Source organism: Escherichia sp. SCLE84, from assembly GCF_012584495.1.
Classification (GTDB): domain Bacteria; phylum Pseudomonadota; class Gammaproteobacteria; order Enterobacterales; family Enterobacteriaceae; genus ECMA0423.
This window is the reverse complement of sequence record NZ_CP051430.1, coordinates 4316995-4778367: the sequence shown is the minus strand read 5'-3', so window position 1 is coordinate 4778367 and position 461373 is coordinate 4316995. Positions and strand designations below refer to the sequence as shown.

Here is a 461373-nt window from a genome sequence, read left to right as displayed (position 1 = left end):
AACGCAGCATCCAGACGTCCTGCAGCCAGATCGGAATAGACCAAATCCTGGTTGGCATAGGCCACCACATCCACGCCTTTGCTACGCCAGGTCTCGTTAGCGTAAGCTTCCTGGGTTGATCCCTGCAGCACACCAACATGTTTACCTTTCAGTGAATCCAGCGTTGGCTGAATCGGTGAACCTTTGGCAGCAATCAAACGAGAATCTGCGGCGTACAGCTTGTCGGAGAAGGCAATCTCCTGCTGACGTTTATCGGTAATGGAAAGCGACGAAATAATGGCGTCGATTTTTTTCGCTTTCAGTGAGGGGATCAGCGCGTCAAAGTCACTGGCAACCCAGGTACATTTCACCTGCATCCGTTTGCACATCTCGTTACCGAGATCGATATCAAAGCCAACAAAATCACCTTTAGCATCTTTCGACGAGAACGGCGCATAGGTGGTATCGGTTCCGATACGTACCGTCTCCGGTAGCGCCGCATAGCTGGAAGCCGCTGCGGAGAGACCGACTAACAAAGACAGAGCGAGAATCGACTTCTTCATACATAACCCTCAAGTGAAAATGGCTTTTTTATGTTGTGTATTGTGTTGTGTGTTTGCAGGCTCTTTCATGCAGGTCTTATGCCATCTTGACGACAACAGTAACATTCAACGTTAAATATGTTAATAAGACGTTGCATTATTGTCCTGAAGTTGAAGATAGCAGGTATAGCGGTTGAATCGCAGCGTTTCGATTGAATGGCAGAAACAAAATGTCGAGGATTTGATCGCGGTTGCAAAATTGCCCTGAAACAGGGCAACAGCGGAGTTATGCGCCCTGCCAGCGGGCAAAGAGATCTTCAGGAAGGGTTATCGCAAACTGGTCAAGAACACGATTAACCGTCTGATTTATCACATCATCAAGGGATTGCGGGCGATGATAAAACGCCGGAACGGGAGGCATAATCACCGCACCGATTTCTGCCGCCTGAGTCATTAAACGCAGATGGCCTAAGTGCAATGGTGTTTCACGCACGCAGAGCACCAACGGGCGACGCTCTTTCAGCACCACATCTGCCGCACGGGTCAGTAAGCCATCAGTATAGCTATGGACAATGCCGGAAAGGGTTTTGATTGAACAGGGTAAAATAACCATCCCCAGCGTCTGGAAAGAACCGGAAGAGATGCTGGCGGCAATATCGCGCGCATCGTGCGTGACATCAGCTAATGCCTGCACTTCGCGCAGGGAAAAACCCGTTTCGAGGGATAAGGTCTGGCGCGCCGCCTGGCTCATCACCAGATGCGTTTCGATATCTGTGACATCGCGCAGAACCTGTAATAAGCGCACGCCATAAATCGCGCCGCTGGCACCGCTGATGCCTACAATGAGTCGTTTCATAAATAGTTGCCCTGTCAGACTTGCAGGCAGACTTTGCAGGATTTCGGCGGGAGTTGCAAGTCAGGGTGCCAGACCGGCACCCTCAGCGAAGGCATCATCCTTCGTTATGCATTTCGAGATTTTCCACTTCGTTCTGACGTTGCACTGCTTTGGCGTCATCATTACGTAACGTATCGAGGAAATCGAGGTAGCCCTGATCAACATCTTTGGTGACGTAGACGCCGTTGAACACCGAGCATTCAAACTGCTGGATATCCGGATTTTCAGCGCGAACGGCGTCGATCAGATCGTTCAGATCCTGGAAAATCAACCCGTCAGCACCGATGATCTGGCGAATTTCATCAACTTCGCGACCGTGAGCGATCAGTTCCGTGGCGCTCGGCATATCAATACCATAAACGTTCGGGAAGCGAATTTCCGGTGCCGCAGAAGCGAGGTACACTTTCTTCGCTCCGGCTTCGCGTGCCATCTCGATAATCTGCTCAGAAGTGGTGCCACGGACGATGGAGTCGTCGACCAGCAGGACGTTTTTATCGCGGAACTCGGCGCGGTTGGCATTCAGTTTACGGCGCACGGACTTACGACGCAGCTGCTGGCCCGGCATGATAAAGGTGCGGCCAACATAGCGGTTTTTAACGAAGCCCTGGCGGTACGGTTTGCCCAGAATACGAGCAATTTCCAGCGCGATATCACACGAGGTTTCTGGGATCGGGATCACCACGTCGATATCCAGATCTTCCCATTCGCGGGCAATTTTCTCGCCCAGTTTCGTGCCCATATTCACACGCGCGCTGTAAACGGAAATTTTGTCGATGAACGAGTCCGGGCGAGCAAAGTATACATACTCAAACAGGCACGGATTGCTGACCGGATTGTCAGCACATTGACGGGTAAACAACTGCCCTTCTTCAGTGATGTAAATCGCTTCGCCCGGCGCGACGTCACGCAGGAAATCAAAGCCCAGCGTATCGAGCGCTACGCTTTCGGAAGCGACCATATATTCTGTACGGTTCTCGTCAATATCACGTTTTCCCAGTACCAGCGGACGAATCCCGTTTGGATCGCGGAAAGCAACCATACCGTGGCCGATAATCATCGCCACACAGGCATATGCGCCGCGGATTAAGCGGTTTGTGGCAGCAATGGCAGCGAAAATATTGTCGGCTTCCAGCGGGTAGTGGCGGAAGTTGTCCAGCTCGCTGGCGAAGATATTAAGCAGAATTTCCGAGTCGGAAGTGGTGTTGATGTGGCGGCGTTTTTCTTCAAACAGTTTTTTACGCAACTCGTGAGCGTTGGTCAGATTGCCGTTGTGGGCAAGCGTAATGCCATACGGGGAGTTAACGTAAAACGGCTGCGCTTCAGAGGCGCTGGAGCTGCCAGCCGTAGGGTAACGCACATGACCAATGCCCATATTGCCCTGCAAACGCTGCATATGGCGAGCTTCAAATACATCGCTCACCAGCCCGTTCGCTTTACGCAAACGGAAGCAGTTATTGGCATCTATGGTGATGATGCCGGCGGCATCCTGACCGCGATGCTGAAGCACCGTTAAGGCATCATAAATCGACTGGTTAACCGGCATAACACCGGCGATACCGACAATACCGCACATACGTCTTTTTCCTCGTTAAGCCACATCTCAGAGCACTTACGCTCTGGGCAAGAAACTTGACGAGCTTTGCAGATAATCAAAAAACCATCTGATGATAAAACTGAACTGCGGGATCAGCTGTGATTTGCTCCAGTCTTCGCTTTTCGACACCCCGGTAAAGGAGTCGAGAAAGAATAGAATGGCGGCAACAATCAACACACCGCGCAACGCACCGAAACAGACGCCCAGCACCCGATCGGTGCCTGACAACCCCGTTTTCTCCACCAGCTGGCCTATCACGAAGTTCACGATAGCACCAACGATCAGGGTAGCGATAAATAGTACCGCGATGGCAATCCCATTTCGAACCAGTTCGTCTTCAAAGCCCGTAAACCAGACTGACAGGTAAGTGTAGTAATGACTGGCAACAAAGAAAGCACAACCCCATGTCACCAGCGATAACGCTTCACGAACAAAGCCGCGGATCAGGCTAACCAGAGAGGAAAAAGCAATCACCGCGATTATGGCGTAATCAATCCAGACCATATGTGTCCCACGATTTTACGCCCTGTCATCCTGTTCGGGGCGCATTCTAACAGAAAAAGAAAACGTTTGCGTAGGGATTTCCTTCCCGCGCATCAATAAAAATGGCGCTGAAAAAATATTCAACGCCATCGACTTCTTATGCCTTTGCGGCATCGTGCAATGCGTGTCGGATGCGGCGTAAACGCCTTATCCGACCTACGGTTCTAACACTGCCCAGGCCTGATAAGACGCGCCAGCGTCGCATCAGGCAAGACTGTATTAATTCGGCGTATAGCCCATTACCACGCCACTTAAGCCAGAAAGTTGCTTCAACTCACCCAGCGAACCTTTCAGCTTATCTTTCGAGGCATCCGGCCCAACCAGAATACGGGTAATTTTACCCTGCACTGGCGTGGATGGCGACGTATAAACCCGATAACCGGCACCGCGCAGCTTACCGACAATCTCATTCACTTTATCGGCATTTTTCAGCGCACCCAGTTGCACAACATAGGCTTTACCCGTTGGCGCTGCTTTTTCTTCCACGACCGGCTTCGGTTCTGGCTTCGGCGCAGGTGGTGCTTCAACCTTCGGTTTAGGCGGCTCCACCGGTTTCGGCTTCGGTGGGGCGACCGGTGCAGGTTCCGGTTCAAACTCGGTGTTATTGGCTGCAATAGTGGCCGGATCGAGCGACGGTGCTGCGGCATCACCTGCCCGCACCTCTTCCGCTGCGCCTTCCGGCGGCTGCGTCGGCAACGCCTGGGTGGCGGCTGGCATCATATCAGGCTCATCACGATCGCCCGCTTTCGGCACCAGCGGGATAGCCGCGAACTCATCCTGATAATGTTTTTTCTGCCCGTCCAGCAGCCCTGGAAGTACAATCACCCCCAGCGCCACCAGCACGATCGTGCCCACTAACCGATTCTGAAACTTACTTGCCACCGCTTCTCCTCGCGTCAATCACTTCCATGACATGTGCGACCGTGTGGAAAGAACCACACACCAGCACGGTGTCTTCCGCTTTAGCGTCCGCCATTGCGGCATCCCATGCCTGCGCAACGCTATCAAATGATTTGCCGTTACCCAAATGCTCAAGCAGTTGTTCTGCCGTGGCACCGCGCGGCCCTTCCAGTGGCGCACAATACCAGTCATCAACCACGCTTTTCAACCAGGCCAGAGTTCCGGCAATATCTTTATCATGTAGCATACCGATAACCGCCAGCACGCGCCCGTTTTTCGGTAGCGCTTTCATACGCCCGGTGAGATATTCCGCCGCATGTGGATTATGCGCGACATCAAAAATAACGCGTGGCGACTCGCTCACAATCTGGAAACGTCCCGGCAAAATTGCGCTGGCAATCCCGTCGCGAATGGCATTTTCACTGACTTCCAGCCCGCTGGCACGCAGTGCCGCCAGCGCTGTTGCGGCATTCGGTTGCGGGACAAGCGGCAACGGCAGATTTTCCAGCGTGCCGTGAGCATCGCTAAACGCCCAGTCATGATCGGTGACGGAATAGTTCCACTCAACGCCCCGACGTTGTAACAGTGCACCTTTTTCCTGCGCCACATCAGCAATGGTAGAAGGCATTTCCGGCTCACCGACAATTGCCGGTTTTGCGCTGCGAAAGATGCCTGCTTTCTCGCGACCAATACTTTCGCGATCTGGTCCCAGCCAGTCGGTATGATCCAGCGCAATGCTGGTTACTACAGCCACATCGGCATCGACAATATTGGTTGCGTCCAGACGACCGCCCAGCCCTACTTCCAGAATCACTACGTCAAGTTGTGCCTGCTTGAACAGCCACAACGCCGACAGCGTACCGTACTCGAAATAGGTCAGGGAAATATCACCGCGTGCCGATTCAATCTCCGCAAAAGAGGTGGTGTGGGCCGATTCCGGCAATTCCTGACCCTGCACACGTACGCGCTCGGTATAACGCACCAGATGAGGCGAACTGTAGACGCCCACTTTGTACCCTGCCGCCATCAGAATCGACTCCAGCGTACGGCAGGTGGTGCCTTTGCCATTCGTACCCGCAACGGTAAACACAAATGGCGCTGGTTTCAGGACGCCAAGACGCGCCGCGACCTGGCTCACGCGCTCAAGGCCGAGATCGATAGTTTTACTGTGCAGGTTTTCCAGATAAGAAAGCCACGAAGCCAGAGGCGACGCGGCTTGAGGAGTGCGTTTGATAATCATGGTATCCGCTGATTCGTTACGGTGAGAATAGCAAAAGGGCAGAGCCAGTGGCCCTGCCCTTATCAGTTATCAGGCCTCAGGTTCCTGATCCGGTACCGGGGGTACCACTACGCCTTCACGCGGCGCTTCAGGATTCGGCGCTGGCAGATTCATCAACTTCGCCAGAATGCTCGCCAGTTTCAGGCGCATTTCCGGACGACGGACGATCATGTCGATGGCGCCTTTCTCGATCAGGAATTCACTGCGCTGGAATCCTGGCGGCAGTTTTTCGCGAACGGTCTGTTCGATAACACGCGGACCGGCAAAGCCAATTAACGCTTTCGGTTCAGCGATGTTGAGATCGCCCAGCATGGCGAAACTTGCAGAAACACCGCCCATCGTCGGGTCGGTCAGCACGGAGATGTACGGCAAGCCGCGCTCCTGCATTTTTGCCAGTGCCGCAGAGGTTTTCGCCATCTGCATCAGCGACATCAGTGCTTCCTGCATACGTGCGCCACCAGAGGCGGAGAAGCAGATCAGTGGGCAGTTATCTTCCAGCGCCTGCTCAACGGCACGCACGAAACGTGCACCCACAACAGACCCCATTGAACCGCCCATAAAGGCGAACTCGAATGCCGCAGCGACAACCGACATTCCATACAGAGTGCCTTTCATCACCACCAGCGCATCTTTTTCGCCGGTTTCTTTCTGCGCAGATGCCAGACGGTCTTTATACTTCTTGGAGTCACGAAACTTCAGCACATCTTTCGGCTCAAGCTCGCTACCCAGCTCCACAAGGCTTCCTTCATCTAACAGGCTATGCAGGCGATTACGCGCTGTCATACGCATGTGATGGTCACACTTCGGACAGACCTCAAGATTACGTTCCAGCTCAGCGCGGTATAAAACCTGACCACAGCTATCACACTTAGTCCACACCCCTTCAGGAATGCTCGCCTTGCGGGTGGGAGTAATGTTGCTTTTAATTCGTTCAATCCAGCTCATTAGGGACCTTTCTGTCTGAACCTGGTTCGATGCCAGTTTTATCTTTGGGGACGCATAATGCCATTTTTGCCCCCAACAGACCATGAATGTTGCACATTAAAACATAACAGCCCGAGACTTTGGATAAAAAAGTGGTCGAACCGCAGAGTTACTTTTTATTTTGCGGCGCGTGCCGCAGCGCGTTTGTGACGAATAAATTCGAAAACCCCAGGCAATATTGAAACAAAAATAATGCCAACAATCATCAGCTTAAGGTTGCTCTGAATGAAGGGGAGCGTGCCGAAGAAATAACCCGCGTAGGTAAAAATCAGTACCCACAACAGTGCGCCGATCACGTTATAAGCGGCGAAATGACGGTACGACATGTGGCCCATGCCCGCAACGAACGGCGCGAACGTTCTGACGATCGGTACAAAACGGGCGAGAATAATCGTTTTGCCGCCATGTCTCTCGTAAAACTGATGAGTCTTATCAAGATAACTGCGACGAAAGATTTTCGAATCTGGATTACTGAACAGTTTGTCACCAAATAACCGTCCAATGGTGTAGTTCACTGCGTCACCGACAATAGCGGCAATCAACATCAGCACGACCATCATATGGACATTGAGATCGTTAGTTTCCAGTGACGCCAATGCACCTGCAACAAACAGCAACGAATCACCAGGCAGGAATGGCGTTACCACCAGCCCCGTTTCGCAGAACAGAATCAAAAACAGAATGGCATAAACCCAGACGCCGTACTCCGCGACCAGCTCTGCCAGATGCACGTCAATGTGCAGGATAAAATCGATGAGGAAATAAATCAGGTCCATATTTGCCTATGCCTTGTACTCGTCATCTTTCAGGCTGTAACTACGTTGGCTACAGCCTGAAATGTTCCGAGCGTTATTCTCGTTAGTCCGCCAGAAATAGCGGGCCCATTGGCGGTTTTGGAAGATCATACCGGTCAGGGTAATCCACCGCGACCAGATACAGCCCTTCCGCTTTTGCCGTTGCTGCCGCCAGCGTTCTGTCCTTTGCCGCCAGCAACTCTGCTATCCAGCTCTCCGGCTGGTTGTGGGCACCGACTTCCATCAGGCTGCCGACAATATTCCTGACCATATGATGTACAAAGGCATTCGCTTTGATATCTACCACCACATAAGGACCGTGACGCGTGACATTAATATGCATAACGTTACGCCACGGGGTTCGGGACTGGCACTGCACCGCACGGAACGAGGTGAAATCATTCTCGCCCAGCAAGCATTGCGCAGCCCGATGCATCCGTTCAGCGTCCAGCGGTTCGTAAAAATGGGTTACCCCTTTACTCAGTACCGCCGGGCGCAGCCGATGATTGTAGATGATGTAGCGATAACGGCGAGCCGTGGCGCTAAATCGGGCATGAAAATCATCAGGTACAGCTTTAACCCAACGCACGGCGATGTCACCAGGTAAATTCGCATTTACGCCCAAGGTCCACGCCGCGTCTTTGCGCTGCGCGGTTGTTTCGAAATGCACCACTTGCCCGGTACCGTGTACCCCTGCGTCAGTACGCCCGGCGCAGAAGACGGTGATGGGTTCGTTCGCCACCTGGGAGAGCGCCTTTTCCAGCTTCTCCTGCACACTGCGGACTTCATTCTGCCGTTGCCAGCCGTAATACTTACTGCCGTCGTACTCAATGCCCAGCGCAATTTTATAAACTGGCAGTTGTTGCTGGTCGGACATTAGTACAGATACTCCTGCACCAGTTTCTCGGCGATTTTTACTGCCATCAGCGCGCCGCCAAAGCGAACGTTATCGGCCACCGACCAGAACTGGACTTGCTCCGGCATACCGTAGTCATTACGCACGCAGCCAACAGAAAGATGCGGCGTACCCGAAGCATCCCCTACCTGAGTCGGGAATTCGTTCTCTTCAGAGAGCACAATATCTTCGCCCTGAGCAAACGCATCACGCGCTTCTTCTGCCGCCAGCGGACGCAGTGCTTCAAAGTTGACCATCTGGGCATGACCGTAGAATACCGGTGCCTGGACGACGCTTGCCGAAATCATCAGCCCTTCGTCCTGCAGGATTTTGCGTACTTCGTCAACGATACGACGTTCTTCACGCACGCTACCTTCGCTATCCGGCAACAACGGCAGCATATTGAACGCCAGTTGACGACCGAAGAAATCTTCTTCGTCAATCGGAATGCCGTTGAGCAATTTCGCACTCTGCCCCGCTAACGCATCGACCGCTTTTTTGCCCTGGGCGGAGGCTGAAATCAGGCTGGTAACACTGATACGCGACAAACCGCCCTGATCGATTAACGGTTTCAGTGCCGCCAGCAGCTGGCTGGTCAGACTGTCTGGTACGGCGATGACATTCCGGTTGCGGTAATCGGTCAGTACAAACGGGTTTACTTCCGGCACCACCAGCGGTACGTCGGGTTCGAGAGCAAACAGTCCGCTGCTGTCGATCACCAGGCAACCTGAGTTGGTCGCTTCTTCAACCCAGGCAGCGGTAGCTTCTTTGCCTGCGACAAAAAATGCCAGCTGCGCCTGCGTCCAGTCGAATTCAGCGGCATCCTGCACGGTGATTGTTTTACCACCAAAGCGCAGTTGTTCGCCTGCGCTTTCGTTACGTGCCAGTGCATAAATTTCCCCAACCGGGAACTGACGTTCAGCCAGCGTTTCAAGCAGGGCTTCGCCCACAGCGCCAGTTGCGCCCAGGACGGCAATGTTCCAGCCTTCAGACATGGTGGTTTACTCCAGAAATAGCAAAGCTCCCTGCCAATGTTACAGCAGAGAGCATGAAGAAGAGATTAACGTGCCGGATGATGAACGGCGTTAAAACCCAGTTTACACAGCAATGATGCCGCACTGGCGTCATCACAAATTACATACAGAGATGACCATTCACGGCGCTCAAGATAGTTTTTGCGCAGTTTATCGAACTCACCCGGTATCCCGGCGACTTTACGCAGCGGTGCGTCATCGCGGCGCACATCATACACCAAATGCACCAGCCTTTTCAGCGTCGGTTGATCGAGCGGGCCATGCAGCGTAATGCGACCAAACTCTGGCGCGGGCAGTAATGTATCCAGCGCAACGTGCTGTTCATGCCCAATAAACTTGCTATAGGCTTCAAACACTTGCGTAGTACCGCGTGCTTTACCTTCCAGGGTATAACCTGCGATATGCGGCGTGCCGATATCCACTTTTGTCAGCAACTCCACGTTAAGTTCCGGTTCGCCTTCCCAGACATCCAGCACTACGCTTAACTTCTGGCCTTCATTCAGGCAGGTCAGCAACGCAGTATTATCGACGACTGCGCCACGGCAGGCGTTAATCAGAATCGCTCCCGGCTTCAGGCTACGGATCAGTTTTTCATCCGCCAGATGCAGCGTTTTGTACGGCCCATCTTTGAAGAGTGGCGTATGGAAAGTCAGAATATCCGCATGCTGAACTAATTCATCCAGCGAGCGGAAATCACCCTCATCCCCACGGTCAGCGCGAGGCGGATCGCAAAGCAATGTTTTAATCCCTAACGCTTCCAGTCGCGCCTGCAATCGACGTCCAACGTTACCAACGCCCACGATCCCCACCGTACGGTCGTGCAGTGAAAATCCATCGCGTTCGGCAAGCATCAGTAGTGAGGAGAAAACATATTCCACCACCGCAATCGCATTACAGCCAGGTGCAGCGGAAAAACCAATTCCCGCCTGCTTCAACCATGCTTCATCGACATGGTCGGTCCCCGCAGTGGCAGTGCCAACAAATTTAATGGGTTTTCCTGCCAGCAAAGATTCATTCACTTTCGTGACCGAACGCACCATCAGCGCATCCGCGTCTGCCAGTTGAGCAACGGGGATTGGACGCCCGGGAACCGCGGTCACCTCACCCAAACGGCTAAATAAGTCGCGGGCATAAGGCATATTTTCATCAACAAGGATTTTCACGTTTGTGTTACCTGTATGAGACGAGAGTTAACCGGACAAGTGTGCCATAATCTCGCGGCCAGGCATACTTGCGAAGATTTCAGGTATAAGGATACGTAATGATACAACCTATTTCCGGCCCTCCTCCTGGGCAACCACCAGGTCAGGGAGATAACCTGCCGTCTGGCGCGGGCAATCAGCCTTTATCCAGTCAGCAACGTACTTCGCTGGAAAGCTTAATGACGAAAGTGACCTCACTGACGCAACAACAAAGAGCAGAACTGTGGGCGGGTATCAGGCACGATATTGGTCTGTCGGGAGATTCACCGCTGCTTTCGCGTCACTTCCCTGCCGCTGAGCATAATCTGGCGCAACGTCTGCTGGCCGCGCAAAAAAGCCATTCTGCCCGCCAGCTTTTAGCGCAATTAGGGGAGTATTTACGTCTGGGGAATAATCGTCAGGCGGTCACGGATTATATCCGTCATAACTTTGGTCAGACGCCGCTGAATCAGCTCTCACCGGAGCAATTAAAAACCATTCTCACCCTGTTGCAGGAAGGGAAGATGGTTATTCCGCAACCACAGCAGCGCGAGGCGACCGACCGTCCTTTATTACCGGCGGAGCACAATGCGCTAAAACAGCTGGTGACCAAACTTGCGGCGGCAACGGGGGAACCCAGCAAACAGATCTGGCAATCGATGCTGGAACTTTCCGGGGTGAAAGATGGCGAGTTAATTCCAGCGAAACTGTTTAACCATCTGGTGACCTGGTTGCAGGCGCGCCAGACGTTAAGCCAGCAAAATACGCCGACGCTGGAATCACTACAGATGGCGCTAAAACAACCTTTAGATGCCAGTGAACTGGCGGCGTTATCGGCATATATCCAGCAAAAATATGGCCTTTCTGCGCAATCATCGCTTTCTTCTGCCCAGGCCGAGGATATTCTTAATCAGCTTTATCAACGGCGGGTTAAAGGGATTGATCCGCGTGATATGCAACCGCTGCTTAATCCTTTTCCACCGATGATGGACACGTTGCAAAATATGGCAACGCGTCCCGCGCTGTGGATACTGTTAGTCGCGATTATCCTGATGCTGGTCTGGCTGGTTCGTTAGCCCCGACGAAATGACAGTATCGTGACAATAATTCCCAGCACCGCAGAGATCGCCCCGGCAAGAAATACCGAAGAGTAACCAAACGTGGTCGCCAGCATTCCCGCCAGCGGCCCGGAGACGCCGAGGGCGATATCCTGAAACGCGGCGTAACCGCCCAGTGCGGTGCCGCGAACTTGTGAGGGGACGCGTTTAACCACCTCCACGCCCAGCGCAGGAAAGATAAGCGAACATCCGGCTCCGGTTAACGCCGCGCCCGCTAATGCGACCCACGCACCTGGGGCTTGCCAGAGCAGCAACAAGCCCACCGTTTCTACAAGCAGAGAGACAATCGCCACTTTCACGCCGCCAAAACGGTCCGGCATCCAGCCAAACATGACGCGCATCACGACAAATGCGCCGCCAAACGCGGTAAGAGTAAAGCCCGCCATCGCCCATCCTTTGCTGGCAAAGTAGAGCGAAACGAAAGTCCCGATAACCGCAAAACCAACGCCTTGTAGTGCCAGCCCTAACCCTGGTTTCCAGATAAACCCGACAACGCTCCACAGCGATGGACGTTCTCCCGCCAGGGCCGGTACTTTGCGCACTGTGCCGTTACAGGCCCACGCCAGTAAGGGTAATACCATTGTGGTGATCGCCAGTGCGGCAAAACCGTAATGGCTATGAATCAACAGGCCAAGCGGAGCACCAACAGCGAGGGCACCGTAAATCGCCATTCCATTCCATGACATCACTTTGCCAGAGTGTTTTGGCCCTACGATGCCTAACCCCCAGGTCAGAGCGCCTGTCAGTAACTGGCTTTCACCAAACCCAAGAATCAAACGCCCGATGACCAACAGGGCAAATTTGAACGGTGCGGAGACAGGCAAAATCGCCGCCAGCAGCAACGCGCCGCCAGCCAGACCACAAGCTAACATCCCCTGAAGCGCCGAACGTTTTGCACCATATTGATCGGCCAGTCGCCCGGCATAGCCACGCGTCAGCACCGTAGCCAGAAACTGAATCCCGACGGCAATCCCGACCATGGTATTGCCATAGCCCAGATCATGATGAACAAACAGCGGGATAACCGGCAACGGCAGCCCTACGGTCATGTAGGTGAGAAAAACCGCAAAAGCGATGCGGAAGAGCGAAAAATTGGCAGAAGATCGTGTTTCGGTTTGGCTTACAGCAGTCATGCATTACTCCAGAATGCAGCGCAAGGCGAGGAGTATCCCCGTCTCATCTCTCTGGTTTCAGGGTTACGGTGCGTTGGCAGGATTTAACGCGTACGTCTTTTCAGAAGGAAATCGACAAAGCGGGAAGTTTGCCTGGAACAGGCGGCGATTGTCAATGATGTGAAAAAGGGAACCATCAGGTTCCCTTTTGCGTTAGTGCCGGAGGCCGCATTAGCGCGTAACGTCGGATGCGACGCTGGCGCGTCTTATCCGACCTACTCCGACTACTCCGACTACTCCGGCCTACTGCGAATTAATCTTTCAGCTTGCGCATTACCAGCGTGGCGTTGGTGCCGCCGAAGCCGAAGCTGTTAGACATAACGGTGGTCAGTTCGCGATCGGTCGTTTCGGTCACGATGTTCAGACCTGCAGCCTGCTCGTCCAGCTCTTCAATGTTGATGCTCGGGGCGATAAAGCCGTGTTCCAGCATCAGCAGAGAGTAGATAGCTTCCTGTACGCCAGCAGCGCCCAGAGAGTGACCGGTCATGGCTTTGGTTGCAGAAATCGCCGGGCTCTTATCGCCGAACACTTCACGGATAGCTGCCAGTTCTTTCACGTCGCCAACCGGAGTCGAAGTACCATGAGAGTTCAGGTAATCGATTGGGGTATCAACGCCGTGCATCGCCATCTTCATGCAGCGTACTGCGCCTTCGCCAGACGGAGCAACCATGTCTGCACCATCAGAGGTTGCGCCGTAGCCAACGATTTCAGCATAGATGTGAGCACCACGCGCCAGCGCGTGTTCCAGCTCTTCAACCACTACCATACCGCCGCCGCCAGCGATAACGAAACCGTCACGGTGAGCGTCGTAAGTACGGGAGGCTTTTTCCGGGGTGTCGTTGTATTTAGTAGACAGCGCACCCATCGCGTCGAATTCGCAGGCCATTTCCCAGCACAGCTCTTCGCCGCCGCCAGCAAACACGATGTCCTGTTTGCCCAGTTGGATCTGCTCTACTGCGTTACCGATACAGTGTGCGGAAGTCGCACACGCGGAGCTGATGGAGTAGTTAACGCCATGAATTTTAAACGGCGTGGCGAGGCAGGCAGAAACGCCGGATGCCATCGCTTTGGTGACCACATACGGGCCAACCGCTTTCAGGCCGCGCGGGCCGCGCATTGCGTCAGCGCCGAACACCTGGAAACGCGGGGAACCGCCGCCAGAACCTGCAATCAGGCCAACGCGCGGGTTATTCTGGTAAGCTTCCGGAGAAAGGCCCGCATCTGCGATTGCCTGCTCCATAGAAAGGAATGCATAAATGGATGCGTCGCTCATAAAGCGCACAACTTTGCGGTCAATGAGGCCAGTGGTATCCAGTTTTACGTTGCCCCAGACGTGGCTACGCATGCCGGAATCCTTCAGCTCCTGAGAGAAAGTGATCCCTGAACGTCCTTCACGCAGAGATGCCAGGACTTCCTGCTGGTTATTACCGATGCTGGAAACAATGCCCAGGCCAGTAATCACTGCACGTTTCATTCAATACCTCTGTAAGTCGCACATAGAGTAAGTTTCGAATGCACAATAGCGTACACTTGTACGCCGAACAAGTCCGATCAGCCATTTAATAGAGAAATTTGCGCAGCCTTACACACATCGCTAAGATCGAGCCACCGCCTGTAAGACGAGTAACTTACGTGAAACACTACTCCATACAACCTGCCAACCTCGAATTTAATGCTGAGGGTACACCTGTTTCCCGAGATTTTGACGATGTCTATTTTTCCAACGATAACGGGCTGGAAGAGACGCGTTATGTTTTTCTGGGAGGCAACCAATTAGAGGTACGCTTTCCTGAGCATCCACATCCTCTGTTTGTGGTAGCAGAGAGCGGCTTCGGCACCGGATTAAACTTCCTGACGCTATGGCAGGCATTTGATCAGTTTCGCGAAGCGCATCCGCAAGCGCAATTACAACGCTTACATTTCATTAGTTTTGAGAAATTTCCCCTCACCCGTGCGGATTTAGCCTTAGCGCATCAACACTGGCCGGAACTGGCTCCGTGGGCAGAACAACTTCAGGCGCAGTGGCCAATGCCCTTGCCCGGTTGCCATCGTTTATTGCTCGATGAAGGCCGCGTGACGCTGGATTTATGGTTTGGCGATATTAACGAACTGACCAGCCAACTGGACGATTCGCTAAATCAAAAAGTAGATGCCTGGTTTCTGGACGGCTTTGCGCCAGCGAAAAACCCGGATATGTGGACGCAAAATCTGTTTAACGCCATGGCAAGGTTGGCGCGTCCGGGCGGCACGCTGGCGACATTTACGTCTGCCGGTTTTGTCCGCCGCGGTTTGCAGGACGCCGGATTCACGATGCAAAAACGTAAGGGCTTTGGGCGCAAACGGGAAATGCTTTGCGGGGTGATGGAACAGACATTACCGCTCCCCTGCTCCGCGCCGTGGTTTAACCGCACGGGCAGCAGCAAACGGGAAGCGGCGATTATCGGCGGTGGTATTGCCAGCGCGTTGTTGTCGCTGGCGCTATTACGGCGCGGCTGGCAGGTAACGCTTTATTGCGCGGATGAGGCCCCCGCACTGGGTGCTTCCGGCAATCGCCAGGGGGCGCTGTATCCGTTATTAAGCAAACACGATGAGGCGCTAAACCGCTTTTTCTCTAATGCGTTTACTTTTGCTCGTCGGTTTTACGACCAATTACCCGTTAAATTTGATCATGACTGGTGCGGCGTCACGCAGTTAGGCTGGGATGAGAAAAGCCAGCATAAAATCGCACAGATGTTGTCAATGGATTTACCCGCAGAACTGGCTGTAGCCGTTGAGGCAAATGCGGTTGAACAAATTACGGGCGTTGCGACAAATTGCAGCGGCATTACTTATCCGCAAGGTGGTTGGCTGTGCCCAGCAGAACTGACCCGTAATGTGCTGGAACTGGCGCAACAGCAGGGTTTGCAGATTTATTATCAATATCAGTTACAGAATTTATCCCGTAAGGATGACTGTTGGTTGTTGAATTTTGCAGGAGATCAGCAAGCAACACACAGCGTAGTGGTACTGGCGAACGGGCATCAAATCAGCCGATTCAGCCAAACGTCGACTCTCCCGGTGTATTCGGTTGCCGGGCAGGTCAGCCATATTCCGACAACGCCGGAACTGGCAGAGCTGAAGCAGGTGCTGTGCTATGACGGTTATCTCACGCCACAAAATCCGGCGAATCAACATCATTGTATTGGTGCCAGTTATCATCGCGGCAGCGAAGATACGGCGTACAGTGAGGACGATCAGCAGCAGAATCGCCAGCGGTTGATTGATTGTTTCCCGCAGGCACAGTGGGCAAAAGAGGTTGATGTCAGTGATAAAGAGGCGCGCTGCGGTGTGCGTTGTGCCACCCGCGATCATCTGCCAATGGTAGGCAATGTTCCCGATTATGAGGCAACACTCGTGGAATATGCGTCGTTGGCGGAGCAGAAAGATGAGGCGGTAAGCGCGCCGGTTTTTGACGATCTCTTTATGTTTGCGGCTTTAGGTTCTCGCGGTTTGTGTTCTGCCCCGCTGTGTGCCGAGATTCTGGCGGCGCAGATGAGCGACGAACCGATTCCGATGGATGCCAGTACGCTGGCGGCGTTAAACCCGAATCGGTTATGGGTGCGGAAATTGTTGAAGGGTAAAGCGGTTAAGGCGGGGTAATCTGCTCTCGCAGTGTTTGCCGGATGCGGCGTGAACGCCTTATCCGACCTACGTGTGACGTGTAGGCCTGATAAGACGCGATAAGCGTCGCATCAGGCATGGTGCTCCAGACGCCGCAACTTACTGCTGTGACGCCTGCTGAAACAGGTTTTCCCACATATCGGTCACCAGCGCCTGGTCACGCGGCGACAATTCACCGGCACCAATGGCTTTTTCCAGACTCTGGCTAACGGTCGTATGCACCGCCTGAGCGGAGTGGTCATCACCACTTTCCAGTTCTGCGATGGCTAATGTCAGGTGGCCACGCAAATACCCACTGGCAAACAACTCATCATCACTGGCATGGTCAACCATACCGTCGATTAATGCCAGAATGCGTGATTCAAACTCCGCGATCATCTTCTTTCCTCATTGTAAAACGTGGCACCGGCTTCAGTTGAGCGCTTCCGGCCACGGGAACTGTTCCGCCGTAAGTTCCGGCGTGTGATAATAATTTTGTAGTGCTTTAATGAAGCGTGCCGGGCGTTCAGGAATGCCGTTTGCTAGGTAATCCATCACCTGCGCATGTACCCGCCGTTGAAACACCACACGATCCGGTTCGAAGTCGCCTTCCAGATTGTCGCAACTGACGTTAAACGGATATCCCGCCGCCACACAGAACAACCAGTCGAACGCCTGCGGCTTCACTTCAACATCTTCAAACTGGCTTTGCGTTTGGGCATCGCGTCCGTCCGGGCAATACCAGTAGCCGAAATCAACCAGCTCACGGCGCGCTTTCCCGGCAATACACCAGTGCGAAATCTCATGAATTGCGCTGGCATAAAAGCCATGAGCAAAGACGATTCGGTTATACGGTACTTCCGCATCAGCAGGAAGATAGATCGGTTCGTCGTCGCCTTTAATCAGACGGGTATTAAATTCATCGGCAAAGCAGCTATTAAAAATTTCAATCAACTGCTCATAGTGGTGTGTACTGTTCATTAGTTCATCCCCAACCAGTGGAGGATCTCCTGTCCGTGGCTATCAAAAAGTAATTTGGCACTCATCACCGCTGAGACAATAACAATCATCGGGCGGATCAGCTTTTGTCCTTTGCTCAACACCAGTCGTGAACCCATGCGCGCGCCGAGGAACTGCCCCACCAGCATGACAAAGCCCGTCGCCCAAATCACTTTGCCACCGAGAATAAACAGCAGTAAACCGCCGATGTTTGACGTTGCGTTGAGTAATTTGGCGTGCGCCGTGGCTTTGGCGAGGTTGAATCCGCACAGCGTAACAAAGGCCAGTGCGTAAAACGATCCGGCTGCCGGACCAAAGAATCCGTCATAAAAACCGACGCAGCCACCGGCAATTAACGCGAAGGGCAAACCGTACATCCGGCGCTGGCGATCTTCTTCACCCAGCTTTGGCATCAGCAAGAAATAGAGGCCGATACAAATCACCAGAATGGGCAAAATCTGCCGTAAGACATCAGCCTGAACGTATTGCACCAGCAGTGCGCCGCTCATTGAGCCGATAAAGGTCATGGCGATATTGAGTTTCTGATCGCTTAAACTAACCACTTTGCGGCGAATAAAGTAGATAGTGGCGGAAATAGAGCCGCCGCAGGCTTGCAGTTTATTGGTTGCCAGCGCATTAGCGGGAGACATCCCTGCCGCCATCAATGCCGGAATGGTGAGTAACCCACCGCCACCGGCAATCGAGTCGATAAATCCCGCCAGCATGGCGACAAAAAAGAGAACACCCAGCAACAGCGGGGAAACCATAAACAGGCTATTAAACGTTTCCATTAGATCACGTGCTCATCCAGTAGCGCCTGGCAGGAAGGCGGCAACGGAGGCGGTGTCTTCTTCTCAGGCTTTGTTGTTCCCGGTTTTGGAGGTTCAAACCAGCTTTGCAGTTCTGCCCCGCAACCATCGCCTGGTGGCGGTAAAGGTTGATCTTCACACTCCAGACTATCGGCAGGACAACGTAATCGTACATGCATATGCGCACGATGCTGGAACCAGGGTCGCACTTTGCGCAACCAGTCGCGATCGGTGCCCGCATCAAGGCAAAGTTGTTGTTTAATCGCCGGATTAACAAAAATGCGCGTGACGTCTTTGTCCTGGGCGGCGAGTTTGATCAAGCTGAAAATTTCTGGCTTCCACAGCGTGGAGACAACGTGTTTACCGTCGCGGGAAACTAAGTCCAGTGCTTGCGGGCGCAAGAGCTGCGCGGAGGTCCAGCGAGTTTTCGGCAGTTGCAGAAAGATATCGACATCCAGTCCGGTCTGGTGGCTGGCATGACCGCCGTTGAAACGCCCACCAGCGGGCATCCCCATATCGCCAATCAGCACCGTACCCATGCCCAGATTGCTCACCTGGCTACTCAGACGCTGGATAAACATCACCAGATCCGGGTGACCGAAATAGCGACGCTGATCGGTACGCATGACCTGATAATGTTCGGACTGTATCGGCAACGTGTCAGCGCCGACAATACAGCCATTAGAAAAACTGCCTATCGATTGTGCGCTACCCGGCACAGGTTGGGTTATTTTTTGCCACGGCGTCGCTGCCAGGCTAGCGCTACTGGCAAGCAGAGCCAGCAGCGCAATCGCGGTTTTGTTCATTTTTTACCAGCGTGGAATATCAGTCTTCACATCGGCATTTTGCGCCCGCTGCCGTAACAGGTGATCCATTAAAACGATCGCCAGCATCGCTTCAGCGATCGGCACTGCACGGATCCCGACACAGGGATCGTGACGGCCTTTGGTGATCATCTCAACTTCTTCGCCAAAGCGGTTAATAGTGCGCCCCGGCACGGTAATGCTGGAGGTCGGTTTCAGCGCCATATGAGCAATGATTTGCTGCCCGCTGCTGATACCGCCGAGAATGCCGCCCGCATGGTTGCTCTGGAAACCGTCTTTGGTGATTTCGTCGCGGTTCTGGCTGCCGCGCAGCGCCACTACGTCAAAGCCGTCGCCAATTTCCACGCCTTTCACCGCGTTGATGCTCATCAGCGCATGGGCGATGTCGGCATCCAGGCGGTCAAATACCGGCTCGCCAAGTCCGGCGGGGACGCCACTGGCAACAACGGTGACTTTCGCGCCGATGGAGTCGCCCTCTTTTTTCAGCGCGCGCATCAGTTCATCTAACGCGTCGATTTTATCCGGGTCCGGGCAGAAGAACGGATTTTGTTCAACCTGCGACCAGTCTTTGATTTCCAGCGGAATGTCGCCCATCTGGGTCAGGCAGCCGCGGATTTCAATACCAAATTTCTCAGCGAGATATTTTTTGGCAATCGCCCCTGCCGCTACGCGCATGGCGGTTTCGCGGGCGGAAGAACGTCCACCGCCGCGATAATCGCGCAGTCCGTATTTTTGTTCGTAGGTGTAATCGGCATGGCCTGGACGGAAAACGTCCTTAATCGCACTATAATCCTGAGAACGCTGGTCGGTATTTTCGATCAACAAGCCAATGCTGGTGCCAGTAGTAACGCCTTCAAAAACACCGGAGAGAATTTTGACCTGATCCGGCTCGCGGCGCTGGGTGGTATAGCGCGATGTCCCAGGGCGACGACGGTCGAGGTCATGTTGCAGGTCCGCTTCCGTCAGCGGAATGCCTGGCGGAACACCATCGACGATGCAGCCGAGCGCCAGCCCGTGCGATTCGCCGAAGGTGGTTACGCGAAAGAGTTGTCCAATTGTGTTTCCAGCCATCACGGCTCCGTTATTGTTGTGTTTGCGTGTTTACTTAATCTTTATAAATCGCGAAATGTTCACGGGCCGCCAGCAGCTGCTCTTTGGTGAGCATAAACACACCATCGCCGCCGTTATCAAACTCCAGCCAGGTGAACGGAACATCCGGATATTGTTCCATAAGATGTACCATGCTGTTGCCGACTTCACAAATCAACACGCCATCATCCGCAAGGTAATCTGCCGCGTTTCCGAGAATGCGACGCGTCAGTTTCAGGCCGTCGGTGCCAGATGCCAGGCCTAGTTCCGGCTCGTGACGGTATTCGTTTGGCAGGTCGGACATATCTTCCGCATCGACATACGGCGGGTTAGTGACAATCAGGTCGTACTGCACTTTCGGCAAGTCGCGGAACAGATCGGAACGAATCGGAATGACGTTGTGGATCAGACCGTGTTCTTCGATGTTCTGTTCAGCAACCGCCAGCGCGTCGGGAGAGATATCCACCGCGTCGACTTCCGCATCCGGGAAGGCATAAGCACAGGCAATGGCGATGCAGCCGCTACCGGTACACATATCTAAAATGTGCTGCGGTTGCTTGCTGATGAGTCCGGCAAATTTATTGTTGATCAGTTCACCAATCGGCGAGCGCGGCACCAGCACGCGTTCATCGACGTAAAATTCATGACCGCAGAACCAGGCTTTGTTGGTCAGGTAAGCCACCGGAATGCGCTCGTTGACGCGGCGGATCACGCGTTCAACAATACGGTGTTTTTCGCTGGAGGTCAGACGCGCGGTGCGCATATCTTCCGGGATATCCAGCGGCAGGTAGAGCGATGGTAACACCAGCTGTACGGCTTCATCCCACGGGTTATCGGTGCCGTGACCGTACCAGATATTTGCCGCGCTGAAGCGGCTCACCGACCAGCGCAACATGTCCTGAATGGTTTGCAGCTCATTTACTGCTTCATCAACGAAAATTTTATCCACGTATTCCTCCAGGGCATGATCGCAATAATTTCGGCGGCTAGTTTGCCATGAAGATGACGATAAATCAGCATTCACGCGCGGTGAGTGAGGAAAAATACGTTTAAAACGATCGATTGCGCTACGAGTCGGGTAAACTGTAGGAAAATTAGAAATTGAGACAGATAAATGAAAAAGAAAACAACACTTAGCGAGGAGGACCAGGCTCTGTTTCGCCAGTTGATGGCGGGGACTCGCAAGATTAAGCAGGACACGATTGTCCACCGACCGCAGCGTAAGAAAATTAGCGAAGTGCCGGTGAAACGGTTGATTCAGGAGCAGGCCGATGCCAGCCATTATTTTTCCGATGAGTTTCAGCCGTTATTGAATACCGAAGGTCCGGTGAAATATGTTCGCCCGGATGTCAGCCATTTTGAGGCGAAGAAACTGCGCCGCGGCGATTATTCACCGGAGTTGTTTTTGGATTTGCACGGTCTGACGCAGCTACAAGCCAAGCAGGAATTAGGCGCATTGATTGCTGCCTGCCGCCGCGAACATGTGTTTTGTGCCTGCGTGATGCATGGTCACGGGAAGCACATATTGAAGCAGCAAACACCGCTGTGGCTGGCACAACATCCGCATGTGATGGCATTTCACCAGGCACCGAAAGAGTACGGCGGTGATGCGGCTTTGTTGGTGTTGATTGAAGTGGAAGAGTGGTTGCCGCCGGAGTTGCCCTGAATGCTGGCAGCAAATGCCGGAGCAGCGTAAACGCCTTATCCGGCCTACAAATATGTGATAATTCAATAAATTGCAATTCACTTCGTAGGCCTGATAAGACGCATCAGAGCAATACTACGAACTACAGTTCATTCAATACATACTGAAAACGACACGTCGAATCAATCGGTTGCCCACTACTGGTATTCACATTCACCACAATATCGTGAAGTACTTTATCCGTTACCGGATGACGAGTTGGCGTAACCGTTACCGTTGATTTATCACAACCGTAAGAGGTAAAGGTTAACAATTCTGATACCGCGCGGCAGTATGCTCCTCTGCCATCATTATCAGAAAAATTACTGCCATCACAGAGTCTGCCGCCTTCCATCAGGTAGGTCGAAAGCGTGGTGGTCACTGTTGACCCCGTGGACTGAATTCGTAACGCCTTATTATGGCTGACATAATTTTCACTCCAGGAGATATCGTATGAAGCGACCGGTATCGTTGGGCATATTGTGTTATGCACTGTAGGGGCCGTATAGCTTCCAAATCCGGGTAAATCTGTATAGGAATAAAAGGATGCGATCCAAGGGCAACCATAATCATCAGATGCAACGGTAATTTTAAACGTCATATATGCACAACGAAAAATTTTCGTATCTATGCCAGGGCAATTTGAGTTATTAATTGTATCAAAGTCAGTCAGTACCAAAGTTGGAGCTGAACCCGACCCAGACCAGGAAATAACCCGCAACGTATCGCCTTTATACGCAAAAGAATCATATTTCCCATATGCAACCTCCTTTGGCGTTATCACCGTAACATTGAAAACACTGCTCGCTACAGCACCGGTTACCTTGTCCATGGCATAATAAACTCTCACACTGTCAAAACTCGCACTCATAAGTTTATCTCCAGCATAACTTTTAGATGCGCCGACAACACTCAGAACGAGCAGCATTAGGCTCGCGAAAATTATGGTCCATTTTTTCATTTCAGAAATACTCAAAGGTTGCCGTCACTATGGCACTAAAGTCTCCGGACGTTACATCTCGCCCGCTCTTTGCCTGTAACCAGGTATTAAAATTTAGGCTGTTATTTCCCTGATTCAGTGGGAGCGTGACGCCTGTTGTATTGTTGATTGGCACCGATGTGCCTGCCGCAGTTTCAATACCAATCCCAGCGCCGGATGCTGATGACGAGGAGTCAAAGGCCAGAAAGCCGGGTAAAGCACTATCTTCTGTTCCTGTCAACGTTACTTTGACATTAAACGATGTAGAACTATGACAATCTTTCAATTGAAACACCAATGGCACTCGCTCTGACTGCCCAAGGTTCATTAAATCGCTGGCGGCAATGGCAGGAAAATGTACTTCTGCCAACTGGCTACCATTAATCACTGGCGTACACGATTTACTGATTAAATTGCCGGTAAAGTGCAAATTATCTCCTGCTATTGTGGTTCCACTGCCCAGCAACATCAGGCTACTAATAAAAAACAACGTACGCTTTTTCTTCATTGGTAATCTACCTGTAACGTGGCCCAGGCCTCAAAGTCCGCCTCTGGCAAAACGACACCACTCTTTTTTACTGGCACAGCCGTTAACACCGGTAAATCGGTTTCATTCACCACAAGTGGCGTATTGATCGTAAAACTCTGCCCTGCCTGTTTGAGCTGAATGCCTAAACCAGTGATATTGCTGCTTACTGCAGCATTATCAAAATCGCTTGGTGTGCCACTCCAGCTCAAGGTCATTTCCATTAATGGGTCGCGAACCGCCGTATCGCAGGTAATGGAATACGGCACGGTTTGCTCATAATTGCTGCCATTAATGTCATCAATAAGCACATCCTGAAAAGTTATTTCAATGGTTTGAGCGTTGCTAATCGTGCAGTTAGGCGGCTGCACTAAATAACCGTGAAAAGAGACGTTTGAGAGTGCCATCGGGCAAAAGCCCCACAGCAAAATAAGCGAGATCCGTTTCATTGGTAATCCACCACAATTGTGGCACTGGCGTTAAATTCAGCTGCCGCTAACGTTGTACCACTCTGTTTCACCGGCACAGCTTCCAGAACGGGAACTCCCGAGGAAAAATTAAATGGCAACCATGAGCCAGAGTTTAAGTCGAGTATTGTGTGATCACTACTTTTCTGAACCCGAATACCAAACCCAGGAATACCCGTGCTGATAACTGTTTCACCGTTAATCACGACCGTTGTCGCCTGCATCTGTAGACGCAGGTCATCCATTGCCAGATTGTTACAAACAAGCGAGTAGTCAATGGGACGTTTATAATCAACCCCATTGATCTTATTAATGAATACATTACCAAACTCAACTGCCGCACCATTTACCGTACAAGGAGGAGGGGCATCGACAAGCACCCGTAAATTCATACTTACTGACTTACTCGCTGCAACTGCAAAGCCGCTACCAACACAACATATCAGTAACCCAGTTACCGCCCAGACAGAACAAGATCCTTTCATACTGGCTCTCCCGGCCTCAGCCTTTGCGGCTCTGCTCTTCATCGACCTGGCAACTGTTACCGTTGCAAGTGAAAAAGAGCGGCATCCGAGCGCCATAGTCGTTGACATAGGTCAGTACCGGCACGCTACCCATCTTCACATTCAGCGGTGCAGAGGTTTTCGGCGACATCACTATTGGCGAGAAACCGGCTGCCGGATTGCCATTTTTCTGTGTGCTGGCATTACTGAAAATGACGTAATACGGCGTCGGGTTATTGACGGTAAATTCCTGACCGTTGCGGGTTAAAGTAACCTTATATTGCCAGGGGTTTTTCATGCTGACGTTCTCCAGCGCCTTCGGTCGCCAGAACAACTTAATACGCGTTTGTAGTGCTATTTGCAGCGTGTTGGCTTTGTTTGATTTTGGCGGGATCTCACGCACGTTGAAGTAGAACAGGCTTTCACGATCGGCAGGCAATTTGTTGATATCCGGCATTCCCTGCACTTTTACCTGCCCGTTCATCATTGAATCGATGCGTTGCACCGGTGGCAGAACAGTTAACGGTGAACTGATCTTGTTACCCTTTTCATCTTCGATCCAACTTTGGGCCAGATAAGGCAGTTTCGGATCGTTATTGCGCAACGTCACGCTGATTGATTTGTCGCTTTCATTAAATATCAAACGGGTACGATCTGGCGTTACAGAAGCCTGGGCAGACAAACTGGCAGCGCTAAGCAGTAACGCTAGCGTCGTAGCACCCAATTTGGCAGAGCAAAGTAAATCAGACATGGATCATTCCTTAATCACGTTATTGGTTAGCTGAAACAGAAACAGGGGGATTGGTGGGTGTCACCTGTTGCGTCTGCTCCTGAATGACAGGCTTTATGTCATCAGGAACAACCGGCGCGACGTTGCCTTTATGCTGGCATGGCAGTAACAAGCCGTTAAACAGATCGGCAGGCAGCGGGTCCGGCAGGTTGATATCGCAATGCGCAACACCACTCCAGAACACACTCATGTGTTCGCCAGGTTTCACCCCAGCCAGATAAACATTGCCGTCATCATCGACAAGGCCCACTGTCTGCTCGTTATCATTTTTTACTTCTGCGCCAAACGGAGGATGGCTGCCGTCTTGTAAACGCAGCACCGCCATCGCTTTTTGACCACTGATGACGGCAAATTTGCGGTAGCCAATCGCCCCTTCAGTTAGCGTGGCTTGTACCACCGACTGGGTTGCTTCGGCGTTTTCCGGCAGTTTGTTGAGGTCGATATACGCCTGATTGCGGTAATAGTTATTGACGTCAGAAACGACGGCTTTACCAAACATATTGGTATAAACAGCAGCACCGTTACCTTCTACCGGAACATCGGCAACGCCATCGGCATCAATCAACAAGCGTGTCCCGCCCATATTCTGGGTACGGTGAAGTGCGCCACCGTGGGCAGTAAGCGTTGCGCCGCCCTGTAACGACAAGCCCGCAGAGGTGTATTGCCCTTCATGGTAGTTCGCACTGAGGTCAACCTGCGCCAGCGAACCATCATGGCTGTAATAGCCGTCAACGCTGGTGTGTTTGTCACTGGTGCCGACGTTCAACTGATAGTGAGTCGCGTCATCGACACGGCTGAAATAACCGACCTGACTGCTGTCCGTCCCACTGCCATAGTTACCGTTATAGCTAACGGTACTGTTATCGCCCCACGGCATACTGAGCGAAATGTACATGCCTTTGTCGGCCTGGTTGTCATACTCGTAACGGTAGCCAGTCATCGAGATGCTGACATTACGAATACTGCCCATATTGAAATAGTGCGAGAGCATGATGTTGTAGTTTGTCTGCTCCTCGCGATCCCAGTAGGTATGGCGGGTATAGTTGAGATAAACCGAAACACCCGCATCGCGGAAGTTCTGGTTATAAGTGGCGGTGTACATCTCTTTGTCGTTGCCCGTGCGTACCATTCCGCTGTCACTGGCATCCAGATACTCGCTCATGGTCATAAAGTTCTCTTCCGAGAAGCGATATCCAGCAAAAGTAACGCGGCTGTTGAGCTGGTCAAAGTCTTTGGAATAACTCACACGGAAGGAGTTACCGTCCAGCGAACCTTTGCCATAAGCGGTGTCTTTATCCAGTTTGGTGTGCGAGTGAGTAACATCAAACGCGACCGCGCCGAATGTAGACAAATCGCGACCGACGCCAAGCGCCGCAGACTGATAGTTTTCATCTCCCAGTGCGCCGCCATATAACGACCAGCCGTTAGCGATCCCCCAGGAAGCTTCAGCACCAGAAAAAAATTCACCCTCGACATGGTGTCCCCACTCTTGCGGACGGCCCATCATGATCTTATAGCGAACCTGACCTGGGCGAGTGAGGTATGGCATCGAGGCGGTGCTGATGTCATATTCCTGCACCTGGCCGTTCTGTTCTTCAATGCGAATATGCAACGTACCGGAGACAGAATCACCAAGATCCTGAATACGAAACGGTCCAGCCGGAACCTGCGTTTCGTAAATCACACGCCCCATCTGGCTGACGGTCACTTTTGCTGTGGTGTGTGCCACGCCGGAAATGTCTGGCGCGTAGCCGCGCAGATTGGGAGGCAACATTTGATCGTCAGTACTGACACTGCCACCAACATAGTTAAAACCATCAAAAATATCGGATCTGAGGTAATCCTCGCCCAGCGCCAGTTTGGCTTTTAATGATGGTAACGCCCGCCAGGCATAGTAGCGACTCCACTCCCATTTTTTTTGAGTTTCATCGCCGCTGAATTCATCGTCATCATTACTGCGAGTATGTTGATAGTTAGTCTGCCAGTCAGCACGCATACGCCACGGCCCCAGGTTAACCCCGACCGTCCCGTTGCCGCTGATCTCGTTACTATCATCACCGCCATTTTCTTCGTGCCGGGTTTGTGCGTTGATGCTGTAGTCCACGACGATCCCGGAGATGCCGTCATCCCAACGTGAAGGCGGATCCCAGTCGGGATAAGTATATTCGAGGTAAGCCTGTGGCAGTGAAATGACTAATGCGGACTGGCTTAAATCAGCCTTAATTTCCATGCCTTCCAGTTGACCGGATTTCAGGCATTTAGCATCGTGGCTCCATTGCAGATTGTTCGCCACGTCTTCTTTTAAACCAAACTGCGCTACCAGTTCCGGTGTCAGACAAGCATAGCTTTTGCTCGCGTCATCTTCACCAGCATACCAGTAAATATCGTACTCTTCCGCCAATGGCTGTTTATTTAGTTGAACCTGTAAATTGTATTTTCCGGGCTCAACATATCCCTGGCTGGAAAAACGCTTCAGATCAATATTTGTGTCGCCTTTTAATTCCAGAAAACGGGAATCAAACTGAATGTCGTCTTCAGCCCAGACACTGCTATAACTCCCTGACATTGCCAGCGCAATGCACCACGGAAGAATCCGTAATCGAAAAAGAGAATGGTCAGGCATACACGTTTCTATCCGTTTTTATTCTTGTTCGGTCAAAATCCATTTAAATCCCCCATAGCAGTGTCGCTATGGGGGTATGCCTTACAGGTAAGTAATCTGGAAGGTGGTATTTGCTTCGAAATTACCCAGATCTGGCGCATCAGCTGCGCCGACCAGCCAGGCTTTAAAGTTCAGTGTCTGCTTCGCTTTGCCTTTATTGGTAGAAGTGTCTTTCACTATTTTCTGGTCAATACCCATGCCGCTTTTGTAAGAGGTACCCAGAGAGTCACCGATCGCCAGGCTAACATTGTTAAATGCCGCACCGGTATCGGTATTGAAAATGGTGTAATAATTGCCGCTATTTGCAGAAGAAACGGTACCAGTAAAGGTAGTGGTCATTGTTTCCTGAGTATCAAATACGCAATCTTGCAGACGAATCTGGAAACTTTTCGGCGTGGTGGTGCCGTTATTTTTCAGTTTTTCGGCACCGATATCACCCATATCAACTTCCAGTTTGTGATCGTCCGGAACGATAGAACACACTGAGTCTTCAATGGTGCCGTAAAAACGTGCAGTACCGTTGTTACCCGCAGCGATTGTTGCCGTAGAGGTGAAAACGCCCATCACCATTGCCGCAGCAATAGCTGTTTTAACAAACTTACTCATTATTTGTCCTTAAACTATAAATAATTAAAAATATAAACATTACAATACATTGATTCAGTCAATACCCAATGTTTATACCCAGCCATTGAATACGGCATGCGATCCAAAAAGAACAGGTCGTAGAAAATTGTATTCTTTGGTGTGGGGCCGCATAGTGATGTTTTCACCCCCCTGATGCAATTTAATTTTACTAAAGAGTAAATGTAGATTTAATTAATATATTGACAGAAGAAAGGTTATCTTAAGGACATCCTTAAAAAATACGGAATAAGTATTTAGAAAAAATAGAAAGTATATCAATAATGAATATCAACAGCTTAAAAAACAAACAATGAACATATAATGCGATTGGCATTTATCCACTTTTGACAATATAATATATAAACACTATAGCCAGAATTTAATCAAGTTTCAATTACATCCTGCCTGATTATTCAACTCTATTTTCTCTATTATCTGTATTAATAAATGACAATGAGTGTCAAACAGACATTATTCATTTCAACATGTAACTTTGGGCAAAATCAAGATACGCGCAGAAGAATAATTTCCGAATGAATGTAGAAAGTGTTTTATTTATAGATAAGGAGAGTCTTCGATAGTAGTGAGGTTGACAGATATCCGCTGCCTGATGAGCAATTATGCCCAATGAATCTACCTCATTGGGCATAATTTGGAACACATCAGATAGCTTTTGCCATCTTCAGATTACACGGGCTCATCTGCCAGTTGAATGTACCGTTTCCGCTTTCATCAAGCGTTACGCTGGCAATGGCCGAGGTGGTAAACATAGGCGGCGTTTCGCCCGGACATAACTCGGCAACCAGATACCCGACTAACGGTAAGTGAGAGATCACCAGTACCGAAGCAACACCTTCATTGGTCAACGCCTGCAAATAGGCACTGACCAGACCAACATCGCCGCAGGGCGTTAACTCCGGCAGAACTTCTGCACTGGAAGGCAGGTTCAGACAATCCCCTACTTCTTCCAGTGTTTGCTCGGCTCGCAGGAACGGGCTCACCAGAACGCGTTCGATTTCCACTTTTTGACCTTTCAGCCAGTTCGCCATCAGGCGAGATTCGTCACAACCATTAGTGGTCAGAGGACGAACGGAATCACTGGCGGCATCGAGGGCTGCGTCGCCGTGACGCATGATAAAAACTTGCATATTGCACCGCTTTTGTTAACCAGATTCGCCCGTTTTCTTTCATCTGAAACCAGAGAAAGAAAACGGTGGCCGGCATTGTGCCTTATCCATTCACCGAATGAAACGCTGTTTTTTACCTCAATGGCGTAAGTATAGTCAATATGCGTTTACATTTTGACCAACACTCCGCCATTCAGCGCGGATTCATATAGCTTTGACCTTCTTATTGCAGGTCAGTTGCAGTTGTTTTCCAAAAACTTTCCCCACGCGCGCCCATCTCGACCAAACGCTCGCAAGGGGTAAAACGGGAACCATACTGCGTGGCAAGTCGTTGCATTATTGCAACCACTTCGCCCGCGCCGAGAGAATCGATATAGCGGAACGGTCCACCGAGAAATGGCGGAAAACCAATGCCAAATACCGCACCAATATCCCCGTCACGCACGCTACGGATAACCTGCTCATCAACACAACGTACTGCTTCATTCAGCATCAACATCACACACCGTTCAGCAACCTGCGGTGCGGAGAGTCGCCCCTGCCCTTGTGCGCCAATGAGCGGGTAAATGGCGGGATCGACCTGTTTTTTGCTTTTACGCCCTTTCTGACCATAAAGATAGAAACCCCGACCATTTTTTCTGCCTTTGCGATCGTCGTTCAAAATTGAAGAAACAACATTTGCAGGCGCGCTAAAACGTTCTCCATAAGCGGCTTCCAGTACAGGAATAATTTTAGTCCCGGTGTCGATTCCTACCTCATCCAAAAGTTGGATTGGACCTACCGGAAAACCAAATTTCACTAGCGCGGCATCAATGTGCTCTACCCGTTCACCTTCGGTCAGCATGCGGATAGCTTCATTAATGTAAGGCGCTAAGATGCGATTGACGTAAAACCCGGCTTTGTCACGCACGACAATGGGCGTTTTGCCCTGTTTTTTCGCCAGTTTTACCGTAGTGGCGATGGTTTGCGCTGATGTACCCGCATGAGGAATAATCTCCACCAGCGGCATTTTTTCCACCGGACTGAAGAAATGCAGGCCGATAACTTGCTCAGGTCGCGTGGCGTGAGCGGCGATATCACCAATCGGTAAAGATGACGTATTCGAAGCAAAGATGGTATGAGCGGCGCTATTTTGCTCAACTTCCGCCACCATCTGTTGTTTCAATTCGAGATTTTCAAACACCGCTTCAATAATCAGATCGCGATGGGCAAAGCCGCGATAGTCCGTCGTTCCGGAGATTAATGCCAGCTGTTTGTCACGTTCGCTGGCTTTGAGATGACGACGGCGAACTTTGCCCTCCAGCTGATCCCAACTGTACTTCAGCGCATGATTTATGCCCTGCGGGTTGATATCTTTAATTCTGACCGGAAGCCCCGCTTTACAAGCAGTGACATAAGCAATACCGCCGCCCATCAAGCCACCACCTAAAATTCCCACGCTGTTTAATGGCGCAGGCGGTGCATCACTACCGGGATCTTTCTTCACGTCCGTACTGGCAAAAAAGATACTACGCAGCGCCTGCGATTGTGGCGTCATCGCCAGTTCGCCAAACGCCCGAGCTTCGGCGTCATAACCGCTGCTGGTGCCCTGCGCTAATCCCGTTTCAACAACCTCCAGGATGCGTTCTGTCGCCGGATAATTGCCTTGAGTTTTGTGTTCTGTTTTCTTGCCGACCATTTTGAACAGCAGCGCACGACCTAACGGCCCCGCCAGAATACGCTCGCGTACAGGTAGAGGGCGGGAAGATGGGCGATCCTTCTTCGCCAGCTCAACAGCGACTTCCAGCAAAATGGAGTGCGGAACAACGTCATCCACCAGCCCCAGCTTTAATGCCTGTTTCGCCCGAAGTTGTTTTCCGGTGAGGATCATCTCTAATGCTGTGCTGACGCCTATCAGACGCGGTAAACGCTGGGTGCCGCCTGAACCGGGTAACAATCCAAGTTGTACTTCAGGCAAACCGAGCACCGTTTTAGGATCGTCAGTACAAACGCGACCGTGGCACGCCAGCGCCAACTCCAGCCCACCACCCAGGCAAGCGCCATGAATAGCCGCGATAACCGGAATGGGCAAAGCATGAATCTCCGCCATCAACTGTTGGCCCTGCCGCGCCAGTGCTTCCGCTTCTTGCGCCGTTTTGCAGTTGCCGATCATGTTGATGTCTGCGCCAGCAATGAAGTTGTCCGGTTTAGCGGAGACAAACACCACGCCTCGCAACTCTTTGTTTTCACGGAGTTGCTTAATAATGGCGCGCACCTGCGAGGCAAACTCCGCCTTCAGGGTATTCATTTTCTCACCCGGTACGTCGATGGTGATGATAGCAATGTTGTCCAGACGAACATTAAGAGTAAACACTGATGCCATTTCCATTATTCCGCCTCCAGAACCATTGCCGCGCCAATCCCACCGGCAGCACAGGCGGTAACTAAACCAAATCCACCGCCGCGACGGCGAAGTTCATGCAATGTCTGGGTAATCATCCGCGCGCCGGTCGCCGCGAAGGGATGCCCGTAAGCAATCGAACCGCCAAGCACGTTAAATTTGCTATCGTCCACTTCGCCAGTGGCATGTGCACGCCCCAGTACTTCACGAGCAAAACGTTCACTACCCAGCAACTGAATATTCGCCAGTGTCTGAGCTGCAAAGGCTTCGTGCATATCGATCAATGTCAGATCGCTCATTGTCAAACCGGCACGTTCCAGCGCCAGCGGTGTTGACCAGGCCGGACCGAGCAACATGTCCTGCCAGACATCAATCGCAGTAAATGCGTAGCTGCGCAGATACCCCAGCGGCACCAGCCCTAATTCTTTCGCCCGGGATTCAGTCATCAGGATCACCGCCGCTGCGCCATCGGTCAGCGGCGTACTGTTCGCCGCCGTTACCGTTCCGTGTTTGCGATCAAACGCCGGGCGCAGCTTTGCGTAATCGGCAAGCGAGGAATTACCGCGAATATTGTTGTCTTCGACAAGCGGTTGTTTATAAGGAGGGATAAAGGCAGTCATCACCTCTTCTTTGAGTTTACCGTCTGACCACGCCTGAGCGGCACGCTGATGCGAACGGTGCGCTAATGCATCTTGCTGTTCTCGGGTGATGCCGTAGGTTTTCGCCATTTGTTCGGCGGTGTCGCCCATCCGCAAGCCAGTAGAATATTCTGCTACCGCAGGCGGTACGGGCATTAAGTCGCGCAAACGCAGGCGAGAGAAGAGTTTCAGTCGCTGGCTCATGGTTCGAGCTTTGTTGACATCAACCAGCACGCGCGCCAGTTTTTTACTGACGCCAATTGGCAATACGGAAGAGGAATCTGCCCCACCGGCAATCCCCGCTCGGATAGTTCCCGCCATCAGGCTTTCTGCGACGTTTGCAACCGCCTGGAAACTGGTAGCGCAAGCGCGGCTGACGCTGTAAGCATCGGTATGCACATTCATTCCGGTACCGAGAACAATTTCACGCGCAATGTTGGGGGCTTCAGGCATTTGTACGACCTGACCAAAGACCAGCTGTTCAATCACTTCAGCGGGGATCTCGCTGCGTGCCAGCAGTTCGCCTACCACCATCTTCCCTAAATCAACCGCGGGAATGCCATGAAAAGCCGTCGCCTGGCGGGCAAAAGGCGTACGTAAACCGCTAACAATGGCGATACGATCGCCCTGGCGGGTAACCAGCGGTAAAACCTGACCCATAACACTCCCCTGTAAAAAAATAAATAAAGTGGTCTGACCTGATCATAGTCTTAACCATTTTTTTACATTTAGCCAAGCGGAGAAAAAAGAAAGTGGGAGCTATGACACAGTGAAGACAGGAGAAAGAAAAGAAAACGCCCCTGCCAGCAACTGACAGGGGCGAACGTACCCGAGAGGAATTAACGCAGACCCAGCTGGAAGATCAGCATTTCAGCTTCGCAGGCAAAAGTGAAATCGATATCCAGGCGCACACCGTCAGACTCTTCAGTGAAAGTCGGGGTGATTTTGCACGGTTCGGATTCCACGCTACGGGCTTTTTCAGTCAGCGCCGCCAGCGTTTGTTCTGCTTCTGCGCGGCTTGCAAACACGCGGCTGTAAGACGCGGTGCAGTCGGAGTTGTCCATAATGGTGCCAACATCCATACAGCAGCAAACCGGGGTTTCATCAGCACTACATTTACTCATCGTTGATTTCCTCTGTATGTGCACCCAAGGTGCCAGATAAACGTTGTGGATATTTTACGCTTCCGGAAAGTGCTGCTCCAGTTGTTAATTCTGCAAAATCGGATAAGTGACCGAAATCACACTTAAAAATGATCTAAAACAAAATTCACCCGAATCCGCGAGTGCGCAACCTCCAAATTTTGCCAGCTGGATCGCGTTTCTTAGATCATATTTGAAAAAAGATGGAAACATACTTGCAACATTCCAGCTGGTCCGACCTATACTCTCGCCACTGGTCTGATTTCTAAGATGTACCTCAGACCCTACACTTCGCGCTCCTGTTACAGCACGTAACATAGTTTGTATAAAAATAAATCATTGAGGTTATGGTCATGAGCCAGAAAACCCTGTTTACAAAGTCTGCTCTCGCAGTCGCAGTGGCACTTATCTCCACCCAGGCCTGGTCGGCAGGCTTTCAGTTAAACGAATTTTCTTCCTCTGGCCTGGGCCGGGCTTATTCAGGGGAAGGCGCAATTGCCGATGATGCAGGTAACGTTAGCCGTAACCCCGCATTGATTACCATGTTTGACCGCCCGACATTTTCTGCGGGTGCGGTTTATATTGACCCGGATGTGAATATCAGCGGAACGTCTCCGTCTGGTCGTAGCCTGAAAGCCGATAACATCGCGCCTACGGCATGGGTTCCGAACATGCACTTTGTTGCACCGATTAACGACCAATTTGGTTGGGGCGCTTCTATTACCTCTAACTATGGTCTGGCAACAGAGTTTAATGATACTTATGCAGGCGGCTCTGTCGGGGGTACAACTGACCTTGAAACCATGAACCTGAACTTAAGCGGTGCGTATCGCTTAAATAATGCATGGAGCTTTGGTCTTGGTTTCAACGCCGTCTACGCTCGCGCGAAAATTGAACGTTTCGCAGGCGATCTGGGGCAGTTGGTTGCTGGTCAGATTATGCAATCTCCTGCCGGGCAAACTCCTCAAGGGCAAGCATTGGCAGCTACCGCCAACGGTATCGACAGTAATACCAAAATCGCTCATCTGAACGGTAACCAGTGGGGCTTTGGCTGGAACGCCGGAATCCTGTATGAACTGGATAAAAATAACCGCTATGCACTGACCTACCGTTCTGAAGTGAAAATTGACTTCAAAGGTAACTACAGCAGCGATCTTAATCGTGCGTTTAATAACTACGGTTTGCCAATTCCTACCGCGACAGGTGGCGCAACGCAATCGGGTTATCTGACGCTGAACCTGCCTGAAATGTGGGAAGTGTCAGGTTATAACCGTGTTGATCCACAGTGGGCGATTCACTATAGCCTGGCTTACACCAGCTGGAGTCAGTTCCAGCAGCTGAAAGCGACCTCAACCAGTGGCGACACGCTGTTCCAGAAACATGAAGGCTTTAAAGATGCTTACCGCATCGCGTTGGGTACCACTTATTACTACGATGATAACTGGACCTTCCGTACCGGTATCGCCTTTGATGACAGCCCAGTTCCGGCTCAGAATCGTTCTATCTCCATTCCGGACCAGGACCGTTTCTGGCTGAGTGCAGGTACGACTTACGCATTTAATAAAGATGCTTCAGTCGACGTTGGTGTTTCTTATATGCACGGTCAGAGCGTGAAAATTAACGAAGGCCCATACCAGTTCGAGTCTGAAGGTAAAGCCTGGCTGTTCGGTACTAACTTTAACTACGCGTTCTGATAACGCGTTCGCCTGGATAAAGTCACCTGCATAGCAGGTGACTTTAACTCCCCCACTTCACCGAAAGTAGTGTCCTCATTGCTTACCTCCTGAGTTTTGCAAACAGCCTGTTGGCAGCTTGCCCTTTCAAATCAGTAAGTGGTATTCACAGACAAACCTGAAGGGAAATGCATATTTTCAAGCGTTCTGCTCGTCCTTCTCAAAGAGTTTACTTTTCTGAATTTCCAGGATACTCCCCCCCCCCTGGCTATTGTGCGCTCATACACTCAAATTAAAGATAGGTTCTAAATAAATGAGCGTTTTTTGATAGTCTATTTCATTAGGTAATATATATTTGTAACAAATCAATCAAAATGGAATAAAATCATGCTACCATCTATTTCAATCAACAATACCAGCGCAACTTACCCAGAATCCATTAATGAAAATAACAATGATGAAGTTAATGGATTAGTACAAGAGCTCAAAAACCTTTTTAATGGTAAGGAAGGAATAAGCACCTGTATTAAACATCTACTTGAGCTTATAAAAAACGCCATACGAGTAAACGACGATCCTTATAGATTTAATATTAATAATTCCTCAGTTACTTATATTGATATTGGCTCCAATGATACAGACCATATTACTATTGGTATCGACAACCAAGAACCAATAGAATTACCTGCGAACTATAAAGACAAAGAACTCGTCCGTACTATCATTAATGACAACATAGTTGAGAAGACTCATGATATCAATAACAAGGAAATGATCTTCAGCGCATTAAAAGAAATATATGATGGAGATCCTGGTTTTATCTTCGATAAGATATCACACAAACTCAGACATACGGTAACGGAATTTGATGAGAGCGGGAATAGCGAACCAACGGACTTATTTACCTGGTACGGTAAAGATAAAAAAGGCGACTCTCTCGCTATTGTAATTAAAAATAAAAACGGAAATGATTACTTATCTCTCGGTTACTACGATCAGGACGACTACCACACTCAAAGAGGAATTCGTATTAATGGTGATAGTCTCACCCAATATTGTAGTGAAAACGCCAGGAGTGCTTCAGCGTGGTTTGAAAGCAGCAAAGCTATCATGGCAGAATCATTTGCAACAGGTTCCGATCATCAGGTTGTAAACGAGCTCAACGGGGAAAGACTGAGAGAACCTAACGAAGTTTTTAAACGTTTAGGTCGAGCAATAAGATATAATTTTCAAGTGGACGATGCAAAATTTAGACGCGATAATGTAAAAGAAATAATTTCTACTTTATTCGCTAACAAAGTTGACGTTGACCATCCTGAAAATAAATACAAAGACTTTAAGGATCTCGAAGATAAAGTTGAAAAAAGGCTTCAAAATCGCCAGACGGAATATCAAAATGAAATTAATCAACTATCTGCGCCAGGTGTTAATTTTGATGATATTTAAAATTATTTTTCCAGTTTTTTGATTTTTCAACTCCTGAATATCGGAAATAGTCAGTGACGAACATCAGTATTTTTACATCATTACGTCCGGGTCATTGTCGGTTTATCTCCTTTTACTTGTGGTAATTGAGGGATAACAACAAAAAAGGTGAGTATTGCGACTCACCTTTTTTATTTGTTTCTTATTCAGAATCGATATCTTTTAAATCATCCTGAATCGCTTGCGCGTTCGGATTTTCCTGCGGTTTGAGTTCGCCGCCATTAGCGATGAAATCATGACGCTGGAAGTACGCTTCGCGCACCATAATATAAGGATCGGACGACTGACGCAGCAGACCATCGGAATCCAACAACTGCGCACGAGTTTCTATCCCTTCAAGCGTCCATTTACCCACAGACATCGGCCAGGTCAGCCAGGAAAGAACCGGGTAAAGACCATCCGCCATATCACCACCGTCATCACGCAGCGTGAAGCTACCGTAGAACGGTAACTGGACGTAAGGCCCATAACCCACGCCATAATGACCAAGCGTACTACCGAAGCGGTGAGGTTCAGTCCGTTGCAGTTTCGGGTTCGCCATCCCTGCAACATCAATAAAACCGCCCATCCCCAAAATGGTGTTCAGGAAAAAGCGGGTAAAGTGGACCATCCCCTGATAAGGGTCGCCCTGCAAGAAGTAGTTAACCATCACCGCAGGTTCTTCAAGGTTGCCAGTAAAGTTGCTCAAACCGTTACGCGCCGGTTGCGGAACATAATCACGCCAGGCGACAGCGACCGGTCGAACAATATACGGGTCTAATACATTGAAGTTGAAGTTGTACATGGTGCGGTTGAACCCTTCTAACGGGTCAGAACGCCCTTGCTGATCTGTACCGGAACTCGCACACCCCACCAGAAGCGTAGTTCCCAGAGCAAGCGCCGACAGGCGAAGCTTCATAAATGTCTCCCTGTTTTTTTATGGCTTATGCAGTTTGCCATCCATGACGGAACGATACCGTATCCGCCTGTTTAGGTGTGGGCGATTGTAACAGCACGTCAACTGATGTCCAGACGCCCTGATTTGCTGATTTGATCATAGCCTGGTAATCGCCGCCCTGTAGGCTACTTGATTCTATAGAAACAGAAAAAGGCAAACGCAGCCTTTTCTACATTTTCAGAGTAACTCCCGCCAGTTGCGAGCAAAAAAGCCGCTACGCTTTAGCTATACGTGCTAATTCAAGAGAAGAGACCATGGACAACGACAAAATTGATCAACACAGCGACGAAATTGAAGTTGAGAGCGAAGAAAAAGAGCGCGGCAAAAAAATAGAAATAGATGAAGACCGACTCCCCTCCCGGGCGATGGCAATTCATGAGCATATCCGCCAGGATGGTGAAAAAGAGCTGGAACGCGACGCAATGGCGCTACTGTGGTCAGCCATTGCGGCGGGTCTGTCGATGGGCGCTTCGCTACTGGCAAAAGGGATATTTCATGTCGAACTGGAAGGAGTGCCAGGCAGCTTCTTACTGGAGAATCTCGGTTATACCTTTGGTTTTATTATCGTCATTATGGCCCGCCAGCAATTATTTACCGAAAACACCGTGACTGCGGTACTACCCGTCATGCAAAAACCGACAATGAGCAACGTCGGCTTACTTATGCGATTATGGGGCGTCGTGCTGCTGGGTAATATTCTCGGGACAGGTATTGCTGCATGGGCATTTGAATATATGCCTATCTTCAATGAAGAAACTCGCGATGCATTTGTCAAAATCGGCATGGATGTGATGAAGAACACCCCCAGCGAGATGTTTGCCAACGCGATCATTTCCGGCTGGCTGATCGCCACTATGGTTTGGATGTTTCCTGCTGCGGGTGCGGCAAAGATTGTGGTGATTATATTGATGACCTGGCTTATTGCACTGGGTGACACCACCCACATCGTTGTCGGTTCTGTTGAAATCCTCTATCTGGTGTTTAACGGCACGCTGCACTGGAGCGATTTCATCTGGCCCTTCGCACTACCTACTTTAGCGGGGAACATCTGCGGCGGCACCTTTATCTTCGCGTTAATGAGTCATGCACAGATTCGTAACGACATGAGCAACAAGCGTAAAGCAGAAGCACGCCAAAAAGCAGAACGTGCGGAAAACATTAAGAAAAATGATAAAAACCCAGCATAAATGGCGAGGGTTTAAGCAATCGAGCGGCAGCGTACTTACCCCGCAGTCCATTAGCGGGTATACTCATGCCGCATTGTCCTCTTAGTTAAATGGATATAACGAGCCCCTCCTAAGGGCTAATTGCAGGTTCGATTCCTGCAGGGGACACCAGATACCCTTCAAACGAAATCTACCTTCACCCCGTAAAAGATAGGTTTGGCAGCACACTTGCCTTATATCTACTCATTTTTACTGCAACAGGTTGAAATCTCAGCACTGTCAGAAAGCGCTGATGACTAAACAGCCCTGGGCCGGGCGATGTAACCATCACACAGAATCCTGATAGCGAAATATGGCGTGACTCGATACTTCACTCCGCAATGCATTCCTTGATGAATTCGCAGGACCGTGATACACGGGACAGGTCGCTGAATGACGACAATGTCCTGGAAATCAGCGAACCGCGCATCTGAAGTACATTTGAGCGACTGTACCAGAACATGAATGAGGCGTTTGGATTAGGTGATTATTAGCAGGGCTAAGCACTTTAGTATTATTATTTTCCGGTTGAGGGATAGGGAGATATCGACAACAACCGGAAAAGTTTATGTCTATATTGCTGAAGGTACAGGCGTTTCCATAACTATTTGCTCGCGTTTTTTACTCAGGAAGAAAATGCCAAATAGCAACATCAGGCAGACAATACCCGAAATTGCGAAGAAAACTGTCTGGTAGCCTGCGTGGTCAAAGAGTATCCCAGTCGGCGTTGAAAGCAGCACAATCCCAAGCGAACTGGCAATTTGAAAACCAATCAGAAAGATCGTCGACGACAGGCGCTTATCAAAATTTGCCACGCTGTATTTGAAGACGGATATGACACAAAGTGGAACCTCAATAGCATGTAACAGCTTCACTAATGAAATAATCCAGGGGTTAACGAACAGCGCGCAGGAAAGGATACGCAACGCCATAATCACAACACCGATAAGTAATGCATTTTTTGGCCCTACCCGATTCACAAAGAAAGGAATAATCGCCATGCATAGCGCTTCGAGTACCACCTGGAATGAGTTGAGATAACCATACAGGCGCGTTCCTACATCGTGTGATTCGAATAAACCTGCATAAAAGACAGGAAAAAGTTGTTGATCAAAAATGTTATAGAAAGACCACGTCCCCACAATAAATATGACGAAAACCCAGAAGTTTCGATCCTTGAAAACTGCGATAAAATCCTCTTTTTTTACCCCTCCCGCATCCGCCGCTACGCACTGGTGATCCTTATCTTTAAAACACATGTTGATCATCATAAATACAGCGCCAAATAGCGAGACCAACCAGAAGTTGATATGGGGACTGATACTAAAAAATATGCCGGCAAAGAACGCGCCAATAGCATAGCCAAAAGATCCCCAGGCGCGCGCTGTTCCATATTCGAAATGAAAATTTCGCGCCATTTTTTCGGTGAAGCTGTCAAGCAAACCGCATCCCGCCAGATACCCCAGGCCAAAAAAGAGCGCCCCCAGAATTAGACCTACAGAAAAATTGCTTTGCAGTAACGGTTCATAAACGTAAATCATAAACGGTCCGGTCAAGACCAGGATGAAACTCATACACCAGATGAGCGGTTTCTTCAGACCGAGTTTATCCTGAACGATGCCGTAGAACATCATAAATAGAATGCTGGTAAACTGGTTGACCGAATAAAGTGTACCTAATTCCGTCCCTGTCAACCCTAGATGTCCTTTCAGCCAAATAGCGTATAACGACCACCACAGCGACCAGGAAATAAAAAAGAGAAATGAGTAACTGGATGCAAAACGATAGTACGCATTTCTGAATGGAATATTCAGTGCCATAATTACCTGCCTGTCGTTAAAAAATTCACGTCCTATTTAGAGATAAGAGCGACTTCGCCGTTTACTTCTCACTATTCCAGTTCTTGTCGACATGGCAGCGCTGTCATTGCCCCTTTCGCCGTTACTGCAAGCGCTCCGCAACGTTGAGCGAGATCGATAATTCGTCGCATTTCTCTCTCATCTGTAGATAATCCCGTAGAGGACAGACCTGTGAGTAACCCGGCAACGAACGCATCTCCCGCCCCCGTGCTATCGACACAATTAACAGACATTCCAGCAAAATGGTGAACTTGTCCTCGATAACAGACCACCACACCTTCTGCACCTTTAGTCACCAACAGCATGGCGATCTCATACTCTTTTGCCAGGGCGCATATATCCCGATCGTTCTGTGTTTTTCCACTGATAAGTCGCCATTCTTCTTCCGAGAGCTTGACGACATCCGCCAGTTGTAGCGCCTGCCGCAAACACAAGCGGAGCAAATGCTCGTCTTGCCATAGATCTTCACGAATATTAGGATCGAAGCTGACAAAACCTCCGGCATGCCGGATCGCCGTCATCGCAGTAAATGCGCTGGTACGCGAAGGCTCGGCAGACAACGCAATTGAACAGAGATGTAACCATTCGCCATGTCGCCAGCAGGGCAAGTCTGTCGTCTCTAAAAAAAGATCGGCACTGGGGCGGACCATAAACGTAAATGAACGTTCCCCTTGATCGTTCAGATCGACAAGCACCGTGGATGTCCGGTGCCATTCATCTTGCTTCAGATACGTGATATCGACTCCCTCAGTTAGCAGCGTTCTTTGCATTAACGCACCAAAAGGATCATCCCCCACCCGACCTATAAACCCACTTGTTCCGCCTAATCTGGCGATTCCCACCGCAACGTTAGCTGGCGCGCCGCCAGGACAAGGCAGTAGCCGCCCGTCTGATTCTGGCAAGAGATCTACGACCGCATCCCCTAAAACCCATACTTTGGCTGACATTTTTTTCCCTTAAATTCATCTGAGTTACGCATAGTGATAAACCTCTTTTTCGCAAAATCGTCATGGATTTACTAAAACATGCATATTCGATCACAAAACGTCATAGTTAACGTTAACATTTGTGATATTCATCGCATTTATGAAAGTAAGGGACTTTATTTTTATAAAAGTTAACGTTAACAATTCACCAAATTTGCTTAACCAGGATGATTAAAATGACGCAATCTCGATTGCATGCGGCGCAAAACGCCCTAGCAAAACTTCATGAGCACCGGGGTAACACTTTCTATCCCCATTTTCACCTCGCGCCTCCTGCCGGGTGGATGAACGATCCAAACGGCCTGATCTGGTTTAACGATCGTTATCACGCGTTTTATCAACATCATCCGATGAGCGAACACTGGGGGCCAATGCACTGGGGACATGCCACCAGCGACGATATGATCCACTGGCAGCATGAGCCTATTGCGCTAGCGCCAGGAGACGATAATGACAAAGACGGGTGTTTTTCAGGTAGTGCTGTCGATGACAATGGTGTCCTCTCACTTATCTACACCGGACACGTCTGGCTCGATGGTGCAGGTAATGACGATGCAATTCGCGAAGTACAATGTCTGGCTACCAGTCGGGATGGTATTCATTTCGAGAAACAGGGTGTGATCCTCACTCCACCAGAAGGAATCATGCACTTCCGCGATCCTAAAGTGTGGCGTGAAGCCGACACATGGTGGATGGTAGTCGGGGCGAAAGATCCAGGCAACACGGGGCAGATCCTGCTTTATCGCGGCAGTTCATTGCGTGAATGGACCTTCGATCGCGTACTGGCCCACGCTGATGCGGGTGAAAGCTATATGTGGGAATGTCCGGACTTTTTCAGCCTTGGCGATCAGCATTATCTGATGTTTTCCCCGCAGGGAATGAATGCCGAGGGATACAGTTACCGAAATCGCTTTCAAAGTGGCGTAATACCCGGAATGTGGTCGCCAGGACGACTTTTTGCACAATCCGGGCATTTTACTGAACTTGATAACGGGCATGACTTTTATGCACCACAAAGCTTTTTAGCGAAGGATGGTCGGCGTATTGTTATCGGCTGGATGGATATGTGGGAATCGCCAATGCCCTCAAAACGTGAAGGATGGGCAGGCTGCATGACGCTGGCGCGCGAGCTATCAGAGAGCAATGGCAAACTTCTACAACGCCCGGTTCACGAAGCTGAGTCGTTACGCCAGCAGCATCAATCTGTCTCTCCCCGCACAATCAGCAATAAATATGTTTTGCAGGAAAACGCGCAAGCAGTTGAGATTCAGTTGCAGTGGGCGCTGAAGAACAGTGATGCCGAACATTACGGATTACAGCTCGGCACTGGAATGCGGCTGTATATTGATAACCAATCTGAGCGACTTGTTTTGTGGCGGTATTACCCACACGAGAATTTAGACGGCTACCGTAGTATTCCCCTCCCGCAGCGTGACACGCTCGCCCTAAGGATATTTATCGATACATCATCCGTGGAAGTATTTATTAACGACGGGGAAGCGGTGATGAGTAGTCGAATCTATCCGCAGCCAGAAGAACGGGAACTGTCGCTTTATGCCTCCCACGGAGTGGCTGTGCTGCAACATGGAGCACTCTGGCTACTGGGTTAACATAATATCAGGTGGAACAACGGATCAACAGCGGGCAAGGGATCCGCGTCACTCTTCCCCCTTCACGACCTTCAATAATATGCAATGCAGCTTCCCGCCCGATAATGTCATGTGGAAGCTGAATTGTGGTCAGCGGCGGTAAAAACAGATGCCCGACGCCAACCAGATTATCAAAGCCCATTACGGCGACATCCTGCGGGATACGTACCCCCTTCGCCAGGAGAACCTGATAAGCGACAAAGGCTGCGCGATCGTTACCACATATCAGAACATCAAAATCTGGTTTGCCCGGTTTGAAGTGGGCATTGAGTAAACTTGCGAGATCGGTGTAGTGATCATCACCTGTTGCCATGTGAAATTGTTTCACCTCAGCCAGATCTCGTCCAGCATCACGCCAGGCCTGCTCAAATCCCTGCCGACGATACCCTGTTGCCAACGCACTTTCCGGTAGCCAGAAGCATAACGGTTGACGATAGCCCGCCGCGAGCAAATGCTGTGTTGATTCATATTGTGCAGTGTAATCATCAGGGATATAACTGGGTAACGCTGGGTCATCCGCCACACAGTTCGCCAATACAATATTTTCACCATACAGAGACTCAGGCAGCGTGATATGTCGCAGCCCCATTGTAGTATAGATAATGCCATCCGGACGGTGGGCAAGCAGCTGACGTGCCGCGCGGGCAGCGTCATCTTCAGAAAAAATATTGATTAAAAAACTATTCCAGCCGAACTCGCTGGCGGTTTGCTCAATGGCAAGCAGAATATCAACAGAGAAAGGAGTGGTAGCCGTGTCCTGCGCCAGCACGGCGAGAGTCGACGGCTTACGTCCTTGAGCGCGCATCTTACGGGCGGAAAGATCAGGAACATAATTCAGGGTCTGGATTGCCTGCAATACGCGGTCACGCGTTGCAGGACGCACAGATTCTGCATTATGCATCACCCGGGAGACTGTCATCATCGACACTCCCGCCAGGCGTGCGACATCCTTTAATGAAGCCATACCCAAGCCGTTTGCCGTAAAACGGGCACTGTAGCAGAAACAGACGTCACTGGCGAGATCCAACGATATTCTCAACGCCCTATCACCCAACACGGCAATACAATAAAAAATAACAATAATTGCCGGATAATTGTACTCAATTCCGCCTCTGTTCTCGCCAACGAGTAACCATATAGGCAAGTAAGTAAAACATGCCAACTGGCATCGCCAACCTGGAGAAGAAAATATAAATATGGATCATTGTGCTGCCGCTGTATCCCGACATCAGCCCGGAAATTATTGCGATTGCTATCGGTTCAGGTGCAATTGGCTGCACGATCGTTACGGACTCGCTTTTCTGGCTAGTGAAGCAATATTGCGGCGCTACGCTCAATGAAACATTTAAATACTATACGACAGCGACATTTATCGCTTCAGTCGTCGCTCTGGCGGGCACATTCCTGCTGTCATTTATCATCTAAGCGCAAAGAGACGTACTATGGAAAACGCTAAAATGAACTCGCTCATCGCCCAGTATCCGTTGGTAAAGGATCTGGTTGCTCTTAAAGAAACCACCTGGTTTAATCCTGGCACGACCTCATTGGCTGAAGGTTTACCTTATGTTGGCCTGACCGAACAGGATGTTCAGGACGCCCATGCGCGCTTATCCCGTTTTGCACCCTATCTGGCAAAAGCATTTCCTGAAACTGCTGCCACTGGGGGGATTATTGAATCAGAACTGGTTGCCATTCCAGCTATGCAAAAACGGCTGGAAAAAGAATATCAGCAACCGATCAGCGGGCAACTGTTACTGAAAAAAGATAGCCATTTGCCCATTTCCGGCTCCATAAAAGCACGCGGCGGGATTTATGAAGTCCTGGCACACGCAGAAAAACTGGCTCTGGAAGCGGGGTTGCTGACGCTTGATGATGACTACAGCAAACTGCTTTCTCCGGAGTTTAAACAGTTCTTTAGCCAATACAGCATTGCTGTGGGCTCAACCGGAAATCTGGGGTTATCAATCGGCATTATGAGCGCCCGCATTGGCTTTAAGGTGACAGTTCATATGTCTGCTGATGCCCGGGCATGGAAAAAAGCGAAACTGCGCAGCCATGGCGTTACGGTCGTGGAATATGAGCAAGATTATGGTGTTGCCGTCGAGGAAGGACGTAAAGCAGCGCAGTCTGACCCGAACTGTTTCTTTATTGATGACGAAAATTCCCGCACGTTGTTCCTTGGGTATTCCGTCGCTGGCCAGCGTCTTAAAGCGCAATTTGCCCAGCAAGGCCGTATCGTCGATGCTGATAACCCTCTGTTTGTCTATCTGCCGTGTGGTGTTGGCGGTGGTCCTGGTGGCGTCGCATTCGGGCTTAAACTGGCGTTTGGCGATCATGTTCACTGCTTTTTTGCCGAACCAACGCACTCCCCTTGTATGTTGTTAGGCGTCCATACAGGATTACACGATCAGATTTCTGTTCAGGATATTGGTATCGACAACCTTACCGCAGCGGATGGCCTTGCAGTTGGTCGCGCATCAGGCTTTGTCGGGCGGGCAATGGAGCGTCTGCTGGATGGCTTCTATACCCTTAGCGATCAAACCATGTATGACATGCTTGGCTGGCTGGCGCAGGAAGAAGGTATTCGTCTTGAACCTTCAGCACTGGCGGGTATGGCCGGACCTCAGCGCGTGTGTGCATCAGTAAGTTACCAACAGATGCACGGTTTCAGCGCAGAACAATTGCGTAATGCCACTCATCTGGTGTGGGCGACGGGAGGTGGAATGGTGCCGGAAGAAGAGATGAATCAATATCTGGCAAAAGGCCGTTAATAACGTTTCAACGCAGCATCGCAATCCTTTCCCTGGGTGAGCGATGCTGCCGATGGCGCAGACTTAAGATCCCCGGTCTTACCCGCTATAACCCCCTCCTTTTATCATCACCCAACGCCTTTCGCTGTAAACGGCGGTTTCGCAAACCAAACCAAAACCGTAAGTAAGATAAAAGCAATAGCCGCCATACGGAAAATCTCATTTGCAGAAATAGAAAGTGACTGCTGGGTTATTTCATTATTAATTTCATTAAGAACTCCTGAAAGCGAACCATAGTATTTATCCATAATTTGTGACGATGAATTAAACACGGGGTTAAATTGATCGATGGTTGCTGTCAACTGACTATGGTGTAACGATTCGCGTCGTCCCCACAGCGTCATTGTCAACGACGTACCAACTGATCCTGACAAGGTACGAAAAAAATTACTCATACTCGAGGCATTGGCAAATTTATTATCTGGCAAGCCTGAAAACGAAATCGTTGTTAAGGGTAAAAAGAAACAGGCAACGGCGAATCCCTGAAAAAACTGCGGCAAAATGATGCCTGTAAAATCAATCGTTGGCATAAATGTCACAGAACGCCAGTAATAGCAAACCGCATACATCAAAAAACTAAATGTCACTAACAACCGCATGTCTATTTTGTTGCCATAACGTCCTATCAAAGGTGAAATTAATAGTGGCATGATGCCGATGGGCGCATAAGCAAGTCCGGCCCATATCGCATTATACCCCATCGTTTCCTGGAGTAACTGCGGCATAAGGACGATCGCTCCAGAGTAAAATAAATACGCGCATGTGATACTCACAATACCAATGGTGAAGTTACGGGACTTAAACAAACTGAGATCAAGAATCGGGTTCTCTGAGGTCGACTCCCAAATGACTAGAGAGATCAGAGAAATAACTGATACTACTGTTAATATTATTATTGTACTCGAGTTGAACCAATCCAGATCGCGCCCTTTATCAAGCATAATTTGCAAGCCACCAACACCGAGCACTAACAGGGTCAGTCCTGGTAGATTCATTTTGACCGGTGAAGTTTCAGTTTCTCTTCCTTTAAGTAAGGTTAAGCATAATGTCAGGACGATAATCCCCATAGGGACATTGATTAAAAATATCCAACCCCAGCTAAAGTTATCGCAAATATAACCGCCCAATATCGGCCCACATATCGGAGCGATAATCACGGTCATTGACCATAATGCCAGAGCAAATGTTCTTTTTTCTGGTGGATAATTCCTTAATAATAAACTCTGTGACAGTGGAATTAACGGCCCCGCCATTAATCCCTGAACGACTCTAAAAAATATCAGCACATCAAGATTGGTCGATAAACTACACATTAAGGAAGACAGCGAAAAAAAAGTGACTGAAAGTAAAAATAACCTTAATTCGCCTATTCTTTGTGCCAGCCTGCCGGTAACAGGGATCGCAATGGCATTTGCTACGCCAAACGAGGTGATAACCCAGGTGCCTTCGTCTGTTGATGCTCCCAGAAAGCCAGATATTGTCGGTATTGCGACGTTAGAAATAGTGGAATCCAACATTTGCATAAACGTCGCTAATGACAATGCAATAGTAACGCACCATAACGTCCCACCGGTTAATGGTGCCGGAGTCGATTTAGTGATTGCCATTAAAGTTGTCCATTATGCGAAATAATGTTGCTAATTTCTTTTTCTATCGGACTGGTATCGATAACTAAAGCCTTACTGGTATAAGCCGGCATGGACGTCACGGTTGAAGCCAGATCAGGCATCTCAGCAATGTCTTCGTTCTTCGTATCAATAGTTGCAGTCATCGATAAACCAATGCGTAAGGGGTGTTCCATGAGTTCTTTTGGATCAAGAGAAACTTCAACCGGTACACGCTGAACGATTTTGATCCAGTTCCCTGTCGCATTTTGTGCAGGTAATAAGGAGAACGCATTGCCGGTTCCCATATTGATCCCTGTCACCCGACCATGAAACACAACATTTTCACCATAAAGATCGCTGATAATATTGACTGATTGACCAATCCGTACATCCGTGAGTTGTGTTTCTTTAAAGTTGGCATTAACCCACATTTGACGTGCCGGTACGACAGCCATTAACGATTGTCCGGGACTCACTGTTTCGCCGACCTGAACACTCCGCTGGGCAATATAGCCAGTAACCGGACTCCTTATATCCGTACGTTTAAGCGCCAACCAGGCTTCTTTAGTTGCATCCGCCGCTTCCACGACTTGTGGCTGACGGTTTAATGGTGTGTTCATTACTAAAGCTTTATTCGCTTTATAAGCCTGGATAGCGGCATTCAGTGCCGCTTTGCTACTTATTAACGTATCTTTGGTATGCTCCAGCGTTTCTTTTGAAATAACCCCCTGCTTCGCTAACGGTACTCGACGGTTATAATCTTCTAAAGATTGTTGATACTGAATACGTGCTGAAGCGACTTCGGCACTGTATTGTTTATCCTGTAAGTACAGTTTATTCGTTTGCCGAACAATATTTGCCAGATTATTTTTAGCTTTATTGAGTGCGATAGTGGCATCAGTTTTATCCAGTGAAACTAAAATGTCACCTTGTCGAACGTAGTTCGTATCTTTATGATTAACGACAGTGACACTACCTGAGACTTGTGCAGAAATTGGATCTGCATTCCCCGTGACATAGGCGTCATCTGTACTAATCATGTCTTCTAATTCCATTGACCAATAGGCATAGGCACCTGAAAACGCAATAAATAAAACTACCGCCAATAAAGAAAAGTATTTTCTTCTGTTAGAATGTTTTTTATTTGAATTAATCTGTTCCACTATTATCTCTCATTTCTCATAGATGAAATTTATGAATTGAATGAAAAGAGCATTCATTCTTCATATCAAACACAGTGCATGTGTTGCACATTATCCCAGGAACGTTGGAGGCCTAATTTAAATGAGGTGCAAAAAAAACAACAGAGGACTAAACCGTGGCTTTTGCAATACAATTCTTACGCCTGTAGGATTAGTGAGAAGACTTATAGTGCTAACTTGAAACTATAAATCATCGGTATAATCCCTGATTTTATTGTTGACATTTCATTTATGCCGACTATTTATATGGTATACTTGTCGAATTATCTTAAAGGAAGCTCAGATTTTCTTATTTTTATTGAGAAAATGAGATGACGCCTTATGTCTGTATTACTACAGGGAGAAGGGAGATGCTTCATTGCAAAGGGAATAATCTATGAACGCAATAATTATTGATGACCATCCTCTTGCTATCGCAGCAATTCGTAATTTATTGATCAAAAACGATATTGAAATCTTAGCGGAGTTGACTGAAGGGGGAAGCGCCGTTCAGCGGGTGGAAACACTTAAGCCTGATATCGTCATCATTGATGTCGATATCCCCGGAGTTAACGGTATCCAGGTGTTAGAAACGCTGAGGAAGCGCCAATATAGCGGAATTATTATTATTGTCTCCGCTAAAAATGACCATTTTTACGGGAAACATTGTGCTGATGCTGGCGCTAATGGATTCGTGAGTAAAAAAGAAGGCATGAACAATATCATTGCGGCTATTGAAGCTGCAAAAAATGGCTACTGCTATTTCCCCTTCTCTCTCAACCGGTTTGTTGGAAGTTTAACGTCCGACCAGCAAAAACTCGACTCCTTATCGAAACAAGAAATTAGTGTCATGCGGTATATTCTTGATGGCAAGGATAATAATGACATTGCTGAAAAAATGTTCATCAGCAACAAAACTGTCAGCACTTATAAAAGTCGCCTGATGGAAAAATTAGAATGTAAATCACTGATGGATCTTTACACATTCGCGCAACGTAACAAAATCGGCTAATCACATGAAGTTTTTACCCTATTTTTTTCTTCTCTGTTGTGGTCTTTGGTCGACCATAAGTTTCGCAGACGAAGATTACATCGAATATCGTGGCATCAGTAGTAACAACCGTGTCACACTTGATCCAGTACGTCTGAGCAACAAGGAATTACGTTGGTTAGCGAGCAAAAAAAATCTTGTGATTGCAGTACACAAGTCCCAAACGGCTACCTTGTTGCATACCGATTCGCAGCAACAGGTTCGTGGTATTAATGCTGATTATTTAAATCTTTTAAAAAGAGCGTTAAATATCAAATTAACACTCCGGGAATACGCCGATCATCAAAAAGCAATGGACGCGCTTGCAGAAGGTGAAGTCGATATAGTGTTATCACATTTAGTTACTTCGCCGCCTCTTAATAGTGACATTGCTGCAACCAAACCATTGATAATTACCTTTCCGGCGCTGGTAACCACCCTTCACGACTCAATGCGACCGCTTACCTCACCAAAACCAGTAAATATTGCTCGGGTAGCAAATTACCCCCCAGACGAGGTAATTCATCAATCGTTTCCAAAAGCAACAATTATCTCTTTTACAAATTTATATCAGGCATTAGCATCCGTATCAGCCGGACAGAATGATTACTTTATTGGTAGTAACATCATTACCAGCAGTATGATTTCCCGCTATTTCACTCACTCCTTAAATGTAGTGAAATATTATAACTCGCCGCGTCAATATAATTTTTTCTTGACCAGAAAAGAATCCGTCATTCTTAATGAAGTACTCAATAGATTTGTTGATGCTTTAACAAATGAAGTTCGCTATGAAGTTTCACAAAATTGGCTTGATACAGGAAACCTGGCCTTTCTGAACAAACCATTAGAACTCACTGAACATGAAAAACAGTGGATTAAGCAACATCCCGATTTAAAGGTGCTGGAAAATCCTTACTCTCCTCCCTATTCTATGACGGATGAAAATGGCTCGGTTCGGGGCGTTATGGGGGATATTCTTAATATTATTACCTTGCAAACAGGTTTAAATTTTTCTCCGATCACCGTTTCACACAATATCCATGCCGGAACACAGCTTAACCCCGGTGGATGGGATATAATACCTGGCGCTATTTATAGTGAAGATCGAGAAAATAATGTTTCATTTGCAGAAGCTTTCATAACAACGCCATACGTTTTTGTCATGCAAAAAGCACCTGACAGTGAACAAACATTAAAAAAAGGAATGAAAGTTGCCATTCCATATTATTATGAGCTGCATTCGCAATTAAAAGAGATGTATCCGGAGGTTGAATGGATACAGGTCGATAATGCCAGCGCTGCATTTCACAAGGTTAAGGAAGGTGAACTTGATGCTCTGGTCGCGACACAGTTAAATTCGCGTTACATGATCGATCATTACTATCCTAATGAACTTTATCATTTTCTTATTCCTGGCGTTCCGAATGCATCGCTTTCGTTCGCTTTTCCTCGCGGAGAACCGGAACTTAAGGATATTATTAATAAAGCACTGAATGCAATTCCCCCAAGCGAAGTTCTGCGCCTGACGGAAAAATGGATTAAAATGCCCAATGTGACCATTGACACATGGGACCTATATAGCGAGCAATTTTATATTGTTACGACATTATCCGTTTTATTAGTTGGCAGTAGCCTTTTATGGGGATTCTACCTGTTACGCTCAGTTCGTCGTCGTAAAGTCATTCAGGGTGATTTAGAAAACCAAATATCATTCCGAAAAGCACTCTCGGATTCCTTACCGAATCCAACTTATGTTGTAAACTGGCAAGGTAATGTCATTAGTCATAATAGTGCTTTTGAACATTATTTCACTGCGGATTACTACAAAAATGCAATGTTACCATTAGAAAACAGTGACTCACCCTTTAAAGATGTTTTTTCTAATGCGCATGAAGTCACAGCAGAGACGAAAGAAAATCGAACAATATACACACAGGTATTTGAAATTGATAATGGCATCGAGAAAAGATGCATTAATCACTGGCATACATTATGCAATCTTCCTGCAAGTGACAATGCAGTATATATTTGTGGTTGGCAAGATATTACTGAAACGCGTGATCTAATTAATGCACTCGAGGTAGAAAAAAATAAAGCGATAAAGGCTACCGTAGCAAAAAGTCAGTTTCTGGCAACGATGAGTCACGAAATAAGAACACCAATAAGCTCTATTATGGGCTTCCTGGAACTTCTGTCGGGTTCTGGTCTTAGCAAGGAGCAACGGGTGGAGGCGATTTCACTTGCCTACTCCACCGGACAATCACTCCTCGGCTTAATTGGTGAAATCCTTGATGTCGACAAAATTGAATCGGGTAACTATCAACTTCAACCACAATGGGTCGATATCCCTACTTTAGTCCAGAACACTTGTCACTCTTTCGGTGCGATTGCTGCAAGCAAATCGATCGCATTAAGTTGCAGCAGTACATTTCCTGATCATTACCTGGTTAAGATCGACCCTCAGGCGTTTAAGCAGGTCTTATCAAATTTACTGAGCAATGCTCTCAAATTTACCACCGAGGGGGCAGTAAAAATTACGACCTCCCTGGTTCACATTGATGACAACCACGCTGTTATCAAAATGACGATTATGGATTCTGGAAGTGGATTATCGCAGGAAGAACAACAACAACTCTTTAAACGCTACAGCCAAACAAGTGCAGGTCGCCAGCAAACAGGATCTGGCTTAGGCTTAATGATCTGCAAAGAATTAATTAAAAATATGCAGGGCGATTTGTCATTAGAAAGTCATCCAGGCATAGGAACAACATTTACGATCACAATCCCGGTAGAAATTAGCCAGCAAGTGGCGACTGTCGAGGCAAAAGCAGAACACCCCATCACACTACCTGAAAAGTTGAGCATATTAATCGCGGATGATCATCCGACCAACAGGCTATTACTCAAACGCCAGCTAAATCTATTAGGATATGATGTTGATGAAGCCACTGATGGTGTGCAAGCGCTACACAAAGTCAGTATGCAACATTATGATCTGCTTATTACTGACGTTAATATGCCGAATATGGATGGTTTTGAGTTGACTCGCAAACTCCGTGAGCAAAATTCTTCCTTACCCATCTGGGGGCTTACAGCCAACGCACAGGCTAACGAACGTGAAAAAGGGTTAAGTTGCGGCATGAACTTATGTTTGTTCAAACCGTTGACCCTGGATGTACTGAAAACACATTTAAGTCAGTTACACCAGGTTGCGCATATTGCACCTCAGTATCGCCACCTTGATATCGAAGCCCTGAAAAATAATACGGCGAACGATCTACAACTGATGCAGGAGATTCTCATGACTTTCCAGCATGAAACGCATAAAGATCTACCCGCTGCGTTTCAAGCACTAGAAGCTGGCGATAACAGAACTTTCCATCAGTGTATTCATCGCATCCACGGTGCGGCTAACATCCTGAATTTGCAAAAGTTGATTAATATTAGCCATCAGTTAGAAATAACACCTGTTTCAGATGACAGTAAGCCTGAAATTCTTCAGTTGCTGAACTCTGTAAAAGAACACATTGCAGAGCTGGACCAGGAGATTGCTGTTTTCTGTCAGAAAAATGACTAAATAGCGGCTCCCACAATGTTCAAATGTGGGAGCTATTTACCAGCACATCTTACATTTATGATGAGAACTCCTGGCGAATTTGTTCCCCATGCTGGTCGAGCGTTGCCGCTCCCGGCATAACATGCGGGTCCGCGCAGCCGCTGATTTTTATCGGATTACCCGGCATCATTATTCCCCCGGCTTCAATCAACATATTTCTCGCCTGAGTTTGTGGCAATTTAATGGCCTCAGCCACACTTAATAACGGCGCGACGGGTACACCAACTTCATGTATTCTGGCTAACCAAACTTCAGCTGCCTGCGTTTTTAACGTCCGCTCAATATATTGTTTAAGAATAGCCTGGTTTTGTACGCGTAAAATATTGCTGCTAAATCGGGGATCATTAACCAGTTCCGTAAGCTCCAGTGCCTGGCATAACGCAGAAAAAAGCTTGTCATTACCACAACAAATCGTAATCGGCTTATCCTGAGTATTGAAAACATCAAAAGGTGCCATGTAGGGATGGCGATTTCCCAGACGTTGTGGTGACTTCCCAGTTGCGATATATGCCATCAGACCATGCTCCAGAAAACTCAGCGTGGCATCAAACATCGCTATATCGACATGCGCCCCTCTCTGGCTCTTTTCGCGGCCATAAAGTGCACTCACTATTCCGCTGAATAAATAGACACCGCCGCATAGATCCGCAAGAGAGGTACCAACGCGCACTGGCGGAGCATCAGGATATCCTGTTTCCATCATTATCCCGCTCATTGCCTGAATGATGGTATCGTAGGCAGGAGCATCTTTTAGCGGACCGGTATGTCCGAAACCTGACGATGAAGCATATATGAGGCGCGGGTTGATTTCTTGAAGCGTTTCCCATGAAAACCCCAGTTTTTCCATTGTACCTGGGCGAAAATTCTCAGCTAATACATCAGCTTGTTTGAGCATATTTATAAATATACTTTTATCGTGATCATTCTTTAAATCAAGAACCACACTCTCTTTGCCATGATTAATAAAACTGTAATAGAGTGACTGTCCATCCACATAGGGACCAAATGTGCGGGTATCATCACCATGACCCGGCGGCTCAACTTTAATTACCCTTGCGCCCATATTACAAAGAAGTTGAGTTCCGAAAGGTCCATTAAGGACATGTGTCATATCGATAACTAATAAGCCTTCAAACGGCCCTTTGCTTTCATTATTTGTCATTTGCTTATGCCTTGAAAAAAGCCGAAGGTGAAAAGACACTTCGGCATTTATGTAAAATCAATAACATGATTAATTATGAAACCAGTCGACTGACATAAATCCACAAGGGAGCCGTGACGACAAAGCCCAGTACGCTCACAGCCAATGACGCTGTACCAGTACGGGTGTAGACATTAAACCGGCTGGCAATAATGATTCCGGAGAATGCCGGCGGTAATGCGCCTGCCAGTACCATCATCTGCAGATGTTCGCTGTTCAAATGACATGCCATACCAACGAGAAGCAGTGCCAGTGGCATCAGAATCAGCTTCAGGAAGGTGTTATAAGCAATTTCGGCACTGAACTCGAATTTATGTGCAGCCAGAGTCAACCCCGCAGCGAATACCGCTACCCCTGAGTTAGCCTTCGCAATCAGATTAAAGGTTGGGTCCCATGCTGCCGGAATTTTTACCCCAACCAACACCAGGATCGTTGCCAGAACAGGTGCCCATACTACTGGCTCCTTTGCCGCAGAAATTAATGCGCTCAGATTACTATTCTTCTTACCATCCGCTCCTGAGGAAGGATTCAGCAAATACAGACCAATAGGAATAGTAATTGCGTTAACAATAATAGAAATAATTGCTACCACTAAACCTGTTGATACGGAATCACCATAAATAGGATCGAGAACTGCAAACCCCAGGAATCCAATGGTAGGTGAACCCGCAATTAATGCACATACAGCTGCTTCTGCATGGGTACGTTTAAAAAATTTGTAGCAACCAAACCAGGAGAAAAAGAAACATCCGACAATAACCACAAGTGATACAAGGGTCAGACGAGTGTCCGCAAAAATCATTTCCCTGTTTGCCCGGGTAATAGAAACAAATAGAGCCGCAGGAAGAGCGTAGTTTAATACCAGTTTATTAAATGCGCGGGCTTGATCTTCTGAAAAAGTTTCTCGTCTGCCGCTAAAATAACCCAACAGCATGATTACGATAATAGGCAATAAATCGCCAATAAAAAATGTTAGCATAATAGTATTTCCGATAAGGGTCCCCTCACCATCGCATAATGAGTTGGCAAGAGGAGACGATGTCAGTATTTAATTACCAGCGACTTGTTTTGGGTTAAGTTTGGTAATATGGCCACTTTCAGTTCCTGCTGCAGGGTCGATGACCACATTAATAATGGTCGGTTTGCGCGACTGAATACCGGTGGTTAAAGCATGACGAAGTTCATCTGTCGTGGTGACGTTATAGCCAACGCCACGAAACGCATCCATTAATTTGTCATACCTTGCATGGTGCAACAGATCCGTTGGTGATGGTGCACCAGCGCCACTGAGATCAACACCGTCTCCTCTGTAGATGCCGCCATTATTAAAAATAACGATCGTCACCGGCAGGTTATATCGACAAATCGTTTCAATTTCCATCCCACTGAAACCAAAAGCACTATCACCTTCAATGGCGACAACCGGAGAACCAGAAGTCACGCTAGCACCGATGGCATAGCCCATACCGATGCCCATGACACCCCAGGTACCACAATCCAGACGACGACGTGGTTTATACATATCAATAATATTTCGTGCATTATCCAGGGTATTTGCACCTTCATTAACTAAATAAATATCCTGGTTCTCGCGCAATACGTCGCGCACAGCACTTAATGCATTAAAGTAATTTAATGGTTGAGTATCTGTACTTAATTTTTCATGCATTTTTTGTGCATTTTGCTGCTTGTGGATATTTAAAATATCGCGCCATACCAGTGGAGTCGTAAATGTGTTTTGTTTCAGTTCTGCCAGCATACCTTGCATACTGGATGCAATATCACCAACGACTGGCACAGCAATGGGGCGGTTGCTGTCAATTTCCTGCGGTTCAATATCCAGTTGAATAAACTGTGTATCTGCCGCCCATCCTTTTTTACCGTGTGCCAATAACCAATTCAGTCGTGCACCAACAAGCATGACAACGTCAGCATTTGCCAGGGCAAACGAACGCGCAGCTGCCGCAGAAAGTGGATGCGTATCTTCAAGGATCCCTTTCGCCATAGACATTGGCAGGAATGGAATCTGAGTACTTTCAATAAATTCACGAAGCTGTTCATCAGCTTGTGAATACGCCGCGCCTTTGCCAAGGATAATTAATGGCCGTTCAGCTTTTGCTAAAAGCGAAATTGCGCTAGTGACTGACTTCGGGCATGGCAATAATGCTGGCGACGGATTTTCAACTTTAACAATCGTGGTTAACGCTTCGTCTTTTTCCATCGTCGCGGCCAGGACATTTGCTGGCAAATCAAGATAAACTCCGCCAGGGCGACCCGATACAGAGAACCGGATAGCGCGTGCCAATGCAATGCCAAGATCCTGCGGCTGATTAACGCGAAATGCTGCTTTGGCATACGGTTTTGCCGCATTCATTTGGTCCAGCTCTTCATAATCACCTTGCTGTAGGTCGACGATCGCGCGGTCGCTGGAGCCGCTAATCATGATCATCGGAAAACCATTTACCGTTGCGTTGGCCAATGCGGTCAAACCATTGAGGAATCCTGGCGCAGAAACTGTCAGGCAGATCCCCGGTTTTTGGGTAAGAAAACCGCTTGCCGCAGCGGCATAGCCTGCCGACTGCTCATGACGAAAACCAATATAACGAATGCCTTCCGCCTGGGCATGGCGTGCCATATCCGTCACAGGAATACCTACAACACCATAAATAGTGTCAATATTATTCTGTTTTAATGCTTCAACGATGATATGCATACCATCTGTCATTTGAAGTTGATCTGACATGATTAATAACCTCGAAATTTTTATAAATTGGGAGCCAGAAGCCCCCGTTAATATCAGATGGCGTGGTTTTGCTTCATTGCAGCAATTTCATCGTCGCTATAACCCAGCTCCTGCAATACAGCAGCGGTATGTTCACCTAATAGCGGCGCAGCTTTAATATCCGGCGTAAAGGCAGAGAATTTCATTGGACAACCAACGGTCAGATATTTTCCACGCAACGGTTGTTCCACTTCAACAACACTGCCACTTTGGCGCAAAGAGGGATCAAGTGAAATTTCTTTCATACTTAAAACCGGTGCACAAGGAATATCAAACTGAGTCAAATAGGCCACCGCTTCATGTTTATCAATAGTGACAGTGTATTTTTCGATTTCAGCAAAAATATCGAAAATATGTGGCTGTCGTGCATGGGCTGTACTGTATGCCGGATCGGTAATCCATTCTGGTTTGCCGATGGCTTTACAGGTGTTTTCCCAGTTTTGCTCCTGAATAGTGAAATAAATATAGGCGTTAGGATCGGTTTCCCAGCCTTTACATTTCAGGATCCAGCCAGGCTGACCGCCACCACCTGCATTACCACCGCGGGGAACTGCATCACCAAATGTACCATTCGGATACTGCGGGTATTCTTCCAGATAACCCAATTTATCGAGACGCTGCTGGTCACGTAATTTCACGCGGCAAAGGTTCAATACGGCATCCTGCATTGACATGGTGACTCGTTGCCCACGCCCCGTTTTTTCGCGATGCAGCAAAGCAGCAAGTAAACCGATCAGCAAATGCATTCCGGTGTTGCTGTCACCCAACGCTGCAGCGCTTACCAGCGGCGGACCATCCCAAAAACCCGTAGTGGATGCCGCGCCACCCGCTGCCTGAGCAACGTTTTCATAGGCTTTTACATTCACATAAGGCGAACACTCATCAAACCCTTTGATCGAACCAAAAATCAGACGTGGATTGATTTCTTGAATATGCTCCCAGGTGAAGCCCATGTGATCAATGGCCCCTGGATGAAAGTTCTCGACTAAGATATCAGCTTCGCGGATCAGCTTTTCCATTACCTCTTTGCCTTCCGCTGTTTTGGTATTTAACTCAATAGAACGTTTGTTACTGTTAAGCATGGTGAAGTAAAGCGCATCGATATCAGGAATATCTCGCAGCTGGTGACGCGTTACGTCACCAACGCCGGGACGTTCAATTTTAATAACGTCAGCGCCAAACCAGGCCAGCATTTGAGTACAAGATGGGCCAGATTGCACACCGGTGAAATCGAGAACTTTAATTCCTTGAAGTGGAGTTGACATAGCAATACCTATTAGTTAATTAAATATGTGTTAATTTAGCGTTTATTTAAGGCGTAATATCTTCTATAAATAACCTGCAAAATATCGTCGTAGCTGCACTCGATATTTTTAAAATCCTGTATCAAGTGCTGAAAATCATTTCATCGCCACTTCCAATTCCTTTCTGCATGGTAAGTAGTGAGGACGAAAAGAAGAATATGATAAATATTGATTCGTGGTAATCAGAGAGAGTCGCGACATTTGTGATGTTATTCTTACAACTGTAAGAAGCGCCGGTGATTTACAAGTAAGGGTATGATTACGCTTTTTAAAGCGTACCATAAAACATAACATAATAAATGATTTGTGATGACACGGGATTATTGGGATTTACTTTGAGGAAGATAAAATGCGTGTTTATAGAACCGCGAGCGCCAAATAATTTTATGACCACAACCTGTCGTATTGTGGTCATAAAAAATTGTCGGCTGGAGGGAGTTAAATCCTTTACCTCAATATACTGCCTGTCAGCATTAGTTCACAAACAGTGCTTCGCTGTCGACGATGATTCCATCTTCCGCACCTTTAAGCGCCAGGTTTGCCTCGTAGTATTGCTTTTTATCAAGCAGTTTCTGCGCATCAGCAAGTGCATTACGAGTCTGTTTAAGCGGCATCAGATATTGGTTTTCCATTACGCCAACACCGGCCAGGCGAAGTTCTTCCATTGCGCCCTTTTTATCCCCTTTCGCCATTTTTTCATTGGCAATTTTTATCGCGGCTTCTTTTTCGGGAGTTGCTACATAACTCTCAGAAATTCCGACAGATGCATTAATGACAATATATTGGTCATCATTGAGATTGGTCTTTTTACCTGGCTTAGCGAACTTTGCCCATTCGGTACTGTCATCTGACAGCAAAGCGGAAGCTTCATTGGTCAGTTCTTTTGCCTTTTCTGGATCGCCATGAAACAGAGCCAGGCGCGCTACCTGCACGTCACGCATCGCATATAAACCTTGTTCAGAGATACGCTCTGCTGCTGCCGTTTTCTGGGTTTGCTGAACTTGCTGAGTTTGCTGTTGTGCCGCTACCGGTGCATTATCAGCAGCCCATACAGTTGAAGATGCCAGAATTGCTGTGACCATCGTAGCCATAATTAAACGTTTCATACTTACCTCATTCTTTAACAGTTTTAGAAAACGCCGCCATCATATTGGGTGAGCATGAAATGAGAAATCAGAGAGCAACGGTCATTTTGAAAGGGTTATCTTACAGTTGTAGTTATTATCGCAAGAAGTATTTTAGTCTTACAATTGTAGGAATCTGCTTCCTGTCGCAGAGAACTATTCTTATGTACCACAAAGAGATGTCATTTATTATATCGATGTAAATATTGATTAATTATATGTAAATACAGCCATAACATCGTAGGTTCTCAGTGAACCATTTTCAGGATAACTTTCTATGAAAGTAAACTTAATACTTTTCAGCTTATTTTTATTGGTCTCTATTATGGCATGCAATGTTTTTGCATTTTCCATTTCTGGTGGTGTAAGTGAGAGGAGCTATAAAGAGACTGAAAAAACATCAGCGATGACAACCACACACTCTACAAAACTTCAGCCATCACAGGCGATTTTGTTTAAGATGAGAGAAGATGCGCCACCATTAAACCTCACAGAAGAAATCACGCCTACTTATCCGACAAAGGCGAATTATCTTATTCATCCTGTGCGATAGCGTCTGTCACATGGCAGGTGAACAATCATGTCTGATGCTGATGTGAACACCTGCCCAAATGAGCCATCCTGACCCACTATCGCCTGCCATACCCCACCATAAAGCGAATCATCAAGCCACAAGCCGGGGCAAGAAACATAAATATCCCCGTCACTAGTTCATTACCGCCAGTTAACCACATGGTGAAGTAATAAATGAGTGCAGCGAGGATCACCATGCCGAAGAAAGAAGAGACCGCCGATACCACGTTCAGTACCTGACCGATGTAGCCGCTTACGCAGACAATACACAGGGCGAGAAACATCCATAAATAAATCATAGCTCAACCTCCTGCCGCGCTAAAAAACCTGTAACTTCAGTCACTTTAATAGTAAGACAATCCTTAACCTCTGGCAATTTTTGCTAAGCATCAATGAAAACAGCATGTTAAATGCAAGACTGTTGTGTACGGAAAAATATTTACTTTGCACGATTAATAATCAGTAGCTGAAAGCAGTCAGCGAGTGATAAAGTACAGATACCGCATTCATGCTCCTCGTGGTTATGTCCTGACTAGTCTTTACACTCTTTACAGGAACCATTGTCGTACATGATGGCCCAACCAATTGAGTGTACCGCTGTCGACATGGAATCTTCTGCGATACAACAATTCGTATCTACAGAAGGTAACTATGTTTCCACAATGCAAATTTTCCCGCGAGTTTCTACATCCTCGCTACTGGCTCACATGGTTTGGGCTTGGTGTACTCTGGCTTTGGGTACAGCTTCCTTATCCTGTTCTCTGCTTTCTCGGCACGCGTATTGGCGCAATGGCGCGACCATTCCTGAAACGTCGTGAATCTATCGCCCGTAAAAACCTGGAACTTTGTTTCCCGCAGCATTCTGCGGAAGAACGCGAGAAGATGATTGCCGAAAACTTTCGTTCACTCGGCATGGCGCTGGTAGAAACCGGCATGGCATGGTTCTGGCCCGACAGTCGCGTACGTAAATGGTTTGATGTTGAAGGGTTGGATAACCTTAAACGCGCACAAATGCAAAATCGCGGCGTAATGGTTGTCGGCGTCCATTTTATGTCGCTGGAACTGGGCGGCCGCGTGATGGGACTGTGCCAACCAATGATGGCTACCTATCGTCCACATAATAATCAGCTGATGGAATGGGTGCAGACCCGTGGGCGCATGCGCTCTAACAAAGCGATGATCGGCAGAAATAATCTGCGCGGCATTGTCGGTGCACTGAAGAAAGGTGAAGCGGTATGGTTTGCTCCCGATCAGGATTATGGTCGTAAAGGCAGCTCCTTCGCGCCGTTCTTTGCGGTGGAAAATGTCGCCACAACCAATGGCACCTATGTTCTCTCCCGTCTCTCTGGCGCAGCCATGTTGACCGTAACGATGGTAAGAAAAGCGGATTACAGCGGATATCGTTTGTTCATCACCCCAGAGATGGAAGGCTACCCGACAGATGAAAATCAAGCCGCTGCCTATATGAACAAGATTATCGAGAAAGAGATCATGCGCGCACCGGAGCAGTACCTCTGGATCCACCGTCGCTTTAAAACGCGCCCGGTGGGAGAATCGTCGTTGTACATTTAACAAACTGCTCTTACTCTTTCCCTCCTCAAATCGGCCATAATAACCTCATGGTTTTTATGGCTTTTTTCTTAAGGTTTTTTCCTTCGCTGAATATCTAATTATTACCGTCAGAAATTAAACTGTCGCCGATATGAGACACTTGTAAGTTACTAAAAGTAAATAAGAAAATGTCTCTTGTCTCGTTTCAGTTTTAGGCGTACATTAGCGCCGTCTCGAGCAGTTTAGCTCAGAATTCTGGGGTGATGCCCACGGTAAAATACAGGGCTTTTAAGGTCGCTTTGCCCGGTGTCAACTCACTGTATCAGGTGTAATGAAGTCATTCAGGCGTAACAGTAATTACGCGGAGAGATGTAAAGTGAAATATTTCTTTATGGGCATTTCTTTTATGGTCATCGTTTGGGCCGGTACTTTTGCCCTGATGATCTAAAAGCAAACTGTGCAATGAAAAACAGGAGCCATCAGGCTCCTGTTTGCATTTCTGACGACGGTGTTTATTCCGCGTTTTCGTGAATATGTTTGCTGCTGGCGGGTAGTAAACCGTCGGCACGGAACATCGCTTTAATCCCACGAATCGCCTGACGAATACGGTCGCGGTTTTCGATCAGTGCAAAGCGAACATGCGTATCACCATAGTCGCCAAAGCCAATCCCCGGCGAGACACAAACCTTCGCTTCGTTAAGGAGCCTCTTGGCAAATTCCAGCGATCCCATGGCCGCATATGGTTCCGGGATTTTCGCCCAGACATACATCGAAGCCTTCGGCATTTCAACCATCCAGCCCGCTTCATGCAGCCCTTTAACCAATACATCACGGCGGCGTTTGTACTGTTCGGCAATGTCGCGCACGCACTGTTGATCGCCCTCCAGCGCCGCAATCGCCGCCACCTGCAACGGCGTAAAGGTGCCGTAATCGTGATAGCTTTTAATACGAGCCAGGGCGCTGACCAGCGTTTTGTTGCCAACCATAAAGCCGATACGCCAGCCCGCCATGTTGTAGCTTTTCGACAGCGTAAAGAACTCGACTGCCACATCGCGTGCACCCGGTACCTGCATGATTGACGGCGCTTTCCAGCCATCGTAGACGATATCGGCATAGGCCAGGTCGTGGACCACCAGCACATCGTAGCGTTTCGCCAGCGCCACAACCTTTTCGAAGAACTCCAGCTCCACGCATTGCGCGGTTGGATTCGACGGGAAGCCGAGGATCATCATCTTCGGTTTCGGATAACTTTCACGAATGGCGCGCTCCAGTTCGTTGAAGAAATCGACACCTTCCACCAGCGGCACTGAGCGTACCTGCGCCCCGGCAATCACCGCGCCATAAATATGGATCGGGTAACTTGGATTCGGCACCAGCACCGTGTCACCATGATCCAGCGTCGCCAGCATCAGATGCGCCAGGCCCTCTTTCGAACCAATAGTGACGATGGCTTCTGATTCCGGGTCGATTTCAACGTCGTAGCGATCCTGATACCAGCGGGAAATGGCGCGACGTAACCGCGGAATGCCGCGTGAAGTGGAGTAACCATGCGTGTCCGGGCGCTGGGCCACAGTACATAATTTTTCGACGATATGCGGCGGAGTCGCACCGTCCGGGTTACCCATGCTGAAATCGATAATATCTTCGCCGCGCCGACGCGCAGCCATTTTCAGTTCAGCGGTGATGTTAAAAACGTAGGGCGGGAGACGATCAATGCGCGTAAAGCGACGTTCAGGGCGAGTGTCAGCCATAATTTCCTCAGATTAACGTTAGCGCCCGGACCGTCCGAGCGACGCTGCCACAATGGTGGCTGTTTTGAAAATAGCCTGATTAATTTCTGTCTGTCCAGCGTTTTAGAACATTTTTATCAATGGCTTTAAATGAGGAACTCCACTTCAAAAACAGGAAATTTTTCTACGCTAACAAGAAAATTACCACCAATTTTATTAACATTATAATTTCAATAAATTTACCAGCCAGAAGTGCATTATCAAGAGATACATTGCTAATACACCATTTATCTTTCAATCCCCTTTTAAATTTATGGTTTTTCCTCAAAAACGGCCTGCTGGTCATCAGCCTTCAGGTTACCTATCATAGAGGTTTAATCCTTATTCAGAGTCACCCGTGCACGAAATATTCAACATGCTGCTGGCGGTCTTCGATCGGGCAGCGTTAATGCTTATCTGCCTGTTCTTTCTCATCCGTATCCGCCTGTTTCGCGAACTGTTGCACAAGTCGGCGCACTCCCCAAAAGAATTGCTCGCCGTTACCGCCATTTTCTCGCTGTTCGCCCTGTTCAGCACCTGGTCCGGCGTTCCCGTAGAAGGCTCGCTGGTGAACGTACGTATTATCGCGGTGATGTCCGGCGGGATTCTGTTTGGCCCGTGGGTAGGCATCATTACCGGCGTGATTGCGGGTATTCACCGGTATTTAATTGATATCGGCGGCGTGACGGCGATCCCCTGCTTTATCACCAGCATTCTGGCGGGTTGTATATCAGGCTGGATAAACCTGAAAATCCCCAAAGCACAGCGCTGGCGCGTCGGTATTCTCGGCGGCATGTTGTGTGAGACGTTGACCATGATTCTGGTAATTGTCTGGGCACCAACTACCGCGTTGGGGATCGATATCGTCTCTAAAATCGGCATTCCAATGATCCTCGGTAGCGTCTGTATCGGCTTTATTGTGCTTCTGGTGCAAAGCGTTGAGGGCGAAAAAGAGGCCAGCGCCGCGCGGCAGGCCAAGCTGGCGCTGGATATCGCCAACAAAACGCTACCTCTGTTTCGCCATGTCAATAGCGAGTCATTACGCAAAGTTTGTGAAATTATTCGCGATGACATTCACGCCGATGCGGTGGCGATTACCAATACCGATCATGTGCTGGCCTATGTTGGCGTGGGTGAACATAACTATCAGAATGGCGATGACTTCATTAGCCCGACTACCCGTCAGGCGATGAATTACGGAAAAATCATCATTAAAAACAATGATGAAGCCCACCGCACACCAGAGATTCATTCCATGCTGGTGATCCCATTGTGGGAGAAAGGCGTTGTGACCGGAACGCTGAAAATTTACTACTGCCACGCGCATCAGATCACCTCGTCATTACAGGAAATGGCGGTCGGTCTGTCGCAAATCATCTCCACCCAACTGGAGGTTTCACGCGCCGAGCAGCTACGTGAAATGGCAAATAAGGCAGAGCTTCGCGCCCTGCAAAGCAAAATTAATCCCCATTTCCTGTTTAACGCTTTGAACGCTATTTCATCATCAATCCGTCTGAATCCGGATACTGCTCGCCAGCTGATCTTTAATCTGTCGCGTTATCTGCGCTATAACATTGAATTAAAAGACGATGAGCAAATCGATATCAAAAAAGAGCTGTATCAAATTAAAGACTATATTGCCATTGAGCAGGCCCGCTTTGGCGACAAGCTGACGGTTATCTATGATATTGATGAAGAGGTGAATTGCTGCATTCCCAGCCTGCTGATCCAGCCGTTGGTGGAGAATGCCATTGTCCACGGTATTCAGCCTTGCAAAGGTAAAGGCGTTGTCACCATCAGCGTTGCAGAGTGCGGCAATCGGGTACGCATTGCGGTGCGGGATACCGGGCACGGCATCGATCCAAAGGTGATTGAGCGGGTCGAAGCGAATGAAATGCCGGGCAATAAAATTGGCCTGCTGAATGTTCATCATCGCGTGAAGTTATTGTATGGCGAGGGGCTGCATATCCGCCGCCTGGAACCAGGAACGGAAATTGCGTTTTACATTCCTAACCAACGCACCCCAGTCGCCTCACAGGCTACGTTATTGCTTTGAGCCGGAGTGATATTGTGAAAGTCATCATTGTTGAAGACGAATTCCTGGCACAACAGGAACTGAGCTGGCTAATTAAAGAGCACAGCCAGATGGAGATTGTCGGCACCTTTGACGACGGTCTGGACGTGTTGAAGTTTTTGCAGCATAACCGCGTCGACGCCATTTTTCTGGATATCAATATTCCGTCGCTGGATGGCGTGTTGCTGGCGCAAAACATCAGCCAGTTCGCCCATAAACCGTTTATTGTGTTCATCACCGCGTGGAAAGAACATGCGGTAGAAGCGTTTGAACTGGAGGCGTTTGACTACATTCTCAAACCGTATCAGGAGTCACGTATTACCGGGATGCTGCAAAAACTGGAAGCGGCCTGGCAACAACAGCAGACCAGCAGTACGCCTGCCGCGACGGTAACGCGTGAGAATGACACCATTAATCTGGTGAAAGATGAGCGAATAATCGTCACGCCAATTAACGATATCTATTACGCCGAAGCGCACGAGAAAATGACCTTTGTCTATACGCGGCGTGAATCCTACGTAATGCCGATGAACATTACCGAATTTTGCAGCAAACTGCCGCCGTCGCATTTTTTCCGCTGCCATCGCTCATTTTGTGTCAATCTGAACAAAATACGCGAAATCGAACCGTGGTTTAATAACACCTACATTCTGCGACTGAAAGATCTGGATTTTGAAGTGCCGGTCAGCCGCAGCAAAGTGAAAGAATTTCGCCAGTTAATGCATCTTTAATCGGGAACTTTCATGAAAGCACCAGGCTTGCCCGCCGATCAACAATTTTTCGCCGATCTGTTCAGCGGCCTGGTGCTTAACCCGCAACTACTGGGGCGCGTCTGGTTTGCCAGCCAGCCTGCCTCGTTACCGGTGGGCAGTTTATGTATTGATTTTCCCCGTCTGGATATCGTGCTGCGCGGCGAATACGGCAACCTGCTGGAAGCAAAGCAGCAGCGAATGGTGGAAGGAGAAATGCTGTTTATTCCGGCACGCGCGGCTAATTTACCGATCAACAACAAACCGGTGATGCTGTTAAGCCTGGTGTTCGCACCGACCTGGCTTGGGTTATCGTTTTACGATAGCCGCACCACGTCGTTGTTGCATCCTGCTCGCCAGATCCAGCTTCCCAGCCTGCAACGCGGTGAAGGTGAAGCGATGCTTACCGCCCTCACCCATCTTAGCCGTTCGCCGCTGGAGCAGAATATCATTCAGCCACTGGTGTTAAGTTTGCTGCATCTTTGCCGTAACGTGGTGAATATGCCGCCGGGCAATTCGCAGCCGCGCGGCGATTTTCTCTATCACAGCATTTGTAACTGGGTTCAGGATAATTATGCCCAGCCGCTCACCCGCGAGAGCGTGGCGCAGTTTTTTAATATCACGCCCAATCATCTGTCAAAACTGTTTGCTCAGCATGGAACGATGCGTTTTATCGAGTATGTGCGTTGGGTGCGAATGGCGAAGGCGAGGATGATTTTGCAGAAATATCATCTGTCAATTCATGAAGTGGCACAGCGTTGCGGTTTTCCGGATAGCGACTATTTTTGTCGCGTTTTCCGGCGTCAGTTTGGTCTGACGCCGGGAGAGTACAGCGCCCGTTTTCAGGGCTAACGTCAGAAGGTTAATTCTGTTTCCAGCAGCGTCAGGATACTTTGTGCATCTTGCGCGGCAAACAACGACTGGCGGAAGTTTTTATTCACCAGTTTACGCGCCAGCTGCGAGAAGACTTTCACATGATTCATCCCTTCGTTAGCACCCAGCGTCAGCATGATCACCAGTTCGACTTCGCCCATTTCTGACTGCCAGTCAATCGGTTTCGCCAGCCGGGCAATGCTGATACTGGAATGACGGATCCACTAAGATTTGGTGTGCGGGATCGCTACGCCAAAACCAACGCCGGTGGTAACAATCTCTTCCCGCTGCCAGACGTCTTCTTCCAGCTCAAACGGATGTTCAGTGCGCCCGTTAACGCCGAGGTTGCCGCACAGGAACTGGATCGCCTGCTCTTTATTGCTAAAATCCTGATCAACAAAGATATTCTCCAGCGCCAGCAGTGGGCGAACGTCTTCTTCCGGCGTAAAGGCGGTGAGTAACGCTTCAATTTCCTGCGCACTGCGGCATTCACATGCCTGACGCGCCAGTTCCCGACACGCCTCGCTATCCAGTTGACGAAGCTGGCTTTTCACCGCCGGAATACGCGGGCTACTCATACTCAGCTCATCCAGGCCCAGCCCAAGCAGTAGCGGCAGATAACGGCTTTCACCGCCCAGTTCACCGCAAATGCCTACCCATTTGCCCCGCTGATGCGCAGTGGTAACAATCTGCTGCAACATGCGCAGGAACGATGGCGTAATCGGGTTATACAGCGGCGATACGCGCGGGTTATTACGATCGACCGCATACAGATACTGGGTCATATCGTTGGAGCCGATACTGAAGAAATCGACCTCATCGCAGAAGTGATCGATGATGTAGCACACCGACGGCACTTCCACCATGATCCCCAGCGTAATCGTCTCTGCATGACGCAGGCCATCGCGCTTAAGCTCAACGATCGCTTTTTGGATCTCGCCCTTTACCCATAAGATCTGATCGAGACTGTGGACCATCGGGATCATCAACTGGGCGTTGCCAAAACTGGCGGCGCGCAAAATCGACCGTAGTTGAGTGCGGAACAGGCCAGCAAATTCCGGGTAAATACGTACCGCGCGATAGCCGAGGAACGGGTTCTCTTCCTGGGGAATATTCAGATAAGGAATGCTTTTATCGCCACCGATGTCCATTGTGCGGAAGATAATCGGCTTGTCGCCCGCTGCCAGTAGCACCTGCTGGTAGGCTTCAAATTGCTCCTGCTCGTCCGGCGCGCTGTCGCGATCCATATAGAGCATTTCAGTACGGAACAGTCCAACGCCTTCCGCGCCGTTGGCAAACGCGCCTGGCGCTTCCAGAGCGGTGCCGATATTCGCCGCAATATCAATACGCTTGTTATCACGGGAATAGGCCAGCTGCGCGGCGGCCTGCGCCTGTTGTTTTTGGCGTTTATCCGCCAGCGTCTGTGCGACCTGATAATAACCGCTCACCGCGTCATTCGGGTTAATCGCCAGCACGCCGCACTGGGCGTCAAGCACCGCCGGTTGCCCGGCATAACGGGCAATCGCATCCAGCGGCAGGCCGCTCAGTACCGGGATCGCCGAGGCGCGGGCCAGAATCAGGGTATGCGAGGTGCGCCCAGTTTTCTCCAGAATCATGCCTGCAAGATTTTTTAAATCGAGGCTCAAAAACTGGCTTGGGGTTAAATCCTCGGCTACCAGAATAGTCGGTTTTTCCAGCACCAGATTGTTGCGCGGCTTCAGTTCCGGCCAGGTGATATGCAGCAACTGTTCGCTAATATCGCGAATGTCGCTAACACGTTCGCGCAGATAATCACTGGCAGAAGCAGAAAGTTTGGCGCAAACCTGCTCCATATTGCTGATGATCGCCGCCCCCAGCCCTTGATGCTGTTCTGTCATCAGACGACGGATATTGCCCGCGAATTCATCATCCTGAATCAGCGACAAATGGGCGCTGAGGATAGTTTTGCTTTCGCCGTCACGCTCACGCAATTGCTGGTTCAGTTGCTCGGCAAGCGTTGCCAGGCTGTGCTCCAGCCGGGTGGAATCTTGCGCACTGGCGGGGATTGCCCGATAACTGTCGAGGCTGTCGCTTTGTAACAGGGTCAGCGTACCCACGCCGACGCCGCTTGCCAGCACATTGCCGTACAGTAAATCCGGGTTAAGGCGGCTTAATGAACGCGGCAGCGGATGCGCCGTCAGTTCTGCCTGCGTCGGCTGAACGCTGTCGCTGTCGATAAAGCGCACCAGGATGTACTCTTCCAGCACGCGCCGCACCTGCTCTTCATCGCTGCCGCTAATGTTCAGGCTGCAACTGTCATTAAATAAGGTGCCAGTTCCAATCAACGCCAGCGAGCTTTTAGCATCGGCCTTTGCGTTCTGGCGATGGTTGAAAAAGGTGATTTCGCTTTGCCACTGGCTGCACTGTTCTTTAAGTTCCCACGCCGGACGAGCATGTAGACCGTTAGGCAAAGGACAGAGAAATTGAATCGTTAACATAACCGCTCCGGGTTAATCAGGAGATCATCTGAAATCCGTCAGTTGAACAACCGTCTCACGCGTAAGACGTTGAATAAGGGCAGATAAAAGTTGCTCCATCTGCAAAATGTCGCGGCAATCGGCAATCGATGCCGCGCAATGTCCGTGGCGGGTGGCAGGCCCCATTACCACTGTGGGTACGCCAGTACCGGTTAAGTGCACCGCTCCGCCGTCCGTGCCGCCGTTGCTGAACATATCTGCCTGCAACGGTACGCCAATTTCAGCCGCCACGGTTTCGATCCAGGCGGTAAGTTTTGGCGGCGCAATCAGTGACTTGTCGCTTAACACCAGCATCGGGCCGTTACCAATCTGGCGATGGTTAGCCGCGCCATAATCAAAGTTTTTCGCCCAGCAGGCGGTATCCAGCACAATGGCGACGTCCGGCGACACCGCGCGGGTAGCGGTTTGCCCACCGCGTAATCCCACCTCTTCGCTGGAACTTGCCACCAGCCACACCTCCGCAGGCAGTTCGGCATCGTGCAGCTCACGTAGTAACGTCACCAGCAGATAGCAACCGAGGCGATCATCAAAGGCTTTCCCCATCACCCGCTGGTGAGGGAGAACCTGAAAAGTTGTATCAAAGGTGACGCGATCGCCTGGACGAATTCCCGCCTGCATCACTTCGTCATACGAGCGCGCACCAATGTCCACGCGCATGGCGCTGACGTCATTCCCCTGCCGGTCGCCGTCAAGCAGGCCTGGAATTTTGCACTCTTCACGGGTGGTGATGCGCACCGGCTGCAGCTGGCGGGCAGCCATGCGCACGTTGCCAACCGGCAGCACATCAATTGCCCCTTCGCGGGAGATGCTACGCACCATAAATCCCACTTCGTCCATATGGGCGCAGATCATCACCTTCGGACCTGTCGATTCATTGAGGCGGATCAGCACCGATCCCAGACCATCAAATCGCACTTCTTTTTGCAGGCGATCCGCTTCTTCCAGCAGGATCTGCCGCACTTCCTGTTCCGAGGAGGCGATCGCATCTGCCTCGCTCAACGCTTTTAATAGCGATAAATCCATTATGCCTCTCCCGTGAGCAACACTGTTTTCGGCATGGCGTAGAGCACTTCTGCGCCTTGCGGGGTAACCAGCACAACATCTTCGATGCGCACGCCCCCTTGCCCTGGCAAATAAATCCCCGGCTCCACGGTCAGTAACATGCCTGGCTGTAGCGTCGTGGTGTCCCGCGGTGAAAAACGCGGATCTTCATGAACTTCAATGCCGATAGCATGACCGGTGTTATGACCGAAATAGTGGCTAAAACCTGCCTCGGTAATCACTTGGCGCGCGGCATCGTCAACCTGCTGGCAGCGCACGCCGGGGCGAATTGCAGAGATTGCCGCGAGCTGTGCCTGCAGGACAATCTGATAGACGTCAAACAGCGGGTGAGATTCGGCGCTCACCCCTTCGCCATTCACCAGCAAGGTGCGCGTCATATCAGAGCAGTAGCCCTGATACAGCGCACCAAAATCGAGAGTGACAAACTCGCCCGCTGCAACAATCTTGTCGCTGGCTTTGCCGTGCGGCAGCGCCCCGCGCCAGCCGCTGGCGACAATGGTGTCAAAAGAGGCTTTTTCTGCGCCCTGCTGGCGCATAAACCACTCCAGTTCAGCGGCTATCTCGCGCTCGCTCATCCCCGCCTGAATAAAGCGGCGAATATGCTCCGCTCCGCGATCGGCAATCCCACAGGCGAGGCGGATTATCTCCACCTCCTCTGGCGTTTTGATTTGCCGCAGCACATCCGGCGTGGCGCTAACCAGTTTCGCATTGAGTTCAGACTTCCAGCGGTGCGCGGTTTCCCAACTCACCTGCTGGCCTTCAAAACCGAGCGTTTGCAACTGCTCATCGGCAATGATTTGATTGACGATAGTGGTAAGCGTGTTCGTCGCGTCAAGCAAATGCAGCTGGTAGCCTTGCGCACGGGCTTCCACCTCAACGTAATAGCGCGAATCCACCAGAATGTGCGCACTTTCACGGCTAATAACCACATAGCCTGATCCGGTGGAGATCCCCAGATGCGGCTGTTTGTTCTGCCGTGAGGAGAGAAGCACTGCATCCAGTTGTTGCGCCTTAAGCCAGTCGCGCAGCGAAGCGAGTAATGTCATCTGGATTTTCCTTCTTACAGGCTATCGATTAACAATTTGCCTTTACGGAACATCATCAGACGCAGGAACACCACCATCAGCGCAGTTATGACTGCCCCCAGCGCGATCCCCGCCATATAGACGCCCAGGTTAGTGACCAGCGGCCATGCCCAGATAGCGGACTCCGGGAACCATTGCACTGCGCCCAGCCAGACAGCGGCGGTTGAGCCGACAATAGCGCCGACCATATACGACGGAATGGCGGTGATGGGGCTTTCCAGCGCAAACGGAATCGCACCCTCACTGATCCCCATAAACGCCAGGAACATGGCGGTCTTACCCTGCGGATAAAGTTGAGCGTTGAACAGGCGTTTGCCGGTTAAACGACGGTCGATAATGGTCGCCAGCCCCAGACCAATCGGCGGAATAACGATAGCGATAGAACGCGCGGTAACCGGTAATACGTGGTCGGTGGTAAAGCTGAAGGCAACGAAACCTGCCGCTTTGTTGATTGGGCCACCAAGGTCGATTGCGGTCGCCGCGGCAATCCCCATTGCATACATCAGCGCGCCCTTCTCACCTGCGGCAGTCAGCACGGTACGGATACCGCCGTTGATCCAGCCACCAAATGGGGTGATGACATAGTACATCGCCAGCATGACAAAAATGGCGGAAAGAATCGGTAGCAAAAATGTGGTTTTGAACGCTAACAGGAAATCTGGTAACTGGATTTTCTGGTTCATCCATTTCACAAGGTAACCAGCAACGATAGATATAATCAGCGCACCAATGAAGGTGGACGGCACCGGCGAAGAGGTCGCCCATTGCATAGTGCTGGGATCGAAGTTCAGCAGTTGCGTCGGCTGGGTAGACATCAAGCCGCCGATAAAACCAGCCGGGAACGCCAGTTTGCCGCCGATAGAGTTCGCCACAAAAGCGGCAAACATCGGAATAGCAAAGCCAAACAACACGCCGCCGAAGGACTGCGACAGCCAGGCAAATTTCAGTAAGGAGAGGTCGAAACCGGAGAATTTCCCGCTATTAAGAGCATCCATGATGCCGATCTCAGCAGGAATTTTAAGCCAGCTATAAGCAATCAGCTGGCTGAAAGCGAGGATCACACCGCCCATAATTAAGGTCGGCACCATGCGTGAAATCCCTGACATCACATGCTGCGGGAGTTCACCCCAGAAGCTGCTTTTAGAGGCCTGCGGATTCTTAACTGCCGCTGCCGCACCGGATGCGCCAGGCACAACGGTTGCACTGCGTTTTTTAATGGCCATAACAATTATCCCTGTCGAATATTACTGTTGTTCAGAGGCAATCATCTCTTCGATTTCTTTGATGATGCCTACAGCGTTTTTAATTGCGTCCTGCAAAGTGATTTCATAAACGTCGCGTGATTCGAAACGTTCGTTATCTTCCGGGGTAACTGCCACGGAATGGATGATGATGGTCGCTTCGGCGATATCCTGCGCCGTCAGGCGATTCTGGATGCCGTCCGCGCCCTGGGTTTCAATTTTCACTTCATAACCGGCTTCTACCGCCGCTTCTTCCAGCGCCTGAGCGGCCATAAAAGTGTGAGCCAGGCCCATCGGGCAGGCACATAAGGCAATCAGTTTCTTACTCATCGTTAATTCCTCGTTCAGTGATAGTTGACGAGTGAAATTATGAACGTGCAAAACAAATCGCCGTTACCAGACAAATAATGCATTTACTGGAGAATTAATCCCGCTGTATGGAAGTGTGACGCAGGTCGGCCTTGTGAGGGGACACAAAGAAAAATTGAATTAACTGTATGATTTAAAAGATTATCGGGAGAGTTACCTCCCGATATAACAGGAAGGATTTACAGAATGTGACCTAAGGTCTGGCGTAAATGTGCACCGGAACCGAGAAGACCCGGATTGTCATGGACGATGAGATACACCGGAATATCATGGACATATTCTTTAAAGCGCCCTTTATCTTCAAATGCGGCACGGAAACCAGAGGCTTTGAAGAACTCAAGGAAGCGCGGCACGATACCGCCCGCAATAAACACGCCGCCAAATGTCCCGAGATTGAGCGCCAGATTGCCGCCAAAACGGCCCATAATGACGCAAAACAGCGACAACGCGCGGCGGCAATCGGTGCAGCTATCAGCCAGCGCACGTTCGGTAATATCTTTTGGCTTGAGATTTTCTGGCAGGCGGTTGTCAGCTTTCACAATTGCGCGATACAAATTCACCAGCCCAGGGCCAGAAAGCACGCGTTCCGCCGAAACATGGCCAATTTCCGCACGCAGTATTTCGAGGATAATGGCCTCTTCTTCACTATTCGGCGCAAAATCAACGTGACCGCCTTCGCCCGGCAAGCTTACCCAACGCTTATCGACATGGACCAGATGCGCAACCCCAAGCCCCGTTCCGGCACCGTAAACCGCAATAGGCTTACCTTCTACCGGTTCTGCGCCACCAAACTGAATCAGATGCTCTTTTTTCAGCATCGGGATCGCCATCGATACAGCGGTAAAATCGTTAATAATTTCCAGATGGCTAAAACCGAGATTCTTTTTCATTTCGGCAATTGAGAACGCCCAGGTATGGTTGGTCATTGCCACCCAGTCACCGGTAATTGGGCAAGCGATGGCAATACAGCCGTCTTTCACCTCGACCTTATGTTCTTCAAGATAAACGCGAATGACCGCTTCGAGGCTGGGGTAATCAAGCCCTGAATAGGTCTTAGCCTGCGAGATTTCACCACTGGCAATATCACACAGAGCAAGACGTGCGTTGGTGCCGCCCACATCACCGACTAATGCATACTTTGTCATTCTTCAACTGCTCCGCTAAAGTCAAAATAATTCTTTCTCACACTGTAAATACCTGGGGGCATAACAACAACGCCGGAAAGGCAGGCTCCCTGTAAATATCGATCTGGGTCACACATTTACTTTATCGTTTCAGCACCAATTGCAGCGATGCCTTTTTGCAAGCTGGGCAAACTAAGTATCTGACCCCGCATAAGGAATAGAACATGCTCCATCCGCGAGCCAGAACCATGTTGTTATTATCGCTCCCCGCCGTGGCAATTGGGATTGCGTCCAGTCTTATTCTGATTGTGGTGATGAAAATCGCCTCGGCATTACAGAATTTGCTCTGGCAACGACTGCCGGGAACTCTGGGGATAGCCCAGGATTCACCTCTCTGGATCATCGGTGTATTAACGCTAACGGGTATTGCGGTGGGGTTGGTTATCCGTTTCAGCCAGGGTCATGCCGGACCAGACCCCGCCTGTGAACCGCTGATCGGCGCACCAGTTCCGCCCTCTGCGCTACCAGGACTTATCGTAGCATTAATTCTCGGTCTTGCTGGCGGCGTCAGCCTGGGGCCGGAACATCCGATCATGACCGTCAATATCGCCCTTGCGGTTGCCATTGGCGCTCGTCTGTTACCGCGCGTCAACCGAATGGAGTGGACTATTTTAGCCTCTGCCGGAACCATCGGCGCGCTGTTTGGTACACCTGTTGCGGCGGCGTTGATATTTTCGCAAACCTTAAATGGCAGTAGTGAAGTTCCGCTATGGGATCGTCTTTTTGCGCCATTAATGGCGGCAGCAGCTGGTGCACTTACTACCGGATTATTTTTCCATCCCCATTTTTCACTGCCCATTGCGCATTACGGACAGATGGAAATGACCGATATTCTCAGCGGTGCAATTGTCGCGGCGATTGCCATCGCAGCAGGGATGGTCGCCGTATGGTGCTTACCACGGTTGCACGCGATGATGAATCAAATGAAAAATCCGGTGCTCGTGCTGGGTATTGGCGGATTTATTCTCGGTATTCTGGGGGTTATTGGTGGACCAGTTTCGCTGTTTAAAGGGCTGGATGAGATGCAGCAGATGGTGGCAAATCAGGCTTTCAGCACCAGCGATTACTTTTTGCTGGCGGTAATTAAACTTGCCGCCCTGGTCGTTGCTGCCGCCAGTGGCTTTCGCGGTGGGCGAATCTTCCCGGCAGTGTTTGTCGGCGTGGCATTAGGGTTGATGCTGCATGAGCACGTACCCGCCGTACCAGCGGCAATAACCGTTTCTTGCGCTATTCTCGGCATCGTGCTGGTGGTAACACGCGATGGCTGGTTAAGTCTTTTTATGGCGGCGGTCGTTGTACCCAATACCACATTGCTACCGCTGCTCTGTATCGTCATGCTTCCGGCATGGCTGTTATTAGCAGGTAAGCCGATGATGATGGTCAATCGTCCGAAGCAACAGCCACCCCACGATAACGTTTAGCAAAAAATGCTCTCCTTTATGATTTAAGAGTTATGGCGATGATACGGGGCTTTACCTCCCCGTAATATTGCGTTAACAGGCCGCTGACGGCTTCGATCGTGAAGGAGAATAACAATGTTCAGGTCACTGTTTCTGGCGGCCGCCCTGATGGCATTTACCCCGCTTGCAGCAAACGCAGGTGAAATCACCCTACTGCCATCAATCAAATTACAAATTGGCGATCGCGATCATTACGGTAATTACTGGGACGGTGGTCACTGGCGCGACCGTGACTACTGGCATCGCAATTATGAGTGGCGTAAAAACCGCTGGTGGCGTCATGATAATGGCTATCATCGTGGCTGGGATAAGCGTAAAGCGTATGAGCGTGGCTATCGTGAAGGCTGGCGCGATCGTGACGATCATCGCGGAAAAGGCCGCGGACATGGACACCGCCATTAAACACATTCGCCAATGGAACACAATGCCTGATGCGACGCTAGCGAGTCTTATCAGGCCTACAAACCGGCTCTTTAACGCGTAGGGCGGATAAGGCGTTTACGCCGCATCCGCCAATAGTGCCAGATGCGACGCTCATTCAACTACAATCCCAGCGCCGTCCCCACCAACAACCAGATATTCAGCGCCACGACCAGCACTACAATCACCCAGCCTGTCTGTTTTACGCGTTTGCTGTTCACCAGATCGCCCATCAACTTGCTGTCACTGGTGAAAATCAGCAGTGGAACCAGCGCCAGGGCGATACCAAAACTTAACAGCACCTGACTCATAACCAGAATCCGTGTCGGATCTAATCCCATCAGAATGACAATAAATGACGGCAACATGGTGACTGTACGACGCACCCACAGCGGGATATGGAAGCGAATGAATCCCTGCATCACCACCTGCCCCGCCAGTGTCCCCACCACCGTTGAGGACAGTCCGGCAGCAACCAGACTTAACCCAAAGACCGTTGCCGCAGCATGGCTTAACAGCGGTTGCAGCGTCAGATAAGCCTCATCAAGATCGGCAACACCAGTATGACCAGAAAAGTGGAACGCCGCCGCAGCTGTAGCCATCATCGCCAGATTGACAAAACCGGCAATCGTCATGGCGATAGCCACATCCCATTTGGTGGCGGAATAACGTTGTTGACGCGAACCGCCATGTAAATGCTGAGTGAGCGAAGAGTGCAAATAAATCACATGCGGCATAATCGTCGCCCCTAACACGCCTGCTGCCAGGAAGACCGCTTCCGAAGTAGGTAAACTCGGGATCACCATTCCTTTACCCAGCTGCGCCAGGTTAGGCTGGGAAAAAATCAACTCGACAATGTAAGCCGCGGCAACAAACAACAGTAACCCACCAATCACTTTTTCCAGCGGTTTTTGCCCGCGACGTTGCAGCATTAAAATCAGGAAAGTCGCGATCCCCGTCAGCACCGCGCCCTGCAACAACGAGACACCAAGAATGAGTTTAAAACCGATCGCCGCACCAATAAATTCCGCCAGGTCGGTTGCCATCGCAATAATTTCTGCCTGAACCCAATAGAACCACACTACGGGACGCGGATAGTGATCGCGAATCTGCTCCGCCAGATTTTTACCGGTGGCAATCCCTAGTTTGGCAGAGAGGTTCTGAATCAGCATCGCCATCAGGTTGGCCCAAACGACAACCCACAGTAGCTGATAGCCGAAGCTGGCACCCGCCTGAATATTGGTCGCAAAGTTACCGGGATCGATATAACCAATCGCCGCAATGAACGCAGGTCCCATTAATGCGAGCCTCATCTTGCGCGCCGCCCGTCCGCTGCTACTCTCAACGCGATAGTTCGTCATCTTGTGCCTCTAAAACATAGCCTTTGCTATGTTTCATGCTATGCCAAACGAGAATGATTATCAAATTCATTTAAATGGGTTGTGGTGATTTCTCTGATAGACCTGGATTATGACTACGAAAAGATTGATGACTTGAATGTTATGGTTATGTTTAATGTTAGCACATTTACATAACTTTCAGCTTCCATACACAACATAGCAGAAATGTATGACAGATCACTATTTTTGAAGCTTGTCACAGGACGTCATTATAGTGTGTGTCAGATCTCGTTTTCCTTAACCATGTTACATAGAATGTGCACGGAAATTTAACCTGCCTCATATTTGGAGCAAATATGGACCGCGTCCTTCATTTTGTACTGGCACTTGCCGTTGTTGCGATTCTCGCACTGCTGGTAAGCAGCGACCGCAAAAAAATTCGTATCCGTTATGTTATTCAACTGCTTGTTATCGAAGTGTTACTGGCGTGGTTCTTCCTGAACTCCGACGTTGGTTTAGGCTTCGTGAAAGGCTTCTCCGAAATGTTCGAAAAACTGCTCGGATTTGCCAACGAAGGGACTAACTTCGTCTTTGGTAGCATGAATGATCAAGGCCTGGCATTCTTCTTCCTGAAAGTGCTGTGCCCAATCGTCTTTATCTCTGCACTGATCGGTATTCTCCAGCACATTCGCGTGTTGCCGGTGATTATCCGCGCAATTGGTTTCCTGCTCTCCAAAGTCAACGGCATGGGCAAACTGGAATCCTTTAACGCCGTCAGCTCCCTGATTCTGGGTCAGTCTGAAAACTTTATTGCCTATAAAGATATCCTCGGCAAAATCTCCCGCAATCGTATGTACACCATGGCAGCAACGGCGATGTCCACCGTATCTATGTCCATCGTTGGTGCATACATGACCATGCTGGAGCCGAAATATGTCGTTGCGGCGCTGGTACTGAACATGTTCAGCACCTTTATCGTGCTGTCGCTGATCAACCCTTACCGTGTTGATGCCAGTGAAGAAAACATTCAGATGTCCAACCTGCACGAAGGTCAGAGCTTCTTCGAAATGCTGGGTGAATACATTCTGGCAGGTTTCAAGGTTGCCATTATCGTTGCCGCGATGCTGATCGGCTTTATCGCCCTGATCGCCGCACTGAACGCACTGTTTGCTACTGTGACTGGCTGGTTTGGCTACAGCATCTCCTTCCAGGGCATCCTGGGCTACATCTTCTATCCGATTGCATGGGTGATGGGTGTTCCTTCCAGTGAAGCACTGCAAGTGGGCAGTATCATGGCGACCAAACTGGTTTCCAACGAGTTCGTTGCGATGATGGATCTGCAGAAAATTGCTTCCACGCTCTCTCCGCGTGCTGAAGGCATCATCTCTGTGTTCCTGGTTTCCTTCGCTAACTTCTCTTCAATCGGGATTATCGCAGGTGCAGTTAAAGGCCTGAATGAAGAGCAAGGTAACGTGGTTTCTCGCTTCGGTCTGAAACTGGTTTACGGCTCTACCCTGGTGAGTGTGCTGTCTGCGTCAATCGCAGCACTGGTGCTGTAAAACCATACATAAAAAAGCCGGGGATCATTCCCCGGCTTTTTTACGCCTGTTAATCAGCTAATGGCTGCGGGCGACCAATCAAATACCCTTGCAGATATTGCACCCCGAGCTTATGCAATAGCGCCTGCTGCTGTTGCGTCTCGACAAACTCCGCGACCACACTCAATGACTTCGCTTTCGCCAGATCGGTAATTGATCTCACAATCATCGCATCCAGCGTGTTCGTGACAATATCTTTCACAAAGACGCCATCAATTTTGATGATATCAGCCTGCAAACGCTTTAACCGTTCGTAGTTGGCATATCCGGTGCCAAAGTCATCAATCGCAATCCGGAAACCAAACTTATGCAGCTGCTCGATGTTGTACATGCTGCTTTCTGCGTTAGAAAACGCCTGCTCCTCGGTGATCTCAAGAATGACCGACTGCGGGGAGATGTGATAACGCTTAAACAGACGAATAATCCGCCCGGCAATATTCTTTTGCAGCAGCGTGAGCGGCATTAAATTGACTGAAAAGCGCGGTCCTTTTTTGTCGCAAGGGTGTGTTGCCAGCCACTTCAACAAGGATTCCAGCACTTGCAAATCAAAACGCGCGCTAAGGTTAAACTGAGCAATAAGGGGCAGAAACTTATCCGGGGTCATAATGCCGCCGTCATATTTCAGTCGCGCGAGGATCTCATCATAACCTTCACCCTCTTTGTTGCGAATTGGCTGGGCGTAGAGCAGCAAATCACCCTGATCTAACGCCGTGCGAATGGTATTCAGCAATAGCACCTGTTTAGTGGTCTGCCCGGAAACCATCTCCTCTCTGCTATCCAGCGCCAGCACATGATGATGTGCGCAGGATTGCTCCGCCAGCCAGCTTAACTGCCCCAACAAGGGTTGCAGGGTTTCCTGATTTCCATCAAAACGCCCCCAGGCAGCACCATAGCCCATATCCAGCCCGGTATTGTTCCAGTGAATTTGCCGACTATTCAGGATGTTAACCATATGCTGGAGTCGCCCTTCCGTTTCCGGCCCGCTCAGCACTAACAGCAGTTCACTACCCGGCAATTGATACAACTTTTCGTTTTCCTGCATCAACGGCAGCAGCGTACGGCAAATTGAGCGGATACAGTGAACGCGCATCATTAAGCCGTAATGACGACTCATAAACTCAAGATTATCAATGCGCAGGCAGCAAAAACTCTTGCCCGCCTCTTGCTCCGGCGCTTGTTCCAACGCACGAAAGTTGGGTAGGAGCGTTAACGGATCTGTCAGCGCCTGCAAATGCCAGCGGCGATTAAGCCATTCACTGCGATGATAAATGCGCACCATATAGAGCAGGCAAACGCTAAAGGAAATCAGCACCGCAAGAATAAATGCCAGCGAATATTCGGTTTCCACCCCTTGCAAAAAGTTCTGGTTGTAATTCAGCAGGCAAAGCGTTGAAACAGCCCAGGTGAGATTTAAAAACGGATAGCGAAGCTTACCGACCCCGAGGGTAAAGATGATGAAGAAAACGGGTACCAAGTAACCGGCAATAAAGTCGTTTTCATAAGGTGTGCACAACAGAAGTAGCAGCACGCTTAACGCTGCCAGCCAGCTTAAGGTAAATGCGCGTTTCTCTTTGCCCAACGACGGAGCGATATCCCTGCGCCACAATATCTGCGCAAAGTGGGGACTTACAATCATGCGAGTGAGATAGTAGAAAAGCATGTTGTAAATCAGCACAGCGGTGAAAAGGCTTAGCAAATCAACGACCGTGAAAATGGCATCCGCATCGCCGAAAAAGGTGGATATCTTTAGCGGGAAATCAAAGAAGCTCCCCACAAGATACATGCTGCATTTGATGCCGATCGGCGTCACCAAACCAAGCCAGAACAGACGTTGCCAGACATATCGGCTGGTCAATCCATAACGCCAACGCGTCCCCAGCTGCCAGCGTAATATTGCGCAGGCACACAACACGACAAACGTCTGGCTACCGAGCATGACCGCAGTCTGTAAAAAAGAGAGATGAAAGTTCCACAGATTGGTGCAAAACATCCCGCATAAAACGGGAACGACACCGCGCCAGCCAAAGATAAACAAGATTGACAGCATTACGCACAGTGGCATCCACGCCAGAAAGATATAACTGGAATGGATAATGGCAAGTGGCGAAATAAAACGGGATAGCTGAATAAGTACCACGGTGAGCGTAAACGCTAGTGTGAATATCTTGATATTTTTTATCAGGTTATGCTCCACAAACATGAGTACACTACTCTCACTGATCGGGGTTTTCAGGCACACAAATAATAAGTTTATTCGCATCGCGAAGCAAACAGGGGCCAGCCTGTTGCCGATTTTTCATCCAATGATGCTTTCACCAGGCGGCGCTAACCCGGACGTAGACTGTATTACAAAAGCGGCAAAAAGCAGAGACAAAAAACCCCCGCTTTGCAGCGAGGGTTGGAAATTTGGTGGAGCTAAGCGGGATCGAACCGCTGACCTCTTGCATGCCATGCAAGCGCTCTCCCAGCTGAGCTATAGCCCCACGATGCGTTTACGTACCAAATTTGCTGGGTGCAAAATTTGGTGGAGCTAAGCGGGATCGAACCGCTGACCTCTTGCATGCCATGCAAGCGCTCTCCCAGCTGAGCTATAGCCCCGTCACGTAAAGCTTGTCGAGTTGACGGGCGGCATCATATGAATTCCGCCCGAATGTGTCAACGGCAAATTGCAACGTGTAGTTTCAATCGCTGAAAAATCAGGCAAATGAACAATTTTGGAAAACCGCTCGCATTCAGTAGTTATTCATGTCACGGTTTCCTGTAAAGTGGTGTTATAAAATGAACTACTAATAGACCCACATACATTCAGGGAATTGTTATGTTCAAGGAGAGGATGACACCAGATGAACTTGCCAGACTGACCGGCTATAGCCGCCAGACCATTAATAAATGGGTACGCAAGGAAGGCTGGACAACGTCACCAAAACCTGGCGTCCAGGGTGGCAAAGCCCGACTGGTTCACGTCAATGAACAGGTTCGTGAATATATTCGCAATGCTGAACGTCCAGAAGGTCAGGGAGAAGCGCCTGCCCTTTCTGGTGATGCGCCGCTTGAAGTATTGCTGGTGACACTGGCGAAAGAGATGACGCCAGTTGAACAAAAACAGTTTACATCCTTGCTTCTGCGGGAAGGGATTATCGGATTGTTACAACGCTTAGGGATTCGCGATAGCAAATAATATGAAAAGATTACGCAACAAAATGACCACCGAAGAACTGGCTGAATGCCTCGGTGTGGCTAAACAAACTGTTAACCGTTGGATCAGAGAAAAAGGCTGGAAAACGGAAAAATTTCCCGGCGTGAAAGGCGGTCGTGCCAGACTTATTCTGGTCGATACGCAAGTTTGCGAGTTTATTCAGAACACGCCAGCCTTCCATAACACACCAATGTTGATGGAAGCTGAAGAGAGAATTGCTGAATACGCTCCTGGAGCACGCGCCCCGGCGTATCGACAAATCATCAACGCGATAGATAATATGACAGACATTGAGCAGGAAAAAGTCGCGCAATTTTTGTCACGTGAAGGAATTCGCAATTTCCTCGCCCGTCTCGATATTGACGAATCAGCATAAATAAAAAACGGCAGGATATTATCTCCTGCCGTTTATCTTTTTACACGCTAATTACTGCTGATTTTCGCGTTCAGCAATAAAATCCAGCGCTTTGTTGATACGCTCGATACTGCGGGTCTTACCAATTGCGTGAACGGTAACATCCAGTGCTGGAGACTGCCCCGCACCGGTTACGGCGACACGCAGCGGCATACCAACTTTACCCATACCCACTTCCAGCTCATCCGCCGTCGCCTGAATAGCGTGATGAACGTTTTCAGCGGTCCAGTCAGTAATCGCGGCCAGTTTGTCACGAACCACTTCCAGCGGCTGACGCGCTACCGGACGCAGATGTTTTTTCGCCGCATCGGCATCGAACTCAGCAAAATCTTCGTAGAAATAACGGCAGCTCTGTGCCATCTCTTTCAGCGTCTTGCAGCGTTCGCCCAGCAGTTTCACCAGATCAGCCAGCTGCGGGCCGTTACGGGTATCGATATTTTCCTGCTCAATGTGCCACTGTAAGTGAGTAGCAACATACTCCGGCGGCAGCGCGTTAATGTAGTGATGGTTCAGCCACAGCAGCTTGTCGGTGTTGAACGCACTGGCAGATTTGCTGACGGCATTCAAAGTGAAGTATTTGATCATCTCTTCACGAGTGAAGATTTCCTGATCGCCGTGGGACCAGCCCAGACGCACCAGATAGTTCAGCAGTGCTTCTGGCAAATAACCGTCATCACGATACTGCATTACGCTGACTGCCCCGTGACGTTTGGACAGTTTTTTACCGTCATCGCCATTGATCATAGAAACGTGCGCGTAAACCGGCACCGGCGCTTTCAGGGCCTTAAGAATGTTGATCTGGCGCGGCGTGTTGTTGATATGGTCTTCGCCACGGATAACGTGGGTGATTTCCATATCCCAGTCATCGACAACCACACAGAAGTTATAGGTTGGGGAACCATCGGTACGGCGGATAATCAGATCATCCAGCTCCTGGTTGCTGAACTCGATCGGACCACGGATCTGATCGTCAAAAACAACAGAACCTTCCTGCGGATTAGCAAAACGCACGACACACGGTTCATCATCAGCATGATGCTCATGGCTGTGGCGGCAGCGACCGTCATAACGCGGCTTCTCACCTTTCGCCATTTGCTCTTCGCGCAGCGCTTCCAGGCGCTCTTTAGAGCAATAGCATTTATAAGCAGTGCCCTCTTCCAGCATCTGATCGATCACCGCATTGTAGCGATCAAAACGTTTGGTCTGGTAGTACGGACCTTCATCCCACTCCAGGCTCAGCCAGTTCATGCCATCCATAATGGCTTCGATAGCTTCCGGCGTGGAACGCTCAAGATCGGTGTCTTCAATACGCAGCACGAACTCACCGCCGTGGTTACGTGCAAAAAGCCAGGAGTAAAGAGCAGTACGCGCGCCGCCAACGTGCAGATAGCCTGTTGGGCTTGGCGCGAAGCGAGTTTTGATTTTCATGAAATGGCCTTACGTTTAGAAAGATGCCGACAACCGGCAAATCCTGGAAAAATTGAGTGGGCGATATTCTATCACTCCCGCCTGATTCCTCAATGTAGTTCGGGTTTCTACCTTACGCATTATTGTTTTCGTTGACAAATTGCGCAACACGGTCCGTTTTGCGATCATCTTGCTTAAATTTACGACGAACGAACAATTTCTTTAGAAAATGCGTTGACTCATTTTGAACTCTCCCTATAATGCGACTCCACACAGCGGGGGTGATTAGCTCAGCTGGGAGAGCACCTCCCTTACAAGGAGGGGGTCGGCGGTTCGATCCCGTCATCACCCACCAACTACTTTATGTAGTCTCCGCCGTGTAGCAAGAAATTGAGAAGTGGGTGATTAGCTCAGCTGGGAGAGCACCTCCCTTACAAGGAGGGGGTCGGCGGTTCGATCCCGTCATCACCCACCACTTTCTCGCCAGCTAAATTTCTTGTAAAAATGTGAAGTACCGAAGTGGGTGATTAGCTCAGCTGGGAGAGCACCTCCCTTACAAGGAGGGGGTCGGCGGTTCGATCCCGTCATCACCCACCACTTCGGGTCGTTAGCTCAGTTGGTAGAGCAGTTGACTTTTAATCAATTGGTCGCAGGTTCGAATCCTGCACGACCCACCAATGTAAAAAAGCGCCCTAAAGGCGCTTTTTTGCTATCTGCGATACTCAAAGATTCGAACCTGCAGCAGGTTTGAGTTGAGCGCAGCGAAACAACGGAGCCGCTCGCGGCGACGGCCCGAAGGGCGAGCGAAGCGAGTCATCCTGCACGACCCACCAATGTAAAAAAGCGCCCTAAAGGCGCTTTTTTGCTATCTGCGATTTGCGAAATTGCCTGATGCGCTTCACTTAGCAGACGACTATTTCCGGCAATTCCTGTCTCCTCACCTACTGTGTCAATGCAGCCAACAGCTTAACCATCGCGGGCGTCACCTGCTGTGTTTCATAAACAATATATAAATCTGCAGGGATGCGCTGTTTGAGCGGACGGAAAATGACACCTGGCCAGTTCATTTGTGCGTAGCTGTCCGCTATCAATGTGATACCAATACCCATACTGACCATGGCGAGTACCGTTTGCGGTTCATTAACTTCGCGAATAACAACCGGTGAAAATCCCACCTGCTGGCAAACTCGCTGCAAAAAATCCCAGTCAGTGTACACGGGCGGCATTGTAACAAAATACTCGTCACGTAGCGCTTCCAGCGGAACGGTGGAAAATGATGAGAGATGATGCTCTTCAGGCATCGCCACCAGAAACGCCGATTCATGCAACCGTAAGCTGGTAAAACCTGTCGGTGGTTCTGTCGCCATTCGCCAGATCCCGGCATCGAGTTCACGTCGTTCCAGCAGGGCCATTTGCATCGCGGGCATCTTTTCGCGAAAAAGAACTTCAACGTTAGGATTTTCCCTGAGGAATCGCCGCATAACCGGGCGCATCCGTCCCCACATAGCCGTTCCCACTACGCCGAGTTCAATCCGCCCTGCTTCTCCCCGACCTATTTGTTCAACCCGAGCCAATACATTATTAGCATTCACCAGCAATCGACGCGATTCTTCCATCAAGATTTTGCCCGCGTGTGTCAGTACGACGCTGCGCGAATGGCGAATAAAAAGCTGCGTGCCGAGTTGATTTTCCAGCTCTTTAATATGAATACTGAGCGGAGGCTGAGACATATTTAAACGCGCTGCTGCGCGGCCAAAATGCAACTCTTCCGCTACGGCAAGAAAATAACGGAGCAACTTAAGATCTGTTCTGTATACGCGTTCCATAATTAAGTGCTCCATATAATAAATACATCGTATTAAATTATCATGGCATAAAGTATTTCACCACCAGATATCCGACATACATAAACACAATGGATAATATACCTGGTAATACATTTGGTACAGGAATAGGCAAGCGCACGATTGTAAACAAAGCACCAATGCCAAAACCAACGCCGGAAGAAAATAAAATATCTTTCACTAATTAACCTTTATCATAAAAGCAGCTCTGAAGAGCAGAGCTGCGAATCCTTTTAATGAGCCACCGCTCGATGCTTTATCTTTTCAGGGTCATGATTATATTTAAACCCAAAGAAAAATATCACTGCGAGAAAAAGAGCATATCCTGCAAACACCAGCCAGATAGTTTGCCAGTCTTTTACGCCATCCACCGAAAAGTAATCTACTGCCATGCCACTCAGAATCGAGCCAACCCATGCGCCGACACCATTTACCATGGTCATAAAGAGCCCCTGCGCGCTGGCACGAATGCTGGAATCAACTTCCTGTTCGACAAATACCGAACCAGAAATATTGAAGAAATCGAATGCACAGCCATAAACAATCATCGACAGCAGCAGCAAAATAAATCCGGTTGTTGACGGATCGCCATAGGCGAAGAAGCCAAAGCGCAGCGTCCAGGCCACCATACTCATCAGCATGACGGTTTTAATGCCAAATCGCTTTAAAAAGAATGGGATAGTCAGTATAAAGCCCACTTCTGCCATCTGTGAAACTGACAGTAAAATGGAGGGATATTTCACCACAAAACTGTCAGCAAACTCCGGGTTACGGGCGAAATCATGTAGGAACGGATTACCAAAAACGTTGGTAATTTGCAGTACCGCACCCAGCATCATGGCAAAGAGGAAAAAGATGGCCATGCGTGGATTTTTAAACAGCACGAAGGCATCCAGACCCAGCTTGCTGGCAAGCGATGTGGTCGCTTTTTTCTCCGCAACCGGAATCTTCGGCAAAGTCAGCGCATAAGCCGACAGCAGCAATGACGCACCGGACGCGATATACAGCTGCAGACTACTCAATTCCAGATGCAGCAGGCTTACTGCCCACATCGCGACAATGAACCCCACCGTACCAAAAACGCGAATGGGCGGGAAAGCGGTCACCGGGTCAAGCCCTGCCTGGGCAAGACAGGAATAAGAGACGCTGTTCGATAACGCAATAGTCGGCATAAACGCCATCGCATTGACTAACATCACCCAAAACATCATATCCGGATCAGTTACGGATGCCGCATAAAAAAGTACGCCCGCACACACCAGGTGACACAGCATGTATGCACGTTCTGCGCGCAGCCATTTGTCTGCGATGATCCCCATTATACCAGGCATAATAATCGCGGCGATCCCTTTGGAACTGTAAACCATGCCAACATTAGCGCCGGTAAAATGAAGGGTATTAATCATGTAAGAGCCGAGGGTAACCAGCCAGCTCCCCCAGATAAAATATTGCAAAAAGGACATTACCTTTAAGCGCATCGCGATGCTCATAATCGTTTCCTTGTCGCATCATTTGGCCTCACCCGCGAGGCCGTTTCTTATTGTTTTTCTCAGGCAATTTTGCGCAGAAAGCCACAAATAAGGTTGATGAAGTTCTGCTTAGAGAGCTCCGCAGCCGCCAGCGTTTGCGCATGTGACAATTTCACATCGCTTAAACCTTCCGCCATATTGGTAATCGCAGAGACCGCAACGACTTTAAGGTCGCAATGGCGAGCTGAAATAACCTCAGGCACCACAGACATACCAACAACATCCCCACCAATAATTTGCATCATGCGAATTTCCGCCGCAGTCTCGAAATTCGGCCCCGGATACGAGACGAACACGCCCTCCGTCAGAGGGAAACCCTCTTCTTTCGCCACTTTTTGTAACAGTGCGCGGTATTCCGCATCGTAGGCATTTGCCAGTGAGAAGAAGCGCTCTCCAAAACGATCATCGTTAAGACCCACCATCGGCGTACCGGGCATGGTGTTGATATGATCTTTCAATGCGACCAGGCTGCCTGCCCCCACTTCCGGACGCAGCGAGCCTGCCGCATTGGTGCAGAACAGTAGCTCGCAGCCCAGCAGCTTAAAGGTACGAATTGCGTCAGTCATAATGGTCATTCCACGACCTTCGTAGAAATGTCCGCGACCTTTCATACATACCACCGGTACGCCCTGGAGATGGCCCAGCACTAACTCCCCCGCATGACCATGTACCGTACTTACCGGGAAGCCCGGCAGCTTTTCGTAGGAAATTGCGACAGCGTTCTCAATCTGATCGGCCAGCGCGCCGAGCCCGGAACCTAAAATAAAGGCCACTCGTGGCGTGAAATCAGGTTTATAAGTCTTGATAATATCTATGCAAAACAGCGGGTTATGAGAAAATTGAACCTGAGACATACATATCCTTTTTCTGTAGGGTGGAATCTAACGCCTTTTTATAGCGAGGTTGTCCCGGCTCTTACCAATACACTTTTCTCACGCATTCAATAGCGATTCGATATCGATGGATTTATATCTTTTCTCTATTAATCCACGGTAAAAACTGTATTGGCGATATTAATTCCTTTGCATTAACAATATGTCGTTTTTAGCAAACCACTTTATTAAGCAATCTGCTAATAACGATCGGCATAGGGAATTATGCTATGAAAAAACATCTTTTAACTCTGACACTTTCCTCTATATTAGCGATACCTGTTGTATCTCATGCAGAATTTAAAGGCGGTTTTGCAGATATCGGCGTGCATTATCTGGACTGGACCAGCCGGACTACCGAAAAATCGTCGACCAAATCACACAAAGATGATTTTGGTTATCTTGAATTTGAAGGTGGCGCTAACTTTAGTTGGGGAGAAATGTACGGGTTCTTCGACTGGGAAAACTTCTATAACGGTCGCCATAATAAACCAGGTAGCGAGCAGCGTTATACCTTTAAAAATACCAACCGTATTTACCTGGGTGACACCGGATTTAATCTCTACTTGCATGCGTATGGCACCTACGGTTCTGCGAATCGCGTGAATTTCCACGACGATATGTTCCTGTACGGTATCGGCTACAATTTCACCGGCAGCGGTTGGTGGTTCAAACCGTTCTTTGCTAAGCGTTATACAGATCAAACCTATTACACTGGCGACAACGGCTATGTCGCCGGCTGGGTTGCAGGTTACAACTTTATGCTGGGCAGCGAGAAATTCACTCTTACCAACTGGAACGAGTACGAGTTTGACCGTGACGCTACCTATGCAGCGGGTAATGGCGGTAAAGAAGGGCTGAATGGCGCAGTTGCACTGTGGTGGAATGCAACATCACACATTACTACGGGGATTCAGTATCGATATGCGGATGACAAACTGGGCGAAGATTTTTACCAGGATGCGATAATCTACTCCATCAAATTTAACTTCTGATTGATTACTGCCGGGGCTCCCGGCAGTATGAATTCACTCTATATCTGATACAACGGATCCCCTTCCCGACCAGCCATTAGCGCATTGCCCTGGTCTCGTACCACGTCCCATAACGCTTCAGCGGCGGTGGAAAGTGAACGGTTCTTCCTGCGCACCAGCATCAACTGGCGTTCAACAACCGGCGTAATGCGCTTTACCACCAGTGGGCTACCTTCAGGCAATGGTAGCGCCAGTGCGGGAAGAATACTGATGCCGATGCCTGCGGCTACCATCGGGAACAGCGTCGCCGGATGTCCAATCTCCTGCACAATATTCGCCTGAATACCATTGCGCGCCAGCGCTGCGTCAATCAGCGGTCGGCTGCCTGACGCGTAATCCTGCAACACCAATTTCGCTCCCTGTAATGCCTGCCAGGGTACATAATCTTCGACGGCCAAAGCGCTATCGCGATGGCAAAGCAGAAAGAAAGGCTCGGAAAGAATCGCTTCACATTGCAGATCGCCCACTGGGCCTGGATCGATGACGATGCCAAAGTCGACATCTCCCTGGCGAATACTTTCCATCACCCACTGCTGCGGACGATCGTGCAGGACAAACTGAATATCTGGATAGCGGCGATGGCTTTCAGCAATGCATTGCGGAATAAGATGCGCGGAAATGGTCTGGCTGGCAGCGACCCGAACTTTTCCGCTCAGTTGTTGCCCCATACGCCCGGTATCGCGCAACGTGCTGTTCAGTTCATCCAGCAGTCGCTCAAGACGCAAAGCCAGCTGCTGCCCTGCATCTGTAAGCACCACTTCACGCGTGGTTCTGTCCAGCAGGCGAACACCAGTATGATTTTCCAGTTCCTTCACACTGTGACTCACTGCCGACTGGCTCAGGCCGATACGCTCTCCTGCACGACTAAAACTTTTCTCCTGCGCTACTGTGACGAAAACCTTTAATTGTTTTAAAGAATAATTCATCTGTTTTCTTCATGAATGGATGCAATAAATCAATTTTATTTCTCAAACTGGAAGAAGCACAATAGAACCATCGATCATCTGGAGTCTTTATGAAACTTTTTCGTATCCTCGATCCTTTCACCTTAACCCTGATCACGGTGGTGTTGCTGGCCTCTTTCTTTCCGGCCAGAGGCGATTTCGTCCCCTTCTTTGAAAATCTGACCACCGCAGCGATTGCCCTGCTGTTCTTTATGCACGGCGCGAAGTTGTCGCGTGAGGCGATTATTGCTGGCGGTGGTCACTGGCGACTGCATTTGTGGGTAATTTGCAGCACCTTCGTGCTGTTTCCGATTCTGGGTGTACTGTTTGCCTGGTGGAAACCGGTAAATGTCGACCCGATGCTCTACTCCGGTTTTCTCTACTTGTGCATTCTCCCGGCTACCGTGCAGTCTGCAATCGCCTTCACGTCAATGGCGGGCGGTAACGTCGCGGCGGCGGTTTGTTCTGCGTCAGCATCCAGCCTGCTGGGGATTTTCCTTTCACCATTGCTGGTTGGTCTGGTGATGAATGTTCACGGTGCAGGGGGCAGCCTTGAGCAGGTCGGTAAAATTATGCTGCAACTGCTGCTGCCGTTTGTGTTGGGGCATCTTTCCCGGCCGTGGATTGGTGACTGGGTGTCGCGCAATAAAAAATGGATTGCGAAAACTGACCAGACGTCCATTCTGTTGGTGGTTTATACAGCGTTCAGCGAAGCCGTCGTTAATGGTATCTGGCATAAAGTTGGCTGGGGATCATTGCTGTTTATCGTGGTGGTCAGCTGCGTTCTTCTGGCTATCGTGATTGTAGTTAACGTCTTTATGGCACGCCGACTGGGCTTCAATAAGGCAGATGAAATTACTATCGTCTTTTGTGGTTCGAAAAAGAGTCTGGCAAATGGCATCCCGATGGCAAACATTCTGTTCCCCACATCGGTGATCGGTATGATGGTGCTGCCCCTAATGATTTTCCATCAGATCCAATTGATGGTCTGTGCGGTGCTGGCGCGTCGATACAAACGCCAGACCGAACAGTTACAGGCACAGCAGGAAAGCAGCGCCGATAAAGCTTAAAGCGGACGCTTCAGGGGCTGGACCAGTTGCGTCAGCCCCTCGGTTTTAATCAGCAGCGTGATTTGCATTAGCTCACCGAGCTTCCCTGCCGGGAATTCATCTTTGCGGGCAAACCACAGCAGATACTCCTCCGGCAGGTCGATTAAGCGACGCCCTTTATATTTGCCAAACGGCATTATCGTATTGGCTATTTCAATCAGCTGCTCTTTTTCCATCTCAGCTACCCAGCAAACGCAGCATTTCCGCTTCGTCGATGACTTCAATGCCCAGTTCCTGCGCTTTCGCCAGTTTAGAACCTGCCGCTTCTCCGGCAATCACCAGATCGGTTTTCTTCGACACGCTGCCCGCGACTTTCGCGCCCAGTTCAACCAGTCGAGCTTTAGCGTCATCACGCGACATCTGGCTTAAGCTGCCCGTAAGCACCACGGTTTTACCAGCAAACGGGCTGTCAATCTCTTCCGCGTTGATAACGATCGGCGCAGGCCAGTGAACACCTTCCGCCAACAGCTCGCTGATGACATTGCGGTTGCTTTCTTCGGCAAAGAAGTTGTGAACGTGGGATGCAACGACAATGCCAACATCAGGCACCTTTTGCAGCTCTTCAATCGAAGCGGCTTCCAGCGCTTCCAGCGTGCCGAAATATGCCGCCAGACCTGCTGCGGTGGCCTCGCCGACTTCACGGATGCCAAGTGCATAGAGGAAGCGAGCAAAGGTGGTTTCTTTCGCTTTTTCTAGCGCGTTAACCACGTTTTGTGCCGATTTTGGCCCCATACGCTCCAGTCCGGTCAGTTTGCCTGCGGTGAGTTTGAACAGATCTGCCGGAGTATGGACATATTCTTTTTCAACCAGCTGATCGATGATTTTGTCGCCCATTCCGTCAACATCCATCGCACGGCGGGAAACAAAGTGTTTCAGCGACTCTTTACGCTGCGCTCCGCAAATCAGGCCACCGGTACAGCGGGCAACCGCTTCACCTTCCACACGCTCAACGTCAGAACCACATACCGGACAATGCGTCGGGAATACAACCTCACGGGTATCTTCCGGGCGTTCAGAAAGCACGACGTTAACCACCTGCGGGATCACGTCGCCAGCGCGGCGAATCACCACTTTATCGCCAATGCGTAAACCAAGACGTTCGATTTCATCCGCATTGTGTAAGGTTGCGTTACTCACCAGCACGCCAGCAACATGGACAGGTTCCAGACGCGCAACAGGCGTAATCGCGCCAGTACGCCCAACCTGAAACTCGACGTCACGCACAAAGGTCATCTGCTCCTGCGCCGGGAATTTAAACGCTACCGCCCAGCGCGGGGCACGCGCGACAAAGCCAAGCTGCTCCTGCTGTTCCAGTGAGTTGACCTTAATCACCACGCCGTCGATATCAAAGCCCAGCGTCGGGCGGTCTTCTTCCACTTTGTGATAGAACGCCAGCACTTCTTCCGCCGATTCACAAAGCGTTACCCGATCGCTGACCGGCAACCCCCACTTTTTAAATTGCAGTAAACGGCCAAGATGAGTATCCGGCAGCTCGCCACCTTCCAGAACACCAACGCCATAGCAGAAAAAAGTGAGCGGTCGCTTCGCTGTAATACGCGGATCAAGCTGACGCAGTGAACCAGCTGCCGCATTACGTGGGTTAGCAAAAACTTTCCCGCCCGTGCGTCGCGCATCTTCGTTAATCTTTTCGAACCCCGCCTGCGGCAGGAACACTTCACCACGCACTTCCAGACGCGCCGGGATATTCTCTCCGTGCAGCTTCAGCGGAATAGCGCGAATAGTACGCACATTAGACGTGATATCTTCCCCGGTGGTGCCATCGCCACGGGTCGCGGCACTGACTAAAACGCCATTTTCATACAGAATACTGACGGCAAGGCCATCCAGCTTCAGCTCACAGCACCAGGTGACTTTCTCGTTGTTTTTCAGACGGTCCTGCACACGTTTGTTGAAAGCAAGAAAGCTTTCTTCATCAAAAACGTTATCCAGTGACAGCATTGGTACTTCATGGCGTATCTGGCTGAAAGCCGCCAGCGGCGCAGCGCCTACACGTTGGGTAGGCGAATCAGGCGTAATCAGTTCTGGATGTTTGGTTTCCAGCTCGCGCAGTTCGCGCATCAGCCTGTCGTATTCAGCGTCGGGAATTTCCGGCGCATCCATCACATGATAAAGATATTCATGATGGCGAAGCGTCGTTCGCAGTTCTGTCAGTTGTTGTTCGATTGATTCCATATCGCACCATCAATGCTAAAAACCCCCGACAAGCGGGGGTTCGAAGAGGAGTTAATTTGCCTTAAGTGTATCAGGCGTTGGCGTCTTTGACTTCGCGGATGATGTCCTGGTACTCGCGCAATTTCTGCGGAGTCATCATACGGCGCTGATCGTCAAGCACGACACCGCCCACTTCATCGGCAATATGCTGCGCAGATTGCAGCATCAGCTTGAAGTTCTGCAGCTCGTCACCGTAAGACGGTACCTGCATAAAGATGGTGACACCCGGAGTAGTGAAATCCTTCATTTCAGGATCAAAGGTTCCCGGTTTCACCATATTCGCCAGGCTGAATAACGCCGGGCCGCTGCCATCCGGGCTAAGATGACGATGGTAAATATTCATATCGCCAAAAATGAAGCCCGCTTGTTGAATGCTGTTAAGAAGCAGTTCACCGTTTAGCTCGCTACCGTGATGCGCCGCGACGTTCATGATAATCACCGCTTCTTTGCGCTTCGGTTTATCCATAACTGGAGCCGGTTCCGCTACAGGCTCAGGCTGTGGTGCCGCTACGGGTTCTGCAGGCTGGAAAGCCTGTTGTGCCGGTTGCGGTGCTGAATGCACAGGCTGCGGCGCTGGCGCGACCTGTGGCGAAACTGGCTGCTGCAACGGCTGTTCAGGCTGCGGCTGATAGGCAGGCTGCTGCACCGGCTGCGCTGGACGCGGAGCATGTTGCGGCGGTACCTGCGCTTCAGGCGGCTGCTGGACCGGTTGACGCGGCTGCGCAGACGCATAAGGCGGTTGGTACTGGTGTTGCGGCGACGGACGAGCAGCCTCATGCTCCTGAGCGTTAGCCGGGGCATGATTCACGCGGTGAACACGAACCTCACCAACGCCCTCATCATCTTCGACATCCTCGTCATAAGAATCGTCGTCACGTTTTGACTTCATTCGTTTTAATGGCCGATCGCGGAACATAGAAGATCGTTCTTTACGGCTGGTCCAGAAACCATGTACCAGTAAAGCGATTATGGCGATCGCGCCAACAATGATTAATATCAGACGCAAATCCTGCATCATTATATTCTCTGTTGTTCTAACACCTTGCCACCACGGCAAACATTTACTCACTAAGAGTATTTGCCGATTACCTCAAGTGCAAGTGCACTATTAACTTTCACAGCACAAAGATAGATGAAATCGTGCTTTTTGCTGTTTTTTCGAACATATCCTAACTGTCCATTGCGCAATTACCCGGTAAAATACGCAGAATTTTCCTGGGATTGGTCAAAAGGAGCTCATCCTGATTATGGTTTCATCATTCACATCTGCCCCACGCAGCGGTTTTTACTATTTTGCGCAAGGCTGGAAGCTCGTCTCGCAACCTGGGATTCGGCGTTTCGTTATTTTACCGCTGCTGGTCAATATTTTGTTGATGGGGGGCGCATTCTGGTGGCTCTTTACACAGCTCGATGTCTGGATCCCGACTCTCATGAGTTACGTTCCGGACTGGCTACAATGGCTGAGTTATCTGTTGTGGCCTCTGGCTGTCATCTCTGTGCTGTTAGTGTTTGGCTATTTCTTCTCCACGATTGCTAACTGGATTGCCGCTCCGTTTAACGGTTTATTGGCTGAACAACTGGAAGCACGATTGACTGGCGCTACACCGCCAGATACCGGGATTTTCGGTATCATGAAAGATGTGCCGCGAATCATGAAACGCGAATGGCAAAAATTTGCCTGGTATCTGCCGCGCGCAATTGTATTGCTAATTCTTTACTTAATCCCTGGTATTGGGCAAACCGTCGCGCCGGTACTGTGGTTCCTGTTTAGCGCCTGGATGTTAGCCATCCAGTATTGCGATTACCCCTTCGATAACCACAAAGTGCCGTTTAAAGAGATGCGCACCGCCCTGCGCACACGCAAAATCACCAATATGCAGTTTGGTGCTTTAACCAGCCTGTTTACGATGATCCCGCTGCTTAATCTGTTCATCATGCCCGTTGCCGTTTGTGGCGCGACGGCGATGTGGGTCGATTGCTATCGCGATAAACACGCGATGTGGCGGTAACAATCTACCGGTTATTTTGTAAACCGTTTGTGTGAAACAGGGGTGGCTTATGCCGCCCCTTATTCCATCTTGCATGTCATTATTTCCCTTCTGTATATAGATATGCTAAATCCTTACTTCCGCATATTCTCTGAGCGGGTATGCTACCTGTTGTATCCCAATTTCATACAGTTAAGGACAGGCCATGAGTAAGATTTTTGAAGATAACTCGCTGACTATCGGTCACACGCCGCTGGTTCGCCTGAATCGCATCGGTAACGGACGCATTCTGGCGAAGGTGGAATCTCGTAACCCCAGCTTCAGCGTTAAGTGCCGTATCGGTGCCAACATGATTTGGGATGCCGAAAAGCGCGGCGTGCTGAAACCAGGCGTTGAACTGGTTGAACCGACCAGCGGTAATACCGGGATTGCACTGGCCTATGTAGCTGCCGCTCGCGGTTACAAACTCACCCTGACCATGCCAGAAACCATGAGTATTGAACGCCGCAAGCTGCTGAAAGCGTTAGGTGCAAACCTGGTGCTGACGGAAGGTGCTAAAGGCATGAAAGGCGCAATCCAAAAAGCAGAAGAAATTGTCGCCAGCAATCCAGAGAAATACCTGCTGCTGCAACAATTCAGCAATCCGGCAAACCCTGAAATTCACGAAAAAACCACCGGTCCGGAGATATGGGAAGATACCGACGGTCAGGTTGATGTATTTATTGCTGGCGTTGGGACTGGCGGTACGCTGACTGGCGTCAGCCGCTACATTAAAGGCACCAAAGGCAAGACCGATCTTATCTCTGTCGCCGTTGAGCCAACCGATTCTCCAGTTATCGCCCAGGCGCTGGCAGGTGAAGAGATTAAACCTGGCCCGCATAAAATTCAGGGTATTGGCGCTGGATTTATCCCGGCTAACCTCGATCTCAAGCTGGTCGATAAAGTCATTGGCATCACCAATGAAGAAGCGATTTCTACCGCGCGTCGTCTGATGGAAGAAGAAGGTATTCTTGCAGGTATCTCTTCTGGAGCAGCTGTTGCCGCGGCGTTGAAACTACAAGAAGATGAAAGCTTTACCAACAAGAATATTGTGGTTATTCTACCATCATCGGGTGAGCGTTATTTAAGCACCGCATTGTTTGCCGATCTCTTCACTGAGAAAGAATTGCAACAGTAATGCCAGCTTGTTAAAAATGCGTAAAAAAGCACCTTTTTAGGTGCTTTTTTGTGGCCTGCTTCAAACTTTCGCCCCTCCTGGCATTGATTCAGCCTGTCGGAACTGGTATTTAACCAGACTAATTATTTTGATGCGCGAAATTAATCGTTACAGGAAAAGCCAAAGCTGAATCGATTTTATGATTTGGTTCAATTCTTCCTTTAGCGGCATAATGTTTAATGACGTACGAAACGTCAGCGGTCAACACCCGCCAGCAATGGACTGTATTGCGCTCTTCGTGCGTCGCGTCTGTTAAAAACTGGCGCTAACAATACAGGCTAAAGTCGAACCGCCAGGCTAGACTTTAGTTCCACAACACTAAACCTATAAGTTGGGGAAATACAATGTTCCAGCAAGAAGTTACCATTACCGCTCCGAACGGTCTGCACACCCGCCCTGCTGCCCAGTTTGTAAAAGAAGCTAAGGGCTTCACTTCTGAAATTACTGTGACTTCCAACGGCAAAAGCGCCAGCGCGAAAAGCCTGTTTAAACTGCAGACTCTGGGCCTGACTCAAGGTACCGTTGTGACTATCTCCGCAGAAGGCGAAGACGAGCAGAAAGCGGTTGAACATCTGGTTAAACTGATGGCGGAACTCGAGTAATTTCCCGGGTTCTTTTAAAAATCAGTCACAAGTAAGGTAGGGTTATGATTTCAGGCATTTTAGCATCCCCGGGTATCGCTTTCGGTAAAGCTCTGCTTCTGAAAGAAGACGAAATTGTCATTGACCGGAAAAAAATTTCTGCCGACCAGGTTGATCAGGAAGTTGAACGTTTTCTGAGCGGTCGTGCCAAGGCATCAGCCCAGCTGGAAACGATCAAAACGAAAGCTGGTGAAACGTTCGGTGAAGAAAAAGAAGCCATCTTTGAAGGGCATATTATGCTGCTCGAAGATGAGGAGCTGGAGCAGGAAATCATAGCCCTGATTAAAGATAAGCACATGACAGCTGACGCAGCTGCTCATGAAGTTATCGAAGGTCAGGCTTCTGCCCTGGAAGAGCTGGATGATGAATACCTGAAAGAACGTGCGGCTGACGTACGTGATATCGGTAAGCGCCTGTTGCGCAACATCCTGGGCCTGAAGATTATCGACCTGAGCGCCATTCAGGATGAAGTCATTCTGGTTGCCGCTGACCTGACGCCGTCCGAAACTGCACAGCTGAACCTGAAGAAGGTGCTGGGTTTCATCACCGACGCGGGTGGCCGTACTTCCCACACCTCTATCATGGCGCGTTCTCTGGAACTGCCTGCTATCGTGGGTACCGGTAGCGTCACCTCTCAGGTGAAAAATGACGACTATCTGATTCTGGATGCCGTAAATAATCAGGTTTACGTCAATCCAACCAACGAAGTTATTGATAAAATGCGCGCTGTTCAGGAGCAAGTGGCTTCTGAAAAAGCAGAGCTTGCTAAACTGAAAGATCTGCCAGCTATTACGCTGGACGGTCACCAGGTAGAAGTGTGCGCTAACATTGGTACGGTTCGTGACGTTGAAGGTGCAGAGCGTAACGGCGCTGAAGGCGTTGGTCTGTATCGTACTGAGTTCCTGTTCATGGACCGCGACGCGCTGCCCACTGAAGAAGAACAGTTTGCTGCTTACAAAGCAGTGGCTGAAGCGTGTGGCTCGCAGGCGGTTATCGTTCGTACCATGGACATCGGCGGCGACAAAGAGCTGCCATACATGAACTTCCCGAAAGAAGAGAACCCATTCCTCGGCTGGCGTGCTATCCGTATCGCGATGGATCGTAAAGAGATCCTGCGCGATCAGCTCCGCGCTATCCTGCGTGCCTCGGCTTTCGGTAAATTGCGCATTATGTTCCCGATGATCATCTCTGTTGAAGAAGTGCGTGCACTGCGCAAAGAGATAGAAATCTACAAACAGGAACTGCGCGACGAAGGTAAAGCGTTTGACGAGTCAATTGAAATTGGCGTAATGGTGGAAACACCGGCTGCCGCAACAATTGCACGTCATTTAGCCAAAGAAGTTGATTTCTTTAGTATCGGCACCAATGATTTAACGCAGTACACTCTGGCAGTTGACCGTGGTAATGATATGATTTCACACCTTTACCAGCCAATGTCACCGTCCGTGCTGAACTTGATCAAGCAAGTTATTGATGCTTCTCATGCTGAAGGCAAATGGACTGGCATGTGTGGTGAGCTTGCTGGCGATGAACGTGCTACACTTCTGTTGCTGGGGATGGGTCTGGACGAATTCTCTATGAGCGCCATTTCTATCCCGCGCATTAAGAAGATTATCCGTAACACGAACTTCGAAGATGCGAAGGTGTTAGCAGAGCAGGCTCTTGCTCAACCGACAACGGACGAGTTAATGACGCTGGTTAACAAGTTCATTGAAGAAAAAACAATCTGCTAATCCACGAGATGCGGCCCAATTTACTGCTTAGGAGAAGATCATGGGTTTGTTCGATAAACTGAAATCTCTGGTTTCCGACGACAAGAAGGATACCGGAACTATTGAGATCATTGCTCCGCTCTCTGGCGAGATCGTCAATATCGAAGACGTGCCGGATGTCGTTTTTGCGGAAAAAATCGTTGGTGATGGTATTGCTATCAAACCAACGGGTAACAAAATGGTCGCGCCTGTAGACGGCACCATTGGTAAAATCTTTGAAACCAACCACGCGTTCTCTATCGAATCTGATAGCGGCGTTGAACTGTTCGTCCACTTCGGTATCGACACCGTTGAACTGAAAGGCGAAGGCTTCAAGCGTATTGCTGAAGAAGGTCAGCGCGTGAAAGTTGGCGATACTGTCATTGAATTTGATCTGCCGCTGCTGGAAGAGAAAGCCAAGTCTACCCTGACTCCGGTTGTTATCTCCAACATGGACGAAATCAAAGAACTGATCAAACTGTCCGGTAGCGTAACCGTGGGTGAAACCCCGGTTATCCGCATCAAGAAGTAATTCTTGCCGCAGTGAAAAATGGCGCCCATCGGCGCCATTTTTTATGCTTCCGTCAGCGGCGGCAAAATCAATTCATCGCTCTCATGCTGCTGGGTGTAGCGCATCACTTCCAGTACGCGCAACCCCGCGCGGTGCACCGCATCTGTTAACGCCTTCCCTTTCAGCAAACCACTGATAAGCTGAGCACAAAACAGGTCGCCAGTCCCTTTCAGGTCGGTTTTTACCCGTGAATGGGAAATGACATTCACGCTGTCGGCACTGACCACCACCACCTGCATCTCCTGATTTTCTTCATTACCGGAGGCGCTGGTAATCACCACCCATTTTAATGGGTCTGAAAGCAGACTTTTTGCGGCAGCAATGGCACTGTCGAGATCGCGGCAATTTTTACCGGTCAGGATTTCCAGCTCAAAGATATTGGGGGTAATTCCCTGCGCCAGCGGCAGTAAATATTGTCGATACGCTTCGGGAAGGTCAGGTTTGACATAAATTCCGCTATCAATATCGCCAATTACCGGATCGACCATGATCAATAGGTCAGGATGGTCTTTGCGTAGCGCAGTCAGCCACTCGGCAAGGATTTTGATTTGCGATGCCGTTCCCATATAGCCCGTGGTTACAGCACGAAGTTGGCGCAGCGCATCACGCTCCTGAAGCGCACGCAAATAGCCGCTAAACCATTCATCCGGAATCGCACCACCGTAGAAAGTGTCATAATGCGGCGTATTGCTCAGCAATACCGTCGGCACGGCAAAGACATTCAGGCCGTTCTGTTTTATAGCAGGCACTGCAATGCTGTTGCCTACGCTGCCGTACACTACCTGCGACTGCACGGCGACGATATCCGCCTGCAGCGCCCTACTCTTATCGTTAAACAACAACAAACTACTCATTTAATTTTTTCTCCTTGCCGATGATCCTCATCGTATTCCAACCGAAACTTTACCTGATTCTGGCAGTCAAATCGGCTATCACAAAACAAGGATAAGGTAATTCAATGAAGAAAATCATTTGTCTGGTCATTACACTACTAATGACACTCCCCGTTTACGCGAAGTTAACTGCCCATGAAGAAGCCCGCATCAACGCCATGCTGGAGGGATTAGCACAGAAAAAGGATTTGATATTTGTGCGCAACGGTGATGAACATACCTGCTATGAAGCGGTTTCTCATCTGCGTCTGAAGCTCGGCAATACCCGTAACCGCATTGACACTGCCGAGCAGTTTATTGATAAGGTTGCTTCGTCGTCATCGATTACCGGGAAGCCGTATATTGTGAAGATCCCCGGTAAGAGCGATGAGAACGCACAGCCTTTTTTACATGCGCTAATTGCGCAGACGGATAAAACGGTGCCTGCGCAATAATCTTAAATCCCCGCCCCCTGGCTAAAATGCTCTTCCCCAAACACCCCGGTGGAAAGGTAGCGATCGCCACGATCGCAGATGATCGCTACCACCACCGCACCAGGGTTAGCTTTTGCCACCCGCAGTGCTCCGGCAACCGCGCCGCCGGAGCTGACGCCACAGAATATTCCTTCCCGCACTGCCAGTTCGCGCATGGTGTTTTCCGCATCGCGCTGATGAATATCCAGCACCTCATCCACCAGAGAAGCATTGAAAATCCCCGGCAGATATTCCGCAGGCCAGCGGCGAATGCCGGGAATACTGCTGCCTTCTTCCGGCTGCAGGCCAACAATCGTTACTGGTTTGGATTGTTCGCGCATAAAGCGTGAAACGCCGGTGATAGTGCCGGTTGTTCCCATGCTGGAGACAAAATGGGTAATGCGCCCGCCGGTTTGCTGCCAGATTTCCGGCCCGGTAGTGGTGTAATGGGCGTAAGGGTTATCGGGATTATTAAACTGATCGAGCAGCTTTCCTTCGCCACGATTCGCCATCTCCAGCGCCAGATCGCGCGCACCTTCCATGCCCTGCTCTTTGGTGACAAGAATCAGTTCCGCACCATAAGCACGCATCGCCGCACGGCGTTCCTGGCTCATGTTGTCGGGCATCAGCAATTTCATGCGATAGCCTTTCAGCGCGGCAATCATTGCCAGCGCAATGCCGGTGTTACCACTGGTGGCTTCGATTAAGACATCACCCGGTTTAATTTCCCCGCGCTTTTCCGCCTCGACGATCATCGAAAGTGCCGCACGATCTTTCACCGAACCTGCCGGGTTATTGCCTTCCAGTTTTAACCACACTTCACTGCCGTTATCCGGCCCCATTCGCTGCAACTTCACCAGAGGCGTATTGCCTATTGTTTGTTCTAATGTACTCACGATCTCTATCCATACGTGGTGTTGCCTGATGCGACGCTTGCGCGTCTTATCAGGTCTACAGGTTACAAACCTTGCCATTAAAAAGCCCGGATCGCGGGAAGCGCCTCCGGGCGTTTAACATTCACTCAACCTATCAGGCGCTTTGTGCGAGAGCAAGTTCCTCATCTCGGGTTTCGATACGCTCGTCGCCGTTATACAGCCGCGCATGTTGCAGACCAACGAATAAACGCTCGCCACGCTGCGGGGCATCGTCGCCATGCATCACGACCGTCAGCGGTTCGTTGTACCACCCCAGCGGCTGCACCACTAATTGGGTGTAGTGACCTTTCGGGCTGGCTTCCAGTACCTGTACCGGCAGCGGCGAATCGAGACTGGTACGGCGGCTGATATCCACTTCCCACGGGCGCAGGAAGAGATCCACCGGACCCTGATACGCAGGTGTGTAGCCCAGCGGCCAGCGATGCGCGCCAACATGGAACTGCCCGCCGCGAATGGTTCCCTGCAGGCGGTTCACTTTGCCCATAAATTCGAGTACAAAACGGGTCGCTGGTTCGCGCCATACCTGATTCGGCGCATCAGCCTGTTCAATATTCCCCTGACTCATCACCACTACACGATCGGCTACTTCGGTCGCCTCTTCCTGGTCGTGGGTCACGAACACGCTGGTGAATTTCAGCTCTTCATGCAGTTGACGCAGCCAGCGACGCAGCTCTTTACGCACCTGCGCATCCAGCGCGCCAAACGGTTCATCAAGCAGCAGAATTTGCGGTTCTACAGCCAGCGCGCGCGCCAGCGCCACGCGCTGTTTCTGGCCGCCGGAAAGCTGTGCCGGATAACGATCTGCCAGATGAGCAAGCTGCACCATCTCCAGCAATTTTGTCACTTTCGCTTTGATGGCTGCGGCATTCGGGCGCTCGCGACGTGGCAGCACCGTCAGGCCAAAAGCGATATTGTCGAACACCGTCATATGGCGGAACAGCGCGTAATGCTGGAACACGAAACCGACCTTGCGATCGCGCGCGTGCAGGCGGCTGACGTCGGTGCCGTGGAAGCGAATATGCCCGCTGGTTTGATGCTCCAGCCCGGCGATAATGCGCAGCAGCGTGGTTTTCCCGGAACCGGACGGCCCCAGCAACGCGACCATCTGACCTGAAGGAATATCCAGTGAGATATCGTTCAGCACCTGGGTGCGACCAAACGACTTCTTAATATTGGCAATCTCAATGCTCATGATGTTCCTCCTGCTGTGCGCGTTTTTCCTGATTCTCCAGGCGCCACTGCAACATACTTTTTAAAAACAGGGTGATAATCGCCATCAGCGTTAACAGCGCCGCAGCGGTAAAGGAGCCGACGGTGTTGTAGTCCTGCTCCAGCAATTCAATCTGTAACGGCAGCGACAGGGTTTCGCCGCGAATCGAGCCGGAAACCACCGACACCGCGCCAAACTCGCCAATTGCGCGGGCGTTGGTCAACACCACGCCATAAAGCAGCGCCCAGCGGATGTTCGGTAATGTGACGCGACGGAACATCTGCCAGCCGGACGCGCCAAGCAAAATCGCCGCTTCGTCTTCCTGGCTGCCCTGGCTTAACATCACCGGCACCAGTTCGCGCACCACAAACGGACACGTCACGAAGATGGTGACCAGCACCATTCCCGGCCAGGAGAACATAATTTGCAGGTTATGCTCGTCGAGCCAACCGCCGAGCGGGCCGTTAGAGCCGTAGAACAGCAAATACACCAGACCGGCAACCACCGGCGACACGGCAAACGGAATGTCCAGCAGCGTCAGCAGCAACTGGCGTCCGGGGAAGTTAAAGCGCGTCACCAGCCACGCCAGTAGAATACCGAACACCAGGTTTACCGGTACGGCAATCAGCGCGATCATCACCGTCAGCCAGATGGCGTGCAGCATATCCGGATCGGCCAGATTCTGTAAAACAGGCATCAGCCCTTTGCTGAACGCCTGTACGAAGATATAAATCATCGGCACCAGCAGGATGAACGCCGATACCAGCATCCCGATGCCAATCAGAAACCATTTGCCCCAGTTAATCGGGCGCGCGTCATAACGCTTCAATTGTGTCACTTCCGCCATTAATGACCTACCACACGCCGACCAAAGCGACTTTGCAGAGTGTTAATTGAGAACAGCAGTATCAGGGATGCCGCGAGGATCACCGAAGCAATCGCGCTCGCCGCCGGGTAATCAAACTCCTGCAAGCGCACAAAAATCATCAGCGACGTCACTTCCGTCTTCCACGCGATATTTCCGGCGATAAAAATCACCGCGCCAAATTCACCAAGACTACGGGTAAACGACAGCGCCACGCCCGCCACCAGCGCCGGAGAAAGCTCCGGCAGCACCACTTTGCAGAAACTCTGCCAGCGCGTTGCACCAAGCGTTTCCGCCGCTTCTTCATATTCCGGGCCTAACTCTTCCAGCACCGGCTGCACGGTACGCACCACAAACGGAATGCTGGTAAAGGCCATCGCCACCGCAATCCCCAGCCATGTATAGGTGACTTTGATATCAAACTTCGCCAGCCATTCACCGTAAAAACCGTTTACGGAAAAGAGCGAGGCCAGCGTTAAACCGGCGACTGCCGTTGGCAGCGCAAAGGGTAAATCCATCAGCGCATCAAGCAGCGTGCGGCCCGGAAAGCGATAACGTGTTAAAATCCACGCCATCAGCAGACCGAAAACGCCGTTAAAAATCGATGCCACAAACGCCGACAGCAGCGTCACTTTGTAGGCCGCGACCACTTGTGGGTTGGTGATCACCTCCCAGTACTGCGCCCAGCTCATCTGAGCCAGCTGCATCACCAGCGCGGAGAGCGGCAGCAGCAAAATCAGGCACACAAACAGCAGACTGGTGCCGAGGCTTAAGGTAAAGCCCGGCAGCACGCGTCTTGATGAAACTGCAAACATCAGTTACGCCCCGCCGCTAACAGCTTGTCTAACTCGCCGCCGCTGGTGAAGTGGGTTTTCATCACTTCCGGCCAGGAGCCAAATTTGTCTTCCACGCGGAACAGCTCGGTCTGCGGGAATTTATCTTTCAGTTTGTCCATGACTTCCGGGTTATTTACGCGGTAGTAATAGTCGGTGATGATGGTCTGCGCCTGCGGGCTGTAGAGCCAGTTCAGGTAGGCTTTTGCTGCTTTTTCCGTACCGTTGGCCTGCACGTTTTTATCGACCCACGCCACCGGGAATTCCGCCAGAATATTGGTTTTCGGGATCACCACTTCAAAGCCCTGTGCTTCATACTGTTTACGGATGTTGTTCACTTCCGATTCAAAGCTAATCAGCACATCGCCCAGGCCACGCTCGGCAAAAGTGGTGGTTGCGCCACGACCGCCGGTATCGAACACTTCAACATTTTTCAGGAACTGGGTCATAAACTGTTCGGTTTTGGCTTTATCGCCACCGTCAGCTTTATCCGCTGCGCCCCATGCCGCCAGATAGGTATAACGCGCGTTACCCGACGTTTTCGGGTTCGGGAAAATCAGCTTCACGTCGGAGCGCACCAGGTCGTTCCAGTCGTGGATATTCTTCGGGTTGCCCTTACGCACCAGGAAGCCCATGGTGGAGTAGAACGGCGAGCTATTATTCGGCAGGCGCGACTGCCAGTCCGCCGGGATCAGCTTGCCTTTGTCATGCAGGATTTGTACGTCAGTCACCTGGTTATAAGTGACAACGTCGGCTTTTAAGCCCTGTAAAATCGCCAGCGCCTGTTTTGATGACCCGGCATGAGATTGTTTAATCGTCAGTTTGTCGCCGCCGTTATCTTTGGCCCATTGCTGTTCAAACGGCGGGTTCAGGGCGGCAAACAGCTCGCGGGAGACGTCATAAGAACTGTTCAGCAGTTCCGTTGCCTGTACATGGCCTGCCAGCAGCAGAGAAGCGACCAGCGCGAGTGAGTTCTTTTTCAGTAAGTTAACGGCCATTGCGCACCCTTATATATTTAATGACTTTCTAATAGCCATCATATTTATAACGGACGTGAAAGGAGTAACGGTTTTATATACCGTTTGGTGATTTGGAAGTTGAAAAGGGAATAAGAACCGGGTTTAAAACGAAATCCTCCCCACACATGCAGGGAGGAAACAGAGGTGAATCAGATACCGACGCTAACCGTCTCCGGCAGTGTGCTGCCGCCATCAATCACATTCTGTGTACCGGTTAAATAGCTGGATTCATCCGATGCGAGGAAGGCCGCCAGTTCGCCGACTTCCAGCGGATCGGCGAGGCGACGCATCGGGATTGCTTTCGCCATTTCAGTCAGCACCGACTCTGGATCTTCCGGGTTCGACTGGCGGGCAATGCTTTCCGCCATTGGTGTGCGCACGTATCCCGGGCAAATGGCGTTAACGCGAATACCAGACTGCGCGTACTCCACCGCCAGCGATTTTGTCAGGCCAACAATCGCCGCTTTCGTTAAGGCGTACGCCGTTTCGCCAGGATCGGCCACCATATCGCCAGTGACCGAAGACATCATCACAATGCGACCATCTTTGCGGGCAATCATCTCCGGCAGCACCGCCTTCGTGACGTTCCATACGCCTTTAATATTGATGTCAATATGGAAATCGCGATCGTCATCGCTCATATCGAGGAAACTGCCCAGACGACAAACGCCTGCGTTATTCACCAGGATATCAATGCGCCCTTCTTTTTCCTTCGCGCGTTTGATAGCTGCGGCTACCGACGCCGGGTCACGCACATCGGCGACAACCGCCGTACAGCGATGACCACGACCACACAGTTCGTCCGCCAGCTTTTCGATCTCAGGGGAGATATCCAGCAAGATTAGGTTTGCGCCATGACGCGCAAAAGTTCTGGCAATTCCTTCGCCAATTCCCTGCAATGCGCCCGTAATCAGTGCTGTCTTGCCCGTGAGTTTACCCATTTTAATGCTCTCCTTGTTAATACAGAGCGTTACACTCCATTCCCTCTGAAAATACAGGATAAACAAAATATTGCTGCGGATCAGCTCACTAATTCAGGAAAATCTCAATCCAGTCGCTGCTTTATGCATCATTTCAGGCGTTGTGTTAGCTCACTGCTGCGCTGAATCATTTTCAATGACTCCACATCATTGAGTTGCACAAGACCAACAAACAGTAAATCGGTAACAGAATTTTGCGCCGTGCGGGTAGACATCGACGAGCTACGCCATTCGGTTTCACCGGAAACGGTATCGAGCGTGAAATGCGCCAGCCGCCGCAGCGGAGAATCAGCCAGAGAAGTAATGGCAATCACCGTTGCCCCCTGCTTTCGTGCCGCTTCTGCGCATAAGACAATCTCTTTTTTACTGCCGCTGTAAGAGATAGCGATTTGTACATCGCCTTTTTTCAACGCCTGGGAAACGGTGGCTTGTACGTGCGTGTCGGCTTCGCAGGCCACGCGATAGCCAATTTTCATCAGTTTGAACGACAGATCGCGCCCCACCAGCGCCGATCCGCCCAGGCCCGTTATCTGGATAAACGGTGCTTTACTGATGACCTCAATGATTTTTTGCAGCCGCGCGTAGTCGAACAACGCACAGGTTTGCTCCAGCGCCAGCTCTTTTTCGCGATTCAATTTGCGGGCAATCACTTCCAGCGAATCATCACTGGTAATCGAACTGTGCAGGTGCAGCGCCGTGGCATTCGTTTTCTCCCGGCAGGCACTGTATTCGCCTATTAACGCCATACGCAATTCAGTAAATCCTTGCGCGCCGAGTTTTTGGGCAAATTTCACTATGCTCGACTGGCTAATGCCGAGCTGTTTCGCCATCTGCCGTGAAGAAACGGATTGCAGCTCACTCACGTTGGCCTGCAGAAAGTCAGCGATTTTTTGCTCGTTTTCGGTGAATTCACTCCCCGCATTGCTTATTTTCGTCAGGTACAACATCTTCCACTCTCCTGGGCTGGCAGCATAAATTCCGCTTAAGTTCTTATGACGCTCTTCACACTCTGCGAGTGTAGACTCAATGATTCCTTTAAGTCTGTCAATTCGGGATATATGATTCCATACATCTGCAATTATTTGATCGTAAATAGTAAGGTCACCACCGATGCAACTAGAAAAGATGATTACTGAAGGCTCGAACACCGCCTCGGCTGAAATTGACCGCGTATCGACGCTGGAAATGTGCCGGATTATCAACGATGAAGATAAAACCGTACCGCTTGCCGTTGAGCGCGTCCTGCCGGATATCGCCGCGGCGATCGATGTTATCCACGCCCAGGTCAGCGGCGGCGGTCGTCTGATTTATCTCGGTGCGGGAACATCCGGTCGTCTGGGGATTCTGGATGCCAGCGAATGTCCGCCCACCTACGGCGTGAAACCGGGTCTGGTGGTTGGTTTGATTGCTGGAGGCGAATATGCCATTCAGCACGCGGTGGAAGGCGCTGAAGATAGCCGGGAAGGTGGTGTTAACGATCTGAAAAATATTAATTTAACGGCACAGGATGTGGTGGTTGGCATTGCTGCCAGCGGTCGCACGCCGTATGTGATTGCCGGACTGGAATACGCACGCCAGCTCGGCTGCCGCACAGTGGGAATTTCCTGTAATCCGGGGAGTGCCGTTTCCACCACCGCCGAGTTTGCCATTACACCGATTGTAGGTGCCGAAGTGGTCACTGGTTCTTCGCGAATGAAAGCAGGCACAGCGCAGAAACTGGTGCTCAATATGCTTTCCACCGGGCTGATGATTAAATCTGGCAAAGTGTTCGGCAACCTGATGGTCGATGTGGTCGCCACCAACGAAAAACTGCATGTGCGCCAGGTCAATATCGTTAAAAACGCCACCGGATGTAATGCCGAACAAGCGGAAGCGGCGTTAATTGCCTGCGAGCGCAACTGTAAAACGGCCATTGTGATGGTGCTGAAAAATCTCGATGCCGCAGAAGCTAAAAAACGCCTGGATCAACACGGCGGCTTTATTCGTCAGGTTTTAGACAAGGAATAACCCATGGCCAAAGAGATCAGCAGTGAACTTCTGAACACCATTCTTACCCGTGTCGGCGGACCGGGAAATATCGCCAGTTGTGGTAACTGTATGACGCGCCTGCGTCTGGGTGTACATGACAGTTCACTGGTTGATCCCAATATCAAAACGCTGGAAGGCGTGAAGGGCGTCATTTTGACCAGCGACCAGGTGCAGGTCGTTTTTGGGCCTGGTAAAGCGCATCGTGCCGCAAAAGCGATGAGCGAGCTGCTGGGCGAGGCACCGGTACAGGATGCCGCAGAAATCGCCGCCCAGAACAAACGTCAGTTAAAAGCCAAACAAACCTCCGGCGTGCAACAATTTCTCGCCAAATTCGCCACCATCTTCACGCCGCTGATCCCCGGTTTTATTGCCGCCGGTCTGCTGCTGGGGATAGCGACGTTAATTGCCACGGTGATGCACGTTCCGGCAGATGCTCAGGGCACGCTACCCGACGCGCTGAATTTTATGAAGGTGTTCAGCAAAGGTTTGTTCACTTTCCTGGTGATTCTGGTGGGCTATAACGCCGCCCAGGCATTTGGCGGCACGGGCGTCAATGGCGCAATTATTGCCGCACTCTTTTTGCTCGGTTATAACCCCGCTGCAACCACCGGTTACTACGCCGGTTTTCACGATTTCTTTGGTCTGCCCATCGATCCGCGCGGCAATATTATCGGCGTGCTGATTGCCGCGTGGGCCTGCGCCCGCATTGAAGGCATGGTGCGCCGCTTTATGCCGGACGATCTCGACATGCTGCTGACCTCGTTAATCACCCTGCTGATCACCGCTACGCTTGCGTACCTGATCATTATGCCGCTGGGTGGCTGGTTATTCGAAGGTATGTCATGGCTGTTTATGCACCTGAACAGTAATCCGTTCGGTTGTGCGGTTTTAGCCGGGCTGTTCCTGATCGCCGTGGTATTTGGCGTGCATCAGGGCTTTATTCCTGTTTACCTCGCGTTAATGGACAGCCAGGGATTCAACAGCTTATTTCCCATCCTTTCAATGGCAGGCGCGGGCCAGGTGGGCGCGGCGCTGGCACTCTACTGGCGGGCGCAACCGCACAGTGCATTACGCAGTCAGGTACGCGGGGCGATTATTCCCGGTCTGCTGGGCGTTGGTGAACCGTTGATTTACGGCGTCACCCTGCCCCGCATGAAACCGTTTATTACCGCCTGTTTAGGCGGCGCAGCGGGCGGTTTGTTTATCGGCCTGATAGCCTGGTGGGGTCTGCCGATGGGCTTAAACAGCGCCTTTGGGCCGTCTGGTCTGGTGGCGCTGCCGCTGATGACTTCCGCACAAGGCATCCTTCCGGCAATGGCGGTTTATGCTGGCGGGATTCTGGTGGCATGGGTTTGCGGGTTTATTTTCACCACGCTCTTTGGCTGCCGTAACGTCAATCTGGACTGATATCATGAAACGGACAATGCTCTATCTTTCTCTGCTGGCTGTTAGTTGTAGCGTCAGCGCCGCAAAATACCCTGTTCTGACAGAAAGTTCGCCAGAGAAAGCAGGGTTCAACGTCGAACGGCTTAACCAGATGGATCGCTGGATTAGCCAGCAAGTGGACGCCGGTTATCCCGGCGTAAACCTGCTGATCATTAAAGATAATCAGATTGTGTATCGCAAAGCCTGGGGAGCGGCGAAAAAGTACGATGGCAGCGTGTTGATGGAACAGCCTGTCAAAGCCACCACCGGGACGCTGTATGACCTGGCCTCAAACACCAAAATGTACGCCACGAACTTCGCCCTGCAAAAGCTGATGAGCGAAGGCAAACTGCATCCTGACGATCGGATTGCGAAATATATTCCGGGGTTTGCCGATAGTCCAAATGACACCATTAAAGGCAAAAACACCCTGCGGATTTCTGACCTGCTGCATCACAGCGGCGGTTTCCCGGCAGATCCGCAATACCCGAATAAAGCGGTCGCGGGCGCGTTATATTCCCAGGATAAAGGCCAGACGCTGGAGATGATCAAGCGCACGCCGCTAGAGTATCAGCCCGGCAGCAAGCATATTTACAGTGATGTCGATTATATGCTGCTTGGATTTATCGTCGAGTCGGTCACCGGTCAGCCGCTTGACCGCTATGTTGAAGAGTCGATTTATCGCCCGCTCGGCCTGACACATACGGTATTTAACCCGCTGCTGAAAGGCTTTAAACCGCAACAAATTGCCGCCACGGAATTGAACGGCAATACCCGCGATGGCGTGATCCATTTCCCGAATATCCGCACCTCCACTCTCTGGGGTCAGGTGCACGATGAAAAAGCCTTTTATTCGATGGGCGGCGTTTCCGGGCACGCAGGTTTGTTTTCCAATACCGGCGATATTGCGGTGTTAATGCAAACGATGCTGAACGGCGGGGGCTATGGCGATGTGCAGCTGTTCAGTGCGGAAACGGTGAAGATGTTCACCACCAGCTCTAAGGAAGATGCCACTTTTGGCCTCGGCTGGCGCGTGAATGGTAATGCCACCATGACGCCGACGTTTGGCACGCTGGCAAGCCCGCAAACCTACGGTCACACTGGCTGGACCGGAACGGTGACCGTTATCGATCCGGTGAATCATATGGCGATTGTGATGTTAAGTAACAAGCCACATTCACCGGTTGCCGATCCGCAAAAGAATCCCAATATGTTCGAAAGCGGTCAGTTGCCAATTGCAACTTATGGTTGGGTGGTTGATCAGGTATATGCGGCGTTAAAGCAGTAATAAAAAGGCCAGTCAGTAATGTTACTGCCTGGCCTTTCATCATCGAATCAGAAACGCTTACAGCGCCATCAACTTGTCCAGCGACGGCGCGAAGTAATAGCCGCCAGTGACCGGTTTGGTGAAACGTAACATCGCATCACGCTTGCCATCGGTATCGCCAAACATGCTCAGCAGTTGCTGCTCAATGTTATGCAGACGCGCGCAGTAGGCGCAGAAGTACAGACCGTGAGTGCCACTGGCGGTGCCGTACGGCAGGCTCTGGCGAACAATCTTCAGTCCTTTGCCATCTTCTTTCAGATCAACGCGGGTCAGGTGAGAGGTTTCCGGACGTTCGTCGCCGTCAATCTCTTCGTTGGCCTCTTTGGTGCGCCCGATCATCATCTCCTGATCGTGAACGCTCATCCGGTTGAGCTGCTTCAGATTGTGCTCCCAACGCTGCACAAACACATAGCTGCCGCCCGCATCCACGCCGTCTTTGATAACCGCCACTTCGCGACGCGTCTCTTCACCCGCCGGGTTTTCTGTACCGTCAACAAAGCCGCTCAGGTCACGCTCTTCAACCCAACGGAAGCCGTGGATCTCTTCTTTCACTTCAATGCAGTCACCAAACGCTTCCATCGCCGCCTGAGCGACAGAGAAGTTCACGTCGTGACGCAGAGAAAGAATGTGGATCAACACATCGAACTGGGTCGTCGGCGCAAGGCCTTTACCGTAGCCCGGAAAATCTTTCAGCTCTTCAGCCCCAACGCCGCCGCTCAGAGCGCGCCAGGTGTTGTTACCAAAGGCAACCACCGCACCAAGATGCGCGTCCGGGAATTTCGCTTCAAAAGTTGCCAGTTTGTCGGCAAATGTTTTACTGGCCGCACGCAGGGCGTCAACTTCCCCTTTCACGTTAGCTTCGATCCAAATCGCCGCGCGGCAATGTTCTGGCAAAATGCCACTCTGAACCTGAGACATTGTTCCTCCTGAAAATAAGAATGCCACGCAATCCGTGGCATTGTTGAGCGCTATTTTACGTGTTTTTTCGCGGCGGCGGTTTGTTCAGACGCAAATTAACGCCGCCAGATAATTTTACTGACTTTCCAGTTTTTCAGGGTATCGTCCGAAGGCATTAACCCTTCAGGACCACGCCATTCCCCGCTGAACTGGTAGCTAATATGTTGACTGCCTTCGGCTTTACATTCGACGGCACGGTTATCATCACCATCAGCTTTTTGGCAATTGCCAAATGCTTTGCTGTAAAGGTCGCTAAACGGTGTACCGATTTTAACACCGGTGTCAGCAGGAATATCGCTATCCAGCACGTCAATGCGACTGATCGTGCCTTGATCGCCGTTAATCACCATCGCCACGTTGTCGCCCTTCATCACTTCAAAAAAGCGCACCACGTTGCCGTTCGCGGTTTTCATTCCGCTGCGCAGGCGATAATCGCCATCAAGCGCATCGGCAATGGCTTGTTCTTGCAGTGGTGTGGACGCCGTTAATTCACCAACGCCCTGCTCGCTCACTTTGGTGGACGACCCAAACCAGTTCCACGGGTTAGCGGCAGACCAGTTAACTGACGACATCGTGGAACAGCCGGTCAGCATCAATGGCATAGCGCATAACATTAAACGCAGCGATTTCATGTCACTTCCTTTGGTTATTCAATAACGTTGCTTGGAGTGCAAATTCACCAAAAAGTGCCGTTATTCTTTTACTTCATTAAAACAAGCGCGTAAACGTCGATTGGTCAGCAGCCAGATTAACGCCACAATATCCGCCACTACCAGCGCCAGACCGATACCGCTAACGGATTCACCGTTCAGCCACAGCCACGGTTGCCAGCAAAGTAAAACCACCTGCGCCAACAGCAACAGAAAATAGAGTACACGCCAGGTGCGAGGAAACGTAGCCCGCCGACCGCTCAACAAAAACGCCAGCACCGCCGGAATGCCAGGAATCAGCCCCAGCCAGAAATTATCGTGATCGGGATAAAACAGATTTAGCAGCGCAGTACCCTGCTCACGCGACGCACCGGCAATGACAAACAGCACCCAGGTTCGCGCCTGAAGCAATAGCACAAGCCAGAAGAGCAAGGGTAAACGCAGGCGTCCGTGCGCATCATAATGGACAGGATGGAACTCAGTACTCTTCATCTTCAATCAAACGCTTACCCAGACTCAGCACGTCGGCGTGTTCATATCCCAGGCGTTCATACATTCCGAGCACCATGTCGTTATCTTCCGGCACATTGATCTGAATTTTCGGGCAGCCACGAGCAATCAGCTTTTTCTCCAGCCGATTAAGCAACGCATTGGCAATCCCACGCCCACGAAACTCTGGATGCACGCCAAGATAATAAGCAGACCCGCGATGCCCGTCATAACCGCCCATCACCGTTCCGACCACTTCACCGTTTACCTCAGCGACCAGAAACAAACTGACGTCATGGTTCATCTTACGCTCGATGTCCATTTCCGGATCGTTCCACGGACGCAGCAAGTCGCAACGCTCCCAAAGGGTGATGACCTCTTCGAAATCTTCCTGGCGAAATACGCGTATCTCCATGGTATTCGTTACCTTTTTGCGGGTTAAAAGGCTGATTATGGCGTGAACGGTCGAATTAGCCAATATCTGACGAAAATCGGTTGAAAAAGTGGCATAATGGGGAGTTGTCAACTATTGAAATGAAAAGTAAAACAATTCTCAACATCAAACCGTCGTAACGGATTACGCGATACGATATAACATCTGGAACTTTATTATTACAACTCAGGCCGTATGAGCACTTTTAAACCACTAAAAACACTCACTTCGCGCCGCCAGGTGCTGAAAGCCGGTTTGGCTGCCCTGACGTTGTCAGGAATGTCGCAAGCCATCGCCAAAGACGAACCTTTAAAAACCAGCAACGGACACAGCAAGCCGAAAGCCAAAAAATCTGGCGGCAAACGTGTCGTTGTTCTCGATCCAGGCCACGGAGGAATTGATACCGGAGCGATCGGACGCAACGGTTCGAAAGAAAAACATGTGGTGCTGGCGATTGCTAAAAACGTCCGTTCCATTTTGCGTAATCATGGGATTGATGCGCGTTTAACGCGTTCTGGCGATACGTTTATCCCACTTTACGATCGCGTTGAAATCGCCCATAAACATGGCGCAGATCTGTTTATGTCAATTCATGCCGATGGCTTTACCAACCCGAAAGCTGCCGGTGCTTCGGTATTTGCCCTCTCTAACCGTGGGGCAAGTAGCGCAATGGCGAAATACCTGTCTGAACGCGAAAACCGCGCCGATGAAGTTGCCGGTAAAAAGGCGACTGACAAGGATCACCTATTGCAGCAAGTGCTGTTTGATCTGGTGCAAACCGATACTATTAAAAACAGCCTGACGCTCGGCTCGCATATTCTGAAAAAGATTAAGCCGGTGCATAAACTGCACAGCCGCAACACCGAACAAGCCGCGTTTGTGGTGTTGAAATCGCCGTCGGTTCCTTCGGTGCTGGTGGAAACCTCGTTTATCACCAACCCGGAAGAAGAGCGGCTGTTAGGCACGGCGGCGTTTCGTCAGAAAATCGCCACAGCGATTGCTGAAGGCGTGATCAGTTATTTCCACTGGTTCGACAACCAGAAAGCACATTCGAAAAAGCGATAAGTTATGAAACCCGACGCACACCAGGTTAAACAGTTTCTGCTCAACCTTCAGGATACGATTTGTCAGCAGCTGACCGCCGTCGATGGCGCAGAATTTGTCGAAGATAGTTGGCAGCGCGAAGCTGGCGGCGGCGGGCGTAGTCGGGTGTTGCGTAATGGTGGTGTTTTCGAACAGGCAGGCGTCAACTTTTCTCACGTCCACGGCGAGGCGATGCCAGCTTCCGCCACCGCTCATCGCCCGGAACTTGCCGGGCGCAGTTTCGAGGCGATGGGCGTTTCACTGGTAGTGCATCCGCATAACCCGTATGTTCCCACCAGCCACGCGAATGTGCGTTTTTTTATTGCCGAAAAACCGGGTGCAGAGCCCGTCTGGTGGTTTGGCGGCGGCTTCGATTTAACCCCTTTCTATGGTTTTGAAGAAGACGCCATTCACTGGCACCGCACCGCCCGTGACCTGTGCCTGCCATTTGGTGAAGACGTTTATCCCCGTTACAAAAAGTGGTGCGACGATTACTTCTACCTCAAACATCGCAACGAACAGCGCGGTATTGGCGGGCTGTTCTTTGATGATCTGAACACGCCAGATTTCGACCACTGTTTTGCCTTTATGCAGGCGGTAGGCAAAGGCTACACCGACGCTTATTTACCAATTGTAGAGCGACGTAAAGCGATGGCCTACGGCGAGCGCGAGCGCAATTTTCAGCTCTACCGTCGCGGTCGTTATGTCGAGTTCAATCTGGTCTGGGATCGCGGCACTCTGTTTGGCCTGCAAACTGGCGGGCGCACCGAGTCGATCCTGATGTCAATGCCGCCACTGGTACGCTGGGAGTATGATTATCAGCCAAAAGATGGCAGCCCAGAAGCGGCGTTAAGTGAGTTTATTAAGGTCAGGGATTGGGTGTAACTCCCTCACCCCCATTCCCGCATCCGCTGATGCAACGTCAACGACGGCTTCTCGGCAAACAGCTGCTGGTAATCCGTGGCAAATTGCCCCAGATGCCAGAATCCCCACTGCATGGCGGCGTCTTTTACCGTTGTGCTTTGCGACCACGGGCTTATCAGTTCGCGGCGTACGGCGTTCAGGCGAATGCGTTTCAGCCACGCGTTTGGGCCAATGCCTAAAATAGCGTGAAACGCGTTTTGTAGCGTGCGGCGACTGACATGCAGTTGATTACACAAGTCCAGCACCGTCACCGGCTCAGACATATTTTCCAGCACATATTCACGGGCGCGGGAAAGTAATCTACGGTAACTCTGATGACTGATGCTTTCCGCCGTCACCATTGGTTGCGCGTCTTCCAGCATCGCCCCCATCGCCATTAGCAAATTATCCCCCAGCACTTTTCGCACTGCAGGCTGATGGAGATTTTCCGGGTTCTCGCAAAACGTCGCCAGCGCCTGTTGGACAAAGCCCCACAGCGCGGCTTTATGCTGCTCTTTCACTTCCAGCGCCGACTGGCTACGCAGCATATGTAATACCCGATCCGGGTTATGCAAAAAGTTAGCCTGCCGGGTGATGACATCTTCAGAAAGCACCACGCCCAGGATCGTGTAATCATCCGGCGTGCTCAGTTCAAATTCAGTGCCACCAGGGCGGGTGGCGATTTCCGCGCTTCCCAGACATTGCGAACCGATAAATCCCTGCTCACCGCGCGTCGCCGGAATGCCAAACCAGAACGAGTTCGGCCAGACCAGGCACGACTGACGCAGCGCCAGACCGGTGTATTCACGAAAAACCTGAATATCATCGAGTAGAATTTCCGTAAATTCACCATGAAACTTGCCCGGATGCAGCTGATCGTAAATCTGCTGCCAGGCGGTAATCGTTAAAGCATGTTCATAGACATCCGTTGTCTGTCGTTGATGAACATTATCCACTTCGACCTTCGGCGTGAGCTTCAGGTTTTCGGGTAAGGGTTCATGATAAAGATGGTGCAAATTGGCTGTACGGGTCTTTTTCATGATGTTAATGCCGGGTGTTGTAGGACACCCGGCACCTCCGACAGGTTAATGGGGCTTGAGACGATAACGACTACTGCGTTTACGTAACGTCCCGGCAGAAAAGAGCTGTTCGAGCGCATTTCTGGCTTTTTCCAGCGGCCAGCCAAAGTGGGCAGCCACTTCTCCTGCCGTCATTCCCTGACGTACTGATGTTAACAGCGCCAACAACTCGTCAGCAGATTCCGCGACGATAACTGGCGCGTCGGGTTCCCTTACGGGTTGCTTCGGCTGGCGGTTAAAGCCAGTAACCAGCCACTGGGTGTCATCGTCTGGCCGACCGATCTCCTTGCGGCTGATGACACGCCCGGTACGCATCGCGGCAGCACAACCTGCGTCCAGCGCCGCACGACACGCCGCCAGATCGCCTTCCACCACCAGCGTTAAGCGACCAGGGTCAAGCACTTCGTGACTGAGCAGACGAACGTTAGCTGCTTTGAGCATGGCATCCGCTGCATCTATCGCGGCGACCATGCCGTCCACTTCCAGCAATCCCAGTGCATTGATCATCGGCAACCTCCGTTACGCACGCTGGATTGGATTACGCGCGATTTCCAGCACTGCATCGGTAAAGGCGTTACAGGCTGCTTTACACGCGGCCTGGCTACCGGTTAAAAATGCTGCCGAGTAGTTGGTTTCAGACGGTGGCGGGACATAGGTCACCAGCTGTACGTCGGCAGATTTCAACGCTGCATCAATGCCGTAGGTCGCTTCCAGCGGCGGTGCCACCAGATACGCCATCGGATCGCCAAGCGTGATCCCGGCGGTTGATGAGAGATAAGAACCGGTACGCGAAACTACATGTGCCAGGAAGGCGGTGTTTTCTGCGTCATTGGCCCACTGGAAAGCTGCGCCATTTTCAATATGTGCAACCATCGCATCCAGACCGGCACGCACTTCCGCCGGGTTTGGCCCACCAAGCATAATCAGCACTTCACCGGCAGTCGGTGACGGGCCGTGTGCCGCTCCCGCATACAGCGAGCGACCATATACCACTTCGACCATCGCTTGTTTGGTCGCTTCGTCAGCCGCAATGTAGGTGACGTCGTCAGAATCGGCAGAAATCAGCCCGAGGCTACGAATATGCGGCGGCAATTTTAGTTCACGCGCAAATTCAGCGTTAACGGAGGCAATCACCCGCATGGCGGTTACCGACGGTCGAATCAAATCTAAAGCTGGCATGATGCCTCCTTATCGGGTCATGTTGATGCCGGATGCTTTCTGCTCCAGCATACGTTTCGCCAAATCCACAATGACGGCTGCGGCTTCAACCGGCGGCGTGCCGCCCTGGTGAATGTTAGAGATACAGGTGCGATCGGCCTCAACGGTGGTCGCCATACGCGGCGAGTAAACGGCGTAGCAGGAGAGGCTTTCTGACTGCCCTAACCCCGGACGTTCCCCCACCAGCAGGATCACCACTTTCGCGCCGAGGATCTCACCGATCTGATCTTCAATCTTCACGCGACCATAACGAACAAAGAATGGCGTGCCGACTTTCAGCCCGGCCTGTTTCAGGCCCGCCATCAGCGGCGGCAGGATCTCTTCGTAGTTCACGGTGATGGCATCAGTTGACAGGCCATCAGAAATAACGACCTGTACGTCCGGATTAGCAACACACTGTGCTTTCAGCGCTTCAACAGCTTCTGCACACAGGCGGCGGCCCATATCCGGGCGAGTCAGGTAGAGATTTTTGTCGCTAATTTCGGAGCGTACTTCCAGCAAGCCCTGCGCTTTCACCCACTCTTCCGGCACTTCTTTCAGTACGGTATCTTTCGAACGAGAGTGATCGGCCAGGAAACGCAGCAACGCCTGCGTACGCGGACGCGGACCGGCACGACCGGTACAAACGCGGGCCACGGTGCTGCGACGCAGTTCTGTTAATACGTCTGCGCGATGCGGGTTTTCAACACCAATCCACGCTTTTGCTTCCGCAGAACCTAAATCCAGCGCGCAGCTTTCCGAGGTCACCGGTGCCGCACAGTTGGTGGTGGCGCACTTTGCTTCTGACGGCGCGGGGGCCGTTTGTCCCATTGACGCCATCACGCTGCGTACAATTTCTTCAATCTGTTTTTGATCCATGATGTGTTATCTCCGCGTCATCAGAAGAACAGTGACGGATCGCCCGCCCGTTTGGTCAGGCGACCGTTTGCCATAATGCCCATGCTTTCCAGCCAGCGTTCAAACTCCGGTGACGGACGCAGGTTGAGTAACTGACGCACAGTGGCGGTATCGTGGAATGCGGTGGTCTGGTAGTTGAGCATGATGTCATCACCCAGCGGCATCCCCATGATGTAGTTGCAGCCTGCGGTGGCGAGCAGGATCATCAGGTTTTCGTTGAGGTTCTGGTCAGCGTCAGCGTGGTTGGTGTAACAGCAGTCACAGCCCATAGAGATGCCGCTCAGCTTGCCCATAAAGTGATCTTCTAAGCCAGCACGGATAATCTGGCGGTCGTTGTAGAGATACTCCGGCCCAATAAAGCCGACCACGGTGTTGACGATAAACGGATCGTAATGACGCGCCAGCCCATAGTTACGTGCTTCCATCGTCACCTGGTCAGCGCCGAAGTTAGCGCCAGCGGATAGCGCAGAGCCTTGTCCGGTTTCGAAGTAGAGGCAGTTTTCCCCGGCGATACGGTTGAACTCTGCACCCACTGCGCGCGCTTCGTCGAGCATCGCCAGTTCCACGCCAAACTCTTTCAGCCCTTTTTCGCTGCCACAGATACTCTGGAAAATCAGTCCGCCAGGCGCGCCGCGACGAATCGCTTCGATCTGGGTGGTGACGTGCGCCAGTACGCAGCCCTGAGTTGGGATGTTGAATTTGTCGATCACGCCGTAAATGGTGTCCAACACGCGGCTTAAGTTTTCCACGTCGTCAGTTACCGGGTTAACGCCGATCACCGCATCGCCCACCCCAAAGGAAAGCCCTTCATAGATTTGCGCAGCGATACTTTGCACGTCGTCACGGGTATCGTTCGGCTGCAAACGGGCGCTGAAGGTGCCCGGAATACCAATGGTGGTATTGGCCTTTTTGATTACCGGCATTTTCTTCGCGCCGTAGATCAGGTCCGCGTTGGAGCAAATCTTCGCTACCGCCGCGACCACTTCCGAGGTCAGCCCTTTGCGGGTAAAGGCAATGTCGTCCACGCTGGTTTCATCGCTCAGCACATACTCACGCAGTTCGCTGATGCTCCAGTTTTTAATCTGGTTGTAGGCCGTTTCGTTAACATCGTCCTGAATCAGCCGCGTCACGCAGTCATCTTCATAGGCAATCACCGGATTATTGCGGATGTCCGCTACGGTCATTTCCGACAACACCTGCTTTGCCGCCACGCGCTCCTGTGAGCTTGCCGCTGCAACGCCCGCCAGCACATCCCCCGAACGCAGTTCGTTGGCTTTAGCCAGCACCTCTTTTACATCCTTAAACTGATATACATTGCCGAACAATGTGGTCTTTAGTTTCATAAGTCGTTCCCTCAGGAAGGAAATGCGAGTGATTTCACCGTCACCGGCACAACCGATCCGCCAAAAAGAGGCGTACCAATGTCGATATAGTCCCCCGCGCGGACAATCACTTCGTCAATGACTGCCAACGGGAGTTGTTGTAGCTGTGGGCGCAACAACATGCCCAGAGCTTTACCAAAGTCCTGCCCGGCCACCACCAGCAGGGGATGCGGATTCGGAAAACGCGCGACGAAATCGACCAGCGCGTTGATGACCGTCAGTACCGCGGCGTAACGCACAGGCAGCGAGGCGGGAAGCGCCAGCACGTACGCGTCAGTTTTGGGATCAAGATCCAGCTGAAGCAGCGCCTGTTGCCAGGCACTCACCAGATCCGTTTCATCAATCGGGATCGCCACCGGCAAATTGCGCAGCGGCAGTTGTACGCCCTCCAGCCAGATTGTGCTGCCAGAGAGCGAAAGGGTATGTGCACCCGCGCCAATCACCGTGGCGCGTACGGTTTGCGCCGGAAACTGCACATTCATCTCACGCAGGCGCGGATGGTCATGCAGCGCCGTTGCCAGAAGTGGGCCAATATCGGCAAAACAGAACGGGTCGGCGGGCTGGTGGCGATAACATTCGCCCACGCCTCCAGAAAGCGTAATGATTTCGGGCGTAACACCTGCGGGCAGCAAACCGGTTTGCATCAATGCCTGCGCGAGCGGCGAAAGCGTTCCGTCAATCACTTCGACAATCAGCGCCGCCATCCGCCGGGTAACCTGCACCAGCTGCGCGCCGGTCAGCGAACGGGCGTCAGTGCCTGCACCGAAGCACTCATCCACAATCATCTGCCCCGGTTTATGAGCGTAAACCACGCGCCCCTGGCTGTCGGTTTCCAGCAGGCGACCACCGACGTTGAGACAGGCAGTGCCGCTGATTTTTCCGGCATCGAACAGGGCGTAGTTCGCGGTGCCACCGCCGATGTCGATATTCAGTACCCGACACAGCCGTTGTTCAGAAAGGGTTTGTGCCCCGGCTCCGTGACCGGCGATCACGGATTCGAGGTGCGGCCCGGCGCTGGCAACGACAAAATCGCCCAGCGACTGAGAGAGCGCCATCACCGCCGGGCGAGCATTGCGGGTTTTCGCGCTTTCACCGGTGATGATGATGGCACCAGAATCAACGCTTTCCGGCGCAATGCCCGCAGCCTGATATTGCTCTAAAATCAGCGATTTCAGTTCCGCTTCTTTTAAACCACCCTGTTTATCGACAGGGGTAAAGAATACCGGGCTTTGCCAGCTAATTTCGCGTTTAATGAATTCGTAGCGCGGCACCTGCGACACCGCCGCACGGTTAACCAGTTCCAGGTGGGAGAAAATCACCTGGGTGGTGGTGGTGCCGATATCGATACCGACGCTCAATAGCTGGCGAGTGTTCACGATTGTGCCTCCGCTTCGGTTTTAGTCGCGGTCGCGTCTTCTTTTGGCACCAGCATCATCGCCACGCCAATCGCCGTTACGCCGCCGATCAACTTGCCGACAATCATCGGGAAGATCATGGCGTTCATGTTGGCAGCGGCGAAGCCTAAGTGGTCGCCCAGGGCGAAAGCAGCGGAAACGGCGAAGGCGCAGTTGATGACTTTGCCGCGGGTATCCATCTGCTTCATCATGCCGAACATCGGGATGTTGTTGGCAAGCGTTGCCACCATGCCGGCTGCCGCGATGTTGTTCATATTCAGTACTTTACCGACGCTCATCAGCGGTTTTTCAAACCAGCGAGTCAGCAGCAGCACCATTGGATACGCCCCTAACAGCACGCAGGAGATAGAACCGATAACTTCAATGGCGCGCATCACTTCACCGGGTTTATCGCCAGGGGCCATAAAGATAGGATCCAGACCGGGGATCAGTTCCCAGCCAAGCAGGAATTTCACTACCGCAGCGGCAAGACCGAGGGTGATCAATGCAACGAGGAATTTGGCGAAGATCTGGAAGCCGTTGATCATTTTTTCCGGGATGAATTTCAGCCCCAGCGCCACCAGAATCGCGACAATGATCACCGGGATCATGTTCATCAGGATCAGGGCGAAAGTGAATTCCACCGGCTGACCGTTGATCTGCACACCGGAGTACATAGCAACCAGACCACCAGCAATACAGCCAATCGGAATGGTCACAATGCCCGCCAGCACGCCGAGCGCCAGATAACGACGATCAGAAGGTTCGATAATGCCGAGCGCCACCGGAATGGAAAACACAATCGTTGGCCCCATCATCGACCCGAGAATTAACCCAGAGTATAGCCACGCTGCTACGTCGCCGCCCGCCAGCTCTTTGGCGAGGAAGAAGCCGCCCATATCGCACGCCAGCAGTGTTCCGGCGAACATTGACGGGTTTGCGCCGAGCATTTCGTAAACCGGGATAATTACCGGCCCGAGTACGTGAGCCAGTACCGGTGCCAGCGCGGTCATACCGACCATCGCCAGACCCAGAGCGCCCATTGCCATAAAGCCTTCTTCGAACTGACCGCCTGATCCTTCGATACTTTTACCGAACTTACCGAGGAAACGAGCAGAACCGCCGAACTGCGACAGGATCCTGTCTACGGCAGCTATCAGCATAAAGAACATCATGATGTACATGATGATTTCGTTAATTCCCATCGCCTTTACTCCCTGTTAGTTGTTATTTATTGGCGGATGCGGCGTAAACGCCTTATCCGCCCTACATGTGCAATCCCGTAGGCCGGATAAGACGCGGCAAGCGTCGCATCCGGCATTTATTGCGCCGCCGCGTACAGTCCGACAATCTGTTCCAGGCTGGCGGTACGCGGGTTGCTGCGCAGACAAATATCTTCCTGCGCGGCCTGCGCCCATGCACCGTAATGCGCAGATGTCGCGCCAACATCGCCCAGTCGTTTACCAATCCCAACTTCCGCAATCAGCTCACTTACCGCGTTAATAGCGTCACGATCGTCGGATTTTTTAGTTCGCAGTGCCCGACCAATCTGACTAAACCGTTCGCGACAAACCATCCGGTTAAATTCCATCACCGTTGGCAGCAACATGGCGTTCGCCAGACCGTGTGGAATATGCAGCGCCGCGCCCGGCTGATGCGCCATCGCGTGGCACAACCCAAGACCCGCACTGGAAAACGCCATTCCCGCCATACATGAAGCCAGCAACATGCTCTCGCGCGCGGCAAGGTCGTGACCGTAGCCCACCGCTTTCGGCAGCGATTTGCCAATCATCGCAATGGCACCAATCGCCAGACTGTCGGTAAACGGTGTAGCGTTCAGGGCGCTGTATGCTTCAATGGCATGGGTTAACGCATCAATGCCGATCATCGCCGTGACATGCGACGGCACACCTTCGGTCAACGCGGCGTCGAGAATCGCCACATCCGGCATCAGCGAAGCATGGGCTAACACCTGCTTGCGCCCGCTCACCGCATCGATAATCACCGTTACGTTGGTGGTTTCAGAGCCGGTTCCGGCGGTCGTTGGAATGGCAATCAACGGCAGGCGCGGTTGCAGAACGCTGGTTTCTGACATTTCCGCCAGCGTGCTATCCGGGTTCGTCACCAGCAACGCCACGGCTTTCGCCGCATCCAGCACCGAGCCGCCGCCAAATGCGATCACCCCATCACAGCCTGACTCACGCAACTGCGCCACGGCTGCACACACGTCGGTGATGCACGGTTCGCCCACCGGACATGGCCAGAGCGTCATGGCGATGCCTTTAACAGCCAGGCTGCGCGTCAGCCCGGCGGTCATCCCTGCCTGATGCAAAAAGCTGTCTGCCATCACGAACAGATGTTTCAGCCCACGCGTTTGCGCTTGCTGTCCGCAACTGCTCACCGAGCCCGGACCGCAAAGCGTCACCGGTGGAACGCTAAATGTTTTTACCCGTTGCAGATTCAGGGTATCGAACGCCTGAAAGAGCGCGGTCTGCAATTCATTTTGCATATAGCCCCTCCGCTTTCTCTCGCCCACTACTGGCGATCGCCAGCGGGGTCATAAACAAACTGTGCTGCGGTAAATGCACCTGTAACGCCGGGAATTGTTTGCGAAACAGTTCCGCCACGCCCGGTTGCATACAAGAGCCGCCCGCCAGCCATAAATCAGTAATGCCCTGCCCTTCAATATGCCGGGCGACAATGTCCGCCATTTTTTCGTACACCGGTTTCACCGCGGGCCAAATCTCGTCACCATGACCGCGCTTGTACTGCTCTGCCTCTTCCAGCGAAATACGACGATTTCCGGCGAGAGTCAGAGAGATGTGATGTCCGCCGGTGGCTTCATCCGCCGAGTACGTCACCTTGCCCTTTTTCACGATGGCAATGCCGGTAGTGCCGCCGCCGATATCCACTACACCGGCGTTGTCCAGTTGCAGCAGATCCGCGACTGCGGTTGGCTCATCCAGCACATGGCTCACTTCCAGCCCGGCAGATTCCAGCACGTTGATGGAAATACGCGGGTCCGTACCTGGAGGAAATGAAGTCGCCGCATGGCTAAAACGGCGACCGAATTGCTGCTCGAGCGTGTCGAGATGGCGACGAACAATGGTGACAGCGCCGAAGAAATCCCAGACGATGCCGTCGCGGACCACATCGGCCCAGTCGAGGCATACCGCCACCGGCTGACCGTCGCGGTCGACAACCATCGACACCACATCGCAGGTGCCCAGATCCACCCCCAGCCACAGCGGAGATTCCGTCGCGGCGGGCGTCTGGTTACACAGCGTTGCCGCCGTTTGCAGACGTGGGGTGAGCCATTGTTCGTCGTGCGCCATCTGTTACTCCTTAAACAATGCGAAACGCATCGACTAATACACAGCGACGCAGACGGACAAACGTACGCGCGCTGGTTACCCCTTCACCGGTTGGCGTGGTGATGGTCATGGTGGTCCAGCCTTCCCCGCCCAGCCCCAGCCCGGCAATGCACGGTCCGTTCTTAACGAAAATGCTGGTATCAATAGCATTCGCCATCTGGTTCATGTTTTCGATGTTGCGCGAGTGCATTGCCGCCGTGTGGTGGCAACCGCCTTCCAGTTTCACCGCCAGCGCAATGGCATCCGCCACGTTGGCGACGCGCACGACGGGCAGCACCGGCATCATCAGTTCGGTCACGGCAAACGGATGTTCTGCAGTGGTTTCCACAAACAGCAAACGCGTTTCTTGCGGCACGTTCAGGCCGATTGCCGCCGCGATTTTCGCCGCATCGCGACCAACCCAGTCACGGCTGACGGTGCCTTTTCCGCGCTCGTCGATATTTTTCAGCAACACCGGTTGCAGCTGCTGCGCCTGTTCTGCGGTCAGTTTCACCACGTGCTGGCCTTCCATCAGACGCATCAGTTCATCGGCTACGCTATCAACAACAATCAGTACCTTTTCGTCGGCACAAATGATGTTGTTATCGAAAGAAGCGCCTTTGACGATGGACTGAGCGGCACGGGCGAGGTCGGCGGTTTCATCCACCACTACCGGCGGGTTGCCAGCGCCTGCGGCAATCAGACGTTTATTGGTGTGTTTACGCGCCGCTTCTACTACCGCTTCGCCGCCGGTCACCACCAGAAGGCCGATGCCCGGAAACTTGAACAAACGCTGCGCGGTTTCGATATCCGGATTTGCCACAGTAACCAGTAAGTTTTCCGGCCCGCCTGCGGCAACAATCGCCTGGTTGAGCAGCGTGATCGCCCGCTGGGAGACTTTTTTCGCCGCCGGATGCGGGGCAAAAATGACGCTGTTGCCCGCGGCAATCAGGCTGATGGCGTTGTTAATTACGGTTGCCGCCGGGTTAGTGGAAGGCGTCACCGAAGCCACCACGCCCCAGGGTGCGTTTTCAATTAGGGTCAGGCCGTTGTCGCCAGTCAGCACTTGCGGAGAGAGGCACTCAACGCCTGGTGTGCCGCGCGCCTGAGCGACGTTTTTTGCAAATTTATCTTCAACGCGCCCCATGCCGGTTTCACTGACGGCAAGTTCCGCTAAATCTCTGGCGTGTTTTTCGCCTGCTTCACGAATGGCAGCAATGGCTAACTGGCGCATTGCCACGCTTTTTAACCCTTGCTGGGCGACTTTGGCTGCCGCAACGGCGTCATCCAGGGACGCGAAAACGCCCATCTCATGAACGGCGGCGGACGGCGTGTCACTGCTTTGCATTTTCAGCAGTACCGCTTTCACCACCTGTTCAATATCCTGTTGATTCATGATGTTCTGCCTTATTTGTGGAAAATTACCTGACCGCCAGACACCACCTCATCGACAATGCCAATCACGCACAGATCGACCGGTGACGTTTCGCTTTTATGCGCCTGGCGGGCGGAACTGCCACTCACCAGTAACACCCACTCCCCGGTTCCCGCGCCAATATTGTCGATGGCGACGGCGCATTGCCCGTCAGGATTACCTTGTGGATCAATCATTTCCACCATCAGCAATTTGTCATGCGCCAGTCCGTGATGGCGTACGGTACAAACAATTTGTCCAGTGACGACTGCCAGTTTCATACCCGCCTCCGTGGCGTATTTCAGGTAAAAGCTCCCCCTACCCTCCGCAGAAGGTAAAATGAAAAAGGAGAGAGCGTGACGCCCGAATCGACGTCACACAGGGTGATTACAGGTTGCTGCTATCGCCTTTCAGGCCGATCGGGAAGACTTCTTCCAGGTCGCCGTGCGGACGCGGGATAACGTGTACAGATACCAGCTCGCCGATACGCTGTGCCGCTGCGGCACCTGCATCGGTCGCGGCTTTACAGGCTGCAACATCACCACGAACCATGGCAGTACACAGGCCGCCGCCAATCTGCTTAACACCAACCAGCTTGACGCGCGCAGCTTTCACCATCGCGTCAGAAGCCTCAATCAGTGCAACCAGGCCCCGGGTTTCGATCATTCCTAATGCTTCCATTGTGCTTTCCTCTTTATCAGGGTCCAGAACGGGACCGTTCATTCAACCAGTGTTTGTAAACTGCTTTCGCGGTTCACTTCTGTCTGACGCGGCACAGCTGCCACCAGCGCCAGCTCGATAATTTCCTGCACGCTACAACCACGAGAGAGATCGTGCATCGGCGCGGCAAGTCCTTGTATCAGTGGCCCGACGGCACGATATCCGCCGAGTCGTTGTGCGATTTTGTAACCAATATTTCCGGCTTCCAGCGACGGAAAAACCATCACATTGGCCTTGCCCTGTAGCGGGCTGGCAGGCGCTTTTTGCGCCGCCACTTCCGGCACGAAGGCGGCGTCAAACTGTAACTCGCCATCCACCACCAGCTTTGGTGCGCGCTCACGGACGATTTCTGTCGCCTGCTGGACGTTAGCAACACAGGGGTGACGGGCGCTACCATTGCTGGAAAACGACAGCATCGCCACGCGCGGCTCTTCTCCGGTGATGGCGCGCCAGGTTTCGGCACTGGCAAGCGCGATATCCGCCAGCTGCGCCGCCGTCGGCTGTGGCACCACGCTGCAATCGGCAAAGCCCAACGCCGGGCCGCTGTACTGTGGCAACATCAGGAAAATGGAAGAGAGCGTTTTACAGCCTGGCTGCAAGCCGATAATGCGTAATCCGGCACGCAGCACATTTGCCGTGGAAGAGAGGTTGCCCGCGATACAGACATCCGCTTTACCGGCGCTGACCATTGCTGCGGCGAACATCAGAGGGTCGGTAAGTTTTTCCAGCGCATCCAGCGGCGTTTTTTCGCCCGCGCGGGCCAGCCAGCGATGAGCAAATTCTTCCCGCATTGCGAGGTTGCCATGCGGATCAATCACCTGTAGCCCGTCCATCGCCACGCCGTGACTGAGCGCAAACTGACGAAGTTCAAACGGATTGGCGACCAGAATGGGCGTTGCCAGACCTTGTTGATGTAAATATTGCGCGGCTTTCAGCACACGTTGGTCTAACGCATCCGGAAAAACCACTCTGGCGGGCGCTCGCAACGCCAGTTCACGACAACGTTCAATAATCATTGCGTTTCCCCCAGTCGTTGTTGGATCTGCTTCACCGTTAGCGGCTGCTTCGTTACGCTCAGGATCATCATCACGTAGACCGTGCTCGAAAGGCGGTTCAGCGCCTGCAAAATGTCCGGGCGTAATACTTCAAAGCTGCGGGTGATAAAGACCTGCGCCGCTACGGTTTCGGTTTCCCGCACTTTGGTGCGTAGCAGATTGAGCAACGCAGCATCGCGCCCGTGGCTGGCTTCCGGCACCAGATGATCGTGGTCGAGATAGCGCAGCGGCTGATGAGAAAGCCGATGCAGATCTTCGTCAGAAAGCCCGACAATCGCCTGGCAGCCCAGCGGTTCCCCCAGCGCATCGGCGCGCATAATGTTGCCAAGACGCGAACGGATATCCGCCAGCCACGGCTGCCACGGTTCCGCCAGTTCAATTTGCAGCCACACTGCCAGCGCAATGGTGCTGTCGAGAACCGCGCGAAAACCCAGACGCGGATCGCTTTTGGCGACCATTTTTTCCGCCGACAGGTGAGTCAGCGTATCCGGCTTTTTTGCCACCGGCTGGCGGCACAGTTCGCAGCACGCCTGCGGATGTTCATCGCTACTGGTCAGCCCATGAACGGGCTGCGGCTGCTGCTGTTCATCGTCAACAAACAGGCGGCCCTGCTCGTCAATAAACTTGATGCGCAGATGGCGGCTTTCCAGCAACTCCCGGGCAGAGGGCGTCAGGCGACTGTCCGCAGGGAGATGGATCTCTGCGCCTTCGCTGAGCGTATGGTTCGCTCTTAGCCATGCTTCGGTGATGAAATCTTTCATAGGGATTGCCAGTTAGCCGGCCAGGCGACATACAGGAATTTCACGCTGGATGTCGTACCAAATTCGATGCTGGAGCCTTTCGGGATAAACATCACGTCGCCTGCTTTGGCGATCATGGTTTCGCCTTCGTGGCGAACATGTAGCTCCCCTTCCAGCACCATGTCGATTTCGTCGTAGTTCAGGGTCCACGGGAAGAATGCGTTCTCCCACTGCATAAAACCGGCGGCCATGCTGCTGCCGTCGTCTCCGGTCACAAGATCAGTCAAGCCCACGCAATGCGGCTCTGCGCCGTCGAAACGACCAAACTTGACGCTGCTGCCATCAATCACTTTGATGCCGCCTTTGCCGGTCACCGATTTGAAGCTCGGCTGCATTGCGCCCTGCTCCAGCGACTGTTTTTCCTTCATCACTTTTTCCATCAGCTGTGCGACCAGGCTTTCGGTAAACTGGCCTTCCGGCAGCTGGGCAATGATGGTTTCGCGGATGCGCTGGCTTTCGGTTTTGTCGGCTGGCACGCTGGCGGGCACGGACGCCGTTACCGGGATCGATTCATCACATTCGGTGATGGTAAAACCCAGTAGATCCGCCACTTCACGGGCTTCCGGGGTAATAATGCTGGCGCGCAGAACCACGGACATTGCCTGTTCGCCGCGCGCGTGTGCTTCACGAATATCATTCGCTGTGATGAGTTTTTTCACCTGCTTCCTCCTGTTTGGTGAGAGATGCCAGATAATCCACCAGTTGCTGCACGCTTTGCGGGTCGTGGCTGTTTAGCTCGAAAATCGGCTCTTCGAAACCCGTCTCAAGCAATAACTTTCGCGTTGCGGCGACGTCAGCATCTGGCATGTCCGTTTTACTGATGACGGCGATTTGCCGTTTGCTGACGCCAATATCCAGCAACCCGGCAGGCAACCGACTTTCCGGGTCATTTGCGCCATGGACATAGATCAGCATGTCTACATCCTGTAGCGTGGTAATTAAGGCGTGATACCAGCGGGGATGGCTAAAATATTCACCCGGCGTATCAATATCGCCCTTATCATTAAATTCCACGGCCTGTGTTTTTCTGGCGAGGGTATAATTCCCCTGCAACGCATTAAATAACGTTGTTTTTCCTGCCCCGACGCTACCCACAAACGCAATTCGTTTCATGAATGCCTCGTATTAACTTTTGGTCATTTCACAAAGCGTATAATTTAATAAGCGACCTAAACCGCTGACGGTTTGTGATAACGCTTCTTCTACTGCGCCCACCGAGCCATAAATCACCAATGCACCGCTGAAGCGGTCGAGAAAACCGATATGCACATCAGCGGCTTTCAGCGCTAAATCACCGGCGATCATCGCCGTTTCGCCGGGAGTTAGCGTCATAATGCCAATTGCGCCCGCATCCGGAACGCCGATTTTCTTCGCCAGTTCCTCACCGGGATGCGCGATGAGATGCGCCAGTGTGACCTGTTTGCCGGGCACAAATTCCTGAATGATGCGTTCTTTATCCATGAGTCGCCGCCTGTGAAAAACTTTCGTGTATCGTGACAATTTTTCGTCAGAGTAAATAACAAAATTCGGCAAGCGCGTTTAAAAGGTGAGGTAGATCACTAAGAATGGAGAGATATTCGCTGTGGTGCATAAACTTTCATATGCAACGCATGAATATAAATAAAATAATATCGAGATATTATATAGACTGCTTTTTTATTATTCGCAAACTCAGTAATAAGCTTTACTAATATATTGCAGCCAAACCGCTTACCCTGAATATTCAGGGTAAGCGTGAGAGTTAAAAAAGAATTACAGCGGTTGGGTTTGCGCTTCAACCACGGCCAGCGCCACCATGTTGACGATACGACGCACCGATGCGATCGGCGTTAACACGTGAACCGGTTTCGCCACGCCCATCAGCACCGGACCGACAGTCACACCTTCCGAGCTGGAAACGCGCAGTAAGTTGTAACTAATGCGGGCAGCTTCCATGTTCGGCATCACCAGAATATTGGCAGAACCTTTCAAAGGGCTGTCCGGCATACGGTCGTTGCGAATCGCTTCCACCAGCGCTGCATCGCCGTGCATTTCACCATCAATCATCAGATCTGGCGCACGATCCCTGACCAGTTCCAGCGCCTGACGCATTTTGCTCGACGACGGGCAGTCAGAAGAACCAAAGTTGGAGTGCGACAACAGAGCAACGCGCGGCTCAATACCAAAACGACGGACAGTTTCTGCCGCCATCAAGGTGATCTCCGCCAGCTCTTCTGCGTCTGGTTCGTCATTGACGTAGGTATCGGCAATAAAGGTGTTACCACTCGGCAGCAGCAGCGCGTTCATTGCACCTGCGGTGTGAACGCCATCGCGATAACCAAAGACATTTTTCACCACGCTAAAATGTTCATGATAATCGCCCACCGTACCGCAGATCATTGCATCGGCTTCCCCACGCTGAACCATGATCGCGCCGATCACTGTCGGGTTACTGATCAGCGCCCGCTGCGCCTGTTCCTGAGTGACACCGCGACGCTTCATGATCTGGAAGTATTCGGTCCAGTACTCTTTAAAGCGCGGATCGGATTCGTTATTGACGATCTCAAAATCAACGCCCGCTTTGATCTGCAAGCCCAGTTTCTGAATGCGCATTTCGATCACGTTCGGACGACCGATAAGGATCGGTTTCGCCAGTCCCAGCGTTACCAGTTCCTGAGTGGCATGCAGAACGCGCGCCTCTTCCCCTTCTGGCAGAACAACGCGCTTCGGCGCTTTGCGAGCCTGGGAGAAAATCGGCTTCATAAACAGGTTGGTTTTGTAAACGAACTCAGTCAGCTTGTCGATGTAGACGTCGAAATCAGCAATCGGACGCGTCGCCACGCCCGACTCCATCGCGGCTTTAGCGACCGCAGGAGCGATCTTAACGATCAAGCGCGGATCAAACGGTTTTGGAATGATGTATTCCGGACCAAAGCTCAGATCCTGATCGCCATACGCTGAAGCCACCACTTCGCTCTGTTCGGCGTGGGCCAGTTCCGCAATCGCGCGTACCGCCGCCAGTTTCATCTCTTCATTGATAGCCGTTGCGCCAACATCCAGCGCGCCACGGAAGATAAACGGGAAGCAAAGGACGTTGTTGACCTGGTTTGGATAGTCAGAACGACCGGTGCAAATGATGGCATCCGGACGCACTTCTTTCGCCAGCGGCGGCAGAATTTCCGGTTCCGGGTTCGCCAGCGCCAGGATCATTGGCGCACGAGCCATTTTCTTCACCATTTCCTGGGTCAGCACTTTCGGGCCGGAACATCCAAGGAAAATATCCGCGCCTTCAATCACATCATCGAGGGTACGTTTGCCGTCATCCACCACCGCATATGCGGCTTTGGTTTCCGCCATGTTTGGCTCACGGCCCTGATAGATAACGCCTTTTGAATCGCAAACCACGATGTTATGTTTTTGCAGACCCAGCGCTACCAGCAGGTTCATACAGGCGATTGCTGCGGCACCCGCGCCGGAAACCACCATCCGCACGTCGGAGATGTTTTTCTCCACCACGCGCAAGCCGTTGAGGATGGCGGCAGTGCTGATGATTGCCGTGCCGTGCTGATCGTCGTGGAATACCGGAATATTCATCCGCTCGCGCAGTTTCTGTTCAATATAGAAACATTCTGGCGCTTTAATGTCTTCGAGGTTGATTCCGCCGAAGGTCGGTTCGAGCGCAGCGACAACTTCAATAAATTTGTCCGGGTCGAGTTCATCAACTTCAATGTCAAATACATCAATCCCGGCGAATTTCTTAAACAGAACGCCCTTGCCTTCCATCACCGGTTTGCCAGCCAGCGCGCCAATGTTGCCTAACCCCAGCACCGCCGTACCGTTAGAGATCACCGCCACCAGGTTACCGCGCGCGGTATATTTGTAGGCTTTTAACGGGTCTTTTTCGATTTCAAGACAAGGTGCGGCAACGCCTGGTGAGTAGGCCAGCGCCAGATCGCGCTGCGTTGCCAGAGGCTTGGTTGGAGAAACCTGGATTTTCCCTGGAACTGGAAATTCATGGAAATCAAGTGCACTTTGTTTTAACTGGTCATCCATTTGGTTGTTCCTTTCACGTAACGTTCACAAATAAAGTGTGTGGGCAACAGCCCCTGCCCACAACGTGGCGCACATTATTACCCTGCCGGAGTCTACAGACTTTGAGCAAGTCCAAACTCTCACCATTAATATAATGTTTTGGTAATAATCCTATAACACTGATGTTACCTGCTTAATCCAGCAATACCATGCCTGTCTGCTATGCTTTTTTGATGCGTTTAGCGAAATTTCTCAGAAGTGTGAATTAACGCACTCATCTAACACTTTACTTTTCAAGGAGTATTTCCTATGAACGAGTTAGACGGCATCAAACAGTTCACCACTGTCGTGGCAGACAGCGGCGATATTGAGTCCATTCGCCATTATCATCCCCAGGATGCCACCACCAATCCTTCGCTGTTACTCAAGGCTGCCGGATTATCACAATATGAGCATTTAATAGACGATGCTATCGCCTGGGGTAAAAAAAATGGCAAGACCCAGGAACAACAGGTGGTCGCAGCGTGTGACAAACTGGCGGTCAATTTCGGTGCTGAAATCCTCAAAATCGTACCCGGTCGCGTGTCAACAGAAGTTGATGCACGCCTCTCTTTTGATAAAGAAAAGAGTATTGAGAAGGCGCGCCATCTGGTGGACTTGTATCAGCAACAAGGCGTTGAGAAATCACGCATTTTGATCAAACTGGCTTCGACCTGGGAAGGCATTCGCGCGGCCGAAGAGCTGGAAAAAGAAGGTATTAACTGCAACCTGACGCTGCTGTTTTCTTTTGCCCAGGCGCGGGCCTGTGCAGAAGCGGGCGTTTTTCTGATTTCGCCGTTTGTCGGGCGTATTTATGACTGGTATCAGGCACGCAAGCCGATGGACCCGTATGTGGTGGAAGAAGATCCGGGCGTTAAATCGGTGCGCAATATCTACGACTACTATAAGCAACACCACTATGAAACCATTGTGATGGGCGCGAGCTTCCGTCGCACCGAACAAATCCTCGCCTTAACCGGCTGCGATCGACTGACTATCGCACCGAATTTGCTGAAGGAGCTGCAGGAAAAAGTTTCGCCAGTGGTACGTAAATTAATCCCGCCTTCTCAGACGTTCCCACGCCCAGCACCCATGAGCGAAGCGGAGTTCCGTTGGGAGCACAATCAGGATGCGATGGCGGTAGAAAAACTGTCTGAAGGCATTCGTCTGTTCGCCGTTGATCAACGCAAACTGGAAGATCTTCTTGCCGCCAAACTATAAACCAGCCACGGAGTGTTATATGTCCCGAAAAGACCTTGCCAATGCGATTCGCGCACTCAGTATGGATGCGGTACAAAAAGCCAATTCTGGTCATCCCGGCGCGCCGATGGGCATGGCTGATATTGCCGAAGTGCTGTGGAACGATTTTCTTAAACATAATCCTACCGACCCAACCTGGTATGATCGCGACCGCTTTATTCTTTCCAACGGTCACGCGTCGATGCTGCTCTACAGTTTGCTACATCTGACCGGTTACGACCTGCCGCTGGAAGAACTGAAGAACTTCCGTCAGTTGCATTCGAAAACCCCAGGCCACCCGGAGATTGGCTATACGCCAGGCGTTGAAACCACCACCGGCCCGCTTGGACAAGGTTTGGCGAACGCCGTCGGGCTGGCGATAGCAGAGCGTACACTGGCGGCGCAGTTTAACCAGCCAGACCATGAGATCGTCGATCACTTCACCTATGTGTTTATGGGCGACGGCTGCCTGATGGAAGGTATTTCCCACGAAGTCTGTTCGCTGGCAGGCACGCTGGGACTGGGCAAGCTGATTGGTTTTTACGATCACAACGGTATTTCCATCGACGGTGAAACAGAAGGCTGGTTTACCGACGATACGGCAAAACGTTTTGAAGCCTATCACTGGCATGTGATCCATGAAATCGACGGTCACGATCCGCAGGCGGTGAAGGAAGCGATCCTTGAAGCGCAAAGCGTGAAAGATAAGCCGTCGCTGATTATCTGCCGTACGGTGATTGGCTTTGGTTCGCCGAATAAAGCAGGTAAGGAAGAGGCGCACGGCGCACCACTGGGGGAAGAAGAAGTGGCGCTGGCACGGCAAAAACTGGGCTGGCACCATCCGCCATTTGAGATCCCTAAAAAGATTTATCACGCCTGGGATGCCCGTGAAAAAGGCGAAAAAGCGCAGCAGAGCTGGAATGAGAAGTTTGCCGCCTATAAAAAGGCTCATCCGCAACTGGCAGAAGAGTTTACCCGACGGATGAGCGGTGGTTTACCGAAGGACTGGGAGAAAACGACTCAGAAATATATCAATGAGTTACAGGCAAATCCGGCGAAAATCGCTACCCGTAAGGCTTCGCAAAATACGCTTAACGCTTACGGGCCGATGCTGCCTGAGTTGCTCGGCGGTTCGGCGGATCTGGCTCCCAGCAACCTGACCATCTGGAAAGGTTCTGTTTCGCTGAAGGAAGATCCAGCGGGCAACTACATTCACTACGGGGTGCGTGAATTTGGCATGACCGCTATCGCCAACGGCATCGCGCACCACGGCGGCTTTGTGCCGTATACCGCGACGTTCCTGATGTTTGTTGAATACGCCCGTAACGCCGCGCGGATGGCGGCACTGATGAAAGCGCGGCAGATTATGGTTTATACCCACGACTCAATTGGCCTGGGCGAAGATGGTCCGACGCACCAGGCTGTTGAGCAACTGGCCAGCCTGCGCTTAACGCCAAATTTCAGCACCTGGCGACCGTGCGATCAGGTGGAAGCGGCGGTGGGCTGGAAGCTGGCGGTTGAGCGCCACAACGGACCGACGGCACTGATCCTCTCAAGGCAGAATCTGGCCCAGGTGGAACGTACGCCGGATCAGGTTAAAGAGATTGCTCGTGGCGGTTATGTGCTGAAAGACAGCGGCGGTAAGCCAGATATTATTCTGATTGCCACCGGTTCAGAGATGGAAATTACCCTGCAAGCGGCAGAGAAATTAGCAGGAGAAGGTCGCAATGTACGCGTAGTTTCCCTGCCCTCGACCGATATTTTCGACGCCCAGGATGAGGAATATCGGGAGTCGGTGTTGCCTTCTAACGTTGCGGCTCGCGTGGCGGTGGAAGCAGGTATTGCCGATTACTGGTACAAGTATGTTGGTCTGAAAGGGGCAATTGTCGGGATGACGGGTTACGGGGAATCTGCTCCGGCGGATAAGCTGTTCCCGTTCTTTGGCTTTACCGCCGAGAATATTGTGGCAAAAGCGCATAAGGTGCTGGGAGTGAAAGGTGCCTGATGGTGATCGCCGGATGCTGATTGCCGGATGCGACGCTGACGCGTCTTATCCGGCCTACAGCGTCTTATCCGGCCTACATGTCCCCGCAATTTTGTTTAACGGGTGATCCACAACGTGGGCCAGGCGTCTGGCCCATGCCAGTTATCGCAGGTGGGTTCTGCGGCATAACGCACCAGGCGAAAACGCTGACCGTCAAAGCGCCAGCGCGCCTGAATGCCACAATCGCTTAATCCGCGCCCTTTCGCTAAGGTCACCAGTTCACGCGATTTCTCATCAAATGTTGCGTTCATCAGTTCCAGTTCATTCGTCTCCTGACCGTTGTTGAACGGCAAACGCAACCGAACCGGGCGCGAGGCTAGTGGCTTTTTACGCGACACAATCCATGCCAAATCAATGGTGTTATAGGCCCCTGCCTCACAGCTAATCATCATCAGCGCTTTATCATCAGTCAGCGCAGTGACATTCACCTCACGACGTAACGGATCAAGCGAGCAGCGCAGACCATTCATCCGCCAGTTTCCATAATCCAGCAAATCGTTGCGTTCTTCGAGTGAGAGTGGCGTCGGCGTTGGGTTAACCACCGCGACCTCTTTCAGCGCAGGCGCGGGCGGTACGCTGAGCGGCGGTTCGTCCCCTTTCTTGATCCACGCGGTTTCACTGCCAACGCGCTTTTGCTGAGCATCAATAAACAACAACGCCGCTTTTAAGCCACTCAGAGAAATGGTCTGATTGCCGTCGCGTAAGGTGATCGCCTTCCCTTCCTGAATCATCTGCAAAAACGCGGTGATGGTTGCCGTATCATCGGTTACTAATAACCATGGTGAAATCCGCCACTTGTCACCACTTAACGCCAACGGCTCACCATCTAACAGCAGCCGTGGCGCTATCTCTCCTTCAGACGCATCCGGCGACTTCAACCCGCCGCGCTCAATACGTAAAACGGCATCGGTATGCGCCCCGGCGCTGCGGCTCAGGGTCATCACCAGTCCATTATGATCGCCCGTATTGCGCGCCACGCAGAAGTTTTGGTTATTACAGGTGACCTGCCAGTCGGAAAACGCCCGTTGCGCTGGTGCCGCCCACACCAAAGACGTCGGCAACAAAGCGAAAAAAAAGAGAAGGAAAATGCGATAGCGCATGGACGGTACGACCCCAGAAGTTCAAACAAACAGCACAAGTCGTATCTTCGTTGCGCAGGTAGCGCGGCTCAATCAGATTTGTCGGATTGAGCCAATAATAAACAACGAAATATTATTGTTATTTTTCAGTCCATTAAATGTGACGTTTGCAAATAGTTAAGCAATAACACCGTCTTACCGTCACGTATCTCGCCGGTTTTGATCATCTCCAGCGCCTGGCTGAACGGCAGCTCGAGCACTTCAATATCTTCATCTTCAACACCGCCACCGGCGTTAGCGCGCTGATTGTCACTGTATTCGGCGATAAAAAAGTGGATTAGCTCAGTCACACCGCCAGGCGACATATACAGTTCAAATAATTTGCGCACTTCGCCCACTTCATAGCCCGTCTCTTCAATCGCTTCTTTACGAATGCACACTTCCGGTTCGTCGTTATCCAGCAGCCCGGCGCAGGTTTCAATCAGCTGCCCGCTTTCATTGCCATTAACCCAGGTAGCGACACGGAACTGACGAATCAGAACCACGCTCTTTTTCTTCGCGTTGTACAGGAGGATCGTCGCACCATTACCGCGATCGTAAACTTCACGTTTATGGCGGATAACTTCGCCATCTTTGCGCGTGAGATCGTAGGTAATGTTGTGCAGGGTGAAATAGTTATCGGAGAGAATTTTGTCTTTAATGAGGGTGATTTGTTGCGTCATACCGACTCCACAGCGCGAAATGAACAATTATCTTACGCTGTGAAGTCGGGTTTGTCTGCGCAGGCTATCAGTGAGATTTGACTGATTTTACCCCCAGCCAGTCAATAATCCCCTGTGCCGCATGACGTCCTTCTGCCATTGCGGTAACCACCAGATCCGCACCACGCACGGCGTCACCACCAGCGAAGATTTTCGGATTGGTGGTCTGGTAACGGTACTGGCTTTCCACATCCGCGATGATGCGGCCCCATTTGTCTACCGTTACACCGTGCGACTCCAGCCACGGCATCCCGTGCGGATTGAAGCCAAACGCCATAATCACCGCGTCGGCTGGCATGACAAATTCACTGCCTTCCACCGGCACTGGACGCCGACGCCCCTGGGCATCCGGCTCGCCAAGACGCGTGCGCAGGAAACGAATCCCGCAGACGTGACCTTGTTCATTCAGCTCAAGCGCCACCGGCTGGACGTTAAATTCGAAGTTGGCCCCCTCTTCGCGGGCGTTCTTCACTTCTTTCTTCGAGCCTGGCATGTTAGCTTCATCACGACGATAAGCGCAGGTGACGTTACTCGCGCCGTGGCGCAGTGCGGTACGCACACAGTCCATCGCGGTGTCGCCGCCGCCCAGTACCACGACGTTAAGTCCGGCGGTATTGATAAACGGCTCTTCCGGTAGCTCTTCGAGCCCCATCACCTGTTTAGTGTTGGCAATGAGGAACGGCAGCGCGTCATAAACGCCCGGCGCATCTTCATTGGGTAAACCCGCTTTCATGGAACGGTAAGTGCCTACGCCAACGAAGACCGCGTCGTATTGTTCCAAAAGCGAATCCAAAGAGACATCTTTACCCACTTCACAATTGAGTTCGAAGTGAATCCCCATCGCGCTGAAGATTTCCCGACGGCGTGCCAGCAGGGATTTATCCAGTTTGAAAGAAGGAATGCCGAAAGTGAGCAAGCCACCGATTTCTGGATGGCGATCGTACACCGTCACCCCCACGCCATTGCGGGTCAGAACATCCGCACAGGCCAGCCCTGCCGGACCTGCACCGATAATCGCCACCCGCTTGTCCACTTTGGTGACATGGCTTAAGTCAGGACGCCAACCTTTCGCCAACGCCTGATCTGAAATGTAGCGTTCAATGTTGCCGATAGTTACCGCGCCGTGCTCATCGCGAATAGTACAGGCACCTTCACACAAACGGTCTTGCGGACAAACGCGTCCGGTAATTTCCGGCAGGGTGTTGGTCTGGTGAGAAAGCTCGACGGCGGCGTCGATGTTTCCGGCTTTCACCAGTTCAATCCACTGCGGTATATGGTTATGCAGCGGGCAGGTCCATTCACAAACGCTGTGCTCGCCGCACTTAAGGCAGCGCGAGGCTTCCCGTTGTGCCTGGTCGGCGCGAAATGGCAGATAAATTTCATCAAAACCGGTTTTGCGCGCTTCAATCGCCAGTTTATCCGGCTCGCCACGCGCGGGCGTTGCCTGCATTTGTTCGACTTTACTCATTACCGGCATTTCTTGCGCCGCGGTACTGGCATGCCACGGTTGATGTTCCTGACGCGCGGTGCGCAAGCGGCGGGATTTCGCCATGCCGGAGAGTGCGACGTCAGTGACCAGTTGCAGCGCGTCCGCCGGGCAATTCTCAACACAGGCAGGACCGTTTTCGCGCCCCGCACAAAGGTCGCATTTATGCGCCGTGGCTTTTACTTTTCCTGCCGCGACGGGTGTCAGGACGATTTGCATCGTACCAAAAGGACAGGCCACCACGCAGGATTTACAGCCAATACACTTTTGCTGATTGACCTGAATGCTGTCATCAACGTGGCTGATTGCGCCATTAGGGCAGCTACGGGCGCAGGGCGCATCTTCACAATGGTGACAGGTCACTGCACTACGTTGCTGTTGATGTTTGATAACCGTAATTCGGGGATGAAAATGGTGTTGGCTCAGGACATGTTGCTCATCATTGTGAGCCATGACACAGGCGATTTCACAAGCATGACAACCCAGACATTGCTGACTGTTGGCCATAATAAAACGATTCATAACGACCTTCTTTTTTGGTTGTAAAAACCTTATTCTTTATATGAGTGTTGTTATTACCCGACTTACAGGGGAATCGGCAATGTTCATGTGCCCAGAATAAGTAACTATTTCGCTATAAACTGTGGCAGATCAAATAATCCCATCACTGACTAAATTGTGTTTCAGCGAACTGGAACATTAATGATTTTTTGTGGAGAAGACGCGTGTGATTGTTAAACGACCCGTCTCGGCCAGTCTGGCCCGGGCCTTTTTTTACATTGTGCTGCTGTCGATTCTTTCCACGGGTATCGCTCTGCTAACTCTGGCGAGCAGTTTGCGCGACGCTGAGGCTATCAATATTGCCGGATCGCTGCGTATGCAGAGTTACCGCCTGGGCTACGACTTGCAAAGTGGCAGTCCACAACTCAATGCACATCGCCAGTTGTTTCAGCAGGCACTGCATTCACCGGTATTAACCAATCTCAACGTCTGGTATGTGCCAGAAGCAGTAAAAACTCGCTATGCGCATCTGAATGCCAACTGGCTGGAGATGAATAATCGGCTCAGCAAGGGCGATTTGCCGTGGTATCAGGCCAATATTAATAATTATGTTAATCAGATAGACCTGTTCGTGCTGGCTTTACAGCACTACGCTGAACGCAAAATGCTGCTGGTGGTGGCGATTTCCCTGGCTGGCGGTATCGGTATTTTCACGCTGGTCTTTTTTACTTTGCGCCGCATACGCCATCAGGTGGTTGCCCCGCTGAATCAGCTGGTTACCGCCAGTCAGCGTATTGAACACGGACAGTTCGACTCGCCGCCGCTGGATACCAGTCTGCCGAATGAGCTTGGTCTGCTTGCAAAAACCTTTAACCAGATGTCGAGCGAGCTGCATAAATTGTACCTTTCGCTGGAGGCGTCAGTAGAAGAAAAGACCCGCGATCTCCACGAGGCCAAGCGTCGTCTGGAGGTGTTGTATCAATGTTCCCAGGCGCTGAACACCAGCCAGATTGATGTGCATTGTTTCCGCCATATTTTGCAGATTGTTCGCGACAATGAAGCGGCTGAATATCTGGAGTTAAATGTCGGTGAAAACTGGCGGATTAGCGAAGGGCAACCAAACCCGGAATTGCCGATGCAGATTTTACCGGTGACAATGCAAGAGACGGTTTACGGCGAACTGCACTGGCAAAATAGTCACGTTTCATCATCAGAACCGCTGCTTAACAGCGTTTCGTCGATGCTGGGACGCGGTTTGTACTTTAATCAGGCGCAGAAGCATTTTCAGCAGTTATTGTTGATGGAAGAACGTGCAACCATCGCCCGCGAATTGCACGACTCGCTGGCTCAGGTACTTTCTTACTTACGTATCCAGTTGACGTTACTGAAGCGTTCGATACCGGAAGATAACGCCACCGCACAAAGTATCATGGCCGATTTTTCCCAGGCGTTGAATGATGCTTATCGGCAGTTACGCGAGCTGTTGACTACTTTCCGCCTGACGCTGCAGCAGGCGGATCTCCCCTCCGCGTTGAGGGAAATGCTGGATACGTTACAAAATCAAACCAGCGCCAAACTGACCCTCGACTGCCGTCTGCCAACCCTGGCGCTGGATGCGCAAATGCAGGTGCATTTGTTGCAAATTATTCGCGAAGCGGTGCTGAATGCGATGAAGCACGCCAACGCCAGCGAAATCGCCGTCAGTTGCGTCACCGCGCCGGACGGCAATCACACGGTTTATATCCGTGATAACGGGATTGGCATCGGTGAACCGAAAGAGCCCGAAGGTCATTATGGTCTGAATATCATGCGCGAACGCGCGGAACGGCTGGGTGGGACGCTGACTTTTTCACAACCTTCCGGCGGCGGCACGTTAGTGAGTATTAGCTTTCGCTCCGCGGAGGGTGAGGAAAGTCAGCTGATGTAATGCCTCCTACTGACCAAAGAATACTTGCACTTAAGGTTCAGTATAAAAGGGCATGATAATTTACATTAACTCCTTTTTTTCTCCACGATTGGCTCGTACCTTGCCGCTACAGTGAAGCAAGTCAAGCCTACAACGATACGCAGAAACACGAGGTCCTCTTTTAATGGCGAATTTCTTTATTGATCGCCCCATTTTTGCCTGGGTGCTGGCAATCCTGTTGTGTCTGACAGGTACCCTGGCGATTTTCTCATTGCCCGTTGAACAATACCCCGATCTCGCGCCACCGAATGTGCGAGTGACCGCTAACTATCCCGGCGCATCGGCCCAGACGCTGGAAAACACCGTGACCCAGGTTATCGAGCAAAATATGACCGGCCTCGATAATCTCATGTATATGTCATCTCAGAGCAGTGGCACCGGTCAGGCATCTGTCACTTTAAGTTTTAAAGCAGGCACCGATCCGGACGAAGCCGTGCAGCAAGTACAAAACCAGCTGCAATCAGCCATGCGAAAGTTACCGCAGGCGGTGCAAAATCAGGGCGTGACGGTGCGTAAAACCGGCGATACCAATATTCTGACCATTGCTTTCGTCTCTACCGATGGTTCGATGGATAAACAGGATATTGCCGATTATGTTGCCAGTAATATTCAGGACCCGTTAAGCCGCGTGAATGGCGTCGGGGATATCGATGCCTATGGTTCGCAATATTCCATGCGTATCTGGCTGGACCCGGCGAAACTCAACAGTTTCCAGATGACGGCTAAAGATGTCACTGATGCCATTGAGTCACAGAACGCGCAGATTGCGGTTGGGCAACTTGGTGGTACACCTTCCGTCGATAAGCAGGCGCTCAACGCCACCATTAACGCCCAGTCACTGCTGCAAACACCAGAACAGTTCCGCGATATCACCTTGAGGGTGAATCAAGACGGCTCAGAGGTAAGGCTGGGCGATGTCGCCACCGTCGAAATGGGGGCGGAGAAATACGATTATCTTAGCCGCTTCAATGGTAAGCCAGCCTCCGGGCTGGGGGTAAAACTGGCCTCCGGCGCAAACGAAATGGCGACAGCGGAGCTGGTGCTCAATCGTCTCGACGAGCTGGCGCAGTATTTCCCGCACGGACTGGAATACAAGGTGGCGTATGAAACCACCTCGTTTGTTAAAGCCTCCATTGAAGACGTGGTGAAAACGCTGCTGGAAGCTATCGCTCTGGTTTTCCTCGTTATGTATCTGTTCCTGCAAAACTTCCGCGCCACGCTGATACCCACTATCGCCGTGCCGGTGGTGTTGATGGGAACCTTCTCCGTACTTTACGCCTTCGGTTACAGCGTCAACACCTTAACCATGTTCGCGATGGTGCTGGCGATCGGTCTGCTGGTGGATGACGCAATCGTGGTGGTGGAAAACGTCGAACGTATTATGAGTGAGGAAGGACTCACTCCTCGCGAAGCCACACGTAAATCGATGGGGCAGATCCAGGGGGCACTGGTCGGGATTGCGATGGTTCTTTCGGCGGTATTTGTACCAATGGCCTTCTTCGGCGGCACCACCGGTGCCATCTATCGCCAGTTCTCTATTACCATTGTTGCGGCGATGGTGCTGTCAGTACTGGTAGCGATGATCCTCACTCCGGCTCTGTGTGCCACACTACTTAAGCCACTGAAAAAAGGTGAGCATCACGGGCAAAAAGGCTTTTTTGCCTGGTTTAACCAGATGTTTAACCGCAACGCCGAACGCTACGAAAAAGGGGTGGCGAAAATTCTCCACCGTAGCCTGCGCTGGATTGTGATTTATGTCCTGCTGCTTGGCGGCATGGTGTTCCTGTTCCTGCGTTTGCCGACGTCGTTCTTACCGCTGGAAGACCGTGGCATGTTTACTACCTCGGTACAATTGCCCAGCGGTTCAACCCAACAACAGACCCTGAAAGTCGTTGAGCAAATCGAGAAATATTACTTCACCCATGAAAAAGACAACATCATGTCGGTGTTTGCCACTGTTGGTTCTGGCCCCGGGGGTAACGGGCAAAACGTGGCGCGAATGTTTATCCGCCTGAAAGACTGGAGCGAACGCGACAGTAAGACCGGCACCTCATTTGCCATTATCGAGCGTGCAACGAAGGCGTTTAACAAGATTAAAGAAGCTCGCGTTATCGCCAGCAGCCCGCCAGCAATTAGCGGTCTTGGTAGTTCTGCAGGTTTTGATATGGAGTTGCAGGACCACGCTGGAGCAGGTCACGATGCGCTGATGGCAGCACGTAACCAGTTGCTGGCGCTGGCGGCGGAAAACCCGGAGCTAACCCGTGTGCGCCATAACGGCCTCGATGACAGTCCGCAGTTGCAGATTGATATCGACCAGCGTAAAGCTCAGGCGCTGGGCGTTGCTATCGACGATATTAACGACACACTGCAAACCGCCTGGGGTTCGAGCTATGTGAATGACTTTATGGATCGCGGTCGCGTGAAGAAAGTCTATGTGCAGGCAGCTGCGCCGTATCGCATGCTGCCAGATGACATTAATCTCTGGTATGTCCGAAATAAAGATGGCGGCATGGTGCCCTTCTCTGCTTTCGCGACCTCACGCTGGGAGACAGGCTCGCCGCGTCTGGAACGCTATAACGGTTATTCTGCGGTTGAGATTGTTGGGGAAGCCGCACCGGGGGTCAGTACCGGTACGGCGATGGATATTATGGAATCGTTAGTGAAGCAGTTGCCAAACGGCTTTGGTCTGGAGTGGACGGCGATGTCGTATCAGGAGCGGCTTTCCGGCGCGCAGGCTCCGGCGCTGTACGCCATTTCCTTGCTGGTAGTATTCCTGTGTCTGGCGGCATTGTATGAAAGCTGGTCGGTACCGTTCTCGGTAATGCTGGTCGTGCCGCTGGGGGTTATCGGCGCGCTGCTGGCAACCTGGATGCGCGGGCTGGAAAACGACGTTTACTTCCAGGTGGGCCTGTTAACGGTCATTGGTTTATCGGCGAAAAACGCCATCCTGATCGTCGAGTTTGCTAACGAGATGAACCAAAAAGGCCACGACCTGTTTGAAGCGACGCTCCACGCCTGCCGTCAGCGTTTACGCCCGATTCTGATGACCTCGCTGGCATTTATCTTCGGCGTATTGCCAATGGCAACCAGCACGGGTGCCGGTTCCGGTGGTCAGCATGCGGTGGGTACTGGCGTAATGGGCGGGATGATTTCAGCTACTATTCTGGCTATTTACTTCGTGCCGCTGTTCTTTGTGCTGGTGCGCCGCCGCTTCCCGCTGAAGCCGCGCCCGGAATAAGCAATAAAAAAGGCGACATGCCAATGTGTCGCCTTTTTCAACTTTCCGATTAAGAACCTGCTCAGCGGGTTCTTGCTGTTTATACTTTGTCTCGGGAATTACTTACGAAGCATAACTTCGATAAAGTCTTTCCAGTTCCCCAGTTCACGTTCAATCATAACAACCTCTCTTATAATTATGGGTATTCTACGGAAACAATATACCGTGGTGAAGCTAATTTACTCGATTGCTGCGATGACTACCTCCGGGGGACAAACCTTATGTAAATACTATGGTCCTGCGGTGATAATTTGTATGTGATACACAGCAACATTTCGAGATATTCATACGGCATCTAATACTGATTTAATTCTGGTTAAAATACAGACAGATAACAAGATGAATATTCTTAATGTTTACGTTAAAAATGTTTAATATTATTTAATAGTTGTTAATTTGAATACTTCGATAATGTTATATTTCCTGATAATCATTTGCAGGCAAAATGTTTTCACCCTTAAATGAGTATTTATTCTCATAAATCGAAAAAGGATTCATTATGGTTACACTTTACGGCATCAAAAATTGTGACACCATTAAAAAGGCTCGCCGTTGGCTGGAAGCCAATAACATCGACTATCGTTTTCATGATTACCGCGTCGATGGGCTGGACAGCGAATTATTGAACGGTTTTATCAACGAATTAGGCTGGGAAGCGTTACTCAACACCCGTGGTACAACCTGGCGTAAACTGGACGAAACCACCCGCAATAAAATCACCGATGCGGCCTCTGCGGCGGCATTAATGACTGAAATGCCTGCAATTATCAAACGTCCATTGCTCTGCGCGCCTGGTAAGCCTATGCTGCTGGGTTTCAGTGATTCCAGTTATCAGCAATTTTTCCATGAGGTGTAGTCTATGTCGTGCCCGGTTATTGAGCTGACACAACAGCTTATTCGCCGCCCTTCCCTGAGTCCTGATGACGCAGGATGCCAGGCTTTGTTGATTGAACGTTTGCAGGCGATCGGTTTTACCGTTGAACGCATGGACTTTGCCGATACGCAGAATTTTTGGGCATGGCGTGGGCAGGGTGAAACGTTAGCCTTTGCCGGGCATACCGACGTGGTGCCGCCTGGCGACGCCGATCGTTGGATCAATCCGCCGTTTGAACCAACCATTCGTGACGGCATGTTATTCGGGCGCGGTGCGGCAGATATGAAAGGCTCGCTGGCAGCGATGGTGGTAGCGGCAGAACGTTTTGTCGCACAACATCCCAACCATACGGGGCGACTGGCATTTCTGATCACTTCTGATGAAGAAGCTAGTGCCCACAACGGTACGGTAAAAGTCGTCGAAGCGTTAATGTCGCGTAATGAGCGTCTCGATTACTGCCTGGTCGGCGAACCGTCGAGTATCGAAGTGGTTGGTGATGTGGTGAAAAATGGTCGTCGCGGATCGTTAACCTGCAACCTTACCATTCATGGCGTTCAGGGGCATGTGGCCTACCCGCATCTGGCTGACAATCCAGTACATCGCGCAGCACCTTTCCTTAATGAATTAGTGGCTATTGAGTGGGATCAGGGCAATGAATTTTTCCCGGCGACCAGTATGCAGATTGCTAATATTCAGGCGGGAACGGGCAGTAACAACGTTATTCCGGGTGAACTGTTTGTGCAGTTTAACTTCCGCTTCAGCACCGAACTGACTGATGAGATGATCAAAGCGCAGGTGCTTGCCCTGCTTGAAAAACATCAACTGCGTTATACGGTGGACTGGTGGCTTTCCGGGCAGCCATTTTTGACCGCGCGCGGTAAACTGGTGGATGCGGTCGTTAACGCGGTTGAGCACTATAATGAAATTAAACCGCAGCTACTGACCACAGGCGGAACGTCCGACGGGCGCTTTATTGCCCGCATGGGGGCGCAGGTGGTGGAACTCGGGCCGGTCAATGCCACTATTCATAAAATTAATGAATGTGTGAACGCTGCCGACCTGCAGCTACTTGCCCGTATGTATCAACGTATCATGGAACAGCTCGTCGCGTGATGAGTGGTTCTGCAAGAGGAAATAAGCATGGACTGGCTGGCTAAATATTGGTGGATTCTGGTGATTGTCTTTTTGGTAGGCGTCCTGCTGAACGTGATTAAAGATCTCAAGCGCGTCGACCATAAGAAATTTCTCGCCAACAAGCCGGAGCTTCCCCCGCATCGTGATTTCAACGATAAGTGGGACGATGACGACGACTGGCCGAAAAAGGATCAACCGAAGAAGTAAGCTGAGTGGCCGGATAAGGCGTTCACGCCACATCCGGCCATGATGCCTGATACAGTCTTATCAGGCCTACCCGGCTATTATTACATCATTTCAATCACATCATCATCGCCAGGCTTACCGCCACTTAGCGCTTCGTCGAAATAATGTTTCGGAATGGTATAACGCAAGTGATCCAGGGCAAATTGCATACTGCGATTGTCGATCGCATGGCCTAAATCCTCCACGATATCCAGCGTCACGTCACCACCGGCACTGATTAACGCTTCCTGCGCCGCAACCGCATGCGCCAGATCGATAACCGGATCTTCACCGCCATGAATCAGGTGAATTGTCGTGGCTGTAGACGCAGTTTCCGGCAGGCTCGCATAGCGTCCGTTAAAAGCAATGACGCGTGAAGCAAGGCCCGGTTCGGCTTTAATGCTCTCCAGCGCCATAATCGCGCCTTGAGAGAAACCGATTAACGCCGTGGCGTTAGCCCCTACTCCGCTCTGTTTCTGCCAGTAGCGCACCGTCTCAATAAACGTCGGCATGATGGCATCCACACGCGCCTGGCGATTATCTTCCGTAATACCCTGCACTGAAAACCACTGACGCCCCGCCGGATTACCGCTCGGCTCCGCGCCACCGACACTCACCACCAGCGCATCAGGAAACAGCGGTGCAAACCAGCTACCTATTTCCCCCATTGCCACCGGGTTATCCCCGACACCGTGGAAAAGCAGTAACAACTGTTGCGCAGGTTTATCCGGGCTTTGAACAACAAAATGGTCATGTTTCATGGCGAACTCCTTAACTGATGTCATTAATTTTACGCCGCTGACTCACAATGACCATGGGAGAAAATTGAAGGAGTCAGTGAAAAAATTGCCATTGCGTTATGCGATCGCGCAGACGCTCAGTGCGAACATCATTAAGTGCGAACAGCGCCTGCGCGGCCTCTTCCCGCTGACGGACCAGTAACATCTTGCGGCCTGAAAGTTTAAGTGTGGTACATAACTGCGCGTCGCTGACGTTTTTCTGTAAACGCCCACGCAGCGCCGGTAATGCCAGTTCACTGGTTTGTAGCAGACGCAATAAGCAACCTAACGATGTTAATAGCGGACGATGAGCGAAAGCAAAACCGGCCAGTTCAAGCCAGTCGTCGTCAGAAAGGACGGCATCGTTTAGTGGATCAACAGGAAGCGTTTCGCCATTCCACTTTGCGAGAGCTTGCGCATCGCGACGTAAACGGTAATGCTCACGTTCAGCCAGTTGTTTACCCGCATTACTCATCGGTAACAGCGCCATCGCCGTATAGCAACCGCTGCTGGCTTCACGATGATTACCCATCCGCACCAGCACAAAACCGCAGCGGTGCCAGAAACGCCATAACTCCCCGGTGTAACCAAAACTCACCGAAAGATAGTCGAGGTCACGCGTATATTGCAAAGCACCAGCAATAAGTTGCTGCCCTGTGCCTTCCCGCTGACGCGCCGGATGAACTGCTATCCGGCTGACCCGCCGTCCACGCAATGTCGCTGCCAGTGGATTGCTACCGTGCGCCGCCAGCGACTGGGCCACCAGATTACCCCGCGGGCGACGAAAACCTGCCCATACCGCCTGACTGAGTTGTTGAGATAATCCCCCCTCATCCACCAGCCACAGCGCTCCGGCAATCTCGTTTTCGCCAGCCGCCTGTAAAAAATATTGCCCTGGTGCATCCATCATCCGGCGTAAATCCAGCGGCGAAGTCCGGTAGTGCGCACCAGACAATAACTGATAAACCTTTAACGGCGTTTCTGGCTCGCTTCGCCATAACGTTTGTTCAAATGCGGAAATGACGATATTGCCTTGTGGTGTATGGGTGAAGTTTTCATCGTCAAAAACCAGTGCCTCACTAACCATTTTTTCCAGCGGGCATCCCTGTGCCCAGCGGATCGGCTGTTGCAGTTCAAAACGGTGTAAATGCGGAAAGCGAGCGCAAAATTTCAGCAAAAAACCACGTCCGGTGCCTTCGTAGCCCTGCACCGTAGTGGTTAACAACGTTCGAGGAAAACGCGATACCAGTTGATGCAACAACGGCGCAGGTATGGCTGCGGCTTCATCGACCACCAGCCAGTCGGCTTGCTCATCGCTGGCTAACAAGGCATCCGGCGCAATAAAGCGAAACTTCTCGCCCGCAAATTGTGCCAGTACATCCGTTGCCGCTTTTGCGGGCGCGGTGACAATCGCACTGCCCGCAATACGAGAAATGAGTTGCCCTGCCAGCGCCGACTTACCGCGCCCACGCGCAGCCGTTACCGCTGCCACGCCCGGCGGCATGGTCAGTAGCTGCTGTAAGAGTTGCTGTTGTTCTGGTTGTGGTGCGCCGGTCGCGGGGTGCCAGTCAGTACGGGGAGTAAAATGCGCCAACGAGAACGGCTGGTTTTGCCGCCAGAGGATAGCGTCGTTATCCGCCGTAAGTACGCGTTTGAGATGCTGGACAAAATGCGGCGTCGCAATAGGGTCAGGGCAATCACTCCAGCGCAGCGAGTCGGCATCAGGTTGGTTTTCCCACTCTTCCCATACAGGGAGTAACAAAACCAGCCAGCTTCCCGCTTTCAACGTTCCGCTAAGTGCTGCAAAGGCAGCGGCATCAAAGCCGTGGCGGGCGTCGAATACCGCATGCCGGAACTCGCGCCCAAGTAAAGTTTGTAGCGCCGAGGGTGAACAGTGGTTTTCAGCATCTGGCTGCGGCGAAATCCACAGCCAGTCGCCAGGTAAGGCATCACGCAACTTAAGCGCATGATCAAAACACCAACCCTCTTCCCCGCTCAACACCAGCAAGCGGCGGATCCCTTCACGTTTCATTTGCGCTGTTAATGTGTGAAGCGCAGTCAGTTCAGCCATCCCTGCCCCGGAAGTTAAATGCTTTTACCAAAAGTATTGCATTGTGCCGGATCGCCGCTGTCGAAACCACGTTTAAACCAGCTGTAGCGTTGCTGAGAAGTGCCATGTGTGAAACTATCTGGTACTACTCGCCCCTGACTTTGCTGTTGTAAACGGTCATCGCCGATGGCCTGCGCCGCGTTCAGCGCCTCTTCCAGATCGCCGGTTTCCAGAACGCCTTGCTGCTGCATGTTATGCCCCCAGACACCGGCAAAACAGTCGGCCTGGAGTTCCATACGCACAGATAAGCGGTTCACTTCCGCCTGCGTCGCGTTTTGTTGCAGTTGACGAACTTTCGGCTCGATGCCTAACAGTTTCTGCACATGATGACCGACTTCATGGGCGATAACGTACCCCTGGGCAAAATCGCCATCCGCGCCAAGTTTGTCTTTCATGTCATCATAGAAGGAGAGATCGATATAAACTGTGCCATCCGCCGGGCAATAGAACGGCCCCATAATGGACTGACCAGCCCCGCAGCCGGTGCGCGTCATTCCACGGTACATGACCAGCTTCGGTTGCTGATAGGTCTTACCCATCTTCTCGAACTGTTGTCCCCAGGTGTCTTCCGTGGTTGCCAGAATCACCGAGGTGAATTTTGCAGCTTCGTCTTCATTAGGGCTAATGGACCGCGTTGATTGTTGTTGGGAAACCGGCTGTCCAGTCATTAACCCGGTTAAATCAACACCATAGTAGCCTGCAACCAGCACGACTAACAGTAAAATCAGCCCGCCTTTACCGCTTGGCAGGCGAAAACCAGGACCGCCCATAGACGGACCACCGGAGCTGTTGCGCCTGTCTTCAACATTGTCACTTTCACGTCGCCCTTGCCAACGCATAGATACCTCAACAATATATTCATTATAGAAATGATCGTAGGTGGTTCAGAGGAAGATTACCACAGGAAAGCGGGATGAAATGGCGGAGGAATTAAGGCTTCATGCCACGTTATATAATTTACGAATGTTAGAAGTAAAAGAGAATGTTAGCTCCAGTCTTCTAGTCTGATTCCCGCCACTCGCTCAAACTCTCGGGTATTGTTGGTAACCACAATCAAACCGCGACTGCGAGCATGTCCCGCTATCATCTGGTCAAAAGGTCCAACAGGCCTTCCCTGCCGGGCAAGCTCGGCCCTGATTTGCCCGGTATGCGTCGCAGCAGCACTATCATAATCAAGCACTACCAAACGAGATACGAAACCTTCAATAACCGCCAAATTGCGTTCTGGCATCTGACTTTTTTCTGCCCCATAGATAAGCTCCATCAATGTTACAGAACTTATACACATCCGGCCAGAATTCAGGTTAAACCGCTCTCTGACATGTACTGGTTTATTCTTAATAGTGAAAATACAGATATTGGTATCCAGCATGAATTTCAGCATCAAAATGATTCCCTTTCCTGCATTGCGGGTTGATCACGGATATCCATAAAATCCGCACTCACATTTTCGCCATCAAACCAACTGTCCCAGGACTCACCGGCGGGAGTGATGATTCTTGTACGACCAATCGCAATAATTTCTACTTTCTTAACGTCTTCTGGCAGAGCGACCGCTTTCGGTAATCTGACGGCCTGACTGCGATTACTTAAAAATACAGTAGTTTCCATAGCCCCCCCTTTTTGGGATATACGTTATGTATATACATATTGGCCTGGTATGACTTTCCTGTCAAAGGGAGATAATGAGAAGTATTGTAGCGGGGGTATCAAAGACATTTAGCCGGAGTACCCTCCGGCTAAAGAAACAAGCAACCAGAAAAATCAGTCCAGCTGTACACCCAGGCGGCGGGCGACGGCTTCATAGGCTTCGATCAGGCCACCGAGGCTCTGGCGGAAACGGTCTTTGTCCATTTTCTCCAGTGTTTCTTTGTCCCACAGGCGGCTGCCGTCCGGGGAGAACTCATCGCCCAGTACCACTTCACCTTTGTACAGGCCAAACTCCAGCTTGAAGTCGACCAGAATCAGACCAGCATCATCGAACAGTTTTTTCAGCACGTCGTTCGCTTTGTAGGTCAGCTCTTTCATACGCGCCAGGTTCTCTTTGCTCACCCAGCCAAAGGTTTCGCAGTAAGATTCGTTGACCATCGGATCGTGCATGGCGTCGTTTTTCAGGAACAGATCGAACAGCGGCGGGTTCAGCTCAATACCTTCTTCGATTCCAAGACGTTTCACCAGAGAGCCAGCAGCACGGTTACGCACGACACACTCAACCGGCACCATATCCAGCTTTTTCACCAGACATTCGGTATCGGAGAGCAGACGCTCCATTTGAGTCGGGATACCCGCTTCAGCCAGTTTGCTCATAATGAAGTAATTGAACTTGTTGTTCACCATACCTTTGCGATCAAACTGCTCAATGCGCGCGCCATCCCCTGCTGACGTATCATTGCGGAATTCGAGCACCAACAGGTCCGGGTTTTCCGTGCTGTATACGGTTTTCGCTTTACCACGATACAACTCAGCTTGCTTTTGCATCTTTATCACTCCTGGGTGTGAATTAACGTTTTAAAATCTTTTGCTGTCTGGTGTGCCGGATGTTTTGTCGGATGCGGCGTGAACGCCTTATCCGAACTACGTCCGACAAACAAATTTCGTGCAAATTACCGCTAAAATCGCGTTTTCCTGCCGACGCACACGTTTGCGTATCATATCAGAAAAAAGGGCCGGATGATTCCAGCCCTGTATTTTTACTTGCTAAACGCAGCCTGGAAGACAGCTACCAGCGCGTCGTTCTGACTCTGAGTCAGAGTATGACCTTTCGGATCGATGAACTGTAGGCTGCTGCGGTTATCTAAATCGCCAACCTGCAGTTTATAGTCACCGGATGCCAGGCCTGGATCGCTCGCGCCCAGTTCCTGCCAGTCGCTGTCAGACAGCGGCTTATAAGTTACGGCCATGTTACCCTGCGAACGGGTGCTGTCGGTCACTTTCATGCCCACTTTTTCCAGCGCCGCTGGCAGACGTTGCCAAACCACATTGAACGGCCCGCGTACGACCAGCATCGGTAAACCGGTGTCATCAGCTGCACTTTGTACGTCCATAGTGGTGGAGGCACGATTTTGCGCAGCGTTCGCGGCGTCAGTGGCAGATTTATCCAGACCGGCGGAAATAACGTTCATCATCTCCGTGCTGTAACGCTGCATGGAAGCCGCGTCTGCAACCGGTTTGCCCGCCTGTTCCAGGTTCAGCAGTTTAACCGTAACCGCCTGCTGATAACCCTGCGGCTTAACAGAGATTTGATAACGACCACGATACTGCTCGTCTTCGTCCAGACGGTTCCATTGTACCCAATCGGTGGTCAGTGTCTGACCAGCATCATCACGTTGGGTGATGGTGTAGTTTTTCGCCTGCAGCACGCTAACCACCTGCGGCCACAGAGTATTGCCACGACCATTTTCCACCAGCAATGAAGCGGTATCGCCCGTGAACTGGGTACGCGCGCCAGAAACCAGTGCCAGCGGCTGGGCTGGTGGACGAATGTCCAGCGCCTTACCGACAGCACCACTACCGTTGGTCACCGGGATTGCATAATCACCGGAGGTCACCGGCAAAATCATTCCAGCCGGGGCATGAAGCTCCGCAAGCGGTGCCGCTTCCAGGTAGGCTTCATCACCACTGACCTGACGCTTATAGCGTGAGTCAGAACTACAGGCAGCGAGTAATAAAACAAGCGAAACACCCGCAACCTTTGCCAGGCGCGACTTTTGAACAGAGTAAGCCATCAAATCTCCCTAAACTTTACAGCAAACCGGCATGCTTAAGCGCCGCTCTGACCGTCTCACGACCACTGTCGGTGATTGGTGTCATTGGCAGGCGCAGCGTATCGGTCGCCACAAGACCCAGTTCCTTACATGCCCATTTCACCGGGATTGGATTGGGTTCGACAAATAGTTTGTTGTGTAATGGCATCAGACGCTGATTAATAACGCGTGCCTCGGCAAAATGCCCTTCTGCTGCCAGTTTGCACATCTGGGCCATATCACGCGCTGCGACGTTAGCCGTAACGGAAATAACCCCATGACCGCCCAATTGCATGAAGTCCAGCGCGCTCGCATCATCGCCGCTCAGCAGAACAAAATCATCTGAAACCAGCTCTTTGATCTGGTTTACACGCGTTAAGTTCCCTGTTGCCTCTTTGATTCCGATAATATTTTTTACTTTCGCCAGACGGCCCACCGTTTCCGGGAGCAGATCGCAGCCAGTACGGGACGGCACATTATACAGAATTTGCGGCAGGTCAGTATGCTCAGCGATGGCTTTGAAATGCTGATACAAACCTTCTTGCGACGGACGATTGTAGTAAGGGGTTACCGTCAGGCAGCCGACGATACCACTGTCATTGAAGCGCTGCGTCAGGCTAATGGCTTCCGCAGTAGCGTTAGCGCCGGTCCCGGCAATTACCGGAATGCGCCCATCAGCCAGCTCCAGCGTCATCATCACCACATCAGCATGTTCGTCATGATTTAAGGTAGCGGACTCGCCAGTGGTGCCAACAGAAACGATCGCCGAAGTACCGCTGGCGACATGATAATCAATCAGTTTTTTCAAGCTAGCCCGACAGACATTACCTTTTTCATCCATCGGAGTAACAATCGCGACAATACTTCCCGTGAACATGGGCCATCCTCTGTGCAAACAAGTGTCTCAATGGTACGTTTGGTATGGCATTAAAAGCAAGCAGACAGAACCGTTCTGATTGTTGTATGCATGTTTTTTTTATGCTTTCCTTAAGAACAACTCACCCCTTAAAGGAATAACCAGTTTGACACTGTCATCGCAACATTATCTGGTGATCACTGCGTTGGGTGCCGATCGCCCTGGAATTGTGAACACCATCACCCGTCATGTCAGTAGTTGCGGCTGTAATATTGAAGACAGTCGCCTGGCGATGCTGGGAGAAGAGTTCACGTTTATTATGCTGCTTTCCGGTTCATGGAATGCCATTACTCTGATTGAATCAACGTTACCGTTGAAAGGTGCCGAACTGGATCTTTTAATCGTGATGAAGCGCACGACGGCGCGTCCGCGTCCGCCAATGCCAGCATCTGTCTGGGTTCAGGTCGATGTGGCAGACTCCCCGCATTTAATTGAACGCTTCACAGCACTTTTCGACGCGCATCATATGAACATTGCGGAGCTGGTGTCGCGCACGCAACCTGCTGAAAATGAACGGGCTGCGCAGTTGCATATTCAGATAACCGCCCACAGCCCCGCATCTGCGGACGCAGCAAATATTGAGCAAGCGTTCAAAGCCCTATGTACAGAACTCAATGCACAAGGCAGTATTAACGTCGTCAATTATTCCCAACATGATGAACAGGATGGAGTTAAGTAATGAATCCACTGAAAGCCGGTGATATCGCACCGAAATTTAGCTTGCCGGATCAAGACGGAGAACAAGTTAATTTGACCGACTTCCAGGGACAGCGTGTTCTGGTTTATTTCTACCCGAAAGCCATGACCCCCGGCTGTACCGTACAGGCCTGCGGCTTACGCGATAACATGGATGAGTTGAAAAAAGCGGGCGTTGATGTGCTGGGTATCAGCACCGATAAACCCGAAAAACTCTCCCGTTTTGCGGAAAAAGAGCTGCTTAACTTTACGCTCCTGTCTGATGAGGACCACCAGGTGTGCGAACAATTCGGCGTCTGGGGTGAAAAGTCCTTCATGGGCAAAACCTACGATGGCATTCATCGCATCAGCTTCCTGATTGACGCTGATGGCAAAATCGAACATGTCTTTGACGATTTCAAAACCAGCAATCACCACGACGTTGTGCTGAACTGGCTGAAAGAACACGCCTGATTACTTTGCTCCATTCCGTGCTGGCTGCGCTTGCGGCCAGCATACCTCACTTCTCGTGATCAAGATCACATTCTCGCTTTCCCCTGCGACACGGGTGTCGAATCCATTTTTTGCTGAACGTTAATGACCATCATTTTTGTACCGTTCAGAATCCAGTCAATACATAACTTATTGAATATATTGAGTTAATCAGAATGGCATCCTTTATGCAATATGAAATGCAATGTTTCATATCATTTTCAAGGAGCCGACATGAACCGCTTTGTGGTGGCCGAACCACTGTGGTGTACAGGATGTAATACCTGTCTCGCTGCCTGTTCGGACGTGCATAAAACGCAAGGTTTACAGCAACACCCGCGCCTGGCCCTGGCGAAGACGTCAACAATCACTGCCCCTGTCGTGTGTCATCACTGTGAGGAAGCCCCTTGCCTGCAGGTCTGCCCGGTCAATGCCATCTCTCAGAGGGATGATGCGATCCAACTCAACGAAAGCCTCTGTATTGGCTGCAAGCTTTGCGCCGTGGTCTGCCCATTTGGCGCAATCAGCGCTTCAGGAAGCCGTCCGGTGAATGCCCATGCGCAATATGTTTTTCAGGCTGAAGGCTCACTCAAAGACGGCGAAGAAAACGTGCTGCCCCAACATGCGTTGCTGCGCTGGGAACCGGGTGTCCAGACCATCGCGGTGAAATGCGACCTGTGTGATTTCTTGCCAGAAGGTCCGGCCTGCGTTCGCGCTTGCCCGAATCAGGCGTTACGGCTGATCACCGACGATAGCCTGCAACGTCAGATGAAAGAAAAACAGCGCCTTGCCGCAAGCTGGTTTGCCAATGGCGGGGAGGATCCCCTTTCCCTCACTCAGGAGCAACACTAATGGATGCCCTGCAATTATTAACCTGGTCGCTGATCCTCTATCTGTTTGCCAGTCTGGCTTCGCTGTTTTTACTCGGTCTGGACAGACTGGCTATTAAGCTTTCCGGCATCACATCGCTGGTGGGCGGCGTGATTGGCATCATCAGCGGAATTACGCAATTACATGCTGGTGTAACTTTAGTCGCCCATTTTGCCACCCCTTTTGACTTTGCCGATTTAACCCTGCGAATGGATAGCCTCTCGGCATTTATGGTGCTGGTTATCTCCTTGCTGGTGGTGGTTTGTTCGCTCTATTCATTGACTTATATGCGCGAATACGAGGGCAAAGGCGCGGCGGCGATGGGCTTCTTTATGAATCTTTTCATCGCATCGATGGTTGCCCTGCTGGTGATGGACAACGCTTTTTGGTTCATCGTGCTGTTTGAAATGATGTCGCTGTCTTCCTGGTTTCTGGTCATTGCCAGGCAGGATAAAACGTCGATCAACGCTGGCATGCTCTACTTTTTTATCGCCCACGCCGGATCGGTGCTGATTATGATCGCCTTCTTGCTGATGGGGCGCGAAAGCGGCAGCCTCGATTTTGCCAGTTTCGCACGCTTTCACTTTCTCCGGGGCTGGCGTCGGCGGTGTTTCTGCTGGCCTTTTTCGGTTTTGGCGCGAAAGCCGGGATGATGCCGTTGCACAGCTGGTTGCCGCGCGCTCACCCTGCCGCACCATCGCACGCTTCGGCGTTGATGTCTGGCGTAATGGTCAAAATCGGTATTTTCGGCATCCTGAAAGTAGCGATGGATCTGCTGGCGCAAACGGGTTTGCCTCTGTGGTGGGGCACTCTGGTGATGGCGATCGGCGCAATCTCCGCGCTCCTGGGCGTGCTGTATGCACTGGCGGAACAGGATATCAAACGGCTGCTGGCCTGGAGTACCGTCGAAAACGTCGGCATTATTTTGCTGGCGGTCGGTGTGGCGATGGACGGTCTGTCACTGCACGACCCGCTGCTCACCGTGGTTGGACTGCTCGGCGCACTGTTTCATCTGCTCAACCATGCGCTGTTCAAAGGGCTGCTATTTCTCGGCGCGGGTGCGATTATTTCGCGTTTGCATACCCACGACATGGAAAAAATGGGGGCACTGGCGAAACGGATGCCGTGGACAGCCGCAGCATGCCTGATTGGTTGCCTCGCGATATCAGCCATTCCTCCGCTGAATGGTTTTATCAGCGAATGGTACACCTGGCAGTCGCTGTTCTCACTAAGTCGTGTGGAAGCCGTAGCGCTACAACTTGCGGGTCCTATTGCTATGGTAATGCTGGCAGTCACTGGTGGGCTGGCAGTAATGTGCTTCGTCAAAATGTACGGTATTACTTTCTGTGGTGCGCCGCGCAGTACACACGCTGAAGAGGCACAGGAAGTGCCAAATACGATGATCGTCGCCATGCTACTGCTCGCGGCACTCTGCGTATTAATTGCGCTTAGTGCCAGTTGGCTGGCACCGAAGATAATGCATATTGCCCATGCGTTTACCAATACCCCTCCCGTCACTGTCGCCAGCGGAATAGCACTTGTACCCGGCACGTTTCATACACGGGTCACCCCCTCATTACTGTTGCTGTTACTACTGGCGATGCCTTTGCTGCCTGGCCTTTACTGGCTGTGGTGTCGTTCGCGCCGCGCAGCGTTTCGTCGCACAGGAGATGCCTGGGCATGCGGCTACGGCTGGGAAAATGCGATGGCCCCGTCAGGCAATGGCGTGATGCAGCCGCTGCGTGTGGTCTTTTCTGCGCTATTTCGTCTACGACAACAGTTCGACCCTACGCTGAGGCTAAATAAAGGTCTTGCGCACGTCACCGCCAGGGCTCAGAGCACAGAACCCTTCTGGGATGAGCGGGTGATCCGCCCCATCGTGAGCGCCACCCAACGGCTGGCCAAAGAAATACAGCATCTGCAAAGCGGCGACTTTCGTCTCTATTGCCTGTATGTGGTCGCCGCACTGGTTGTGCTGCTAATCGCTATTGCCGTCTAAGGAAATCACCATGAGACAAACTCTTTGCGACGGATATCTGGTCATTTTTGCGTTAGCACAGGCCGTGATTCTGCTGCTAACCCCGCTTTTTACGGGTATTTCCCGGCAGATACGCGCGCGTATGCACTCCCGCCGCGGGCCGGGGATCTGGCAGGATTATCGCGATATCCACAAACTGTTTAAACGCCAGGAAGTTGCGCCTATATCTTCAGGTCTGATGTTCCGCCTGATGCCGTGGGTATTAATCAGCAGCATGCTGGTGCTGGCGATGGCCCTACCACTTTTTATTACCGTTTCCCCTTTTGCGGGCGGCGGCGATCTGATCACCCTTATCTATCTTCTTGCCCTGTTTCGTTTTTTCTTTGCTCTTTCCGGGCTGGATACCGGAAGCCCGTTTGCGGGAGTCGGTGCCAGTCGCGAGTTGACGCTCGGCATTCTGGTCGAACCCATGCTCATTCTCTCACTGCTGGTATTGGCGCTGATAGCAGGTTCCACGCATATCGAGATGATCAGCAATACGCTGGCAACGGGCTGGAACTCGCCGCTAACCACCGTACTGGCGTTACTGGCCTGTGGTTTTGCCTGCTTCATTGAGATGGGAAAAATTCCCTTTGATGTTGCTGAAGCAGAACAGGAATTACAGGAAGGCCCGCTGACCGAATATTCCGGTGCCGGGCTGGCGCTAGCGAAATGGGGGCTGGGGCTGAAACAGGTCGTGATGGCATCACTGTTTGTGGCCCTGTTTCTGTCCTTTGGGCGCGCGCAAGAACTTTCTCTCGCCTGCCTGCTGACTTCACTTGTCGTTACGCTGCTCAAGGTTTTGCTGATTTTTGTACTGGCCTCAATCGCAGAAAACACGCTGGCACGCGGGCGTTTTTTACTCATTCACCATGTGACCTGGCTTGGCTTCTGCCTTGCTGCGCTTGCATGGGTCTTCTGGTTAACCGGTCTGTAAGGAGCACTGACGGAATATGGAAAATCTTGCTCTGACGACGTTATTGCTGCCTTTTATCGGCGCACTGGTCGTTTCGTTTTCGCCACAACGTCGGGCCGCCGAATGGGGGTTTTGTTCGCCGCACTGACCACGCTGTGCATGTTGTCGCTGATCTCCGCGTTTTATCAGGCCGATAAAGTTGCCGTCACGTTGACGTTGGTCAACGTGGGGGATGTGGCATTGTTTGGCCTGGTCATTGATCGCGTGAGTACGCTGATTCTGTTTGTGGTGGTGTTTCTCGGTTTGCTGGTCACGATCTACTCCACGGGTTATCTGACGGATAAAAATCGCGAACACCCGCATAACGGCACGAATCGTTATTACGCATTTTTGCTGGTGTTTATCGGCGCGATGGCGGGACTGGTACTCTCCTCGACGCTGCTCGGTCAGTTGTTGTTTTTTGAAATTAGGGCGGCTGCTCCTGGGCGTTGATCAGTTATTACCAGAGCGATAAAGCGCAGCGTTCAGCACTAAAAGCGTTGCTTATCACCCATATCGGTTCGTTGGGGTTGTATCTTGCCGCCGCCACGCTGTTTTTGCAGACCGGAACGTTTGTGCTTAGCGCGATGAGCGAGTTACATGGCGACGCACGTTATCTGGTTTATGACGGCATCCTGTTTGCCGCGTGGGGGAAATCGGCCCAGCTACCGATGCAAGCGTGGCTACCGGACGCAATGGAAGCGCCAACACCGATCAGTGCCTATCTCCACGCCGCATCGAAGGTGAAAGTGGGCGTTTACATTTTTGCCCGCGCCATTATCGACGGCGGCAATATCCCGCATGTGATTGGCGGCGTTGGCATGGTCATGGCGCTGGTCACCATTCTTTATGGCTTTCTGATGTATTTGCCACAGCAGGATATGAAGCGGTTGCTGGCCTGGTCGACCATCACTCAACTTGGCTGGATGTTCTTCGGTTTGTCGCTCTCCATCTTCGGCTCGCGGCTGGCGCTGGAGGGCAGCATCGCCTACATCGTCAACCACGCGTTCGCTAAAAGCCTGTTTTTCCTTGTAGCAGGTGCGCTGAGTTACAGCTGCGGCACGCGCTTGTTGCCGCGTCTGCGTGGCGTATTGCACACCCTGCCGTTGCCAGGCGTGGGTTTCTGCGTGGCAGCGCTGGCGATTACCGGCGTGCCGCCGTTCAACGGCTTCTTCAGTAAATTCCCGCTGTTTGCTGCCGGTTTTGCGTTGTCAGTGGAGTACTGGATCCTGCTGCCCGCCATGATTCTGCTGATGATTGAATCGGTCGCCAGTTTCGCCTGGTTTATTCGCTGGTTTGGTCGCGTTGTGCCTGGCAAACCGAGCGAGGCCGTCGCCGATGCCGCACCGCTGCCAGGGTCAATGCGCCTGGTGTTGATTGTACTGATTGTGATGTCGCTGATTTCCAGCGTAATCGCCGCGACCTGGTTGCAGTAAGGAGATGATGAATGACCGGTTCTATGATCGTAAATAATCTGGCGGGACTGATGATGCTGACATCGCTGTTTGTGATTAGCGTCAAAAGCTATCGCCTGTCATGCGGATTTTACGCCTGCCAGTCGCTGGTGCTGGTGTCTATTTTCGCCACTCTCTCGTGCCTGTTCGCCGCAGAGCAACTGCTGATCTGGTCCGCCAGCGCCTTTATCACCAAAGTGCTGCTGGTACCGTTAATCATGACTTACGCTGCACGAAATATTCCCCAGAACATCCCGGAAAAAGCGTTATTCGGTCCGGCAATGATGGCACTGCTCGCGGCGTTAATTGTCCTGCTTTGCGCATTTGTCGTTCAGCCCGTGAAGCTACCGATGGCTACCGGGCTGAAACCGGCGCTGGCGGTAGCGTTAGGTCATTTTCTGCTTGGCCTGCTGTGCATTGTCAGCCAGCGCAATATCCTGCGGCAAATTTTTGGTTACTGCCTGATGGAAAACGGCTCCCATCTGGTGCTGGCGCTTCTTGCCTGGCGAGCACCGGAACTGGTGGAAATAGGTATCGCTACCGACGCCATCTTCGCCGTCATTGTGATGGTGTTACTGGCAAGAAAAATATGGCGTACCCACGGCACGCTGGACGTGAACAACTTGACCGCGCTGAAGGGATAATGAGATGAGTTATTCTGTGATGTTCGCTTTACTCCTGCTCACGCCGCTGCTTTTTTCGCTGCTCTGTTTTGCCTGCCGGAAACGGGGGCTCTCTGCGACTTGTACGGTGACTGTATTACATAGCTTAGGGATCACACTGCTGCTGATTCTGGCACTCTGGGTGGTCCAAACTGCCGCTGATGCAGGAGAAATATTCGCTGCGGGGCTGTGGCTTCATATTGATGGTCTGGGCGGTTTGTTCCTCGCCATTCTTGGTGTGATTGGCTTTCTCACCGGTGTTTACTCGATTGGCTACATGCGTCATGAAGTGGCACACGGCGAGCTTTCCCCCGTTACGCTGTGCGATTACTACGGTTTCTTCCATCTGTTTTTGTTTACCATGCTGCTGGTTGTTACCAGCAATAACCTGATTGTGATGTGGGCGGCGATCGAAGCCACCACCTTAAGCTCGGCGTTTCTGGTAGGCATTTACGGTCAGCGTTCATCGCTGGAAGCAGCATGGAAGTACATCATTATTTGTACTGTTGGTGTCGCTTTTGGTCTGTTCGGTACCGTGCTGGTATACGCCAACGTCGCCAGCGTTATGCCGCAGGCAGAAATGGCGATATTCTGGAGCGAGGTTCTTAAGCAATCGTCCTTGCTTGACCCAACATTAATGCTGTTGGCCTTTGTGTTTGTGCTAATTGGCTTTGGCACCAAAACCGGGCTATTTCCCATGCACGCCTGGCTGCCGGATGCTCACAGTGAAGCACCGAGTCCGGTCAGCGCCCTGCTCTCCGCCGTATTGCTGAACTGCGCGCTGTTGGTGCTAATTCGCTATTACATCATTATCTGCCAGGCCATCGGCAGCGATTTCCCCAACCGGTTGTTGCTCATCTTCGGCATGTTGTCGGTTGCCGTGGCGGCATTTTTCATTCTGGTACAGCGGGACATTAAGCGTCTGCTGGCGTACTCCAGCGTGGAGAACATGGGACTGGTCGCGGTGGCGCTAGGCATTGGCGGGCCACTGGGAATTTTTGCCGCGCTGCTGCACACCTTAAACCACAGTCTGGCAAAAACGCTGCTGTTCTGCGGTTCCGGCAATGTACTGCTCAAGTACGGCACGCGCGATCTCAACGTCGTCTGTGGGATGCTCAAAATCATGCCATTTACCGCCGTGCTGTTTGGCGGCGGTGCGCTGGCGCTGGCGCTGGCAGGGATGCCGCCCTTCAACATTTTTCTTAGCGAATTTATGACCATTACCGCCGGACTGGCACGTAATCACCTGCTGATTATCGTCCTGCTGTTATTGCTGTTAACGCTGGTGCTGGCGGGCCTGGTACGGATGGCAGCGCGGGTGTTAATGGCGAAACCGCCGCAGGCCGTTAACCGGGGTGATCTCGGCTGGTTGACCACCTCGCCAATGGTGATTCTGCTGGTCATGATGCTGGCGATGGGAACGCATATTCCACAACCTGTCATCAGGATCCTGGCGGGCGCTTCCACTATAGTCCTCTCAGGGACGCACGACCTGCCTGCACAACGTAGCACCTGGCATGATTTTTTGCCTTCAGGCACCGCATCTGTTTCGGAGAAACACAGTGAACGTTAATTCATCGTCAAATCGTGGCGAAGCGATTCTCGCCGCCCTGAAAACGCAGTTCCCCGGCGCGGTGCTGGATGAAGAGCGACAAACGCCTGAACAGGTCACCATTACGGTGAAAATCAATCTGCTGCCTGACGTTGTACATTATCTTTATTATCAACATGATGGCTGGCTTCCAGTCCTGTTTGGCAACGACGAGCGGACACTTAACGGTCATTACGCGGTTTATTATGCCCTTTCAATGGAAGGGGCCGAAAAATGCTGGATCGTGGTGAAGGCACTGGTCGATGCCGACAGTCGGGAGTTTCCGTCAGTCACACCGCGCGTCCCTGCCGCGGTCTGGGGCGAGCGAGAAATTCGCGATATGTACGGGCTGATTCCGGTTGGCCTGCCGGATCAGCGTCGCCTGGTGTTGCCCGATGACTGGCCGGAAGATATGCATCCGCTGCGCAAAGATGCGATGGATTATCGACTGCGCCCTGAACCGACGACAGATTCCGAAACGTATGCGTTTATCAATGAGGGCAACAGCGGTGCGCGGGTGATCCCTGTCGGCCCGCTGCATATCACCTCCGATGAACCGGGTCACTTCCGCTTGTTTGTGGATGGCGAGCAAATTGTCGATGCTGATTACCGCCTGTTTTATGTCCATCGCGGCATGGAGAAACTGGCAGAAACGCGGATGGGCTACAACGAAGTGACCTTCTTATCGGACCGCGTGTGTGGGATTTGCGGTTTTGCCCACAGTGTGGCCTATACCAACTCGGTTGAAAATGCACTGGGGATTGAGGTGCCGCAACGAGCGCATACCATTCGCTCGATTCTGCTGGAAGTCGAACGGCTACACAGTCATTTGCTCAACCTTGGCCTCTCCTGCCATTTTGTTGGTTTTGATACCGGCTTTATGCAATTTTTCCGCGTGCGGGAAAAGTCGATGACGATGGCGGAATTGCTGACCGGGTCGCGTAAAACCTACGGTCTGAATCTGATTGGTGGTGTTCGCCGCGATATTCTCAAAGAGCAACGTCTGCAAACGCTGAAACTGGTGCGCGAGATGCGCGCCGACGTGTCGGAGCTGGTAGAGATGCTGCTTGCTATGCCGAATATGGAACAACGCACTCAGGGCATTGGCATTCTCGACCGACAAATCGCCCGTGATTATAGCCCTGTAGGGCCGCTGATCCGCGGCAGTGGTTTTGCCCGTGATTTGCGCTTTGATCACCCCTACGCCGACTACGGCAATATTCCAAAAACACTGTTTACCTTCACCGGCGGCGATGTTTTCTCCCGCGTGATGGTCCGTGTCAAAGAGACGTTTGATTCGCTGGCAATGCTGGAATTTGCCCTCGACAACATGCCGGATACCCCGCTGCTGACCGAAGGCTTTAGCTATAAACCTCACGCATTCGCGCTGGGCTTTGTTGAAGCGCCACGCGGTGAAGACGTGCACTGGAGCATGCTCGGTGATAACCAAAAATTGTTCCGCTGGCGCTGTCGTGCCGCCACCTACGCCAACTGGCCGGTGTTGCGTTACATGCTGCGCGGCAATACCGTTTCTGACGCACCGCTGATTATCGGTAGCCTTGATCCCTGCTACTCCTGTACCGACCGTGTGACGCTGGTAGATGTGCGCAAGCGCCAGTCAAAAACCGTGCCGTATAAAGAGATCGAACGCTACGGCATTGATCGTAACCGTTCGCCGCTGAAGTAAGGACAGAAGATGCTGAAGTTACTGAAAACTATTATGCGCGCCGGAACCGCGACGGTGAAATATCCCTTCGCGCCACTGGAGGTCAGCCCAGGCTTTCGCGGGAAACCGGACCTGATGCCCAGCCAATGTATTGCCTGCGGCGCCTGTGCTTGTCCGGCAAATGCGCTGACTATCCAGACCGACGACCAGCAAAATTCGCGCACCTGGCAGCTCTATCTGAGGCGTTGTATTTACTGCGGACGTTGTGAAGAAGTGTGCCCGACCAGAGCCATCCAGCTTACCAATAACTTTGAACTGACCGTCACCAATAAAGCCGATCTCTATACCCGCGCGACGTTCCATCTACAACGTTGCAGCCGTTGCGAACGCCCGTTTGCCCAGCAAAAAACCGTCGCACTGGCTGCTGAATTGTTGGCACAGCAACAAAATGCGCCACAAAACCGCGAAATGTTATGGGCGCAAGCGAGCGTCTGCCCGGAGTGCAAACAACGCGCGACGCTGCTCAACGACGATACAGATGTACCGCTGGTGGCTAAGGAGCAGCTATGAGTCCAGTGCTTACACAACATGTCAGCCAGCCCATCACGCTGGACGAGAAAACGCAAAAGATGAAGCGGCATTTGCTACAGGATATCCGTCGCTCAGCCTACGTTTATCGCGTCGATTGCGGTGGCTGCAACGCCTGTGAAATCGAAATTTTTGCCGCCATTACCCCCGTATTCGACGCAGAACGTTTTGGCATTAAGGTTGTTTCATCACCGCGTCACGCCGATATTTTGTTATTTACAGGCGCAGTCACCCGGGCGATGCGTATGCCTGCACTTCGGGCGTATGAGTCTGCCCCCGATCATAAAATCTGTGTTTCCTACGGCGCGTGCGGTGCCGGCGGCGGATTTTCCACGATCTCTACAGCGTCTGGGGCGGCAGCGACACCATTGTCCCCATTGATGTTTGGATCCCCGGCTGCCCGCCAACACCGGCCGCCACCATTCACGGTTTCGCCGTGGCGCTCGGTTTGCTGCAACAGAAGATTCACGCTGTGGATTATCGCGATCCCACCGGGGTGACTATGCAACCGTTGTGGCCACAGATCCCGCCATCACAGCGTATCGCCATTGAGCGAGAAGCGCGGCGGCTGGCGGGCTATCGTCAGGGGCGAGAAATTTGCGATCGGCTCCTGCGCCATTTAAGCGACGATCCTACAGGAAATCGGGTTAACACCTGGTTGCGCGAAGCCGACGATCCGCGTCTCAATAGTATCGTTCAGCAACTCTTTCGCGTTCTCCGGGGGTTACATGGCTGAGGAGTGCGGGGAAATTGTTTTCTGGACGCTGCGAAAAAAGTTTGTCGCCAGTAGCGACGAGATGCCGGAACACAGCTCTCAGGTAATGTATTACTCGCTGGCTATCGGTCATCACGTTGGCGTGATTGATTGTCTGAATGTCGCCTTCCGCTGCCCACTGACGGAATACGAAGATTGGCTTGCACAGGTCGAAGAGGAGCAAGCCCGACGTAAGATGCTGGGGGTGATGACCTTTGGTGAGATTGTTATTGACGCCAGCCACACCGCCCTGTTGACCCGGGCATTCGCGCTACTGGCAGATGACGCGACGTCTGTGTGGCAGGCGCGTAGCATTCAATTCATTCATCTGTTGGATGAAATTGTGCAGGAACCGGCCATCTATCTGATGGCCAGAAAAATTGCGTGAGAAGGATTTCTCATTAATAAGGACTGTTGATGGCTATGTCAGACGAGGCGATGTTTGCCCCGCCACAAGGAATAACAATTGAAGCGGTAAACGGAATGCTCGCGGAGCGGTTAGCACAGAAACACGGCAAGGCGTCTTTATTACGCGCCTTCATCCCGCTGCCGCCGCCGTTCAGCCCGGTACAACTTATTGAACTGCATGTTCTCAAAAGCAACTTCTATTACCGCTACCATGATGATGGCAGCGATGTGACGGCAACAGTAGAGTATCAGGGCGAGATGGTCGATTATTCGCGTCACGCCGTCCTTCTCGGCAGTAGTGGAATGGCGGAGCTACGCTTTATTCGTACCCACGGCAGCCGTTTTACTCCCCAGGATTGCACACTGTTTAACTGGCTGGCACGCATTATCACCCCGGTTCTGCAATCATGGCTCAATGATGAAGAACAACAGGTGGCGCTGCGTTTGCTGGAGAAAGATCGCGATCATCATCGGGTACTGGTGGATATCACTAATGCAGTGCTGTCACATCTTGATCTCGACGATCTGATCGCTGACGTCGCTCGTGAGATCCATCATTTTTTCGGTCTGGCTTCAGTCAGTATGGTACTGGGCGATCATCGAAAGAACGAGAAGTTCAGCCTGTGGTGCAGCGATCTTTCTGCCTCACATTGTGCGTGTCTGCCACGCAATATGCCTGGCGACAGTGTATTGCTGACACAAACGCTACAAACCCGACAACCGACCTTGACGCACCGTGCAGACGATCTGTTTCTCTGGCAACGCGACCCGTTATTACTCTTACTTGCATCTAACGGCTGCGAATCTGCGCTCCTGATACCGCTTACCTTTGGCAACCATACACCGGGTGCATTGTTACTGGCGCATACCTCTTCCACTCTCTTTAGTGAGGAAAACTGCCAGCTACTACAACACATAGCCGATCGCATCGCTATTGCCGTTGGCAATGCCGATGCCTGGCGTAGCATGACCGATTTGCAGGAAAGTTTGCAGCAAGAAAACCACCAGCTTAGCGAGCAGCTCCTTTCGAATCTGGGCGTCGGTGACATTATCTATCAAAGCCAGGCAATGGAAGACCTGCTCCAGCAGGTAGATATTGTGGCGAAGAGCGACAGTACGGTGTTGATTTGCGGTGAAACCGGAACTGGCAAAGAGGTGATCGCCAGAGCGATCCATCAACTTAGCCCGCGACGCGACAAGCCGCTGGTCAAAATCAACTGCGCTGCCATCCCCGCCAGTCTTCTGGAAAGTGAGTTATTCGGTCATGACAAAGGGGCGTTTACTGGTGCGATTAATACCCATCGTGGTCGTTTTGAAATTGCCGATGGCGGCACGTTGTTTCTCGATGAAATTGGCGATCTGCCGTTAGAACTTCAGCCTAAATTGCTGCGCGTATTGCAGGAGCGGGAGATTGAGCGTCTCGGCGGGAGTAGAACGATCCCGGTGAATGTCAGAGTCATTGCCGCCACCAACCGTGATTTGTGGCAAATGGTTGAAGATCGCCAGTTTCGCAGCGATCTCTTTTATCGCCTGAATGTCTTCCCACTGGAATTGCCGCCGCTACGCGATCGTCCGGAAGATATCCCTCTTTTAGCAAAGCATTTCACGCAAAAAATGGCGCGCCATATGAATCGCGCAATTGACGCAATCCCGACCGAGGCGCTACGCCAGTTGATGTCGTGGGATTGGCCGGGCAACGTGCGCGAGCTGGAAAACGTGATTGAGCGGGCGGTACTGCTGACTCGCGGTAACAGTCTGAATTTACATCTTAATGTCCGACAAAGCCGTTTACTGCCGACGCTAAATGAAGATTCAGCGCTTCGCAGTTCAATGGCGCAGTTGCTGCACCCGACGACGCCAGAGAATGACGAAGAAGAACGTCAGCGCATTGTTCAGGTATTGCGAGAAACCAATGGCATTGTTGCCGGGCCCCGTGGCGCGGCGACACGATTAGGGATGAAGCGCACCACGCTGCTGTCACGAATGCAGCGTCTGGGAATCTCGGTTCGCGAGGTGTTGTAATCTGCTTTTGCAGGAGTATGCATGAGAAACAAACTCTCTTTCGACTTGCAGTTGAGCGCCAGAAAAGCGGCAATCGCTGAACGGATTGCCGCCCATAAAATTGCCCGCAGTAAAGTGTCGGTCTTTTTAATGGCGATGTCCGCTGGCGTGTTTATGGCGATCGGATTTACTTTTTACCTTTCAGTTATCGCCGATGCCCCGTCTTCACAGGCATTAACCCATCTGGTGGGCGGCCTTTGCTTTACACTTGGCTTTATTTTGCTGGCGGTTTGCGGCACCAACCTGTTCACCTCGTCGGTAATGACGGTAATGGCAAAAAGTCGGGGCGTTATTAGTTGGCGAACTTGGCTGATTAACGCACTTCTGGTGGCCTGCGGTAATCTGGCAGGTATTGCCTGTTTCAGTTTGTTAATCTGGTTTTCCGGGCTGGTGATGAGTGAAAACGCGATGTGGGGAGTCGCGGTTTTACACTGCGCCGAGGGCAAAATGCATCATACATTTACTGAATCTGTCAGCCTCGGCATTATGTGCAATCTGATGGTTTGCCTGGCGCTGTGGATGAGTTATTGCGGGCGTTCGTTATGCGACAAAATCGTCGCCATGATTTTGCCCATCACCCTGTTTGTCGCCAGTGGCTTTGAGCACTGTATCGCCAATTTGTTTGTGATTCCGTTCGCCATTGCCATTCGCCATTTCGCCCCTACCTCCTTCTGGCAACTGGCGCACAGTAGCGCAGACAATTTTCCGACACTGACGGTAAGCCATTTTATTACCGCCAATCTGCTCCCGGTGATGCTGGGTAATATTATCGGCGGTGCAGTGCTGGTGAGTATGTGTTATCGGGCTATTTATTTACGTCAGGAATCCTGAAAAATCAGCCCGGCGAAACAGTTCGTCGGGCTGAAGATTATTCTTGCGCTATTTGCCCATCGGGCCAGGCGTGGATCACGGCTTTGATCAGCGTCGCCAACGGAATGGCGAAGAATACGCCCCAGAATCCCCACAAACCACCGAAGATCACCACCGATAAAATAATCACCAGCGGATGCAGGTTAACCGCTTCGGAGAACAACACCGGTACTAGCAGGTTGCCGTCCAGCGCCTGAATAATCAGATACACCGCGAAGCAGCTCCAGAATTCCGTGCCTGCGCCAAACTGGAATAGCGCCACGCCAACCACCGGAATGGTCACCACAAATGCGCCAATGTACGGAATAAGAACCGAGAAGCCGACCAGCACCGCCAGCAGCAGCGAATAGTTCAGCCCAAAGAGCAAGAACCCCAGCCAGGTGGCGATCCCCACCACGATCATCTCCAGCACTTTGCCGCGGATATAGTTGGTGATTTGTTGATTCATCTCCTTCCACACCTGTCCTGCCAGTCCACGGTTGCGCGGCAGCACCCGACGAACGGCGTTCAGCATCTGCTCTTTGTCTTTCAGCAGGAAGAAGACCATCAATGGCACCAGCACCAGATAGACGGCAATGGTCAGCAAACCGACCAGCGAGGCGAGGGAAATTTTCACCACCGAATCGCCCATGGTCAGCATCCGACTGCGCATATTTTCGGCCATTGCATCAATAATGCCCGCGTCCATTAACGCCGGATAGCGGCGCGGCAACGTGGCGGCAAAGTCAGAAAGCTTATTGAGCATCCCCGGCATATCGCGAATTAAGTAGATGCCCTGTTGCCAGGCGATAGGCAGTACCACGAACGCCATCAGTAGCAATATACCGACAAAAACCACCAATACAATCGACGTCGCCCAGCGGCGGGAGCAGCCAATAGATTGCAGGCGCACAGTTGGCCATTCCAGCAAATAGGCCAGCACAATAGCCACCAGCAACGGAGCAAGCAGGCCACTAAAGAAAAAGATAATGCCAAATCCGGCAACTAAAATAACCAGCAAGGCAATCGCTTCCGGGTCGCTAAAACGGCGGCGATACCATTGCATCAACATTTCGAGCATAAAGACCTTCCCTGAACCTCAAGAGCGGGATTGCGATCCGCAATTGTATCGAAATGTCACAAAAAAGACTTCGCTTTTTATGACGGATTCAGGAAACTGAAAAGTCATTTGAGTGGGCTAATCTTCGCCGTTACACTCAAAGGCGGCGCGGTGGGAACGATATTTCACAGTATCGGTCAAATGACTATCTTCAGAAATACAGGATAGAGGTTATGTTCAGGCAGTTGAAAAAAAACCTGGTTGCAACCCTCATTGCTGCTATGACCATTGGTCAGGTAGCCCCGGCGTTTGCCGACAGCGCAGACACCTTGCCGGATATGGGAACCTCCGCAGGAAGCACGCTTTCCATTGGTCAGGAAATGCAGATGGGCGACTATTATGTCCGCCAGCTACGCGGCAGCGCGCCGTTAATTAATGACCCGCTGTTAACGCAATATATTAATTCGCTGGGGATGCGTCTGGTTTCGCATGCCAATTCGGTTAAGACACCGTTTCATTTCTTTCTGATCAACAACGACGAAATTAACGCCTTTGCTTTCTTTGGCGGCAACGTGGTGCTGCACTCTGCCCTGTTCCGTTATTCCGATAACGAAAGTCAACTGGCTTCAGTTATGGCGCACGAAATCTCCCACGTCACCCAACGTCACCTGGCGCGAGCGATGGAAGATCAGCAGCGCAGCGCGCCGCTGACCTGGGTCGGCGCGTTAGGTTCTATTTTACTGGCGATGGCCAGTCCGCAGGCGGGGATGGCGGCGCTGACCGGTACACTGGCGGGAACGCGTCAGGGGATGATCAGTTTCACCCAGCAAAATGAACAGGAAGCGGACCGCATTGGTATTCAGGTGCTGCAACGCTCGGGATTCGATCCGCAGGCGATGCCAACCTTCCTCGAAAAATTACTCGATCAGGCGCGTTACTCCTCGCGTCCGCCGGAAATTTTATTGACTCACCCGTTGCCGGAAAGTCGTCTGGCAGATGCCCGCAACCGTGCTAATCAGATGCGCCCGATGGTGGTGCAGTCGTCGGAAGATTTCTATCTGGCGAAAGCGCGCACACTGGGGATGTATAATTCCGGACGTAACCAGCTCACCAGTGATTTGCTGGATGAATGGGCGAAAGGAAACGTTCGTCAGCAACGAGCAGCACAATATGGTCGTGCTTTACAGGCGATGGAAGCCAATAAATACGACGAGGCGCGTAAAACGCTGCAACCGTTACTGGCGGCAGAACCTGGCAACGCATGGTATCTCGATCTGGCTACTGATATCGATCTTGGGCAAAACAAAGCCAATGAGGCGATCAATCGTCTGAAAAATGCCCGCGATTTACGCACCAATCCGGTGTTGCAGCTCAACCTGGCGAACGCTTATCTGCAAGGCGGTCAACCACAAGAAGCGGCCAATATTCTCAATCGCTACACCTTTAATAATAAAGATGACAGCAACGGCTGGGATTTGCTGGCACAGGCGGAAGCCGCGCTAAATAACCGCGATCAGGAGCTGGCTGCGCGAGCAGAAGGTTATGCGCTCGCCGGACGACTCGATCAGGCCATTTCGCTGTTGAGTAGCGCCAGTTCGCAGGTGAAATTAGGCAGCCTGCAACAAGCGCGTTACGATGCGCGCATCGACCAGTTGCGCCAGCTGCAGGAACGCTTTAAGCCTTATACCAAGATGTAATTCGCATTAAAGGAAGAACAATGACCAAACAGGTAAAAATCTACCATAACCCACGCTGTTCAAAGAGCCGGGAAACGCTGAACCTGCTGAAAGAAAACGGCGTGGAGTCAGAAGTGGTGCTCTACCTTGAGACACCCGCTGATGCGGCAACGCTGCGCGATTTGCTGAAAATGCTGGGGATGAATAGCGCCCGTGAATTGATGCGCCAGAAAGAGGATCTTTATAAAGAACTGAACCTGGCTGACAGTTCGCTTAGCGAAGAGGCGCTGATTCAGGCAATGGTGGATAATCCGAAGCTAATGGAGCGCCCGATTGTGGTCGCGAATGGCAAAGCGCGGATTGGTCGTCCACCGGAGCAGGTACTGGAAATCGTGGGTTAAGATGTGCTCCATCGCTAGTTGAAGCACATTGCCGGATGCGACGCTTGCCACGTCTTATCCGGCCTACGAATACTATGGATTAACTTCGCGTAGTTCGGATAAGGCGTTCGCGCCGCATCCGACAATAAACACCTTATCTACAACTTCAGAATTTCTTTCACAAACGGAATGGTCAGCTTACGTTGCGCGGTAATCGACGCACGATCCAACTGATCCAACGTCATAAATAGCGTGCGCATTTCTCTGTCGAGCCGCTTCAGCAAGAAACGCCCCACATCTTCCGGCAGTTCAAAACCACGCAAACGCGCGCGTAACTGTAGCGCCTGCAACTTATCTTCATCAGAAAGTGGCTGCAATTTGTAGATCTGCCCCCAGTCGAGTCGCGACGCGAGATCCGGTAATCCCAGATTCAACTGCCGCGGTGGACGATCGCCGGTGATCAACAATCGTGTTTTGCCCGATTCCAGAATTCGATTGTAGAGATCGAAAATCGCCATCTCCCACAACTCATCGCCTGCAATACACTCAATGTTGTCGATACAGACCAGCGACAAATGCTCCATACCGTCGAGCACTTCCGGAACAAACCAGGTGCGTTTATCCAGCGGGACATAGCCCACCGCATCGCCACGCTGCGACAATTCCGCGCAAGCCGCGTGCAGCAGATGGCTGCGCCCCGCGCCTTCGCGTGCCCAGAGATAGATGTAACCGCTATGTTCCTGACGCAGCACGTTTTGCAGCGCAGCCAGTAAAGAGGAGTTATCCCCCGGCCAGAAACTTGCAAAGGTTTCGTCGTCAGGAAGATAAAGTGGCAAAGAGAGCTGTGCCGGTGTGTTCAGAGATACCTCAACCAGGATTTCACAAAATCGCGAGAAGTTTACCACAGAATCCCATGATGTTTGAACCGGGCAGCAACACTGCCCGGTCGGTACATTATTTGTCTGTTATATCCGCGTCTTCTGCGTCCAGCACCACTTCTTCAGGGCGCAGCACACTGATCAGTTTGAAAATCAAACTTAAGCCGATACCGACGATGGTCGCCAGCGCCATACCTTTTAACTCCGCCGCGCCGATGTTTACCTTCGCGCCACTGACGCCGATGATCAAAATCACGGAAGTCAGGATCAGGTTCTGTGCTTTGTTGTAATCCACTTTCGATTCGATCAAAACACGAATACCGGAAGCACCGATGACACCATAAAGCAGCAGCGAAACGCCGCCCATCACCGGCAATGGGATCATCTGGATAGCGGCAGCCAGTTTACCGACGCAGGAAAGCAGGATAGCGAAAATCGCCGCCCCGCCGATAACCCAGGTACTGTAAACACGGGTGATCGCCATCACGCCAATGTTTTCTCCGTAAGTGGTATTTGGCGTAGAGCCAAAGAAGCCGGAAATCACGGTCGACAAGCCATTAGCAAACATCGAACGGTGCAGACCTGGATCGCGCAGCAGATTTTTTTTGACGATATTAGCCGTTACTACCAGGTGCCCTACGTGTTCGGCAATAACCACTAACGCCGCTGGCAGAATAGTCAGAATGGCAAACCACTCGAAGCGCGGCGTATAGAGGGTTGGCAGCGCAAACCAGTGAGCATTAATAATCGGCGTGGTATCGACAATTCCCATTGCGAAAGAGAGCGCGTACCCCACCAGCACGCCAATTAAAATCGGGATAATTGCCAGGAAACCACGAAACAGCACGGAACCTAAAACCGTGACCGCCAGGGTGGTAATAGAGATGATGATGGTTTTGGAGTCTGGCGTTTGCCCTTCAGCCGGGAGTAAACCCGCCATACCGGCAGCTACGCCCGCCAGCTCCAGACCGATGACGGCAACGATTGCGCCCATTGCCGCAGGTGGAAACAGCACGTCCAGCCAGCCGGTCCCCGCTTTCTTCACGATAAAAGAAACCAGGCAGAACAGCACGCCGCACATAATAAAGCCGCCCAGCGCGACTTCATACCCTAACGGCAACAGTAACAATACCGGTGAAATAAAGGCAAAGCTGGAACCAAGATAAGCCGGAATTTTCCCTTTACAGATGAAGAGATACAGCAGCGTTCCAATACCGTTAAATAACAGTACAGTCGCCGGGTTAATATGAAATAAGACGGGCACCAGGACGGTTGCACCAAACATGGCGAACAAATGTTGCAAACTAAGCGGGATTGTCTGTAAAAGTGGCGGTCTTTCACTCACCCCGATAGCACGGCGCGTCATAGTATTATCCTCTGTATTATGTGTTATAGGCGCTTTACTCAAAAAAAAGCCGACTCTTAAAGTCGGCTTTAATTATTTTTATTCTTTATTTCGTACCAAAGATTTTGTCACCGGCATCGCCGAGGCCCGGAATAATGTATCCGTGCTCGTTCAGTCCCTGATCAATCGATGCGGTATACAGTTCGACGTCCGGGTGCGCTTTTTCCAGCGCAGCGATACCTTCTGGCGCAGCGACCAGCACCAGAACTTTGATGCTGCTGCAGCCCGCTTTTTTCAGCAGGTCGATGGTCGCGATAACGGAACCACCGGTTGCCAGCATTGGGTCAACGATCAGCGCCATACGCTCATCGATGTTAGAAACCAGTTTCTGGAAGTACGGTACCGGCTCCAGCGTTTCTTCATTACGGTACATACCGACAACGCTGATGCGCGCGCTCGGAACGTTTTCCAGCACACCGTCCATCATACCAAGACCCGCACGCAGAATTGGCACAACGGTAATTTTCTTACCTTTGATCTGGTCGATTTCTACCGGGCCGTTCCAGCCTTCGATAGTTACTTTTTCCGTTTCGAGGTCGGCGGTCGCTTCGTAAGTCAGCAGGCTACCCACTTCGGAAGCGAGTTCGCGAAAGCGCTTGGTGCTGATATCTTGCTCACGCATCAGTCCCAGCTTGTGTTTGACGAGTGGGTGTTTGACTTCCACGATCTTCATACTCTTTCTCCTTTGAGGGGCAGCCACAAAAAAAATCGACGGATTATACCTCCTTTCTTCAAGGCGGCAATATTCTTTTCGTTGACTTTAGTCAAAATGATAACGATTTGAGATAAAGTTATTTTATATTCAAATGGTTATGAAAGAAGATTATTCCATCCGAAAACTAACCTTTACCCTGGCACAAGTCTTCTTTCGCCGCGTGCCTGGGCAAAAGACGTGCAAAAAGGTTGTGTAAAGCAGTCTCGCAAACGTTTGCTTTCCCTGTTAGAATTGCGCCGAATTTTATTTTTCTACCGCAAGTAACGCGTGGGGACCCAAGCAGTGACCGATAAAACCTCTCTTAGCTACAAAGATGCCGGTGTTGATATTGACGCGGGTAATGCTCTGGTTGGAAGAATCAAAGGCGTAGTGAAGAAAACGCGTCGTCCGGAAGTGATGGGCGGTCTGGGCGGCTTCGGTGCGCTGTGTGCATTGCCGCAAAAATATCGTGAACCCGTGCTGGTTTCCGGCACTGACGGCGTAGGTACCAAGCTGCGTCTGGCAATGGACTTAAAACGTCACGACACCATTGGTATTGATCTGGTCGCCATGTGCGTTAATGACCTGGTGGTGCAAGGTGCAGAGCCGCTGTTTTTCCTCGACTATTACGCAACCGGAAAACTGGATGTTGATACCGCTTCAGCGGTGATCAGCGGTATCGCGGAAGGATGTCTGCAATCGGGCTGTTCACTGGTGGGTGGCGAAACGGCAGAAATGCCGGGGATGTATCACGGTGAGGATTACGATGTCGCGGGTTTCTGCGTTGGCGTGGTAGAAAAATCAGAAATCATCGACGGCTCTAAAGTCAGCGACGGCGATGTGCTGATTGCACTCGGTTCCAGCGGTCCGCACTCGAACGGCTATTCGCTGGTGCGCAAAATTCTTGAAGTCAGCGGTTGTGATCCGCAAACCACCGAACTTGATGGTAAGCCATTAGCCGATCATCTGCTGGCACCGACCCGCATTTACGTGAAGTCAGTGCTGGAGTTGATTGAAAAGGTCGATGTGCATGCCATTGCGCACCTGACCGGCGGCGGCTTCTGGGAAAACATTCCACGCGTATTGCCAGATAATACTCAGGCAGTGATTGATGAATCTTCCTGGCAGTGGCCGGAAGTGTTCAACTGGCTGCAAACGGCAGGTAACGTTGAGCGCCATGAAATGTATCGCACCTTCAACTGCGGCGTCGGGATGATTATCGCCCTGCCTGCTCCGGAAGTGGACAAAGCCCTCGCCCTGCTAAACGCCAACGGTGAAAACGCGTGGAAAATCGGTATCATCAAAGCCTCTGATTCCGAACAACGCGTGGTTATCGAATAATGAATATTGTGGTGCTTATTTCCGGCAACGGAAGTAATTTACAGGCAATTATTGACGCCTGTAAAACTAACAAAATTAAAGGCACCGTACGGGCAGTTTTCAGCAATAAGGCCGACGCGTTCGGCCTTGAACGCGCCCGCCAGGCGGGTATTGCAACGCATACGCTCATCGCCAGCGCGTTTGACAGTCGTGAAGCCTATGACCGGGAGTTGATTCATGAAATCGACATGTACGCACCCGATGTGGTCGTGCTGGCTGGTTTTATGCGCATTCTCAGCCCGGCGTTTGTCTCCCACTATGCCGGGCGTTTGCTGAACATTCACCCTTCTCTGCTGCCGAAATATCCCGGATTACACACCCATCGTCAGGCGCTGGAAAATGGTGATGAAGAGCACGGTACATCGGTGCATTTCGTCACCGATGAACTGGACGGTGGCCCGGTTATTTTACAGGCGAAAGTCCCGGTATTTGCTGGTGATACGGAAGATGACATCACCGCCCGCGTGCAAACCCAGGAACACGCTATTTATCCACTGGTGATTAGCTGGTTTGCCGATGGTCGTCTGAAAATGCACGAAAACGCCGCGTGGCTGGATGGTCAACGTCTGCCGCCGCAGGGCTACGCTGCCGACGAGTAATGCCCCGTAGTTAAAGCGCCAGCTCTGCCGCTGGCGTTTTTCAATTCACCTGTAAATCGCAAGCTCCAGCAGTTTTTTTCCCCCTTTTCTGGCATAGTTGGACATCTGCCAATATTGCTCGCCATAATATCCAGGCAGTGTCCCGTGAATAAAACGGAGTAAAAGTGGTAATGGGTCAGGAAAAGCTATACATCGAAAAAGAGCTCAGTTGGTTATCGTTCAATGAACGCGTGCTTCAGGAAGCGGCGGACAAATCTAACCCGCTGATTGAAAGGATGCGTTTCCTGGGGATCTATTCCAATAACCTTGATGAGTTCTATAAAGTCCGCTTCGCTGAACTGAAGCGACGCATCATTATTAGCGAAGAACAAGGCTCCAACTCTCATTCCCGCCATTTACTGGGCAAAATTCAGTCCCGGGTGCTGAAAGCCGATCAGGAATTCGACGGCCTCTACAACGAGCTGCTGCTGGAGATGGCGCGTAACCAGATCTTCCTGATTAATGAACGCCAGCTCTCCGTCAATCAACAAAACTGGCTGCGTCATTATTTTAAGCAGTATCTGCGTCAGCACATTACGCCGATTTTAATCAATCCTGACACTGACTTAGTGCAGTTCCTGAAAGATGATTACACCTATCTGGCGGTGGAAATTATCCGTGGCGATACCATCCGTTACGCGCTGCTGGAGATCCCATCAGATAAAGTGCCGCGCTTTGTGAATTTACCGCCAGAAGCGCCGCGTCGACGCAAGCCGATGATTCTTCTGGATAACATTCTGCGTTACTGCCTTGATGATATTTTCAAAGGCTTCTTTGATTATGACGCGCTGAATGCCTATTCAATGAAGATGACCCGCGATGCCGAATACGATTTAGTGCATGAGATGGAAGCCAGCCTGATGGAGTTGATGTCTTCCAGTCTCAAGCAGCGTTTAACTGCTGAGCCGGTGCGTTTTGTTTATCAGCGCGATATGCCCAATGCGCTGGTTGAAGTGTTACGCGAAAAACTGACTATTTCCCGCTACGACTCCATCGTCCCCGGCGGTCGTTATCATAATTTTAAAGACTTTATTAATTTCCCCAATGTCGGCAAAGCCAATCTGGTGAACAAACCACTGCCGCGTTTACGCCACATTTGGTTTGATAAAGCCCAGTTCCGCAATGGTTTTGATGCCATTCGCGAACGCGATGTGTTGCTCTATTATCCTTATCACACCTTTGAGCATGTGCTGGAACTGCTGCGTCAGGCTTCGTTCGACCCGAGCGTACTGGCGATTAAAATTAACATTTACCGCGTGGCGAAAGATTCACGCATCATCGACTCGATGATCCACGCCGCACATAACGGTAAGAAAGTCACCGTGGTGGTTGAGTTACAGGCGCGTTTCGACGAAGAAGCCAACATTCACTGGGCGAAGCGCCTGACCGAAGCAGGCGTGCACGTTATCTTCTCTGCGCCGGGGCTGAAAATTCACGCCAAACTGTTCCTGATTTCACGTAAAGAAAACGGTGAAGTGGTCCGTTACGCACACATCGGGACCGGGAACTTTAACGAAAAAACCGCGCGTCTTTATACTGACTATTCGTTGCTGACCGCAGATGCGCGTATCACCAACGAAGTACGGCGGGTATTTAACTTTATTGAAAACCCATACCGCCCGGTGACATTTGATTATTTAATGGTGTCACCGCAAAACTCTCGCCGTCTGTTATATGAAATGGTAGACCGCGAAATCGCCAACGCGCAGCAAGGGCTGCCCAGTGGTATCACCCTGAAGCTAAATAACCTTGTCGATAAAGGCCTGGTTGATCGTCTGTATGCGGCCTCCAGCTCCGGCGTACCGGTTAATCTGCTGGTTCGCGGAATGTGTTCGCTGATCCCCAATCTGGAAGGCATTAGCGACAACATTCGTGCCATCAGTATTGTTGACCGTTACCTTGAACATGACCGGGTTTATATTTTTGAAAATGGCGGCGATAAAAAGGTCTACCTTTCTTCCGCCGACTGGATGACGCGCAATATTGATTATCGTATTGAAGTGGCGACACCGCTGCTCGATCCGCGCCTGAAGCAGCGGGTGCTGGACATCATCGACATATTGTTCAGCGATACGGTCAAAGCACGTTATATCGATAAAGAACTCAGTAATCGCTACGTTCCCCGCGGCAATCGCCGCAAAGTACGGGCGCAGTTGGCGATTTACGACTACATCAAATCACTCGAACAACCTGAATAACCCTATGCCAATACACGATAAATCCCCTCGTCCGCAGGAGTTTGCTGCGGTCGATCTTGGTTCAAACAGTTTTCACATGGTCATAGCCCGTGTGGTAGATGGTGCCATGCAGATTATTGGCCGCCTGAAACAGCGGGTGCATCTGGCGGACGGCCTGGGGCCAGATAATATGTTGAGTGAAGAGGCAATGACGCGCGGTTTGAACTGTCTGTCGCTGTTTGCCGAACGGCTACAAGGGTTTTCTCCTGCCAGCGTCTGTATAGTCGGCACCCATACGCTGCGTCAGGCGCTGAACGCCACTGACTTTCTGAAACGCGCGGAAAAGGTCATTCCCTACCCGATTGAAATTATTTCCGGTAATGAAGAAGCCCGTCTGATTTTTATGGGCGTGGAACATACCCAACCGGAGAAAGGTCGCAAACTGGTTATTGATATTGGCGGCGGATCTACGGAACTGGTGATTGGTGAAAATTTCGAACCGATTCTCGTTGAAAGCCGCCGGATGGGTTGTGTCAGCTTTGCCCAGCTTTACTTCCCTGGCGGGGTCATCAATAAAGAGAATTTTCAGCGCGCTCGTATGGCGGCAGCACAAAAACTGGAAACTTTAACCTGGCAATTCCGTATTCAGGGCTGGAACGTGGCAATGGGCGCTTCCGGTACCATAAAAGCCGCCCATGAAGTGTTAATGGAAATGGGCGAGAAAGACGGGATAATTACCCCGGAACGTCTGGAAAAACTGGTAAAAGAAGTTTTACGTCACCGTAATTTCGCATCGCTGAGTTTACCGGGTCTTTCCGAAGAGCGGAAAACAGTCTTCGTTCCTGGACTGGCGATTTTATGCGGTGTGTTTGATGCTTTAGCCATCCGTGAACTGCGCCTTTCTGACGGGGCGTTACGCGAAGGCGTACTGTATGAAATGGAAGGACGTTTCCGTCATCAGGATGTGCGTAGTCGCACCGCCAGCAGCCTCGCCAACCAGTATCACATCGACAGCGAACAGGCCCGACGAGTGCTGGATACCACTATGCAAATGTACGAACAGTGGCGGGAACAGCAACCGAAGCTGGCGCATCCGCAACTGGAGGCGCTACTGCGATGGGCCGCCATGCTGCATGAGGTCGGGTTGAATATCAACCACAGCGGTTTGCATCGCCACTCCGCTTATATTCTGCAAAACAGTGACTTGCCGGGTTTTAATCAGGAACAGCAGCTGATGATGGCGACACTGGTGCGCTATCACCGTAAAGCGATTAAGCTCGACGATCTGCCGCGCTTTACCTTGTTTAAGAAGAAACAGTTCCTGCCACTGATACAGCTATTGCGCCTTGGCGTATTACTAAACAATCAACGTCAGGCAACCACCACACCGCCAACATTGACACTGATTACTGATGACAGTCACTGGACACTGCGTTTCCCGCATGACTGGTTTAGTCAGAATGCGCTGGTACTGCTTGATCTGGAAAAGGAGCAAGAATACTGGGAAGGCGTGGCTGGCTGGCGGTTGAAAATTGAAGAAGAAAGTACACCTGAAATCGCCGCTTAATGCTTTGCGGGCCGACGAGAAATGTCGGCCCGCATTATTCAGGCACTTTCGCGAATGGGTTCGATTTCATTCAACGTATCAATTAACGGCTGCGGCTTACCAATAAGATAACCCTGCATATAATCGATCCCCAAAGAGAGCACCGCCTCGCGGATCTCTTCGTTTTCAACGTACTCTGCCACTACCCGCATTTTCTTCATTCGCGCCAGGTGGCAAATCGATGCCACTATCTGATAATCCAGACTATTTGACACAATATTGCGGATAAAACTGCCGTCAATTTTAAGCAGATCGGCATTCACATTTTTAAGCCGTGCATAGCTGGCGTAGCCGGTGCCGAAATCATCAATCGCAATCTGGCAGCCTAATTCCTGAAGATGCTGCAAGGTGATTTGCGCCTGCTTAACATTGGTCAGAGCATTACTTTCGGTGACTTCAAAAATAAGTTGCCACGCTTCAATCTGATATTTAGCCAGCAACTGACTGACTTCAACAGGAAAACGAGCCTGACATACCGAGGTTGGAGACAGATTAATAGCAAAACGGTGAGCGGGCATCTTCGCTCTGTTTTCAGCCATAAATTGCAGCGTATGCTCAATGACCCACATGTCGATACTCGACGATAAACCAAATTCGTGCGCGACCGGCAAGAAGCTATCGGGGCCGATCAGTTCATCATTCTCACCTTTCATGCGCAGAAGAATTTCATGGTAAACATCACCACGCATACCGGTAATCGGCTGGGCCATCAGGAAAAAATGGTTGTGTTCCAGCGCCTGCTGTAGTCGATTCATCATCGCGACTTTATCTTTCAATTCGCGTTGCAAATACATTGCCCCGCGACGCTGCATATTTTCCGGGGCGTTGGTCACGATGGAAAGTTCGGCGACCGTATTTAGCTCTCCCAGCAGCAGGTAGATATGATTCACTGGCGAGCGCACATAGCAGTAACTGACGCCAATCTGCGGTTGCATCGGCATGCCATCCCAAAAGAAACGAAATTGCTTGAGATGGCTATCCAGTGCGGTAATGCGCTCCTGGTGCGATTCTGTATTCAGCCGCAGCGCGAGATCGTTACCCGAAAGCTGATAAACATCTTCACCCGGTTCCAGCAAGGGTGACAGCCAGTGAGAAAGTTTTTGCTTGTATTGAATCCGCAGCATGATGCCATAGTTCTTAACCAGCATTTCCATGCCAGGGATGCGTAAATAACAAAGCGCAGACCAGGGGGCATCACGCAACGCGCGATTCAGGGCGCGAACATTTGGCAGATGAACCACCGGGTCCACATACGCAAGCCGCTGAATGCGTCTGACTACCGCTCGCTGACGAGTTGCCAGTACAGCCATATAATTGACAATAAAAGAGAATACCAGATAACTGGAGGAGGTTATGGTCAGCTGCGTGGTATAGCCAGGATAAATGGGAATGTAATTTTGATAGCTGTGGATGCTGATCATCAACACGACCGCCCAGAGCAGCGAAATCAGCTTATAACCATAGCGCATCGCTCCCCACATCATCAGGGGCAGCAATAATGACAAGGTATAATTGGTGCTAAAAATTGTGCTTTTTTCATTTAACGGCATGCATAACAGCAACAATAAAGCACCTAATGCCAGTAGCCAGAGCGCGAACTCTTTTTTGGTGACTTTGGCATCAACCTGCTGTTTTAATTGCGAATAATAGCTACGTAAATAAAATGGATTTCGCACTACCCGAATGATGAAGTAGCACAGCGGGACACCGATCAGATTACCCACCAGTAAGGCCTGATAATTGATTAAAGTCCCGAGGTTAAAAGGCATGACACCGACCAGATTTTCTCTGCTCGCCAGTAATCCTACAAATGCAGCAAACTGGAAAAGTATCAGAAACAGCGTTGCAGGAAACACAATCTGCCAGAATATACGCTGGGAAATTAAACGGGTATCACCATGTGAAACGTTGTTACGCCGGGGAGTAAAGACCCTGTAACCGCCCCAACAGAGAATGATAATGATAATAAAATTAGCCGTTAATGATAGCGTTTCGTAAAAACCCAGCTCTGCATATTTGCGGACAAAAATCCCTAAGGCGATCCCTGGCAATGCCGCCCAGCTGAAAAACATCATCATGCTGATCATCAGTGCCAGAGGCAGATAAAAGAGAAAAACCTCACCGGAAGAAATATGCGCGAAAGTATTAATGTGGGCGAAAATGGGCAAGATTAAAGAAGGCAGGAACAGCGGAAGCCCCCACCATTTATCACGTATTTTTATATAAGTTGCATTCAGTTTCATAGATGCTCAGCAGAATCCCCCACATCCTGAAGGAGGTGTATTCAGACAGGCATCCCACCTGACTTCGAATGATGATTATTCATCACTATAGAGAGCATTGATTCTAAGTGTCATATGAAAGTTCCAATTGATATATATCAAACAAAATAACCCTGATTAATGAATTATTACGTTTATCATGTTAATTCATCATTATTACATCATCATTGTAAATAATTAAATTAACTTCCATAACATTAAAATATGTATCCACTGACGCTTTTTTACATAACGAAGAATTGACCATTTTGTCCTGTTGTGCCTTAATGTAAGTACCGTCCACAGCGTGGGACATACTTCAAGGAACCTTTTGTGAGTCAGGCAACCAGTATGCGAAAACGACACCGATTTAACAGTCGCATGACCCGTATCGTACTGCTCATCAGCTTTATCTTCTTCTTTGGCCGTTTTATCTACTCGTCCGTCGGTGCCTGGCAGCACCATCAGAGCAAAAAAGAAGCTCAGCAATCCACACTCTCCGTCGAATCACCGGTACAACGTTAGCGGTTACCTTCTCCACTTTCACAGAACCTAACGGCACTTCGCTGTCGGATGCTTTTGCTCTTTGGAATTATCAAAGCGGCAGATATTCTTTCATCTTAAATTTTACGTCTTTGTCCTGACTGATGTTTATCCTGTTTGGCTGCGAAATAAATATAAAATTAATATATATGTTGTAATGATATATTTTTATAAATTATTCCCTGCGTGAATTTTAATAAATTTAATCTATCCCTTTATACGCAATACATTTACTTTCCTCTTTTGATGATCTTAAATGTCTTATTTTTCGTAATGTGTATAACAAGGAATAGTGATGAAATTTAAAAAATGTCTTCTGCCTGTGGCAATGTTAGCGTCATTCACTCTGGCAGGATGCCAGTCAAATGCTGACGATCATGCCGCCGATGTTTATCAAACCGATCAACTGAATACCAAACAAGAAACTAAAACCGTTAATATTATTTCCATTCTTCCCGCAAAAGTTGCCGTAGACAACTCCCAAAATAAACGGAACGCACAAGCCTTCGGCGCGCTTATTGGCGCAGTCGCTGGCGGTGTTATCGGCCACAACGTCGGTTCTGGCAGCAATTCCGGAACGACGGCAGGGGCAGTTGGCGGCGGAGCTGTAGGCGCGGCAGCGGGTTCTATGGTGAATGATAAAACCTTAGTGGAAGGTGTTTCTTTAACATATAAGGAAGGCACCAAAGTGTATACCTCTACCCAGGTGGGTAAAGAGTGCCAGTTTACGACAGGTTTAGCCGTTGTTATTACCACAACGTATAACGAAACGCGTATTCAGCCAAATACTAAATGTCCTGAAAAGAGCTAATAATCAGGAGGAGTCATGAAGAAAGTTTTTCTTTGCGCCATCTTGGCCTCCTTAAGCTATCCGGCTATCGCCTCATCATTGCAGGATCAACTCTCTGCTGTAGCAGAAGCTGAACAGCAAGGTAAAAATGAAGAGCAAAGGCAGCATGACGAATGGGTCGCGGAGCGCAACAGGGAAATCCAGCAAGAGAAGCAACGTCGCGCAAATGCCCAGGCCGCCGCTAACAAAAGAGCGGCACCGGCAGCAGCAAATAAGAAAGCTCGTCAGGATAAACTGGACGCCGAAGCCTCTGCGGACAAAAAACGCGATCAAAGTTATGAAGATGAGCTACGCAGCTTAGAGATTCAGAAACAAAAACTGGCGCTGGCAAAAGAAGAAGCCCGCGTTAAGCGAGAAAACGAATTTATCGATCAGGAACTGAAGCACAAAGCTGCGCAAACCGATGTGGTGCAATCTGAAGCTGACGCCAACAGAAATATGACTGAAGGCGGTCGCGATCTGATGAAAAGCGTGGGCAAAGCAGAAGAGAACAAATCGGACAGCTGGTTTAATTAATCGATGTTAGTAACTTCAAGCCTATGATTCTTGAAGATAAAAAACCCTCTGTAGTAACAGAGGGTTTTGTTCATTCATAGTGCAGGGATTAAAATCATTCCCACTCAATGGTAGCTGGCGGCTTGCCGCTGATGTCATACACCACGCGGGAAATACCGTTCACTTCATTGATAATGCGGTTGGAAACGCGACCGAGGAAATCGTACGGCAGATGCGCCCAGTGTGCGGTCATAAAGTCGATGGTTTCGACAGCACGCAGAGAGACAACCCAGTCATACTTACGACCATCGCCCATTACGCCAACGGAACGTACCGGCAGGAACACAGTGAACGCCTGGCTGACTTTGTCGTACAGGTCCGCTTTACGCAGTTCTTCAATGAAGATGGCGTCAGCACGGCGCAGCAGGTCACAGTACTCTTTCTTCACTTCACCCAGCACACGAACGCCAAGGCCTGGTCCCGGGAACGGGTGACGGTACAGCATGTCGTACGGCAGGCCCAGCTCCAGACCAATCTTACGCACTTCGTCTTTGAACAGCTCTTTCAGCGGTTCAACCAGGCCCATCTTCATCTCTTTCGGCAGGCCGCCCACGTTGTGGTGAGATTTGATGACGTGTGCTTTACCGGTTGCAGAAGCCGCAGATTCGATAACGTCAGGGTAGATGGTGCCCTGCGCCAGCCACTTCACGTCTTCCAGTTTCAGCGCTTCTTCATCGAATACTTCAACGAAAACGCGCCCGATGATTTTACGTTTTGCTTCCGGATCGTTTTCGCCAGCCAGCGCTGACAGGAAGCGATCTTCTGCCGGTACGTGAACAATGTTAAGACCAAAGTGATCGCCAAACATATCCAGAACCTGCTCTGCTTCGTTGAGACGCAGCAGGCCGTTGTCGACGAATACGCAAGTCAGGTTTTTACCGATAGCGCGGTGCAGCAGCATTGCGGTTACGGAGGAATCCACACCACCAGAGAGGCCGAGGATGACTTTATCGTCGCCTACCTGCTCGCGGATGCGAGCTACAGCATCGTCGATAATTTTCGCTGGCGTCCACAGGGCTTCACACTGGCAGATATCACGCACAAAACGCTCCAGCATGCGCATACCCTGGCGGGTGTGAGTCACTTCCGGGTGGAACTGTACGCCATAGAAGCGTTTTTCTTCGTTAGCCATAATGGCAAACGGGCAGCTTTCGGTGCTGGCTACGGTGACGAAGTCGGACGGGATAGCGGTAACTTTATCGCCGTGGCTCATCCAGACATCGAGCAGCGGTTTACCGTCTGCGGTCAGCGCATCTTCGATACCGCGAACCAGTGCGCTGTCGTTTACGACTTCAACCTGCGCGTAGCCAAATTCACGTTCGTTAGAGGCTTCAACGTGACCGCCCAACTGCATTGCCATGGTCTGCATGCCATAGCAAACGCCGAATACCGGTACGCCTGCTTCAAAGACATACTGCGGCGCACGCGGGCTGTTTTCTTCGGTGGTGCTTTCCGGGCCGCCGGAAAGAATAATGCCGCTTGGATTGAAGTCACGAATTTGTGCTTCTGTCACATCCCACGCCCACAGTTCGCAGTAAACACCCAGCTCACGCACGCGGCGCGCAACCAGTTGAGTGTACTGAGAACCGAAGTCCAGAATGAGGATGCGATGCTTATGAATGTTTTCCGTCATTGACGCTTATTCCGAGGCAAGTGAAACAGATAATATAAATCGCCCGACATGAAGTCGGGCGAAGAGAATCAGGAGCCCAGACGGTAGTTCGGGGACTCTTTAGTAATGGTCACGTCGTGAACGTGGCTTTCCTGAATGCCCGCACCGCTGATACGTACAAACTCCGCTTTAGTACGCAGTTCGTCGATAGTACCACAGCCGGTCAGACCCATACAGGAGCGCAGGCCGCCCATCTGCTGGTGAATGATCTCTTTCAGGCGACCTTTATAAGCTACGCGACCTTCGATACCTTCCGGCACCAGTTTGTCGGCAGCGTTATCGCTCTGGAAATAACGGTCAGAGGAACCTTTGGACATCGCGCCCAGGGAACCCATACCACGGTAAGATTTGTAAGAACGGCCCTGGTAGAGTTCGATTTCACCCGGAGATTCTTCAGTACCCGCCAGCATGGAACCTACCATCACCGCGCTTGCGCCAGCTGCGATAGCTTTGGCGATGTCGCCGGAGAAGCGAATACCACCATCTGCGATAACCGGAATACCGGTGCCTTCCAGGGCTTCAACTGCGTCAGCAACGGCAGTGATCTGCGGAACACCTACGCCAGTAACGATACGAGTCGTACAGATAGAACCAGGGCCGATACCGACTTTAACCGCGCTGCAACCAGCTTCTGCCAAAGCGCGTGCACCTGCAGCTGTTGCCACGTTACCGCCGATGATTTGCAGATCCGGATATTTAGCACGGGTTTCACGGATACGCTGCAAAACGCCTTCTGAGTGACCGTGGGAGGAGTCGATCAGCAGAACGTCAACGCCAGCGGCAACCAGCGCGTCAACACGCTCTTCGTTACCCGCACCTGCGCCAACTGCAGCACCAACACGCAGACGGCCTTGCTCGTCTTTACAGGCGTTCGGTTTACGTTCCGCTTTCTGGAAGTCTTTCACGGTGATCATGCCGATCAGGTGGAATTCGTCATCAACCACCAGCGCTTTTTCAACGCGTTTTTCGTGCATTTTTGCCAGCACCACTTCACGGGCTTCACCTTCACGCACGGTGACCAGACGCTCTTTCGGCGTCATGTAAACGCTAACCGGCTGGTTCAGGTCGGTAACAAAACGCACGTCACGACCGGTGATAATACCCACCAGTTCGTTTTCTTCGGTAACGACCGGATAGCCCGCAAAACCGTTACGCTCGGTCAGTTCTTTCACTTCGCGCAGCGTCGTGGTTGGCAGAACAGTCTGCGGATCAGTCACCACACCAGATTCGTGTTTTTTCACACGGCGAACTTCTTCTGCCTGGCGTTCAATGGACATGTTTTTGTGGATAAAGCCGATACCGCCTTCCTGAGCCAGAGCAATAGCCAGGCGCGCTTCCGTTACGGTATCCATTGCTGCGGAAAGCATAGGGATATTCAGACGAATAGTTTTCGTCAGCTGGGTGCTGAGGTCAGCAGTATTCGGCAGAACGGTAGAATGAGCAGGAACGAGGAGAACGTCGTCAAACGTCAGAGCTTCTTTAGCGATACGTAGCATGGGCAATATCTCGACCAGAGTGGTTAATAAATATTGCCGCGGCATTATACAGAGCGTAACCGATTGCATCTACCCCTTTTTGCAAAAAATGCTTGCTATCCCCGAAGGGCGGGTTACTATCGACTGAATAACCTGCTGATTTAGAATTTGATCTCGCTCACATGTTACCTTCTCAATCCCCTGCAATTTTTACCGTTAGTCGCCTGAATCAAACGGTTCGTCTGCTGCTTGAGCATGAGATGGGACAGGTTTGGATCAGCGGCGAAATCTCTAATTTCACACAACCGGCTTCCGGTCACTGGTACTTTACACTCAAAGACGACACCGCCCAGGTACGCTGCGCGATGTTCCGCAACAGCAACCGTCGGGTGACCTTCCGTCCACAGCATGGGCAACAAGTTTTAGTTCGCGCCAATATTACGCTCTACGAGCCGCGCGGCGACTACCAGATAATCGTTGAGAGTATGCAGCCGGCCGGTGAAGGGCTGCTGCAACAGAAGTACGAACAGCTCAAAGCGAAGTTGCAGGCTGAAGGATTGTTCGATCTGCAATACAAAAAACCACTTCCCTCCCCTGCGCATTGCGTTGGTGTGATCACCTCAAAAACCGGTGCTGCGCTACATGATATTTTGCATGTGTTAAAACGTCGCGATCCTTCTCTACCGGTGATCATCTACCCCACCGCCGTTCAGGGCGATGACGCGCCGGGGCAAACTGTTCGCGCCATTGAACTGGCGAATCAGCGCAATGAGTGCGACGTGTTGATCGTTGGGCGCGGCGGCGGTTCGCTGGAAGATTTATGGAGTTTTAACGACGAACGCGTAGCGCGGGCGATTTTTGCCAGCCGCATTCCGGTCGTCAGCGCCGTCGGGCATGAGACGGATGTGACCATTGCCGATTTTGTTGCCGATCTGCGTGCGCCAACGCCGTCTGCCGCCGCTGAAGTAGTGAGCCGTAATCAGCAAGAGTTACTGCGCCAGGTGCAATCGACCCGTCAACGGCTGGAGATGGCGATGGATTATTATCTCGCCAACCGCACGCGTCGCTTTACGCAGATCCATCACCGATTACAGCAACAGCATCCGCAGCTCCGGCTGGCACGCCAGCAAACCATGCTTGAGCGCCTGCAAAAGCGGATGAGCTTTGCGCTGGAAAATCAACTTAAGCGTACCGGGCAACAGCAGCAGCGGTTAACACAGCGGCTGAATCAGCAAAATCCACAGCCGAAGATTCATCGCGCGCAAACGCGCATTCAGCAACTGGAATATCGTTTAGCAGAAACCCTGCGCGTACAGCTTAGCGCCACGCGTGAACGTTTCGGTAATGCAGTAACGCACCTCGAAGCCGTAAGCCCACTGTCAACGCTGGCGCGTGGATACAGCGTTACTACTGCTACTGACGGCAATGTACTGAAAAAAGTGAAGCAAGTTAAAGCGGGTGAAATGCTAACCACACGTCTGGAAGACGGCTGGATAGAAAGTGAAGTAAAAAACATCCAGCCGGTAAAAAAATCGCGTAAAAAGGTGCATTAAGCCAGCACGAATTCAACGCGTTTTTTCGATATCAAGCCATGCCCGTGCTGACAGAAGTAATCTACTGCACCGCAGGCTTTTAACACCTGCAACGGTTGATGGCAGTCTGGACAAAGAGCTTTCATTTCAATAATTTCCCCGCAGGATGGGCAACGCGCATGGTCGTTATCCTGATCAAGCACATGCTGACATTGTGGACAATGCAGTTCCATATGAATTCCTCCGGTAGCCATCCCTCTACATTCATAGAGGGAATGGCAGATAAAATACTTACGGATAATTATTTATTTTTCTTGATGTGCTTCATCAGACGCTTACGTTTACGCATCTGGGTTGGCGTCAGGGTGTTACGCTTGTTCGCATACGGGTTTTCCCCTTCTTTGAACTGAATACGAATCGGCGATCCCATTACGTCCAGCGATTTGCGGAAGTAGTTCATCAAGTAGCGCTTGTAGGAATCAGGCAGGTCTTTCACCTGATTACCGTGAATCACCACAATCGGCGGGTTATAACCACCAGCGTGGGCATATTTCAGCTTCACACGACGACCGCGTACCAGCGGCGGTTGGTGATCTTCAACAGCCATCGTCATGATGCGCGTCAGCATAGAGGTCCCCACACGACGGGTGGAGCTGTCATACGCTTCACGTACTGATTCAAACAAGTTACCAACACCACTGCCGTGCAAGGCAGAGATAAAGTGCACACGAGCAAAATCGATAAAGCCCAGACGGAAGTCCAGCGTTTCTTTCACCTGCTCTTTCACTTCCTGGCTCAGGCCATCCCACTTATTCACCACAATGACAAGTGAGCGCCCACTATTGAGAATAAAGCCCAGCAGCGAGAGATCCTGATCGGAAATACCTTCGCGCGCATCAATCACCAACATCACCACGTTGGCATCTTCAATGGCCTGCAACGTTTTGATTACGGAGAATTTCTCTACAGCATCGGTGATTTTGCCGCGTTTACGTACGCCAGCGGTGTCAATGAGCACATACTCACGTCCATCGCGTTCCATTGGGATATAGATGCTGTCACGCGTCGTACCAGGCATGTCATAAACAACAACGCGCTCTTCACCAAGAATACGGTTAGTGAGTGTAGACTTACCTACGTTCGGACGACCCACAATCGCCAGTTTGATCGGCAGACTTTGCGGGTCAAAGTCGTCTTCCTCTTCTTCTTCGCCGTTCTCTTCCGCTTCAAATTGCGCCCAGTATTCAGCGTCTTCGTCGACTTCCTCTTGCGGTGCGAGATCTTCCATCCACGGCAGCAGCACATGCTCCAGCAGACTTAATACGCCACGACCGTGAGACGCGGCGATCGGGTAGATTTCACCTAAGCCAAGCGAGTAGAAATCAACCACTGCCTGATCGGGATCCAGACCGTCAGTTTTGTTTGCCACCAGGAAGGTCGGTTTTTCACGGGAGCGCAGATGTTTGGCAATCGCTTCATCTGCCGGCATCAGGCCCGCGCGCGCATCCACCATAAACAGTACGACGTCCGCTTCTTCAATCGCCAGCAGCGACTGTTCCGCCATGCGGGTTTCTACACCGTCTTCTGTGCCATCAATCCCGCCGGTATCAATACAGATAAACTCACGGCCTTCAATTTCCGCACGACCGTACTTACGGTCACGAGTCAGACCCGGGAAATCCGCAACCAGCGCATCTCGGGTGCGAGTTAGACGGTTAAATAACGTGGATTTTCCTACGTTAGGGCGCCCGACAAGCGCGACCACAGGTACCATGTTTAAAGCCTCATTTTTATAAATCATCAGACAACGCACGCTATATTCGCGTCGTTGTTAAAAACAGGAAAACGGCCCCTGTCCAGGAGCCGTTTTCAAAGTGAACGACAGAGACGATTAACGTGTAATAGAGTACACGGTTCCGTCTTTTGCCTGGATCAGCAGTTTGCCGTCAGCGGCAACCGGTTCAGTCTGGAAACCGGAACTATCAACTTTTTGCTGGGCAACGAAACGACCATCTTCGACGTTAATCCAGTGCAGATAACCTTCACTGTCACCGACCACCAGGTTGCCATTATACAGCACCGGAGAAGTCAGCAGGCGATGCAGCAGATCGCTTTGTGTCCACAGCGTAACGCCGCCATCAATGGTCAACGCCATCACCCTGTCATTTTGATCGACCAGATAGATGCGATTGCCGTCGACGATGAAATCATTCACCGAACCCAGTTCGCGTTTCCACATAATCTGACCACTGCGCAGATCAAGCGCCGTCAGGTTACCATTATAGGCCAGCGCGAAAACAACGCCGTTAACAACGACGGGAGTCGTGTCAACATCGCTCAGACGGTCAATTTCGGTAGAACCGGTCGCCTGGGAAATACGCTGCTGCCAAATCATCTGGCCCTGTTCCATCAGCACTGCGCTGACGCGACCATTATCGCCACCCACGACGGCCGCACCAAAAGCCGTTGCCGGCGCAGACTCGCCACGCAAAGAGAGCGAAGGCATATCGAGGTTAACTGTCCATTTGACAGCGCCGTCAGCTTCGTTCAGCGCTTGTAACTGACCGTTACTGGTGTGGATTAACACCAGACCGTCGCTGACCACCGGGCGCGAAAGTGCTTCACCCGCGACTTTAGTTTGCCATGCCACAGTACCATCGCTGGTATTCAGCGCGTAAACCTGCGCCTTTTCGCTGCCAATGTAGACATGCCCACCAGACACGGTCACACCGCCAGAAAGTAATGCAGGCTCTTTAGAGAACCAGCCATCTTTCTCGGCCAGGCTGACAGACCAGATTTCTTTGCCATCATCCGCATTCAGCGCTTTTACCAAACCAGCGCGGTCCGCTGCATAGACAACGTTGTCCGCCAGTGCCGGATGAAGATTGGAATAGAAGTTGCCAATGCCGCTACCAACGGAAGTGCTCCACGCCGTGGTCGGCGTAAACTGGTTTTCAACGGTTGGCAATGGGGACATCTTTACCACATCTTCTTCGCTGTTAAACAGCGAACAGCCGCTTAAAAGGGTAACGGAAAGCAGTCCTGGCAGCAGTAATTTACGCAATTGCATCGGGTCCCTCTCAGATGGACAAATTATTAATTTTCATCTGCATCATTTCGCTCAGTGCCGGAGTAACATCGCTTTTCACGCCTGCTTCCCATGCACTACGCGCACCTTGCTTATCACCTTTGCTCAGCAATGCTTCACCACGCAGGTCGGCAACAATGGCAGCCCACCCTTCACCTTTGATGGTATCAAGGGTTTTCAGCGCGGCATCAGCCTGCTTGAGCTGTACCTGAACGCGAGCAAGACGCAGATTTATCACGGCTTTGAGATTTTCATCGCTCGTGTCTGCCAGCCCCTGTTGTAACTGGGCGGCAGCTTTCTCTAGTTCATTTTTGTCAACAAATTGCTGCGCAAGTTCCAAAGAAGCCAGCGCACCATAAGTATTTTTATTTTCAGCAGCAAATTTTTCCGCCGCCGGGATGCTATCCGGTTTGCCTTCGCTCACTGCGGTAACCGCATTTTGATAGGCAAGAGAAGCGGAGCGTGCAGAATCAACCTGATGGCTGTTCCAGTAGCGCCAGCCAATCAGTGCGCCAACGCCCAAAATCACCCCAACAGCCAGTGCTTTGCCATTTTCAGCAAAAAAGCGTTTAACCGCTTCTACCTGGTCGTTTTCGTTCTCGTAAATTTCCACGCTGTCCTTCTCCTTCCTTAACCCAGTAACGTGCGCAAATGCGCGGCTACGCTATCCTGCGCAACTGCCGTTTGCTCACCAGAGCGCAAATCCTTCACTACTGCTGTGCCGTTAGCCACTTCAGACTCACCCAGCACCACAGCAACGCGGGCACCCCATTTATCAGCACGGGCAAACTGTTTCTTAAAGTTGCCGCCGCCGTGGTTGGTCATCAATTTCACGCCCTGTAATTCATCACGCAGACGCTCAGCTAATGCCATAGCCGCAGATTGTGTATCAGCACCTGAAGCCACCAGGTATATATCGACAACAGGATCGGCTTTAAATTCCGGATTAACGGCCTGTACTAACAATACAAGACGTTCGAGGCCCATCGCAAAACCGACAGCCGGTGTTGCACGACCGCCCAGTTGTTCCACAAGACCGTCATAACGACCGCCTGCACACACGGTGCCCTGGGAGCCGAGACTGTTAGTCACCCACTCGAAAACGGTACGGTTATAGTAATCCAGACCACGCACCAGACGCTGGTTTACGGTGTAAGCGATCCCCGCGCTCTCCAGCAGTTTGCACAGACCGGCAAAGTGCTCACGAGATTCCTCGTCCAGATAATCGCCTAATGCCGGAGCATCGTTGAGAAGCGCCTGCACTTCCGGATTTTTGGAATCCAGCACGCGCAGCGGGTTAGTGTACATGCGGCGTTTGCAGTCTTCGTCCAGCTTATCTTTATGCTGCTCAAGGAATGCCACCAGCGCATCGCGGTAATTGGCGCGTGCTTCCAGCGAACCGATAGAGTTCAGCTCAAGAGTTACGTGCTCGGAAATACCCAGCGCACGCCACCAGCGGGCGGTGAGCATAATCAGTTCAGCGTCGATATCCGGACCTTGCAGACCGAAAACTTCGCAGCCCAACTGATGGAACTGACGATAACGCCCTTTCTGCGGACGCTCGTGACGGAACATCGGCCCGATATACCACAGACGCTGTTCCTGATTGTACAGAAGACCATGCTCAATGCCGGCGCGTACACAGCCCGCCGTCCCTTCAGGGCGCAGAGTCAGGCTGTCGCCATTGCGATCCTCAAAGGTGTACATCTCTTTTTCAACCACGTCGGTGACTTCACCAATCGCACGTTTGAATAGCGGGGTCTGCTCTACAATCGGCAAGCGGATTTCACTGTAACCGTAGCTGCCGAGCACGTTTTTCAGTGTGCCTTCAATGCGCTGCCAGATGGCCGTTTCGCCAGGCAGGTAATCGTTCATGCCGCGAATGGCTTGAATGTTTTTTGCCACGTTTATTCTCTTTCTGAATATAAAAATGAACCCTCAACGCTTCCCTCAATGTTTCGGGAGCTATGCGGGTTCAATCATACACGGGAAGCGAGGCGCTTCCCATCACGTTATTATTTTTCAACCTGCTGAACGTCAATTCGACGCGCTTCGTCCAGCTGACTGGCTTTCGCACGAATGCGTGCTTCCAGCTGGTCGATCATATCGTTGTTGTCCAGACGGTCTTTGCGCACGCCATCTTCATAGAGGCCGCTTTTCTTGTTGCCGCCGGTGACGCCGAGTGTAGAAACCAGCGCCTCACCTGGGCCATTCACCACGCAGCCGATAATCGAAACGTCCATCGGAGTGATGATATCTTCCAGGCGTTGCTCCAGCGCGTTAACCGTACCGATAACATCAAATTCCTGACGCGAACAGGTCGGGCAGGCGATGAAGTTGATCCCGCGCGAACGGATACGCAGCGATTTCAAAATATCGAAACCGACTTTGATCTCTTCGACCGGATCGGCCGCCAGTGATACGCGCAGCGTGTCGCCGATGCCTTCAGACAGCAGCAGACCTAAACCAATGGCGGATTTTACTGCCCCGCTGCGTGCACCACCGGCTTCGGTGATCCCCAGATGCAGCGGCTGATCGATCTGTTTTGCCAGCAAACGATAAGACTCAACAGCGAGGAAGACGTCAGACGCTTTCACGCTGACTTTGAACTGATCGAAGTTCAGGCGATCGAGATGATCAACATGGCGCATGGCGGATTCCAGCAACGCCTGCGGCGTCGGTTCGCCATACTTTTCTTGCAGATCTTTTTCCAGCGATCCGGCGTTAACGCCAATACGGATCGGAATGTTTTTATCGCGCGCACAGTCAACCACCATGCGAATACGCTCTTCATTACCGATATTGCCAGGGTTAATACGCAGACAATCGACGCCGTATTCCGCTACTTTCAGTGCAATGCGATAGTCGAAGTGGATGTCAGCCACCAGCGGCACGTTAACCTGCTGTTTGATGAGTTTGAACGCTTCTGCCGCGTCCATCGTCGGTACGGAGACACGGACGATATCAGCGCCAACGCGTTCCAGCGCCTTGATTTGATTGACCGTTGCTTCGACGTCTGTCGTACGCGTATTGGTCATGGACTGTACGGCGATGGGAGCACCATCGCCAATCGGCACATTCCCAACGTAAATACGTGTTGATTTTCTACGTTGAATTGGAGCCTGGTTATGCATGAAAAATCTCCCGCGTTACCCGTCTGTTACTGCGCCGGTGATTGTTCGGCATTGAGGGTCAGACGCGCAACCTGGTTAGTTCTGATAAAACGACTCAGATCGACAGGTTTCCCTTGATACTGGATCTGTACTGCGGCTGGCGCACCAATTTTCAGTTTGTATGGTGCCTGGCCGGTTAAGTTCAAATTACCGTCTTTACGCTGCATACCGCTAAACAATTTTTTACCGGTAGCATCAGTAACCTCCAGCCAGCAATCGGCAGTAAAGTTCATCACCAGCGCATTCGGATCAGCCGCCGGCGTAGTCACGCCTGCCTGATCGGTTGGCAACGGCGCAGCGCCATCTGGCGTTGTTGTTGCCGTTGGTGCCGGGGTCGCGGCGGTATCAACATTTGCCTGCGAAGGCGAAACAACCGCATTCTGTTGCGGATCAACAGCTGGTGCTGGCGCAGTTACGGCAGGTGTTTGCGTGTTGGTTGCGGTAGTATCCACAGACGCTGGCGGCGTGGACGTTGTAGCCGGGTCTGTAGTTGTCGACGTATTTAACGGAACACTCTGCCCCTGCTCGCTATTACTGCTCAGTTCCGCCGAAGATTGATCGGCCATAGTGGTGATCTCTTCCTGCTGAGCTTTGTGGTCTTGCCACCACCAGGCACCGCTCAGGCCGATAACCACAAACAACACCAGCCAGGTGAAGGTCATCAGCCAGCCGTCACGTTTTTTGCGGCGTTTACCGAGGGAAAAACTCTGCATAGGCGCAACTTTTGCAGCCCGTAGTGGAGCCTGCTTTTCCAGCCCTGGCAGCAGTTCTTCTTCTGGAATATGTACCAGACGCGCATAAGAGCGGATATATCCGCGCAGGAATGTTGAAGCAAGATCGGCGGGTGCCTTATCTTCTTCAATGTCGCGTACCGTGGAAACCTTCAGGCAAAGTCGCTCGGCAACGGCCTGCTGACTAAGTCCTAGTTGTTCGCGAGCATTACGCAGGCGAGCGCCGGTAGTAAGTGCTTCATTTTGGTCGTGCGTGGCTTCAGTATTCATTCGCTGCAGGTACGTTTAAATGAGAATTGAGATGCCGGTGAACCATCATGCTCACCCACACCGCGAAACATCCGTTAAGTTAACCGTTATCATACAGTATAAGACCGTCTGTGTGCTCGTGACAAAGCCCACATTCACTAAGGCTAACTTACTGTTGCATCGTTACATACTGCCTTAAAGTCAGCAAAAACGCACCGTTAATATTGACCAGACAATTGCAACTTAATACTTCATTCATAAAAGATTACGCCACGGTACATAAAGTAACCGTGGCGTAATGGCTATCAGACCGCTTTAATGTCGATGGCTTCACCCTGCATCCGTTTACGCAGGGTACGTTTCGTACGGTCGATAACATCGCCCGCCAACTGACCACAGGCAGCATCGATATCATCACCACGGGTTTTACGCACAATAGTGGTGAAACCGTAGCTCATCAGCACTTTTGAGAAACGGTCGATACGGCTGTTCGAGCTGCGTCCATACGGCGCGCCCGGGAAGGGGTTCCACGGGATCAGGTTGATCTTACACGGCGTATCTTTCAGCAGTTCCGCCAGTTGGTGCGCGTGTTCAGTGCCGTCGTTAACGTGGTCAAGCATCACATACTCAATAGTGACACGGCCCTGATTGGCGTTGGATTTCTCCAGATAACGGCGCACCGCAGCAAGGAACGTTTCGATATTGTACTTTTTGTTGATCGGCACAATTTCGTCACGAATTTCGTCGTTCGGCGCGTGCAGGGAAATTGCCAGTGCAACGTCGATCATATCGCCCAGTTTATCCAGCGCCGGAACTACACCGGAAGTAGAAAGCGTGACGCGACGTTTAGACAGGCCAAAACCGAAATCATCAAGCATGATTTCCATCGCCGGAACGACGTTGTTCAGGTTGAGCAGCGGCTCGCCCATGCCCATCATCACTACGTTAGTGATTGGGCGCTGACCGGTGACTTTTGCTGCGCCGACGATTTTCGCCGCACGCCACACCTGGCCAATAATTTCCGATACCCGCAGGTTGCGGTTAAAGCCCTGCTGGGCGGTGGAACAGAATTTACACTCCAGCGCACACCCCACCTGCGAAGAGACGCAGAGCGTGGCACGGTCGTCTTCCGGGATATACACCGTTTCGACGCGCTGATCGCCAACGGCGATCGCCCATTTAATGGTGCCGTCGGATGAACGCTGTTCTTCAACCACTTCCGGTGCGCGGATTTCCGCCACCTCTTTCAGTTTGCCGCGCAACACTTTGTTGATGTCGGTCATCTCATCAAAGTTGTCGCAGCAATAGTGATACATCCACTTCATCACCTGATCGGCGCGGAAGGGTTTTTCACCTAAATCTTTAAAAAACTCCCGCATCTGCTGACGATTGAGATCCAGCAGGTTGATTTTTCCATCTTTGGTAGTGACGTTTTCAGGTGTGACTAATTGTTCAGACATATGCTATTCCGGCCTCGTTATTACACGTTATGGCCCCTGGAGGGTTGAAAAAAGAAACGCCCCGGTGAGCGGCTGCTCGTCCGGGGGCGCTGCATTGTACAAATTCTGGCGCACGGATGCCACGTTTGCACGCGGCATTTACGAAATTATTAACGGGTGCGCGGGCACACTTCGCCTTCGCCGAAGAAATAAGCGATTTCGCGAGCGGCAGATTCGACGGAGTCAGAACCGTGGGTACCATTTTCGGTCAGGCTGTCAGCGTAATCAGCGCGCAGAGTACCGGCCAGTGCGTTTGCCGGATTGGTCGCGCCCAGCAGATCGCGGTGACGCTGAACGGCGTTTTCACCTTCCAGCACGGAAACCACGATCGGGCCAGAGGTCATGAATTCAACCAGACCATCAAAGAACGGTTTTCCATCGTGTTCAGCATAAAAGCCACGAGCCTGTTCAACGGTCAGGTGCAGCATTTTGGTGCCGACAATTTTGAACCCTGCAGCTTCAAAGCGCGCAAAGATATTACCAATGACGTTTTTTGCTACCGCGTTCGGTTTGATAATGGAAAAAGTACGTTCAATAGCCATTTTTACCTCTGTAAATTGTTCTGTTGTTGTCTGTACCAGCGTACGAGATGGCGCGGATTATAATGAGCAACAGAGCCGTTGACTATTGATGAAGGTAACATTTTTTTAAAATAAAATGAGTTTTAGCAACAATCAGGGACAAAACAGACTATTGCATGACAAATTTCACTGACGCGATTTGCCCCACATCATCCATCACCAGCAATTGATAATCACCTTTATCCGTCAAATGCAGGGTCACGTTGCGCCCGCGTTCAGTTAACGGTTCGCCATTCAGAAACCACCAGCGTTCACCTGCCCCTCCACTTGATTGCAACGGCAAAGTCGCTTCCGCTGCGCCCGGTAAACGTTTAATAATCGCGCCATCGCGAACGCCTGTCAGCTGCAGAGGGAGCTGGGCATCGTGACCGTATGGCGGGCAAATTGTCGAGGCCGGTGGTAAGCGCACAGCGCGACGTTCTGATGCGGGCAGCCAGGGTTCCAGCGGTAGCGGCCAGACATTTATCATTTCTTGTCGCGCTTGCGGGCAATCAGCGGCAACACGTTTGCCATTTTCATCCAGCCAGATGGGGAAACGAATGCCATTAATGCCTTCCTGCTCCGGCAGTAATAGAGTTGGCGGCTGACTCCCGTCCAGCAGCCAGGTTGCCAGGCGGCGGCGACAGTTACCGTCACCTTCCGGCAAAGACTGTCCGCCCGGCCAGCAGATAACGCCACGAGTGACTGAGTTCGGGCGCGGGTCTTCCGGCAGATTCGCACTGCGCGACAGTAAGATATTATTGACCTGATTCAACAATGGTACGGCACTGGCAAAGCCAAACTGACCAACAACGGGCGTGCCGTCCGGTCTGCCAGTCCAGATCCCAATGACATAGCGAGCGTTAACCCCAATCGCCCAGGCGTCACGATAGCCATAGCTGGTGCCCGTTTTCCATGCCAGTGGGGCGACGCGCGGCAAGGCACTATCCGGCAAGGGTTTCGCTTCATCAGCCATAATCCGGCGAATGATCCACGCCGCCCCCGACGACATTAAAGGCCGTTCAAGCAGCGGATCGTCAGGCTGTAAGCGCAATTTGCCTGCCTTGCCGTGGCGAGCAAACGCGGTATACGCTGCCGCCATATCTTCCAGTTTTGCACCAGCGCCGCCGAGAATGAGTGAAAGATTCGGCGCAGCACCGTTGGGCAAATATAACGGCAATCCAACATTGCGTAACTTTGCCGCAAACCGTTTCGGTCCATAGGCTTCCAGCACCTGCACAGCAGGTAAGTTCAGCGAGCGCACCAGCGCCTCGCTCATGCTGATCGGGCCATGAAAACCGCTATCAAAGTTACCTGGTCGATAATCACCGGTGCGCCGGGGGACGTCTTGCAGCAGTGATGCCGGGTGGATCAAGCCTTCATCCAGCGCCAGACCATAAACAAACGGTTTGAGCACCGATCCTGGCGATCGGATCGCATTGACCATATCAACATGACCAAAGCGTGAATCATCGTTGAGATCAACCGATCCCACCCAGCCGCGAACACGCATATCGGTATGATCAACCACGATCATCGCCAGTGAGCTGCGCGGTGGCAACCGCCCTTTCCAGTTTTGCGCCAGTTCTTCCAGACGTCGTTGAAGACCGGCATCCAGCGTAGTAACGATTTTGTCGCTTTTGCTTTTACCGAGCATCATGCGCGAAAACAGCGGTGCCAGTTGCGGCATTTGTCGGGGTGCCAGCCAGATGGGTTCTTCCCTTGACTCTTTTACCTGCTCACGGGACCACACACCTTGCACGGCCATCCGTTCGAGCACTTTATTACGCGCGGCTTCGGCACGCTCCGGCCAACGATCCGGGCGAAGACGGCTGGGCGCTTGCGGCAAAACCGCCAGCATTGCCGCCTCGGAATAGCTTAAATTCGCAGGCGACTTTCCGAGATAAGCCCAACTTGCCGCACCGATCCCCTGCAACGTACCGCCAAACGGAGCGCGGTTAAGATACAAGGTCAGAATTTCACGCTTAGACAGATGCCATTCCAGTTGCAACGCGCGCCAGAGCTGGCGAATTTTGCCGCCAAATGTTTTGGGGTGAGGATCAAGCAGACGAGCAACCTGCATAGTGAGCGTGCTGCCACCGGAAATAACCCGTCCCGAAGTGAGATCTTGCCATGCTGCGCGCGCCACCGAGAATGGATTCACCCCCGGATGCTTCCAGAACCAGCGATCTTCATAATTGATCAGCGCTTCAAGGTAACGTGGAGAAACATCTTCGATTGTTACCGGATAACGCCAGATGCCGTCAGCATCGGCGAAGCGCCATAGCGGCGTACCATCCTGCGCCACGACCACTCGTGCGGGATTGACTTCATGCAGCGGTAGAGGCCAGAGTTTATCTGCTCCCCACGCTGCAAGAAAAAGGAGAAATGGCGCAGCTGCCAGCGTTATCCAGCAGCCGCGTTTGGTTAACAAGCGAGGCATTTACGGTCGGACAATCAGCAGATCTTCAGCCGCGCCGGTCGCCCGCCATTGGGGAACATACATTGATTCCACCATCGGTTGCGGTACCTGGTACGTTCCCGGCGTCACCGCCCGCGCCAGATACACCAGCGTTACCGGTTGGTATTCATCAACGGCAACCGCCGCCACAAAGCGATCGTCACGGAACTCAATGTGCTTAATACTCGCCTGCTGCATCTGGTTCAGTAAGTTTTGCACTTCGCCACCACTTTGCTCCAGGCTGGCGCTACCGTTCGCCAGATTCTGATTTTCCAGTTCCAGACCCGCAGGCAGCAGATCCACGACTAACGCATCCGGCACGCTGTTACTGGCTTTTACCTGCAACCAGACCAGCACCAGATCGCCGCTACGTAACGAGTCCAGCGATTTGCTCTTACCATCAGTACCAAGAATATGACGCTCGATTTGCAGCACATTGTTCGCCGGTAAAGGTGCGGATTGCGGATAACCGCTGGCATCCACACGCAGCCATAACGGCTGATCGCCACTGTTTCTCACCTGCAAGGTGGCAAGTTGATCGCTATTCAGATTGCTGTTTAGCGTTTTCTCGCCTGTCAGCGGCTCAGCTGAGAAAGAGGTTTGCGCCTGCCATTTACCCGGTAAATCCTGAATCGTACGGGCAGCCAGGAACAACGCGTTACTTTCCTGCGTCGATAGCCAGCGTTCACCAAATGCCTGCTGCGAAAGCGTGTTCAGCAAAGTGTTCTGCTCATCGGGTAGCAGTTTATTTTCTTCCAGCAAGGAGAGCATTAACGCGTTGTCGCGCAGTGGGCTACCGTAATCACCCAGCCATTTCAGCTCATCATTACGCGGCGTTTTCAGCGCCAGCGCAATCGATTCTTCACCACGCGTCGCATCACCCATGGTTTTCAGCGCAACGCCAAGTTGCAGCAGCGGTAAACCAGAAGCGGCATCTGCACGATGCTCCCAGATTTCACGCAGCGCACCCAGTGGTGCTTTTTGCTGACGGGCCAGCACCAGCGCAGCGTAAGACTGAACGGCGAATTTACTGGCTTTGAGATTATCCGCGTACGGGATCGACATCATGCCCGGATCTTGTAAATAGCGCAGCAGACGCTCATTACCCCGGTTAATGGCGTCTGTCGGCACGCTGTAACCCTGTTCGCCTGCGCGGACCAGGAAATCCATCACGTAAGCCGTCAGCCAGTACTCTTCGTCACCGTTTTTATCCCACAGCGCAAAGCCGCCGTTATCACGTTGCATTTGCAGCAAACGGGAAATGCCGATATCGACCGATGCACGGCGTTTCTCATCACTGTCGCCTTTGATGCCCAACGCCTGCAGTTGGGCTGCGTTGGTATAAAGTGACGGGAACAGGCCGCTGGCGGTTTGCTCAAGACAGCCGTACGGATACGCTTTTAACTCTTTGATATAACGTGCAATGTTCAGCGGTGGTTTGCCGCTCAACAACAATTGCCCTTCCAGCGTAACAGGCGAGAAGTTTTGCAATCCATCCGCCGGAATCGCCCATGTCTCACCAGGCTGTAACGCCGTACCGTAATTAACCGTTTGTGCCGGGAACGCCGGACGGACGCCGATTTTCCACTGCTTATGCTGATCGGCAACGGTTTCACCCGGTAACGCTAACCCGCTAATGGTGGCCTGAATTTCTCCATCGCCATAACCCGGCAATGCTCGCACCGGGATAAACAGCGTAGTACGCACACCTGGCGCTAATTCAACGGCTGCGGGTGAATCGCTGACCAGTTCAAGCAAACCACTGGCGGTCAGGGCAACGTTCAGTTTTTGCGGTTTATCGGTAAGATTAGTGATATCCAGCGTCAGACGCGAGGTATCGCCACTCGCCATAAAGCGCGGCATGTTCAGTTCAGCAATCACCGGTGCGGCAACTATCACTTTGCTTTCGTTGCTACCGAAGTCATCTGCCGTCCAGGCTTGCGCCATGACGCGTAATTCACCGTTAAAATCGCCAATCGGCAGTGTAACCGAGCCTTCGCCCTGTTCGTTGAGCGTTACCGGCAGCGCCTGCTGCGCGACAATATTGACGTGATTGACCGGCGGTTTACCACCACCTTTCAGCTCATCACCATCGCCACCGAAACGCAGAGCTGCCAGACGCCCCTGACCTTCAATAACCTGACCGTAAATATCGTAAATGTCTGCGCCATAGCGTTTCTGACCAAAGAACGCCTGCCACGGATCTGGCGTGACGTAGTCAGTAATATTCAGCACACCACTATCAACGGCAGACACCAGCACATTCACCTGTTTAGGCTTCTCGCCATTTTTAGTGCTGGCTTTAATTTTCACGGTTAATGGTTGATTCGGCCGCATTTTTGCTGGTGTTTCCAGCGCCAGATCGAGGCGACGGTTTTCATCGCCAAGCGGCAGATGCAACACCCCAACTGCGCGTTTTGGCGTCGCGGAGCGAGATTTATCGCCAGGACGTACTACCAGCGTACTTAAATACAGATCATGACGATTCCAGGTTTTATCGACCGGAATCGTCAGATCCAGCCCTTGAGCCGGAACATCAATCTCTTGCCACCACAACGGCCCTTCACTGGACTCGACCATCGCATAACCTTTACCCGCCGTTGGCGCGGCAATATGCAACTTAATGGTATCGCCAGGGCGATAACTGGCTTTATCCAGTTTCAGCGTGACACGGTCGGGTCGCACGGCACCGCTCCCGTCGCTGTTGTCCTGCCAGCTATAGCCAGCCCAGAAACGCACGCTACTGACCGCTTCATTCGGCGCTTTGACTTCCAGACGATAAGCGCCCCACTCTACCGGGAAACTGACCTTACCGGTTTCATCCGCCTGAAGATCCAGAGTTTGTTCATTTTCGATCAGATCTTTTTGATCAAACTGTGACTGCCAGCCTTCATCTTCTGACCAGTTCCAGTAGTAATCGCGGCGTTCGCGAATCAGGCGCACCTGCAAGCCCGACACGGCTTTTTTCACGCCTTGCGCATCGCTATAAACGATGTCAAAACCGGCGTTACTGCCTTCATCAACAATGGGCTGTTTCACCGTGCTGTCAGTGCGATAATCGTAAACCGATTTCGAGGCGAACTGCGGACGGAGCCCCGGCAATGCATCGGCAGGCCAGATAGCCTGCTCAGCGCGGCGCGTCACCGGGCGACCGCCCGATTCCAGCAAACTACCCTGGAAAATAACCTGTAATGGGGAATGCGTTTCCTTCCACTGGCTTTCTGTAGAAACTTCGCCGCGCCCTTTATCATCCAGCGTCAACTGAACTTCATCCAGCGTGCGGGAAAGATTTTCGGCAGCTATATCGCCGAATTCAAAACCAGGTAAGGCTGACACAGCTTCACGCAGTGGGCGCAGGAAAAGTTGCCCTTGCAAAGTATTACCATTAGCAGGTGCACCATACAGGTAGTACCCCACCACGGAGAATTTCACTTCATCTTTCGGCGTTAGCGGGGTTTTCTCACCGGTCAGATTCAGCGCCATGCGCTCTGGCATAAAATCTTCGACGTGGAAATCCCACATCCGATACTGGTTATCGCCCGTGTTAGCGCGAATATGCCACATACCGGTTGCCGCATTGCTATCGAGTGGCCAGGTAAAGTGGTAGAGGCCATTCTCCGGCTGACTAACGACGCTCCTGAGTACCTGCCCATCGGGTTTAATCACGTCTAACTTGATGGGTTGATTGGGCAACGCTTTACCGTCTGCATCACGCAGCAAACCATTGAGGATTACCGTTTCACCTGGGCGATAAAGATCGCGTGGGCCAAACATGAAAAACTGTTTGCTATAGCCTGGCGCGCCAGCAATGTTAAATTCTGCTAAGTCCAGCGCCGGAAGTTTTAAATCGAGTAGCGTTGTCTGACCGTCTTTACGCGCCAACAGTAATGCCGCGTTTTTATCATTTTCCAGCTGCACATGCCCCTGAGCGTCACTGGTTGCCTGAGTCAGAGTCTGCCCTTTCTCATTTAATAAAGAGACTTCAATTCCTTGCTGGGCCGCGCCGTTTTCCAGACTTTGGGTAAAGATATCCAGACGATTGTGATAACGGTGAGCTGAAACGCCGATATCACTTAACGTAAACAGCGTCGCGGGATTACTGTAATCGTAACGTCCAGCCTGATTCATCACAGCCAGATACACGCCCGCCTGCTGAAGCGGTTTGATATCGCCCAGCGGCAGCAATAATTTTTCACGGGTGTTACGCGCAGGATTGAGATCAAACCGTCCGGTGTAGACCAGATCCGCCATCTGCAGCAGTTTGTCTGACTGCCAGTTCGCCAGCGAATTGCGGTATTCCCATTGGCTAATGAATGCTGGCAGAGATTCTGGCTTAACGCGGAAGAAGTTAACATCGACATTATTAACGTTGAGCGCCATTACCGGCAGCCCTTCAACGACTTTGCCAGGCAGCAGCGAACCACGGCTGGCAAAACCGACGCTGGGTTGGATGTCGCGGGTAGTTATAGTTTTTTCGTAATCTTTACTGAAGGTTGCGTTGTTGAGTGCTTTGACCTCCTTGCCAATAGTAACGATCAAATCACGTTTCGGTTCGAGGTGGCGTAAACGTAGCTCTTTAAGATTATCTGACAGCTCCCAGGCACCATCCACTTTGCCGCTTTTTTTATCGACGACATGAATAACGCGTGAGAAATCCTGATCCGGGTCGAGAGGGATGGAGAACGTCAGCACCAGCGTGGCTGCACCATCAAGTTGGACTTCAGAGAGATCCAGCAATGTCAGCACCTTACCGGCACTCTGTTGGGCCAGTTTTTGTCGCTCCGGCACGGAGAGTTTTGCTGAACTCGCGTTTTCTGAAGAGGCCGCTTTAGTAACTTCAGAAGGCGCATCTTTTTTCACCGCTGTTGGCGCGTTATCGTTGTTGTCGCACCCTGCCAGCGCCAGCATTAGCATGCAGGCGGCTACGCGTAACTTTTTCATTTTTCATCCCTGCCACAATGGCCCGTTAGCAACGTCGAATAATTATTATGCGTGAGAATTTACGTTATGTAATTCAGTATCACGCCCATACAATCCGAATTTTAGTGAGAATTGTGGCTCAGACAGCCAAATCAGCCTCTTTCGCTTGTCGCTTTTCACTAAACATCCGACAATTTAGCCTAACCCCGGCAAAAATGGAGATGCCTATGTCCACGACATGGTTTGTAGGAGCCGACTGGCTCGCCGAACATATTGATGACCCGGAAATTCAGATTATCGATGCCCGCATGGCGTCGCCTGGACAGGAAGATCGTAACGTTGCTCAGGAGTATCTGAATGGACATATTCCCGGCGCAGTGTTTTTTGATATCGAAGCGCTTTCTGATCACACTTCCCCGCTTCCGCACATGCTGCCGCGCCCGGAAACGTTCGCCGTGGCGATGCGTGAATTAGGCGTTAACCAGGATAAGCACCTGATTGTCTATGACGAAGGTAATCTTTTCTCAGCCCCACGAGCATGGTGGATGCTGCGCACCTTTGGTGTAGAGAAAGTGTCGATTCTGGGGGGTGGACTTGCAGGCTGGCAGCGCGATGATCTGCTGTTAGAAGAAGGTGCAGTAGAGCTGCCGGAAGGAGAGTTTAACGCCGCGTTTAATCCTGAAGCCGTGGTGAAAGTAACCGATGTATTATTGGCAAGCCATGAAAATACGGCGCAAATTATTGATGCCCGCCCGGCTGCACGTTTTAACGCAGAAGTTGATGAACCTCGCCCAGGTTTACGTCGCGGACATATTCCCGGAGCACTGAATGTTCCGTGGACGGAACTGGTGCGCGAAGGCGAACTAAAAACGACCGATGAACTGGATGCGATATTTTTTGGTCGCGGCGTCAGCTACGACAAACCAATTATCGTCAGCTGCGGCTCTGGTGTAACGGCAGCCGTGGTTTTGTTAGCACTCGCGACGCTGGATGTGCCAAACGTGAAACTGTACGACGGCGCATGGAGTGAATGGGGCGCGCGGGCAGATTTACCGGTTGAGCCAGTGAAATAAGTATTTTACAGGCAATAAAAAACCGCCGAATTTGGCGGTTTTTTATTGCTGGTCTGGTTCGCGGCCTTTCCAGCAGGTTGTATTACCGTAGTAATGCAAGCGCGTCTCAGCGGAGACAATACTCGCCAGTAACTCTCTTTTTGTCAAGCAAAAGAGAGTTATTATTGTTCTGTTAGTGTATTATCCACTGCGGCCCTTTCCGCCGTCTCGCAAGCGGGCGCTGGCTTAAGGAAAGGATGTTCCGCGACCGTTAGAGCAAGCGCGTCTCAGCGCTTGCTATCGCGGCAATATCGCCAGTGGTGCTGTCGTGATGCGGTCTTCGCATGGACCGCACAATGAAGATACGGTGCTTCTGTATCGTACTTATTGTTTCTGGTGCGCTGTTTTCCCAAGTAAATAATAACCGGAGTCTCTCCGGCGACAATTTACTGGTGGTTAACAACCTTCAGAGCAGCAAGTAAGCCCGAATGCCGCCCTTTGGGGCGGCATATTTTAGATTATCCGATTCTGTTTAAAGTCACGCAAAAAACCACCCCAGCGACGTTCATAGAATGGCACAATATGTTCGGTAATAAAGTGGCTAATTCCTTTTTCCCCTTTTTTCACCTGACAAATATCGATTGGTTCATCGCCAGGTAATGTATCGGTCGCTACACTTCCCGTCGCCTGAATAATTTCTTCGATATCACCATCGGCTTCAATGCCAATAAGTAAATTAGGCTGTGCCTCTTCGTTCTCTTTAATTGAACAAATAAAAGCACGCTTCACCGACTTAATGGTTTTAAATAAGGTGGTGAGTGAATCAATCATTTGTGCTGGCGGCTCTGCGACTTCCGATAATATCAGCGATTCACCGCCTTCCAGGATTTCCTGGCTGCTCAGCGGATTTCCCTCTTCACCAATCAACAAACTGATTTCACGCGGCATAAATTCTTTACCGGTCGGCAGTTTGGCATTAAGGAAGAGCGTTTCGCCAAGGGTCATCTCAAACAATGTGCGAACGGGCATTACGACAAATGCCTGTTCGTCTTCAACCGCCTGTTGAAGCGCTTCTAACGAGGTGAAAAAAGGAATGACGCTGGTGCCGTCTTCTTTTTCCCAGTGCTGTAAATCAAGCGCACTATCTTCAACCACAGCCTCGCCCTGCGCCGCCGTACCAGGCACCCAGACGGTGGATTCCAGTAGAGTACGGAAAAAGGCCGGGCGGTGCGCCGGTTCGGTTGCTGCTTTTTCCAGCAGGTCTTCAAGTTCGTTTTTTGTTTCGGACATAAGAACCACAATTCATTCAACGTTCGGGGCGCAAATGCCTGATGCGCTACGCTTATCAGGCCTACAAGGGATTCGCAATTTGTTGAATTTGCAGAATTTGTAGGCCGGATAAGGCGTTTACGCCGCATCCGGCATATTAGTTTACGCCGTTAACAGATTAGCAATCGTGCGCACACCAAGTCCCGTAGCGCCCGCAGACCACTGTTCAACCGGCGCTTTACGGTAAGTCGCCGAGCAGTCGATATGCAGCCAGCCTTGCTGATAGTTCTCAACAAAGTGCGACAGGAAGCCCGCCGCCGTGCTCGCGCCTGCCGGATACGCCGCGCTTCCGGTATTGTTCAGTTCGGCAAAGTTAGACGGCAGCTGGCTGCGGTGGAATTCCGCCAGCGGCAGACGCCAGAATGGTTCGTTCTCTTGTGAGGCACTCGCCAGCAAACGACCGGCAAGCGCATCGTCAAAACTGAACAGCGCGTGATAATCATTACCCAGCGCAGTTTTCGCCGCCCCGGTGAGGGTCGCCGCATCAATGATCATTTCCGGTTTCTGCGCACTGGCATCAATCAGACCATCGGCAAGCACCAGACGCCCTTCGGCATCAGTGTTCATCACTTCAACTTTTTTACCGTTGCGATAGGTGATGATATCGCCCAGCTTGAACGCATTGCCGCTAATCAGGTTATCCGCACAGCAGAGGAACAGCTTCACGCGCTTGTTCAGTCCGCGCGTAATGGCAAATGCCAGCGCCCCGGTAACCGTTGCCGCGCCGCCCATGTCCGACTTCATCGAGTCCATAAACGCAGTCTGTTTGATGCTGTAGCCGCCGGAGTCAAAAGTGATACCTTTACCTACCAGGCACGCGTACACTGGCGCTTCTTTATCGCCAGTTGGGTTGTAATCCAGCGCCAGCAATACCGGAGAACGTTCTGAACCGCGTCCGACTGTGTGCAGCCCCATATAACCTTGCTCACGCAGATCTTCGCCTTTGGTGATCCGATAAGTCACACGATCGCCCGCGACGTTGCTGATCAGATCAACAGCACGCTGTGCCAGTTGCGATGGTCCCAATTCTTCTGCCGGTGCGTTGATGGTGTCACGCACCCAGTCGATGATCATCAGGCGGTTATCCAGTTCCTGGCGCTGGGCATCGTCCAGATCCGGCCACACCACTTTACGCGTGCCTTTCGGGGCTTTGTAACCTTGCCAGAATGCCCAGCAGCGATCCGCATCCCAGCCTTCACCGCTTAACTGAACATGCTTGATGCCCAGACCGTCAATCTTGCGCGCCGCACGCTGGATCAGCCCCAGATCGTCTGCCCCGTTCAAATGCAGGGTAATGCCGTCATTATTAATGCTGTAAGTTGCTTTTTCTCCCCAGCGCGCGTCGGCAGGTTGGGTAGAGAGGGTAATCTTCATCGCTTCTGTCATTTTAGTTATCCTTCTTTGTAAAAGGGCCGCCAGTTGGCAGCCCCAGGATTTTTCCGCTAAATGATTCGCGTTGCAGGAAGGCGGCAAGTGAGTGAAGCCCCAGGAGCATAGATAACTATGTGACTGGGGTGAACGAGCGCAGCCAACGCATCTGCGGCGTGAAGCATGACGCGGAAATTATTCGGCCTCGTCCAGCCAGACTAACAAAATCGCTTCGAGGATTTTCTCGTTGGATGCCTGCGGGTCGTCGTCGAAATCTTCCAGATCGCAAATCCACTGATGCATATCGGTGAATCGAACCGTTTTCGGATCAAGATCGGGATACGCATCGTACAGTGCTTCGCCAATTTCGCGGCTATCGGTCCATTTAAGTCCCATACTAACCTCTGTTAATGCTCACGCGCATGGTTGATAGTGTAACGCGGGATTTCGACCACTAAATCTTCGTCGGTGACGCGCGCCTGGCAGCTTAAACGGCTTTCCGGCTCCAGTCCCCAGGCTTTGTCCAGCATGTCGTCTTCCTGCTCTGAGCTTTCTGGCAGCGAGTCAAAACCTTCACGAACGATGCAGTGGCAGGTGGTGCAAGCACAGGATTTTTCACAGGCGTGTTCAATCTCGATACCGTTACGCAGAGCTGCGTCGAGAATGGTTTCACCGCTATTAGCTTCCAGAACAGCGCCATCAGGGCAGAGATCCTGATGAGGCAAAATAACAATCTTTGGCATATTAAACCTCGTCCACGGAATGGCCTTTCAGCGCACGACGAACCGACTGGTCCATGCGGCGAGCGGCGAAATCCTGGGTTTGTTTGTCTACGTTTTTAATCGCTTGTTCGATGGCGTCAACATCATCGCCCTGCGCCACTTCACTCAGGTGAGCGGCAGCATCGTCAATGACCTGACGTTCTGCGGCGCTTAACAGCGCGGCATCAGCAGCCAGCGCGCCGTGCAGACTTTCCAGCACACGCGCCGCTTCTACTTTTTGTTCTGCCAGCATTCGGGCTTTTACGTCCTGCTCGGCATAGCTCATTGAGTCTTTGATCATCGAAGCGATTTCGCTATCGGTCAGACCGTAAGACGGTTTGACCTGAATAGACGCCTCAACGCCGGTGGATTTCTCCATCGCCGTCACGCTCAAAAGACCGTCGGCATCGACCTGGAACGTCACGCGAATATGCGCACCACCAGCCGGTAGCGCCGGAATACCACGCAGCGCAAAACGCGCCAGTGAGCGGCAGTCCTGCACCAGTTCGCGCTCACCCTGCATTACATGGATAGACATCGCCGTCTGACCATCTTTAAAGGTGGTGAAATCCTGAGCGCGGGCCACCGGAATCGTGGTATTACGCGGAATCACTTTCTCCACCAGGCCGCCCATCGTTTCGAGGCCCAGCGACAGTGGGATCACATCAAGCAGCAGCATTTCGCTGTCTGGCTTGTTACCCACCAGAATATCCGCCTGAATCGCCGCGCCAATAGCGACGACTTTATCCGGGTCGATGGAAGTCAGCGGTGGACGACCGAAAAATTCGCCTACCCGTTCACGCACCAGCGGCACGCGAGTAGAACCGCCAACCATCACCACTTCCAGCACTTCATCAGCTTCTACGCCCGCGTCTTTCAGCGCACGACGACAAGCCAGTAAGGTTCGTTTTACCAGTGGCGCGATCAGTTCATTGAATTGTTCACGGCTGATTTCGCCCTGCCAGCCCGCAACGTTAACGGTCACGGAGTCCGCATCGCTCAGCGCGATTTTGGCTGCAATGGCGGCATCCAGCAGTTCACGCTGAACGCGGTTATCGCTACGATCAGGAATGTCCGCCTGCTCGCGAATGTAATCCGCCAGTAGATGGTCGAAATCATCGCCGCCGAGCGCGGAATCACCGCCGGTTGCCAGCACTTCAAACACGCCGCGACTTAAGCGCAGAATGGAAATATCAAACGTCCCGCCACCGAGGTCATAAACAGCGATCACGCCTTCCTGACCGGAATCCAGCCCGTAGGCGATAGCCGCAGCGGTCGGTTCGTTAAGTAAGCGCAGGACGTGAAGGCCCGCCAGACGCGCCGCGTCTTTGGTGCCCTGACGCTGGGCATCGTCAAAGTACGCCGGAACGGTGATAACGACACCATCCAGCTCGCCTGCCAGGGCTTCAGTTGCCCGCGCCGCCAGTGCTTTGAGGATGTCCGCAGAAACGCGCACCGGGTTCAGCAGCCCCGCCGCCGTTTCAATCATCGGCAGGCCGTTTTCGCTGGCCTGGAATTGATAAGGCAAATGCGGATAGCGTTGCTGGATATCAGCCAGCGAGCGTCCCATCAGGCGTTTAACAGAACTAATGGTGTTGGCGGTATCGAGCGCTGCGTTAGTACGCGCGTCATAACCCACCGAATGCCCTTGCTGTTGATAGTGAACAACAGATGGCAGCAGGTGACGGCCTTCATGGTCGGCTAACGTTTCGGCCTGACCGCTGCGCACTGTCGCTACCAGCGAGTTGGTTGTGCCCAGGTCAATACCGGCCGCCAGACGACGCTGATGCGGCGCAGCACTCAAACCAGGTTCACTAATTTGTAATAAGGCCATGTTTAGCTTCCAGAAATTAAAAATCGAGCAGTTTTTCTTCGAGTTGTTCGGCACTGCTTCGCAGTTTATCGAGAAAACGCAGCTTACGCACGGTATCCGCCGCCGCGTCCCACGTCTCGTTGTCTAACTGTTCAACCATCAACTGATGGCGGGTATCAAACATCTTTTTCACACGTTTGATAAAGCTTTCCAGCCGCGCTTCATCTTTCGCCTGTTCGATCTCGTCCAGTTCTTCGCGCAGCTCCAGCTGTTCCATCAGGAACGCGGTGTCGCGCACAGTATGCTGCTCGCTGGCGAGATCAAAACCGTGCAAAGAAAGCAAATATTCCGCGCGCATTAACGGATGACGCAGCGTTTGCCAGGCCTGGTTAATGGTTGCAGATTGCTGTACGGCGGCGAGTTGTTCCGCCTGGCTTCCGCTGGCGAATTTATCAGGATGATACTGACGTTGTAGATCCTGAAAACGCAGGCTCAGCGCCTGGGTATCGAGTTGATAACGGGCAGGCAAGCCAAAGAGGGTGAAGTAATCCATAACATTCTCAGGGCTGCGATCCGCCGCGATAACGGCGAATCAGGTAAAACAAACCCCACGCGCAGGCGACCACGGTGGGGTTATCGGTATGCGCATCAAACGTGGAAGCTTTCGCCGCAACCACACTCATCTTTGACGTTCGGGTTGGTGAATTTAAACCCTTCGTTCAGGCCTTCTTTTACGAAGTCCAGCTGCGTACCGTCCAGAAATTGCAGGCTTTTGCCATCGACCACGACTTTCACGCCTTTGTCTTCAAACACGATGTCTTCCGGCGTCGGTTCGTCAACAAATTCCAGTACATAAGCCATACCTGAACATCCGGAGGTTCTCACGCCCAGACGCAGGCCAAACCCTTTGCCGCGGTTAGCCAGAAAGGTATTTACTCGCGCTGCTGCACTGTCGCTCAGTGTAATCGACATAACCAAACCTCAACTCTTATTTTGCTTCACGTTTGCTTTTATAGTCCGCAATGGCGGCTTTGATCGCGTCTTCTGCCAGAATAGAACAGTGAATTTTCACCGGCGGCAGTTCAAGTTCTTCAGCAATATCGGTATTTTTGATCGCCTGCGCTTCGTCGAGAGACTTCCCTTTCACCCATTCGGTGACCAGGGAGCTGGAAGCGATAGCAGAACCGCAGCCGTAAGTTTTAAAACGCGCGTCTTCAATGATACCTTCATCGTTGACTTTAATCTGCAACTTCATCACGTCGCCACAGGCCGGTGCCCCCACCATGCCGCTGCCGACGTTCTCGTCGTTGTTGTCAAAGGAACCCACGTTACGCGGATTCTCGTAATGGTCGATAACTTTTTCGCTGTAAGCCATTATAAATTCTCCTGATTCCGATACCGATTAATGATGAGCCCATTCGATGCTGTTCAGATCCACGCCCTGCTTGTACATTTCCCACAGCGGAGAAAGGTCACGCAGACGACCGATGGATTTACGAACTAACTCGATGGTGTAGTCGATCTCTTCTTCAGTAGTAAAACGACCTAAAGAGAAACGGATAGAGCTATGTGCCAGCTCGTCGTTCAGCCCCAGCGCGCGCAGCACGTAGGACGGTTCGAGGCTTGCTGACGTACAGGCGGAACCTGAAGAAACTGCGAGGTCTTTCAGCGCCATAATCAGCGACTCACCTTCAACGTAGTTGAAGCTGACGTTGAGAATGTTCGGCGCACCGTGTTCCAGGTCACCGTTCAGGTAAACTTCTTCGATATCTTTGATGCCGTTCCACAGACGGTTACGCAGGCCGCGCAGACGTTCCATCTCGGTCGCCATCTCTTCTTTTGCGATGCGATAGGCCTCGCCCATTCCGACGATCTGGTGAACAGGCAGAGTGCCGGAACGCATACCGCGCTCGTGACCGCCGCCGTGCATTTGCGCTTCGATGCGTACGCGCGGTTTACGACGTACATACAGCGCACCGATACCTTTCGGGCCATAGATTTTGTGACCGGAGAAAGACATCAGGTCAACTTTCAACTGGCTCAGGTCGATAGGCAGTTTACCCACGCTCTGGGTTGCATCAACGTGATAGATAATGCCACGAGCACGGCACATTTCGCCGATAGCCGCGATATCCTGCACCACGCCGACTTCGTTATTTACGTGCATGATGGAAACAAGGATGGTGTCGTCACGCATCGCTGCTTCAAGTTCTTTCAGGTCGATAATGCCGTTACGCTGCGGTGCCAGGTAGGTGACTTCAAAACCTTCGCGCTCCAGCTGACGGCAGGTATCCAGTACCGCTTTGTGTTCGGTTTTGCTGGTGATGATGTGCTTGCCTTTTTTCTGATAAAAGTTGGCTGCACCTTTGATCGCCAGGTTGTCAGATTCGGTTGCACCAGAGGTAAAGACGATTTCACGCGGATCAGCGCCGACCAGATCGGCAATCTGATTACGGGCGATATCTACCGCTTCTTCAGCCTGCCAGCCGAAACGGTGAGAACGAGAGGCCGGGTTACCAAAGGTTCCGTCCATCGTCATGAACTGCATCATTTTCTCGGCAACACGCGGGTCCACCGGCGTGGTTGCGGAGTAGTCGAGATAAATCGGTAATTTCATTGCTCTATAAACTCCGTACATCACTCAATGCAAGGAATCAGGCTACCGGCTGGATGTACGACCGTGTTTACGGAGTATTTAGCACTCCGGCCTGATTCTGAATTCTTTTTATTAAGCGCGTAACTTAACGTCGATCGCGTCTTGTGTGCGGGTGCGTGGCGCGTCGTGAGTATGCTGACGACCAGACACATCCAGCACTTCCTGGTTATTAACCAGTTCGCCTAAAGTAATGTTGTTGAGAAAACCGGTGAGACGGTCGCTCAAATCACGCCACAGCGCGTGGGTCAGGCATTTATCGCCGCCCTGGCAGCCGCCTTTACCCTGACAACGGGTGGCATCTACAGATTCGTCAACGGCGCTAATCACTTCGCCAACGGCGATGCTGCTGGCATCTTTGCCTAACAGATAACCACCGCCTGGTCCACGTACGCTGGAAACCAGACCATTTTTACGCAGACGGGAAAACAGTTGTTCCAGATAAGAAAGGGAAATTCCCTGACGTTCGGAAATATCAGCCAACGGTACCGGGCCCGCTTCAGAGTTGAGCGCAACGTCAAGCATTGCGGTCACGGCATAGCGCCCTTTAGATGTCAGTCTCATGTCTTACTTCACCTCAAACTCGCCCCTGCCCGGGGTTTTTTATTGTAAAAGTGGGGGTATTGCATAGCAGGGTCAAGTCTGACATTCCCGAGTAAATTGGTCAACTATTTACTTGACTGATTTAGTCGGGTATTTAACCTTCAGTGCCATTTTTTTATCGTGGCGTTTGTACCTGTTGTCGGATGCGGTGTGAACACCTTATCCGACCTACGGTTCTGTACATTGTAGGCCTGATAAGACGCGTTAAGCGTCGCATCAGGCAACTACTGTTATTCGGCCTTGTTACCTTTATTCTGCTGCTCAATAGAAGCCAGAATCCCGCGCAGGATATTCAATTCCTGGCTTTCCGGGCGCGCACGGGTAAACAGACGGCGCAATTTATTCATCACCTGCCCCGGATGGTTTTCACGGATAAAACCGGTGGCCAGCAGCGTTTGTTCCAGATGACCATAAAAACGCTCCAGATCATCGACCAGCGGATACGGCGTCTCTTCATGCTCGACCTGCTCGCCATTTTCCTGAGTCGCCAGCCAGGCCATACGCACTTCATAGGCAATAACCTGAACCGCCATCGCCAGGTTCAGCGAGCTGTATTCCGGGTTAGCCGCAATCGCGACATGATAATGGCATTTCTGCAACTCTTCATTGGTCAAGCCGACGCGCTCACGACCAAACACCAGCGCCACCGGGGTATTTGCCGCTTCAGCGACGCTTTTCAGACCGCATTCGCGCGGGTCGAGCATCGGCCACGGCAGCGTGCGGGAGCGTGCGCTGGTGCCCACCACCAGGCTACAACCGGCTAACGCTTCGTCGAGCGTATCGACGATGTGAGCATTACCAATCACATCGCTGGCCCCTGCTGCCAGGGCAATCGCCTGGGAGTCGGGTTTCACCAGTGGATTAACCAGCCACAGATTGGTTAATCCCATTGTTTTCATGGCACGGGCAACAGAACCCATATTGCCGGTGTGTGACGTCTCCACCAGCACAATTCGAATATTTTGCAGCATTGTCTTTCTTCATCTAAAGATTATTCACGCATCTTATCATAAAACGAAGACAGATGCCGATCTCGCTGCTATACTCTGCGCCGTTTTCCCGTTCTTTAACATCCAGTGAGAGAGACCGATGCATCCGATGCTGAACATCGCCGTGCGCGCAGCGCGCAAGGCGGGTAATTTAATTGCCAAAAACTATGAAACCCCGGACGCTGTAGAAGCGAGCCAGAAAGGCAGTAACGATTTCGTGACCAACGTAGATAAAGCTGCCGAAGCGGTGATTATCGACACGATTCGTAAATCTTACCCACAGCACACCATCATCACCGAAGAAAGCGGTGAACTTGAAGGTACTGATCAGGATGTTCAATGGGTTATTGATCCACTGGATGGCACTACCAACTTTATCAAACGTCTGCCGCACTTCGCGGTATCTATCGCCGTTCGTATCAAAGGCCGCACCGAAGTTGCTGTGGTATACGATCCTATGCGTAACGAACTGTTCACCGCCACTCGCGGTCAGGGCGCACAGCTGAACGGCTACCGTCTGCGCGGTAGCACCGCTCGCGATCTCGACGGTACCATTCTGGCGACCGGCTTCCCGTTCAAAGCAAAACAGTACGCCACTACCTACATCAACATCGTCGGCAAACTGTTCAACGAATGTGCAGACTTCCGTCGTACCGGTTCTGCGGCGCTGGATCTGGCTTACGTCGCTGCGGGTCGTGTTGACGGTTTCTTTGAAATCGGTCTGCGTCCGTGGGATTTCGCGGCAGGCGAGCTGCTGGTTCGTGAAGCGGGCGGCATCGTCAGCGACTTCACCGGTGGTCATAACTATATGCTGACCGGTAACATCGTTGCTGGTAACCCACGTGTTGTGAAAGCCATGCTGGCGAACATGCGTGACGAGTTAAGCGACGCTCTGAAGCGTTAATGACTCAGGCGGGTGATGTCACTCACCCGCCCTCGCCTTTCAGGCGCTATTCTGAAATACTTCCTCACCGCTTTACTTTCTTTCGTCACTCTCCCACCATCTTTCCCCGATTAATGGATGATAAAGAAGTCGCAAGGAAAGGTTATGGCACTGCCAGTGAACAAACGCGTTCCCAAAATTCTGTTTATTCTCTTTGTTGTTGCCTTCTGCGTTTATTTAGTGCCGCGCGTTGCCATCAACTTCTTCTATTATCCTGACGATAAAATTTACGGTCCCGACCCCTGGTCGGCGGAATCCGTCGAATTTACGGCTAAGGACGGTACTCGTCTGCAAGGCTGGTTTATTCCTTCTTCGACGGGCCCTGCTGACAACGCCATCGCAACCATCATTCATGCTCACGGCAATGCCGGAAATATGTCCGCCCACTGGCCGCTGGTCAGTTGGTTACCCGAGCGTAATTTCAACGTTTTTATGTTTGATTATCGCGGGTTTGGTAAATCAAAAGGCACGCCGTCCCAGGCCGGATTGCTGGACGATACGCAAAGCGCCATCAATGTGGTGCGCCATCGCAGTGATGTAAACCCACAACGGCTGGTGCTGTTCGGGCAGAGTATTGGCGGGGCGAATATTCTTGCTGTTATTGGTCAGGGTGATCGTGAAGGCATACGTGCGGTGATCCTCGACTCCACATTTGCCTCTTATGCAACCATCGCCAACCAGATGATCCCCGGCAGTGGCTACTTACTTGATGAGAGTTACAGCGGCGAAAATTATATCGCCAGCGTCAGCCCGATCCCGCTTTTACTCATTCACGGTAAAGCTGATCACGTTATCCCATGGCAGCACAGCGAAAAGTTGTATAGCCTGGCAAAAGAGCCAAAACGGTTGATCCTAATCCCGGATGGCGAACACATTGATGCTTTTTCCGATCGCCACGGCGATGTTTATCGCGAACAGATGGTGGACTTTATCCTTAGCGCGTTGAATCCGCAGAACTAACCCATGATCGCTAGCAAGATAATCATTCACAAAACCACCTTAAGACATGCTAATCCACTGGTCAGAACAGTTTAAGATGAGAAAAATTCTGTGACGCTTGCCAACATTTCTGATGATTAGCATTCCCTTCGTCATTTCCCTGAGCAAACTTTAGCTATTCTTATCAATTATGCTTATGGGAGATCTACAGATGATGCCTACGCTTGCTCCACCATCTGTCCTTTCGGCTCCCCAGCGCCGCTGCCAGATCTTGCTGACGCTCTTTCAGCCGGGGTTGACCGCCACCACGGCAACTTTCAGCGAGCTTAATGGTGTGGATGATGATATTGCCAGTCTTGATATCAGCGAAACAGGACAGGAGATCCTGCGCTATCATCAACTCACACTGACGGCTGGTTATGACGGTAGCTACCGGGTTGAAGGTACAGTGCTTAACCAACGTTTGTGTTTATTTCACTGGCTACGACGTGGTTTCCGTCTGTGTCCGTCATTTATTACCAGCCAATTCACCCCCGCCCTGAAGAGTGAACTGAAGCGGCGCGGAATTGCGCGTAACTTTTACGACGATACCAATCTACAAGCGTTAGTGAATCTCTGCTCCCGACGGCTGCAAAAACGCTTTGAATCGCGCGATATTCATTTCCTGTGTCTGTATCTGCAATATTGTTTGCTGCAGCACCACGCTGGAATTACGCCTCAGTTTAATCCGCTCCAACGTCGCTGGGCGGAATCCTGCCTTGAATTTCAGGTAGCGCAGGAAATTGGACGCCACTGGCAGCGTCGGGCGCTCCAGCCTGTACCACCTGATGAGCCACTGTTTATGGCACTACTTTTTTCCATGTTGCGGGTTCCCGATCCATTGCGGGATGCGCATCAGCGGGACAGACAATTGCGTCAGTCTATCAAACGTCTGGTAAACCATTTTCGTGAGCTGGGAAATGTTCGTTTTTATGATGAACAGGGGTTATGTGATCAGCTTTATACCCACCTCGCCCAGGCGTTAAATCGCAGTTTGTTTGCCATCGGTATTGATAATACCCTGCCGGAAGAGTTCGCCAGACTGTATCCACGCCTGGTGCGCACCACCCGCGCGGCGCTGGCCGGATTTGAAAGTGAATACGGCGTCCATCTTTCTGATGAGGAAAGTGGTCTGGTCGCGGTGATTTTCGGTGCCTGGCTAATGCAGGAAAACGATCTGCATGAAAAACAGATTATTCTACTGACCGGGAATGATAGCGAGCGAGAAGCGCAGATTGAGCAGCAGTTACGCGAACTAACGTTACTGCCGCTCAACATTAAGCATATGTCGGTAAAGGCATTTTTGCAGACAGGCGCTCCGCGAGGCGCGGCACTGATTATTGCTCCTTATACCATGCCGTTACCGCTCTTTTCACCACCGCTGATCTATACGGACCTGACACTGACAACACATCAACAGGAGCAGATCCGCAAAATGCTCGAATCAGCATGAGGGAACAACTTTCGGGCGCAAAAACATTGCCGGAAGCGCCACCAGCGCCATCACCCAGAACACGCCGTGGCCCAGATATTGATACAGGAAACCGGCGAAAACGGTCATGATAGCGATACTGCCGCCCATCGCGACGGCAGAGTAAACCGCCTGTAAACGGATGACTTCGCTACCCTGGCGAGCAGCAATATAACGCATGGCGGCCAGGTGGCAGACCGTGAAGGTGCCGCAATGCAGAATTTGCACCACTATCAACCACGGCAACGCCGTAGTTGCTCCCATAATGCCCCAGCGCACTACGCCGCAAATCGCCGAGATCAACAGCATATCGCGAGCACTACAACGGCGGAAAAGTTTATTACTCAGCGCAAAGATAATGACTTCCGCCACCACGCCCAGCGACCACAAATACCCCACCGCCGAGGCCGAGTAGCCAGCTGCCTGCCAGTAAATGGCGCTAAAACCGTAATAGGCCGCATGTGCCCCCTGCAATAAACAAACGCAGGCCAGAAAGCGCCAGTTCTGGCGAACCAGCGCCAACCACGCAGACCAACCGGTGCTCTCCTGCTGGCGGCTTGCCCCTTGTGGCTGAATCGTCGGACGGATGAGAAAGCCGAGCAGCATGGATGCCACGCCCAATGTTAACAGCGCGAGGATCACCTGATAATCAAACATAGTGACCAGTTTGCCCGTCAGCGCCGAGCCAATGACAAACGCCACCGAGCCCCACAGTCGCACTTTGCCGTAATCAAGCGGGAACTGCTTTTGCCACGTATTCGCCAGTGCATCGGTCAACGGTACCAGCGGTGAGAAAAAGAGGTTAAAGCCAATCATCACCAGCATCAGCCACGCTACGTGCGCCCCCGCCCAGAAGGCGACAGCAAAGAGAAGTGTCAGCAGTGCCAGCACGCGCAAGGCGGAAATCAGGCGGGAAGGATCGCTGACGCGGGGCGCGATGAGCAAACTCCCGAGAAAACGGGCAACCAGACCTGCCCCCAATAACAGGCCGATGGTTTCTGGCGTTAAACCAATCCCTTTAAGCCAGACGCTCCAGAAAGGTAGAAAAATGCCGTAACTAAAAAAGTATGTGAAATAGCCGAGCGCCAACCAGCGCGTGGATTGCAAAACCATGAGTCCCTCCCGTCAGGAGGCGTTAGTCTGGGGTTAATCGAATGTTGGTGCAAGTTGAAAAATAAGAATATTCGAGCCTGCTTCCCGATGTCTGTAACGCCAGTTCACAAGCACTAAAAAACTGAGATCCGCGACGCATGTTGCAAAAATAATGCGTAATTATGCCGTTACGCTTGCCAAACGTTCCTGCACAATGGCGATGAAATCGCGTAATGCCGGCTTCATCTCCCCTTTCTTCCACGCCATCAGTAAAGCAATGGAAGGCACATTTCCGGCAATGGGACGAAAAACAACCTGTCCGGTATTAAAATTATTCATATAACCGGGTATCAAAGTGACGCCCAGCCCCATGCCCACCAGATTCATGGTCACCAGAATATTCGTTGCCACCTGGACGATATTTGGCTGGCTGTTTTCTTGCGCAAACCACGCTTTAACGATCGGCGCAAGCGAACCGGAATACGCCGGATCGGTACTGACGAAATTCACGCCATCCAGTTGCGCGGCGGTGATCTCTTTTTCATGTGCTAAAGGGTGATCAACCGGTAACACAACCACTAATGGTTCGTCAAAAAGCTCCAGATAATCAATCTCCGGGCTATAAACAGGATGGCGCATTAAGCCGACGTCGAGTTCACCACGGCGAATTTTTTCCTCCTGTTGCGTGGTGATTAAACTCACCAGCTCAATCAAGGTGTCTGGCTGTCTGAGACGAAACATCGGTAATACTTTTGGCAGTAAATTCACTTCCGCCGATGGCACAAAGCCAATGGTTAATTGTCTGTCTTCCTGAACAATTTTCCGCGCCCGTAATTTGGCATTTTCCGCTTGTTCGAGGATTGCCAGCGCGTCCTGGAGAAAACATTCTCCCGCCGCCGTCAACGCGACTTTGCGCTTATCCCTCACCAGTAACGGAACACCGACACAGTTTTCAAGATCGCGGATCTGGCTGCTTAACGAAGGCTGTGAGGTATGCAGTTTTTCCGCCGCACGGGTAAAGTTCAGTGCCTGCGCCACTGCGACGAAATAGCGTAAATGCCGTAGTTCCATCACCTTCCCCTTGTTATCGAAAAAACGTCTCAGCTGGTAGAAATTAACTATTTCACATATTAGCAACCAACCAGCAACATCCTTATGGCACAAAAATAGAAGGTCAATACATCTTATCTTTCAGGATTAAAAAATATGACCACACCCTCAGATTTGAACATTTACCAACTGATTGACACCCAAAATGGTCGGATCACTCCGCGTATTTATACCGACCCAGATATTTACCAACTGGAGCTTGAGCGTATTTTCGGTCGTTGCTGGCTATTTCTCGCCCACGAAAGCCAGATCCCAAAACCCGGTGATTTCTTTAACACCTACATGGGAGAAGATGCGGTTGTCGTAGTGCGTCAGAAAGACGGCAGCATCAAGGCGTTTCTCAACCAATGCCGCCACCGGGCCATGCGTGTGAGTTATGCAGATTGCGGCAACACTCGCGCCTTTACCTGCCCGTATCACGGCTGGTCTTATGGCATTAACGGCGAGTTGATCGATGTACCGCTGGAACCTCGCGCCTACCCACAAGGGTTGTGTAAATCCCACTGGGGACTAAACGAAGTTCCTTGTGTGGAGAGTTATAAAGGGCTGATTTTTGGCAACTGGGATACCAGCGCACCGGGCCTGCGTGATTACCTGGGTGACATTGCCTGGTATCTGGATGGCATGCTGGATCGTCGCGAAGGCGGCACCGAAATTGTCGGCGGCGTACAAAAGTGGGTGATCAACTGTAACTGGAAATTCCCGGCAGAGCAGTTCGCCAGTGACCAGTATCATGCTCTGTTCAGCCATGCTTCTGCCGTTCAGGTATTAGGGGCGAAAGATGATGGCAGCGATAAGCGCCTCGGTGATGGACAAACCGCCCGCCCGGTGTGGGAAACCGCCAAAGATGCGCTGCAATTTGGTCAGGACGGTCACGGTAGCGGTTTCTTCTTTACTGAAAAACCGGATGCTAATGTCTGGGTCGATGGCGCAGTTTCAAGCTATTACCGCGAAACCTATGCCGAAGCAGAACAACGTTTAGGTGAAGTTCGCGCCCTGCGCCTGGCGGGTCATAACAATATATTCCCCACGCTTTCATGGCTAAACGGCACTGCCACACTCCGCGTCTGGCATCCGCGCGGCCCTGATCAAGTTGAAGTGTGGGCGTTCTGTATTACTGACAAAGCCGCCTCCGATGAAGTTAAAGCCGCTTTTGAAAACAGCGCCACTCGTGCTTTTGGTCCTGCTGGTTTTCTCGAGCAAGATGACTCGGAGAACTGGTGTGAAATCCAGAAATTGCTTAAAGGCCACCGCGCCCGCAACAGCAAACTGTGTCTGGAAATGGGGCTTGGTCAGGAAAAGCGCCGCGACGACGGCATTCCTGGCATTACTAACTATATCTTTTCAGAAACTGCCGCTCGTGGAATGTACCAACGCTGGGCCGATCTTCTGAGTAGCGAAAGCTGGCAGGAAGTGCTCGATAAAACCGCCGCTTACCAGCAGGAGGTGATGAAATGAGTGCGCAAGTTTCACTAGAGTTACATCACCGCATTAGCCAGTTTCTCTTTCACGAAGCCAGCTTACTGGACGACTGGAAATTTCGTGACTGGCTGGCGCAGCTCGACGAAGAGATTCGTTACACCATGCGCACCACAGTTAACGCGCAAACACGCGACCGCCGCAAAGGCGTCCAGCCACCGACAACCTGGATTTTTAATGACACCAAAGACCAGCTGGAGCGGCGAATCGCCCGTCTGGAAACGGGCATGGCCTGGGCAGAAGAGCCGCCGTCACGCACCCGTCACTTAATCAGCAACTGCCAGATAAGCGAAACCGACATCCCAAACGTATTTGCTGTGCGGGTAAATTATCTGCTTTATCGGGCACAAAAAGAGCGCGATGAAACATTCTATGTTGGAACGCGTTTCGACAAAGTTCGCCGTCTGGAAGATGACAACTGGCGCTTGCTGGAACGGGATATCGTCCTGGATCAAGCGGTAATCACTTCCCATAACCTGAGTGTACTGTTCTGATGAATCGAATTTATGCGTGTCCCGTTGCGGATGTGCCGGAGGGTGAGGCTCTCCGGATCGATACCTCGCCCGTCATCGCCCTGTTCAACGTTGGCGGCGAGTTTTATGCCATTAACGATCGTTGCAGCCATGGTAATGCGTCAATGTCAGAAGGGTATCTGGAAGATGACGCCACGGTGGAGTGCCCGCTACACGCCGCCAGTTTTTGCCTGAAAACGGGGAAAGCGTTATGCCTGCCCGCCACCGATCCGCTCACCACTTATCCAGTACACGTTGAAGGTGGTGACATTTTCATCGACTTACCGGAGGCGCAGCCATGAGCGATCTGCATAACGAGTCCATTTTTATTACCGGCGGCGGATCGGGATTAGGGCTGGCGCTGGTCGAGCGATTTATCGAAGAAGGCGCGCAGGTTGCCACGCTGGAACTGTCGGCGGCAAAAGTCGCCAGTCTGCGTCAGCGATTTGGCGAACATATTCTGGCGGTGGAAGGTAACGTGACCTGTTATGCCGATTATCAACGCGCGGTCGATCAGATCCTGACTCGTTCCGGCAAGCTGGATTGTTTTATCGGCAATGCGGGCATCTGGGATCACAATGCCTCACTGGTTAATACTCCCGCAGAGACGCTCGAAACCGGCTTCCACGAGCTATTTAACGTCAATGTTCTCGGTTACCTGCTGGGCGCAAAAGCCTGCGCTCCGGCGTTAATCGCCAGTGAAGGCAGCATGATTTTCACACTGTCAAATGCCGCCTGGTATCCTGGCGGCGGTGGCCCGCTGTACACCGCCAGTAAACATGCCGCAACCGGACTTATTCGCCAACTGGCTTATGAACTGGCACCGAAAGTGCGGGTGAATGGCGTCGGCCCGTGTGGTATGGCCAGCGACCTGCGCGGCCCACAGGCGCTCGGGCAAAGTGAAACCTCGATAATGCAGTCTCTGACGCCGGAGAAAATTGCCGCCATTTTACCGCTGCAATTTTTCCCGCAACCGGCGGATTTTACGGGGCCGTATGTGATGTTGGCATCGCGGCGCAATAATCGCGCATTAAGCGGTGTGATGATCAACGCTGATGCGGGTTTAGCGATTCGCGGCATTCGCCACGTAGCGGCTGGGCTGGATCTTTAAGGAAGCACGATGAAAGAAAAAACGATCATTATTGTCGGTGGCGGGCAAGCGGCGGCAATGGCTGCGGCCTCGCTACGCCAGCAAGGGTTCACCGGTGAGCTGCATCTGTTTTCCGATGAGCGACATCTTCCTTATGAACGACCTCCACTCTCGAAATCCATGTTGCTGGAAGATTCCCCGCAGTTACAGCAGGTGTTACCCGCTAACTGGTGGCAGGAAAACAATGTTCATCTGCATTCCGGTGTAACCATCAAAACGCTGGGTCGCGACACACGAGAGTTAGTGTTAACCAACGGCGAAAGCTGGCACTGGGATCAGCTTTTTATAGCAACCGGCGCGGCAGCTCGACCGCTGCCGTTGCTTGATGCACTGGGAGAACGCTGCTTTACCCTACGCCATGCCGGTGATGCCGCCAGACTGCGAGAAGTTCTGCAGCCCGAACGGTCAGTCGTGATTGTCGGTGCCGGAACTATTGGTCTGGAACTGGCTGCCAGCGCCACGCAGCGCAGATGTAAGGTGACAGTGATTGAACTGGCGGCAACCGTCATGGGCCGTAATGCACCACCGCCCGTGCAACGCTATCTTTTACAGCGCCACCAGCAGGCTGGTGTGCGCATTCTGCTCAATAATGCCATTGAACATGTGGTCGATGGTGAAAAAGTAGAACTGACGCTGCAAAGTGGGGAAACGCTTCAGGCTGATGTGGTGATTTACGGTATTGGTATCAGCGCCAACGAGCAACTGGCTCGCGAGGCCAACCTTGATACTGCCAATGGCATTGTCATTGATGAGGCTTGCCGCACCTGCGATCCCGCGATCTTTGCCGGTGGCGATGTGGCAATCACTCGTCTTGATAATGGTGCACTACACCGCTGCGAAAGCTGGGAAAACGCCAATAACCAGGCGCAAATTGCCGCTGCCGCAATGTTAGGGCTACCGCTACCGCTACTGCCGCCGCCGTGGTTCTGGAGCGATCAGTACAGTGATAACTTACAGTTTATTGGCGATATGCGTGGCGATGACTGGCTTTGTCGTGGCAACCCGGAAACTCAGAAGGCGATTTGGTTTAATCTGCAAAACGGCGTGCTTATCGGTGCGGTCACGCTGAATCAGGGGCGTGAGATTCGCCCAATTCGCAAATGGATCCAGAGCGGCAAAACGTTTGATGCGAAACTGCTGATAGATGAGAACATCGCGCTTAAATCACTGTAACCAGGATAATTAGCGAATATCTCAATGCCTGGGGCGTGGCGAGGTGCAAGAGTGTGTATTACGTTTAAATCACATTATCTTGCAAAGGGATTGGTTATGAACACACTACGTTATTTTGATTTTGGAGCTGCCCGCCCCGTTTTGTTATTAATTGCCCGTATCGCCGTGGTCTTAATTTTCATTATTTTTGGTTTTCCCAAAATGATGGGCTTTGACGGTACGGTCCAATATATGGCCTCGTTGGGCGCGCCGATGCCGATGCTGGCAGCGATTATTGCGGTAGTTATGGAAGTGCCCGCCGCGATATTAATCGTGCTTGGCTTTTTCACCCGTCCGCTGGCGGTGCTGTTTATTTTCTACACGCTGGGTACGGCGGTGATTGGTCACCATTACTGGGATATGACCGGCGATGCGGTTGGGCCAAATATGATTAATTTCTGGAAGAATGTCAGTATCGCTGGCGCATTCCTGCTGCTGGCAATTACCGGGCCGGGGGCAATTTCTCTCGATCGGCGTTAGGAAAGATGCCGGATGCGGCGTGAACGCCTTATCCGGCATTTAATAAATTACAGCCACTCTACCCGCAACGACATCTCTGAAGTTGTTGATTCCCCTGGTGCTAGCGCAATGAGATCACCCCCTTCCGGGCGATGATGATCATCCGGCGCATGGCTCATCGGTTCCAGACAGAAGAAATCAAACGCATATCCTTTATCAAACGCAGGGTCGGAAACAAAGATGAAATAACACGGTGCAGGTGGCGTCGTTTCCATGATGATGGCATAACCTTCCTGCGGCTGCTCGATGCGGGCCTGACCATTCCATCCGGCAAAACCATTGTTCACCCACTGGCGCGGCAACGGCGCGGGCTGGTTAAAATCCAGTTCCTGCGGTAGCTGCTCGCAAAACTCACCCGCCAGCCACTGCTCCCGCTCCAGCCAGTAACCGCTCGCCTGTGCCTGAATCCGCGTTTGCGGCGACAACGGAAAATAAGGATGCCAGCCGGTACCAAATGGCAGCGTCTCTGCCCCTTGATTGGTGACAGAGAGCGTCACCGTCAGCGTATCCGCCGTTAAATGAAACGCCTGACTTACCCGATAGTGATAGACACCGCTGCGATGTTCATACACCAGACACAAACTATCATCGCTGTGCGAGACACATTGCCACTCGCCCAGCCAGCCATCGCCGTGTAGATAGTGCGCATCCCACTCAACATTCGGTTGCAGTTGATACTCACGCCCCTGCCAGACAAAACGATTGCCGCTCACCCGGTTTGCAAATGGCACCAGCGGAAAACATGAGGCATCGGTTGCCACACCGCTTTTTTTACCAGGACGTAAGAGCGGCGTCGTATCGCGCCAGAAGCCTTCGATTACGCCGCCCTGGTCAGAAACGTCCAGCTTTAGCGACCCGTGGGATAAGGTATAGATGGTCATCCGCTAACTCCTTAATCCGGGAAGTTAATCACAACTTTCCCGCATTTGCCGCTCGCCATCAGCGCATAGGCATCACCTGCCTGTTCCAGCGAGAAGCGATGGGTAATGGCGTTACGCGGCCACAGCTTCCAGTCCGTCAGATCATGGGCGCATTTTTCCATATGGAACAGACTGGTCACCCAGGAGCCGATAATCCGCCGTTGATGGTGCATCAGATCGGCGCTGACCTCGAATTCCACTTTTCCGGTTTCACCAATGTAAACCACCCGTCCCCAGTCAGCGGTGGATTGCAGTGCCAGCAAGCGACCTGCGGCATTACCGGAACAATCGAGCGCAACATCCGCGCCACCGTGGGTGAGTTCGGCGATAATCTGCGGCAGACCTTCGGTGGTTGCTAAATAGCCGTGATCCATCACCCCTAACTGTTTTGCCATCGCCAGACGTTCCGGCAGCATATCAACGCCGATGATCCGTTTTGCACCGCGACCTTTCGCCAGCATCATCGCCATCATGCCGACCGGCCCCAGACCGACCACCAGCACTTTATCGCTGCCGGAAACTTCGCCGCGCAAAATCCCTTCATAGGCCGTGCCAACGCCGCAACTGATAAACGCACCATCTTCGTAGCTCAGCGCATCCGGCAGGAGGATCAGATCTTTTTCTTCCGCCAGCAGATATTCGGCATGACCGCCGTCACGCTGCCAGCCGTAAGCCGCTTTTCCTTTGCCAGTACAAGAGATAGGAAAGCCGCGGCGGCAGTTCGGGCAAAAACCACAGCCAGAAATGTGATACACCAGCACGCGATCACCCTCTTTAAAATGGCGACAGCCTTGCCCCATCGCCACAATCTGCCCGCACGGTTCATGACCGTTGATAAATCCCTGGTATAACGGTTTATCGGGTGCCGCCGCCGTGGCACGGTGTTGATGATAGATATAGTGGACATCGCTTCCGCAAATCCCGGAGGATTTCATTTTGATCAGTACCTGGTTAATCCCCGGCGTCGGCACCGCAACTTCCCGCAGATCGACGGTTGAATTTCCTGGTAAATAAGCTGCCAGCATCGTTTTCATAAATCCCTCATTAACAATACGATTAATTTTCATCCCTGCCGCACCCGCGCCAGGGGCGTTAAGGTTTAGCGTTTCGCTTTACTGCTTCGCTGGGTCAGCAAGATATTCGCCAGCACCGCCACCACGATGATGACGCCGCGTACCACCTGCTGGAAAAAGGAGTTAATACCGAGCAGCACCAGACCGTTACCGATTAGCGTAATCACCAGCACACCAAGCAATGTACCGAACAGGGAACCGCGACCGCCGGAAAGTGCCGTACCGCCGACCACGACCGCGGCGATGACGTCAAACTCCAGACCGTTTGCGGCACCTGCGTTACCAGAACCGAGGCGCGCCGCCAACAAAATGCCGGTCACCGCCGCTAATAATCCCGAAAGGGTAAAGATAAGAATGCGCACCCGACGAACGTTGATGCCGCACAACTGCGCCGCCGTAGCATTACCGCCAACGGCAAAAACCGAGCGCCCGAAGGCGGTTTTGCGGCTGATGAACACAAACAGCGCAAACAACACAATCATGATCAGCGCGGATACCGGCACACCGAGAAATTGTCCGCCCAGCCAGTCCAGCACCTCGTTTTCGTCAATCGGCACTGGCAGTGCGTTCGTCATAAACAGCCCCATTCCGCGCAGGGCGCTCCACAGCCCCAGTGTGGCAACGAAACTTGGTACGTTAAACACGCCGCGCAGCACCCCGGCGAGCGTTCCCATCAGCGCGCCTAACAGCAACACCAGCAGACACGCCACCGCCAGCGGAACTTCAAATTGCAGCAAAAATGCCAGGCACACCGAGACAAAAGCCACCATCGGCCCAACGCTGACATCAATTTCACCGGAGATAATAATCAGCGTCATCGCCCAGGCGGCAATCCCAATGATGGCGGCATCGCGCAGCACGTTCATCTGGTTATTCAATGAGATAAAGCCTGGCGCGTTCAGGGAGAAGACCAGATAAAGAATGGCAATCACCACCAGCAAACCGATCTCATTAATATGGCGACTGACAAATTGTTTGAGCGAGACGCTCTTGCCCTGCGGCAATGGTAATGACGAAGCAGACATCTTCAGGTTCCTCGGTAAAATTCATCAGTGCACAGACAGAATGGCGGACATCAGCTCATCCACATTGACCGGAGCGTGAAACTCCTGCGAGAACGTGCCGTGCTGTAATAACAGGATGCGGTCACAGACCAGCGGCAACTCCTCCACTTCACTGGAGATAAACACCACGCTTTTTCCTTCGGCAGCCAGCTCACGGACAATACGGTAAATCTGCTGTTTGGCTTCGATATCGACGCCGCGCGTTGGCTCGTCGAGCAACAAAATCTGGCTGGCGGCATAGACCCAACGACCGATCACCACTTTTTGCTGATTGCCGCCAGAAAGCGTGCCGATGGGCGTTTCGCTACTGGCGGCCTTGACCGTCATCCGCTGCATCACCTCTTCGGTCAGGCGGCGGATGGTGGACCATTGCAGTACGCCGTTGGCGCTGATTTTTTGCCGATTGGTCAGCACTGTATTTTCGTCAACGCCCAACCAGGGAATGATCCCCGCTTCTTTGCGGTTTTCTGGCGTATAGCCAATGCCGCGTTTCAGCATGTCGCCGTAATCGGGGCGCGTGATTTTCTCGCCGTTGATAACAATTTCGCCCTGTTCATACTCCTCCAGCCCAACAATCGCCTTCAGCAATTCACTGCGCCCTGCCCCCAGCAGGCCAGCAATGCCAAGCACTTCGCCGCGACGTAACGTAAAGCTGATATCCTCCAGCTTGGGCTTATGGCGTAATGCACGGACTTCCAGCACGGCCTGATCCACAATTTCCTGAGGGGCTACCGGCGCAATATCAACGTGATCGCGCCCGAGCATTAGCGACACAATATGATGCGTGGAGGTGTTTTCGAGCATCACATCGCCCGCCACCTGACCATCGCGCATAACGGTGGCACAGGAGGCAATGCGGCGGATTTCTTCCATCCGGTGGCTGACATAAATCACCGCCACGCCCAGTGCCGACATCTTTTTCACCGCACTGATCACCAGTTCAACTTCTGCACTGGCAAGCGAGCTGGTGGGTTCATCAAGAATGACCACGCGCGGCTCGCCCTTCATCACCCGTGCAATTTCCACCAGTTGCTTTTGCGCCGGGCTTAGCGTTGAAACAAGTTGTTCAGGACTAACGTCAACGCCCAGCGCCTGTAAGCAACGTTGGGCATCCTGCGCCATTTGCAGGTAATCAATCATGCCGTTGCGGCGAGGCCATTGACCAAGGCAGAGGTTTTCTGCCACCGTCAGCCCTTCCACCAGACTTAATTCCTGATAAACCGCACGAACCCCCAGTTCAGCGGCACGGCGAGTCAACGTAGCTTCGTCACCTTCCAGTCGCGTCTCGCCAATCCAGATATCACCGCTATCCGGGCGTTCGCTGCCGGTAAGCATTCGAATGAGAGTCGATTTGCCCGCGCCGTTTTTACCTAACAGCGCACGAACTTCGCCTTTATTGAGCGTGAAGTTAACGTTATCCAGCGCAACGACGCCGGGGTAACGCTTATTTCCTGCCACCACTTTTGCTACCGGGACTGCCTCTGTTGCCGTGAACATAGGGACCTCTGCGAATCAGCGATTAGGGCAGACCATCAACGTGCGTTGCCAGCCACTGTTTACCATCTTCCGTTTTGGTATAGAGATCGATTGGCACCTGAATCACTTTTTCACCGTCGGCTTGTTTATTGATAACCTTCAATGTTTGCGCGAGAACAGCATTGCCCATTTTCTTACCGGAAATATCCACTACCGCTTTCAGCACCTGATTGTTTTCCAGCTCCTGAGCAATTTCAGTGGTCATATCCGAACCGAAAACAGCAATTTTTCCGGCCTGATTTTGATTACGTACCGCTTTTACCGCGCCGAGTGTCGCACCGCCCGACTCCCCCATAATGGCGTTGAGATCCGGCGTGGAGATAATCAGTTTTTCACCAACGGAAATCGCTTTATCTAAAACAGTCCCTTCCTGATTAGCGACAATTTGCGCGCCGGGAACGCGGGATTTTAATACTTCTTCAAATCCTTTACGTCGCTGCACACAAACTTCAAAGGCTTCGCAATTGATGACGGCAATTTTCGGCTGGTCAATTTTATTGGCAATAAAATAATCGGCGGCAGCGTTACCCAGTTTTTTACCAAATTCCAGCGGATCGCCGACCAGATACGCCGAGACATATTTATCGACCCCCTTTTGATTAATACAGGTGTTGTAGCAAATCACCGGAATACCCGCTTCACTGGCGCGACGAACGGTACGGCTACTGCCATTTTCAGACACTGCCGATAAAATAATGGCATCGACATTACGCGCCACGAGGGTATCAACAAAGGTACTTTCTTTCGAAATATCACCCTGGGCGTTAGTTTCAATTAACTGTACCTGTACTGAAGAATCTTTTGCCGCATCCTGAACGCCCTGACGCACTCCAGCGTAATATCCCTGAGTATCAAGGTATATTGCGCCAATGGTCATTTCTTTTTCCGCAGCCCTGGCAAATAGTGCGCTACCTAATAGCGTAGCCATTAATAATAGATTACGGGTTGTTCTGATTTTTGTAGGCATAGAGCCTCCTGTAGGGTTTTTATTAACAACGGCTTATTCTAATTATTTTGTGATGAGCGGCAGCGCGTGCCGCTCAAATATTACAGTTAATAGGGTTTAGTGAACGTAGTTAAAAATAAAAGGCATCACGGTGGTGAATAATGCCGCTTTCGGCCAGGCCGGATTAATCGCCGTCAATTCAGCGCGAGCAGACTCATATTGCGCAACCTCCCCGAGTCCCGCGGACGCCAGCATCGCCACCATCAGGCATTTTTCTTTATGCTGCTGTTGTAAATCGCCATACAGCGATAACAGGTCAGGTTGTGAAACAGCAAAGAAATCCGCCTCAATACTGGTTTTCGCCATCTCTTGCGCCCACTGTTTCATTTCACTAAACAGTTGCTGTGCGGTGTGTTGTTCGCCCAGCAGTCGCAGCGCCATTCCTTGCCAGAAGAGATAATCAACCGGCTGATCGTTGTAATAACTGTGGATGTTAATGGTGCGATCGCCGGTCGCCGCCAGACGTAAACAACGCATCGCTTCAGTTTCATCGCCCTGCGCGTTGGCGCATATCGCCTGCCAGAACCAGATGTCGTTATCAGTTTGCCCCGGTAAACGGCCTTCGCTTAAATTCTCCGGATAATGCAGCGCGGCATGAAGCAGTTCGCTGGCCTGCTGCGGCTGTCTGGCATCAAGGTGCTGCCAGGCGCGTAATAACTGGTTGAGGATAAACTGACTGGTGACCTTCCCTTCCCCGCCTTCCCACGGGTGGAATTTGCGCGTGGCGAGAATGTCCGCCGCTTTGTCTGCCTGACCCGTGAGATGCCACAAATTGAGCAACTCTGCTGTCATGTCGTCGCGTTTCAGCGCAATTTCCAGATTATTTTCCAGACGCGCCAGTCGTTTCTCCGGTGTGGCTCCGCTTAACTTATCAAGCAAATCCCGTTCGAAAAGCAGACGTGCATCCTGCGGCGCAAGCTGATAAGCATTATCAAGATAACGCGCGGCCAGCTCATAATCGTGTTGCTTATTCCACGCATGGATCGCTAACCCGCGCCAGCCGTCGGCAAACTCCGGCGACATCTCTACGCAACGTTGCCATAAGGTAATGGCTTTGTTGTAGCTACGCTTGTTGTAGTAGAAGCAGGCCAGTAAATGACGGGCAAACCAGCACTCTTCAATACTCTCCAGCGCCGCCACTTCTTCCAGCGTATTCGGGAAACGGACAAACTGCGGGAAGACATCAATGGCTTTTGCGACCAGTTCGCCACGTTCGGCTTTCGGCAGCAAGCTGGCTTGCAGGTAAAGCGGCAGCGTGCGCTGGCAGTCCAGTGCGTTCAGCATCTCTGCCGCCAGGGTGGGCATTCCCCAGTTAATCAGTTGCCCGGCGGTCATCAGGGCGTTAACGTCGCGTCCCTGACACAGACCGCGCCACTGCGCGAGAGCTGATTCGCTACGACCATCGAACCAGTTCAGCCACCACAGAGTGGCGTTCAGCGGATAATCGCGCAGCAGTTTCTCGCGCTGCACACGCGCGTTGTCCTGACGACCACTTAACACCAGCAGCAGATTATGCAGGCAAAGCACTTCCTGATTGGTTGGGCAGGCGCGAAGACTTTGTTGGCAAAAATCCAGACCAGCGTCGAAGTTACCATTACGCGCCGCCAGTCGTGCCAGGCCATAATAGCCACCGGCTTTGCTGTTGCCGCTCCAGACCGCACGCCAGAAATCCTCTTCGGCTTGTTGATATTGTCCCTGACGTTCGTAAGCACTGGCGCGAATCAAACTCGCCTGTCCGCACTGCGGATTTTTGTTCAGCGCATGTGCGCGTTTCAGAGCCTGAGTGGCATACGCCACCGCTTGCGGGAAATCTGCGCGGTTATATTCCAGCATCGCCAGCGCCAGGTTACAGCGATAATCCAGCGGGTCCAGCGCCACGCCGCGCAGGTAGTAATCGAACGGTGAACGGCTGGCGTGATGATATTGCTCCAGATGCTGACCGATAAACCAGGCTTCATCTGTACTGGTAATGTCTTGTGCTGCCAGTGGCGCTTTGGCGACGTCCGGCAACGGCAACTCTTGCGGCTGATGTTCCTGATAACTCAGGACAATATTGCCGTCGGCATCGGAGAGCTCAATGGTCAGCCTTTCAGGATTGATACCGTGCAACACGCCCTGGATGGCGGTCGCAGGCATCAGTGCCACGGCATCATCAAGTAACGCGTTGCATTTGCCGATTTCGCGGATCGCCAGGCGGTATCCGTTCAACGGAGAGATGGCATACAGCCCCCACTCAATCCCCCGCTCACTACGCTGGAGTTTTATCACCGCATCGCGGGAGGCATTTTGCACCATGCCCAAAGAATGATAAGGCAGGAAATACTGCTCAAAACGCTTCTCTTCGTAAGCATCAAGCCAGGTAAAATCAGGCTGGTTATCGGCAAAAATACCGGTCATCAGTTCGATATACGGGCCGTTATTGTCGGTCAGACTCTTGTCCCACGCCTGGCCGAATTCACTGTGTCCCCAGCTCCACTGTTTTTTACCTGGCGCGATATGGTGGTTGGCAACGTGTAGCAAACCGCCATCTTCATCGTGACACCACGCGCCAACAAAATCGTACTGTGATTTTTCAGCCATATATGAGGTTGGAACGGGCACATTTTTATAGCGAGAAATGTCCACTCCGGCGGAGTAGTCCACTTTGTAGTAAGTGCCGGTGGCGATGGGGAAAGCGGAGACGGCCCGTTTGCCGTGATCAAACACCGCCGTTACATCCGGCGGGAAGACGCTCTGATGCCCTTCCCCCCCTTTCACTGCCGGGTTGGCCCACCACAAGAAATGACGCGGCGTGGCGTTGCCGTTATAGACGCGGCTGGCGATTTCCAACGCCGCCCGTTCAGGACGCAGTGTGAAACCTGTCATCACCTGTAAACCGTGCATCGGCTCCGTTTCGCCGACCCACACCGTCTGTGCGCCGTCTTCATGGGCTTCGAGGGTGAAATCAACGGGCATAAAGGTGGTCGGGCGATGGTGTTGCGGCCAGTTAAACTCAATCCCGCCAGAGATCCACGGTCCCAGCAGCCCCACCAGCGCAGGTTTAATGACTTCATTGTGATAGACAAAATCGCGTTGTTTCACTTTATCCCATGCGCGATGCACACGACCGCCCAGTTCCGGCAGGATCATCACTTTGATGTAGTCGTTTTCCAGCCACACCGCCTGCCAGGATTTCAGGGTTTTCTGCTCGCTCAGCGTATCGGTCACGCCGTAGGGATAAACCGCGCCGGACGATCCCTGATAAACGCGATTTTCCAGGAACATGGGATGTATATCCTGCGGCCCGGTTTCATAGGTCGGGATCTCAACGCGCTCTTGCCACACTTTTACTGGAGTCATGGTGCCCTCAATATTAACAAGACATACTGAATTAAAAGATTTGTGGCAGTGTATTGAACAATCTGGCAATGTTTTCGCGGAATAATCACGCAATTAACTAAACAAGGTTTAGTGAAGATGAGAGCCTGCATTAACAATCAACAGATTCGCCACCATAACAAATGCGTGATTCTGGAACTGCTGTACCGGCAAAAGCGCGCCAATAAATCAACGCTGGCCCGGCTGGCGCAAATTTCGATTCCGGCAGTCAGTAATATTTTGCAGGAACTGGAAAGCGAAAAACGGGTGGTGAATATTGACGATGAAAGCCAGACGCGCGGGCATAGTAGCGGTACATGGCTGATTGCGCCGGAAGGTGACTGGACGCTGTGCCTGAACGTGACGCCCACCAGTATTGAGTGTCAGGTTGCTAATGCTTGTTTAAGTCCGAAAGGTGAATTTGAGTATTTACAGATTGATGCACCGACGCCGCAGGCGCTGCTGTCCGAAATCGAAAAATGCTGGCATCGCCACCGTAAATTGTGGCCGGACCGTACCATCAACCTGGCGCTGGCAATCCACGGTCAGGTTGATCCGGTGACCGGCGTGTCGCAAACCATGCCGCAAGCGCCGTGGACAACGCCGGTTGAGGTAAAGTATCTGCTGGAAGAGAAGCTCGGCATTCGGGTGATGGTCGATAATGACTGCGTGATGCTGGCGCTCGCGGAGAAATGGCAAAATAATTCGCAGGAACGGGATTTCTGCGTGATCAACGTTGATTACGGCATTGGCTCGTCGTTCGTGATTAACGAGCAAATTTATCGCGGCAGTTTGTATGGTAGCGGACAGATTGGTCACACCATCGTTAATCCGGATGGCGTCGTCTGCGACTGTGGACGTTACGGCTGCCTGGAAACCGTCGCCTCGTTAAGCGCATTAAAAAAACAGGCGCGGGTATGGCTAAAATCACAACCGGTTAGTACTCAACTTGATCCTGAAAAACTGACTACAGCGCAGTTAATCGCTGCCTGGCAAAGTGGAGAACCGTGGATCACCAGCTGGGTTGACCGCAGTGCCAATGCCATTGGTTTGAGTCTGTATAACTTCCTCAACATCCTCAATATTAATCAGATTTGGTTGTACGGTCGCAGTTGTGCCTTTGGTGAGAACTGGCTTAATACTATTATTCGCCAGACAGGATTTAACCCGTTCGACCGCGACGAAGGACCGAGCGTGAAAGCGACGCAAATTGGCTTCGGGCAATTAAGCCGCGCACAACAGGTGCTGGGAATTGGCTATTTGTATGTTGAGGCGCAGTTACGACAGATTTGATGGCGCGATAACGTAGAAAGGCTTCCCGAAGGAAGCCTTGATGATCATAAACGAAAAATCGCCTGATGCGCTACGCTTATCAGGCCTACACGGAGATTGCAATATATTGAATTTGCAAGATTTTGTAGGCCTGAGAAGGTGTTCATGCCGCATCCAACATGAACAACGAGCACATTGTCAGCAAATCACCGTTTCGCTTATGCGTAAACCGGGTAACGTGCGCAGATGTCGAGAACTTTACCTTTGATGCGCTCGATAACGGCTTCATCATTGATGCTGTCCAGCACGTCACACATCCAGCCAGCCAGTTCTTTCGCTTCGGCTTCTTTAAAGCCGCGACGGGTAATCGCCGGAGTACCTACACGAATACCGGAGGTCACAAACGGGCTCTTCGGATCGTTCGGTACGCTGTTTTTGTTGACGGTGATGTTAGCACGGCCCAGAGCGGCGTCTGCTTCTTTACCGGTCAGGTTTTTATCAACCAGATCAACCAGGAACAGGTGGTTATCAGTGCCGCCGGAAACCACTTTGTAGCCGCGTTCCAGGAACACTTCTACCATCGCTTTAGCGTTTTTCGCGACCTGCTGCTGGTAAGTTTTGAACTCAGGCTCCATCGCTTCTTTCAGAGCAACCGCTTTACCGGCGATTACGTGCATCAACGGACCGCCCTGACCACCAGGGAAAACGGCAGAGTTCAGTTTTTTGTACAGCTCTTCGCTACCACCTTTCGCCAGGATCAGGCCGCCGCGCGGACCCGCCAGGGTTTTGTGAGTGGTGGTAGTAACAACGTGAGCATGAGGAACCGGGTTCGGGTAGACGCCAGCAGCAACCAGGCCCGCAACGTGCGCCATATCAACGAACAGGTAAGCACCGATGCTGTCAGCGATTTCACGCATTTTCGCCCAGTCCACCACGCCGGAATATGCAGAGAAACCACCGATAATCATTTTCGGCTTGTGTTCTTTGGCTTGTTTTTCCAGATCGGCGTAGTCGATATGACCGGTAGCATCGATACCGTAAGGAACGATGTTGTACAGTTTACCGGAGAAGTTAACCGGAGAACCGTGAGTCAGGTGACCGCCATGCGCCAGGTTCATACCCAGAACGGTATCACCTGGTTCCAGCAGCGCGGTGTAGACCGCAAAGTTAGCCTGGGAGCCGGAGTGCGGCTGAACGTTAGCGTAGTCAGCGCCGAACAGTTCTTTCGCACGATCGATCGCCAGTTGTTCAACGATATCAACATACTCGCAACCGCCGTAGTAGCGTTTGCCCGGATAACCTTCAGCATATTTGTTGGTCAGCTGAGAACCCTGCGCCTGCATTACGCGCGGGCTGGTGTAGTTTTCGGAGGCGATCAGTTCGATGTGCTCTTCCTGACGTACTTTTTCCTGCTCCATAGCCTGCCACAGTTCGGCATCATAATCGGCAATGTTCATTTCACGCTTTAACATCCGCATCTCCTGACTCAGCTAACAATAAAATTTTTGGCCTTTATAGGCGGTCCTGTTGGACAACGGCGAACAGTATAACCGAATCATTGTGCGATAACAGGTCTTGACAAAGGAATTTACGCAAACGATTACCTTCAGGCTACGCAAGGCTTTGGAGAATAAAGAGCTTGCAACCGGAAACGGATTTCTTTTCAGGTTTGTGATGCAAATTTTTCACTTCATCACATTCTTTCTGAAAAACACCAAAGAACCATTTACATTGCAGGGCTATTTTTTATAAGATGCATTTGAGATACATCAATTAAGATGCAAAAAAAGGAAGACCATATGCTTGACGCTCAAACCATCGCTACAGTAAAAGCCACCATCCCTTTACTGGTGGAAACGGGGCCAAAGTTAACCGCCCATTTCTACGACCGTATGTTTACTCATAACCCAGAACTCAAAGAAATTTTTAACATGAGTAACCAGCGTAATGGCGATCAACGTGAAGCCCTGTTTAACGCTATTGCCGCCTACGCCAGTAATATTGAAAACCTGCCTGCGCTGCTGCCAGCGGTAGAAAAAATCGCGCAGAAGCACACCAGTTTCCAGATCAAACCGGAACAGTACAACATCGTCGGCGAACACCTGTTGGCGACGCTGGACGAAATGTTCAGCCCGGGGCAGGAAGTGCTGGACGCTTGGGGTAAAGCCTATGGTGTACTGGCTAATGTATTTATCAATCGCGAGGCGGAAATCTATAACGAAAACGCCAGCAAAGCCGGTGGTTGGGAAGGTACTCGCGATTTCCGCATTGTGGCTAAAACACCGCGCAGCGCGCTTATCACCAGCTTTGAACTGGAGCCGGTCGACGGTGGCGCAGTGGCAGAATACCGTCCGGGGCAATATCTCGGCGTCTGGCTGAAGCCGGAAGGTTTCCCGCATCAGGAAATTCGTCAGTACTCTTTGACTCGCAAACCGGATGGCAAAGGCTATCGTATTGCGGTGAAACGCGAAGAGGGTGGGCAGGTATCCAACTGGTTGCACAATCACGCCAATGTTGGCGATGTCGTGAAACTGGTCGCTCCGGCAGGTGATTTCTTTATGGCTGTCGCAGATGACACACCAGTGACGTTAATCTCTGCCGGTGTTGGTCAAACGCCAATGCTGGCAATGCTCGACACGCTGGCAAAAGCAGGCCACACAGCACAAGTGAACTGGTTCCATGCGGCAGAAAATGGCGATGTTCACGCCTTTGCCGATGAAGTTAAGGAACTGGGGCAGTCACTGCCGCGCTTTACCGCGCACACCTGGTATCGTCAGCCGAGCGAAGCCGATCGCGCTAAAGGTCAGTTTGATAGCGAAGGTCTGATGGATTTGAGCAAACTGGAAGGTGCGTTCAGCGATCCGACAATGCAGTTCTATCTCTGCGGCCCGGTTGGCTTCATGCAGTTTACCGCGAAACAGTTAGTGGATCTGGGCGTGAAGCAGGAAAACATTCATTACGAATGCTTTGGCCCGCATAAGGTGCTGTAATTTGATGTTGCCGGATGGAAACATCCGGCAACCCTTGACGCGGTTTAAATTGCCGCGTCGTCCTCTTCACCGGTACGGATGCGAATGACCCGTGCCACGTCAAAGACGAAGATTTTACCGTCACCGATTTTGCCGGTTTGCGCCGTGCGAATAATGGTATCGACACAGGTATCGACAATGTCGTCCGGTACGACAATCTCAATTTTCACTTTCGGCAGAAAATCCACCATATACTCCGCGCCGCGGTACAGCTCGGTATGGCCTTTCTGGCGACCAAAGCCTTTCACTTCGGTCACCGTCATGCCGGTAATACCGACTTCGGCCAGTGCTTCGCGGACATCGTCCAGCTTGAAGGGTTTTATAATCGCATCAATCTTTTTCATGCTATTCCTTGAAAAGGTCGCCTGTCTTTTGATCTGCTAAACGTAACACATAACGCCAATTCATTCCTTGAAATCGTTTGCATCCAGCTCGTGTCGGGAAAGCAGTTTATAAAATTCTGTCCGGTTGCGCCCCGCCATTCTCGCCGCGTGGGTGACGTTGCCTTTGGTGATTTGCAGCAGCTTACGCAAATAGTTGAGTTCAAACTGATTACGTGCCTCAACAAAGGTTGGCAGCGCCGTGTTTTCACCCTCCAGCGCCTGCTCCACCAGCGCATCACTAATCACCGGAGATGAGGTCAGCGCCACGCACTGTTCAATCACGTTGACCAACTGGCGCACATTACCCGGCCAGCTCGCGGTCATCAGGCGTTTCATCGCATCGGTAGAGAACGCGCGGACAAACGGTTTATGTCGCTCTGCCGCCTGGCGCAACAGGTGATTTGCCAGTAGCGGAATGTCTTCTGTGCGCTCCGCCAGTGCCGGAATTTTCAGGCTGACAACGTTGAGGCGGTAATAGAGATCTTCGCGGAATTCCCCGCGCGCCATCGCTTTTGGCAGGTCGCGGTGAGTGGCGGAAATAATCCGCACGTCGATATCAATATCGCGGTTACTGCCCAGCGGGCGCACTTTACGCTCCTGCAACACGCGCAGCAGTTTGACCTGCAACGGTGCGGGCATATCGCCAATCTCATCGAGAAATAGCGTACCGCCTTCCGCCGCCTGGAATAAACCTTCGCGATTGCTGACAGCGCCAGTAAACGCGCCACGCGCATGACCAAACAGCTCCGACTCCAGCAATTGCTCAGGCAATGCACCACAGTTAATAGCAATAAATGGTTTGCTATTGCGCGGGCTGGCGTTGTGGATAGCCTGGGCGAAAATCTCTTTCCCGGTGCCGCTCTGGCCATTAATCAAAACGCTGACGTCTGATTGCGCCACCAGCCGCGCCTGTTCAAGCAAACGCAGCATCAGCGGGCTGCGGGTGACAATCGCCTCGCGCCAGCGTTCGTCGGTGGCTGGCGCGGATTGTTCCAGCGCATCATCAATTGCCTGATATAGCGCATCTTTATCGACAGGCTTGGTGAGGAAACTAAAAACGCCCTGCTGTGTTGCAGCAACGGCATCGGGGATAGAACCATGCGCAGTAAGAATAATTACTGGCATTCCAGGCTGCACTTTCTGGATTTCAGCAAACAGCTGCATACCGTCCATTTCATCCATCCGCAGGTCGCTGATAACTAAATCTACTTTTTCGCGATTCAGTACCCGTAATCCTTCAGCACCACTCTCCGCCGTGACCACACTGTAGCCTTCGCTGGTCAGGCGCAGGCCAAGCAGTTTCAGCAATCCCGGATCGTCATCGACCAATAATAAATGCGCAGGTTTATGGCTCATCAGGAGTGACCTCATGGGTGGATGGCGCGGGCTTTTCACTCTCGTGCGGCGTATCCGGCGAGAAATTTCCAGCCGGTTTGCGGGTCGAGAGCTGGCGTTCAATATCGGTCAGGTTTTCCAGCTTGCGGGTGGTGAGTTCCAGTTGCTGCTGTAGAACGTGATGTTGCTGGCGCAATGTATCCAGCTCGCTGTCGCTGGACTGCTGGAGTTTACTGTAACGTTGGCGCTCTTCCGCCAGTTGCAGTTGCAGCGCCTGACCGTCGCGCCAGAGTTGATACAGTGGGCGAACCTGTGCCGGGATCTCGGTACTTAACGCTTCAATACGCGCGACCAGCTGGCGGCGCTCATACGGCGTAATTTTGGCGTCGGCGAGCAAAATCCCTTGTTTAAAGGTATTTTGCCAGCTGCCGTCGTCATATTGGCGAGCTTGCTGACGCGACTGCGCAGGCATTAAACGATCAGCACAATCCATCGCCCGCAGCCAGTAAAGCGGATTGGTTTCGGTTGATTTACCTTGCAGCGCCCAGATGTCGCTACATTCAGTAGAAAGATAGTCAGCCAGTTGATAAACCGGAATTTTTTCTTCTGCTGGCGTATCAATGGCTGGCTTATTGTGATTCTGCACGCAACCCAGCAATGCCAGACATAGCAGCCCTGCCAGCCACAGCCGTCGGGGCAATAATCGTTGAAAAATGTGTCGCATATTCACCAGACTTAAAGCCTATCTCAGTGGGCGTAATTGTTGCAGACAGTCTGGACATGGACAGCGCGGAGAAACCGGAGCGTACATATCGTACGTGAAGATTTCGAGCACTGCCCGGGGCCGAACTGACAAATAAAATAGCCTGATAGGATAGGCTGTTAGCATTATTTCGTGTTTTTCGACGACGGTAATTCAATGCGGAAACAAACGTCTTGCCCGCTCTCGTCGACCAGATACAGTTCCCCTTGCATACGGCGAATACAATCCCTGGCAATGCTTAATCCCAGACCGCTGCCCTTCACCGCCCCTTTTCGCTGGTGGCTTCCCTGAAAAAAGGGTTCGAAGATCATGGCGCGTTCCTCTTGCGGAATGGGCGTGCCTGTATTGATGACATCAATATAAACCCGCGCACCATGTGAACTGCTGCGAAGGCAAATGTTACCGGATTCAGCCCCGTAGTGCACCGCATTGGAGTAAAGATTATCCAGTACGCTCATCAGAAGCATTGGCTCCGCCAGGCAAGCTGTTGCTTTGAGATCGACGTCGGTATGCATCATTTTAGCCCGTGCGGGCAGGCTATGAGCAGAAACCACTGTCTCCACCAGCGGTGCTAATTCAACATTCTCCAGTTCCACCGCACTGTCCGCCTGTTTACGGTTGTAATCAAGCAGTTGTTCGATCAGTTTTTGCAAATTGCGGCTGCTGCTATCAAGAATGCTCACCACCTCTTTTTGCTCTGGCGTAAGCGGCCCGACAACCTGGTCAGCCAGTAATTCAGTGCCCTCGCGCATACTCGCCAGTGGCGTTTTTAATTCATGAGATAAATGTCTTAAAAATTGATGGCGTTGGGATTCCAGCCATGACAGGCGCTCACTTAACCAAAGAATACGTTGCCCAACCGAGCGTAACTCGCTCGGTCCACTGAACGAAACGCTATTGCCCAGAGAACGCCCTTCCCCCAGACGGTTGATCATGCGCTCGATATTTTTCACCGGCCCGATAATCATCCGCGTGAAAAGTAGCACCATCACCAGACTCACCAGAAATAGCACCAGCGATTGCCAACCAAAATATTGCCCACGTTCGGCGATTTCACGCTGAAGTTGCTGCCCACGAGAGAACACCACTGTGCGCGTGGCCTGCACCATTTCGGTATTGGCACTGGCAAAGGCTTCAAGACGCGCGGCGGCGGCAGCATCGGGACCACTGTTGTTACACTGAAGTTGGGCCAGATTGTTCAAATCCTGACGCAATGCCTGGTAAAGTTTATCGTCTGGCAGTATGCCTGCGTGGGCATCGAGCATTTCGCTGTAACGCTTGCGCTGGCTTTGATAAACCTTCGCAAGCGTAGGGTCGTCCAGCACGCAATACTGACGGTAGCTACGCTCCATCTCCAGCGCCGCGTTGGTCATCGCTTCACTACGCCGGGCATCAATAAGCGTAGTGCGGTTAACCAGCGCCGCCTGATCGCTAAGCGCATTCAGGCTTTGCCAGGCTTGCCATGCCAGCACCAACAGGGGTAGTAGAATTAGCAAAAATGCCAGCATTACCAGTTGTCGTAATGAGCGGGGAAAAACGGGCCAGCGTTTCAAGGTGTTACTCTCGTCAGACGCGAATAGCCTGATGCTAACCGAGGGGAAGTTCAGATACAACAAAGCCGGGAATTACCCGGCTTTGTTATGGAATAAGGCGGTGCCTAACTCGACGTTTCGCCCGATGGTTGATATAGCTACGCTGATATCAGAAGTTGGACGGCAGGCACCTTGTTGTGCGTCATTCGAATTTTATGTAGCACGTCCCGAAGGGGCTGACATAAGTCGGTGAATGAGCCACTGCTTACTATTATGCAGTAACTGTGCCAATAAAGAAAATAGTTTGGTAACGTACTGATTATACGTTGCTTTGAGGGGTTTATGTCTTCTCCGCTGTTTGAATGTAAATCAGCCACTGTGTCGCTAAAAAGAGACAACTTAAGATAAACTTATTAGATAATATTAAAATCAATGAGTTAAGTGTCGCCAGAAAGCGACACGGCAAACCACCCATTGTCGTGATTTACAGACACAAAAAAGCTCCCGGAGTTGGGAGCTTATGATAGTGGTTGGTGCTTAATGCCGCATCCGGGCTGCAAAACCAATGGGCTGACGACTTACCCCAACTGCTTACGCGCATTGCGGAAAATACGCATCCATGGGCCATCCTCGCCCCAGTTTTCCGGATGCCAGGAGTTGCTGACAGTACGGAAAACACGTTCCGGGTGCGGCATCATAATGGTGACTCGACCACTTTCAGTCGTGACTGCCGTAATACCGTTCGGTGAACCGTTCGGGTTAGCCGGGTAGGTTTCAGTGACTTTGCCGAAGTTATCGACATAGCGCAGTGCCACCAGCCCTTTGCTTTCCAGTGCCGCCAGATGCGCCGCATCACGCACTTCCACGCGCCCTTCACCATGAGAGACAGCAATCGGCATTTGCGAGCCCACCATCCCCTGCAACAGCAGCGACGGGCTTTGGGTCACTTCAACCAGGCTGAAACGCGCTTCAAAGCGATCGGAGGTATTGCGCACAAAACGTGGCCACAACTCACTACCTGGGATCAGTTCGCGCAGGTTAGACATCATCTGGCAACCGTTACATACCCCCAGCGCCAGCGTTTGCGGACGGTGGAAGAAGGTTGCAAACTCATCGCGTACACGGTCATTGAACAGGATTGACTTCGCCCAACCTTCACCGGCACCCAGCACATCACCGTAGGAGAAACCACCGCACGCGACCAGGGCGTGGAAATCTTCCAGGCCCGTGCGTCCGGTCAGCAGGTCACTCATATGCACGTCGATAGCATCAAAGCCTGCACGGTGGAAAGCTGCCGCCATTTCAACATGCGAGTTCACGCCCTGCTCACGCAGTACGGCAACTTTCGGACGTGCGCCAGTGGCAATATACGGTGCTGCCACATCTTCGTTGATATCGAACGACAGTTTTACATTCAGGCCAGGATCGGCATCGTTAGATTTCGCCTGGTGCTCCTGGTCAGCACACTCCGGGTTGTCACGCAGGCGCTGCATCTGCCAGGTAGTTTCTGCCCACCAGACACGCAACGTGGTGCGGCTTTCGCTGAATACAGTCTGCCCGTTGGCGGTAATCACAAAACGGTCACCGGAAACCGCCTGCCCTACATAATGGACACAATCAGCAAGCCCATGCTGTGCCAGTACGGACTCAACCGCTTCACGGTCAGCGGCACGAACCTGAATCACCGCACCCAGTTCTTCGTTAAACAACGCCGCCAGGCGATCGTCGCCCAGAGAGGCAATATCCGCGTTAATGCCGCAATGACCAGCAAAGGCCATTTCCGCCAGCGTTACCAGCAGGCCGCCATCAGAGCGGTCGTGGTATGCGAGCAGCTTACGCTGTGCAACCAGCGCCTGAATCGCGTCATAGAAGCCTTTCAGTTGCGCGACGTCGCGTACATCTGCCGGTTTGTCGCCAAGCTGACGATAAACCTGCGCCAGCGCCGTTGCGCCCAGCGCGTTATTGCCTTTGCCCAAATCAATCAGCAGCAGTGCGTTATCTTCGGTAGAAAGCTGTGGCGTGATGGTGTGACGCACATCTTCCACGCGGGCAAATGCAGAAATCACCAGCGACAGCGGCGACGTCATTTCGCGCTCTTCGTTACCTTCCTGCCAGCGGGTTTTCATCGACATAGAGTCTTTACCCACCGGGATCGTCAGGCCCAGCGCCGGACAAAGCTCTTCGCCCACGGCTTTAACGGCTTCATACAGGCCCGCATCTTCACCAGGGTGGCCTGCCGCCGCCATCCAGTTGGCGGAAAGTTTAATGCGTTTGATATCACCAATCTGTGTTGCGGCAATATTGGTTAACGCTTCACCGACCGCCAGACGGGCAGAGGCGGCGAAATCCAGCAGCGCAACCGGCGCACGCTCGCCAATCGCCATCGCTTCACCGTAGTAGCTGTCGAGGCTGGCGGTAGTGACCGCGCAGTTAGCGACCGGCACCTGCCACGGACCCACCATCTGATCGCGCGCTACCATGCCAGTTACGCTGCGGTCACCGATGGTCACCAGGAAAGTTTTCTCCGCCACGGTCGGCAGATGCAGTACGCGTTTCACCGCGTCTGCAATGGTGATCCCTTCACGGACCAGCGCATCGCCCTTCGCTTTCAGCGTTTGTACATCGCGGGTCATCTTCGGCGTTTTACCAAGCAGGACGTCCAGCGGCAGATCGATCGGCTGATTATCAAAATGACGATCGTGCAGAGAAAGATGCAGTTCTTCGGTCGCTTCACCAATCACCGCGTAGGGTGCGCGCTCACGCTTACACAGTTCGTCAAACAGCGGTAATTGATCGGCAGCAACCGCCAGCACGTAGCGTTCCTGGGATTCGTTACACCAGATTTCCAGCGGGCTCATGCCCGGTTCGTCGCTTAGAATATCGCGCAGTTCAAATTTACCGCCGCGTCCGCCGTCGCTCACCAGCTCCGGCATCGCGTTAGAAAGACCGCCCGCACCGACGTCGTGGATAAACAGAATTGGGTTAGCATCACCAAGCTGCCAGCAACGGTCGATCACTTCCTGGCAACGACGCTCCATCTCCGGGTTGTCGCGCTGTACGGAAGCAAAGTCGAGGTCGGCATCAGACTGACCTGACGCCATGGAAGACGCCGCTCCGCCGCCAAGACCGATGTTCATTGCCGGGCCGCCGAGAACGACCAGCTTCGCACCGACGTTGATCTCGCCTTTTTGTACGTGATCGGCGCGAATGTTGCCGATCCCGCCCGCCAGCATGATCGGTTTGTGATAACCGCGCAGCTCTTCGCCGTTGTGGCTGTTCACTTTTTCTTCATAAGTACGGAAGTAGCCATTCAGTGCCGGACGACCAAATTCGTTGTTAAACGCCGCGCCGCCCAGCGGGCCTTCGGTCATGATGTCCAGCGCGGTGACAATGCGCTCAGGCTTACCGAAATCTTCTTCCCACGGCTGTTCGAAGCCAGGAATTCGCAGGTTGGAAACGGAGAAACCAACCAAACCCGCTTTCGGCTTCGCGCCGCGCCCGGTGGCACCTTCATCGCGGATTTCACCGCCGGAACCGGTCGCCGCGCCCGGCCACGGAGAAATCGCCGTCGGGTGGTTGTGAGTTTCGACTTTCATCAGAATATGCGCCGGTTCCTGATGGAAATCGTAGCGGCCCGTTTCGTGGTCAGCAAAGTAGCGGCCCACTTCAGAACCTTCCATTACGGCGGCGTTATCTTTATAAGCAGAGAGAACGTAATCTGGCGTGGTTTCGAAGGTGTTTTTGATCATCTTAAACAGCGATTTCGGCTGTTGCTCACCGTCGATAACCCAATCGGCGTTAAAAATCTTGTGGCGGCAGTGCTCGGAGTTCGCCTGGGCGAACATATACAGCTCGATGTCGTTCGGGTTACGACCAAGCTTTGTGAAAGCATCCTGCAGATAGTCAATTTCATCTTCCGCCAGTGCCAGGCCAAGACGCAGGTTAGCGTCGATTAGCGCCTGACGGCCCTGCCCCAGCAAATCAACGCTGGTGACCGGAGTCGGTTGATGGTGTGCAAACAGCTGCTCTGCATCATCTAAAGCAAAAAAGACCGTTTCCATCATGCGGTCGTGCAGTTCAGCGGTAACCTGCTGCCATTGTTCATTGGTCAGCGTACCGGCTTCTATATAGTAAGCAACGCCGCGCTCAAGGCGGTTTACCTGTTGTAGCCCGCAGTTATGGGCAATATCGGTCGCTTTCGAAGACCAGGGAGAGATGGTGCCAGGACGCGGGGTCACCAGCAGGAGTTTGCCTTGCGGGGCGTGGCTGGCGAGTGCCGGGCCATATTTCAGCAGGCGTTCAAGTTGTGCGTGCTCATCATCGTTTAACGGCGCATTGAGGTCAGCAAAATGGACATACTCGGCGTAAATATTGTGAACCGGGAGCCTGGCAGCCTGAAAACGTGCCAGCAGTTTGTTGATTCGGAATGCCGACAGTGCAGGCGAACCACGCAGAATTTCCATCATAAGTCTCTCGTCTTCTAAGCTTTCGGTGTACCCAAGGGGGGGAAACGGGCGTCATTATAAAGAATCTGATGCGCTGACGAAACCGTTTGCGTGGAAATAAAATCACCATCGTGAATTAGCAACGCGTGCCGCCAATGGCTGTAATAAGTTGCCATCTGGCGCAGGTTTACGCAAAATGCCGCTCATTTATGAGTAAACCTTTCACTATTATTACGTTTTTTCAAGCTGGGACGCGCACGACACAGAGAATTAACTAATTGAAAAAATTAAAGATTAATTATCTGTTCATCGGCATTCTGGCACTGCTGCTCGCGGTCGCTCTCTGGCCATCCATTCCCTGGTTTGGTAAAGCCGACAACCGTATCGCCGCCATTCAAGCGCGGGGAGAGTTGCGTGTGAGCACCATTCATACTCCCCTGACTTATAACGAAATCAACGGGAAACCTTTTGGCCTGGATTACGAACTGGCGAAACAGTTTGCCGATTACCTCGGTGTAAAACTGAAAGTGACCGTGCGGCAGAATATCAGCCAGCTGTTTGACGACCTTGATAATGGTAACGCCGACCTGCTGGCGGCAGGACTTGTCTATAACAGTGAGCGGGTAAAAAATTATCAGCCTGGCCCTACCTATTATTCCGTGTCACAACAACTGGTTTATAAAGTGGGTCAGTATCGCCCACGTACGCTGGGCAACCTGACGGCGGAGCAACTCACCGTTGCACCGGGTCATGTGGTGGTTAACGATCTCCAGACCCTGAAAGAAACAAAATTCCCGGAATTAAGCTGGAAGGTAGACGACAAAAAAGGCTCTGCGGAATTAATGGAAGATGTCATCGAAGGAAAACTCGATTACACCATTGCTGATTCTGTCGCCATCAGCCTGTTTCAGCGCGTTCACCCGGAGCTCGCCGTAGCGCTCGATATCACCGATGAACAACCGGTGACTTGGTTTAGCCCGTTAGATGGCGATAATACCCTTTCCGCCGCCCTGCTCGACTTCTTCAACGAAATGAATGAAGACGGTACGCTGGCACGCATTGAAGAGAAATACCTGGGGCATGGCGATGATTTTGATTACGTCGATACGCGCACATTTTTACGCGCCGTCGATGCGGTACTGCCGCAGTTAAAGCCCCTGTTTGAGAAATACGCCGAAGAAATTGACTGGCGTTTGCTGGCCGCTATTGCTTATCAGGAATCGCACTGGGATGCACAGGCCACTTCACCGACGGGTGTGCGCGGCATGATGATGTTAACCAAAAATACCGCGCAAAGCCTCGGCATTACGGATCGTACCGATGCCGAACAGAGCATCAGCGGTGGCGTGCGTTATTTGCAGGATATGATGAGTAAAGTGCCGGAAAGTGTGCCGGAGAACGAGCGGATCTGGTTTGCCCTCGCTGCGTACAATATGGGCTATGCGCATATGCTGGATGCCCGCGCCCTGACGGCAAAAACCAAAGGGAATCCTGACAGTTGGGCTGACGTAAAACAGCGTCTGCCTTTACTTAGCCAGAAACCCTATTACAGCAAGCTGACTTACGGCTACGCTCGTGGACATGAAGCCTACGCTTATGTCGAAAATATTCGTAAGTATCAGATTAGCCTGGTGGGTTATCTGCAAGAGAAAGAGAAGCAGGCTACAGAAGCGGCGATGCAACTGGCGCAGGATTATCCGGCGGTATCGCCTACGGAGTTGGGCAAAGAGAAATTTCCTTTTCTCTCGTTTCTTTCCCAGTCGTCATCAAACTATTTGACCCATTCTCCCTCTCTGCTGTTTTCCAGGAAAGGGAGTGAAGAGAAACAAAATTAATCCGTCGAGGATTGCGCTTTTTTCTGCGCTTTAATTTCCTGGCGGCGCATGCGAAAGAAGTCACTGAGCAACGCCGCGCACTCATCCGCCAGTATTCCTTCCGTAATTTCCACTCGGTGATTCATACCCGGATGATGCAGCACATCCATTAAAGATCCCGCAGCGCCAGTTTTCGCGTCACGCGCACCAAAGACCACGCGACCAATGCGACTGTGGATCATCGCTCCGGCACACATTACACATGGTTCAAGCGTGACATACAACGTGGCGTCGATCAGACGATAATTTTGCATCACCAGACCACCCTGCCGCAGGGCCATGATTTCTGCATGTGCGGTGGGATCATGGCGACCAATCGGGCGGTTCCAGCCTTCGCCGATTACCCGATTGTTATGCACTAATACCGCGCCGACCGGCACTTCCCGCTCATCCCAGGCACGTTTCGCCAGCGTCAGCGCGTGACGCATCCAGTATTCGTGGCTAAATTCGACTTCAGACAAAAAGAAAACTCCGGTTATAAAAGCGCGGCGCATTATACACGGACGCTATGCTTTACTCTATTCCAGTTGCTGGAGTTCACCGCGCGGGGTTACTCGCCAACGATGCTGACAGAAATAAAGCAGCGGATTGTCCTGATTACTGTCGCTATAGCCACTGTACAGCCGCAGCGGAGTGCCGATTTTGCGCTCCAGTTGTGCGACCTTTTCATGTCCCAGACAACGCATCGTCAATACCCAACCACCATAGCCACGCTGAATTTGGCTGGCGATAAGATTAACCCGCGGCAGCCAGGGCGTATCGAAATAAACCGCTTCAACCAGCGGCTGCGGAGAGCCGGTAATCAACCAGATATCAGCATCGGAACTTAACAGGTAGGTGGTTAATCGCTCCTGAACCAGCGGAAAGGCGGTAACATTGTCGCGAAACCAGCGCACGAAATCGGCCTGCAACGTCTGTAAACGTGCTTCGCTGTGACCAAAAGTGCACCCCCACAGAAGCAGACTCATCGGCCAGCGTGCCGCACGACCTTTTATCAATAACGCAATGGCTATAATCGGTAACAACGGCAGGACAAGTAACGCATTCAGCGGTTGGCGACGCAGTAAATAGCGCAGAAAACTGCCGAACATATCCTGCTGATGCAATGTTCCATCTAAGTCAAAAAACACCACACGACGCTCGTGAGTTGCCAAACCATACTCCTCTGGACTGAAACATCCTGATTAATTTTCGCTACTACATAGCCTAACAGATAGATCATCACTTTTCCGGCAACAATCGACCGCATCATGGCTAACTGGAATTTTTAATTCATGGCAATTAGCGGCAATGGAATATAAAATTCACTCGCGTGTCTCTCATATTGCCTGTTGTCGCCACTATTTCATCGCGAGGAAAGATATGAACGGCTTACTTCGTATCCGTCAGCGTTACCAGGGGCTTGCCCAGAGTGATAAAAAACTGGCGGATTATCTGCTGCTACAACCTGATACGGCGCGCCATTTAAGCTCTCAGCAACTGGCCAACGAAGCCGGAGTCAGTCAGTCCAGCGTCGTGAAGTTCGCGCAAAAACTCGGCTATAAAGGTTTTCCGGCGCTTAAGTTGGCGTTGAGTGAAGCGCTGGCAAGCCAGCCGGAATCGCCCTCCGTGCCCATTCATAACCAAATCCGCGGTGATGATCCGTTACGGCTGGTCGGCGAAAAACTGATTAAAGAAAATACTGCCGCTATGTACGCAACGCTAAACGTTAATAGTGAAGAGAAACTGCATGAATGCGTAACAATGTTGCGCTCTGCGCGGCGGATAATTCTGACCGGTATTGGCGCTTCGGGTCTGGTGGCGCAAAACTTTGCCTGGAAGCTGATGAAGATTGGCTTCAATGCTGCCGCAGTGCGCGATATGCATGCGCTACTCGCAACAGTACAGGCGTCGTCCCCTGACGATCTGTTATTAGCCATTTCCTACACCGGTGTACGACGCGAGTTAAACCTGGCGGCAGATGAGATGCTGCGAGTGGGCGGAAAAGTGCTGGCGATTACCGGCTTTACTCCGAATGCCCTGCAACAGCGTGCTTCTCATTGCCTGTATACCATTGCCGAAGAACAAGCGACAAACAGTGCTTCAATCTCTGCTTGTCACGCTCAGGGAATGTTAACGGATTTGCTGTTCATTGCGCTGATTCAGCAGGATCTGGAACTGGCACCAGAACGTATTCGTCATAGTGAAGCGCTGGTGAAAAAACTGGTCTGAGTAAAGAATGCGCGTATAATGCCCGCCCGGTTTGTGTTGTTTTGAGAGTTTCCTTATGGCGTTGTTAATCACTAAAAAATGCATCAATTGTGATATGTGTGAACCCGAATGCCCGAATGAGGCGATTTCAATGGGAGATCATATCTACGAGATTAACAGCGATAAGTGTACCGAATGCGTAGGGCACTACGAGACACCAACCTGCCAGAAGGTGTGCCCGATCCCCAATACTATTGTGAAAGATCCGGCGCATGTCGAGACAGAAGAACAGTTGTGGGATAAATTTGTGCTGATGCACCACGCGGATAAAATTTAATATTCTACTCTGGAAGTAGAGTATTAATTATATTACTGGGAAGCCTTAACGCCATTATATTTATTTAATTGATGACATTAGCATAATCATTCACTAAGTTAATTTATATAGTATCTGCCAAGACACTTATTTATAGTTATTAAAGGCGCGTCCGATTGGTTCACCGGACTCACCTTAAGTACGTTTCCTTGTGTTATAAGAACAGAAGGATCAGCTGTAAAACAGCAATGATGATTTTGATGACCCGTTTAATCAGGTATCGGCAATCAGTCATTCGTTTTTCCTTAAACAAGGAATGCAGCTGTTCAGATTAGCCCTTACATCTCCCCAAAACTGAACGTGCGAGTTATTGAGGGTGCATGCTGCACTCCACACCAGAGCTTTGACGACACCACTCGTTTCAATGGGGGAATTCTGTGGCATGGTGTAAAGCACAGCAAAATCTTCAATAACGAAGCCAATTTTAATGTACTTACGAATTGGCGGTCACGTTAATCTTTCCATCAATATTGCTTTCTTCGTAAAGGCTCGAGTTTTTATGCTAAAGATTGCAAGTTGCTTGTAAAAGATAAGTACACTGATCCATAATCGCTGTTGTTGAGGGTGCATGCTGCACAAAATTAAAGTTAAAAAGTAAAACCCCCGTTCCTTACCAGTTCGGGGGTTTTACTTTTTAAAGAGAACGGTATTATTTTTAACTTTCAATAATTACCGTGGCACAAGCATAGTGGCGTTCATCTGCCAGCGTTACATGCATATTTACAACGCCGAGCTTTTCCGCCAGTTTTAATGCCTCACCCCATAGCCGTAGCCGTGGTTTGCCGAGCTCATCATTGAATACTTCAAATTGATTAAACGCCAGACCATTGCGGATCCCGGTGCCAAACGCTTTTGCTGCGGCTTCTTTCACAGCAAAACGCTTCGCCAGAAAACGCACCGGCTGGTGGTGCGTTTTCCAGATTGCCCATTCGTTATCGCTTAATACGCGGCGTGCCAGGCGCTCACCGGATCGGGCGATCACTGCTTCTATGCGAGCGATCTCTACGATATCCGTGCCTAAACCTAATATTGCCATTAGCCACGCGCTTCCAGCATCAGACGCTTCATTTCTGCCACCGCATCTTTCAGTCCGGTCATCACTGCACGACCAATAATGGCATGACCGATATTCAGTTCATGCATCTCAGGGATGGCGGCAATAGCTTTCACGTTGTGATAGGTCAGACCGTGACCAGCGTTAACTTTCAGACCGAGACTAGCGGCAAAGGTCGCGGCTTTGGCGATACGCGCCAGCTCTTGCGCCTGTTCGGCGTCAGTTTTGGCATCAGCATAGCAACCGGTGTGGATCTCGATAAACGGTGCGCCAACCTCTGCCGCAGCTTTGATCTGCTCTTCATCGGCGTCGATAAAGAGAGAAACCTGGATCCCGGCATCTGCCAGACGTTTGCAGGCATCGCGCATTTTGTCACGCTGCCCTGCGACGTCCAGGCCGCCTTCGGTTGTTACTTCCTGACGCTTTTCCGGTACCAGACAGCAAAAATGTGGCTTCGTCTCAACGGCGATCGCCAGCATCTCTTCGGTCACCGCCATCTCCAGATTCATGCGGGTATCCAGTGTCTGACGCAGGATGCGCACATCACGGTCAGTAATGTGGCGGCGATCTTCACGTAAATGCACGGTAATGCCGTCCGCTCCCGCCTGCTCAGCAATAAACGCCGCCTGCACCGGATCCGGGTAAGCAGTACCGCGTGCGTTACGCAGCGTTGCAATATGGTCAATGTTGACGCCTAACAGTAATTCAGCCATGACAATCCTCATCATTCATAATGTGTTTTCACCGTTCGCTTAGGCATAAACTGCCGGAACAGTTCCCTGCTCTTTAATGGTTTACCGCCAAGATACGGCTTAAGCGCCATGCGGGTAAAGCGTTTCGCGGCGCGTAGTGTGTCTGCGTCAGGAAATTCCCGCGCGTTTAACGCTTTTAACTGCCTTCCGGTGAACGTTTTATTGTCGATAACGACGCTTGCGATAAACCCTTTTTCTTCGCGATAACGATACGTCATGGTGTCATCTACCGGCTCGCCGCTACCCGCACAATGGGTAAAATTGACGCCATAGCCCAGATGCCCGAGCAGTGCCAGTTCAAAGCGGCGCAGCGCGGGTTCTGGCGTACCAGTGGCACCTGCAAGAGAGTGAATGCAGTGCAAGTAATCGAAAAAGAGTTCAGAGAAGCGCGTCTCGTATTCCAGTACGCGGGAGAGAAGTTCGTTGATGTACAGACCGCTGTAAAGCGTGATACCGCTTAATGGCAGCGCCAGCGAGACAGCTTCAGCACTGCGCAGCGTTTTGACTTCGCCACGCCCGCCGAAACGTAGCAAGAGAGGGGTGAAAGGCTGTAATGCACCTTTCAGAGTAGAGCGTTTAGAGCGTGCGCCTTTGGCAACCAGACGCACGCGACCCGATTCCTCCGTGAAGACGTCCAGCATCAGGCTGGTTTCGCTCCACGGGCGACTATGCAGGACAAATGCGCGCTGCCAGCCTTCCATCGGAGTGACTCTTAAAGATCGTCAACGTAACCGAGACTGCGCAGTGCGCGTTCGTCGTCGGCCCAACCGGATTTCACTTTTACCCACAGTTCAAGGTGGACAGGCGCTTCGAACATTTCCTGCATGTCTTTACGCGCTTCAATCCCGATGGTTTTGATCTTGGCCCCTTTGTTGCCAATAACCATCTTCTTCTGCCCTTCACGCTCAACGAGAATCAAACCATTGATGTCATAACCACCGCGTTCGTTAGAGACGAAACGTTCGATCTCCACGGTCACGGAGTACGGCAGTTCGGCGCCGAGGAAACGCATCAGTTTTTCGCGGATGATTTCAGACGCCATAAAACGCTGTGAGCGATCGGTGATGTAATCTTCCGGGAAGTGATGGGTCGCTTCAGGGAGATGCTTACGCACGATTGCTGCGATAGTGTCGACATTCAGCCCGGTTTCAGCAGAGATCGGCACGATATCGAGGAAGTTCATCTGACTTGCCAGGAACTGTAAGTGCGGCAGCAGATCGGCTTTTTCCTGCACGTTATCCACTTTGTTCACCGCGAGGATCACCGGCGCTTTGCCATCGCGCAGTTTGTTGAGCACCATTTCGTCGTCCGGCGTCCAGCGGGTGCCTTCAACGACAAAAATCACCAGCTCAACGTCGCCAATAGAGCTGCTCGCCGCTTTGTTCATCAGGCGGTTAATAGCGCGTTTTTCTTCCATATGCAGGCCAGGGGTATCAACGTAGATCGCCTGATACGCGCCTTCAGTATGGATCCCCACAATGCGGTGACGAGTTGTTTGCGCTTTGCGGGAGGTGATGGAGATCTTCTGCCCCAGCAGTTTGTTCAACAATGTGGATTTGCCAACGTTCGGACGTCCGACGATGGCAATAAATCCGCAGTAACTTTTATCGATGCTCATTCCAGCTCCAGTTTTTTCAACGCCTGTTCGGCGGCAGCCTGCTCAGCCTTACGACGGCTTGAACCTGTGCCAACCACCGGTTCACTCAGGCCGCTGACCTGGCAGTGGATAGTAAATTCCTGATCGTGCGCTTCGCCACGTACCTGGACTACCAGATAAGTCGGCAGCGGCAGATGGCGACCCTGCAAATATTCTTGCAAGCGCGTTTTCGGATCTTTTTGTTTATCGCCTGGGCTAATTTCGTCCAAACGAGTTTGATACCAGTTGAGGATTAATTTCTCGACGGTTTGAATATCACTGTCGAGGAATACGCCACCAATTAATGCTTCGACGGTGTCGGCGAGAATTGACTCACGACGAAATCCACCGCTTTTAAGTTCACCTGGCCCTAAACGTAAGCACTCGCCTAACTCAAATTCGCGCGCCAGTTCCGCCAGCGTATTGCCACGGACCAGCGTGGCGCGCATCCGGCTCATATCGCCTTCATCCACACGAGGGAAACGGTGATAAAGCGCATTGGCGATAACGTAGCTCAGAATAGAGTCGCCTAAAAATTCTAAACGCTCGTTATGTTTGCTGCTGGCACTACGATGAGTTAATGCCTGCTGCAACAGTTCCTGATGATTAAAAGTGTAGCCCAGCTTCCGTTGAAGCCGATTAATTACGATGGGGTTCATGCGATACCAATAAATAAATGCGTCAACAATTCAGCACACGAAACAGACCTGATATACATGGCTCTGCTAACTGCTTCGCTGCAGTTTCAGTTTACCGGTATATGGGGACCAACGCTGTTTCGTGTGCCGTGGCAACCTGGAGGTGCCAACCTTAAACTTCGGGGGAATATTCTATACACAACGACGGGGGATGTCGTTAGCCACGGGAGATTTATCTCATAAATAATTCACGTTGTCGCCATAACGGCGACAACGTGAACGAAGATGGGCTATTAATGGATGCCGCCAATGCGACTTAAGCGCACACCTGTCGGCCATTCGCCTTCTTGCTTATCGAAACTCATCCAGATAGCCGTTGCCCGACCGACCAGATTCGCTTCAGGCACAAAACCCCAGTAACGGCTGTCCGCGCTGTTGTCGCGGTTGTCGCCCATCATGAAGTATTGTCCCGGCGGAACAATCCAGGTTGCCAGTTGTTGCCCTGGCTGCTGGTAATACATCCCCACCTGGTCCTGCGCAATCGGCACTGTCAGAATTCGGTGCGTCACATCACCCAGTGTCTCTTTACGCTCGGAAAGACGAATTCCATTTTCTTTGGTTTCGTTTTTCGGCACTTCAAAGAATCCGCTGGTCGCTTCCCCACCATTACGGCGTGAGAAGGTCTGAACGAAATCGCTCGGTTCCACGTTGGAGTAGGTGACCGGTAGCGCGTTTTCACACGCCTGGCCGGAACTGCATCCCGGTTGAATCGTCAGCTCTTTTGAGACCGGATCGTAAGTGACTTTATCGCCCGGTAAACCCACCGCGCGCTTGATGTAATCAAGCTTTGGATCTTCCGGATATTTAAAGACCACGATATCGCCGCGTTTCGGATGACCGGTTTCGATCAGCGTTTTCTGGTAGATAGGATCTTTAATGCCATAAGCAAACTTCTCTACCAGAATAAAATCACCGATTAACAGAGTCGGCATCATCGAACCTGACGGGATCTGGAACGGTTCATAAATAAACGAACGTACAATCAATACGATAGCCAGCACCGGAAAAACAGAAGCACCGGTTTCCAGCCAGCCAGGCTTCGGCGCAACCTTTTTCAGGGTTGCTTTATCCAGTGAGTCACCGGCAGCCGCCTGCGCCGCTGCCTGACGTTCCCGCCGTTTAGGTGCGAAAAAGAATTTATCCACGCACCATAAAATGCCCGTCACCAGTGTGGCAATCACCAGAATCAGGGCAAACATATTCGCCATGCCAACTCCTAAGGGTTATTTGTTGTCTTTGCCGACGTGCAGAATGGCGAGGAACGCTTCCTGCGGCAGCTCGACGTTACCGATCTGCTTCATGCGTTTCTTACCTTCTTTCTGCTTCTGCAGCAGCTTTTTCTTACGGCTGATATCGCCGCCATAACATTTAGCCAGTACGTTTTTACGCAGCTGTTTCACGGTGGATCGCGCAATAATGTGCGTACCAATCGCTGCCTGAATGGCGATATCAAACTGCTGGCGTGGGATCAGATCTTTCATCTTCTCCACCAACTCGCGACCGCGGTTTTGCGAATTATCACGGTGGGTGATCAGCGCCAACGCATCAACACGTTCACCGTTGATTAATACGTCTACACGTACCATGTCGGACGCCTGGAAGCGTTTGAAGTTGTAATCCAGAGACGCATAACCACGCGAGGTAGATTTCAGGCGATCGAAGAAGTCGAGCACCACTTCCGCCATCGGGATCTCGTACGTCAGCGCCACCTGATTACCGTGGTAAACCATATTGGTCTGCACGCCGCGTTTTTCTACGCACAGCGTAATAACGTTGCCGAGATATGCCTGCGGCAGCAGCATGTGACATTCGGCAATCGGCTCGCGCAGTTCGTAGATGTTATTTACCGCTGGCAGCTTGGATGGACTGTCGACGTAAATAACTTCTCTTGACGTGGTTTCAACTTCATACACTACGGTCGGCGCAGTGGTGATCAGATCCAGATCGTATTCACGTTCCAGACGTTCCTGGATGATCTCCATGTGCAGCAGGCCGAGGAAGCCGCAGCGGAAACCAAAGCCCAGCGCGCTGGAGCTTTCCGGCTCATAGAACAGTGAAGCATCGTTCAGGCTGAGTTTACCCAGCGCGTCACGGAAGGCTTCATAGTCGTCGGAACTTACCGGGAACAGACCGGCGTATACCTGCGGTTTGACTTTCTTAAAGCCAGGCAGCGCCTTTTCTGCCGGATTACGCGCCAGCGTTAAGGTATCGCCGACTGGAGCGCCGTGGATATCTTTAATCGCACATACCAGCCAGCCTACTTCGCCACATTTCAGTTCAGTGCGGTCAACCTGCTTCGGCGTGAAGATGCCCAGACGGTCGGCGTTATAGGTCTGCCCGGTACTCATGACTTTCACTTTGTCGCCCTTACGCAGGGTGCCGTTTTTAATACGGATAAGTGAAACAACGCCCAGATAGTTGTCGAACCAGGAGTCGATAATTAGTGCCTGCAACGGGCCTTCCGGATCGCCTTCCGGCGGCGGAATGTCGCGCACCAGACGTTCGAGAACGTCCTGCACGCCAACGCCGGTTTTCGCTGAACAGCGCACCGCGTCGGTGGCGTCGATGCCGACGATATCTTCAATTTCTTCCGCCACGCGTTCAGGATCGGCTGCCGGCAGGTCAATCTTGTTCAGTACCGGCACCACTTCGAGATCCATTTCCATGGCGGTGTAGCAGTTTGCCAGGGTTTGCGCTTCTACGCCCTGCCCGGCGTCGACCACCAGCAATGCACCTTCACAGGCAGCCAGCGAACGGGAAACTTCATAGGAGAAGTCTACGTGGCCCGGGGTGTCGATAAAGTTAAGCTGATAGGTTTCGCCGTCAGACGCTTTGTAGTCCAGCGTCACGCTTTGCGCTTTGATGGTAATGCCACGCTCACGCTCAAGATCCATGGAATCGAGAACCTGCGCCTCCATTTCACGGTCAGACAGGCCACCGCAGATCTGGATAATACGGTCAGACAGCGTCGATTTACCGTGGTCAATGTGAGCTATGATCGAAAAGTTACGTATATTCTTCATAAAGTATGATTATTGTGCCTTAATGCCCGGTTAACCAGGCTTTTAGAAGTCGCTGTTCTGAGCTTAACGTCTGTATTAATAGAAACGCCGCATTCTACACTACAACATTGAGGCGAGGAAATGTTCATACCGTATGGATTGTGGTATCTGGAAACGTCCTCGCATTTGTTATGCAAAATGCAATAAAGCCAGTGAAATCACTGGCTCGCGTCTTCCGAAGATGTTTCAAATCGCACAAGGCCAGGCGGCAATGCCACGCTTAAGATGATCGGTTGCCATTCTGCCCGGGCAGCAAACTTACGCGAGTAGCCGCGCGCAATCAGGAACCCGCCAATACCACCGAGGATCGCACCACATAATGCTGCGACGTCAGAAGCAAAGAGTAGCTGAAATAGCGAAGCGATGAGGAATAATCCCACCAGCGGCGACATATAAACCAGTAATGCGGAGCTAAGCAGGCTGCCTTCGGCGATCCCCAATTCCACTTTTTGCCCCGGCACTAACGGCTCATCACAGGGTACGACAATGGTATGCGTGGTTTGCGGGCCAAGTTTATTTAACACGCGGCTACCGCAACCGGCGCGTGAAGCGCAGCTGCTGCATGAAGCTTTAACATCACAACTGACCAGCGCCTGCCCGTTTTGCCAGGAGACGACGGTAGCCCACTCTTTGATCATTGCGCTGCCCCGAACTTAATATTCTCGGCAATGCGTTTCGCCGTTTGCGGCGGCAGTTCACCGACAATGGTGATTTCGGCGTTATCACGTACGCTTGTACTGACGGTTCTGCGTCCGGTGCGCAACATCTGATCGGTGCTCGATGGCGTAGCGCGGTTAACGTTTACCGAGAAGCTGAATAATCCGTCGGAATAGAGACGTGATTCGATAGGCATGTTGTCCATCGTCGGTAGCGGACGTCGACTACTGGAAACTTCGCTAAAACCCTGTGGCAACCAGGTTGGCGTCCAGCTGAATTTAGCTTTTTCACCTACAGGAACAGAAAGCAACGGCGGCAAATTTGCCTTCGCCAGCGTCTGCATACTGCTGCTGATATCCTGATTGACGTTAAAAGCAATCACGCGAAATTGTTCCAGCGTTTCACCATCGCGATCAAGGAGATCAACCCGCATCGGTAATTTCGATTCGGTGTCCATCCACACGATGTAGCTGTAGCGTGTACCATCTCGGGCAACCACGCGAATGACTTCGCAAAGACGATCAGCAATACGCGTGCGCCCGACGGAGATAAAGTCGTAGTAAGGAGAAAGGCGTTTGAAATCGGTATAGATAAGCGATGGCAGAGAATCAACAATGTAATCGCCATTAAGCGTGAACGGTTCAAGTCCCGGTTCAAAATAGCTGATTTCATTGCCGCGCTGTACCACTTCCCGGCGCGGGCCATCCATTTGCAACAATTGTGCAAGAGGGCGGTTATCGAGGCGTGCATGTCGATAACGCAGAGACTCAACACCCTGTTTATTGATGCTGATGAATGACAGCTCGTAATTCAGTGACTGACTGGCCAGGTTCATCTGCTGTAATAACGCCCCGGACGCGGGAGTGGCCGAGGCGTTAGCAGAGAATAACAGGCTACCTGTCACTAATGACATGGCAAACCAAAGTTGCTTCATTACTGCGATTGCGTTCCTAAAGTTTGAATTCCTGGCACCTGTACAGCGGCTTGCTGGGTTTGCGCCTGCTCAAACTGAAGCTGTTCAGAGTGGAGTCGGCGTTGCAGTTCGTAATCCTGCAACATTGCATTAATGCGACGACGCTGCTCCTGTACCTGCTGCTGTTGACCATTGTTTGCGGTCGCTTCAGAAGGTACTCCCAGGCTTACCGGGCTGGCTTTACCCATCATCGGCAGTGTATTAAATACCGGCGTTTCGGGCTGCTGGGACGTTTCAGATTGTCCATTATAGTGCTGGACGCCAACGATAACTGCAAGCGATACGCATGCTGCTACGCCCATTTGGGTAAGCTGTGCCGCCCACGGACGTACTTTCTGCCAGAATGGCATTTTCTGCCATTGATGCGGCGCAGGCTGGGCTTCCGGGATCAATGTCGCCGGTTGACGTACTGGCTCTTCTTCAATGGCGGCCATCACGCGTGAAGAGATATCGAAATGGAGCACCTCGGGAGTATCACCCCGCATTGAGTCACGGATTAAGTGATAGCTTTCCCAGGTTTTCTGCATTTCTGGGTTATGAGCCAGTTCGTTAAGCAGCTCACTATCCAGCGTTTCGCCATCCATTAAAGCGGAAAGTTGTTCTTTCTGCATGCCTAATACCCTTATCCAGTATCCCGCTATCGTCAACGCCTGATAAGCGGTTGAACTTTGTTATCAATAGCTTCCCTCGCTCGGAAGATACGTGAACGCACCGTACCTACCGGACAATCCATGATAGCGGCTATCTCTTCATAGCTCAGGCCATCCAGCTCCCGCAAGGTTATTGCCATGCGCAAATCTTCCGGGAGGGACTCAATAGTTCGGAAAACTATCTGTCTCAGTTCTTCTGACAACATTAAGTTCTCAGGGTTCGAAATTTCTTTCAACGCGCCGCCACTTTCGAAGTTTTCAGCTTCAATGGCATCCACATCACTGGAAGGTGGACGACGCCCCTGAGCAACCAGGTAATTTTTCGCTGTATTTACAGCAATCCGATACAGCCATGTATAAAAAGCGCTATCTCCCCGGAACGAATCCAGCGCACGATAGGCTTTAATAAAAGCTTCTTGTACCACATCGGGAACATCACCCGACGGCACATAGCGGGAAACCAGACTCGCCACTTTATGCTGATAGCGCACTACCAGTAGGTTAAAGGCTTTCTGATCTCCCTTCTGGACCCGTTCAACCAGGACCTGGTCCGTTAACTGCTCGCTCATCCGAGGTAAAGTCTCCCCAAACCAAATTTCCACGCGCTATCGAAACGCCACTCCATTAGCTGCAATTTGAGCAAGCAAAGGGTTAGAGTGTCTCGTTTTTGTAAAGTTCCGTAACGCATCTGTTTTTGTTTGTCATGCTGTAGACGGATCATTATCTATCATTATAAGTCTACAGAATCTGAACATCGCATTATCTGTGTAGAAATGCCCATTTAACTGCCTGAAGAGTAACCCAACGGCCTTTTTATTTCACCACCTAATCCTCCACCAGCCAGTAACTTCTCTTTTTCTCGCCGCCCTGCGTCAGCGTGTTTAGCCACTGTAACAAATATTAAAATAGCAGGTGTTTATTCGCACAACATGATGCTATGCTGACCAAACGGTGTTTAGTAAATTAAACAAAGAAAATGAATACTCTCCCAGAACATTCATGTGACGTGTTGATTATCGGTAGCGGCGCAGCCGGACTTTCACTGGCGCTACGCCTGGCTGACCAGCATCAGGTCATCGTTCTAAGTAAAGGCCCGGTAACGGAAGGTTCAACATTTTATGCCCAGGGCGGTATTGCCGCCGTGTTTGATGAAACTGACAGCATTGACTCGCATGTGGAAGACACATTGATTGCCGGGGCTGGTATTTGCGATCGCCATGCAGTTGAATTTGTCGCCAGCAATGCACGATCCTGTGTGCAATGGTTAATTGACCAAGGGGTTTTGTTTGATACCCACGTTCAACCGAATGGCGAAGAAAGCTACCATCTGACCCGTGAAGGTGGACATAGTCACCGTCGTATTCTTCATGCCGCCGACGCCACCGGTAGAGAAGTACAATCCACGCTGGTGAGCAAGGCGCAGAACCATCCGAATATTCGTGTGCTGGAGCGCAGCAACGCAGTTGATCTGATTGTTTCTGACAAAATTGGCCTCCCGGGCACGCGACGGGTTGTTGGCGCGTGGGTATGGAACCGAAATAAAGAAACGGTGGAAACCTGCCACGCAAAAGCAGTGGTACTGGCAACCGGCGGTGCGTCGAAGGTTTATCAGTACACCACCAATCCGGATATTTCTTCTGGCGATGGCATTGCTATGGCGTGGCGCGCAGGCTGTCGGGTTGCCAATCTCGAATTTAATCAGTTCCACCCTACCGCACTGTATCACCCACAGGCACGCAATTTCCTGTTAACGGAAGCACTGCGCGGCGAAGGCGCTTATCTCAAGCGCCCGGATGGCACGCGTTTTATGCCCGATTTTGATGAGCGCGGCGAACTGGCCCCGCGCGATATTGTCGCCCGCGCCATTGACCATGAAATGAAACGCCTCGGCGCAGATTGTATGTTCCTCGACATCAGCCATAAGCCCGCCGATTTTATTCGCCAGCATTTCCCGATGATTTATGAAAAATTGCTCGGGCTGGGGATTGATCTCACACAAGAACCGGTACCGATTGTGCCTGCTGCACATTATACCTGCGGTGGTGTAATGGTTGATGATCATGGGCGTACGGACGTCGAGGGCTTGTATGCCATTGGCGAGGTGAGTTATACCGGCTTACACGGCGCTAACCGCATGGCCTCGAATTCATTGCTGGAGTGTCTGGTCTATGGCTGGTCGGCGGCAGAAGATATCACCAGACGTATGCCTGATGCCCACGGCGTCAGTACGTTACCGCCGTGGGATGAAAGCCGCGTTGAGAACCCTGACGAACGGGTAGTAATTCAGCATAACTGGCACGAGCTACGGCTGTTTATGTGGGATTACGTTGGCATTGTGCGCACAACGAAGCGCCTGGAACGTGCCCTGCGGCGGATAACCATGCTCCAACAAGAAATAGACGAATATTACGCCCATTTCCGCGTCTCAAATAATTTGCTGGAGCTGCGTAATCTGGTACAGGTTGCCGAGTTGATTGTTCGCTGCGCGATGATGCGCAAAGAAAGCCGGGGGCTGCATTTTACGCTGGATTACCCGGAACTGCTCACGCATTCCGGTCCATCGATCCTTTCCCCCGGCAATCATTACATAAACAGATAAAAAGCCTGGGTCAGCGCCGTATACGCTTCGGAATAGTTCTGGTCTGGCCCACGAATGACTAAGCGATCGCTAAAGCATTCTCCCGCCTGCGGGGAGAATGCCAGCAGCACCCGATGCGGCAGTCGCGCTTCGTTTTCCGCCACATCCGTCCGCAAACGTAAATGCCAGCCCATGCTTAATGCCAGTTCAGTAAAACCATTACCAATCTGCTCTGGCAGCACCACGCAGAAAAATCCCTCTTCGGTAATGCACTCCGCCGCACAGGTCAGCAGCGATGGGTGATCAAGCGTAGTGGTATAGCGAGCCTGTTCCCGTTGAGGTGTCGCGCACTCTACTCCCTGCTGATAGTAAGGTGGGTTACTGATGATTAAATCGAAGCGTACTGTCTGCTGTGTGATCCACTGCTGAATATCCGCCGTATGGACGTTAATCCGCTCTGCCCACGGGGACTGGTTGATATTTTCCTGCGCCTGCGCGGCAGCTTCACTTTCCAGCTCAACGGCATCAATTATCACGCTGTCACTGGTTCGCTGCGCCAGCATCAGTGCCAGCAACCCGCTACCCGCGCCGATATCAAGGCAACGTTTCACCCCAGCCACCGGTGCCCATGCGCCCAGCAAAATGCCATCCGTTCCCACTTTCATCGCACAGCGATCGTGAGCAACAAAAAACTGTTTAAAAGTAAATCCATTACGACGAAGCACGGATGTAGACTGTGACATGAAAATAAAACCTTGCAGGAAAAACGGCGATAGCACCGGGTGAGAACAATACCCGAGAAGCGATATCCATACAAACAGATGAAGATTGCAGCCGTAACGTCTATAATCAGCGCCCCACACAGAGGTAGAACATGACTGTAACGACTTTTTCCGAACTTGAACTCGACGAAAGCCTGCTGGAAGCCCTCCAGGATAAAGGTTTCACTCGCCCGACCGCCATTCAGGCTGCCGCCATTCCGCCTGCGCTCGATGGCCGTGATGTACTCGGTTCTGCGCCGACAGGCACCGGTAAAACGGCGGCGTATCTGCTGCCAGCGTTGCAGCACCTGCTCGATTTCCCGCGTAAGAAATCCGGTCCGCCGCGTATTTTGATCCTCACCCCAACTCGCGAGCTGGCGATGCAGGTGGCCGATCATGCCCGCGAACTGGCGAAACATACGCATCTGGATATCGCCACCATCACCGGCGGCGTAGCCTATATGAACCACGCGGAAGTGTTCAGCGAAAATCAGGACATCGTGGTCGCCACGACCGGACGTCTGCTGCAATACATAAAAGAAGAGAACTTCGATTGCCGCGCGGTTGAAACGCTGATCCTCGACGAAGCAGACCGTATGCTGGATATGGGCTTCGCTCAGGATATCGAACATATTGCTGGCGAAACGCGCTGGCGTAAACAGACCCTGCTCTTTTCGGCAACGCTGGAAGGCGATGCGATTCAGGACTTTGCCGAGCGTCTGCTGGAAGATCCGGTGGAGGTTTCTGCCAATCCGTCCACCCGTGAGCGCAAAAAAATTCATCAGTGGTATTACCGCGCCGATGACCTGGAACATAAAACCGCATTGCTGGTGCATCTGTTAAAACAGCCGGAAGCGACCCGCTCAATTGTGTTTGTGCGTAAGCGTGAACGTGTGCATGAGCTGGCAAACTGGCTGCGCGAAGCGGGCATCAACAACTGCTATCTCGAAGGTGAGATGGTACAAGGCAAGCGTAACGAAGCGATCAAGCGTTTGACCGAAGGTCGCGTAAACGTACTGGTTGCAACCGATGTTGCCGCGCGCGGTATCGACATTCCTGACGTCAGCCACGTCTTTAACTTCGATATGCCGCGCAGTGGCGATACTTATTTGCACCGTATCGGACGTACCGCGCGCGCCGGTCGTAAAGGCACCGCAATTTCGCTGGTGGAAGCCCATGACCATTTGCTGCTGGGCAAGGTTGGCCGTTACATTGAAGAGCCAATTAAAGCTCGCGTTATTGATGAGTTACGCCCGAAAACGCGTGCGCCAAGCGAAAAGCAGACCGGCAAGCCATCGAAGAAAGTACTGGCTAAACGTGCCGAGAAGAAAAAAGCTAAAGAGAAAGAGAAGCCGCGGGTGAAAAAACGCCATCGCAACACCAAAAATATTGGTAAGCGCCGTAAACCAAGCGGAACGGGCGTGCCACCGCAAACGACAGAAGAGTAATCTCAATGCCGGGTTTAAGCCTGGTATTAAAAGTGCTGGCAAACGCAAAACTGCCTGATGCGCTACGCTTATCAGGCCTTGTATTATCCCTCCAGTGCAGAGAAAATCGGCCAGTTTTCTCTGCCTGCAGTCCGCATGCCGTATCGGGCCTTGGGTTCTAACCTGTTGCGTAGATTTATGCAGCGGACTGCCTTTCTCCCAAAGTGATAAACCGGACAGTATCATGGACCGGTTTTCCCGGTAATCCGTATTTGCAAGGTTGGTTTCACTATGGAACATGAACTTCATTATATCGGTATCGACACCGCTAAAGAGAAACTGGATGTCGATGTGTTGCGTCCTGATGGTCGTCATCGCACCAAAAAATTCGCTAACACCACTAAAGGGCACGATGAGCTGGTGAGCTGGCTGAAAGGTCACAAGATTGACCATGCGCATATCTGCATCGAAGCGACCGGCACCTATATGGAACCTGTCGCTGAGTGCCTTTACGATGCTGGCTACATAGTGTCAGTCATTAATCCTGCGCTGGGTAAAGCTTTCGCTCAGAGTGAAGGACTGCGTAACAAGACTGATACCGTGGATGCGCGCATGCTGGCAGAGTTCTGTCGTCAGAAGCGCCCTGCAGCCTGGGAAGCGCCTCACCCGCTTGAACGCGCGTTGCGTGCCCTGGTAGTCCGCCACCAGGCGCTGACAGATATGCACACGCAGGAACTGAATCGCACTGAAACGGCGCGGGAAGTCCAGAGACCGAGCATTGATGCTCACCTTCTGTGGCTTGAAGCAGAGCTGAAGCGTCTTGAGAAGCAGATAAAAGACCTGACAGACGATGATCCGGATATGAAACACCGCAGGAAACTGCTGGAAAGCATCCCGGGTATCGGAGAGAAAACATCTGCGGTATTGCTGGCTTATATCGGTCTGAAGGACCGCTTCGCCCATGCCAGACAGTTCGCCGCTTTTGCGGGTCTGACACCACGGCGTTATGAATCAGGTAGCAGTGTGAGAGGGGCGAGCCGGATGAGTAAGGCCGGACATGTGTCGCTTCGCAGGGCGTTGTATATGCCCGCAATGGTAGCCACCAGTAAGACTGAGTGGGGACGGGCGTTCCGCGACCGTCTGGCGGCTAATGGCAAGAAAGGAAAGGTGATTCTCGGCGCGATGATGCGCAAGCTGGCACAGGTGGCGTATGGAGTGCTGAAGTCAGGCGTGCCGTTCGATGCGTCACGGCATAATCCGGTAGCGGCGTAAAAATCGCGGAAGGGATGAAAAAAACAGCGCCTGACGGCGCTGTGTCTGGCATGCCTGCAATCCGGGAAACCGGACCAGGAAAAAACTTGCAGGCCATAACAGTATCTACGTGGCTCATGCAATATATTGAATTTGCACGATCTTGTAGGCCGGATAAGGCGTTCACGCCGCATCCGGCATGAATAAAGCGCACTTTGTCGACAAGTTAAATGCCGGGTTTAATCCCGACATTATTTTTATCCAGCCACAAAACTCTCTTCAACACACTGAATAAAAGTGTGCATCGCCGGGCTAACCGCTTTTCCAGCATGGTGTGCGCACATGGCCGTAATGGTCTGCGACTGTTCGCCAAAAGGCAATTCAATTAATTCTCCGCTCTCAAGCTCTTTTTCCACCGCAAAGCGGGGCAAGTAACTGACACCGATATTCGCCGCGACACAACGTTTGATACTTTCAATGCTTAACAGCTCAATGGTGTTTTCCACCGTGATCCGCCGCTAACGCAGCGTGCTCTCAAATATCTGCCGGAAGACACATTGCGGTTCGTTGATAATAAAGCTACAGGCGTTATGTCTTCCCGGCTCAGTAAAATCGACATCTGCAATTTGCGGTGAAGCCACCAGCACCAGCGATTGTTCACCCAACTCTCGTCGGTTCAGGGCATCATCATTCCCTACGCGATAAAAGACGCCGACATCGGCCTCATCATTCAGTAGCGCATCACGGATCACGTAACAGTTCAGCGACTGCAACGATAAACGCACTTTTGGTGCGCGTTGCCGAAAACGCTGCAACACCTGCGGCATTCGGTAAGAGAGCAACGTTTCGCCCGAAACAACGCGTAGTTCCCCGTCCGGATCTGACTCCTTTTTAGCAGCCTCACGAAGCGTATCCATCACTCGGGTAAGTTCATAAATGTGCGGCAGCAACTTTTTTCCTTCGCGGGTAAGGCACATCCGTCGGCCAATTTTCTCAAATAACTGGACTGAAAACTCCTGCTCAAGCTGCTGAATATGAAAAGTCACCGTCGATTGTGTACAGCACAATTTTTGCGAAGCTCGCAAAAAGGAACCCTCTTCCACCACGGTTTTAAGCGTAATAAAACGGCGCAGATCCATAACCCCAAACCTATCGAAAATATCGAATCTAGAATATAAAAACATTCATTTTTTTAAATGTTCCGTGTCGGGTACTGTCTACCAAAACAGAGGAGATAACAAGTGACACCGACCCTTTTAAGTGCTTTTTGGACTTACACCCTGATTACCGCTATGACGCCAGGACCGAACAATATTCTCGCCCTTAGCTCTGCTACGTCGCATGGATTTCGTCAAAGTACCCGCGTGCTGGCAGGGATGAGTCTGGGATTTTTGATTGTGATGTTACTGTGTGCGGGCATTTCATTTTCACTGGCAGTGATTGACCCGGCAGCGGTACACCTTTTGAGTTGGGCGGGGGCGGCATATATTGTCTGGCTGGCGTGGAAAATCGCCACCAGCCCAACAAAGGAAGACGGACTTCAGGCAAAACCAATCAGCTTTTGGGCCAGCTTTGCTTTGCAGTTTGTGAACGTCAAAATCATTTTGTACGGTGTTACGGCACTGTCGACGTTTGTTCTGCCGCAAACACAGGCGCTAAGCTGGGTAGTTGGCGTCAGCGTTTTGCTGGCGATGATTGGGACGTTTGGCAATGTATGCTGGGCGCTGGCGGGGCATCTGTTTCAGCAATTGTTTCGCCAGTATGGTCGCCAGTTAAATATCGTGCTTGCCCTGTTGCTGGTCTATTGCGCGGTACGCATTTTCTATTAACGAAAAAAAGCGGAAGAGGTCGCCCTCTTCCGCTTAGTAACTTGCTACTTAAGCCTTACAGGCTTTCAGTAAAGGTACGAGCGATAACGTCGCGCTGCTGTTCCGGAGTCAGAGAGTTAAAGCGAACTGCATAACCGGATACACGGATGGTCAGCTGCGGATATTTTTCCGGATGCTTAACTGCATCTTCCAGAGTTTCACGACGCAGAACGTTAACGTTCAGGTGTTGACCACCTTCAACGCGAACTTCTGGTTTCACTTCTACTGGAACTTCACGGTATTCAATGTCACCCAGTTTGCTTACTGCAACCACTTCATCTTCTGCATAACCTGCTTTTGCAACGATGCAACGTGCTTCGCCTTTTTCGCTGTCCAGCAGCCAGAAAGAGTTCAGCAGATCGTCGTTAGCGGCTTTAGTAATCTGGATACCTGTAATCATGTGATGCCTCCCCGGCAAAATTATTTGATTTGTTCAGCCTGTCGCGGCCAATTGGTAAAACCATTGTTGCTTGAGTGTATATATACTCCTCAACCACCCTTGATTCTTTGATTTAAATCAATAAAAACCACACATCGATTGTGGTCGTAAATGGATTTTATTGTTTTACATCAACTTATGCGGGTGTGAAATTTTACCAATTTACATTTTTTTGCACTCGTTTAAGTCTAAAAAATGAGCATGATTTTGTTCTGTAGAAAGAAGCAGTTAAGCTAGGCGGATTGAAGATTCGCAGGAGAGCGAGATGGCTAACGAATTAACCTGGCATGACGTGCTGGCTGAAGAGAAGCAACAACCTTATTTTCTTAATACCCTTCAGACCGTCGCCAGCGAGCGGCAGTCCGGCGTCACTATCTATCCACCACAAAAAGATGTCTTTAACGCGTTCCGCTTTACCGAGTTGGGTGACGTTAAAGTGGTGATTCTCGGCCAGGATCCTTATCACGGACCGGGACAGGCGCATGGTCTGGCATTTTCCGTTCGTCCCGGCATTGCCATTCCTCCGTCATTATTGAATATGTATAAAGAGCTGGAAAATACTATTCCGGGCTTCACCCGCCCTAATCATGGCTATCTCGAAAGCTGGGCGCGTCAGGGCGTTCTGCTGCTCAATACTGTGTTGACGGTTCGCGCAGGTCAGGCGCATTCCCACGCCAGCCTCGGTTGGGAGACGTTTACTGATAAAGTCATCAGCCTGATTAACCAGCACCGCGAAGGCGTGGTGTTTTTGTTGTGGGGATCACATGCGCAAAAGAAAGGGGCGATTATAGATAAGCAACGCCATCATGTACTGAAAGCACCGCATCCGTCGCCGCTTTCGGCGCATCGTGGATTCTTTGGCTGCAACCATTTTGTGCTGGCAAATCAGTGGCTGGAACAACGTGGCGAGACGCCGATTGACTGGATGCCAGTATTACCGGCAGAGAGTGAGTAAATTTGCGGTAAAATGCCGGATGGCAGAGTTGCCACCCGGCTGATTTATCAGGCTTTATTCTGACGCCACCATTCACCAAGCAAAACGCCGGTTGCAACAGAGATATTCAGCCCGGCAACGTTGCCCGTACCGTCAATCTTCACGCGCAGATCGTTCGGATCGCGTGCGGCATCCGGTAACCCTTCATATTCCTGACCCAGCACCAGTACCATTTTCGCTGGCAGACTGGTTTTGAACAGCGGTTTCCCCTGCTCGCTGGAAGTGGTCACTACGGTGTAACCTGCCTGACGGAAATCATCCAACACGTTAACAATGTTGTCGCCAGTAATCGGCTGAACGTGCTCTGCGCCGCCTTCTGCGGTACGGATAGCCGCCCCCGACTCCAGCAGTGCCGCATCCTGCACCACAACGCCTTTCACGCCGAAGTGCGCGCAGCTGCGCATCATGCCACCCAGGTTATGCGGGTTAGATTCGTTTTCCAGCGCCAGTACACAATCCTGCGCGCCTGCCTGGCTTACCCACTGCTGCACGGTTGTGCCATTACGCTTTTTGATCAGGAAGCAAACGCCGCCGTGATGTTCCGTGCCTGACGCTTTTGTCAATTCCGCTTCATCCACCACATGGTACGCTTTGCGGTTTGCTGCCATCCAGCGCAAGGCTTCTTTAAAACGCGGCGTTACACTCTGGATAAACCAGGCGCGAACAATCGCTTCCGGACGGCTCTGGAAAAGTGCCTGACATGCATTTTCGCCGTAGACGCGGGTTTCTTCCGCACGCTGACGACGCAACACTTCCGGATCAATAAAACTTTTACCACTGATGCCACCGTGATCGGCCTTTTCCGGCGTCTCATCACCCGGCGCGCGGGAAACCGTGCGCCACGGCGAATCTTCCCACTTGCGGTCACGGGGCTGACTCTGTTTGTCATCGCGGGCGGGGCGACGGCCACCGTCAGCACGAGATTTTCCTGGACGCCCGCCCCCTTTCCCGGTACGCGGGTTGTGGGTACGTTTATCAGAATCATCATCACTGCGGACATACATCACTTTGACCTTGCCGCTTTTACCTTTCATTTCATCGTTCATGCTTTTCTCCACCAGCGCTGCGCGAAGCGCGCAGATTACCCGAAGTCCGCGCGGTTCGCCATGATTTCGTACCAAAGCCTGCGACTATCATACCTATTGAATAAAACAGATTGTTGTCTAGAACAATGTCCCCGATAATATGTAACATATTAGAAACATACCGGCGTCGTTGCCGATAAGTCTCCTTACTCATCCCGAGGTTAGTTATGAATACCGTTTGTACCCATTGTCAGGCCATCAATCGCATTCCCGACGATCGGATCGAAGATGCGGCAAAATGCGGACGCTGCGGTCACGACTTGTTTGACGGAGAGGTGATTAATGCGACCGGTGAAACACTCGACAAATTGCTGAAGGATGATCTACCTGTGGTGATCGACTTCTGGGCACCGTGGTGCGGCCCCTGCCGTAATTTCGCACCAATTTTTGAAGATGTCGCGCAAGAGCGTAGCGGTAAAGTGCGCTTTGTGAAAGTGAATACCGAAGCTGAACGTGAATTGAGCAGTCGCTTTGGAATTCGTAGTATACCGACGATCATGATTTTCAAAAACGGTCAGGTTGTCGACATGCTTAATGGCGCAGTACCGAAAGCGCCGTTCGATAGCTGGCTGAACGAATCTCTTTAATCTTACCGGGGTGCATCTTGTGCCCCGTTTTCTCCTCTGCGACAATGGCGTTTTTTCGACGCTCTCTTATGACCGAAAACGCTGTTCTCCAGTTACGCGCCGAGCGTATTGCGCGCGCAACACGTCCTTTTCTTGCCCGCGGTAATCGCGTTCGTCGCTGCCAACGCTGTCTTTTGCCAGAGAAATTATGTCTCTGTTCGACAATTACCCCAGCACAAGCAAAAAGTCGCTTCTGTTTGCTGATGTTCGACACCGAGCCAATGAAGCCCAGTAATACCGGGCGTCTGATTGCTGATATTTTGCCTGATACCGTTGCGTTTCAATGGTCGCGTACCGAACCCTCGCAGGATTTGCTGGAGTTGGTGCAAAACCCGGACTATCAGCCAATGGTGGTCTTTCCCGCTTCGTATGCTGATGAGCAACGGGAAGTGATCTTCACACCACCTGCCGGTAAGCCACCGCTGTTTATCATGCTCGATGGTACCTGGCCGGAAGCTCGCAAGATGTTTCGTAAAAGTCCGTATCTGGATAATCTTCCCGTCATTTCCGTCGATCTTTCCCGGCTTTCTGCCTATCGCCTGCGTGAAGCCCAGGCTGCAGGCCAATATTGTACTGCCGAGGTAGCCATCGCACTGTTAGATATGGCCAGCGATACCGGGGCGGCAGCAGGGTTAGGCGAGCATTTTACCCGCTTTAAAACACGCTATCTGGCAGGAAAAACGCAACATCTGGGTAGCATCACAGCAGAACAGTTAGAAAGCGTTTAAAATCATTCGGTCACTTCTGCGGGAGACCGGTATGAGTCAGCGAGGACTGGAAGCACTACTGCGACCAAAATCGATAGCGGTAATTGGCGCGTCGATGAAACCCAATCGCGCAGGTTACCTGATGATGCGTAACCTGCTGGCGGGAGGCTTTAACGGACCGGTACTCCCGGTGACGCCAGCCTGGAAAGCGGTGTTGGGTGTGTTGGCCTGGCCGGATATTGCCAGCTTGCCCTTTACACCCGACCTTGCGGTTTTATGTACCAATGCCAGCCGTAATCTTGCTCTTCTGGAAGAGCTCAGCGAGAAAGGCTGTAAAACCTGCATTATTCTTTCCGCCCCGGCATCGCAACACGAAGATCTCCGCGCCTGCGCCCTGCGCCATAACATGCGCCTGCTTGGACCAAACAGTCTGGGTTTACTGGCTCCCTGGCAAGGTCTGAATGCCAGCTTTTCGCCTGTGCCGATTAAACGCGGCAAGCTGGCGTTTATTTCGCAATCGGCTGCCGTCTCCAACACCATCCTCGACTGGGCGCAACAGCGTAAGATGGGCTTTTCCTACTTTATTGCGCTCGGCGACAGCCTGGATATCGACGTTGATGAATTGCTTGACTATCTGGCACGCGACAGTAAAACCAGCGCCATCCTGCTCTATCTCGAACAGTTAAGCGACGCGCGACGCTTTGTTTCGGCGGCCCGTAGTGCCTCTCGCAACAAACCGATTCTGGTGATTAAAAGCGGACGTAGCCCGGCGGCTCAACGTCTGTTGAACACCACGGCAGGAATGGATCCGGCGTGGGATGCGGCTATTCAGCGTGCCGGTTTGTTGCGGGTACAGGACACCCACGAACTGTTTTCGGCGGTGGAAACCCTTAGCCATATGCGCCCGCTGCGTGGCGACCGGTTGATGATTATCAGCAACGGTGCTGCGCCTGCCGCGCTGGCGCTTGATGCCTTATGGTCACGCAATGGCAAGCTGGCAACACTAAGCGAAGAAACCTGCCAGAAACTGCGCGATGCACTGCCAGGACATGTGGCAATCTCTAACCCGCTCGATCTGCGCGATGACGCCAGCAGTGAGCACTATATTAAAACGCTGGACATTCTGCTCCACAGCCAGGATTTTGATGCGCTGATGGTTATTCATTCGCCCAGCGCCGCTGCTCCCGCAACAGAAAGCGCGCAAGTATTAATTGAAGCGGTAAAGCATCATCCCCGCAGCAAGTATGTTTCTCTGCTGACGAACTGGTGTGGCGAACATTCCTCGCAAGAGGCACGACGATTATTCAGCGAAGCCGGGCTGCCGACCTACCGTACCCCGGAAGGAACCATCACTGCTTTTATGCATATGGTGGAGTACCGGCGTAATCAGAAGCAACTACGCGAAACGCCGGCGTTGCCCAGCAATCTGACCTCCAATACCGCAGAAGCGCATCTTCTGTTGCAACAGGCGATTGCCGAAGGAGCAACGTCACTCGATACCCATGAAGTTCAGCCTATCCTGCAAGCATATGGCATGAACACGCTCCCCACCTGGATTGCCAGCGATAGCACCGAAGCGGTGCATATTGCCGAACAGATTGGTTATCCGGTGGCGCTGAAATTGCGTTCGCCGGATATTCCACATAAATCGGAAGTTCAGGGCGTCATGCTCTACCTGCGTACAGCCAATGAAGTCCAGCAAGCGGCAAACGCCATTTTCGATCGCGTAAAAATGGCCTGGCCGCAGGCACGGGTCCACGGCCTGTTGGTGCAAAGTATGGCTAACCGTGCTGGTGCTCAGGAGTTGCGGGTTGTGGTTGAGCACGATCCGGTTTTCGGGCCGTTGATCATGCTGGGCGAAGGCGGTGTGGAGTGGCGTCCTGAAGATCAAGCCGTCGTCGCGTTACCGCCGCTGAACATGAACCTGGCCCGCTATCTGGTTATTCAGGGGATCAAAAGTAAAAAGATTCGTGCACGCAGTGCGCTACGCCCATTGGATGTTGCAGGCTTGAGCCAGCTTCTGGTGCAGGTTTCCAACTTGATTGTCGATTGCCCGGAAATTCAGCGTCTGGATATTCATCCTTTGCTGGCTTCTGGCAGTGAATTTACCGCGCTGGATGTCACGCTGGATATCTCGCCGTTTGAAGGCGATAACGAGAGTCGGCTGGCAGTGCGCCCTTATCCGCATCAGCTGGAAGAATGGGTAGAATTGAAAAACGGTGAACGCTGCTTGTTCCGCCCGATTTTGCCAGAAGATGAGCCACAACTTCAGCAATTCATTTCGCGAGTCACCAAAGAAGATCTTTATTACCGCTACTTTAGCGAGATCAACGAATTTACCCATGAAGATTTAGCCAACATGACACAGATCGACTACGATCGGGAAATGGCGTTTGTAGCGGTACGACGTATTGATCAAACGGAAGAGATCCTCGGCGTCACGCGTGCGATTTCCGATCCTGATAACATCGATGCCGAATTTGCTGTGCTGGTTCGCTCGGATCTCAAAGGGTTAGGCTTAGGTCGACGCTTAATGGAAAAGTTGATTACCTATACGCGAGATCACGGACTACAACGTCTGAATGGTATTACGATGCCAAACAATCGTGGCATGGTGGCGCTAGCCCGCAAGCTCGGGTTTAACGTTGATATCCAGCTCGAAGAGGGGATCGTTGGGCTTACGCTAAATCTTGCCCAACGCGAGGAATCATGAGTAAGGTACTGGAAATGTTGACCACTTAATCGGGACTGGTGTTATTATTGCCCGCTTATGTCGTCTGCATTGCACAGAGGACCCTTCAATGAACAGAGAAGAAATGCACTGTGATGTTGTCAAAATTTAAGCGTAATAAACATCAACAACACCTTGCCCAACTACCCAAGATTTCTCAATCAGTTGATGATGTCGATTTCTTTTACGCTCCCGCCGACTTCCGGGAGACGCTGCTGGAAAAAATAGCCAGCGCGAAGCAGCGCATTTGCATTGTCGCCCTGTATCTCGAACAGGATGACGGTGGCAAAGGCATTCTGAACGCGTTGTATGAAGCTAAAAGGCAGCGTCCGGAACTGGATGTGCGGGTGCTGGTCGACTGGCATCGTGCACAACGTGGACGCATTGGCGCTGCGGCATCTAACACTAACGCTGACTGGTACTGCCGCATGGCGCAGGAAAATCCGGGCGTAGATGTTCCGGTTTATGGCGTTCCAATCAATACCCGTGAAGCCCTTGGTGTTCTGCACTTTAAAGGCTTTATCATCGACGATAGCGTACTTTATAGCGGTGCCAGCCTGAACGATGTTTACCTGCATCAGCACGATAAATATCGCTACGACCGTTATCATCTGATCCGTAACCGTAAGATGTCAGACATTATGTTTGAATGGGTTACACAGAATATTATGAATGGCCGCGGCGTTAATCGTCTGGATGATGTTAATCGGCCAAAAAGCCCGGAAATCAAGAACGATATTCGTCTGTTCCGCCAGGAGCTGCGTGATGCCGCTTATCATTTCCAGGGCGATGCCGACAACGATCAGCTTTCCGTAACGCCGCTAGTGGGGCTGGGGAAATCGAGTCTGTTGAACAAGACCATTTTCCATCTTATGCCTTGTGCCGAGCAGAAACTAACCATCTGTACGCCATACTTCAACCTGCCAGCAATCCTTGTGCGCAATATTATCCAGTTGCTGCGCGAAGGGAAAAAGGTCGAAATTATTGTTGGTGATAAAACCGCGAACGACTTCTACATTCCGGAAGATGAACCTTTCAAGATAATTGGCGCATTGCCTTATCTCTATGAGATCAATCTGCGTCGTTTCCTGAGCCGTTTGCAGTATTACGTCAATACTGACCAGCTAGTGGTTCGGTTATGGAAAGATGACGACAACACCTATCACCTGAAAGGGATGTGGGTTGATGATAAGTGGATGTTGATCACCGGTAATAACCTGAACCCGCGCGCCTGGCGTCTGGATCTGGAAAACGCCATTTTGATCCACGATCCACAACTGGAGCTTGCGCCGCAGCGAGAGAAAGAACTGGAGCTGATCCGCGAGCATACCACCATCGTTAAGCACTATCGCGACCTGCAAAGTATTGCCGATTATCCGGTGAAGGTTCGTAAACTCATCCGCCGTTTACGCCGTATCCGCATCGACCGATTAATTAGCCGCATCCTGTAATCACAACCCCGTCCTGTACGGGGTTTGTTTTGGAGGCCACGTTTTGCGTATTCTTTTTGTCTGTTCGCTATTGTTACTTTCTGGATGCAGCCATATGGCTAACGATAGCTGGAGCGGGCAGGATAAAGCTCAACACTTTATCGCCTCGGCGATGCTTTCCGCCGCCGGAAATGAATATGCACAGCATCAGGGGATGAGTCGCGATCGCAGTGCCACTTTCGGGCTGATGTTCTCTGTTGGGCTGGGCGCGTCAAAAGAACTTTGGGATAGCCGCCCCGAAGGGAGCGGCTGGAGCTGGAAGGATTTGGCCTGGGATGTCGCCGGTGCAAGCACCGGCTATACCGTCTGGCAACTGACCCGTCACTAAAGACGCATCCCCTTCCCTTTGCGATGTAGCATCAAAGAAACCAGAAACGCCACCACGGCCATCAAGGTCACATACCAGAAGAAGGCTGTTTCCATTCCTATTGATTTCAGCGACAACGCTACGTACTCCGCCGAACCACCAAATATAGCATTAGCGACCGCATATGACAGACCAACGCCTAATGCGCGAACCTGTGCCGGGAACATCTCAGCCTTCAGTATTCCACTGATTGATGTATAAAAACTCACTATCAGCAGGGCACACATCACCAGACCAAAAGCGGCATAAGGCGAGGAAACGTTTTGCAATGCTGAGAGAATAGGAACGGTAAAAATGGCTGCCAGCGAACCGAAACATAACATTGAGGTACGGCGACCAATCTTATCCGACAGCGCGCCAATGAGTGGTTGAATAAGCATGAATACAAACAATGCGGCAGTCATAATGCCACTCGCCACGTTGGCATGCATTCCCGCAGTATTTACCAGATACTTCTGCATATAAGTGGTGAAGGTATAGAAACAAAGGGAGCCCGCAGCGGTAAAACCGAGAACCATGATGAATGCACGGCGATTGCGCCATAATCCTTTCAGAGATCCAGCTTCTTTTAAAGCGCGCGTTTCTTGTTGCGAAGTTTCATCTAACTGACGACGTAACCACAACGCCACAACAGCTAACACAGCTCCTAACGCGAAAGGAATACGCCATCCCCACTCTCTGAGTGCAGCGTCTTCCATGGTGTGTTGTAAAACCACGACAACCAGTAGGGCTAGCAGTTGTCCGCCGATCAACGTCACATACTGAAATGATGCGTAAAAACCTTTGCGCCCTTCAACGGCAACTTCACTCATATAGGTGGCGCTGGTGCCATATTCTCCGCCAACAGATAATCCCTGAAATAAACGCGCGAGAAGCAATAATGCCGGAGCCCACGTACCTATAGTTTCATAACCTGGGAGGCAGGCGATAACCAGCGATCCGAAACACATCATACACACCGATAACAGCATCGATTTTTTGCGACCATGTTTATCGGCTATGCGGCCAAATAGCCAACCGCCTATTGGGCGCATCAGGAATCCCGCAGCAAAAACACCTGCTGTTTGTAGTAGTTGAGTCGTCGTGTTCCCGGAAGGGAAGAAAATGTGGGCAAAGTAGAGTGAACAGAACGAGTAGACATAGAAATCGAACCACTCGACCAGATTACCTGAAGAGGCCCCCACAATCGCCCAAATGCGGCGACGAGTATCACTACTTGTCAGTTTGCTGTCTGCCGTTACAGTACTTTCAGCCATGCCATTATGTCTCCTGCCGTAATCCGATGCTTTTGTCGGTCGCTTTTATCTATTTCTTTTGGTAAAGAAAATGTTACACATTTGTTGCGTATCATTATGCAACCTTAACCATGAATTTAGTTAGCAGGAAAATGGTTATTGAGGAGCTTAAGGATAAATTTCTGGTAAGGAGGACACGTATGGAAGTAGGCAAGTTGGGGAAACCGCATCCGTTGCTGAATCTGGCATATGTGGGAGTATAAGACGCGCAGCGTCGCATCAGGCATTTTTTTCTGCGCCAACGCAAAAAGGCCATCGTGACTGATGGCCTTTCGCTTAATTTGATGCCTGGCAGTTCCCTACTCTCGCATGGGGAGACCCCACACTACCATCGGCGCTACGGCGTTTCACTTCTGAGTTCGGCATGGGGTCAGGTGGGACCACCGCGCTACGGCCGCCAGGCAAATTCTGTTTTATCAGACCGCTTCTGCGTTCTGATTTAATCTGTATCAGGCTGAAAATCTTTCTCTCATCCGCCAAAACAGCTTCGGCGTTGTAAGGTTAAGCCTCACGGTTCATTAGTACCGGTTAGCTCAACGCATCGCTGCGCTTACACACCCGGCCTATCAACGTCGTCGTCTTCAACGTTCCTTCAGGACTCTCAAGGAGTCAGGGAGAACTCATCTCGGGGCAAGTTTCGTGCTTAGATGCTTTCAGCACTTATCTCTTCCGCATTTAGCTACCGGGCAGTGCCATTGGCATGACAACCCGAACACCAGTGATGCGTCCACTCCGGTCCTCTCGTACTAGGAGCAGCCCCCCTCAGTTCTCCAGCGCCCACGGCAGATAGGGACCGAACTGTCTCACGACGTTCTAAACCCAGCTCGCGTACCACTTTAAATGGCGAACAGCCATACCCTTGGGACCTACTTCAGCCCCAGGATGTGATGAGCCGACATCGAGGTGCCAAACACCGCCGTCGATATGAACTCTTGGGCGGTATCAGCCTGTTATCCCCGGAGTACCTTTTATCCGTTGAGCGATGGCCCTTCCATTCAGAACCACCGGATCACTATGACCTGCTTTCGCACCTGCTCGCGCCGTCACGCTCGCAGTCAAGCTGGCTTATGCCATTGCACTAACCTCCTGATGTCCGACCAGGATTAGCCAACCTTCGTGCTCCTCCGTTACTCTTTAGGAGGAGACCGCCCCAGTCAAACTACCCACCAGACACTGTCCGCAACCCGGATCACGGGTCCACGTTAGAACATCAAACATTAAAGGGTGGTATTTCAAGGTCGGCTCCATGCAGACTGGCGTCCACACTTCAAAGCCTCCCACCTATCCTACACATCAAGGCTCAATGTTCAGTGTCAAGCTATAGTAAAGGTTCACGGGGTCTTTCCGTCTTGCCGCGGGTACACTGCATCTTCACAGCGAGTTCAATTTCACTGAGTCTCGGGTGGAGACAGCCTGGCCATCATTACGCCATTCGTGCAGGTCGGAACTTACCCGACAAGGAATTTCGCTACCTTAGGACCGTTATAGTTACGGCCGCCGTTTACCGGGGCTTCGATCAAGAGCTTCGCTTGCGCTGACCCCATCAATTAACCTTCCGGCACCGGGCAGGCGTCACACCGTATACGTCCACTTTCGTGTTTGCACAGTGCTGTGTTTTTAATAAACAGTTGCAGCCAGCTGGTATCTTCGACTGATTTCAGCTCCATCCGCGAGGGACTTCACCTACATATCAGCGTGCCTTCTCCCGAAGTTACGGCACCATTTTGCCTAGTTCCTTCACCCGAGTTCTCTCAAGCGCCTTGGTATTCTCTACCTGACCACCTGTGTCGGTTTGGGGTACGATTTGATGTTACCTGATGCTTAGAGGCTTTTCCTGGAAGCAGGGCATTTGTTGCTTCAGCACCGTAGTGCCTCGTCATCACGCCTCAGCCTTGATTTTCCGGATTTGCCTGGAAAACCAGCCTACACGCTTAAACCGGGACAACCGTCGCCCGGCCAACATAGCCTTCTCCGTCCCCCCTTCGCAGTAACACCAAGTACAGGAATATTAACCTGTTTCCCATCGACTACGCCTTTCGGCCTCGCCTTAGGGGTCGACTCACCCTGCCCCGATTAACGTTGGACAGGAACCCTTGGTCTTCCGGCGAGCGGGCTTTTCACCCGCTTTATCGTTACTTATGTCAGCATTCGCACTTCTGATACCTCCAGCATACCTCACAGTACACCTTCACAGGCTTACAGAACGCTCCCCTACCCAACAACGCATAAGCGTCGCTGCCGCAGCTTCGGTGCATGGTTTAGCCCCGTTACATCTTCCGCGCAGGCCGACTCGACCAGTGAGCTATTACGCTTTCTTTAAATGATGGCTGCTTCTAAGCCAACATCCTGGCTGTCTGGGCCTTCCCACATCGTTTCCCACTTAACCATGACTTTGGGACCTTAGCTGGCGGTCTGGGTTGTTTCCCTCTTCACGACGGACGTTAGCACCCGCCGTGTGTCTCCCGTGATAACATTCTCCGGTATTCGCAGTTTGCATCGGGTTGGTAAGTCGGGATGACCCCCTTGCCGAAACAGTGCTCTACCCCCGGAGATGAATTCACGAGGCGCTACCTAAATAGCTTTCGGGGAGAACCAGCTATCTCCCGGTTTGATTGGCCTTTCACCCCCAGCCACAAGTCATCCGCTAATTTTTCAACATTAGTCGGTTCGGTCCTCCAGTTAGTGTTACCCAACCTTCAACCTGCCCATGGCTAGATCACCGGGTTTCGGGTCTATACCCTGCAACTTAACGCCCAGTTAAGACTCGGTTTCCCTTCGGCTCCCCTATTCGGTTAACCTTGCTACAGAATATAAGTCGCTGACCCATTATACAAAAGGTACGCAGTCACACAGATTGCTCTGTGCTCCCACTGCTTGTACGTACACGGTTTCAGGTTCTTTTTCACTCCCCTCGCCGGGGTTCTTTTCGCCTTTCCCTCACGGTACTGGTTCACTATCGGTCAGTCAGGAGTATTTAGCCTTGGAGGATGGTCCCCCCATATTCAGACAGGATACCACGTGTCCCGCCCTACTCATCGAGCTCACAGCATGTGCATTTTTGTGTACGGGGCTGTCACCCTGTATCGCGCGCCTTTCCAGACGCTTCCACTAACACACACACTGATTCAGGCTCTGGGCTGCTCCCCGTTCGCTCGCCGCTACTGGGGGAATCTCGGTTGATTTCTTTTCCTCGGGGTACTTAGATGTTTCAGTTCCCCCGGTTCGCCTCATTAACCTATGGATTCAGTTAATGATAGTGTGTCGAAACACACTGGGTTTCCCCATTCGGAAATCGCCGGTTATAACGGTTCATATCACCTTACCGACGCTTATCGCAGATTAGCACGTCCTTCATCGCCTCTGACTGCCAGGGCATCCACCGTGTACGCTTAGTCGCTTAACCTCACAACCCGAAGATGTTTCACTTCAGAGTTGCGAAAATTTGAGAGACTCACGAACAACTTTCGTTGTTCAGTGTTTCAATTTTCAGCTTGATCCAGATTTTTAAAGAGCAAATATCTCAAACAAGACTTAACAGTCTGTTTTGAGATATTGGGGTCGGCGACTTTCACTCACAAACCAGCAAGTGGCGTCCCCTAGGGGATTCGAACCCCTGTTACCGCCGTGAAAGGGCGGTGTCCTGGGCCTCTAGACGAAGGGGACACGAAAATTGCTTATCACGCGTTGCGTGATATTTTCGTGTAGGGTGAGCTTTCATTAATAGAAAGCGAACGGCCTTATTCTCTTCAGCCTCACTCCCAACGCGTAAACGCCTTGCTATTTACTTTTCATCAGACAATCTGTGTGAGCACTGCAAAGAACGCTTCTTTAAGGTAAGGAGGTGATCCAACCGCAGGTTCCCCTACGGTTACCTTGTTACGACTTCACCCCAGTCATGAATCACAAAGTGGTAAGCGCCCTCCCGAAGGTTAAGCTACCTACTTCTTTTGCAACCCACTCCCATGGTGTGACGGGCGGTGTGTACAAGGCCCGGGAACGTATTCACCGTGGCATTCTGATCCACGATTACTAGCGATTCCGACTTCATGGAGTCGAGTTGCAGACTCCAATCCGGACTACGACGCACTTTATGAGGTCCGCTTGCTCTCGCGAGGTCGCTTCTCTTTGTATGCGCCATTGTAGCACGTGTGTAGCCCTGGTCGTAAGGGCCATGATGACTTGACGTCATCCCCACCTTCCTCCAGTTTATCACTGGCAGTCTCCTTTGAGTTCCCGGCCGGACCGCTGGCAACAAAGGATAAGGGTTGCGCTCGTTGCGGGACTTAACCCAACATTTCACAACACGAGCTGACGACAGCCATGCAGCACCTGTCTCACGGTTCCCGAAGGCACATTCTCATCTCTGAAAACTTCCGTGGATGTCAAGACCAGGTAAGGTTCTTCGCGTTGCATCGAATTAAACCACATGCTCCACCGCTTGTGCGGGCCCCCGTCAATTCATTTGAGTTTTAACCTTGCGGCCGTACTCCCCAGGCGGTCGACTTAACGCGTTAGCTCCGGAAGCCACGCCTCAAGGGCACAACCTCCAAGTCGACATCGTTTACGGCGTGGACTACCAGGGTATCTAATCCTGTTTGCTCCCCACGCTTTCGCACCTGAGCGTCAGTCTTCGTCCAGGGGGCCGCCTTCGCCACCGGTATTCCTCCAGATCTCTACGCATTTCACCGCTACACCTGGAATTCTACCCCCCTCTACGAGACTCAAGCTTGCCAGTATCAGATGCAGTTCCCAGGTTGAGCCCGGGGATTTCACATCTGACTTAACAAACCGCCTGCGTGCGCTTTACGCCCAGTAATTCCGATTAACGCTTGCACCCTCCGTATTACCGCGGCTGCTGGCACGGAGTTAGCCGGTGCTTCTTCTGCGGGTAACGTCAATGAGCAAAGGTATTAACTTTACTCCCTTCCTCCCCGCTGAAAGTACTTTACAACCCGAAGGCCTTCTTCATACACGCGGCATGGCTGCATCAGGCTTGCGCCCATTGTGCAATATTCCCCACTGCTGCCTCCCGTAGGAGTCTGGACCGTGTCTCAGTTCCAGTGTGGCTGGTCATCCTCTCAGACCAGCTAGGGATCGTCGCCTTGGTGAGCCGTTACCCCACCAACAAGCTAATCCCATCTGGGCACATCCGATGGCAAGAGGCCCGAAGGTCCCCCTCTTTGGTCTTGCGACGTTATGCGGTATTAGCTACCGTTTCCAGTAGTTATCCCCCTCCATCAGGCAGTTTCCCAGACATTACTCACCCGTCCGCCACTCGTCAGCGAAGCAGCAAGCTGCTTCCTGTTACCGTTCGACTTGCATGTGTTAGGCCTGCCGCCAGCGTTCAATCTGAGCCATGATCAAACTCTTCAATTTAAAAGTTTGATGCTCAAAGAATTAAACTTCGTAATGAATTACGTGTTCACTCTTGAGACTTGGTATTCATTTTTCGTCTTGCGACGTTAAGAATCCGTATCTTCGAGTGCCCACACAGATTGTCTGATAAATTGTTAAAGAGCAGTGCCGCTTCGCTTTTTCTCAGCGGCGCGGGGTGTGCATAATACGCTTTCCCGCTACAGAGTCAAGCATTTATTTTTGCTTTCTCTGCCGGAATTCTCAGGAGAACCCCGCTGACCCGGCGGCGTGTTTGCCGTTGTTCCGTGTCAGTGGTGGCGCATTATAGGGAGTTATTCCGGCCTGACAAGCGAAAAATATAAAAACTTTATCGTTCGCTCATTTTTCAGGCAAAACATCTTAAATATAGTCTTTTCCGTCTAACTTATAGACAAAAACGAGCCCCGAAGGGCTCGTTTTATCATTTACTGGACGGCGACAATCCGGTCTTCATTAACTTCCAGGCGAATCACTTTACCCGGAACCAATTCACCAGACAGTATTTGCTGTGCCAGCGGGTTTTCGATCTGCTGCTGGATAGCACGTTTCAAAGGACGTGCACCATAGACTGGATCGTAACCGTTCTCGCTCAGCAGTTTCAGCGCCTCGTCAGAAATGTGGATTTCATAACCACGTTCTTCCAGACGTTTGTACAGACGTTTCAACTGAATCTGCGCAATCGAGGCAATGTGCTGTTCACCCAGCGGATGGAAGACCACCACTTCATCAATACGGTTAATGAATTCCGGACGGAAGTTATGGCTTACCACACCGAGCACCAGCTCTTTCATGTGCGCATAATCCAGTTCACCGAAGCGTTCCTGAATCAAATCGGAACCGAGGTTAGAGGTCATAATGACAACCGTATTACGGAAGTCGACCGTTCTCCCCTGCCCGTCAGTCAGACGACCATCATCCAGTACCTGCAACAGAATGTTGAAGACATCCGGATGCGCTTTTTCCACTTCATCCAGCAGGATGACGGAATACGGACGACGACGCACAGCTTCGGTCAGGTAGCCACCTTCTTCATAACCGACATATCCCGGAGGCGCACCAACCAGACGAGACACCGAGTGTTTCTCCATAAACTCGGACATATCGATACGGACCATCGCCTCGTCGCTATCAAACATAAAGTTCGCCAGCGCCTTACAAAGCTCAGTTTTCCCCACACCCGTTGGGCCGAGGAACAGGAATGAACCAATCGGGCGATTTGGATCCGCCAACCCCGCACGGCTACGGCGAATAGCGTTAGATACCGCATCAACCGCTTCGTTCTGACCAATGACGCGATGGTGCAGTTCTTGTTCCATACGCAGCAGTTTTTCGCGCTCGCTTTCCATCATGCGAGAAACCGGAATCCCCGTCCAACGCGCCAGCACTTCAGCAATTTCGGCATCGGTCACTTTATTACGCAACAGACGCATAGTTTTGCCTTCGAGCTGCGTTGCGGCTTCCAGTTGCTTTTCCAGTTCCGGGATTTTGCCGTATTGCAGTTCAGACATCCGCGCCAGGTCCCCCACACGGCGAGCCTGTTCAATAGCGATTTTCGCCTGTTCCAGTTCCGCTTTAATGGTCTGCGTACCAGAAAGCGATGCCTTCTCTGCTTTCCACTCTTCTTCTAACTCGGAGTACTGACGTTCTTTGTCGCTCAGTTCTTCGTTGAGCATATCCAGGCGTTTTTTACTGGCTTCATCAGACTCTTTCATTAACGCCTGTTGTTCCAGTTTGAGCTGGATGATACGACGATCGAGTCGGTCGAGTTCTTCTGGTTTTGAGTCAATCTGCATACGAATGCTGGATGCTGCTTCATCGATCAGGTCGATGGCTTTATCCGGCAGCTGACGGTCAGCAATGTAGCGATGAGACAACGTCGCCGCTGCAACAATTGCCGGGTCAGTAATTTGCACATGGTGGTGCAATTCGTAACGTTCTTTCAGGCCACGCAGAATCGCAATGGTATCTTCAACGGAAGGCTCGGCAACAAACACTTTCTGGAAACGACGTTCCAGCGCAGCATCTTTTTCAATGTACTGGCGATATTCGTCAAGCGTCGTGGCACCTACGCAGTGCAATTCACCACGCGCCAGCGCCGGTTTCAGCATGTTTCCGGCGTCCATTGCGCCATCGGCTTTACCCGCGCCGACCATGGTATGTAATTCGTCGATAAACAGGATGACGTTGCCTTCCTGTTTGGCAAGATCGTTAAGCACGCCTTTTAAACGTTCTTCAAACTCACCGCGATATTTCGCCCCAGCCACCAGCGCGCCCATATCCAGCGCCAGTACGCGGCGGCCTTTCAATCCTTCCGGCACTTCGCCGTTGATAATACGCTGCGCCAGACCTTCAACGATGGCAGTTTTACCGACGCCGGGTTCACCAATCAGTACCGGGTTATTTTTAGTACGACGTTGCAGCACCTGAATGGTACGGCGAATTTCTTCATCACGACCAATCACCGGATCGAGTTTGCCCTGTTCGGCTCGTTCGGTAAGGTCGATGGTATATTTTTTCAAAGCCTGACGTTGGTCTTCAGCACCTTGATCGTTCACGCTTTCACCTCCACGCATTTGTTCAATCGCTTGAGTAATGTTGGCGGTGGTCGCCCCTGCTGCTTTCAGGATGTCGGCCAGCGTGCCGCGAGACTCAAGTGCCGCCAGAACGAACAGTTCTGACGAGATAAAGTTATCACCACGTTTTTGCGCCAGCTTGTCGCAAAGATTAAGAACGCGCACCAGATCCTGTGATGGCTGGACATCACCACCAGTACCTTCAACCTGCGGTAAACGATTTAATGCCTGATTGATATCTGTGCGCAACTGGCCAGCATTGATGCCAGCGGATGTTAATAAAGGACTAACCGAACCCCCTTCCTGATTCAGCAGGGCGCTCATTAAATGAAGTGGTTCGATAAATTGGTTGTCGTGCCCGAGTGCAAGTGATTGGGCATCGGCAAGAGCAAGCTGGAATTTATTAGTAAGACGATCCAGACGCATAACTCCTCCCATAACGGATCAAAGTTGCTACTGGAGATTAAATGAGGTCATCCCTCAATTATTCAAGGTTATTGACCAGATTAATGTGAAAAGAAAATCACGCGTACCGGATCGTCTTGATTCTTTAGGTTATATCAGCCAAATGAAACTTGCCATACGACCGGTGGTCTTGTCGCGACGATAAGAGAAGAAAGTCTCATTTTCCGTATATGTACAACGGTCGCCGCCGAAAATTTGCTCAACACCCACGTTCGCCAGACGCTGCCGGGCAAGCTGATAAATATCCGCCAGATACTTATCACCATGCTGAATGAAAGCTGCACTTGCTTTAGCGTCTACTGCCATAAACGCCTCGCGAACCTCCACCCCCACTTCGAACGCGCGTGGACCAATTGCCGGCCCTAACCAGGCGAGAATATTTTCCGGATTATCAGCAAAACAGGAAACCGTCTCTTCCAGCACGCCTGCGCACAGTCCACGCCAGCCAGCATGAGCGGCGGCGACTTCCGTTCCCACTCGATTGCAAAACAGCACAGGGAGGCAGTCGGCAGTCATCACTGCGCAAACCGTGCCAGGCGTATTGCTATAAGAGGCATCAGCTCGTTTTGAGGCATAAGGTTCGCCAGTAAGCTTAAGCACATCTTTGCCGTGTACCTGCTCAAGCCAGACCGGTTTAGAAGGCAAATTGCCCGCAGCAAAAAGTCGCTTGCGATTCTCCTCAACGTGATCCGGGTTATCGCCACAATGGGCACCGAGGTTGAGTGAGTCATACGGGGGCAAGCTCACGCCGCCGATACGAGTAGAGCTACAGGCCGCAACACCTTTTGGCAGCGGCCACTGCGGGACAATCAGCTTACTCATAACCAGTCCACTTCATCCTTATGCTCTTCGAAATCGGCGCGCATCACCTCAATCAGCTCCACCATATCTTGTGGAATAGGCGCATGCCATTCCATTTCGATGCCGGAGATCGGGTGATAAAGACGCAACATGGTTGCATGTAGCGCCTGGCGGTCAAATTTACGCAGCGTGGAGATAAATGCTTCCGAAGCACCTTTTGGCGGACGCGGACGGCCACCATAAACCGGATCGCCCACCAGCGGATGAGTGATATGGGCCATATGCACGCGGATCTGGTGCGTACGTCCAGTCTCCAGACGCAACCGCAGACGCGTGTGCACACGGAAGTGTTCCATGATGCGATAGTGAGTGACCGCCGGTTTGCCCATGGGATGCACCGCCATGTGAGTACGTTTGGTCGGGTGGCGGCTGATTGGTTCATCTACTGTACCGCCAGCAGTCATATGACCAATTGCCACCGCTTCATACTCACGAGTAATTTCACGCCTTTGCAAAGATTCGACTAAACGCGTCTGAGCCGGAACAGTTTTTGCCACAACCATCAGGCCAGTGGTGTCTTTATCCAGACGATGGACGATGCCCGCACGCGGTACATCGGCAATGGGCGGATAGTAATGAAGCAACGCATTCAGTACCGTGCCATCCGGGTTACCCGCGCCAGGATGTACCACCAGGTCGCGCGGTTTATTAATGACGATGATATCTTCATCTTCATAGACGATATCCAGCGGGATATTCTGCGGTTCAAAACGCGCTTCTTCTTCAATCTCAGCGTTGATGGCAACCTGCTCGCCACCCAATACTTTTTCTTTCGGCTTATCACAAACTTTGCCGTTTACCAGCACGCGCTGGTCGAGGATCCATTCTTTTATTCGCGAACGTGAATAATCCGGGAACATTTCGGCCAAAGCCTGATCTAAGCGTTGACCGAGTTGGTTTTCGGACACCGTTGCAGTGAGCTGTACTCGTTGTGCCATATATACTGCTTCTTCGTTTATCGTTGGGGTTTTACGGCTTTGCCGTTTAATATAGTGTGCTATTGTAGCTGGTCTTAACCGGGAGCAGGAACAGAGAATCTCCCGTATTACATTTTGAGGAAAGTCAAAACGTCATGACGCGCATGAAATATCTGGTGGCAGCCGCCACACTAAGCCTGTTTTTGGCGGGTTGCTCGGGGTCAAAGGAAGAAGTACCTGATAATCCGCCAAATGAAATTTACGCGACTGCACAACAAAAGCTGCAGGACGGTAACTGGAGACAGGCAATAACGCAACTGGAAGCGTTAGATAATCGCTATCCGTTTGGTCCGTATTCGCAGCAGGTGCAGCTGGATCTCATCTACGCCTACTATAAAAACGCCGATTTGCCGTTAGCGCAGGCTGCCATCGATCGTTTTATTCGCCTTAACCCGACCCATCCGAATATCGATTATGTCATGTACATGCGTGGCCTGACCAATATGGCGCTGGATGACAGTGCGCTGCAAGGGTTCTTTGGCGTTGACCGTAGCGATCGCGATCCTCAACATGCACGAGCTGCGTTTAGTGACTTTTCCAAACTGGTGCGCGGCTATCCAAACAGTCAGTACACCACCGATGCCACCAAACGTCTGGTATTCCTGAAAGATCGTCTGGCGAAATATGAATACTCCGTGGCCGAGTACTATACAGAACGTGGCGCATGGGTTGCCGTCGTTAACCGCGTAGAAGGAATGTTGCGCGACTACCCGGATACCCAGGCTACGCGTGATGCGCTGCCGCTGATGGAAAATGCATACCGTCAGATGCAGATGAATGCGCAAGCTGAAAAAGTAGCGAAAATCATCGCCGCAAACAGCAGCAATACATAACAGAAACCTGAAATACAAAACGGCAGCCCTTGAGCTGCCGTTTTTTTATTCTGTTAGTTGTGAAACTGAAGCGATTTAGTCACTATCGATCTCATCAAATATGGCTCGCTTTGAGATATTCCTCAAGTAAAAAAACACCTCTTCCTGCGATTTCTCACAAAAAAGATTCGTTGACAAAAAGTGACAAAATTATGAGATTCCCATCACACATTTTGACATCAGGAGCGGTATGCTGAATTCACCAAGACGGGAAGACAAGAGGTAAAATTTATGACAATGAACATTACCAGCAAACAAATGGAAATTACTCCGGCCATCCGCCAACATGTCGCAGACCGTCTCGCCAAACTGGAAAAATGGCAAACACATCTGATTAATCCACATATCATTCTGTCCAAAGAGCCACAAGGGTTTGTTGCTGACGCCACAATCAATACACCTAACGGCGTTCTGGTTGCCAGTGGTAAACATGAAGATATGTACACTGCAATTAACGAATTGATCAACAAGCTGGAACGGCAGCTCAATAAACTGCAGCACAAAGGCGAAGCACGTCGTGCCGCAACATCGGTGAAAGACGCCAACTTCGTCGAAGAAGTTGAAGAAGAGTAGTCCTTTATATTGAGTGTATCGCCAACGCGCCTTCGGGCGCGTTTTTTGTTGACAGCGTGAAAACAGTACGGGTACTGTACTAAAGTCACTTAAGGAAACAAACATGAAACACACACCGTTTTTCTTCGCATTCTTTTTTACCTTCCCCTGAATGGGAGGCGTTTCGTCGTGTGAAACAGAATGCGAAGACGAACAATAAGGCCTCCCAAATCGGGGGGCCTTTTTTATTGATAACAAAAAGGCAACACTATGACATCGGAAAACCCGTTACTGGCGCTGCGAGAGAAAATCAGCGCGCTGGATGAAAAATTATTAGCATTACTAGCAGAGCGGCGCGAATTGGCCGTCGAGGTAGGAAAAGCCAAACTGCTCTCGCATCGCCCGGTACGAGATATTGATCGTGAACGCGATTTACTGGAAAGATTAATTACGCTCGGTAAAGCGCACCATCTGGACGCCCATTACATTACTCGCCTGTTCCAGCTCATCATTGAAGATTCCGTATTAACTCAGCAGGCTTTGCTCCAGCAACATCTCAATAAAATTAATCCGCACTCAGCACGCATCGCTTTTCTCGGCCCCAAAGGTTCTTATTCCCATCTTGCGGCGCGCCAGTATGCTGCCCGTCACTTTGAGCAATTCATTGAAAGTGGCTGCGCCAAATTTGCCGATATTTTTAATCAGGTGGAAACCGGCCAGGCCGACTATGCCGTCGTACCGATTGAAAATACCAGCTCCGGTGCCATAAACGACGTTTACGATCTGCTGCAACATACCAGCTTGTCGATTGTTGGCGAGATGACGTTAACTATCGACCATTGTTTGTTGGTCTCCGGCACGACTGATTTATCCACCATTAATACGGTCTACAGCCATCCGCAGCCATTCCAGCAATGCAGCAAATTCCTTAATCGTTATCCTCACTGGAAGATTGAATATACCGAAAGTACGTCTGCGGCAATGGAAAAGGTTGCACAGGCAAAATCACCGCATGTTGCTGCGTTGGGAAGCGAAGCTGGCGGCACTTTGTACGGTTTGCAGGTACTGGAGCGTATTGAAGCGAATCAGCAACAAAACTTCACCCGATTTGTGGTGTTGGCACGTAAAGCCATTAACGTGTCTGACCAGGTTCCGGCGAAAACGACGTTGTTAATGGCGACCGGGCAACAAGCCGGTGCGCTGGTTGAAGCGTTGCTGGTGCTGCGCAACCACAATCTGATTATGACCCGTCTGGAATCACGCCCGATTCACGGTAATCCATGGGAAGAGATGTTTTATCTGGATATTCAGGCCAATCTTGAATCAGCGGAAATGCAAAAAGCATTGAAAGAGTTAGGGGAAATTACCCGTTCAATGAAGGTATTGGGCTGTTACCCAAGTGAGAACGTAGTGCCTGTTGATCCAACCTGATGAAAAGGTGCCGGATGATGTGAATCATCCGGCACTGGATTATTACTGGCGGTTGTCATTCGCCTGACGCAATAACACGCGGCTTTCACTCTGAAAACGCTGTGCGTAATCGCCGAACCAGTGCTCCACCTTGCGGAAACTGTCAATAAACGCCTGCTTATCGCCCTGCTCCAGCAACTCAATCGCCTCGCCGAAACGCTTATAGTAACGTTTGATTAACGCCAGATTACGCTCTGACGACATAATAATGTCGGCATAAAGCTGCGGATCCTGAGCAAACAGTCGCCCGACCATCGCCAGCTCAAGGCGGTAAATCGGCGAAGAGAGCGCCAGAAGTTGCTCAAGCTGAACATTTTCTTCTGCCAGATGCAGCCCATAAGCAAAAGTAGCAAAGTGGCGCAGAGCCTGAATAAACGCCATATTCTGATCGTGCTCGACAGCGCTAATACGATGCAGCCGAGCGCCCCAGACCTGAATTTGCTCCAGAAACCATTGGTATGCTTCCGGCTTACGTCCATCACACCAGACCACAACTTGCTTTGCCAGGCTACCGCTGTCCGGGCCGAACATCGGGTGTAACCCCAGTACCGGGCCATCGTGCGCCGCCAGCATGGCCTGTAATGGTCCATTTTTCACTGATGCCAGATCAACCAGAATACAATCTTTCGGTAAAGGCGGTAATTTGCCGATAACTTGCTCAGTAACGTGGATTGGCACACTAACAATCACCATTCCGGCATCGGCAACAATATCAGCCGCTCGATCCCAGTCATGTTGCTCCAGAATCCGCACCTGATAACCCGATAGTGTCAGCATCTTCTCGAACAGGCGTCCCATCTGACCGCCACCGCCGACGATAACCACCGGACGCAGTGACGGACAAAGTGTTTTAAATCCTTTGTCGTTTTCACTGGAGTAAGATTCACGCATCATCCGACGCAAAACATCCTCAATCAGATCTGGCGGTACACCCAGAGCTTCCGCCTCTGCACGACGCGAGGCCAACATAGATGCCTCGCGCTCCGGAACATAAATAGGCAGTCCAAAGCGGCTTTTCACCTCGCCCACTTCAGCAACCAGTTCCAGACGCTTCGCTAATAAATTCAGCAGCGCTTTATCGACTTCATCAATTTGATCGCGTAATGCGGTCAATTCAGCAACCATAATAAACCTCTTAAGCCACGCGAGCCGTCAGCTGCCCGTTCAGATCCTGATGAATTTCACGCAGCAAGGCATCGGTCATTTCCCAGCTAATGCAGGCATCGGTTACGGATACACCGTATTTCATTTCACTGCGCGGTTGCTCGGAAGACTGATTGCCCTCGTGGATATTACTTTCGATCATCAGACCAATAATTGAGCGATTGCCATCTTTGATTTGAGCAACCACGGATTCTGCCACCGCAGGCTGACGGCGATAATCTTTATTGGAATTACCGTGGCTGCAATCTACCATCAGAGACGGGCGCAGTCCCGCCTGTTCCATCTCTTTTTCACATTGCGCAACATCCGCAGGGCTATAGTTCGGCGCTTTACCACCGCGCAGGATGACATGCCCGTCCGGATTCCCCTGAGTTTGTAGCAACGCAACCTGCCCTGCCTGGTTAATGCCAACAAAACGGTGCGGCTGGGCGGCGGCGCGCATAGCGTTAATTGCTGTTGCCAGACTGCCGTCGGTGCCGTTTTTAAAACCAACCGGCATGGAAAGCCCGGAGGCCATTTCACGGTGAGTTTGCGATTCCGTTGTACGAGCACCAATTGCTGACCAGCTAAACAGATCGCCCAGGTATTGCGGGCTATTCGGATCTAACGCTTCCGTCGCCAGTGGCAGTCCCATATTCACCAGCTCAAGCAGCAATTTACGCGCGATCTGCAGCCCGGCTTCTACATCAAAAGAGCCATCCATATGGGGATCGTTAATTAACCCTTTCCAGCCGACAGTGGTACGGGGTTTTTCAAAATAGACGCGCATTACCAGATAGAGGCTATCGCTGACCTCTGCGGCAAGGGCTTTAAATCGACGAGCATATTCCAGAGCAGTTTCCGGATCATGAATGGAACAAGGACCACATACTACCAGCAGACGAGGATCGCGCCCGGCGATAATATCTGAAATGGTTCTACGCGAGTCAGCAATCTGGGCTTCTTGTTGCAGGCTCAATGGAAAAGCGGCCTTCAGTTGTTCCGGAGTCATTAAAACCTGTTCGTCGGTAATATGTACGTTATTCAGCGCGTCTTTTTGCATGATGGCGATCCTGTTTATGCTCGTTTGCGATAGTTGATCCTCAGCGAGGATGACGTAACGATAACACATAAAGTAAAGTTTTCAATCCATATTTCGTACATTTTTATTTACACATGCAATTTAGTCGCGATTTCAACCCTTACTTCTGTATAGATAAATTTACACTCCCTTTGAAAACAATCCGCTATGCTTTGAAAAAGGAGAAAGAAATGATGAAAAAGTTTATCGCCCCCTTGTTGGCTTTACTGGTTAGCGGATGTCAGATTGATCCTTATACTCACGCGCCAACCTTGACCAGCACCGACTGGTATGATGTTGGTATGGAAGATGCGATATCGGGCAGCGCCATAAAAGATGACGATGCATTTAGCGATTCACAGGCGGATCGCGGTCTATACCTTAAAGGATATGCCGAAGGACAAAAGAAAACTTGCCAGACCGATTTTACTTATGCCCGGGGACTTTCCGGTAAAAGCTTTCCTGCCAGCTGCAACAATGTTGAAAATGCCAGCCAACTGCATGAAGTATGGCAAAAAGGGGCTGATGAAAATGCCAGCACAATACGATTAAATTAATTAAAACCCCACAAATAAATTAAACATAAGATTTTACTCATTGTGTTTTATTTCTCACATTGATGACGATCGCATCAAAAAATGATATTTTAATGAGCATTCTGAAAAAATATCGATGCATTTCGAGCGAAGATGGTGGGGATCCCTGAATGCGTTTTTCTCACCGACTGTTCTTACTTCTGATTCTCCTGCTGACGGGAGCACCAATACTCGCTCAGGAGCCTTCTGACGTTGCGAAAAACGTGCGTATGATGGTTTCCGGTATTGTCAGTTACACCCGCTGGCCTGCGCTATCAGGGCCACCAAAGTTATGTATCTTTTCATCTTCACGTTTTAGTACCGCCCTACAAGAGAATGCCGCGACATCTTTGCCTTATCTGCCTGTCATCATTCACACTCAACAAGAGGCGATGATTTCAGGCTGCAATGGTTTTTATTTTGGCAACGAGTCACCGACATTCCAGATGGAATTAACCGAACAATATCCGTCAAAGGCGTTATTATTAATTGCCGAACAAAATACCGAGTGCATTATTGGTAGCGCCTTTTGTCTGATCATCCACAATAATGACGTCAGATTTGCCGTAAACCTGGATGCCTTATCGCGTAGCGGTGTAAAGGTCAACCCGGATGTCTTAATGCTCGCACGGAAGAAAAATGATGGATAACGATAATTCTCTTAATAAGCGCCCCACGTTTAAAAGAGCATTACGCAACATCAGTATGACCAGCATATTTATCACTATGATGCTGATCTGGTTGCTGCTTTCCGTGACCTCGGTGCTGACCCTGAAACAGTACGCGCAAAAAAACCTGGCACTGACAGCAGCAACAATGACTTACAGTCTGGAAGCAGCTGTCGTTTTTGCCGATGGCCCTGCAGCAACTGAAACACTGGCAGCGCTGGGCCAGCAAGGGCAATTTTCAACTGCAGAAGTACGTGATAAGCAGCAAAATATTCTGGCATCCTGGCATTACACCCGTAAGGATCCAGGCGATACTTTCAGCAATTTCATAAGCCACTGGCTCTTCCCTGCCCCCATCATTCAGCCGATTCGTCACAATGGCGAAACCATTGGCGAAGTACGCTTAACCGCTCGCGACAGTTCAATCAGCCATTTTATCTGGTTTTCGCTCGCCGTACTGACCGGTTGTATTCTGCTGGCATCAGGAATCGCAATTACCCTCACCCGCCATTTGCACAATGGCCTGGTGGAAGCACTGAAAAATATCACCGATGTCGTACATGATGTGCGTTCCAACCGCAATTTTTCCCGACGAGTTTCGGAAGAACGTATCGCTGAGTTTCACCGCTTCGCTCTCGACTTCAACAGTCTGCTGGATGAAATGGAAGAGTGGCAGCTTCGTTTACAGGCTAAAAATGCGCAGCTTCTACGTACCGCGCTACATGACCCATTAACCGGGCTGGCTAACCGCGCAGCGTTTCGTAGCGGCATCAACACGTTGATGAACAATTCCGATGCCCGAAAAACGTCGGCGTTACTATTTCTTGATGGCGATAATTTCAAATACATCAATGATACCTGGGGTCATGCGACGGGCGATAGGGTCTTGATTGAAATCGCAAAACGGTTAGCTGAATTTGGCGGGCTGCGACATAAAGCATACCGCCTGGGCGGCGATGAATTCGCTATGGTGCTCTATGATGTACAGTCAGAATCTGAAGTGCAGCAGATATGCTCAGCACTGACACAAATCTTTAATCTCCCGTTTGATCTTCATAATGGCCATCAGACCACCATGACATTAAGCATTGGTTACGCGATGACCATTGAGCACGCCTCTGCGGAAAAATTACAAGAGCTTGCCGATCACAATATGTATCAGGCCAAACACCAGCGTGCCGAAAAGCTGGTGAGATAACAAGGATATATCGATATGATAAAGCACCTGGTAGCACCCCTGATTTTCACCTCACTAATACTGACTGGCTGCCAGTCCCCTCAGGGAAAGTTTACTCCTGAGCAAGTCGCCGCTATGCAATCTTATGGATTTACTGAATCCGCCGGCGACTGGTCGCTGGGCTTATCAGATGCCATTCTGTTCGCAAAAAATGACTACAAATTGCTCCCGGAAAGCCAGCAACAGATCCAAACCATGGCAGCCAAATTGGCCTCGACAGGGCTAACACATGCCCGTATGGATGGACACACCGATAACTATGGTGAAGACAGTTACAACGAAGGCTTATCATTGAAACGGGCGAATGTCGTGGCCGATGCATGGGCTATGGGTGGACAAATTCCACGCAGCAATCTCACCACACAGGGTTTAGGAAAAAAATATCCCATAGCCAGTAACAAGACCGCCCAGGGCCGCGCCGAGAACCGCCGCGTCGCAGTGGTGATTACTACCCCTTAAAACACGAGCAAACAGATAAAAAAAGGGCCAGCCAATTGGCCAGCCCTTCTTAACAGGATGTCGCTTAAGCGAAATCTTAGTTAAGACGCTCCCAATAAAACCACATAAAAAACATATAATTATAATAAAAACAATTAGTTAATTTAATTTTTAATGCAGTGAATTGCAATATTCTGCAACCTCCGCCGCCACTTTGCCGCCACTTAAAGCTTTATACCACACAGACTTTAGTATACCCGAGTGAAACGCTAACACATGAGGTAGTTGGAAAATTTCCGTATATGTTGTAATATTGATACGCATTATATGATTTTTACCTGATATAATGTAATTATTAGCTTCAAAATTATTTTTGCACGAATCAGGTATTACCAAGTAGTTGTCAGTTTTTAAAAACCCAACATCCTAAAATTAGCATTGTTTTTTAACCACAAAACATCCACGGAGAAGAACGTGTCAAAAAAGGATACAATCCAGATTATCGATATCAGGATGCAGAGACCAATCATAGCAAGAATAGAAGAAGAAAATTTAAATTTGACATTGCAAATGTCAGATAAAGCCACATTATCTGGTGCGACAGTTAGTTTTTTCACCCCAAATAACGTTTCTATATTCTTATCCTCAGCAAAAAAAGAGCTCTCAAAATCCAATTCTATATATAAAAGTCTTTTTGGAAAAATACACAAAACCAAACATAAAAACTTTAAAATTTCCGACAAAGACCTGCCGAGACTCTATAATTACTTTGAATCAATTCAGACGGCCATTATTTCTATGTATACTGCAATTGAGTCTTTTGCAAATATATGCATACCACATGATTATGTTTATGAAAAAAACAATGCCAAGGGAATCAAAGAATCCTATAGCAAAGAGCTAATTGAGCGATATATACCAACAAGTGAAAAAATAGATAAAATCCTACCGTCTATTTTAAATTGTGATTCACCTAAAGGTTCAAAACTATGGCAAGATTTTAAAAGCCTTGAGTCACTTAGAAATGACATAATTCACCCCAAGACAACAAAGAAAAACACAGAAACAAAAGAAGACTCATCTTTTTTATGCATTTTACTATCAGATGACTTTATAAAAAAAGTTTCCTGTGGATTTGATTTGGTATCTTATTTTTGCAAACAAGACACTACTCATAGTCTTTTCCCAATGGGTTTCGGTGAAATTGAACTTAAACCTGTCCCAATTAAAGCCGGTGACTTTGAAAAAGTTGATGATCATGATGAAATAGAATTACCATCATAAGAAAAAAACACAAACCATAAAGACGGCCATAGGTGGTCTTTATGGTTTACAATAGACGCAGCCGTTATTAAATTTAAATCCAACAGCGTTAAAATAAACTAACAATATACGCATAATTAATCTTTCCATTTAAAACCATTACATAATGTTAAAGGATTAAATGTTACAACCTCCTCAAGATGCTCCGGGGAGAAATGTGCATACTTCATAGTTTCACGAATATTCGCATGACCGAGTATACGTTGCAGCACAAGAATATTCCCGCCATTCATCATAAAATGAGCTCCGAAGGTATGACGCAGAACGTGTGTCTTTTGCCCTTCCGTCAGTTCGATATCCGTTAGTTTGAGCATCTTTTTAAACTCCTGATAGCAAGGCTTAAACATCTTTCCCTGCCTTTCAGATAATTCGTCATACAACCATTTTGGGATCGGAACGGTTCGATTCTTTTTCCCTTTTGTTTTGGTGAAGGTCAGTTTATGTGGCGAGAGCTGGGGACGTGTCAACCTCTCAGCCTCACCCCATCTAGCACCTGTTGCAAGACAAATCTTAACAATCATGGTGAGGTCTTCTTTTCCGTATTGCTCGCATGCCTGAAACAATTTCGGAATTTGAGACAAAGTGAGCCAAGACATTTCTTTCTCGGCTTCCTTGAAAACACGGACTCCATCAAGTGGATTTGGTAAGCTCCACTCCCCTAGCCTTTTGAGCTCATTAAATACAGCCTCAAGATATTGTTGCTCACGATTGACAGTTATCGGTTTAGCAATCCATTTTGCCGGGTCTTTATGATAGCCATTATCTATCTCCCCCCGAAGTCGGCGGTCACGGTAATGAGCCCAATCTTTAGCAGTAAGGCGGGATGCAATAGGGTCACCAAGTCCATTACACACGATTTGAAGTTTAGCTAACCGCGACTTACTGGCGACCAGTGCCTGTCCGTGTAAATTATGCCAAAGCTGGATAATCTCACTTAAGCGTCGGCGGTCTTCTTTCTTGCCGAGCCACGGCTTATCCTCACTCTCACTTTTCGTAAATGCTTCGAATGCCTCGGCCTCACCTTTGGTATTGAATTGCCGACGTATACGCCGCCCTTCTCGACCATTTGGATAGAGCTCGCATAACCATTTGCCATTTTTTTGCTTACTTACAGTCATAATGTCACCGAGGCAACTCTAATTATTCCCAAAGTGCTGTTGCAGCATCCATTACAGGATCCAAAGGAATTTTTACGCCTGCATACTCCGGGCTATCTTTCCAAACAGTATCAATATTGCTCCCCTCAAGCTTTCCAGACTTTACTCCATCAATCGCAAAACCATTTAATGGGTATCGGTCATCTGTTGCTTTGTCGTACACAAAGGCATATTTACCGTTGACACAAGACACCGTAGCTTTTTCAAAAGTTAACGGCCAATCCTCACCAAACTTAGCGCCATCTAAATCCTGTGTTTTTTCAGCGGCTGAGGCTCCAAAAGAAAGGGTAAGAAGCAGAGCTAAAAAGAGTTTACATTTCATAATGTCCCTTACACGTGTTTTTCCAATGTGAAAACTACAGCCCCGGCAGGAGTAATGTCTGTAATGTTGCATTCAAACTCAGCAGACTTATTTGACAACCTGACTTTTCCACCGGGCAAGCGAATTACATCAAAAACATCAAGAGCGCCGTCGATATCAATTAACCAGCGACCATTACTTATATTCGAAGCAGAACAGTCGACAAGCCAAGAGGCAGCTACACCGTCAACAAAAATCAATTCCCCTGAGTTAGAAGGAATCATTGAGGGGTCAGGATGCCACGTTCCTGCATCCTTAAGCTCACCAGATTCAAGACGAGATTTTTTAATAGAAAAACCAGATGTGACATCTTCCCTGTTAGCTCGCATTTGCCCCTTGCCTGTTGCTAACCATTCCAGTGACGTATCGGTATCAAGAGCGCATGTAACAACAACATCACCAGGGAAAAAATCTCGCCTTACCCATGTGCTAATTGTGCCAGAGGAAATGCCGAGCAAATCACCGAGCTCCTTTTGCATGGTAAAGCCATACGCATCAAGAATCCTACGCAAAACGGTTTTACCACCATTCGTCATAATCTCGTCATAAAGCTCTTTGCCTTTTAACTTGCAACTGGCTCGCTCGTGATTTGCATTTGCAAGTTCTCCATTTACAAGCCAATTGATATCAGCTCCCGTGTCAAGACAACACCTAACTATGACATTGCCAGGTATTGCATCACGCTGAACCCAGCCGCTAACGCTGTGTTTAGCGATACCTAGCAGGTCAGCCAAATCCTTTTGCATCTTGACCCCATAGGCTGACATTAAGCGTTCCAATACGCCGTTCGTTGCACTAACACGCCACTGAACATCAAGCTCAGAACTCATAAAAACCCCTACAGATAATTTTATGGGTGTTTACAGAAAACTTTTTACGATCTATAGTGGCATTCATCGACCAAGATGCACACCACTGCACTACATTTCAAACAACAGGAGATAATGCGATATGTCAGATGCAAAATCAATCTCGACGCACGACTCGCAAAACTCACAAAATCAAACTGTGCTGCTAGATCCAACACAGTTTGATGCCATCGTTACCGCCATGCTGCCAGCTCTACAGACAATGATTCGCTCCGCTATGTCAGACACGATGACTGTGAAAGACTTCGCCGCTACTCGCGGTGTTAGCGAGCGTCTGGTCTGGCAATGGCTCGATGAGGGAGTCCTTCTCAAAGCTCCGACCAAAGACTTTTCCAACAAAGAGGAAGCTGCTAAACGAAGCCGAACCCTCGTAAACGTAAAAGCATGGCGCGATAAGCTGACTCAACAAGCGATTGATTGTCGCTACATCGACCAGCGCACCGCTCTTAACTGAATTTGATTATGCAAGTTAGAGGGAATTTAACCATGTTTGATTTTCAGGTTTCCAAACATCCCCACTATGACGAAGCATGCCGCATTTTCGCACAGCGTCACAATATGGCGAAGCTGGCCAAGCGTGCAGGTATGAACGTTCAAACGTTACGTAACAAGCTCAACCCGGAACAGCCTCACCAGTTCACGCCGTCTGAATTGTGGCTGCTGACTGACCTGACCGAAGACTCAACCCTCATTGATGGTTTTTTAGCGCAGATTCACTGCCTACCATGCGTGCCGGTTAATGAGTTGGCTAAAGACAAATTGCAGTCTTATGTCATGCGCGCAATGCGTGAACTCGGCGAACTGGCGAGCGGCGCGGTATCTGATGAACGTCTGACCATTGCCCGTAAGCACAACATGATTGAAAGCGTTAACTCCGGCATTCGCATGTTGTCATTGTCGGCTCTGGCTCTGCATGCACGTCTGCAGACTAATCCAGCTATGTCGAGCGTGGTCGATACCATGAGCGGTATTGGCGCATCGTTTGGTCTGATTTGAGGTGCGTATGCTGAAAAGTGAACCGTCATTCGCATCTCTGCTCGTTAAGCAAAGCCCCGGCATGCACTACGGCCACGGCTGGATCGCAGGTAAGGACGGCAAGCGCTGGCACCCGAGCCACTCGCAGGCTGATTTACTGGCTGGCCTCTCTACTCAAAAGCGGGGGGGATCATGGCTATCGAAGCTGTTTCCGCGACTGTTCCGCTAAAAGCGGGTGAACGTCTGGCCGGTCTCAATCATGTTGCCGAATTGCGCGCGAGATATTGGGGCGATAGCTGGAAAGAGGTTGAACGTTTTGTCGATGATATGCGCGATAAACGTGCCCCACAATTTGAAGAAAATAATCGGGCGCTGGCCGCTATTTTCTTTCTGGCAAAAATACCGGCGGCTCGTCATGAACTCGAATTAAGTGAGCTGACTACTGACGAGAAAAAGGCGCTTATTACAGCGATGAATCATTTTCGTGCAGTAGTGAGCTTATTTCCCAAACGGCTAACCATGCCGAATTAATCCAAACAGAAATTTAATGGCGTAAACCCGCCGGGCATCTTATTGCCCGAAATCAGGAGAGTTAATTATGCGTAATACCGAAATCCGTAGTTTTAACACTGATAGCGATGCGCTGGCCGTATTGCTGACCGATGCAAAAAAAGAAGAGCGTAAAGACCGCGCGCTCGCTGTTTCCATCCGCCTTGAGGCGCTGGCTATCCATATTACCAGAGAGGGAATGAGCGGCACCGAAGCTGCCGAACTGCTGCGCCGTGAAGCAACCCGCTTTGAGAATGAATCACAGGAGCTGCACTAATGGCCGACGCAATGGATTTAGCACAACTGCGCGAGCAGGAAGACCGCGAACGCCACATCAGCAACGCACGCACCCGTATCGCTGCACCTTCCCGTTTTCTTTGCGAGGAATGTGACGCACCAATCCCGGAAGCTCGCCGCATTGCGATTCCGGGCGTGGCTTTTTGCGTAACCTGCCAGCAAATCGCAGAGCTAAAAAACAAACACTATCGGGGGGTATAAATTGGCTGTTCAATTCGCTTATCCGTGGAACGTCCCACGGTCGGCAATCTCCAGCCCATACCTTACTTATGAGCAACAGCATCGCCGCGACCGTATGTTCGCGGCTTTGCTGCATGCAAAAAAGGTGCTTTCTCTCCAGCCCGACTGCGTGCGGTTAGATGTTTATCGCACTGCTGCGGTGCTGGAACAAAATCAGGGTAGTCAACGAGCCAATGCATTTTTAATCAGCTTCTGCAAAAAGGCATTGCCGCGTCTTGAACTGGTCGCAAAAAAATACGAATGCGCTGGTATCAACAGCAAGGTATCAACCGCTGTTTTTGGAAGTCATTTTGATACTCAGCAAATGCAATATCTGTCGTCACGCATGGTTAATATGGTCGCCCGATATAACCGTCTCCCGGACATGTCGCGCGCTGATGTTGACCTGTTGGCCGCTGATATTGCTAATTTCATTCGTGGTGAACTTGCCAACATTAATGACCACGGATTCGGCGAGCTTAAAACGCTGTACACCTGGTATATTCGTGCTGGCTTTATTTCCCTCCAATTCAACGTTATCCCACCACATTGGGAGCGGGTTGAAAAAAAATATGTCGGTGCGGATGAAATCGCACCGGCTATCGCCAAAATGTTTAACGATGGGTGGTGGCGCGGTCGTTTGCGCCGTGTAGCAGCTACGTGGCGCGAACACCTGCAAATTGCAGTCGGCAACGTCAGTAAGAAAAAAAACACTTACGCGAGTAAAAACTGCGTGACTGACTGGCGTGAACAAAAGCGCCGCACTCGTGAATTTCTCAAAGGTCTGGATCTCGAAGACGAAGACGGCAACCGTATCAGCCTAATTGAAAAATATGATGGCTCAGTTGCTAACCCTGCGATTCGCCGCTGTGAGCTCATGACCCGCATTCGTGGGTTTGAAAACATCTGTAATGAGCTCGGTTATGTCGGTGAGTTTTACACTCTAACCGCGCCGTCAAAATATCACGCCACGACTAAAGCCGGTTACCGTAACAGCAAATGGAGCGGTGCCAGCCCGGCTGACACGCAAAACTATCTAACCGGTATCTGGGCGCGTATCCGTGCCAAACTACATCGGGAAGATGTCCGTATTTTCGGTATTCGTGTCGCCGAGCCCCATCACGACGGCACTCCACACTGGCACATGCTGATGTTCATGCTGCCGGAAGATGTTGAATATGTTCGCTCCATCGTCCGTAAATACGCATGGAAAGAAGACCGCCACGAACTGAAAAGCGATAAATCCCAAAAAGCACGTTTCCACGCGGAGTCCATTGACCCGGAGAAAGGCAGCGCAACCGGCTATGTTGCTAAATACATTTCAAAAAATATCGACGGTTATGCTCTCGATGGTGAAACCGATGATGAAAGCGGTGAGCTGCTGAAAGAGACAGCCCCCGCCGTTTCAGCATGGGCTGCGCGCTGGCACATCCGTCAGTTTCAGTTTATTGGTGGTGCGCCGGTGACGGTTTACCGTGAGTTGCGTCGCCTCGCTGATACCGAAACCGCGCACGGTCTGAGCGTTGAGTTTGCCGCCGTCCATGATGCCGCCGACGCTGGTGACTGGGCTGGTTATGTTAATGCTCAGGGTGGGCCGTTTGTCCGTCGCGATGATTTACAGGTGCGCACACTGTATGAACCGCGTACCGAGCTTAATCAGTACGGTGAGGAAACGGTATGTATTAAGGGGGTCTACGATTCCTCCATAGGTGCAGGAAGCCCGATTTTAACCCGGCTCACTCAGTGGAAGATTGTTCCGAAGCGTGCTGTTGATTTGGCCGTTGACCTTCAGGACGGCAAAGCCGTCCCTCGGAGTTCTGTCAATAACTGTACGGGAAGCGAAAGCGATCCACCGATACTGGATTTAACAAAACCACTGAGTCGGCGTGAAAGACGAGAATTGACCAACCGACTCAGGAAGCAAAAGCCAGCAGCACGGCGAAAATTCATCCACGGAACGGATGAGCAAAACGCAGCTATAGCTAAAACTATCGATGAGATACATCTGACAACCGGCATTAATATCAGCCGGGGCGAAGCCCTGCACCTGATGGCCGGTGGTAAAAGTTGTTTTGATGGTAAATGGCTACGCGGAACGGCCAAAGGAGAAATATTTTCCGCAGCACCATCGCATGAGGCTAAAGCTCGGAAAATCCTTAATCGTGTTGCGGCGATGGCTGAAGAATCAAAACCAATACATGAGTAATTCATATCCATATCATGCACATACAGCAATCGCTCTATTCGTTTTTTTTCTTCCCATCTTTTGCCAATACGTGCTACTGTATAAACATACAGTAACCCTATGGGAGGGATTTCATGGTTGGCGAACATTTCAGCCGAACGCAGCAAAAGTGGGCTTGTGTGCAATTTATTGCCGAGGTATCTCTGATTGCAAACTGCAAGCCATCAGACTTAAAGCTCGCGCTCACTCTCATTGCAGACCTAGCAAACAGCGAAAATAACGAAACCGAAGATGATAATTTTTATAAGGCTGATTAGATTATGAGAATCAATATCACGTTGGATAAAGAGCAAAAAATTAGTCAGGCAACATTGGATGCACTTGAGGCTGAACTGTACCGCAATCTTCAACCTATTTACCCAAAGACTGCTATCCGAATTCGCAAGGGCTCCGCTAATGGCGTTGAACTAAGCGGTTTGAAACTGGACGAAGATAAAAAACGAGTAATGGAAATCATGCAGCAGGTATGGGAGGACGATAGCTGGCTGCATTAACAAACGCCGCCGGTGCTGAAACTTGCTTTCAGTGCTGACGGGTTGAACAACGAGCCACGCGAGGCGTTAGTTGGTTACCAGATTGACACCGAGTGAAAGCAGGTTTGTCACCGCACCTGCAATAACTCCGGGTGTCCCGTCTTTCACCGCACTGATAATCTTATCGCCCATCGTTTCACTACCGCCGAGTGCCTCGGGCTTTTTGTTGAGCACGGCGAGTGCTTTCTCGGTCAGGCGCACATCCCGAAAATAAGTCTGATGGTCTGTTTCATATTGGATGTAGCCGTTTTCACTGAGAAAAGTGAATGTACCCTCAACCACACTACGCAACTGATTCAGTGCTTTCATTTCCGGTGAGTTAAGTTGGTCAAAGTAGTCATCAGGTAGCACGGCGTTAAATTTTTCGTAGGTGATGACCTGCGGCACCGGGAAGTTATCCCATAACACCGCAAAAATTTCCGCCGTCTGCTGGTTAAATAATTCGAGGTTTTTGGACATGCATAATTCCCTTTCATCGATAGACCCGTTTGCCGATTGGGCAAAAAAGCTGACCGTAATGGCTTCAAATAACGACCTGAGTTCTCGTGAGGTGGAAAGCTACACCGAAAAAATGGTCGAGCAAGCCAGTAAAGATGAGCTTACGGTCGTTATCAAACACCTGTTAAACCACATTAGAATGCACAAATAAAAGGATCTATATCAATATGTTATCTCTCGTTTATGAAAATCGGTGGACGACGATTTTTCTGCTGATTTTTGCCAGCATGTGCCTCAATAGTGTTATTGGCGCATTACACGCCCAGTAATCGCGACAAAACCAGCCCCAAACCGGCACCGTGAATGCCGGTTTTTTATGCCATTTTTCCGCGATTTCCCCGTTTTTAGCCGTGCATGCAACAGGTGCATGCTTTTGCATTCGCAGGGGTTGCCCGTTCTGACCGTGCGCCGCCAGAGCTGGCGCGGATCCCGAGTGTTCATGCAACTGCATTAAAACCGCCCCGTAAAGCGGGCAGGCGTGGCGGGGAAAGCATTGCGCGCAGCACACACTTGCAATTTGATATTTTTGGTGTAAAAAATCGGTGTCAATGAGTAGAAGATGAAAAATAATAACCAAAGGTTACTAAATCAAGGATGTGCCGATGAAAGTTAGCTATGACGTTGTCATCAAAAGTGGTGATCAAGAAGTTGATATGGAGTATGGCCTTGATACCCTCTCTGGAACGGCTGAGGTGACATGCATACTAGCAGAGGCAATACTCAGAAAAAAAATTATTAAGCGCCGCACTCATGTTAACCCTGCGCGAGCGGTTCTCAAACAAAGCTTTAAAAGTTCTTATGGTCAAAACTTCGACTTGATTGTTAATGAGCCGGAATTAGCTGCCGAATTAAAAAAAATGACCCGTTCTGTGTTCTCGGAAGTCATGGGGTATTTTATTTCTGAATCTCTATATCTGGAAACTAAGGAGCTATCTCCAAAAGCTGCAGGAATTATTGAGGAGCTTGAGGAAATTGAAGATGAACTTATTGATCGTATCAGACAACCTTTGGTAAGGATGCATAGGATAAATCTTCAAAAAAACTTTGATGTTGAACTTAACTATAAAAAACCTGCTGGAAAACAAAGAATAGCAAAGTTAGACACAATGACTGCTACAAACTTGACACAATCAAAAATAAAGCCCGGTCAAGTTAATATTAACGCAGTTATTACTCGATTTAATGCGAGAACTGGAAATGGTAGGTTAGTTATCGAAGGTGAAGATGATACAGTAGCCTTTGGTTTTTACATGCCTTTAAAGGCTATACCCGCCGCTCAAAAAAGATTGGTCTCATTAAATTTACACAATAATAATGGCAGGCAAGATAACTACACATATCTAAAACTTACTGTTAGCAAAGTTGTAGTAAAAAGTGGTGATGTGGTGAAATATCTAATCCGTATGGTTGAAACTGTATGAGAAAGGTGTTGCTGTCTTCGGCTGGCGTGATTGTAGCTGTGTGCGCCTTGTATTACTTCAACTTCGGAGTAAACGGACATTTATCCAGCAAGACTGATGTTTGGGCGCAGTTTGGTGATTATTTGGGTGGTGTCGTCAACCCTATACTTTCATTTATTACAATTTACCTCCTTATAAATTCAATAAAACTTCAAAGGGAGGCTAATTCCAGCCTGATCGATGAAGTAAAAAGGCAAGAATCTTTAGAAGAGTATAAAAAATTTGAAGTGAGATTTTTCCATTTGGTTGAATGTCAGGATTCTAACTTTGAAAGGTTTTGTGTTCAAGTTGGTGATATTGATGGACAAACTGACGGGGTGGTCGAAGAATTTACAAGTGGTGCAGCCGTAACTTATCTTGAAGATAATATTGTAATTTTAGTTAAAGCCAAGGTAAAAAAAGAGGTAATAACAAAGTGGTTAAGTGAAGTGGATGCTAATGATTGCATTTTTTCAGTGGTGCGTCGCTTTTATTTGATTGTGAAGTTGATAGATAATTGCGGGGTTGAACGGGAAGATTATTATGAAACATTAGTTAACTTAACTGACATAAAAATAATATCTTTAGTTGCAATGGCTTGTACATACTACGAGTGGGATATCGTAAAGTATATCCATGACAGTAAAATACTTGAACGAGATGGAGTTAAAGAGTTTGTTTCGCAAATATCCACTCACGATTGAGAGCCGCCATGCTGGCGGCTAGAGTGGTGATTATTCCGGATTATCGAGGGTGTACTCTTTGAACCTGATGACCTCCATGCCGAGCCAGTCGTTTACCTCCCTGAACCTGTCCTGTAGCGGCGACAGCTCATTGCGCACAAATACCTTTGCCACCTTCTCAACGTCACCGAGTGAACCGATATTCTCGGGCTTGCCGCCCATGAGCTGGAACGGTACGCGGTGCGCGTCCATCAGGTCGGCGGCGCTGGCTTTCTTAATGTTGAAAAAGTCATCCTTTGTGGCGACCTCGCTCAGTGGCACGATTTTGATGCCGTCCGGTTTTCCGCCGGGGGCGTAGAAAAACAGGTTCTTAAAGTTGCCGAGTCCCTTCGAGTTACGCATCGCCTCGCGCAGCGATTCGACGTCGGTCGCACTTTGCGCCGGGTCAGTCACATACATGATGTAGCCTGCGTGCGCGCCGTTCTGATAATACTTGCGGCGGAACAGCGTCGCGGATTCATTCAGCCAAGCGGAATTAAGCGCGCTGAGATATTCCGGCAGACCGTAAATCTCCTGATTAATGTCGGGCTCCAGCAGGTGAAACACGGTATCAGGCGCGAACTCGTGCGGCTGGGTGAAGTTTTCCACAAACCAGAAAATCGAATCGTCGACTCCGCGTCGGGTGTATTTGGCTGGCGAGGCCAGCAGTTTGATTAACTGGCCGGTGACGCTGTGGCGCTGCTCAAGAAAGGCGTTACCGAACACCAGATAATCGAGCGCAAAGCGGCTGAAATCCTGACGGGATAACAACGGGTGCGGAATGTAGGTGCTCGCGAGCACGTTACGCTTAACATAAATTGGCGAGCTGTGATGCACGGCAGAGCGCAGGCTCTTTGCCAGCCCTGAGAAGCTGACCGGCGGCTCGTACCATTTGCCGTTACTGATGCATTCGACGTAATCCAGAATGTCGCGCTTATCGAGTACCGGCACCGGCTCGCCGAAGGTGAACGCTGTCGTTTTTGGCGGTGCGCTGGCGGTCAGTTGTTGTGGTTTGCTGGCCTTTTGTGCGTTGGCTTTACGGGATTTTTGTTTACCCATTTTAGTTGAACTCCAGAATAGATTTAGGCTGCATGCCGCTACCGGCAGAAAGCGGTTCGTTTAACAGGGCGTGCATGGTCGCCCATGCGATATCGGCGTGGCTGGCTTCCTCGGTGCGGCTGGCCTCATAGGTGGCGCTGCGCCCGCTGCTAGTCATGGTTTTGCGGATGGACATAAACGACTGCGTGACGTCGGTTGCTCCGGCGTCGTACTCCAGACAGCCACGGCGAATGGTGTCTTTCGCCTTGAGTACCATTGCGGTTTTCATTTCAGGTGTGTAACGGATGCCGCGTGCCGCCGGGTAAAATGAGCGCACCAGCTGGAACACGCCGAGACCGAGGCCGGTTGCGTCAATGCCGATGTATTCAACGTTGTATTTCTCGGTCAGCTTGCGGATGCCCTCTGCCTGTGCTGCAAAATCCATGCCCTTCCACTGGTGGCGCTCCAGCATGCGGAACTTGCCACCAGAGACCACCGGCGGCGCGAGCACGACGCACCCGGCACTGTCGCCGGTGTGTGACGGGTCGTAGCCAATCCAGACAGGACGAGAGCCGAACGGATGGTCGGCGAACGGGGCAAAGTCCTCCCATTCCTCCATCACATCGACCATGCAGCGCTGCAGCTCCTCGAACGGGAATACCGACGCTTTATCGTCGACAAACTCGCACATAAACAGGTTCTTAAAGTCCTCATCACTGTTTTCGCGTTTGAGCTGGTCGAGGTCGAACAGGGTGCAGCCACCCGCAAGGGCGTCCTCAATGGTGACAATCTGCCGCCACTGGCCATCGTCGCAGAGCTGGCCACCGGCGAGCGCGCTGTGACTGATGTCGATTTCGATGCGGTCGGCAATCCGGCTGCGCCCCTTGTTGAACAGCTCGCCAGACCAGAAGGGGTAAGCGCCGTGCGCCAGCGTGGAAGGTGTCGAAAAATAGGTCGAGCGCAGGTGCTTTTGCGAGGCCATGCCCGAGGCGACTTTGCGCAGTTTCTGAAAATTCGGGATCCAGAATATTTCATCGACATACAGATCGCCGTTATGGCTCTGCGCGGTGTTGGAATTGGTACCGAGAAAAATCAGTTTTGCGCCGTTGTTACCGATGACAATCGGGTCGCCAGTCAGGTCAACGTCGACCAGTCGCGCAAACTGGATGATGTATTCGCGGAACACGTAAGCCTGCGTTTTACTGGCTGATAAAAATATCTGGTTATGGCCGGTTTTGAGTGCGCGCAGCAGTGCCTCGCGGGAGAAATAGAATGTCGCGCCAATCTGGCGGGATTTGAGAATGTCACGAATACGGTGCTCCAGTCCTGCGCGGTACCACTGCAACTGGTACTCGAAAGACTGGTCGAAAAATAATTCCTCTAGTTTATCGATAGACTCGTCGCTGAAAAAATTCTTTTTCGGCTTTTTGCGCTCCCCTTTGTTGCGGTTGGCGACGTTGGGGTTAAGGTCGGCTTCGTTGCCGGTCTGGCTGTAGCGGTTGACTCGCGCCAACCGTTCAATCTGCCGTCCGAGCAGGTCAATCTCTTTGAAATCACCCCCTGTCTTTTGCGGCTTGGCGATGAGCTGAATCAGCCTAGCCTCAAGGCTGCTTTCAACGCGGGAAATCGGCGCGATGCCGTCCCAGCCGTCGCGCTGCTTCCAGCTCTGCACGGTCGGGCGCTTGACCTGCAGCATTTCGGCAATCTGTGGCACGGAAAAACCCTGCCAGTAAAGCAGCGATGCCTGCCGTCGCGGGTCATGCAACAAGGTTGTATCTGTGGAAATGGTCATTGATGCCTCGCCGTAGTGGATTCAGGGCAAGGCTACTTAATGGCCGTCAGTGATTCGCTAAGGTGCTGTTGTGTGGGCGGTTGTCCAGTCGTCATTGGTGGTCTGGCGTGTCCTGAGTCTGGAAACTGGCGGTGACCAGTAACCTTAACCTCAGGACTCCTGACAATGGCAACAAAAGTCTCAAAATTCTTTCGCATCGGCGTCGAGGGTGACACCTGCGACGGCCGCATTATCAGCGGCAACGATATTCAGGAAATGGCCGAATCGTTTGACCCTCGCGTCTACGGTTGCCGCATTAACCTTGAGCATATTCGCGGTCTCTTTCCTGATGGCGACTTCAAACGCTTAGGCGATGTGGTTGAACTGAAAGCTGAAATAATTGACGACGATTCTGCGCTTAACGGCAAATGGGCGCTGTTCGCCAGAATCACCCCAACCGACGACCTGATTGCGATGAATAAAAAATTGCAGAAGGTCTACACCTCAATGGAAATTCAGCCGAATTTTGCCAATACCGGCAAATGCTACCTCGTCGGCCTTGCTGTCACCGATGACCCGGCGAGCCTCGGCACTGAATACCTCGAATTCTGCCGCAACGCGAAGCACAACCCGCTGCAGCGCTTTAAGGCCAACCCTGAAAACGTCTTTTCCGCTGCCACTCTGGCCGAGCTGGAGTTTGAAGACGTTCCCGACACGGTGCTCAACAGCCTGGCCGATAAGGTGAAAGCCATTTTCAGCCGTAAGCAGGTCAGCGACGATGCGCGCCTGAATGATGTGCATGAAGCGGTGACCACCGTCAGCGAACATGTGCAAACCAACCTGACAAAACAGGACGAGCGCCTTTCCGCTATGGAAACCGCGTTTGCCACTTTCAAACAGGAACTGACCGGCAAGGTTGAAGAAACCAGCCAGGCATTTTCCGACCTGAAAACCACCCTCGATAAAACCGAAAGTTTCAGCCAGCCGCGACGCACGAAAGCCAGCGGCGGTGGTGGCGATGAGCTGCTGACCGACTGCTGATAAACCGCAGACCAGAAACCGGGCGGCATCCCCGCCCGATGCAGTGACTAACCGATAAATTCAAACAGGAAATACTATGCGCCCGGATACCCGTTTTAAGTTCAATGCCTATCTGACCCGCGTCGCTGAGCTGAACGGCATCAGCACTGATGACGTCAGTAAAAAATTCACCGTCGAGCCGTCCGTCACGCAAACACTGATGAACAAAGTGCAGGAGTCATCCGCGTTTCTGCAGACGATTAATATTCTGCCGGTCGCAGAAATGAAGGGTGAGAAAATCGGCGTCGGTGTGACCGGTACTATCGCCAGCACGACCGACACCTCGGGCGATGATGAGCGTAAGACCGCCGACTTCACCGCGCTTGAGTCCAACAAGTACGAGTGCGACCAAATTAATTTTGACTTCCATCTGAAATATAAAACCCTCGACCTGTGGGCGCGTTTTCAGGACTTCCAGCGCCGCATCCGCGACGCCATTGTCAAACGTCAGGCACTGGATTTCATCATGGCCGGTTTTAACGGTACCACCCGCGCCGCCACCTCTGACCGCACCAAAAATCCGATGCTGCAGGATGTGGCCGTCGGCTGGCTGCAGAAATACCGCAATGAAGCCCCGACGCGCGTGATGAGCAACATCACCGACGCTGACGGTAAGGTCGTTTCAGCAGTGATTCGTGTAGGTCGAAACGGCGACTATGAGAACCTCGACGCGCTGGTGATGGACGCCACCAACAACCTGATTGACGAGGTTTATCAGGATGACCCGAAACTCGTTGCCATCGTTGGCCGTAAGCTGCTAGCCGACAAATATTTCCCGCTGGTGAACAAGCCGCAGGAAAACAGCGAGGCGCTTGCGGCAGATATCATCATCAGCCAGAAGCGAATCGGCAACCTGCCTGCTGTGCGTGTGCCGTACTTCCCGGCGAATGCCGTGTTAGTGACCACGCTGGAAAACCTCTCTATCTATTTCATGGATGAGAGCCACCGCCGCAGCATTGATGAAAACCCGAAAAAAGACCGCGTTGAAAACTACGAGTCGATGAATATCGACTATGTGGTCGAGGCGTATGCCGCCGGGTGCCTGCTGGAAAACATCACCCTGGGCGATTTCACCGCACCTGCAGCACCGGAAAGCGGAGCCTAAACCATGACGAGCCCCGCACAGCGTCACATGATGCGGGTCTCGGCCTCTCAAGCCGCGCAGCGGGAGCAAGCCCCGCTGCGCCATGCAACCGCCTATGAGCAGATGCTGGTTAAGCTGGCCGATGACCGCCGCACGTTAAAAAACATCCGTTCAAACGAACGTAAAGCCGAGAAAAAGCGCGAGCTGCTGCCGTTCTATGCGCCGTGGGTCGCCGGTGTGCTGGCTGATGGCCGTGGTGCGCAGGATGACATTGTCATGACCGTCATGCTGTGGCGTCTCGATGCCGGTGATATCGCTGGCGCGCTGGAAATTGCCCCGTACGCGCTGAAATACGGCCTCACCTCTGACCACCACCGCACAACACCTTACATGCTGGTTGAGGAAGTGGCGCTTGCTGCACAGCGCCTGCGCGATGCCGGTGAGTCTGTCGACCTTTCCTGGCTGCAGACCACTATCGACCTGACCGACGGCGCTGACGTTCCCGATATGGTGCGCGCCCGTCTGCATAAGGTGACAGGCCTGACCCTGCGTGATGCCGGTATGAATGCAGAGGCGCTGGCGCAGTTTCAGCGCGCGATGCAGCTCGACCGCAATGCCGGTGTGCGCAAGGAGATTGAGCGACTGGAACGGGCATTGAAGCCAAAGCCAGAGGCCGCGCCCCGTAAAACGACTAAACCGCGCACGCGCAAACCTGCCAACAAACCGGCGGCAAAGCGCGGGCGTCCACCAAAGGCGGTAAAAACCGCCGGTTAACTGAACGCTCCCCGAGCCGGGCGGCACGCCGGTCAAAGCAGGTTTTGACCCTGACGGCGACCGGCGTCCACCGCCCAACCTAATGAGGTTGTCATGACGACAGTAATACTGAATCAGCCCGACGAACCGCAGGACGTACCGGGCGTGGTGATTCCCGCACCGGAGACGGGCGACGCAGTGATTAAAAACACGTTCTTTTTCCCTGATGTGGATCCGAAGCGGGTGCGCGAACTGATGCGCCTTGAGCAGACGGTTTCCGATGCGCGCCTGCGCAACGCCATCAAGACCGGCATGGCGGAAACCAATGCGGAGCTTTACGACTACCGGCTGCGCCAGATTGCCGCAGGGTTTAAGACACTGGCCGACGTGCCTGACGCCGAGGAAATCGACGGCGAGAATGTGCGCGTTTTCCACTACCTCAGCGCCGTGACGGCGATGGCGACCGCCACCCTGTATGAGCGTTATCGCGGGGTTGAGGCCACGGGTAAGGGTGACAAAAAAGCCGACAGCGTCGAAACCACCATTGATGACCTGTGGCGGGATATGCGCTGGTCGGTCTCGCGTCTGCAGGACAAGCCGCGCTGCATCGTGGGTCAGCTCTGATGAAAGTCTACGCGATGCAGGGTGACACCCTCGACGCGCTTTGCGCCCGGTATTACGGGCGCACTGAGGGCGTGGTCGAGACGGTGCTGCAGGCTAATCCCGGTCTGTCTGAGCTGGGCGTCATTCTGCCGCATGGCACGGCGATTGACCTGCCCGACGTGGCATCGTCACCCGTAACAGAAACTATCAACCTTTGGGAGTAAACCATGACAGAAGGGGAAAAAGGCGTCCTGTCACTGTTTGTGATTGGCGTGATGATTGTTGTCGGAAAAGTGCTGGCGGGTGGTGAGCCCATTACCCCGCGCCTGTTTATCGGCCGCATGCTGCTCGGCGGTTTTGTTTCAATGGTCGCCGGTGTTGTTCTGGTGCAGTTTCCAGATATGTCACTGCCTGCCGTTTGTGGGATTGGATCCATGCTCGGCATTGCAGGTTATCAGGTGGTGGAAATCGCCATTCAGCGCCGCTTTAAGTCACAACAGGGGGATAGCGATGCCGATCATTAATACTCACCAGAATATCGCCGCATTTCTGGACATGCTGGCCTATTCCGAAGGGACGGCGACGCATCCGCTGACGAAAAATCGTGGTTACGACGTCATTGTCACTGGCCTTGATGGCAAGCCGGAAATTTTCACCGACTACACCGACCACCCTTTCGCACATGGCAGACCAGCGAAAGTGTTTAATCGACGCGGCGAAAAATCCACGGCATCAGGGCGTTACCAGCAGCTTTATCTCTACTGGCCGCATTATCAGAAACAACTCGCATTGCCTGATTTCAGCCCGTTGTCGCAGGACAAACTTGCGATTCAGTTAATCCGCGAACGCGGTGCCATTGAGGATATTAAGGCGGGGCGTATTGAGCGGGCAATTTCACGGTGCCGCAATATCTGGGCGTCGTTACCGGGTGCCGGTTACGGCCAACGTGAGCACAGCCTCGACAAACTGGTCACCGTATGGCGCACCGCTGGCGGGGTAATGGAATGAAAATCCTGATTACACTTCTGGTGCTGACTGTGCTCGGGATGTTGTGGTTGCGCCATGAGAACAGCAATTTATCCCGCTCCTTTGAGACAGCAAACCGCGTCGCGAGCGAACAAAAGACGACGATTGGCATGCTGAAAAATCAGCTCAGTGTTGCCGGTCAGCTTGCCAGACGTAATGAATCTGCGCAGGTGGCACTGCGTGAACAGCTCGCAAAGGCCAGCGAGGAAGCCAGCCGCCGCGAGCAATCAATAACGAGGTTACTTAATGAAAATGAAGCCTTTCGCCGCTGGTATAACGCTGCTTTACCTGATGTTGTGCGTCGGTTGCACATCCGCACCGCCTGCGCCAGCGCCGGTGATTGTGGTCAACGGATGCCCGAGAGTGAGCCTTTGCCCGATGCCGGGAAGTGACCCGAAAACCAATGGTGACCTGAGCGCAGATATCCGCCGCCTTGAGGGCGCGCTGATCGCCTGCGCGCTACAGGTCAAAACCGTCAAACACTGTCAGGATGAACTCGATGCAGAAGCACAAAAGCCTGCGCAAAGCGCTGATTAACGCCGTGCCGCAGCTCCGAAACAACCCCGATATGCTGCGCCTTTTTGCCGACAACGGCCATACCGATTCCAGACTGGCGAGCTCGCTGTCGTTTGAAAAGGTGTACGTGCTTAACGTGGTGGTGACCGACTTCACCGGTGACCTTGATTTGATATTCGTGCCGGTGCAGGCGTGGCTGCGTGAACATCAGCCGGACATTATGACCACCGACGACGGGCGGGAAAAAGGATTCACCTGGATTATTGATATCAATAACGACGATTCGCTCGATATCAGTATCAGCCTGAGGCTCACCGAGCGCACGCTCGTCAAAGAGGTCGACGGCGCGCTGCATGTCAGCTATGCCCCTGAGCCGCCGCTGCCTGAGCCGGTGACGCGCCCGGTCGAGCTGTACGTTAACGGCGAACTGGTGAGTAAGTGGGATGAGTGAGTTAACCGCACTGCAGGAACGCCTTGCCGGTCTGATTGCCAGCCTGTCACCGGCGGCGCGTCGGCAAATGGCGGCTGAGATTGCGAAAAAGCTGCGTACCAGTCAGCAACAGCGTATCAAGCGCCAGCAGGCACCAGACGGCACCCCGTATGCGGCACGAAAGCGCCAGCCGGTGAGGAGCAAGAAAGGTCGGATTAAACGTGAAATGTTCGCCAAACTGCGCACCAGTCGCTTTATGAAAGCCAAAGGCAGCGACAGTGCGGCGGTGGTGGAGTTTACCGGCAAGGTGCAGCGCATGGCGCGGGTGCATCAGTACGGGCTCAAAGACAGACCAAACCGCAACAGCCGGGATGTGCAGTACGAGGCGCGCCCGTTACTCGGTTTCACCCGCGACGATGAGCAGACGATTGAAGACGTCATTATCAGGCATCTCGGCAAATAAATATTGTGTGAACCACCACCGGAGCCGCGCGAATTGGCGCGACTCCAGACCAGAGGCATCCTTGCACTATGAATACGTTATCCACGATACAGGAGCTCGCGCGTGCGATTCGCAACCTCATCCGCTCAGGTGTGGTGACTGAGGTTGATACCGTGCAGGGGCTGTGCCGCGTACAAAGCGGCGGGATCCAGACTACATGGCTGAACTGGCTGACCACCCGCGCCGGTCGTTCGCGGACGTGGTGGGCTCCCTCGGTCGGTGAGCAGGTTCTGCTGCTGGCAATCGGTGGCGAGCTTGATACCGCTTTCGTGCTGCCGGGTATTTTCTCCGACGATAACCCCGCCCCGTCTGCCTCGGCGGATGCGTGGCATGTGGCTTTCCCTGATGGTGCGGTCATTGAGTACGAGCCCGAGACCGGCGCGCTGACGGTCAGCGGTATCAAAACGGCCGACGTGACGGCATCGGAGTCCATCACTGCAACCGTACCGCTGGTACTGGTGAAAGCCTCGACCAGTATCACCCTCGACACCCCGGAGGTGATTTGCACCAATAAGCTGACGACAGCGACGCTTGAGGTACAAAAAGGCGGCAAGATGAGCGGCAATATCGAACATACCGGCGGGTCACTGTCGTCTAATGGCAAGGTACTCCACACCCATAAACACCCGGGGGACAGCGGCGGGCAAACGGGGACACCGTTATGACGGCGCGCTATCAGGGTATGAACCGAAATACCGGCCTCGGCATCAGCGATACCGAGCATATCAGCCAGAGCATGCGCGATATTCTGCTGACGCCGGTCGGTTCGCGGGTAATGCGTCGAGAATATGGCTCGCTTCTGTCGGCGCTGATTGATATGCCGCAAAACCCGGCGCTCAGGCTGCAAATTATGGTGGCGTGCTATTCGGCTATCCAGAAGTGGGAACCGCGCATCAGGCTTACCGCCATCAGCTTTGAGACCGGCGACGCTGGCGAAATGTATGTCGATATTACCGGGATGCGTACCGATACCGGTGCGTCAGTTTCAACCACTGTTTCACTGAGTTAAATCACTATGGCAACCGTTGACCTGAGTCAGTTACCCGTTCCCGATGTAGTTGAGGAACTGGACTATGAAACCATCCTTGCGGAACGCAAAGCGATACTGATTTCGCTCTATCCCGAAGACCAGCAGGAGGCCATTGCCCGGACGCTCGCACTTGAGTCAGAGCCGATTGTTAAGCTGCTGCAGGAAAACGCCTACCGTGAAATTATCTGGCGTCAGCGGGTGAACGAAGCCGCGCAGGCGGTAACGCTGGCCTATTCTGCCGGTAACGATCTCGACGTCGTGGCCGGGAACAACAATACCGAGCGCCTGACCATCACCCCGGCGGATGACACTACCATCCCGCCGACGCCTGCCGTTATGGAATCAGATACTGACCTGCGACTGCGCACGCAACAAGCGTTTGAGGGCTTGAGTGTGGCGGGGCCGGTCGGAGCATATGAGTATCATGGTCGCAGTGCCGACGGGCGGGTCGCTGACGTTTCGGTCGCCAGTCCGTCGCCAGCCTGCGTGACGATTACTGTGCTATCACGTGAGGGCGACGGCACCGCCAGCCCTGATTTACTGGCGATTGTTGATAAAGCGCTGAATGCCGAAGATGTGCGCCCGGTGGCTGACCGGGTGACCGTCCAGTCAGCCGAGATTGTGCCGTACCAGATTGACGCGACGCTCTACGTTTACCCCGGCCCCGAGTCTGAGCCCATCAGGCAGGCATCAGAACAAAAGCTGCAGAGTTACATCAGCGCGCAGCACCGCCTCGGGCGTGATATCCGTCTGTCGGCCATTTACGCGGCGCTGCATGTTGAGGGGGTGCAGCGTGTCGAACTGGCATCACCGCAGGCCGACATTGTGCTGAGTAAGTCGCAGGCGTCGAATTGTACTGAGTACCAGATAACTATCGGGGGCTCGGATGAGTGACCGGCTATTACCCGTTGGCTCGTCGCCGCTGGAGGTTGCCGCCGCTGCCGCGCTCTCTGAGATTCAGCGTGTGCCGGTACCGCTGCGCACTCTGTGGAACTGGCGCACCTGCCCGGTAAAACTGCTGCCGTATCTGGCCTGGGCGCTGTCGGTCGACAGGTGGGATGAGAAATGGCCGGAGGCGACAAAGCGTAGCGTCTGCGCGTCCTCGTTTTTCGTCCATCAGCACAAAGGCACCATCAGCGCATTGCGTCGGGTGGTTGAGCCGCTCGGCTTTCTGATTGAAGTGCGCGAGTGGTGGCAGCTCAACGAGGAGCCAGGCACATTCCGCCTCGTTGTCGGCGTGCTCGATAGCGGCATTACTGACGAAATGTATCAGGAGCTTGAGCGCCTGATTGAAGACGCCAAACCGGCAAGTCGCCACCTGACCGGGCTGGCTATCAGTCTGAGCTCGACCGGCGAACTGTATGTCGGCGCGGGATGCTATCACGGCGACGCGCTGACTGTTTACCCCTACACCCCCGAGGAGATTGTCGTCGGCGGTGAATATTACCCGGCCTCGGCCATCCATTTGATTGATAACCTGAGAGTGAACGCATGACCGCAAAATATTTTGCCATTCTGACCAATCAGGGCGCGGCGCGGCTGGCGAACGCGGCGGCACTCGGTACCAAACTCAACCTGACGCAGATGGCCGTCGGTGATGCGAATGGTACGTTGCCGACCCCTGATACGGCGCAGACGAAGCTCATTAACCAGAAACGCATCGCGCCGCTGAACCTGCTGACCGTTGACCCGGCCAATACCAGTCAGATTATCGCGGAACAGATTATTCCCGAGAATGAAGGTGGTTTCTGGATCCGCGAGATTGGTCTCTATGACGATGATGGTATTCTGATTGCCGTGGCGAACTGTCCGGAGACCTACAAGCCACAACTGCAGGAGGGAAGCGGTGCACGCAGACCATTCGCATGATTCTGATTGTGTCGAGCACATCGGCAATCACCCTGAAAATCGACCCGGCAGTCGTGCTGGCAACGCGCCAGTATGTCGACGGCAAGATTATCGAGGTGAAAGGATATGCTGATGACCTGATGAAAAAACATGTTGAGGCCGCCAATCCACACAAGCAGTACCCGTTAATCGCTAATGCTCTGAAAGAAATGGTTGACGCGGGACTGGCCGGCGACGTTCTTAAAAACCTTGGTTTGGGAGAAGCGGCAAAACGGAATGTGGGCACAGGGGAAAATCAGATACCGGACATGGTTTCATTTAGTGGGGTGAGGGATTTTTACGGAAAACAACTTTTGCCAGGAGGGTTGATACTCCAGTGGCTGACGATTCCATCAAGTGCAGCAGCCAAAGCTGTAACACTGAATAATGGTAATTATCAGCTGTCAGGCTATAAATGGCCCCAGTCATTTGGTGTCCTGTTTGCTGTGTTTGCCACAAAAGTTTCTGGCTCGACTAACGAAGCATACGCAATCTCAGTTAATCGTCACTCTACCGATGTAATTGTCACCTGGAATGCCCGTAAGGCTGATGATGTCCATATTTTAGGAATTGGGAAATTATGAAAATGAAATGGTCCCCATCTGTTCAGGGGTTTTTCTCTGAAAACAACAGCGATATTCCCGATGATGCTTTCGATATTGAAGATGCTCTTTATTATGAACTTATGAATGGTCAGAGTACGGGGAAAATTATTATCAATAGCCCGGATAACTACCCTGTACTTACTGAATATCCAGCGAAGACACAGGAACAGGAAATAGCTGAAGCGGAGGGAATGAAAAATATACTTATTGAACAGGCCAACGATTATATGAACAGTAAACAATGGCCTGGTAAAGCGGCTATTGGCCGGCTGAAAGGTGAGGAACTGGCACAATATAATTTGTGGCTGGATTACCTGGACGCACTGGAACTGGTCGATACTTCCGGTGCGCCAGATATTGAATGGCCTACACCTCCGGTAACTCAGGCCAGCTAATCTCAGGAGCCGTCGAAGTGTCGACGGCTTTTACTTCTTTTTTGTAGTCCATCCAGGCAGATAGTTTTTCTTTATCTGTACTGCTGATATCACCAAGCATTAATTCCACCCGCCAGTCAGCTGTGACATTATCGGCATGAGCAAGTAACTGCATTCGCTGATTTTCAGCACGTGCGACATAATCAATCGCCGGAGATTTCAGTACCGGTAAACCATTTTCATCTGACGTGATTAATTTACCCCCTTCCTGCTGTCCGGCAATTAATTCATTGTATAAGTCTGTACTTATCTCAACAATGTCAGCAGGCATGTCGCTGTTTATACCATCAAAGAAAAAACCATTAGTCGATTTTGAGAAATAAATCATAGATATACCTATACACCGATTGCTACCCAAAAACAGGACCTTTCATATTTGACAATTTCTCCCTGAGATATACCGCCAACAATTATATAGAACTGTGATTTGCTGATATCAGAACAGTTCGCTATGCCCATTGCAGATATACCAGCCACCGACGTTGTATGTGGCACAGCCAACAGCGCAAGTGAACGATTTGGGAATGTTACCGGGTAAGTCACCGTATAGTTTGATGCTCCATTGACAATACCCCACTGAATAATCAGACCTGAAGGGAGTTTTTGAAAACCAGTTGATGAAAGTGAACTGGCAAACGCCGCCATATCCGGAATTTGGTTTTGCCCGTTACCTACATTCCGTTTTGCCGCTTCTCCCAAACCAACCTTTTAGAAAACGCAGATATTCCGTTCAGCTGGCATGATCCCGACTTTTTACCGGGTTATTTCTCATGTTTATCGGTTATGTACGTGTATCAACAAATGACCAGAACACCGCATTACAGCGAAATGAACTGGAGTGCGCAGGATGTGAGCTGATTTTCGAAGATAAAATCAGCGGCAAAACATCAGACTGGCCGGGCTAAAGAGGTTACTCAGAACCTTGTCAGAGGGCGATACGCTTGTGGTCTGGAAACTGGATCGCCTCGGGTATCTCAACGCTATACAAAAAATTTCCCGCATCCGTTGCTGATGTCTCAATGTGTCAGACATCGCCCAACACTGACAAATAGCCCCTCAACAGACCAGCCAGGACAATAACACTTGCCCACTAACCACGGAGTTAACCGGATGAGTGATTTTCACCACGGCGTGCAGGTGCTTGAGATTAACGACGGCACCCGCGTCATTTCCACTGTTGCAACCGCAATCGTCGGCATGGTCTGTACAGCCAGCGATGCAGATGCGGCAACCTTTCCCCTCAACGAGCCGGTACTGATTACCAATGTGCAAAGCGCCATTGCGAAAGCCGGTAAAAAAGGCACGCTGGCCGCGTCCCTGCAGGCCATCGCCGACCAGTCAAAACCTGTCACAGTTGTCGTGCGTGTTGCCGAAGATACCGGAGAAGACGCCGAAGCGCAGACCATTTCCAATATCATCGGCGGCACGGATGAGAACGGTAAATATACCGGCATCAAGGCGCTGTTGACTGCCGAAGCAGTCACCGGCGTTAAGCCGCGCATTCTCGGCGTGCCGGGTCTCGATACCAAAGAGGTCGCAGTCGCACTTGCTTCGGTCTGTATCAGCCTGCGCGCCTTTGGCTATATCAGCGCATGGGGTTGTAAAACCATTTCCGAGGCGATGGCCTATCGCGAGAATTTCAGCCAGCGCGAGCTGATGGTCATCTGGCCTGATTTCCTTGCATGGGATACCACCACAAACGCCACCGCACCGGCATACGCAACTGCGCGCGCACTCGGCCTGCGTGCCTATATCGACCAGACCGTCGGCTGGCACAAAACCCTGTCTAACGTCGGCGTGCAGGGTGTTACCGGCATCAGTGCGTCAGTGTTTTGGGATTTGCAGGCATCCGGCACCGATGCTGATCTGCTCAACGAGGCCGGGGTCACGACACTGGTGCGTAAGGATGGCTTCCGCTTTTGGGGTAACCGCACCTGCTCTGATGACCAGCTTTTCCTGTTTGAGAACTACACCCGCACCGCGCAGGTGCTGGCCGACACGATGGCCGAGGCGCACATGTGGGCGGTCGATAAGCCCATCACCGCATCACTTATCCGTGACATTGTCGACGGCATTAACGCCAAATTCCGCGAGCTGAAATCAAACGGCTACATCGTGGACGGTGAATGCTGGTTCGACGAGGAATCGAACGATAAGGAAACCCTCAAGGCCGGGAAACTGTATATCGACTACGACTATACACCGGTTCCACCACTGGAAAGCCTGACCCTGCGCCAGCGTATCACCGATAAATATCTGGTGAATCTGGCCGAATCGGTCAACAGCTAAGGAGCCTGAAACAACATGGCACTACCCCGCAAACTTAAATATCTGAACATGTTCAATGACGGCCTTAGCTACATGGGCGTTGTTGAATCCGTGACGCTGCCGAAGCTGACCCGCAAGCTCGAAAACTATCGCGGCGGCGGCATGAATGGCGCGGCGGCGATTGACCTTGGTCTCGACGATGATGCGCTCACCGTCGAATGGTCTGTCGGTGGCCTGCCTGATGTGGCGCTGTGGGCGCAGTACGCCGCGCCGGGTGCTGACGCTGTGCCGTTGCGTTTTGCTGGCTCTTACCAACGTGACGACACTGGCGAAATCGTGGCGGTCGAGGTGGTCATGCGTGGCCGTCATAAAGAAATCGACGGCGGCGAGAATAAGCAGGGTGAAAACACCTCGACCAAACTGTCGACCGTATGCACCTATTACCGCCTCACGATTGATGGTAGCGACGTCATCGAAATCGATACCGTCAACATGGTTGAGAAGGTGAACGGCGTCGACCGTCTGGAACAGCACCGCCGCGCAATCGGGCTGTAATTCCCTAACCGGTCAGCACTGCTGGCCTGTTATTAATCCCCATTCAGAGCAGAGAAAAACATCATGGCAAAAGCACCACGTAAAACCGCTGAATTTGTTGATATGGCTGGCAATGAAACTGACACCGTAAACCCGAACGTCGTGACCCTCGACAAGCCGATTAAGCGCGCCGGTCAGACGATTGATAAAGTCACACTGATTGAGCCGAACGCCGGTACCCTGCGCGGTGTCAGTCTGGCAGCGGTGGCGCAGTCCGAAGTCGATGCGCTGATTAAGGTATTGCCACGCATGACCTACCCCGCGCTTACGGCGCAGGAGCTTACCGCAATGAACCTGCCCGATATGCTGTCGCTGGCCGCTAAGGTGATTGGTTTTTTGTCACCGGCTTCGGCGGAGTAGATTTCCCGCCCGACCTGTCGACCGATGACCTGATGGCGGATATCGCGGTGATATTCCACTGGCCGCTATCAGAGCTCTATTCCCTGAGCCTGACCGAGCTCATCACATGGCGCGAAAAGGCGCTGCAGCGTAGCGGACACCACAATGAGTAATAACCTGAGACTTGAGGTTTTGCTGAAAGCGGTCGACCAGGCGACCCGACCGCTTAAATCCATCCAGACCGCGAGTAAAACCCTGTCGGGCGATATTCGCGACACACAAAAAGGGCTGCGTGACCTGAACGGGCAGGCCGCGAAAATCGACGGCTTTCGCAAAACCAGCGCTCAACTGGCCGTAACCGGCCAGTCGCTGGAGAAGGCAAAGCGCGAGGCTGAAGCGCTTGCAACGCAATTCAAAAATACTGAGCGCCCGACGCGAGCGCAGGCACAGGTGCTCGAATCCGCAAAACGTGCCGCCGAGGGGCTGCAGGTTAAATACAACAGCCTCACCGAGTCAGTTAAACGCCAACAACGCGAGCTGGGTGCCGCCGGTATCAATACCCGCAATCTGGCAAACGATGAGCGGGGGCTTAAAACACGCATCAGCGAGACGACGGCGCAGCTCAACCGGCAGCGTGAAGCATTGGAGAAGGTCAGCGCACAGCAGGCGCACCTAAACCGAGTGAAAGAGCGATATAAATCGGGTAAGGAGCTTGCCGGTAACATGGCCGCTGCAGGTGCTGCCGGGGTCGGTATTGCGACAGCGGGAACGATGGCCGGGGTTAAATTGCTGATGCCCGGTTATGACTTTGCGCAAAAAAACTCCGAGCTGCAGGCCGTGCTTGGGGTCGATAAGCAGTCTCCAGAAATGCAGGCTCTACGCAAACAGGCGCGTCAGCTCGGCGATAACTCAGCGGCCTCAGCAGATGATGCCGCCGCCGCGCAGATTATCGTAGCCAAATCTGGCGCAGATAAAGACGGCATAGTGGCGCAAACACCGGCCATTCTGAATATGTCGCTGGCAAATAAAAAAACTATGGAGGAAAACGCCGCTTTGCTTATTGGCACCAAATCGGCATTCGGGCTCGCAGATGACAAGGCATCGCATATAGCAGATGTCATATCGATGGCGATAAATAAAACACAGGCATCATTTGAGGGATTAAACGACTCACTTACATATGTTGGTCCAGTTGCCAAAGATGCCGGTGTCAGCCTAGAAGAAACCGCCGCGATGCTGGGTGCGTTACACGATGCAAAAATCATAGGTTCGATGGCAGGAACCGGTAGCCGAGCTGTTTTAAGTCGACTGCAGGCTCCAACTGGCAAAGCCTATGATGCCATTAAAGAGCTTGGCGTTAAGACGATGGATAAAAAAGGCAATACACGGCCAATCTTTACCATCCTGAAAGAAATACAAGCCAGCTTTAAGCGCAACAACCTCGGTACAGGTCAAAAAGCCGAGTATATGAAAACGATATTCGGCGAGGAAGCCAGTTCCGCTGCAAGTGTGTTAATGGCCGCAGCGGCCAGTGGAAAACTGGATGAACTGACCAAGATAATTAAGGATTCTGACGGTAAAACCGAGGAATTGGTTAAGGTCATGCAGGATAACTTAGGTGGCGACTTCAAAGAGTTTCAATCCGCTTATGAGGCCGTCGGTACCGACCTCTACGACCAGCAAGATAGCTCATTGCGTCAGCTAACTCAGACAGCAACACGGTATGTGCTAAAGCTTGATGACTGGATCAAAGACAACAAGGAGTTAGCGGAAACTATCGGCATCATCGCCGGTGGTGCGCTGGCGCTGATTGGTATCATCGGCGGCATTGGTCTCGTTGCGTGGCCGGTTGTCATGGGGATTAATGCCATTATCGCCGCTGCTGGCGTGCTGGGTACGGTCTTTACTGTCGTCGGTAGTGCCATTGCGACAGCGCTCGGTGCGATTACCTGGCCGATAGTGGCCGTCGGTGCGGCGATTGTGGCGGGGGCGCTACTCATCCGTAAATATTGGGAGCCCATCAGCGCATTTTTCTCGGGAGTGATTGAGGGCATCATGAGTGCCTTTGCCCCAGTCGGGGAAATGTTCGCTCCACTGGCTCCCATTTTTGATGGTCTCGGCGAGAAACTGCGCGGCGTCTGGCAGTGGTTTAAAGACCTGATAGCACCGGTTAAGGCCACGCAGGAAACGCTTGATAGCTGCAAAAATGTCGGCGTCATATTTGGTCAGGCACTGGCCTCTGCCTTGATGGCTCCGCTCAATGTTTTTAACAAGCTGCGCAGCGGTGTCGACTGGCTTCTCGAAAAGCTCGGCATCATCAACAAAGAGTCGGACAGCCTCGACCAGACCGCCGCCAAAACCAATGCCGCCACACAGGGTAATTCCTACATCCCGGCAACCAGCACATATGGCGGCTATCAGGCTTATCAGCCAGTTACCGCACCGGCGGGGCGCTCTTACATTGACCAGAGCAAAAGCGAATACAACATCAATCTGCCGGGAGGTGTTGCGCCGGGGCATCAGCTTGACAGACAACTACGCGACACGCTCGAACAGATTGAGCGCGATAAACGCGCCCGCCAGCGTGCCAACATGACCCACGACTATTGAGGGGGATTAAACGATGATGCTTGCTCTCGGAATGTTTGTGTTTGAACTTCGCACCCTGCCTTACCAGTCGATGCAGCATTCGAAAGATTATCGCTGGGTGTCCAATGACCGGGTGGGTAAACCACCTGCCTATCAGTTTCTTGGCGAGGGGGAAACCTCTATACAGCTTGCTGGTACGCTATACCCCGCTATCACTGGCGGTTGGATCTCACTTAAGGCTGTAGAGGTGATGGCCAATGAAGGCAGAGCGTGGCCGTTGATAGAGGGAACCGGAAATATCCTCGGGATGTATATCGTCGATAAAGTATCGACTACACGCACCGAGTTTTTCAGTGATGGTGCGGCCAGAAAGATTGATTTCACGCTTTCGCTAAAACGGGTTGATGAATCGCTGACAGAGATGTTTGGTGACCTGAATAAACAGGCCAGTGAGCTTCTCGGCTCTGCCGGTAATTTGACAGATAAACTGCAGGGTATGCCCGGAGGTTTCACTGCATGATAACGGGGATGGCAATTGACGCCGGTGCCAGCCTTGCACCGGCTTTTATGCTGACGCTGAACAGTCAGGACATTACCAGTAACTTCAGCGACCGGCTGATTTCTCTCACCATGACGGACAATAGGGGCTTTGAAGCTGACCAGCTCGACATTGAGCTCGATGACACCGATGGGAAAGTCGAGTTACCCCTGCGCGGGGCAGTGCTGACGTTGTGGCTTGGCTGGCAGGGTTCGGCGCTGCTGAATAAGGGGGATTTTACGGTCGATGAGATTGAGCACCGGGGGGCTCCTGATACCCTGACCATCCGGGCGCGCAGCGCGGACTTTCGCGGCACGCTAAATTCCAGGCGTGAAGAGTCATGGCACGACACCACCATCGGCGAACTGGTCAGTACCATCGCAAAGCGCAACAAACTGACGGCCAGCATTGCGGAATCGCTGAAAAAAATCCCGGTACCGCATATCGACCAGTCGCAGGAATCCGACGCGGTATTTTTGAGTCGACTGGCTGACCGCAACGGGGCAACGGTATCGGTGAAGGCAGGGAAACTGTTGTTTCTGAAAGCCGGTAGTGCGATGACGGCCAGCGGCAAACCCGTCCCGCAAATGACGCTGACCCGCAGTGATGGTGACCGTCATCAGTTTGCCATTGCCGACCGTGGGGCTTATACCGGCGTCACTGCTAAATGGTTGCACACCAAAGACCCGAAGCCACAAAAGCAGAAAGTAACGCTGAAACGCAAGCCAAAAGAGAAGCACCTGCGCGCACTGGAACACCCAAAAGCAAAGCCGGTCAGCAAAAAGACAAAGGTCAAAAAAGAACAGGAAGCACGTGAGGGTGAGTACATGGCCGGTGAAGCCGATAACGTGCTGGCGCTGACGACGGTCTATGCCTCAAAGGCACAGGCGATGCGCGCCGCTCAGGCTAAGTGGGATAAACTGCAGCGAGGCGTTGCGGAGTTTTCAATCACACTGGCGCTAGGGCGAGCGGATTTATTTCCTGAGACGCCTGTACGCGTGTCAGGCTTTAAGCGCGTCATAGACGAGCAGGCATGGTTAATCAGCAAGGTGACCCACAACCTCAATAATAACGGTTTCACGACGGGCTTAGAGCTTGAGGTTAAACTCTCCGATGTGGAGTACAGCTCAGAAGAAAATGAGGAGTGAAAAAGCAAACCAAAACTTGCAAATGCAATTTTGAAGTTTATTATTCCCTCAGATACGCCAGCAGGGGAAATAATTATGATGCACTGCCCGTTATGCCAAAACGCCGCACATGCTCGCACTAGCCGGTACCTTAGCACCGAAACAAAAGAACGTTATCACCAGTGCCAGAACATAAATTGCGGATGTACATTTATCACTTTTGAGACGCTATCAAGATTCATTGTGAAACCGGGTACTGTTGATCCTGCTCCGCCACACCCCATCAGAAACCAACAACAGCAACTTTGGCTTTGAACCTGCTTCGGCAGTTTTTTTTATATCTGTCGCCATCACTCCAACCTCTGCCGCCAATTTGCCGCCACCACCAATAAAAAAGGGGTTAGCAATTCGCTAACCCCTTGTTTCATAACACGCTTTGGATGTAGCGCGAATACGTTATCAGTTAAGACGCTCTTTGATACGAGCAGCCTTACCAGTACGCTCACGCAGGTAGTACAGTTTAGCTTTACGAACAGCACCACGACGTTTGACAGAAATGCTGTCAACTACCGGAGAGTGAGTCTGGAAGACACGCTCAACGCCTTCGCCGTTGGAAATTTTACGAACAGTGAATGCAGAGTGCAGACCGCGGTTACGAATAGCGATAACCACGCCCTCGAATGCCTGCAGACGTTTTTTGGAACCTTCAACAACCCATACTTTCACTTCCACGGTATCACCCGGACGGAAGGAAGGTACGTCCTGCTTCATCTGCTCTTGTTCAAGTTGCTTAATAATGTTGCTCATAATTTAATCTCTTATCCTGGGTAAACTGATATCTCGGGGGCTTACGCCATCCCATCATGTTTATGTTGCTGTTGTGCGTGTTCCGTTTTGAACTCCGCCAGCAACCTTGCTTGCTCTTCAGTCAGAGCCAGGTTTTCCAGAAGTTCAGGTCTTCTAAGCCAGGTACGGCCCAGCGACTGTTTCAAACGCCAGCGACGTATCTCGGCATGGTTGCCCGACAGTAACACTGGCGGAACTTCCATCCCTTCTAACACCTCAGGCCGCGTATAGTGCGGGCAATCCAGCAATCCTTCAGCAAAGGAATCTTCCGTTGCCGAGGCTTCATGTCCCAGTACTCCCGGAATAAACCGGGAAACGGAGTCAATCAGCGTCATTGCTGGTAACTCACCACCACTGAGAACGTAATCGCCGATTGACCATTCTTCGTCAATTTCGGTTTGGATCACGCGCTCATCTATACCTTCGTAGCGACCGCACACCAGAATCAATTTTTGATTCGTTGCCAGTTCGCTGACGCCCGCTTGATCAAGCTTGCGTCCCTGTGGTGACAGATAAATCACCTTTGCGCCTTCACCCGCCGCGGCTTTTGCTGCATGAATGGCGTCCCGCAAGGGTTGCACCATCATTAACATCCCCGGTCCGCCGCCGTAAGGACGATCGTCCACGGTACGGTGCCGGTCATGCGTGAAGTCGCGAGGACTCCAACTCTGGATGCTCAGCAGGCCATTTTTAACTGCCCGGCCAGTTACCCCGTAATCGGTAATTGCGCGGAACATTTCAGGAAACAGGCTAATTATGCCAATCCACATAGCGCCGTCTTTTACCGTTTATCCGGTGGTTTAAAAACCAGGATCCCAATCTACTTCGATTGAACGAGTAGTGAGATCGACTTTCTTGATAACCTGCCCATCGAGGAACGGTACGAGACGTTCCTTGATACCAAACGCATCTTTCAGGTTTGCCTTAATGACGAGAACGTCATTAGATCCGGTTTCCATCATATCGACGACTTTACCGAGATCGTAGCCTTCAGTGGTTACTACCTGGCAGCCCATCAGGTCTTTCCAGTAGTAGTCCCCCTCTTCAAGCTGAGGCAGCTGCGATGAATCCACGACAATTTCACAATTCGTCAGCAGGTTCGCCGCATCACGATCGTCAACGCCTTTCAGCTTGATGATCATGTCCTGATTGTGGTGCTTCCAGCTTTCCAGCTGGACTTGCTGCCACTGACCCGCCTTCTGGATAAACCAGGGCTGATAGTCAAAAATGCTTTCGGCGTCTTCGGTGGAAGAAAACACTCTGAGCCACCCACGAATACCGTAAGACGAACCCATTTTCCCCAAAACGATGGGATCAACAGGTGCTTGCGCGGTGAGTTGTTTGCTCATCATGACCACCGTGACAGATTAAGCTGCTTTGTTTACTTCTTTGATCAGCGCAGCAACGCGATCAGAAATAGTTGCGCCCTGGCCAACCCAGTGAGCGATGCGATCCAGATCCAGGCGAGTGCCTTCTTCTTTTTCGCTAGCGATTGGGTTGAAGAAACCAACGCGCTCGATGAAGCGACCGTTGCGTGCATTACGGCTGTCAGCGACAACAACCTGGTAGAACGGACGCTTTTTAGCGCCGTGACGTGCTAAACGAATAGTTACCATAACATCCTCTTGTGTGAATAAAACAACCGGACCCCATCGAGGAACGGAGTCCGGTGTCATATTAAAAGCCCGAAAATTTTACTGATTTCTGGAGAAAATGCAATCAGCAGTTAATAACTCTGTCGCATAAGGTCATTTAGCGACCAGGAAATCCCGGCGGCATCATCCCCTTCATGCTTCTCATCATCTTCGCCATTCCGCCTTTCTTCATTTTCTTCATCATGCGCTGCATGTCGTCGAACTGCTTCAGAAGGCGGTTCACGTCCTGCACCTGCATACCGCAACCGGCAGCGATACGACGCTTACGCGAACCTTTGATGATTTCTGGCTTAGCGCGCTCTTTCATCGTCATCGAGTTGATGATGGCTTCCATACGCACCAGCACTTTATCGTCCATCTGCGACTTAACATTATCCGGGATCTGCCCCATGCCCGGCAGCTTGCCCATCAGGCTAGCCATGCCGCCCATATTTTTCATCTGGCGCAGTTGCTCAAGAAAATCGTTGAGATCGAAGCCGTCGCCTTTTTTCAGCTTGCTGGCTAATTTCTCTGCCTGCGCGCGGTCAACTTTGCTTTCGATATCTTCGATCAGCGACAGTACGTCGCCCATGCCGAGAATACGCGACGCGATGCGGTCCGGATGGAACGGCTCCAGCGCCTCAGTTTTCTCGCCAACACCGAGAAACTTGATCGGTTTGCCAGTGATGTGACGAATAGAGAGCGCCGCACCGCCGCGGGCATCGCCGTCCACTTTGGTCAACACTACGCCGGTAAGCGGTAACGCTTCATTGAATGCTTTTGCCGTATTGGCCGCATCCTGACCGGTCATGGCGTCAACCACAAACAGGGTTTCAACCGGGTTAATCGACGCATGGACTTGTTTGATCTCGTCCATCATCGCTTCGTCAACGTGCAGACGACCAGCGGTATCCACCAGCAGCACGTCGTAGAATTTCAGTTTGGCTTCTTTCAGCGCCGCGTTAACGATATCTACCGGCTTCTGACCAACATCAGAAGGGAAGAAATCAACGCCCACCTGCTCTGCCAGCGTCTCAAGCTGTTTGATTGCCGCCGGGCGATAAACGTCGGCAGAAACCACCAGCACTTTCTTCTTGTGCTTCTCGCGCAGGAACTTACCGAGTTTACCAACGCTGGTTGTTTTACCGGCACCTTGCAGGCCCGCCATCAGCACGACCGCAGGCGGTTGCGCCGCCAGGTTCAGGGTCTGGTTCTCTTCGCCCATCGCCGCAACCAGTTCGTTACGGACGATTTTGACGAACTCCTGCCCCGGCGTCAGGCTCTTATTAACTTCATGACCAACCGCTTTCTCTTTTACGCGATTGATAAACTCACGCACTACCGGCAGAGCGACATCCGCCTCCAGCAGCGCCATGCGCACTTCGCGCAGCGTATCTTTTACGTTGTCTTCAGTGAGGCGTCCACGGCCACTGATATTGCGCAGCGTGCGCGACAAACGATCGGTTAAATTATCAAACATTGTCTCTCGCCTGGGGTGGAAACGGTTGGCCGCAATCGCGACACATCATCAGTATTTTGCCGCAGTATAACATGAAGGCGTCTTTGTTGTTATGCAACGGTTGGAGCAGCGTTCACCTGACGCTATACTGCTTCTCTTTCTTATTGCTCAAACTGTCGACATCACTATGCCCGTTTTTGCTCTGCTCGCGCTTGTCGCCTACTCCGTCAGTCTTGCGCTGATTGTTCCCGGTCTGCTGCAAAAAAACGGCGGCTGGCGGCGCATGGCTATTATTTCTGCGGTCATTGCGCTGGTCTGCCACGCAATCGCTCTGGAAGCCCGCATCCTGCCCGACGGTGATAGCGGACAAAACCTCAGCCTGCTGAACGTTGGTTCATTGGTCAGTTTGATGATCTGTACGGTAATGACCATTGTGGCTTCTCGCAATCGTGGCTGGTTGCTGCTACCCATTGTCTATGCCTTTGCGCTTATCAACCTGGCGCTGGCGACCTTCATGCCCAATGAATACATCACCCATCTGGAAGCAACGCCTGGGATGCTGGTGCACATTGGCTTATCGCTCTTTTCCTATGCCACGCTAATTATCGCCGCCCTGTACGCGCTGCAACTGGCGTGGATTGATTACCAACTGAAGAACAAGAAGCTGGCGTTTAACCAGGAAATGCCGCCATTGATGAGTATCGAGCGTAAAATGTTCCACATCACGCAGATTGGCGTGGTGCTGCTAACGCTCACGCTTTGCACTGGCCTGTTCTACATGCACAACCTATTTAGCATGGAAAATATCGACAAGGCTGTGCTCTCTATCGTGGCGTGGTTTGTCTATATTGTGCTGCTGTGGGGACATTATCATGAAGGATGGCGTGGACGCCGCGTCGTCTGGTTTAACGTTGCGGGTGCAGTCATTCTGACACTGGCCTACTTCGGCAGCCGAATTGTCCAGCAGTTAATCAGCTAAACCCAGAAAAGGAGTTTCCCCTGGAACACATTTCTACTACTACGTTGATCATTATTCTGATCATCATGGTGGTCATTTCAGCCTATTTCTCCGGGTCCGAAACCGGAATGATGACCCTCAACCGCTATCGTCTGCGACATATGGCGAAACAGGGTAATCGCTCGGCCAAACGCGTCGAAAAATTGCTGCGTAAGCCAGACCGCCTGATAAGCCTGGTGTTAATCGGCAATAACCTGGTCAATATTCTTGCCTCCGCGCTCGGCACTATTGTTGGGATGCGTTTGTACGGCGATGCGGGCGTGGCAATTGCGACTGGTGTGCTGACCTTTGTGGTGCTGGTTTTTGCCGAAGTGTTGCCGAAAACTATCGCTGCGCTATACCCGGAAAAAGTCGCTTATCCGAGTAGTATTCTGTTAGCACCGCTGCAAATTTTGATGATGCCGCTGGTCTGGTTGCTGAACGCTATCACCCGCATGTTAATGCGCATGATGGGCATCAAAACCGATATCGTGGTCAGCGGCTCTTTGAGCAAAGAAGAGTTGCGCACTATCGTGCATGAATCGCGCTCACAAATTTCCCGTCGCAATCAGGATATGCTGCTGTCGGTGCTCGATCTGGAAAAAATGACCGTTGATGACATCATGGTGCCGCGCAGTGAAATTATCGGTATTGATATCAACGATGACTGGAAATCGATTCTGCGCCAACTCTCCCACTCACCTCACGGGCGCATCGTGCTCTACCGTGATTCGCTGGACGACGCCATCAGTATGCTGCGAGTACGTGAAGCCTGGCGGTTGATGTCGGAGAAAAAAGAGTTCACCAAAGAAACCATGCTGCGCGCCGCGGACGAGATCTATTTTGTGCCGGAAGGTACGCCGCTCAGCACGCAGTTGGTGAAGTTTCAGCGCAACAAAAAGAAAGTCGGCCTGGTCGTCAACGAGTATGGAGACATTCAGGGGCTGGTGACGGTTGAAGATATTCTGGAAGAGATTGTCGGCGATTTCACTACGTCGATGTCGCCAACACTTGCCGAAGAAGTCACGCCGCAAAACGACGGTTCGGTGATTATTGATGGCACTGCCAACGTGCGGGAAATCAACAAAGCCTTTAACTGGCATCTACCGGAAGATGATGCCCGCACGGTTAATGGCGTCATTCTTGAGGCACTGGAAGAGATCCCTGTCGCAGGCACCCGCGTGCGTATTGGCGAGTACGATATAGATATTCTCGACGTACAGGACAATATGATTAAGCAGGTAAAAGTTTTTCCTGTGAAACCGCTGCGCGAGAGTGTGGCGGAGTAACGAAAACGGCCCTGCATTCGCATGCAGGGCCGTGAATTATTACGAAAACAGAAATTACGCTTTTGCTTTCGCTACAGTTACCATCGCCGCACGAATCGTACGACCATTCAGCGTATAACCCTTCTGCATAATGCCCAGTACGTTACCTGGCGCAACGTCATCAGATTCCACCATTGCGATAGCCTGATGCACATTCGGGTCCAGCGGCACGTTAGTTTCGGCGATCACTTCAACACCAAACTTACGCACAACATCCAGCATCGACTTCAGCGTCAGCTCAATGCCTTCAACCATCGCAGACATATCCGGGTTAGCTTTATCAGCCACTTCCAGCGCACGATCCAGGCTATCAATCACCGGCAGCAATTCGTTGATGAATTTCTCCAGCGCGAATTTGTGGGCTTTTTCAATATCCAGTTCAGTACGTCGACGCAGGTTTTCCATTTCGGCTTTTACACGCAAAATGCCGTCACGTTCACGGGTCTGGGCTTCAGCCAGCTGAGCTTCGAGATTCGCAATTTTTTCATCGCGCGGATCCACCTGCTCAGCAGAAGCTTCTGGCTCAACTGCCTCAATCTCTTCGTGCTGATCCATGATAATTTCTTCCGGGGCTTGCCCCTCAGGCGTTTTCTGTTCTTTACTACTCATGAATTTCTCCGCGTTTTTTTCGCATTCATCTCGCTAACTTCGCTTATTATGGGGATCAGTTTCAGGGTTTCAAGGGAAGCACTCACATTGTCATCAATCTTCGCAACAAGGACCTCGGAAAAATGAATAATCATTTCAAGTGTATTGGCATTGTGGGACACCCACGGCACCCCACTGCACTGACAACACATGAAATGCTCTACCGCTGGCTGTGCACAAAAGGTTACGAGGTCATCGTTGAGCAACAAATCGCTCACGAACTGCAACTGAAGAATGTGAAAACTGGCACGCTCGCGGAGATTGGGCAACTAGCTGATCTCGCGGTAGTCGTTGGTGGCGACGGTAATATGCTGGGCGCGGCACGCACACTCGCCCGTTACGATATTAAAGTTATTGGAATCAACCGTGGCAACCTGGGTTTCCTGACTGACCTTGACCCCGATAACGCCCAGCAACAGTTAGCCGATGTGCTGGAAGGCCACTACATCAGCGAGAAACGTTTTTTGCTGGAAGCGCAAGTCTGTCAGCAAGATTGCCAGAAACGCATCAGCACCGCGATAAATGAAGTGGTGCTTCATCCAGGCAAAGTGGCGCATATGATTGAGTTCGAAGTGTATATCGACGAGATCTTTGCGTTTTCTCAGCGATCTGATGGACTAATTATTTCGACGCCAACAGGCTCCACCGCCTATTCCCTCTCTGCAGGCGGTCCTATTCTGACCCCCTCTCTGGATGCGATTACCCTGGTGCCCATGTTCCCGCATACGTTGTCAGCACGACCACTGGTCATAAACAGCAGCAGCACGATCCGTCTGCGTTTTTCGCATCGCCGTAACGACCTGGAAATCAGTTGCGACAGCCAGATAGCACTGCCGATTCAGGAAGGTGAAGATGTCCTGATTCGTCGCTGTGATTACCATCTGAATCTGATTCATCCGAAAGATTACAGTTATTTCAACACATTAAGCACCAAGCTCGGCTGGTCAAAAAAATTATTCTAATTTTACGCCAGCCTCTTTACTGTATATAAAACCAGTTTATACTGTACACAATAACAGCAATGGTTTTTCATACAGGAAAACGACTATGTTGGCACAACTGACCATCAGCAACTTTGCTATCGTTCGTGAGCTTGAGATTGATTTTCATAGCGGCATGACCGTAATAACTGGCGAGACCGGCGCGGGTAAATCTATTGCAATAGATGCCCTCGGTCTTTGTCTCGGTGGTCGCGCTGAAGCCGACATGGTGCGTACCGGCGCTGCTCGCGCTGACCTGTGCGCCCGTTTTTCTCTGAAAGATACGCCAGCGGCTCTGCGCTGGCTGGAAGAAAATCAGCTTGAAGACGGGCATGAATGTTTGCTTCGTCGAGTGATCAGCAGCGATGGTCGCTCCCGTGGTTTCATCAACGGTACAGCTGTTCCTCTGTCACAACTGCGCGAACTGGGTCAGTTGCTGATTCAGATCCATGGTCAGCACGCTCATCAATTACTCACCAAACCTGAGCACCAAAAATTCCTGCTTGATGGCTATGCCAATGAAACCTCTCTACTGCAGGAAATGACCGCACGTTATCAGTTGTGGCATCAAAGCTGCCGTGACCTCGCGCATCATCAACAGTTAAGTCAGGAACGCGCCGCCCGTGCGGAACTGCTGCAATACCAATTAAAAGAACTTAACGAATTTAATCCGCAGCCCGGAGAGTTTGAACAAATCGACGAAGAGTACAAACGTCTGGCGAACAGCGGTCAATTGCTGACCACCAGCCAGAATGCATTGGCATTAATGGCCGACGGTGAAGACGCAAACCTGCAAAGTCAGCTTTACACGGCTAAACAACTGGTGAGCGAATTGATTGGCATGGACAGCAAACTGTCCGGCGTACTTGATATGCTGGAAGAAGCTACCATCCAGATTGCTGAAGCCAGCGATGAACTGCGCCACTACTGCGATCGTCTGGATCTCGATCCCAACCGACTATTTGAACTTGAACAGCGCATCTCAAAACAGATTTCGCTGGCACGTAAACATCACGTCAGCCCTGAGGCATTGCCACAGTATTACCAGTCGCTACTGGAAGAACAGCAGCAACTGGACGATCAGGCCGACTCACAAGAAACGCTTGCGCTGGCGGTAACGAAACATCATCAGCAGGCACTGGAAATCGCGCGCGCATTACACCAACAACGCCAGCAATATGCAGAAGAACTTGCACAGCTGATCACCGACAGTATGCATGCGCTCTCAATGCCGCATGGGCAGTTTACGATCGATGTTAAATTTGACGAGCATCACCTGGGCGCTGACGGTGCCGATCGTATTGAGTTTCGGGTAACCACCAACCCAGGTCAGCCAATGCAGCCTATTGCCAAAGTCGCATCCGGTGGTGAATTGTCCCGCATCGCACTGGCAATCCAGGTCATCACGGCGCGTAAAATGGAAACCCCGGCACTGATTTTTGATGAAGTGGATGTAGGTATTAGCGGTCCAACAGCGGCAGTTGTCGGCAAACTGCTGCGTCAACTCGGCGAATCAACTCAGGTGATGTGTGTTACCCACCTGCCACAAGTCGCGGGATGTGGTCATCAACACTATTTTGTCAGCAAAGAAACCGATGGTGCGATGACAGAAACGCATATGCAATCCCTGAATAAAAAAGCGCGGTTACAAGAGCTGGCGCGCCTGCTTGGTGGCAGTGAAGTCACACGTAATACACTGGCGAATGCGAAAGAACTGCTTGCAGCGTAAACTTTTTTCCTGCTTCACGGTCAGAGTAAACAGCAAAACGCCGTAAGACCGGAAAGCAAAAGGTTTTAAAGTGATGAAAGGTCTATTATCATCGGCATATTACAGATGAGCCACGTACTGCTCGGGCCCGAAAAGGAATCAAATCACTATGCGCTGTAAAACGCTGACTGCTGCAGCAGCAGTACTATTGATGTTGACCGCAGGCTGTTCCACTCTGGAGCGAGTGGTTTACCGTCCTGACATCAACCAGGGGAACTATCTGACCGCTAACGACGTATCCAAAATACGTGTTGGCATGACGCAACAACAAGTTGCGTACGCATTGGGTACACCGCTGATGTCCGATCCATTTGGTACGAATACCTGGTTCTATGTCTTCCGCCAGCAACCAGGTCATGAAGGTGTAACGCAGCAAACGCTGACGCTGACCTTTAACAGTAGCGGTGTGTTGACCAATATTGATAACAAACCTGCGCTGAGTGGTAACTAATAATAAAGTTGCTCTCAAAGACGTTAAAAAAGGTGCTCAATGAGCACCTTTTTTCTGTCTGTTATTTATTCGCTGATTTTTCTGCTCGTTGCCTGCGAAGCTCTTTCGGATCGGCAATGAGAGGGCGATAAATCTCCACCCGATCGCCATCATGCACACTATCGCTTAGTTTTGCCGGACGGCTGTAAATGCCGACTTTGTTTTTAGTTAAATCGATATCGGTACGCAATTCCAGCAAGCCACTGGCGCGAATAGCTTCTTCAACCGTCGCGCCCTCCTGCAGCGTCACGCGCTGCAGGTACTGCTTCTCAGGTAGCGCATAAGCCACCTCAACGGCAATTTTACCTGGCACTGTAAACCTCTTTCGCACGAACCGTAAAAGCCTGGACCATATTAGACGCCAGCTCTTTAAACACGCGACCAAAGGCGAGTTCAATCAACTTATTGGTAAACTCAAAGTCGAGATGAAACTCGATACGACACGCCTCCTGGCTCAGCGGCGTAAACTTCCATCCACCAATCAATTTCTTGAACGGCCCATCCACCAGATTCATAAGAATACTTTGGTTACTGGTCAACTGGTTGCGGGTAGTAAACGTTTTGCTGATCCCAGCCTTAGAGACATCTACCGCCGCAGTCATCTGCCCAGGAGTGGACTCCAGAATCCGACTTCCGGTACAACCCGGCAAAAACTGAGGATAAGACTGAACGTCATTCACTAACTGATACATTTGCTCCGCGCTGTAGGGTACCAGTGCGGTCCGGCTAATCTGAGGCATAACAATTTCCATCAACAAAAATCCAACAAATAATATCATTTATCCTGCTGTAAAAAAAACGCTATCCCGGCGCTGGGTAACATCGGGTTCATGCTAAGATAGAGCCTTGTCCCCCGCAGGATTGATATGGGGTGTTTTCGATTTCAGATTACCGATGATTCACGACGCTTATGACGAAGAAAAAAGCACATAAACCTGGTTCAGCGACCATCGCGCTTAACAAGCGCGCCCGTCACGAATACTTTATCGAAGAAGAGTTCGAAGCGGGACTTGCCCTGCAAGGCTGGGAGGTTAAATCCCTGCGCGCAGGAAAAGCCAATATCAGCGACAGCTACGTCCTTCTGCGTGACGGAGAGGCATTTCTGTTTGGCGCTAACATCACGCCAATGGCCGTGGCCTCCACGCATGTGGTGTGCGATCCTACCCGTACCCGCAAGTTACTTCTCAACCAGCGCGAACTGGACTCATTGTACGGTCGCGTCAATCGAGAAGGCTATACCGTAGTGGCGCTCTCCCTGTACTGGAAAAATGCCTGGTGCAAAGTGAAAATCGGCGTCGCCAAAGGTAAAAAACAGCACGATAAACGTTCAGATATCAAAGAACGCGAATGGCAGGTGGATAAAGCACGTATCATGAAAAACGCCCACCGTTAAACCTGCACTCCAATTATTGACCAGTTCCTCACCGCGCCTCCCTCTCCGGCGGCGCGAATGAACATCTTATTGGCTATCACATCCGACACAAATGTTGCCATCCCATTGCTTAATCGAATAAAAATCAGGCTACATGGGTGCTAAATCTTTAACGATAACGCCATTGAGGCTGGTCATGGCGCTCATAAATCTGGTATACTTACCTTTACACATTGGGGCTGATTCTGGATTCGACGGGATTTGCGAAACCCAAGGTGCATGCCGAGGGGCGGTTGGCCTCGTAAAAAGCCGCAAAAAATAGTCGCAAACGACGAAAACTACGCTTTAGCAGCTTAATAACCTGCTTAGAGCCCTCTCTCCCTAGCCTCCGCTCTTAGGACGGGGATCAAGAGAGGTCAAACCCAAAAGAGATCGCGTGGAAGCCCTGCCTGGGGTTGAAGCGTTAAAACTTAATCAGGCTAGTTTGTTAGTGGCGTGTCCGTCCGCAGCTGGCAAGCGAATGTAAAGACTGACTAAGCATGTAGTACCGAGGATGTAGGAATTTCGGACGCGGGTTCAACTCCCGCCAGCTCCACCACTTGCTCTTCCGGATACGTCCGGAGAAATCCTGAAAGCCCGCATAGCACAAGCTCTGCGGGCTTTTTTGTGTCTACCGTTGTCCGAGGATATCCAGCTAAATCCAGTGATTATTGGTATACGTTTAGGTATACGGTAGGATGTATACCTAAACGCGTATACCAATTCATGAAGGAGCGGCCAAATTGGCAAGAACGACACGCCCCCTGACCAACACAGAAGTACTGCGCGCTAAAGCGTTAGAAAAGGATCTAACGTTGCATGATGGCGATGGTCTTTTTCTACTCGTTAAAACGAACGGTAAGAAGTTATGGCGTTTCCGTTATCAACGTCCGGCAACAAAGCAACGGACAATGATGGGGCTAGGAGCCTTCCCAGCCCTTTCACTTGCTGACGCCCGACGCTTAAGAGCGGATTACCTTTCCTTGTTAGCCAACGGAATTGACCCGCAAATTCAAGCTGAAATTGCAGAGGAACAGCAGCAAATCGCACAGGACAGTATTTTCTCGACGGTCGCCGCTAATTGGTTTCAGCTCAAAAGCAAAAGTGTTACCCCTGATTATGCAAAAGATATTTGGCGCTCATTGGAAAAAGATGTATTCCCCGCCGTTGGTGAGATGCCCGTTCAGCAGATCAAAGCTAGAACATTGGTCGAAGCACTTGAGCCAGTCAAAGCTCGTGGGGCATTAGAGACTGTACGTCGTCTGGTGCAACGCATTAACGAAATAATGATTTATGCGGTTAACACTGGCTTGATTGATGCAAACCCAGCATCAGGTGTTGGCATGGCCTTCGAAAAGCCAAAAAAACAAAACATGCCGACGCTTCGACCTGAAGAATTACCAAAGCTGATGCGTTCTTTAGTCATGTCAAATCTGTCTATCCCGACTCGCTGTCTAATTGAATGGCAACTCCTGACTCTTGTGCGCCCTTCTGAAGCCTCCAGTACTCGGTGGGAAGAAATCGATCTTCATGCAAAGCTCTGGACGATTCCTGCCGAACGGATGAAGGCTAAACGGGAACACATAATTCCTCTATCATCTCAGGCATTAGAGATTCTTAATGTGATGAAGCCTATTAGTGCTCATCGTGAATATGTTTTTCCGAGTCGGAATGACCCAAAGAAACCAATGAACAGTCAGACTGCAAATGCAGCTTTAAAACGTATTGGTTTTGGCGGAAAATTAGTTGCCCATGGATTACGTTCAATAGCAAGTACAGCCATGAATGAAGCTGGATTAAATCCTGATGTTATCGAGTCTGCCTTAGCCCACAGTGATAAAAATGAAGTTAGAAAAGCATACAATCGTTCTACTTATCTCGTGCAGCGAATTGAATTGATGGATTGGTGGGGAGAATACGTTAAAAATAAAAGGGGTTAGCCCCCCTTTTTTCTATACAATCTCAAGCACTCGTCCAATTCAATAAGTTGTGAATTACTTAATCGTTCTTTTATATAATAAAATACATCTTTTACTGAAGCAATTTCTCTCATCGCTCTATTGCCCATTAAAACATAGTCTTGATACATTCCAATTCTGAAGAATGAATTTGCTGCGCAAGCCAACATAATTACTTCGGTCATTGCAGGGAGATTTAAACGATTTGGCTTAAATTTATTTTTATCATATTCGTTAAAACAAGACAAAAAGTTTCTCAATGTTTTTATATCAGCAATACCATTTGAAACATTAGTAAATGATTTATATAAATATGGAGAGCATGAATACCAATATATATCACAAACAAGTATAGAACTTCGCTTGTTCGCAAACTCAAGCCATTCACCCTTATTTCCATTATGCATTAAGTTATATAAGAAATAAAAATACAACAACCCATTTTTATATTCTTTTTTGGATTGGTCATAGATTATCTCAATTTTGTCCATGATAGACTGCAAATCAGTGACTTCGCCTAAATTTAACATATTTAGGTATTCACTAAACCACTTCGCTATACTTTTAGCTGTAAATCCGTCTGCATTCCAGAGCCAATATTGTGCAGATATCTCTGCAACCATTACACCCGATGTTTCCATCACCCAATTAACATACTCTCTTTTTTGACTGTAGTTTTTACGGCAAAAATTTATTATCACATGGCGAAGAAGTCGAAGCAATCCAGAGTAACTGAAGTGAGGTTCGCCAAAAAGAACCAGACAATCACCAACAGGATTGTAGGCTTTCGAGATCATTGCATCAAGTGGCTTAAGCTCATGGACAAAAGAAGACCTGATTTTGTATAAATTATCTAAAGCTCTACTAAGGAAGCTATAGCGGATTGGATATCTCTCTGTTTCATTGAAATAATTTTCTTCAAGATTTTTCAGTATAAAATCTTTGAACCTTTTTTGTAATCTGAATTGTTTGCCTTCAATAAGTATTGATTTAATTTTACAAACATCCTCACCAGGCATATGCTCAAATACAGACTCTAATTCACCTCTGGTTTTTTGATCGTAGTCATCCCAATCAGACTTATAGTTATCATTTCTTTGAGACAAAGACTCCAAGGCATAGACTAACATGGAATAAGTCAGGTCAAAGTTGGTTGACAATGATTCTTTTGAATCACTAATTATTTTTAACGCTGCCATTAAAGATTTAAAGGCAGATCTATTTAGATTCACTACATCTTTAATAAAAGCAGAAAACCCAGAGACATCATCAAATGAAACTCTTCGGTTAATCTCCACTAAATATGGGGCAACTTCAAGCGCAATTTTTGAGTGATGTTTATTAAAATTTGATAATGCACATATTTTTTTAACCGACTCTTTTTCTACTCTAGCCACACAATCAAAATAGAATTCCCATAATAAAATAAATTGTTGCCTATAATCCTCATCACCAGCCCTAACTACGACTCCAGCTTCAATTCGTTCTGGTTTTTCGGTCAGGAGAGTATAGTTTACCACATAACAGTTTATACCATCATGACTTATTTTATTTGCTTTAAAAAGAGGGGAGGTGTTTTCCACCGAGAAAGACACATCAACATTTGAATAAAAAACAAATGTGCCATCGTGTTTTTCTATTTTATCTAAATCAAAGAACACTCCAGCTGATATCTGAAACATACTCATTCCTTAAACTCAATTGGATCAATCTATCTATATTAACGGATATATTAACAGAACAAAATAATCCTATGCAGTAGCCTAGCTACTCAAACAATTTCATTACGTTTGTAAGCAATACTCTCCCCACTACACCGTCGAAAGGCGGCTATTTACCACTCCCCTCAGAAGCCATCAGCGGCACACTTACCAACATTACCGCGCGACGTCAGGCACCTCCCCTATCCCCCCCCAGCCCCTTCCCGACGGTGCTCGGGCGCAAAAAACATTAGTAACGAGCACCAACCGGGCGCGCAGTGCTTTCCCCGCCTCGCCCGCCCGCTTTGCGGGGCGGTTTTAATGCAGTTGCACTGACACGCTCAGACCGCGCCGGGAATGGCGCGGTCTGCAGAAAATGAGGCAGGGAAACGCATGCAAAGCCATGCACCTTATCGATGCATGGCTTTTTTCAGTAAAAACGGGCGGATTTTCGGGGAATTTTACACAGACTGACGTGATGCCAGTTGCGCACTTTTACGCGAAAAAATCATGTTCTGCGCAGGGGTGAATTTTTCACGGCTGTCATCCACCGAAGCCGCGTCAGGTCTGAATCCAATGGCCGTTAAAATGTCGCTATCCTGTGCGGAATAATTAATTTTTTCACCCTTCGCAAGCCAGGACAGGAGGGCTTCACGCAGGGCATCTGTGGCACGCTGTATGGCACAGTTTCGGGCAATGGCCGTCAGCTCACTGTAGCCCATCAGCTCCGGTGCCAGTGCGGCCGCCAGTACTGTGCCGTGCTGCTGCATAAAATCATTCAGCCGGTCGCGGATGCTGATGTGCTGAACGGCTTCATGCGAACGAATATAACGACCGGCGGCCTGATTCACCTGCCATTTTCTGACTTCGATAATATTGCGTAATTCGTCCAGGCGACTGACGTTTCTGCCTTCTCCTGACAGAAGCCGCAGATATTCCTGTTCGGCCGCAGCCAGCTCATTTTTGCGTTGCAGCCATGCTGCTTTGTTATTCTGACAGGTGTCAAAGGCCTGCTGTAAGGCTGTGCTTTCCATCGTTATATCTTTCTCATCATGCTGAAGAATAAAAATACGGTGTGCGGCGACGGCCGGTGTTAACCGGCAGCCCTCATTCCAGACGCAGCGAATATGATTGTGTTTTTAAGCGTACTGGCGGCAGTTCCTGTTTTTCATGCAGGCTTTCTGCCAGTTCGTCCGGCGTGACCGGGCGGACAATGAAGCGGTTGATGGTCTGAAGCGTTTTAAACACCAGACCACAGCCCGGATCCGTGCACACATAAAAACGCTCGGTGACTTCCTGAGACAGACGCCGCGATGTTCTTGACAGTGCAAGGCCTTTACATCTCCGACAACAATATCCGGTAACAAGCATTCTTTTCGGGCGTTTCATGCTACCGGAGGCTGACGTCAGTGAATCGCGGTATCTCTGTTTGCCTGAAATGTATTCCATTCCTGAATCTTTACTGTCAGAGAAAAAGCTTTCACTCGCTTCAAATGTCGCAGAGCAATAAATATTCCGGCACTGTGCAATCATTATCTTGGTGCCATCGTCCATGAAATGTGCGCGGCGGGTGTGAGCAACATGTCCACACGACGGGCAGTAAATCATGACAGCAGTCCTCTGGCCTTAAGCACTGCTCCCTGCTGGTCTATTTTGTCCTGCCACACCTTGCGCTGTGCCGGTGTGCCTGCCACCTCATAATCCATGTGCGGGAGTGTTGCCGCTGACAGTCCGGTCAGCCGGAGAACCGGCTCGCCGGTGAGGCTGATTTGCATCTGTTTTATTTTCTGTTCCAGCGATGATTTCACCTGCTGCATGACAGCTTTATCGGGTGCGACGTAGCCCTGATGCCCGGTGGTGTTGGCGAGCGGATTTTCCTGTACCAGAATGCTCAGATGCATTGCCCGGACAAGCGCCTCACAGGTTTCATTCAGGGCGTGTTCCAGCTCATGCTCTGCATACAGACTCAGCAGGTGATGATGTGCCTTCCGGTAGGCGGTGGCCGTGCTGTCACACGCCCCTTTCAGGCGTTCACGTTCGAAATTCAGCACCACGGCCAGATTGTCATATTCCTGTACCAGCTCCCGGCGTGCCACGCGCTCAATGTGGCGCTGTTTCAGCTCGTCGCTCAGGACACCACCGGCTGCACGAAAGGCCGTGCGCCAGTCGTCAGCGTCGTTTCCGTCGGCCTGCGCCAGCGCATTTTTTTCCTGCTCTGCCCGTTCAATGGCCGTGACGGTCTCATCCATCAGGCGGGCGTTCTCAAGGTGGGCGGCTCTGGCCTTTTCCAGTTGTGCCAGCGCGGGTTGCAGATATTCAGGGATGGTGTTGTCAGACATTTTCCGGCTCCTCGTCACTTCAGGTTAAGAAAATTGTGACGTACACCGGACAACAACACGACGCATTGCAGATGTGCCAGCCCTGACACAGGAGACTCATCCTCAGACCGGCAAGCCAGGAAAAGGTCGCAGGAAAAACCGGCTTACTGTTTGTTTTTTTATATTTTACTGTTCACCTCTGTTCACCATAAGAAAAAAGATAAGTAATACAGTAATTTAAAAGGTGAACAATCGCAGTAATGACTGTTCACCGTCTGTTCACCACTGTTCACCCGTTGATGGGCTTTTTGTGCTGTTTATTACTTTTTATTTTTATTAATTCACTGAAATAAATAAGAAAAAACAATTTGTATTTCACTATAATTTTTTCCAGCTCCTTCCAGAGCGTTTTAAAGCTATCTGGCGCTGATGTACAAAAAATACACAGCCATTGTAAGACTGCCGGAACAAATCCCCCCTGTTGCGTCTGCTGAAAATATTCACAAAATAAAGCGCTACCCGAAGCCGGACGGACTTATCCGGTGCTGTATGGACATTAACGAGGTAGCCCGATGCAAGCTGTTTTTTCTTCCCCGTCTCCCGCCCCTGTGACGCCACTGATGCCGCTGCCGGACATCACGCAGGAGCGTTTTTTACGTCTGCCGGAAGTGATGCACCTGTGCGGCCTGTCACGCTCGACCATCTACGAACTCATCCGTAAGGGGGAATTTCCGCCGCAGGTGAGTCTTGGCGGTAAAAATGTGGCCTGGCTGCACTCTGAAGTCACCGCATGGATGGCCGGGCGCATTGCCGGACGCAAACGGGGGTACGACGCATGATGATGCCTGTTCTGCAAAAACTCCCTTTTTCTGGCTTGCCTTTTTCCGGCATTTGCGGATATAGTTTTTCCGCTGCCGCAAAATCGGCAGCCGGGCGTAGGAACCCGAGTTACTTCAAGGCGACATATGACGCGCCATGCGTCTTTTTTTACGTCGTTGCTTCGGCACACCTGTTTTTCTGGCTGTGGTTTTTAAACCGTAGCCTCTGTCAGATAATGGTGGTCCGGGCGGGGCAGCCTTCGGGCTGGCCGGTTTCCTTGAAGGCCGGTATTCCTACCCCCGTCCGGGCTACCACCCATGAGCGTAGGAACTCCAGTGGTAGCTGTAACTGTTACTTCAAGGAGGCTGCCATCATGGCTACAACCCTTACCCCCTCACACCCTGAATTTGTCTTTGTGTTTGCGGCTGTCCGTCGCGCAGACCGTCATCCCCGTATCTGCATGCTTCGCACCGTCGCCGGTGATGAACGCAGTGCCCGCCGTTCCCTTGTCCGTGACTATGTGCTCTCCCTTGCTGCCCGTCTGCCGGTGATGGAGGTGTCCCGTGCGTAATAAAAAAGCCCCTCAGACCGTCTCAGCGCGTCATGACTCCCGTGAACACCTCAGCATTGAGGCTTACCATAAGCTCAACCGCGCCAGCGCCGTATCCCAGTTTGTTGGGGGTGATTTGATTCACCGTGAACTCTCCGGCCTGCATCAGCTCTACATTCCGCATATTTTCAGCTACCTGAATGAAGATATTGATTTTGTGCTGAATGAGCTGAAAGCCAAAGGCCTGTGCCGCGATTTTCTCGCCCAGCAGAAAGACCGGGGAGACAAGACGCATGTTTGATTTTCCCCAGCCCGGTGAGATTTACCGTTCTGCCGGTTTTCCCGATGTGGCCGTGGTTGGCATTCTGGAAGACGGTATTCCGTGGGAAATGCCGTACCGCTGCCCGGACATTGTCTGGAACCCGTACCGCCGTAAATTCAGTATCCTTGTGCGTATCCTCGCTGACGGGCGCACCACAGATATCCCGCTGGGGCGTTTTCTGCGGAAATTTACCTGTGACCGTCCTGACCTGTTCAGACGCAGCCCCGTAAACCGGCATGCGGTACTGAAAGAAATGGCCGGAGACCCGGAATTACAGAAATGGCGGGAGAAATATCTGGATATTTACCCGCAGGACCCTGTTCCGGTCAGCCGGGCGGCACCGGTGGCGCGGGAATGGCGGGAAATTCCCCGCACGGAGCCTGACCCGGAAATCACCCCGGATAACAGTTACCGCAATTATCTGTAATTAAAAAACGACACCCGAAAAATTAAATGTGCGTATTCGCGCAGGGATACGCACGTCTTCAGGAGACGCAGATATGCCTTATCAGTTAATGCAACCGGCACGGAATGCAGTCATCTGTCACAGGGAGGAAAACAAATGAAAACACCCTTACCGCCCGTCTTACGCGCTGCCCTTTACCGTCGCGCTGTCGCCTGTGCCTGGCTGACCGTGTGCGAACGTCAGCACCGCTACCCGCATCTCACCCTTGAATCACTGGAGGCGGCCATCGCCGCTGAGCTGGAGGGCTTTTATCTGCGCCAGCACGGTGAGGAAAAAGGGCGTCAGATAGCCTGTGCCCTGCTGGAAGATTTAATGGAATCCGGCCCCCTGAAGGCCGCGCCGTCGCTGTCCTTTCTCGGGCTGGTTGTGATGGATGAACTCTGTGCCCGTCACATAAAAGCGCCGGTACTGCACTGAAGGAGAACAACACCATGAAAATGAACGTAACCGCCACCGTCAGCCATGCGCTCGGCCACTGGCCGCGTATTCTCCCGGCGCTGGGGATTCAGGTGCTGAAGAACCGTCATCAGCCCTGTCCGGTCTGTGGCGGGAGTGACCGCTTCCGTTTTGATGACAGGGAGGGGCGCGGCACCTGGTACTGCAATCAGTGTGGTGCCGGTGACGGCCTGAAACTGGTTGAAAAGGTGTTTGGTGTCTCCCCGTCCGACGCGGCCGCAAAGGTGGCTGCCGTGACCGGCAGCCTGCCCCCGGCTGACCCGGCAGTGACGGCTGCCGCCGGTGCTGAAACAGACGCTGCCCGGAAGAACGCCGCCGCACTGGCACAAACCCTGATAGCGAAAACCCGTCCCGGAACCGGTAACGCCTACCTGACCCGCAAGGGCTTTCCCGGCCGGGAATGCCGGATGCTGACCGGCACACACAGAGCCGGTGGCGTGAGCTGGCGCGCCGGTGACCTTGTGGTGCCACTGTATGACGACAGCGGCGAACTGGTTAACCTTCAGTTAATCAGTGCTGACGGCCGTAAGCGCACCCTGAAAGGCGGACAGGTCAGGGGCACCTGTCACACCCTTGAAGGACAGAATCAGGCCGGAAAACGTCTGTGGATAGCGGAGGGATACGCGACCGCACTTACCGTACATCACCTGACCGGTGAAACGGTGATGGTGGCGCTTTCTTCCGTGAACCTCCTTTCTCTGGCCAGCCTTGCCCGGCAGAAGCATCCGGCCTGTCAGATTGTCCTTGCTGCTGACCGTGACCTCAGCGGTGACGGCCAGAAAAAAGCCGCCGCAGCCGCAGATGCGTGTGAAGGTGTTGTTGCCCTGCCACCGGTCTTCGGTGACTGGAATGATGCCTTCACGCAGTACGGCGGGGAGGCCACCCGTAAGGCCATTTACGATGCCATCCGGCCACCGGCTGAAAGCCCGTTCGACACCATGAGTGAAGCGGAGTTTTCCGCCATGAGTACCAGCGAAAAGGCCATGCGTATCTATGAGCATTACGGCGAGGCGCTCGCGGTCGATGCCAACGGCCAGCTTCTGTCCCGTTATGAAAATGGTGTCTGGAAGGTGCTGCCGCCACAGGACTTTGCCCGGGATGTGGCCGGGCTGTTTCAGCGTCTGCGTGCGCCGTTCTCCTCCGGGAAGGTGGCCTCCGTGGTGGACACCCTGAAGCTGATTATTCCGCAGCAGGAAGCCCCCTCCCGCCGCCTGATTGGCTTTCGTAACGGCGTGCTCGACACGCAGAACGGCACGTTCCACCCGCACAGTCCGTCACACTGGATGCGTACCCTGTGCGATGTGGATTTCACCCCGCCGGTGGAAGGGGAAACGCTGGAAACCCACGCTCCCGCGTTCTGGCGCTGGCTTGACCGTGCCGCCGGTGGTCGTGCGGAAAAACGCGACGTGATTCTGGCCGCACTGTTTATGGTGCTGGCAAACCGCTACGACTGGCAGCTCTTTCTGGAGGTGACCGGTCCCGGCGGCAGCGGCAAAAGTATCATGGCCGAAATCGCCACCCTGCTGGCCGGGGAGGATAACGTCACGTCGGCCACCATCGAGACGCTGGAATCCCCGCGTGAACGTGCCGCGTTAACTGGCTTCTCACTGATACGCCTGCCGGACCAGGAAAAATGGAGCGGCGACGGTGCCGGACTCAAGGCCATCACCGGCGGCGATGCGGTGTCCGTTGACCCGAAATACCGGGATGCGTACTCCACGCACATCCCGGCGGTGATTCTGGCCGTGAACAATAACCCGATGCGCTTCACCGACCGCAGCGGCGGCGTGTCACGCCGGCGGGTGATTATTCACTTCCCGGAACAGATAGCCCCGCAGGAGCGCGACCCGCAGCTTAAGGACAAAATCACCCGCGAGCTGGCGGTCATCGTGCGTCACCTGATGCAGAAGTTCAGCGACCCGATGCTCGCCCGGTCACTGCTTCAGTCCCAGCAGAACTCAGACGAGGCGCTGAACATCAAACGGGATGCCGACCCGACGTTTGATTTTATCGGCTATCTGGAAACCCTGCCGCAGACCAGCGGCATGTATATGGGGAACGCCAGTATCATCCCGCGTAATTACCGTAAATACCTCTATCACGCCTATCTGGCCTACATGGAGGCAAACGGCTACCGGAATGTACTCAGTCTGAAAATGTTCGGGCTGGGGCTGCCGGTGATGCTGAAGGAATACGGACTGAATTACGAGAAGCGCCATACCAAACAGGGGATACAGACCAACCTGACGCTGAAAGAGGAAAGCTACGGCGACTGGCTGCCAAAATGTGACGACCCTGCAACAACCTGACCCTCATGACTCATCTGACCGGCATCTGCCGGTCTTTTTTTATCCCTGAATTCCCCGAAGGTGAACAATCCACTGTTCACCCTTCACCGTGTATTCACCCGTTATCACACTGAAATTAAAAGAGAAAAATGAAAGGTGAACAGTGTGAACAATCAAATCAAAAAAAAACTTTTTTCTCCCTGTGTGATTTCAGTACGGGGGATTAATCACCGGTATGAGTCACACCGGCAGAATGCCGGAGGTGAAGAATCGAATGTTCACCCTTCACCCATTATTCACCACCTATCATGCTGAAATAAAAGGAGAAAACCAAATGGTGAACAGTGTGAACAGTTCTTCCGAAAAAAAATTTTTTCCTGTACGATATAGCATCAATCCAAGTAAAAATGCGCTTTCATTTCACATTAACTTACAGCCATTGGTATACGATTAGGTATACACACAAAAGCTGAATTAAACAAAATCATTAAAAAATCAAAGCAATACAATATTTATTCAAACTCCGCCAGACCACTTTTTAGTTGTTTGAAGTTCAATGAAGTCTACTAAGCCCACACAGCACAAGCTCTGCGGGCTTTTTTACGTCTATTGTCGTCCAGTGAGAATTGCTGAGAACTACGAGTTATGGCACCCTGAATGGGACCCACTAAGAAGGGTCCAAAAACCGAGGGTCCCAAAATGGCAAAAATCGCTAAGAAGCTCACTGACACTGAAATCAAAAGCACCAAGCCAGCCGATAAAGAAATCAACTTGTTTGACGGTGATGGTCTGATTCTACGAATCGCTCCTTTGGCGAAAGGAGGCAAGAAAAATTGGTATTTCAGGTATGCAGTACCAGTGAGCAAGAAAAGAACCAAAATGAGCCTTGGGACATATCCTCACCTTACCCTTGCAAGAGCCAGAGCCTTACGTGATGAATATCTCTCCTTTCTGGCAAATGGTGTTGATCCCCAAATCCATAACAACGATAAGGCGAAGGCATTAAAGAGTGCTACTGAGCACACTCTCCAAGCCGTAGCGCGGAAATGGTTAGATGAGAAGGTAAAGACATCAGGTATCTCACAAGACCATGCAGCAGACATCTGGCGCAGCTTAGAGAGAAATGTCTTTCCCGGTCTGGGTAATGTCCCTATCAATGAGATCCGACCTAAGCTCTTAAAACAACACCTTGATCCTATTGAGCAACGAGGCGTATTGGAAACTCTACGCCGTATCATTTCACGTCTGAATGAAATCTTCCGGTGGGCAGCTACTGAAGAACTTATTGAGTTCAACCCGGCTGACAACCTTGGTCAAAGATTCAGTAAACCAAAAAAGCAAAATATGCCTGCCCTTCCCCCAAGCGAATTGCCAAGGTTTATGGAATCTTTGACGAATGCGTCAATCCGGTTGGAAACACGTATGCTAATTGAATGGCAATTGTTGACATGGGTTCGTCCGGGTGAAGCCGTTCGCGCAAGGTGGTCTGATATTGATACAACCAACAGCATTTGGAACATTCCTGCTGATTTCATGAAAATGAAAAAGCTTCACAAAGTTCCTTTGAGTAAAGAAGCTTTGCGCATCCTTGAATTAATGAAATCAATAAGTGGGCATAGAGAATGGGTTTTCCCCAGCATAAAAGCGCCTCTTAATCATATGCATGAACAAACAGCCAACGCAGCTATCATCCGAATGGGGTTCGGAGGCGAGCTTGTAGCTCACGGTATGCGTTCTATTGCACGAACAGCGGCAGAGGAGTCTGGTAAATTCAGAGCTGAAGTTCTTGAGGCAGCGCTTGCCCACTCGAAAAAAGATGAAATTATCGCAGCATACAATCGTGCAGAATATCTGATAGAGCGACAGAGTTTGATGCAATGGTGGAGTGATTACGTTCAAGCTCAAAGATCAAATGCTCTGGTAGCCTAAGTATCAGAATAGCTAATATAATCCTGAAGGTAAAGAAAATGGAAACCCTATTCAAAGTTTTTGAAAAATTTAGTTCCAGACCACTTTTTTTTATTTTTTTCGGACTCTCACTTTGTGAATTTTTTCAGAAACAATCTGTTCTGATGAATCCATCAGCAGATAACATCGCGAAATTATTCGCAGCCATGATATTAGTTGTTTTTTTTACTTGGGGATTTGAATGGCTAATCTTCAAGTTCAATGTAAACCTTGAACCTCATGATCAAGGCGATATTGGACCAACAATTGGAACGGCTACTTTAGCTGTATACTTAGTTTATGCCTTTCACTTTCTCAGTGAAAATCCTGAAGCATTAAATTTAAAGTTATTAACTAACTCTGGCTTTATATACAGCACAACTCTATTATTATTCTCATTAGAATGCATGAAGCTTAGAAGACTTAAACAAAAATAAACAACATCATTGTGATGATAAATATAAAATAGGCATGGCGAAAAAAAATCACCACGCCTAAAATATAATAATTATGGTAGCATCATTGATACATAATCCACACCAATCCTTGAGCTATACTGAGACGCTATAGCCTGATATCTTTCTGCATAACCAGTTCTCAGTTGAGATTTAAGTTTGAGTCGGACAGGAACATTTTGCACGTTGCCATCCATATTACTTAAAAACACGGCAGAAATAATATTTTTTTCTTCGCCATCAACTGTTGTTCCATGATTCAACACCACCATATAATCAACAACAGGAAGCGTTTTATCCCCTTCGAAAATAGAGAGATATTTTCTTTGATTTTTATGCATTACATATATATATTTCGAATGTTCAGCAAATGGCAATGCTTTACTCTGACTGGCGTTAAAAAGCTCCAGAACTTTAATGAGCCTGTGCGGACTTAATCTTACATGGTGAGGGTCGTTACCCTGAGTAGGAACCAAATCACATGCCGCAGATACACATAAATACCATTTGTTCGACTCTGTATCAAAGAAAATAGTGCCAGTAGAAATATGACCATCTTCAAAATTCTTTGAAGACAAATTCATATTTAAAGCATGATACATTTCGTGATAAGTATCATTATTTGATGGCAGATCCATTTTTGAAGAGCAATATTGGAGCAATGCAGCAACTCCGCTGTTAGCGTATTCATTTGAATAGCTATCAAAAACACTTTTGATAAATTCATCCAGCGTATTATTATTTTTAAGTCTTTGATAAAGCTCTTCTGATAAATTACCAAATACAAAGTCAATATTTCTACATCTAATATCAGGCGAGTCTGATTTTAATATCTCATTTAACCACGCAGCTTGACCGTAATGATCGTTAGCCAAATGATTTACAAAAGATAAAGCCTCAGCTTCGATTGCATTCTGAATTTCAGATTTTATTAACTGATAATAAGATGGTTTCCATTCAATGAGAGAATCATTGAGAGTTTGCCAAATCCTATCTCCATCGTTTTCATGATCATCTTGAACCTTATGAAATAGGGAGACAAAGATATTACCACATTGAATCCATTTTACTCCGCTTTCATCACCCCGAATGACATTGCCAGATGTGTTGCTAGAAATAATTGCATTTCTAGACACAGCATATTCTGCAATCATTTTTGCAATGAAGTTTTTATCCTTTTGATCCTCCAACACAGCATCATCATGTATTAATCTTTTAATTCTTCTACAAGGCTTACTGTCTTTAATATAGGCTATTGTTTCATCTCTTGTGAGAGCTTTATTACCATTATCATTTAAGTTCGGTAATACAACGTCTTCCCAATAACTTTGGACATCTTCATTATCGTAGTCAATGATCAAGCTGTTGATATCCAGAGCACCTTTGAGAGTCGATGATATCTGCATCCAAACCGTTTCTAAATTCTCTCTAGTATATATTACAATCATATTTAAATGATCGGAGTCTTTCAAATCTTGTAATAGTTTAAGTGTTTTATCAGGTGCATTATTATCAAGATGATAATCTACAATAATAAGATCTGATTTTCTAATCCGATCCACATCGAAATTAACAGAACCATTGTCAACATCACAAATCATATTTTTAGATTGAAAAAAGCTCTCAAGAGTAGCGGCTCGTTTAGATGAGTCAATTTTGTTGTAGTCTAAATCAACTTCGTTATTCAACGCCCTGATTGATTCAGAATACGTCAGAAAATCGTCATCAATCATGACAACGGAACGAATTGCATTTTCGCAGAAAGTTTTCTGGACAAGAGAATTATAATTTGCCACTGTCATATTAGAACGCCACTCCATTGAACTGGATCACAAAATTAGCGCCATCTTTTATTAAATAGTTATCGCCTTCATCAGGTTCTGAATACCATATTTTATGATGTGCAACAGCAAGGTTTTCTCGACATAGATACAGACCTACCCCATGTCCATTTGCTCTTTTGCTATAAAATAGTTCAAATAGTCGCGGGATATCATCGGTATCAATTGCCGGACCAGAATTTGCTATGATAACCAAAGAATTCACAAAACCAATCTTTATGAGCCTATTATTTGACAGACTGACCCAATACATTGCATTGTTGATAATATTAGTAAAAACAGGATAGATCCTTGATGGTATATCTGTTATTGCGATTTGCTTAAACTCTTCACTAAATTCAATAGTTATTCGTTGCCGTTCGAAACGCTCCTCAAAGAACTTCAGGACATAATCCATGATATTTTTTCCAGTTATTCTCTGCCTGGATTGATAACCTGATATTTTCAAAGGTGATAAGAAACGTATTTGTTGAGTAAGCGATCTGTGAGCATTTAACGCCAATGAAAAACCAGGGTGTTCTTTTACAGAAGTAGGAAGAGAGTTTAGTCCTCTGGTTACCATAGAATCCATTTCTTCAAGTTCATGAGATATTATCTCAACACTAATACCTAACTGTGCAAGCGCGTTTAAACTTTTAGCTTTTTCTTCAAAATATGAGCGTTCTTCTTCAGATAATGAGAATGCTGAATCTAAGTTTATACCTTCAAATAATCTATCGAGACCTTTTATTATTGATTGATATTTGAAAGTTAGGGTATCAACTGACTCAACATATAAACTACCGAGCAAATTAAACACATTTTCAATTTGTGAATCATTATCTATTGAATCAACAACTGATATAGTTTTAGCATAATAATCACTTCGATCAACCTTTATTTCATCGGCCCATTTTTTTAAAAGAGAATGTATCTTCTCCTCTATCGTGTTATTAAACTTAGTTAGTTTAGAATTAATAATACCTTGATTTTTTTCAAGGTGATTTTTCGCTGACAATGAAGGCTCAAGTTTATTTAATTCAGAATCAAGTTTATTAATTGCTAACTTCATTTGTAGAATATACGCAGAGAACTCATTAAATTTATCTCTGTAGTCTCTATATTTCTCTTCATACATTCCAAGTTTTGGAGGTTTGATAGGCGTTTTAATTTCACTGCGCAACGCATCTAAGTTTGTAAGATCACTGTCTATAATTTTAAGATAGTTTAAATCTAACGAACCATCAGTTTTATCAAGCTTAGTTTTCAGCCTTTTAACAGCCTCCAAGGAAGCATCAAGAACTGGTGTCTGATTCTTCAAAGCTTCTGAAAAACTTTTTTGTGTTGATTTTCGAGCTTGTTGTTGAGCAGATTTTCTTAACTCTTTTTCACGCTTAACTTGTTCTAAAAGCTCTTTACGGTCATCAGAACGTGAACCAAAAAATCTATCAGCAAGTTCAGTTAACAAATTAGATATAATAGTTTTCAGTTCTCTTGCAGCCTGGTTTCTTATGAATCCCTCTCTCCCCGACTTATCTTTCAGCTCTTTATTACTGGATTGAGTAATTCCAATATAACCAAAAATCCTTCTATTAGACCAATAATATCGCCCTGCATTCCATGAACGTCTTTCTTCTATCTGGAAGAAATCATTATCTACTCGACCATAAGGTAATACTCTCAAGCTATCCCTAAAAATCATTAGTCCTGCATACTTTTTGGCCTTAAGATCAAAGTGGGAATGTTCACGTTCAGTATGTGATGTATTTTGTGAAAGGAATTCAAACGTTCCTATCTGAAGCTCAAATGGGCCGACCCCTGCGTGATCCTACCCACGTAATATGGACACAGGCCTAAGCGAGGTTCTTGTTTTCAAATTGTTCCGGACTGAGGCCGCCACACCAACTGTGCCGCCGCCACCGATTGTAATCACATTCGATATAATTAAACACCGTTGCCCGCATTATTTCCCGGCTGATAAAGTGTTCTCCATGGATACATTCCACTTTCAGCGAATGAAAGAAGCTTTCCACGCAGGCATTATCGTAGCAGCAACCTTTTGCGCTCATACTTCCACGCAGATTATGCCGCTTCAGTTGCGCCTGATAATCTGCTGAACAGTACTGGCCTCCACGGTCCGTGTGAACGATAACGTTCCGGGGCCTCTTACGCCGCCACAGCGCCATCTGCAGGGCATCGCAGGCCAGTTGCGCCGTCATGCGTGGCGACATTGACCAGCCAATAACGGCACGTGACCACAGGTCAATGACCACTGCCAGATACAGCCAGCCTTCATCTGTACGTAAGTACGTGATGTCTCCTGCCCACTTCTGGTTCGGGCCACTGGCGTAAAAATCCTGCTCCAACAGATTTTCTGACACAGGCAGACCGTGTGCGCGGTAGCAGACCGGGCTGAACTTCCGGGAGGCCTTTGCCCTCAGTCCCTGACGGCGCAGGCTTGCCGCCACGGTTTTTACGTTAAAGGGGTAACCCTGAGCACGCAGTTCATCCGTCAGGCGTGGGGCACCGTAACGCTGTTTTGACCGGGTAAAAGCCGCGAGGACAACGCTGTCGCAGTGTTGGCGGAACTGCTGACGCGTGCTTATCCTTGTCCGCCGCTGACACCACGTATACCAGCCGCTGCGGGCCACCCGGAGCACGCGGCACATTGCTTTGATGCTGAACTCAGCCTGATGTTTTTCAATAAAGACATACTTCATTTCAGGCGCTTCGCGAAGTATGTCGCGGCCTTTTGGAGGATAGCCAGCTCTTCATCCCGTTCTGCCAGCTGGCGTTTGAGACGTGCAATCTCGGTAGACATCTCCAGTTCACGTTCAGAAGACGTCTGCTGATTTTGCTGTTTACTGCGCCAGTTGTAGCGCTGTGATTCATACAGGCTGAGTTCACGGGCTGCGGCAGTAACACCGATGCGTTCAGCAAGCTTCAGGGCTTCACTGCGAAATTCAGGCGAATGCTGTTTACGGGGTTTTTTACTGGTTGATACTGTTTTTGTCATGTGAGTCACCTCTGACTGAGAGTTTACTCACTTAGCCGCGTGTCCACTATTGCTGGGTAAGATCAAGATAACATCTCTAAGGATGAATGGGAAAGCCTCCATGCATTAAAAGAAAAGCGTTTAAATGGAATGCCTAAAACAACACCCAAAAGTGACCAGGTTATTATGTTGCAAAATCAATACGTTCGTGAAATGCGAAAATATGGCGTACGAGGTTTACGTTATGATGCGGCAAAACACTCAAAACATGAACAAATAGAAAGATCAATAACCCCACCGCTTAAAAATTATAATGAGCGGTTACACAATACTAACTTATTTAACCCAAAATATCATAAAAAAGCCGTTATGAATTACATGGAATATCTGGTAACTTGTCAGTTGGATGAACAACAAATGTCATCACTGCTTTATGAAAGAGATGATTTAAGCGCCATTGATTTTTCATTGCTCATGAAAACGATAAAAGCCTTTTCATTTGGTGGAGATCTCCAAACCCTTGCATCAAAACCGGGTTCCACAATCTCAAGTATCCCATCAGAAAGACGGATATTGATTAACATTAACCACGATTTTCCTAACAATGGTAATCTTTTCAATGACTTTCTATTTAACCATCAACAAGATGAACAATTAGCAATGGCATATATGGCCGCTCTGCCGTTCAGCAGGCCTTTAGTTTACTGGGATGGCCAAGTATTAAAATCAACGACTGAAATTAAAAATTATGATGGGTCCACGCGTGTTGGCGGTGAGGCGTGGCTTAATAAAGGTTGCTCTACCTATCAGCAGCTCTACAATGAATTCCACGCATTATATATAGATAAAGCAGGAATATGGAGCGCATTTGAGGGTATATTTGCAACTAAAAACGTTCTGGCCTTTAGTCGTGGGGATTCTGTGAACATTAATCACTCTCCTCATGATGGACTAGTTATAATAAATAAAGGAAACGAAGAAGTTGAAGGTACCTGGCCTAACAAATTGCAACCTGGAATATATAAAAACATGGGGAGTAATAGCGTTAACATTATTATTAATAATACCCGAAAAATTATCCCCCCTGGTAAAGTATTTACGCTTAGAGGCGGATCTCTAAATATCAATATTCCTGGGCGTAGCGCTCTTCTTTTAGGGAAAACAGGAGAACCGCCGAACTATCTCTATTTATAATTTAATGTTATATCTGCCCCGATAAAACGGGGCAGATAATATGTTTAGTTTACTAACGGTCATTTTGCAGTGAAGCCATTTACTGTTTTTTATCGACCAGATAATCTGTTCTCTAATGTTAACTCCCCCTAACCTGTTGCTTTAGTTATTCATTTCCTGTCTCACTTTGCCTTAATACCCTACGTTAAATGTTACTAATTTGTTGCTTTTGATCACAATAAGAAAACAATATGTCGCTTTTGTGCGCATTTTTCAGAAATGTAGATATTTTTAGATTATGGCTACGAAATGAGCATCGCCATGTCACCCTACATCTCATAAGAGGATCGCTTCTGATGAATGCACTGACCGCCGTACACAATAACGCTGTCGATTCAGGCCAGGACTATAGCGGATTCACTCTCATCCCGTCGGCGCAATCCCCGCGTCTGCTGGAACTCACCTTCACCGAACAGACGACCAAACAGTTTCTCGAACAGGTTGCCGAATGGCCCGTGCAGGCGCTGGAGTACAAATCGTTTCTGCGTTTTCGGGTAGGCAAAATTCTTGACGATCTGTGTGCGAATCAGCTGCAACCATTGCTGTTGAAGACCCTGCTAAACCGTGCTGAAGGTGCGCTGTTGATCAATGCGGTGGGTATCGATGATGTGGCGCAGGCAGATGAGATGGTGAAGCTGGCAACGGCGGTAGCGCATCTGATTGGTCGCTCAAATTTCGATGCGATGAGCGGTCAGTATTACGCGCGTTTCGTGGTGAAAAATGTCGATAACTCAGACAGCTATCTGCGTCAGCCGCACCGCGTGATGGAACTGCACAACGACGGCACGTATGTCGAAGAGATCACCGATTACGTGCTGATGATGAAAATCGATGAGCAAAACATGCAGGGTGGAAATTCGTTGCTGCTGCATCTCGATGACTGGGAACATCTGGACCACTATTTCCGCCATCCACTGGCGCGTCGCCCAATGCGCTTTGCCGCGCCGCCGAGCAAAAACGTCAGCAAAGATGTTTTCCATCCAGTGTTCGACGTTGATCAACAGGGTCGCCCGGTGATGCGCTATATCGACCAGTTCGTCCAGCCGAAAGACTTCGAAGAAGGCGTGTGGTTGAGCGAGCTTTCGGACGCCATTGAAACCAGCAAAGGCATTCTTTCTGTACCCGTTCCCGTTGGCAAATTCCTGTTGATAAACAACCTGTTCTGGCTGCACGGTCGCGACCGCTTTACTCCGCACCCGGATCTGCGCCGTGAACTGATGCGTCAGCGCGGCTACTTCGCTTACGCCACTCACCACTACCAGACGCATCAGTAAGCGCAAAGGAATTGAGCGGATGTATGATTTTGTGATTATTGGCGGCGGCATCATCGGCATGTCGACCGCCATGCAACTGATTGATGTCTATCCGGATGCCCGCATTGCGTTGCTGGAAAAAGAGTCCGGCCCGGCCTGTCACCAGACGGGCCACAACAGCGGCGTGATCCATGCCGGGGTCTATTACACGCCCGGCAGCCTGAAGGCGCAGTTTTGCCTGGCGGGAAACCGCGCCACCAAAGCCTTTTGCGATCAAAACGACATTCGCTATGACAACTGCGGCAAGATGCTGGTCGCCACGTCCGATCTCGAAATGGAACGGATGCGCGCGTTGTGGGAACGCACGGCGGCGAACGGTATCGAGCGCGAGTGGTTAAACGCCGAGGAACTGCGCGAGCGCGAACCGAATATCACCGGGCTCGGCGGCATTTTTGTGCCGTCCAGCGGCATTGTCAGCTACCGCGAAGTAACGGCGGCGATGGCAAAAATTTTCCAGGCCAGAGGCGGCGAGATTATCTATAACGCCGAAGTCAGCGGCCTTAGTGAGCATAAAAGCGGCGTGGTGATACGTACCCGTCAGGGCGGCGACTATGAAGCATCGACGCTGATTAGCTGTTCCGGGCTGATGGCTGACCGGCTGGTGAAAATGCTCGGCCTCGAACCGGGCTTTATCATCTGCCCGTTCCGCGGCGAGTATTTCCGCCTGGCGCCGGAGCATAACCAGATTGTTAACCATCTGATTTACCCCATTCCCGACCCGGCAATGCCGTTTTTGGGCGTGCATCTCACCCGAATGATCGATGGCAGCGTCACCGTCGGGCCAAACGCGGTGCTGGCTTTCAAACGCGAAGGCTATCGCAAGCGCGACTTCTCATTTAGCGACACGCTGGAGATTTTGGGCTCGTCGGGGATTCGCCGGGTGCTGCAAAACCATCTACGCTCAGGACTGGGCGAGATGAAAAACTCGCTGTGCAAAAGCGGCTATCTGCGGCTGGTGCAAAAGTATTGTCCCCGGCTTTCGTTAAGCGATCTCCAGCCCTGGCCCGCCGGTGTGCGGGCGCAGGCGGTATCGCCGGACGGCAAGCTGATTGACGATTTTCTGTTTGTCACCACCCCGCACACGATCCACACCTGCAATGCGCCCTCCCCGGCAGCGACATCAGCAATTCCTATTGGTGCGCATATTGTCAGCAAGGTACAAACGCTGTTGGCAAGCCAGAGTAACCCCGGACGCACGCTGCGAGCGGCACGTAGTGTGGATGCCTTACACGCCGCATTTAATCAATAACCTTTGAAAACAGGACGTAACAATGAAACTTAACGACAGTAACTTATTCCGCCAGCAGGCGTTGATTAACGGGGAATGGCTGGACGCCAACAATGGTGAAGTCATCGACGTCACCAATCCGGCGAACGGCGACAAGCTGGGTAGCGTGCCGAAAATGGGCGCTGATGAAACCCGCGCCGCTATCGACGCCGCCAACCGCGCCCTGCCCGCCTGGCGTGCGCTCACCGCCAAAGAACGCGCCAACATTCTGCGCAACTGGTTCAATTTGATGATGGAGCATCAGGACGATTTAGCGCGCCTGATGACCCTAGAACAGGGCAAACCACTGGCCGAAGCGAAAGGTGAAATCAGCTACGCCGCCTCTTTTATTGAGTGGTTTGCCGAAGAAGGCAAACGCATTTATGGCGACACCATTCCCGGTCATCAGGCCGATAAACGCCTGATTGTTATCAAGCAGCCGATTGGCGTCACTGCTGCTATCACGCCGTGGAACTTCCCGGCGGCGATGATTACCCGTAAAGCCGGTCCGGCGCTGGCGGCAGGCTGCACCATGGTGCTGAAGCCCGCCAGTCAGACACCGTTCTCTGCGCTGGCGCTGGCGGAGCTGGCGATTCGCGCGGGCATTCCGGCTGGCGTGTTTAACGTGGTCACCGGTTCGGCAGGCGCGGTCGGTAATGAACTGACCAGCAACCCGCTGGTACGCAAACTGTCGTTTACCGGTTCGACCGAAATTGGCCGCCAGTTAATGGAACAGTGCGCGAAAGACATCAAAAAAGTGTCGCTGGAGCTGGGCGGCAACGCGCCGTTTATCGTCTTTGACGATGCCGATCTCGATAAAGCCGTGGAAGGCGCGCTGGCCTCGAAATTCCGCAACGCCGGGCAAACCTGCGTCTGCGCCAACCGTTTATACGTGCAGGACGGCGTGTATGACCGCTTTGCCGAAAAATTGCAGCAGGCGGTGAGCAAACTGCACATCGGCGACGGGCTGGATAAAGGCGTCACCATCGGGCCGCTGATCGATGAAAAAGCGGTAGCAAAAGTGGAAGAGCATATTGCCGATGCGCTGGAGAAAGGTGCGCGTGTGGTTTGCGGCGGTAAAGCGGATGAACGCGGCGGCAACTTCTTCCAGCCGACCATTCTGGTGGACGTGCCGGCCAACGCCAAAGTGTCGAAAGAAGAGACGTTCGGCCCCCTCGCCCCGCTGTTCCGCTTTAAAGATGAAGCCGATGTGATTGCGCAAGCCAATGACACCGAGTTTGGCCTTGCCGCCTATTTCTACGCCCGTGATTTAAGCCGCGTCTTCCGCGTGGGCGAAGCGCTGGAGTACGGCATCGTCGGCATCAATACCGGCATTATTTCCAATGAAGTGGCCCCGTTCGGCGGCATCAAAGCCTCGGGTCTGGGTCGTGAAGGTTCGAAGTATGGCATCGAAGATTACTTAGAAATCAAATATATGTGCATCGGTCTTTAACTGGAGAATGCGAATGAACAGCAATAAAGAGTTAATGCAGCGCCGCAGTCAGGCGATTCCCCGTGGCGTTGGGCAAATTCACCCGATTTTCGCTGACCGCGCGGAAAACTGCCGGGTGTGGGACGTTGAAGGCCGTGAGTATCTTGATTTCGCGGGCGGGATTGCGGTGCTCAATACCGGACACCTGCATCCGAAGGTGGTGGCCGCGGTGGAAGCGCAGTTGAAAAAACTGTCGCACACCTGCTTCCAGGTGCTGGCTTACGAGCCGTATCTGGAGCTGTGCGAGATTATGAATCAGAAGGTGCCGGGCGATTTCGCCAAGAAAACGCTGCTGGTTACGACCGGTTCCGAAGCGGTGGAAAACGCGGTAAAAATCGCCCGCGCCGCCACCAAACGTAGCGGCACCATCGCTTTTAGCGGCGCGTATCACGGGCGCACGCATTACACGCTGGCGCTGACCGGCAAGGTGAATCCGTACTCTGCGGGCATGGGGCTGATGCCGGGTCATGTTTATCGCGCGCTTTATCCTTGCCCGCTGCACGGCATAAGCGAGGATGACGCTATCGCCAGCATCCACCGGATCTTCAAAAATGATGCCGCGCCGGAAGATATCGCCGCCATCGTGATTGAGCCGGTTCAGGGCGAAGGCGGTTTCTACGCCGCGTCGCCAGCCTTTATGCAGCGTTTACGCGCGCTGTGTGACGAGCACGGGATCATGCTGATTGCCGATGAAGTGCAGAGCGGCGCGGGGCGTACCGGCACGCTGTTTGCGATGGAGCAGATGGGCGTTGCGCCGGATCTCACCACCTTTGCGAAATCGATCGCGGGCGGCTTCCCGCTGGCGGGCGTCACCGGGCGCGCGGAAGTGATGGATGCCGTCGCTCCAGGCGGTCTGGGCGGCACCTATGCCGGTAACCCGATTGCCTGCGTGGCGGCGCTGGAAGTGTTGAAGGTGTTTGAGCAGGAAAATCTGCTGCAAAAAGCCAACGATCTGGGGCAGAAGTTGAAAGACGGATTGCTGGCGATAGCCGAAAAACACCCGGAGATCGGCGACGTACGCGGGCTGGGGGCGATGATCGCCATTGAGCTGTTTGAAGATGGCGATCACAGCAAACCGGACGCAAAACTCACCGCCGAGATCGTGGCACGCGCCCGCGATAAGGGCCTGATTCTTCTCTCCTGCGGCCCGTATTACAACGTGCTGCGCATCCTTGTACCGCTCACCATTGAAGACGCTCAGATCCGTCAGGGTCTGGAGATCATCAGCCAGTGTTTTGCTGAGGCGAAGCAGTAGCTATGTCCGTTTGTAAGAGTTAACCGTTGCTAAGGGAATGATAACGATGCAGTAAAAAATAATAACGATGAGGCGATCGACAAAGTTAAAAACGACTGCGGACTGTCCCCTCGCCCCTCTGGGGAGAGGGTTAGGGTGAGGGGTAATCACGCGGCTACACCCTCACCCCGGCCCTCTCCCTAAGGGAGAGGGAGAAAACCCTCCCGCTTTCGTTTTTAAGATTTTGTTGACCGTCTCAATTAAACGCGTGACCCGACGCGGGAAATGTCGGGGCGCTCTCCCAAGTGACACACTTTCGAGAGGATTCAGGATGGGGCAATCATCGCAACCACATGAGTTAGGCGGCGGGCTGAAGTCACGCCACGTCACCATGTTGTCTATTGCCGGTGTTATCGGCGCAAGTCTGTTTGTCGGTTCCAGCGTCGCCATCGCCGAAGCGGGCCCGGCGGTATTACTGGCCTATCTGTTCGCCGGATTACTGGTGGTTATGATTATGCGAATGCTGGCGGAAATGGCGGTTGCCACGCCCGATACCGGTTCGTTTTCCACCTATGCCGATAAAGCCATTGGCCGCTGGGCGGGTTATACCATCGGCTGGCTGTACTGGTGGTTTTGGGTACTGGTTATCCCGCTGGAAGCCAACATCGCCGCTATGATCCTGCACTCGTGGGTTCCAGGCATTCCCATCTGGTTATTTTCCCTCGTCATTACCCTCGCCTTAACTGGCAGTAATTTATTAAGCGTTAAAAACTACGGCGAATTTGAGTTCTGGCTGGCGCTGTGCAAAGTCATCGCTATCCTGGCCTTTATTTTCCTTGGTGCAGTCGCAATTAGCGGTTTTTACCCTTATGCCGAAGTGAGCGGGATCTCAAGATTGTGGGATAGCGGCGGCTTTATGCCCAACGGCTTCGGTGCGGTATTAAGCGCGATGTTGATCACCATGTTCTCGTTTATGGGCGCAGAAATTGTCACCATTGCCGCCGCGGAATCCGACACGCCGGAAAAACATATTGTCCGCGCTACCAACTCGGTTATCTGGCGTATTTCTATCTTCTATTTGTGCTCTATTTTTGTCGTAGTGGCGTTAATACCGTGGAATATGCCGGGGCTGAAAGCCGTTGGTTCTTATCGCTCGGTTCTGGAATTGCTCAATATTCCCCATGCGAAATTAATCATGGACTGCGTGATATTACTTTCCGTAACCAGCTGTCTGAACTCGGCGCTGTATACCGCGTCAAGGATGCTCTACTCCTTAAGCCGTCGCGGTGATGCGCCCGCGCTAATGGGCAAAATCAACCGCAGTAAAACCCCGTATGTGGCGGTGTTACTCTCCACCGGAGCGGCATTTTTAACGGTGGTGGTGAACTATTACGCACCTGCGAAAGTGTTTAAATTCCTGATAGACAGCTCCGGCGCTATCGCCCTGCTGGTTTATTTAGTCATCGCCGTTTCACAGTTGCGGATGCGCAAAATTCTGCGAGCAGAAGGAAGCGAAATTCGCTTGCGCATGTGGCTTTATCCCTGGCTCACCTGGCTGGTCATCGGCTTTATTACCTTTGTGTTGGTAGTGATGCTATTCCGTCCGGCGCAACAGTTAGAAGTGATCTCCACCGGCTTATTAGCGATAGGGATTATCTGTACCGTGCCAATTATGGCTCGCTGGAAAAAGCTGGTATTGTGGCAAAAAACACCCGTTCATAATACGCGCTGATAATGATCAGGAGTCACACCATGACCATTACGTCTCTGGATGGCTATCGCTGGCTGAAGAACGATATTATTCGCGGTAATTTTCAACCGGATGAAAAATTACGGATGAGTTTGCTGACATCGCGTTATGCACTTGGCGTTGGGCCGTTGCGGGAAGCACTTTCTCAACTGGTGGCGGAACGGCTGGTCACGGTGGTGAATCAAAAAGGGTATCGGGTGGCGTCTATGTCAGAGCAGGAGCTGCTCGATATTTTCGACGCCCGCGCCAATATGGAAGCGATGCTGGTCAGTCTGGCGATTGCCCGCGGTGGCGATGAATGGGAGGCAGACGTTCTCGCAAAAGCGCATCTGCTCAGTAAGCTGGAAGCCTGTGACGCCAGCGAGAAAATGCTTGATGAGTGGGATCTGCGTCATCAGGCGTTTCATACAGCAATTGTGGCGGGCTGTGGTTCTCACTATTTGCTGCAAATGCGTGAACGGTTGTTTGATCTGGCGGCGCGCTATCGATTTATCTGGCTGCGGCGAACGGTGCTTTCGGTAGAAATGCTGGAGGATAAACACGATCAGCACCAGACCCTGACTGCGGCGGTACTGGCGCGAGATACCGCGCGCGCCAGTGAGTTAATGCGCCAGCATTTACTGACGCCAATTCCCATTATCCAGCAGGCGATGGCTGGCAATTAACTACTCTTCCGGAATACGCAACACTTGCCCCGGATAAATTTTATCCGGGCTTTTTAGCATCGGTTTATTCGCTTCGAAGATTTTATTGTACAGATTAGCGTTACCGTAGACCTGTTTGGAAATGGCACTCAGAGTGTCGCCAGACTTAACGGTATAAAACTGGCTGGCAGTGGCTGGTGTCGCCGTTTTCACCTGATCATCGACACTGGCAATACCGGAAATATTCCCAACCGCAACAAGGATTTTCTCCTTCGCCTCCTGACTCAGGCCGTCACCAGTGACCGTCGCTTTGCCGTCGGCAATTTGAATGTTCACTTTATCGGCATCAGGTATACCGGTTTTGCTCAGATGCTCCTGCACCTTCTTCGCCTGATCGTCTTTATCGTGCTGACCTGTAACCGCGTCCCAGAGTTTTTCTCCGGCATCTTTCACAAAATTGAACAGACCCATAGCTACCTCATTCGTTAACGGAAACACTCAGAAAGTGTAGCAGAGGAACGCGGCGCGTTAACGCCGCGGGGGTGAGCACAGGTTTAATCGCGGGTTTGCACCCAGAACGCGTGAATCAAACCGGGGATATACCCAAGCAGTGTCAGCAGAATATTAATAATGAACGCCCAACCGAACCCTTTACCGAGCAGCACGCCGAGCGGCGGCAGAATGATGGTGATGACGATTCTCCAGAAACCCATATGTACTCCCTATAAGAAAATTACTCATTGTTTAAAAAGAGATTTTATCTCTTAAGCGTAGTAATTTTAGCGGAGCCTGCCAGTTTCAGCTTACGCTTTTACTCTCATTTACGCTGCTGAGGCTGGTATATGTTGCATTTTTAGTTTAGAGTTTACTTAATTTAGAAAATACTTAAATAAATATGACTGAACTCGCGCAATTACAGGCCAGTGCCGAACAGGCAGCGGCCTTATTGAAAGCAATGAGCCATCCTAAACGATTGCTGATTCTGTGCATGCTTAGCGGTTCCCCCGGCACCAGCGCGGGAGAGCTGACGCGCATTACCGGACTGAGTGCCTCTGCGACATCACAGCATCTCGCTCGTATGCGGGACGAAGGGCTTATCGACAGCCAACGGGATGCCCAACGCATTCTATATTCCATTAAAAATGAGGCGGTAAATGCCATTATCGCCACCCTGAAAAATGTCTATTGTCCGTAAGGAGTCACTATGGCTTTGACAACCATTTCGCCGCATGATGCACAAGAATTAATCGCACGCGGCGCAAAGTTAATCGATATTCGTGACGCTGATGAATATCTTCGTGAACATATTCCTGAAGCAGATCTGGCTCCATTATCCGTGCTGGAACAGTCAGGTCTTCCACCTAAATTACGTCGCGAGCAAATTATATTCCACTGCCAGGCAGGTAAACGCACCAGTAATAACGCCGATAAATTAGCAGCGATTGCCGCCCCCGCAGAAATATTTTTACTCGAAGATGGGATTGATGGCTGGAAAAGAGCTGGATTGCCAGTAGCGGTAAATAAATCTCAACCCTTGCCGTTAATGCGCCAGGTGCAGATCGCTGCGGGTGGTTTAATATTAATCGGCGTTGTACTGGGTTATACCGTAAATAGCGGTTTCTTCTTATTAAGTGGCTTTGTTGGTGCCGGGTTACTGTTTGCAGGAATCAGCGGTTTTTGTGGAATGGCAAGGTTGTTAGATAAGATGCCGTGGAACCAACGAACTTGAGAAGCGACGCCGGACGCGCCCTAGCAGCGACATCCGGCCTCAGTAATTAGATCAGGAAATCGTCGAGAGATTTACCTTCTGCCAGCGCCTGAGCAATTGGCTTCGGTGTACGGCCCTGACCGGTCCAGGTTTTAGTTTCACCGTTAACATCGGTGAATTTATATTTCGCCGGACGCGGCTGGCGTTTTTTACCAGCGCGTGGTGCAGCAGCAGAGCTATTACCTAATAACTCTTCCGGGTTAATTCCGTCAGCCTTCATCAGCTCCAGCCAGGTGCTAATTTTTTCCTGACGCTCAGCCAGTTCACGCTGCTGCTGTTCTTCTTCTTCACGTCTTTCTTTAGTGACAACCCTGAATTTTTCGAGCATTTCTTCAAGAACGTCAATGGAGAATTCGCGAGCCATCGCACGGAGAGTGCGAATGTTATTTAAACTTTGTAACATTACGGACATAATAAAGAAAACCTTTTAACGCCAAAACAAAAAAGTATTTCGTCGCGTAGTGTAAGCGATCACTTATTATATTTCCACAAAATTTAATCTATTTACAGTCCTGCGCGAGATTATTTCAGCTGTTATTTTCTGAAACTCTCAGAATAATTTCAAGATTATATATTAGCCATTTTGATGAGTAATTTAGATTATTGGTGAACAGAACGGCGCTCTCTGCTCGCTAATTCCGCAAGCCTGACAAAACCGAAGTGAATAAAAATGCAATATAACAGAATAAAAGAAAACACCCCTCACTGGTGCTTTCTGCTGTTAATGTACATTTTCTGGCATAAAAAATACTGTAAATGACACGGTCACGACATACACCGAATTCTCTACGCTTATAGCGTTACCTCACCCCCAAACTTTCATTAGTGAAATTAAAGGAAATGTCATATCTAATTGATTTAATTGAAAATAAATCATATCGGCATGTAAAAATCCACAATGTACAAAAAACGAGCCGTTACGGAATATTTTATCTACAAAAACTGACTAAATAAAAATTTTTCACTAATTGATTAGTCATAGCCAGCGATATACGCTATGCGAAAATGCAGATGGCAATGAGATCCACTGTTTTCATCTCCATTAACATCCCATTACGCTTTTATTAAGGAGCATTAGCATGTTCTCACCGCAGTCACGCTTGCGTCATGCAGTTGCAGATACGTTCGCGATGGTTGTTTACTGTTCTGTCGTGAACATGTGTATTGAAGTTTTCCTCTCCGGAATGAGCTTCGAACAGTCTTTTTATTCCAGATTGGTAGCGATTCCGGTGAACATCTTAATTGCATGGCCATACGGTATGTACCGTGATCTGTTTATGCGCGCGGCACGCAAAGTTAGCCCGTCGGGCTGGATAAAAAATCTGGCTGATATCCTGGCTTATGTGACGTTCCAGTCACCGGTGTATGTGGCGATCTTGTTAGTGGTGGGCGCAGACTGGCATCAGATTATGGCGGCGGTCAGTTCAAACATCGTTGTTTCGATGTTGATGGGGGCGGTTTATGGCTACTTCCTCGATTATTGCCGCCGACTGTTTAAAGTCAGCCGTTACCAGCAGGTAAAAGCCTGACTCTTCTTTTCGCGACTGGCATCGCCAGTCGCGTCTTTAACTGGCTTCGCCAAATAAACCATTCAAATAACGTTCAAGCGCAACACGCGAACTGAAGCCATGCGGGATACCGTAATGCTCGTGTCGCTCGCCTGCTAAATAGAGCGGAAATTGCTGGTAATGATCGCAAGTTTTAATATCGGAAGCGGGTTCAGCCAGTGTTGAACTGCGTTCTTTTAATGTTGGATGAATTACCAGAGCGGTACGTCCCATTCGCGCTTCGCGATTAACATAGACATAATTTTCCCCACGGCGGTAACCATACGCTTTCTGGGTTACCACATCGACAGTAAAACCGACTTTTTCAAGTACGCGCGCCACCTCGTCTGGTCGTAAATACATATTTGATCCTCGTTATTATCAACCGCGGGCCTACCTTACCTGATTGCGCATTCACAACGCTTTCAGAAAAGTCCATAAAGCCGCGATGAACCTCAGTTAAGAAAATTATGGTCTACACTGAAAATTACATCGAATTCTAATGGGGGATCATATGTTTAACCGACCGAACCGCAACGACGTTGATGATGGCGTGCAGGATATCCAGAATGATGTCAATCAATTAGCTGACAGCCTCGAATCTGTATTAAAGTCCTGGGGCAGCGACGCCAAAGGGGAAGCTGAAGCCGCACGCAGTAAAGCTCAGGCATTGCTGAAAGAAACCAGGGCGCGAATGCATGGTCGTACTCGCGTCCAGCAAGCCGCACGCGATGCCGTTGGCTGCGCGGATTCTTTTGTTCGTGAAAGACCCTGGTGTAGCGTGGGTACAGCAGCTGCGGTAGGTATTTTTATCGGCGCACTGTTAAGCATGCGCAAATCGTAGTGCAAAAATGATAATAAATACGCGTCTTTGACCCCGAAGCCTGTCTTCGGGGTTTCTTTTTGCCTGGTGAATCACAAAAATCCCCCTACCCCGTCACGCTCATATCCAGGGTAATTTCGACCACTATTTGCTATATATTGTGTGGTTGAATCTTTTTTCAACTACATCTAGTATCTCTGTATCAACAGAGAGACAACCCGACGCGTATCATCGCGCCGTATCTTCATTTTAAACGGAAATACGAATCATGCGCATTACTATTTACACTCGTAACGATTGCGTTCAGTGCCACGCCACCAAACGGGCGATGGAAAACCGGGGCTTTGATTTTGAAATGATTAATGTCGATCGCGTTCCTGAAGCGGCGGAAGCGCTGCGTGCTCAGGGCTTTCGTCAGTTGCCGGTAGTGATTGCTGGCGATCTTAGCTGGTCTGGTTTCCGCCCGGACATGATCAATCGTCTGCATCCAGCGCCACACGCGGCCAGTGCATGAGCCAGCTCGTCTACTTTTCCAGTAGCTCCGAAAATACGCAGCGTTTTATCGAACGTTTAGGACTGCCCGCGGTGCGCATCCCGCTCAATGAGCGGGAACGGATTCAGGTAGACGAGCCTTACATCCTGATCGTGCCCTCTTACGGCGGCGGCGGTACGGCTGGCGCGGTGCCACGACAGGTAATTCGCTTTTTAAACGACGAGCACAACCGGGCGTTGCTTCGCGGCGTTATTGCTTCGGGTAATCGCAACTTTGGTGAGGCGTATGGCCGCGCCGGAGATGTGATTGCCCGGAAATGCGGCGTGCCGTGGCTGTACCGTTTTGAACTCATGGGTACGCAAAGCGATATCGAAAACGTTCGTAAAGGAGTAACCGAATTTTGGCAACGACAACCGCAGAATGCCTGACGCAGGAAACGATGGATTACCACGCGCTGAATGCGATGCTTAACCTCTACGATAGCGCAGGTCGCATTCAGTTCGATAAAGACCGCCAGGCCGTTGACGCCTTTATTGCGACGCATGTGCGTCCGAACAGTGTGACCTTCAGTAGCCAGCAGCAGCGCCTGAACTGGCTGGTCAACGAAGGTTACTATGATGAAAGCGTTCTTAATCGCTACTCTCGCGACTTTGTCATTACGCTGTTTGCCCACGCACACACCAGCGGTTTTCGTTTCCAGACATTCCTCGGGGCATGGAAGTTTTACACCAGCTATACGTTGAAGACATTCGACGGTAAACGTTATCTGGAAGATTTTGCCGATCGAGTCACGATGGTGGCGCTGACGCTGGCACAAGGCGATGAGACGCTGGCGTTGCAACTGACCGATGAAATGCTGTCAGGACGCTTTCAGCCAGCCACGCCAACATTCCTCAACTGCGGTAAGCAGCAGCGCGGCGAACTGGTTTCCTGTTTTTTGCTGCGTATTGAAGACAATATGGAGTCGATTGGTCGGGCGGTAAATTCCGCACTGCAGCTGTCGAAACGCGGCGGCGGCGTAGCATTTTTGCTGTCGAATCTGCGAGAAGCGGGCGCGCCAATTAAACGTATTGAAAATCAATCTTCTGGCGTAATTCCGGTGATGAAAATGCTGGAAGACGCATTTTCCTATGCCAACCAACTCGGCGCTCGTCAGGGGGCTGGTGCAGTCTATTTACATGCTCATCATCCCGATATTCTGCGTTTTCTCGACACGAAACGGGAAAATGCCGACGAAAAAATCCGCATTAAAACACTGTCGCTTGGCGTGGTGATCCCGGATATCACTTTCCATCTGGCAAAAGAGAATGCGCAGATGGCGCTGTTTTCGCCTTATGACGTAGAGCGAGTTTATGGCAAGCCGTTTGCCGATGTGGCCATCAGCCAACACTATGACGAACTGGTTGCCGATGAACGCATCCGCAAAAAATACCTCAACGCCCGTGATTTCTTCCAGCGGCTGGCAGAAATCCAGTTTGAGTCCGGCTATCCCTACATCATGTATGAAGACACGGTAAACCGTGCTAACCCTGTCGCCGGGCGCATAAATATGAGTAATCTCTGCTCAGAAATTTTGCAGGTTAACAGCGCCTCAGAGTATGACGAGAATCTCGACTATGCCCGTACAGGCCATGATATTTCCTGCAATTTAGGTTCGTTGAATATTGCCCACACCATGGATTCCCCCAACTTTGCCCGCACGGTAGAGACTGCCGTACGCGGTTTAACGACGGTGTCAGATATGAGTCATATCCGCAGCGTGCCGTCCATCGAAGCCGGAAATGCCGCCTCACACGCCATCGGGCTGGGGCAGATGAATTTACACGGTTATCTGGCGCGAGAAGGCATCGCTTATGGTTCGCCGGAAGCACTGGATTTCACCAATCTCTATTTCTATACCATCACCTGGCACGCACTGCGTACCTCGATGTTGCTGGCACGCGAACGCGGTGAAACCTTCGCCGGGTTCAAACAGTCACGTTATGCCAGTGGTGAATATTTCAGCCAATATCTGCAAGGTAACTGGCAGCCGAAAACGGCGAAAGTTGGCGAACTGTTTGCCCGCAGCGGTATTACGTTACCTACCCGTGAGATGTGGGCGCAACTGCGCGACGACGTGATGCGCTACGGCATTTATAACCAGAATCTTCAGGCGGTGCCGCCAACCGGTTCTATCTCTTATATCAACCATGCTACGTCGAGTATTCATCCGATTGTGGCGAAAGTAGAGATACGCAAAGAGGGCAAAACAGGACGCGTTTACTACCCTGCCCCGTTTATGACTAACGAGAATCTGGCGCTGTATCAGGATGCTTACGAAATCGGCGCAGAAAAGATCATCGACACCTACGCCGAAGCGACTCGCCATGTCGATCAGGGGCTGTCGCTGACGCTGTTTTTCCCCGATACCGCCACCACTCGCGATATCAACAAAGCGCAGATTTACGCCTGGCGCAAGGGTATCAAAACGCTCTATTACATTCGCCTGCGTCAGATGGCGCTGGAAGGCACTGAAATTGAAGGCTGCGTCTCCTGTGCACTTTAAGGAATATCTATGAAACTCTCACGTATCAGCGCCATCAACTGGAACAAGATATCTGACGATAAAGATCTGGAGGTGTGGAATCGCCTGACCAGCAATTTCTGGCTACCAGAAAAGGTGCCGCTGTCGAACGATATTCCTGCCTGGCAGACATTAACTGTCGTAGAACAACAACTGACGATGCGCGTTTTTACTGGCCTGACGCTGCTCGACACGCTGCAAAATGTTATCGGCGCGCCTTCGCTGATGCCCGATGCACTCACGCCTCATGAAGAAGCGGTATTATCGAATATCAGCTTTATGGAAGCGGTTCATGCCCGCTCTTACAGTTCGATTTTCTCGACGCTGTGTCAGACCAAAGATGTCGATGCCGCCTACGCCTGGAGTGAAGAAAACGCACCGTTGCAGCGAAAAGCTCAGATTATTCAGCAACATTATCGCGGTGATGATCCGCTGAAAAAGAAAATCGCCAGTGTGTTTCTTGAATCTTTTTTGTTCTATTCCGGTTTCTGGCTGCCGATGTATTTTTCCAGCCGCGGAAAGCTGACCAATACCGCAGATCTGATCCGTCTGATTATCCGCGATGAAGCAGTCCACGGTTACTACATAGGCTATAAATATCAGAAAAACATGGAAAAGATATCTCTGGGACAACGTGAAGAGTTGAAGAGTTTCGCCTTCGATTTGTTGCTGGAACTCTACGACAACGAGTTGCAATACACCGATGAGCTGTACGCCGAAACCCCGTGGGCTGACGATGTGAAAGCGTTTCTCTGTTACAACGCCAATAAGGCTTTGATGAATCTGGGCTACGAACCGTTATTTCCCGCAGAAATGGCGGAAGTGAATCCGGCAATCCTCGCCGCGCTTTCGCCGAATGCCGATGAAAATCACGATTTCTTTTCCGGTTCAGGCTCCTCTTATGTGATGGGGAAAGCGGTTGAAACAGAAGATGAAGACTGGAATTTCTGAGGGTGTTATTTTCAAAAATATCACTACCCGCAGCAGGGAAATAATTCCCGCCAAATAGCTTTTTATCACGCAAATATTCTGTAGTGATCTACACTGATACTCTGTTGCATTATTCGCCTGAAACTACAATATTCAGGCGTTTTTTCGCTATCTATGACAAAAAATATCAACTTTTCTCGATTTGCTCTCAGCCCTTATATCACGGGAAATTCCGGCGATTTGCTCGCATCAATATTCATGCCACATTTGCCCTCAGGGGTTGCCTCAGATTCTCAATATGTTAGGGTAGAGAAAAGTGACTATTTCCATTGGGTAATATATCGACATAAACAAATAAAGGAATCTTTCTATTGCATGGCAATTAAATTAGAAATTAAAAATCTTTATAAAATATTTGGCGAGCATCCACAGCGAGCGTTCAAATATATCGAACAAGGACTTTCGAAAGAACAAATTCTGGAAAAAACTGGGCTATCGCTTGGCGTAAAAGACGCCAGTCTGGCCATTGAAGAAGGCGAGATATTTGTCATCATGGGATTATCCGGCTCGGGTAAATCCACAATGGTACGCCTTCTCAATCGCCTGATTGAACCCACCCGCGGGCAAGTGCTGATTGATGGTGTGGATATTGCCAAAATATCCGATGCCGAACTCCGTGAGGTGCGCAGAAAAAAGATTGCGATGGTCTTCCAGTCCTTTGCCTTAATGCCGCATATGACCGTGCTGGACAATACTGCGTTCGGTATGGAATTGGCCGGAATTAATGCCGAAGAACGCCGGGAAAAAGCCCTTGATGCACTGCGTCAGGTCGGGCTGGAAAATTATGCCCACAGCTACCCGGATGAACTCTCTGGCGGGATGCGTCAACGTGTGGGATTAGCCCGCGCGTTAGCGATTAATCCGGATATATTATTAATGGACGAAGCCTTCTCGGCGCTCGATCCATTAATTCGCACCGAGATGCAGGATGAGCTGGTAAAATTACAGGCGAAACATCAGCGCACCATTGTCTTTATTTCCCACGATCTCGATGAGGCTATGCGTATTGGCGACCGAATTGCCATTATGCAAAATGGTGAAGTGGTACAGGTCGGCACACCGGATGAAATTCTCAATAATCCGGCGAATGATTATGTCCGTACCTTCTTCCGTGGCGTTGATATTAGTCAGGTATTCAGTGCGAAAGATATTGCCCGCCGGACACCGAATGGCTTAATTCGTAAAACCCCTGGCTTCGGCCCACGTTCGGCACTGAAATTATTGCAGGATGAAGATCGCGAATATGGCTACGTTATCGAACGCGGTAATAAGTTTGTCGGCGCAGTTTCCATCGATTCGCTTAAAACCGCGTTAACGCAGCAGCAAGGTCTTGATGCGGCGCTGATTGATGCGCCGTTAGCAGTCGATGCACAAACGCCTCTTAGCGAGTTGCTCTCTCATGTCGGACAGGCACCCTGTGCGGTGCCCGTGGTCGACGAGGACCAACAGTATGTCGGCATCATTTCGAAAGGAATGCTGCTGCGTGCTTTAGATCGTGAGGGGGGAAATAATGGCTGATCAAAATAATCCGTGGGATACCACGCCAGCGGCGGACAGTGCCGTGCAATCCGCAGACGCCTGGGGTACACCGGCGACTGCACCGACTGACGGCGGTGGTGCTGACTGGCTGACCAGTACGCCTGCGCCAAACGTCGAGCATTTTAATATTCTCGATCCGTTCCATAAAACGCTGATCCCGCTCGACAGTTGGGTCACTGAAGGGATCGACTGGGTTGTTACCCATTTCCGTCCCGTCTTCCAGGGCGTGCGCGTTCCGGTTGATTACATTCTCAACGGTTTCCAGCAATTGCTGCTGGGTATGCCCGCACCGGTGGCGATTATCGTTTTCGCTCTCATCGCCTGGCAGATTTCCGGGGTCGGAATGGGCGTGGCGACGCTGGTTTCGCTGATTGCCATCGGCGCAATCGGTGCCTGGTCGCAGGCCATGGTTACCCTGGCGCTGGTGTTAACCGCCCTGCTGTTCTGTATCGTCATTGGTTTGCCGCTGGGGATCTGGCTGGCGAGAAGTCCGCGAGCGGCGAAAATTATTCGTCCACTGCTTGATGCCATGCAGACCACGCCAGCGTTTGTTTATCTGGTGCCAATCGTCATGCTATTTGGTATCGGTAACGTGCCGGGCGTGGTGGTGACGATCATCTTTGCTCTGCCGCCGATTATCCGTCTGACCATTCTGGGGATTAACCAGGTTCCGGCGGATCTGATTGAAGCCTCGCGCTCATTCGGTGCCAGCCCGCGCCAGATGCTGTTCAAAGTTCAGTTACCGCTGGCGATGCCGACCATTATGGCGGGCGTTAACCAGACGCTGATGCTGGCCCTTTCTATGGTGGTCATTGCCTCGATGATTGCCGTCGGCGGGCTGGGTCAGATGGTACTTCGCGGTATCGGTCGTCTGGATATGGGGCTTGCCACCGTTGGCGGCGTCGGGATTGTGATCCTAGCCATTATCCTCGATCGCCTGACGCAGGCCGTTGGGCGCGACTCACGCAGTCGCGGCAACCGTCGCTGGTACACCACTGGCCCTGTTGGTCTGCTGACCCGCCCATTCATTAAGTAACTCTGCACTTGCCCGGTGACGCCGGGCATTATCACCCTGCCAAAAAAAGGAATAACAATGCGACATAGCGTACTTTTTGCGACAGCGTTTGCCACGCTTATCTCTACACAAACTTTTGCTGCCGACCTGCCGGGCAAAGGCATTACAGTTAATCCAGTTCAAAGCACCATCACCGAAGAAACCTTCCAGACACTGCTGGTCAGTCGTGCGCTGGAGAAATTAGGTTATACCGTCAATAAACCCAGCGAAGTAGATTACAACGTTGGCTACACCTCGCTTGCTTCCGGCGATGCAACCTTCACCGCCGTGAACTGGACGCCGCTGCATGACAACATGTACGAAGCTGCCGGTGGCGATAAGAAATTTTATCGTGAAGGGGTATTTGTTAACGGCGCGGCACAGGGTTACCTGATCGATAAGAAAACCGCCGACCAGTATAAAATCACCAACATCGCACAACTGAAAGATCCGAAGATCGCCAAACTGTTCGATACCAACGGCGACGGTAAAGCGGATTTAACCGGTTGTAACCCTGGCTGGGGCTGCGAAGGTGCCATCAACCACCAGCTTGCCGCGTATGAACTGACCAACACCGTGACGCATAATCAGGGGAACTACGCAGCGATGATGGCCGACACCATCAGTCGCTACAAAGAGGGCAAACCGGTGTTTTATTACACCTGGACGCCGTACTGGGTGAGTAATGAGCTGAAGCCAGGGAAAGATGTGGTCTGGTTGCAGGTGCCGTTCTCCGCACTGCCGGGCGATAAAAATGCCGATACCAAACTGCCGAATGGCGCGAATTACGGCTTCCCGGTCAGCACCATGCATATCGTTGCCAACAAAGCCTGGACCGAGAAAAATCCGGCGGCAGCCAAACTGTTTGCCATTATGCAGTTGCCAGTGGCCGATATTAACGCCCAGAACGCCATTATGCATGACGGCAAAGCCTCAGAAGGCGATATTCAGGGCCACGTTGATGGCTGGATCAAAGCCCACCAGCAGCAGTTCGATGGCTGGGTGAATGAGGCGCTGGCAGCGCAGAAGTAATTTTTATTCAGGCGGATAAGGCGTTTTTGCCTCATCCGCCGCTCTGTACACAATGCCTGATGCGACGCTGACGCGTCTTATCATGCCTACAAAATACACTCATTCCGTATGGCGGATAAGGCGTTTTCGCCGCATCCGCCGTTCTGTGCACAATGCCTGATGCGACGCTGGCGCGTCTTATCATGCCTACAAACCACATCGCACATTTCAACAAGCTATCTTTCATCCCATATTCATCAACATCCGCTATTATTGATTTCCAGCTTAATCATCACCTGATGAACAAAAATAATGACTAAACCTAATCATGAGCTTAGCCCGGCGCTGATCGTGCTGATGTCTATCGCCACCGGTCTGGCGGTCGCCAGTAACTATTACGCTCAGCCATTGCTCGACACCATCGCGCGTAACTTTTCCCTTTCCGCCAGTTCGGCAGGCTTTATTGTTACCGCCGCGCAATTGGGCTATGCAGCAGGTCTGCTGTTTCTTGTTCCCCTCGGTGATATGTTTGAACGCCGCCGCCTGATTGTCTCGATGACCTTACTGGCGGCAGGCGGCATGTTAATCACTGCCAGCAGTCAGTCGCTGGCGATGATGATCCTCGGTACGGCATTAACCGGTTTATTCTCTGTCGTGGCACAAATTCTGGTTCCGCTGGCAGCGACGCTGGCTTCACCGGACAAACGCGGCAAAGTGGTTGGCACTATTATGAGCGGTCTGCTGTTGGGGATCTTGCTGGCACGGACAGTTGCCGGATTGCTGGCGAATCTCGGCGGCTGGCGCACCGTCTTTTGGGTTGCCTCGGTGTTAATGGCACTGATGGCGCTGGCATTATGGCGTGGTCTGCCACAAATGAAATCAGAAACCCACCTCAACTACCCACAGTTGTTAGGTTCCGTTTTCAGCATGTTTATCAGCGATAAGATCCTGCGCACCCGCGCATTGCTGGGCTGCCTGACCTTTGCCAACTTCAGCATTCTCTGGACCTCAATGGCCTTTTTGCTTGCCGCTCCACCTTTTAACTACAGCGATGGTGTCATTGGTCTGTTTGGACTTGCGGGAGCTGCCGGAGCGTTGGGCGCTCGTCCGGCGGGCGGTTTTGCCGATAAGGGTAAATCGCACCACACCACAACTTTCGGTCTGCTGCTGCTATTACTTTCATGGCTGGCGATCTGGTTTGGTCACACTTCCGTACTGGCGCTGATTATCGGCATCCTGGTGCTGGATCTCACCGTACAGGGCGTGCATATCACTAACCAGACGGTAATTTATCGAATACACCCTGATGCGCGTAATCGCCTGACCGCAGGTTACATGACCAGCTACTTTATTGGCGGTGCCGCCGGTTCGCTAATTTCAGCCTCAGCCTGGCAACATGGCGGTTGGGCTGGCGTTTGTCTGGCTGGCGCGACGATTGCCCTGGTTAACTTACTGGTCTGGTGGCGAGGTTTTCATCGTCAGGAAGCCGCAAATTAAGCAATCAGCAACCGTTTTCGTGGCTTTACACTTATAAGGGTGTTAAGAAGCCCATCAGTCTGATAAGGTTAAGATATTCATTCAGTCTATTTATAATATTAACAATCGTTAAGCGTACACTCTATGGAAAGCCCTACTCCACAGCCTGCTCCTGGTTCGGCGACCTTCATGGAAGGATGCAAAGACAGTTTACCGATTGTTATTAGTTATATTCCGGTGGCCTTTGCGTTCGGTCTGAATGCGCCCCGTCTGGGATTCTCTCCTCTCGAAAGCGTTTTTTTCTCCTGCATCATTTATGCAGGCGCGAGCCAGTTCGTCATTACCGCGATGCTGGCAGCCGGGAGTAGTTTGTGGGTTGCTGCACTGACCGTCATGGCAATGGATGTTCGCCATGTGTTGTATGGCCCGTCACTGCGTAGCCGTATTATTCAGCGTCTGCAAAAATCGAAAACCGCCCTGTGGGCATTTGGCCTGACGGATGAGGTTTTTGCCGCCGCAACCGCAAAACTGGTACGCAATAATCGCCGCTGGAGCGAGAACTGGATGATCGGCATTGCCTTCAGTTCATGGTCATCGTGGGTATTTGGTACGGTAATAGGGGCATTCTCCGGCAGCGGCTTGCTGCAAGGTTATCCCGCCGTTGAAGCTGCATTAGGTTTTATGCTTCCGGCACTCTTTATGAGTTTCCTGCTCGCCTCTTTCCAGCGCAAACAATCTCTTTGCGTTACCGCAGCGTTAGTTGGTGCCCTTGCAGGCGTAACGCTATTTTCTATTCCCGTCGCCATTCTGGCAGGCATTGTCTGTGGCTGCCTCACTGCGTTAATCCAGGCATTCTGGCAAGGAGCGCCCGATGAGCTATGAGGTTCTGCTGCTTGGGTTACTGGTTGGCGTGGCGAATTATTGCTTCCGCTATTTGCCGCTGCGCCTGCGTGTGGGTAATGCCCGCCCAACCAAACGTGGCGCGGTAGGTATTTTGCTCGACACCATTGGCATCGCCTCGATATGCGCTCTGCTGGTTGTCTCTACCGCACCAGAAGTGATGCACGATACACGCCGTTTCGTGCCCACGCTGGTCGGCTTCGCGGTACTGGGTGCCAGTTTCTATAAAACACGCAGCATTATCATCCCAACACTGCTTAGTGCGCTGGCCTATGGGCTCGCCTGGAAAGTGATGGCGATTATATAACCCACAAGAATCATTTTTCTAAAACAATACATTTACTTTATTTGTCACTGTCGTTACTATATCGGCTGAAATTAATGAGGTCATACCCAAATGGATAGTTCGTTTACGCCCATTGAACAAATGCTAAAATTTCGCGCCAGCCGCCACGAAGATTTTCCTTATCAGGAGATCCTTCTGACTCGTCTTTGCATGCATATGCAAAGCAAGCTGCTGGAGAACCGCAATAAAATGCTGAAGGCTCAGGGGATTAACGAGACGTTGTTTATGGCGTTGATTACGCTGGAGTCTCAGGAAAACCACAGTATTCAGCCTTCTGAATTAAGTTGTGCTCTTGGATCATCCCGTACCAACGCGACGCGTATTGCCGATGAACTGGAAAAACGCGGTTGGATCGAACGTCGTGAAAGCGATAACGATCGCCGCTGCCTGCATCTGCAATTAACGGAAAAAGGTCACGAGTTTTTGCGCGAGGTTTTACCACCGCAGCATAACTGCCTGCATCAACTCTGGTCCGCGCTCAGCACAACAGAAAAAGATCAGCTCGAGCAAATCACCCGCAAATTGCTCTCCCGTCTCGACCAGATGGAACAAGACGGTGTGGTTCTCGAAGCGATGAGCTAACGCGTCATCTCGCTCAAAAATCCAGATTTATAAAAGAAAAAATGACCGGCCAGCATCGCAACATGCTGGCCTTTTTGGCAAGCAGGTCGGCTCAGCCGATGAGTTAAGAAGATCGTGGAGAACAATATGAGCGCAAATGCGGAGACTCAAACCCCGCAGCAACCGGTAAAGAAGAGCGGCAAACGTAAGCGTCTGCTCCTCCTTCTCACCTTGCTCTTTATAATTATTGCCGTAGCGATAGGGATTTATTGGTTTTTGGTACTGCGTCATTTCGAAGAAACCGATGACGCATACGTGGCAGGGAATCAGATTCAAATTATGTCTCAGGTGTCTGGCAGCGTGACGAAAGTCTGGGCCGATAACACCGATTTTGTAAAAGAAGGCGATGTTCTGGTCACTCTCGACCCGACAGATGCTCGCCAGGCGTTTGAAAAAGCCAAAACTGCACTGGCTTCCAGCGTTCGCCAAACCCACCAGCTGATGATTAACAGCAAACAGTTGCAGGCGAATATTGAGGTGCAAAAAATCGCCCTCGCGAAAGCACAAAGCGACTACAACCGCCGTGTGCCGCTGGGCAATGCCAACCTGATTGGTCGCGAAGAGCTGCAACACGCCCGCGACGCCGTCACCAGTGCCCAGGCGCAACTGGACGTCGCTATTCAACAATACAATGCCAATCAGGCGATGATTCTGGGGACTAAACTGGAAGATCAGCCTGCCGTGCAACAGGCTGCCACCGAAGTACGTAACGCCTGGCTGGCGCTGGAGCGTACCCGTATTGTCAGTCCGATGACCGGTTATGTCTCCCGCCGCGCGGTACAGCCTGGGGCGCAAATTAGCCCAACGACGCCGCTGATGGCGGTCGTTCCAGCCACCAATATGTGGGTGGATGCCAACTTTAAAGAGACGCAGATTGCCAATATGCGTATCGGTCAGCCGGTCACTATCACCACGGATATTTACGGCGATGATGTGAAATACACCGGTAAAGTGGTTGGTCTGGATATGGGCACAGGTAGCGCATTCTCACTGCTTCCGGCGCAAAATGCGACCGGTAACTGGATCAAAGTCGTTCAGCGTCTACCTGTGCGTATCGAACTGGACCAGAAACAGCTGGAGCAATACCCGCTGCGCATTGGTTTGTCCACGCTGGTGAGCGTCAATACCACTAACCGTGACGGTCAGGTACTGGCAAATAAAGTACGTTCAACACCGGTCGCGGTAAGTACCGCGCGTGAAATCAGCCTGGCACCTGTCAATAAACTGATCGACGATATCGTAAAAGCTAACGCTGGCTAATCCAGAGGTGCGTGTGATGCAACAGCAAAAACCGCTGGAAGGCGCGCAACTGGTCATTATGACGATTGCGCTGTCACTGGCGACATTCATGCAGGTGCTGGACTCCACCATTGCTAACGTGGCGATCCCCACTATCGCCGGGAATCTGGGCTCATCGCTCAGCCAGGGAACGTGGGTAATCACTTCTTTCGGGGTGGCGAATGCCATCTCGATCCCGCTTACCGGCTGGCTGGCAAAGCGCGTCGGGGAAGTGAAACTGTTCCTTTGGTCCACCATCGCCTTTGCTATTGCGTCGTGGGCGTGTGGTGTCTCCAGCAGCCTGAATATGCTGATCTTCTTCCGCGTGATTCAGGGGATTGTCGCCGGGCCGTTGATCCCGCTTTCGCAAAGTCTATTGCTGAATAACTACCCGCCAGCCAAACGCTCGATCGCGCTGGCGTTGTGGTCGATGACGGTGATTGTCGCGCCAATTTGCGGCCCGATCCTCGGCGGTTATATCAGCGATAATTACCACTGGGGCTGGATATTCTTCATCAACGTGCCGATTGGCGTGGCGGTGGTGTTGATGACACTGCAAACTCTGCGCGGACGTGAAACCCGCACCGAACGGCGGCGGATTGATGCCGTGGGGCTGGCACTGCTGGTTATTGGTATCGGCAGCCTGCAGATTATGCTCGACCGCGGTAAAGAGCTGGACTGGTTCTCATCACAGGAAATTATCATTCTTACCGTGGTGGCAGTGGTGGCTATCTGCTTCCTAATTGTCTGGGAGCTGACCGACGATAACCCGATAGTCGATCTGTCGTTGTTTAAGTCGCGCAACTTCACCATCGGCTGCTTGTGTATCAGCCTCGCGTATATGCTCTACTTCGGCGCGATTGTTCTGCTGCCGCAGTTGTTGCAGGAGGTCTACGGTTACACGGCAACGTGGGCAGGTCTGGCCTCTGCGCCGGTAGGGATTATTCCGGTGATCCTGTCGCCGATTATCGGCCGCTTCGCGCATAAACTGGATATGCGGCGGCTGGTAACCTTCAGCTTTATTATGTATGCCGTCTGCTTCTACTGGCGTGCCTATACCTTTGAACCAGGTATGGATTTTGGCGCGTCGGCCTGGCCGCAGTTTATCCAGGGGTTTGCGGTGGCCTGCTTCTTTATGCCGCTGACCACCATTACGCTGTCTGGTTTGCCACCGGAACGACTGGCGGCGGCATCGAGCCTCTCCAACTTTACGCGTACGCTGGCGGGGTCTATCGGCACGTCCATCACCACCACCATGTGGACCAACCGCGAGTCGATGCACCACGCACAGTTAACCGAGTCGGTAAACCCGTTTAACCCAAACGCCCAGGCGATGTACAGTCAACTGGAAGGGCTTGGGATGACGCAACAGCAGGCCTCCGGCTGGATTGCCCAGCAGATCACCAACCAGGGGCTGATTATTTCCGCCAATGAGATCTTCTGGATGTCAGCCGGGATATTCCTCGTCCTGCTGGGGCTGGTGTGGTTTGCTAAACCGCCATTTGGCGCAGGTGGCGGCGGAGGCGGTGCGCACTAAGTACAACTAAGCCAGTTCATTTGAACTGGCTTTTTTCAATTAATTGTGAAGATAGTTTACTGACTAAATGTGCAGTTCCTGCAACTTCTCTTCCGGCAGCGCCAGTTCTTCGTTGCTGTTGATGCGCACGTCACGTTCCAGAATGCTACGCGCAATATCCTGCGCTTCCTGCAACGAGTGCATCTGGTAAGTGCCACACTGGTAGACGTTCAGTTCCGGGATCTGATTCTGATCCTGCACTTTCAGCACGTCTTCCATTGCCGCTTTCCAGGCATCAGCAACACGCTGCTCATCTGGCGTACCAATCAGACTCATATAAAAACCGGTGCGGCAGCCCATTGGCGAGATATCGATAATCTCTACACCATTACCGTTAAGATGGTTACGCATAAAACCAGCAAACAGGTGCTCCAGGGTATGGATCCCTCTTTCTGGCATCACTTCTTTGTTCGGCACGCAGAAGCGCAGATCGAACACGGTGATTGCGTCGCCATGCGGGGTGTTCATTGTTTTCGCCACCCGAACTGCAGGCGCTTCCATCCGGGTATGATCGACTGTGAAGCTATCTAACAACGGCATTTAGCCACCTCCGGTAATTTTTTTAAAAATTTTCTGAACTCTTTCTTCCCAGGCGAGTCTGAGTATATGAAAGACGCGCATTTGTTATCATCATCCCTGAATTCAGAGATGAAATTTTGGCCACTCACGAGTGGCCTTTTTCTTTTCTGTCAGGCGTGTTTTTCCAGCCACACCGCAAACGGTTCGGTATCAGCGGCTTCCATTTCCTGCTGACGGCGTTCAGACGCCTCGCGCTCGGCTACAAAATCCTCTTCGCGCAGAATTTCCAGCGGCTCTTCACGCAGCAGATTACGGTAGGCTTCTGCAAATGCTTTGCCTGTTCCGCCAATACCAGTATCAATCATAGACCTTAAGATACGGGCAGAGAAAGTCAGATCGGGATTATCGAAGCAGGCAACCAGTTCATCACACACTTTCTGATACGCTTCGCCGCCGTTAATACTATCCAGCGTTTGCGCGACGCGTTTCAGATCGCGGAACAGATCTTTACCCACCTGCGGTAACGGGAACTGTGCGGTTTCGCAGCCGATACCCAGCGTCAGACCCGGTTTGCGACCTTCGAGGATCACCCGGTTCCAGTTAACGCGTGTACAGGCAAGTTCGCTACTGCTCATTTCCGGTGCATCAGCCAGCGCACACCAGACCATAAACAGGTCGAGGAATCGCACCTGCTGTTCATCTACACCAATCGGCGAGAACGGGTTGATGTCCAGCGAACGCACTTCAATATATTCAATGCCGCCACGTAACAGCGCATCAGAAGGCGACTCGCCGCTGCGGGTAACGCGTTTTGGACGAATCGGCGCGTACAGTTCGTTTTCAATCTGCAACACGTTGCTGTTGATTTGCAGCCTCTTACCGTCTTTCTCAATACCAATCTTCGCGTACTCTTCCGATGGCGTTTTGATTGCCTGTTTAAGGCCCGCTACGTACTCGTAAAGATCGTTGAAGGTAATACCAAGATTGCTTTGCGATTTATTGGTATAGCCGAGATCGCTCAAACGAAGAGAGGTCGCATACGGCAGGTAATACATACCGCACTCGGTTTTCTCAAACGGCAGCGACGTTGGTTTTCCTTGCAGGAAAGAAGAACAAATCGCCGGAGATGCACCAAACAGATAAGGAATGACCCAACCGAAACGATAGTAATTGCGGATAACGCGGAAATAGCCCGCAGAAATTTTCTCTTTGGCATCAGCGCCCGAGATATCACCGCACTTCGCTTGCCAGAATGCCATTGGCAAAGAGAAATTGTAGTGCACGCCGGAAATGGTTTGCATCAGCGCGCCGTAGCGATTTTTCAGCCCTTCACGATACAGCGTTTTAAAGCGTCCGGTGTTAGAAGTGCCGTACTGTGCCAGTTCGATGTCCTGACCTTCTGCGATGTAGCATGGCATACTTAACGGCCACATCCGCTCATCGCCCATATTGCGCGCCGTATAACGATGCAGATCGCGCATAAAGGTCAGCATATGTTCAATATCACCATCCACTGGTGTAATGAATTCCAGCAATGCTTCCGCAAAATCGGTAGTAATCCATTTGTGCGTCAGTGCGGAACCTAATGCTTCAGGATGACCTGTTGTTGCCAGTGTGCCATCAGCATTAACACGCAAAGTTTCGCGCTCCAGCCCACGCTGTATCCCCTTTAACGCCTGAGGATGTTTTTCCAGCCAGGCCAGCGCCTGTGATACGTCCGGGATCAAATTGACCTCCCGCCTGTCAAAATCGTTTTAATTAGCATAACTGTAATGGTGACCATATGTGCAGGCCTACAATTAGTGCCACCACATCATGCCCTGAACGGTCGCTGCTGCAACTGCAACATAGCGTAACGCTTTACCAAGGCACAAAAAAAAGATTACCGGTCCCCACGAGATGCGCATCCATCCCGCTAACAGACACAGTAAATCGCCAACCACGGGCATCCAGCTTAATAATAGCGTGACTGCACCATAGCGTTTCAGCCAGCCGGTAGCTTTCTCTTGCCAGCGCGATGTTTTACGCAATGGAAAGAAACGCCCAAGGATAACGTTAGTTAACCCTCCAAGGCTATTACCCATTGTTGCTGTTAAAACTAAAACCCAGGGATGACTGATCCCGGAAAGCAACATTGCCACCAGCACGACTTCGGAGTTGCCGGGTAATAGTGTAGCGCTGAGAAAACTACTGGCAAACAACGAGAAAAGCGATAACGCTTCACTCACAGCAAGCGAACATCCACGGCGTCCATGCCTGCTGCACGGGCCGCCTGAATACCGAAATCGGCATCTTCAAAGACCACACACTGCGTCGGTTGCACGCCCATACGCTGCGCGCACAACAAAAATGTGTCTGGCGCGGGTTTATGGTGTTTGACGTGATCAGCAGCGACGACGGCGTCAAAATAACGGCGTAATCCCAGGTGCGCCAGCAATGCCTCAGCGATGGCGCTTTCACTCCCCGTTCCTACAGCCATTGGGCGACGACCATGCCAACTTTTCACCACTTCAACAAGAGGAAGCGGCTCGACACTATCCAGCAGCATACTTCTTACTGCTTCTGTTTTTTCACGCGCTAACGCATGCGGGTCGAGATCGGCCTGATTCAGCTCAATAATTGCCTGAGCAATACGCCAGGTGGGCGATCCATTAAGCGCAATCATTGCCTGAACATCGTACTGAAGACCGTAGTGCCCTAATACTTCGCGCCACGCTTTACGGTGCGTAGGCTCCGTATCCAGGATTGTGCCATCCATATCAAAAATTAAACCTGCATAACGCTCGTACATGGTCTTCTCGCAAGTCGAAAAATATGACGCTACTTTAGCGTAATTGCTTGATTTTGTCGCTGATGGCGAAGGAGAAGAAAATTCAGGAAATGGATAAAGTAGTTATTTAGAAATGAGATATTTTTGAAGGAAATTTTTGGGAGAAGATGGTGCATCCGGGAGGATTACTCACTGGCGTTCGCCCTTCGGGCCGTTGCTGACGCAACGTTATCCTTCCTGGTGCCTGCGGTTAATACCGCTATCTCTTCGATACCTTCATTGCTGAAGGTTACGGAGAATATGGTGCATCCGGGAGGATTCGAACCTCCGACCGCTCGGTTCGTAGCCGAGTACTCTATCCAGCTGAGCTACGGATGCATCGGGAAAATTTATTTTACTGCTGATATTGATATCGCTACTAAAGCCATATCAAGTAAGAGATGGTGCATCCGGGAGGATTACTCGCCTTGCGGCTCGCCCTTCGGGCCGTTGCTAAAACAACGTTATCATCCCTGGTGCCTGCGGTTAATTCCGCTACCTCTTCGATACCTTCATTGCTGAAGATTTCGGAGAATATGGTGCATCCGGGAGGATTCGAACCTCCGACCGCTCGGTTCGTAGCCGAGTACTCTATCCAGCTGAGCTACGGATGCATCGGGAAAATTTATTTTACTGCTGATATTGATACCGCTACTAAAGCCATATCAAGTAAGAGATGGTGCATCCGGGAGGATTCGAACCTCCGACCGCTCGGTTCGTAGCCGAGTACTCTATCCAGCTGAGCTACGGATGCATCGGGAAACTTACTTTACTGCAGATTTTTTGATACCGCTACTAAAGCCGTATCAAGTAAGAGATGGTGCATCCGGGAGGATTACTCGCCTTGCGGCTCGCCCTTCGGGCCGTTGCTAAAGCAACGTTATCCTCCCTGGAGCCTGCGGTTATACCGCCACCTCTTCCATACCTTCATCGCTGAAAGTACGTAGAATATGGTGCATCCGGGAGGATTCGAACCTCCGACCGCTCGGTTCGTAGCCGAGTACTCTATCCAGCTGAGCTACGGATGCAAATGGCGGTGAGGCGGGGATTCGAACCCCGGATGCAGCTTTTGACCGCATACTCCCTTAGCAGGGGAGCGCCTTCAGCCTCTCGGCCACCTCACCACACGCCTCTTACGAGTGCTTCGAAGAACTTGTTTATCGCTCATCGTCGCTGCGTGGCGCACATATTACTTTCTGAGACTTATAAGTCAAACAATTTTTCCTACACTTTTATCGTTTGCACACTTCACGTTCAATTAGTCTGTAAAAACGTCAAAAAGAGTGTTTTATCAACAGAAAAATGGAGGTCTGACAGATAGTAGTAATGCAAAAAAATGGAGACTTAAGTTGAATGAACGGGAGTAAAGCGAAAAGACTATAGAGTGAAGGAGAAATTTTGAGGGTGCGTCTCACCGATAAAGATGAGACGCGGAAAGATTAGTAACTGGACTGCTGGGATTTTTCAGCCTGGATACGCTGGTAGATCTCTTCACGGTGAACAGAAACTTCCTTCGGGGCATTTACGCCAATACGTACCTGGTTGCCCTTTACCCCTAAAACTGTCACGGTGACCTCATCCCCAATCATGAGGGTCTCACCAACTCGACGAGTCAGAATCAGCATTCTTTGCTCCTTGAAAGATTAAAAGAGTCGGGTCTCTCTGTATCCCGGCATTATCCATCATATAACGCCAAAAAGTAAGCAATGACAAACACATTACATGTAAGCAGTCATGGCATTACATTCTGTTAAACCTAAGTTTAGCCGATATACACAACTTCAACCTGACTTTATCGTTGTCGATAGCGTTAATGCGAATGCCGTGAAGCGAGTCCACGGCATTGCCTGACGCTTATATTATTGCAATTTCGCGCTGACCCAGCCTTTCACACTGGCTAACGCTGCAGGTAAGGCCGCAGCATCCGTACCACCGGCTTGCGCCATGTCAGGACGTCCACCACCCTTGCCGCCCACCTGCTGAGCGACCATACCAATCAGTTCCCCTGCTTTCACACGATCTGTGACGTCCTTAGATACGCCTGCAATCAGAGAAACCTTACCTTCGGCTACCGTTGCCAGCACGATAATTGTCGACCCCAGCTGATTTTTTAAATCGTCAACCATGGTACGCAACATTTTCGGCTCAACACCGCTAAGCTCGCTAACCAACAGCTTAACACCATTAACATCAATTGCCTTACTGGAAAGATTTGCGCTCTCCTGTGCGGCAGCTTGTTCTTTAAGCTGTTGTAGTTCTTTTTCTAACTGACGCGTACGTTCCAGTACTGAGCGCACTTTATCCGCCAGATTATTGCTATCGCCTTTCAGCAGATGCGCGACTTCGCTTAAGCGATCGCTGTCTGCATGAACGGTGGTGATAGCGCCTTCTCCGGTTACCGCTTCGATACGACGAACGCCTGCAGCAGTACCCGATTCAGAGATGATGCGGAACAGACCAATATCACCAGTGCGGCTGGCGTGAGTACCGCCACACAGCTCGGTGGAGAAATCGCCCATGCTCAGCACGCGTACACGCTCATCATACTTCTCGCCGAACAGCGCCATCGCACCTTTCGCTTTCGCCGCTTCGAGATCCATGATGTTGGTTTCGATCGGCAAATTGCGACGAATCTGTGCGTTCACCAGGTCTTCGACCGCACGAATCTCTTCCGGTTTCATCGCTTCGTTGTGTGAGAAGTCGAAGCGCAGCACCTTGTCGTTAACCAGTGAACCTTTCTGCGATACATGAGTCCCCAGAACCTGGCGCAGCGCAGCGTGCATCAGGTGCGTTGCGGAGTGATTCAGACGAATACGGGCGCGACGAGCCTCATCAACATCAGCCTGCACAGCGTCGCCCACTTTCAGAGAACCCGCAGCAAGTTTACCGATGTGACCAATCGCCTGGCCGTATTTCTGCGTATCTTCCACCGCGAAGGAGAAGTTAGCGCCTTTCAGTTCGCCTTTATCACCAACCTGACCGCCGGATTCCGCATAGAATGGTGTTTGATCCAGCACGACCACAGCTTCCTGGCCTGCATTGATGGCATCAACCGCTTTACCATCAACAAACAGCGCGGTCACTTTGCCGTTCAGTTCCAGATGGTCATAGCCTTTAAATTCAGATGCACTATCAACACGGATCATTGCGTTGTAATCGGCACCAAAGCCGCTGGCTTCGCGCGCGCGACGACGCTGCTCTTCCATTGCTGCTTCAAAACCAGCTTCGTCAACTTTGATGTTGCGCTCACGACAAACATCAGCCGTCAGGTCAACCGGGAAGCCATAGGTGTCGTACAGACGGAAAGCCGTTTCACCATCCAGCGTATCACCAGAAAGTTTTGCCAGCTCTTCATCCAGCAACGCCAGACCGCGCTCCAGAGTACGGGCAAACTGCTCTTCTTCAGTCTTCAGCACCTGCTCAACCTGCGCCTGCTGGCGTTTCAGGTCTTCACCCGCAGAGCCCATAACGTCGATCAGCGGACCAACCAGTTTGTAGAAGAAGGTTTCTTTCGCGCCGAGCATATTGCCGTGACGCACTGCGCGACGAATGATACGACGCAGTACATAACCACGGTTTTCATTGGACGGCATTACGCCATCCGCGATCAGGAACGCACAAGAACGAATGTGGTCAGCGATTACGCGCAGCGATTTATTGCTCAGATCGGTCGCGCCAGTGACTTTCGCTACCGCCTGGATCAACGTGCGGAACAGGTCGATGTCATAGTTAGAGTTAACGTGTTGCAGCACCGCAGCAATACGCTCCAGACCCATACCGGTATCTACAGACGGCTTCGGCAGCGGTTCCATCGTGCCATCTGCCTGGCGGTTGAACTGCATGAAGACGATGTTCCAGATCTCAATGTAGCGGTCGCCGTCTTCTTCCGGACTTCCCGGAGGGCCACCCCAAATGTGGTCGCCGTGATCGTAGAAGATTTCGGTGCACGGGCCGCACGGACCAGTGTCACCCATCTGCCAGAAGTTGTCAGATGCGTATGGCGCACCTTTGTTATCGCCGATGCGAATAATACGTTCGCGCGGGATCCCGACTTCTTTTTCCCAGATTTCGTAGGCTTCGTCGTCGCTTTCATAGACGGTAACCCACAGACGCTCTTTCGGCAGGGCAAACCATTTTTCGCTGGTCAGCAGTTCCCATGCAAACTGAATGGCATCGTGTTTGAAATAGTCGCCGAAGCTGAAGTTGCCCAGCATTTCGAAGAAGGTATGGTGACGCGCGGTGTAACCGACGTTTTCCAGGTCGTTGTGTTTACCACCCGCACGCACGCAGCGTTGGGAAGTGGTAGCGCGGGAATAATTACGCTTGTCGAGCCCAAGGAACACATCCTTGAACTGGTTCATCCCGGCGTTGGTAAACAACAAAGTTGGGTCGTTATGGGGTACCAGGGAGCTGCTGGCAACTACCTGATGTCCCTTACTATGGAAAAAGTCGAGAAACGCCTGACGGATCTCAGCGGTGCTCTTGCTCATAATTATCCTGAAATCAAGCTAACGAAATATCGCCACCAGCTCCAGCGTGTCTTAACCGCCGGGCTGGTAACTGAAAAGTGGGAATAAGATAAGTTTTCTTGACTGGGAAGTAAAATACCGTATGCGTTCAGTCGGCAAAATTTCGCCAAATATCCTGGATATCTTCCATCAGATAGCCACGATAGAGCAGAAAACGCTGGATCTTAACTTTTTCTGAAAAGACAGTTGGCAAAGGTTCACCATATTTTCGCGTCGCCTGATCGCGCGCCAGTGCGCACCAGTCGATGTCACATTCACGCATCGCTTTTTCTGTCGCTTCGCGGGAAATACCTTTCTGATTCAGTTCCTGACGAATACGTGCAGGTCCATAACCTTTGCGGCTACGGCTGGCGATAAAGCGCGCAACAAATCGGCTGTCATCGAGATAGCCATGTTCATGGCACCAGGCAATAACGCGCTCGTAATCTTCTGCCGTAGCATCAATCTCTTCTGGGCCATTTTTGCCCATAATCGGTGCCGCGAGTTTACGTCGCAGTTCTTGCTCACTGTGATCGCGCACCGCCAGAATGCGTACCGCACGATCCAACAGGCGAGCATATGCCGGGCGACGGGACGTTGATTCTGTCATGGCATATCCTTACAACTTAAAAAAGCAAAAGGGCCGCAGATGCGACCCAGGTTTTGCTGATAAACAGATTTAATAGTCAATGAGTGTGCAGAATGTTCCCGCAGGCCCAATTCGTTAGAGGATCGAGGTGAGAGTAATTTTTCACGCCAGTGCTGGCCTGTTCCCCTCACCCTAACCCTCTCCCCAAAGGGGCGAGGGGACCGTCCGTGCACACATTATCTATTATCATCAATAACGAATGATTAAAAATCTTCGTTAGTTTCTGCTACGCCTTCGCTGTCATCTACAGAGAAATCCGGCGTTGAGTTCGGGTTGCTCAGCAGCAACTCACGTACTTTCTTCTCGATCTCTTTCGCGGTTTCCGGGTTATCTTTCAGCCAGGCAGTTGCATTCGCTTTACCCTGACCGATCTTCTCACCTTTGTAGCTGTACCACGCGCCTGCTTTCTCGATCAGCTTCTCTTTTACGCCCAGGTCAACCAGTTCGCCGTAGAAGTTGATACCTTCGCCGTAGAGGATCTGGAATTCAGCCTGTTTAAACGGCGCAGCGATTTTGTTCTTCACCACTTTCACGCGGGTTTCGCTACCCACCACGTTTTCGCCCTCTTTCACCGCGCCGATACGACGGATGTCGAGACGAACAGAGGCGTAGAATTTCAGCGCGTTACCACCGGTAGTGGTTTCCGGGTTACCGAACATCACACCAATTTTCATACGGATCTGGTTGATGAAGATCAGCAGCGTGTTGGACTGCTTCAGGTTACCCGCCAGCTTACGCATCGCCTGGCTCATCATACGTGCCGCAAGGCCCATGTGAGAGTCGCCGATTTCGCCTTCGATTTCCGCTTTCGGCGTCAGTGCCGCCACGGAGTCAACGACGATAACGTCTACTGCGCCAGAACGCGCCAGGGCGTCACAGATTTCCAGTGCCTGCTCGCCGGTGTCCGGCTGGGAGCACAGCAGGTTATCGATATCGACGCCCAGTTTACGTGCGTAGATTGGGTCCAGCGCGTGTTCAGCATCGATAAACGCACAGGTTTTACCTTCACGCTGCGCTGCGGCGATCACCTGCAGCGTCAGCGTGGTTTTACCGGAAGATTCCGGTCCGTAGATTTCGACGATACGGCCCATCGGCAGACCACCTGCCCCAAGCGCGATATCCAGTGAAAGCGAACCGGTAGAGATGGTTTCCACATCCATGGAACGGTCTTCACCCAGGCGCATGATGGAGCCTTTACCAAATTGTTTCTCAATCTGGCCCAGTGCTGCCGCCAACGCTTTCTGTTTGTTTTCGTCGATAGCCATTTTTACTCCTGTCATGCCGGGTAATACCGGATAGTCAATATGTTCTGTTGAAGCAATTATACTGTATGCTCATACAGTATCAAGTGTTTTGTAGAAATTGTTGCCACAAGGTCTGCAATGCATACGCAGTAGCCTGACGACGCACCGCATCACGGTCGCCGCTGAAGCATTCCCGCCGGGTAATGCCTTCACCGCGGGCAGTGGCAAAAGCAAACCAGACGGTGCCGACAGGCTTCTCTTCACTGCCGCCATCCGGCCCGGCGATACCACTAATAGACACGGCATAATCAGCACGAGCCGCTTTCAGTGCGCCTATCGCCATTTCCACCACGACGGGTTCACTCACCGCGCCATGCTGCGCCAGCGTCTCTTCGCGTACGCCGATCATCTGCGCTTTGGCTTCGTTACTGTAGGTGACAAATCCGCGTTCAAACCAGGCGGAGCTACCGGCAATATCGGTAATCACTTTCGCTACCCAACCACCGGTACAAGACTCGGCAGTTGTTACGGTTGCGCCACGGGCTTTCAGCGCCTGCCCAACCTGTTCACTTAACTGCATCAGTTCACTGTCAGTCATCACAACCTCTGTCAGTCAAAAATTTATGCCGGACAAGATAGCACTTTCGTCAGGAAGATGGTGTTGGCGTTGCAATTTTACGAGGAGGATTCAGAAAAAAGCTGATTAGCCAGAGGGAAGCTCACGCCCCCCTCTTGTAAATAGCTACTGTACTCGCGCCAGCGCCACGGCTTGTCCTAACTGCCAGACCGCCATTGCGTAATGGGTGCTGTGGTTGTAACGGGTGATGGTGTAGAAGTTCGGCAGACCGTACCAGTACTGGTAGCCGGTGCCAACATCCAGACGCAGCAGGCTGGCTTGTTGATGGTTGCCCAGCGGCTGCTGTGGCGTTAAACCTGCGGCGGCAAGCTGCGAAATGCTGTACTTAGTTTTGAAGCCATTTGGCAAGCCTGGAGCCTGACCGTTTGCCATTACCGCGACCTGATCGCCTTTCACCCAGCCGTGCGCTTTGAAATAGTTCGCCACGCTACCGATCGCATCAACCGGATCCCACAGGTTGATATGCCCGTCGCCGCTGAAATCTACCGCATATTGTTTGTAAGACGACGGCATAAACTGTCCGTAGCCCATCGCCCCGGCAAAGGAACCTTTCAGATTGAGCGGATCGTCCTGCTCGTCGCGCGCCATCAACAGGAAGGTTTCCAGCTCGCCAGAGAAATACTCCGCGCGGCGTGGGTAGTTAAATGACAGCGTTGCCAGCGCATCGAGGATGCGAGTTTTCCCCATCACGCGCCCCCAGCGGGTTTCAACGCCGATAATCCCGACGATAATTTCCGGCGGTACGCCATACACCTGCCACGCGCGATTCAACGCATCTTCATACTGATTCCAGAAAACCACACCGTTCTGCACGTTGTCCGGCGTAATAAATTTTTTGCGATAACGCAGCCATGCGCCGTTCGGACCTGATGGCGGTTTCACCGATGTGGTTGGTGCCTGGTTATCCATCAGCCGCAGTACCGAATCCAGACGTTTCGCCTGGGAGAGAATTTCCTGCAACTGCTGACGATCGAAACCGTGTTTGTTCACCATTTTGTCGATGAACTGCTGGGCATTCGGGTTATTAGCGAAATCGCCGCCCATCTGCATCACATTGTGCTGCGGCTCAAGCAGGAAGCCGCCAGACGGCGTTCCGGTGGTCGTATCAGTCTCAGTAGGTTTTGGCTTGCTGCTACAGGCGGCAAGCAACACAAAAAGGGGAAGCAATGTTACATAACGACGCTTGAACATGAGGGGTCCATTTAACAGATTCAACCAGGGGCAAGTATGGTAAAGCATCACGCCCCGCACAAGGAAGCGGTAGTCACTGCCCGATACGGACTTTACATAACTCAACTCATTCCCCTCGCTATCCTTTTATTCAAACTTTCAAATTAAAATATTTATCTTTCATTTTGCGATCAAAATAACACTTTTAAATCTTTCAATCTGATTAGATTAGGTTGCCGTTTGGTAATAAAACAATAAATCCTGAAGGAGAGAACAATGATAGAAACCATTACTCATGGTGCAGAGTGGTTTATCGGGCTGTTCCAAAAGGGCGGAGAGGTGTTTACCGGGATGGTGACCGGCATTCTTCCGCTGTTGATTAGCCTGCTGGTTATCATGAACGCACTGATTAATTTTATCGGTCAGCATCGTATTGAACGTTTTGCTCAACGTTGCGCCGGTAACCCTGTTTCCCGTTACCTACTGTTACCGTGCATTGGCACGTTTGTCTTTTGCAATCCGATGACCCTAAGCCTGGGTCGCTTTATGCCGGAAAAGTACAAACCCAGCTACTACGCGGCGGCCTCTTATAGCTGCCACTCAATGAATGGCCTCTTCCCCCATATCAACCCTGGCGAACTGTTTGTTTATCTTGGCATTGCCAGCGGTCTGACAACGCTGAACCTGCCACTTGGCCCACTGGCGGTGAGTTATCTGCTGGTTGGTCTGGTCACCAATTTCTTCCGCGGCTGGGTGACCGATCTGACCACCGCCATTTTTGAGAAAAAGATGGGCATTCAACTTGAACAAAAAGTTCACCTGGCAGGAGCAACATCATGACGCATATTCGGATCGAAAAAGGAACGGGTGGCTGGGGCGGCCCGCTTGAGCTGAAAGCCACGCCGGGAAAAAAAATCGTCTATATCACCGCCGGTACCCGGCCTGCGATTGTTGACAAACTGGCACAGCTTACTGGCTGGCAGGCTATTGACGGATTTAAAGAAGGTGAACCCGCGGAGGCGGAAATTGGTGTCGCGGTAATCGACTGTGGCGGCACATTACGCTGCGGCATCTATCCGAAACGACGTATTCCCACCATTAATATCCACTCGACGGGCAAGTCCGGTCCGCTGGCGCAGTACATTGTGGAAGATATTTATGTCTCTGGCGTAAAAGAAGAAAACATCACTGTAGTGGGTGATGCGACACCACAACCCTCTTCCGTGGGCCGTGACTATGACACCAGTAAGAAAATCACCGAACAAAGCGATGGTTTACTGGCGAAGGTGGGAATGGGCATGGGGTCCGCCGTTGCGGTGCTGTTTCAATCTGGTCGTGACACCATCGACACTGTATTAAAAACCATTCTGCCGTTTATGGCATTCGTCTCGGCGCTCATTGGCATCATTATGGCTTCTGGCCTTGGTGACTGGATTGCCCACGGTCTTGCTCCGCTGGCGAGCCATCCACTGGGTCTGGTCATGCTGGCGCTCATCTGCTCCTTCCCACTGCTTTCACCTTTCCTCGGCCCAGGCGCAGTTATCGCACAGGTTATCGGCGTATTGATTGGCGTGCAGATTGGTCTCGGCAATATTCCGCCGCATCTGGCTTTACCGGCACTGTTTGCCATCAACGCGCAGGCGGCCTGCGACTTCATCCCGGTCGGTTTGTCGCTGGCGGAAGCCCGTCAGGACACGGTTCGCGTCGGTGTCCCTTCTGTACTGGTGAGCCGCTTTTTAACCGGCGCGCCGACTGTACTGATCGCCTGGTTTGTCTCCGGTTTTATCTATCAATAGAGGCTGAAACATGACCGTTATTTATCAGACCACCATCACCCGTATCGGCGCGAGTGCCACTGACGCCCTCAGCGACCAGATGCTCATCACCTTTCGTGAAGGCGCGCCAGCGGACCTCGAAGAGTATTGCTTCATTCATTGCCACGGCGAGTTGAAAGGTGAACTCCATCCTGGTTTGCAATTTACGCTCGGGCAGCATCGCTATCCGGTGACCGCCGTTGGCAGCGTGGCGGAAGACAACCTTCGCGAACTGGGTCATGTCACCCTGCGCTTCGATGGTTTAAACGAAGCGGAATTTCCGGGCACTGTCCATGTGGCAGGCCCTGTACCCGACGATATCGCGCCGGGATCGGTTTTGAAGTTTGAATCTGTTAAGGAGTAAAAAATGAATCAGGTTGCCGTTGTCATCGGTGGTGGGCAAACCTTAGGCGCGTTCCTGTGCCACGGTCTGGCTGCCGAGGGGTATCGCGTCGCGGTTGTCGATATTCAGAGCGACAAAGCCGCAAATGTGGCACAAGAAATTAACGCCGAATATGGTGAAAGTATGGCGTACGGTTTTGGTGCTGACGCCACTAGCGAGCAAAGCGTTCTGGCGCTCTCTCGTGGGGTAGATGAAATCTTTGGTCGCGTGGATTTGCTGGTCTATAGCGCCGGAATAGCAAAAGCAGCCTTTATCAGCGACTTCCAGCTCGGCGATTTTGACCGTTCGCTACAAGTGAATCTGGTGGGTTATTTCCTGTGTGCCCGTGAATTTTCGCGTTTGATGATCCGCGACGGGATTCAGGGTCGCATTATTCAGATCAACTCGAAATCCGGCAAAGTGGGCAGCAAACACAACTCTGGCTACAGCGCAGCGAAATTTGGTGGCGTCGGGCTGACTCAATCACTGGCGCTGGATCTGGCGGAGTACGGCATTACGGTGCATTCACTGATGCTCGGTAACCTGCTGAAATCGCCGATGTTCCAGTCACTGTTGCCACAATACGCGACCAAGCTGGGTATCAAACCGGATCAAGTCGAGCAGTATTACATCGACAAAGTACCGCTCAAACGCGGCTGCGATTATCAAGATGTGCTGAATATGCTGCTGTTCTACGCCAGTCCTAAGGCGTCGTACTGCACCGGACAGTCGATCAATGTCACCGGCGGTCAGGTGATGTTCTGATCAACAGCGGAGATCCATTAAGGATCTCCGTGAGACTATAGAATGCCTGATGCGCTACGCTCATCAGGCATACAGGACTTCCGCCACTACATTAAGGAAAAGTTATGGTATCCGCACTCATCACCGTCGCCGTTATCGCCTGGTGTGCGCAACTGGCCTTAGGCGGCTGGCAAATTTCTCGTTTTAACCGTGCCTTCGACACACTATGCCAGCAAGGGCGGGTTGGCGTGGGCCGTTCCAGCGGGCGCTTTAAACCGCGGGTCGTGGTCGCCATCGCGCTGGACGATCAGCAGCGCATCGTCGACACCTTGTTTATGAAAGGACTGACCGTCTTCGCCCGACCGCAAAAAATTCCCGCAATTACCGGCATGCATGCGGGTGATTTACAGCCCGATGTGATCTTTCCCCATGATCCACTATCACAGAATGCTCTATCATTGGCGCTTAAACTGAAACGTGGATAATTTCGTTGTGAATGTTACTTGCTTGCGAAGTTATCATTTTGAAACCTAAATCAGGTAATCACGCCCATGAAACCTCGTCAGCGTCAGGCCGCCATTCTGGAGTATCTGCAAAAGCAGGGTAAATGCTCGGTTGAAGAATTGGCGCAATACTTTGACACCACAGGCACAACCATTCGCAAAGATCTGGTCATTCTGGAACATGCCGGAACCGTCATTCGTACTTATGGCGGAGTGGTGTTGAATAAAGAGGAATCCGATCCGCCTATCGATCATAAAACACTCATCAACACCCACAAGAAAGAGCTGATTGCAGAAGCTGCCGTTAGTTTTATCCATGATGGCGATTCGATCATTCTTGATGCTGGCAGTACCGTTTTGCAGATGGTTCCCCTGCTCTCGCGCTTTAATAACATCACGGTGATGACCAACAGCCTGCATATCGTCAATGCGCTATCCGAACTGGATAACGAACAAACTATCCTGATGCCAGGCGGAACGTTTCGTAAAAAATCGGCCTCATTTCACGGACAGCTGGCAGAGAATGCCTTCGAACATTTCAGTTTCGATAAATTGTTTATGGGCACCGACGGCATCGATCTCAATGCGGGCGTAACCACCTTCAACGAGGTTTATACCGTCAGTAAGGCAATGTGCAATGCCGCGCGCGAAGTGATTTTGATGGCGGACTCATCAAAGTTTGGCCGTAAAAGCCCCAACGTAGTTTGCAGTCTTGAAAGCGTCGATAAGCTGATTACCGACGCAGGTATCGATCCGGCGTTTCGTCAGGCGCTGGAAGAGAAAGGGATCGATGTGATCATAACCGGAGAGAGCAATGAGTGAAGCACTACAGAACGCGGGACGTCAGACGTTAATGCTGGAGTTGCAGGAAGCAAGCCGTTTACCGGAACGTCTGGGCGATGATTTTGTTCGCGCCGCCAATATCATCCTGCACTGCGAAGGCAAAGTGGTGGTTTCGGGAATTGGCAAATCGGGCCACATTGGTAAGAAAATCGCCGCAACACTTGCCAGTACCGGCACACCGGCTTTTTTTGTCCATCCGGCAGAAGCACTGCACGGCGATCTGGGGATGATTGAAAGCCGCGATGTGATGCTGTTTATCTCTTACTCCGGTGGCGCGAAGGAACTGGATCTGATTATTCCGCGTCTGGAAGATAAATCTATCGCGCTGCTGGCGATGACCGGCAAACCGACGTCACCGCTGGGCCTGGCGGCAAAAGCGGTGCTTGATATCTCCGTAGAACGCGAAGCCTGCCCGATGCACCTTGCGCCGACCTCCAGCACCGTCAATACCCTGATGATGGGTGACGCGCTGGCGATGGCGGTCATGCAGGCGCGCGGATTTAATGAAGAAGATTTTGCCCGCTCCCACCCAGCCGGGGCACTGGGCGCTCGCTTGCTGAATAAAGTGCATCATCTGATGCGCCGTGATGACGCTATCCCGCAGGTAGCGTTAACCGCCAGCGTGATGGATGCGATGCTGGAGCTCAGTCGCACCGGTCTGGGGCTGGTGGCGGTATGTGACGCTCAACAACAGGTACAAGGCGTCTTTACCGACGGCGATTTACGTCGCTGGCTGGTTGGCGGCGGCGCACTCACCACGCCAGTTAATGAAGCGATGACGGTCGGCGGCACCACGTTGCAATCGCAAAGTCGTGCCATCGACGCCAAAGAGATCCTGATGAAGCGCAAAATCACTGCCGCACCGGTGGTGGATGAAAACGGCAAACTCACCGGCGCAATTAACCTGCAGGATTTCTATCAGGCCGGGATTATTTAATCCTTCAATCCCAGACGTTTCGCCAGCCGATGCAGGTTGGCGACGTTGGTTTCCAGCATCCGCGCGCAGGCAGCCCAGTTGTGATGATTTTGTGCCAGTGCCTGGCGAATAGTTTCACGCTGGAACGCTTCTGTCGCTTCACGTAGATTTTGCTTAACAACGGGCACCGCCGCCACTTCTGGCGTCGGCAACGTCACCTCAGGAAAAGCAAAATGTTGCGCCTCAAGAATCACTTCATCGCCGCTGCGGGTGGCTCTCGCCAGCACTACCGCCCGATGAATAGCATGTTCCAGTTCGCGCACGTTCCCCGGAAAACGATAGTGTTGCAGTAAATTTCGCGCTCCAGCACTTAATACCACGCGGGAGAGCCCCAGCCGCAAACGACACTGCTCGCAGAAATACCCCGCCAGCAGAATGACATCATCCCCCCGCTCACGCAGCGGCGGCACCGAAAGTGGAAACACGCTCAGGCGGTGGAACAAGTCAGCGCGAAATCGCCCTGCCAGCACCTCTTCGCGTAAATCGCGGTTAGTCGCCGCCAGCACGCGCACATCGACCCGCAAACTACGGTCATCGCCAACGCGCTGAATATCGCCATACTGCAACACCCTCAGCAGCTTGGCCTGCAATGCCAACGACAACTCGCCGATCTCATCCAGAAACAGCGTGCCGTTATTCGCCATTTCAAACTTCCCGCTGCGGTTACTGATAGCGCCAGTAAACGCTCCTTTCACATGCCCGAACAACTCACTTTCCGCCACACTTTCCGGCAGTGCGGCACAGTTGAGATAGACCAGCGGATTCACCGCCCGTGGCGAGGCTTCATGAATCGCTTTCGCCACCAGCTCCTTACCGGTTCCCGTCTCACCGCTGATCAGGACGTTGAGATCGGACGCCGCCACAATCTCAATCTCTTTTTTCAGTTGCGTCATGCCTGGCGACAAGCCAATCATCTGCGTCTGTTTCACCGCTTCAAACGGCGCGGCATCGCCCGGCAATATATTCTGGCTTTCCAGTTGCTCAATCAGCAACGCATTGCTTAACGCTCCCGCCGCCAGCGCAGCAATCAGCCGTAACTCTTCGTCACTGAAAACATCGAACTGATCGGGCTGCATCCCGTCGAGCGTCAATGCGCCGATCAGGTTTTGCCCGGCAAACAATGGCAGACCAACGCAGGCGTGGACCTTCAGACTCTCCTGTCCGGGAATCAAACCATCATAGGGATCGGGCAATTCGCTGTCTGCGGGAAAGCGCACCACGTCCCCGGCGCGGGCAATCGCTTCCAGCCGTGGATGCCCTTCCAGCGCAAAGCGTCTACCGAGTACATCCTTTGCCAGACCGTCGATGGCAAGCGGAATAAACTGCCGCGAGTCGTAACGTAGCAACGCAGACGCATCGCACTCCAGCACCTGACGCAGCGTGGTGATCAGGCGCTGAAAACGATCCTGATGACCAATCCCACGCTGCAATTCGATGGCGATATTCGCCAGCACATCAACGGAAAAACTCATCTTTGCCTCACTGTCAATTTGACTATAGATATTGTCATATCGACCATTTGATTAATAGTCATTTTGACTACTCACTAATGAGCATAATTTTATTTATAGAGTAAAAACAATTAGATAAAAAACTGGCACGCAATCTGCAATTAGCAAGACATCTTTTTAGAACACGCTGAATAAATTGAGGTTGCTATGTCTATTGTGGTGAAAAATAACATTCATTGGGTGGGTCAACGTGACTGGGAAGTGCGTGATTTTCACGGTACAGAATATAAAACGCTGCGCGGCAGCAGTTACAACAGCTACCTCATCCGCGAAGAAAAAAACGTGCTGATCGACACCGTCGACCATAAATTCAGCCGCGAATTTGTGCAGAACCTGCGTAATGAAATCGATCTGGCGGATATCGATTACATCGTGATTAACCATGCAGAAGAGGACCACGCCGGGGCGCTGACCGAACTGATGGCGCAAATTCCCGATACGCCGATCTACTGTACTGCCAACGCTATCGACTCGATAAATGGTCATCACCATCATCCGGAGTGGAATTTTAATGTGGTGAAAACTGGCGACACGCTGGATATCGGTAACGGCAAACAGCTCATTTTTGTCGAAACACCAATGCTGCACTGGCCGGACAGCATGATGACTTACCTGACAGGCGACGCGGTGCTGTTCAGTAACGATGCTTTCGGTCAGCACTACTGCGACGAGCATCTGTTCAACGATGAAGTGGATCAGACGGAGCTTTTCGAGCAGTGCCAGCGTTACTACGCCAATATCCTGACGCCGTTCAGCCGTCTGGTAACGCCGAAAATTACCGAGATCCTGGGCTTTAACTTACCAGTCGATATGATAGCGACCTCTCACGGCGTGGTATGGCGCGATAACCCGACGCAAATTGTCGAGCTGTACCTGAAATGGGCGGCGGATTATCAGGAAGACAGAATCACCATTTTCTACGACACCATGTCGAATAACACCCGCATGATGGCTGACGCTATCGCCCAGGGGATTGCGGAAACCGACCCACGCGTGGCGGTGAAAATTTTCAACGTCGCCCGAAGCGATAAAAACGAAATCCTGACCAATGTCTTCCGCTCAAAAGGCGTGCTGGTCGGCACTTCGACGATGAATAACGTGATGATGCCGAAAATCGCCGGGCTGGTGGAGGAGATGACCGGATTACGCTTCCGTAACAAACGCGCCAGTGCTTTCGGATCTCACGGCTGGAGCGGCGGTGCGGTGGATCGCCTTTCCACGCGCCTGCAGGATGCGGGTTTCGAAATGTCGCTCAGCCTGAAAGCGAAATGGCGACCAGACCAGGACGCTCTGGAGTTATGCCGTGAACACGGTCGCGAAATCGCCCGTCAGTGGGCGCTCGCGCCGCTGCCGCAGTGCACGGTTAATACGGTGGTTAAAGAAGAAACCTCTGCCACCACGACGTCCGACCTCGGCCCACGGATGCAATGCAGCGTCTGCCAGTGGATTTACGATCCGGCAAAAGGCGAGCCAATGCAGGACGTTGCACCAGGAACGCCGTGGAGTGAAGTCCCGGATAACTTCCTCTGCCCGGAATGCTCCCTCGGCAAAGACGTCTTTGACGAACTGGCATCGGAGGCAAAATGAGCAACGGCATTGTGATCATCGGTTCGGGCTTCGCCGCCCGCCAACTGGTGAAAAATATTCGCAAACAGGACGCCACTATTCCATTAACCCTGATTGCCGCCGACAGCATAGATGAGTACAACAAACCTGACCTCAGCCATGTTATCAGTCAGGGGCAACGTGCCGACGACCTTACCCGCCAGACGGCGGGTGAATTTGCCGAGCAGTTTAATCTGCGCCTGTTTCCGCACACCTGGGTGACGGATATCGATGCCGAAGCCCGTGTGGTGAAAAGCCAGAATAATCAGTGGCAATACGACAAGCTGGTGCTGGCAACTGGTGCCAGCGCCTTTGTCCCGCCTGTGCCTGGGCGTGAGTTAATGCTGACGTTAAATAGTCAGCAAGAGTATCGCGCCTGTGAAACGCAACTGCGGGATGCCCGACGCGTGTTGATTGTTGGCGGTGGTTTGATTGGTAGCGAACTGGCGATGGATTTTTGTCGGGCAGGCAAAGCGGTCACGCTAATCGACAACGCTGCCAGTATTCTGGCGTCGTTAATGCCACCGGAAGTAAGCAGCCGCTTGCAGCATCGGTTGACGGAGATGGGTGTTCATCTGCTGTTGAAATCTCAGTTGCAGGGGCTGGAAAAAACAGATTCTGGCATTCTGGCAACGCTGGACCGCCAGCGCAGTATCGAAGTGGATGCGGTAATTGCCGCCACCGGACTGCGCCCGGAAACCACCCTGGCACGACGCGCCGGGCTGACGATTAATCGCGGCGTTTGCGTCGATAGTTATCTGCAAACCCGTAATGCCGATATTTACGCGCTGGGCGATTGCGCGGAAATTAACGGTCAGGTATTGCCGTTCCTCCAGCCGATTCAACTTAGCGCGATGGTGCTGGCAAAAAATCTTCTCGGCAATAACACGCCGCTGAAACTCCCGGCGATGCTGGTGAAAATCAAAACGCCGGAATTACCGCTGCATCTGGCAGGCGAAACCCAGCGTCGGGATTTGCGCTGGCAGATTTGTACCGAAAGCCAGGGAATGGTGGCGCGCGGCGTTGACGGTGCCGACCAGCTTCGCGCCTTTGTGGTCAGTGAGGATCGGATGAAAGAGGCATTTGGATTGTTGAAAACGTTGCCGGTGTAGGTGGGCTACTGTGCCTAAAATGTCGGATGCGACGCTGGCGCGTCTTATCCGACCTACGGGGACGCATGTGTTGGTCACATAATGCGTTCATGTCGCATCCGCCTACTGTACCCAAAATGTCGGATGCGATGCTGGCGCGTCTTACCCGACCTACGGGGAGGCATGTGTTGGTCACATAATGCGTTCATATCGCATCCAGCTACTGTGCCCAAAATGTCGGATGCGATGCTGGCGCATCTTATCCGACCTACGGGGAGCGCATGTGTTGGTCACATAATGCGTTCATGTCGCATCCAGCTACTGTACCCAAAATGTCGGATGCGACGCTGGCGCGTCTTATCCGACCTACGGGGACGCATGTGTAGGCCGGATAAGGCGTTTACGCCGCATCCGGCAATGGTGTCCAAATGCAACACGTTTTATCCGTTCTGGACTTCACCCGCTAACCAACGCGCCGCAGCAATAACCCCCTGCCCCAGAGACAAACCGCCATCACCCGCCGGTAAACTCTGTGGAAAGAGCAATGTGAAATCAGCGAGATAATGCGCCAGACGTGCACGCAGCAAACGGTTATGAATAACCCCGCCGCTAAATACCAGCGTAGTGATACCACGCATCGTGGCCTGCTCACGCATCAACGCGGCAAAACCCTGCGCCAGCGCATCATGAAACGCCCACGCGCGTTGATTAACCGGTGCCTGCCAGTTCAGCCACTGCTGCCAGAAAGTGGCGAGATCCAGTTGATTGTCCACCAGCGGCATTGTCACCGGATGCGTCACTCCGTGGCACGAAGCTGCGAGTGCCTCCAGAGCACAAGCCGCTTCACCTTCATAACTTAACGTGGCTGGCGCACAGCCCAGTGCCGCCGCCACGGCATCGAACAACCGCCCACACGATGACGCCAGCGGCGCGTTAATTCCACGCTCAATGGCCCGCGCCAGCACGCTCCAGTTTTGCTGTTGCACACTTGCTGTTTCAGAATAATTCTGCCACTCCGGCACAAAGCGCAGGCACTGCGCCAGCAGGTTTCGCCACGGCTGCGTCGCCGCCAAATCGCCACCCGGAAGCGCCACTGCAGGCAAGCCGCCCAGGTGCTCACATTCGCGATAGTTCACCCGCAGACACTCGCCGCCCCACAAAGCGCCGTTCTCCCCCATACCGATACCATCGAGCGTCAAAGCAATGACATCACCGCCATCCAGCGGCCACTGATGCTCTGCCAGACACGCCGCTGCGTGGGCATGATGATGCAGCACCGTTTGCGTCGGCATATTCATTTCGCTCGCCCACTGGCTGGAGACATAGCCCGGATGCACGTCATGCACAACGTATTGCGGAGTGAAATCGTAGATGTTTTGCATCAGGCGTAACGCTTCGCGCCACTGCATCTGGATGCCATCGTCACTTAAATCGCCCAGATGCTGACTCAACACCGCTTGTTCACCGCGCACCAGGCAGAAGGTGTTTTTCAGATCCGCGCCAAGACACAGCACAGGCGGAACATTTTTAAAGCCCGGAGGCAAAACCAGCGCATCCGGCACATACCCGCGTGAACGGCGCAGCATTTCGCCGCTTTCGCGCACCACCGAATCATCCATCCGCTGCACGATGTCGCGGTTATGTATCAAGAATCCGTCGGCAATGCCCTGCAAATCCGCCAGCGCCTGTTCGTTGCTGATAGCTGGTGGTTTACCGCTCAGGTTGCCGGAGGTCATCACCAGCGGGCATTGCAGTTCCTGTAACAGCAAATGCTGGAGCGGGTTCGCAGGCAACATTACCCCGACTTCGTTAAGGTCAGGGGCGATATCATCACAAAGCTCAGGAACGTATTTTTTATCCACCAGCACAATCGGCGCGGCGGGCGTGGTAAGCAACTGGCGCGCAGCGTCTGGTAAACCGTCAGCCACTGGCAACATGACCGCCAGCGGTTTCGCCGGGCGATGTTTGCGCGCCCGCAGTGTCGCCACCGCGTTACTGTTACGTGCATCGCAGGCAAGATGAAATCCGCCAATCCCTTTGATGGCGACAATGTTGCCCATTTTTAACTGTGCGATAGCCGCCTGTAATGCCGCCTCTTGTTCTGCATGTTCACCATGACTTACCCATTCAAGATGTGGGCCACACTCCGGGCAGGCCACCGGCTGGGCGTGGAAGCGACGATCGAGCGGGTCGCGGTACTCTTTGTCACAAGCCGGACACAACGGAAACGCCGCCATCACGGTAAACGGGCGGTCGTAAGGCATGGCGCGAATAATGGTGAAACGCGGGCCGCAGTGGGTACAGTTGATAAACGGATAACGATAACGCCGTTCGCCTGGGGTATTCATTTCGGCAAGACAGGCAGGGCAAGTAGCGGCATCCGGGACAATTTGCGTATTCATGGCACCTCCCGCGCTCTGGCGTATAGTGAACTCGGTGGGCAGTTGTGACCAGATGTACGGCTCACGCTCGACGCTATCAATACGCGCCAGCGGCGGGCAGTGCTGATGCAATTGAACAAGAAACGTTTCCGGGTCTTCCAGCAGCCGGACTTCTACGCCATCGCCGTCATTACAGACATCGCCGTGAAGATTTAATTGCTGTGCCAGCTGCCAGACAAACGGACGAAAACCGACGCCCTGCACTTTGCCACGAATACGCAGTTGGACACCGCAAGATGTGTTTTTTGCCATTGAGTTATTCCCGCCATCATGAATTGCGTAACCCGCCCTGCCGGACACGACTGCGTCGTATCCGGCAGTCTCAGGTCGGCGATACCGCCAGCTCCGTATTCTACGAATATTTCCGGGAATTCCTTTGATGCCAGAACAGTTCTATAAGATTTTTAGAACATCAGCGCCGTACGGCGACGTTTTTCTGCGCTCAGTTGTTCAAGTTTATTACGATCGACACAAATCAGCGCATGGGTCGGGCAAGCCGCCATACACGCCGGGCCGTCTTCGCGATGGTTGCACAGGTCGCATTTATTGGCTTCAGCTTTGTCAGCCCATACATTCAGCCCCGCGCCGCTGTTGCGGATCACCGGACGTACCACCACTTCCATCGCGCCATACGGGCAAGCCACCACGCAGGTTTTGCAACCAATGCAACGTTCCTGCATCACATGAACAAACCCTTTATCACGGCTGATAGCACCATTCGGGCAGACGTTAGCGCACGGTGCATCTTCACACTGACGGCAGACTGTCGCCGTGGAAATGTTCACACCTTTAATGACATGGATTCGCGGTAAAAAGGTTTCCGGGGTCAGCGATGCACAGTCCTGATTTTCCTGATGAGAAACCACGCACGCCACTTCACAGGTACGGCAACCAATACATTTACTCGCGTCAGCAATGATGAAACGGTTCATCAAATTCTCCAGCAATGACAGTTAATGCGCCGATACATTCACAAATCATGCCAGTTTTTAATTCACTGTTATTTAAGGAAATTAATTTCTGTAATGCAGGAAAAAAGATGTCATCGACACTAGTGACGATGACATGTGATGACAATGTTTATCGCGAAAGAGCAATGAGTGAGTCGCGGCGGATCAGTTTTCCGCTGAAGGTTTTCGGCGGTGAGAAATCCCCGCCATCGAGCATAAAAATCAGCCGTCCAATAATTTCCTGAATCATCTCAGTCACCGGAATTTTTACGCTGGAGAGCGCCGGAACGATATAGGGGGCAATTGCGATATCATCGAATCCGATAACTGACACCTGCTCTGGCACCGCTACGCCGCGCTCGTGCAACGCTTTCATCGCACCTATCGCCATATCGTCGTTACTGGCAACTAACGCGCTAAATTTAGCCCCACGTTCGAGCAACGTTTCTACCCCTTCGGCCCCGCTGGCGGGCGTCCATTTACCGTTAGCGATAAGTTTTTCATTGAGCGCAATACCATGCTGCGCCAGCGCGTCTTTATACCCAGCAAGACGTTCAATGCTGGTGGGGGAATCCATCGAGCCGGTAAGGAAAGCAATCTCCTGATGTCCGGCGTTTATCAACTCTGCCACGGCATTAAAGCTGGTCTGTTTATGATCGCACCAGACGCTATGGCTGCTATTTTTGCGCAGGCGGCGATTAAGCACCATTATCGGCTGACTGTGCGCGTCAATAATGTCATCGATCTCATCCACGCTTAAAAAACGCGGGTAAATCATAATGGCGTCGCAGCGCAAATCCAGCAGATACTGAATCGCCTGGCGCTCTTCTTCGGCGCTGTGTTTACCATCTGCCAATAGCAACTGCCGCCCTTTCTCTTCCGCCATTCGCGCGGCATGAAAGAGTAATTCACTAAAATAAATGCCGTGGTAAAGCGTGTTGGTCACTACCAGCCCCAGCGTCTGAGTACTCTTCGCCGACAGATTGCGCGCCAGCAAGTTTGGGCGGTAACCGCTCTCTTCTACCGCCTGAAACACGCGATCTTTAGTCTCCTGGCTGACGTAGCCATTACCTGAAAGCACGCGGGAAACGGTCGCTTTTGAAACCCCGGCGCGCTTCGCCACTTCCAGCATCGTCGTCATCATTTTCATCCCTTTACACGCAATCAACGCAGTGTACTGCACCGTTTGCCGATTGTCCTTGCGCAATCGGCGGGAAAAATATTCAGGTGACCGGTTTCACAAATATAAAAAATGAACAATTAACCCTCTTGCTTATTTAGTGACAACTATTCATGATTTTGTGAAACCGGTTTCCTAATTCCGTTTCAGCATCGGCATTTTTCCGTCACGTCGACTGATAACAACTACATCTACCCTACTGATAACAGGATAAAATCCGATGGCCAAAAATTATGCGGCGCTGGCACGCTCGGTGATAGCGGCACTGGGCGGCGTTGATAACATCTCGGCAGTCACGCACTGTATGACGCGTTTGCGCTTTGTTATCAAAGATGACCAGCTTATCGACAGCCCGACGTTAAAAACCATCCCCGGCGTGCTCGGCGTGGTACGTAGTGACAACCAGTGTCAGGTGATTATCGGCAATACCGTTTCACAAGCCTTTCAGGAAGTCGTCAGCCTGCTGCCGGGAGATATGCAGCCCGCACAGCCCGTAGGTAAACCCAAACTCACGCTACGTCGCATTGGTGCGGGGATCCTCGATGCGCTGATCGGCACCATGTCACCGCTGATCCCGGCGATTATCGGCGGATCGATGGTCAAACTGCTGGCGATGATCCTCGAGATGAGCGGCGTGCTGACAAAAGGATCGCCGACCTTAACTATTCTGAATGTGATTGGTGACGGTGCTTTCTTCTTCCTGCCGCTGATGGTCGCGGCTTCGGCCGCCATCAAATTTAAAACCAATATGTCGCTGGCGATTGCCATCGCGGGTGTGCTGGTACATCCGAGCTTTATTGAACTGATGGCGAAAGCGGCCCAGGGTGAACATGTCGAATTTGCCCTGATCCCGGTCACCGCGGTGAAATACACCTACACAGTGATCCCGGCGCTGGTGATGACCTGGTGCCTGTCATATATCGAACGCTGGGTGGATCGCATTACACCGGCTGTGACCAAAAACTTCCTCAAGCCAATGCTGATTGTGTTGATTGCCGCACCGCTGGCAATCCTGCTGATTGGCCCGATTGGTATCTGGATCGGTAGCGCCATTTCGGCGCTGGTTTACACCATTCATGGTTATCTGGGCTGGCTTTCAGTCGCCATTATGGGCGCGCTGTGGCCTCTGCTGGTAATGACCGGGATGCACCGCGTCTTTACGCCAACCATCATTCAGACCATTGCCGAAACCGGCAAAGAAGGGATGGTCATGCCGTCAGAGATCGGCGCTAACCTGTCGCTGGGCGGTTCATCACTGGCGGTGGCGTGGAAAACGAAAAACCCGGAACTGCGCCAGACGGCGCTGGCTGCGGCGGCATCAGCCATTATGGCGGGGATTTCCGAACCGGCGTTATACGGCGTGGCGATCCGCCTGAAACGTCCGCTTATCGCCAGTCTTATCAGCGGTTTTATTTGCGGCGCGGTTGCCGGTATGGCGGGGCTTGCCAGCCACTCAATGGCAGCGCCGGGGTTATTTACCAGCGTGCAATTCTTCGATCCGGCGAATCCAATGAGCATCGTCTGGGTGTTCGCGGTCATGGCGCTGGCGGTGGTGCTGTCGTTTATCCTCACACTATTGCTCGGCTTTGAGGATATTCCTGTTGAGGAAGCGGCTGCCGAGGCGCGAAAGCATCAGAGCGCACAACCGACCGTCGCCAAAGAAGTAAGTCTTAATTGAGGATGAAAATGTCAGTATTTCCAGAAGGTTTTTTATGGGGCGGCGCGCTTGCCGCCAACCAGTCTGAAGGTGCGTTCCGTGAAGGTGGCAAAGGACTGACCACGGTCGATATGATCCCGCACGGCGAGCATCGAATGGCGGTGAAACTGGGGCTGGAAAAACGTTTTCAGTTGCGCGATGACGAGTTTTATCCCAGCCATGAGGCGACGGATTTTTATCATCGTTATAAAGAAGATATCGCCCTGATGGCAGAGATGGGATTCAAGGTTTTCCGTACCTCAATTGCCTGGAGCCGCCTCTTTCCGCAGGGCGATGAAATCACGCCCAATCAGCAGGGCATTGCTTTTTACCGTTCTGTCTTTGAAGAGTGTAAAAAGTACGGTATCGAACCGCTGGTCACGTTGTGCCACTTCGATGTGCCGATGCATCTGGTCACCGAATATGGCTCCTGGCGTAACCGCAAGCTGGTGGAGTTTTTCAGCCGCTACGCCAGAACCTGCTTTGAAGCATTTGATGGTCTGGTGAAATACTGGCTAACCTTCAATGAAATCAACATTATGTTGCATAGCCCGTTCTCCGGCGCGGGTCTGGTGTTTGAAGAAGGTGAAAATCAGGATCAGGTGAAATATCAGGCCGCGCATCACCAGCTGGTTGCCAGTGCGCTAGCCACCAAAATCGCCCATGAGGTTAACCCGCAAAATCAGGTGGGCTGTATGCTGGCGGGCGGTAACTTCTACCCTTACAGCTGCAAACCGGAAGATGTCTGGGCGGCGCTGGAGAAAGATCGGGAAAACCTGTTTTTTATCGATGTGCAGGCGCGCGGCGCGTATCCGGCTTACTCTGCCCGCGTATTTCGCGAAAAAGGGGTAACCATCAACAAAGCACCGGGCGATGATGAAATCCTGAAAAACACCGTCGATTTTGTCTCTTTCAGCTATTACGCCTCGCGCTGCGCCTCGGCGGAGATGAACGCCAACAACAGCAGTGCGGCGAACGTGGTGAAATCGCTGCGTAATCCGTATCTACAGGTGAGCGACTGGGGCTGGGGAATTGATCCACTCGGTCTGCGTATCACCATGAATATGATGTACGATCGTTATCAGAAGCCGCTGTTTCTGGTGGAAAACGGCCTCGGCGCAAAAGATGAACTTGCTGCCAATGGCGAGATTAACGATGACTATCGCATCAGCTATTTACGCGAACATATCCGCGCAATGGGCGAAGCGATTGCAGATGGCATTCCGCTGATGGGCTACACCACCTGGGGCTGTATTGATTTAGTTTCCGCCTCTACGGGTGAAATGAGCAAACGCTACGGTTTTGTCTACGTAGACCGTGACGACGCAGGCAACGGCACGCTGACGCGCACGCGTAAGAAATCGTTCTGGTGGTATAAAAAAGTAATTGCCAGTAATGGGGAAGATTTAGAGTAAGTAACCGTGCCGGATGCGGCGTGAACGCCTTATCCGGCCTACATAGTTCGTGCGACATGTAGGCCCGATAAGCGCAGCGCATCGGGCAATCTGGGGTTTGGCATCAGTCAAAATCAAAGAAACCATTCCGGCTTAACGCCAAATCGGGCTGAAAGTGCCTTAATGTGGGATATTGTCAGGGATCGTTGTCCAGACAAAATCTGACTGACCAGGGATTTAGAGCCGATTTCGTTCTTCAAATCCGCATAGGTCAGATTATGTTGATCAATCAACGTGCGAAGTAACGCCACGCCAACCGGCATTGCCGCAACGGCTTTGTCGAACTCTGCAAACTTTTCGTTGTTGTTTTCATACTCTGCAATGCGGCTCGCCAGAAAGTCGATAAGTGGATTGGTGTCATCTTCTTCAATCAAATATTCGACCAGTTCCAGTGCTTCACGATAATCATCTTCTGAGTCACTGCCTCCCAGAAAGGGGACTGCATTGACCAGTTCTCTTGTTGCTTTAACAGCGCGTGCAGCATTAGCAGTCATTCTTTGTTCTCTCTGTAGTAACGTGACGTCTGTCTGCACGTAATCCCCCTCATAGCCACTCTGCAAAAAGTCAGTTCTGGTTCACCCCATAAAGCACATCCCCCTTTATCAAGCAACGCTGCGTCTGCGCCAGATCTTCCGTTTGCGGGTCGCGCCCGGCGATGGGTTTGAGGACGAGTTTACGGTTGGGGGTATAAGTAAAATGCGTGAGCGCGGGATAGCTTAACTTGCCAAACCAGCCGTGAACACGCTGCCATTTGGCGTCTTTTACCTGATACAGACTGGTTATCCAGTAACCGGAATCAAACTGCATATCCAGCAATTGCGTGTGGCCATTGCCTTGCAAATCCAGCAAATCATCTACGCCAGTTTTGCTTGCGGTGTAGAATCCCCTGGGTTCAAAGACACAGGGACGGCCTTCGCGCGTGAACGTCATAAGAATTAAATGTGCATAAGGAGCCAGACCATTACCGGTACTTGGTAACCAGATAACCAGATCCTGAATGCCGTTACGATCAAGATCGGCGCGATAGAGTTGCCCTTTGCCCGCTATGTTTGCCAGCATACCCACAGGCACAGTCCAGGATTTACCGGCGCGGTCTTTAGCGGTTAATTGCCAGTAATCTTCTTCATTTGGCATCTTTTCAAGCGTCACGCCAGCAACGCCGACTTTTCTAAAATGCCAGTTTTGCTCGGCATCATAAGGCATGGTCAGGAGAGGTTTCAGCGCCCGCTTTTGCGCGTATTCGCTGTCACTCATCGGCAGATAATCGGTAAAGCTGGTGGCCTGTGCAGGCAGCACTAAGCTCAATAAAAAAGCGCACATCCCTGTTCTGATGTTCAATTCCCTGAATTCCTTAATGAAAAACTACTCTACTTCCACCGCTAACTGCGCAAATCCACCATTTCCTTCCCAGCCTTCCAGTCGTTGATAAACGGTTTCAACCGCATCTTTAATCGGCTGGGTCATCGGGTAGTAAAAGCCGACGATATCCGGCTGGATGCCGAGGAAAATCACTTCGCCAATATCTTCTTTCAACTGGTCGATAAGGTAGTTCAACGGCATGTTATGGGTAGTCATCATAAACATCTCGGCGATATCATCCGGGTCGATGATGCGGATTTCGCCGGGGTTTAGCCCCATATCCGTGGCGTCGACAATCAGCAGTCGTGTCGGGCGCAGTTCACGGATGGCGACGATGTCGTTTTCCGGTGCACTACCGCCGTCAATCACCACCCAGTTACCTTTCGGCGCGGCGGCGCACTTTTCCGCCAGCAGCGGGCCAGCGCCATCATCGCCCATCATGCTATTGCCAACACAGAGTAAAACGTCAGTCACGCAGTCTCCTCACCATCAAATAGATGGCGTTTTCCTGATGAATATCATGCAGCATACTTAGCAGCATTGTACTCCATTCCTGCTGCTGCGAAGTTTGCGCTGCCCGGGCTTTATCGAATGCGTTGGCCAGCATCGGCACATGGTTAATGTCGATGACGATCTCACCATATTTCGGCACGCCTTCCATTTTGCGGCGGGCTTCGCTGCCCGCCTCCAGAGTGGCAATCCATGCCAGATATTCATCCCACGGGCAGGTGAGCGCCGCTTCCAGGCAATCGATAACCCCAAGGTGGTGACCAATCGCCAGGCTGTAATAGACCACCTGCTGCGCCTCGGCGGGCGTGGCATCGTTCTCATCAATAAATTTACGGCTCAGTTGACTGAACACCACCTTTTCACTCATCGGATACGCGCCTCTTCTACAACATGATTCAGATGGCTGACAATCTCGTTCAGACGCGGATCGTTTTCCGCTTCCAGCCAGCGTGCAACCTGTTCTTCGCCCTGCCCTAACTGTGTCAGGAAGTCATCGGCAATCTGACGACCGTAACGATAACCTGCCAGGCGGCGTGCTTCGCGATCCACTTTCACACGCAGCGGCTGCACCATATCGCCATGCAGGATTTCCGCCGGTTGTTCATCCTGCTCACCCGGGCCACGGGCGTGAATTTTCTGCTCCAGCAGGCCGAGCGCCATTGCAAAGCCGTACAGCGTGGCGGCAGGCGTTGGCGGGCAACCAGGGATGTAGACATCTACCGGGACGATTTTATCCGTACCGCCCCACACGCAGTAGAGATCGTGGAAGATCCCGCCACTGTTACCGCAGGCACCGTAGGAGATACAGATTTTCGGGTCCGGCGCGGACTGCCACGCACGCAGCGCAGGGGATCGCATTGCACGGGTGACCGCGCCGGTAAACAGTAAAATATCCGCATGACGCGGTGAAGGAACGACTTTAATGCCAAAGCGTTCTGCATCAAACAGCGGCGAAAGCGTGGCGAAAATTTCGATTTCGCAGCCGTTGCAGCCGCCGCAGTCCACGCGGTAAACGTAGGCAGAACGTTTGATTTTTTTCAGTAACGACGCCTTCATGCTGGCGATGGATTCATCCACCGTCATCGGGACCGGAATGCCGTTGGCGTCACGGGGGCCTAATAAATTGCTCATCAGATGGCCTCTTTCATATGGCGAGTCAGTTCAATACGGTCGGACGGCACCAGGCATTTCTGGCGCTTACATTCCGGGCAAGTCTCAAAGCTTTCGCGGTGGTTTTCCGCGCGGCTGTCACCATTGTGCTTAAGCAGCGCAATGGCGTAGTCGATCTCTTTCTGGACGGCGAAAGGACGATTGCAGACGCGACAGCTGCACAGCACAAAACGGGACTGTTGCAGGAAATCTTCTTTCTTCCACACCGCCAGTTCGTACTCTTGCGACAGTTTGATCGCCGCCGTCGGGCAAACTTCTTCGCAGCGTCCACAGAAGATGCAGCGCCCGAGATTAAACTCCCACGCAAGCTCTCCTGTGGCGAGGTCGGTTTCAACCGTTAAAGCGTTTGACGGGCAGGCATTGACGCAGGCCGCGCAGCCGATGCACTGCTGCGGGTTCTGCTCTGGCTTACCACGGAAGTTTTTATCAACCGCAATCGGCTCCAGCGGATAAGACGAGGTCGCCGTGCCGGTTTTGATGACTTTTTTGATAAAGGTAAACATGGCGATTCCTTATTTCAGCGGCGAGTTTTTACGCTCAATGCTGTAACGCTCGAGTTCTTTGTACGGCACCACTTTGCTCTTCTTCTTACGTATATCGACCACCGTCATGCGGTCGGTACAGGAGTAGCAAGGGTCCAGGCTACCGATAATCAGCGGCGCATCAGAAACGGTGTTGCCACGCAGCATGTAGCGCAGGGTCGGCCAGTTCGCGTAGGTCGCGGCACGGCAGCGCCAGCGGTACAGCTTCTGGTTGTCGCCGGTCATGCTCCAGTGGATATCGTCGCCGCGCGGCGCTTCGGCAAAGCCCAGCGCGAAACGGTGCGGAATGTAGGTAAAGCCTTCCACCATCAACGGACCGCCCGGCAGGTTATCCAGACCGTAGTCGATCATGTTCAGCGCGGTATAGACCTCGTTGATTCGCACTTTCAGACGGGAAATAACGTCGCAGCCCTGCTCGCTGTGGACTTCCATTGGCAGCAGGCCATAACCAACAAACGGGTGATCGGCGCGGGTATCGCGAGCGTGACCGCTGGCACGGACCATCGGGCCAACGTTACTGAAGTCGCGGGCAATTTCCGGGTCCAGACGACCAATGCCGACGGTGCGCTGTTCCATGTTCGGCGTACTCAGCAGCACATCCACCAGCTCCTGCACTTCACGACGCATCTGTTGCGCCAGCTGGCGGGTCTGGATCATGTCATCTTTCAGCAGATCGCGACGAATCCCGCCGATCAGGTTCAGGCCGTAGGTTTTACGCGCACCGGTAAGGATCTCTGCCATTTTCATGGAGGTTTCACGCACGCGGAAGAACTGCATAAAGCCGGAGTCGAAGCCGGTAAAGTGACAGGCCAGGCCGAGGTTGAGCAGATGCGAGTGCAGGCGTTCCACCTCCAGCAGAATGGCGCGGATCATCTGCGCACGTTCTGGCACCTGAATACCCATCGCGTTTTCCACCGACGTGGTGTAGGCGGTGCTGTGAGCAAAGCCGCAGATCCCGCACACACGGTCAGAGAGGAAGGTCACTTCGTTGTAACCCATACGGGTTTCCGCCAGTTTTTCCATGCCGCGATGGACGTAGAACAGGCGGTAGTCGGCGTCGATAATGTTTTCGCCATCGACGAACAGACGGAAGTGCCCCGGTTCGTCAGAAGTGACGTGCAGCGGACCAATCGGCACGACGTTGTTTTTCTTGTCGCCCAGTTCGTTGATGAACTCGTAGGTTTCAGCATCGGTGGTCGGTGCCGGACGCTGACGATAATCCATGCTGTCTTTGCGCAGCGGATAAAGTTCATCCGGCCAGTCATCCGGCAGCACCAGACGACGTTCATCCGGCAGACCAACCGGAATCAAACCGTACATATCGCGCACTTCGCGCTCGCCCCACACAGCCGCCGGAACGCGCGGCGTCACGGACGGATACTCCGGTTTGTTGGCGTCAACTTCGACGCGAACCGTTACCCAACACTTAGTGCCCTTCTCCATCGACAGCACGTAATAAACGGCGTAATGACCATTCAGTTTGCGTTCGTCGTTACCAAACAGCACCGACAGCCAGCCACCCTGTTTGTAGTAAAGAAACTCCACCACTTCCGGCAGGTAGTTCACCTTTACGGTGACAGTCAGCTGATCTTTGGTCTGCCAGGCGTGGTCCAGCACGACGCCCGGAAATGCCTCATTCAGCGCGGCGAGATAATGTTGACCTAATTTTTCTTCAGACATGCTCAAACTCTCTTTAATCACGCCGCCAGCAAGGAGACGAACGCTAAAAATGCAAAGCCAAACCCAGCCCAGGTAATGCGCGGAGTAATATCAAGACGCAGACGGGCCATGCTGTTTTCGAACAGCGCGATAACCAGGACGCCGACCACCAGTTTGACGATGGCAATCACCAGCGCCAGCAGCAGTCCACCGGCGGTGAAGGTTTCCATTTGTCCCCACGGAATAAACACCCCGACGAACATCTGCAACACCACCAGCTGTTTCAGGCTGATACCCCATTTCATGACGCCAAAGCCGCTACCGCTGTATTCGGAGAGCGGACCTTCCTGCAACTCCTGCTCGGCTTCCGCCAGGTCGAACGGCAGTTTGCCCATTTCGATAAAAGTGGCGAACGCACAGGCACAAAGCGCCAGCACCAGCGGGATGCTCTGGCTCAGCGGCCAGTGATAAACGGTGTCGGTGATGTTGCTGATGTTGGTGGAACCGGCAACCTGTGCGGCAACCCACAGACCAAGCAGCAGCATCGGTTCGACCAGCACGCCAAGCATCGCTTCACGGCTCGCGCCGATAGCAGTAAACGGGCTACCGGTATCCAGACCGGAAATAGCAAAGAAGAAACGCGCGATGGCAAAGAGATACAGTAAGGTGATCAAATCGCCCAGTTGCGGCAGCGGAGAACCAACGGTCACCACCGGCAGCGCAGTAGCGATAGTCAGCATGACGCCCACCATCACATACGGCGTCAGGCGGAACACCCAGCCGGAGGCATCCGGGCCAACGCTCTGGCGGCCCAGCAGTTTGATAATGTCACGATACTCCTGCAACACACCCGGCCCACGACGGTTATGTAAGCGGGCTCGCGCCACGCGGGTAATACCGGAGAGCAGCGGCGCAACGGCAAATAGCACCAGCGCCTGAATTAACGGATATAAAACACTCATTCTCAGGCTCCTCGTGAAACAATAATCACCACCAGCACCGCCAGTTCAACCAGCGCCATCCGGCGGAACAGCAACGCACTCCCCTCGCACTGCCAGCCCGGCACCAGAGACACCGGATTCAGCCATTTGCGTAGTTTCAGCACCGGCGCAAACGCCTGTTTCACCGGCATGGCAAAACCGTGAGCGGTAATCACCATTGATTTTTCGTGGTCGTAGCCGCACACCCAGGCCGCACCGCGGGAACGCGACGGCAAACGATCGCCTTTGCAAATCGCCATAATGATGAATGGCAGCAGCGGGCAGGCAATCAGCAGCAACGTGATCATCGGTTGAGAAACGGTGGTGTTAGCAGGCTCCAGCGGCAGAGGTACAGCAGCAGAGAGCATCGGCAGCAGCCACGGCGCAGCAACACCGCCAATTACGCAGCAAATCGCCAGTGCCACTACGCTTACGCTCATCAGGAGCGGCGCACAGGTGGCGTTTTCGGCTTCTTTGGTACGCGGCGCGCCGAGGAACGTGACGCCATAGACTTTCGCCATACACATCACCGCCAGCGCACCGGTAATTGCCAGACCCACAGCGAGCAGCGGCCCCAGCAGACGGGCAACAAACGCGCCACTATTGCTCAGTTTGAAAAAGGATTGATAGATAACCCATTCCCCGGTAAACCCGTTCAGCGGCGGCAGCGCAGCCATTGCCATCAACCCGACTAACATGGCGATGGAGATAACCGGCATTTTCTTGCCAATACCACCGAGTTTTTCGATATCGCGATGACCGGTACGGAACCAGACGCTCCCCGCCCCGAGGAACAGTACGCTTTTGAACAGGCTATGGTTAAGCAGATGGTACAGACCACCGACCAGACCAAGGGCAATCAGCGCCGGTTGTTCGAGCGCGATACCCGTTACGCCAGCGCCCAGCCCCAGCAGGATAATGCCGATATTTTCCAGGGTGTGGTAAGCCAGCAGGCGCTGGATGTTGTGTTCCATCAACGCATACAGACCACCGACGAACGCGGTGATCATGCCGAGCACCAGCAGCGCGATCCCCCACCACAGCGGCGCGTTACCACCCAGCAGCGACAGGGTTAAAATGCCCAGCAGGCCAATTTTCATGACTACCGTAGAAAACAACGCGGCAGCTGGCGCAGAGGCGTTAGCATGTGCCTGCGGCACCCAGCCGTGCAGCGGAATAATCCCGGCCAGCAGGCCAAAGCCAATCACACCGAGCAGCCAGATATCGGAACCGAGCGGCAGCTGTTGCATACGCATATCCAGCAGGCGCAGATCCAGCGTGCCATAACGCTGCCACAGCAGCCAGCAAGCAATCGCCAGCAGCAGAGTGCCAAGACGCCCCAGCGCAAACCACAGTTTGCCCTCTTTGCTGTTGCTGGTGAGGAACACCGCACACAAGGCCATGACTTCGGCCATTACCACGAACATGCCGAGGTTGCTGGCAATGACGGCGCAGACGGCGGCAGCCATCAACATATTGATCTGCAAGCCGTTGCACTTCACCTGCGCGTGGCGATGCCAGTCAATGTTATAGAGGCTGACAAACAGACCGCAAAGGCCGAGGGTAATCAGCCAAATCGCGTTAAGCGGGGAGATTTGCACATCGTAGCTTACCAGCGACAGCGCACCGCTCACGCCAACCGCGCCAGTCAGCACAGTGAAGCCCGCGGCTGCCGTATACAGGCTACCAACCGCGCCGCCAATTCCGGCTATCCAGCCACTTAGCGTCTTTTGAAAAGAAAAGAGAAATGCCAGAACAGCGGCGGCAATAAACCACGCCACGCCGCTATTGATCAGGGAAATTGCGCTCATTTAGCCTCTCCACTTTGAGCCTGCTGAAACAAGGTGAGATCGCCAAAGTCCGTATTAAAAGTCAGCTCACGCTTACGTTTGCTGACGCGGGCGATATCGGTGTTATCCACCAGATGCAGGGCTTTGGTCGGGCACATCCGCACGCAGGCCGGACCTTGTTCATCAAAACTGCAAAGGTCACATTTGACGGCGATCGCGCGAATACCCGGCACCCAGTCAAGCAGCGTACTGATACGCGCCGGAGCAGGCGGTGCCGGTGGCGCTTTCGGGGTATTGGCATTTGCAGGAATATCCAGCGGACGGCTGCCGGAAAATTCAATTGCGCCAAACGGGCAGGCGATGCCGCACAGCTTGCAGCTTACGCACAGGCTTTCATTCAACTGCACGGCCCCATCAACGCGGGTGATGGCGTTAACCGGGCAGACCACCGCGCAGGGTGCATCTTCACAGTGGTGACAGAGCTGCGGCGCAGATTCTTTTTCATTTAGCATCACTCTCAGGCGCGGCATTGATTGCAGGCCGTGCTGGCGATGCGTCTCTGAACAGGCGGCCTCACAAGTGTGGCAGCCGATACAGAGCGTGGAGTCAGCAATTACAAAACGATTCACCAGGCATTCCTCAGGTGATTGTCATTTTTGACGAAAACATGCCGATGAAATGTCATTTTCGACACTCATCGACACGCCCATCCCCAAACAGGCGTAACGCCTGCAAAACGGGCAAAGCCTCAGCTCATGCTGCCGGGCTTTGTCCCTTTACCAGTTGGCTTAAATTCACCGGCACATTGTTTTCAATGGCGGTGTATAAGCTGTCGTAAACGCCAGCGATTTTTTCGAGATAGTGTTCCAGAACCTGTTCGCGATCGCGGATGTTGACCTTGCCATCAATCATGCCGTCAATGCTCAGTTGCGCCTGCGCAATCCGCTGTTTGTCTTCGCCATCTTTTGTTTCGACGTAATACTCGATGGTGTGGCTGTTAAAGCCATCCGCCAGGGTGACGTAAATACGAAAATGTTCAAAAAGGACGAAACAGAGTTCTTTGTCCGGCGCGCAGCTCATGGCGTGATGCAGGCGCGCTTTCGATAACGTGATCCCCTGAACCAGCGAATTGCAGTAGATGTGCCACTGGTCCTGTAGGCGACGATGCCGCTGTGCGATGTAATCGGCTTTCTCGCTTATTTCCCAAATAGTCATTGTCAGGTTACCCGTTTAACAGAGATGCCAGCTTTAAGCATTTTTTGTGCCAACTTTTAATTTATTGTTATTAAAGAGATTTTTAAGCTAAAGATGAATTTCGTCGCCGTGTCGACGTGTCATTTCGACATCATCGACATTATTCACCGCAGGGATAATCAACACTGGCACAATTATTGCTTGTAGCTGGCAATAGTTAATGGGAGGCGATATGCACGAAATAACCCTCTGCCAACGGGCACTGGAATTGATCGAACAGCAGGCCGCAAAACACGGCGCAAAACGCGTAACTGGGGTCTGGCTCAAAATTGGCGCATTTTCTTGTGTCGAAACCAGCTCTCTTGCCTTTTGTTTTGATCTGGTTTGCCGCGGCAGCGTGGCGGAAGGTTGTAAACTGCACCTCGAAGAACAAGAGGCCGAATGCTGGTGTGAAACATGCCAACAGTATGTGACGCTACTGACCCAGCGCGTCCGCCGCTGTCCACAGTGTCATGGTGACATGCTACAGATTGTGGCAGACGACGGTTTACAGATTCGGCGGATAGAAATAGACCAGGAGTGAGCGATGTGTACAACATGCGGTTGCGGTGAAGGCAACCTGTATATCGAGGGTGATGAACATAACCCTCATTCCGCGTTTCGTAGCGCGCCATTTGCCCCGGCGGCACGCCCGAAGATGAAAATCACCGGCATTAAAGCGCCTGAATTTACCCCCAGCCAGACTGAAGAAGGCGACCTGCATTACGGTCATGGCGAAGCGGGCACTCACGCACCGGGCATGAGCCAGCGTCGGATGCTGGAAGTCGAAATTGACGTGCTGGACAAAAACAACCGTCTGGCTGAACGCAACCGCGCGCGCTTTGCTGCCCGCAAGCAACTGGTGCTCAACCTGGTTTCCAGCCCTGGTTCCGGTAAAACCACCCTGCTGACGGAAACCTTAATGCGCCTGAAAGACAGCGTTCCGTGCGCGGTTATTGAAGGTGACCAGCAAACCGTGAACGATGCCGCACGCATTCGCGCTACCGGCACACCAGCGATTCAGGTGAACACCGGTAAAGGCTGCCATCTTGACGCACAGATGATTGCCGACGCCGCACCGCGTCTGCCACTGGACGATAACGGTATTCTGTTTATCGAAAACGTTGGCAACCTCGTATGCCCGGCCAGCTTCGATCTCGGTGAAAAACACAAAGTGGCGGTGCTTTCCGTTACCGAAGGTGAAGACAAACCGCTGAAATATCCGCATATGTTTGCCGCCGCCTCGCTGATGCTGCTCAACAAAGTTGACCTTTTGCCGTATCTCAACTTTGACGTTGAAAAGTGCATCGCCTGCGCCCGCGAAGTCAATCCAGAAATTGAAATCATCCTTATTTCCGCCACCAGCGGCGAAGGGATGGACCAGTGGCTGAACTGGCTGGAGACACAGCGATGTGCATAGGCGTTCCCGGCCAGATCCGCACCATTGACGGCAACCAGGCGAAAGTCGACGTCTGCGGCATTCAGCGCGATGTCGATTTAACGTTAGTCGGCAGCTGCGATGAAAACGGTCAGCCGCGCGTGGGCCAGTGGGTACTGGTACACGTTGGCTTTGCCATGAGCGTAATTAATGAAGCCGAAGCACGCGACACTCTCGACGCCTTACAAAACATGTTTGACGTTGAGCCGGATGTCGGCGCGCTGTTGTATGGCGAGGAAAAATAATGCGTTTTGTTGATGAATATCGCGCGCCGGAACAGGTGATGCAGTTAATTGAGCATCTGCGCGAACGTGCTTCACATCTCTCTTACACCGCCGAACGCCCTCTGCGGATTATGGAAGTGTGTGGCGGTCATACCCACGCTATCTTTAAATTCGGCCTCGACCAGTTACTGCCGGAAAACGTTGAGTTTATCCACGGTCCGGGGTGCCCGGTGTGCGTACTGCCGATGGGTAGAATCGACACCTGCGTGGAGATTGCCAGCCATCCGGAAGTCATCTTCTGTACCTTTGGCGACGCCATGCGCGTACCAGGGAAACAGGGTTCGCTGTTGCAGGCAAAAGCACGCGGTGCCGATGTGCGCATCGTTTACTCGCCGATGGATGCGTTGAAACTGGCGCAGGAGAATCCAACCCGCAAAGTGGTGTTCTTCGGCTTAGGTTTTGAAACCACCATGCCGACCACCGCCATCACTCTGCAACAGGCGAAAGCGCGTGATGTGCAGAATTTTTACTTCTTCTGCCAGCATATTACGCTTATCCCGACGCTTCGCAGTTTGCTGGAACAGCCGGATAACGGTATCGACGCGTTCCTCGCGCCGGGCCACGTTAGTATGGTTATCGGCACTGATGCCTATAATTTTATCGCCAGCGATTTTCATCGTCCGCTGGTGGTGGCTGGTTTCGAACCGCTTGATCTACTGCAAGGCGTGGTCATGCTGGTGGAGCAGAAAATAGCGGCCCACAGCAAGGTAGAGAATCAGTATCGTCGGGTGGTACCGGATGCCGGTAACCTGCTGGCGCAACAGGCGATTGCCGATGTGTTCTGTGTCAACGGCGACAGCGAATGGCGCGGCTTAGGCGTGATTGAATCTTCTGGTGTACACCTGACGCCAGATTATCAACGATTCGATGCCGAAGCGCATTTCCGCCCGGCACCGCAGCAGGTCTGCGATGACCCGCGCGCACGTTGTGGTGAAGTATTAACGGGCAAATGTAAGCCGCATCAATGCCCGCTGTTTGGTAACACCTGTAATCCTCAAACCGCATTTGGTGCACTGATGGTCTCCTCCGAAGGAGCGTGCGCCGCGTGGTATCAGTATCGTCAGCAGGAGAGTGAAGCGTGAATAATATCCAACTCGCCCACGGCAGCGGCGGCCAGGCGATGCAGCAATTAATCAACAGCCTGTTTATGGAAGCCTTTGCCAACCCGTGGCTGGCAGAACAGGAAGATCAGGCACGTCTTGAGCTGGCGCAGCTGGTAGCGGAAGGCGACCGTCTGGCGTTCTCCACCGACAGTTACGTCATTGACCCGCTGTTCTTTCCTGGCGGTAATATCGGCAAGCTGGCGATTTGCGGCACAGCCAATGACGTTGCGGTCAGTGGCGCTATTCCGCGCTATCTCTCCTGTGGCTTTATCCTCGAAGAAGGATTGCCGATGGAGACACTGAAAGCCGTAGTGACCAGCATGGCAGAAACCGCGCGCGCGGCAGGCATTGCCATCGTCACTGGCGATACTAAAGTGGTGCAGCGCGGCGCGGCAGATAAACTGTTTATCAACACCGCTGGCATGGGCGCAATTCCGGCGAATATTCACTGGGGCGCACAGACGCTAACCGCAGGCGATGTATTACTGGTTAGCGGCACGCTCGGGGACCACGGGGCGACTATCCTTAACCTGCGTGAGCAGCTGGGGCTGGATGGCGAACTGGTCAGCGACTGCGCGGTACTGACGCCGCTTATTCAGACGCTGCGTGACATTCCCGGCGTGAAAGCGCTGCGTGATGCCACCCGTGGTGGTGTGAACGCGGTAGTTCATGAGTTCGCGGCAGCCTGCGGTTGTGGTATTGAAATTTCAGAAGCGGCACTGCCGGTTAAACCTGCTGTGCGCGGCGTTTGTGAACTACTGGGACTGGACGCCCTTAACTTTGCCAACGAAGGCAAACTGGTGATCGCCGTTGAACGCAACGCGGCAGAGCAAGTGCTGGCAGCGTTACATTCCCATCCACTGGGGAAAGACGCGGCGCTGATTGGTGAAGTGGTGGAACGTAAAGGTGTTCGTCTTGCCGGTCTGTATGGCGTGAAACGAACCCTCGATTTACCACACGCCGAACCGCTTCCGCGTATATGCTAATAAAATTCTAAATCTCCTATAGTTAGTCAATGACCTTTTGCACCGCTTTGCGGTGCTTTCCTGGAAGAACAAAATGTCATATACACCGATGAGTGATCTCGGACAGCAAGGGTTGTTCGACATCACTCGGACACTATTGCAGCAGCCCGATCTGGCCTCGCTGTGTGAGGCTCTTTCGCAACTGGTAAAGCGTTCTGCGCTCGCCGACAACGCGGCTATTGTGTTGTGGCAAGCGCAGACTCAACGTGCGTCTTATTACGCGTCGCGTGAAAAAGACACCCCCATTAAATATGAAGACGAAACTGTTCTGGCACACGGTCCGGTACGCAGCATTTTGTCGCGCCCTGATACGCTGCATTGCAGTTACGAAGAATTTTGTGAAACCTGGCCGCAGCTGGCCGCAGGTGGGCTATACCCAAAATTTGGTCACTATTGCCTGATGCCACTGGCGGCGGAAGGGCATATTTTTGGTGGCTGTGAATTTATTCGTTATGACGATCGCCCCTGGAGCGAAAAAGAGTTCAATCGTCTGCAAACATTTACGCAGATCGTTTCTGTCGTCACCGAACAAATCCAGAGCCGCGTCGTCAACAATGTCGACTATGAGTTGTTATGCCGGGAGCGCGATAACTTCCGCATCCTGGTTGCCATTACCAACGCGGTGCTTTCCCGCCTGGATATGGACGAACTGGTCAGCGAAGTCGCCAAAGAAATCCATTACTATTTCGACATTGACGATATCAGTATCGTCTTACGCAGCCACCGTAAAAACAAACTCAACATCTACTCCACTCACTATCTTGATAAACAACATCCCGCCCACGAACAGAGCGAAGTCGATGAAGCCGGAACCCTCACCGAACGCGTGTTCAAAAGTAAAGAGATGCTGCTGATCAATCTCCACGAGCGGGACGATTTAGCCCCCTATGAACGCATGTTGTTCGACACCTGGGGCAACCAGATTCAAACCTTGTGCCTGTTACCGCTGATGTCTGGCGACACCATGCTGGGCGTGCTGAAACTGGCGCAATGCGAAGAGAAAGTGTTTACCACTACCAATCTGAATTTACTGCGCCAGATTGCCGAACGTGTGGCAATCGCTGTCGATAACGCCCTCGCCTATCAGGAAATCCATCGTCTGAAAGAACGGCTGGTTGATGAAAACCTCGCCCTGACCGAGCAGCTCAACAATGTTGATAGTGAATTTGGCGAGATTATTGGCCGCAGCGAAGCCATGTACAGCGTGCTTAAACAAGTTGAAATGGTGGCGCAAAGTGACAGTACCGTGCTGATCCTCGGTGAAACTGGCACGGGTAAAGAGCTGATTGCCCGTGCGATCCATAATCTCAGTGGGCGTAATAATCGCCGCATGGTCAAAATGAACTGCGCGGCGATGCCTGCCGGATTGCTGGAAAGCGATCTGTTTGGTCATGAGCGTGGGGCTTTTACCGGTGCCAGCGCCCAGCGCATTGGTCGTTTTGAACTGGCGGATAAAAGCTCCCTGTTCCTCGACGAAGTGGGCGATATGCCACTGGAGTTACAGCCAAAGTTGCTGCGTGTATTGCAGGAACAGGAGTTTGAACGTCTCGGCAGCAACAAAATCATTCAGACGGACGTGCGTCTAATCGCCGCGACTAACCGCGATCTGAAAAAAATGGTCGCCGACCGTGAGTTCCGTAGCGATCTCTATTACCGCCTGAACGTATTCCCGATTCACCTGCCGCCACTACGCGAGCGTCCGGAAGATATTCCGCTGCTGGCGAAAGCCTTTACCTTCAAAATTGCCCGTCGTCTGGGGCGCAATATCGACAGCATTCCTGCCGAGACGCTGCGCACCTTGAGCAACATGGAGTGGCCGGGTAACGTACGCGAACTGGAAAACGTCATTGAGCGCGCGGTATTGCTAACACGCGGTAACGTGCTGCAGCTGTCATTGCCAGATATTGTTTTACCGGAACCTGAAACGCCGCCTGCCGCAACGGTTGTCGCCCAGGAGGGCGAAGATGAATATCAGTTGATTGTTCGCGTGCTGAAAGAAACCAACGGCGTGGTTGCCGGGCCTAAAGGCGCTGCGCAACGTCTGGGGCTGAAACGCACGACCCTGCTGTCACGGATGAAGCGGCTGGGAATTGATAAATCGGCATTGATTTAACTGCAAATTGCCGGACAGATCTGCCTGTCCGGCATACTATTCACGAGGTTTTTTCGGACGATATTTTTCCGGCAGTTCTGGCACCGGACGCTTGTCATCGATGAGATGACGCACGGTTAAGATCGGATGACGCCACAGCATTCTCGGCCCGGCCCAACGCATAATCTGTTTCATCTCTTCACGCTTTGCAGGCTGGTAACAGTGCACCGGACACTGCTTACAGGCTGGTTTCTCTTCGCCGAACACACATTTATCCAGCCGCTTTTGCGCGTAAACAAACAACGCCTCGTAATGCTCCGGCTCCGCTGACGCCTGCGGGCATTTCGCTTGATAAAGATCGATCATTTTTTTAATCGTCAGTTTTTCACGAGAGATACGCTTGCCGGACATGCTGCCTCCACCTCATTAAGATGTATTTATATTACATCTTAATCTTAAAGGGCACTATGACTCTAAAGAAGAAAGGTTCGCCAACCGACGCAATTTTGCGTACTTGCTTCATAAGCATCACGCAAAAGCTGCAAAACAGCATCTTTCCCGGAACCAGCATCAAGAACTCACCGTTCGCTTCTTCCCCTGAAATGATTAACTCCGGTATCATGTGCGCCTTATGTGATTACAACGAAAATAAAAACCATCACACCCCATTTAATATCAGGGAACCGGACATAACCCCATGAGTGCAATAGAAAATTTCGACGCCCATACGCCCATGATGCAGCAGTATCTCAGGCTGAAAGCCCAGCATCCCGAGATCCTGCTGTTTTACCGGATGGGTGATTTTTATGAACTGTTTTATGACGACGCAAAACGCGCGTCGCAACTGCTGGATATTTCACTGACCAAACGCGGTGCTTCGGCGGGAGAGCCGATCCCGATGGCGGGGATTCCCTACCATGCGGTGGAAAACTATCTCGCCAAACTGGTGAATCAGGGAGAGTCCGTTGCCATCTGCGAACAAATTGGCGATCCGGCGACCAGCAAAGGTCCGGTTGAGCGCAAAGTTGTGCGTATCGTTACGCCAGGCACCATCAGCGATGAAGCCCTGTTACAGGAGCGTCAGGACAACCTGCTGGCGGCTATCTGGCAGGACAGCAAAGGTTTCGGCTACGCGACGCTGGATATCAGCTCCGGGCGTTTTCGCCTGAGCGAACCGGCCGACCGCGAAACGATGGCGGCAGAGCTGCAACGCACTAATCCGGCGGAACTGCTGTATGCAGAAGATTTCGCCGAGATGTCGCTGATTGAAGGCCGTCGCGGCCTGCGCCGTCGCCCGCTGTGGGAGTTTGAAATCGACACCGCGCGCCAGCAGTTGAATCTGCAATTTGGCACCCGCGATCTGGTCGGTTTTGGCGTCGAGAACGCGCCGCGCGGACTTTGTGCTGCCGGTTGTCTGTTGCAGTATGCGAAAGATACCCAACGCACGACCCTGCCGCATATTCGTTCTATCACCATGGAACGTGAGCAGGACAGCATCATTATGGATGCCGCGACACGTCGTAACCTGGAAATTACTCAGAACCTGGCGGGCGGTGCGGAAAATACGCTGGCTTCTGTGCTCGACTGCACCGTCACGCCGATGGGTAGTCGTATGCTGAAACGCTGGCTGCATATGCCAGTGCGCGATACCCGCGTGTTGCTTGAGCGCCAGCAAACTATTGGCGCATTGCAGGATTTCACCGCCGAGTTGCAGCCGGTACTGCGTCAGGTCGGCGACCTGGAACGTATTCTGGCACGTCTGGCTTTACGAACTGCTCGCCCACGCGATCTGGCCCGTATGCGCCACGCTTTCCAGCAACTGCCGGAGCTGCGTGCGCAGTTAGAAACTGTCGATAGTGCACCGGTACAGGCGCTACGTGAGAAGATGGGCGAGTTTGCCGAGCTGCGCGATCTGCTGGAGCGAGCAATCATCGACACACCGCCGGTGCTGGTACGCGACGGTGGTGTTATCGCATCGGGCTATAACGAAGAGCTGGATGAGTGGCGCGCGCTGGCTGACGGCGCGACCGATTATCTGGAGCGTCTGGAAGTCCGCGAGCGTGAACGTACCGGCCTGGACACGCTGAAAGTTGGCTTTAATGCGGTGCACGGCTACTACATTCAAATCAGCCGTGGGCAAAGCCATCTGGCACCCATCAACTACATGCGTCGCCAGACGCTGAAAAACGCCGAGCGCTACATCATTCCAGAGCTAAAAGAGTACGAAGATAAAGTTCTCACCTCAAAAGGCAAAGCACTGGCACTGGAAAAACAGCTTTATGAAGAGCTGTTCGACCTGCTGTTGCCGCATCTGGAAGCGTTGCAACAGAGCGCGAGCGCGCTGGCGGAACTCGACGTGCTGGTTAACCTGGCGGAACGGGCCTATACCCTGAACTACATCTGCCCGACCTTCATTGATAAACCGGGCATTCGCATTACCGAAGGTCGCCATCCGGTAGTTGAACAAGTACTGAATGAGCCATTTATCGCTAACCCGCTGAATCTGTCGCCGCAGCGCCGTATGTTGATTATTACCGGCCCGAACATGGGCGGTAAAAGTACCTATATGCGCCAGACCGCACTGATTGCGCTGATGGCCTACATCGGCAGCTATGTACCGGCACAAAAAGTCGAGATTGGACCTATCGATCGCATCTTTACCCGCGTAGGCGCGGCAGATGACCTGGCTTCCGGGCGCTCAACCTTTATGGTGGAGATGACTGAAACCGCCAATATTTTACATAACGCCACCGAATACAGTCTGGTGTTAATGGATGAGATCGGGCGTGGAACGTCCACCTACGATGGTCTGTCGCTGGCGTGGGCGTGCGCAGAAAATCTGGCGAATAAGATTAAGGCATTGACGCTGTTTGCCACCCACTATTTCGAGCTGACCCAGCTACCGGAGAAAATGGAAGGCGTCGCCAACGTACATCTCGATGCGCTGGAGCACGGCGACACTATCGCCTTTATGCACAGCGTGCAGGACGGCGCGGCGAGCAAAAGCTACGGTCTGGCGGTTGCTGCTCTGGCGGGCGTACCGAAAGAGGTTATTAAGCGCGCACGGCAAAAACTGCGTGAGCTGGAAAGCATTTCGCCGAACGCCGCCGCTACGCAAGTGGATGGTACGCAGATGTCTTTGCTGTCAGTGCCAGAAGAAACTTCGCCTGCGGTCGAAGCACTGGAAAATCTCGACCCGGATTCACTGACTCCGCGTCAGGCGCTGGAGTGGATTTATCGCTTGAAGAGTCTGGTGTAATAACAATTCCCGATAGTCTTTTGCTATCGGGAATATTAACGACAACTGACGAATCAAATAAAAATACCCTGTATAATAGGAAAGCTTATTTTACAGGGTAAAACCATGCCATCTACACGCTATCAAAAAATCAATGCCCATCACTATCGCCATATATGGGTCGTTGGTGATATTCATGGTGAATATCAGTTATTACAATCCCGTTTACATCAACTCTCTTTTTACCCTGAAACCGACTTACTTATTTCCACAGGCGATAATATTGATCGTGGGCCGAAGAGTCTTAACGTGCTGCGCCTGCTAAACCAACCCTGGTTTACGTCGGTTAAAGGCAACCACGAAGCGATGGCGTTGGATGCATTCGAAACTGGCGATGGAAATATGTGGCTTGCCAGCGGTGGTGACTGGTTTTTCGATTTAAATGATTCAGAGCAACAAGAGGCAATAGATCTGTTGCTGAAATTCCATCATCTTCCACATATTATTGAAATCACTAACGACAACATAAAATATGTCATCGCACATGCAGATTATCCGGGGAGTGAATATCTCTTTGGTAAAGAAATAGCGGAGAGCGAATTACTCTGGCCTGTTGATCGTGTGCAGAAATCGCTTAATGGCGAGTTACAACAAATAAACGGCGCTGATTATTTTATATTTGGACATATGATGTTTGATAACATTCAGACGTTCGCTAACCAGATTTATATTGATACCGGCACGCCGAAAAGCGGGCGGCTGTCATTTTATAAAATAAAGTAGTCTCATGCTTCTTCTGTGAAGCATGAGTAACCAAATGTTATTGCAGGCCATTATTCATTTTTCGCAACCAGCAAAGAGAGATCCTGCTTCGCCAGCGCGCGACTGGCACTCTCCGGCAAACCGTCGTCTGTGATAATCTGATCAAACTCGCTTAATGGTAACGCCAGCCATGTCGCCACCTGACCATATTTCGTCGCATCACAGACCAAAACTCGCTGGCGGCTGGCACTGGCAATCGCCCGTTTCACCGTGACTTTATCTTCCGCTGGCGTAGAAATCCCCCGCACACTCCATGACGATGCAGAAATAAAAGCCTGATCAATCATCAGGCTGCGCAGCATGGTCGCAGCGGCTTCCCCGACACAGGAACGGTTTTCCCGACACACTGCACCGCCAGTGTGAATAATTGTGCAATTACTGTTGTCGAGCAAGTAGTTCGCAATAACGAAATCGTTTGTGACCACAGTCAGTGACTCCATGTGAATCAGATGCTGTGCTATCGCTAACGTGGTCGTTCCCGCATCCAGATAGATACAACTTCCCGGCTGAACAAGACTTGCCGCCAGCTTGCCAATAGCCGCTTTTTGCGTCATTGCCAGCGCAGTTTTTACCTGATGAGAAGGTTCATGCGCCACGCGTCCCGGAGACTGGACGCCTCCGGACACCAGCACAACGGCTCCCTGCTGCTCCAGTTTTTGTAAATCCCGACGAATGGTCATATGTGACACATTCATTCTGTCCGTTAGTTCAGCAATACTGACAATGCCTTTTTCAGCTACCATCTCAAGGATGATTTGGCGACGCTCTACGGGTATCAACTTTTGCTCCTTCCTTTGTCCTGCTGACATTCTACGCTATTTGCCTGCGAAACGTGCGCGGCGCAACTAACGCTTAGTTCACATAAAATAACACACAATGTTAATTTATGTGAATCAGCTCACCATATCGTTATCTTCCAGCGCTTATATTCACAATATCAAACAAAATATCACTTAAATTAACAAGGAGAGCAGATGAAAACGGGATCTGAGTTTCATGTCGGTATCGTTGGCTTAGGGTCAATGGGAATGGGAGCAGCACTGTCATGTGTCCGCGCAGGTCTTTCTACCTGGGGCGCAGACCTGAACAGCAATGCCTGCGCTACGTTGAAAGAGGCAGGTGCTTGCGGGGTTTCTGATAACGCCGCGACGTTTGCCGAAAAACTGGACGCTCTGCTGGTGCTGGTGGTCAATGCGGCCCAGGTTAAACAGGTGCTGTTTGGTGAAACAGGCGTTGCACAACATCTGAAACCCGGTACGGCAGTAATGGTTTCTTCCACTATCGCTAGTGCTGATGCGCAAGAAATTGCTACCGCTCTGGCTGGATTCGATCTGGAAATGCTGGATGCGCCAGTTTCTGGTGGTGCAGTAAAAGCCGCTAACGGTGAAATGACTGTCATGGCCTCCGGTAGCGATATTGCCTTTGAACGACTGGCACCCGTGCTGGAAGCCGTTGCCGGAAAAGTTTATCGCATAGGTGCAGAACCGGGACTAGGTTCGACCGTAAAAATTATTCACCAGTTGTTAGCGGGCGTACATATTGCTGCCGGAGCCGAAGCGATGGCACTTGCAGCCCGTGCGGGGATCCCGCTGGATGTGATGTATGACGTCGTGACCAATGCCGCCGGAAATTCCTGGATGTTCGAAAACCGGATGCGTCATGTGGTGGATGGCGATTACACCCCGCATTCAGCCGTCGATATTTTTGTTAAGGATCTTGGTCTGGTTGCCGATACAGCCAAAGCCCTGCACTTCCCGCTGCCATTGGCCTCAACAGCATTGAATATGTTCACCAGCGCCAGTAACGCAGGTTACGGGAAAGAAGACGATAGCGCAGTTATCAAGATTTTCTCTGGCATCACTCTACCGGGAGCGAAATCATGATCAAGATTGGCGTTATCGCCGATGATTTTACCGGCGCGACGGATATCGCCAGTTTTCTGGTGGAAAACGGTCTACCAACGGTACAAATTAACGGTGTTCCAACAGGTAAAATGCCGGAAGCAATCGACGCACTGGTGATCAGCCTGAAAACGCGCTCCTGTCCGGTGGTTGAAGCCACACAGCAATCGCTGGCGGCTCTGAGCTGGTTGCAACAGCAAGGTTGCAAACAGATCTATTTCAAATACTGCTCTACTTTCGACAGTACGGCGAAAGGTAATATCGGCCCGGTTACCGATGCATTAATGGATGCTCTCGACACGCCGTTTACGGTCTTCTCTCCGGCCCTGCCGGTCAACGGACGTACGGTTTATCAGGGGTATTTGTTCGTAATGAATCAACTGCTGGCCGAATCCGGGATGCGCCATCACCCGGTAAATCCCATGACCGACAGCTATCTTCCCCGTCTGGTTGAAGCGCAATCCACAGGGCGCTGCGGCGTCGTTTCGGCACATGTTTTCGAACAAGGTGTGGATGCCGTTCGTCAAGAGCTGGCTCGCTTACAGCAAGAGGGCTACCGCTACGCGGTGCTTGATGCGCTGACCGAACACCATCTGGAAATTCAGGGAGAAGCCTTGCGCGATGCCCCACTGGTAACGGGTGGTTCTGGTCTGGCGATTGGCCTGGCCCGGCAGTGGGCGCAAGAAAACGGTAACCAGGCTCGCGAAGCAGGGCGTCCGCTCGCTGGGCGCGGCGTAGTGCTCTCCGGTTCATGCTCTCAAATGACCAACCGCCAGGTGGCACATTACCGTCAAATTGCACCAGCCCGTGAAGTTGATGTGGCACGCTGCCTCTCAACCGAAACTCTGGCCGCTTATGCACACGAACTGGCAGAGTGGGTTCTGGGCCAGGAAAGTGTACTTGCTCCACTGGTTTTTGCCACCGCCAGCACTGACGCATTGGCAGCAATTCAACAGCAATACGGTGCACAAAAAGCCAGTCAGGCAGTAGAAACTCTATTTTCTAAACTAGCGGCGCGGTTAGCAGCGGAAGGCGTGACACGCTTTATTGTCGCAGGCGGTGAGACCTCCGGCGTAGTCACACAGAGCCTGGGCATAAAAGGGTTTCATATTGGCCCAACCATTTCCCCCGGCGTGCCGTGGGTAAACGCACTGGATAAGCCTGTCTCACTCGCCCTTAAATCTGGCAACTTCGGTGATGAAGCCTTTTTTTCACGAGCCCAAAGAGAGTTTTTATCATGAGCGATTTCGCAAAAGTAGAGCAGTCTTTGCGAGAGGAGATGACGCGGATTGCCAGTTCATTCTTTCAGCGCGGCTATGCAACCGGTTCGGCTGGCAATCTGTCGCTGCTTTTACCTGACGGGAATTTACTGGCGACACCGACAGGTTCATGCCTGGGCAATCTCGATCCGCAGCGGCTTTCCAAAGTCGCCGCGGATGGCGAATGGTTAAGTGGTGACAAACCCTCGAAAGAGGTGCTCTTTCATCTGGCGCTGTATCGCAACAATCCGCGCTGTAAAGCGGTGGTGCATTTGCACAGCACATGGTCGACGGCGCTTTCCTGCCTGCAAGGGCTGGACAGCAGCAACGTTATTCGTCCGTTCACACCATACGTGGTGATGCGGATGGGAAATGTCCCGCTGGTGCCTTATTACCGACCGGGCGATAAACGCATCGCACAGGATCTGGCGGAACTGGCAGCAGACAATCAGGCTTTTTTACTGGCAAATCATGGCCCAGTGGTTTGCGGTGAAAGCCTGCAAGAAGCCGCCAACAATATGGAAGAGCTGGAGGAAACGGCAAAGCTGATTTTTATTCTCGGTGACCGCCCGATCCGTTATCTGACCGCAGGTGAAATTGCGGAATTAAGGAGTTAATGCAATGCCTCGTTTTGCAGCTAATTTATCCATGATGTTCACCGAAGTGCCTTTTATTGAACGCTTCGCCGCAGCGCGAAAAGCCGGGTTCGATGCTGTGGAATTTCTGTTTCCCTATGACTACTCCACCCTGCAAATCCAAAAGCAACTGGAGCAAAACCATCTGACACTGGCGCTGTTCAATACCGCTCCCGGAGATATTAATGCGGGGGAATGGGGATTATCCGCCCTTCCCGGACGTGAGCACGAAGCACACGCAGACATCGACCTGGCACTGGAATATGCATTGGCGCTCAATTGTGAACAAGTCCATGTGATGGCAGGCGTCGTGCCCGCTGGCGAAGACGCTGAACGGTACCGGGCAGTATTTATCGATAATCTCCGCTACGCTGCCGACCGCTTTGCGCTACACGGCAAGCGAATATTAGTTGAAGCACTCAGCCCCGACGTTAAGCCTCATTATCTCTTCTCCAGCCAGTATCAGGCACTGGCTATTGTTGAAGAGGTTGCGCGAGATAACGTGTTTATTCAACTAGATACTTTTCATGCGCAAAAAGTAGATGGCAACCTGACGCATTTAATCCGCGACTACGCTGGGAAATATGCGCACGTACAAATTGCCGGACTACCTGATCGACATGAACCGGACGATGGAGAAATCAACTATCCGTGGCTGTTCCGCCTGTTCGATGAGGTGGGATATCAGGGCTGGATCGGTTGTGAATATAAACCTCGTGGCCTCACCGAAGAAGGGCTTGGCTGGTTTGACGCCTGGCGCTAATTCGTTAAATCCCTAATTACAACGTACCCATACATCCCCCCATCTACGGATGGGGTAGGTTAACTATAACTTTCAGACAGGGTTTCCCATGTCCACAATTACATTGTTATGCATTGCGTTAGCTGGCGTAATCATGCTGTTGCTGCTGGTCATCAAGGCAAAGGTACAACCATTCGTTGCTCTGCTCCTCGTCAGCCTGTTAGTCGCACTTGCGGCGGGTATACCGGCGGGCGAAGTGGGTAAAGTGATGATCGCCGGGATGGGCGGTGTGCTTGGTTCCGTCACTATTATTATTGGTCTGGGCGCTATGCTGGGGCGTATGATCGAACACTCTGGTGGTGCAGAGTCACTGGCTAATTATTTCAGTCGCAAGTTAGGTGACAAACGAACTATCGCTGCGCTGACTCTGGCAGCGTTCTTCCTCGGTATTCCCGTCTTCTTTGATGTCGGCTTTATTATTCTTGCGCCAATCATTTACGGTTTTGCCAAGGTTGCCAAAATATCGCCACTCAAATTTGGCCTGCCTGTCGCTGGAATCATGCTAACTGTTCATGTGGCGGTACCGCCGCATCCAGGCCCTGTCGCCGCAGCGGGGTTACTCCACGCAGACATCGGCTGGCTAACCATCATCGGTATTGCGATTTCTATTCCCGTAGGGATTGTTGGCTACTTTGCAGCGAAAATAATCAATACGCGCCAATATGCGATGTCGGTGGAAGTACTGGAACAGATGCAACTGGCTCCGGCCAGTGAGGAAGGCGCAACAAAATTAAGCGATAAAATAAATCCACCGGGCGTCGCGCTGGTCACCTCGCTAATTGTTATTCCTATCGCGATTATCATGGCGGGTACGGTTTCCGCAACACTGATGCCGCCTTCGCATCCCCTGCTTGGTACGCTACAGCTGATCGGCTCACCAATGGTAGCTCTAATGATTGCGCTGGTGCTGGCATTCTGGTTATTGGCTTTACGTCGCGGCTGGAGCTTACAACACACCAGCGACATTATGGGCTCAGCCCTTCCCACTGCGGCGGTAGTGATTTTGGTTACTGGTGCTGGAGGGGTATTTGGCAAAGTGCTGGTGGAATCGGGCGTCGGCAAAGCCCTTGCCAATATGCTACAAATGATTGACCTGCCTCTGTTACCAGCCGCATTTATTATTTCACTGGCTCTGCGTGCATCGCAGGGGTCAGCAACCGTAGCAATCCTGACAACCGGCGGGTTACTCTCAGAAGCGGTGATGGGATTGAATCCGATTCAGTGCGTATTGGTGACGCTGGCAGCCTGCTTTGGTGGGCTTGGCGCGTCACATATTAATGACTCAGGGTTCTGGATTGTGACCAAATATCTGGGGTTGTCGGTAGCAGACGGTCTGAAAACCTGGACAGTGTTAACGACCATTCTCGGTTTTACCGGATTCTTAATTACCTGGTGCGTATGGGCGGTAATTTGACCTTAATAAAAAGGTCCGATGGGCATCGGACCTTTTATTTAACGCTTACCTTCCACCAGCAGCGGCGGGATGCTCGGCACCATTGGCGCGTCATCAATATCTTTCTGCGTCATGCGGAACGCTTCGGGATAATGTTCGCGGCTGGTACGGCGCAGCGGTTCGGTATCGCGCCAGGTATAAAGGCAATGCTGGCACTGATATACCGTCCAGACATCTTTCACCGGCGATTTCGCCATCACTTCAATCTGTTCATCGGCACAACGTGGACAAATCATCTTCTTCTCCTTATTTACGTGCAGCCAGCATAGCGGTCAGTTTTTCAGCCCAGGCTTTGGTTTCCGGTAAATCCACCACCGGTTGGCTGTAGTGACCACGGTTGTCCGGGGCGACAGGCGTAGTGGCGTCGATAATCAGCTTGTCGGTGATCCCCGCAGGGCTTGAGCCTGGATCGAGTTCCAGCACGGACATATTCGGCAACTGCACCAAATCCCCTGCCGGGTTCACTTTCGAGGAGAGCGCCCACATCACCTGCGGCAGGTTGAACGGGTCAACGTCTTCATCGACCATAATCACCATCTTCACGTAGCCCAGACCATGCGGCGTGGTCATCGCACGCAGGCCCACCGCGCGGGCAAAGCCGCCGTAGCGTTTTTTGGTGGAGATAATCGCCAGCAGGCCGTGGGTGTACATGGCATTTACCGCCTGCACTTCCGGGAACTCGGCTTTCAGTTGTTGATACAGCGGTACGCAGGTGGCTGGCCCCATCAGGTAGTCGATTTCGGTCCACGGCATACCGAGATAGAGTGATTCGAAAATCGGTTTGCTGCGATAAGAGACTTTATCGATGCGCACCACGGTCATGTTGCGCCCACCGGAGTAGTGCCCGGTAAACTCACCGAACGGCCCTTCGATTTCGCGTTTACGGCTTTCGATAACCCCTTCGAGGATCACTTCTGAACCCCACGGCACATCAAAACCGGTCAGCGGGGCGGTGGCGATCGGGTACGGGCTTTCACGCAGCGCGCCTGCCATTTCATACTCAGACTGATCGTATTTCAGCGGCGTGGCCCCCATCAGCGTGATGATCGGATCGTTACCGAGCGTGATCGCAATCGGCAGATCTTCACCGCGCTCTTCTGCTTTATGCAGATGCAGGGCGATATCGTGCATCGGCACCGGTTGCAGGCCGAGCTTACGCTTGCCCTTCACTTCCATGCGGTAGATGCCGACGTTCTGCTTGCCGAAGTTATCTGGGTCGAGCGGATCGCGGGAAACCACGCAGGCTTTGTCGAGATAGAAACCGCCATCGCCATCGTTTAAACGAAACAGCGGCAGGATATCGAACAGGTTAATCTCTTCGCCATCGACGGTGTTCTGCGCCCAGGCTGGATTGGCGCGGCGCTCCGGGGCAATCGGGAAGTTATCCCAGCGGCGGATAAACTCATCAATCTGCTTTTTGACCGGGGTGTTTGGTGGCAGGCCAAGGGAAATCGCGTGGTTCTGCCAGGAACCGATGGTATTCATCGTCACGCGGGCATCGGTAAAGCCGCGAATATTATCAAACCACAGCGCGGGCGCGCCGTCGCCGATACGCCCGGTGGCGTTAGCTGCTGCTGCCAGATCCGGCTCAGCGTTCACCTCTTCGCTGATTTTCAGTAACTGGCCGTGGTCATCAAGCGCCTGTAAAAAGCTGCGTAAATCATCAAATGCCATTATTCATTCTCCTGAGAAAAATTCCGGGCCTGCGGCAATCCTTGCCAGCGCCTGGCATGGGGATGTTCGAGGCCAAATTTATCCAGCACGCGGGCTACCACATGGTGGACAATGTCATCTACCGTTTCGGGATGGTTATAAAAGGCAGGCATCGGCGGCACCATCGCCACGCCCATGCGTGAAAGTGCGAGCATATTTTCGAGATGGATGGTGCTAAGCGGCATTTCACGCGGCACCAGCACCAGTTTGCGGCCTTCTTTGAGCACGACGTCCGCCGCGCGCCCTACCAGGCCATCGGCGTAACCAGCGCGGATACCGGCGAGCGTTTTCATACTGCACGGAATAACGATCATGCCGTCGGTACGAAAAGAACCGGATGAGATGATCGCCGCCTGATCCGCCGGGTTATGGCTGAAGTCTGCGAGGGCAGCAACATCGCGAGCGCTGTAAGGCGTTTCCAGTTCAATGGTGGTTTTCGCCCACTTCGACATCACCAGATGAGTCTCGACATTCGGCATCTCCCGCAGCGCTTGCAGTAATGCCACACCAAGAGGCGCACCGGTAGCCCCTGTCATCCCGACGATCAGTTTCATTGCTTATCCTCTTAATTGTTCGTATACGAACATTATTATTAACATACTCCTTCATTTCCACAGCGGCAAGGATTGAAAAGTAACAACATCTTCTTCGTCACTAAAAAACCGCTATGATAGCGACAGAGAATTAGCCCGGAGTTTACATGGCGTTACGAAATAAAGCGTTCCATCAGTTACGACAGCTTTTTCAGCAGCACACGGCTCGCTGGCAGCACGAGTTACCTGACCTGACCAAACCACAGTACGCGGTGATGCGCGCCATTGCTGATAAACCTGGTATCGAACAGGTGGCACTGATAGAAGCAGCTGTCAGCACCAAAGCAACGTTAGCAGAAATGTTGGCAAGAATGGAAAATCGTGGCTTAGTCAGACGTGAACATGACCCCGCTGATAAGCGGCGACGCTTTGTCTGGTTGACTGCCGAAGGCGAAAAGATACTTGCTGCGGCGATACCCATTGGTGACAGCGTGGATGAGGAATTTTTGGGGCGTTTGAGTGGAGAAGAGCAGGAGCTGTTTATGCAGCTGGTGCGCAAGATGATGAACGCATAGGGGGCAAATTTCCGGATGCGACGCTATCGCGTCTTATCCAGACTACAAATACACCGACTCACCAACCGAAAGAAAAAAGGCCAGCCTCGCTTGAGACTGGCCTTTCTGACAGATGCTTACTTACTCGCGGAACAGCGCTTCGATATTCAGCCCCTGCGTTTGCAGGATTTCGCGCAAACGGCGCAGGCCTTCAACCTGAATCTGGCGAACACGTTCACGGGTGAGGCCAATTTCACGACCTACATCTTCCAGTGTTGCCGCTTCGTACCCCAGCAAACCGAATCGACGTGCCAGCACTTCACGCTGTTTGGCGTTCAGCTCGAACAGCCATTTGACGATGCTCTGCTTCATATCGTCATCTTGCGTGGTATCTTCCGGACCGTTCTCTTTTTCATCGGCCAGGATGTCCAGCAACGCTTTTTCGGAATCACCACCCAGCGGGGTGTCTACCGAGGTAATGCGCTCGTTAAGACGAAGCATACGGCTGACGTCATCAACTGGCTTATCCAGTTGCTCTGCGATCTCTTCCGCACTTGGTTCATGGTCCAGCTTATGGGACAACTCACGTGCGGTTCGCAGGTAAACGTTCAGCTCCTTTACGATGTGAATCGGCAAACGAATAGTACGGGTTTGGTTCATAATCGCCCGTTCAATCGTCTGGCGAATCCACCAGGTTGCGTATGTTGAGAAGCGGAAACCACGTTCCGGGTCAAACTTCTCTACCGCGCGGATCAGCCCCAGGTTGCCCTCTTCGATAAGGTCCAGCAACGCCAGACCACGATTGCCATAACGGCGGGCAATTTTTACCACCAGACGCAAGTTACTCTCGATCATCCGGCGGCGAGAGGCGACATCTCCACGCAGTGCGCGACGCGCAAAATAAACTTCTTCTTCGGCCGTTAACAGTGGTGAATAACCAATCTCACCAAGGTAAAGCTGAGTCGCGTCCAACACACGCTGTGTGGCTCCCTGCGATAACAGTTCCTCTTCGGCCAAATCGTTATCACTGGGTTCCTCTTCTACTAAGGCCTTTTCGTCAAAAACCTCAACTCCGTTCTCATCAAATTCCGCATCTTCATTTAAATCATGAACTTTCAGCGTATTCTGACTCATAAGGTGGCTCCTACCCGTGATCCCTTGACGGAACATTCAAGCAAAAGCCTGGTTCCGCCGATTTATCGCTGCGGCAAATAACGCAGCGGGTTTACGGATTTCCCCTTGTAACGAATTTCAAAATGCAAGCGTGTTGAACTGGTTCCGGTGCTACCCATGGTTGCTATTTTTTGCCCCGCCTTCACTTCTTGTTGTTCCCGGACCAGCATTGTGTCGTTATGGGCGTAGGCACTCAGGTAATCATCATTATGTTTGATGATAATCAGATTACCGTAGCCGCGCAGCGCGTTACCAGCATAAACAACGCGGCCATCTGCGGTCGCGATAATTGCCTGTCCTTTGCTGCCTGCGATATCAATCCCCTTGTTGCCCCCCTCAGAAGCGCCAAAGGTTTCGATCACTTTGCCCTCAGTCGGCCAGCGCCAGGTGGAGATAGGCGTACTGGTTGATGTACTGCTGACAGTTGGCTCGGTTGTGCTTGCTGTTGGTACCGTTACAGGCGCTGTGACCGTGGTCGCAGCTGGCTTGTTGTTCGGCAACATTTTGTTAGCACTCTGTTCACCCGAAGATTCAGAATACGTAATTGTCGGTTGCGACGCAACAGCAACGGTGGAATTTTGTGCAGGCTTGATCACAACTCCTTGCTCTGCTGCGTCGGCCTGGGTAATGGCATTTCCGCCAGTGATTGGCGTACCGGAAGCATTACCCACCTGCAAGGTCTGACCAACGTTCAGCGCGTATGGTGCCTGAATATTGTTGCGCTGAGCAAGGTCACGGAAATCGTTACCAGTAATCCAGGCGATATAGAAAAGTGTGTCGCCTTTTTTCACGGTATAGGTACTGCCGCTATAACTGCCTTTCGGAATGTTCCCATACTGACGGTTATAGACGATGCGTCCGTTTTCCATCTGTACCGGCTGCTGAGCTACTGGCTGCACTGGCTGGATTTGCGGTTGTTGAGTAGCCTGAATTTGTGGCTGCTGTACCGGCTGAATTTGCGGTTGCTGGGCTGTAGACGTCGTCCCCATTTTCGGCGGCGGCGTAATCAACATACCAGAATTGGTATTTGCAGGCGCATTGCCATTAACGGAGCTGACCGGTGCCGGTGGATTTGAAGTGTCAGAACAGCCTGCCAGCCATAGCGAAACCAGTGACAAAGCCGCAATGCGGCGAACGGTGAATTTTGGGCTTCCCGCGCTCATTTATCCCCCAGGAAAAATTGGTTAATAACCAGTGACATAATTACCGTGCAAGGCACCCTACTGAACACTGGAAAAGATGTTCACGATACGCTGACCTGCGGCAAAATAACCAGGAAAAATCCAGGTATTTCCTCACGTTTTAAGCCAGCTCACCCTTCACTAAAGGGACAAAGCGCACGGCCTCCACGGTATCGATAATAAATTCGCCTCCCCGACGACGCACCCGTTTCAAATACTGGTGCTCCTCCCCTACGGGTAAGACGAGAATCCCGCCTTCGTCCAGCTGCGTCATTAGCGCAGTTGGAATTTCCGGCGGTGCCGCCGTAACAATGATAGCGTCAAACGGCGCGCGTGCCTGCCAACCTTGCCATCCATCGCCATGACGGGTTGAAACATTATGTAAATCAAGATTTTTCAGGCGGCGACGCGCCTGCCACTGCAAACCTTTGATCCGTTCGACCGAGCAAACATGCTGGACAAGATGCGCCAGGATTGCCGTTTGATATCCCGAACCGGTGCCAATTTCCAGCACCCGCGACTGCGGCGTCAGCTCGAGTAATTCGGTCATTCGCGCCACCATATACGGCTGCGAAATTGTCTGCCCCTGACCTATCGGCAAGGCGATATTGTCCCAGGCTTTTTGTTCAAACGCTTCATCAACGAATTTTTCACGCGGCACGGCAGCAAGTGCATTCAGCACCTGCTCATCCTGAATACCTTGCGCACGTAATTGATCCAGAAGTGCTTGTACGCGTCTGCTTACCATTGCGTGCCAACTCCCACGCTGTTTAACCAGTCTGAAACCACATCTTGCGCGCTATGCGCAGTTAAATCCACATGCAGCGGCGTGATGGAGACATAGCCCTCATCTACCGCAGCAAAATCGGTCCCCGGACCGGCATCACATTTACCGCCCGGCGGGCCAATCCAGTACAGCGTATTGCCGCGCGGATCTTGCTGCGGGATCACCTGATCTGCCGGATGTCGTGTACCGCAGCGCGTCACGCGAATACCTTTGATTTGATCCAAGGGTAAATCCGGAACGTTAATATTAAGAATACGCCCGGTGCGCAGCGGCTCTTTACACAGTGCGCGCAAAATTGAACAGGTTACCGCCGCGGCAGTGTCGTAATGTTTATGCCCGTCAAGCGAGACGGCAAGCGCCGGAAAACCTAAATGACGGCCTTCCATCGCGGCGGCTACCGTACCGGAATAAATAACATCATCCCCCAGATTCGGCCCGGCGTTAATTCCGGACACAACAATGTCCGGGCGCGGACGCATCAGAGCATTCACGCCAAGATAGACGCAATCGGTCGGGGTTCCCATTTGCACAGCAATATCACCATTTTCAAAGGTAAACGTGCGCAGGGAGGATTCCAGTGTCAGAGAATTTGAAGCGCCGCTGCGGTTACGATCGGGGGCGACCACCTGAACGTCAGCAAACTCACGCAAGGCTTTCGCCAGCGTTTGTATACCGGGTGCATGTACCCCGTCATCATTACTCAGCAATATGCGCATAATCACCTGTTGTGTTGATAAGTTCCCTGACAACGCTGGTTGCAAAACTACCCGCCGGAAGCCAGAAACGGATCTCTACGGTGACGTCATCCCACCAATTCCAGCTTAATTGTTGCGGATACAGCAGCATCGCTCTGCGCGCGGCTTCAACTTTTTCGCGCACCAGTAAAGCTTGTAATTCAGTTTCTGCGGCAACAGCTGCTTGTTCGAATGCCAGCGCTTCACGCTGAGTTCCCCATTCGCCACTGCCCGGCAATGCGGCGGTTATCATCAGCTCTTTATCGTTAACGCGACGCTGTAATTCCGCCAGTTCTTCGGTGGTTGCGACAAACCAGCTACCACGTCCGGCTAATTGTAGCGCATCGCCGTCAACAACTTGATTAACGTCTGCTTTTTTGAGGCGCTCAGCAACAATCTGATTAAACAACGCACTGCGGGCTGCCGACAACCAAAAACTCCGTTTATTGCGATCGCGCACCGGAGTATTGGTTTGCGCCCAGCGCTGCGCCCCCTGCAAGTTGCTACCGCCAATCCCAAAACGTTGGGCACCGAAGTAGTTCGGTACACCTTTTACGCAAATATCGATCAGACGTTGTTCAACGTCATCGCGATTGCTCACTTCGCGCAGAACCAGGGTAAAGGCGTTACCTTTCAGCGCGCCTAAACGCAGCTTGCGCTTGTGCCGCGCATACTCCAGCACCTGGCAGCCTTCCAGTTGAAAGGCGCTCAGATCGGGCATTTCCTTGCCCGGCACGCGAGCGCATAACCACTGTTCCGTAACAGCATGTTTGTCTTTTTGCCCAGCGAAGCTGACTTCACGGGCATGAATTTTCAGGAATTTCGCCAGTGCATCCGCCACAAAACGGGTATTGCAGCCGTTTTTGAGGATTCTAACCAGAATATGCTCACCTTCACCATCAGGCTCAAAGCCCAAATCTTCCACCACCACAAAGTCTTCCGGATTGGCTTTCAGCAGCCCGGTGCCTTGCGGTTTACCGTGGAGGTAAGTGAGATTATCAAACTCAATCATTTTGTTGCCTTAATGAGTAGCGCCACCGCTTCACAGGCAATCCCTTCCCCACGTCCGGTAAATCCCAGTTTTTCCGTAGTAGTGGCTTTCACGTTAACATCATCCATATGGCAGCCGAGATCTTCGGCAATAAACACGCGCATTTGTGGAATGTGCGGCAACATCTTCGGTGCCTGAGCGATGATAGTGACATCGACGTTGCCAAGGGTATAACCCTTCGCCTGAATACGACGCCAGGCTTCGCGTAGCAGCTCGCGGCTATCGGCACCTTTAAATGCCGGATCGGTATCCGGGAACAGCTTGCCGATATCCCCCAGCGCCGCCGCGCCAAGCAATGCATCGGTCAACGCATGGAGCGCCACGTCGCCATCAGAATGCGCCAGCAATCCTTTTTCGTAAGGAATGCGTACGCCACCAATGATAATTGGGCCTTCACCGCCAAAGGCGTGTACGTCAAAACCGTGTCCAATTCGCATTATGTATTCTCCTGATGGATGGTTCGGGTGAGGTAAAACTCGGCCAGTGCCAAATCCTCCGGGCGCGTGACTTTAATGTTATCCGCGCGGCCTTCGACCAACTGCGGATGAAATCCGCAATATTCCAGCGCCGAGGCTTCGTCAGTAATAGTCGCGCCTTCATTTAGAGCGCGCGTCAGACAGTCATGTAACAGCTCACGAGGGAAAAATTGCGGCGTCAGCGCGTGCCATAAGCCGTTGCGATCAACGGTATGAGCAATGGCATTTTTGCCCGGTTCGGCACGTTTCATAGTATCGCGCACTGGTGCGGCTAGGATCCCCCCCGTGCGGCTGGTTTCGCTCAACGCCAACAATCGCGCGAGGTCATCCTGATGCAGACAAGGACGAGCGGCGTCATGCACCAATACCCACTGCGCGTCGCCAGCGGCTTTCAGACCTGCCAGCACGGAATCGGCACGCTCATCACCGCCATCTACAACGGTGATTTGCGGATGATTCGCCAGAGGAATTTGTGCAAAACGGCTATCGCCAGGACTTATGGCAATGACGACACGTTTCACCCGGGGATGCGCCAGCAGCGCATGCACCGAGTGTTCAAGAATGGTTTGATTACCGATTGAGAGATATTGCTTAGGACATTCCGTTTGCATTCGACGGCCAAATCCGGCCGCCGGAACCACGGCGCAAACATCCAAATGAGTGGTTGCCATGTTAATTCCCGGGCTGATTTATCGATTGTTTTGCCCCGCAGACTGTGCGCGCTTCGACGCGTCAGGCACCAGACGATAAAAAGTTTCGCCCGGCCTGGTCATGCTGAGTTCATTACGCGCACGCTCTTCGAGCGCCTCCTGGCCGCCATTGAGATCGTCAATTTCGGCAAAAAGTTGATCGTTTCGCGCTTTAAGTTTCGCGTTTGTAGCTTGCTGTGCCGCCACATCATCATTGACGCGGGTATAGTCATGTATACCGTTCTTACCGAACCACAGCGAATACTGTAGCCAGACCAGAATAGCCAGCAACAGCAGCGTTAGTTTACCCATCCTGCCCCCTGAAAAACGGCATCATCATCCCATGCATCCGAAGACGACTCTACATCCTCTGTTGGGGATACCGCGACAACGCGGGCAAATGTACCACATTTGTCCATTGTTACGTATACCCAGGGCGTGCAGAACATAATCTCATTATTAGTTACGGTTTGAATTATGAACAGAGGAGACAAGAAAGTACAAATTAGCCCAGTAGCCACATAAACAGTGCGCCAAACATAATGCCTACAGTCACCAGGGTGAAAACAATACTGTAGCGTAGCTTTCCGTCCATCAATGAATGCAGCGCAATCCCCACCACTACCGCGACGGGCATCAGCGCCAGAAAGAAAGGCCAGGTGTAGATAAAGAAGAACAGCGTGTTAGAGCCATAAATCAACATCGGCATCGCCAGCGCAAATAACCAGGAGATAAAACCGACCACGGCACCAGGCAGTGACCATGTGGTTTCTTCATCCTCAGTAAGGCTGTCGTTATTTGTTAGTGTAATGTTATGGCTATTACGCATATTTGATCCTGTTACTTTGACGAACCGGGCATGGAAACCCGGCGGTGTCTCAGGATCTGATAATATCGTTCTGTCTCAACAGATCTAATAATTGCTGTACCAAATTTGTTACTAATTGTTCACCATTGAGATGAATTTCTGCCGATTCAGGCGCTTCGTAAACGGAATCTATTCCCGTAAAGTTGCGCAGTTCACCGGCACGCGCTTTCTTATATAAGCCTTTTGGATCGCGGGCTTCGCAAATCGCCAACGGCGTATCGACAAACACTTCGATAAAGCGCCCTTCTCCTACGCGTTCGCGAACCATCTGGCGTTCGGCGCGGTGTGGCGAGATAAATGCGGTCAGCACCACCAGTCCGGCTTCAACCATCAAATTCGCCACTTCACCGACGCGACGGATATTCTCTTTACGATCGGCATCGCTAAAACCGAGATCGCTGCATAATCCGTGGCGAACATTATCGCCATCCAGCAGATACGTACTGACGCCGAGTTTATGTAACGCCTCCTCCAGCGCCCCGGCGACCGTTGATTTACCGGACCCGGAGAGGCCGGTAAACCACAGCACTACACCACGATGACCGTGGTGTAGCTCGCGTTGTTGCACAGTGACCGGATGGCTATGCCAGACGACGTTTTCGTCATGCAGCGCCATTATTTATCCCCCAGCAAATCGCGCGCGCCCCAGTGCGGAAAGTGGCGGCGAACCAGAGCATTCAATTCCAGTTCGAATGCACTAAATTCAGATGGCGCAGCAGTTGCCTGGCTAACTGGCTCGTGCACCATACCGGCACCCACGGTCACATTGCTCAGGCGATCGATAAAAATCAGCCCACCCGTCACCGGATTTTGTTGATAACGATCTAACACCAGCGGCTCGTCAAAAGTGAGATCCACGAGGCCGATCCCATTCAGTGGCAGGTTTTCAACTTCACGCTGGGTAAGGTTATTAATATCAACCTGATAGCGAATGCCATCAACACGCGCGCGCGTCTTCTTACCGGCAATTTTGATGTCGTAACTCTGCCCTGGAGAAAGCGGCTGTTCCGCCATCCATACCACATCCACCGACGCGCTCTGCACCGCCGGTAACGCTTCGTCTGCCGCCAGCAGCAGATCGCCACGGCTGATGTCGATCTCATCCGTCAGCACCAGGGTGATCGCTTCTCCGGCAAAGGCTTCTTCGCGATCACCATCAAAAGTCACGATCCGCGCGACGTTTGATTCCACACCAGAGGGCAGCACTTTGACACGTTGCCCGACTTCCACGCGACCGGATGCCAGCGTTCCGGCGTAACCACGAAAATCGAGATTCGGGCGATTAACGTACTGCACCGGGAAGCGCATTGGCTGAGCATCCACCACTCGCTGGATCTCCACGGTTTCCAGCACTTCGAGCAGTGTCGGACCGCTGTACCACGGCATACTTTCACTTTGCGATGCCACGTTGTCGCCTTCCAGTGCAGAGAGCGGCACAAAGCGGATATCCAGATTACCCGGCAGCTGCCCGGCAAAGGTCAAATAATCTTCACGAATACGGGTGAACGTCTCTTCACTGTAATCCACCAGATCCATTTTGTTGATCGCCACGACCAGATGTTTGATCCCCAACAGTGTGGAGATAAAACTGTGACGACGGGTTTGATCGAGCACGCCTTTACGGGCATCGATCAGTAAGATCGCCAGTTCACATGTCGATGCGCCAGTCGCCATATTGCGGGTGTACTGCTCGTGCCCTGGGGTGTCGGCGATAATAAATTTACGCTTCTCGGTAGAGAAATAGCGGTAGGCCACGTCAATGGTGATGCCCTGTTCGCGCTCAGCTTGCAGGCCGTCCACCAGCAGAGCCAGATCCAGCTTTTCGCCCTGGGTGCCGTGACGCTTACTGTCGTTATGCAGCGATGAGAGCTGATCTTCGTAGATTTGGCGGGTATCGTGCAGCAGACGACCAATCAGAGTACTTTTGCCGTCATCGACGCTACCACAGGTCAGAAAACGCAGCAGGCTTTTATGTTGTTGCGCAATCATCCAGGCTTCGACGCCGCCTTCATTGGCGATTTGTTGTGCAAGTGCGGTGTTCATCTTAAAAATACCCCTGACGTTTTTTCAGCTCCATAGACCCCGCCTGGTCGCGGTCAATCACGCGGCCCTGACGTTCACTGGTGGTGGAAACCAGCATCTCTTCGATGATCTCCGGCAGTGTTTGTGCATTTGACTCCACCGCACCGGTCAGCGGCCAGCAGCCCAGCGTACGGAAACGCACCATCCGTTTTTTAATCACTTCGCCCGGTTGCAGGTCGATACGGTTGTCATCAATCATCATCAACATACCGTCGCGTTCCAGAACCGGACGTTCCGCAGCGAGATATAGCGGAACAATGTCGATATTTTCCAGCCAGATGTATTGCCAGATATCCTGCTCGGTCCAGTTAGAGAGCGGGAAGACGCGGATGCTTTCGCCTTTGTTAATTTGCCCGTTGTAGTTGTGCCACAGCTCCGGGCGCTGATTTTTCGGGTCCCAGCGATGGAAGCGATCACGGAAAGAGTAGATACGCTCTTTAGCACGGGATTTCTCTTCGTCGCGGCGCGCACCACCGAAGGCGGCATCAAAACCGTATTTATTCAGCGCCTGCTTCAGGCCTTCGGTCTTCATAATATCGGTATGTTTCGCGCTGCCGTGCACGAATGGATTAATCCCCATCGCCACGCCTTCCGGGTTTTTATGCACCAGCAGCTCGCAGCCGTAGGCTTTCGCCGTACGATCGCGGAACTCATACATCTCGCGGAATTTCCAGCCGGTATCGACATGCAGCAAGGGGAAAGGCAGCGTACCTGGATAAAACGCCTTGCGCGCCAAATGCAGCATGACGCTGGAATCTTTACCGATAGAGTAGAGCATCACCGGATTTGAGAATTCTGCCGCCACCTCGCGAATAATGTGGATGCTTTCCGCCTCCAGTTGCCGCAGGTGAGTAAGTCGTTTTTGATCCATAACCGTTCCTTTGCAATACCGCTATTTTCTTGCCATCAGATGTTTCGACTATAGGGAGCGTAAGAGAACGAATGAAATTACCAATTAGAATGAGTAGTTCCTTAACGGAATAACGATTTGGCAAAGCTAATATCAAAAAGTGCTTAAGGCACCGGATTTCGGGCGTTTAGGAAGATTTGAAATTGTTTTAGCGCAGCGGCAGTTTCATACTATGGCGGTAAAAAAATTTGCATGGTATTTAAGGACTCACTATGTTTTCCGCATTGCGCCACCGTACCGCTGCCCTGGCGCTCGGCGTATGCTTTATTCTCCCCGTACACGCCTCGTCACCTAAACCTGGCGATTTTGCTAATACCCAGGCACGACATATTGCTACTTTCTTTCCGGGACGCATGACCGGAACTCCAGCAGAAATGTTATCTGCCGATTATATTCGCCAACAGTTTCAGCAAATGGGTTATCGCAGTGATATTCGGACATTTAATAGTCGGTATATTTATACCGCCCGCGATAATCGCAAGAACTGGCATAACGTGACAGGAAGTACGGTGATTGCCGCTCATGAAGGCAAAGCGCCGCAGCAGATCATCATTATGGCGCATCTGGATACTTACGCCCCGCTGAGCGATGCTGACGCCGATGCCAATCTCGGCGGGCTGACGTTACAAGGAATGGATGATAACGCCGCAGGTTTAGGTGTCATGCTGGAGTTGGCAGAACGCCTGAAAAATACGCCTACCGAGTATGGTATTCGATTTGTGGCGACCAGCGGCGAAGAGGAAGGGAAATTAGGCGCTGAGAATTTACTCAAGCGGATGAGTGACACCGAAAAGAAAAATACGCTGCTGGTGATTAATCTCGATAACTTAATTGTTGGCGATAAATTGTATTTCAACAGCGGTGTAAAAACCCCTGAAGCAGTAAGGAAATTAACGCGCGACAGGGCGCTGGCAATTGCGCGCAGTCACGGAATAGCCGCAACGACCAATCCGGGTTTGAATAAAAATTATCCGAAAGGCACTGGGTGTTGTAATGACGCAGAAATATTCGACAAAGCGGGCATTGCTGTACTTTCGGTGGAAGCGACTAACTGGAATCTTGGGAATAAGGATGGTTATCAGCAACGCGCAAAAACAGCCGCATTCCCTGCGGGAAATAGCTGGCATGACGTAAGACTGGATAATCAACAGCATATTGATAAGGCACTTCCTGGAAGAATAGAACGTCGCTGCCGTGACGTTATGCGGATAATGCTACCGTTGGTGAAGGAGCTGGCGAAGGCGTCTTGATGGGTTTGAAAATGGGAGCTGGGAGTTCTACCGCAGGGGCGGGGAATTCTAAGTGATATCCATCATCGCATCCAGTGCGCCCGGTTTATCCCCGCTGGCGCGGGGAACACACGCGCGTACCGGATCGCGGACAACAAATTGCCGGTTTATCCCCGCTGGCGCGGGGAACACCTGAAACCAGTTGGCTCGTTGTTCTTCTTTGGCGGTTTATCCCCGCTGGCGCGGGGAACACGCTCTTCAACGGTTAGCTCAGGAGCTTCTTCTCCGGTTTATCCCCGCTGGCGCGGGGAACACGCAGTGGTGAGGCCGGGAAGCGCGGTTGAGTCCGGTTTATCCCCGCTGGCGCGGGGAACACTGATCAGCGAGGACACCGGCGGCGATTTTCGTCGGTTTATCCCCGCTGGCGCGGGGAACACTGCTGGATGAGTTTATCGAACACAGAGCGGAGCGGTTTATCCCCGCTGGCGCGGGGAACACTGAACATCGATCGGGCGGTCGATAAAGTCATTCGGTTTATCCCCGCTGGCGCGGGGAACACGCTGGTTTTGAATCGTCCCGCGCTCGAGACGCGGGTTTATCCCCGCTGGCGCGGGGAACACTAGTTAACTTTTAGACAGAATATCCGTGTACCCGGTTTATCCCCGCTGGCGCGGGGAACACGGTTTTACAAGCTTAAATGATTTTAAATTTTGCGGTTTATCCCCGCTGGCGCGGGGAACACAACTGGATTCTGCTCTAATTATTACATCATCGCGGTTTATCCCCGCTGGCGCGGGGAACACGGAAACCGCCCCGGCGGTGGTTAGCTGTTTGCCGGTTTATCCCCGCTGGCGCGGGGAACACTTTGCTACCCGCTCAAAACCGCCGATTCGCGTCGGTTTATCCCCGCTGGCGCGGGGAACACTCGGCCAGCGTCCAGGCTGGCACCCGATATTCCGGTTTATCCCCGCTGGCGCGGGGAACACAGGAGTAGTGATATAACCGGAGATAGCTCGCGCGGTTTATCCCCGCTGGCGCGGGGAACACACTAAGCATACATATCTGTTTTTAAACAAATTTATTCCACATCAACAATCTACCAACTAAATTCAAACATTTCCTTATTTTTAAAGAACGTCTAACTTATTGATTATCAACAGGAAGAAAAGAAACCAAACGTAACCCATCCAAATCCACCGGAATACGTCTGTTTTTGCCCCAGGTCTGAAACTCAAAACCAGACTCAGTATTTGTCGCCCAGGCCATGACCACATTTCCACAACCTGCCAGTTGGGTAATTTGCTGCCAGATCATCTCCCGAATACGTTTTGATGTATCACCAACATACACACCGGCACGCACTTCCAGTAGCCAGATTGCGAGCCGTCCACGTAAGCGCGGCGGGACATTTTCTGTAACAACCACGACCATGCTCATCAGCCGCGTCCTCGATGACCGCTATCGCCCAACGTTTCAGGTTCGGGGATGGCTGGCGGTAACATATCCGGCGCAGGTTGTGGCGGTTCAATTTCACCTGCGGCAAGGACTTCCTCAATTAACGGTATTAATTTGCCCGTTAACTTAGTGCTACGGAAAATATCACGACAGGCTAATCTGACTTCTTTATCAGGTTCTGCGGGTTGCCTCGCCGCTATTTCAAATGCCTTTGGTACAACCGAATCAAATTTAATGATATCGGCTATGTCATAAACAAATGAAAGCGGTTTGCCACTATGGATAAACCCAATAGCGGGCGCATATCCCGCGGCTAATACTGCCGCTTCAGATATACCGTACAGACATGATGTAGCAGCACTGATGCAGCGATTCACAACATCGCCTTTTTCCCAGTCTTTAGGATCGTATTTGCGACCATTCCATTTCACACCATATTGTTTCGCCAGTAATGCATACGTCTGGCGAACGCGAGATCCCTCAATTCCACGTAGCTGCTCCACTGAACGGCGAGCTGGCGGTGGCTCACGAAAACGTAATTCATACATTTTGCGCACCACCTTCAGGCGTAGATCTTCCGTTAAAGCCAGCTTTGCCTGGTAGAGTAACTTATCAGCACGCGCCCCACCGGGTTGTCCGGAAGAGTAGACGCGAACACCCGCTTCACCGACCCAGACCAGTAGCGTCCCCACCGTGGCGGCCAGATGCACCGCCGTGTGGGAAACTCTCGTTCCCGGTTCGAGCATAATGCAGGCGACCGATCCCACCGGAATGTGCGTGCGGATCCCGGTTTTGTTGATCAGCACGAAAGCACCGTCCAGTACGTCGATTTGACCGTACTGGAGGAAGATCATGGAGGTGCGATCTTTTAACGGGATCGGACTCAGTGGTACAAACGTCACGCCTCTGCTCCGGGTTTGATCAGCATCAGACCACAGCCGAACGCCCGGCTTTTGCCATACCCCTGACTGAGACGTTGCAGAAATAACCCGGGATCGGTGACCGTAAGCATCCCCGTATAATCCACGCTACTGAACTGGATCAGTTGCCGGGTGTTTTCCCGCCGGAGTTGTTGTTGTCGGTAGGCATCAACCGAGGTATCCAGTAGTGTAAAACCACTTCTTTCCCCCTGCGCTGCCAGCCAGTCCAGCGCCGCCTGTTGTTGATGCAACCAGATATCACGCCCTTCCGCCTGCCCCTTCACCTGCCGTTTCGCCTCCATCAGCAGATCGTGGCGCTTGCCCGCTTTACAGATTGTTGGATTCGCCCGCAGGTTGAAACAAAGCGATTGTCCGGTACGCAACTCTGGCGCAAATGGTCGGCATTCGATGGTGAAAATATCACTTTCCGCCGGGCGTTCCTGCGAGTGGACAAAAAAGCGAAACGCACCCTGAAGTTCTTCCCGACGATAAAGAAATTGCCTGTCTTTGCCGCCAGGGAAGAGATCCCACAACCACTGATGCATCACATATTCACCGCGATCCACCAGATGCAGCAATTGTGCAGGCGAAAGCTGGCCGGTATGTAAGGTTATTCTTGAGAGGTACATGGTTCCTCCTTGCTGAGCCACGGCCCATGATTGACGGTGCGTTCCCCAAACAGCCATTGCTGACGATTTAAAGGAACATCCCGGCGGCGCAATATTTTGCTCGCGACCAGGCCGTCGTGCTCCCCTTCCCACCAGCATTCATCCTGAAGTTTCGGGAGTGAGACTTTCAGTTTATGGAAATGATCCTGATACTGTTGGTATGCATTACATAAGGCATCACACGCGTTGCCTTCGAGCAGTAACGGCGCAAGAGGTAATGCCAGCGGATGACTTTTTCGCCCCAGATAAAGCGGAAAAACTGGATGGCGTAAACCGTCCTGCAACTGTTCGAGGCTGTAAGGCGCATCGGCTGTTGTTGCCACCGCCACCATCCACCAGGCATCGGTGTAGTAGTCGCGCCGGGAGATAATCGCGCTCAAAAGCTCAGGGTCGCTCAACTCTTCGCGACGGCTGAA

General features: G+C 51.5%; 441 protein-coding genes, 13 tRNA genes, 3 rRNA genes, 2 other RNA genes, 9 pseudogenes, 1 CRISPR repeat array and 1 other annotated feature (2 of these 470 cut by a window edge). Of the genes and pseudogenes, 211 read left to right on the top strand and 257 right to left on the bottom strand.

The genetic code is table 11. The features are described from left to right. The 11 genes from argT to pdxB all read right to left on the bottom strand — a co-directional run. Window positions 1-542, bottom strand: partial view of a lysine/arginine/ornithine ABC transporter substrate-binding protein ArgT gene (gene argT / locus HGD79_RS23225; RefSeq protein WP_000748261.1) — the 5' portion only. Its footprint begins 241 nt before the window's first position; the window shows 542 of its 783 coding nt (coding positions 1-542); the start codon lies at window positions 540-542; the stop codon falls past the left edge of the window. A 265-nt stretch (window positions 543-807) separates the two neighbouring features. Beyond that, window positions 808-1377 carry a flavin prenyltransferase UbiX gene (ubiX, locus tag HGD79_RS23220; RefSeq protein WP_097447601.1) on the bottom strand — a complete coding sequence of 190 codons (570 nt, stop codon included), beginning with the start codon at window positions 1375-1377 and terminating at the stop codon, window positions 808-810. Window positions 1378-1471: 94 nt separating this feature from the next. Then, a complete protein-coding gene (gene purF, locus HGD79_RS23215) occupies window positions 1472-2989 on the bottom strand; it encodes an amidophosphoribosyltransferase (protein ID WP_000334220.1) in 1518 nt (505 codons plus the stop codon). 36 nt (window positions 2990-3025) lie between these two features. Then, the gene (cvpA, locus tag HGD79_RS23210; RefSeq protein WP_000262113.1) at window positions 3026-3514 is read right to left on the bottom strand and encodes a colicin V production protein; all 489 of its coding nucleotides are present in this window, start codon (window positions 3512-3514) and stop codon (window positions 3026-3028) included. A 258-nt stretch (window positions 3515-3772) separates the two neighbouring features. Continuing rightward, a complete protein-coding gene (gene dedD / locus HGD79_RS23205) occupies window positions 3773-4435 on the bottom strand; it encodes a cell division protein DedD (protein ID WP_000146992.1) in 663 nt (220 codons plus the stop codon). After that, window positions 4425-5693 carry a bifunctional tetrahydrofolate synthase/dihydrofolate synthase gene (folC, locus tag HGD79_RS23200; RefSeq protein ID WP_000584595.1) on the bottom strand — a complete coding sequence of 423 codons (1269 nt, stop codon included), beginning with the start codon at window positions 5691-5693 and terminating at the stop codon, window positions 4425-4427. Before folC ends, dedD begins: the two co-directional genes overlap by 11 nt. Window positions 5694-5762: 69 nt before the next feature. Next, window positions 5763-6677, bottom strand: coding sequence for an acetyl-CoA carboxylase, carboxyltransferase subunit beta (accD, locus tag HGD79_RS23195; RefSeq protein WP_000118409.1), 915 nt, complete (start codon window positions 6675-6677; stop codon window positions 5763-5765). A 155-nt stretch (window positions 6678-6832) separates the two neighbouring features. Next, on the bottom strand, window positions 6833-7492 hold the full coding sequence (locus HGD79_RS23190; protein ID WP_000364331.1) for a DedA family protein: 660 nt from the start codon (window positions 7490-7492) through the stop codon (window positions 6833-6835). An 82-nt stretch (window positions 7493-7574) separates the two neighbouring features. Beyond that, window positions 7575-8387 (bottom strand): tRNA pseudouridine(38-40) synthase TruA, encoded by an 813-nt coding sequence (gene truA, locus HGD79_RS23185; RefSeq protein ID WP_001283581.1) that lies wholly within the window; start codon window positions 8385-8387, stop codon window positions 7575-7577. Beyond that, complete coding sequence (locus HGD79_RS23180) at window positions 8387-9400, bottom strand: aspartate-semialdehyde dehydrogenase (protein WP_001289165.1); 1014 nt, start codon at window positions 9398-9400, stop codon at window positions 8387-8389. The genes truA and HGD79_RS23180 overlap by 1 nt, the downstream gene beginning before the upstream one ends. A gap of 65 nt (window positions 9401-9465) precedes the next feature. Further along, window positions 9466-10602 (bottom strand): 4-phosphoerythronate dehydrogenase PdxB, encoded by a 1137-nt coding sequence (gene pdxB, locus HGD79_RS23175; RefSeq protein ID WP_000699121.1) that lies wholly within the window; start codon window positions 10600-10602, stop codon window positions 9466-9468. 98 nt (window positions 10603-10700) lie between these two features. Here pdxB and flk point away from each other — a divergent pair, with 98 nt between their 5' ends. Beyond that, window positions 10701-11696 carry a flagella biosynthesis regulator Flk gene (gene flk, locus HGD79_RS23170; protein ID WP_000615813.1) on the top strand — a complete coding sequence of 332 codons (996 nt, stop codon included), beginning with the start codon at window positions 10701-10703 and terminating at the stop codon, window positions 11694-11696. On the opposite strand, the gene HGD79_RS23165 is transcribed toward flk, so the two are convergent. Further along, complete coding sequence (locus HGD79_RS23165) at window positions 11693-12871, bottom strand: MFS transporter (RefSeq protein ID WP_000127749.1); 1179 nt, start codon at window positions 12869-12871, stop codon at window positions 11693-11695. The two genes, flk and HGD79_RS23165, sit on opposite strands and share 4 nt — an antisense overlap. A gap of 292 nt (window positions 12872-13163) precedes the next feature. Then, a complete protein-coding gene (fabB, locus tag HGD79_RS23160) occupies window positions 13164-14384 on the bottom strand; it encodes a beta-ketoacyl-ACP synthase I (protein WP_000817178.1) in 1221 nt (406 codons plus the stop codon). A gap of 158 nt (window positions 14385-14542) precedes the next feature. Here fabB and mnmC point away from each other — a divergent pair, with 158 nt between their 5' ends. Then, window positions 14543-16549, top strand: coding sequence for a bifunctional tRNA (5-methylaminomethyl-2-thiouridine)(34)-methyltransferase MnmD/FAD-dependent 5-carboxymethylaminomethyl-2-thiouridine(34) oxidoreductase MnmC (gene mnmC, locus HGD79_RS23155; RefSeq protein ID WP_000683799.1), 2007 nt, complete (start codon window positions 14543-14545; stop codon window positions 16547-16549). 120 nt (window positions 16550-16669) lie between these two features. Here the strand turns inward: mnmC and HGD79_RS23150 are convergent, their stop codons facing one another. From HGD79_RS23150 to prmB, 6 genes are read right to left on the bottom strand one after another with little or no spacing between them, the layout of a single operon-like run. Then, a complete protein-coding gene (locus HGD79_RS23150) occupies window positions 16670-16948 on the bottom strand; it encodes a YfcL family protein (RefSeq protein WP_000559764.1) in 279 nt (92 codons plus the stop codon). 33 nt (window positions 16949-16981) lie between these two features. Beyond that, window positions 16982-17530: an elongation factor P hydroxylase gene (gene epmC / locus HGD79_RS23145; protein WP_001089232.1), complete on the bottom strand. Its 549-nt coding sequence runs from the start codon at window positions 17528-17530 to the stop codon at window positions 16982-16984. After that, window positions 17530-18339 (bottom strand): sulfite exporter TauE/SafE family protein, encoded by an 810-nt coding sequence (locus HGD79_RS23140; protein WP_000447355.1) that lies wholly within the window; start codon window positions 18337-18339, stop codon window positions 17530-17532. The genes epmC and HGD79_RS23140 overlap by 1 nt, the downstream gene beginning before the upstream one ends. Next, window positions 18339-19163: a penicillin-insensitive murein endopeptidase gene (gene mepA / locus HGD79_RS23135; protein ID WP_001043821.1), complete on the bottom strand. Its 825-nt coding sequence runs from the start codon at window positions 19161-19163 to the stop codon at window positions 18339-18341. Before mepA ends, HGD79_RS23140 begins: the two co-directional genes overlap by 1 nt. Before the next feature lie 3 nt (window positions 19164-19166). Further along, a complete protein-coding gene (gene aroC, locus HGD79_RS23130; protein ID WP_001297933.1) occupies window positions 19167-20252 on the bottom strand; it encodes a chorismate synthase in 1086 nt (361 codons plus the stop codon). A 34-nt stretch (window positions 20253-20286) separates the two neighbouring features. Continuing rightward, window positions 20287-21219 carry a 50S ribosomal protein L3 N(5)-glutamine methyltransferase gene (prmB, locus tag HGD79_RS23125; protein ID WP_001309606.1) on the bottom strand — a complete coding sequence of 311 codons (933 nt, stop codon included), beginning with the start codon at window positions 21217-21219 and terminating at the stop codon, window positions 20287-20289. 165 nt (window positions 21220-21384) lie between these two features. Between prmB and smrB the strand changes: the two genes are divergently transcribed. Further along, complete coding sequence (gene smrB, locus HGD79_RS23120) at window positions 21385-21936, top strand: endonuclease SmrB (RefSeq protein ID WP_000730806.1); 552 nt, start codon at window positions 21385-21387, stop codon at window positions 21934-21936. Between the two features lie 121 nt (window positions 21937-22057). Here smrB and HGD79_RS23115 read toward each other — a convergent pair whose 3' ends face one another. The 11 genes from HGD79_RS23115 to HGD79_RS23065 all read right to left on the bottom strand — a co-directional run bounded on the left by HGD79_RS23115 (window position 22058) and on the right by HGD79_RS23065 (window position 33777). Beyond that, window positions 22058-22930, bottom strand: coding sequence for a StfH/YfcO family fimbrial adhesin (locus HGD79_RS23115; RefSeq protein WP_001356216.1), 873 nt, complete (start codon window positions 22928-22930; stop codon window positions 22058-22060). Next, window positions 22917-23441, bottom strand: a complete 525-nt coding sequence (locus HGD79_RS23110; protein ID WP_000730293.1) for a fimbrial protein — start codon at window positions 23439-23441, stop codon at window positions 22917-22919. The genes HGD79_RS23115 and HGD79_RS23110 overlap by 14 nt, the downstream gene beginning before the upstream one ends. Continuing rightward, window positions 23438-23908, bottom strand: a complete 471-nt coding sequence (locus tag HGD79_RS23105; protein ID WP_168848514.1) for a fimbrial protein — start codon at window positions 23906-23908, stop codon at window positions 23438-23440. Before HGD79_RS23105 ends, HGD79_RS23110 begins: the two co-directional genes overlap by 4 nt. Then, the gene (locus HGD79_RS23100) at window positions 23905-24453 is read right to left on the bottom strand and encodes a fimbrial protein (protein ID WP_160377268.1); all 549 of its coding nucleotides are present in this window, start codon (window positions 24451-24453) and stop codon (window positions 23905-23907) included. Before HGD79_RS23100 ends, HGD79_RS23105 begins: the two co-directional genes overlap by 4 nt. Next, window positions 24428-25180, bottom strand: a complete 753-nt coding sequence (locus tag HGD79_RS23095; protein ID WP_001281615.1) for a fimbria/pilus periplasmic chaperone — start codon at window positions 25178-25180, stop codon at window positions 24428-24430. The genes HGD79_RS23100 and HGD79_RS23095 overlap by 26 nt, the downstream gene beginning before the upstream one ends. A gap of 19 nt (window positions 25181-25199) precedes the next feature. After that, complete coding sequence (gene yfcU, locus HGD79_RS23090; RefSeq protein WP_168848513.1) at window positions 25200-27842, bottom strand: fimbrial usher protein YfcU; 2643 nt, start codon at window positions 27840-27842, stop codon at window positions 25200-25202. 81 nt (window positions 27843-27923) lie between these two features. Further along, on the bottom strand, window positions 27924-28487 hold the full coding sequence (locus HGD79_RS23085; protein ID WP_000033328.1) for a fimbrial protein: 564 nt from the start codon (window positions 28485-28487) through the stop codon (window positions 27924-27926). A gap of 683 nt (window positions 28488-29170) precedes the next feature. Continuing rightward, window positions 29171-29656: a phosphohistidine phosphatase SixA gene (gene sixA, locus HGD79_RS23080; RefSeq protein ID WP_001195819.1), complete on the bottom strand. Its 486-nt coding sequence runs from the start codon at window positions 29654-29656 to the stop codon at window positions 29171-29173. 202 nt (window positions 29657-29858) lie between these two features. Next, entirely contained in the window at window positions 29859-32003 is a 2145-nt protein-coding gene (fadJ, locus tag HGD79_RS23075; protein WP_000425058.1) for a fatty acid oxidation complex subunit alpha FadJ, read from the bottom strand. Continuing rightward, window positions 32003-33313, bottom strand: coding sequence for an acetyl-CoA C-acyltransferase FadI (gene fadI, locus HGD79_RS23070; RefSeq protein ID WP_168848512.1), 1311 nt, complete (start codon window positions 33311-33313; stop codon window positions 32003-32005). The genes fadJ and fadI overlap by 1 nt, the downstream gene beginning before the upstream one ends. Window positions 33314-33492: 179 nt before the next feature. Further along, on the bottom strand, window positions 33493-33777 hold the full coding sequence (locus tag HGD79_RS23065; protein WP_001296869.1) for a YfcZ/YiiS family protein: 285 nt from the start codon (window positions 33775-33777) through the stop codon (window positions 33493-33495). Between the two features lie 371 nt (window positions 33778-34148). On the opposite strand from HGD79_RS23065, the gene fadL reads away from it, so the two are divergent. Further along, window positions 34149-35489 carry a long-chain fatty acid transporter FadL gene (gene fadL / locus HGD79_RS23060; protein WP_001296861.1) on the top strand — a complete coding sequence of 447 codons (1341 nt, stop codon included), beginning with the start codon at window positions 34149-34151 and terminating at the stop codon, window positions 35487-35489. Between the two features lie 366 nt (window positions 35490-35855). Then, window positions 35856-36914: a protein YfdF gene (gene yfdF, locus HGD79_RS23055; protein WP_000937843.1), complete on the top strand. Its 1059-nt coding sequence runs from the start codon at window positions 35856-35858 to the stop codon at window positions 36912-36914. A gap of 181 nt (window positions 36915-37095) precedes the next feature. Here yfdF and mlaA read toward each other — a convergent pair whose 3' ends face one another. Continuing rightward, window positions 37096-37851 carry a phospholipid-binding lipoprotein MlaA gene (gene mlaA, locus HGD79_RS23050; RefSeq protein ID WP_000776768.1) on the bottom strand — a complete coding sequence of 252 codons (756 nt, stop codon included), beginning with the start codon at window positions 37849-37851 and terminating at the stop codon, window positions 37096-37098. Window positions 37852-38144: 293 nt separating this feature from the next. Between mlaA and HGD79_RS23045 the strand changes: the two genes are divergently transcribed. Both HGD79_RS23045 and HGD79_RS23040 read left to right on the top strand, forming a co-directional pair. Continuing rightward, complete coding sequence (locus tag HGD79_RS23045; RefSeq protein WP_000368131.1) at window positions 38145-39077, top strand: formate/nitrite transporter family protein; 933 nt, start codon at window positions 38145-38147, stop codon at window positions 39075-39077. 75 nt (window positions 39078-39152) lie between these two features. Next, a tRNA-Arg gene (locus HGD79_RS23040) sits at window positions 39153-39227 on the top strand. Window positions 39228-39667: 440 nt separating this feature from the next. Here the strand turns inward: HGD79_RS23040 and HGD79_RS23035 are convergent. Next, window positions 39668-40915, bottom strand: a complete 1248-nt coding sequence (locus HGD79_RS23035) for an oligosaccharide MFS transporter (protein WP_001197016.1) — start codon at window positions 40913-40915, stop codon at window positions 39668-39670. Window positions 40916-40986: 71 nt separating this feature from the next. Then, on the bottom strand, window positions 40987-41901 hold the full coding sequence (locus tag HGD79_RS23030) for an aminoimidazole riboside kinase (RefSeq protein WP_001274887.1): 915 nt from the start codon (window positions 41899-41901) through the stop codon (window positions 40987-40989). A 215-nt stretch (window positions 41902-42116) separates the two neighbouring features. Here HGD79_RS23030 and cscA point away from each other — a divergent pair, with 215 nt between their 5' ends. After that, window positions 42117-43550: a sucrose-6-phosphate hydrolase gene (gene cscA, locus HGD79_RS23025; protein WP_000194515.1), complete on the top strand. Its 1434-nt coding sequence runs from the start codon at window positions 42117-42119 to the stop codon at window positions 43548-43550. Window positions 43551-43557: 7 nt separating this feature from the next. On the opposite strand, the gene HGD79_RS23020 is transcribed toward cscA, so the two are convergent. Continuing rightward, the gene (locus HGD79_RS23020; RefSeq protein WP_001342524.1) at window positions 43558-44553 is read right to left on the bottom strand and encodes a LacI family DNA-binding transcriptional regulator; all 996 of its coding nucleotides are present in this window, start codon (window positions 44551-44553) and stop codon (window positions 43558-43560) included. Window positions 44554-44795: 242 nt separating this feature from the next. Here HGD79_RS23020 and HGD79_RS23015 point away from each other — a divergent pair. Continuing rightward, window positions 44796-45014 (top strand): annotated as a pseudogene (locus HGD79_RS23015) (D-serine transporter DsdX); the annotation flags it as partial. Window positions 45015-45031: 17 nt separating this feature from the next. After that, window positions 45032-46360, top strand: a complete 1329-nt coding sequence (gene dsdA / locus HGD79_RS23010) for a D-serine ammonia-lyase (protein ID WP_000426426.1) — start codon at window positions 45032-45034, stop codon at window positions 46358-46360. Window positions 46361-46467: 107 nt separating this feature from the next. Here dsdA and emrY read toward each other — a convergent pair whose 3' ends face one another. After that, window positions 46468-48006: a multidrug efflux MFS transporter permease subunit EmrY gene (gene emrY / locus HGD79_RS23005; protein WP_001018714.1), complete on the bottom strand. Its 1539-nt coding sequence runs from the start codon at window positions 48004-48006 to the stop codon at window positions 46468-46470. Continuing rightward, window positions 48006-49169, bottom strand: a complete 1164-nt coding sequence (emrK, locus tag HGD79_RS23000) for a multidrug efflux MFS transporter periplasmic adaptor subunit EmrK (RefSeq protein ID WP_000435174.1) — start codon at window positions 49167-49169, stop codon at window positions 48006-48008. The genes emrY and emrK overlap by 1 nt, the downstream gene beginning before the upstream one ends. 415 nt (window positions 49170-49584) lie before the next feature. Here emrK and evgA point away from each other — a divergent pair, with 415 nt between their 5' ends. Beyond that, window positions 49585-50199, top strand: a complete 615-nt coding sequence (evgA, locus tag HGD79_RS22995; protein WP_000991370.1) for an acid-sensing system DNA-binding response regulator EvgA — start codon at window positions 49585-49587, stop codon at window positions 50197-50199. Window positions 50200-50203: 4 nt separating this feature from the next. Further along, the gene (gene evgS, locus HGD79_RS22990) at window positions 50204-53797 is read left to right on the top strand and encodes an acid-sensing system histidine kinase EvgS (protein WP_139496426.1); all 3594 of its coding nucleotides are present in this window, start codon (window positions 50204-50206) and stop codon (window positions 53795-53797) included. 55 nt (window positions 53798-53852) lie between these two features. Here the strand turns inward: evgS and yfdE are convergent, their stop codons facing one another. From yfdE to HGD79_RS22965, 5 genes are all read right to left on the bottom strand, one after another. Next, window positions 53853-54998, bottom strand: a complete 1146-nt coding sequence (yfdE, locus tag HGD79_RS22985) for a CoA:oxalate CoA-transferase (protein WP_001296867.1) — start codon at window positions 54996-54998, stop codon at window positions 53853-53855. 73 nt (window positions 54999-55071) lie between these two features. Further along, a complete protein-coding gene (gene yfdV, locus HGD79_RS22980; RefSeq protein WP_000955028.1) occupies window positions 55072-56016 on the bottom strand; it encodes a transporter YfdV in 945 nt (314 codons plus the stop codon). Window positions 56017-56085: 69 nt separating this feature from the next. Then, complete coding sequence (gene oxc / locus HGD79_RS22975) at window positions 56086-57780, bottom strand: oxalyl-CoA decarboxylase (protein ID WP_168848511.1); 1695 nt, start codon at window positions 57778-57780, stop codon at window positions 56086-56088. 53 nt (window positions 57781-57833) lie between these two features. Next, window positions 57834-59084 (bottom strand): formyl-CoA transferase, encoded by a 1251-nt coding sequence (gene frc, locus HGD79_RS22970; RefSeq protein WP_000106759.1) that lies wholly within the window; start codon window positions 59082-59084, stop codon window positions 57834-57836. Between the two features lie 512 nt (window positions 59085-59596). After that, entirely contained in the window at window positions 59597-60229 is a 633-nt protein-coding gene (locus tag HGD79_RS22965; RefSeq protein ID WP_000825604.1) for a YfdX family protein, read from the bottom strand. A gap of 295 nt (window positions 60230-60524) precedes the next feature. Between HGD79_RS22965 and ypdI the strand changes: the two genes are divergently transcribed. Continuing rightward, window positions 60525-60800 carry a colanic acid biosynthesis lipoprotein YpdI gene (gene ypdI / locus HGD79_RS22960; protein WP_000867637.1) on the top strand — a complete coding sequence of 92 codons (276 nt, stop codon included), beginning with the start codon at window positions 60525-60527 and terminating at the stop codon, window positions 60798-60800. 76 nt (window positions 60801-60876) lie between these two features. Here ypdI and HGD79_RS22955 read toward each other — a convergent pair whose 3' ends face one another. Then, window positions 60877-61119 (bottom strand): YfdY family protein, encoded by a 243-nt coding sequence (locus HGD79_RS22955; protein WP_000639883.1) that lies wholly within the window; start codon window positions 61117-61119, stop codon window positions 60877-60879. Between the two features lie 352 nt (window positions 61120-61471). Here HGD79_RS22955 and lpxP point away from each other — a divergent pair, with 352 nt between their 5' ends. Beyond that, window positions 61472-62392: a kdo(2)-lipid IV(A) palmitoleoyltransferase gene (gene lpxP, locus HGD79_RS22950; protein ID WP_000484404.1), complete on the top strand. Its 921-nt coding sequence runs from the start codon at window positions 61472-61474 to the stop codon at window positions 62390-62392. 355 nt (window positions 62393-62747) lie between these two features. Then, complete coding sequence (ypdK, locus tag HGD79_RS22945; protein WP_010723117.1) at window positions 62748-62819, top strand: membrane protein YpdK; 72 nt, start codon at window positions 62748-62750, stop codon at window positions 62817-62819. Between the two features lie 64 nt (window positions 62820-62883). Here the strand turns inward: ypdK and alaC are convergent, their stop codons facing one another. Continuing rightward, entirely contained in the window at window positions 62884-64122 is a 1239-nt protein-coding gene (gene alaC / locus HGD79_RS22940) for an alanine transaminase (protein ID WP_136755186.1), read from the bottom strand. A gap of 376 nt (window positions 64123-64498) precedes the next feature. Between alaC and ypdA the strand changes: the two genes are divergently transcribed. From ypdA to HGD79_RS22925, 3 genes are read left to right on the top strand one after another with little or no spacing between them, the layout of a single operon-like run. Continuing rightward, window positions 64499-66196, top strand: a complete 1698-nt coding sequence (gene ypdA / locus HGD79_RS22935; RefSeq protein ID WP_000544359.1) for a two-component system sensor histidine kinase YpdA — start codon at window positions 64499-64501, stop codon at window positions 66194-66196. A 14-nt stretch (window positions 66197-66210) separates the two neighbouring features. Then, window positions 66211-66945 (top strand): two-component system response regulator YpdB, encoded by a 735-nt coding sequence (gene ypdB, locus HGD79_RS22930; RefSeq protein ID WP_001295458.1) that lies wholly within the window; start codon window positions 66211-66213, stop codon window positions 66943-66945. A gap of 12 nt (window positions 66946-66957) precedes the next feature. Next, window positions 66958-67815: an AraC family transcriptional regulator gene (locus tag HGD79_RS22925; RefSeq protein WP_000646844.1), complete on the top strand. Its 858-nt coding sequence runs from the start codon at window positions 66958-66960 to the stop codon at window positions 67813-67815. Between the two features lie 2 nt (window positions 67816-67817). Here HGD79_RS22925 and ptsP read toward each other — a convergent pair. From ptsP to glk, 6 genes and pseudogenes are all read right to left on the bottom strand, one after another. Continuing rightward, window positions 67818-70313, bottom strand: a pseudogene (gene ptsP, locus HGD79_RS22920) (phosphoenolpyruvate--protein phosphotransferase). A 24-nt stretch (window positions 70314-70337) separates the two neighbouring features. After that, window positions 70338-71375, bottom strand: a complete 1038-nt coding sequence (gene ypdE, locus HGD79_RS22915; RefSeq protein ID WP_000366023.1) for an aminopeptidase — start codon at window positions 71373-71375, stop codon at window positions 70338-70340. Then, on the bottom strand, window positions 71375-72460 hold the full coding sequence (gene ypdF / locus HGD79_RS22910) for an aminopeptidase (RefSeq protein WP_000173282.1): 1086 nt from the start codon (window positions 72458-72460) through the stop codon (window positions 71375-71377). Before ypdF ends, ypdE begins: the two co-directional genes overlap by 1 nt. Before the next feature lie 14 nt (window positions 72461-72474). Next, window positions 72475-73722 carry a PTS fructose transporter subunit IIC gene (locus HGD79_RS22905; protein ID WP_000985336.1) on the bottom strand — a complete coding sequence of 416 codons (1248 nt, stop codon included), beginning with the start codon at window positions 73720-73722 and terminating at the stop codon, window positions 72475-72477. Between the two features lie 21 nt (window positions 73723-73743). Continuing rightward, complete coding sequence (locus tag HGD79_RS22900) at window positions 73744-74070, bottom strand: PTS fructose transporter subunit IIB (protein WP_001296874.1); 327 nt, start codon at window positions 74068-74070, stop codon at window positions 73744-73746. Between the two features lie 218 nt (window positions 74071-74288). Then, window positions 74289-75254, bottom strand: coding sequence for a glucokinase (gene glk / locus HGD79_RS22895; RefSeq protein ID WP_000170346.1), 966 nt, complete (start codon window positions 75252-75254; stop codon window positions 74289-74291). Window positions 75255-75457: 203 nt separating this feature from the next. Here glk and HGD79_RS22890 point away from each other — a divergent pair, with 203 nt between their 5' ends. Both HGD79_RS22890 and ypeC read left to right on the top strand, forming a co-directional pair. Then, window positions 75458-76714 (top strand): ion channel protein, encoded by a 1257-nt coding sequence (locus HGD79_RS22890; RefSeq protein WP_000903106.1) that lies wholly within the window; start codon window positions 75458-75460, stop codon window positions 76712-76714. Window positions 76715-76828: 114 nt separating this feature from the next. After that, entirely contained in the window at window positions 76829-77155 is a 327-nt protein-coding gene (ypeC, locus tag HGD79_RS22885; protein WP_000490072.1) for a DUF2502 domain-containing protein YpeC, read from the top strand. Window positions 77156-77295: 140 nt separating this feature from the next. On the opposite strand, the gene HGD79_RS22880 is transcribed toward ypeC, so the two are convergent. Beyond that, window positions 77296-78534, bottom strand: a complete 1239-nt coding sequence (locus HGD79_RS22880) for an Nramp family divalent metal transporter (protein ID WP_139496428.1) — start codon at window positions 78532-78534, stop codon at window positions 77296-77298. 335 nt (window positions 78535-78869) lie between these two features. Between HGD79_RS22880 and nupC the strand changes: the two genes are divergently transcribed. Next, a complete protein-coding gene (nupC, locus tag HGD79_RS22875; protein ID WP_000376337.1) occupies window positions 78870-80072 on the top strand; it encodes a nucleoside permease NupC in 1203 nt (400 codons plus the stop codon). Window positions 80073-80121: 49 nt separating this feature from the next. Here nupC and HGD79_RS22870 read toward each other — a convergent pair whose 3' ends face one another. From HGD79_RS22870 to HGD79_RS22860, 3 genes are all read right to left on the bottom strand, one after another. Beyond that, window positions 80122-82311, bottom strand: coding sequence for a sensor domain-containing phosphodiesterase (locus HGD79_RS22870; protein WP_001368265.1), 2190 nt, complete (start codon window positions 82309-82311; stop codon window positions 80122-80124). A 207-nt stretch (window positions 82312-82518) separates the two neighbouring features. Beyond that, window positions 82519-82594 (bottom strand) — tRNA-Ala (locus HGD79_RS22865). A gap of 39 nt (window positions 82595-82633) precedes the next feature. Further along, window positions 82634-82709 (bottom strand) — tRNA-Ala (locus tag HGD79_RS22860). A gap of 220 nt (window positions 82710-82929) precedes the next feature. Between HGD79_RS22860 and HGD79_RS22855 the strand changes: the two genes are divergently transcribed. Both HGD79_RS22855 and HGD79_RS22850 read left to right on the top strand, forming a co-directional pair. Next, the gene (locus HGD79_RS22855; RefSeq protein ID WP_000472021.1) at window positions 82930-83289 is read left to right on the top strand and encodes a YfeC-like transcriptional regulator; all 360 of its coding nucleotides are present in this window, start codon (window positions 82930-82932) and stop codon (window positions 83287-83289) included. Between the two features lies 1 nt (window position 83290). Beyond that, the gene (locus HGD79_RS22850; protein ID WP_000826503.1) at window positions 83291-83683 is read left to right on the top strand and encodes a YfeC-like transcriptional regulator; all 393 of its coding nucleotides are present in this window, start codon (window positions 83291-83293) and stop codon (window positions 83681-83683) included. A gap of 51 nt (window positions 83684-83734) precedes the next feature. Here the strand turns inward: HGD79_RS22850 and gltX are convergent, their stop codons facing one another. Beyond that, the gene (gene gltX, locus HGD79_RS22845) at window positions 83735-85150 is read right to left on the bottom strand and encodes a glutamate--tRNA ligase (RefSeq protein ID WP_000695655.1); all 1416 of its coding nucleotides are present in this window, start codon (window positions 85148-85150) and stop codon (window positions 83735-83737) included. A 258-nt stretch (window positions 85151-85408) separates the two neighbouring features. Here gltX and HGD79_RS22840 point away from each other — a divergent pair. The 5 genes from HGD79_RS22840 (at window position 85409) to HGD79_RS22820 (ending at window position 85962) form a co-directional block, all read left to right on the top strand. Then, window positions 85409-85484 (top strand) — tRNA-Val (locus tag HGD79_RS22840). Between the two features lie 44 nt (window positions 85485-85528). Further along, window positions 85529-85604: transfer RNA gene (locus tag HGD79_RS22835), tRNA-Val, on the top strand. 46 nt (window positions 85605-85650) lie between these two features. Continuing rightward, window positions 85651-85726, top strand: a tRNA-Val gene (locus HGD79_RS22830). 4 nt (window positions 85727-85730) lie between these two features. After that, window positions 85731-85806, top strand: a tRNA-Lys gene (locus HGD79_RS22825). 30 nt (window positions 85807-85836) lie between these two features. Next, a non-coding RNA gene (locus tag HGD79_RS22820) (RtT sRNA) lies at window positions 85837-85962 on the top strand. A 108-nt stretch (window positions 85963-86070) separates the two neighbouring features. On the opposite strand, the gene xapR is transcribed toward HGD79_RS22820, so the two are convergent. From xapR to xapA, 4 genes are read right to left on the bottom strand one after another with little or no spacing between them, the layout of a single operon-like run. Continuing rightward, on the bottom strand, window positions 86071-86955 hold the full coding sequence (gene xapR / locus HGD79_RS22815; RefSeq protein WP_001341600.1) for a DNA-binding transcriptional regulator XapR: 885 nt from the start codon (window positions 86953-86955) through the stop codon (window positions 86071-86073). A gap of 40 nt (window positions 86956-86995) precedes the next feature. Then, window positions 86996-87154, bottom strand: a complete 159-nt coding sequence (locus tag HGD79_RS22810; protein ID WP_000651752.1) for a DUF1427 family protein — start codon at window positions 87152-87154, stop codon at window positions 86996-86998. Window positions 87155-87206: 52 nt separating this feature from the next. After that, window positions 87207-88463, bottom strand: a complete 1257-nt coding sequence (gene xapB / locus HGD79_RS22805) for a xanthosine/proton symporter XapB (protein ID WP_000020401.1) — start codon at window positions 88461-88463, stop codon at window positions 87207-87209. A 59-nt stretch (window positions 88464-88522) separates the two neighbouring features. Beyond that, window positions 88523-89356: a xanthosine phosphorylase gene (gene xapA, locus HGD79_RS22800; protein ID WP_000084573.1), complete on the bottom strand. Its 834-nt coding sequence runs from the start codon at window positions 89354-89356 to the stop codon at window positions 88523-88525. Between the two features lie 248 nt (window positions 89357-89604). Between xapA and HGD79_RS22795 the strand changes: the two genes are divergently transcribed. Further along, entirely contained in the window at window positions 89605-90369 is a 765-nt protein-coding gene (locus HGD79_RS22795; protein ID WP_000716421.1) for an outer membrane protein OmpK, read from the top strand. Between the two features lie 38 nt (window positions 90370-90407). On the opposite strand, the gene HGD79_RS22790 is transcribed toward HGD79_RS22795, so the two are convergent. Then, window positions 90408-91334 (bottom strand): LysR family transcriptional regulator, encoded by a 927-nt coding sequence (locus tag HGD79_RS22790; RefSeq protein ID WP_001109794.1) that lies wholly within the window; start codon window positions 91332-91334, stop codon window positions 90408-90410. Window positions 91335-91423: 89 nt separating this feature from the next. Between HGD79_RS22790 and HGD79_RS22785 the strand changes: the two genes are divergently transcribed. Next, window positions 91424-92422, top strand: coding sequence for a bile acid:sodium symporter family protein (locus tag HGD79_RS22785; protein WP_000765587.1), 999 nt, complete (start codon window positions 91424-91426; stop codon window positions 92420-92422). On the opposite strand, the gene HGD79_RS22780 is transcribed toward HGD79_RS22785, so the two are convergent. The 3 genes from HGD79_RS22780 to zipA all read right to left on the bottom strand — a co-directional run bounded on the left by HGD79_RS22780 (window position 92419) and on the right by zipA (window position 95711). Next, window positions 92419-92637, bottom strand: coding sequence for a DUF3820 family protein (locus tag HGD79_RS22780; protein WP_000410201.1), 219 nt, complete (start codon window positions 92635-92637; stop codon window positions 92419-92421). The genes HGD79_RS22785 and HGD79_RS22780 overlap by 4 nt on opposite strands. A 1-nt stretch (window position 92638) precedes the next feature. Then, window positions 92639-94654, bottom strand: coding sequence for an NAD-dependent DNA ligase LigA (gene ligA, locus HGD79_RS22775; RefSeq protein WP_000443665.1), 2016 nt, complete (start codon window positions 94652-94654; stop codon window positions 92639-92641). 70 nt (window positions 94655-94724) lie between these two features. Then, a complete protein-coding gene (gene zipA / locus HGD79_RS22770) occupies window positions 94725-95711 on the bottom strand; it encodes a cell division protein ZipA (RefSeq protein WP_001297862.1) in 987 nt (328 codons plus the stop codon). Between the two features lie 229 nt (window positions 95712-95940). Between zipA and cysZ the strand changes: the two genes are divergently transcribed. The 5 genes from cysZ to crr all read left to right on the top strand — a co-directional run bounded on the left by cysZ (window position 95941) and on the right by crr (window position 100821). Then, window positions 95941-96702 (top strand): sulfate transporter CysZ, encoded by a 762-nt coding sequence (cysZ, locus tag HGD79_RS22765; RefSeq protein ID WP_000254843.1) that lies wholly within the window; start codon window positions 95941-95943, stop codon window positions 96700-96702. A 184-nt stretch (window positions 96703-96886) separates the two neighbouring features. Beyond that, window positions 96887-97858: a cysteine synthase A gene (cysK, locus tag HGD79_RS22760; RefSeq protein ID WP_000034402.1), complete on the top strand. Its 972-nt coding sequence runs from the start codon at window positions 96887-96889 to the stop codon at window positions 97856-97858. A 383-nt stretch (window positions 97859-98241) separates the two neighbouring features. Continuing rightward, window positions 98242-98499, top strand: coding sequence for a phosphocarrier protein Hpr (ptsH, locus tag HGD79_RS22755; RefSeq protein WP_000487600.1), 258 nt, complete (start codon window positions 98242-98244; stop codon window positions 98497-98499). A 44-nt stretch (window positions 98500-98543) separates the two neighbouring features. Continuing rightward, on the top strand, window positions 98544-100271 hold the full coding sequence (ptsI, locus tag HGD79_RS22750) for a phosphoenolpyruvate-protein phosphotransferase PtsI (RefSeq protein ID WP_000623136.1): 1728 nt from the start codon (window positions 98544-98546) through the stop codon (window positions 100269-100271). A 40-nt stretch (window positions 100272-100311) separates the two neighbouring features. Next, a complete protein-coding gene (crr, locus tag HGD79_RS22745; RefSeq protein ID WP_000522247.1) occupies window positions 100312-100821 on the top strand; it encodes a PTS glucose transporter subunit IIA in 510 nt (169 codons plus the stop codon). 41 nt (window positions 100822-100862) lie between these two features. Here the strand turns inward: crr and pdxK are convergent, their stop codons facing one another. After that, complete coding sequence (gene pdxK / locus HGD79_RS22740; RefSeq protein ID WP_000096645.1) at window positions 100863-101714, bottom strand: pyridoxine/pyridoxal/pyridoxamine kinase; 852 nt, start codon at window positions 101712-101714, stop codon at window positions 100863-100865. 104 nt (window positions 101715-101818) lie between these two features. On the opposite strand from pdxK, the gene HGD79_RS22735 reads away from it, so the two are divergent. Next, window positions 101819-102187 (top strand): YfeK family protein, encoded by a 369-nt coding sequence (locus tag HGD79_RS22735; protein ID WP_000719963.1) that lies wholly within the window; start codon window positions 101819-101821, stop codon window positions 102185-102187. Window positions 102188-102189: 2 nt separating this feature from the next. Here HGD79_RS22735 and cysM read toward each other — a convergent pair whose 3' ends face one another. The 7 genes from cysM to murR all read right to left on the bottom strand — a co-directional run bounded on the left by cysM (window position 102190) and on the right by murR (window position 108994). Further along, a complete protein-coding gene (gene cysM, locus HGD79_RS22730; protein WP_001297645.1) occupies window positions 102190-103101 on the bottom strand; it encodes a cysteine synthase B in 912 nt (303 codons plus the stop codon). A gap of 133 nt (window positions 103102-103234) precedes the next feature. Next, the gene (cysA, locus tag HGD79_RS22725; protein ID WP_168848510.1) at window positions 103235-104332 is read right to left on the bottom strand and encodes a sulfate/thiosulfate ABC transporter ATP-binding protein CysA; all 1098 of its coding nucleotides are present in this window, start codon (window positions 104330-104332) and stop codon (window positions 103235-103237) included. Further along, window positions 104322-105197 carry a sulfate/thiosulfate ABC transporter permease CysW gene (gene cysW / locus HGD79_RS22720; protein ID WP_000852686.1) on the bottom strand — a complete coding sequence of 292 codons (876 nt, stop codon included), beginning with the start codon at window positions 105195-105197 and terminating at the stop codon, window positions 104322-104324. The genes cysA and cysW overlap by 11 nt, the downstream gene beginning before the upstream one ends. Further along, entirely contained in the window at window positions 105197-106030 is an 834-nt protein-coding gene (cysT, locus tag HGD79_RS22715) for a sulfate/thiosulfate ABC transporter permease CysT (protein WP_000458405.1), read from the bottom strand. Before cysT ends, cysW begins: the two co-directional genes overlap by 1 nt. Next, the gene (gene cysP, locus HGD79_RS22710) at window positions 106030-107046 is read right to left on the bottom strand and encodes a thiosulfate/sulfate ABC transporter substrate-binding protein CysP (RefSeq protein WP_000290223.1); all 1017 of its coding nucleotides are present in this window, start codon (window positions 107044-107046) and stop codon (window positions 106030-106032) included. The genes cysT and cysP overlap by 1 nt, the downstream gene beginning before the upstream one ends. Before the next feature lie 170 nt (window positions 107047-107216). Beyond that, the gene (gene ucpA, locus HGD79_RS22705; RefSeq protein WP_000517431.1) at window positions 107217-108008 is read right to left on the bottom strand and encodes an SDR family oxidoreductase UcpA; all 792 of its coding nucleotides are present in this window, start codon (window positions 108006-108008) and stop codon (window positions 107217-107219) included. Between the two features lie 128 nt (window positions 108009-108136). Continuing rightward, window positions 108137-108994, bottom strand: a complete 858-nt coding sequence (gene murR, locus HGD79_RS22700) for an HTH-type transcriptional regulator MurR (protein WP_168848509.1) — start codon at window positions 108992-108994, stop codon at window positions 108137-108139. Between the two features lie 163 nt (window positions 108995-109157). On the opposite strand from murR, the gene murQ reads away from it, so the two are divergent. Genes murQ through pbp4b form a run of 3 tightly spaced genes read left to right on the top strand, consistent with a single transcriptional unit; the run spans window position 109158 to window position 112788 of the window. After that, a complete protein-coding gene (gene murQ / locus HGD79_RS22695) occupies window positions 109158-110054 on the top strand; it encodes an N-acetylmuramic acid 6-phosphate etherase (RefSeq protein WP_001175648.1) in 897 nt (298 codons plus the stop codon). A 3-nt stretch (window positions 110055-110057) separates the two neighbouring features. Then, window positions 110058-111482 carry a PTS N-acetylmuramic acid transporter subunit IIBC gene (gene murP, locus HGD79_RS22690; protein WP_001040482.1) on the top strand — a complete coding sequence of 475 codons (1425 nt, stop codon included), beginning with the start codon at window positions 110058-110060 and terminating at the stop codon, window positions 111480-111482. A 4-nt stretch (window positions 111483-111486) separates the two neighbouring features. Then, complete coding sequence (pbp4b, locus tag HGD79_RS22685; protein ID WP_001299057.1) at window positions 111487-112788, top strand: penicillin binding protein PBP4B; 1302 nt, start codon at window positions 111487-111489, stop codon at window positions 112786-112788. A 57-nt stretch (window positions 112789-112845) separates the two neighbouring features. On the opposite strand, the gene yfeX is transcribed toward pbp4b, so the two are convergent. The 4 genes from yfeX to HGD79_RS22665 form a co-directional block, all read right to left on the bottom strand. Beyond that, a complete protein-coding gene (yfeX, locus tag HGD79_RS22680) occupies window positions 112846-113745 on the bottom strand; it encodes a porphyrinogen peroxidase (protein ID WP_000084590.1) in 900 nt (299 codons plus the stop codon). Window positions 113746-113840: 95 nt separating this feature from the next. Next, on the bottom strand, window positions 113841-114416 hold the full coding sequence (locus HGD79_RS22675; protein WP_000838944.1) for an RpoE-regulated lipoprotein: 576 nt from the start codon (window positions 114414-114416) through the stop codon (window positions 113841-113843). 60 nt (window positions 114417-114476) lie between these two features. Beyond that, the gene (locus HGD79_RS22670) at window positions 114477-114926 is read right to left on the bottom strand and encodes a DUF2919 domain-containing protein (protein WP_000842944.1); all 450 of its coding nucleotides are present in this window, start codon (window positions 114924-114926) and stop codon (window positions 114477-114479) included. Further along, window positions 114913-115338: a GNAT family acetyltransferase gene (locus HGD79_RS22665; RefSeq protein ID WP_000406000.1), complete on the bottom strand. Its 426-nt coding sequence runs from the start codon at window positions 115336-115338 to the stop codon at window positions 114913-114915. The genes HGD79_RS22670 and HGD79_RS22665 overlap by 14 nt, the downstream gene beginning before the upstream one ends. Before the next feature lie 213 nt (window positions 115339-115551). Here HGD79_RS22665 and amiA point away from each other — a divergent pair, with 213 nt between their 5' ends. Beyond that, complete coding sequence (gene amiA, locus HGD79_RS22660) at window positions 115552-116421, top strand: N-acetylmuramoyl-L-alanine amidase AmiA (protein ID WP_000102891.1); 870 nt, start codon at window positions 115552-115554, stop codon at window positions 116419-116421. Window positions 116422-116424: 3 nt separating this feature from the next. Further along, window positions 116425-117324 (top strand): oxygen-dependent coproporphyrinogen oxidase, encoded by a 900-nt coding sequence (gene hemF / locus HGD79_RS22655; RefSeq protein WP_000801367.1) that lies wholly within the window; start codon window positions 116425-116427, stop codon window positions 117322-117324. A 5-nt stretch (window positions 117325-117329) separates the two neighbouring features. Here hemF and eutR read toward each other — a convergent pair whose 3' ends face one another. The 18 genes from eutR to maeB all read right to left on the bottom strand — a co-directional run bounded on the left by eutR (window position 117330) and on the right by maeB (window position 134686). Next, on the bottom strand, window positions 117330-118382 hold the full coding sequence (eutR, locus tag HGD79_RS22650; protein ID WP_000753700.1) for an HTH-type transcriptional regulator EutR: 1053 nt from the start codon (window positions 118380-118382) through the stop codon (window positions 117330-117332). Window positions 118383-118427: 45 nt separating this feature from the next. Beyond that, on the bottom strand, window positions 118428-118928 hold the full coding sequence (gene eutK, locus HGD79_RS22645) for an ethanolamine utilization microcompartment protein EutK (protein WP_000606257.1): 501 nt from the start codon (window positions 118926-118928) through the stop codon (window positions 118428-118430). 12 nt (window positions 118929-118940) lie between these two features. After that, window positions 118941-119600, bottom strand: coding sequence for an ethanolamine utilization microcompartment protein EutL (eutL, locus tag HGD79_RS22640; protein WP_001111038.1), 660 nt, complete (start codon window positions 119598-119600; stop codon window positions 118941-118943). A gap of 9 nt (window positions 119601-119609) precedes the next feature. Continuing rightward, the gene (gene eutC / locus HGD79_RS22635) at window positions 119610-120497 is read right to left on the bottom strand and encodes an ethanolamine ammonia-lyase subunit beta (protein ID WP_000372364.1); all 888 of its coding nucleotides are present in this window, start codon (window positions 120495-120497) and stop codon (window positions 119610-119612) included. 20 nt (window positions 120498-120517) lie between these two features. Continuing rightward, window positions 120518-121879, bottom strand: a complete 1362-nt coding sequence (eutB, locus tag HGD79_RS22630) for an ethanolamine ammonia-lyase subunit alpha (protein WP_000769961.1) — start codon at window positions 121877-121879, stop codon at window positions 120518-120520. Window positions 121880-121890: 11 nt separating this feature from the next. After that, window positions 121891-123294 carry an ethanolamine ammonia-lyase reactivating factor EutA gene (gene eutA / locus HGD79_RS22625; RefSeq protein WP_001097452.1) on the bottom strand — a complete coding sequence of 468 codons (1404 nt, stop codon included), beginning with the start codon at window positions 123292-123294 and terminating at the stop codon, window positions 121891-121893. After that, window positions 123291-124517 (bottom strand): ethanolamine utilization protein EutH, encoded by a 1227-nt coding sequence (eutH, locus tag HGD79_RS22620; protein WP_000512372.1) that lies wholly within the window; start codon window positions 124515-124517, stop codon window positions 123291-123293. Before eutH ends, eutA begins: the two co-directional genes overlap by 4 nt. 116 nt (window positions 124518-124633) lie before the next feature. After that, on the bottom strand, window positions 124634-125821 hold the full coding sequence (eutG, locus tag HGD79_RS22615) for an ethanolamine utilization ethanol dehydrogenase EutG (protein WP_168848508.1): 1188 nt from the start codon (window positions 125819-125821) through the stop codon (window positions 124634-124636). Next, window positions 125811-126647: an ethanolamine utilization protein EutJ gene (gene eutJ, locus HGD79_RS22610; protein ID WP_000929726.1), complete on the bottom strand. Its 837-nt coding sequence runs from the start codon at window positions 126645-126647 to the stop codon at window positions 125811-125813. Before eutJ ends, eutG begins: the two co-directional genes overlap by 11 nt. 10 nt (window positions 126648-126657) lie before the next feature. Beyond that, entirely contained in the window at window positions 126658-128061 is a 1404-nt protein-coding gene (locus tag HGD79_RS22605; RefSeq protein ID WP_168848507.1) for an aldehyde dehydrogenase family protein, read from the bottom strand. A gap of 11 nt (window positions 128062-128072) precedes the next feature. Further along, the gene (eutN, locus tag HGD79_RS22600) at window positions 128073-128360 is read right to left on the bottom strand and encodes an ethanolamine utilization microcompartment protein EutN (RefSeq protein WP_000762196.1); all 288 of its coding nucleotides are present in this window, start codon (window positions 128358-128360) and stop codon (window positions 128073-128075) included. 106 nt (window positions 128361-128466) lie between these two features. Then, window positions 128467-128760 (bottom strand): ethanolamine utilization microcompartment protein EutM, encoded by a 294-nt coding sequence (eutM, locus tag HGD79_RS22595; protein WP_000387713.1) that lies wholly within the window; start codon window positions 128758-128760, stop codon window positions 128467-128469. A gap of 38 nt (window positions 128761-128798) precedes the next feature. Next, on the bottom strand, window positions 128799-129815 hold the full coding sequence (gene pta, locus HGD79_RS22590; RefSeq protein WP_096280766.1) for a phosphate acetyltransferase: 1017 nt from the start codon (window positions 129813-129815) through the stop codon (window positions 128799-128801). Further along, the gene (eutT, locus tag HGD79_RS22585) at window positions 129812-130615 is read right to left on the bottom strand and encodes an ethanolamine utilization cob(I)yrinic acid a,c-diamide adenosyltransferase EutT (protein WP_000651298.1); all 804 of its coding nucleotides are present in this window, start codon (window positions 130613-130615) and stop codon (window positions 129812-129814) included. Before eutT ends, pta begins: the two co-directional genes overlap by 4 nt. Continuing rightward, a complete protein-coding gene (gene eutQ, locus HGD79_RS22580; RefSeq protein ID WP_000733903.1) occupies window positions 130612-131313 on the bottom strand; it encodes an ethanolamine utilization acetate kinase EutQ in 702 nt (233 codons plus the stop codon). The genes eutT and eutQ overlap by 4 nt, the downstream gene beginning before the upstream one ends. After that, the gene (gene eutP / locus HGD79_RS22575; protein ID WP_000820764.1) at window positions 131288-131767 is read right to left on the bottom strand and encodes an ethanolamine utilization acetate kinase EutP; all 480 of its coding nucleotides are present in this window, start codon (window positions 131765-131767) and stop codon (window positions 131288-131290) included. Before eutP ends, eutQ begins: the two co-directional genes overlap by 26 nt. A 12-nt stretch (window positions 131768-131779) precedes the next feature. After that, window positions 131780-132115 carry an ethanolamine utilization microcompartment protein EutS gene (gene eutS, locus HGD79_RS22570; RefSeq protein WP_000356956.1) on the bottom strand — a complete coding sequence of 112 codons (336 nt, stop codon included), beginning with the start codon at window positions 132113-132115 and terminating at the stop codon, window positions 131780-131782. Window positions 132116-132406: 291 nt separating this feature from the next. Then, complete coding sequence (gene maeB / locus HGD79_RS22565) at window positions 132407-134686, bottom strand: NADP-dependent oxaloacetate-decarboxylating malate dehydrogenase (protein WP_000342642.1); 2280 nt, start codon at window positions 134684-134686, stop codon at window positions 132407-132409. A 288-nt stretch (window positions 134687-134974) separates the two neighbouring features. Between maeB and tal the strand changes: the two genes are divergently transcribed. Together tal and tkt are read left to right on the top strand one after the other, a co-directional pair. Further along, complete coding sequence (gene tal / locus HGD79_RS22560; RefSeq protein ID WP_001003709.1) at window positions 134975-135925, top strand: transaldolase; 951 nt, start codon at window positions 134975-134977, stop codon at window positions 135923-135925. A gap of 19 nt (window positions 135926-135944) precedes the next feature. Next, on the top strand, window positions 135945-137948 hold the full coding sequence (gene tkt / locus HGD79_RS22555) for a transketolase (protein ID WP_000087298.1): 2004 nt from the start codon (window positions 135945-135947) through the stop codon (window positions 137946-137948). 95 nt (window positions 137949-138043) lie between these two features. On the opposite strand, the gene HGD79_RS22550 is transcribed toward tkt, so the two are convergent. From HGD79_RS22550 to aegA, 3 genes are all read right to left on the bottom strand, one after another. Beyond that, complete coding sequence (locus HGD79_RS22550) at window positions 138044-139087, bottom strand: DUF1176 domain-containing protein (RefSeq protein WP_001270524.1); 1044 nt, start codon at window positions 139085-139087, stop codon at window positions 138044-138046. Between the two features lie 125 nt (window positions 139088-139212). After that, on the bottom strand, window positions 139213-139788 hold the full coding sequence (gene nudK, locus HGD79_RS22545) for a GDP-mannose pyrophosphatase NudK (RefSeq protein WP_001299058.1): 576 nt from the start codon (window positions 139786-139788) through the stop codon (window positions 139213-139215). A gap of 67 nt (window positions 139789-139855) precedes the next feature. Then, complete coding sequence (gene aegA, locus HGD79_RS22540) at window positions 139856-141835, bottom strand: formate-dependent uric acid utilization protein AegA (protein ID WP_001078880.1); 1980 nt, start codon at window positions 141833-141835, stop codon at window positions 139856-139858. A gap of 205 nt (window positions 141836-142040) precedes the next feature. On the opposite strand from aegA, the gene narQ reads away from it, so the two are divergent. Continuing rightward, window positions 142041-143741, top strand: coding sequence for a nitrate/nitrite two-component system sensor histidine kinase NarQ (narQ, locus tag HGD79_RS22535; RefSeq protein WP_000636129.1), 1701 nt, complete (start codon window positions 142041-142043; stop codon window positions 143739-143741). 163 nt (window positions 143742-143904) lie between these two features. Further along, a complete protein-coding gene (gene acrD, locus HGD79_RS22530; protein ID WP_001273136.1) occupies window positions 143905-147018 on the top strand; it encodes a multidrug efflux RND transporter permease AcrD in 3114 nt (1037 codons plus the stop codon). A 98-nt stretch (window positions 147019-147116) separates the two neighbouring features. Here the strand turns inward: acrD and ypfM are convergent, their stop codons facing one another. Then, window positions 147117-147176, bottom strand: coding sequence for a protein YpfM (gene ypfM, locus HGD79_RS22525; RefSeq protein WP_001386977.1), 60 nt, complete (start codon window positions 147174-147176; stop codon window positions 147117-147119). A gap of 380 nt (window positions 147177-147556) precedes the next feature. On the opposite strand from ypfM, the gene HGD79_RS22520 reads away from it, so the two are divergent. Genes HGD79_RS22520 through HGD79_RS22510 form a run of 3 tightly spaced genes read left to right on the top strand, consistent with a single transcriptional unit; the run spans window position 147557 to window position 149272 of the window. Then, window positions 147557-147913: an ArsC family reductase gene (locus HGD79_RS22520; protein WP_000258247.1), complete on the top strand. Its 357-nt coding sequence runs from the start codon at window positions 147557-147559 to the stop codon at window positions 147911-147913. Between the two features lie 3 nt (window positions 147914-147916). Continuing rightward, entirely contained in the window at window positions 147917-149044 is a 1128-nt protein-coding gene (dapE, locus tag HGD79_RS22515; RefSeq protein ID WP_001277809.1) for a succinyl-diaminopimelate desuccinylase, read from the top strand. A gap of 27 nt (window positions 149045-149071) precedes the next feature. Next, window positions 149072-149272 (top strand): YpfN family protein, encoded by a 201-nt coding sequence (locus tag HGD79_RS22510; protein ID WP_000383836.1) that lies wholly within the window; start codon window positions 149072-149074, stop codon window positions 149270-149272. An 80-nt stretch (window positions 149273-149352) separates the two neighbouring features. Here HGD79_RS22510 and ypfH read toward each other — a convergent pair whose 3' ends face one another. The 8 genes from ypfH to dapA form a co-directional block, all read right to left on the bottom strand. Further along, window positions 149353-150051: an esterase gene (ypfH, locus tag HGD79_RS22505; RefSeq protein WP_000679812.1), complete on the bottom strand. Its 699-nt coding sequence runs from the start codon at window positions 150049-150051 to the stop codon at window positions 149353-149355. A 73-nt stretch (window positions 150052-150124) separates the two neighbouring features. Beyond that, the gene (tmcA, locus tag HGD79_RS22500; RefSeq protein ID WP_000829335.1) at window positions 150125-152140 is read right to left on the bottom strand and encodes a tRNA cytosine(34) acetyltransferase TmcA; all 2016 of its coding nucleotides are present in this window, start codon (window positions 152138-152140) and stop codon (window positions 150125-150127) included. A 14-nt stretch (window positions 152141-152154) separates the two neighbouring features. Then, entirely contained in the window at window positions 152155-153018 is an 864-nt protein-coding gene (locus HGD79_RS22495; RefSeq protein WP_001267507.1) for a neutral zinc metallopeptidase, read from the bottom strand. Between the two features lie 146 nt (window positions 153019-153164). Next, complete coding sequence (locus HGD79_RS22490) at window positions 153165-153563, bottom strand: type II toxin-antitoxin system VapC family toxin (RefSeq protein WP_000911330.1); 399 nt, start codon at window positions 153561-153563, stop codon at window positions 153165-153167. Then, window positions 153563-153790: a toxin-antitoxin system antitoxin VapB gene (gene vapB, locus HGD79_RS22485; protein ID WP_000450524.1), complete on the bottom strand. Its 228-nt coding sequence runs from the start codon at window positions 153788-153790 to the stop codon at window positions 153563-153565. The genes HGD79_RS22490 and vapB overlap by 1 nt, the downstream gene beginning before the upstream one ends. A 153-nt stretch (window positions 153791-153943) precedes the next feature. Further along, complete coding sequence (gene purC, locus HGD79_RS22480; protein ID WP_001295467.1) at window positions 153944-154657, bottom strand: phosphoribosylaminoimidazolesuccinocarboxamide synthase; 714 nt, start codon at window positions 154655-154657, stop codon at window positions 153944-153946. Between the two features lie 212 nt (window positions 154658-154869). After that, a complete protein-coding gene (bamC, locus tag HGD79_RS22475; RefSeq protein WP_001297320.1) occupies window positions 154870-155904 on the bottom strand; it encodes an outer membrane protein assembly factor BamC in 1035 nt (344 codons plus the stop codon). Between the two features lie 16 nt (window positions 155905-155920). Further along, the gene (gene dapA / locus HGD79_RS22470; RefSeq protein WP_001295469.1) at window positions 155921-156799 is read right to left on the bottom strand and encodes a 4-hydroxy-tetrahydrodipicolinate synthase; all 879 of its coding nucleotides are present in this window, start codon (window positions 156797-156799) and stop codon (window positions 155921-155923) included. A 145-nt stretch (window positions 156800-156944) separates the two neighbouring features. Here dapA and HGD79_RS22465 point away from each other — a divergent pair, with 145 nt between their 5' ends. The 14 genes and pseudogenes from HGD79_RS22465 (at window position 156945) to focB (ending at window position 171862) form a co-directional block, all read left to right on the top strand. Beyond that, window positions 156945-157517 (top strand): glycine cleavage system transcriptional repressor, encoded by a 573-nt coding sequence (locus tag HGD79_RS22465; RefSeq protein ID WP_000176187.1) that lies wholly within the window; start codon window positions 156945-156947, stop codon window positions 157515-157517. Beyond that, complete coding sequence (gene bcp / locus HGD79_RS22460) at window positions 157517-157987, top strand: thioredoxin-dependent thiol peroxidase (protein WP_001068682.1); 471 nt, start codon at window positions 157517-157519, stop codon at window positions 157985-157987. Before HGD79_RS22465 ends, bcp begins: the two co-directional genes overlap by 1 nt. Before the next feature lie 252 nt (window positions 157988-158239). Next, complete coding sequence (hyfA, locus tag HGD79_RS22455) at window positions 158240-158857, top strand: hydrogenase 4 subunit HyfA (protein WP_168848506.1); 618 nt, start codon at window positions 158240-158242, stop codon at window positions 158855-158857. Beyond that, window positions 158857-160874, top strand: a pseudogene (gene hyfB, locus HGD79_RS22450) (hydrogenase 4 subunit B). Before hyfA ends, hyfB begins: the two are co-directional and overlap by 1 nt. 10 nt (window positions 160875-160884) lie before the next feature. Further along, complete coding sequence (gene hyfC / locus HGD79_RS22445) at window positions 160885-161829, top strand: hydrogenase 4 subunit HyfC (protein ID WP_071665968.1); 945 nt, start codon at window positions 160885-160887, stop codon at window positions 161827-161829. Between the two features lie 16 nt (window positions 161830-161845). Continuing rightward, a pseudogene (gene hyfD / locus HGD79_RS22435) lies at window positions 161846-163283 on the top strand (hydrogenase 4 subunit HyfD). An 11-nt stretch (window positions 163284-163294) separates the two neighbouring features. Continuing rightward, window positions 163295-163945: a hydrogenase 4 membrane subunit gene (gene hyfE, locus HGD79_RS22430; RefSeq protein WP_000147987.1), complete on the top strand. Its 651-nt coding sequence runs from the start codon at window positions 163295-163297 to the stop codon at window positions 163943-163945. Between the two features lie 4 nt (window positions 163946-163949). Further along, complete coding sequence (gene hyfF / locus HGD79_RS22425; protein WP_000122539.1) at window positions 163950-165536, top strand: hydrogenase 4 subunit F; 1587 nt, start codon at window positions 163950-163952, stop codon at window positions 165534-165536. Beyond that, window positions 165526-167241 (top strand): hydrogenase 4 catalytic subunit HyfG, encoded by a 1716-nt coding sequence (hyfG, locus tag HGD79_RS22420; RefSeq protein ID WP_001102303.1) that lies wholly within the window; start codon window positions 165526-165528, stop codon window positions 167239-167241. The genes hyfF and hyfG overlap by 11 nt, the downstream gene beginning before the upstream one ends. 9 nt (window positions 167242-167250) lie before the next feature. Beyond that, window positions 167251-167790 carry a hydrogenase 4 subunit H gene (hyfH, locus tag HGD79_RS22415; RefSeq protein ID WP_000916085.1) on the top strand — a complete coding sequence of 180 codons (540 nt, stop codon included), beginning with the start codon at window positions 167251-167253 and terminating at the stop codon, window positions 167788-167790. Beyond that, window positions 167787-168544: pseudogene (gene hyfI / locus HGD79_RS22410) on the top strand (hydrogenase 4 catalytic subunit HyfI). The gene hyfH and the pseudogene hyfI overlap by 4 nt, the downstream one beginning before the upstream one ends. After that, the gene (hyfJ, locus tag HGD79_RS22405) at window positions 168537-168950 is read left to right on the top strand and encodes a hydrogenase 4 assembly chaperone HyfJ (RefSeq protein WP_000796789.1); all 414 of its coding nucleotides are present in this window, start codon (window positions 168537-168539) and stop codon (window positions 168948-168950) included. Before hyfI ends, hyfJ begins: the two are co-directional and overlap by 8 nt. 29 nt (window positions 168951-168979) lie before the next feature. Continuing rightward, window positions 168980-170992, top strand: coding sequence for a DNA-binding transcriptional regulator HyfR (gene hyfR / locus HGD79_RS22400; RefSeq protein ID WP_069912888.1), 2013 nt, complete (start codon window positions 168980-168982; stop codon window positions 170990-170992). A 21-nt stretch (window positions 170993-171013) separates the two neighbouring features. Further along, window positions 171014-171862, top strand: coding sequence for a formate transporter FocB (gene focB, locus HGD79_RS22395; protein WP_001244724.1), 849 nt, complete (start codon window positions 171014-171016; stop codon window positions 171860-171862). Between the two features lie 37 nt (window positions 171863-171899). On the opposite strand, the gene HGD79_RS22390 is transcribed toward focB, so the two are convergent. Continuing rightward, complete coding sequence (locus tag HGD79_RS22390) at window positions 171900-172961, bottom strand: AI-2E family transporter (protein WP_000892044.1); 1062 nt, start codon at window positions 172959-172961, stop codon at window positions 171900-171902. A gap of 212 nt (window positions 172962-173173) precedes the next feature. Between HGD79_RS22390 and bepA the strand changes: the two genes are divergently transcribed. Together bepA and arsC are read left to right on the top strand one after the other, a co-directional pair. After that, the gene (gene bepA / locus HGD79_RS22385) at window positions 173174-174637 is read left to right on the top strand and encodes a beta-barrel assembly-enhancing protease (protein ID WP_000489667.1); all 1464 of its coding nucleotides are present in this window, start codon (window positions 173174-173176) and stop codon (window positions 174635-174637) included. A 20-nt stretch (window positions 174638-174657) separates the two neighbouring features. Further along, window positions 174658-175017 carry an arsenate reductase (glutaredoxin) gene (arsC, locus tag HGD79_RS22380; RefSeq protein ID WP_000166467.1) on the top strand — a complete coding sequence of 120 codons (360 nt, stop codon included), beginning with the start codon at window positions 174658-174660 and terminating at the stop codon, window positions 175015-175017. Between the two features lie 137 nt (window positions 175018-175154). On the opposite strand, the gene HGD79_RS22375 is transcribed toward arsC, so the two are convergent. The 3 genes from HGD79_RS22375 to upp form a co-directional block, all read right to left on the bottom strand. Further along, a complete protein-coding gene (locus HGD79_RS22375; protein ID WP_001307333.1) occupies window positions 175155-175856 on the bottom strand; it encodes a DnaA inactivator Hda in 702 nt (233 codons plus the stop codon). Between the two features lie 94 nt (window positions 175857-175950). After that, window positions 175951-177240 (bottom strand): uracil permease, encoded by a 1290-nt coding sequence (gene uraA / locus HGD79_RS22370; RefSeq protein WP_032264472.1) that lies wholly within the window; start codon window positions 177238-177240, stop codon window positions 175951-175953. A gap of 85 nt (window positions 177241-177325) precedes the next feature. Then, on the bottom strand, window positions 177326-177952 hold the full coding sequence (gene upp, locus HGD79_RS22365) for a uracil phosphoribosyltransferase (RefSeq protein ID WP_001295473.1): 627 nt from the start codon (window positions 177950-177952) through the stop codon (window positions 177326-177328). Window positions 177953-178276: 324 nt separating this feature from the next. Here upp and purM point away from each other — a divergent pair, with 324 nt between their 5' ends. The 4 genes from purM (at window position 178277) to ppx (ending at window position 183735) form a co-directional block, all read left to right on the top strand. Next, entirely contained in the window at window positions 178277-179314 is a 1038-nt protein-coding gene (gene purM, locus HGD79_RS22360; RefSeq protein WP_001295474.1) for a phosphoribosylformylglycinamidine cyclo-ligase, read from the top strand. Further along, complete coding sequence (gene purN, locus HGD79_RS22355) at window positions 179314-179952, top strand: phosphoribosylglycinamide formyltransferase (RefSeq protein WP_001028614.1); 639 nt, start codon at window positions 179314-179316, stop codon at window positions 179950-179952. The genes purM and purN overlap by 1 nt, the downstream gene beginning before the upstream one ends. Window positions 179953-180122: 170 nt before the next feature. Further along, window positions 180123-182189: a polyphosphate kinase 1 gene (ppk1, locus tag HGD79_RS22350; protein ID WP_000529576.1), complete on the top strand. Its 2067-nt coding sequence runs from the start codon at window positions 180123-180125 to the stop codon at window positions 182187-182189. A gap of 4 nt (window positions 182190-182193) precedes the next feature. Further along, window positions 182194-183735: an exopolyphosphatase gene (gene ppx / locus HGD79_RS22345; RefSeq protein WP_001121363.1), complete on the top strand. Its 1542-nt coding sequence runs from the start codon at window positions 182194-182196 to the stop codon at window positions 183733-183735. A 38-nt stretch (window positions 183736-183773) separates the two neighbouring features. On the opposite strand, the gene pdeF is transcribed toward ppx, so the two are convergent. After that, a complete protein-coding gene (gene pdeF, locus HGD79_RS22340) occupies window positions 183774-186017 on the bottom strand; it encodes a cyclic-guanylate-specific phosphodiesterase PdeF (RefSeq protein WP_000772728.1) in 2244 nt (747 codons plus the stop codon). A 181-nt stretch (window positions 186018-186198) separates the two neighbouring features. Continuing rightward, complete coding sequence (locus HGD79_RS22335) at window positions 186199-186351, bottom strand: hypothetical protein (RefSeq protein ID WP_000017552.1); 153 nt, start codon at window positions 186349-186351, stop codon at window positions 186199-186201. A 17-nt stretch (window positions 186352-186368) separates the two neighbouring features. On the opposite strand from HGD79_RS22335, the gene HGD79_RS22330 reads away from it, so the two are divergent. From HGD79_RS22330 to HGD79_RS22320, 3 genes are all read left to right on the top strand, one after another. Next, a complete protein-coding gene (locus HGD79_RS22330) occupies window positions 186369-186560 on the top strand; it encodes a YfgG family protein (protein ID WP_000076001.1) in 192 nt (63 codons plus the stop codon). Window positions 186561-186870: 310 nt separating this feature from the next. Further along, window positions 186871-187389 carry a glycine zipper 2TM domain-containing protein gene (locus HGD79_RS22325; protein ID WP_001295476.1) on the top strand — a complete coding sequence of 173 codons (519 nt, stop codon included), beginning with the start codon at window positions 186871-186873 and terminating at the stop codon, window positions 187387-187389. A gap of 15 nt (window positions 187390-187404) precedes the next feature. Continuing rightward, window positions 187405-187944, top strand: a complete 540-nt coding sequence (locus HGD79_RS22320) for a DUF5384 family protein (protein WP_063113628.1) — start codon at window positions 187405-187407, stop codon at window positions 187942-187944. A gap of 94 nt (window positions 187945-188038) precedes the next feature. Here HGD79_RS22320 and guaA read toward each other — a convergent pair whose 3' ends face one another. Together guaA and guaB are read right to left on the bottom strand one after the other, a co-directional pair. After that, window positions 188039-189616: a glutamine-hydrolyzing GMP synthase gene (guaA, locus tag HGD79_RS22315; RefSeq protein ID WP_000138282.1), complete on the bottom strand. Its 1578-nt coding sequence runs from the start codon at window positions 189614-189616 to the stop codon at window positions 188039-188041. A gap of 68 nt (window positions 189617-189684) precedes the next feature. Next, window positions 189685-191151 carry an IMP dehydrogenase gene (gene guaB / locus HGD79_RS22310; protein ID WP_001299507.1) on the bottom strand — a complete coding sequence of 489 codons (1467 nt, stop codon included), beginning with the start codon at window positions 191149-191151 and terminating at the stop codon, window positions 189685-189687. 161 nt (window positions 191152-191312) lie between these two features. On the opposite strand from guaB, the gene xseA reads away from it, so the two are divergent. Beyond that, window positions 191313-192683, top strand: coding sequence for an exodeoxyribonuclease VII large subunit (gene xseA / locus HGD79_RS22305; protein WP_000937895.1), 1371 nt, complete (start codon window positions 191313-191315; stop codon window positions 192681-192683). Here the strand turns inward: xseA and HGD79_RS22300 are convergent. From HGD79_RS22300 to yfhM, 11 genes are all read right to left on the bottom strand, one after another. Next, window positions 192680-192895: a zinc ribbon domain-containing protein gene (locus tag HGD79_RS22300; protein WP_001341622.1), complete on the bottom strand. Its 216-nt coding sequence runs from the start codon at window positions 192893-192895 to the stop codon at window positions 192680-192682. The genes xseA and HGD79_RS22300 overlap by 4 nt on opposite strands. 68 nt (window positions 192896-192963) lie before the next feature. Continuing rightward, window positions 192964-194436, bottom strand: a complete 1473-nt coding sequence (gene der, locus HGD79_RS22295) for a ribosome biogenesis GTPase Der (RefSeq protein ID WP_000249410.1) — start codon at window positions 194434-194436, stop codon at window positions 192964-192966. Window positions 194437-194553: 117 nt separating this feature from the next. Further along, window positions 194554-195732 carry an outer membrane protein assembly factor BamB gene (gene bamB / locus HGD79_RS22290; protein WP_001177048.1) on the bottom strand — a complete coding sequence of 393 codons (1179 nt, stop codon included), beginning with the start codon at window positions 195730-195732 and terminating at the stop codon, window positions 194554-194556. A gap of 10 nt (window positions 195733-195742) precedes the next feature. Continuing rightward, on the bottom strand, window positions 195743-196363 hold the full coding sequence (gene yfgM, locus HGD79_RS22285) for an ancillary SecYEG translocon subunit YfgM (RefSeq protein ID WP_000409205.1): 621 nt from the start codon (window positions 196361-196363) through the stop codon (window positions 195743-195745). A 17-nt stretch (window positions 196364-196380) separates the two neighbouring features. Continuing rightward, window positions 196381-197655 (bottom strand): histidine--tRNA ligase, encoded by a 1275-nt coding sequence (gene hisS / locus HGD79_RS22280; protein ID WP_001107152.1) that lies wholly within the window; start codon window positions 197653-197655, stop codon window positions 196381-196383. A 110-nt stretch (window positions 197656-197765) separates the two neighbouring features. Beyond that, window positions 197766-198884 carry a flavodoxin-dependent (E)-4-hydroxy-3-methylbut-2-enyl-diphosphate synthase gene (gene ispG / locus HGD79_RS22275; protein WP_000551807.1) on the bottom strand — a complete coding sequence of 373 codons (1119 nt, stop codon included), beginning with the start codon at window positions 198882-198884 and terminating at the stop codon, window positions 197766-197768. A 26-nt stretch (window positions 198885-198910) separates the two neighbouring features. Next, entirely contained in the window at window positions 198911-199924 is a 1014-nt protein-coding gene (rodZ, locus tag HGD79_RS22270) for a cytoskeleton protein RodZ (protein ID WP_001090850.1), read from the bottom strand. Window positions 199925-200208: 284 nt separating this feature from the next. Then, window positions 200209-201363 (bottom strand): bifunctional tRNA (adenosine(37)-C2)-methyltransferase TrmG/ribosomal RNA large subunit methyltransferase RlmN, encoded by a 1155-nt coding sequence (locus tag HGD79_RS22265; RefSeq protein ID WP_000003317.1) that lies wholly within the window; start codon window positions 201361-201363, stop codon window positions 200209-200211. A 149-nt stretch (window positions 201364-201512) separates the two neighbouring features. After that, window positions 201513-201944 (bottom strand): nucleoside-diphosphate kinase, encoded by a 432-nt coding sequence (ndk, locus tag HGD79_RS22260; protein ID WP_000963837.1) that lies wholly within the window; start codon window positions 201942-201944, stop codon window positions 201513-201515. Between the two features lie 148 nt (window positions 201945-202092). Then, the gene (gene pbpC / locus HGD79_RS22255; protein ID WP_001137683.1) at window positions 202093-204405 is read right to left on the bottom strand and encodes a peptidoglycan glycosyltransferase PbpC; all 2313 of its coding nucleotides are present in this window, start codon (window positions 204403-204405) and stop codon (window positions 202093-202095) included. Further along, window positions 204406-209364, bottom strand: a complete 4959-nt coding sequence (gene yfhM / locus HGD79_RS22250) for an alpha2-macroglobulin (protein ID WP_168848505.1) — start codon at window positions 209362-209364, stop codon at window positions 204406-204408. It lies immediately after the preceding gene. Between the two features lie 206 nt (window positions 209365-209570). Between yfhM and sseA the strand changes: the two genes are divergently transcribed. Together sseA and timP are read left to right on the top strand one after the other, a co-directional pair. Continuing rightward, complete coding sequence (gene sseA, locus HGD79_RS22245; RefSeq protein ID WP_000108626.1) at window positions 209571-210416, top strand: 3-mercaptopyruvate sulfurtransferase; 846 nt, start codon at window positions 209571-209573, stop codon at window positions 210414-210416. A gap of 335 nt (window positions 210417-210751) precedes the next feature. Then, window positions 210752-210877, top strand: coding sequence for a small toxic inner membrane protein TimP (gene timP, locus HGD79_RS26745; protein WP_001385884.1), 126 nt, complete (start codon window positions 210752-210754; stop codon window positions 210875-210877). A 31-nt stretch (window positions 210878-210908) separates the two neighbouring features. On the opposite strand, the gene sseB is transcribed toward timP, so the two are convergent. The 11 genes from sseB to trmJ all read right to left on the bottom strand — a co-directional run bounded on the left by sseB (window position 210909) and on the right by trmJ (window position 219893). After that, window positions 210909-211685, bottom strand: coding sequence for an enhanced serine sensitivity protein SseB (gene sseB, locus HGD79_RS22240; protein WP_001297328.1), 777 nt, complete (start codon window positions 211683-211685; stop codon window positions 210909-210911). A 141-nt stretch (window positions 211686-211826) separates the two neighbouring features. Beyond that, window positions 211827-213110, bottom strand: a complete 1284-nt coding sequence (gene pepB, locus HGD79_RS22235) for an aminopeptidase PepB (protein ID WP_021534449.1) — start codon at window positions 213108-213110, stop codon at window positions 211827-211829. A 177-nt stretch (window positions 213111-213287) separates the two neighbouring features. After that, entirely contained in the window at window positions 213288-213488 is a 201-nt protein-coding gene (gene iscX, locus HGD79_RS22230) for a Fe-S cluster assembly protein IscX (protein ID WP_000523616.1), read from the bottom strand. Window positions 213489-213499: 11 nt separating this feature from the next. Beyond that, window positions 213500-213835, bottom strand: a complete 336-nt coding sequence (gene fdx, locus HGD79_RS22225; protein WP_001124469.1) for an ISC system 2Fe-2S type ferredoxin — start codon at window positions 213833-213835, stop codon at window positions 213500-213502. 1 nt (window position 213836) lies between these two features. After that, window positions 213837-215687, bottom strand: a complete 1851-nt coding sequence (gene hscA, locus HGD79_RS22220) for a Fe-S protein assembly chaperone HscA (RefSeq protein WP_001196597.1) — start codon at window positions 215685-215687, stop codon at window positions 213837-213839. A gap of 16 nt (window positions 215688-215703) precedes the next feature. After that, window positions 215704-216219: a co-chaperone HscB gene (hscB, locus tag HGD79_RS22215; protein WP_000384413.1), complete on the bottom strand. Its 516-nt coding sequence runs from the start codon at window positions 216217-216219 to the stop codon at window positions 215704-215706. A gap of 95 nt (window positions 216220-216314) precedes the next feature. Further along, complete coding sequence (iscA, locus tag HGD79_RS22210) at window positions 216315-216638, bottom strand: iron-sulfur cluster assembly protein IscA (RefSeq protein ID WP_000028953.1); 324 nt, start codon at window positions 216636-216638, stop codon at window positions 216315-216317. A gap of 16 nt (window positions 216639-216654) precedes the next feature. Continuing rightward, entirely contained in the window at window positions 216655-217041 is a 387-nt protein-coding gene (gene iscU / locus HGD79_RS22205; RefSeq protein ID WP_000331707.1) for a Fe-S cluster assembly scaffold IscU, read from the bottom strand. A gap of 27 nt (window positions 217042-217068) precedes the next feature. Beyond that, a complete protein-coding gene (gene iscS / locus HGD79_RS22200; protein ID WP_021534450.1) occupies window positions 217069-218283 on the bottom strand; it encodes a cysteine desulfurase in 1215 nt (404 codons plus the stop codon). Between the two features lie 111 nt (window positions 218284-218394). Then, on the bottom strand, window positions 218395-218883 hold the full coding sequence (gene iscR / locus HGD79_RS22195) for a Fe-S cluster assembly transcriptional regulator IscR (RefSeq protein WP_001241357.1): 489 nt from the start codon (window positions 218881-218883) through the stop codon (window positions 218395-218397). A gap of 269 nt (window positions 218884-219152) precedes the next feature. Continuing rightward, complete coding sequence (gene trmJ / locus HGD79_RS22190) at window positions 219153-219893, bottom strand: tRNA (cytosine(32)/uridine(32)-2'-O)-methyltransferase TrmJ (RefSeq protein WP_000940019.1); 741 nt, start codon at window positions 219891-219893, stop codon at window positions 219153-219155. A gap of 118 nt (window positions 219894-220011) precedes the next feature. On the opposite strand from trmJ, the gene suhB reads away from it, so the two are divergent. The 3 genes from suhB to csiE all read left to right on the top strand — a co-directional run bounded on the left by suhB (window position 220012) and on the right by csiE (window position 223285). Then, on the top strand, window positions 220012-220815 hold the full coding sequence (suhB, locus tag HGD79_RS22185) for an inositol-1-monophosphatase (RefSeq protein ID WP_000553451.1): 804 nt from the start codon (window positions 220012-220014) through the stop codon (window positions 220813-220815). 144 nt (window positions 220816-220959) lie between these two features. Further along, window positions 220960-221814 (top strand): alpha/beta hydrolase, encoded by an 855-nt coding sequence (locus HGD79_RS22180; protein WP_001299515.1) that lies wholly within the window; start codon window positions 220960-220962, stop codon window positions 221812-221814. A 190-nt stretch (window positions 221815-222004) separates the two neighbouring features. After that, the gene (gene csiE / locus HGD79_RS22175) at window positions 222005-223285 is read left to right on the top strand and encodes a stationary phase inducible protein CsiE (protein WP_000983012.1); all 1281 of its coding nucleotides are present in this window, start codon (window positions 222005-222007) and stop codon (window positions 223283-223285) included. Here csiE and HGD79_RS22170 read toward each other — a convergent pair. Continuing rightward, window positions 223277-224416, bottom strand: coding sequence for a 3-phenylpropionate MFS transporter (locus HGD79_RS22170; protein WP_000244191.1), 1140 nt, complete (start codon window positions 224414-224416; stop codon window positions 223277-223279). The genes csiE and HGD79_RS22170 overlap by 9 nt on opposite strands. Window positions 224417-224575: 159 nt before the next feature. Then, a complete protein-coding gene (gene hcaR, locus HGD79_RS22165) occupies window positions 224576-225466 on the bottom strand; it encodes a DNA-binding transcriptional regulator HcaR (protein WP_000423257.1) in 891 nt (296 codons plus the stop codon). Between the two features lie 135 nt (window positions 225467-225601). Between hcaR and hcaE the strand changes: the two genes are divergently transcribed. The 6 genes from hcaE (at window position 225602) to HGD79_RS22135 (ending at window position 230338) form a co-directional block, all read left to right on the top strand. Further along, a complete protein-coding gene (hcaE, locus tag HGD79_RS22160) occupies window positions 225602-226963 on the top strand; it encodes a 3-phenylpropionate/cinnamic acid dioxygenase subunit alpha (RefSeq protein ID WP_025670371.1) in 1362 nt (453 codons plus the stop codon). Further along, window positions 226960-227478, top strand: a complete 519-nt coding sequence (gene hcaF, locus HGD79_RS22155; RefSeq protein WP_001276072.1) for a 3-phenylpropionate/cinnamic acid dioxygenase subunit beta — start codon at window positions 226960-226962, stop codon at window positions 227476-227478. The genes hcaE and hcaF overlap by 4 nt, the downstream gene beginning before the upstream one ends. After that, window positions 227478-227798 (top strand): bifunctional 3-phenylpropionate/cinnamic acid dioxygenase ferredoxin subunit, encoded by a 321-nt coding sequence (locus tag HGD79_RS22150; protein ID WP_001080102.1) that lies wholly within the window; start codon window positions 227478-227480, stop codon window positions 227796-227798. The genes hcaF and HGD79_RS22150 overlap by 1 nt, the downstream gene beginning before the upstream one ends. After that, a complete protein-coding gene (hcaB, locus tag HGD79_RS22145) occupies window positions 227795-228607 on the top strand; it encodes a 3-phenylpropionate-dihydrodiol/cinnamic acid-dihydrodiol dehydrogenase (protein WP_001281377.1) in 813 nt (270 codons plus the stop codon). The genes HGD79_RS22150 and hcaB overlap by 4 nt, the downstream gene beginning before the upstream one ends. A 9-nt stretch (window positions 228608-228616) precedes the next feature. After that, window positions 228617-229819: a phenylpropionate dioxygenase ferredoxin reductase subunit gene (gene hcaD, locus HGD79_RS22140; protein WP_000660797.1), complete on the top strand. Its 1203-nt coding sequence runs from the start codon at window positions 228617-228619 to the stop codon at window positions 229817-229819. A gap of 96 nt (window positions 229820-229915) precedes the next feature. Next, on the top strand, window positions 229916-230338 hold the full coding sequence (locus tag HGD79_RS22135; protein ID WP_001094726.1) for a DoxX family protein: 423 nt from the start codon (window positions 229916-229918) through the stop codon (window positions 230336-230338). Window positions 230339-230385: 47 nt separating this feature from the next. Here HGD79_RS22135 and HGD79_RS22130 read toward each other — a convergent pair whose 3' ends face one another. The 6 genes from HGD79_RS22130 to HGD79_RS22105 all read right to left on the bottom strand — a co-directional run bounded on the left by HGD79_RS22130 (window position 230386) and on the right by HGD79_RS22105 (window position 239315). Further along, window positions 230386-231258: an aldose 1-epimerase gene (locus HGD79_RS22130; RefSeq protein WP_000158547.1), complete on the bottom strand. Its 873-nt coding sequence runs from the start codon at window positions 231256-231258 to the stop codon at window positions 230386-230388. An 11-nt stretch (window positions 231259-231269) separates the two neighbouring features. Continuing rightward, window positions 231270-232364: a zinc-binding dehydrogenase gene (locus tag HGD79_RS22125; RefSeq protein ID WP_000700800.1), complete on the bottom strand. Its 1095-nt coding sequence runs from the start codon at window positions 232362-232364 to the stop codon at window positions 231270-231272. 32 nt (window positions 232365-232396) lie between these two features. Further along, window positions 232397-233395 (bottom strand): ABC transporter permease, encoded by a 999-nt coding sequence (locus HGD79_RS22120; RefSeq protein WP_063113626.1) that lies wholly within the window; start codon window positions 233393-233395, stop codon window positions 232397-232399. A gap of 24 nt (window positions 233396-233419) precedes the next feature. Beyond that, complete coding sequence (locus HGD79_RS22115; protein ID WP_000493470.1) at window positions 233420-234931, bottom strand: sugar ABC transporter ATP-binding protein; 1512 nt, start codon at window positions 234929-234931, stop codon at window positions 233420-233422. A gap of 22 nt (window positions 234932-234953) precedes the next feature. Then, a complete protein-coding gene (locus HGD79_RS22110; protein ID WP_001142420.1) occupies window positions 234954-235937 on the bottom strand; it encodes a substrate-binding domain-containing protein in 984 nt (327 codons plus the stop codon). A 96-nt stretch (window positions 235938-236033) separates the two neighbouring features. Next, complete coding sequence (locus HGD79_RS22105) at window positions 236034-239315, bottom strand: DUF5107 domain-containing protein (RefSeq protein ID WP_001356306.1); 3282 nt, start codon at window positions 239313-239315, stop codon at window positions 236034-236036. Between the two features lie 117 nt (window positions 239316-239432). On the opposite strand from HGD79_RS22105, the gene HGD79_RS22100 reads away from it, so the two are divergent. Beyond that, entirely contained in the window at window positions 239433-240626 is a 1194-nt protein-coding gene (locus HGD79_RS22100; RefSeq protein ID WP_001200780.1) for an ROK family protein, read from the top strand. Window positions 240627-240823: 197 nt separating this feature from the next. On the opposite strand, the gene glyA is transcribed toward HGD79_RS22100, so the two are convergent. Continuing rightward, window positions 240824-242077, bottom strand: a complete 1254-nt coding sequence (gene glyA, locus HGD79_RS22095; RefSeq protein WP_000919159.1) for a serine hydroxymethyltransferase — start codon at window positions 242075-242077, stop codon at window positions 240824-240826. Window positions 242078-242404: 327 nt separating this feature from the next. Between glyA and hmpA the strand changes: the two genes are divergently transcribed. Beyond that, on the top strand, window positions 242405-243595 hold the full coding sequence (gene hmpA / locus HGD79_RS22090; protein ID WP_000883122.1) for an NO-inducible flavohemoprotein: 1191 nt from the start codon (window positions 242405-242407) through the stop codon (window positions 243593-243595). Between the two features lie 44 nt (window positions 243596-243639). On the opposite strand, the gene glnB is transcribed toward hmpA, so the two are convergent. From glnB to purL, 5 genes are all read right to left on the bottom strand, one after another. Beyond that, a complete protein-coding gene (gene glnB / locus HGD79_RS22085; protein WP_000717694.1) occupies window positions 243640-243978 on the bottom strand; it encodes a nitrogen regulatory protein P-II in 339 nt (112 codons plus the stop codon). A gap of 60 nt (window positions 243979-244038) precedes the next feature. Then, the gene (glrR, locus tag HGD79_RS22080) at window positions 244039-245373 is read right to left on the bottom strand and encodes a two-component system response regulator GlrR (protein ID WP_001298983.1); all 1335 of its coding nucleotides are present in this window, start codon (window positions 245371-245373) and stop codon (window positions 244039-244041) included. Further along, window positions 245363-246076 carry a two-component system QseEF-associated lipoprotein QseG gene (gene qseG / locus HGD79_RS22075; protein ID WP_139496430.1) on the bottom strand — a complete coding sequence of 238 codons (714 nt, stop codon included), beginning with the start codon at window positions 246074-246076 and terminating at the stop codon, window positions 245363-245365. Before qseG ends, glrR begins: the two co-directional genes overlap by 11 nt. 164 nt (window positions 246077-246240) lie before the next feature. After that, complete coding sequence (qseE, locus tag HGD79_RS22070) at window positions 246241-247668, bottom strand: two component system sensor histidine kinase QseE/GlrK (RefSeq protein WP_001365683.1); 1428 nt, start codon at window positions 247666-247668, stop codon at window positions 246241-246243. Between the two features lie 557 nt (window positions 247669-248225). Beyond that, the gene (gene purL / locus HGD79_RS22065) at window positions 248226-252113 is read right to left on the bottom strand and encodes a phosphoribosylformylglycinamidine synthase (protein ID WP_001365686.1); all 3888 of its coding nucleotides are present in this window, start codon (window positions 252111-252113) and stop codon (window positions 248226-248228) included. 257 nt (window positions 252114-252370) lie between these two features. Between purL and mltF the strand changes: the two genes are divergently transcribed. Beyond that, entirely contained in the window at window positions 252371-253927 is a 1557-nt protein-coding gene (gene mltF / locus HGD79_RS22060; RefSeq protein WP_000734212.1) for a membrane-bound lytic murein transglycosylase MltF, read from the top strand. Here the strand turns inward: mltF and tadA are convergent. Then, entirely contained in the window at window positions 253924-254427 is a 504-nt protein-coding gene (tadA, locus tag HGD79_RS22055) for a tRNA adenosine(34) deaminase TadA (protein ID WP_001297409.1), read from the bottom strand. The genes mltF and tadA overlap by 4 nt on opposite strands. Window positions 254428-254484: 57 nt before the next feature. Beyond that, window positions 254485-255120, bottom strand: coding sequence for a phosphatidylglycerophosphatase C (gene yfhb / locus HGD79_RS22050; protein ID WP_000190655.1), 636 nt, complete (start codon window positions 255118-255120; stop codon window positions 254485-254487). A gap of 208 nt (window positions 255121-255328) precedes the next feature. Between yfhb and HGD79_RS22045 the strand changes: the two genes are divergently transcribed. Together HGD79_RS22045 and yfhL are read left to right on the top strand one after the other, a co-directional pair. Beyond that, window positions 255329-256177: a MurR/RpiR family transcriptional regulator gene (locus HGD79_RS22045; protein WP_001013779.1), complete on the top strand. Its 849-nt coding sequence runs from the start codon at window positions 255329-255331 to the stop codon at window positions 256175-256177. A 55-nt stretch (window positions 256178-256232) separates the two neighbouring features. After that, window positions 256233-256493 (top strand): 4Fe-4S dicluster ferredoxin YfhL, encoded by a 261-nt coding sequence (gene yfhL / locus HGD79_RS22040; protein ID WP_001196283.1) that lies wholly within the window; start codon window positions 256233-256235, stop codon window positions 256491-256493. Window positions 256494-256686: 193 nt separating this feature from the next. Here the strand turns inward: yfhL and shoB are convergent, their stop codons facing one another. The 13 genes from shoB to rseD all read right to left on the bottom strand — a co-directional run bounded on the left by shoB (window position 256687) and on the right by rseD (window position 266735). Continuing rightward, window positions 256687-256767 (bottom strand): type I toxin-antitoxin system toxin ShoB, encoded by an 81-nt coding sequence (shoB, locus tag HGD79_RS22035; protein WP_000128776.1) that lies wholly within the window; start codon window positions 256765-256767, stop codon window positions 256687-256689. Between the two features lie 420 nt (window positions 256768-257187). Continuing rightward, on the bottom strand, window positions 257188-257568 hold the full coding sequence (gene acpS / locus HGD79_RS22030) for a holo-ACP synthase (protein ID WP_000986029.1): 381 nt from the start codon (window positions 257566-257568) through the stop codon (window positions 257188-257190). Beyond that, entirely contained in the window at window positions 257568-258299 is a 732-nt protein-coding gene (gene pdxJ / locus HGD79_RS22025; RefSeq protein WP_001297412.1) for a pyridoxine 5'-phosphate synthase, read from the bottom strand. The genes acpS and pdxJ overlap by 1 nt, the downstream gene beginning before the upstream one ends. A gap of 11 nt (window positions 258300-258310) precedes the next feature. Beyond that, window positions 258311-259039, bottom strand: coding sequence for a DNA repair protein RecO (gene recO, locus HGD79_RS22020; RefSeq protein ID WP_168848504.1), 729 nt, complete (start codon window positions 259037-259039; stop codon window positions 258311-258313). Between the two features lie 11 nt (window positions 259040-259050). Continuing rightward, on the bottom strand, window positions 259051-259956 hold the full coding sequence (era, locus tag HGD79_RS22015; protein ID WP_000020737.1) for a GTPase Era: 906 nt from the start codon (window positions 259954-259956) through the stop codon (window positions 259051-259053). Continuing rightward, window positions 259953-260633: a ribonuclease III gene (rnc, locus tag HGD79_RS22010; protein ID WP_001068343.1), complete on the bottom strand. Its 681-nt coding sequence runs from the start codon at window positions 260631-260633 to the stop codon at window positions 259953-259955. The genes era and rnc overlap by 4 nt, the downstream gene beginning before the upstream one ends. Window positions 260634-260905: 272 nt before the next feature. Then, complete coding sequence (lepB, locus tag HGD79_RS22005; protein ID WP_000002542.1) at window positions 260906-261880, bottom strand: signal peptidase I; 975 nt, start codon at window positions 261878-261880, stop codon at window positions 260906-260908. Window positions 261881-261895: 15 nt separating this feature from the next. Further along, entirely contained in the window at window positions 261896-263695 is a 1800-nt protein-coding gene (gene lepA, locus HGD79_RS22000; RefSeq protein WP_000790168.1) for a translation elongation factor 4, read from the bottom strand. Between the two features lie 197 nt (window positions 263696-263892). Then, window positions 263893-264372, bottom strand: a complete 480-nt coding sequence (gene rseC, locus HGD79_RS21995; protein ID WP_000589068.1) for a SoxR-reducing system protein RseC — start codon at window positions 264370-264372, stop codon at window positions 263893-263895. Next, window positions 264369-265325, bottom strand: a complete 957-nt coding sequence (rseB, locus tag HGD79_RS21990; protein WP_000812053.1) for a sigma-E factor regulatory protein RseB — start codon at window positions 265323-265325, stop codon at window positions 264369-264371. Before rseB ends, rseC begins: the two co-directional genes overlap by 4 nt. Further along, window positions 265325-265975, bottom strand: coding sequence for an anti-sigma-E factor RseA (rseA, locus tag HGD79_RS21985; protein ID WP_001168459.1), 651 nt, complete (start codon window positions 265973-265975; stop codon window positions 265325-265327). Before rseA ends, rseB begins: the two co-directional genes overlap by 1 nt. A gap of 32 nt (window positions 265976-266007) precedes the next feature. After that, window positions 266008-266583, bottom strand: a complete 576-nt coding sequence (rpoE, locus tag HGD79_RS21980; protein WP_001295364.1) for an RNA polymerase sigma factor RpoE — start codon at window positions 266581-266583, stop codon at window positions 266008-266010. Continuing rightward, complete coding sequence (gene rseD, locus HGD79_RS21975) at window positions 266580-266735, bottom strand: rpoE leader peptide RseD (RefSeq protein WP_001303621.1); 156 nt, start codon at window positions 266733-266735, stop codon at window positions 266580-266582. Before rseD ends, rpoE begins: the two co-directional genes overlap by 4 nt. Window positions 266736-266990: 255 nt before the next feature. Between rseD and nadB the strand changes: the two genes are divergently transcribed. After that, window positions 266991-268613 carry an L-aspartate oxidase gene (nadB, locus tag HGD79_RS21970; RefSeq protein WP_001094499.1) on the top strand — a complete coding sequence of 541 codons (1623 nt, stop codon included), beginning with the start codon at window positions 266991-266993 and terminating at the stop codon, window positions 268611-268613. Here nadB and trmN read toward each other — a convergent pair. Beyond that, window positions 268598-269335: a tRNA(1)(Val) (adenine(37)-N(6))-methyltransferase TrmN gene (gene trmN, locus HGD79_RS21965; protein ID WP_001298974.1), complete on the bottom strand. Its 738-nt coding sequence runs from the start codon at window positions 269333-269335 to the stop codon at window positions 268598-268600. The two genes, nadB and trmN, sit on opposite strands and share 16 nt — an antisense overlap. A 131-nt stretch (window positions 269336-269466) precedes the next feature. On the opposite strand from trmN, the gene srmB reads away from it, so the two are divergent. Both srmB and HGD79_RS21955 read left to right on the top strand, forming a co-directional pair. Then, the gene (srmB, locus tag HGD79_RS21960) at window positions 269467-270801 is read left to right on the top strand and encodes an ATP-dependent RNA helicase SrmB (protein ID WP_069897482.1); all 1335 of its coding nucleotides are present in this window, start codon (window positions 269467-269469) and stop codon (window positions 270799-270801) included. A 270-nt stretch (window positions 270802-271071) separates the two neighbouring features. Continuing rightward, entirely contained in the window at window positions 271072-272052 is a 981-nt protein-coding gene (locus HGD79_RS21955) for an IS110-like element IS621 family transposase (protein ID WP_000399648.1), read from the top strand. 236 nt (window positions 272053-272288) lie between these two features. Here the strand turns inward: HGD79_RS21955 and HGD79_RS21950 are convergent. Further along, window positions 272289-273170: pseudogene (locus tag HGD79_RS21950) on the bottom strand (LysR family transcriptional regulator). Window positions 273171-273272: 102 nt separating this feature from the next. On the opposite strand from HGD79_RS21950, the gene eamB reads away from it, so the two are divergent. Beyond that, a complete protein-coding gene (gene eamB / locus HGD79_RS21945) occupies window positions 273273-273860 on the top strand; it encodes a cysteine/O-acetylserine transporter (RefSeq protein WP_000189203.1) in 588 nt (195 codons plus the stop codon). A 55-nt stretch (window positions 273861-273915) separates the two neighbouring features. Here eamB and grcA read toward each other — a convergent pair whose 3' ends face one another. Beyond that, window positions 273916-274299 (bottom strand): autonomous glycyl radical cofactor GrcA, encoded by a 384-nt coding sequence (gene grcA, locus HGD79_RS21940; RefSeq protein ID WP_000627807.1) that lies wholly within the window; start codon window positions 274297-274299, stop codon window positions 273916-273918. 304 nt (window positions 274300-274603) lie between these two features. Between grcA and ung the strand changes: the two genes are divergently transcribed. Next, window positions 274604-275293 (top strand): uracil-DNA glycosylase, encoded by a 690-nt coding sequence (ung, locus tag HGD79_RS21935; protein WP_001262716.1) that lies wholly within the window; start codon window positions 274604-274606, stop codon window positions 275291-275293. A 47-nt stretch (window positions 275294-275340) separates the two neighbouring features. Here the strand turns inward: ung and HGD79_RS21930 are convergent, their stop codons facing one another. Beyond that, window positions 275341-276378 (bottom strand): tRNA/rRNA methyltransferase, encoded by a 1038-nt coding sequence (locus HGD79_RS21930; RefSeq protein WP_000997403.1) that lies wholly within the window; start codon window positions 276376-276378, stop codon window positions 275341-275343. Between the two features lie 206 nt (window positions 276379-276584). Here HGD79_RS21930 and trxC point away from each other — a divergent pair, with 206 nt between their 5' ends. The 5 genes from trxC to HGD79_RS21905 all read left to right on the top strand — a co-directional run bounded on the left by trxC (window position 276585) and on the right by HGD79_RS21905 (window position 282299). Then, entirely contained in the window at window positions 276585-277004 is a 420-nt protein-coding gene (trxC, locus tag HGD79_RS21925; RefSeq protein WP_001098726.1) for a thioredoxin TrxC, read from the top strand. Window positions 277005-277072: 68 nt separating this feature from the next. After that, window positions 277073-277771 (top strand): tRNA-uridine aminocarboxypropyltransferase, encoded by a 699-nt coding sequence (tapT, locus tag HGD79_RS21920; protein ID WP_001298975.1) that lies wholly within the window; start codon window positions 277073-277075, stop codon window positions 277769-277771. Window positions 277772-277802: 31 nt separating this feature from the next. After that, window positions 277803-280463: a protein lysine acetyltransferase gene (gene pat, locus HGD79_RS21915; protein ID WP_168848503.1), complete on the top strand. Its 2661-nt coding sequence runs from the start codon at window positions 277803-277805 to the stop codon at window positions 280461-280463. 113 nt (window positions 280464-280576) lie between these two features. After that, window positions 280577-281932: a CDP-diacylglycerol--serine O-phosphatidyltransferase gene (pssA, locus tag HGD79_RS21910; RefSeq protein WP_000949265.1), complete on the top strand. Its 1356-nt coding sequence runs from the start codon at window positions 280577-280579 to the stop codon at window positions 281930-281932. A gap of 43 nt (window positions 281933-281975) precedes the next feature. Beyond that, window positions 281976-282299, top strand: a complete 324-nt coding sequence (locus HGD79_RS21905) for a YfiM family lipoprotein (RefSeq protein ID WP_001378313.1) — start codon at window positions 281976-281978, stop codon at window positions 282297-282299. Here the strand turns inward: HGD79_RS21905 and kgtP are convergent. From kgtP to rluD, 8 genes are all read right to left on the bottom strand, one after another. Continuing rightward, window positions 282296-283594: an alpha-ketoglutarate permease gene (kgtP, locus tag HGD79_RS21900; RefSeq protein WP_000841103.1), complete on the bottom strand. Its 1299-nt coding sequence runs from the start codon at window positions 283592-283594 to the stop codon at window positions 282296-282298. The genes HGD79_RS21905 and kgtP overlap by 4 nt on opposite strands. A gap of 325 nt (window positions 283595-283919) precedes the next feature. After that, window positions 283920-284035: ribosomal RNA gene (gene rrf, locus HGD79_RS21895) — 5S ribosomal RNA — on the bottom strand. Between the two features lie 95 nt (window positions 284036-284130). Beyond that, a 23S ribosomal RNA gene (locus HGD79_RS21890) occupies window positions 284131-287036 on the bottom strand. A 184-nt stretch (window positions 287037-287220) separates the two neighbouring features. Then, a tRNA-Glu gene (locus tag HGD79_RS21885) sits at window positions 287221-287296 on the bottom strand. A 171-nt stretch (window positions 287297-287467) separates the two neighbouring features. Next, window positions 287468-289009, bottom strand: a 16S ribosomal RNA gene (locus tag HGD79_RS21880). The 16S, 23S and 5S rRNA genes sit together here with 1 tRNA gene alongside, the layout of an rRNA operon. 443 nt (window positions 289010-289452) lie before the next feature. After that, the gene (gene clpB / locus HGD79_RS21875) at window positions 289453-292026 is read right to left on the bottom strand and encodes an ATP-dependent chaperone ClpB (RefSeq protein ID WP_001235102.1); all 2574 of its coding nucleotides are present in this window, start codon (window positions 292024-292026) and stop codon (window positions 289453-289455) included. 129 nt (window positions 292027-292155) lie between these two features. Further along, a complete protein-coding gene (gene yfiH, locus HGD79_RS21870; protein ID WP_000040149.1) occupies window positions 292156-292887 on the bottom strand; it encodes a purine nucleoside phosphorylase YfiH in 732 nt (243 codons plus the stop codon). Beyond that, entirely contained in the window at window positions 292884-293864 is a 981-nt protein-coding gene (gene rluD, locus HGD79_RS21865; RefSeq protein WP_001592513.1) for a 23S rRNA pseudouridine(1911/1915/1917) synthase RluD, read from the bottom strand. The genes yfiH and rluD overlap by 4 nt, the downstream gene beginning before the upstream one ends. A gap of 134 nt (window positions 293865-293998) precedes the next feature. On the opposite strand from rluD, the gene bamD reads away from it, so the two are divergent. From bamD to pheA, 4 genes are all read left to right on the top strand, one after another. Further along, window positions 293999-294736: an outer membrane protein assembly factor BamD gene (bamD, locus tag HGD79_RS21860; RefSeq protein WP_000197686.1), complete on the top strand. Its 738-nt coding sequence runs from the start codon at window positions 293999-294001 to the stop codon at window positions 294734-294736. Window positions 294737-295006: 270 nt separating this feature from the next. After that, the gene (gene raiA / locus HGD79_RS21855; protein WP_000178456.1) at window positions 295007-295348 is read left to right on the top strand and encodes a ribosome-associated translation inhibitor RaiA; all 342 of its coding nucleotides are present in this window, start codon (window positions 295007-295009) and stop codon (window positions 295346-295348) included. Between the two features lie 102 nt (window positions 295349-295450). Next, window positions 295451-295576 (top strand) — a sequence feature (Phe leader region). Continuing rightward, complete coding sequence (gene pheL, locus HGD79_RS21850; protein ID WP_001386991.1) at window positions 295452-295499, top strand: pheA operon leader peptide PheL; 48 nt, start codon at window positions 295452-295454, stop codon at window positions 295497-295499. (Overlaps the previous feature by 48 nt.) A 21-nt stretch (window positions 295577-295597) precedes the next feature. Continuing rightward, window positions 295598-296758, top strand: coding sequence for a bifunctional chorismate mutase/prephenate dehydratase (gene pheA, locus HGD79_RS21845; RefSeq protein WP_000200116.1), 1161 nt, complete (start codon window positions 295598-295600; stop codon window positions 296756-296758). Between the two features lie 42 nt (window positions 296759-296800). On the opposite strand, the gene tyrA is transcribed toward pheA, so the two are convergent. Beyond that, complete coding sequence (tyrA, locus tag HGD79_RS21840) at window positions 296801-297922, bottom strand: bifunctional chorismate mutase/prephenate dehydrogenase (protein WP_000225202.1); 1122 nt, start codon at window positions 297920-297922, stop codon at window positions 296801-296803. 10 nt (window positions 297923-297932) lie between these two features. Continuing rightward, window positions 297933-299003: a 3-deoxy-7-phosphoheptulonate synthase AroF gene (gene aroF, locus HGD79_RS21835; protein ID WP_001168054.1), complete on the bottom strand. Its 1071-nt coding sequence runs from the start codon at window positions 299001-299003 to the stop codon at window positions 297933-297935. 209 nt (window positions 299004-299212) lie between these two features. On the opposite strand from aroF, the gene HGD79_RS21830 reads away from it, so the two are divergent. The 5 genes from HGD79_RS21830 to HGD79_RS21810 all read left to right on the top strand — a co-directional run bounded on the left by HGD79_RS21830 (window position 299213) and on the right by HGD79_RS21810 (window position 303223). Next, a complete protein-coding gene (locus HGD79_RS21830; protein WP_000976004.1) occupies window positions 299213-299578 on the top strand; it encodes a DUF2799 domain-containing protein in 366 nt (121 codons plus the stop codon). Window positions 299579-299727: 149 nt separating this feature from the next. Further along, window positions 299728-300246 carry a YfiR family protein gene (locus HGD79_RS21825; protein WP_001212391.1) on the top strand — a complete coding sequence of 173 codons (519 nt, stop codon included), beginning with the start codon at window positions 299728-299730 and terminating at the stop codon, window positions 300244-300246. Beyond that, window positions 300236-301462 (top strand): diguanylate cyclase DgcN, encoded by a 1227-nt coding sequence (gene dgcN / locus HGD79_RS21820; protein WP_000969032.1) that lies wholly within the window; start codon window positions 300236-300238, stop codon window positions 301460-301462. The genes HGD79_RS21825 and dgcN overlap by 11 nt, the downstream gene beginning before the upstream one ends. A gap of 15 nt (window positions 301463-301477) precedes the next feature. Then, complete coding sequence (locus HGD79_RS21815; protein ID WP_000589828.1) at window positions 301478-301960, top strand: OmpA family protein; 483 nt, start codon at window positions 301478-301480, stop codon at window positions 301958-301960. Between the two features lie 453 nt (window positions 301961-302413). After that, a complete protein-coding gene (locus tag HGD79_RS21810) occupies window positions 302414-303223 on the top strand; it encodes a hypothetical protein (RefSeq protein ID WP_001394629.1) in 810 nt (269 codons plus the stop codon). A gap of 116 nt (window positions 303224-303339) precedes the next feature. On the opposite strand, the gene HGD79_RS21805 is transcribed toward HGD79_RS21810, so the two are convergent. From HGD79_RS21805 to HGD79_RS21795, 3 genes are read right to left on the bottom strand one after another with little or no spacing between them, the layout of a single operon-like run. Next, window positions 303340-304380 carry a site-specific integrase gene (locus HGD79_RS21805; RefSeq protein ID WP_168848502.1) on the bottom strand — a complete coding sequence of 347 codons (1041 nt, stop codon included), beginning with the start codon at window positions 304378-304380 and terminating at the stop codon, window positions 303340-303342. Window positions 304381-304402: 22 nt separating this feature from the next. After that, window positions 304403-304741: a DUF2511 domain-containing protein gene (locus HGD79_RS21800; protein WP_001394631.1), complete on the bottom strand. Its 339-nt coding sequence runs from the start codon at window positions 304739-304741 to the stop codon at window positions 304403-304405. Window positions 304742-304749: 8 nt separating this feature from the next. Continuing rightward, window positions 304750-305610 (bottom strand): phage repressor protein CI, encoded by an 861-nt coding sequence (locus HGD79_RS21795; RefSeq protein ID WP_001394632.1) that lies wholly within the window; start codon window positions 305608-305610, stop codon window positions 304750-304752. 121 nt (window positions 305611-305731) lie between these two features. Between HGD79_RS21795 and HGD79_RS21790 the strand changes: the two genes are divergently transcribed. The 9 genes from HGD79_RS21790 (at window position 305732) to HGD79_RS21750 (ending at window position 310428) form a co-directional block, all read left to right on the top strand. Next, window positions 305732-306103 (top strand): hypothetical protein, encoded by a 372-nt coding sequence (locus HGD79_RS21790; RefSeq protein WP_001278195.1) that lies wholly within the window; start codon window positions 305732-305734, stop codon window positions 306101-306103. A gap of 32 nt (window positions 306104-306135) precedes the next feature. Further along, complete coding sequence (locus HGD79_RS21785; RefSeq protein ID WP_073507274.1) at window positions 306136-306645, top strand: phage regulatory CII family protein; 510 nt, start codon at window positions 306136-306138, stop codon at window positions 306643-306645. A 7-nt stretch (window positions 306646-306652) separates the two neighbouring features. Continuing rightward, window positions 306653-306853 carry a phage filamentation protein Fil family protein gene (locus HGD79_RS21780; protein WP_000920167.1) on the top strand — a complete coding sequence of 67 codons (201 nt, stop codon included), beginning with the start codon at window positions 306653-306655 and terminating at the stop codon, window positions 306851-306853. After that, window positions 306817-307155, top strand: a complete 339-nt coding sequence (locus HGD79_RS21775) for a DUF5347 domain-containing protein (protein ID WP_073507273.1) — start codon at window positions 306817-306819, stop codon at window positions 307153-307155. Before HGD79_RS21780 ends, HGD79_RS21775 begins: the two co-directional genes overlap by 37 nt. A 67-nt stretch (window positions 307156-307222) precedes the next feature. After that, window positions 307223-307450 (top strand): DUF2732 domain-containing protein, encoded by a 228-nt coding sequence (locus HGD79_RS21770; protein WP_001246238.1) that lies wholly within the window; start codon window positions 307223-307225, stop codon window positions 307448-307450. Further along, window positions 307450-307671 (top strand): TraR/DksA family transcriptional regulator, encoded by a 222-nt coding sequence (locus HGD79_RS21765; RefSeq protein ID WP_000752601.1) that lies wholly within the window; start codon window positions 307450-307452, stop codon window positions 307669-307671. Before HGD79_RS21770 ends, HGD79_RS21765 begins: the two co-directional genes overlap by 1 nt. 94 nt (window positions 307672-307765) lie before the next feature. Then, window positions 307766-309895, top strand: coding sequence for a replication endonuclease (locus HGD79_RS21760; protein ID WP_073507272.1), 2130 nt, complete (start codon window positions 307766-307768; stop codon window positions 309893-309895). A gap of 113 nt (window positions 309896-310008) precedes the next feature. Continuing rightward, the gene (locus tag HGD79_RS21755) at window positions 310009-310191 is read left to right on the top strand and encodes a hypothetical protein (RefSeq protein ID WP_000232651.1); all 183 of its coding nucleotides are present in this window, start codon (window positions 310009-310011) and stop codon (window positions 310189-310191) included. A gap of 3 nt (window positions 310192-310194) precedes the next feature. Continuing rightward, complete coding sequence (locus tag HGD79_RS21750) at window positions 310195-310428, top strand: DinI family protein (protein ID WP_001222154.1); 234 nt, start codon at window positions 310195-310197, stop codon at window positions 310426-310428. 66 nt (window positions 310429-310494) lie between these two features. Here the strand turns inward: HGD79_RS21750 and HGD79_RS21745 are convergent, their stop codons facing one another. Continuing rightward, window positions 310495-310926: a hypothetical protein gene (locus tag HGD79_RS21745; protein ID WP_073507271.1), complete on the bottom strand. Its 432-nt coding sequence runs from the start codon at window positions 310924-310926 to the stop codon at window positions 310495-310497. On the opposite strand from HGD79_RS21745, the gene HGD79_RS21740 reads away from it, so the two are divergent. Further along, the gene (locus HGD79_RS21740) at window positions 310925-311116 is read left to right on the top strand and encodes a hypothetical protein (protein WP_001407038.1); all 192 of its coding nucleotides are present in this window, start codon (window positions 310925-310927) and stop codon (window positions 311114-311116) included. The genes HGD79_RS21745 and HGD79_RS21740 overlap by 2 nt on opposite strands. Window positions 311117-311146: 30 nt before the next feature. Here the strand turns inward: HGD79_RS21740 and HGD79_RS21735 are convergent, their stop codons facing one another. Beyond that, window positions 311147-311416 carry a hypothetical protein gene (locus HGD79_RS21735; RefSeq protein ID WP_073507529.1) on the bottom strand — a complete coding sequence of 90 codons (270 nt, stop codon included), beginning with the start codon at window positions 311414-311416 and terminating at the stop codon, window positions 311147-311149. Window positions 311417-311567: 151 nt separating this feature from the next. Between HGD79_RS21735 and HGD79_RS21730 the strand changes: the two genes are divergently transcribed. Both HGD79_RS21730 and HGD79_RS21725 read left to right on the top strand, forming a co-directional pair. Continuing rightward, a complete protein-coding gene (locus HGD79_RS21730) occupies window positions 311568-312386 on the top strand; it encodes a hypothetical protein (RefSeq protein WP_073507269.1) in 819 nt (272 codons plus the stop codon). Next, window positions 312383-313108: a hypothetical protein gene (locus tag HGD79_RS21725; protein WP_073507268.1), complete on the top strand. Its 726-nt coding sequence runs from the start codon at window positions 312383-312385 to the stop codon at window positions 313106-313108. Before HGD79_RS21730 ends, HGD79_RS21725 begins: the two co-directional genes overlap by 4 nt. Before the next feature lie 30 nt (window positions 313109-313138). Here HGD79_RS21725 and HGD79_RS21720 read toward each other — a convergent pair whose 3' ends face one another. Next, a complete protein-coding gene (locus HGD79_RS21720; RefSeq protein ID WP_000517961.1) occupies window positions 313139-314185 on the bottom strand; it encodes a phage portal protein in 1047 nt (348 codons plus the stop codon). 1 nt (window position 314186) lies between these two features. Next, on the bottom strand, window positions 314187-315956 hold the full coding sequence (locus tag HGD79_RS21715) for a terminase ATPase subunit family protein (RefSeq protein WP_073507267.1): 1770 nt from the start codon (window positions 315954-315956) through the stop codon (window positions 314187-314189). A gap of 165 nt (window positions 315957-316121) precedes the next feature. Between HGD79_RS21715 and HGD79_RS21710 the strand changes: the two genes are divergently transcribed. From HGD79_RS21710 to HGD79_RS21630, 17 genes and pseudogenes are all read left to right on the top strand, one after another. Next, entirely contained in the window at window positions 316122-316976 is an 855-nt protein-coding gene (locus HGD79_RS21710; RefSeq protein WP_168848501.1) for a GPO family capsid scaffolding protein, read from the top strand. A gap of 76 nt (window positions 316977-317052) precedes the next feature. Continuing rightward, window positions 317053-318120, top strand: coding sequence for a phage major capsid protein, P2 family (locus HGD79_RS21705; RefSeq protein ID WP_001394639.1), 1068 nt, complete (start codon window positions 317053-317055; stop codon window positions 318118-318120). Between the two features lie 3 nt (window positions 318121-318123). Further along, window positions 318124-318873 (top strand): terminase endonuclease subunit, encoded by a 750-nt coding sequence (locus HGD79_RS21700; RefSeq protein WP_073507266.1) that lies wholly within the window; start codon window positions 318124-318126, stop codon window positions 318871-318873. 93 nt (window positions 318874-318966) lie between these two features. Beyond that, window positions 318967-319476, top strand: a complete 510-nt coding sequence (locus tag HGD79_RS21695) for a head completion/stabilization protein (protein ID WP_000214252.1) — start codon at window positions 318967-318969, stop codon at window positions 319474-319476. Next, the gene (locus tag HGD79_RS21690; RefSeq protein WP_001407031.1) at window positions 319476-319679 is read left to right on the top strand and encodes a tail protein X; all 204 of its coding nucleotides are present in this window, start codon (window positions 319476-319478) and stop codon (window positions 319677-319679) included. Before HGD79_RS21695 ends, HGD79_RS21690 begins: the two co-directional genes overlap by 1 nt. A gap of 3 nt (window positions 319680-319682) precedes the next feature. Beyond that, window positions 319683-319979, top strand: coding sequence for a phage holin family protein (locus HGD79_RS21685; protein WP_001394642.1), 297 nt, complete (start codon window positions 319683-319685; stop codon window positions 319977-319979). Then, the gene (locus tag HGD79_RS21680; protein ID WP_001394643.1) at window positions 319966-320463 is read left to right on the top strand and encodes a glycoside hydrolase family 104 protein; all 498 of its coding nucleotides are present in this window, start codon (window positions 319966-319968) and stop codon (window positions 320461-320463) included. The genes HGD79_RS21685 and HGD79_RS21680 overlap by 14 nt, the downstream gene beginning before the upstream one ends. Then, a complete protein-coding gene (lysB, locus tag HGD79_RS21675) occupies window positions 320460-320873 on the top strand; it encodes an Rz-like lysis system protein LysB (protein WP_087603765.1) in 414 nt (137 codons plus the stop codon). Before HGD79_RS21680 ends, lysB begins: the two co-directional genes overlap by 4 nt. After that, the gene (gene lysC / locus HGD79_RS21670) at window positions 320773-321018 is read left to right on the top strand and encodes an Rz1-like lysis system protein LysC (RefSeq protein ID WP_237750386.1); all 246 of its coding nucleotides are present in this window, start codon (window positions 320773-320775) and stop codon (window positions 321016-321018) included. The genes lysB and lysC overlap by 101 nt, the downstream gene beginning before the upstream one ends. Then, on the top strand, window positions 320981-321448 hold the full coding sequence (locus HGD79_RS21665; protein ID WP_001437785.1) for a phage tail protein: 468 nt from the start codon (window positions 320981-320983) through the stop codon (window positions 321446-321448). Before lysC ends, HGD79_RS21665 begins: the two co-directional genes overlap by 38 nt. Further along, window positions 321441-321890 (top strand): phage virion morphogenesis protein, encoded by a 450-nt coding sequence (locus tag HGD79_RS21660; RefSeq protein ID WP_087603766.1) that lies wholly within the window; start codon window positions 321441-321443, stop codon window positions 321888-321890. The genes HGD79_RS21665 and HGD79_RS21660 overlap by 8 nt, the downstream gene beginning before the upstream one ends. 68 nt (window positions 321891-321958) lie before the next feature. Further along, window positions 321959-322594 (top strand): phage baseplate assembly protein V, encoded by a 636-nt coding sequence (locus HGD79_RS21655; protein WP_023278483.1) that lies wholly within the window; start codon window positions 321959-321961, stop codon window positions 322592-322594. Further along, window positions 322591-322938 carry a GPW/gp25 family protein gene (locus HGD79_RS21650; protein ID WP_000127178.1) on the top strand — a complete coding sequence of 116 codons (348 nt, stop codon included), beginning with the start codon at window positions 322591-322593 and terminating at the stop codon, window positions 322936-322938. Before HGD79_RS21655 ends, HGD79_RS21650 begins: the two co-directional genes overlap by 4 nt. A gap of 6 nt (window positions 322939-322944) precedes the next feature. Continuing rightward, entirely contained in the window at window positions 322945-323853 is a 909-nt protein-coding gene (locus tag HGD79_RS21645) for a baseplate assembly protein (protein WP_023278485.1), read from the top strand. Continuing rightward, window positions 323846-324454 (top strand): phage tail protein I, encoded by a 609-nt coding sequence (locus tag HGD79_RS21640; RefSeq protein WP_001283830.1) that lies wholly within the window; start codon window positions 323846-323848, stop codon window positions 324452-324454. Before HGD79_RS21645 ends, HGD79_RS21640 begins: the two co-directional genes overlap by 8 nt. Continuing rightward, window positions 324451-325430 (top strand): annotated as a pseudogene (locus HGD79_RS21635) (phage tail protein). Before HGD79_RS21640 ends, HGD79_RS21635 begins: the two are co-directional and overlap by 4 nt. Continuing rightward, window positions 325427-325846 carry a tail assembly chaperone gene (locus HGD79_RS21630; RefSeq protein ID WP_000782986.1) on the top strand — a complete coding sequence of 140 codons (420 nt, stop codon included), beginning with the start codon at window positions 325427-325429 and terminating at the stop codon, window positions 325844-325846. The pseudogene HGD79_RS21635 and the gene HGD79_RS21630 overlap by 4 nt, the downstream one beginning before the upstream one ends. Here the strand turns inward: HGD79_RS21630 and HGD79_RS21625 are convergent. Both HGD79_RS21625 and HGD79_RS21620 read right to left on the bottom strand, forming a co-directional pair. After that, entirely contained in the window at window positions 325818-326213 is a 396-nt protein-coding gene (locus HGD79_RS21625; protein ID WP_000639074.1) for a tail fiber assembly protein, read from the bottom strand. The two genes, HGD79_RS21630 and HGD79_RS21625, sit on opposite strands and share 29 nt — an antisense overlap. 8 nt (window positions 326214-326221) lie before the next feature. Beyond that, window positions 326222-326584 (bottom strand): phage tail protein, encoded by a 363-nt coding sequence (locus tag HGD79_RS21620; RefSeq protein ID WP_137591417.1) that lies wholly within the window; start codon window positions 326582-326584, stop codon window positions 326222-326224. 71 nt (window positions 326585-326655) lie between these two features. On the opposite strand from HGD79_RS21620, the pseudogene HGD79_RS21615 reads away from it, so the two are divergent. The 9 genes and pseudogenes from HGD79_RS21615 to HGD79_RS21575 all read left to right on the top strand — a co-directional run. Next, window positions 326656-326855: pseudogene (locus tag HGD79_RS21615) on the top strand (recombinase family protein); the annotation flags it as partial. 140 nt (window positions 326856-326995) lie between these two features. Continuing rightward, on the top strand, window positions 326996-328174 hold the full coding sequence (locus HGD79_RS21610) for a phage tail sheath protein (protein WP_168848500.1): 1179 nt from the start codon (window positions 326996-326998) through the stop codon (window positions 328172-328174). A gap of 15 nt (window positions 328175-328189) precedes the next feature. Next, on the top strand, window positions 328190-328708 hold the full coding sequence (locus tag HGD79_RS21605; protein WP_001207675.1) for a phage major tail tube protein: 519 nt from the start codon (window positions 328190-328192) through the stop codon (window positions 328706-328708). Window positions 328709-328771: 63 nt separating this feature from the next. Next, window positions 328772-329107 carry a phage tail assembly protein gene (locus HGD79_RS21600; RefSeq protein ID WP_001029730.1) on the top strand — a complete coding sequence of 112 codons (336 nt, stop codon included), beginning with the start codon at window positions 328772-328774 and terminating at the stop codon, window positions 329105-329107. Between the two features lie 14 nt (window positions 329108-329121). Continuing rightward, window positions 329122-329259, top strand: coding sequence for a GpE family phage tail protein (locus HGD79_RS21595; RefSeq protein WP_306174506.1), 138 nt, complete (start codon window positions 329122-329124; stop codon window positions 329257-329259). After that, window positions 329252-331696: a phage tail tape measure protein gene (locus HGD79_RS21590; protein ID WP_073507264.1), complete on the top strand. Its 2445-nt coding sequence runs from the start codon at window positions 329252-329254 to the stop codon at window positions 331694-331696. The genes HGD79_RS21595 and HGD79_RS21590 overlap by 8 nt, the downstream gene beginning before the upstream one ends. Before the next feature lie 13 nt (window positions 331697-331709). After that, on the top strand, window positions 331710-332195 hold the full coding sequence (locus HGD79_RS21585; protein ID WP_001407015.1) for a phage tail protein: 486 nt from the start codon (window positions 331710-331712) through the stop codon (window positions 332193-332195). Beyond that, entirely contained in the window at window positions 332192-333361 is a 1170-nt protein-coding gene (locus HGD79_RS21580) for a phage late control D family protein (protein WP_001580942.1), read from the top strand. Before HGD79_RS21585 ends, HGD79_RS21580 begins: the two co-directional genes overlap by 4 nt. A 75-nt stretch (window positions 333362-333436) precedes the next feature. Then, on the top strand, window positions 333437-333655 hold the full coding sequence (locus HGD79_RS21575; RefSeq protein WP_000972010.1) for a DNA-binding transcriptional regulator: 219 nt from the start codon (window positions 333437-333439) through the stop codon (window positions 333653-333655). A gap of 144 nt (window positions 333656-333799) precedes the next feature. Here the strand turns inward: HGD79_RS21575 and rplS are convergent, their stop codons facing one another. From rplS to ffh, 5 genes are all read right to left on the bottom strand, one after another. Then, window positions 333800-334147 carry a 50S ribosomal protein L19 gene (gene rplS / locus HGD79_RS21570; RefSeq protein ID WP_000065253.1) on the bottom strand — a complete coding sequence of 116 codons (348 nt, stop codon included), beginning with the start codon at window positions 334145-334147 and terminating at the stop codon, window positions 333800-333802. 41 nt (window positions 334148-334188) lie between these two features. Further along, window positions 334189-334956 (bottom strand): tRNA (guanosine(37)-N1)-methyltransferase TrmD, encoded by a 768-nt coding sequence (trmD, locus tag HGD79_RS21565; protein WP_000264777.1) that lies wholly within the window; start codon window positions 334954-334956, stop codon window positions 334189-334191. 30 nt (window positions 334957-334986) lie between these two features. Continuing rightward, window positions 334987-335535, bottom strand: a complete 549-nt coding sequence (gene rimM, locus HGD79_RS21560; RefSeq protein ID WP_000043335.1) for a ribosome maturation factor RimM — start codon at window positions 335533-335535, stop codon at window positions 334987-334989. A gap of 18 nt (window positions 335536-335553) precedes the next feature. Continuing rightward, the gene (rpsP, locus tag HGD79_RS21555; RefSeq protein ID WP_000256450.1) at window positions 335554-335802 is read right to left on the bottom strand and encodes a 30S ribosomal protein S16; all 249 of its coding nucleotides are present in this window, start codon (window positions 335800-335802) and stop codon (window positions 335554-335556) included. Window positions 335803-335938: 136 nt separating this feature from the next. Continuing rightward, window positions 335939-337300: a signal recognition particle protein gene (gene ffh / locus HGD79_RS21550; RefSeq protein ID WP_000460035.1), complete on the bottom strand. Its 1362-nt coding sequence runs from the start codon at window positions 337298-337300 to the stop codon at window positions 335939-335941. 166 nt (window positions 337301-337466) lie between these two features. Here ffh and HGD79_RS21545 point away from each other — a divergent pair, with 166 nt between their 5' ends. Together HGD79_RS21545 and HGD79_RS21540 are read left to right on the top strand one after the other, a co-directional pair. Continuing rightward, window positions 337467-338258 (top strand): inner membrane protein YpjD, encoded by a 792-nt coding sequence (locus HGD79_RS21545; protein ID WP_001338897.1) that lies wholly within the window; start codon window positions 337467-337469, stop codon window positions 338256-338258. Window positions 338259-338278: 20 nt separating this feature from the next. After that, complete coding sequence (locus HGD79_RS21540; RefSeq protein ID WP_032149952.1) at window positions 338279-339565, top strand: HlyC/CorC family transporter; 1287 nt, start codon at window positions 338279-338281, stop codon at window positions 339563-339565. 54 nt (window positions 339566-339619) lie between these two features. On the opposite strand, the gene grpE is transcribed toward HGD79_RS21540, so the two are convergent. After that, window positions 339620-340213: a nucleotide exchange factor GrpE gene (grpE, locus tag HGD79_RS21535; RefSeq protein ID WP_001296310.1), complete on the bottom strand. Its 594-nt coding sequence runs from the start codon at window positions 340211-340213 to the stop codon at window positions 339620-339622. Window positions 340214-340335: 122 nt separating this feature from the next. Between grpE and nadK the strand changes: the two genes are divergently transcribed. From nadK to bamE, 3 genes are all read left to right on the top strand, one after another. Then, complete coding sequence (gene nadK / locus HGD79_RS21530) at window positions 340336-341214, top strand: NAD(+) kinase (RefSeq protein WP_001059169.1); 879 nt, start codon at window positions 340336-340338, stop codon at window positions 341212-341214. Between the two features lie 85 nt (window positions 341215-341299). Beyond that, entirely contained in the window at window positions 341300-342961 is a 1662-nt protein-coding gene (recN, locus tag HGD79_RS21525; RefSeq protein ID WP_000880910.1) for a DNA repair protein RecN, read from the top strand. Window positions 342962-343109: 148 nt separating this feature from the next. After that, window positions 343110-343451, top strand: a complete 342-nt coding sequence (gene bamE / locus HGD79_RS21520; RefSeq protein ID WP_001203437.1) for an outer membrane protein assembly factor BamE — start codon at window positions 343110-343112, stop codon at window positions 343449-343451. A 61-nt stretch (window positions 343452-343512) separates the two neighbouring features. Here bamE and HGD79_RS21515 read toward each other — a convergent pair whose 3' ends face one another. Both HGD79_RS21515 and ratA read right to left on the bottom strand, forming a co-directional pair. Next, window positions 343513-343803, bottom strand: coding sequence for an RnfH family protein (locus tag HGD79_RS21515; protein WP_001117838.1), 291 nt, complete (start codon window positions 343801-343803; stop codon window positions 343513-343515). Next, window positions 343793-344230: a type II toxin-antitoxin system toxin RatA gene (gene ratA / locus HGD79_RS21510; protein WP_001341638.1), complete on the bottom strand. Its 438-nt coding sequence runs from the start codon at window positions 344228-344230 to the stop codon at window positions 343793-343795. The genes HGD79_RS21515 and ratA overlap by 11 nt, the downstream gene beginning before the upstream one ends. Window positions 344231-344400: 170 nt before the next feature. On the opposite strand from ratA, the gene smpB reads away from it, so the two are divergent. The 3 genes from smpB (at window position 344401) to HGD79_RS21495 (ending at window position 346841) form a co-directional block, all read left to right on the top strand. Beyond that, window positions 344401-344883: an SsrA-binding protein SmpB gene (gene smpB, locus HGD79_RS21505; protein WP_000162574.1), complete on the top strand. Its 483-nt coding sequence runs from the start codon at window positions 344401-344403 to the stop codon at window positions 344881-344883. Window positions 344884-345097: 214 nt separating this feature from the next. Further along, window positions 345098-345460, top strand: a transfer-messenger RNA (tmRNA) gene (gene ssrA / locus HGD79_RS21500). Window positions 345461-345644: 184 nt separating this feature from the next. Continuing rightward, complete coding sequence (locus HGD79_RS21495) at window positions 345645-346841, top strand: integrase domain-containing protein (protein WP_000124719.1); 1197 nt, start codon at window positions 345645-345647, stop codon at window positions 346839-346841. Here the strand turns inward: HGD79_RS21495 and HGD79_RS21490 are convergent. The 4 genes from HGD79_RS21490 to HGD79_RS21475 all read right to left on the bottom strand — a co-directional run bounded on the left by HGD79_RS21490 (window position 346838) and on the right by HGD79_RS21475 (window position 350898). After that, the gene (locus tag HGD79_RS21490; protein WP_088551761.1) at window positions 346838-348541 is read right to left on the bottom strand and encodes a hypothetical protein; all 1704 of its coding nucleotides are present in this window, start codon (window positions 348539-348541) and stop codon (window positions 346838-346840) included. The two genes, HGD79_RS21495 and HGD79_RS21490, sit on opposite strands and share 4 nt — an antisense overlap. A gap of 479 nt (window positions 348542-349020) precedes the next feature. Beyond that, on the bottom strand, window positions 349021-349593 hold the full coding sequence (locus tag HGD79_RS21485) for a phage polarity suppression protein (protein ID WP_053901924.1): 573 nt from the start codon (window positions 349591-349593) through the stop codon (window positions 349021-349023). A gap of 73 nt (window positions 349594-349666) precedes the next feature. Next, window positions 349667-350167: an ogr/Delta-like zinc finger family protein gene (locus HGD79_RS21480; RefSeq protein WP_000638635.1), complete on the bottom strand. Its 501-nt coding sequence runs from the start codon at window positions 350165-350167 to the stop codon at window positions 349667-349669. Next, complete coding sequence (locus tag HGD79_RS21475) at window positions 350164-350898, bottom strand: hypothetical protein (protein ID WP_001283017.1); 735 nt, start codon at window positions 350896-350898, stop codon at window positions 350164-350166. Before HGD79_RS21475 ends, HGD79_RS21480 begins: the two co-directional genes overlap by 4 nt. 551 nt (window positions 350899-351449) lie before the next feature. Here HGD79_RS21475 and HGD79_RS21470 point away from each other — a divergent pair. The 8 genes from HGD79_RS21470 (at window position 351450) to HGD79_RS21435 (ending at window position 358162) form a co-directional block, all read left to right on the top strand. Beyond that, entirely contained in the window at window positions 351450-351716 is a 267-nt protein-coding gene (locus HGD79_RS21470; RefSeq protein ID WP_001149160.1) for an AlpA family transcriptional regulator, read from the top strand. After that, window positions 351713-352267 (top strand): host cell division inhibitor Icd-like protein, encoded by a 555-nt coding sequence (locus HGD79_RS21465; protein WP_044686936.1) that lies wholly within the window; start codon window positions 351713-351715, stop codon window positions 352265-352267. The genes HGD79_RS21470 and HGD79_RS21465 overlap by 4 nt, the downstream gene beginning before the upstream one ends. Continuing rightward, window positions 352260-352547: a Derepression protein gene (locus HGD79_RS21460; protein WP_168848499.1), complete on the top strand. Its 288-nt coding sequence runs from the start codon at window positions 352260-352262 to the stop codon at window positions 352545-352547. Before HGD79_RS21465 ends, HGD79_RS21460 begins: the two co-directional genes overlap by 8 nt. Beyond that, window positions 352540-352995, top strand: a complete 456-nt coding sequence (locus tag HGD79_RS21455; protein ID WP_052907993.1) for a hypothetical protein — start codon at window positions 352540-352542, stop codon at window positions 352993-352995. The genes HGD79_RS21460 and HGD79_RS21455 overlap by 8 nt, the downstream gene beginning before the upstream one ends. A gap of 135 nt (window positions 352996-353130) precedes the next feature. Next, window positions 353131-353451 (top strand): DUF5375 domain-containing protein, encoded by a 321-nt coding sequence (locus tag HGD79_RS21450; protein ID WP_000856729.1) that lies wholly within the window; start codon window positions 353131-353133, stop codon window positions 353449-353451. A gap of 14 nt (window positions 353452-353465) precedes the next feature. Next, window positions 353466-355799 carry a primase-helicase zinc-binding domain-containing protein gene (locus HGD79_RS21445; RefSeq protein WP_168848498.1) on the top strand — a complete coding sequence of 778 codons (2334 nt, stop codon included), beginning with the start codon at window positions 353466-353468 and terminating at the stop codon, window positions 355797-355799. Window positions 355800-356477: 678 nt separating this feature from the next. Continuing rightward, a complete protein-coding gene (locus tag HGD79_RS21440; RefSeq protein WP_001341819.1) occupies window positions 356478-357707 on the top strand; it encodes an integrase domain-containing protein in 1230 nt (409 codons plus the stop codon). A 38-nt stretch (window positions 357708-357745) separates the two neighbouring features. After that, on the top strand, window positions 357746-358162 hold the full coding sequence (locus tag HGD79_RS21435; RefSeq protein ID WP_000448925.1) for a hypothetical protein: 417 nt from the start codon (window positions 357746-357748) through the stop codon (window positions 358160-358162). A gap of 71 nt (window positions 358163-358233) precedes the next feature. Here the strand turns inward: HGD79_RS21435 and HGD79_RS21430 are convergent, their stop codons facing one another. The 3 genes from HGD79_RS21430 to HGD79_RS21420 all read right to left on the bottom strand — a co-directional run bounded on the left by HGD79_RS21430 (window position 358234) and on the right by HGD79_RS21420 (window position 363016). Continuing rightward, window positions 358234-359982: a response regulator receiver domain gene (locus tag HGD79_RS21430; protein ID WP_000214990.1), complete on the bottom strand. Its 1749-nt coding sequence runs from the start codon at window positions 359980-359982 to the stop codon at window positions 358234-358236. A gap of 1 nt (window position 359983) precedes the next feature. Beyond that, window positions 359984-361702 (bottom strand): ATP-binding protein, encoded by a 1719-nt coding sequence (locus HGD79_RS21425; protein WP_168848497.1) that lies wholly within the window; start codon window positions 361700-361702, stop codon window positions 359984-359986. Between the two features lie 151 nt (window positions 361703-361853). Next, a protein-coding gene (locus HGD79_RS21420) for an IS3-like element IS3 family transposase (protein WP_085948468.1) occupies window positions 361854-363016 on the bottom strand; the annotation gives its coding sequence in 2 pieces (ribosomal slippage) (window positions 361854-362755 and window positions 362755-363016; 1164 coding nt in all). A 66-nt stretch (window positions 363017-363082) separates the two neighbouring features. Between HGD79_RS21420 and HGD79_RS21415 the strand changes: the two are divergent. The 7 genes and pseudogenes from HGD79_RS21415 to csiR form a co-directional block, all read left to right on the top strand. Beyond that, window positions 363083-364189: pseudogene (locus HGD79_RS21415) on the top strand (alpha amylase C-terminal domain-containing protein); the annotation flags it as partial. Window positions 364190-364524: 335 nt separating this feature from the next. Then, window positions 364525-365502, top strand: a complete 978-nt coding sequence (gene glaH, locus HGD79_RS21410) for a glutarate dioxygenase GlaH (RefSeq protein ID WP_000993087.1) — start codon at window positions 364525-364527, stop codon at window positions 365500-365502. Between the two features lie 19 nt (window positions 365503-365521). Beyond that, window positions 365522-366790 (top strand): L-2-hydroxyglutarate oxidase, encoded by a 1269-nt coding sequence (lhgO, locus tag HGD79_RS21405; RefSeq protein WP_168848496.1) that lies wholly within the window; start codon window positions 365522-365524, stop codon window positions 366788-366790. Between the two features lie 22 nt (window positions 366791-366812). Further along, window positions 366813-368261, top strand: coding sequence for an NADP-dependent succinate-semialdehyde dehydrogenase (gabD, locus tag HGD79_RS21400; RefSeq protein ID WP_000772847.1), 1449 nt, complete (start codon window positions 366813-366815; stop codon window positions 368259-368261). A 13-nt stretch (window positions 368262-368274) separates the two neighbouring features. Next, window positions 368275-369555, top strand: a complete 1281-nt coding sequence (gabT, locus tag HGD79_RS21395) for a 4-aminobutyrate--2-oxoglutarate transaminase (RefSeq protein WP_001087606.1) — start codon at window positions 368275-368277, stop codon at window positions 369553-369555. 310 nt (window positions 369556-369865) lie between these two features. Beyond that, window positions 369866-371266 (top strand): GABA permease, encoded by a 1401-nt coding sequence (gene gabP, locus HGD79_RS21390; RefSeq protein ID WP_001325764.1) that lies wholly within the window; start codon window positions 369866-369868, stop codon window positions 371264-371266. Window positions 371267-371286: 20 nt separating this feature from the next. Continuing rightward, a complete protein-coding gene (gene csiR / locus HGD79_RS21385; RefSeq protein WP_000156811.1) occupies window positions 371287-371949 on the top strand; it encodes a DNA-binding transcriptional regulator CsiR in 663 nt (220 codons plus the stop codon). Here csiR and kbp read toward each other — a convergent pair whose 3' ends face one another. Both kbp and HGD79_RS21375 read right to left on the bottom strand, forming a co-directional pair. Continuing rightward, entirely contained in the window at window positions 371950-372399 is a 450-nt protein-coding gene (gene kbp, locus HGD79_RS21380; RefSeq protein WP_000522424.1) for a potassium binding protein Kbp, read from the bottom strand. 83 nt (window positions 372400-372482) lie between these two features. After that, window positions 372483-372641 carry a YqaE/Pmp3 family membrane protein gene (locus tag HGD79_RS21375; RefSeq protein WP_000508177.1) on the bottom strand — a complete coding sequence of 53 codons (159 nt, stop codon included), beginning with the start codon at window positions 372639-372641 and terminating at the stop codon, window positions 372483-372485. A gap of 182 nt (window positions 372642-372823) precedes the next feature. Between HGD79_RS21375 and HGD79_RS21370 the strand changes: the two genes are divergently transcribed. Both HGD79_RS21370 and ygaP read left to right on the top strand, forming a co-directional pair. Next, window positions 372824-373123 (top strand): metalloregulator ArsR/SmtB family transcription factor, encoded by a 300-nt coding sequence (locus tag HGD79_RS21370; protein ID WP_000137280.1) that lies wholly within the window; start codon window positions 372824-372826, stop codon window positions 373121-373123. A gap of 9 nt (window positions 373124-373132) precedes the next feature. Then, on the top strand, window positions 373133-373657 hold the full coding sequence (gene ygaP, locus HGD79_RS21365; RefSeq protein WP_001229468.1) for a thiosulfate sulfurtransferase YgaP: 525 nt from the start codon (window positions 373133-373135) through the stop codon (window positions 373655-373657). A gap of 46 nt (window positions 373658-373703) precedes the next feature. Here ygaP and stpA read toward each other — a convergent pair whose 3' ends face one another. Next, the gene (stpA, locus tag HGD79_RS21360) at window positions 373704-374108 is read right to left on the bottom strand and encodes a DNA-binding protein StpA (protein WP_000115383.1); all 405 of its coding nucleotides are present in this window, start codon (window positions 374106-374108) and stop codon (window positions 373704-373706) included. 667 nt (window positions 374109-374775) lie between these two features. Here stpA and alaE point away from each other — a divergent pair. Beyond that, window positions 374776-375225 carry an L-alanine exporter AlaE gene (gene alaE, locus HGD79_RS21355; RefSeq protein ID WP_000492656.1) on the top strand — a complete coding sequence of 150 codons (450 nt, stop codon included), beginning with the start codon at window positions 374776-374778 and terminating at the stop codon, window positions 375223-375225. 36 nt (window positions 375226-375261) lie between these two features. Here alaE and HGD79_RS21350 read toward each other — a convergent pair whose 3' ends face one another. After that, a complete protein-coding gene (locus HGD79_RS21350) occupies window positions 375262-375606 on the bottom strand; it encodes a DUF2002 family protein (protein WP_000281320.1) in 345 nt (114 codons plus the stop codon). Window positions 375607-375757: 151 nt separating this feature from the next. Here HGD79_RS21350 and HGD79_RS21345 point away from each other — a divergent pair, with 151 nt between their 5' ends. From HGD79_RS21345 to emrB, 14 genes are all read left to right on the top strand, one after another. Further along, window positions 375758-376087, top strand: coding sequence for a DUF883 domain-containing protein (locus HGD79_RS21345; RefSeq protein WP_001295174.1), 330 nt, complete (start codon window positions 375758-375760; stop codon window positions 376085-376087). A 247-nt stretch (window positions 376088-376334) separates the two neighbouring features. Further along, window positions 376335-376580: a glutaredoxin-like protein NrdH gene (nrdH, locus tag HGD79_RS21340; RefSeq protein ID WP_001223227.1), complete on the top strand. Its 246-nt coding sequence runs from the start codon at window positions 376335-376337 to the stop codon at window positions 376578-376580. Next, a complete protein-coding gene (nrdI, locus tag HGD79_RS21335; protein WP_000080947.1) occupies window positions 376577-376987 on the top strand; it encodes a class Ib ribonucleoside-diphosphate reductase assembly flavoprotein NrdI in 411 nt (136 codons plus the stop codon). Before nrdH ends, nrdI begins: the two co-directional genes overlap by 4 nt. Continuing rightward, entirely contained in the window at window positions 376960-379104 is a 2145-nt protein-coding gene (nrdE, locus tag HGD79_RS21330) for a class 1b ribonucleoside-diphosphate reductase subunit alpha (protein ID WP_021534484.1), read from the top strand. Before nrdI ends, nrdE begins: the two co-directional genes overlap by 28 nt. A 9-nt stretch (window positions 379105-379113) precedes the next feature. Continuing rightward, window positions 379114-380073 carry a class 1b ribonucleoside-diphosphate reductase subunit beta gene (nrdF, locus tag HGD79_RS21325; RefSeq protein WP_000777969.1) on the top strand — a complete coding sequence of 320 codons (960 nt, stop codon included), beginning with the start codon at window positions 379114-379116 and terminating at the stop codon, window positions 380071-380073. Window positions 380074-380427: 354 nt separating this feature from the next. After that, window positions 380428-381630, top strand: coding sequence for a glycine betaine/L-proline ABC transporter ATP-binding protein ProV (proV, locus tag HGD79_RS21320; protein WP_001297215.1), 1203 nt, complete (start codon window positions 380428-380430; stop codon window positions 381628-381630). Further along, window positions 381623-382687, top strand: coding sequence for a glycine betaine/L-proline ABC transporter permease ProW (proW, locus tag HGD79_RS21315; protein WP_000774996.1), 1065 nt, complete (start codon window positions 381623-381625; stop codon window positions 382685-382687). The genes proV and proW overlap by 8 nt, the downstream gene beginning before the upstream one ends. A gap of 57 nt (window positions 382688-382744) precedes the next feature. After that, entirely contained in the window at window positions 382745-383737 is a 993-nt protein-coding gene (proX, locus tag HGD79_RS21310; RefSeq protein ID WP_001216527.1) for a glycine betaine/L-proline ABC transporter substrate-binding protein ProX, read from the top strand. Between the two features lie 291 nt (window positions 383738-384028). Continuing rightward, window positions 384029-385213, top strand: a complete 1185-nt coding sequence (locus tag HGD79_RS21305; protein ID WP_000165699.1) for an MFS transporter — start codon at window positions 384029-384031, stop codon at window positions 385211-385213. Window positions 385214-385336: 123 nt separating this feature from the next. Further along, window positions 385337-386074, top strand: coding sequence for an L-valine exporter subunit YgaZ (ygaZ, locus tag HGD79_RS21300; RefSeq protein ID WP_024203615.1), 738 nt, complete (start codon window positions 385337-385339; stop codon window positions 386072-386074). Next, window positions 386064-386399, top strand: coding sequence for an L-valine transporter subunit YgaH (ygaH, locus tag HGD79_RS21295; protein ID WP_000119763.1), 336 nt, complete (start codon window positions 386064-386066; stop codon window positions 386397-386399). Before ygaZ ends, ygaH begins: the two co-directional genes overlap by 11 nt. A gap of 90 nt (window positions 386400-386489) precedes the next feature. After that, window positions 386490-387020 carry a multidrug efflux transporter EmrAB transcriptional repressor EmrR gene (emrR, locus tag HGD79_RS21285; protein WP_000378442.1) on the top strand — a complete coding sequence of 177 codons (531 nt, stop codon included), beginning with the start codon at window positions 386490-386492 and terminating at the stop codon, window positions 387018-387020. 126 nt (window positions 387021-387146) lie between these two features. Next, window positions 387147-388319 (top strand): multidrug efflux MFS transporter periplasmic adaptor subunit EmrA, encoded by a 1173-nt coding sequence (gene emrA / locus HGD79_RS21280; protein WP_001295175.1) that lies wholly within the window; start codon window positions 387147-387149, stop codon window positions 388317-388319. Between the two features lie 16 nt (window positions 388320-388335). Then, window positions 388336-389874 carry a multidrug efflux MFS transporter permease subunit EmrB gene (emrB, locus tag HGD79_RS21275; RefSeq protein ID WP_001295176.1) on the top strand — a complete coding sequence of 513 codons (1539 nt, stop codon included), beginning with the start codon at window positions 388336-388338 and terminating at the stop codon, window positions 389872-389874. Window positions 389875-389937: 63 nt separating this feature from the next. On the opposite strand, the gene luxS is transcribed toward emrB, so the two are convergent. From luxS to mltB, 15 genes are all read right to left on the bottom strand, one after another. Then, window positions 389938-390453 (bottom strand): S-ribosylhomocysteine lyase, encoded by a 516-nt coding sequence (luxS, locus tag HGD79_RS21270; protein WP_001130210.1) that lies wholly within the window; start codon window positions 390451-390453, stop codon window positions 389938-389940. Window positions 390454-390602: 149 nt separating this feature from the next. Continuing rightward, window positions 390603-392159, bottom strand: coding sequence for a glutamate--cysteine ligase (gene gshA, locus HGD79_RS21265; RefSeq protein ID WP_000611804.1), 1557 nt, complete (start codon window positions 392157-392159; stop codon window positions 390603-390605). A gap of 72 nt (window positions 392160-392231) precedes the next feature. Next, the gene (locus HGD79_RS21260; RefSeq protein ID WP_001287454.1) at window positions 392232-392660 is read right to left on the bottom strand and encodes a YqaA family protein; all 429 of its coding nucleotides are present in this window, start codon (window positions 392658-392660) and stop codon (window positions 392232-392234) included. After that, entirely contained in the window at window positions 392657-393223 is a 567-nt protein-coding gene (yqaB, locus tag HGD79_RS21255) for a fructose-1-phosphate/6-phosphogluconate phosphatase (RefSeq protein ID WP_000273309.1), read from the bottom strand. Before yqaB ends, HGD79_RS21260 begins: the two co-directional genes overlap by 4 nt. 280 nt (window positions 393224-393503) lie before the next feature. Then, a tRNA-Arg gene (locus HGD79_RS21250) sits at window positions 393504-393580 on the bottom strand. Between the two features lie 198 nt (window positions 393581-393778). Then, window positions 393779-393855, bottom strand: a tRNA-Arg gene (locus tag HGD79_RS21245). 63 nt (window positions 393856-393918) lie between these two features. Beyond that, window positions 393919-393995 (bottom strand) — tRNA-Arg (locus HGD79_RS21240). Between the two features lie 197 nt (window positions 393996-394192). Further along, window positions 394193-394269 (bottom strand) — tRNA-Arg (locus HGD79_RS21235). Window positions 394270-394272: 3 nt separating this feature from the next. Next, window positions 394273-394365 (bottom strand) — tRNA-Ser (locus HGD79_RS21230). Between the two features lie 315 nt (window positions 394366-394680). Beyond that, window positions 394681-394866, bottom strand: coding sequence for a carbon storage regulator CsrA (csrA, locus tag HGD79_RS21225; RefSeq protein ID WP_000906486.1), 186 nt, complete (start codon window positions 394864-394866; stop codon window positions 394681-394683). Between the two features lie 234 nt (window positions 394867-395100). Then, on the bottom strand, window positions 395101-397731 hold the full coding sequence (gene alaS, locus HGD79_RS21220) for an alanine--tRNA ligase (protein ID WP_000047176.1): 2631 nt from the start codon (window positions 397729-397731) through the stop codon (window positions 395101-395103). A gap of 127 nt (window positions 397732-397858) precedes the next feature. Continuing rightward, a complete protein-coding gene (recX, locus tag HGD79_RS21215) occupies window positions 397859-398359 on the bottom strand; it encodes a recombination regulator RecX (RefSeq protein WP_000140506.1) in 501 nt (166 codons plus the stop codon). A gap of 242 nt (window positions 398360-398601) precedes the next feature. Beyond that, window positions 398602-399663, bottom strand: a complete 1062-nt coding sequence (gene recA, locus HGD79_RS21210; protein ID WP_000963143.1) for a recombinase RecA — start codon at window positions 399661-399663, stop codon at window positions 398602-398604. 79 nt (window positions 399664-399742) lie between these two features. Further along, entirely contained in the window at window positions 399743-400240 is a 498-nt protein-coding gene (pncC, locus tag HGD79_RS21205) for a nicotinamide-nucleotide amidase (RefSeq protein ID WP_000132231.1), read from the bottom strand. Between the two features lie 144 nt (window positions 400241-400384). Then, window positions 400385-401470, bottom strand: coding sequence for a lytic murein transglycosylase B (gene mltB, locus HGD79_RS21200; RefSeq protein ID WP_001295177.1), 1086 nt, complete (start codon window positions 401468-401470; stop codon window positions 400385-400387). 255 nt (window positions 401471-401725) lie between these two features. Here mltB and srlA point away from each other — a divergent pair, with 255 nt between their 5' ends. The 7 genes from srlA (at window position 401726) to gutQ (ending at window position 406672) form a co-directional block, all read left to right on the top strand. Next, window positions 401726-402289 carry a PTS glucitol/sorbitol transporter subunit IIC gene (srlA, locus tag HGD79_RS21195; RefSeq protein ID WP_000573321.1) on the top strand — a complete coding sequence of 188 codons (564 nt, stop codon included), beginning with the start codon at window positions 401726-401728 and terminating at the stop codon, window positions 402287-402289. Next, a complete protein-coding gene (gene srlE, locus HGD79_RS21190; RefSeq protein WP_000148875.1) occupies window positions 402286-403245 on the top strand; it encodes a PTS glucitol/sorbitol transporter subunit IIB in 960 nt (319 codons plus the stop codon). Before srlA ends, srlE begins: the two co-directional genes overlap by 4 nt. Before the next feature lie 10 nt (window positions 403246-403255). Further along, entirely contained in the window at window positions 403256-403627 is a 372-nt protein-coding gene (srlB, locus tag HGD79_RS21185; protein WP_000216215.1) for a PTS glucitol/sorbitol transporter subunit IIA, read from the top strand. 3 nt (window positions 403628-403630) lie between these two features. Continuing rightward, complete coding sequence (srlD, locus tag HGD79_RS21180; protein ID WP_001077358.1) at window positions 403631-404410, top strand: sorbitol-6-phosphate dehydrogenase; 780 nt, start codon at window positions 403631-403633, stop codon at window positions 404408-404410. A gap of 104 nt (window positions 404411-404514) precedes the next feature. Then, window positions 404515-404874 carry a transcriptional regulator GutM gene (gene gutM / locus HGD79_RS21175; RefSeq protein WP_000252908.1) on the top strand — a complete coding sequence of 120 codons (360 nt, stop codon included), beginning with the start codon at window positions 404515-404517 and terminating at the stop codon, window positions 404872-404874. A gap of 66 nt (window positions 404875-404940) precedes the next feature. Further along, window positions 404941-405714, top strand: a complete 774-nt coding sequence (srlR, locus tag HGD79_RS21170; protein WP_000804546.1) for a glucitol operon DNA-binding transcriptional repressor SrlR — start codon at window positions 404941-404943, stop codon at window positions 405712-405714. Further along, on the top strand, window positions 405707-406672 hold the full coding sequence (gene gutQ, locus HGD79_RS21165; protein WP_001287446.1) for an arabinose-5-phosphate isomerase GutQ: 966 nt from the start codon (window positions 405707-405709) through the stop codon (window positions 406670-406672). Before srlR ends, gutQ begins: the two co-directional genes overlap by 8 nt. Here gutQ and norR read toward each other — a convergent pair. Then, window positions 406669-408183, bottom strand: a complete 1515-nt coding sequence (gene norR / locus HGD79_RS21160; protein ID WP_168848495.1) for a nitric oxide reductase transcriptional regulator NorR — start codon at window positions 408181-408183, stop codon at window positions 406669-406671. The genes gutQ and norR overlap by 4 nt on opposite strands. Before the next feature lie 186 nt (window positions 408184-408369). On the opposite strand from norR, the gene norV reads away from it, so the two are divergent. Both norV and norW read left to right on the top strand, forming a co-directional pair. After that, on the top strand, window positions 408370-409809 hold the full coding sequence (norV, locus tag HGD79_RS21155; protein ID WP_000029608.1) for an anaerobic nitric oxide reductase flavorubredoxin: 1440 nt from the start codon (window positions 408370-408372) through the stop codon (window positions 409807-409809). Beyond that, window positions 409806-410939 carry an NADH:flavorubredoxin reductase NorW gene (gene norW / locus HGD79_RS21150; RefSeq protein WP_168848494.1) on the top strand — a complete coding sequence of 378 codons (1134 nt, stop codon included), beginning with the start codon at window positions 409806-409808 and terminating at the stop codon, window positions 410937-410939. Before norV ends, norW begins: the two co-directional genes overlap by 4 nt. A 419-nt stretch (window positions 410940-411358) precedes the next feature. On the opposite strand, the gene hypF is transcribed toward norW, so the two are convergent. The 3 genes from hypF to ascG form a co-directional block, all read right to left on the bottom strand. After that, window positions 411359-413611: a carbamoyltransferase HypF gene (hypF, locus tag HGD79_RS21145; protein WP_001107673.1), complete on the bottom strand. Its 2253-nt coding sequence runs from the start codon at window positions 413609-413611 to the stop codon at window positions 411359-411361. Window positions 413612-413763: 152 nt separating this feature from the next. After that, window positions 413764-414291, bottom strand: coding sequence for an electron transport protein HydN (gene hydN / locus HGD79_RS21140; protein ID WP_059319463.1), 528 nt, complete (start codon window positions 414289-414291; stop codon window positions 413764-413766). Window positions 414292-414439: 148 nt separating this feature from the next. After that, a complete protein-coding gene (ascG, locus tag HGD79_RS21135) occupies window positions 414440-415450 on the bottom strand; it encodes a DNA-binding transcriptional regulator AscG (RefSeq protein ID WP_001402444.1) in 1011 nt (336 codons plus the stop codon). 259 nt (window positions 415451-415709) lie between these two features. Here ascG and ascF point away from each other — a divergent pair, with 259 nt between their 5' ends. After that, window positions 415710-417167 (top strand): PTS cellobiose/arbutin/salicin transporter subunit IIBC, encoded by a 1458-nt coding sequence (gene ascF, locus HGD79_RS21130; protein ID WP_001107857.1) that lies wholly within the window; start codon window positions 415710-415712, stop codon window positions 417165-417167. Window positions 417168-417175: 8 nt separating this feature from the next. Next, complete coding sequence (gene ascB, locus HGD79_RS21125) at window positions 417176-418600, top strand: 6-phospho-beta-glucosidase AscB (RefSeq protein ID WP_000110316.1); 1425 nt, start codon at window positions 417176-417178, stop codon at window positions 418598-418600. 113 nt (window positions 418601-418713) lie between these two features. Here the strand turns inward: ascB and HGD79_RS21120 are convergent, their stop codons facing one another. The 11 genes from HGD79_RS21120 to hycA all read right to left on the bottom strand — a co-directional run bounded on the left by HGD79_RS21120 (window position 418714) and on the right by hycA (window position 427864). Then, complete coding sequence (locus tag HGD79_RS21120) at window positions 418714-419133, bottom strand: helix-turn-helix domain-containing protein (protein ID WP_000126294.1); 420 nt, start codon at window positions 419131-419133, stop codon at window positions 418714-418716. A 70-nt stretch (window positions 419134-419203) separates the two neighbouring features. Beyond that, window positions 419204-419959, bottom strand: a complete 756-nt coding sequence (locus HGD79_RS21115; protein WP_168848540.1) for a hypothetical protein — start codon at window positions 419957-419959, stop codon at window positions 419204-419206. Window positions 419960-420001: 42 nt separating this feature from the next. Next, window positions 420002-420472 (bottom strand): hydrogenase maturation peptidase HycI, encoded by a 471-nt coding sequence (gene hycI / locus HGD79_RS21110; RefSeq protein ID WP_000132962.1) that lies wholly within the window; start codon window positions 420470-420472, stop codon window positions 420002-420004. After that, window positions 420465-420875: a formate hydrogenlyase assembly protein HycH gene (hycH, locus tag HGD79_RS21105; protein ID WP_001291921.1), complete on the bottom strand. Its 411-nt coding sequence runs from the start codon at window positions 420873-420875 to the stop codon at window positions 420465-420467. Before hycH ends, hycI begins: the two co-directional genes overlap by 8 nt. Next, on the bottom strand, window positions 420872-421639 hold the full coding sequence (gene hycG / locus HGD79_RS21100; protein ID WP_000067399.1) for a formate hydrogenlyase subunit HycG: 768 nt from the start codon (window positions 421637-421639) through the stop codon (window positions 420872-420874). Before hycG ends, hycH begins: the two co-directional genes overlap by 4 nt. Further along, entirely contained in the window at window positions 421639-422181 is a 543-nt protein-coding gene (gene hycF / locus HGD79_RS21095) for a formate hydrogenlyase subunit HycF (RefSeq protein ID WP_000493792.1), read from the bottom strand. The genes hycG and hycF overlap by 1 nt, the downstream gene beginning before the upstream one ends. 9 nt (window positions 422182-422190) lie before the next feature. Beyond that, window positions 422191-423900: a formate hydrogenlyase subunit HycE gene (gene hycE, locus HGD79_RS21090; protein WP_139496407.1), complete on the bottom strand. Its 1710-nt coding sequence runs from the start codon at window positions 423898-423900 to the stop codon at window positions 422191-422193. A 17-nt stretch (window positions 423901-423917) separates the two neighbouring features. Next, window positions 423918-424841: a formate hydrogenlyase subunit HycD gene (gene hycD / locus HGD79_RS21085; RefSeq protein ID WP_000115224.1), complete on the bottom strand. Its 924-nt coding sequence runs from the start codon at window positions 424839-424841 to the stop codon at window positions 423918-423920. A gap of 2 nt (window positions 424842-424843) precedes the next feature. Further along, window positions 424844-426670, bottom strand: a complete 1827-nt coding sequence (gene hycC / locus HGD79_RS21080) for a formate hydrogenlyase subunit 3 (protein WP_168848493.1) — start codon at window positions 426668-426670, stop codon at window positions 424844-424846. Further along, window positions 426667-427278, bottom strand: coding sequence for a formate hydrogenlyase subunit HycB (gene hycB, locus HGD79_RS21075; protein ID WP_001079181.1), 612 nt, complete (start codon window positions 427276-427278; stop codon window positions 426667-426669). Before hycB ends, hycC begins: the two co-directional genes overlap by 4 nt. A gap of 124 nt (window positions 427279-427402) precedes the next feature. Beyond that, complete coding sequence (hycA, locus tag HGD79_RS21070) at window positions 427403-427864, bottom strand: formate hydrogenlyase regulator HycA (protein ID WP_000158056.1); 462 nt, start codon at window positions 427862-427864, stop codon at window positions 427403-427405. A gap of 211 nt (window positions 427865-428075) precedes the next feature. Between hycA and hypA the strand changes: the two genes are divergently transcribed. The 6 genes from hypA to flhA all read left to right on the top strand — a co-directional run bounded on the left by hypA (window position 428076) and on the right by flhA (window position 433845). Further along, the gene (gene hypA, locus HGD79_RS21065; protein ID WP_001299100.1) at window positions 428076-428426 is read left to right on the top strand and encodes a hydrogenase maturation nickel metallochaperone HypA; all 351 of its coding nucleotides are present in this window, start codon (window positions 428076-428078) and stop codon (window positions 428424-428426) included. 3 nt (window positions 428427-428429) lie between these two features. Next, a complete protein-coding gene (gene hypB / locus HGD79_RS21060) occupies window positions 428430-429302 on the top strand; it encodes a hydrogenase nickel incorporation protein HypB (RefSeq protein ID WP_000337665.1) in 873 nt (290 codons plus the stop codon). Further along, window positions 429293-429565 carry a hydrogenase 3 maturation protein HypC gene (gene hypC / locus HGD79_RS21055; protein WP_000334881.1) on the top strand — a complete coding sequence of 91 codons (273 nt, stop codon included), beginning with the start codon at window positions 429293-429295 and terminating at the stop codon, window positions 429563-429565. Before hypB ends, hypC begins: the two co-directional genes overlap by 10 nt. Beyond that, on the top strand, window positions 429565-430686 hold the full coding sequence (hypD, locus tag HGD79_RS21050; protein WP_001212982.1) for a hydrogenase formation protein HypD: 1122 nt from the start codon (window positions 429565-429567) through the stop codon (window positions 430684-430686). The genes hypC and hypD overlap by 1 nt, the downstream gene beginning before the upstream one ends. Beyond that, complete coding sequence (gene hypE / locus HGD79_RS21045; protein ID WP_001059968.1) at window positions 430683-431693, top strand: hydrogenase maturation carbamoyl dehydratase HypE; 1011 nt, start codon at window positions 430683-430685, stop codon at window positions 431691-431693. The genes hypD and hypE overlap by 4 nt, the downstream gene beginning before the upstream one ends. Before the next feature lie 73 nt (window positions 431694-431766). Next, a complete protein-coding gene (gene flhA / locus HGD79_RS21040; RefSeq protein WP_001297144.1) occupies window positions 431767-433845 on the top strand; it encodes a formate hydrogenlyase transcriptional activator FlhA in 2079 nt (692 codons plus the stop codon). 36 nt (window positions 433846-433881) lie between these two features. Here flhA and HGD79_RS21035 read toward each other — a convergent pair whose 3' ends face one another. Next, window positions 433882-434235, bottom strand: a complete 354-nt coding sequence (locus HGD79_RS21035; protein ID WP_000015498.1) for a nitrous oxide-stimulated promoter family protein — start codon at window positions 434233-434235, stop codon at window positions 433882-433884. 31 nt (window positions 434236-434266) lie between these two features. Beyond that, window positions 434267-434446, bottom strand: a complete 180-nt coding sequence (locus tag HGD79_RS21030) for a hypothetical protein (protein ID WP_000611928.1) — start codon at window positions 434444-434446, stop codon at window positions 434267-434269. 75 nt (window positions 434447-434521) lie between these two features. Between HGD79_RS21030 and mutS the strand changes: the two genes are divergently transcribed. After that, on the top strand, window positions 434522-437083 hold the full coding sequence (mutS, locus tag HGD79_RS21025) for a DNA mismatch repair protein MutS (protein ID WP_021534487.1): 2562 nt from the start codon (window positions 434522-434524) through the stop codon (window positions 437081-437083). A gap of 105 nt (window positions 437084-437188) precedes the next feature. Then, window positions 437189-437845, top strand: a complete 657-nt coding sequence (pphB, locus tag HGD79_RS21020; RefSeq protein ID WP_001141340.1) for a protein-serine/threonine phosphatase — start codon at window positions 437189-437191, stop codon at window positions 437843-437845. A gap of 50 nt (window positions 437846-437895) precedes the next feature. Here the strand turns inward: pphB and ygbI are convergent, their stop codons facing one another. Then, window positions 437896-438663 (bottom strand): DNA-binding transcriptional repressor YgbI, encoded by a 768-nt coding sequence (gene ygbI / locus HGD79_RS21015; protein WP_001297141.1) that lies wholly within the window; start codon window positions 438661-438663, stop codon window positions 437896-437898. A gap of 195 nt (window positions 438664-438858) precedes the next feature. Here ygbI and ltnD point away from each other — a divergent pair, with 195 nt between their 5' ends. The 5 genes from ltnD (at window position 438859) to HGD79_RS20990 (ending at window position 443895) form a co-directional block, all read left to right on the top strand. Beyond that, on the top strand, window positions 438859-439767 hold the full coding sequence (ltnD, locus tag HGD79_RS21010) for an L-threonate dehydrogenase (RefSeq protein WP_000847985.1): 909 nt from the start codon (window positions 438859-438861) through the stop codon (window positions 439765-439767). Then, the gene (gene otnK, locus HGD79_RS21005) at window positions 439764-441026 is read left to right on the top strand and encodes a 3-oxo-tetronate kinase (protein WP_000590397.1); all 1263 of its coding nucleotides are present in this window, start codon (window positions 439764-439766) and stop codon (window positions 441024-441026) included. The genes ltnD and otnK overlap by 4 nt, the downstream gene beginning before the upstream one ends. Beyond that, window positions 441023-441661 carry an aldolase gene (locus tag HGD79_RS21000; protein WP_001278994.1) on the top strand — a complete coding sequence of 213 codons (639 nt, stop codon included), beginning with the start codon at window positions 441023-441025 and terminating at the stop codon, window positions 441659-441661. Before otnK ends, HGD79_RS21000 begins: the two co-directional genes overlap by 4 nt. A gap of 4 nt (window positions 441662-441665) precedes the next feature. Then, window positions 441666-442442 carry an HPr family phosphocarrier protein gene (locus HGD79_RS20995; RefSeq protein ID WP_001136918.1) on the top strand — a complete coding sequence of 259 codons (777 nt, stop codon included), beginning with the start codon at window positions 441666-441668 and terminating at the stop codon, window positions 442440-442442. Between the two features lie 88 nt (window positions 442443-442530). Next, window positions 442531-443895, top strand: a complete 1365-nt coding sequence (locus HGD79_RS20990) for a GntP family transporter (protein ID WP_000104439.1) — start codon at window positions 442531-442533, stop codon at window positions 443893-443895. 38 nt (window positions 443896-443933) lie between these two features. On the opposite strand, the gene HGD79_RS20985 is transcribed toward HGD79_RS20990, so the two are convergent. From HGD79_RS20985 to HGD79_RS20975, 3 genes are read right to left on the bottom strand one after another with little or no spacing between them, the layout of a single operon-like run. Then, complete coding sequence (locus tag HGD79_RS20985; protein ID WP_000562984.1) at window positions 443934-444170, bottom strand: non-oxidative hydroxyarylic acid decarboxylases subunit D; 237 nt, start codon at window positions 444168-444170, stop codon at window positions 443934-443936. A gap of 10 nt (window positions 444171-444180) precedes the next feature. After that, window positions 444181-445608 (bottom strand): non-oxidative hydroxyarylic acid decarboxylases subunit C, encoded by a 1428-nt coding sequence (locus tag HGD79_RS20980; RefSeq protein ID WP_021534491.1) that lies wholly within the window; start codon window positions 445606-445608, stop codon window positions 444181-444183. After that, window positions 445608-446201, bottom strand: coding sequence for a non-oxidative hydroxyarylic acid decarboxylases subunit B (locus HGD79_RS20975; protein WP_000767716.1), 594 nt, complete (start codon window positions 446199-446201; stop codon window positions 445608-445610). Before HGD79_RS20975 ends, HGD79_RS20980 begins: the two co-directional genes overlap by 1 nt. A gap of 146 nt (window positions 446202-446347) precedes the next feature. Here HGD79_RS20975 and HGD79_RS20970 point away from each other — a divergent pair, with 146 nt between their 5' ends. Next, a complete protein-coding gene (locus HGD79_RS20970; RefSeq protein ID WP_001208070.1) occupies window positions 446348-446755 on the top strand; it encodes a MarR family transcriptional regulator in 408 nt (135 codons plus the stop codon). Window positions 446756-446875: 120 nt separating this feature from the next. Here the strand turns inward: HGD79_RS20970 and rpoS are convergent, their stop codons facing one another. The 12 genes from rpoS to cysD form a co-directional block, all read right to left on the bottom strand. After that, window positions 446876-447868 (bottom strand): RNA polymerase sigma factor RpoS, encoded by a 993-nt coding sequence (rpoS, locus tag HGD79_RS20965; RefSeq protein WP_000081550.1) that lies wholly within the window; start codon window positions 447866-447868, stop codon window positions 446876-446878. Between the two features lie 62 nt (window positions 447869-447930). Further along, window positions 447931-449025: a murein hydrolase activator NlpD gene (gene nlpD / locus HGD79_RS20960; RefSeq protein WP_224692580.1), complete on the bottom strand. Its 1095-nt coding sequence runs from the start codon at window positions 449023-449025 to the stop codon at window positions 447931-447933. A gap of 184 nt (window positions 449026-449209) precedes the next feature. After that, a complete protein-coding gene (pcm, locus tag HGD79_RS20955; protein WP_000254708.1) occupies window positions 449210-449836 on the bottom strand; it encodes a protein-L-isoaspartate O-methyltransferase in 627 nt (208 codons plus the stop codon). Continuing rightward, window positions 449830-450591, bottom strand: a complete 762-nt coding sequence (gene surE, locus HGD79_RS20950; protein ID WP_001295182.1) for a 5'/3'-nucleotidase SurE — start codon at window positions 450589-450591, stop codon at window positions 449830-449832. The genes pcm and surE overlap by 7 nt, the downstream gene beginning before the upstream one ends. Continuing rightward, window positions 450572-451621: a tRNA pseudouridine(13) synthase TruD gene (gene truD / locus HGD79_RS20945; RefSeq protein ID WP_000568943.1), complete on the bottom strand. Its 1050-nt coding sequence runs from the start codon at window positions 451619-451621 to the stop codon at window positions 450572-450574. Before truD ends, surE begins: the two co-directional genes overlap by 20 nt. Then, window positions 451618-452097: a 2-C-methyl-D-erythritol 2,4-cyclodiphosphate synthase gene (gene ispF, locus HGD79_RS20940; protein ID WP_001219242.1), complete on the bottom strand. Its 480-nt coding sequence runs from the start codon at window positions 452095-452097 to the stop codon at window positions 451618-451620. Before ispF ends, truD begins: the two co-directional genes overlap by 4 nt. Beyond that, on the bottom strand, window positions 452097-452807 hold the full coding sequence (ispD, locus tag HGD79_RS20935) for a 2-C-methyl-D-erythritol 4-phosphate cytidylyltransferase (protein WP_000246136.1): 711 nt from the start codon (window positions 452805-452807) through the stop codon (window positions 452097-452099). The genes ispF and ispD overlap by 1 nt, the downstream gene beginning before the upstream one ends. Window positions 452808-452825: 18 nt before the next feature. Continuing rightward, window positions 452826-453137, bottom strand: a complete 312-nt coding sequence (gene ftsB, locus HGD79_RS20930; protein WP_000517476.1) for a cell division protein FtsB — start codon at window positions 453135-453137, stop codon at window positions 452826-452828. A 193-nt stretch (window positions 453138-453330) separates the two neighbouring features. Next, window positions 453331-453654, bottom strand: a complete 324-nt coding sequence (locus tag HGD79_RS20925) for a DUF3561 family protein (RefSeq protein WP_001246104.1) — start codon at window positions 453652-453654, stop codon at window positions 453331-453333. Window positions 453655-453703: 49 nt separating this feature from the next. After that, a complete protein-coding gene (gene cysC / locus HGD79_RS20920; protein ID WP_001173673.1) occupies window positions 453704-454309 on the bottom strand; it encodes an adenylyl-sulfate kinase in 606 nt (201 codons plus the stop codon). Next, entirely contained in the window at window positions 454309-455736 is a 1428-nt protein-coding gene (gene cysN / locus HGD79_RS20915; RefSeq protein WP_001090361.1) for a sulfate adenylyltransferase subunit CysN, read from the bottom strand. Before cysN ends, cysC begins: the two co-directional genes overlap by 1 nt. A gap of 1 nt (window position 455737) precedes the next feature. After that, a complete protein-coding gene (cysD, locus tag HGD79_RS20910; RefSeq protein WP_000372392.1) occupies window positions 455738-456646 on the bottom strand; it encodes a sulfate adenylyltransferase subunit CysD in 909 nt (302 codons plus the stop codon). 251 nt (window positions 456647-456897) lie between these two features. Here cysD and iap point away from each other — a divergent pair, with 251 nt between their 5' ends. Beyond that, complete coding sequence (iap, locus tag HGD79_RS20905; protein WP_000490402.1) at window positions 456898-457935, top strand: alkaline phosphatase isozyme conversion aminopeptidase; 1038 nt, start codon at window positions 456898-456900, stop codon at window positions 457933-457935. A gap of 81 nt (window positions 457936-458016) precedes the next feature. Next, window positions 458017-458961: direct repeats of the CRISPR family, unit length 29 nt; unit sequence CGGTTTATCCCCGCTGGCGCGGGGAACAC. A gap of 96 nt (window positions 458962-459057) precedes the next feature. Here the strand turns inward: iap and cas2e are convergent. The 4 genes in view from cas2e to cas5e are tightly spaced (each overlapping or abutting the next) and all read right to left on the bottom strand, a layout consistent with a single transcriptional unit that may run on beyond the window. Next, window positions 459058-459351, bottom strand: coding sequence for a type I-E CRISPR-associated endoribonuclease Cas2e (cas2e, locus tag HGD79_RS20900; RefSeq protein ID WP_000063179.1), 294 nt, complete (start codon window positions 459349-459351; stop codon window positions 459058-459060). Beyond that, complete coding sequence (gene cas1e, locus HGD79_RS20895) at window positions 459351-460271, bottom strand: type I-E CRISPR-associated endonuclease Cas1e (RefSeq protein ID WP_021499365.1); 921 nt, start codon at window positions 460269-460271, stop codon at window positions 459351-459353. The genes cas2e and cas1e overlap by 1 nt, the downstream gene beginning before the upstream one ends. Then, on the bottom strand, window positions 460268-460918 hold the full coding sequence (gene cas6e / locus HGD79_RS20890) for a type I-E CRISPR-associated protein Cas6/Cse3/CasE (RefSeq protein ID WP_021534494.1): 651 nt from the start codon (window positions 460916-460918) through the stop codon (window positions 460268-460270). The genes cas1e and cas6e overlap by 4 nt, the downstream gene beginning before the upstream one ends. Continuing rightward, a protein-coding gene (gene cas5e / locus HGD79_RS20885) for a type I-E CRISPR-associated protein Cas5/CasD (RefSeq protein ID WP_021534495.1) crosses the window boundary here: on the bottom strand, window positions 460900-461373 show its 3' portion. Its footprint extends 273 nt past the window's final position; 474 of the gene's 747 nt are visible here — the last part of the coding sequence; the start codon falls outside the window, past its right edge; the stop codon is at window positions 460900-460902. Before cas5e ends, cas6e begins: the two co-directional genes overlap by 19 nt.

Excerpts from the sequence above, each read along its gene's own strand:
- ubiX (WP_097447601.1), bottom strand. The coding sequence starts at position 1,377 with ATGAAACGACTCATTGTAGGCATCAGCGGTGCCAGCGGCGCGATTTAT.
- purF (WP_000334220.1), bottom strand. The coding sequence starts at position 2,989 with ATGTGCGGTATTGTCGGTATCGCCGGTGTTATGCCGGTTAACCAGTCG.
- cvpA (WP_000262113.1), bottom strand. The coding sequence starts at position 3,514 with ATGGTCTGGATTGATTACGCCATAATCGCGGTGATTGCTTTTTCCTCT.
- folC (WP_000584595.1), bottom strand. The coding sequence starts at position 5,693 with ATGATTATCAAACGCACTCCTCAAGCCGCGTCGCCTCTGGCTTCGTGG.
- accD (WP_000118409.1), bottom strand. The coding sequence starts at position 6,677 with ATGAGCTGGATTGAACGAATTAAAAGCAACATTACTCCCACCCGCAAG.
- HGD79_RS23190 (WP_000364331.1), bottom strand. The coding sequence starts at position 7,492 with ATGGACCTGATTTATTTCCTCATCGATTTTATCCTGCACATTGACGTG.
- truA (WP_001283581.1), bottom strand. The coding sequence starts at position 8,387 with ATGTCCGACCAGCAACAACTGCCAGTTTATAAAATTGCGCTGGGCATT.
- HGD79_RS23180 (WP_001289165.1), bottom strand. The coding sequence starts at position 9,400 with ATGTCTGAAGGCTGGAACATTGCCGTCCTGGGCGCAACTGGCGCTGTG.
- flk (WP_000615813.1), top strand. The coding sequence starts at position 10,701 with ATGATACAACCTATTTCCGGCCCTCCTCCTGGGCAACCACCAGGTCAG.
- HGD79_RS23165 (WP_000127749.1), bottom strand. The coding sequence starts at position 12,871 with ATGACTGCTGTAAGCCAAACCGAAACACGATCTTCTGCCAATTTTTCG.
- fabB (WP_000817178.1), bottom strand. The coding sequence starts at position 14,384 with ATGAAACGTGCAGTGATTACTGGCCTGGGCATTGTTTCCAGCATCGGT.
- HGD79_RS23150 (WP_000559764.1), bottom strand. The coding sequence starts at position 16,948 with ATGATCGCGGAGTTTGAATCACGCATTCTGGCATTAATCGACGGTATG.
- epmC (WP_001089232.1), bottom strand. The coding sequence starts at position 17,530 with ATGAACAGTACACACCACTATGAGCAGTTGATTGAAATTTTTAATAGC.
- HGD79_RS23140 (WP_000447355.1), bottom strand. The coding sequence starts at position 18,339 with ATGGAAACGTTTAATAGCCTGTTTATGGTTTCCCCGCTGTTGCTGGGT.
- mepA (WP_001043821.1), bottom strand. The coding sequence starts at position 19,163 with ATGAACAAAACCGCGATTGCGCTGCTGGCTCTGCTTGCCAGTAGCGCT.
- aroC (WP_001297933.1), bottom strand. The coding sequence starts at position 20,252 with ATGGCTGGAAACACAATTGGACAACTCTTTCGCGTAACCACCTTCGGC.
- smrB (WP_000730806.1), top strand. The coding sequence starts at position 21,385 with ATGAAAAAGAAAACAACACTTAGCGAGGAGGACCAGGCTCTGTTTCGC.
- HGD79_RS23110 (WP_000730293.1), bottom strand. The coding sequence starts at position 23,441 with ATGAAGAAAAAGCGTACGTTGTTTTTTATTAGTAGCCTGATGTTGCTG.
- HGD79_RS23105 (WP_168848514.1), bottom strand. The coding sequence starts at position 23,908 with ATGAAACGGATCTCGCTTATTTTGCTGTGGGGCTTTTGCCCGATGGCA.
- HGD79_RS23100 (WP_160377268.1), bottom strand. The coding sequence starts at position 24,453 with ATGAAGAGCAGAGCCGCAAAGGCTGAGGCCGGGAGAGCCAGTATGAAA.
- HGD79_RS23095 (WP_001281615.1), bottom strand. The coding sequence starts at position 25,180 with ATGTCTGATTTACTTTGCTCTGCCAAATTGGGTGCTACGACGCTAGCG.
- yfcU (WP_168848513.1), bottom strand. The coding sequence starts at position 27,842 with ATGCCTGACCATTCTCTTTTTCGATTACGGATTCTTCCGTGGTGCATT.
- HGD79_RS23085 (WP_000033328.1), bottom strand. The coding sequence starts at position 28,487 with ATGAGTAAGTTTGTTAAAACAGCTATTGCTGCGGCAATGGTGATGGGC.
- sixA (WP_001195819.1), bottom strand. The coding sequence starts at position 29,656 with ATGCAAGTTTTTATCATGCGTCACGGCGACGCAGCCCTCGATGCCGCC.
- fadJ (WP_000425058.1), bottom strand. The coding sequence starts at position 32,003 with ATGGAAATGGCATCAGTGTTTACTCTTAATGTTCGTCTGGACAACATT.
- fadI (WP_168848512.1), bottom strand. The coding sequence starts at position 33,313 with ATGGGTCAGGTTTTACCGCTGGTTACCCGCCAGGGCGATCGTATCGCC.
- HGD79_RS23065 (WP_001296869.1), bottom strand. The coding sequence starts at position 33,777 with ATGAGTAAATGTAGTGCTGATGAAACCCCGGTTTGCTGCTGTATGGAT.
- fadL (WP_001296861.1), top strand. The coding sequence starts at position 34,149 with ATGAGCCAGAAAACCCTGTTTACAAAGTCTGCTCTCGCAGTCGCAGTG.
- yfdF (WP_000937843.1), top strand. The coding sequence starts at position 35,856 with ATGCTACCATCTATTTCAATCAACAATACCAGCGCAACTTACCCAGAA.
- mlaA (WP_000776768.1), bottom strand. The coding sequence starts at position 37,851 with ATGAAGCTTCGCCTGTCGGCGCTTGCTCTGGGAACTACGCTTCTGGTG.
- HGD79_RS23045 (WP_000368131.1), top strand. The coding sequence starts at position 38,145 with ATGGACAACGACAAAATTGATCAACACAGCGACGAAATTGAAGTTGAG.
- HGD79_RS23035 (WP_001197016.1), bottom strand. The coding sequence starts at position 40,915 with ATGGCACTGAATATTCCATTCAGAAATGCGTACTATCGTTTTGCATCC.
- HGD79_RS23030 (WP_001274887.1), bottom strand. The coding sequence starts at position 41,901 with ATGTCAGCCAAAGTATGGGTTTTAGGGGATGCGGTCGTAGATCTCTTG.
- cscA (WP_000194515.1), top strand. The coding sequence starts at position 42,117 with ATGACGCAATCTCGATTGCATGCGGCGCAAAACGCCCTAGCAAAACTT.
- HGD79_RS23020 (WP_001342524.1), bottom strand. The coding sequence starts at position 44,553 with ATGGCTTCATTAAAGGATGTCGCACGCCTGGCGGGAGTGTCGATGATG.
- dsdA (WP_000426426.1), top strand. The coding sequence starts at position 45,032 with ATGGAAAACGCTAAAATGAACTCGCTCATCGCCCAGTATCCGTTGGTA.
- emrY (WP_001018714.1), bottom strand. The coding sequence starts at position 48,006 with ATGGCAATCACTAAATCGACTCCGGCACCATTAACCGGTGGGACGTTA.
- evgA (WP_000991370.1), top strand. The coding sequence starts at position 49,585 with ATGAACGCAATAATTATTGATGACCATCCTCTTGCTATCGCAGCAATT.
- evgS (WP_139496426.1), top strand. The coding sequence starts at position 50,204 with ATGAAGTTTTTACCCTATTTTTTTCTTCTCTGTTGTGGTCTTTGGTCG.
- yfdE (WP_001296867.1), bottom strand. The coding sequence starts at position 54,998 with ATGACAAATAATGAAAGCAAAGGGCCGTTTGAAGGCTTATTAGTTATC.
- yfdV (WP_000955028.1), bottom strand. The coding sequence starts at position 56,016 with ATGCTAACATTTTTTATTGGCGATTTATTGCCTATTATCGTAATCATG.
- oxc (WP_168848511.1), bottom strand. The coding sequence starts at position 57,780 with ATGTCAGATCAACTTCAAATGACAGATGGTATGCATATCATCGTTGAA.
- frc (WP_000106759.1), bottom strand. The coding sequence starts at position 59,084 with ATGTCAACTCCACTTCAAGGAATTAAAGTTCTCGATTTCACCGGTGTG.
- HGD79_RS22965 (WP_000825604.1), bottom strand. The coding sequence starts at position 60,229 with ATGAAACGTTTAATTATGGCTACGATGGTCACAGCAATTCTGGCATCT.
- ypdI (WP_000867637.1), top strand. The coding sequence starts at position 60,525 with ATGAAAGTAAACTTAATACTTTTCAGCTTATTTTTATTGGTCTCTATT.
- HGD79_RS22955 (WP_000639883.1), bottom strand. The coding sequence starts at position 61,119 with ATGATTTATTTATGGATGTTTCTCGCCCTGTGTATTGTCTGCGTAAGC.
- lpxP (WP_000484404.1), top strand. The coding sequence starts at position 61,472 with ATGTTTCCACAATGCAAATTTTCCCGCGAGTTTCTACATCCTCGCTAC.
- alaC (WP_136755186.1), bottom strand. The coding sequence starts at position 64,122 with ATGGCTGACACTCGCCCTGAACGTCGCTTTACGCGCATTGATCGTCTC.
- HGD79_RS22925 (WP_000646844.1), top strand. The coding sequence starts at position 66,958 with ATGAAAGCACCAGGCTTGCCCGCCGATCAACAATTTTTCGCCGATCTG.
- ypdE (WP_000366023.1), bottom strand. The coding sequence starts at position 71,375 with ATGGATTTATCGCTATTAAAAGCGTTGAGCGAGGCAGATGCGATCGCC.
- ypdF (WP_000173282.1), bottom strand. The coding sequence starts at position 72,460 with ATGACATTACTCGCTTCGCTGCGCGACTGGCTTAAGGCGCAACAACTG.
- HGD79_RS22905 (WP_000985336.1), bottom strand. The coding sequence starts at position 73,722 with ATGGCCATTAAAAAACGCAGTGCAACCGTTGTGCCTGGCGCATCCGGT.
- HGD79_RS22900 (WP_001296874.1), bottom strand. The coding sequence starts at position 74,070 with ATGAGTAAGAAACTGATTGCCTTATGTGCCTGCCCGATGGGCCTGGCT.
- glk (WP_000170346.1), bottom strand. The coding sequence starts at position 75,254 with ATGACAAAGTATGCATTAGTCGGTGATGTGGGCGGCACCAACGCACGT.
- HGD79_RS22890 (WP_000903106.1), top strand. The coding sequence starts at position 75,458 with ATGCTCCATCCGCGAGCCAGAACCATGTTGTTATTATCGCTCCCCGCC.
- ypeC (WP_000490072.1), top strand. The coding sequence starts at position 76,829 with ATGTTCAGGTCACTGTTTCTGGCGGCCGCCCTGATGGCATTTACCCCG.
- HGD79_RS22880 (WP_139496428.1), bottom strand. The coding sequence starts at position 78,534 with ATGACGAACTATCGCGTTGAGAGTAGCAGCGGACGGGCGGCGCGCAAG.
- nupC (WP_000376337.1), top strand. The coding sequence starts at position 78,870 with ATGGACCGCGTCCTTCATTTTGTACTGGCACTTGCCGTTGTTGCGATT.
- HGD79_RS22870 (WP_001368265.1), bottom strand. The coding sequence starts at position 82,311 with ATGTTTGTGGAGCATAACCTGATAAAAAATATCAAGATATTCACACTA.
- HGD79_RS22855 (WP_000472021.1), top strand. The coding sequence starts at position 82,930 with ATGTTCAAGGAGAGGATGACACCAGATGAACTTGCCAGACTGACCGGC.
- HGD79_RS22850 (WP_000826503.1), top strand. The coding sequence starts at position 83,291 with ATGAAAAGATTACGCAACAAAATGACCACCGAAGAACTGGCTGAATGC.
- gltX (WP_000695655.1), bottom strand. The coding sequence starts at position 85,150 with ATGAAAATCAAAACTCGCTTCGCGCCAAGCCCAACAGGCTATCTGCAC.
- xapR (WP_001341600.1), bottom strand. The coding sequence starts at position 86,955 with ATGGAACGCGTATACAGAACAGATCTTAAGTTGCTCCGTTATTTTCTT.
- xapB (WP_000020401.1), bottom strand. The coding sequence starts at position 88,463 with ATGAGCATCGCGATGCGCTTAAAGGTAATGTCCTTTTTGCAATATTTT.
- xapA (WP_000084573.1), bottom strand. The coding sequence starts at position 89,356 with ATGTCTCAGGTTCAATTTTCTCATAACCCGCTGTTTTGCATAGATATT.
- HGD79_RS22795 (WP_000716421.1), top strand. The coding sequence starts at position 89,605 with ATGAAAAAACATCTTTTAACTCTGACACTTTCCTCTATATTAGCGATA.
- HGD79_RS22790 (WP_001109794.1), bottom strand. The coding sequence starts at position 91,334 with ATGAATTATTCTTTAAAACAATTAAAGGTTTTCGTCACAGTAGCGCAG.
- HGD79_RS22785 (WP_000765587.1), top strand. The coding sequence starts at position 91,424 with ATGAAACTTTTTCGTATCCTCGATCCTTTCACCTTAACCCTGATCACG.
- HGD79_RS22780 (WP_000410201.1), bottom strand. The coding sequence starts at position 92,637 with ATGGAAAAAGAGCAGCTGATTGAAATAGCCAATACGATAATGCCGTTT.
- ligA (WP_000443665.1), bottom strand. The coding sequence starts at position 94,654 with ATGGAATCAATCGAACAACAACTGACAGAACTGCGAACGACGCTTCGC.
- zipA (WP_001297862.1), bottom strand. The coding sequence starts at position 95,711 with ATGATGCAGGATTTGCGTCTGATATTAATCATTGTTGGCGCGATCGCC.
- cysZ (WP_000254843.1), top strand. The coding sequence starts at position 95,941 with ATGGTTTCATCATTCACATCTGCCCCACGCAGCGGTTTTTACTATTTT.
- cysK (WP_000034402.1), top strand. The coding sequence starts at position 96,887 with ATGAGTAAGATTTTTGAAGATAACTCGCTGACTATCGGTCACACGCCG.
- ptsH (WP_000487600.1), top strand. The coding sequence starts at position 98,242 with ATGTTCCAGCAAGAAGTTACCATTACCGCTCCGAACGGTCTGCACACC.
- ptsI (WP_000623136.1), top strand. The coding sequence starts at position 98,544 with ATGATTTCAGGCATTTTAGCATCCCCGGGTATCGCTTTCGGTAAAGCT.
- crr (WP_000522247.1), top strand. The coding sequence starts at position 100,312 with ATGGGTTTGTTCGATAAACTGAAATCTCTGGTTTCCGACGACAAGAAG.
- pdxK (WP_000096645.1), bottom strand. The coding sequence starts at position 101,714 with ATGAGTAGTTTGTTGTTGTTTAACGATAAGAGTAGGGCGCTGCAGGCG.
- HGD79_RS22735 (WP_000719963.1), top strand. The coding sequence starts at position 101,819 with ATGAAGAAAATCATTTGTCTGGTCATTACACTACTAATGACACTCCCC.
- cysA (WP_168848510.1), bottom strand. The coding sequence starts at position 104,332 with ATGAGCATTGAGATTGCCAATATTAAGAAGTCGTTTGGTCGCACCCAG.
- cysW (WP_000852686.1), bottom strand. The coding sequence starts at position 105,197 with ATGGCGGAAGTGACACAATTGAAGCGTTATGACGCGCGCCCGATTAAC.
- cysT (WP_000458405.1), bottom strand. The coding sequence starts at position 106,030 with ATGTTTGCAGTTTCATCAAGACGCGTGCTGCCGGGCTTTACCTTAAGC.
- cysP (WP_000290223.1), bottom strand. The coding sequence starts at position 107,046 with ATGGCCGTTAACTTACTGAAAAAGAACTCACTCGCGCTGGTCGCTTCT.
- ucpA (WP_000517431.1), bottom strand. The coding sequence starts at position 108,008 with ATGGGTAAACTCACGGGCAAGACAGCACTGATTACGGGCGCATTGCAG.
- murR (WP_168848509.1), bottom strand. The coding sequence starts at position 108,994 with ATGTTGTACCTGACGAAAATAAGCAATGCGGGGAGTGAATTCACCGAA.
- murQ (WP_001175648.1), top strand. The coding sequence starts at position 109,158 with ATGCAACTAGAAAAGATGATTACTGAAGGCTCGAACACCGCCTCGGCT.
- murP (WP_001040482.1), top strand. The coding sequence starts at position 110,058 with ATGGCCAAAGAGATCAGCAGTGAACTTCTGAACACCATTCTTACCCGT.
- pbp4b (WP_001299057.1), top strand. The coding sequence starts at position 111,487 with ATGAAACGGACAATGCTCTATCTTTCTCTGCTGGCTGTTAGTTGTAGC.
- yfeX (WP_000084590.1), bottom strand. The coding sequence starts at position 113,745 with ATGTCTCAGGTTCAGAGTGGCATTTTGCCAGAACATTGCCGCGCGGCG.
- HGD79_RS22675 (WP_000838944.1), bottom strand. The coding sequence starts at position 114,416 with ATGAAATCGCTGCGTTTAATGTTATGCGCTATGCCATTGATGCTGACC.
- HGD79_RS22670 (WP_000842944.1), bottom strand. The coding sequence starts at position 114,926 with ATGAAGAGTACTGAGTTCCATCCTGTCCATTATGATGCGCACGGACGC.
- HGD79_RS22665 (WP_000406000.1), bottom strand. The coding sequence starts at position 115,338 with ATGGAGATACGCGTATTTCGCCAGGAAGATTTCGAAGAGGTCATCACC.
- amiA (WP_000102891.1), top strand. The coding sequence starts at position 115,552 with ATGAGCACTTTTAAACCACTAAAAACACTCACTTCGCGCCGCCAGGTG.
- hemF (WP_000801367.1), top strand. The coding sequence starts at position 116,425 with ATGAAACCCGACGCACACCAGGTTAAACAGTTTCTGCTCAACCTTCAG.
- eutR (WP_000753700.1), bottom strand. The coding sequence starts at position 118,382 with ATGAAAAAGACCCGTACAGCCAATTTGCACCATCTTTATCATGAACCC.
- eutK (WP_000606257.1), bottom strand. The coding sequence starts at position 118,928 with ATGATCAATGCACTGGGATTGCTGGAAGTGGACGGCATGGTCGCCGCG.
- eutL (WP_001111038.1), bottom strand. The coding sequence starts at position 119,600 with ATGCCAGCTTTAGATTTGATTCGACCGTCGGTAACCGCCATGCGGGTG.
- eutC (WP_000372364.1), bottom strand. The coding sequence starts at position 120,497 with ATGGATCAAAAACAGATTGAAGAAATTGTACGCAGCGTGATGGCGTCA.
- eutB (WP_000769961.1), bottom strand. The coding sequence starts at position 121,879 with ATGAAACTAAAGACCACATTGTTCGGCAATGTATATCAGTTTAAGGAT.
- eutH (WP_000512372.1), bottom strand. The coding sequence starts at position 124,517 with ATGGGAATTAACGAAATCATCATGTACATCATGATGTTCTTTATGCTG.
- eutG (WP_168848508.1), bottom strand. The coding sequence starts at position 125,821 with ATGCAAAATGAATTGCAGACCGCGCTCTTTCAGGCGTTCGATACCCTG.
- eutJ (WP_000929726.1), bottom strand. The coding sequence starts at position 126,647 with ATGGCGCACGACGAACAATGGCTCACCCCACGTCTGCAAACGGCGGCA.
- HGD79_RS22605 (WP_168848507.1), bottom strand. The coding sequence starts at position 128,061 with ATGAATCAACAGGATATTGAACAGGTGGTGAAAGCGGTACTGCTGAAA.
- eutN (WP_000762196.1), bottom strand. The coding sequence starts at position 128,360 with ATGAAACTGGCAGTCGTCACTGGACAAATTGTTTGTACCGTACGCCAT.
- eutM (WP_000387713.1), bottom strand. The coding sequence starts at position 128,760 with ATGGAAGCATTAGGAATGATCGAAACCCGGGGCCTGGTTGCACTGATT.
- pta (WP_096280766.1), bottom strand. The coding sequence starts at position 129,815 with ATGATTATTGAACGTTGTCGTGAACTGGCGTTGCGAGCGCCCGCCAGA.
- eutT (WP_000651298.1), bottom strand. The coding sequence starts at position 130,615 with ATGAAAGATTTCATCACCGAAGCATGGCTAAGAGCGAACCATACGCTC.
- eutP (WP_000820764.1), bottom strand. The coding sequence starts at position 131,767 with ATGAAACGAATTGCGTTTGTGGGTAGCGTCGGGGCAGGAAAAACAACG.
- eutS (WP_000356956.1), bottom strand. The coding sequence starts at position 132,115 with ATGGATAAAGAACGCATCATTCAGGAATTTGTGCCCGGCAAACAGGTC.
- maeB (WP_000342642.1), bottom strand. The coding sequence starts at position 134,686 with ATGGATGACCAGTTAAAACAAAGTGCACTTGATTTCCATGAATTTCCA.
- tal (WP_001003709.1), top strand. The coding sequence starts at position 134,975 with ATGAACGAGTTAGACGGCATCAAACAGTTCACCACTGTCGTGGCAGAC.
- tkt (WP_000087298.1), top strand. The coding sequence starts at position 135,945 with ATGTCCCGAAAAGACCTTGCCAATGCGATTCGCGCACTCAGTATGGAT.
- HGD79_RS22550 (WP_001270524.1), bottom strand. The coding sequence starts at position 139,087 with ATGCGCTATCGCATTTTCCTTCTCTTTTTTTTCGCTTTGTTGCCGACG.
- nudK (WP_001299058.1), bottom strand. The coding sequence starts at position 139,788 with ATGACGCAACAAATCACCCTCATTAAAGACAAAATTCTCTCCGATAAC.
- aegA (WP_001078880.1), bottom strand. The coding sequence starts at position 141,835 with ATGAATCGTTTTATTATGGCCAACAGTCAGCAATGTCTGGGTTGTCAT.
- acrD (WP_001273136.1), top strand. The coding sequence starts at position 143,905 with ATGGCGAATTTCTTTATTGATCGCCCCATTTTTGCCTGGGTGCTGGCA.
- HGD79_RS22520 (WP_000258247.1), top strand. The coding sequence starts at position 147,557 with ATGGTTACACTTTACGGCATCAAAAATTGTGACACCATTAAAAAGGCT.
- dapE (WP_001277809.1), top strand. The coding sequence starts at position 147,917 with ATGTCGTGCCCGGTTATTGAGCTGACACAACAGCTTATTCGCCGCCCT.
- HGD79_RS22510 (WP_000383836.1), top strand. The coding sequence starts at position 149,072 with ATGGACTGGCTGGCTAAATATTGGTGGATTCTGGTGATTGTCTTTTTG.
- ypfH (WP_000679812.1), bottom strand. The coding sequence starts at position 150,051 with ATGAAACATGACCATTTTGTTGTTCAAAGCCCGGATAAACCTGCGCAA.
- tmcA (WP_000829335.1), bottom strand. The coding sequence starts at position 152,140 with ATGGCTGAACTGACTGCGCTTCACACATTAACAGCGCAAATGAAACGT.
- HGD79_RS22495 (WP_001267507.1), bottom strand. The coding sequence starts at position 153,018 with ATGCGTTGGCAAGGGCGACGTGAAAGTGACAATGTTGAAGACAGGCGC.
- HGD79_RS22490 (WP_000911330.1), bottom strand. The coding sequence starts at position 153,563 with ATGCTGAAATTCATGCTGGATACCAATATCTGTATTTTCACTATTAAG.
- vapB (WP_000450524.1), bottom strand. The coding sequence starts at position 153,790 with ATGGAAACTACTGTATTTTTAAGTAATCGCAGTCAGGCCGTCAGATTA.
- purC (WP_001295467.1), bottom strand. The coding sequence starts at position 154,657 with ATGCAAAAGCAAGCTGAGTTGTATCGTGGTAAAGCGAAAACCGTATAC.
- bamC (WP_001297320.1), bottom strand. The coding sequence starts at position 155,904 with ATGGCTTACTCTGTTCAAAAGTCGCGCCTGGCAAAGGTTGCGGGTGTT.
- dapA (WP_001295469.1), bottom strand. The coding sequence starts at position 156,799 with ATGTTCACGGGAAGTATTGTCGCGATTGTTACTCCGATGGATGAAAAA.
- bcp (WP_001068682.1), top strand. The coding sequence starts at position 157,517 with ATGAATCCACTGAAAGCCGGTGATATCGCACCGAAATTTAGCTTGCCG.
- hyfA (WP_168848506.1), top strand. The coding sequence starts at position 158,240 with ATGAACCGCTTTGTGGTGGCCGAACCACTGTGGTGTACAGGATGTAAT.
- hyfC (WP_071665968.1), top strand. The coding sequence starts at position 160,885 with ATGAGACAAACTCTTTGCGACGGATATCTGGTCATTTTTGCGTTAGCA.
- hyfE (WP_000147987.1), top strand. The coding sequence starts at position 163,295 with ATGACCGGTTCTATGATCGTAAATAATCTGGCGGGACTGATGATGCTG.
- hyfF (WP_000122539.1), top strand. The coding sequence starts at position 163,950 with ATGAGTTATTCTGTGATGTTCGCTTTACTCCTGCTCACGCCGCTGCTT.
- hyfH (WP_000916085.1), top strand. The coding sequence starts at position 167,251 with ATGCTGAAGTTACTGAAAACTATTATGCGCGCCGGAACCGCGACGGTG.
- hyfJ (WP_000796789.1), top strand. The coding sequence starts at position 168,537 with ATGGCTGAGGAGTGCGGGGAAATTGTTTTCTGGACGCTGCGAAAAAAG.
- hyfR (WP_069912888.1), top strand. The coding sequence starts at position 168,980 with ATGGCTATGTCAGACGAGGCGATGTTTGCCCCGCCACAAGGAATAACA.
- focB (WP_001244724.1), top strand. The coding sequence starts at position 171,014 with ATGAGAAACAAACTCTCTTTCGACTTGCAGTTGAGCGCCAGAAAAGCG.
- HGD79_RS22390 (WP_000892044.1), bottom strand. The coding sequence starts at position 172,961 with ATGCTCGAAATGTTGATGCAATGGTATCGCCGCCGTTTTAGCGACCCG.
- bepA (WP_000489667.1), top strand. The coding sequence starts at position 173,174 with ATGTTCAGGCAGTTGAAAAAAAACCTGGTTGCAACCCTCATTGCTGCT.
- arsC (WP_000166467.1), top strand. The coding sequence starts at position 174,658 with ATGACCAAACAGGTAAAAATCTACCATAACCCACGCTGTTCAAAGAGC.
- uraA (WP_032264472.1), bottom strand. The coding sequence starts at position 177,240 with ATGACGCGCCGTGCTATCGGGGTGAGTGAAAGACCGCCACTTTTACAG.
- upp (WP_001295473.1), bottom strand. The coding sequence starts at position 177,952 with ATGAAGATCGTGGAAGTCAAACACCCACTCGTCAAACACAAGCTGGGA.
- purN (WP_001028614.1), top strand. The coding sequence starts at position 179,314 with ATGAATATTGTGGTGCTTATTTCCGGCAACGGAAGTAATTTACAGGCA.
- ppk1 (WP_000529576.1), top strand. The coding sequence starts at position 180,123 with ATGGGTCAGGAAAAGCTATACATCGAAAAAGAGCTCAGTTGGTTATCG.
- ppx (WP_001121363.1), top strand. The coding sequence starts at position 182,194 with ATGCCAATACACGATAAATCCCCTCGTCCGCAGGAGTTTGCTGCGGTC.
- pdeF (WP_000772728.1), bottom strand. The coding sequence starts at position 186,017 with ATGAAACTGAATGCAACTTATATAAAAATACGTGATAAATGGTGGGGG.
- HGD79_RS22335 (WP_000017552.1), bottom strand. The coding sequence starts at position 186,351 with ATGTCCCACGCTGTGGACGGTACTTACATTAAGGCACAACAGGACAAA.
- HGD79_RS22320 (WP_063113628.1), top strand. The coding sequence starts at position 187,405 with ATGAAGAAAGTTTTTCTTTGCGCCATCTTGGCCTCCTTAAGCTATCCG.
- guaA (WP_000138282.1), bottom strand. The coding sequence starts at position 189,616 with ATGACGGAAAACATTCATAAGCATCGCATCCTCATTCTGGACTTCGGT.
- guaB (WP_001299507.1), bottom strand. The coding sequence starts at position 191,151 with ATGCTACGTATCGCTAAAGAAGCTCTGACGTTTGACGACGTTCTCCTC.
- xseA (WP_000937895.1), top strand. The coding sequence starts at position 191,313 with ATGTTACCTTCTCAATCCCCTGCAATTTTTACCGTTAGTCGCCTGAAT.
- HGD79_RS22300 (WP_001341622.1), bottom strand. The coding sequence starts at position 192,895 with ATGGAACTGCATTGTCCACAATGTCAGCATGTGCTTGATCAGGATAAC.
- der (WP_000249410.1), bottom strand. The coding sequence starts at position 194,436 with ATGGTACCTGTGGTCGCGCTTGTCGGGCGCCCTAACGTAGGAAAATCC.
- bamB (WP_001177048.1), bottom strand. The coding sequence starts at position 195,732 with ATGCAATTGCGTAAATTACTGCTGCCAGGACTGCTTTCCGTTACCCTT.
- ispG (WP_000551807.1), bottom strand. The coding sequence starts at position 198,884 with ATGCATAACCAGGCTCCAATTCAACGTAGAAAATCAACACGTATTTAC.
- rodZ (WP_001090850.1), bottom strand. The coding sequence starts at position 199,924 with ATGAATACTGAAGCCACGCACGACCAAAATGAAGCACTTACTACCGGC.
- HGD79_RS22265 (WP_000003317.1), bottom strand. The coding sequence starts at position 201,363 with ATGTCTGAACAATTAGTCACACCTGAAAACGTCACTACCAAAGATGGA.
- ndk (WP_000963837.1), bottom strand. The coding sequence starts at position 201,944 with ATGGCTATTGAACGTACTTTTTCCATTATCAAACCGAACGCGGTAGCA.
- pbpC (WP_001137683.1), bottom strand. The coding sequence starts at position 204,405 with ATGCCTCGCTTGTTAACCAAACGCGGCTGCTGGATAACGCTGGCAGCT.
- yfhM (WP_168848505.1), bottom strand. The coding sequence starts at position 209,364 with ATGAAAAAGTTACGCGTAGCCGCCTGCATGCTAATGCTGGCGCTGGCA.
- sseA (WP_000108626.1), top strand. The coding sequence starts at position 209,571 with ATGTCCACGACATGGTTTGTAGGAGCCGACTGGCTCGCCGAACATATT.
- timP (WP_001385884.1), top strand. The coding sequence starts at position 210,752 with ATGAAGATACGGTGCTTCTGTATCGTACTTATTGTTTCTGGTGCGCTG.
- sseB (WP_001297328.1), bottom strand. The coding sequence starts at position 211,685 with ATGTCCGAAACAAAAAACGAACTTGAAGACCTGCTGGAAAAAGCAGCA.
- pepB (WP_021534449.1), bottom strand. The coding sequence starts at position 213,110 with ATGACAGAAGCGATGAAGATTACCCTCTCTACCCAACCTGCCGACGCG.
- iscX (WP_000523616.1), bottom strand. The coding sequence starts at position 213,488 with ATGGGACTTAAATGGACCGATAGCCGCGAAATTGGCGAAGCACTGTAC.
- fdx (WP_001124469.1), bottom strand. The coding sequence starts at position 213,835 with ATGCCAAAGATTGTTATTTTGCCTCATCAGGATCTCTGCCCTGATGGC.
- hscA (WP_001196597.1), bottom strand. The coding sequence starts at position 215,687 with ATGGCCTTATTACAAATTAGTGAACCTGGTTTGAGTGCTGCGCCGCAT.
- hscB (WP_000384413.1), bottom strand. The coding sequence starts at position 216,219 with ATGGATTACTTCACCCTCTTTGGCTTGCCTGCCCGTTATCAACTCGAT.
- iscA (WP_000028953.1), bottom strand. The coding sequence starts at position 216,638 with ATGTCGATTACACTGAGCGACAGTGCAGCAGCGCGAGTAAATACCTTT.
- iscU (WP_000331707.1), bottom strand. The coding sequence starts at position 217,041 with ATGGCTTACAGCGAAAAAGTTATCGACCATTACGAGAATCCGCGTAAC.
- iscS (WP_021534450.1), bottom strand. The coding sequence starts at position 218,283 with ATGAAATTACCGATTTATCTCGACTACTCCGCAACCACGCCGGTGGAC.
- iscR (WP_001241357.1), bottom strand. The coding sequence starts at position 218,883 with ATGAGACTGACATCTAAAGGGCGCTATGCCGTGACCGCAATGCTTGAC.
- trmJ (WP_000940019.1), bottom strand. The coding sequence starts at position 219,893 with ATGCTGCAAAATATTCGAATTGTGCTGGTGGAGACGTCACACACCGGC.
- suhB (WP_000553451.1), top strand. The coding sequence starts at position 220,012 with ATGCATCCGATGCTGAACATCGCCGTGCGCGCAGCGCGCAAGGCGGGT.
- HGD79_RS22180 (WP_001299515.1), top strand. The coding sequence starts at position 220,960 with ATGGCACTGCCAGTGAACAAACGCGTTCCCAAAATTCTGTTTATTCTC.
- csiE (WP_000983012.1), top strand. The coding sequence starts at position 222,005 with ATGATGCCTACGCTTGCTCCACCATCTGTCCTTTCGGCTCCCCAGCGC.
- HGD79_RS22170 (WP_000244191.1), bottom strand. The coding sequence starts at position 224,416 with ATGGTTTTGCAATCCACGCGCTGGTTGGCGCTCGGCTATTTCACATAC.
- hcaR (WP_000423257.1), bottom strand. The coding sequence starts at position 225,466 with ATGGAACTACGGCATTTACGCTATTTCGTCGCAGTGGCGCAGGCACTG.
- hcaE (WP_025670371.1), top strand. The coding sequence starts at position 225,602 with ATGACCACACCCTCAGATTTGAACATTTACCAACTGATTGACACCCAA.
- hcaF (WP_001276072.1), top strand. The coding sequence starts at position 226,960 with ATGAGTGCGCAAGTTTCACTAGAGTTACATCACCGCATTAGCCAGTTT.
- HGD79_RS22150 (WP_001080102.1), top strand. The coding sequence starts at position 227,478 with ATGAATCGAATTTATGCGTGTCCCGTTGCGGATGTGCCGGAGGGTGAG.
- hcaB (WP_001281377.1), top strand. The coding sequence starts at position 227,795 with ATGAGCGATCTGCATAACGAGTCCATTTTTATTACCGGCGGCGGATCG.
- hcaD (WP_000660797.1), top strand. The coding sequence starts at position 228,617 with ATGAAAGAAAAAACGATCATTATTGTCGGTGGCGGGCAAGCGGCGGCA.
- HGD79_RS22135 (WP_001094726.1), top strand. The coding sequence starts at position 229,916 with ATGAACACACTACGTTATTTTGATTTTGGAGCTGCCCGCCCCGTTTTG.
- HGD79_RS22130 (WP_000158547.1), bottom strand. The coding sequence starts at position 231,258 with ATGACCATCTATACCTTATCCCACGGGTCGCTAAAGCTGGACGTTTCT.
- HGD79_RS22125 (WP_000700800.1), bottom strand. The coding sequence starts at position 232,364 with ATGAAAATTAATCGTATTGTTAATGAGGGATTTATGAAAACGATGCTG.
- HGD79_RS22120 (WP_063113626.1), bottom strand. The coding sequence starts at position 233,395 with ATGTCTGCTTCGTCATTACCATTGCCGCAGGGCAAGAGCGTCTCGCTC.
- HGD79_RS22115 (WP_000493470.1), bottom strand. The coding sequence starts at position 234,931 with ATGTTCACGGCAACAGAGGCAGTCCCGGTAGCAAAAGTGGTGGCAGGA.
- HGD79_RS22110 (WP_001142420.1), bottom strand. The coding sequence starts at position 235,937 with ATGCCTACAAAAATCAGAACAACCCGTAATCTATTATTAATGGCTACG.
- HGD79_RS22105 (WP_001356306.1), bottom strand. The coding sequence starts at position 239,315 with ATGACTCCAGTAAAAGTGTGGCAAGAGCGCGTTGAGATCCCGACCTAT.
- HGD79_RS22100 (WP_001200780.1), top strand. The coding sequence starts at position 239,433 with ATGAGAGCCTGCATTAACAATCAACAGATTCGCCACCATAACAAATGC.
- glyA (WP_000919159.1), bottom strand. The coding sequence starts at position 242,077 with ATGTTAAAGCGTGAAATGAACATTGCCGATTATGATGCCGAACTGTGG.
- hmpA (WP_000883122.1), top strand. The coding sequence starts at position 242,405 with ATGCTTGACGCTCAAACCATCGCTACAGTAAAAGCCACCATCCCTTTA.
- glnB (WP_000717694.1), bottom strand. The coding sequence starts at position 243,978 with ATGAAAAAGATTGATGCGATTATAAAACCCTTCAAGCTGGACGATGTC.
- glrR (WP_001298983.1), bottom strand. The coding sequence starts at position 245,373 with ATGAGCCATAAACCTGCGCATTTATTATTGGTCGATGACGATCCGGGA.
- qseG (WP_139496430.1), bottom strand. The coding sequence starts at position 246,076 with ATGCGACACATTTTTCAACGATTATTGCCCCGACGGCTGTGGCTGGCA.
- purL (WP_001365686.1), bottom strand. The coding sequence starts at position 252,113 with ATGATGGAAATTCTGCGTGGTTCGCCTGCACTGTCGGCATTCCGAATC.
- HGD79_RS22045 (WP_001013779.1), top strand. The coding sequence starts at position 255,329 with ATGAACGGCTTACTTCGTATCCGTCAGCGTTACCAGGGGCTTGCCCAG.
- yfhL (WP_001196283.1), top strand. The coding sequence starts at position 256,233 with ATGGCGTTGTTAATCACTAAAAAATGCATCAATTGTGATATGTGTGAA.
- shoB (WP_000128776.1), bottom strand. The coding sequence starts at position 256,767 with ATGACTGATTGCCGATACCTGATTAAACGGGTCATCAAAATCATCATT.
- acpS (WP_000986029.1), bottom strand. The coding sequence starts at position 257,568 with ATGGCAATATTAGGTTTAGGCACGGATATCGTAGAGATCGCTCGCATA.
- pdxJ (WP_001297412.1), bottom strand. The coding sequence starts at position 258,299 with ATGGCTGAATTACTGTTAGGCGTCAACATTGACCATATTGCAACGCTG.
- recO (WP_168848504.1), bottom strand. The coding sequence starts at position 259,039 with ATGGAAGGCTGGCAGCGCGCATTTGTCCTGCATAGTCGCCCGTGGAGC.
- era (WP_000020737.1), bottom strand. The coding sequence starts at position 259,956 with ATGAGCATCGATAAAAGTTACTGCGGATTTATTGCCATCGTCGGACGT.
- rnc (WP_001068343.1), bottom strand. The coding sequence starts at position 260,633 with ATGAACCCCATCGTAATTAATCGGCTTCAACGGAAGCTGGGCTACACT.
- lepB (WP_000002542.1), bottom strand. The coding sequence starts at position 261,880 with ATGGCGAATATGTTTGCCCTGATTCTGGTGATTGCCACACTGGTGACG.
- lepA (WP_000790168.1), bottom strand. The coding sequence starts at position 263,695 with ATGAAGAATATACGTAACTTTTCGATCATAGCTCACATTGACCACGGT.
- rseC (WP_000589068.1), bottom strand. The coding sequence starts at position 264,372 with ATGATCAAAGAGTGGGCTACCGTCGTCTCCTGGCAAAACGGGCAGGCG.
- rseB (WP_000812053.1), bottom strand. The coding sequence starts at position 265,325 with ATGAAGCAACTTTGGTTTGCCATGTCATTAGTGACAGGTAGCCTGTTA.
- rseA (WP_001168459.1), bottom strand. The coding sequence starts at position 265,975 with ATGCAGAAAGAACAACTTTCCGCTTTAATGGATGGCGAAACGCTGGAT.
- rpoE (WP_001295364.1), bottom strand. The coding sequence starts at position 266,583 with ATGAGCGAGCAGTTAACGGACCAGGTCCTGGTTGAACGGGTCCAGAAG.
- rseD (WP_001303621.1), bottom strand. The coding sequence starts at position 266,735 with ATGATCCGTCTACAGCATGACAAACAAAAACAGATGCGTTACGGAACT.
- nadB (WP_001094499.1), top strand. The coding sequence starts at position 266,991 with ATGAATACTCTCCCAGAACATTCATGTGACGTGTTGATTATCGGTAGC.
- trmN (WP_001298974.1), bottom strand. The coding sequence starts at position 269,335 with ATGTCACAGTCTACATCCGTGCTTCGTCGTAATGGATTTACTTTTAAA.
- srmB (WP_069897482.1), top strand. The coding sequence starts at position 269,467 with ATGACTGTAACGACTTTTTCCGAACTTGAACTCGACGAAAGCCTGCTG.
- HGD79_RS21955 (WP_000399648.1), top strand. The coding sequence starts at position 271,072 with ATGGAACATGAACTTCATTATATCGGTATCGACACCGCTAAAGAGAAA.
- grcA (WP_000627807.1), bottom strand. The coding sequence starts at position 274,299 with ATGATTACAGGTATCCAGATTACTAAAGCCGCTAACGACGATCTGCTG.
- ung (WP_001262716.1), top strand. The coding sequence starts at position 274,604 with ATGGCTAACGAATTAACCTGGCATGACGTGCTGGCTGAAGAGAAGCAA.
- HGD79_RS21930 (WP_000997403.1), bottom strand. The coding sequence starts at position 276,378 with ATGAACGATGAAATGAAAGGTAAAAGCGGCAAGGTCAAAGTGATGTAT.
- trxC (WP_001098726.1), top strand. The coding sequence starts at position 276,585 with ATGAATACCGTTTGTACCCATTGTCAGGCCATCAATCGCATTCCCGAC.
- tapT (WP_001298975.1), top strand. The coding sequence starts at position 277,073 with ATGACCGAAAACGCTGTTCTCCAGTTACGCGCCGAGCGTATTGCGCGC.
- pat (WP_168848503.1), top strand. The coding sequence starts at position 277,803 with ATGAGTCAGCGAGGACTGGAAGCACTACTGCGACCAAAATCGATAGCG.
- pssA (WP_000949265.1), top strand. The coding sequence starts at position 280,577 with ATGTTGTCAAAATTTAAGCGTAATAAACATCAACAACACCTTGCCCAA.
- kgtP (WP_000841103.1), bottom strand. The coding sequence starts at position 283,594 with ATGGCTGAAAGTACTGTAACGGCAGACAGCAAACTGACAAGTAGTGAT.
- clpB (WP_001235102.1), bottom strand. The coding sequence starts at position 292,026 with ATGCGTCTGGATCGTCTTACTAATAAATTCCAGCTTGCTCTTGCCGAT.
- yfiH (WP_000040149.1), bottom strand. The coding sequence starts at position 292,887 with ATGAGTAAGCTGATTGTCCCGCAGTGGCCGCTGCCAAAAGGTGTTGCG.
- rluD (WP_001592513.1), bottom strand. The coding sequence starts at position 293,864 with ATGGCACAACGAGTACAGCTCACTGCAACGGTGTCCGAAAACCAACTC.
- bamD (WP_000197686.1), top strand. The coding sequence starts at position 293,999 with ATGACGCGCATGAAATATCTGGTGGCAGCCGCCACACTAAGCCTGTTT.
- raiA (WP_000178456.1), top strand. The coding sequence starts at position 295,007 with ATGACAATGAACATTACCAGCAAACAAATGGAAATTACTCCGGCCATC.
- pheA (WP_000200116.1), top strand. The coding sequence starts at position 295,598 with ATGACATCGGAAAACCCGTTACTGGCGCTGCGAGAGAAAATCAGCGCG.
- tyrA (WP_000225202.1), bottom strand. The coding sequence starts at position 297,922 with ATGGTTGCTGAATTGACCGCATTACGCGATCAAATTGATGAAGTCGAT.
- aroF (WP_001168054.1), bottom strand. The coding sequence starts at position 299,003 with ATGCAAAAAGACGCGCTGAATAACGTACATATTACCGACGAACAGGTT.
- HGD79_RS21830 (WP_000976004.1), top strand. The coding sequence starts at position 299,213 with ATGATGAAAAAGTTTATCGCCCCCTTGTTGGCTTTACTGGTTAGCGGA.
- HGD79_RS21825 (WP_001212391.1), top strand. The coding sequence starts at position 299,728 with ATGCGTTTTTCTCACCGACTGTTCTTACTTCTGATTCTCCTGCTGACG.
- dgcN (WP_000969032.1), top strand. The coding sequence starts at position 300,236 with ATGATGGATAACGATAATTCTCTTAATAAGCGCCCCACGTTTAAAAGA.
- HGD79_RS21815 (WP_000589828.1), top strand. The coding sequence starts at position 301,478 with ATGATAAAGCACCTGGTAGCACCCCTGATTTTCACCTCACTAATACTG.
- HGD79_RS21805 (WP_168848502.1), bottom strand. The coding sequence starts at position 304,380 with ATGACTGTAAGTAAGCAAAAAAATGGCAAATGGTTATGCGAGCTCTAT.
- HGD79_RS21800 (WP_001394631.1), bottom strand. The coding sequence starts at position 304,741 with ATGAAATGTAAACTCTTTTTAGCTCTGCTTCTTACCCTTTCTTTTGGA.
- HGD79_RS21795 (WP_001394632.1), bottom strand. The coding sequence starts at position 305,610 with ATGAGTTCTGAGCTTGATGTTCAGTGGCGTGTTAGTGCAACGAACGGC.
- HGD79_RS21790 (WP_001278195.1), top strand. The coding sequence starts at position 305,732 with ATGTCAGATGCAAAATCAATCTCGACGCACGACTCGCAAAACTCACAA.
- HGD79_RS21785 (WP_073507274.1), top strand. The coding sequence starts at position 306,136 with ATGTTTGATTTTCAGGTTTCCAAACATCCCCACTATGACGAAGCATGC.
- HGD79_RS21780 (WP_000920167.1), top strand. The coding sequence starts at position 306,653 with ATGCTGAAAAGTGAACCGTCATTCGCATCTCTGCTCGTTAAGCAAAGC.
- HGD79_RS21775 (WP_073507273.1), top strand. The coding sequence starts at position 306,817 with ATGGCTATCGAAGCTGTTTCCGCGACTGTTCCGCTAAAAGCGGGTGAA.
- HGD79_RS21770 (WP_001246238.1), top strand. The coding sequence starts at position 307,223 with ATGCGTAATACCGAAATCCGTAGTTTTAACACTGATAGCGATGCGCTG.
- HGD79_RS21765 (WP_000752601.1), top strand. The coding sequence starts at position 307,450 with ATGGCCGACGCAATGGATTTAGCACAACTGCGCGAGCAGGAAGACCGC.
- HGD79_RS21760 (WP_073507272.1), top strand. The coding sequence starts at position 307,766 with ATGTTCGCGGCTTTGCTGCATGCAAAAAAGGTGCTTTCTCTCCAGCCC.
- HGD79_RS21755 (WP_000232651.1), top strand. The coding sequence starts at position 310,009 with ATGGTTGGCGAACATTTCAGCCGAACGCAGCAAAAGTGGGCTTGTGTG.
- HGD79_RS21750 (WP_001222154.1), top strand. The coding sequence starts at position 310,195 with ATGAGAATCAATATCACGTTGGATAAAGAGCAAAAAATTAGTCAGGCA.
- HGD79_RS21740 (WP_001407038.1), top strand. The coding sequence starts at position 310,925 with ATGCATAATTCCCTTTCATCGATAGACCCGTTTGCCGATTGGGCAAAA.
- HGD79_RS21745 (WP_073507271.1), bottom strand. The coding sequence starts at position 310,926 with ATGTCCAAAAACCTCGAATTATTTAACCAGCAGACGGCGGAAATTTTT.
- HGD79_RS21735 (WP_073507529.1), bottom strand. The coding sequence starts at position 311,416 with ATGCAGTTGCATGAACACTCGGGATCCGCGCCAGCTCTGGCGGCGCAC.
- HGD79_RS21730 (WP_073507269.1), top strand. The coding sequence starts at position 311,568 with ATGAAAGTTAGCTATGACGTTGTCATCAAAAGTGGTGATCAAGAAGTT.
- HGD79_RS21725 (WP_073507268.1), top strand. The coding sequence starts at position 312,383 with ATGAGAAAGGTGTTGCTGTCTTCGGCTGGCGTGATTGTAGCTGTGTGC.
- HGD79_RS21720 (WP_000517961.1), bottom strand. The coding sequence starts at position 314,185 with ATGGGTAAACAAAAATCCCGTAAAGCCAACGCACAAAAGGCCAGCAAA.
- HGD79_RS21715 (WP_073507267.1), bottom strand. The coding sequence starts at position 315,956 with ATGACCATTTCCACAGATACAACCTTGTTGCATGACCCGCGACGGCAG.
- HGD79_RS21710 (WP_168848501.1), top strand. The coding sequence starts at position 316,122 with ATGGCAACAAAAGTCTCAAAATTCTTTCGCATCGGCGTCGAGGGTGAC.
- HGD79_RS21705 (WP_001394639.1), top strand. The coding sequence starts at position 317,053 with ATGCGCCCGGATACCCGTTTTAAGTTCAATGCCTATCTGACCCGCGTC.
- HGD79_RS21700 (WP_073507266.1), top strand. The coding sequence starts at position 318,124 with ATGACGAGCCCCGCACAGCGTCACATGATGCGGGTCTCGGCCTCTCAA.
- HGD79_RS21695 (WP_000214252.1), top strand. The coding sequence starts at position 318,967 with ATGACGACAGTAATACTGAATCAGCCCGACGAACCGCAGGACGTACCG.
- HGD79_RS21690 (WP_001407031.1), top strand. The coding sequence starts at position 319,476 with ATGAAAGTCTACGCGATGCAGGGTGACACCCTCGACGCGCTTTGCGCC.
- HGD79_RS21685 (WP_001394642.1), top strand. The coding sequence starts at position 319,683 with ATGACAGAAGGGGAAAAAGGCGTCCTGTCACTGTTTGTGATTGGCGTG.
- HGD79_RS21680 (WP_001394643.1), top strand. The coding sequence starts at position 319,966 with ATGCCGATCATTAATACTCACCAGAATATCGCCGCATTTCTGGACATG.
- lysB (WP_087603765.1), top strand. The coding sequence starts at position 320,460 with ATGAAAATCCTGATTACACTTCTGGTGCTGACTGTGCTCGGGATGTTG.
- lysC (WP_237750386.1), top strand. The coding sequence starts at position 320,773 with ATGTTGTGCGTCGGTTGCACATCCGCACCGCCTGCGCCAGCGCCGGTG.
- HGD79_RS21665 (WP_001437785.1), top strand. The coding sequence starts at position 320,981 with ATGCAGAAGCACAAAAGCCTGCGCAAAGCGCTGATTAACGCCGTGCCG.
- HGD79_RS21660 (WP_087603766.1), top strand. The coding sequence starts at position 321,441 with ATGAGTGAGTTAACCGCACTGCAGGAACGCCTTGCCGGTCTGATTGCC.
- HGD79_RS21655 (WP_023278483.1), top strand. The coding sequence starts at position 321,959 with ATGAATACGTTATCCACGATACAGGAGCTCGCGCGTGCGATTCGCAAC.
- HGD79_RS21650 (WP_000127178.1), top strand. The coding sequence starts at position 322,591 with ATGACGGCGCGCTATCAGGGTATGAACCGAAATACCGGCCTCGGCATC.
- HGD79_RS21645 (WP_023278485.1), top strand. The coding sequence starts at position 322,945 with ATGGCAACCGTTGACCTGAGTCAGTTACCCGTTCCCGATGTAGTTGAG.
- HGD79_RS21640 (WP_001283830.1), top strand. The coding sequence starts at position 323,846 with ATGAGTGACCGGCTATTACCCGTTGGCTCGTCGCCGCTGGAGGTTGCC.
- HGD79_RS21630 (WP_000782986.1), top strand. The coding sequence starts at position 325,427 with ATGAAAATGAAATGGTCCCCATCTGTTCAGGGGTTTTTCTCTGAAAAC.
- HGD79_RS21625 (WP_000639074.1), bottom strand. The coding sequence starts at position 326,213 with ATGATTTATTTCTCAAAATCGACTAATGGTTTTTTCTTTGATGGTATA.
- HGD79_RS21610 (WP_168848500.1), top strand. The coding sequence starts at position 326,996 with ATGAGTGATTTTCACCACGGCGTGCAGGTGCTTGAGATTAACGACGGC.
- HGD79_RS21605 (WP_001207675.1), top strand. The coding sequence starts at position 328,190 with ATGGCACTACCCCGCAAACTTAAATATCTGAACATGTTCAATGACGGC.
- HGD79_RS21600 (WP_001029730.1), top strand. The coding sequence starts at position 328,772 with ATGGCAAAAGCACCACGTAAAACCGCTGAATTTGTTGATATGGCTGGC.
- HGD79_RS21590 (WP_073507264.1), top strand. The coding sequence starts at position 329,252 with ATGAGTAATAACCTGAGACTTGAGGTTTTGCTGAAAGCGGTCGACCAG.
- HGD79_RS21585 (WP_001407015.1), top strand. The coding sequence starts at position 331,710 with ATGATGCTTGCTCTCGGAATGTTTGTGTTTGAACTTCGCACCCTGCCT.
- HGD79_RS21580 (WP_001580942.1), top strand. The coding sequence starts at position 332,192 with ATGATAACGGGGATGGCAATTGACGCCGGTGCCAGCCTTGCACCGGCT.
- HGD79_RS21575 (WP_000972010.1), top strand. The coding sequence starts at position 333,437 with ATGATGCACTGCCCGTTATGCCAAAACGCCGCACATGCTCGCACTAGC.
- rplS (WP_000065253.1), bottom strand. The coding sequence starts at position 334,147 with ATGAGCAACATTATTAAGCAACTTGAACAAGAGCAGATGAAGCAGGAC.
- trmD (WP_000264777.1), bottom strand. The coding sequence starts at position 334,956 with ATGTGGATTGGCATAATTAGCCTGTTTCCTGAAATGTTCCGCGCAATT.
- rimM (WP_000043335.1), bottom strand. The coding sequence starts at position 335,535 with ATGAGCAAACAACTCACCGCGCAAGCACCTGTTGATCCCATCGTTTTG.
- rpsP (WP_000256450.1), bottom strand. The coding sequence starts at position 335,802 with ATGGTAACTATTCGTTTAGCACGTCACGGCGCTAAAAAGCGTCCGTTC.
- ffh (WP_000460035.1), bottom strand. The coding sequence starts at position 337,300 with ATGTTTGATAATTTAACCGATCGTTTGTCGCGCACGCTGCGCAATATC.
- HGD79_RS21545 (WP_001338897.1), top strand. The coding sequence starts at position 337,467 with ATGCCCGTTTTTGCTCTGCTCGCGCTTGTCGCCTACTCCGTCAGTCTT.
- grpE (WP_001296310.1), bottom strand. The coding sequence starts at position 340,213 with ATGAGTAGTAAAGAACAGAAAACGCCTGAGGGGCAAGCCCCGGAAGAA.
- nadK (WP_001059169.1), top strand. The coding sequence starts at position 340,336 with ATGAATAATCATTTCAAGTGTATTGGCATTGTGGGACACCCACGGCAC.
- recN (WP_000880910.1), top strand. The coding sequence starts at position 341,300 with ATGTTGGCACAACTGACCATCAGCAACTTTGCTATCGTTCGTGAGCTT.
- bamE (WP_001203437.1), top strand. The coding sequence starts at position 343,110 with ATGCGCTGTAAAACGCTGACTGCTGCAGCAGCAGTACTATTGATGTTG.
- ratA (WP_001341638.1), bottom strand. The coding sequence starts at position 344,230 with ATGCCTCAGATTAGCCGGACCGCACTGGTACCCTACAGCGCGGAGCAA.
- smpB (WP_000162574.1), top strand. The coding sequence starts at position 344,401 with ATGACGAAGAAAAAAGCACATAAACCTGGTTCAGCGACCATCGCGCTT.
- HGD79_RS21490 (WP_088551761.1), bottom strand. The coding sequence starts at position 348,541 with ATGTTTCAGATATCAGCTGGAGTGTTCTTTGATTTAGATAAAATAGAA.
- HGD79_RS21485 (WP_053901924.1), bottom strand. The coding sequence starts at position 349,593 with ATGGAAAGCACAGCCTTACAGCAGGCCTTTGACACCTGTCAGAATAAC.
- HGD79_RS21480 (WP_000638635.1), bottom strand. The coding sequence starts at position 350,167 with ATGATTTACTGCCCGTCGTGTGGACATGTTGCTCACACCCGCCGCGCA.
- HGD79_RS21475 (WP_001283017.1), bottom strand. The coding sequence starts at position 350,898 with ATGTCTGACAACACCATCCCTGAATATCTGCAACCCGCGCTGGCACAA.
- HGD79_RS21470 (WP_001149160.1), top strand. The coding sequence starts at position 351,450 with ATGCAAGCTGTTTTTTCTTCCCCGTCTCCCGCCCCTGTGACGCCACTG.
- HGD79_RS21465 (WP_044686936.1), top strand. The coding sequence starts at position 351,713 with ATGATGATGCCTGTTCTGCAAAAACTCCCTTTTTCTGGCTTGCCTTTT.
- HGD79_RS21455 (WP_052907993.1), top strand. The coding sequence starts at position 352,540 with ATGTTTGATTTTCCCCAGCCCGGTGAGATTTACCGTTCTGCCGGTTTT.
- HGD79_RS21450 (WP_000856729.1), top strand. The coding sequence starts at position 353,131 with ATGAAAACACCCTTACCGCCCGTCTTACGCGCTGCCCTTTACCGTCGC.
- HGD79_RS21445 (WP_168848498.1), top strand. The coding sequence starts at position 353,466 with ATGAAAATGAACGTAACCGCCACCGTCAGCCATGCGCTCGGCCACTGG.
- HGD79_RS21440 (WP_001341819.1), top strand. The coding sequence starts at position 356,478 with ATGGCAAAAATCGCTAAGAAGCTCACTGACACTGAAATCAAAAGCACC.
- HGD79_RS21435 (WP_000448925.1), top strand. The coding sequence starts at position 357,746 with ATGGAAACCCTATTCAAAGTTTTTGAAAAATTTAGTTCCAGACCACTT.
- HGD79_RS21430 (WP_000214990.1), bottom strand. The coding sequence starts at position 359,982 with ATGACAGTGGCAAATTATAATTCTCTTGTCCAGAAAACTTTCTGCGAA.
- HGD79_RS21425 (WP_168848497.1), bottom strand. The coding sequence starts at position 361,702 with ATGATTTTTAGGGATAGCTTGAGAGTATTACCTTATGGTCGAGTAGAT.
- glaH (WP_000993087.1), top strand. The coding sequence starts at position 364,525 with ATGAATGCACTGACCGCCGTACACAATAACGCTGTCGATTCAGGCCAG.
- lhgO (WP_168848496.1), top strand. The coding sequence starts at position 365,522 with ATGTATGATTTTGTGATTATTGGCGGCGGCATCATCGGCATGTCGACC.
- gabD (WP_000772847.1), top strand. The coding sequence starts at position 366,813 with ATGAAACTTAACGACAGTAACTTATTCCGCCAGCAGGCGTTGATTAAC.
- gabT (WP_001087606.1), top strand. The coding sequence starts at position 368,275 with ATGAACAGCAATAAAGAGTTAATGCAGCGCCGCAGTCAGGCGATTCCC.
- gabP (WP_001325764.1), top strand. The coding sequence starts at position 369,866 with ATGGGGCAATCATCGCAACCACATGAGTTAGGCGGCGGGCTGAAGTCA.
- csiR (WP_000156811.1), top strand. The coding sequence starts at position 371,287 with ATGACCATTACGTCTCTGGATGGCTATCGCTGGCTGAAGAACGATATT.
- kbp (WP_000522424.1), bottom strand. The coding sequence starts at position 372,399 with ATGGGTCTGTTCAATTTTGTGAAAGATGCCGGAGAAAAACTCTGGGAC.
- HGD79_RS21375 (WP_000508177.1), bottom strand. The coding sequence starts at position 372,641 with ATGGGTTTCTGGAGAATCGTCATCACCATCATTCTGCCGCCGCTCGGC.
- HGD79_RS21370 (WP_000137280.1), top strand. The coding sequence starts at position 372,824 with ATGACTGAACTCGCGCAATTACAGGCCAGTGCCGAACAGGCAGCGGCC.
- ygaP (WP_001229468.1), top strand. The coding sequence starts at position 373,133 with ATGGCTTTGACAACCATTTCGCCGCATGATGCACAAGAATTAATCGCA.
- stpA (WP_000115383.1), bottom strand. The coding sequence starts at position 374,108 with ATGTCCGTAATGTTACAAAGTTTAAATAACATTCGCACTCTCCGTGCG.
- alaE (WP_000492656.1), top strand. The coding sequence starts at position 374,776 with ATGTTCTCACCGCAGTCACGCTTGCGTCATGCAGTTGCAGATACGTTC.
- HGD79_RS21350 (WP_000281320.1), bottom strand. The coding sequence starts at position 375,606 with ATGTATTTACGACCAGACGAGGTGGCGCGCGTACTTGAAAAAGTCGGT.
- HGD79_RS21345 (WP_001295174.1), top strand. The coding sequence starts at position 375,758 with ATGTTTAACCGACCGAACCGCAACGACGTTGATGATGGCGTGCAGGAT.
- nrdH (WP_001223227.1), top strand. The coding sequence starts at position 376,335 with ATGCGCATTACTATTTACACTCGTAACGATTGCGTTCAGTGCCACGCC.
- nrdI (WP_000080947.1), top strand. The coding sequence starts at position 376,577 with ATGAGCCAGCTCGTCTACTTTTCCAGTAGCTCCGAAAATACGCAGCGT.
- nrdF (WP_000777969.1), top strand. The coding sequence starts at position 379,114 with ATGAAACTCTCACGTATCAGCGCCATCAACTGGAACAAGATATCTGAC.
- proV (WP_001297215.1), top strand. The coding sequence starts at position 380,428 with ATGGCAATTAAATTAGAAATTAAAAATCTTTATAAAATATTTGGCGAG.
- proW (WP_000774996.1), top strand. The coding sequence starts at position 381,623 with ATGGCTGATCAAAATAATCCGTGGGATACCACGCCAGCGGCGGACAGT.
- proX (WP_001216527.1), top strand. The coding sequence starts at position 382,745 with ATGCGACATAGCGTACTTTTTGCGACAGCGTTTGCCACGCTTATCTCT.
- HGD79_RS21305 (WP_000165699.1), top strand. The coding sequence starts at position 384,029 with ATGACTAAACCTAATCATGAGCTTAGCCCGGCGCTGATCGTGCTGATG.
- ygaZ (WP_024203615.1), top strand. The coding sequence starts at position 385,337 with ATGGAAAGCCCTACTCCACAGCCTGCTCCTGGTTCGGCGACCTTCATG.
- ygaH (WP_000119763.1), top strand. The coding sequence starts at position 386,064 with ATGAGCTATGAGGTTCTGCTGCTTGGGTTACTGGTTGGCGTGGCGAAT.
- emrR (WP_000378442.1), top strand. The coding sequence starts at position 386,490 with ATGGATAGTTCGTTTACGCCCATTGAACAAATGCTAAAATTTCGCGCC.
- emrA (WP_001295175.1), top strand. The coding sequence starts at position 387,147 with ATGAGCGCAAATGCGGAGACTCAAACCCCGCAGCAACCGGTAAAGAAG.
- emrB (WP_001295176.1), top strand. The coding sequence starts at position 388,336 with ATGCAACAGCAAAAACCGCTGGAAGGCGCGCAACTGGTCATTATGACG.
- luxS (WP_001130210.1), bottom strand. The coding sequence starts at position 390,453 with ATGCCGTTGTTAGATAGCTTCACAGTCGATCATACCCGGATGGAAGCG.
- yqaB (WP_000273309.1), bottom strand. The coding sequence starts at position 393,223 with ATGTACGAGCGTTATGCAGGTTTAATTTTTGATATGGATGGCACAATC.
- csrA (WP_000906486.1), bottom strand. The coding sequence starts at position 394,866 with ATGCTGATTCTGACTCGTCGAGTTGGTGAGACCCTCATGATTGGGGAT.
- alaS (WP_000047176.1), bottom strand. The coding sequence starts at position 397,731 with ATGAGCAAGAGCACCGCTGAGATCCGTCAGGCGTTTCTCGACTTTTTC.
- recX (WP_000140506.1), bottom strand. The coding sequence starts at position 398,359 with ATGACAGAATCAACGTCCCGTCGCCCGGCATATGCTCGCCTGTTGGAT.
- recA (WP_000963143.1), bottom strand. The coding sequence starts at position 399,663 with ATGGCTATCGACGAAAACAAACAGAAAGCGTTGGCGGCAGCACTGGGC.
- pncC (WP_000132231.1), bottom strand. The coding sequence starts at position 400,240 with ATGACTGACAGTGAACTGATGCAGTTAAGTGAACAGGTTGGGCAGGCG.
- mltB (WP_001295177.1), bottom strand. The coding sequence starts at position 401,470 with ATGTTCAAGCGTCGTTATGTAACATTGCTTCCCCTTTTTGTGTTGCTT.
- srlA (WP_000573321.1), top strand. The coding sequence starts at position 401,726 with ATGATAGAAACCATTACTCATGGTGCAGAGTGGTTTATCGGGCTGTTC.
- srlE (WP_000148875.1), top strand. The coding sequence starts at position 402,286 with ATGACGCATATTCGGATCGAAAAAGGAACGGGTGGCTGGGGCGGCCCG.
- srlB (WP_000216215.1), top strand. The coding sequence starts at position 403,256 with ATGACCGTTATTTATCAGACCACCATCACCCGTATCGGCGCGAGTGCC.
- srlD (WP_001077358.1), top strand. The coding sequence starts at position 403,631 with ATGAATCAGGTTGCCGTTGTCATCGGTGGTGGGCAAACCTTAGGCGCG.
- gutM (WP_000252908.1), top strand. The coding sequence starts at position 404,515 with ATGGTATCCGCACTCATCACCGTCGCCGTTATCGCCTGGTGTGCGCAA.
- srlR (WP_000804546.1), top strand. The coding sequence starts at position 404,941 with ATGAAACCTCGTCAGCGTCAGGCCGCCATTCTGGAGTATCTGCAAAAG.
- gutQ (WP_001287446.1), top strand. The coding sequence starts at position 405,707 with ATGAGTGAAGCACTACAGAACGCGGGACGTCAGACGTTAATGCTGGAG.
- norR (WP_168848495.1), bottom strand. The coding sequence starts at position 408,183 with ATGAGTTTTTCCGTTGATGTGCTGGCGAATATCGCCATCGAATTGCAG.
- norV (WP_000029608.1), top strand. The coding sequence starts at position 408,370 with ATGTCTATTGTGGTGAAAAATAACATTCATTGGGTGGGTCAACGTGAC.
- norW (WP_168848494.1), top strand. The coding sequence starts at position 409,806 with ATGAGCAACGGCATTGTGATCATCGGTTCGGGCTTCGCCGCCCGCCAA.
- hypF (WP_001107673.1), bottom strand. The coding sequence starts at position 413,611 with ATGGCAAAAAACACATCTTGCGGTGTCCAACTGCGTATTCGTGGCAAA.
- hydN (WP_059319463.1), bottom strand. The coding sequence starts at position 414,291 with ATGAACCGTTTCATCATTGCTGACGCGAGTAAATGTATTGGTTGCCGT.
- ascG (WP_001402444.1), bottom strand. The coding sequence starts at position 415,450 with ATGACGACGATGCTGGAAGTGGCGAAGCGCGCCGGGGTTTCAAAAGCG.
- ascF (WP_001107857.1), top strand. The coding sequence starts at position 415,710 with ATGGCCAAAAATTATGCGGCGCTGGCACGCTCGGTGATAGCGGCACTG.
- ascB (WP_000110316.1), top strand. The coding sequence starts at position 417,176 with ATGTCAGTATTTCCAGAAGGTTTTTTATGGGGCGGCGCGCTTGCCGCC.
- HGD79_RS21120 (WP_000126294.1), bottom strand. The coding sequence starts at position 419,133 with ATGACTGCTAATGCTGCACGCGCTGTTAAAGCAACAAGAGAACTGGTC.
- HGD79_RS21115 (WP_168848540.1), bottom strand. The coding sequence starts at position 419,959 with ATGTGCGCTTTTTTATTGAGCTTAGTGCTGCCTGCACAGGCCACCAGC.
- hycH (WP_001291921.1), bottom strand. The coding sequence starts at position 420,875 with ATGAGTGAAAAGGTGGTGTTCAGTCAACTGAGCCGTAAATTTATTGAT.
- hycG (WP_000067399.1), bottom strand. The coding sequence starts at position 421,639 with ATGAGCAATTTATTAGGCCCCCGTGACGCCAACGGCATTCCGGTCCCG.
- hycF (WP_000493792.1), bottom strand. The coding sequence starts at position 422,181 with ATGTTTACCTTTATCAAAAAAGTCATCAAAACCGGCACGGCGACCTCG.
- hycE (WP_139496407.1), bottom strand. The coding sequence starts at position 423,900 with ATGTCTGAAGAAAAATTAGGTCAACATTATCTCGCCGCGCTGAATGAG.
- hycD (WP_000115224.1), bottom strand. The coding sequence starts at position 424,841 with ATGAGTGTTTTATATCCGTTAATTCAGGCGCTGGTGCTATTTGCCGTT.
- hycC (WP_168848493.1), bottom strand. The coding sequence starts at position 426,670 with ATGAGCGCAATTTCCCTGATCAATAGCGGCGTGGCGTGGTTTATTGCC.
- hycA (WP_000158056.1), bottom strand. The coding sequence starts at position 427,864 with ATGACTATTTGGGAAATAAGCGAGAAAGCCGATTACATCGCACAGCGG.
- hypA (WP_001299100.1), top strand. The coding sequence starts at position 428,076 with ATGCACGAAATAACCCTCTGCCAACGGGCACTGGAATTGATCGAACAG.
- hypB (WP_000337665.1), top strand. The coding sequence starts at position 428,430 with ATGTGTACAACATGCGGTTGCGGTGAAGGCAACCTGTATATCGAGGGT.
- hypC (WP_000334881.1), top strand. The coding sequence starts at position 429,293 with ATGTGCATAGGCGTTCCCGGCCAGATCCGCACCATTGACGGCAACCAG.
- hypD (WP_001212982.1), top strand. The coding sequence starts at position 429,565 with ATGCGTTTTGTTGATGAATATCGCGCGCCGGAACAGGTGATGCAGTTA.
- flhA (WP_001297144.1), top strand. The coding sequence starts at position 431,767 with ATGTCATATACACCGATGAGTGATCTCGGACAGCAAGGGTTGTTCGAC.
- HGD79_RS21035 (WP_000015498.1), bottom strand. The coding sequence starts at position 434,235 with ATGTCCGGCAAGCGTATCTCTCGTGAAAAACTGACGATTAAAAAAATG.
- HGD79_RS21030 (WP_000611928.1), bottom strand. The coding sequence starts at position 434,446 with ATGATACCGGAGTTAATCATTTCAGGGGAAGAAGCGAACGGTGAGTTC.
- mutS (WP_021534487.1), top strand. The coding sequence starts at position 434,522 with ATGAGTGCAATAGAAAATTTCGACGCCCATACGCCCATGATGCAGCAG.
- pphB (WP_001141340.1), top strand. The coding sequence starts at position 437,189 with ATGCCATCTACACGCTATCAAAAAATCAATGCCCATCACTATCGCCAT.
- ltnD (WP_000847985.1), top strand. The coding sequence starts at position 438,859 with ATGAAAACGGGATCTGAGTTTCATGTCGGTATCGTTGGCTTAGGGTCA.
- otnK (WP_000590397.1), top strand. The coding sequence starts at position 439,764 with ATGATCAAGATTGGCGTTATCGCCGATGATTTTACCGGCGCGACGGAT.
- HGD79_RS21000 (WP_001278994.1), top strand. The coding sequence starts at position 441,023 with ATGAGCGATTTCGCAAAAGTAGAGCAGTCTTTGCGAGAGGAGATGACG.
- HGD79_RS20995 (WP_001136918.1), top strand. The coding sequence starts at position 441,666 with ATGCCTCGTTTTGCAGCTAATTTATCCATGATGTTCACCGAAGTGCCT.
- HGD79_RS20990 (WP_000104439.1), top strand. The coding sequence starts at position 442,531 with ATGTCCACAATTACATTGTTATGCATTGCGTTAGCTGGCGTAATCATG.
- HGD79_RS20985 (WP_000562984.1), bottom strand. The coding sequence starts at position 444,170 with ATGATTTGTCCACGTTGTGCCGATGAACAGATTGAAGTGATGGCGAAA.
- HGD79_RS20980 (WP_021534491.1), bottom strand. The coding sequence starts at position 445,608 with ATGGCATTTGATGATTTACGCAGCTTTTTACAGGCGCTTGATGACCAC.
- HGD79_RS20975 (WP_000767716.1), bottom strand. The coding sequence starts at position 446,201 with ATGAAACTGATCGTCGGGATGACAGGGGCTACCGGTGCGCCTCTTGGT.
- HGD79_RS20970 (WP_001208070.1), top strand. The coding sequence starts at position 446,348 with ATGGCGTTACGAAATAAAGCGTTCCATCAGTTACGACAGCTTTTTCAG.
- rpoS (WP_000081550.1), bottom strand. The coding sequence starts at position 447,868 with ATGAGTCAGAATACGCTGAAAGTTCATGATTTAAATGAAGATGCGGAA.
- pcm (WP_000254708.1), bottom strand. The coding sequence starts at position 449,836 with ATGGTAAGCAGACGCGTACAAGCACTTCTGGATCAATTACGTGCGCAA.
- surE (WP_001295182.1), bottom strand. The coding sequence starts at position 450,591 with ATGCGCATATTGCTGAGTAATGATGACGGGGTACATGCACCCGGTATA.
- truD (WP_000568943.1), bottom strand. The coding sequence starts at position 451,621 with ATGATTGAGTTTGATAATCTCACTTACCTCCACGGTAAACCGCAAGGC.
- ispF (WP_001219242.1), bottom strand. The coding sequence starts at position 452,097 with ATGCGAATTGGACACGGTTTTGACGTACACGCCTTTGGCGGTGAAGGC.
- ispD (WP_000246136.1), bottom strand. The coding sequence starts at position 452,807 with ATGGCAACCACTCATTTGGATGTTTGCGCCGTGGTTCCGGCGGCCGGA.
- ftsB (WP_000517476.1), bottom strand. The coding sequence starts at position 453,137 with ATGGGTAAACTAACGCTGCTGTTGCTGGCTATTCTGGTCTGGCTACAG.
- HGD79_RS20925 (WP_001246104.1), bottom strand. The coding sequence starts at position 453,654 with ATGCGTAATAGCCATAACATTACACTAACAAATAACGACAGCCTTACT.
- cysC (WP_001173673.1), bottom strand. The coding sequence starts at position 454,309 with ATGGCGCTGCATGACGAAAACGTCGTCTGGCATAGCCATCCGGTCACT.
- cysN (WP_001090361.1), bottom strand. The coding sequence starts at position 455,736 with ATGAACACCGCACTTGCACAACAAATCGCCAATGAAGGCGGCGTCGAA.
- cysD (WP_000372392.1), bottom strand. The coding sequence starts at position 456,646 with ATGGATCAAAAACGACTTACTCACCTGCGGCAACTGGAGGCGGAAAGC.
- iap (WP_000490402.1), top strand. The coding sequence starts at position 456,898 with ATGTTTTCCGCATTGCGCCACCGTACCGCTGCCCTGGCGCTCGGCGTA.
- cas2e (WP_000063179.1), bottom strand. The coding sequence starts at position 459,351 with ATGAGCATGGTCGTGGTTGTTACAGAAAATGTCCCGCCGCGCTTACGT.
- cas6e (WP_021534494.1), bottom strand. The coding sequence starts at position 460,918 with ATGTACCTCTCAAGAATAACCTTACATACCGGCCAGCTTTCGCCTGCA.